Annotated in this window: 302 protein-coding genes, 1 tRNA gene, 1 other RNA gene, 2 pseudogenes and 1 CRISPR repeat array (2 of these 307 running past the window's edge); of the genes and pseudogenes, 153 read left to right on the top strand and 153 right to left on the bottom strand. The window is 38.8% G+C overall.

Annotation, left to right across the window (positions count from 1 at the left end; translation table 11 throughout):
• The 5 genes in view from IPM47_14525 to lgt are tightly spaced (at most 53 nt apart) and all read right to left on the bottom strand, a layout consistent with a single transcriptional unit that may run on beyond the window.
• A protein-coding gene (locus IPM47_14525) for an NAD(P)/FAD-dependent oxidoreductase (protein QQS28075.1) crosses the window boundary here: on the bottom strand, positions 1–509 show its 5' portion. Its footprint begins 1,147 nt before the window's first position; only the first 509 of its 1,656 coding nucleotides appear in the window; it begins with the start codon at positions 507–509; its stop codon lies beyond the left edge, outside the window.
• A gap of 53 nt (positions 510–562) precedes the next feature.
• On the bottom strand, positions 563–943 hold the full coding sequence (locus IPM47_14520) for a hypothetical protein (GenBank protein ID QQS28074.1): 381 nt from the start codon (positions 941–943) through the stop codon (positions 563–565).
• Positions 944–953: 10 nt separating this feature from the next.
• Positions 954–2,177 (bottom strand): RsmB/NOP family class I SAM-dependent RNA methyltransferase, encoded by a 1,224-nt coding sequence (locus IPM47_14515; protein QQS28073.1) that lies wholly within the window; start codon positions 2,175–2,177, stop codon positions 954–956.
• A gap of 11 nt (positions 2,178–2,188) precedes the next feature.
• The gene (gene tilS, locus IPM47_14510; GenBank protein ID QQS28072.1) at positions 2,189–3,529 is read right to left on the bottom strand and encodes a tRNA lysidine(34) synthetase TilS; all 1,341 of its coding nucleotides are present in this window, start codon (positions 3,527–3,529) and stop codon (positions 2,189–2,191) included.
• Between the two features lie 32 nt (positions 3,530–3,561).
• Positions 3,562–4,338 carry a prolipoprotein diacylglyceryl transferase gene (gene lgt, locus IPM47_14505; GenBank protein QQS28071.1) on the bottom strand — a complete coding sequence of 259 codons (777 nt, stop codon included), beginning with the start codon at positions 4,336–4,338 and terminating at the stop codon, positions 3,562–3,564.
• Positions 4,339–4,538: 200 nt separating this feature from the next.
• On the opposite strand from lgt, the gene IPM47_14500 reads away from it, so the two are divergent.
• Positions 4,539–5,090 carry a hypothetical protein gene (locus tag IPM47_14500; protein QQS31486.1) on the top strand — a complete coding sequence of 184 codons (552 nt, stop codon included), beginning with the start codon at positions 4,539–4,541 and terminating at the stop codon, positions 5,088–5,090.
• Positions 5,091–5,212: 122 nt separating this feature from the next.
• On the opposite strand, the gene IPM47_14495 is transcribed toward IPM47_14500, so the two are convergent.
• Positions 5,213–6,406: a pyridoxal phosphate-dependent aminotransferase gene (locus IPM47_14495; GenBank protein ID QQS28070.1), complete on the bottom strand. Its 1,194-nt coding sequence runs from the start codon at positions 6,404–6,406 to the stop codon at positions 5,213–5,215.
• Positions 6,407–6,693: 287 nt separating this feature from the next.
• On the opposite strand from IPM47_14495, the gene IPM47_14490 reads away from it, so the two are divergent.
• The 6 genes from IPM47_14490 to IPM47_14465 all read left to right on the top strand — a co-directional run bounded on the left by IPM47_14490 (position 6,694) and on the right by IPM47_14465 (position 13,114).
• Positions 6,694–7,539: an acetyl-CoA carboxylase carboxyltransferase subunit beta gene (locus tag IPM47_14490; protein ID QQS28069.1), complete on the top strand. Its 846-nt coding sequence runs from the start codon at positions 6,694–6,696 to the stop codon at positions 7,537–7,539.
• Positions 7,540–7,866: 327 nt separating this feature from the next.
• A complete protein-coding gene (locus IPM47_14485) occupies positions 7,867–10,488 on the top strand; it encodes an AAA family ATPase (protein QQS28068.1) in 2,622 nt (873 codons plus the stop codon).
• Between the two features lie 252 nt (positions 10,489–10,740).
• Entirely contained in the window at positions 10,741–10,947 is a 207-nt protein-coding gene (locus tag IPM47_14480; protein QQS28067.1) for a hypothetical protein, read from the top strand.
• Between the two features lie 201 nt (positions 10,948–11,148).
• On the top strand, positions 11,149–11,556 hold the full coding sequence (locus tag IPM47_14475; GenBank protein ID QQS28066.1) for a 6-carboxytetrahydropterin synthase: 408 nt from the start codon (positions 11,149–11,151) through the stop codon (positions 11,554–11,556).
• Between the two features lie 283 nt (positions 11,557–11,839).
• Positions 11,840–12,715, top strand: a complete 876-nt coding sequence (gene fabD / locus IPM47_14470; GenBank protein ID QQS28065.1) for an ACP S-malonyltransferase — start codon at positions 11,840–11,842, stop codon at positions 12,713–12,715.
• Positions 12,716–12,811: 96 nt separating this feature from the next.
• A complete protein-coding gene (locus IPM47_14465; GenBank protein ID QQS28064.1) occupies positions 12,812–13,114 on the top strand; it encodes an antibiotic biosynthesis monooxygenase in 303 nt (100 codons plus the stop codon).
• Here the strand turns inward: IPM47_14465 and IPM47_14460 are convergent.
• Positions 13,111–13,806 (bottom strand): hypothetical protein, encoded by a 696-nt coding sequence (locus tag IPM47_14460; protein ID QQS28063.1) that lies wholly within the window; start codon positions 13,804–13,806, stop codon positions 13,111–13,113. The two genes, IPM47_14465 and IPM47_14460, sit on opposite strands and share 4 nt — an antisense overlap.
• A 270-nt stretch (positions 13,807–14,076) precedes the next feature.
• On the opposite strand from IPM47_14460, the gene IPM47_14455 reads away from it, so the two are divergent.
• From IPM47_14455 to IPM47_14445, 3 genes are read left to right on the top strand one after another with little or no spacing between them, the layout of a single operon-like run.
• Positions 14,077–15,162, top strand: a complete 1,086-nt coding sequence (locus IPM47_14455; protein QQS28062.1) for an efflux RND transporter periplasmic adaptor subunit — start codon at positions 14,077–14,079, stop codon at positions 15,160–15,162.
• Positions 15,163–15,165: 3 nt separating this feature from the next.
• Positions 15,166–18,246 (top strand): efflux RND transporter permease subunit, encoded by a 3,081-nt coding sequence (locus IPM47_14450; GenBank protein ID QQS28061.1) that lies wholly within the window; start codon positions 15,166–15,168, stop codon positions 18,244–18,246.
• On the top strand, positions 18,247–19,650 hold the full coding sequence (locus IPM47_14445) for a TolC family protein (GenBank protein ID QQS28060.1): 1,404 nt from the start codon (positions 18,247–18,249) through the stop codon (positions 19,648–19,650).
• On the opposite strand, the gene IPM47_14440 is transcribed toward IPM47_14445, so the two are convergent.
• Complete coding sequence (locus tag IPM47_14440; GenBank protein QQS28059.1) at positions 19,637–19,924, bottom strand: hypothetical protein; 288 nt, start codon at positions 19,922–19,924, stop codon at positions 19,637–19,639. The genes IPM47_14445 and IPM47_14440 overlap by 14 nt on opposite strands.
• 94 nt (positions 19,925–20,018) lie before the next feature.
• Between IPM47_14440 and IPM47_14435 the strand changes: the two genes are divergently transcribed.
• The 6 genes from IPM47_14435 to IPM47_14410 all read left to right on the top strand — a co-directional run bounded on the left by IPM47_14435 (position 20,019) and on the right by IPM47_14410 (position 27,063).
• A complete protein-coding gene (locus IPM47_14435) occupies positions 20,019–20,582 on the top strand; it encodes a hypothetical protein (protein QQS28058.1) in 564 nt (187 codons plus the stop codon).
• A 184-nt stretch (positions 20,583–20,766) separates the two neighbouring features.
• On the top strand, positions 20,767–21,489 hold the full coding sequence (locus IPM47_14430; GenBank protein QQS28057.1) for a hypothetical protein: 723 nt from the start codon (positions 20,767–20,769) through the stop codon (positions 21,487–21,489).
• Between the two features lie 282 nt (positions 21,490–21,771).
• Positions 21,772–22,587 carry a hypothetical protein gene (locus IPM47_14425; GenBank protein ID QQS28056.1) on the top strand — a complete coding sequence of 272 codons (816 nt, stop codon included), beginning with the start codon at positions 21,772–21,774 and terminating at the stop codon, positions 22,585–22,587.
• Positions 22,588–22,698: 111 nt separating this feature from the next.
• A complete protein-coding gene (locus tag IPM47_14420) occupies positions 22,699–25,896 on the top strand; it encodes a glycosyl hydrolase (protein ID QQS28055.1) in 3,198 nt (1,065 codons plus the stop codon).
• A gap of 73 nt (positions 25,897–25,969) precedes the next feature.
• On the top strand, positions 25,970–26,284 hold the full coding sequence (locus IPM47_14415) for a YbaB/EbfC family nucleoid-associated protein (protein QQS28054.1): 315 nt from the start codon (positions 25,970–25,972) through the stop codon (positions 26,282–26,284).
• Between the two features lie 14 nt (positions 26,285–26,298).
• Complete coding sequence (locus tag IPM47_14410; protein ID QQS28053.1) at positions 26,299–27,063, top strand: methyltransferase domain-containing protein; 765 nt, start codon at positions 26,299–26,301, stop codon at positions 27,061–27,063.
• A gap of 66 nt (positions 27,064–27,129) precedes the next feature.
• Here IPM47_14410 and IPM47_14405 read toward each other — a convergent pair whose 3' ends face one another.
• Positions 27,130–28,170 (bottom strand): hypothetical protein, encoded by a 1,041-nt coding sequence (locus IPM47_14405; GenBank protein QQS28052.1) that lies wholly within the window; start codon positions 28,168–28,170, stop codon positions 27,130–27,132.
• 168 nt (positions 28,171–28,338) lie between these two features.
• On the opposite strand from IPM47_14405, the gene IPM47_14400 reads away from it, so the two are divergent.
• The 4 genes from IPM47_14400 to IPM47_14385 all read left to right on the top strand — a co-directional run bounded on the left by IPM47_14400 (position 28,339) and on the right by IPM47_14385 (position 35,244).
• A complete protein-coding gene (locus IPM47_14400) occupies positions 28,339–29,823 on the top strand; it encodes a proline--tRNA ligase (protein QQS28051.1) in 1,485 nt (494 codons plus the stop codon).
• An 84-nt stretch (positions 29,824–29,907) separates the two neighbouring features.
• A tRNA-Arg gene (locus IPM47_14395) sits at positions 29,908–29,981 on the top strand.
• A gap of 214 nt (positions 29,982–30,195) precedes the next feature.
• Positions 30,196–34,179: a PKD domain-containing protein gene (locus IPM47_14390; GenBank protein ID QQS28050.1), complete on the top strand. Its 3,984-nt coding sequence runs from the start codon at positions 30,196–30,198 to the stop codon at positions 34,177–34,179.
• 36 nt (positions 34,180–34,215) lie between these two features.
• A complete protein-coding gene (locus IPM47_14385; GenBank protein ID QQS28049.1) occupies positions 34,216–35,244 on the top strand; it encodes a PorP/SprF family type IX secretion system membrane protein in 1,029 nt (342 codons plus the stop codon).
• A 29-nt stretch (positions 35,245–35,273) separates the two neighbouring features.
• Here the strand turns inward: IPM47_14385 and IPM47_14380 are convergent, their stop codons facing one another.
• The 4 genes from IPM47_14380 to IPM47_14365 all read right to left on the bottom strand — a co-directional run bounded on the left by IPM47_14380 (position 35,274) and on the right by IPM47_14365 (position 40,345).
• Complete coding sequence (locus IPM47_14380) at positions 35,274–37,013, bottom strand: hypothetical protein (GenBank protein ID QQS28048.1); 1,740 nt, start codon at positions 37,011–37,013, stop codon at positions 35,274–35,276.
• A 313-nt stretch (positions 37,014–37,326) separates the two neighbouring features.
• Positions 37,327–37,761, bottom strand: a complete 435-nt coding sequence (locus IPM47_14375) for a DUF3276 family protein (protein ID QQS31485.1) — start codon at positions 37,759–37,761, stop codon at positions 37,327–37,329.
• Positions 37,762–37,963: 202 nt separating this feature from the next.
• The gene (locus IPM47_14370; GenBank protein QQS31484.1) at positions 37,964–38,914 is read right to left on the bottom strand and encodes a MoxR family ATPase; all 951 of its coding nucleotides are present in this window, start codon (positions 38,912–38,914) and stop codon (positions 37,964–37,966) included.
• A 120-nt stretch (positions 38,915–39,034) separates the two neighbouring features.
• Positions 39,035–40,345 carry a hypothetical protein gene (locus IPM47_14365; GenBank protein QQS28047.1) on the bottom strand — a complete coding sequence of 437 codons (1,311 nt, stop codon included), beginning with the start codon at positions 40,343–40,345 and terminating at the stop codon, positions 39,035–39,037.
• Positions 40,346–40,451: 106 nt separating this feature from the next.
• On the opposite strand from IPM47_14365, the gene IPM47_14360 reads away from it, so the two are divergent.
• Together IPM47_14360 and mltG are read left to right on the top strand one after the other, a co-directional pair.
• Positions 40,452–42,239 carry a hypothetical protein gene (locus tag IPM47_14360; protein QQS28046.1) on the top strand — a complete coding sequence of 596 codons (1,788 nt, stop codon included), beginning with the start codon at positions 40,452–40,454 and terminating at the stop codon, positions 42,237–42,239.
• A 29-nt stretch (positions 42,240–42,268) separates the two neighbouring features.
• On the top strand, positions 42,269–43,315 hold the full coding sequence (mltG, locus tag IPM47_14355) for an endolytic transglycosylase MltG (protein ID QQS28045.1): 1,047 nt from the start codon (positions 42,269–42,271) through the stop codon (positions 43,313–43,315).
• A 139-nt stretch (positions 43,316–43,454) separates the two neighbouring features.
• On the opposite strand, the gene IPM47_14350 is transcribed toward mltG, so the two are convergent.
• The 16 genes from IPM47_14350 to IPM47_14275 all read right to left on the bottom strand — a co-directional run bounded on the left by IPM47_14350 (position 43,455) and on the right by IPM47_14275 (position 61,952).
• Positions 43,455–44,081 (bottom strand): fibronectin type III domain-containing protein, encoded by a 627-nt coding sequence (locus tag IPM47_14350; protein QQS28044.1) that lies wholly within the window; start codon positions 44,079–44,081, stop codon positions 43,455–43,457.
• 666 nt (positions 44,082–44,747) lie between these two features.
• Positions 44,748–46,337, bottom strand: coding sequence for a type I restriction-modification system subunit M (locus tag IPM47_14345; protein QQS28043.1), 1,590 nt, complete (start codon positions 46,335–46,337; stop codon positions 44,748–44,750).
• A 20-nt stretch (positions 46,338–46,357) separates the two neighbouring features.
• Positions 46,358–46,717: a four helix bundle protein gene (locus IPM47_14340; protein QQS28042.1), complete on the bottom strand. Its 360-nt coding sequence runs from the start codon at positions 46,715–46,717 to the stop codon at positions 46,358–46,360.
• Positions 46,718–46,876: 159 nt separating this feature from the next.
• Positions 46,877–47,755 carry a Fic family protein gene (locus IPM47_14335; protein ID QQS28041.1) on the bottom strand — a complete coding sequence of 293 codons (879 nt, stop codon included), beginning with the start codon at positions 47,753–47,755 and terminating at the stop codon, positions 46,877–46,879.
• A gap of 20 nt (positions 47,756–47,775) precedes the next feature.
• The gene (locus IPM47_14330; GenBank protein QQS28040.1) at positions 47,776–48,135 is read right to left on the bottom strand and encodes a four helix bundle protein; all 360 of its coding nucleotides are present in this window, start codon (positions 48,133–48,135) and stop codon (positions 47,776–47,778) included.
• Positions 48,136–48,152: 17 nt separating this feature from the next.
• Positions 48,153–49,010 carry a restriction endonuclease subunit S gene (locus IPM47_14325; GenBank protein ID QQS31483.1) on the bottom strand — a complete coding sequence of 286 codons (858 nt, stop codon included), beginning with the start codon at positions 49,008–49,010 and terminating at the stop codon, positions 48,153–48,155.
• 454 nt (positions 49,011–49,464) lie between these two features.
• Positions 49,465–49,908, bottom strand: coding sequence for a GxxExxY protein (locus IPM47_14320; protein QQS28039.1), 444 nt, complete (start codon positions 49,906–49,908; stop codon positions 49,465–49,467).
• A gap of 719 nt (positions 49,909–50,627) precedes the next feature.
• Entirely contained in the window at positions 50,628–53,588 is a 2,961-nt protein-coding gene (locus IPM47_14315; protein ID QQS28038.1) for a type I restriction endonuclease subunit R, read from the bottom strand.
• Between the two features lie 491 nt (positions 53,589–54,079).
• The gene (locus IPM47_14310) at positions 54,080–54,442 is read right to left on the bottom strand and encodes a hypothetical protein (protein QQS28037.1); all 363 of its coding nucleotides are present in this window, start codon (positions 54,440–54,442) and stop codon (positions 54,080–54,082) included.
• Positions 54,417–54,758, bottom strand: a complete 342-nt coding sequence (locus tag IPM47_14305) for a hypothetical protein (protein QQS28036.1) — start codon at positions 54,756–54,758, stop codon at positions 54,417–54,419. The genes IPM47_14310 and IPM47_14305 overlap by 26 nt, the downstream gene beginning before the upstream one ends.
• Before the next feature lie 100 nt (positions 54,759–54,858).
• Positions 54,859–55,611, bottom strand: a complete 753-nt coding sequence (locus IPM47_14300) for a TIGR04255 family protein (protein QQS28035.1) — start codon at positions 55,609–55,611, stop codon at positions 54,859–54,861.
• A 603-nt stretch (positions 55,612–56,214) separates the two neighbouring features.
• Positions 56,215–57,084, bottom strand: a complete 870-nt coding sequence (locus tag IPM47_14295) for a hypothetical protein (GenBank protein ID QQS28034.1) — start codon at positions 57,082–57,084, stop codon at positions 56,215–56,217.
• Positions 57,085–57,233: 149 nt separating this feature from the next.
• Entirely contained in the window at positions 57,234–57,668 is a 435-nt protein-coding gene (locus IPM47_14290) for a hypothetical protein (GenBank protein QQS28033.1), read from the bottom strand.
• Entirely contained in the window at positions 57,665–58,255 is a 591-nt protein-coding gene (locus tag IPM47_14285; GenBank protein QQS28032.1) for a SocA family protein, read from the bottom strand. Before IPM47_14285 ends, IPM47_14290 begins: the two co-directional genes overlap by 4 nt.
• 1,339 nt (positions 58,256–59,594) lie before the next feature.
• Entirely contained in the window at positions 59,595–60,740 is a 1,146-nt protein-coding gene (locus IPM47_14280) for a sorbosone dehydrogenase family protein (GenBank protein ID QQS28031.1), read from the bottom strand.
• 18 nt (positions 60,741–60,758) lie between these two features.
• Positions 60,759–61,952, bottom strand: coding sequence for a glycoside hydrolase family 1 protein (locus tag IPM47_14275; GenBank protein QQS28030.1), 1,194 nt, complete (start codon positions 61,950–61,952; stop codon positions 60,759–60,761).
• Between the two features lie 213 nt (positions 61,953–62,165).
• On the opposite strand from IPM47_14275, the gene IPM47_14270 reads away from it, so the two are divergent.
• The 4 genes from IPM47_14270 (at position 62,166) to IPM47_14255 (ending at position 65,986) form a co-directional block, all read left to right on the top strand.
• Positions 62,166–63,806, top strand: a complete 1,641-nt coding sequence (locus IPM47_14270; GenBank protein ID QQS28029.1) for a DEAD/DEAH box helicase — start codon at positions 62,166–62,168, stop codon at positions 63,804–63,806.
• Positions 63,807–63,944: 138 nt separating this feature from the next.
• Positions 63,945–64,172, top strand: a complete 228-nt coding sequence (locus tag IPM47_14265) for a hypothetical protein (protein QQS28028.1) — start codon at positions 63,945–63,947, stop codon at positions 64,170–64,172.
• Positions 64,173–64,218: 46 nt separating this feature from the next.
• The gene (locus tag IPM47_14260) at positions 64,219–64,965 is read left to right on the top strand and encodes a hypothetical protein (protein QQS28027.1); all 747 of its coding nucleotides are present in this window, start codon (positions 64,219–64,221) and stop codon (positions 64,963–64,965) included.
• Positions 64,943–65,986, top strand: coding sequence for a hypothetical protein (locus IPM47_14255; GenBank protein ID QQS28026.1), 1,044 nt, complete (start codon positions 64,943–64,945; stop codon positions 65,984–65,986). Before IPM47_14260 ends, IPM47_14255 begins: the two co-directional genes overlap by 23 nt.
• A gap of 111 nt (positions 65,987–66,097) precedes the next feature.
• Here the strand turns inward: IPM47_14255 and IPM47_14250 are convergent, their stop codons facing one another.
• Positions 66,098–66,649, bottom strand: a complete 552-nt coding sequence (locus tag IPM47_14250) for a hypothetical protein (protein ID QQS28025.1) — start codon at positions 66,647–66,649, stop codon at positions 66,098–66,100.
• 62 nt (positions 66,650–66,711) lie between these two features.
• A complete protein-coding gene (locus IPM47_14245) occupies positions 66,712–68,142 on the bottom strand; it encodes a VWA domain-containing protein (GenBank protein QQS28024.1) in 1,431 nt (476 codons plus the stop codon).
• 280 nt (positions 68,143–68,422) lie between these two features.
• Here IPM47_14245 and IPM47_14240 point away from each other — a divergent pair, with 280 nt between their 5' ends.
• From IPM47_14240 to IPM47_14220, 5 genes are all read left to right on the top strand, one after another.
• Positions 68,423–68,992, top strand: coding sequence for a hypothetical protein (locus IPM47_14240; GenBank protein ID QQS28023.1), 570 nt, complete (start codon positions 68,423–68,425; stop codon positions 68,990–68,992).
• 247 nt (positions 68,993–69,239) lie between these two features.
• Positions 69,240–70,964 (top strand): Na/Pi cotransporter family protein, encoded by a 1,725-nt coding sequence (locus IPM47_14235; protein ID QQS28022.1) that lies wholly within the window; start codon positions 69,240–69,242, stop codon positions 70,962–70,964.
• Between the two features lie 68 nt (positions 70,965–71,032).
• Positions 71,033–72,970, top strand: a complete 1,938-nt coding sequence (gene asnB, locus IPM47_14230) for an asparagine synthase (glutamine-hydrolyzing) (GenBank protein ID QQS28021.1) — start codon at positions 71,033–71,035, stop codon at positions 72,968–72,970.
• Positions 72,967–73,926, top strand: coding sequence for an NAD-dependent epimerase/dehydratase family protein (locus tag IPM47_14225; protein ID QQS31482.1), 960 nt, complete (start codon positions 72,967–72,969; stop codon positions 73,924–73,926). Before asnB ends, IPM47_14225 begins: the two co-directional genes overlap by 4 nt.
• A 27-nt stretch (positions 73,927–73,953) precedes the next feature.
• Entirely contained in the window at positions 73,954–74,982 is a 1,029-nt protein-coding gene (locus IPM47_14220; protein ID QQS28020.1) for a hypothetical protein, read from the top strand.
• Between the two features lie 245 nt (positions 74,983–75,227).
• On the opposite strand, the gene IPM47_14215 is transcribed toward IPM47_14220, so the two are convergent.
• Entirely contained in the window at positions 75,228–75,428 is a 201-nt protein-coding gene (locus IPM47_14215; GenBank protein QQS28019.1) for a hypothetical protein, read from the bottom strand.
• A 626-nt stretch (positions 75,429–76,054) separates the two neighbouring features.
• On the opposite strand from IPM47_14215, the gene IPM47_14210 reads away from it, so the two are divergent.
• From IPM47_14210 to IPM47_14195, 4 genes are all read left to right on the top strand, one after another.
• A complete protein-coding gene (locus IPM47_14210) occupies positions 76,055–76,999 on the top strand; it encodes a mechanosensitive ion channel family protein (GenBank protein QQS28018.1) in 945 nt (314 codons plus the stop codon).
• 113 nt (positions 77,000–77,112) lie between these two features.
• The gene (locus IPM47_14205) at positions 77,113–77,610 is read left to right on the top strand and encodes an HAD hydrolase family protein (protein ID QQS28017.1); all 498 of its coding nucleotides are present in this window, start codon (positions 77,113–77,115) and stop codon (positions 77,608–77,610) included.
• Positions 77,611–77,654: 44 nt separating this feature from the next.
• Positions 77,655–78,854: an acyl-CoA dehydrogenase family protein gene (locus tag IPM47_14200; protein ID QQS28016.1), complete on the top strand. Its 1,200-nt coding sequence runs from the start codon at positions 77,655–77,657 to the stop codon at positions 78,852–78,854.
• Positions 78,855–79,036: 182 nt separating this feature from the next.
• Positions 79,037–86,002 carry a CotH kinase family protein gene (locus IPM47_14195; GenBank protein QQS28015.1) on the top strand — a complete coding sequence of 2,322 codons (6,966 nt, stop codon included), beginning with the start codon at positions 79,037–79,039 and terminating at the stop codon, positions 86,000–86,002.
• 98 nt (positions 86,003–86,100) lie between these two features.
• Here IPM47_14195 and IPM47_14190 read toward each other — a convergent pair whose 3' ends face one another.
• The 3 genes from IPM47_14190 to IPM47_14180 all read right to left on the bottom strand — a co-directional run bounded on the left by IPM47_14190 (position 86,101) and on the right by IPM47_14180 (position 89,387).
• A complete protein-coding gene (locus IPM47_14190) occupies positions 86,101–87,195 on the bottom strand; it encodes a bifunctional 3-deoxy-7-phosphoheptulonate synthase/chorismate mutase type II (GenBank protein ID QQS28014.1) in 1,095 nt (364 codons plus the stop codon).
• Positions 87,196–87,333: 138 nt separating this feature from the next.
• Positions 87,334–88,182 carry a prephenate dehydrogenase gene (locus tag IPM47_14185; protein ID QQS28013.1) on the bottom strand — a complete coding sequence of 283 codons (849 nt, stop codon included), beginning with the start codon at positions 88,180–88,182 and terminating at the stop codon, positions 87,334–87,336.
• A gap of 47 nt (positions 88,183–88,229) precedes the next feature.
• Positions 88,230–89,387, bottom strand: coding sequence for an aminotransferase class I/II-fold pyridoxal phosphate-dependent enzyme (locus tag IPM47_14180; protein QQS28012.1), 1,158 nt, complete (start codon positions 89,385–89,387; stop codon positions 88,230–88,232).
• A gap of 315 nt (positions 89,388–89,702) precedes the next feature.
• Between IPM47_14180 and IPM47_14175 the strand changes: the two genes are divergently transcribed.
• Both IPM47_14175 and IPM47_14170 read left to right on the top strand, forming a co-directional pair.
• Entirely contained in the window at positions 89,703–90,179 is a 477-nt protein-coding gene (locus tag IPM47_14175) for a DUF4258 domain-containing protein (protein ID QQS28011.1), read from the top strand.
• 90 nt (positions 90,180–90,269) lie between these two features.
• Positions 90,270–90,719 carry a DUF4258 domain-containing protein gene (locus tag IPM47_14170; protein ID QQS28010.1) on the top strand — a complete coding sequence of 150 codons (450 nt, stop codon included), beginning with the start codon at positions 90,270–90,272 and terminating at the stop codon, positions 90,717–90,719.
• A gap of 36 nt (positions 90,720–90,755) precedes the next feature.
• Here IPM47_14170 and IPM47_14165 read toward each other — a convergent pair whose 3' ends face one another.
• The 16 genes from IPM47_14165 to IPM47_14090 all read right to left on the bottom strand — a co-directional run bounded on the left by IPM47_14165 (position 90,756) and on the right by IPM47_14090 (position 103,470).
• Complete coding sequence (locus tag IPM47_14165; GenBank protein QQS28009.1) at positions 90,756–91,124, bottom strand: CRISPR-associated protein; 369 nt, start codon at positions 91,122–91,124, stop codon at positions 90,756–90,758.
• 8 nt (positions 91,125–91,132) lie between these two features.
• Positions 91,133–92,155 (bottom strand): DUF1887 family protein, encoded by a 1,023-nt coding sequence (locus IPM47_14160; GenBank protein ID QQS28008.1) that lies wholly within the window; start codon positions 92,153–92,155, stop codon positions 91,133–91,135.
• Positions 92,156–92,235: 80 nt separating this feature from the next.
• Positions 92,236–92,481 carry a KTSC domain-containing protein gene (locus IPM47_14155; protein ID QQS28007.1) on the bottom strand — a complete coding sequence of 82 codons (246 nt, stop codon included), beginning with the start codon at positions 92,479–92,481 and terminating at the stop codon, positions 92,236–92,238.
• Positions 92,482–92,490: 9 nt separating this feature from the next.
• Positions 92,491–93,135: a nucleotidyl transferase AbiEii/AbiGii toxin family protein gene (locus IPM47_14150; GenBank protein ID QQS28006.1), complete on the bottom strand. Its 645-nt coding sequence runs from the start codon at positions 93,133–93,135 to the stop codon at positions 92,491–92,493.
• The gene (locus IPM47_14145) at positions 93,107–93,430 is read right to left on the bottom strand and encodes a hypothetical protein (protein ID QQS28005.1); all 324 of its coding nucleotides are present in this window, start codon (positions 93,428–93,430) and stop codon (positions 93,107–93,109) included. Before IPM47_14145 ends, IPM47_14150 begins: the two co-directional genes overlap by 29 nt.
• An 82-nt stretch (positions 93,431–93,512) precedes the next feature.
• A complete protein-coding gene (locus IPM47_14140) occupies positions 93,513–94,157 on the bottom strand; it encodes a hypothetical protein (GenBank protein QQS28004.1) in 645 nt (214 codons plus the stop codon).
• A 319-nt stretch (positions 94,158–94,476) separates the two neighbouring features.
• Positions 94,477–94,695, bottom strand: coding sequence for a type II toxin-antitoxin system HicB family antitoxin (locus IPM47_14135; GenBank protein QQS28003.1), 219 nt, complete (start codon positions 94,693–94,695; stop codon positions 94,477–94,479).
• 76 nt (positions 94,696–94,771) lie between these two features.
• Positions 94,772–95,929, bottom strand: coding sequence for a type III-B CRISPR module RAMP protein Cmr6 (gene cmr6, locus IPM47_14130; GenBank protein ID QQS28002.1), 1,158 nt, complete (start codon positions 95,927–95,929; stop codon positions 94,772–94,774).
• Positions 95,930–95,934: 5 nt separating this feature from the next.
• Positions 95,935–96,411, bottom strand: coding sequence for a type III-B CRISPR module-associated protein Cmr5 (cmr5, locus tag IPM47_14125; protein QQS28001.1), 477 nt, complete (start codon positions 96,409–96,411; stop codon positions 95,935–95,937).
• Between the two features lie 16 nt (positions 96,412–96,427).
• Positions 96,428–97,465, bottom strand: coding sequence for a type III-B CRISPR module RAMP protein Cmr4 (gene cmr4, locus IPM47_14120; protein QQS28000.1), 1,038 nt, complete (start codon positions 97,463–97,465; stop codon positions 96,428–96,430).
• Between the two features lie 19 nt (positions 97,466–97,484).
• Positions 97,485–98,915, bottom strand: a complete 1,431-nt coding sequence (locus tag IPM47_14115; GenBank protein QQS27999.1) for a hypothetical protein — start codon at positions 98,913–98,915, stop codon at positions 97,485–97,487.
• The gene (locus IPM47_14110; GenBank protein ID QQS27998.1) at positions 98,912–100,000 is read right to left on the bottom strand and encodes a hypothetical protein; all 1,089 of its coding nucleotides are present in this window, start codon (positions 99,998–100,000) and stop codon (positions 98,912–98,914) included. Before IPM47_14110 ends, IPM47_14115 begins: the two co-directional genes overlap by 4 nt.
• Before the next feature lie 14 nt (positions 100,001–100,014).
• Positions 100,015–101,832, bottom strand: coding sequence for a type III-B CRISPR-associated protein Cas10/Cmr2 (gene cas10, locus IPM47_14105; GenBank protein QQS27997.1), 1,818 nt, complete (start codon positions 101,830–101,832; stop codon positions 100,015–100,017).
• Positions 101,832–102,653, bottom strand: a complete 822-nt coding sequence (gene cmr1 / locus IPM47_14100) for a type III-B CRISPR module RAMP protein Cmr1 (GenBank protein ID QQS27996.1) — start codon at positions 102,651–102,653, stop codon at positions 101,832–101,834. The genes cas10 and cmr1 overlap by 1 nt, the downstream gene beginning before the upstream one ends.
• A 177-nt stretch (positions 102,654–102,830) precedes the next feature.
• Positions 102,831–103,190: a DUF86 domain-containing protein gene (locus IPM47_14095; GenBank protein QQS27995.1), complete on the bottom strand. Its 360-nt coding sequence runs from the start codon at positions 103,188–103,190 to the stop codon at positions 102,831–102,833.
• Positions 103,180–103,470 (bottom strand): nucleotidyltransferase domain-containing protein, encoded by a 291-nt coding sequence (locus tag IPM47_14090; protein QQS27994.1) that lies wholly within the window; start codon positions 103,468–103,470, stop codon positions 103,180–103,182. The genes IPM47_14095 and IPM47_14090 overlap by 11 nt, the downstream gene beginning before the upstream one ends.
• A gap of 340 nt (positions 103,471–103,810) precedes the next feature.
• On the opposite strand from IPM47_14090, the gene IPM47_14085 reads away from it, so the two are divergent.
• Positions 103,811–104,359, top strand: coding sequence for a hypothetical protein (locus IPM47_14085; protein ID QQS27993.1), 549 nt, complete (start codon positions 103,811–103,813; stop codon positions 104,357–104,359).
• A 119-nt stretch (positions 104,360–104,478) separates the two neighbouring features.
• Entirely contained in the window at positions 104,479–105,216 is a 738-nt protein-coding gene (locus IPM47_14080; protein QQS27992.1) for a hypothetical protein, read from the top strand.
• A 332-nt stretch (positions 105,217–105,548) separates the two neighbouring features.
• Here IPM47_14080 and IPM47_14075 read toward each other — a convergent pair whose 3' ends face one another.
• Positions 105,549–106,532, bottom strand: coding sequence for a nitronate monooxygenase (locus IPM47_14075; GenBank protein ID QQS27991.1), 984 nt, complete (start codon positions 106,530–106,532; stop codon positions 105,549–105,551).
• A gap of 8 nt (positions 106,533–106,540) precedes the next feature.
• A complete protein-coding gene (locus tag IPM47_14070) occupies positions 106,541–107,206 on the bottom strand; it encodes a hypothetical protein (GenBank protein QQS27990.1) in 666 nt (221 codons plus the stop codon).
• A 149-nt stretch (positions 107,207–107,355) separates the two neighbouring features.
• Here IPM47_14070 and IPM47_14065 point away from each other — a divergent pair, with 149 nt between their 5' ends.
• The gene (locus IPM47_14065; GenBank protein ID QQS27989.1) at positions 107,356–108,090 is read left to right on the top strand and encodes a TIGR00730 family Rossman fold protein; all 735 of its coding nucleotides are present in this window, start codon (positions 107,356–107,358) and stop codon (positions 108,088–108,090) included.
• 133 nt (positions 108,091–108,223) lie between these two features.
• Here the strand turns inward: IPM47_14065 and IPM47_14060 are convergent, their stop codons facing one another.
• Both IPM47_14060 and IPM47_14055 read right to left on the bottom strand, forming a co-directional pair.
• The gene (locus tag IPM47_14060) at positions 108,224–108,853 is read right to left on the bottom strand and encodes a fibronectin type III domain-containing protein (protein QQS27988.1); all 630 of its coding nucleotides are present in this window, start codon (positions 108,851–108,853) and stop codon (positions 108,224–108,226) included.
• A 1,288-nt stretch (positions 108,854–110,141) separates the two neighbouring features.
• Entirely contained in the window at positions 110,142–112,301 is a 2,160-nt protein-coding gene (locus tag IPM47_14055; GenBank protein QQS27987.1) for an Omp28-related outer membrane protein, read from the bottom strand.
• Positions 112,302–112,573: 272 nt separating this feature from the next.
• Here IPM47_14055 and IPM47_14050 point away from each other — a divergent pair, with 272 nt between their 5' ends.
• The 4 genes from IPM47_14050 to IPM47_14035 all read left to right on the top strand — a co-directional run bounded on the left by IPM47_14050 (position 112,574) and on the right by IPM47_14035 (position 116,610).
• Positions 112,574–113,287 (top strand): T9SS type A sorting domain-containing protein, encoded by a 714-nt coding sequence (locus tag IPM47_14050; GenBank protein ID QQS27986.1) that lies wholly within the window; start codon positions 112,574–112,576, stop codon positions 113,285–113,287.
• A gap of 236 nt (positions 113,288–113,523) precedes the next feature.
• The gene (locus tag IPM47_14045) at positions 113,524–114,444 is read left to right on the top strand and encodes an OmpA family protein (protein QQS31481.1); all 921 of its coding nucleotides are present in this window, start codon (positions 113,524–113,526) and stop codon (positions 114,442–114,444) included.
• A 54-nt stretch (positions 114,445–114,498) separates the two neighbouring features.
• The gene (locus IPM47_14040; GenBank protein QQS27985.1) at positions 114,499–115,581 is read left to right on the top strand and encodes a diphosphomevalonate decarboxylase; all 1,083 of its coding nucleotides are present in this window, start codon (positions 114,499–114,501) and stop codon (positions 115,579–115,581) included.
• A gap of 48 nt (positions 115,582–115,629) precedes the next feature.
• Positions 115,630–116,610, top strand: a complete 981-nt coding sequence (locus IPM47_14035; protein QQS27984.1) for a mevalonate kinase — start codon at positions 115,630–115,632, stop codon at positions 116,608–116,610.
• Between the two features lie 20 nt (positions 116,611–116,630).
• On the opposite strand, the gene IPM47_14030 is transcribed toward IPM47_14035, so the two are convergent.
• Positions 116,631–117,281, bottom strand: coding sequence for a hypothetical protein (locus tag IPM47_14030; GenBank protein QQS27983.1), 651 nt, complete (start codon positions 117,279–117,281; stop codon positions 116,631–116,633).
• Positions 117,282–117,633: 352 nt separating this feature from the next.
• Here IPM47_14030 and IPM47_14025 point away from each other — a divergent pair, with 352 nt between their 5' ends.
• A complete protein-coding gene (locus IPM47_14025) occupies positions 117,634–118,065 on the top strand; it encodes a hypothetical protein (GenBank protein QQS27982.1) in 432 nt (143 codons plus the stop codon).
• Positions 118,066–118,106: 41 nt separating this feature from the next.
• On the opposite strand, the gene IPM47_14020 is transcribed toward IPM47_14025, so the two are convergent.
• The 3 genes from IPM47_14020 to IPM47_14010 all read right to left on the bottom strand — a co-directional run bounded on the left by IPM47_14020 (position 118,107) and on the right by IPM47_14010 (position 124,959).
• On the bottom strand, positions 118,107–119,447 hold the full coding sequence (locus IPM47_14020; GenBank protein QQS31480.1) for a Na+ dependent nucleoside transporter: 1,341 nt from the start codon (positions 119,445–119,447) through the stop codon (positions 118,107–118,109).
• A gap of 591 nt (positions 119,448–120,038) precedes the next feature.
• Positions 120,039–122,174, bottom strand: a complete 2,136-nt coding sequence (locus tag IPM47_14015; protein ID QQS27981.1) for a T9SS type A sorting domain-containing protein — start codon at positions 122,172–122,174, stop codon at positions 120,039–120,041.
• A 463-nt stretch (positions 122,175–122,637) separates the two neighbouring features.
• Positions 122,638–124,959, bottom strand: coding sequence for a T9SS type A sorting domain-containing protein (locus tag IPM47_14010; protein QQS27980.1), 2,322 nt, complete (start codon positions 124,957–124,959; stop codon positions 122,638–122,640).
• A gap of 108 nt (positions 124,960–125,067) precedes the next feature.
• Here IPM47_14010 and IPM47_14005 point away from each other — a divergent pair, with 108 nt between their 5' ends.
• The 3 genes from IPM47_14005 (at position 125,068) to IPM47_13995 (ending at position 128,781) form a co-directional block, all read left to right on the top strand.
• Positions 125,068–126,309 (top strand): IS256 family transposase, encoded by a 1,242-nt coding sequence (locus tag IPM47_14005; GenBank protein ID QQS27979.1) that lies wholly within the window; start codon positions 125,068–125,070, stop codon positions 126,307–126,309.
• Between the two features lie 413 nt (positions 126,310–126,722).
• The gene (locus IPM47_14000; GenBank protein ID QQS27978.1) at positions 126,723–126,875 is read left to right on the top strand and encodes a hypothetical protein; all 153 of its coding nucleotides are present in this window, start codon (positions 126,723–126,725) and stop codon (positions 126,873–126,875) included.
• 133 nt (positions 126,876–127,008) lie between these two features.
• Complete coding sequence (locus tag IPM47_13995) at positions 127,009–128,781, top strand: arginine--tRNA ligase (protein ID QQS27977.1); 1,773 nt, start codon at positions 127,009–127,011, stop codon at positions 128,779–128,781.
• 158 nt (positions 128,782–128,939) lie between these two features.
• Here the strand turns inward: IPM47_13995 and IPM47_13990 are convergent, their stop codons facing one another.
• Positions 128,940–129,146, bottom strand: a complete 207-nt coding sequence (locus IPM47_13990; protein QQS31479.1) for a hypothetical protein — start codon at positions 129,144–129,146, stop codon at positions 128,940–128,942.
• Positions 129,147–129,856: 710 nt separating this feature from the next.
• Between IPM47_13990 and IPM47_13985 the strand changes: the two genes are divergently transcribed.
• Both IPM47_13985 and IPM47_13980 read left to right on the top strand, forming a co-directional pair.
• Positions 129,857–131,887 carry a S9 family peptidase gene (locus IPM47_13985; protein ID QQS27976.1) on the top strand — a complete coding sequence of 677 codons (2,031 nt, stop codon included), beginning with the start codon at positions 129,857–129,859 and terminating at the stop codon, positions 131,885–131,887.
• A 197-nt stretch (positions 131,888–132,084) separates the two neighbouring features.
• A CRISPR array of direct repeats spans positions 132,085–144,738; the repeat unit is 37 nt; unit sequence GTAGTAAACCCATTTCCAAGAAAGCTAGGATTGCGAC.
• Positions 144,739–144,985: 247 nt separating this feature from the next.
• Positions 144,986–146,386 carry a TraB/GumN family protein gene (locus tag IPM47_13980; GenBank protein QQS27975.1) on the top strand — a complete coding sequence of 467 codons (1,401 nt, stop codon included), beginning with the start codon at positions 144,986–144,988 and terminating at the stop codon, positions 146,384–146,386.
• A gap of 20 nt (positions 146,387–146,406) precedes the next feature.
• On the opposite strand, the gene IPM47_13975 is transcribed toward IPM47_13980, so the two are convergent.
• The 3 genes from IPM47_13975 to IPM47_13965 form a co-directional block, all read right to left on the bottom strand.
• Positions 146,407–147,390 carry a pyruvate dehydrogenase complex E1 component subunit beta gene (locus tag IPM47_13975; GenBank protein ID QQS27974.1) on the bottom strand — a complete coding sequence of 328 codons (984 nt, stop codon included), beginning with the start codon at positions 147,388–147,390 and terminating at the stop codon, positions 146,407–146,409.
• 178 nt (positions 147,391–147,568) lie between these two features.
• The gene (locus IPM47_13970) at positions 147,569–147,976 is read right to left on the bottom strand and encodes a hypothetical protein (protein QQS27973.1); all 408 of its coding nucleotides are present in this window, start codon (positions 147,974–147,976) and stop codon (positions 147,569–147,571) included.
• 637 nt (positions 147,977–148,613) lie between these two features.
• Positions 148,614–149,204 carry a hypothetical protein gene (locus IPM47_13965; GenBank protein QQS27972.1) on the bottom strand — a complete coding sequence of 197 codons (591 nt, stop codon included), beginning with the start codon at positions 149,202–149,204 and terminating at the stop codon, positions 148,614–148,616.
• A 486-nt stretch (positions 149,205–149,690) separates the two neighbouring features.
• Between IPM47_13965 and IPM47_13960 the strand changes: the two genes are divergently transcribed.
• Positions 149,691–151,610, top strand: coding sequence for an OmpA family protein (locus tag IPM47_13960; protein ID QQS27971.1), 1,920 nt, complete (start codon positions 149,691–149,693; stop codon positions 151,608–151,610).
• Between the two features lie 29 nt (positions 151,611–151,639).
• Here the strand turns inward: IPM47_13960 and IPM47_13955 are convergent, their stop codons facing one another.
• On the bottom strand, positions 151,640–152,101 hold the full coding sequence (locus tag IPM47_13955; protein ID QQS27970.1) for a GNAT family N-acetyltransferase: 462 nt from the start codon (positions 152,099–152,101) through the stop codon (positions 151,640–151,642).
• A complete protein-coding gene (locus IPM47_13950; GenBank protein ID QQS27969.1) occupies positions 152,098–152,625 on the bottom strand; it encodes a hypothetical protein in 528 nt (175 codons plus the stop codon). The genes IPM47_13955 and IPM47_13950 overlap by 4 nt, the downstream gene beginning before the upstream one ends.
• A 213-nt stretch (positions 152,626–152,838) precedes the next feature.
• Here IPM47_13950 and IPM47_13945 point away from each other — a divergent pair, with 213 nt between their 5' ends.
• Positions 152,839–156,705: a tandem-95 repeat protein gene (locus IPM47_13945; GenBank protein ID QQS27968.1), complete on the top strand. Its 3,867-nt coding sequence runs from the start codon at positions 152,839–152,841 to the stop codon at positions 156,703–156,705.
• An 84-nt stretch (positions 156,706–156,789) separates the two neighbouring features.
• Here IPM47_13945 and IPM47_13940 read toward each other — a convergent pair whose 3' ends face one another.
• Entirely contained in the window at positions 156,790–157,263 is a 474-nt protein-coding gene (locus IPM47_13940; GenBank protein ID QQS27967.1) for a redoxin domain-containing protein, read from the bottom strand.
• Between the two features lie 42 nt (positions 157,264–157,305).
• The gene (locus IPM47_13935) at positions 157,306–160,227 is read right to left on the bottom strand and encodes a glycosyl hydrolase (protein ID QQS27966.1); all 2,922 of its coding nucleotides are present in this window, start codon (positions 160,225–160,227) and stop codon (positions 157,306–157,308) included.
• Positions 160,228–161,300: 1,073 nt separating this feature from the next.
• Between IPM47_13935 and IPM47_13930 the strand changes: the two genes are divergently transcribed.
• Together IPM47_13930 and IPM47_13925 are read left to right on the top strand one after the other, a co-directional pair.
• Positions 161,301–164,078, top strand: a complete 2,778-nt coding sequence (locus IPM47_13930; GenBank protein ID QQS27965.1) for a LysM peptidoglycan-binding domain-containing protein — start codon at positions 161,301–161,303, stop codon at positions 164,076–164,078.
• Positions 164,079–164,085: 7 nt separating this feature from the next.
• Positions 164,086–164,841: a DUF3298 domain-containing protein gene (locus tag IPM47_13925; protein QQS27964.1), complete on the top strand. Its 756-nt coding sequence runs from the start codon at positions 164,086–164,088 to the stop codon at positions 164,839–164,841.
• Positions 164,842–164,871: 30 nt separating this feature from the next.
• On the opposite strand, the gene IPM47_13920 is transcribed toward IPM47_13925, so the two are convergent.
• From IPM47_13920 to IPM47_13885, 8 genes are all read right to left on the bottom strand, one after another.
• Positions 164,872–165,681 carry a hypothetical protein gene (locus IPM47_13920; GenBank protein ID QQS27963.1) on the bottom strand — a complete coding sequence of 270 codons (810 nt, stop codon included), beginning with the start codon at positions 165,679–165,681 and terminating at the stop codon, positions 164,872–164,874.
• Between the two features lie 12 nt (positions 165,682–165,693).
• Complete coding sequence (locus IPM47_13915) at positions 165,694–166,290, bottom strand: sigma-70 family RNA polymerase sigma factor (GenBank protein QQS27962.1); 597 nt, start codon at positions 166,288–166,290, stop codon at positions 165,694–165,696.
• Between the two features lie 138 nt (positions 166,291–166,428).
• Positions 166,429–168,726 (bottom strand): TonB-dependent receptor, encoded by a 2,298-nt coding sequence (locus IPM47_13910; protein ID QQS27961.1) that lies wholly within the window; start codon positions 168,724–168,726, stop codon positions 166,429–166,431.
• A gap of 102 nt (positions 168,727–168,828) precedes the next feature.
• Positions 168,829–169,416 (bottom strand): phosphatase PAP2 family protein, encoded by a 588-nt coding sequence (locus IPM47_13905; protein QQS27960.1) that lies wholly within the window; start codon positions 169,414–169,416, stop codon positions 168,829–168,831.
• A 9-nt stretch (positions 169,417–169,425) separates the two neighbouring features.
• Complete coding sequence (locus tag IPM47_13900) at positions 169,426–170,040, bottom strand: Crp/Fnr family transcriptional regulator (protein QQS27959.1); 615 nt, start codon at positions 170,038–170,040, stop codon at positions 169,426–169,428.
• 81 nt (positions 170,041–170,121) lie between these two features.
• Positions 170,122–170,628, bottom strand: coding sequence for a hypothetical protein (locus IPM47_13895; protein QQS27958.1), 507 nt, complete (start codon positions 170,626–170,628; stop codon positions 170,122–170,124).
• Positions 170,615–172,390: a long-chain fatty acid--CoA ligase gene (locus IPM47_13890; protein QQS27957.1), complete on the bottom strand. Its 1,776-nt coding sequence runs from the start codon at positions 172,388–172,390 to the stop codon at positions 170,615–170,617. Before IPM47_13890 ends, IPM47_13895 begins: the two co-directional genes overlap by 14 nt.
• Before the next feature lie 79 nt (positions 172,391–172,469).
• Complete coding sequence (locus IPM47_13885) at positions 172,470–173,075, bottom strand: GNAT family N-acetyltransferase (GenBank protein ID QQS31478.1); 606 nt, start codon at positions 173,073–173,075, stop codon at positions 172,470–172,472.
• A 748-nt stretch (positions 173,076–173,823) separates the two neighbouring features.
• Here IPM47_13885 and IPM47_13880 point away from each other — a divergent pair.
• From IPM47_13880 to trmD, 3 genes are all read left to right on the top strand, one after another.
• Positions 173,824–174,627 (top strand): polyphosphate kinase, encoded by an 804-nt coding sequence (locus IPM47_13880; protein ID QQS27956.1) that lies wholly within the window; start codon positions 173,824–173,826, stop codon positions 174,625–174,627.
• A gap of 84 nt (positions 174,628–174,711) precedes the next feature.
• Positions 174,712–175,413 (top strand): ATP-binding cassette domain-containing protein, encoded by a 702-nt coding sequence (locus tag IPM47_13875; protein QQS31477.1) that lies wholly within the window; start codon positions 174,712–174,714, stop codon positions 175,411–175,413.
• A gap of 109 nt (positions 175,414–175,522) precedes the next feature.
• Entirely contained in the window at positions 175,523–176,215 is a 693-nt protein-coding gene (gene trmD, locus IPM47_13870) for a tRNA (guanosine(37)-N1)-methyltransferase TrmD (protein ID QQS27955.1), read from the top strand.
• A gap of 60 nt (positions 176,216–176,275) precedes the next feature.
• On the opposite strand, the gene IPM47_13865 is transcribed toward trmD, so the two are convergent.
• The 4 genes from IPM47_13865 to IPM47_13850 form a co-directional block, all read right to left on the bottom strand.
• A complete protein-coding gene (locus tag IPM47_13865) occupies positions 176,276–178,021 on the bottom strand; it encodes a hypothetical protein (GenBank protein ID QQS27954.1) in 1,746 nt (581 codons plus the stop codon).
• 54 nt (positions 178,022–178,075) lie between these two features.
• Positions 178,076–178,870 carry a protein phosphatase 2C domain-containing protein gene (locus tag IPM47_13860; protein ID QQS27953.1) on the bottom strand — a complete coding sequence of 265 codons (795 nt, stop codon included), beginning with the start codon at positions 178,868–178,870 and terminating at the stop codon, positions 178,076–178,078.
• 99 nt (positions 178,871–178,969) lie between these two features.
• Entirely contained in the window at positions 178,970–179,650 is a 681-nt protein-coding gene (locus IPM47_13855; protein ID QQS27952.1) for a hypothetical protein, read from the bottom strand.
• Between the two features lie 42 nt (positions 179,651–179,692).
• On the bottom strand, positions 179,693–180,484 hold the full coding sequence (locus IPM47_13850) for a nicotinamidase (protein ID QQS27951.1): 792 nt from the start codon (positions 180,482–180,484) through the stop codon (positions 179,693–179,695).
• 306 nt (positions 180,485–180,790) lie between these two features.
• Between IPM47_13850 and IPM47_13845 the strand changes: the two genes are divergently transcribed.
• From IPM47_13845 to IPM47_13825, 5 genes are all read left to right on the top strand, one after another.
• Entirely contained in the window at positions 180,791–182,065 is a 1,275-nt protein-coding gene (locus tag IPM47_13845) for a phosphoribosylaminoimidazolesuccinocarboxamide synthase (GenBank protein QQS27950.1), read from the top strand.
• Between the two features lie 72 nt (positions 182,066–182,137).
• Positions 182,138–183,406 carry a phosphoribosylamine--glycine ligase gene (purD, locus tag IPM47_13840; protein ID QQS27949.1) on the top strand — a complete coding sequence of 423 codons (1,269 nt, stop codon included), beginning with the start codon at positions 182,138–182,140 and terminating at the stop codon, positions 183,404–183,406.
• Positions 183,407–183,411: 5 nt separating this feature from the next.
• Positions 183,412–183,981, top strand: coding sequence for a phosphoribosylglycinamide formyltransferase (purN, locus tag IPM47_13835; protein ID QQS27948.1), 570 nt, complete (start codon positions 183,412–183,414; stop codon positions 183,979–183,981).
• A gap of 50 nt (positions 183,982–184,031) precedes the next feature.
• Entirely contained in the window at positions 184,032–185,465 is a 1,434-nt protein-coding gene (gene purF, locus IPM47_13830; GenBank protein ID QQS27947.1) for an amidophosphoribosyltransferase, read from the top strand.
• Positions 185,466–185,654: 189 nt separating this feature from the next.
• Positions 185,655–186,353 (top strand): hypothetical protein, encoded by a 699-nt coding sequence (locus tag IPM47_13825; GenBank protein ID QQS31553.1) that lies wholly within the window; start codon positions 185,655–185,657, stop codon positions 186,351–186,353.
• 83 nt (positions 186,354–186,436) lie between these two features.
• Here IPM47_13825 and IPM47_13820 read toward each other — a convergent pair whose 3' ends face one another.
• The 3 genes from IPM47_13820 to fsa all read right to left on the bottom strand — a co-directional run bounded on the left by IPM47_13820 (position 186,437) and on the right by fsa (position 187,806).
• Positions 186,437–186,559, bottom strand: coding sequence for a 30S ribosomal protein THX (locus tag IPM47_13820; GenBank protein ID QQS27946.1), 123 nt, complete (start codon positions 186,557–186,559; stop codon positions 186,437–186,439).
• Between the two features lie 121 nt (positions 186,560–186,680).
• Positions 186,681–187,059, bottom strand: a transfer-messenger RNA (tmRNA) gene (gene ssrA / locus IPM47_13815).
• 87 nt (positions 187,060–187,146) lie between these two features.
• Positions 187,147–187,806, bottom strand: a complete 660-nt coding sequence (gene fsa / locus IPM47_13810) for a fructose-6-phosphate aldolase (GenBank protein ID QQS27945.1) — start codon at positions 187,804–187,806, stop codon at positions 187,147–187,149.
• A gap of 169 nt (positions 187,807–187,975) precedes the next feature.
• On the opposite strand from fsa, the gene IPM47_13805 reads away from it, so the two are divergent.
• On the top strand, positions 187,976–188,944 hold the full coding sequence (locus IPM47_13805; GenBank protein QQS31476.1) for an aldo/keto reductase: 969 nt from the start codon (positions 187,976–187,978) through the stop codon (positions 188,942–188,944).
• A 115-nt stretch (positions 188,945–189,059) separates the two neighbouring features.
• Here the strand turns inward: IPM47_13805 and IPM47_13800 are convergent, their stop codons facing one another.
• Positions 189,060–189,764 carry a hypothetical protein gene (locus IPM47_13800; protein QQS27944.1) on the bottom strand — a complete coding sequence of 235 codons (705 nt, stop codon included), beginning with the start codon at positions 189,762–189,764 and terminating at the stop codon, positions 189,060–189,062.
• Between the two features lie 87 nt (positions 189,765–189,851).
• Between IPM47_13800 and prmC the strand changes: the two genes are divergently transcribed.
• The 3 genes from prmC to IPM47_13785 all read left to right on the top strand — a co-directional run bounded on the left by prmC (position 189,852) and on the right by IPM47_13785 (position 192,206).
• Positions 189,852–190,727, top strand: coding sequence for a peptide chain release factor N(5)-glutamine methyltransferase (gene prmC, locus IPM47_13795; protein ID QQS27943.1), 876 nt, complete (start codon positions 189,852–189,854; stop codon positions 190,725–190,727).
• A 29-nt stretch (positions 190,728–190,756) separates the two neighbouring features.
• On the top strand, positions 190,757–191,650 hold the full coding sequence (locus tag IPM47_13790; GenBank protein QQS27942.1) for a 3-hydroxybutyryl-CoA dehydrogenase: 894 nt from the start codon (positions 190,757–190,759) through the stop codon (positions 191,648–191,650).
• Positions 191,651–191,765: 115 nt separating this feature from the next.
• Positions 191,766–192,206 (top strand): DUF5004 domain-containing protein, encoded by a 441-nt coding sequence (locus IPM47_13785; GenBank protein ID QQS27941.1) that lies wholly within the window; start codon positions 191,766–191,768, stop codon positions 192,204–192,206.
• Here IPM47_13785 and IPM47_13780 read toward each other — a convergent pair.
• From IPM47_13780 to IPM47_13755, 6 genes are all read right to left on the bottom strand, one after another.
• Entirely contained in the window at positions 192,203–192,778 is a 576-nt protein-coding gene (locus IPM47_13780; GenBank protein QQS27940.1) for a hypothetical protein, read from the bottom strand. The two genes, IPM47_13785 and IPM47_13780, sit on opposite strands and share 4 nt — an antisense overlap.
• Before the next feature lie 169 nt (positions 192,779–192,947).
• A complete protein-coding gene (locus IPM47_13775) occupies positions 192,948–194,315 on the bottom strand; it encodes a sigma-54-dependent Fis family transcriptional regulator (GenBank protein QQS27939.1) in 1,368 nt (455 codons plus the stop codon).
• A gap of 248 nt (positions 194,316–194,563) precedes the next feature.
• Positions 194,564–197,257, bottom strand: a complete 2,694-nt coding sequence (locus tag IPM47_13770; protein ID QQS27938.1) for a TonB-dependent receptor — start codon at positions 197,255–197,257, stop codon at positions 194,564–194,566.
• A 141-nt stretch (positions 197,258–197,398) separates the two neighbouring features.
• Complete coding sequence (locus IPM47_13765) at positions 197,399–197,593, bottom strand: T9SS type A sorting domain-containing protein (GenBank protein ID QQS27937.1); 195 nt, start codon at positions 197,591–197,593, stop codon at positions 197,399–197,401.
• 175 nt (positions 197,594–197,768) lie between these two features.
• Positions 197,769–198,380: a lamin tail domain-containing protein gene (locus IPM47_13760; GenBank protein ID QQS27936.1), complete on the bottom strand. Its 612-nt coding sequence runs from the start codon at positions 198,378–198,380 to the stop codon at positions 197,769–197,771.
• Positions 198,381–198,409: 29 nt separating this feature from the next.
• Complete coding sequence (locus IPM47_13755) at positions 198,410–200,647, bottom strand: T9SS type A sorting domain-containing protein (protein ID QQS27935.1); 2,238 nt, start codon at positions 200,645–200,647, stop codon at positions 198,410–198,412.
• Between the two features lie 373 nt (positions 200,648–201,020).
• On the opposite strand from IPM47_13755, the gene IPM47_13750 reads away from it, so the two are divergent.
• Positions 201,021–201,689 carry a DUF3575 domain-containing protein gene (locus IPM47_13750; protein QQS27934.1) on the top strand — a complete coding sequence of 223 codons (669 nt, stop codon included), beginning with the start codon at positions 201,021–201,023 and terminating at the stop codon, positions 201,687–201,689.
• Between the two features lie 20 nt (positions 201,690–201,709).
• On the opposite strand, the gene IPM47_13745 is transcribed toward IPM47_13750, so the two are convergent.
• The gene (locus IPM47_13745) at positions 201,710–202,672 is read right to left on the bottom strand and encodes a patatin-like phospholipase family protein (GenBank protein QQS27933.1); all 963 of its coding nucleotides are present in this window, start codon (positions 202,670–202,672) and stop codon (positions 201,710–201,712) included.
• 282 nt (positions 202,673–202,954) lie between these two features.
• On the opposite strand from IPM47_13745, the gene IPM47_13740 reads away from it, so the two are divergent.
• From IPM47_13740 to IPM47_13730, 3 genes are all read left to right on the top strand, one after another.
• Positions 202,955–203,839: an alpha/beta hydrolase gene (locus IPM47_13740; GenBank protein ID QQS27932.1), complete on the top strand. Its 885-nt coding sequence runs from the start codon at positions 202,955–202,957 to the stop codon at positions 203,837–203,839.
• A gap of 103 nt (positions 203,840–203,942) precedes the next feature.
• The gene (locus IPM47_13735; protein ID QQS27931.1) at positions 203,943–205,472 is read left to right on the top strand and encodes a GNAT family N-acetyltransferase; all 1,530 of its coding nucleotides are present in this window, start codon (positions 203,943–203,945) and stop codon (positions 205,470–205,472) included.
• Between the two features lie 626 nt (positions 205,473–206,098).
• Positions 206,099–207,592, top strand: a complete 1,494-nt coding sequence (locus IPM47_13730) for a T9SS type A sorting domain-containing protein (protein QQS27930.1) — start codon at positions 206,099–206,101, stop codon at positions 207,590–207,592.
• 19 nt (positions 207,593–207,611) lie between these two features.
• Here the strand turns inward: IPM47_13730 and IPM47_13725 are convergent, their stop codons facing one another.
• The 5 genes from IPM47_13725 to IPM47_13705 form a co-directional block, all read right to left on the bottom strand.
• Complete coding sequence (locus IPM47_13725; protein ID QQS27929.1) at positions 207,612–208,736, bottom strand: RluA family pseudouridine synthase; 1,125 nt, start codon at positions 208,734–208,736, stop codon at positions 207,612–207,614.
• Between the two features lie 93 nt (positions 208,737–208,829).
• On the bottom strand, positions 208,830–210,161 hold the full coding sequence (locus IPM47_13720) for an MATE family efflux transporter (protein ID QQS27928.1): 1,332 nt from the start codon (positions 210,159–210,161) through the stop codon (positions 208,830–208,832).
• Between the two features lie 89 nt (positions 210,162–210,250).
• Positions 210,251–211,429, bottom strand: coding sequence for a hypothetical protein (locus IPM47_13715; GenBank protein QQS27927.1), 1,179 nt, complete (start codon positions 211,427–211,429; stop codon positions 210,251–210,253).
• A gap of 92 nt (positions 211,430–211,521) precedes the next feature.
• Positions 211,522–212,004, bottom strand: a complete 483-nt coding sequence (locus tag IPM47_13710) for a DinB family protein (protein QQS27926.1) — start codon at positions 212,002–212,004, stop codon at positions 211,522–211,524.
• A gap of 114 nt (positions 212,005–212,118) precedes the next feature.
• Positions 212,119–213,195, bottom strand: a complete 1,077-nt coding sequence (locus IPM47_13705) for a hypothetical protein (GenBank protein QQS27925.1) — start codon at positions 213,193–213,195, stop codon at positions 212,119–212,121.
• 481 nt (positions 213,196–213,676) lie between these two features.
• Here IPM47_13705 and IPM47_13700 point away from each other — a divergent pair, with 481 nt between their 5' ends.
• From IPM47_13700 to IPM47_13675, 6 genes are all read left to right on the top strand, one after another.
• A complete protein-coding gene (locus IPM47_13700) occupies positions 213,677–215,488 on the top strand; it encodes an ABC transporter ATP-binding protein (protein QQS27924.1) in 1,812 nt (603 codons plus the stop codon).
• A 12-nt stretch (positions 215,489–215,500) separates the two neighbouring features.
• Positions 215,501–217,372 carry an ABC transporter ATP-binding protein gene (locus IPM47_13695; protein QQS27923.1) on the top strand — a complete coding sequence of 624 codons (1,872 nt, stop codon included), beginning with the start codon at positions 215,501–215,503 and terminating at the stop codon, positions 217,370–217,372.
• Positions 217,373–217,549: 177 nt separating this feature from the next.
• A complete protein-coding gene (locus IPM47_13690) occupies positions 217,550–218,041 on the top strand; it encodes an RNA polymerase sigma factor (GenBank protein QQS27922.1) in 492 nt (163 codons plus the stop codon).
• A gap of 45 nt (positions 218,042–218,086) precedes the next feature.
• Positions 218,087–219,100 (top strand): hypothetical protein, encoded by a 1,014-nt coding sequence (locus IPM47_13685; GenBank protein ID QQS27921.1) that lies wholly within the window; start codon positions 218,087–218,089, stop codon positions 219,098–219,100.
• 18 nt (positions 219,101–219,118) lie between these two features.
• A complete protein-coding gene (locus IPM47_13680; GenBank protein ID QQS27920.1) occupies positions 219,119–220,390 on the top strand; it encodes an outer membrane beta-barrel protein in 1,272 nt (423 codons plus the stop codon).
• Between the two features lie 132 nt (positions 220,391–220,522).
• Positions 220,523–222,673, top strand: coding sequence for a hypothetical protein (locus IPM47_13675; protein QQS27919.1), 2,151 nt, complete (start codon positions 220,523–220,525; stop codon positions 222,671–222,673).
• A 2,434-nt stretch (positions 222,674–225,107) separates the two neighbouring features.
• On the opposite strand, the gene IPM47_13670 is transcribed toward IPM47_13675, so the two are convergent.
• Positions 225,108–226,610: a TlpA family protein disulfide reductase gene (locus IPM47_13670; GenBank protein QQS27918.1), complete on the bottom strand. Its 1,503-nt coding sequence runs from the start codon at positions 226,608–226,610 to the stop codon at positions 225,108–225,110.
• A 321-nt stretch (positions 226,611–226,931) separates the two neighbouring features.
• On the opposite strand from IPM47_13670, the gene IPM47_13665 reads away from it, so the two are divergent.
• The 13 genes from IPM47_13665 to IPM47_13605 all read left to right on the top strand — a co-directional run bounded on the left by IPM47_13665 (position 226,932) and on the right by IPM47_13605 (position 267,959).
• The gene (locus tag IPM47_13665; GenBank protein ID QQS27917.1) at positions 226,932–227,657 is read left to right on the top strand and encodes a hypothetical protein; all 726 of its coding nucleotides are present in this window, start codon (positions 226,932–226,934) and stop codon (positions 227,655–227,657) included.
• A gap of 63 nt (positions 227,658–227,720) precedes the next feature.
• Positions 227,721–228,113, top strand: coding sequence for a hypothetical protein (locus tag IPM47_13660; GenBank protein ID QQS27916.1), 393 nt, complete (start codon positions 227,721–227,723; stop codon positions 228,111–228,113).
• Positions 228,091–228,270 carry a hypothetical protein gene (locus IPM47_13655; protein ID QQS27915.1) on the top strand — a complete coding sequence of 60 codons (180 nt, stop codon included), beginning with the start codon at positions 228,091–228,093 and terminating at the stop codon, positions 228,268–228,270. The genes IPM47_13660 and IPM47_13655 overlap by 23 nt, the downstream gene beginning before the upstream one ends.
• 728 nt (positions 228,271–228,998) lie before the next feature.
• A complete protein-coding gene (locus IPM47_13650; GenBank protein QQS27914.1) occupies positions 228,999–233,873 on the top strand; it encodes an HYR domain-containing protein in 4,875 nt (1,624 codons plus the stop codon).
• Positions 233,864–244,018, top strand: coding sequence for an HYR domain-containing protein (locus IPM47_13645; GenBank protein ID QQS27913.1), 10,155 nt, complete (start codon positions 233,864–233,866; stop codon positions 244,016–244,018). Before IPM47_13650 ends, IPM47_13645 begins: the two co-directional genes overlap by 10 nt.
• Before the next feature lie 437 nt (positions 244,019–244,455).
• A complete protein-coding gene (locus IPM47_13640) occupies positions 244,456–247,860 on the top strand; it encodes an HYR domain-containing protein (protein QQS27912.1) in 3,405 nt (1,134 codons plus the stop codon).
• Between the two features lie 478 nt (positions 247,861–248,338).
• Positions 248,339–250,546, top strand: coding sequence for a hypothetical protein (locus tag IPM47_13635; protein ID QQS27911.1), 2,208 nt, complete (start codon positions 248,339–248,341; stop codon positions 250,544–250,546).
• Positions 250,547–250,714: 168 nt separating this feature from the next.
• Positions 250,715–252,463 carry an alkaline phosphatase family protein gene (locus IPM47_13630; protein ID QQS27910.1) on the top strand — a complete coding sequence of 583 codons (1,749 nt, stop codon included), beginning with the start codon at positions 250,715–250,717 and terminating at the stop codon, positions 252,461–252,463.
• A 342-nt stretch (positions 252,464–252,805) separates the two neighbouring features.
• Positions 252,806–258,793 carry an HYR domain-containing protein gene (locus IPM47_13625; GenBank protein ID QQS27909.1) on the top strand — a complete coding sequence of 1,996 codons (5,988 nt, stop codon included), beginning with the start codon at positions 252,806–252,808 and terminating at the stop codon, positions 258,791–258,793.
• 840 nt (positions 258,794–259,633) lie between these two features.
• Positions 259,634–260,593 (top strand): hypothetical protein, encoded by a 960-nt coding sequence (locus IPM47_13620; GenBank protein ID QQS27908.1) that lies wholly within the window; start codon positions 259,634–259,636, stop codon positions 260,591–260,593.
• A gap of 254 nt (positions 260,594–260,847) precedes the next feature.
• Complete coding sequence (locus tag IPM47_13615; GenBank protein ID QQS27907.1) at positions 260,848–264,114, top strand: CHAT domain-containing protein; 3,267 nt, start codon at positions 260,848–260,850, stop codon at positions 264,112–264,114.
• Positions 264,115–264,206: 92 nt separating this feature from the next.
• Positions 264,207–267,137: a CHAT domain-containing protein gene (locus IPM47_13610; protein ID QQS27906.1), complete on the top strand. Its 2,931-nt coding sequence runs from the start codon at positions 264,207–264,209 to the stop codon at positions 267,135–267,137.
• Positions 267,138–267,344: 207 nt separating this feature from the next.
• The gene (locus tag IPM47_13605) at positions 267,345–267,959 is read left to right on the top strand and encodes a YceI family protein (GenBank protein ID QQS27905.1); all 615 of its coding nucleotides are present in this window, start codon (positions 267,345–267,347) and stop codon (positions 267,957–267,959) included.
• A gap of 174 nt (positions 267,960–268,133) precedes the next feature.
• Here IPM47_13605 and IPM47_13600 read toward each other — a convergent pair whose 3' ends face one another.
• The gene (locus IPM47_13600; protein QQS27904.1) at positions 268,134–269,192 is read right to left on the bottom strand and encodes a class I fructose-bisphosphate aldolase; all 1,059 of its coding nucleotides are present in this window, start codon (positions 269,190–269,192) and stop codon (positions 268,134–268,136) included.
• Between the two features lie 147 nt (positions 269,193–269,339).
• Here IPM47_13600 and IPM47_13595 point away from each other — a divergent pair, with 147 nt between their 5' ends.
• Positions 269,340–270,266 carry a bifunctional riboflavin kinase/FAD synthetase gene (locus IPM47_13595; protein ID QQS27903.1) on the top strand — a complete coding sequence of 309 codons (927 nt, stop codon included), beginning with the start codon at positions 269,340–269,342 and terminating at the stop codon, positions 270,264–270,266.
• 104 nt (positions 270,267–270,370) lie between these two features.
• Here the strand turns inward: IPM47_13595 and IPM47_13590 are convergent, their stop codons facing one another.
• The 3 genes from IPM47_13590 to IPM47_13580 form a co-directional block, all read right to left on the bottom strand.
• Entirely contained in the window at positions 270,371–273,082 is a 2,712-nt protein-coding gene (locus IPM47_13590; GenBank protein ID QQS27902.1) for a glycogen debranching protein, read from the bottom strand.
• A 64-nt stretch (positions 273,083–273,146) separates the two neighbouring features.
• A complete protein-coding gene (locus IPM47_13585) occupies positions 273,147–273,776 on the bottom strand; it encodes a WbqC family protein (GenBank protein ID QQS27901.1) in 630 nt (209 codons plus the stop codon).
• A gap of 35 nt (positions 273,777–273,811) precedes the next feature.
• Entirely contained in the window at positions 273,812–275,560 is a 1,749-nt protein-coding gene (locus tag IPM47_13580; GenBank protein QQS27900.1) for a Na+:solute symporter, read from the bottom strand.
• Positions 275,561–275,771: 211 nt separating this feature from the next.
• Between IPM47_13580 and pfkA the strand changes: the two genes are divergently transcribed.
• Entirely contained in the window at positions 275,772–276,770 is a 999-nt protein-coding gene (gene pfkA, locus IPM47_13575; GenBank protein ID QQS27899.1) for a 6-phosphofructokinase, read from the top strand.
• Between the two features lie 125 nt (positions 276,771–276,895).
• Here pfkA and IPM47_13570 read toward each other — a convergent pair whose 3' ends face one another.
• From IPM47_13570 to IPM47_13560, 3 genes are all read right to left on the bottom strand, one after another.
• Positions 276,896–279,304: a choice-of-anchor B family protein gene (locus IPM47_13570; GenBank protein QQS27898.1), complete on the bottom strand. Its 2,409-nt coding sequence runs from the start codon at positions 279,302–279,304 to the stop codon at positions 276,896–276,898.
• Positions 279,305–279,437: 133 nt separating this feature from the next.
• Complete coding sequence (locus IPM47_13565; GenBank protein QQS27897.1) at positions 279,438–282,314, bottom strand: leucine-rich repeat domain-containing protein; 2,877 nt, start codon at positions 282,312–282,314, stop codon at positions 279,438–279,440.
• A gap of 60 nt (positions 282,315–282,374) precedes the next feature.
• Positions 282,375–282,857, bottom strand: coding sequence for a hypothetical protein (locus IPM47_13560; protein QQS27896.1), 483 nt, complete (start codon positions 282,855–282,857; stop codon positions 282,375–282,377).
• 214 nt (positions 282,858–283,071) lie between these two features.
• On the opposite strand from IPM47_13560, the gene hemC reads away from it, so the two are divergent.
• Complete coding sequence (gene hemC / locus IPM47_13555; GenBank protein ID QQS27895.1) at positions 283,072–284,625, top strand: hydroxymethylbilane synthase; 1,554 nt, start codon at positions 283,072–283,074, stop codon at positions 284,623–284,625.
• A gap of 32 nt (positions 284,626–284,657) precedes the next feature.
• Here the strand turns inward: hemC and IPM47_13550 are convergent, their stop codons facing one another.
• Entirely contained in the window at positions 284,658–285,269 is a 612-nt protein-coding gene (locus IPM47_13550; GenBank protein QQS27894.1) for a hypothetical protein, read from the bottom strand.
• A 362-nt stretch (positions 285,270–285,631) separates the two neighbouring features.
• On the opposite strand from IPM47_13550, the gene IPM47_13545 reads away from it, so the two are divergent.
• The gene (locus IPM47_13545) at positions 285,632–287,014 is read left to right on the top strand and encodes a hypothetical protein (protein ID QQS27893.1); all 1,383 of its coding nucleotides are present in this window, start codon (positions 285,632–285,634) and stop codon (positions 287,012–287,014) included.
• A 16-nt stretch (positions 287,015–287,030) separates the two neighbouring features.
• Here the strand turns inward: IPM47_13545 and ilvA are convergent, their stop codons facing one another.
• From ilvA to IPM47_13530, 3 genes are all read right to left on the bottom strand, one after another.
• Entirely contained in the window at positions 287,031–288,293 is a 1,263-nt protein-coding gene (gene ilvA, locus IPM47_13540; GenBank protein ID QQS27892.1) for a threonine ammonia-lyase IlvA, read from the bottom strand.
• A 245-nt stretch (positions 288,294–288,538) separates the two neighbouring features.
• A complete protein-coding gene (locus IPM47_13535; GenBank protein ID QQS27891.1) occupies positions 288,539–289,192 on the bottom strand; it encodes a C39 family peptidase in 654 nt (217 codons plus the stop codon).
• A gap of 898 nt (positions 289,193–290,090) precedes the next feature.
• Positions 290,091–292,160: a T9SS type A sorting domain-containing protein gene (locus tag IPM47_13530; protein ID QQS27890.1), complete on the bottom strand. Its 2,070-nt coding sequence runs from the start codon at positions 292,158–292,160 to the stop codon at positions 290,091–290,093.
• A gap of 321 nt (positions 292,161–292,481) precedes the next feature.
• On the opposite strand from IPM47_13530, the gene IPM47_13525 reads away from it, so the two are divergent.
• From IPM47_13525 to IPM47_13510, 4 genes are all read left to right on the top strand, one after another.
• Positions 292,482–293,759, top strand: coding sequence for a tyrosine--tRNA ligase (locus tag IPM47_13525; protein QQS31475.1), 1,278 nt, complete (start codon positions 292,482–292,484; stop codon positions 293,757–293,759).
• 130 nt (positions 293,760–293,889) lie between these two features.
• Positions 293,890–295,335: an aspartate aminotransferase family protein gene (locus IPM47_13520; GenBank protein QQS27889.1), complete on the top strand. Its 1,446-nt coding sequence runs from the start codon at positions 293,890–293,892 to the stop codon at positions 295,333–295,335.
• Between the two features lie 51 nt (positions 295,336–295,386).
• Positions 295,387–296,994 (top strand): hypothetical protein, encoded by a 1,608-nt coding sequence (locus IPM47_13515; protein QQS27888.1) that lies wholly within the window; start codon positions 295,387–295,389, stop codon positions 296,992–296,994.
• A gap of 36 nt (positions 296,995–297,030) precedes the next feature.
• A complete protein-coding gene (locus IPM47_13510; protein QQS27887.1) occupies positions 297,031–297,690 on the top strand; it encodes a YggS family pyridoxal phosphate-dependent enzyme in 660 nt (219 codons plus the stop codon).
• A 61-nt stretch (positions 297,691–297,751) separates the two neighbouring features.
• On the opposite strand, the gene IPM47_13505 is transcribed toward IPM47_13510, so the two are convergent.
• The 5 genes from IPM47_13505 to IPM47_13485 all read right to left on the bottom strand — a co-directional run bounded on the left by IPM47_13505 (position 297,752) and on the right by IPM47_13485 (position 307,434).
• The gene (locus IPM47_13505; protein ID QQS27886.1) at positions 297,752–299,890 is read right to left on the bottom strand and encodes an enoyl-CoA hydratase/isomerase family protein; all 2,139 of its coding nucleotides are present in this window, start codon (positions 299,888–299,890) and stop codon (positions 297,752–297,754) included.
• A gap of 2 nt (positions 299,891–299,892) precedes the next feature.
• Positions 299,893–300,099, bottom strand: a complete 207-nt coding sequence (locus IPM47_13500; GenBank protein QQS27885.1) for an exodeoxyribonuclease VII small subunit — start codon at positions 300,097–300,099, stop codon at positions 299,893–299,895.
• A 138-nt stretch (positions 300,100–300,237) separates the two neighbouring features.
• Positions 300,238–301,671, bottom strand: a complete 1,434-nt coding sequence (locus IPM47_13495; protein ID QQS27884.1) for a Glu/Leu/Phe/Val dehydrogenase — start codon at positions 301,669–301,671, stop codon at positions 300,238–300,240.
• A 257-nt stretch (positions 301,672–301,928) separates the two neighbouring features.
• Positions 301,929–302,123, bottom strand: coding sequence for a CcmD family protein (locus IPM47_13490; GenBank protein ID QQS31474.1), 195 nt, complete (start codon positions 302,121–302,123; stop codon positions 301,929–301,931).
• 166 nt (positions 302,124–302,289) lie between these two features.
• Entirely contained in the window at positions 302,290–307,434 is a 5,145-nt protein-coding gene (locus IPM47_13485) for a hypothetical protein (GenBank protein ID QQS27883.1), read from the bottom strand.
• A gap of 260 nt (positions 307,435–307,694) precedes the next feature.
• Here IPM47_13485 and IPM47_13480 point away from each other — a divergent pair, with 260 nt between their 5' ends.
• On the top strand, positions 307,695–308,459 hold the full coding sequence (locus IPM47_13480) for a M48 family metallopeptidase (GenBank protein QQS27882.1): 765 nt from the start codon (positions 307,695–307,697) through the stop codon (positions 308,457–308,459).
• Positions 308,460–308,612: 153 nt separating this feature from the next.
• Positions 308,613–309,167 (top strand): hypothetical protein, encoded by a 555-nt coding sequence (locus tag IPM47_13475; protein ID QQS27881.1) that lies wholly within the window; start codon positions 308,613–308,615, stop codon positions 309,165–309,167.
• A 50-nt stretch (positions 309,168–309,217) separates the two neighbouring features.
• On the opposite strand, the gene IPM47_13470 is transcribed toward IPM47_13475, so the two are convergent.
• From IPM47_13470 to hscA, 4 genes are all read right to left on the bottom strand, one after another.
• A complete protein-coding gene (locus tag IPM47_13470) occupies positions 309,218–310,570 on the bottom strand; it encodes a cytochrome P450 (GenBank protein QQS27880.1) in 1,353 nt (450 codons plus the stop codon).
• A gap of 20 nt (positions 310,571–310,590) precedes the next feature.
• Positions 310,591–311,118 (bottom strand): YkgJ family cysteine cluster protein, encoded by a 528-nt coding sequence (locus IPM47_13465; protein ID QQS27879.1) that lies wholly within the window; start codon positions 311,116–311,118, stop codon positions 310,591–310,593.
• A 49-nt stretch (positions 311,119–311,167) separates the two neighbouring features.
• Positions 311,168–311,815 carry a deoxynucleoside kinase gene (locus IPM47_13460; GenBank protein QQS27878.1) on the bottom strand — a complete coding sequence of 216 codons (648 nt, stop codon included), beginning with the start codon at positions 311,813–311,815 and terminating at the stop codon, positions 311,168–311,170.
• A gap of 163 nt (positions 311,816–311,978) precedes the next feature.
• A complete protein-coding gene (gene hscA, locus IPM47_13455; protein ID QQS27877.1) occupies positions 311,979–313,859 on the bottom strand; it encodes a Fe-S protein assembly chaperone HscA in 1,881 nt (626 codons plus the stop codon).
• A 242-nt stretch (positions 313,860–314,101) separates the two neighbouring features.
• Between hscA and IPM47_13450 the strand changes: the two genes are divergently transcribed.
• Positions 314,102–315,694, top strand: coding sequence for a DUF2828 family protein (locus IPM47_13450; protein QQS27876.1), 1,593 nt, complete (start codon positions 314,102–314,104; stop codon positions 315,692–315,694).
• A 14-nt stretch (positions 315,695–315,708) separates the two neighbouring features.
• Here IPM47_13450 and IPM47_13445 read toward each other — a convergent pair whose 3' ends face one another.
• The 5 genes from IPM47_13445 to yajC all read right to left on the bottom strand — a co-directional run bounded on the left by IPM47_13445 (position 315,709) and on the right by yajC (position 319,202).
• Positions 315,709–316,311, bottom strand: a complete 603-nt coding sequence (locus IPM47_13445; protein ID QQS27875.1) for an isoprenylcysteine carboxylmethyltransferase family protein — start codon at positions 316,309–316,311, stop codon at positions 315,709–315,711.
• A 54-nt stretch (positions 316,312–316,365) separates the two neighbouring features.
• Complete coding sequence (locus IPM47_13440; protein QQS27874.1) at positions 316,366–316,866, bottom strand: hypothetical protein; 501 nt, start codon at positions 316,864–316,866, stop codon at positions 316,366–316,368.
• Between the two features lie 286 nt (positions 316,867–317,152).
• Positions 317,153–317,749, bottom strand: a complete 597-nt coding sequence (locus IPM47_13435) for a dephospho-CoA kinase (protein QQS27873.1) — start codon at positions 317,747–317,749, stop codon at positions 317,153–317,155.
• 51 nt (positions 317,750–317,800) lie between these two features.
• The gene (locus IPM47_13430) at positions 317,801–318,733 is read right to left on the bottom strand and encodes a hypothetical protein (protein QQS27872.1); all 933 of its coding nucleotides are present in this window, start codon (positions 318,731–318,733) and stop codon (positions 317,801–317,803) included.
• A gap of 100 nt (positions 318,734–318,833) precedes the next feature.
• Positions 318,834–319,202, bottom strand: coding sequence for a preprotein translocase subunit YajC (gene yajC, locus IPM47_13425; protein ID QQS27871.1), 369 nt, complete (start codon positions 319,200–319,202; stop codon positions 318,834–318,836).
• Positions 319,203–320,239: 1,037 nt separating this feature from the next.
• On the opposite strand from yajC, the gene IPM47_13420 reads away from it, so the two are divergent.
• On the top strand, positions 320,240–320,680 hold the full coding sequence (locus tag IPM47_13420; GenBank protein QQS27870.1) for a VOC family protein: 441 nt from the start codon (positions 320,240–320,242) through the stop codon (positions 320,678–320,680).
• 406 nt (positions 320,681–321,086) lie between these two features.
• Positions 321,087–323,576: a gliding motility-associated C-terminal domain-containing protein gene (locus IPM47_13415; GenBank protein ID QQS27869.1), complete on the top strand. Its 2,490-nt coding sequence runs from the start codon at positions 321,087–321,089 to the stop codon at positions 323,574–323,576.
• A 99-nt stretch (positions 323,577–323,675) separates the two neighbouring features.
• Here IPM47_13415 and IPM47_13410 read toward each other — a convergent pair whose 3' ends face one another.
• Positions 323,676–324,113 (bottom strand): hypothetical protein, encoded by a 438-nt coding sequence (locus IPM47_13410; protein ID QQS27868.1) that lies wholly within the window; start codon positions 324,111–324,113, stop codon positions 323,676–323,678.
• Between the two features lie 558 nt (positions 324,114–324,671).
• On the opposite strand from IPM47_13410, the gene IPM47_13405 reads away from it, so the two are divergent.
• The 7 genes from IPM47_13405 to IPM47_13375 all read left to right on the top strand — a co-directional run bounded on the left by IPM47_13405 (position 324,672) and on the right by IPM47_13375 (position 335,097).
• Positions 324,672–328,817 (top strand): T9SS type A sorting domain-containing protein, encoded by a 4,146-nt coding sequence (locus tag IPM47_13405; GenBank protein QQS27867.1) that lies wholly within the window; start codon positions 324,672–324,674, stop codon positions 328,815–328,817.
• Positions 328,818–328,972: 155 nt separating this feature from the next.
• Positions 328,973–331,477: a DNA gyrase subunit A gene (gyrA, locus tag IPM47_13400; protein QQS27866.1), complete on the top strand. Its 2,505-nt coding sequence runs from the start codon at positions 328,973–328,975 to the stop codon at positions 331,475–331,477.
• Between the two features lie 119 nt (positions 331,478–331,596).
• Positions 331,597–332,829, top strand: a complete 1,233-nt coding sequence (locus IPM47_13395; protein QQS27865.1) for a hypothetical protein — start codon at positions 331,597–331,599, stop codon at positions 332,827–332,829.
• Between the two features lie 190 nt (positions 332,830–333,019).
• On the top strand, positions 333,020–333,439 hold the full coding sequence (locus IPM47_13390; protein ID QQS27864.1) for a hypothetical protein: 420 nt from the start codon (positions 333,020–333,022) through the stop codon (positions 333,437–333,439).
• Between the two features lie 40 nt (positions 333,440–333,479).
• Positions 333,480–333,743 carry a hypothetical protein gene (locus IPM47_13385; GenBank protein QQS27863.1) on the top strand — a complete coding sequence of 88 codons (264 nt, stop codon included), beginning with the start codon at positions 333,480–333,482 and terminating at the stop codon, positions 333,741–333,743.
• Positions 333,737–334,648 carry an IS1634 family transposase gene (locus IPM47_13380; protein QQS27862.1) on the top strand — a complete coding sequence of 304 codons (912 nt, stop codon included), beginning with the start codon at positions 333,737–333,739 and terminating at the stop codon, positions 334,646–334,648. Before IPM47_13385 ends, IPM47_13380 begins: the two co-directional genes overlap by 7 nt.
• Positions 334,649–334,752: 104 nt before the next feature.
• On the top strand, positions 334,753–335,097 hold the full coding sequence (locus IPM47_13375) for a hypothetical protein (protein QQS27861.1): 345 nt from the start codon (positions 334,753–334,755) through the stop codon (positions 335,095–335,097).
• 222 nt (positions 335,098–335,319) lie between these two features.
• Here IPM47_13375 and IPM47_13370 read toward each other — a convergent pair whose 3' ends face one another.
• Together IPM47_13370 and IPM47_13365 are read right to left on the bottom strand one after the other, a co-directional pair.
• Positions 335,320–337,533 (bottom strand): alkaline phosphatase D family protein, encoded by a 2,214-nt coding sequence (locus IPM47_13370; GenBank protein ID QQS27860.1) that lies wholly within the window; start codon positions 337,531–337,533, stop codon positions 335,320–335,322.
• Between the two features lie 96 nt (positions 337,534–337,629).
• Complete coding sequence (locus tag IPM47_13365) at positions 337,630–338,592, bottom strand: hypothetical protein (protein QQS27859.1); 963 nt, start codon at positions 338,590–338,592, stop codon at positions 337,630–337,632.
• Positions 338,593–338,837: 245 nt separating this feature from the next.
• On the opposite strand from IPM47_13365, the gene IPM47_13360 reads away from it, so the two are divergent.
• From IPM47_13360 to IPM47_13345, 4 genes are read left to right on the top strand one after another with little or no spacing between them, the layout of a single operon-like run.
• Complete coding sequence (locus IPM47_13360) at positions 338,838–339,758, top strand: ATP-binding cassette domain-containing protein (protein QQS27858.1); 921 nt, start codon at positions 338,838–338,840, stop codon at positions 339,756–339,758.
• 20 nt (positions 339,759–339,778) lie between these two features.
• Entirely contained in the window at positions 339,779–340,504 is a 726-nt protein-coding gene (locus IPM47_13355) for an ABC transporter permease subunit (GenBank protein ID QQS27857.1), read from the top strand.
• A gap of 35 nt (positions 340,505–340,539) precedes the next feature.
• A complete protein-coding gene (locus tag IPM47_13350) occupies positions 340,540–341,652 on the top strand; it encodes a site-2 protease family protein (protein ID QQS27856.1) in 1,113 nt (370 codons plus the stop codon).
• Between the two features lie 49 nt (positions 341,653–341,701).
• A complete protein-coding gene (locus IPM47_13345; GenBank protein ID QQS27855.1) occupies positions 341,702–343,228 on the top strand; it encodes a Gldg family protein in 1,527 nt (508 codons plus the stop codon).
• Positions 343,229–343,324: 96 nt separating this feature from the next.
• Here IPM47_13345 and IPM47_13340 read toward each other — a convergent pair whose 3' ends face one another.
• From IPM47_13340 to IPM47_13310, 7 genes are all read right to left on the bottom strand, one after another.
• Positions 343,325–344,545 (bottom strand): thioredoxin family protein, encoded by a 1,221-nt coding sequence (locus IPM47_13340; GenBank protein QQS27854.1) that lies wholly within the window; start codon positions 344,543–344,545, stop codon positions 343,325–343,327.
• 79 nt (positions 344,546–344,624) lie between these two features.
• Positions 344,625–345,440: a glutamate racemase gene (gene murI / locus IPM47_13335; GenBank protein ID QQS27853.1), complete on the bottom strand. Its 816-nt coding sequence runs from the start codon at positions 345,438–345,440 to the stop codon at positions 344,625–344,627.
• A gap of 109 nt (positions 345,441–345,549) precedes the next feature.
• Entirely contained in the window at positions 345,550–346,059 is a 510-nt protein-coding gene (locus IPM47_13330) for an OmpH family outer membrane protein (GenBank protein ID QQS27852.1), read from the bottom strand.
• A gap of 75 nt (positions 346,060–346,134) precedes the next feature.
• Positions 346,135–346,653 (bottom strand): OmpH family outer membrane protein, encoded by a 519-nt coding sequence (locus tag IPM47_13325; GenBank protein ID QQS27851.1) that lies wholly within the window; start codon positions 346,651–346,653, stop codon positions 346,135–346,137.
• A 92-nt stretch (positions 346,654–346,745) separates the two neighbouring features.
• The gene (locus IPM47_13320; protein ID QQS27850.1) at positions 346,746–349,403 is read right to left on the bottom strand and encodes an outer membrane protein assembly factor BamA; all 2,658 of its coding nucleotides are present in this window, start codon (positions 349,401–349,403) and stop codon (positions 346,746–346,748) included.
• Between the two features lie 71 nt (positions 349,404–349,474).
• Positions 349,475–350,215 carry an isoprenyl transferase gene (locus IPM47_13315; protein QQS27849.1) on the bottom strand — a complete coding sequence of 247 codons (741 nt, stop codon included), beginning with the start codon at positions 350,213–350,215 and terminating at the stop codon, positions 349,475–349,477.
• A 235-nt stretch (positions 350,216–350,450) separates the two neighbouring features.
• A complete protein-coding gene (locus tag IPM47_13310) occupies positions 350,451–352,544 on the bottom strand; it encodes a T9SS type A sorting domain-containing protein (protein QQS27848.1) in 2,094 nt (697 codons plus the stop codon).
• Between the two features lie 85 nt (positions 352,545–352,629).
• Between IPM47_13310 and IPM47_13305 the strand changes: the two genes are divergently transcribed.
• From IPM47_13305 to IPM47_13275, 7 genes and pseudogenes are all read left to right on the top strand, one after another.
• Positions 352,630–357,186, top strand: a complete 4,557-nt coding sequence (locus tag IPM47_13305; GenBank protein ID QQS27847.1) for a hypothetical protein — start codon at positions 352,630–352,632, stop codon at positions 357,184–357,186.
• Positions 357,187–357,451: 265 nt separating this feature from the next.
• A complete protein-coding gene (locus IPM47_13300; GenBank protein ID QQS27846.1) occupies positions 357,452–357,886 on the top strand; it encodes a helix-turn-helix domain-containing protein in 435 nt (144 codons plus the stop codon).
• A 310-nt stretch (positions 357,887–358,196) separates the two neighbouring features.
• Positions 358,197–358,304, top strand: a pseudogene (locus IPM47_13295) (transposase).
• Positions 358,283–358,441: a hypothetical protein gene (locus IPM47_13290; GenBank protein ID QQS31552.1), complete on the top strand. Its 159-nt coding sequence runs from the start codon at positions 358,283–358,285 to the stop codon at positions 358,439–358,441. The pseudogene IPM47_13295 and the gene IPM47_13290 overlap by 22 nt, the downstream one beginning before the upstream one ends.
• A gap of 1,133 nt (positions 358,442–359,574) precedes the next feature.
• Positions 359,575–360,711: a TIR domain-containing protein gene (locus IPM47_13285; protein ID QQS27845.1), complete on the top strand. Its 1,137-nt coding sequence runs from the start codon at positions 359,575–359,577 to the stop codon at positions 360,709–360,711.
• Positions 360,712–360,781: 70 nt separating this feature from the next.
• Entirely contained in the window at positions 360,782–362,314 is a 1,533-nt protein-coding gene (guaA, locus tag IPM47_13280; GenBank protein ID QQS27844.1) for a glutamine-hydrolyzing GMP synthase, read from the top strand.
• 3 nt (positions 362,315–362,317) lie between these two features.
• Positions 362,318–363,655 (top strand): 1-acyl-sn-glycerol-3-phosphate acyltransferase, encoded by a 1,338-nt coding sequence (locus IPM47_13275; protein QQS27843.1) that lies wholly within the window; start codon positions 362,318–362,320, stop codon positions 363,653–363,655.
• A 220-nt stretch (positions 363,656–363,875) separates the two neighbouring features.
• Here IPM47_13275 and IPM47_13270 read toward each other — a convergent pair whose 3' ends face one another.
• On the bottom strand, positions 363,876–366,122 hold the full coding sequence (locus IPM47_13270; protein QQS27842.1) for a T9SS type A sorting domain-containing protein: 2,247 nt from the start codon (positions 366,120–366,122) through the stop codon (positions 363,876–363,878).
• A 145-nt stretch (positions 366,123–366,267) separates the two neighbouring features.
• Here IPM47_13270 and IPM47_13265 point away from each other — a divergent pair, with 145 nt between their 5' ends.
• From IPM47_13265 to IPM47_13245, 5 genes are all read left to right on the top strand, one after another.
• Positions 366,268–367,641 carry an RNA methyltransferase gene (locus IPM47_13265; protein QQS27841.1) on the top strand — a complete coding sequence of 458 codons (1,374 nt, stop codon included), beginning with the start codon at positions 366,268–366,270 and terminating at the stop codon, positions 367,639–367,641.
• 204 nt (positions 367,642–367,845) lie between these two features.
• On the top strand, positions 367,846–368,253 hold the full coding sequence (locus IPM47_13260; protein QQS27840.1) for an Hsp20/alpha crystallin family protein: 408 nt from the start codon (positions 367,846–367,848) through the stop codon (positions 368,251–368,253).
• Positions 368,254–368,861: 608 nt separating this feature from the next.
• The gene (locus tag IPM47_13255) at positions 368,862–369,776 is read left to right on the top strand and encodes a SprB repeat-containing protein (GenBank protein QQS27839.1); all 915 of its coding nucleotides are present in this window, start codon (positions 368,862–368,864) and stop codon (positions 369,774–369,776) included.
• 400 nt (positions 369,777–370,176) lie between these two features.
• Complete coding sequence (locus IPM47_13250) at positions 370,177–384,435, top strand: HYR domain-containing protein (GenBank protein ID QQS27838.1); 14,259 nt, start codon at positions 370,177–370,179, stop codon at positions 384,433–384,435.
• 111 nt (positions 384,436–384,546) lie between these two features.
• On the top strand, positions 384,547–388,821 hold the full coding sequence (locus IPM47_13245) for a T9SS type A sorting domain-containing protein (GenBank protein ID QQS27837.1): 4,275 nt from the start codon (positions 384,547–384,549) through the stop codon (positions 388,819–388,821).
• A gap of 345 nt (positions 388,822–389,166) precedes the next feature.
• On the opposite strand, the gene IPM47_13240 is transcribed toward IPM47_13245, so the two are convergent.
• A complete protein-coding gene (locus tag IPM47_13240; GenBank protein QQS27836.1) occupies positions 389,167–389,739 on the bottom strand; it encodes a hypothetical protein in 573 nt (190 codons plus the stop codon).
• Between the two features lie 177 nt (positions 389,740–389,916).
• Here IPM47_13240 and IPM47_13235 point away from each other — a divergent pair, with 177 nt between their 5' ends.
• On the top strand, positions 389,917–390,546 hold the full coding sequence (locus IPM47_13235) for a hypothetical protein (protein QQS27835.1): 630 nt from the start codon (positions 389,917–389,919) through the stop codon (positions 390,544–390,546).
• A 114-nt stretch (positions 390,547–390,660) separates the two neighbouring features.
• On the opposite strand, the gene IPM47_13230 is transcribed toward IPM47_13235, so the two are convergent.
• On the bottom strand, positions 390,661–391,641 hold the full coding sequence (locus IPM47_13230) for a hypothetical protein (protein QQS27834.1): 981 nt from the start codon (positions 391,639–391,641) through the stop codon (positions 390,661–390,663).
• Positions 391,642–391,872: 231 nt separating this feature from the next.
• On the opposite strand from IPM47_13230, the gene IPM47_13225 reads away from it, so the two are divergent.
• Both IPM47_13225 and IPM47_13220 read left to right on the top strand, forming a co-directional pair.
• Positions 391,873–392,613 (top strand): TerC family protein, encoded by a 741-nt coding sequence (locus tag IPM47_13225; GenBank protein QQS27833.1) that lies wholly within the window; start codon positions 391,873–391,875, stop codon positions 392,611–392,613.
• A 71-nt stretch (positions 392,614–392,684) separates the two neighbouring features.
• Complete coding sequence (locus tag IPM47_13220; protein ID QQS27832.1) at positions 392,685–395,144, top strand: transglycosylase domain-containing protein; 2,460 nt, start codon at positions 392,685–392,687, stop codon at positions 395,142–395,144.
• A gap of 160 nt (positions 395,145–395,304) precedes the next feature.
• On the opposite strand, the gene rdgB is transcribed toward IPM47_13220, so the two are convergent.
• From rdgB to rffA, 4 genes are all read right to left on the bottom strand, one after another.
• The gene (gene rdgB / locus IPM47_13215) at positions 395,305–395,895 is read right to left on the bottom strand and encodes an RdgB/HAM1 family non-canonical purine NTP pyrophosphatase (protein ID QQS27831.1); all 591 of its coding nucleotides are present in this window, start codon (positions 395,893–395,895) and stop codon (positions 395,305–395,307) included.
• A 17-nt stretch (positions 395,896–395,912) separates the two neighbouring features.
• A complete protein-coding gene (locus tag IPM47_13210; protein QQS27830.1) occupies positions 395,913–396,662 on the bottom strand; it encodes an RluA family pseudouridine synthase in 750 nt (249 codons plus the stop codon).
• Between the two features lie 260 nt (positions 396,663–396,922).
• Positions 396,923–397,354, bottom strand: coding sequence for a T9SS type A sorting domain-containing protein (locus IPM47_13205; GenBank protein QQS27829.1), 432 nt, complete (start codon positions 397,352–397,354; stop codon positions 396,923–396,925).
• A gap of 361 nt (positions 397,355–397,715) precedes the next feature.
• Positions 397,716–398,843: a dTDP-4-amino-4,6-dideoxygalactose transaminase gene (gene rffA, locus IPM47_13200; GenBank protein ID QQS31473.1), complete on the bottom strand. Its 1,128-nt coding sequence runs from the start codon at positions 398,841–398,843 to the stop codon at positions 397,716–397,718.
• A gap of 308 nt (positions 398,844–399,151) precedes the next feature.
• Between rffA and IPM47_13195 the strand changes: the two genes are divergently transcribed.
• From IPM47_13195 to IPM47_13185, 3 genes and pseudogenes are all read left to right on the top strand, one after another.
• Positions 399,152–399,754 (top strand): GNAT family N-acetyltransferase, encoded by a 603-nt coding sequence (locus IPM47_13195; GenBank protein QQS27828.1) that lies wholly within the window; start codon positions 399,152–399,154, stop codon positions 399,752–399,754.
• Between the two features lie 299 nt (positions 399,755–400,053).
• A complete protein-coding gene (gene clpB, locus IPM47_13190; protein QQS27827.1) occupies positions 400,054–402,672 on the top strand; it encodes an ATP-dependent chaperone ClpB in 2,619 nt (872 codons plus the stop codon).
• A 100-nt stretch (positions 402,673–402,772) separates the two neighbouring features.
• Positions 402,773–403,685: pseudogene (locus tag IPM47_13185) on the top strand (J domain-containing protein).
• Between the two features lie 44 nt (positions 403,686–403,729).
• Here the strand turns inward: IPM47_13185 and mscL are convergent.
• Entirely contained in the window at positions 403,730–404,149 is a 420-nt protein-coding gene (mscL, locus tag IPM47_13180) for a large-conductance mechanosensitive channel protein MscL (GenBank protein QQS27826.1), read from the bottom strand.
• Between the two features lie 393 nt (positions 404,150–404,542).
• On the opposite strand from mscL, the gene IPM47_13175 reads away from it, so the two are divergent.
• The 5 genes from IPM47_13175 to IPM47_13155 all read left to right on the top strand — a co-directional run bounded on the left by IPM47_13175 (position 404,543) and on the right by IPM47_13155 (position 422,399).
• Positions 404,543–404,872: a hypothetical protein gene (locus tag IPM47_13175; protein QQS27825.1), complete on the top strand. Its 330-nt coding sequence runs from the start codon at positions 404,543–404,545 to the stop codon at positions 404,870–404,872.
• A gap of 433 nt (positions 404,873–405,305) precedes the next feature.
• Positions 405,306–406,286 carry a polysaccharide deacetylase family protein gene (locus IPM47_13170; GenBank protein QQS27824.1) on the top strand — a complete coding sequence of 327 codons (981 nt, stop codon included), beginning with the start codon at positions 405,306–405,308 and terminating at the stop codon, positions 406,284–406,286.
• On the top strand, positions 406,287–407,057 hold the full coding sequence (locus IPM47_13165; protein ID QQS27823.1) for a formyl transferase: 771 nt from the start codon (positions 406,287–406,289) through the stop codon (positions 407,055–407,057). It begins immediately after the preceding gene.
• Positions 407,058–407,371: 314 nt separating this feature from the next.
• Positions 407,372–420,586, top strand: a complete 13,215-nt coding sequence (locus IPM47_13160; GenBank protein ID QQS27822.1) for a cadherin-like domain-containing protein — start codon at positions 407,372–407,374, stop codon at positions 420,584–420,586.
• Between the two features lie 376 nt (positions 420,587–420,962).
• Complete coding sequence (locus IPM47_13155; protein QQS27821.1) at positions 420,963–422,399, top strand: hypothetical protein; 1,437 nt, start codon at positions 420,963–420,965, stop codon at positions 422,397–422,399.
• 52 nt (positions 422,400–422,451) lie between these two features.
• On the opposite strand, the gene IPM47_13150 is transcribed toward IPM47_13155, so the two are convergent.
• A complete protein-coding gene (locus IPM47_13150; protein ID QQS27820.1) occupies positions 422,452–423,420 on the bottom strand; it encodes a hypothetical protein in 969 nt (322 codons plus the stop codon).
• 73 nt (positions 423,421–423,493) lie between these two features.
• Here IPM47_13150 and IPM47_13145 point away from each other — a divergent pair, with 73 nt between their 5' ends.
• The 3 genes from IPM47_13145 (at position 423,494) to IPM47_13135 (ending at position 425,676) form a co-directional block, all read left to right on the top strand.
• Positions 423,494–424,078, top strand: a complete 585-nt coding sequence (locus IPM47_13145; GenBank protein QQS27819.1) for an SAM-dependent methyltransferase — start codon at positions 423,494–423,496, stop codon at positions 424,076–424,078.
• A gap of 70 nt (positions 424,079–424,148) precedes the next feature.
• Entirely contained in the window at positions 424,149–425,234 is a 1,086-nt protein-coding gene (locus tag IPM47_13140) for a Rieske 2Fe-2S domain-containing protein (protein ID QQS27818.1), read from the top strand.
• Between the two features lie 13 nt (positions 425,235–425,247).
• Entirely contained in the window at positions 425,248–425,676 is a 429-nt protein-coding gene (locus tag IPM47_13135; GenBank protein QQS27817.1) for an acyl-CoA thioesterase, read from the top strand.
• A gap of 68 nt (positions 425,677–425,744) precedes the next feature.
• Here the strand turns inward: IPM47_13135 and IPM47_13130 are convergent, their stop codons facing one another.
• The 4 genes from IPM47_13130 to mdh form a co-directional block, all read right to left on the bottom strand.
• Positions 425,745–426,422, bottom strand: a complete 678-nt coding sequence (locus IPM47_13130; GenBank protein QQS27816.1) for a dienelactone hydrolase family protein — start codon at positions 426,420–426,422, stop codon at positions 425,745–425,747.
• A 156-nt stretch (positions 426,423–426,578) separates the two neighbouring features.
• Positions 426,579–428,945, bottom strand: a complete 2,367-nt coding sequence (locus tag IPM47_13125) for a protein serine/threonine phosphatase 2C family protein (GenBank protein QQS27815.1) — start codon at positions 428,943–428,945, stop codon at positions 426,579–426,581.
• Positions 428,946–429,153: 208 nt separating this feature from the next.
• The gene (locus IPM47_13120) at positions 429,154–430,836 is read right to left on the bottom strand and encodes a glutamine--tRNA ligase/YqeY domain fusion protein (GenBank protein QQS27814.1); all 1,683 of its coding nucleotides are present in this window, start codon (positions 430,834–430,836) and stop codon (positions 429,154–429,156) included.
• Positions 430,837–430,863: 27 nt separating this feature from the next.
• Positions 430,864–431,802, bottom strand: a complete 939-nt coding sequence (mdh, locus tag IPM47_13115) for a malate dehydrogenase (GenBank protein ID QQS27813.1) — start codon at positions 431,800–431,802, stop codon at positions 430,864–430,866.
• Between the two features lie 307 nt (positions 431,803–432,109).
• Between mdh and IPM47_13110 the strand changes: the two genes are divergently transcribed.
• Both IPM47_13110 and IPM47_13105 read left to right on the top strand, forming a co-directional pair.
• Complete coding sequence (locus tag IPM47_13110; protein QQS27812.1) at positions 432,110–433,063, top strand: IS256 family transposase; 954 nt, start codon at positions 432,110–432,112, stop codon at positions 433,061–433,063.
• On the top strand, positions 433,027–433,407 hold the full coding sequence (locus IPM47_13105) for a transposase (GenBank protein ID QQS31472.1): 381 nt from the start codon (positions 433,027–433,029) through the stop codon (positions 433,405–433,407). Before IPM47_13110 ends, IPM47_13105 begins: the two co-directional genes overlap by 37 nt.
• Positions 433,408–433,661: 254 nt before the next feature.
• Here IPM47_13105 and IPM47_13100 read toward each other — a convergent pair whose 3' ends face one another.
• Positions 433,662–434,198 (bottom strand): hypothetical protein, encoded by a 537-nt coding sequence (locus IPM47_13100; GenBank protein ID QQS27811.1) that lies wholly within the window; start codon positions 434,196–434,198, stop codon positions 433,662–433,664.
• A 210-nt stretch (positions 434,199–434,408) separates the two neighbouring features.
• On the opposite strand from IPM47_13100, the gene IPM47_13095 reads away from it, so the two are divergent.
• The 5 genes from IPM47_13095 (at position 434,409) to IPM47_13075 (ending at position 439,619) form a co-directional block, all read left to right on the top strand.
• Positions 434,409–434,933 carry a DUF1036 domain-containing protein gene (locus IPM47_13095; GenBank protein ID QQS27810.1) on the top strand — a complete coding sequence of 175 codons (525 nt, stop codon included), beginning with the start codon at positions 434,409–434,411 and terminating at the stop codon, positions 434,931–434,933.
• Positions 434,934–435,091: 158 nt separating this feature from the next.
• Positions 435,092–437,179 carry an AAA family ATPase gene (locus IPM47_13090; GenBank protein QQS27809.1) on the top strand — a complete coding sequence of 696 codons (2,088 nt, stop codon included), beginning with the start codon at positions 435,092–435,094 and terminating at the stop codon, positions 437,177–437,179.
• Positions 437,180–437,215: 36 nt separating this feature from the next.
• Complete coding sequence (locus IPM47_13085; GenBank protein ID QQS27808.1) at positions 437,216–438,025, top strand: SDR family NAD(P)-dependent oxidoreductase; 810 nt, start codon at positions 437,216–437,218, stop codon at positions 438,023–438,025.
• Positions 438,026–438,120: 95 nt separating this feature from the next.
• Positions 438,121–439,143, top strand: coding sequence for a superoxide dismutase (locus IPM47_13080; GenBank protein ID QQS27807.1), 1,023 nt, complete (start codon positions 438,121–438,123; stop codon positions 439,141–439,143).
• Positions 439,144–439,286: 143 nt separating this feature from the next.
• A complete protein-coding gene (locus tag IPM47_13075) occupies positions 439,287–439,619 on the top strand; it encodes a tetratricopeptide repeat protein (protein ID QQS27806.1) in 333 nt (110 codons plus the stop codon).
• Positions 439,620–439,622: 3 nt separating this feature from the next.
• Here IPM47_13075 and IPM47_13070 read toward each other — a convergent pair whose 3' ends face one another.
• A complete protein-coding gene (locus IPM47_13070; GenBank protein QQS31471.1) occupies positions 439,623–440,810 on the bottom strand; it encodes a DUF1343 domain-containing protein in 1,188 nt (395 codons plus the stop codon).
• A 384-nt stretch (positions 440,811–441,194) separates the two neighbouring features.
• Here IPM47_13070 and IPM47_13065 point away from each other — a divergent pair, with 384 nt between their 5' ends.
• The 3 genes from IPM47_13065 (at position 441,195) to IPM47_13055 (ending at position 445,146) form a co-directional block, all read left to right on the top strand.
• The gene (locus IPM47_13065) at positions 441,195–442,418 is read left to right on the top strand and encodes an ABC transporter permease (GenBank protein QQS27805.1); all 1,224 of its coding nucleotides are present in this window, start codon (positions 441,195–441,197) and stop codon (positions 442,416–442,418) included.
• 90 nt (positions 442,419–442,508) lie between these two features.
• Positions 442,509–444,248 carry a thiamine pyrophosphate-binding protein gene (locus IPM47_13060; GenBank protein QQS27804.1) on the top strand — a complete coding sequence of 580 codons (1,740 nt, stop codon included), beginning with the start codon at positions 442,509–442,511 and terminating at the stop codon, positions 444,246–444,248.
• A 19-nt stretch (positions 444,249–444,267) separates the two neighbouring features.
• The gene (locus IPM47_13055) at positions 444,268–445,146 is read left to right on the top strand and encodes a hypothetical protein (GenBank protein QQS27803.1); all 879 of its coding nucleotides are present in this window, start codon (positions 444,268–444,270) and stop codon (positions 445,144–445,146) included.
• A 22-nt stretch (positions 445,147–445,168) separates the two neighbouring features.
• Here the strand turns inward: IPM47_13055 and IPM47_13050 are convergent, their stop codons facing one another.
• Both IPM47_13050 and rocD read right to left on the bottom strand, forming a co-directional pair.
• Positions 445,169–446,251: a glycosyltransferase family 9 protein gene (locus tag IPM47_13050; GenBank protein QQS27802.1), complete on the bottom strand. Its 1,083-nt coding sequence runs from the start codon at positions 446,249–446,251 to the stop codon at positions 445,169–445,171.
• Between the two features lie 82 nt (positions 446,252–446,333).
• Positions 446,334–447,572 (bottom strand): ornithine--oxo-acid transaminase, encoded by a 1,239-nt coding sequence (gene rocD, locus IPM47_13045; GenBank protein ID QQS27801.1) that lies wholly within the window; start codon positions 447,570–447,572, stop codon positions 446,334–446,336.
• A 472-nt stretch (positions 447,573–448,044) separates the two neighbouring features.
• Here rocD and IPM47_13040 point away from each other — a divergent pair, with 472 nt between their 5' ends.
• The 4 genes from IPM47_13040 to IPM47_13025 all read left to right on the top strand — a co-directional run bounded on the left by IPM47_13040 (position 448,045) and on the right by IPM47_13025 (position 455,865).
• A complete protein-coding gene (locus IPM47_13040) occupies positions 448,045–450,669 on the top strand; it encodes a gliding motility-associated C-terminal domain-containing protein (protein QQS27800.1) in 2,625 nt (874 codons plus the stop codon).
• Between the two features lie 189 nt (positions 450,670–450,858).
• Positions 450,859–452,052, top strand: a complete 1,194-nt coding sequence (locus tag IPM47_13035; protein QQS27799.1) for an IS4 family transposase — start codon at positions 450,859–450,861, stop codon at positions 452,050–452,052.
• A 346-nt stretch (positions 452,053–452,398) separates the two neighbouring features.
• The gene (locus tag IPM47_13030; protein ID QQS27798.1) at positions 452,399–454,513 is read left to right on the top strand and encodes a hypothetical protein; all 2,115 of its coding nucleotides are present in this window, start codon (positions 452,399–452,401) and stop codon (positions 454,511–454,513) included.
• A gap of 128 nt (positions 454,514–454,641) precedes the next feature.
• Positions 454,642–455,865, top strand: coding sequence for a CofH family radical SAM protein (locus IPM47_13025; protein ID QQS31470.1), 1,224 nt, complete (start codon positions 454,642–454,644; stop codon positions 455,863–455,865).
• Positions 455,866–456,141: 276 nt separating this feature from the next.
• Here the strand turns inward: IPM47_13025 and IPM47_13020 are convergent, their stop codons facing one another.
• The 5 genes from IPM47_13020 to IPM47_13000 form a co-directional block, all read right to left on the bottom strand.
• Entirely contained in the window at positions 456,142–456,693 is a 552-nt protein-coding gene (locus IPM47_13020; protein QQS27797.1) for a cupin domain-containing protein, read from the bottom strand.
• A gap of 169 nt (positions 456,694–456,862) precedes the next feature.
• Positions 456,863–457,219, bottom strand: coding sequence for a hypothetical protein (locus IPM47_13015; GenBank protein ID QQS27796.1), 357 nt, complete (start codon positions 457,217–457,219; stop codon positions 456,863–456,865).
• A gap of 207 nt (positions 457,220–457,426) precedes the next feature.
• A complete protein-coding gene (locus tag IPM47_13010) occupies positions 457,427–458,209 on the bottom strand; it encodes a Fic family protein (protein QQS27795.1) in 783 nt (260 codons plus the stop codon).
• A 1,090-nt stretch (positions 458,210–459,299) separates the two neighbouring features.
• The gene (locus IPM47_13005) at positions 459,300–460,844 is read right to left on the bottom strand and encodes an acyl-CoA carboxylase subunit beta (protein QQS27794.1); all 1,545 of its coding nucleotides are present in this window, start codon (positions 460,842–460,844) and stop codon (positions 459,300–459,302) included.
• 53 nt (positions 460,845–460,897) lie between these two features.
• Positions 460,898–461,373: the 3' portion of an acyl-CoA thioesterase gene (locus IPM47_13000; GenBank protein QQS27793.1), read on the bottom strand. Its footprint extends 37 nt past the window's final position; 476 of the gene's 513 nt are visible here — the last part of the coding sequence; the start codon falls outside the window, past its right edge; its stop codon occupies positions 460,898–460,900.

Below are 461,373 nucleotides of genomic sequence, written 5' to 3'. Positions count from 1 at the left end.
CAGGATACAGGGGAAGGCATCGCTTTTTCAGCAAAGTACAAACGCGCAGCACGGGTGGTTTCGTAAAGCAATCCGACATAATCTTCAATCGCTTGTTGGTCGGAAGCGGAAGGAAACTGAGATTGTAGATTTGAGATAAAATTCTCTTTTCCGGCATAGAAAGGATAGACTTTTTTGCCGAAAATTATTTTGTCATATACTGCCCCCATATCAGCCCATTCCATTTGTCCATCAGTGATATAGCTAAACCAATTTGCTATATCTGTATGAGGGCGATGGATTTCACCTAAGTAATGAATTCCGACATCCCATTCATAACCGCGTCGCTTAAATGAATGGGTATATCCACCGGCGGTATAATGTCTTTCCAAAACAAGAACCCGCTTACCTTCTTTTGCCAAAATAGCGGCTACGGTCAATCCGCCAATTCCTGAACCGATGATCACCGCATTATATTTCTGATACAATAATTCAGGATGTTGTTTGTAAGAGTAAATGTTTAAGTGCATGATTTGATAAATTAAAACTGCTAATACAACAAACAAAACATGAAGCAAGCCATTTATTCGTCCGGTCTGTTTCCTAACCTTTCAATCAACTCATGGTATAAGTCCGTTAAATGGGGTGTTCTTTCTTCAATACTATGAGCAGTCAACGATACTGCCCGGTCTAAATTTTCGATGACATCTGTATAACCCATTAAGGTCAACAAGGCTTCGGCAGCATTGCATCGTATCAGATATTCAATATTCCGGTGAAGCACTTCGTACAATAACCAGCCTGCTTGTTCCAATGTAGCGCGGGTTTCCACATCGCGCCAGATTGAAGGGTAAATCCCATATCGTCCTTCCTTAATATGAAGAAGAACCTGCTCTAAAGGCATTAATTTGTATTCATTCCTTTCAGTTTCGGCTGCACGCTCATATTGTTCCTGCCAATCCATAGGTTTAGTGCTAATCAATTCTTTGCAATTTTGCCATATAAAATCCGTCAAAACCAAACTGACCGGACGAAATTCGTCTATTTTCCAACAACTTGTATCTGTTTGGATATTGTTTCAAAAATTGCGCCACCTGTTGTTCGTTTTCAGAAGGCAAAATACTGCAAGTAGCGTAAACGGCTATTCCTCCTTTTTTTAACAATGGCATATAACGTTCCAAAATCTTTTGTTGGGTTTGCTCAAACGACTTAACAGCTACGGGCGTTAACTTCCATTTCAAATCCGGCTTGCGCCGCAAGGTGCCAAGCCCGCTGCAAGGAACATCCAACAGCAAACGGTCTGTATTTTCTAAAAGTGATTTGTTTTTATCGGGAGGAAATTTGGCCGGTATTACCTCAATTTTTGCAGCATTGCGAAATGCTCTTCTTTTAAGTTCAACCAACTTTGACGGGTCGGTATCGTAAGCCATAAGCTGTCCATTATTTTTCATCAATGCTGCTAAATGCAGGGTTTTCCCGCCTGCACCGGCACAAGCATCAACTACAAGCATTCCGGGTTGAACATTTAAAAATGGCGCAACCAACTGTGAAGCAGCGTCTTGTACCTCAAACCAACCGTTCTGAAAAGCTGGTGTTTTAACTAATTGTTTGTTGGTTTCGATCACCAAAGCATCAGGTAATCCTTCTACCAAAGATGTGTTAATTTGTAATTCCCGACAAAGCGCCATCATTTTATCTTTGTCAGCTTTAAGGGTGTTGACCCTGATTACCAACGGAGCAGGCTGATTCAGTTTGGCCAATTCCTGCTCCCATTCCTTTCCCAATTGCAGCTCTGCCATCATGTCCAACCAATCGGGTATTGATTCCCGGACTGCTCGTATGGATTGTAATTGTCTGTATTTTTCTTTAACCGTTACTGCATCCAAAGACTCAAACTCGTCAAAAGAAGGCAATGGTAGTTCATTGACTATCATCCAAACCTCAATCAGTTTCCAGATTTGATGTTTAGTAGGTTCGGATATTAAAGGATAACCGGCAGTTTCACACAATAAACGCCAGTATCTGACCATTTCGTAAATGGTAAAGGCGATGGCATGTCTGTCCCTGCTTCCCCATTTTGGATTTGATTGTAACAGTTTTGGGACAACCTTATCGGCATATTGCTTATTGGTAAATATCTCAAAGAGTCCTTCAACTACTCCTTTTGCCAGATTTTGATGTTTTAAAACAGGGATCATCAGCGGGTAGGTTAAGTTTGCCGGAAGGCTGTGATTTGACAAACTTGCCGTGTGTTTGAGGTTATTTTAAACCGCTCATCAATTCGGTATCCCACTACCCAAACAATACGCCCTTTATTGTCTGCAAGAATCCAGATTTTGTCTTTTTGAATCAGGGAAAGTTTGAGGTCGGTAAAAAAACGCTTCAACTTTTTCTTTTTCAGATTCATTCCGAATGGATAAAAATAGTCGCCCATTTTCCAGCGCCGCAACACGAGGGGAAACTCTATTTTATTGACATCAAGACCTGCCAAATTTGTATCTGATGAAATGTTGTAACCTTCAGCAGGCAAATAGTTGAAAAGCAATTGCAAATCAGATTTTTCGATACTTTGTACTGACTTTTCAATGAGTGAATAGGAAGTGTCTTTGCTTGAAATAGGGGAGAGGATTAAAAACTTCCGGTCTTTCAATATTTGATGGGTATTGGAATAAACCATTTTTCCCGATTCCTGTTGAAGCGTTTCAATAATCATCTCAACCTGAGCAGCATTGAAATCAAAAGGGCGAAGCAGTTCGTATAGAACTGATTTAAGGGGGGCTATTTTTAAAAGTTTACCGATTGATATGAAATATTCCTTTTCAGAACCCGTAAATAGTTTTTTGCGATAAAAATCAATACCTGTACGATAAACCTGTTCGATTTCCTGAAACCGGAGAGAATTTTGGTAATAGGTTTCTTCCAGATTAGGGTTGATTTCTTTCAAGGCAGGAATAACTGTATGGCGGATTTTATTTCTCACGTATTTGGTTTCGGCATTGCTTTCATCTGTTCTGAAAGCAAGTTGATGTTGAAGGGCAAAATCTTCGATGTTAATTTTGGAAAGAAATAACATCGGACGAACTAACTTACCGGTCTTTGGTAAAATGCCATGAAGTCCGGCAATACCTGTTCCCTTTGTCAGGTTAAACAGCATGGTTTCTGCAATATCGTTTTGGTGATGTGCCGTAGCGATAAAAGTATATCCGTTTTCTTCCCGGATAGATTCCAGCCAATCATACCTCAAAGCACGCGCAGCCATTTGAACCGAAACCTGGTTATCACCGGCAAACTGAAGCGTATCAAAACGAACAGAATAATAAGATACCTGATACTTGTCGGCCAACTGTGCAACAAAAGTTTCATCATCATCAGCAGCCTTCCCCCTTAACTGAAAATTACAATGAGCAATCCCAAACGGTATCTTACTTTGAAACATCAATTCACATAAGACCACTGAGTCAACGCCTCCGCTAACTGCAAGAAGCAATTGGTTGTTTTTCTGTACACGGCAGGAATCAAATAAAAATCGGGTAAATTGCTGAAGCATCATAAACTGACCGGATAAACTAAAAATTGGAATGGTTAAACTGCCTTTGTATTATACTGACGATGTAAACACCAAATCAAAATAATGATTCCAAAAACAGCTAAAGCCACATTGAACGGTTGTGAAACCTCTGTTTGTTCTTTTAAAAACTCCAGTAAAAAACGTCCGGTGAAGGTAAGGGTAAAAAACAAGCCGGATAACAATCCTAAGGGTAAATTGCGTTTTTGATGCAGTAAAAATAAACCGCAGAGTATTGAAAACAACAACAAGGCTTCGTAAAGTTGCGAGGGATGACGGGGAAGGGTATCGCGTTGTTCAAACACAAAAGCCCAGGGCATTGAGGTGGGTTTCCCGATGATTTCAGAATTCATCAGGTTGCCAATACGTATTAACCCTCCAATTGCAGCAGCAGGAACCACTAAAATATCCACCAGTTGAAAATAGGATAAAATCTTGTACTTTCTGAGAAATAACCAGGTAGCAACAAAACCGCCAATAGCAGCCCCATGACTCGCCAAGCCGCCATGCCAGATATACAAAATCTCGGTGGGATGGGCAAGGTAATAGTTTAAATCATAAAACAAAATATGCCCAAGCCGCGCTCCAATAACTCCCCCTATAAATTGATATTGAACCAATTGGGCAACTACCTTAACCGGCAGATTGCGTTTTTTGAACATTAAAACCAATATCCAATATCCGGACAAAACCGCAAAGGCAAACATTACTCCATACCATTTCAGCTTTAACCAACCAAAATCTATCAAGTATGGGCTTGGATTCCAAGGTATTTGTAAAATGAAATCTTGCATCTGAGCATTAAGATGTGTTGTCGTATAATCTCAAGTTTGATTTAAATGTCTATCTTTACCCTCCTAATTTGTCATCGCGACACATTAAATACAAACAAGCATCAAAGATAGCCTGACCTTTAAAATAAGTAACTCATCTAACAACCTTACTTGATAAATCTTGTTCAATACCATTAATCATGATAACTATGAAAAATTATATGCTCTCCCCCCGTTTTATCTCTCTCAGTGTTTTAGTACTATTTGCCGCAATGAGCAGATTGCTGCCACATCCCCCAAATTTTACCCCAATTGCTGCCGTTGCATTGTTTGGTGCTGCATATTTTAAACCAAGATGGTTGGCGGTATTCATCCCTTTGCTGAGTCTTTGGATAAGCGATCTGATTTTAAATAATGCAGTCTATGCCGAATATGCCGATGGATTTGTATGGTTCACCGGTTCTCTGATTTGGATATACGGAAGTTTCTTATTGATTTCTTTGTTGGGATTTTTTATACTGCAAAACATAACTGCCGGCAGAGTAATAGGGGTCAGTTTAATAGCCTCCGTTTTGTTTTTTCTGATTTCTAATTTCGGGGTTTGGGTTTCTTCCGGCATATATCCAATATCCGCAGAAGGATTACTGTCTTGCTACACAGCAGCATTGCCATTCTTTGGCAATACAATATTGGGAGATTTGTGTTATTCAGGAGCCATGTTTGCAAGTTTTGCTTTGCTCCAAAAAAGATTTCCTGTGCTGCATTTAGCATAAAAATCCTTTCTTCATTTTTATACAATTAAAAAAAGCGGGTTACAATTCAGTAGCCCGCTTTTTTGGTTGGAGGAATACAGTTAACTTTCAGTATATCCTGAAAAACAATCGAACAACAGGTATTATGCCAACCGCGCCAATTGCGTTTTCATTCTTTGGCAGGCTTCAATGATATTTTCCTCCGAAGTGGCATAAGAAATTCTAATGCAGTTTTCGTTGCCGAATGCCTGTCCGTTTACGGTGGAGACATGGGCTTTGTGCAACAAATACATACTCAGGTCATCTGTATTGTTGATCGTCATTTCACCGTCCGATTTGCCCAAATAAAAACTTACATCAGGAAAAACATAAAACGCACCATCAGGAACATCTGTAATCAATCCCGGTATTTCCTTGAGCAAGGATAGTATCAAATCTCGTCTTTTTTTGAACGCATCGCGCATTTCTATCGTAGGGGTTAAATCTCCGGTAAGTGCAGCAATTGCGGCTCTTTGTGCGATTGAACAGGTGGCTGAAGTAAACTGTCCCTGCATTTTGTCGCAGGCTTTGGCTATGGCAAGTGGCGCAGCTAAGTATCCCAAACGCCATCCGGTCATCGCAAACCCTTTGGATAATCCGTTGACGGTAATTACGCGATCTTTAATAAAATCAAATTGTGCCAGACTTTCATGTTTGCCAACATAATTGATGTATTCATAAATTTCATCCGAAACGACATAAAGATTGTCGTACTGAACAATTACTTCAGCCAGAGCACGCAATTCTTCCTTGCTATAAACTGCCCCGGTGGGATTGCAGGGAGAAGAAAAAATTATAAGCTTAGAGTTAGGTTTGATAGCTTTGGCCAATTGGTCGGGAGTTATCTTAAACCCGGTTTCAATACCCGCCGGTATTTCGGTAGCGATGCCCTCGGCAAGTTCAACTTGTGCAGCATAACTTACCCAATAAGGACTTGGTAAAAGCACTTCCTCTCCCGGATTGACCAAACACAAAACAACGTTGGCAATAGACTGTTTAGCTCCGGTTGAAATTACAATTTGTTCGGGAGTATAATCCAATCCGTTATCGCGTTTCAACTTTTGAACAATTGCCTGTCGCACATCTAAGTAGCCCGAGACAGGAGTATAATGCGAAAAGTTTTCGTCAATCGCTTGTTTGGCGGCAGTTTTAATATGCTCGGGGGTATCAAAATCAGGTTCTCCAAGGCTAAGGTTGATGACTTTTACTCCTTGCCCCTGAAGTTGACGGGCTAAAGCAGCCATTTTCAGGGTATCAGATTCATTTAAATTGACAATGCGGTCAGATAACTTAATCATGTGGGTTATTGGTGAATGAAAAAAAGCGGCAAAAAAAGTGATGCCTTATTTCGGGGTGCAAAAGTACGAAAGCATTTTTGATTTAAGATGGGCGAGTTTAAAATGAAACATCGCTTCCATAAGATAATTTGTTTAGTGGAACAATCAAATCACCCTTCTTTGTAAAGCCTTCAAATCTGATTTAGAATTAAAAAAATGGCAGATCGAAAAGATATAAATCCGCACAAATAGTTTACCTTCGTTGCCGGACCCATCCACACAAAGATTCTAACAAACTATACAAGGCTATGAATTGGTTTCAACGCAATATTAAAGGGATATTTACCAAAACTACTGAAAAGAGGGAAGCACCGGATGGTGTTTGGCACCGTTGTGAAAATTGCAAAGTAACCATTCCTTCGAAAGAGCATAAAAACAATTTTTACGTATGCTCCAATTGTGATTACCATGACCGGATTGATTCGGAGCAATACTTCCAGATATTGTTCGACAATAAACAGTATGAGAAATTGTTTTCCAATCTTCGCCCAATTGACATGCTTTCGTTTACAGACACCAAAAGCTACGATCAAAGATTGAAACAGACTCAAAAACAAACATCTTTGGATGATGCCATGCAAGTAGCCTGGGGTATGGTTGAAGGGAACGCTTTATGTGTTGCAGCTATGGATTTTAAATTTATCGGAGGATCAATGGGTTCTGTCGTAGGAGAAAAAATAGCGCGTGCCATAGATTATTGTATTTCTAAAAAAATGCCTCTCCTTATAATTTCAAAATCCGGAGGAGCCAGAATGATGGAAGCCGCTTTCTCTTTGATGCAAATGGCCAAAACTTCTGCTAAGCTATCTCAATTGTCAGATGCCGGAGTGCCATTTATTTCTTTAATGACCGATCCTACAACCGGCGGAGTTACAGCCTCTTATGCCATGTTGGGCGATTTGAATATTGCAGAGCCAAAAGCACTTATCGGGTTTGCCGGACCAAGGGTTATCAAAGAAACTATTAAAAAAGACCTGCCCGAAGATTTTCAAACCTCTGAATTTCTGCTGGAGCACGGATTCCTTGATTTTATAGTTCACAGGCGCTACCTTAAAGCCAAATTAGGTGAATTGCTATCCCATTTCAGCCATTAATTCCTGCATAAATTTTTGTTCTGCTTATATAGAATTGGTAAGCCAAATCACAATTTAAGTTTTGCAGTTTGTAGTTGTTAATTCAGCCGATTGGTTTTGTAAAACTACAACGTGTTTGATATATTATCGAAATTAGAATCATCAGACAATACCTGGCAATTCTGTTGCCGTTGATGGACTAAAGATCGGTATTGTTGTCAGTTTTGGATTGATTATCTGCCACTTTTGCCGAATTATGGTATTAGGAACATGAATTGATGGTTATGTTTTTCATGCCTGAATTTTTTTAGGCTGAACAAGCATATCGCATTTTCAAAACCTGAATTCATGAATTTTAACAACTTCACCATAAAATCACAAGAGGCTATCGCATCAGCACAAGGCGAGGCATTCAACCTTTCCAATCAAACGACCGAAACTGTTCACTTGCTGAAGGGGCTTTTGGATGTTGATGAAAATGTTATCCCCTTTCTTTTTAAAAAAACCGGTGCTAATCTGGGGCGACTGAAGAAGAAAGTCAATGATGCGTTGGAACGTTATCCAAAAGTTGCCAATGTTTCACAGCCTTATCCCTCCCCTCGAATGGGGCAAGCCATATTTAAAGCACAGGCAATCGCCAAAGAATATAAAGACGAATTTGTTTCGGTCGAACATCTGTTGTTGGCCATCATGGATGTTGGTGGGGAAGCAGCAACTTTGCTTACCGATGAAAATATTGTAAAGCCGGATCTGGAAAAAGCCATTAAAGAACTGAGACAAGGTGAAACTGTTACGGAAGCCTCGGCCGAAGAAAGATACAATGCGTTGCAGAAATATGCCAAAAACCTGAATGAATTGGCAAGACAAGGTTTGTTGGATCCTGTTATAGGGCGCGATGAGGAAATCAGGAGGGTATTGCATATTTTATCGCGAAGAACCAAAAACAATCCCATTCTTGTTGGTGCTCCGGGTGTTGGTAAAACTGCAATTGCAGAAGGCATTGCCCATCGAATTGTCAATGCAGATGTGCCTGAAAATCTGAAAACAAAGGTCATTTATGCATTAGATATGGGTGCTTTACTTGCCGGTGCTAAATATCGGGGAGATTTTGAGGAAAGACTTAAAGCAGTAATCAGAGAAATCACTAAAGCGAATGGGCAAATCATTTTGTTCATTGACGAAATTCATACTTTAGTCGGAGCAGGTGCAACGGAAGGCAGCTCGATGGATGCAGCCAATATTCTTAAACCGGCATTAGCTAAAGGAGAGCTAAGGGCTGTTGGTGCCACTACTTTGAATGAGTACCAAAAATATTTTGAGAAAGACAAGGCTTTGGAGCGGCGTTTTCAAAAAGTAATAATTGAAGAGCCCTCCCCTGAAGACAGCATCAGCATTTTGAGAGGACTGAAAGAGCGATATGAAACACATCACAAAGTAAAGATTAAAGACGAAGCAATTATCAGTGCTGTAGAGTTAAGTCATCGTTATATTTCAGACCGTTTTTTACCCGATAAAGCAATTGACCTGATAGATGAGGCTGCTGCCAAACTGAGAATGGAAATCGATTCTGTTCCGGAGGGATTATATGATATCGAAAAGCAAATCAGAAAGTTAGAAATAGAACGGGAGGCGGTAAAAAGAGAAGAGGATAATTCTCAATTGAAACTGATTGAATCTAAGTTGGCTGTTTTGATGGCACAACAGGAGGAATATAAACTGAGATGGCAGGGTGAGAAGGACTTGATTGATGGGATACAGGCGCAAAAAAGAGCGATAGAAGCCTATAAGACAGAGGCAGAAACAGCAGAGCGACTTGGCGATTATGGCAAAGTTGCCGAAATCAGATATGGGAAGGTTAAAGAGGCGGAATCTTTAGTCGAGGAACTGGAAGAAAAACTTCAGGCACTTGGAATGGGAAGAATTATGAAAGAGGAAGTTGACTCTGAAGACATTGCTGTAATTATCGCAAAATGGACAAATATTCCGGTAATGAGGATGTTGGAAGGCGAGCGTCACAAACTTTTGCATTTGGAAGAAAACCTGCATAAAAGAGTGGTGGGACAAAGCCGAGCTGTGGAAGTGATTGCCGATGCCATCAGACGGAGCCGCGCCGGGCTGAATGAGCCTGATCGTCCTATTGGTTCTTTTATTTTTCTCGGAACTACCGGGGTTGGTAAAACGGAACTGGCAAAAGCATTGGCTGAACTTTTGTTTGACAACGAAAGCTCGTTAACCCGAATAGATATGTCGGAGTATCAGGAGGCAGTGTCCATTACTAAGTTAATCGGTTCTGCACCGGGTTATGTCGGTTATGAAGAAGGGGGACAATTGACAGAGGCTGTCCGTCAAAAACCTTATTCCGTTATTTTGTTGGATGAAATAGAAAAAGCGCATCCCGATGTTTTCAACCTGCTTTTACAAATTCTGGAAGACGGACGGTTGACTGACAATAAAGGGCGAACTGTTAATTTCAAAAACACGGTAATCATAATGACTTCTAACTTAGGGGCTGCCATCATTCAGGAAAATTTTGAAGAGGCTGATGAAAAGCAAATCCCCGAAGTTTACCGTCAAACCAAAAGACAGGTGTTTGAATTGTTGAGAAAAACCTTCCGCCCCGAGTTTTTAAATCGTGTTGATGAGATCATCATGTTCAAACCCTTGACTAAACGGGAACTCAGCGAAATTTTCCGCATACAGCTTAAACGTTTGGAAGCTATGCTCGAAAAGCAGCAAATTCAATTGTTGGTTACAGAGGATGCTGCTGAGTATTTGATAGAAAATGGCTACGATTTGCTCTATGGAGCCCGCCCTTTGCAGCAATTGATTAAACAACGCATTTCGAATGTCATATCCCGGAAAATTCTTGCCGGAGAATTGCCCGCAGGTTCTTTGTTGCAGGTAGATGCCATTGATGGGAAATTGGTGTTTTACCCGGTGAAAACCCCCGATTTGGAATCTTTGATTTAAGTCAGTTGATTTATCAGCGTTTAAAAATTGCCAGTAAAACCCTGCCGTTTGAAAATCAGAGATATAGTCTGACCTGATAAGATTGGAATATCAGGAAAGACTATCAGTTTACCTGTTCTCGTGTTTGGTGTTTTTTTAAGCGCAAGCGAAGGTTAATTTTCTACATAAGCAATATTGTATTCAGCTTTTGAATATCTTTACCCCGCAAATCATTCATCTGTTTATCATCTCAACAGAATTTTCTTTATCATCATGAACGTTTTAAAAATATTCGCCGTCTTACTGACTGTTGCCGGAATGTTGTTGTTGATTTATGCTTGTTTGGCTTTTATGGGTAATGTAAATGTCAATGGCAGCAAACTTAGCATTATGGCTCCGACTTTGTTGGGTATGATTTTTTTTGGAGGCGGATTGTATTTGTTCAGATACTTGGTTACCGGCAGCAATAAAGTCAGATAATGGCGCTCGTTTAGATTGGCAATTTTTGCAAATTGCTCATTTGTTAATAAACCTGCCTTTTTACTTTTTAAATTGGGATTAAATTATCGTGTTTGGTTTATACTCCCTAATTACTGCTCAACAAACCGTTAAACCTAATTTTTACTTGCAGGGACACCCAATCCTGTTTACCTTTGCCGGGAAAAGCAAACCACCAAGTCAATGATGTATCTGACAAGAAGGGAGCGTTTTAACGCCGCCCACAAATTATATAACCCTACCTTCAGCAAAGAACAAAACGAAGCTGTTTTTGGCAAATGTGCCAATGCCAACTGGCATGGTCATAACTATGAACTTTTTGTAACGGTAAAAGGCAGCCCTGACCCACAAACCGGTTTTATTATCAACGTAAAAGACCTGAGCGATTTAATTCGTGAACATGTTATTGAACATCTGGATCATAAAAACCTCAACTTAGATGTTCCGTTTTTGGAGGGCATGTTTACTTCTACCGAGAATGTTGCAAAAGCTATCTGGGAGCAATTAGCGCCTCATTTGACCGGTTGTTCGCTTCATTGCATCAAATTGGTTGAAACAGAAAATATTTATGTCGAATATTTTGGCGATTAAGTGGTAGTTTTCGCTTTGTTATCGCACTATTTGCTTTGTAAACTTTGATTTTTTTGTAAAAAAAAAGTAAAAAAATTGTTTACAAACGGAATTGATGTAACTTTGTCCTGTTTTTGCCTTTTCAATAAATTCCAATAAACATAATTATCTGGCGCCTGAAAATCGCTTGTAGCCGACAGAGAAACTGTTGGCCGTTTTTATATCGGTATCAGGGGATCAAATTCGAGAAGATGGGGCAAAATATCTAAGAGGCTGATTACGTGTTCTAAACTATATACTATATATGAAAGCATACATATTCACCGGGCAAGGCTCTCAGAAGCCCGGAATGGCGCAGGATTTATTCCCTTTGGCAGGGGCAGTCAAGGAGTATTTTCAGTTGGCAGACAAATTGTTAGGCTTCGATATCAGCCAAATCATGACTACGGGCAGTGCTGAAGAGCTGAAACAAACCCGTGTAACCCAACCTGCCGTTTTTTTGTATTCAGTGATTAAATCGAGGGTTATCCGGGATTTTAAACCGGAAATGGTGGCCGGCCATTCACTTGGTGAGATTTCTGCTTTGGTGGCAGCCCGTTCTATTGACTTTGGCGATGGTTTAAGACTTGTTTACCAACGAGCCATGGCTATGCAGGCAGCCTGTGATGCACAGGAATCGGGAATGGCGGCTGTTCTGGGTTTGGACGATGCCATTATTGAAGTGATTTGCAAAAGTATAGACCACGAAATTATAGTAACCGCAAATTACAATTGCCCCGGGCAGTTGGTGATTTCCGGAACCAAAAAAGGACTGGAACTTGCGAAAGAAAAACTGATGGGTGCAGGAGCGAGAAGAGTGTTGGAATTACCTGTCAATGGAGCATTCCATTCTCCTTTGATGGAGCCTGCCCGTGCTGATCTGGAGAAGGCGATTCGGGAAGTCCGGTTTAAAGCTCCAATTTGTCCGGTTTACCAAAACACGGATGCCCTGCCAACTCAGGATCCCGAAGAAATCAAAGAGAAACTGATTGCTCAGTTGACTGCTCCGGTTCGTTGGACTCAGATTGTCGAAAATATGATTGCCGATGGAGCCTCGCAATTTATCGAAGTGGGACCGCAACAAGTTTTAACCGCAATGGTCAAAAAAATTGACAGCCGGTTGAGTGCCGCATCGCTTTAATTTGACTTTTCCCTTTTTTACCAAAATAGTAAGCGAATTGCCCGTCATGTTTTTTTATGCCGGGCAATTTTAGTTTTACTTCAACCCAACAGGTACATGATAATCAGAATTGTCAGAATGAAATTCAGGGCTGACGAAGTGGAGGAATTTGTTGCCTGGTTTGCCCTGAACCAACATCAGATAGCCGGATTTGCCGGTTGTATTTCTTTGGAACTTTGGAGGGATTTTGCCGACCCCTGTAGTTTTTTTACCCATAGCCGATGGAAAGACGACCAAAGTTTGCAAAACTACCGGCAATCTGATTTTTTCAAAGCGACATGGACTCGCACCAAAGCGCTGTTTGAAGAGCCGGCGCAGGCTTGGTCGGTGAGTTTGGTGAACCCTGCAAATGGAGTTTAGTTGTTCGGCGCTCCGGCATCTATCCATGATTTGATTTGATTGATTTCACAAACAGGCAATTGTGAAACTCCCTGGGGCATCGGCTTATAGTTGGGAGAATGGCTGACAGAGCCAAATAAACGCCCGTTTAAGGCCTGAGTTTTTACCGCATTATAATCCGACAAATCCACCCCTCCGCCAACCGCTACAAATACCCCTGCTCCGTGGCAGGTCAGACACTTTGCGGTCAGGATGGGGAAAACGCGGTTTGCAAAACTAACATCAGTCGTGGGGCATGAACCCTCCGGTGTGCAGGTCAGGTTTCTTGCACCTTGATCTATCCATTTTTCAATCAGGTTGACTTGTGCGGTATCCAAAGGGAGATAGGGAGCAGGGGGCATTGATTTATTTTTAATCTGACTGAACAGCTCACTTTTATCGGGGTTTTTAGGATTGATACCTCCGGTTACTACTACATTGATATAATTATCTAACTGCACACCTTCTTCTTTGGTGATGGCATCGTGGCAGCCTCCGAACGCACAGTTGGCTTCTAAAACGGGCAATATATCAAGGGGAAAATAAATGATGCCTTCCTGACAAGGCTCCCCGTTGTCTATTGCAACATCGGACAATGCCGAATCTTTGGTGCAAGATGATGTTTGCAGTGCGAAAAACAGCCCGATAACCCATATTCCCAAGGGATTCTTCATGGTATTTATTTGATTAAATGTTTAAAAATCAAGTTGGCGATTTACAAAATTTATTTACCTTTTTATATCTGACAGACGCGCAAAGTTGATGGATTTGAATGTTTTATAAGAACGCAAAGTTCGGATAAAAGGTTAATTATCGTTAAAAGTTCAAACATTTAGCAGTAATAATGGTTAAACACCGATTGGTATAGCGTTGCTATCCACTTACCGATTTAAAAAAATGCGTACTTTGTGCGCTTCAACTCTAACAGTGTTATTCTTGCCCGCATGAAACATAAGAACAAGATTATTACTTGCTTTTTCTTTATTGCCTTTTTGTCATTTATGATGAGTTGTAAAGAAAAAAAGGCTGCTCCGGCAAACGCATCCGCCCCTAAAGGGCCGATGGCCTTTATTGCTGACGGTTATATTGTAAAACCCACGTCTGTCAACAATGAGATTGTCTCGACCGGCAGGCTCGCAGCCAATGAATTGGTGGCTATACAATCGGAAGTGAACGGTAAAATTTCGCAGATTTATTTTACTGAGGGAAAACCGGTAAGTAAAGGTACGACTTTGGTGAAACTTGACGACTCCGACTTGTTGGCACAAATCAACAAGGTAAATACACAGCGGCAACTCTCGGTCAACACCGAGCAAAGACAGAAGAAACTGCTGGATATCAACGGTATCAGCCGACAGGAATATGATTTGACCACAACTCAGATCAAATCTTTTGATGCCGATCTGGATATCCTGAAAAACCAATTGGAGAAAACAGAAATCAAAGCGCCTTTTGCCGGAGTGATCGGGTTGCGGAATGTCAGCGTTGGGGCGGTCATTGCCCCTGGCAATGTGCTGACGACATTACAGCAACTGAACCCGTTAAAGCTGGAGTTTTCCGTACCCGAAAAATACATCACCGACATACGGGTCGGACAAAAAATCAGATGTTCGTTTCCCGGAAGTAAAGATACCATGATTGGTACCATATATGTCATTAACCCCATGATTGATGTTACGACCGGCACCCTGATGGCTAAGGCAACAATTAATAACCCCGGAAACCGGCTTTCACCCGGGCAGTTTGCCAATGTCGAGATATTGCTCAGTGCCAAACCTCAGGCTATGATGATACCTTCGCAGAGCGTTATTCCGGGAACCCGGTTTAAACAAGTTGCAACTTACAAAGGCGGAACCATAGAAATGAAACAGGTGGTTACCGGGCTTCGCAACGAATCGGAGGTAGAGATTTTGCAGGGACTGTCTTTTGGAGATACGATACTGACTACCGGCATTATGCAGGCCAGAGACAAAGGCAAGGTGCAATTGAAACAAATTATTAACGCTACTGAAGATAGCCAAACCCGATAGACTATGAGTTTACCCGGTATTTCGCTTGACCGTCCGGTCATGGCCATAGTGATGAATATTATTATCGTTTTATTCGGACTGCTTGGCTTTTACTTTCTTGGTATTCGCGACTTTCCCGCCATTGACCCTCCAAACATCAGCGTCCGTACTAACTATGCCGGCGCAAATGCCGATATCATAGAATCACAAATTACCGAACCCTTGGAAAAAGCCATTAACGGGGTGCCGGGCATTAAAAACATCACCTCGTCCAGCAGTCAGGGTATCAGTAATATTACTGTTGAATTTGAATTGGGCAACGACCTTGAGGCCGCAGCCAACGATGTGCGGGATAAAGTTTCACAGGCAATCAGACAATTGCCGCCCGACTTAGACGCTCCGCCTGTTGTGTCTAAAGCTGATGCCAATTCTGATGCCATTATTTCTATGACGGTGAGAAGCAACACGTTAAACCAGCTTCAGGTTACTGATTTTGCAACCAACGTGCTGCTTGAAAAACTTCAGACCATTCCGGGTGTGAGCGGTATTCAGATTTGGGGAGAAAAGCGCTATGCCATGCGAATTTGGATGAACCCTACCAAACTGACCGCTTACGGGCTGACGGCCAACGACATAGTTGCTGCACTGCAACGCGAAAACGTGGAATTACCTTCCGGCAAACTTGCCGGAAATTACACCGACCTTACCGTCCGTACTTTTGGCAAACTGACGACTGAGGACGATTTTAACAACCTCGTGATTGCCAACCAAAACAATACGCCGGTCAGATTAGGCGATGTAGCTTCTGCAGTTCTCGGTCCTGAAAACGAAGAAACTGTTTTGAAAGAATCGGGCATCCCGATGATTGCTCTCGCCCTTGTTCCGCAACCCGGTTCTAATTATGTGGCTATTTCGGACGAATTTTACAAAAGATACGAGCAACTGAAAAAGGATATCCCCGAAGATTTTGCCCTCAATATTGCTTTGGACAATACCCGGTTTATCCGCAGCTCTATTTTTGAAGTAGAGGAAACGCTTGCTATTGCTTTTGGGTTGGTGATCTTGATTATTTTCCTGTTTTTCCGCGACTGGCTCATCGCCATCCGCCCATTGATTGATATTCCGGTTTCGCTTATCGGGGCTTTCTTTATTATGTATCTGTTTGGTTTTACCATCAACATCCTCACCCTGCTGGCCATCGTTCTTGCAACCGGGTTGGTGGTGGATGACGGGATTGTGGTTACCGAAAACATTTACAAGAAATTAGAGAAAGGAGTGCCCAAAATGCAAGCCGCAAGGCAAGGCAGCGAGGAGATTTACTTTGTCGTCATTGCCACATCAGTTACCCTTGCTGTCGTGTTTTTACCCATTATCTTTTTGCAGGGATTTGTCGGGCGATTGTTTCGCGAGTTTGGCATCGTGTTGTCGGGGGCGGTGCTGATATCTGCTTTTGTTTCACTCACCCTAACTCCGGTACTCAATGTTTTACTGACCAAAAAGAAACCGGTTCATTCGTGGTTTTACAAAGCAACCGAGCCGTTTTTTGCAGGACTTGAAAACGGCTACCGCCGCTTATTGACAGGTTTTACCAAATTCAAAATTGCGGGCGTGTTGTTGCTGCTGGGTTGTTTTGCGGGGATTTACTATCTGTTTAATTTAGTTCCGTCCGAACTTGCGCCGATGGAAGACCGCAGTCAGTTCCGGCTTCAGGTCAGCGCACCGGAGGGCACAAGTTTTGACTATATGGACAAATATATGTCGCGAATTACCCAGTTTGTCATGGATTCCGTTCCTGAAAAAACGGTTTTGCTCACCGTAACTGCTCCTTCCTTTGCCGGAAGCGGGTCGGTCAATTCGGGGTTTGCACGCATTGCTTTGACAGAACCCTCCGAGCGCAGCAGAAGCCAGATGGACATTGCCAACTATGTCAATAAAAACACTGCCGGATTGACGGAAGGAAGGGTGTTTGCCATTCAGGAACAAACCATTTCGACCAACCGGCGTGGGGGATTACCGGTGTCGTTTGTCCTGCAAAATATCAACTTTGAAAAATTACGCACCGCTCTCCCCGTATTTATGGAAGAAGCCGGAAAAAGCCCGGTGTTTCAGCAACTCGACGTTGACCTGAAGTTTAACAAACCCGAATTGAACGTTAAAATTAACCGCGAAAAAGCTGCCGACCTCGGCATCAGCGTTAACGATGTTTCTGAAGCCCTGCAAATGGCTTTCAGCAACCGCAGGATTGGTTTTTTCAACATGAACGGAAAACAATATCAGGTATTGGGGCAATGGGAACGCGAATACCGAGACGACCCGGCCGATTTGAAAAATATTTTTGTCAAAACCAATAAAGGTGCTTTGATCAGCATTGACAACGTGGTCAGTATGGAAGAAGAAACCAGCCCGCCGACCATTTACCATTTTAACCGCTATAAATCGGCGACTATTTCGGCAGGGCTTGCACCCGGAAAAACCATTGGGGACGGCATCGAGGAAATGCAAAATATTGCAGCAAAGGTGTTAGACAGCAGTTTTAATACTGCCCTGACCGGTTCCTCGCGCGATTTTGCTGAAAGCGCATCCAATACCGGTTTTGCATTTGCGCTGGCGCTTATCCTGATATTTTTAATCCTTGCAGCACAGTTCGAGAGTTTTATTGACCCCGTTATCATTATGCTTACCGTTCCGATGGCGATTGCCGGGGCTTTACTGTCCTTATATATGCGCGATCAGACGGTCAATATCTTTAGCCAGATCGGGATGATAATGCTCATTGGGTTAGTAACTAAAAACGGGATTTTGATTGTCGAATTTGCCAATGTGCTGATGAAACAAGGTATGGGCAAAACGCAGGCTGCCATTGAAGCGGCGGTGATGCGCCTTCGTCCTATTTTGATGACAAGTTTTGCCACCGCTTTAGGCGCATTGCCCATTGCAGTTTCATTTGGTTTTGCATCTACCAGCAGGATGCCTCTGGGAACTGTGGTTGTCGGTGGTATTTTGTTTTCCTTGATTTTAACCCTGTTCGTCATTCCGGTGATGTATATTATTATCAGCAGACGAACGCCCTCGCCTGCAATTTCACCACTTAACCAAGAAATCTGAATGTTCCGGCTTTCCTTTTTATATCGCTTGTTTACCCCGACCCGCCAACTTTTGCAACTTTTAACACAGAACCCGGGCAAGAATTTTTCAGTTGCCATCAGGTTGAGATTTGTCGTGCTGATGGTTGGTATGATTTGTTTATTGCCAAATTCCCTTTCTGCCCAAACCCTGACGATGGGCGATGCCATCGAACAGGCATTGGCAAACAATTTTAACCTTCAGTTTGCAAAAAACAACGTGCGGATTGCCTCCATTAACGACCATCCCGGACAAGCCGGCATGTTGCCGGTGGTGGGTTTGCAGGCCGGAACAACGGCATTGGTCAATAATATCAGCCAAAAATTTGTGAGCGGGGATGAAATCAACCGCGCCGGGGTTTTTTCTTCTAACACCCAGTTTTCGGTGTTTTCTGCATGGACTTTATTTGACGGATTCAGGATGTATGCCGCCCGCCAAAGGCTGAAAGAGCAGGTCGCAGAAGCAGAAATTGACCTGACTGCCCAAATGTTGCAAACCACCCGCGATGTGGCGGCTTTGTATTTAGAACTGATGCGTCAACAGGAATTGCTCAAGAATACCGACACGTTGATTGCCATTACCAACGAGCGGCTGACGCTGAGCAAAATGAGGTTTGAAAGTGGGCTGAGTTCAAAAACTGACTATCTTCAGGCACTGACCGATGTGAACGCTCAAGCTGCCCAGAAACTTACCCAACTCAACAACCTGCAACAAACCAAAGAAAACCTGAATCTTCTGATGGGGCGGAATGTATCCACCCCTTTTGAAATTGAAGAACAATCCCTGCCGGAAGAAAACTGGGTATTGCCCGAAGAGCTAAATCCGGCACAACATCCTTTGGTGCGTCAGGTAAAAACTCAAATCGGAATCGCACAGTTGCAACAGCAGGAAATTGAAGCCGGTAAATATCCCACAGTTGACCTCAATGCCGCCTATAACTTTAACTTCAACCGCTCGCAGGCCGGCTTCTCTTTATACAATCTCAGCACAGGCCCTGTGTTGGGACTGAATGTGAACTGGACTTTGTTTAACGGGGGCAACCTCAAAAGGGCGGCCACCGTGAACCATATTGCCATTGAAACCCTCCGTACTTCGCTGGCGCAAACCGAACAGCTTTTGGATGCACAATGGGTACAGGCACAGCGAAACGCCGCCTTTGCCCGCAACCTTGCCGACCTTGAAACCAAAAATCTCGAAGCCATTTCGGAAAATATGCTCATTGCCCTCGAACGCCTGCGGGCAGGTGTCGCCAATACACTCGAATTTCGAGAAGCTCAGCAAGGCTACGAACTGATGTTGGCGCGAAAAACCGAAGCTCAGTTCCAGCTAAAACTCGCCGAGTTGAATTTGCTTTTCCTCAAAGGCGAATTGATTATGCAGGATTAAAGCGGAGTTTAATCTGAACAGAGTCCCCTGAACAGGAGGAAACAAGGAATTTCTCCTGCTGTTCATTTTTCCGCAGATGGCGCTGATTTTTTTTCTCCTGCTGTTCGGTTTTCCGCAGATGACGCTGATTTTTTTTCTCCTGCTTTTCAGTTTTCAGCAGATGATGTAGGTTTTTTTTTCTTAGGTAGCCCGATTTCCGGTAGCCAGACCTATAAGGTTTTGAAAACCTTACAGGGCTCGAATAAGGGCTGTTTCTTTCTTGTCTGCTGTTCATACTTATACAAACAAGATATCTTAGGTTTTACCCTTGTATTTTGACTTTTTAGGTGTAAAATCCTGAATAGCAGGATTTCAAAACTATTTTTCGCTTGTGCAGCCTGATTCTTCGCAAGCGAAAACTGATTCTTCGCAAGCGAAAACTGATTCTTCGCAAGCGAAAACTGATTCTTCGCAAGCGAAAACTAATTCTTCGCAGGCGAAAACTAATTCTGCGCAAGCGAAAACTAATTCTTCGCAAGCGAAAACTGATTCTTCGCAAGCGAAAACTGATTCTTCACAAGCGAAAACTGATTCTTCACAAGCGAAAACTGATTCTTCACAAGCGAAAACTGATTCTTCGCAAGCGAAAACTGATTCTTCGCAAGCGAAAACTGATTCTTCGCAAGCGAAAACTGATTCTTCGCAAGCGAAAACTGATTCTTCGCAAGCGAAAACTAATTCTGCGCAAGCGAAAACTAATTCTGCGCAAGCGAAAACTGATTCTTCGCAAGCGAAAACTGATTCTTCGCAAGCGAAAACTGATTCTTCGCAAGCGAAAACTGATTCTTCGCAAGCGAAAACTGATTCTTCACAAGCGAAAACTGATTCTTCGCAAGCGAAACCCGATACTTCAATGGCATAAACTGCCCTTGCAACTGCAAAACTTATGCTAAATGCAATGGGTAATTAGTCAGTAAGTTTAAATTCAAGAATTTAACAGACAAATATACTGTTTGGGTAATTTGAAAGTCCGCGCGGGAATGTAAAATTATTTTTAAAAAAAAGCAACCCCAAGGCAACTTTTTTTAAAAAGCTTTCGTTTTAGAGGTATATTCAATCACCAAAAACCCAATTGTCATGGCCACATCAAAATTTATCCCCAGCAGCAATGAAGACAAAGTAGTTTGGCTTCAAAATTTCGCCTCCAAACTTCATCTTTACAAACTCAAGTACAACCTTACAGATGACGAAATTGACGACATGGTCGCAAGTGCCTTATTCTTTACTTTTGTAGTTAACTACCACAAACAGGTAGATGAATACAAAATCAACATCACCGCCTACCGCGACGAGTTGAGTTATGGCTTTGAACATTTTGGCGTAACTGCTCTGATTCCCGTAATCACCTTTTACTTTGATGAGGAAGTAGAGGAAACGTTGCCGCCTCCGGCTGTTCCGAACGGGATTTTCAAAAGAGCCTCTGCCATTGCCCAAAAAATTAAAACAGCCACCAACTTTGCTATTGCAGACGGGCAAAACCTCGGAATTATCGCCGAACATTCTGATACAGACTATAATACGGTAAAAGTTGAGTTCATCCTTCGCCTTGTTGCCGGCGGGCATCCCGAAGTGGTCTGGAAAAAATTGGGTATGGATGCCGTTGAAATCCATGTATTAAGACCGGGTTTTGAAAATTTTGTGCTCCTTGCCGTTGACCAGTTTCCAAATTTTATTGACAACCACCCTTTGCCGGAAGCCGGCCGTGCCGAAGTTTGGTCTTACCGGTTGATTTACCGCAAAAAAGATGGTCGTGTCGGACTTTGGAGCGACATTGTTTCCATCACCGTTACAGGAATCTAAGCCGGAAAAAACAATACGGATGATTGAGGCAGATGTAGGCTGCCTGCTCCACCTCATTTCACAAAAACCTTCGCCAAAAGCGGAGGTTTTTTTATTGCCCTGCCCTTTGAGATGTAAGTTTTAAAACCTCTTTCAGACCAATTGACGGGTAAAGGCGAACCCAAAAAGTCTGAGATTGAACGGAATATGTCTTTCCCGGAAAAAACCAAACCACCTGTTTACTGTTATACACACTTCAAATTCCATTCTTTTAACAAACCAAAAACTCACAATTCTCTGTTTATGAAAAAATTAATTGCAACCTGCTTGCTGATGATGGCTGTTTTTGCCTTTGCTCCTGATGTTCAGGCACAGGAATTAGACGAAGTTCTTAAACAGCATTTTGAAGCCATCGGGCAAGAAGAGGTCAATAAACTCAACAGCATCACCTTTGCCGGTAAAGTGATTGTAAATAACGGCATGATGGAAATTCCGATGACCATGACTCAAAAGAGAAATTTCAAAATGAAAACAGAAAGCACTTTTCAGGGTCAGAAATTTATTGAAGCATTCAACGAAACCTCCGGTTGGCGAATTAACCCCTTTGCAGGTCAGACAGAACCCCAGGCAATGACTGAAGACGAAAACAGAAGTACCAGAATGCAGGCCGATATAGACGGCGCATTGCACAATTACGAGAAAAAAGGATATAAAGCCGAGTTGTTGGGCGTAGATGATATGGAAGGCTCCAAAGTTTTTAAAATTAAATTGTCCAACACAGCCGGCGAGCAGTTTACCTATTTTATAGATGCCGACAGTTATGTGATTCTAAAATCTACATCCAAGTTAAAAGTTCAGGGCAACGAAATGGAATCTGAAACTTTTTTCGGCAATTACAAACAGATGAATGGGATGGCTTTCCCATATAGCCTCGAAACCAAAATAGGAGGGCAGGTTGTTTCGCAAATCGTGATTGATGAAGTAAGACTGAACCCCGAAATTGACGATGCAGAATTTATGATGCCCGGCAAAAAACCTGAAGCTGCCGAAGTAAAACAAGCAACCAAGGCTGAAGAAGCCAAACCAAAAGCCAAAAAAGGCAAAAAGTCTAAAAAATAGCCGCAATATTCCGATTGTATCAGAAATATAACCGGCAATCCAACAAACCCCGGTTCTTATACTCCAGTAATTCCTACACATTCACCCTCACCACGCTAAACTGATATTCCCATGAATCATCGCTTTACCGATTTTTTTATAAAAAACCTGTTCCTTTTTGTTCTCGTTGGATGGGCTTTTACCCCTTCCAGTGCACAAACTCCCACCGCTGACATTGACGAAAATACGTTTGGAGCGATAGAGGCTCGCCATATTGGGCCGGCTGCCATGAGTGGCCGGGTTGCTGCTTTGGACGCTTCAGCCAAAGACCCCCTCTTGCTCTATGTTGGCGCAGCCGGCGGAGGGGTTTGGAAATCAAAAAACGGAGGCACCACCTTTAAAGCGGTTTTTGAAGACCATCCGCAATCCATCGGAGCCATTGCCATCAATCAGCAGCAACCCGATACAGTTTGGGTAGGCACCGGCGAACCCTGGACAAGAAACAGCGTTTCGGTCGGAACGGGTATTTATAAAACTATGAATGGCGGTGAAAAATGGGAGTTGATGGGTTTGCCCAATTCAGAGCGAATTGCCCGCATTGTACTCCATCCGACAAACGGCGAAGTGGTCAATGTTGCTGTGTTGGGAAATTTATGGAACAGCAGCCCTGACCGCGGAGTTTACCAAACCACAGACGGTGGAAAAACGTGGACTAAAACCCTGTATGTTGATGAAAACACCGGCGCAGCCGACCTCTGTATCCATCCCAACAATCCCAATATCCTGTATGCCGGGATGTGGGATTTCAGAAGACAGCCCCATACCTTCCGTTCAGGCGGAAAAGGCAGCGGGCTGTTTCGCTCGGAAGATGGGGGTAAAACCTGGAAAAAACTGAGCGGAAACGGACTTCCCGAAACCGAGCTCGGACGGATTTCAGTGGCTGTTTCGCCGGTTTCGCCATACGCCACGTATGCTTTGATTGAAAGCGAAAAAACAGCCCTCTACCGCTCAGACGATAACGGACAGACCTGGAAAATGACCAACAGCAGCCCTGCCGTGGGCGAGCGTCCTTTTTATTTTTCCAATCTTACTCCAGACCCTAAAGAGGCCGACCGGATCTATAAACCCGGTTTTATGTTGCAGGTGAGTAATGACAGAGGAAATACCTTTTCGGGTGCAGCAGTCGAAGGCGGAAATTATCATGTTGACCTTCATGCTTTTTGGGTTTCCCCTAAAAACAACCGCAATATGTATCTCGGCACAGACGGCGGGGTCTATGTGTCAAACGACAAAGGGAATACCTGGACATTCCTGCAAAACCTTCCGTTGTCGCAGTTTTACCATGTTGCATCCGACAACGAATTCCCCTACAATGTATATGGCGGTTTGCAGGACAACGGCTCGTGGATGGCTCCTTCGAGGGCTGCCGGAGGGATTACCAATGCCGACTGGAAAAGCATCGGCTTTGGAGACGGATTTAACGCATTTCCCGACAAACAGGACAACAATATCATTTACTGGCAATGGCAGGGCGGAAACATCGTCCGCTATTACAAACAAACCGGTGAGTTTAAACAAATCCGCCCGTTTGCTCAATCGGCAAAAGACCAACTCCGGTTTAACTGGAATACCCCTTATACGTTTGGTGAAAAAAGCGGTCATCTGTATGTCGGCGCTCAATTTTTGTTCCGGTCAAAAGACCGGGGAGATACCTGGGAAAAAATTTCGCCCGACCTGACCACCAACGACCCCGAAAAGTTAAAACAAGAACAATCGGGAGGGCTGACCGTAGATAATTCGACTGCCGAAAACCATTGCACCATTTATACCATCGGCGAATCGCCCTTAGATGCCAGTATTATCTGGGTGGGAACTGACGATGGAAACATTCAGGTAACCAAAGACGGCGGAAAAACCTGGGACAACGTTACCGGAAACCTTGCCGGGCTTCCCAAAAATACCTGGACTTCTTTTATAGAACCCGACCGATTTGACAAAGCCACCGCCTATGCTGTTTTTGACGGTCATACGCTCGGCGACAAAAATCCCTATTTATACAAAACAACCGATTATGGCAAAACATGGACTAACCTGGCTGCCGGAAAAGTTCCCACATTCTGCAGGGTAATGCGTCAGGATTTGGTCAATCAAAATCTGTTGTTCCTCGGAACCGAGCTTGGTCTGTATATTTCGATTGACGGCGGAAAAAACTGGGTCAGGTTTAAAGGCAACTTCCCGCAGGTTGCTGTTTATGATATGCACATTCACCCCCGCGAACATGACCTTGTCATTGCAACCCATGGGCGCGGCATTTTAATTATAGACGACCTGACGGCACTCCGGCAAATCACTACCGGATTAGTCGAACAGGAAGTAGCTTTCATCAAACATTCCCCTTACATTATTCGAACACCGGGAAGTTATCAGGCTTTTTCGGGCGACCAGACTTTTGTCGGCCGCAACCCCTCCACAGTGGCAAACATTACCTATTACCTCAAAAAACGCCATGTTTTTGGCGATATGTATTTAGAAGTTTACAACGATTCGGGTGAAAAAATTACGACCCTGCCCGCCGGCAAACGAAAAGGAATTAACCGGGTGAAATGGGCAACCCGCCGCAAACCGCCCAAAGTTCCCGCCTCACAAAGCCTCGATTTTCAGGCCGCCTTCGGACCCAGTCTGCCCACCGGAAACTATACCATCAAACTGATTAAAGGCGACAAAACCTACGAAACAGACATGAGCATCCGTTTTGACAGTAACTCCATGCACAGCATAGCTGACCGCGAAGCTCAATTAGCCGCCACCAATCAGGCTTACGATATGCTGGAAGATTTGTCTTTTGTCGCAAAACAGGTAACAGATATCATGGATCAGGCAAACAAACTCAAAGACAAAGCTAAGGATGCCAATCTGAAAAACGGACTTACCCAACTCGCAGAAAAAATGGACAGGCATAGAAAAGAACTGATGGCAACTACAAAATCATCCGGCATTACCGGAGAAATCCGCCTCAGAGAAAAACTAAGTGAAATTTACAGCGCAATCAGCAGTTTTGACGGTCGCCCAACCCAATCGCAGTTAGACCGCATGAAATCCATCGGATATGAAATCAGCGATGTGAAAGGCATGCTGGAAAAAACCCAGGCCGGAGAAATTTCGGGCATCAACAGTATGCTGACTACTGAAGGACTGGCCCCCATCGCCCTGATTACCCGCGAACAATTTGACAAAGAAGAAGAAGCCGGCGGCGCTCCCATGCCCCACAACGAAAATCAGGCACGTCAGTTGCAGCGGACTTTGTTTGAAATGGAGGTGAAAAACAAATAAGGAAGGATAATCCTTTAAAAGAGAACCGTCTGTTCAGTTATTACGTGTAACTTTAAATAAAATACCCTGAATTATGTTCGATTTACCCGGAATGATCCGGCAAATGCAGGAGAATATGCTCCAAAGCAAAAAGCAACTGGACAATATCACCGTAGAATCCGAAGCCGGAAACGGGGCGGTAAAAGTAGTAGCAACCGCCTCTAAAAACATTGTCAGCATCAGCATCTCACCCGGATTGCTGGAAAATCCGGACAAAGAGGAACTCGAAGATTTGTTGCTCGTTGCCGTTAACCGCGCCCTGAGTATGTCTGAATCCAAAGCTACCGAAGAGATGAAAAAACTGACCGGAAACATGTTGCCGCCCGGGTTCGATTTTCCGGGTCTGTAAATCGGTTTATCTTTGTGTTTGTCAGACAAGAAATGAGCAAAACCAACGGGTTTCGGTTCAAACAGTTTTTTGTAGCCCATCACAAATGCGCCATGAAAGTCGGATTTGATGCCGTTATGCTTGGCGCATGGGCGGCAATTCCCGAAAAAACAGCCAATGTGCTCGACATAGGGACAGGCAGCGGAGTCATCGCCCTGATGTTGGCGCAGCGAACTCCCGAAACGGTTAATATATATGGTATAGAGTTAGACGAGGAAGCATCGGGGCAGGCGGTTGAAAATGCAGCACAAAGTCCATGGGCAAACCGCATCAAAATCCTACAAGGCGATTTCAACCATTTTTCTGCCATAAAAAACACATACTCCCTCCCCCTGCAGTTTGAAGTCATCGTCAGCAACCCACCCTTTTACGAAAACCACTTGTTGCCGCCCGGTGAAAAACGAAACCTCGCCCGTCATGCCGGCAGGCTGAGTTATGTGCAGTTGTTAAAGGGGGTGTCGGAACTGCTTGCGCCTGAGGGGTTGTTTTCAGTCATCCTGCCCCATCAGCAAGCCCAAAGTTTCCGGCAATCGGCAGCCGGACTTTACGGGTTATTTTGCCACCGCGCAACATCGCTTCGCCAGGCTCCCGGCAAACCCGTCATCAGGCAGTTATTGCAATTCGGTTGGGAAAAACCGGAATTTACAGAGGAACTCACTCTCGACACAGGAGGAACTCACCCCTCCACATTTTCAGATGCCTGCAAACAACTGACTAAGGAGTTTTACCTCGATTTGTGAAAAAATCGCAAAGCAATTCTAAAAACACGCATCATCAACAACCGGCAATCCGCCCGCAATCCGACCTTAATAAACCATCCCTTTCCCCCGGTCAATCATCAGTCCGTTTTGGTAAATGGCGTAAATATAGATGCCGGTGGGCAGTTGTATTTCTGTGCCATATTCGGAAGCCGGAATCCATTTGCGAACTGCCTCCCGCCCGTCGGGATGGTAAATCAACAATTCGACAGAAGGGGTCGCGGGGTCAGAAATTCGGGTTATGTCGAACAACAAGCTATGTTGAGAAAGGCTGTTGACCAATGCAACCCCGGTAGCAGGTCTGCCGGTTGGGTCAACAAACGGACAAGGTAAAACTTCGGCATTGAACAAAATAGAATCGGAGGCAATATCCCACCCAGTACATTCTTTGAGGTGGAGGGTAATGGTAAAATCTCCGCCCGTATAGCTGAGCGGAAAAATAGAAAATGTATCCGTTTTGTTGCAAAGCATATCGAGCGGGCCGAGACAGTAAGTAGCGGTGATTTCAGCACTGTTGGGAGCGGTAAATTCCACAGTATATTCCTGAAGGTCGCAGGGAGAGGTAGGTAAAATCATTTCAGCAACTACGGCGATGGAATCTAATTCACTGCAAAACTCATCGTAAGATGTGGTTAAGCCGGTAATACTGCCGCCCGGCGGGTCGGAAACGATGAGTGAAACAGTATTGTTGCCGCCGCCTAAAAAAGGAGGATTACAGGCACTTCCATCATAATAATTGTAAAAAATCTGATAGTTCACTGCATAAGCGCCTGCCGGCAACATTCCAAGCTCGATGTTATTGGTGGTTTCACAAATAATGGTCAACATCCCCATACAATAATATCCTAAAACCTGAATTGTAGGAACGGGTGTGGACATATCTACCGTAACTGAATAGTCAATCAGGTTGCAACTGCCGTTGCTGAACATGGCGGAAACAATCAGAACAGCAGGCTCGTTGCTCATGACGGGAAGGGGCGAAATTTGAAGATTGGTAATCGTTTGCCCTTGTAACGAGCCGTTAACACACAAAGCCATGAAGAACACGGGAATTAAACTGCGGAATAAACGGGTAAAAAAATGGTTCATACAAAGGAATTTTTGGGGGATAAATATTGTTGAACAAAGATTTAAAGCACAAAATATACAATTCTACCGGAACCGGATTTAACCGAAACGGAATAAATTTTATCTGTTTCACAAAAAAGCAACGTAATTTTGCCGCTCAAATAAAAGCGAACCTTTTTAATAAGAACTATGAGTAAAGATAATCAGGAAAACAAAGTTTCCCAACAACCTGAGAAAGACTGGTATGAAGACCTCGTGTTGCGCTCCGAGTTAGCCGAACATTCGGGGGTGAAAGGCTGTATGATCATCCGCCCTTACGGATATGCTATTTGGGAAAATATGAAAGCGGTGCTGGATGCCCGTTTTAAGGCCACAGGTCATGTAAATGCCTCCTTCCCGCTGCTGATACCCAAAAGCTTTTTAAGCAAAGAGGCCTCGCATATTGAAGGATTTGCCAAAGAATGTGCAGTTGTAACGCATTACCGCCTCGTAAACGACCCCAATGGTGAAGGCGTTATCGTTGACCCCACCGCAAAACTCACCGAAGAACTGATTATCCGCCCGACTTCCGAAACCATTATCTGGAATTCTTACAAACGCTGGATAAAATCTTACCGCGACTTGCCCCTGCTCATCAACCAATGGGCGAATGTTTTGAGATGGGAAATGAGAACCAGATTGTTTTTGCGCACTGCCGAATTCCATTGGCAGGAAGGACATACTGCCCACGCAACCGCCAATGAAGCGGTCGAAGAAGCAAGGTTGATGTTGGACGAATATGCCGCATTTATGGAAAACTACATGGCCATTCCGGTCATCAAAGGCTATAAAACCGAAAGCGAAAGATTTGCCGGCGCAGTGGATACCTATACTTGCGAAGCCCTCATGAAGGATGGCAAAGCACTTCAAATGGGCACCTCCCACTTCCTGGGACAAAATTTTGCTAAAGCCTTCGATGTCAAATTCCTGAACAAAGAAGGGGTGGAAGAATACGCGTGGGCTACCTCCTGGGGAGTTTCTACCCGTATGATGGGGGCCATGATTTTGGTTCATTCAGACGAGGCCGGATTAGTAGTTCCGCCTAAAATTGCCCCCATACAAGTGGTCATTGTTCCGCTCATCAACAAACAAACCAAAGAACGGCAGGACGATTTTGATGCTGCCATTGATAAGGTAAAATCAGAACTCAAAGGGGTTTCCTTCAAATATGACGATGACGACACCAAAAGAAGCGGGTTTAAGTTTGCAGAATACGAGCTTCGGGGAATACCTGTCCGGATTACGGTAGGACTTCGCGATATTGACAACGGAATCGTAGAAGTTTTCAGACGCGATACCAAAGAGAAAATAAACCTGCCCATAGAAAACCTGGGAAGTAATATCGAAAAACTATTGTCCGACATTCAGGCAAATATGTTTGCCAAAGCCCTGAAATTCCGCGAGGAAAACACAACTGAGGTAAATAGTTTTGAAGAGTTCAAAGAAGTGCTGAACACCAAAGGCGGATTTTTGTACGCCCATTGGGACGGCACTCCTGAAACGGAAGCGGCTATCAAGGAACAAACCAAAGCCACTGCAAGGGTCATTCCATTAGACAACAAACAAGAGGACGGAGTTTGTGTGTACAGCGGGAAGCCTTCAAAGCAACGGATCTTGTTTGCAAAGGCCTATTAAAAGAACGATGAACTATTTTTTGCCAAATTAACTTTATCTGTTGTTCATTCAGAAAAACACCTTATCTTTGCACCATGATAGGACGGACCCGTAGCTCAACTGGATAGAGCATCAGACTACGAATCTGAAGGTTATGAGTTCGAATCTCGTCGGGTTCACTGAAAATTCGCAACGCCGCAATTCCCTGCCAACCGGAATTGCGGCTTTTTCGTTTAATGAAATGCAGCGGACAAAGTATTACTATTATGAACCGTGAGTTATAAATCCTACGAACTTTATTCAAAATTTCCTATTTTGTAACGATATTCAGACAATATACAACCCAATTTGTCTATTCACCATCTGACTAATCTTCACACAAATCAAACGCTTATGAAGCAAAATTACTTACCTACTCATTTTTTGCTCCTCTTTGTTTTAACGATTATTACTTTTTATACCGGGGAGCTGAAAGCAAATCCCAATCAACATCCGGCATATTTAAAGTTTATTGAAAACAAAGGGCAATGGAATCCCAATGTTTTGTTTCAGGCAAATGTACCCGGGCAGGAAATTTATACAGAGCGGCAGGGGTTTTCGTTTGTGTTTTTTGACCCTGCACAAGTTGATGCCGCTGCGCACTGTGGTTTAGAGCATAACGGAGCCAATCCTGTTTGTGAACATGAGAGTAATCCTTATTACGAAAGCTATAACGGGAATATCAATGTACATGCCGTTAAAGTAAATTTTTTGGAGGCAAACACAAATCCGGTCATTGAAAAGCAGGAGGTTTTATCGGAAAGGTATAATTATTTTATCGGAAACGATCCTTCGAAATGGGCAAGTAATATCCATCCTGCCAAATCCCTTTTATACAAACAAATCTATCAGGGCATCAATTTGAAGGTGTACAGCAGCCATAACAATTTCAAGTACGATTGGATCATTTCCCCAAATGTTGACCCCGGACAAATCCAACTGAACTACACCGGTCAGGCAGACATCTGTGTCAAAGACGGTCACCTTTTCCTTTCTACTTCTGTGGCTGAAGCTGTTGAATTATCTCCGTTTGCCTATCAGATAATTAACGGAACAACGATACCGGTTGTTTGTAAATATCATTTGCAAGGCAATCAGGTTAGTTTCATTTTTCCCGAAGGCTATCAAAAGGATATTGAATTGGTAATTGACCCCGTTTTAGTGGCCTCCACTTATTCCGGCAGTTCAAGCACCGTTTACGGACATTCGGCCACTTATGGTCAAAATGACGAAATATTCGGTTCAGGCCGTGCTTTTGGAACAGGCTATCCCGTAACAACCGGCGCTTATGATGTTTCTTTTAACGGTTCTACCGATGCGTCTATCAGTCGTTACAGCCCCGATGGTTCAACCCTGGAATACGCCTCCTATGTCGGTGGCTCTAATGAAGACCTTACCTGCAACCTCATCACCAATTACAACAACGAAATTATTCTGCTGGTAAAAACCGGCTCTTCAAATTACCCAACCTTAGCAGGCACAATTGACAACTCCCTCAATGGAACAAGTGATTTCGGGGTTACCATCCTCAGTGAAGATGGCAGCACTTTGATAGGCTCTACTTTTCTGGGTGGTTCAAACGAAGAAGGGCAGTTGTTGAGTGGCTGGTCTGGAATTACCTATGGTCTCCTTGGAGAACTGATGATTGACGAAGACAATAACGTTTACCTTGCAGGCTATTCCAATTCCAATAATTTTCCGGTTACACCGGGTGCCTTCCAAACCACACATGGCGGTGGATGGGATGGGGTAGTGGTAAAAATGAACCCCAACCTCACCAACCTGATCTGGAGTACCTATCTCGGTGGTACAGCAGACGATGCGGCTTTAGGAATCAGGATAGCTGAGAACCAAAGTGTGTTTGTTTGCGGTGGAACTTCAAGCATTAATTTCCCCGTTACAACAGGAGCATACCAAACAACTTCCATGATAACCGGTTCAACTTCGCCGGATGGCTTCGTAACTCATCTCAGCGCAAATGGCACTACCAATTTAGCCACCACTTTTGTCAATACCAACCAAAGCGATATCGCCTTTTTTATAGATTTTGACAGAGACAACAATGTCTGCCTCTATGGTCTGACCGATGGAAACTTTATCATCACGCCGGGTACCTATTCCAACGCAGGCGGAAAAATGTTTTTAATGGCTTTAAATCCGGAATTAAACACCCTGCTCTACAGTACCAGGGTAGGAGTTACATCAATGTCTATTAACCCAACAGCCTTTTTGGTGGATAACTGCAACCGGATTTATGCGGGAGGATTTACCGGCAACTCCGGAATGCCGACAACTCCCGATGCCTGGGCAACGGTAAATGGTTCCGGTGATTTTTATTTTATTGTGCTTGAAGCCGAAGCAGCCGGACTTTTATACGGCACTTACTTTGGAAGCCCTACCGGGTCTGAGCATGTTGATGGGGGCACCTGCCGGTACAATGACCGCGGAGTGGTTTATCAGGCTGTTTGTACCTCAGCCGCAAACTTCCCTACAACCCCCACTGCTTATGAAAACACCAATATCAACTCTTCCTGGGATTTGGTCGTTTTCAAATTTGACTTTGAGCAGGCAGGGGTGCTTGCTGAAGCAACTGCTTCTCCTGCTGCAGTCGGTTGTATCCCTTATACGGTTTCATTCTCCAACTTCAGTATTGATGCAATGACCTATTTCTGGGATTTTGCAGATGGAACTACTTCCACAGATGTTTCTCCTGAACATACCTTTACTACTGCAGGACTTTATGAAGTCATGATGATTGCCATCAACCCGTTGAGCTGCAATTTTGCAGATACTATCTATTTGAATGTATTGGCAGTTAACCCTGCTCAGGTTACTTCTGAGTTTACCTATACACAAAACACAGACTGCGACATCTATCAGTATAATTTTAACACGGATTTAGATGGTTTGACACATTTCTGGAATTTTGGCGATTTTACAACAAGCACCGAGCAAAACCCTGCTCATATTTACAGTTCTCCGGGCACTTACGAGGTCATGTTAATTGTAAGCAGCACATTGGGTTGTTTTGACCCGGACACATCCTATCAAACCATCAGTTTTACTGCTGATGCTGTAGTTGCTCTGACCGACAACCTGGTAACTGAATGTGCCCCGCTGACTTTTACTTTCAGCAATAACAGCCTGAATGCCACGACTTATACCTGGAATTTTAGCGACGGAAGTCCGATTTCCAACGAAACAACTCCTACACATACATTCAGCAACCCGGGATTTTACAATGTTACCTTAATTGCTGACAATCCGCTTGCTTGTAATTTATCGGATACTGCAGTTGTAACTTTGACAGTGTTGCCAAGTACACCTTTAACTGCATCTTTTACGCAAATACTCCCTCCGGTTTGCGCTCCCTTAACGGTACAGTTTGATGCTGCAACAGCTTCCAATATTTCAGATTATTTTTGGGATTTCGGGGATGGTAACACCGGAAATGGTGCGTCAGTTTCTCATACTTACAGTACAACGGGAGATTTCACCGTCAGCCTGACAGTCAGCAATCCCACAGGAATTTGTATTCTGGAAAACACGACCACTACTACCTTCACGTTGTTGCCCGGCAATGAAATCACTGCCCAGTTTTTACCGCCGCTTAATGGTTGCGCCCCGCTGACGGTCGGTTTAGTGGCAGAAAATACCGGGGCAACTTCCTACACATGGCTGATAGACAACACAACTTTGCAAGGGCAAAACGCAAGTCATGTCATTGATGTGCCGGGTAGTTACCCGATCAGCCTGATTGCTACACAAACAGGAGCCTGCAACATAGCCGATACCATTACTGCCTTTGTCGAAGTTTACTCCTTTGCAATTGCGTCTTTCGTTTCTTCCGAAAAAATATTAGTCAACAGCCCGGTAACTTTTACGAACAGCAGCACGAATGCAGTAGCCTATAACTGGGACTTTGGTAATGGCTCAACCTCCAGCGAAACCAACCCCACGGTTGAATTTAGTCAGGTTGGAAGTTTTACAATCTGTCTGACAGCTCTAAACGCCGAAGATTGTAATGACGAAATATGTCTGCCAATCACAGTTTTGGATGATTCGAAACTGGGGGTTCCAAACGCATTTAGCCCTAATAATGATAATATCAATGACATCGTTTATGTAGAAGGCCGTTCCAATATTCAAAGTATGGAATTCAGAATTTTTAACCGTTGGGGCAAGTTGATGTTTGCGACTAACGACCCAAATCAGGGATGGGACGGATATTTTGAAGACGTTTTGCAGGAAAACGAAATCTATGTCTATACGCTCGAAGCCACTCTGCAAAGCGGTGAAATTGTTACCAGAAGCGGAAACATTGCTTTGTTGCGTTAAAAAACTCTTTAGTAAATTTAAAATATTCCAATGACCATGAAAAGAAAAATCACAAACCTTGTATATATAGTTCTGTTTACCCTTACCTCTGTTTTAACGGCTCAGGACATTCATTATTCTCAGTTTTACACAGATGCCATCCGCATCAACCCCTCAATGACCGGTAATTTTAATGGGGATTACAGGGTAGGATTAAACGCAAAAAATCAATGGCAATCTGTTCCTGCTCCTTACCGAACTATTTCGGCTTATGCAGACCTTGGCTTGTTAAAATATAAGCACAAAAACGGTGCAATGGATTGGTTAGGAACCGGTTTGCACTTTTTATACGATTATGCCGGAGACGGTCGTTTGTCAATGCTCGAAATCAGAGGTTCAGTAGCCGGTCACAAATCATTAACACCCAATCTTTATCTTTCGGCAGGTGCAAGCGCAGCTTTCAGACAGCGGCGAATTGATTTTCAAAAACTTTATTTCGGCAATCAGTGGAGTGAAATCAATTTTGACCTGAATGCTCCTAATTTAGAAAATCTGAGTACTGAATCTTTCGGTTATTTAGATGTAGCGGCAGGAGCTACCATCACCTATCACATTCCAAACCGTTTCAATTTTCATCTCGGAGGTGCTGCATTACATGTCAACCGTCCGGTCGAAACCTTTTACGATACCGACAACCGCCTTGGTACAAGATTGGCGTTCAATGCCGGAGCTGCAATTAATATCGGTCAGGTAATTGTAGAACCGGGAGCTTATTATTCTTCACAAAAACAAGCATCCGAAATTGTTTTTGGCAGCAATATTGTTTGGACTACCAATAACGGAAGTTATGGGCGAAACGCAAAATCGTTCAATTTGTATGTCGGAGGATGGTACAGATGGGATGATGCGGTCATTGCATTGACCGGTATTGAGTTTAATAAATATCGGGTCTTATTGTCTTATGATGTCAATACTTCTTCCTTAGTTCCGGCAACCAATCATCGCGGTGGCATAGAAATTTCACTTGTTCATGTAGGCACCTTTAACCGCTCACCAAAACAAGAAATCTATTGCCCCAGATTCTAAAGTTGAAATTTGTCAGGCAGCTTCTTTTATCAATCGTTGTCCTTAAACCTGAAGTTTAGGGCATCGCAATAATTCAATCCCGAACTTAACGCAATTCTTTTGGTTTTCTTTCCGTCTTTTATGGTCAGTGCTGCAGTATTTGGCGGTCTCAAACCTTCATTATGTGCATAGAGGATTAAGTAGTTGTCCGCATTTCTGTCAACACTGATAGTTAGTTTATGGGGTTTTGTTTTTAGACCAAACTCTTTTAACACCCATTCACCATTAAAATAGAGTGAAATGGTATCGCCGTCCTCATAATTATCATCCCATACCTGAACCTCAATAGTTTCGCTGCTGATAAAAACGCGTTTCCCGGTTTTTACACTGCGGTCATTCAAATATGCAGGAACGTTTCGTTCTGTATATATTATTCTGACATTTTCTAAATTTTCATCCGAAAACGGATCAGTATCTAAAATCTCCGGAATAGTAGGTTGTATGATATTATTAGTAATTGAAGAGTCCATTTCCATGGTTATAATGGGAGTTACAGGCTGAGGAGGTTCCGGCAGTGGGTATAATCGGGTGGCAAACGGAACATATTCGGTTCGGCTACAACCATTCGCATCAGTTACCTGAATGAAGCCAACTATTGCAACCGGATTTTGGAGCGATGCTTTATCAATATGGGCTTCTAATGCAGTTAAACCCTGATCTTCATAGACCAAAGTCATTTTTTTGGGTTTTGGGGTCATTGAATGAAAAGTAGCCGCTTTCTTTGCAGCCTCCCCTTCAAGAATCACATACCCCTTTTGTACCTGATAAGGAGATGAGCCACCGCTTGGTTTGCATTTCCAGTTGTAAATACTGTTAATCTGTGTTTCAGCTATTTCAGAAATTTGAACCGGAGCAGGATCTTTAACTGTTACAGACTCCACCAATTTATTTCCCCAGTTGTCAGAAACGGTGATTTGATAGGTGCCTGCTTTGACATTTTTTAAATTTCTGTTTTTATCCCCATTCGACCATTTAAAAGAATATCCGCCTAATCCTCCGCTAACTTTGGTAACAATCAAAGCATCAGAACTTCCCGGACATTTCGGAATAGTGGATGTAAACTTAACTGACATTGGCTTGAATTTTAAAACAATGCCCTGAGCAGCAATTCTTGACTTTGAACTTGCAGCCGTAAACCCCCAAAATGCCTCTGATTTACCTTTAAACACCGAATTGATGACATCTCCGGTATAAGACAAAACAAATTTGTCATCTACAAAAACTTCTAAGGTTTGTGTGCCTGGTTCCCAAACAACACTCACCTTGTGATACTTACAACGATTGTTGCTTCCGGATTTTTCAGGATTTATCAAAACAGGACCTGCTAAATTATTCGCTGATAAATGGTCATTACTGCCATTTTTTAATATGGCGACATGCGTTTCTGAAGAAGGGAAAAAACTTTCAAATTCATTCAGATAATTGTCAAACTCAATGATAAGCGATGGGGAGATTCCCTTATAACCAAGTCCGGATCCGACATTGCCAAGTGCTTTGCTGCCTTGTTGTTGAAAAACAAAGGCTACACCATCTCCCATGTTTTTGCCACATCCCAGAAAAATATCAAAATTTACCTCAAATGCCTCGTTAAAATCTATTGTACTCTCTGACCATACTGCACCAACTGAAGAAGGAATTTCACGGGTCAGCCTATATCTGTTTTCTTCAAGTTTTCTCGCAGTACCTACTAACTTGACTTGTGCTAAAGAAACATTCAAACATACAGACATTGCGAAGAGTACGAAAAAAAACTTTTTTCCGTATGAAATAACAATTTCCTTTTGGGAACATATAAAAACAGGCTTAAACATCATAATGGCTTTGCTCTATGGTAAAATTATAGAACACGTACATGTTGCAATAGTTGTTTTTGTGGATAGCCTTAACTTTTTTTAGCGTAGATGCTGATTTAACTTCCGGCAATTCAATACTAATCTAAACAACAAAGCACATGAAAAAACAAGGAGGACTTTACAAAAAAGCAGAAAATTCCAATTGAAACAGTTAAGGGCAATTAGAATTACTATTTAAATGACACAACGATTAATCCCATTTTAACTCCTCTTCGTCAAGCGGAAGTTCTTTGGTATCTTGTGATGTAGCTTCTTTGTTTTCTTGTTCGTTATTCGAGTCTTCAATAATAGGTTGTTCTTCAGAAACTATGCCTTCTTCAAGTTCATCGGTTTGATACCTTTCTCTCCGGTCAAATTCATCAAAATCATAATCAGGCATCAATTCAGTCTTGATATAGTCAATAACTTCCTGCATAGATTGGACAAATTTGTTAAAATCTTCCTTGTAAAGATGCAATGAGTGTCTTTCATATCCCTCTCCCTCAAAACGTTTTTTACTTTCTGTGATGGTCAGAAAATAATCATTGGATAGCGTGGTTTTTACATCAAAAAAATAAGTACGTCTTTTACCTGCTTTCAATCTTTTCGAAAACACACTTTCTTCTTTGTAATTGGGGCGCTTAATAAACTTTTTCTCTCTGTCCACAGTGCTTAATTTAATTTAAAGTTACTAAAACTTGGATTTACAAAAGTATATCGGCTTTTGTTTAAAACCGCACAATTCCTTCTTTTTTTGATTTTTTTTAACATATATCTCTTATCATTAAACAAAAGAATATGCAACAAGTAACAGAACGATGCTCAAAATGTTTTTTAAAATGAAAACGCTAACCTATTAGCTCTTTGAAATCATCGAAAGTTTTTGCTAAAATAGAGTAGCTGATCCGCATAATTTTTTCCTGCTCAGAAGTCGGTTTATCGAGGAAATTTTTAGATTCTAACATTTTTAACCAGGCAATAAGCTCTGCCGTTGCAGGTTTTTTCTTTGGCAACAAATTCCTGATTTCCATAAATGTTTTAATCAGCTTTTCACTGGCATAAGGGGATTCAGAGCCGAGATGGCTCAATGCAATACTGAGCAGTTTTTTTTCATCTGGGAATGGTATATGGTAAAATATACAACGACGCAAAAATGCGTCCGGCAGGTTTTTCTCAGAATTGCTGGTCATTATGACAATAATCTTGTGATTATCGTCTTTGACAATTTCCCGGTTATTGTCTTCTTTAATTTCAAATGCGTACCGTTCTATTTCGTAGAGTATATCGTTTGGGAAATCACGGGGAGCTTTGTCAATTTCGTCAATCAATACAACCGAACCGCCTATAAAACTTTCAAGTTGTCCTCCACGCAGAAACTTCCTGCTTTGGTCTGTAAGCGGTTGTGTGAGTGCAATAGCTTTCCCTAAAGCCTGAAATTCTATATAAGTGCCAATATCAGGAAGTGTTTCCCCCTCCGCTTTTTTAATGCTTGCATCATGAAAATGGCGGATGGCATCATACAAATAAAATAAATCGTTTGAATTAGAGCCGGTTTTGGTATGAAAGACCAGAGGGAGCTGCAAAAAATTGGGATTGTTCTTATTCAGGTCAAAAGCTACTTTATAAGCAAGTTGTGTTTTACCGGTACCCGGTTCTCCGGTAATTAAAAGAGGCTGACCAAGTTGAATAGCTACTTCAACAGCAGCCTTTAAAGCATCATCTAACTGATAGGTATGAGGCTTTGGTTTGTTGAAGTTTGGAGTTTGTATGTCTTTGAGCAGTAAAGTAAAATCGGACATGGCTATTGATTGCAGGTTGGTTAGTTGAATGAAAGGTGTATGGTCTTTTTTTAGAGTAAAATCAAGGTGTTGAGTCTTTCGCAAATATCTGTTTAACAGGGCAAAAAATTTAAAAAAGATTTAATCATCTAACGCTTTTTGAATTTCGCGGTTATATTGTTTGATGATAAGTTCCAGATTCCGCTCAATATCATACATATCATATTGAGTTTGATCTTTGAAATACTGTTCCTTTAAGTTCGCTTGTTTATCCGGATCTTGAAGATAGGTATCTAACCAAACATCCACGTCCACTGACGAAACTTGTTGCAATGGAGAAAGCAAGGAAACTTCTGTATTGTTTTCTTTCAGTTCCTTTTGAAGTTGCAGCAATTCAAGTTCAATTTGTGTTTTGTGCTGAACTTCGGCATAATCTATCATGAAAAAAAATAAAAACTGCGGAATATCGGTTCTGTTGTGTTTGCAAAAATTGTCTATAAACCATCGAATAAAAGCCGGTACCTGTTGGTTCCAAACTTCACTTCTCATTTTAAATCCAACACAAACCACATCATAAGATTTAACGCAAACGGCATTCAACAAGGCAGTGATGTTTTGATCTGTGTAAATATCGTCATTGTTGCTTTTTAACTGCATGGATAATTCATCCAAAAAATTAAGAATGAAAACCTGAAGGTCATTGTCAGGAACAACAGGCACATAAACAAAATGTGGAGAGATGTTTTTGTTTCTGTAAAATTTCGGGATTTCCTGATAGTAAAATCTTCTGAACAAGCCTTCGGTAGATTGCCGTACAATTCCCCTTATATAGAAATATTGAATCCTCTCATTACGGGAAATCAATGTACTCTTAAGAAATTCGCCTTTCTGTGTACTGCGGTTACAAGTGTATTTTAATGGCAAAAGTTTGACTTCGTGTTGGTCATTAGAATTGTTTGGGAGATTACCCGGCAAATGAACTCGTTTGGGTTTGAATAGCTCCGGATGTGCTGAAATATCAGTGATTTGTTTGGTCAGCACATGAATGACTTCTTCAAAAATTGCTTTTTCTGATTTATCGCTAATCGGGGTTTTATCTAAGGGTAATGCGTTATAATTTGTAAGCTCCGGGTATAATTCCCAATTACAATAACCGGTTATTACCGGCACTATCGCTGTATTTGGCAACCCTTTGAATAAGTTAGCTATTGTTCCAAAATCAACAGAAGTTAAATAGTCTATGCTGACAAGTAAAACTACTAATTGTGCAACTTGTATTTGCTCAATTGTTTCCTTCAAAATATTTGCTCCTAACTGAACTTTACCGTTATGCCATAAACTGACTATTCCTTGCCTTTCCAGCAAGGATAACTGCTTATTTAACACAGTAAAAAAAACTGCATCTTCCGGGGCATAGTGGATTACTATTTTTACCGGATTCGTTTCGGGCATTTTGTCAGAGTTGAAAACTTAAACTTACTGCTGTATGAACAGCTCAAATTTAACTCGCAAGTTAAGTAAAAAACTTAAAATCAACCTTCTTTGCTATTTTTGTGCCATGAATATTAAATTTCACACCAAACAAATGGTTCTGTTTGGGTTTGTTTTTTTTATGGCATGGGGAGTAATTAACGCCCAGCAAACTACGATAGGAACCCTTCCATCCGTGATTAATGAATCATCCGGTTTGGCATCTTATCCTGAAAATTCCGCCTATTTCTGGTCGCATAACGATAGCGGAGGTTTACCCGAACTTTATTTATTTGATATCAACGGTGAATTAATACATACTTTGCAAATAACCAACTTTAACAATATTGACTGGGAAGATTTAGCTCAGGACAATCAAGGATATCTGTATATCGGAGATTTTGGGAATAATGGAAACAATCGAACAAATCTGAAAATTTTAAAAGTTCCTGTAAACGGATTACCGGCACAGGCAATAGCTGCTGCAATCAACTTTAATTACCCTGACCAAACTTTGTTTCCTCCACCTCCCGCAGCTTTTAACTTTGATATGGAAGCCATGATTTATAGAGAAGACTCTCTTTATTTATTTTCTAAAAACGTGCTTTCCTTTTCGGCAATGGGAACCGGTTACAGCAAACTGTATTCACTTCCTTCGGTTGCCGGAGATTATACTGCAAACTTAATAGACAGCCTTTATACTTTTTTTCAGGTTACGGCTGCGGATATAGCCCCTTCCGGAAAAGCAGTTGCCTTGCTTTGTTATACGAGATTGTATATTTTGCATAGTTTCACCGGCAATAATTTTTTTTCCGGTCAGCAACAGTTGTATCAAATAACCCCATTATTTCCACCCAAGCAAACCGAAGCCGTTGTATTTCGGGATTGCTCGTCAGTTTATATCACGGCTGAAACCGGTGAACTTATTTTGTACGATTTTTCAGCAGACTTCCCTCCTCCAATGGTAACTGTGGCAAGTGATTCTATAACTATCTGTGCTGGTCAAACTGCCGATTTATTTGCTTATGGGGGAAACAGTTATGAATGGCAACCTGCATTGACTTTAGACAATCCGGCTTCATCAAATCCGGTTGCCTTACCAATGACAACAACGACTTATACGGTTACATCATTTAATCAGATAGGTTGTTCAAATTCCAAACAAGTTTTGGTTACGGTAGAAAACTGCCCCGATGCCATACAAACAGGGGTAAAGCTGTTTTTGGAAGGAGCATATAACACTACCTGGGGCGTAATGAATACAACCCTTAATAATGCCCAGCTTTTACCCATTAACCAACCATTCAACCGCCAGCCATGGAACTATTCAGGAGGGGAGGGGTTGGTTTCACCGATGGTTTTACCCAACAATATCGTTGATTGGGTATTGATAGAAGTTCGCAATGCCATAAGTGGGGAAGTCATCTCAAAGCGGGCAGCATTGTTGCAGAGTGATGGATATTTAATGGATGTTGCTCAGTTAAATTCCGGGGAGCCCAAAGTTTTGTTATATGGATTAACCCCTTCAACACCTTACCATATATCTGTAAAAACAAGAAACCATCTTCCGGTTATGAGTGCTTTGCCCGTAGTTTTGTCTGACGACATTATGATAGATTTCACCCTTCCGGAAAATGTATGGGAAGGAGCAGATCAACTCAAACAAATTGGCAACCAATATGTGTTATATGCCGGAGATATTTCAGAAGACGGCATTATTTCTTTTACTGACTTTAATAAATGGTTTTCAAATCAACCTGCCACATCAATTTATTCTGATCTCGATTTAAACTATGATGGCATGGTGGATATGTCAGACTATCAGATTTACAGAACTAATATCAGCAGGATTGGCATCCCGATCATTCGGGATTAACTCACTTTTAAACATCAATTCGTCAATACATGAATCAGGTTCTCAGTAAACTCTTGATTTCTTTTTTTTCGTTGGCCATACTACTTTTATTATGTTTGGCCGGTGTGGGGTATTGGGCTATTTTTAAAGACAATGTCATTGACCCATCGGGTGAAATACAGGAACATGAATTGTTCATTAAAACAGGGTGGGGGTATGATCAGGTAAAAAATGCACTGAAAGAACAGGGAATTATTCGAAATGATTTAACCTTTGATTGGGTTGCGCGCAAAATGAACTATCCTCAAAAAGTGTTTGCCGGAAGATATTTGATCAACAAAGATATGGGTAACCGTGAATTAGTTTCTTTACTAAGGTCGGGAAAACAAACCCCTTATAATCTTGCCATCCATAACATCAGAACAAAGGGGGATTTGGTTTCATTGGTCAGTCAGAAATTAGAAGCCGATTCGGTCGAACTGTACCAATTGTTAAGCGACAGCATTTTTTTGGCCAAACATAACTTCACCCCTGAAAATGTAATTTCAATATTCATTGCAAATACCTATCAGTTTAACTGGAACACTTCAGCAAATGATTTTTTTGAGCGAATGAAACGGGAGTATCATAACTTTTGGACAGAAGAACGCAAACAAAAAGCAAGGAACCACAAATTGACTCCTTTTCAAGCCATTACTCTTGCTTCCATTGTAGAAGAAGAAACCGCCAAAAATGATGAAATGAGCCGTATTGCCGGTGTTTATTACAACCGGTTGGAAGCTTTTATGCCGCTTCAGGCAGATCCAACCGTCAAGTTTGCAGTGGGTGATTTTACTCTGAAGCGTATTCTTACGGAACACCTCGCCATAGATTCTCCCTATAATACTTATAAAAATATAGGACTTCCTCCCGGACCCATTCGAATTCCTTCTCTTTTGGCTTTAGAATCTGTTTTGCAACCCGAAGCTCATAATTTTATCTATTTCTGTGCTAAGGAAGATTTTTCGGGCTATCATAATTTTGCCTCTAATTATGAAGAGCATTTAATCAATGCCCGAAAATATCGGGATGAACTAAACCGGAGACAAATCAGATAAAATGCTGTAAAACCCAAAACGTACCGGAAACTTTTCAGTCTTTACCAAATAACCCAACCATACTGAACCAAAATAAAAAAACCCTCACCGTTTCCGGCAAGGGTTCATTGCAATTCTTTAAATCCTCTTTTTTCAGTTTCTATCTAACCATAAATTGAAAGGGGTCTGACCAATCGCTTCGTCCTTTGGTGCTGATGGTTAAAGTTTGAAACCAATAAATCACCCCGGGAGTTAAGCCGTTTAGAAGAAAGGTAGTTTTTGTTTGTGAGGGAAGTTCAGTCCACCTTGCTTCCGGACCAAAGGGATCAGAGGTATAGCGCAATTGATTGGCAATAGCATGTTTCATTTTTGATGATTTAACTTTTACAGCTCCGCTATGTGCTGCGTCTTTTGCATACTCAATGGTTGGTTTTTCTGATGCAGGTGCAACTTCGTGTTCGGTGGTATAGATATCAAAACCGGAACCCAAAATTATGGATGCAATATCAGGACTGTTTAAATCTACATAAGTTCCCAATCTTTGCAAAATGTCAACAACCACTGCTCTTTTCTCATTTCTGGTTGCAACTAAGTGCCTTCCCCCATTGGCTGCATTTGAAATTGCAATTTCATAGTTATCGAGTGCGGTTTCAAGTACAGGTAAAGCAGGTACCGGTGTCAGAAAATCCGTATTTCCGGATAGGTCAAGATGAACTTTTCTGCCTTTTGCCAACAAATCTTCATCAGATGTGTTTTTGAAATTTTTTACTGTGCGAATCCTTTTCATGGCGCTTGAATTTTTGGTTAATAATTATTTAATTTTTAGTGAGTTGAATTGCTTTCTTTTTTTTACTGTTATTTTAACTCTGTGTTTGTTGTTGCGGTGATTGCTTATTTTTTTCGGTTTAGCAGATAGACCTTAAACCGTAACAAAAATTTAAAACGGAAACTAAAATTTAAGCTTTATTTTGATTATTTAACTTTATTTAATACTTTAATGGATTTTATAGGCAGAAATACAACTTTCTGTTAAATTTTTAACAATTAACCGGAGTTTTATGCTGCATCTGTTTACAAAACACCATTGTAATTTCTGTAAACCGGTGTTTTAAAAACCTGATAAAGTGAGTTTTGGGGGGAAAAGCCGTTTTTTTAACCAACCCTGCCGGTTGTCAGTAACCTGTTGCTGATTGTAAATGGTTTTTGTGTCAGGTTGATTTCTCATAACCGGATAAACCATCAAACATCAGGAGATTTGAAAGACAGACTTCTTAGCATTTTTTAGGTTATGCGTGGTTTTTTAGCAGTTGGGAAACTGTTATCGCTGATACCGGCCGTTGTTCTTTAAGCCCTCCTTAATAAACCATTGTAAGTTTAAAATTTCCGTGTGTTTATCTGTCTGCTTAAGTGGGATTGGCAAAGTAATAGCAAACAGGGTTGGCATTGCTTTCAGTTAAATTGGTGGAAGTCCCAATTCCTCTAAAAATTGATTGTGTGTCTCTCTTGCTTTTTTTATATCATTGTCAAGGGCAACCAGTTTTTTGTTTACCTCCTTCAAATCTATGAGTTTTTCGTCCAATGATGTACTTACATACCTTGAAATATTCAGGTTGAATTCGTTTTTCACGATTTCTTCCATAGTTACTCTGCGGGAGTAACGTATTTCTTCTTTACGGTTTCTGTATGTGTCAATTATTTTTTCAATATTCTCAGGGAGTAAGTTGTTTTGTCGTTTTCCTTTTTCAAAATGGTCAACGGCATTAATGAATAATACATCGTCAAACTTTTTGCACTTCTTTAAAACCAATATGCAAACGGGAATACCAGTTGAGAAAAACAAGTTGGCAGGAAGTCCAATGACGGTATCAATATTTCCGTCCTTAAGCAATTTTGTTCTGATACGTTCTTCCGATCCGCTTCTGAATAAAACACCATGTGGCAAAATGATTGCCATTGTTCCCTCTTTACTCAGGAAATGAAACCCGTGTAATAGAAATGCAAAGTCGGCTGCTGATTTAGGCGCAAGCCCGTAACTTTTAAATCTGAAATCTTCCCCCATCGCTTCTGTTGGTTCCCAGCGATAACTGAAAGGCGGATTGGCAACAATGGCATCAAATTCGAACTTTTTAGCGGGATTCATTTCATTTAATATCTCCCAATCGTTGAGCAACGTGTCTCCGTGATGAATTTCAAATTCGGTATCCTTCACACCATGCAAAAGCATGTTCATGCGTGCTAAGTTGTAAGTAGTGATGTTTTTTTCTTGTCCGAATATTTTACCGATTGTTCCATTGGCATCATTCATTTTTTTGCGAACGTTCAGCAACAATGAACCCGAACCACAGGCAAAGTCTAAAACCCGTTCAATCTTTTTCTTTTCTCCTTTGCTTGGGTCCTGGCTGTCAAGCGTTACAATGCCTGAAAGAATATCTGAAATACGTTGCGGGGTATAAAATTCTCCTGCTTTTTGTCCTGAACCTGCCGCAAATTTTCCAATCAAAAATTCGTAAGCATCGCCTAAGTAATCAATGTTTTTATCAAAGCTGTTGATGCCTTCTGCAATTTTCTGAATGATGTTGCAGAGTTTTTTATTTCGTTCTTCATAGTTCTTGCCGAGTTTTTCAGAATCTAAATTAATCTCGGAAAACAAGCCCTGAAAGGTGCTTTCAAAAGATTCGTTTTCTATGTATTTAAAAGCATCCTGCAAAGTGCGAAGCAATTCTTTGCTTTGGGTTTTGGCCAATTCGGCAATGCTGTTCCACAAATGCGTTGGCTCAATTACATAGTGAACCTTCCTTCGCATCTGTTTTTCAAAATCGGTGATGTCATCCGGATTTTCCTGATACCATTTTGCCAACGGTGTAATGCTTCCATTTGGTGCAGGATAATCTTTCCCCAATTCCTTTTTGGCTGCTGTTTCGTAGTTATCGCTTAAATAACGCAGGAACAAAAACGAAAGCATATAATCGCGGAACTGGTCAGCGTTCATTGCACCACGCAATTCGTCTGCGATTTTCCAAAGTGTATTGCCTAATTGATCCATATTCAATTAAAAAATTAAAATTACGAATTACGTTTCTTTATTGTAATTTGAATTTTGCCGAGAATTTTACATATTTCTTCTGCATCATTCAACAAACTGTTTGCTTCTTCATTCGTTAAATAATCTGTTGCTTGCAAAAGTTTCAGCCAATAAACAGTTTCTCTTGCTTCCTTGTATGCTATGCTTAGTTTAGAAAGAAAATCTTTATCCGATTGTCCTCCGATTGATTCTTCTATGTTTGCCCCAATTGATGTTGCTGAACGCAGTAGTTGTTTTGATAAAACAAATTCTTTCTTTACTGTGATTAGGTGTTTATAAACATTCACAATACGAATTGCAAATGCAAATGATTTTTGTTGTATGATATTGTCTGTTTTCACTCGTAATTCGTAATTTTTAATTTTTAATTCGTAATTTTTAATTCGTAATTCGCAATTCGCAATTCGCAATTCGTAATTCGTAATTCGCAATTCGCAATTCGCAATTCGTAATTCGTAATTCGCAATTTTTAATTCGTAATTCGTAATTCGTAATTGTATTTAATTTTCTTCGTAGTAATAGGAATGGTCAATGCCTTTCATAAACATTTCCTTATCGTTTATTTTATGGGTAAGTGCAGGTTTTATCAATTGCAACAGAACCGAGCTATCAACGGAACTAATAATCATGGCGTTCATATAATTCTCTTTGCTTATTTTGCTCCAATCCACACATTTTTTCAATTGTTTTTTTAGAAGCAAATCCAGCCATATTCTTGTCGTTCTGCCATTACCTTCCATAAAGGGATGTGCCTTGTTCATTGCTGCATACTTTAGGATTATTTCTTCAAGTGTGGTTTGTGGCATGGCATCTATTTGCTGTAAAGAGGCTTTTAAGTGCTGTGCATAAACGAACTGATACCCTCCCTTTGAAATGCTTTTTTCCCTGATTTGACCGGCAAAATCATACAGGCCTCCAAACAAATAAGCATGAATTTGTTGTAATCCTTTTGTTGTGCCTGCTTCAAACTCGTTGATCAGATTACTTTCAAAAAGGGTGTAGGCTTTTTTTTTGCTTTGCCCGTCAATGCCGGTATCACTGTAAAGGAACCAATCCAAAAATTTCATTGCCCGGTTGTTGGGAAAATTACCCGCCAATTGAACCACTCCATGGCTATCCAGGGTGTCTGTTAAACGCCTTTTACCATCTGGTGCCAAAATCTTCAACTGGGTAGTGGCACTAACCACTTCATTATTTTCTTTTTTTAATTTGGCTTTCAGGTATTTCCAATAGTTGCGGATTTTAGCATAGTCGTTTTCTTCATTTAACACACCTACAATATCCAAAACCGAAAACCACCATTTGGCATTGGCTTCATCCCAAACCGCCCTTACTTCACGGTCGTTAAAAAAACGGATGGATATTTTTTGATGACTCATTTTCAATTACGAATTAAAAATTACGAATTGCGGTTTTTTAGGGTTATTTGAATTTTGCCGAGGATTTTGCAGATTTCTTCTGCATCATTCAATAAGCTGTCTGCTTCGGGCTGTGATAAATAATCTGCGGCTTGCAGTAACCTCAGCCAATAAATTGTTTCTCGGGCTTCTTTGTATGCAATACTTAGTTTGGAAAGAAAGTCTTTATTTGATTGCCCGCCGATAGATTCTTCAATATTTGCCCCAATAGATGTTCCGCTTCTGAGTAATTGCTTCGACAAGACAAACTCTTTCTTTTCTGTGATTAAAAACTTATAGGCATTTACAATTCTTAGTGCAAATGCAAATGATTTTTGTTGAACAATATTGTCGCTTTTCATATCGTAATTCGTAATTTTTAATTCGTAAGTGTATTTGGAAACATCCCCTGCAATAAACCTTTCTTGTGCAATTGCAGCGCTTCCAATTTTTGATTTTGTGCATTGATTAAATCGTCTATGGAGGAAAGGGTAGAGGCGATTTTTTGTTGTTCGTAATTAGATTTTGGAAATTTAATATTGATATTGGAAATTCTACTCGCAGAAATTCCCAATACTTTTGCCCCCTGTGCTTCTCGTTGGATTTGTTTTCTAATCCAATCTGACTTGAATAAATATCCTCCAAAACCAATGGTTAAAATATAATCTCTTTGACGTGCCAGAAGTGTATGTAAACCAGAAACAAGGCGTTTGTTATCTAATTTAATAACCTCAATGCTTTTACCAACATCATTTAAATCTTCTGAAGCATCGGCAAAGATTACATCTCCTTCTCTACAATAGCATTCTTCTTTAATCTTTTCAATGGGAATATCAGAATTTATAAAAGGAACATTTTCCTTTGAAATATCAAAAAGGGTATTGAACTTTGTGTGAATGTCCCCATAGTGGATATTCTTTACTTCTCCATTTTCATATTGTAAACAATCCCTTGAAAAAGAGTTTGTAACTTTAAATTCATAGACTTCCCCCAACTTCTTCTCCACCCACTCCCCACTATCCTCAAACTCCTTAAACCGAAACTTCGGCACTGTTTCCCCTTCTTTCGGAAAAAGATTTTGCAGTAAGCCCTTTTTGTGGTCTTTCAGCACTTCTAACTTTTGGCTTTCGGCTGAAATGACTTCATCTAAGGACGAAAGACAGGAGGCGATTTTTTGTTGTTCCGCTTTCTCTTTGTCGGGTGGAAGAAGAATCTTTGTTTTTCGCAGTTCATCCATGTTAATTTTACATGGAACTGCATTTAAAAGAGATTTACTTAATATTTCCTTTTGATATCTACTTGATTGGAAATAACTATGTAAGTAATGTGAATCAAAAATTGATGACTTCTTTACGATAGCAAGTGTAACGTAAACACTAAATTCATAATCCCAATCAATAACTTTTGATGTTCCAATATTACCAATTCGAGTAATTATAATATCTCCTTTTTCAGGTTTGTTTTTTGATGTTGCTAAAAGGTAGTCTTTCTTTGAGATAAACTTATTTTTATTTCTACTAATTATATTTTCAACACTGAAAAATGGAACACCACTTTCAGTGTATTTTGGAGTTTGATGTGTGCCATCAAATATTGCAGGAGATACTTCATTAAGTAAACTTTCCTTCCACTCACCATCATTTTTAAATTCAGGAAACCTCAGGTTCGGCACCAATTTATTTTCGCTGTTCTTACTCATTGTCTGAACCGTTGATTTTTTTGATTAGTGGATTTCCTTGATTTTTTTGTTTGAATTTTCTATTGATAATGCGTTTGAATTGAAGACTTTTTGCTCCAAAATTTACCAAAAGCCCTATTTCCAAATCACACGCCTCCAAGTAATTTATAGCTTGTGCCAAATACACATCTTCCAGTTGTGTTACGGCTTTTAACTCTAACGCGATAAATCCTTCTACTAAAAAATCTACTCTGCGTGTTCCGATTTGTTGTTGTTTATAGTAAACCGGCATTTCGTATTCTCTGGAAAATGAAATGCCTTGTAAACTCAATTCTATCGCCAAAGCCTTTTGGTAAATCAATTCCTGAAATCCATTACCCAATTCACTATGTACTGTCATAGCACATCCAATTATCTTGGCAGTAAGTTCCGAGTATTTGTATTCTTCTTTAATCATAGTAAACCATTTAATCACAACTATCAATTGATTTGGCAATAAGTTCCGAGTATTTGTATTCTTCTTTAATCATAGTAAATCATTAAATCACAAATATCAATTGATTTGGCAATAAGTTCCGAGTATTAGTATTCTTCTTTAATCATAGTAAACCATTTAATCACAACTATCAATTGATTTGGAAGTAAGTTCAGAGTATTTCTATTCTTCTTTAATCATAGCAAACCATTTAATCACAAATATCAATTGATTTGGCAGTAAGTTCCGAGTATTAGTATTCTTCTTTAATCATAGTAAACCAATTAATCACAAATTTCAAATGATTTGGCAATAAGTTCCGAGTATTTGTATTCTTCTGATTTGGAAGTAAGTTCCAAGTGTCAGTATTCTTCTTTAATCATAGAAAATCATTTAATCACAACTATCAATTGATTTGGCAATAAGTTCCGAGTATTTGTATTCTTCTTTAATCATAGTAAACCATTTAATCACAACTATCAATTGATTTGGCAATAAGTTCCGAGTATTAGTATTCTTCTGATTTGGAAGTAAGTTCCAAGTGTCAGTATTCTTCTTTAATCATAGTAAATCATTTAATCACAAAAAAATCAATGGTTCAGACATTTAAGTAATTTGTAGCCTGAGCCAATAACAGTAACTTCCATGTATTTATATTCTTTTTAATCATAGTAAATCATTAAATCACAAAAATCAATGGTTCAGATATATGCTTTCAACCCACTAATCTCCCTGCCTTCTGCTTTTTTTCTCAATACAGGTATGAGTTCTTCCATCAATGCCAGTTCTCGTTTGGTGCGTTCTTTCCAACCTAAATCCAAAGGGGCAAAGAGTTCACTTAGTTTGTCGGCATCAAAAATCATTCGGCTAATGATGGCATCTGTAAATTGCTGCAAAGCTGAAAACTCCAAGGCGTTATTGTTGGCTATTTCAGCTAATAGTTTGGCTATTTTAGCTTCCTTAAAATTTTGATAGCCCTCTTTAATTTCCTGCTCGTTTAATGCCTTACCAACTTCCAAAGTCTTGATGAAGTCTATAATATCGTCCCGTTCTTCCATCAGATTGGCACTGCTGCTCAATACACCAATCAATTGCTCACGGGTCATTTTTTGTTTTTTCGCTGTGCCTTGTGTGTATTTGGCAATCAGGTTCATGATGTAATCATAATCCACCACCGAAGAAGCAAACAACACAAATTCAAAATCCAATTGCTGAATGTTTTCAGGAGCTTTGTCGCCTTCTTTTTGCTGAATATCCTTGAGCTGCCTGGCAATTTCCAAGTACGAACTTCGGAACGAACGCAATTGCTCTTCGGGCAATAGTTCGTCAATCTTTGCTTTTTGTTCTTCGTTTAAATCCGTGTACTGGTCAAGTTGTGTTTTCAGACGTTGCACTTCTTTAAAACGGTTGATAAACTCCACACGGGCAGCATCGCCTTTGATGTTGTAAACCTCATGCGGTTCTGCTACCATGTCTTTGTCTTTCATCCACTTTTCCATGGCTTTCACTGCCTCCTGGTATTGTTCAATTACTTTCGGAGCTGGCTCAACCAACCAAATTTCTTTAGCCCGTCCGGTATCTTCTCCACTGAACAGGGCAATAGCTCTGTCCACTTCGGCTTGTTGTTGCCGGAAGTCTAAAATGTTTCCGTATGGTTTGGTGTCATTCAAAATACGGTTGGTTCGGCTGAATGCCTGAATCAATCCGTGGAATTTCAAATTCTTGTCCACATACAATGTGTTCAGGTATTTGCTGTCAAAGCCGGTAAGCAACATATCCACCACAATCACCAAATCAATTTTATTCTGGTACGGATAGTCGGCATTGCTGAACTTCTGAAATTTTATGCGTTGCTGAACATCCTGGTAATACAAGTCAAATTCAGTGATTCTATGGTTGGTACCGTATTGTTTATTGTAATCGCTGATAATGGCTTCAAGGGCTATCTTTTTCTTTTCGGGTTCAACCTTGTTGTCGGCTTTTTCCTGTTCCAAGTCTTCCTGCAATTGCTGAACATCTTTGTTTCCTTCGGCAGGCGGAGAAAATACACAGGCGATATTTAAGGGAATATATTCAGAATCTTGTTGAGAAAGGGTATGCCCTGTCTGTATGAAAAGATTATAGTATTCAATGGCATCATTGATAGAAGCCGTTGCCAACAAAGCGTTAAATCGTTTGCTGTGTGTTGCGGCATCATGTTTTTTCAAAATGGCATTTACAACTGCTTTCTTGTGTTCTGTGCTTCCAACTGTTACATTTTTTTCAGGCTTGAAATAATCAATATGAAATCGCAACACGTTTCTGTCTTCAATAGCATGTGTGATGGTGTAGTTGTGTAGCGGATTTTGGAAAATATCTTTGGTGGTTACATAAGAGCCCACTGTTTCGTCAATTTGCTTGTAGGTGGCATTGTCGTCAAAAATGGGAGTTCCGGTAAATCCGAATAACTGCGCTTTCGGGAAAAACTTTTTGATAGCTTTATGATTATCGCCAAACTGTGAACGGTGGCACTCGTCGAAAATGAAAACGATGCGTTTGTCGCTTAAAGCCCGTAAGCGTTCTTTGTAGTTGTTTTTGTTGTTCGGGTCTAAAGCCAATCCTAATTTTTGAATGGTCGTAACGATTACTTTGTTGGCGTAATCTTCCGAAAGCATTCGTCTTACCAAAGTTTCGGTATTGGTGTTTTCCTCCACACAACCTTCCTGAAACTTGTTGAACTCCTCACGGGTTTGTCTGTCCAAGTCCTTTCGGTCAACCACAAACAGACATTTCTCAATATTCGGATTGTCTTTAAGCAGGGTAGATGCTTTGAAAGAAGTCAGCGTTTTTCCGCTTCCTGTGGTATGCCATATATAACCGTTGCCTTTGTGTTCCTGAATGGAATTGACAATAGCCTGAACGGCATAAATCTGATAAGGGCGCATGACCAGCAACTTTTGTTCGCTGGCAACCAATACCATATATTTGCTGAGCATTTGGCTAAGGGTGCATTTGCTCAAAAATTTTTCTGAAAAATCATCTAAGTGGGTAATCTTCTTATTGTCTTCACCGGCAAACTGATAAATCGGCAAAAACTGTTCATCGGCATTAAAACTGAAATGTGCCGGATTGTTATTGGCAAAATAATAGGTGTTTGAACGGTTGCTTACCACAAATAACTGCACAAAACAAAGCATTGAATTGGTATATCCGTTGCCCGGATCGCTTTTGTAGTCCACAATTTGCTGCATGGCTTTCCGTGGACTTATTTCCAAACTTTTCAGCTCAATTTGTACAATGGGAATTCCATTTATCAGCAACATCACATCGTAACGGTGATGGCTGTTGGTGGTGTTGATGCGCAATTGATTGATTACTTCAAACTCGTTTTTGCACCAGTCCTTGATGTTTACCAAGGTGTAATGCAGAGGCGTTCCGTCTTCACGGGTAAAGGTGTTTATTTCTCTTAGCCGTTTTGAGGACAAAAAAACATCTGAATTGATTATCTCATCCCGTAAACGGGCAAATTCAGCATCGTTGAGGGTTACCCTATTAAGCGCCTGAAATTTTTCACGGAAATTTTTTTCAAGTGAGGTTCTGTCACGAATGTCTGCCCTGAAAGTGTATTTCAAGTCCGTCAGTTTCTCTATAAAACCTTGTTCTATTTGTACTTCTTTTGTCATTTATATATAGTATCGGCCAAAGATACTTTTTTCATCATTTTAATCAGTCTTTTCTTTGGCAAAAATTGGTTCTAATGGCTTTGCGAAGTGTCGTTTTGCGGGTGAGGTAAAGCCAAATACGTTTCTTTAGGGTTGGGACTTTTGCACAGACCGGTAACCTCAGCCTGTGAAAATACAAGTATCAAAAATACAAAAATATTTTAAGCCGTGATAAAATATGCTTAATTTTAAGCTATTGCATACATACAAGGAATACTCCGAAGGCAGATGAAAATAATTTGTTTGGAGAGCAGCATCGGAACTGAAAATTCTGTTCGGTTTATGGATGCTTTTGTTGAACATCTGAAATTTATCGAAAATTCAGGAAAAGTTAAAATTCAGTAAAAGCCTTTAAATTGAAGGTAAGGTTTTTTTTAAATTGCGTATTTAGTGGTTTTTTAGTGGTTGGGCTAAGGTCGCTCTTGTTTTTATCTGTCTATCTTTTAACCATCTTATTCGAAAATTTCGTTCGATATCAGGACTAATTGTTTCTGCTTTCCTTTAGTTAAATTTCCGGTGATCAATGAATGTGCATTGTTGTCTTCTAAAGGATCAGATATGACATCTAATCCATCATTAATATAGTTTCTGATTTGACCAACATTCAGTTTAAGCAATCTAAAATCACTTCTTCCTAAAGTGGCTTTTGAAAAAGAACTTAGTCTTTCTAAATCTACTGATAAACCATTTTCACCATTTCTAAGACGAAATGCCAGGCTTGATATTGCGCCATCAGGTTTTACATAATTTGGAAGAAAGGTGGGAACTCTTCTTAATACATTATCCTCATCATAAATTTGGTGGGCAGTTTCCATTTGGGCAAATTAACCATTTTAAGTATGAAATTTGTGTTGTATTATTTAGTATGTCTTCAGCAATGAAATCTCCTTTTTGCGAAGCGCAAATACTATCTTCTGAATTACTTGAGAATTCGATTTCTACATTCGCATTTCCTTCCTTAATTTCAACTAAAATTTCTCCGTTTGGTGTGGGGGCAACAAAAAACACATCTATATTATATTCTGATAACCACAGAATGAACGTAATAGCTTTTTGAATTGCTTGTTTACTGGGAGGAACAGCATTATAGGTATCCCAATTCAATTGTAAACTTGAGTATGATTTGATCAAGTTTATAGCATTTTGATTGCTTTCAGAAATGTTATTGTATGAGAAATTTGTGTTTGGAGCATCAATACTACAAGTGTTGTAATATAACTCGGAATATATATTATTGACTGAAGTGTTCATATAATTCATAGCTAACCATGTTTTTAAAGGTATTTGAGCAGGTTTCATGGGCTTTCTGTACCCAATCAATCAATTCTTCCCAAGATAATCGTTTTTTATTACTGACAAAAGTGTGCCATTCTATAACATCTTCTTTTGAATCTTTATCAACACCTGTCTGAACGATTAGGCTTAAGGCACTATCATTATCAATTGAAAAGTTATTCGTAAATTGAATGTCATTTAGTTCTTCCTGTACGAATGGATAGGTTTGGGCATTGACTTGTAAGTGTTCTCTTAAGAAATCGAATTTATCATTGCCCCCGAAAATATAAGGAGAAACCCTATCTATATACCTTAATTGAATATTTGATGGAATAAGTTCTTTCTCATAACTTGATCTTAAGCAAGATATTCCATTTATGACCATATCTAAGAAATCGCTCCAGATGTAGTTTTTGTTATTGTCATTTACAGTAAATACTCCCGGCCCTAATTGATACAATGGATGTTGTCCTTTTTTTTTGAAGAAGCGATGAGTAACTCTATTTATAAATGCAGTAGGAGGTATATTTTCAGGCTTTAAAATGGAAACTTCTTTAAAATCTTGTTGACATGCACTGGTAAAATTCAGAATAGCTCTTTCAAAACCTTTGTCAAACAAGATTTTTTCTTCCGGGATATATTCTAAATCCCAATGAATCTCGAACAGAACCTCCTTAAGAGGAGCATTAGGAAGAAATATTTTATTCATAGTTCAAGTTTCGAATTTAGCTCCAAAATAAGAAACCTAAAAGGAAATGTTCCATGTTTTGCAATATTTATCATAGTTTTTTAAATGGTTTCAAGCGTTTATGTACAACACTAACCTGTAAAACCGAACAAAAGTACTAAAGTTGTTTTCGTTATGATTATAAAAGATTAATTTTTAAGCTATGCCAAACCAACATGGAAAGTAGTTTAAAGTCTGTCTTGAAGGTATTATGAGTGTCATTAAACCGGAACTGTTTATAAGTGCTATTGTTAAGTATCCTGGTAGTCCAATTTTTAGTTTTGAATACATACTTTAAAGAATGTACTCCTCAAATACCTGAAATTTGAACGCAAAAAACCCAATATCAAGACACAAGCCCTTCAAGCACCGATAATTATTCCGACTTATACGGATAACCCTTGTTTTTTGTCTGTATATGCTAATCCTAATCTGCAAACAACCCATCTAAAGCTATTTCTGTTCCAAGTTGCATGATCAAGACTAATAAGTCCACAAATCACCAAAAGCCTTTAATTTGAAGGCAACTTTTTTAAAAATCGGGTATTTAGTGGTTTTTGAGTAGTTGTGTAATGGTTACGGATGTTAGCGGCTATACTTATTTGTAATTACTCTCAAGATTTTCTTTAATACATCAATTCCTTCAGTCAATTCTGAAATGCTTAACTCCGCTTTGGTGTCTAACAAGGCTTTGTCTTGTGGTATGTTTTGAATATACTTTTCGGTAATTTGTCCTTTTGAATGTTGATATGCATGCCTTTTTTCAAAAACTCTTTTAATGATAATCTTTTCATTTTCGTTAATATCCACATAGATGTCTAATTGATACTTTTTAAAAAGTTCCTTGGTAATTTTTAAGTTTTGAAAGTTTGTACTTTCTAGTCCGTTACGTTTTGATACGAGCTTACAATAACCTTCAAAAGTTGAAACTACGTCATTGTAAGCATGTCTTAAAGACCGTGTTTTGTCAGAAGCGTTATTTATTTCTTGAATAATGATTTGCAGATTGGTCTCATAAATAAGTAAACTTTCTTCTCTACAACTTGGGCAATAACCGAATATTCCGTAAATCTGAAATTTTAGTTGGCAAGTTGGGCATTCAATTTCAGTGTCTACAGATTTTTCGAGGTGTCTATTTACTGAAGTCCGAGGAATTGTTTTCAGACTTTGAGTGTATTTTATGAATTTACTTTTTCCAAATGCACTCTTAAACACATTTTCCAATTCATCTTCGATATAGCGTTTGCCAACTGAAACTGCTATTTCTTTAGCTTTGTCAGTCTGTTGCTTAGTCCAAAGATTGTCATTAGGCTGAAGCTCTCCGCAATACGGGCAATAAAGTTCAGATTTAATTTTGTCTGCGTCAATCTTGAAATAATTGTCGCATTGTTTGCACTGACGCCCCCAAAAGCCACCGTCAGTTGGAAATGATATTTTGAAATTTAGAGTACTCATATTGTATAGCAGCTAACTTTTGGACCCTTTGCATTCGAGTAGGATTTCGTAGCACAAAACTGTCAATACATTAAAAAATTGATGCGAGGTAGAATTTTAAATTAACCACTTCACCCGCCATTGAGCCAAACGGATGTTAGGCACAGTTTTTACTTGTTTTTTAATAACTCTTTGATTTCAGTAGGAATTGTTGGACTATCTAATAAACCATTGATAATCTGTTCGTAATGTGTTTCAGAAATTTTGCCTTTATATTCAAGCAAATCATTTTCATACATTGCTTTGAAGTCATCAATTGCATATTCAAAAAAACTGTTGCAATCCACAAACGTATCTTTGGTTAGTCCATTGCTACTGTCGGGCTTAATCCAAATCAAGGTAGTATGCAATCCCAATTTTTCAATACGTTTTTTGCGTTTGTCTTCTCTGTCTGATGTGCAACAAACCAATATTACAGTGTTGCTACTACCTTTCAATACACAAATAAAATAATGTGGAACAGAAGTATTGAGCTTGGCACTTGAAAAATAATATACATTTTTTTCATCAATACCTTGTAGAAAAAACTCTATAGGTAATTTCATATCAAGTTACCAATAATTTGATTTTCTAAAAATACCTCTTTATTAAGTTCCAAAAGTTCTTCATCTTGTTTAAATAACGGGTGAGATGCTTGATTATCTTCAAAAAAATCTTGATAGTTCATTTCAAAGCGTGAAGAATGTCCTACTTGCAGACTTTTTTCAAATTTTTTCCATTCAGGGTATTCGTGAGAAAGTTCTGATAATGTTAGCTCGTCTAAATTTCCAAAATTGTCATAAACAAGGCTCATTACTTCCAAATCGCTTTCAGAAAATACATTTTTTTGTACATCTGTTTTGGTTTTTATGGTATAACGTCCTGCATTTTCAAGCACCTGTTCTCGCAATTCTCTTTCACTATCTGCCAAGTAATCAGAATTATCTGCTAAGTCTTTGGTACTTGACGGAATAGGTCCCTTGGGAAGAGCAAAATATACATCATTCAAGATCGGTCTGCCATATTTACGCAGATGTAACCTATCAGAAAGCCAAATCAATTTAAAGGCTTTCATTTTGTTAATCACACCACCTTCTTTTTGAGCAAAGTAGGCAAGTGTTTGAACAGCTTTTTTATGATTAAATCCTACCATATTGTTTTTTTTGAAAGGTACAAAAACTTAGGCACATTTTAAGAGCCTAAGTTCAAAATTATCCATTGGTTTGTTGACTTTTAAAATTGTGCCTGACAAGTACTTATTCGCAAAACTTGCCCGTTTTTAGTTTTTTATTTTAACAAAGTATCCAAAGGGTTTTGAACCCGCTAACTACTTAAGTTATTAACATATCAAGTTGCTTTGCAAACAAATATCTTTTACAAAAAGTTCATAAACAAAATGAATATCAGCACAAATTAATTTTCAACCTAAATCATAACCATAATTTACTCACACCCCCCTATTTCATAATCATCTGTATGCAAGTATGAGGTAGCCTTTTCGTCTTTTATTATCATTTTATCAGCATCAGAGTTGCTTGCTATATCAGTATGATGAGATAAAGGCAAAGTCTGAACAGGGGCGTTGCTTGTTTCAACTATTTGGAGGTTTGAAAATAGTTGTTGAGTTGGTCAAAAGCCGATTTTTAGTAAAGAATAAAACAAGATTTAAAAGTTTAGGGTATTTCTGTTTACCTTCATTTTTCTAAATAAATTTGCAAGAATCGGTTGCTTGATCTATTTATAGAACGGAACTTCAAGGATAACCTACTATTTCACATCCATGAACAATTTTTTTTTTTAAAAAAATTATTTCTTGCAAGTAAGCCTTTAAGGTTTCCTTGCTTATTGGTGCTTTCAGAAAGTTAAATTTTGCAAACCCTGAATAAGACAAGCCAATTTTATGGATCACTCACATATTTAAGAGAAGGTGTTATTTTGCAGTTTATTCATTGATTTTCAATTGCTAATACATTAAATAATTACCTGAATATTGAGTTTCTTTACCGCTTTCACTCATTTATTCTTCAAATTCCACCGGTGTTTTTTTTGATTCCACCAGTGTTTATTCAAATTCCACTTGTGTTTTTTTTGATTCCACCGGTGTTTTTAAAATTTCCACTTGTGTTTTATTTCATTCCACAAGTGTTTTTAAAATTTCCACCTGTGTTTTTTTTGATTCCACCAGTGTTTTTTCAAATTCCACTTGTGTTTTTTTTCATTCCACCGGTGTTTTTCAAAATTCCACTTGTGTTTTTTTTCATTCCACCGGTGTTTTTTCAAATTCCACTTGTGTTTTTTTTCATTCCACCGGTGTTTTTAAAATTTCCGCTTGTGTTTTTTTTCATTCCACCAGAGTTTTTTCTGCAACCCCTGGATTTAATATCCGTTAAGGGTGCGTTTTCTGGAAGACCGGCGTTTAAAAAACAAGGCAACCTTTTGGGAATTTGAAACGATACCCTGTTCAAAAAAACGAATGGCCGGCAAAGATTAGTTTAACGTTGGTAGGTGATTCTATATATGGCATTTCCAAAATCGTCGCTGACTAAAACCGAACCGTCCCTTAGTTGCAACAAGGCAACGGGGCGGCCCCAGACTTTACCTTTTGGAGGAAGCCAACCAACCGCAAAGGGTTTGTATTCGGTGGATATTCCATTTTTGTTCAACCTGACTTGTGTGATCCTGTATCCTGATTTTTCGCTTCTGTTCCAGGAACCATGTTCGGCAATCAGGATTTGGTTTTTATATTCAGCCGGAAACATGGTGCCGGTATAAAACAACATTCCCAAAGGGGCGACATGAGCGCCGAGATTTTGAACGGGCGGGGTAAAATCTTTGCAGGGAAATTTATTGCCAAACTCAGGGTCGGCAATAGTTCCGCCGTGGCAATAGGGATAGCCAAAATGCATTCCTTGTTCAGGAGCGCTGTTCAGTTCGCAGGGGGGTAAATCATCTCCCATCCAATCGCGGCCGTTATCGGTAAACCATAAAGCTCCGGTTTCCGGATGCCAGTCAAAGCCGACTGTGTTTCTGATTCCGCTTGCAAAAACTTCAAGTCCGGTTCCATCCGGGTTCATCCGCATGATGGAAGCAAACCGCTCGTCTTCTTTTTCACAAATATTACAGGGAGCGCCAACAGGAACATAGAGTTTGCCATCGGGGCCAAATGCTATGTATTTCCAGCCGTGATGTGCTTCATCCGGAAAAGCATCTGAAATCAGCACCGGTTTCGGAGGGCGATTCAGGTTTTTTTCAATATTGTCGAAACGCCAAATTTTGCTGACTTCTGCGACATACAAGGCACCATCTCTGAAAGCCACACCATTGGGACGGTTAAGTCCGCTTGCAATCACTAAGATTGAATCGGCCTGATAATCTCCGTCCGTATCTTTCACGGCATATACATTTCCTTCGTCGCGGCTGCCGACAAAAATAACCCCCTCACTGCCCATACACATGGATCGTGCATTTTCGATTCCGCTTGCAAAGACAGAAATTGAAAACCCATCCGGCAAACTGATGCGGTTTATGTCTTTTTTCCCCGTTTTTATCAAGGGTGGGGGAGATACTTTGCACCCCGACAAGCTGTTTAAAAATAAGCTGAATGAAATCAAAATACAAAAAACAAGGTTGGAATACATATCGGGTGTTTAGGTGGTTTAGTTGCTGATCAGCCCGTTGTTTCTGACAACAGTCTTGTAAAATTCCCCACATTTTTTCAGGGTGCGGGTCCCTGTTTCATAGTCAACGTTCACCAAGCCGAATTTATAGGTAGGGCCTAAATTCCATTCAAAATTATCTATGGTGCTCCAGTGAAAATATCCCCTTAAATCTACCCCCTCCCCAATACATTGATGCAACAAGGTCAGATAATCTTTGATGCTTGCAATTCTGATATCGGAATCATGGGTACAGATACCGCTTTCGGTGATAAACATGGGTTTGCCGTATCTTTTATGGTATCTGAGCACACTTTCTTTCATGCCTTGCGGATAGTATTCCCACATTCCGTCATGTACAATCCCCATTTTGTCGAGTTTGCCCGGAGTATCCACTTCGCTGATTGGAAAAGGGTCGAGTCTGATTTTCGCATAATAGCTCATGCCCCAGTAATCGCACCCTTCAATAAAATGGTCTGCAACATATTCCATAAAGACTTTGTCGGCAATCCATGCAGGCAACCTGCCTAAAAAGTTTTGAGGGCTGAAAATCACGGCGTTTTTTGAAATGCCGACCGGAATGTTTTCATACCTGTCCTTTATGATGGCAACACTCAAACGATGTGCCCGGCTCATGTTTTTCAATGCTTTGTAAAAAGCGGTCAGGCTTTTTTTAAATGGCGGAAAACCACCATGAAGCCGGCTGTTGAACAAATAAACGGCAGGCTCATTAAAAGTATTCCAGTTATGGACCAAATCGCCAAAGTTTTCGACCATTTGTTGCACATAGTCCAAAAACATGGGCAACGTCTTTTTTTCTTCCCAGCTTCCCGCCCTGACAAACCACAGGGGATTGGTAAAATGATGCAGCACCATCATAATATAGATTTTTCGGGCTGCCAGTTTTGCAAGAAATGAACGATACTCCGCCACGACTTGCTTGTCAAACCTCGCCATTGGCTCAGTTTGCAGCCTCCACCAGGGTAAACTCATCCGGTAAGCCTGTCCCAACGAGGCAATATAACCGAGGTCTTCCTCTCTGTGTAATTCGTGATCGGATGTGCGTTCAAAAACATATCCATCTTTTGCAACCACCCCTTGCCAGTCATGGTTATATGCGGTTTCAATTTGTGCTGCTGCGGTGGATGTGCCCCAGATAAAACCCGGAGGAAAAATTAACTGATTTGATTCCATGTAAATTCTAAAGTAATTTTTGGCAAATTTAGGTGGTAAAAGAATAGTTCGGTTTTTTTAATCCGTCCCATTTTTCAAAAATTAAGTGTTCCGGCTCGGGGAATAAAGATAGAATGATTTGAACTTAAACCCTTGAAATCCGTCCGCAATTAGTTTTTTTAGGTATTGGAGCACTTTTTTAACGTATCTTTGCGGCAAAATAAGAATATTACAATGAGTTTTGAACAATTAGGCTTAACAGAGCCACTTTTAAAGGCTATTCATGCCCTTGGTTTTACGACCCCCACCCCCATACAAGAACAAACCATTCCTGTTGTTTTAGACGGAGATTGCGATTTAGTCGGATTAGCACAAACCGGAACCGGTAAAACTGCGGCTTTTGGTCTGCCCCTTTTGCAATTGGTTGACACAGACGACAAACTCCCGCAGGCACTTATCATTTGTCCAACTCGGGAATTGTGCATGCAAATTGTCAAAGACATCGAACAATTCAGTAAATTTTTGCCCAAAGCCCGAACAGTAGCGGTTTATGGGGGTGCAGCTATTTACAATCAGATTAAAGATTTGAAAACCGGTGCTCAAATTGTAGTCGCTACACCGGGACGGTTGATAGACCTCATAGAGCGCCAAGCCATAAATCTCGAAAAGATCAACTACATCGTACTTGACGAAGCTGATGAGATGCTCAATATGGGTTTTAAAGAAGATATTGAGTTTGTTCTGAAACATACGCCAAACCGGCAATGTATGTGGATGTTCAGTGCAACGATGCCTACAGAAGTTCGACAGGTCAGCAAAAGGTATATGGATGAACCTGTTGAAATTACGATTGGAAAGGTCAATACCGCCAATATCAATATTGATCATCAGTTTTACCTGTGTTCCCCGCAGCACAGATACGAAACCCTAAAAAGGCTGATAGATTTTCACCCGGGCATGTATGCGCTGATTTTTGCACGAACCCGTCTCGATGTTCAGGAAATCACGGCAAAACTGGTTCGGGAAGGATATGATGTGGATGCGATTCATGGAGATTTGAGTCAGTCTCAAAGAGACAAGGTGATGGGAGAATTTAAAGACAAAAGCCTGCAGCTCCTCATCGCAACCGATGTAGCCGCAAGAGGCATTGATGTTCAGGGCATCACCCATGTCATCAATTACGAACTGCCGGATGACCCCGAAGTTTATACACACCGAAGCGGAAGAACCGGACGGGCAGGAAATACCGGGGTTTGTATGTCCATCGTCAGTCCCCGCGACCGGAACAGATTGCAGCAGGTGGAACGCTTTGCAAAGTCTGTTTTTCATAAATTAGAAATTCCAAGCGGGAAAGATGTTTGCCGGAAACAGTTTTTTAATTTTATGGACAGGATGCTGGAAACCGATATCAGCCACGGTGATTACGAAACTTATGTGCCTATGCTCGAAGAGAAAGTGGCGCACATGAGCAAAGTTGAAATCCTGAAACGATTGGCTGCCATGGAATTTGACCGGTTTTTAAAATACTATGAGAACGCAGAAGATTTGAACATCCGGGTAGAACCCCGTTCTTCAAAAGATCGAAAAGGCAGCGTCAAACAAAGCCGCGATTCCAAAGGCAGAAGCTTTGGGGGCGGTGCAAATTATGTGACCCTTTTTGTAAACCTCGGCGCAAAAGATGGTTTTTATAAAGCCAGTTTTCTGCAATTTATCTTAGACATGAGCGGGTTAAAAAAAGACGTATTGGGGAATATAGATATGCGGGCAATTCACTCCACTTTTGAAATCGAAAAAGAAAGCGCAAATCAAATGATGCGTTCTATTGACGGCAGGAATTTCAAAGGTAGAAAACTGCGGATGAACCAAATGAAGTAAAAAAATTGAATGAAAGCTTACTATTGGGTAGCGGTCAACCGGTTAAATATAAATTCCGGTTTTCCGGACTCCTCACCATTTAAAATCTAAATAACCCTATCTTTACCCCATTAACAGAGCAATTTTCAAACTTTAAATATGAAAACAGCATACATCGTTCTCTTTCTTTTAATTCTTGGTGTACTGGGATCAATTTACGCATATCGTGTTTCCCAGACCTTAGACTATGTTCAGAACAAAGGCGCATTACCAACCGTAACCGAAGAATCTTATTCTCAACAAAAGTTATATCAAAACCGGACACCTCAATCCCTGCCAACTGATACAGTCAAATCTGATACCACCCAAATGAAATCCGGACAATAAAACCGTCTGAAAAAATTGTTGAGCCTGCTCAAAACAATGCTGTTTTATGGCAACAAATTCTCCAAACTCTTCTAATGCGTCTGAAAAACAAAACGCATCTCCGGAAGAAAAAATAGCCATACTTCAAAACAATATCAAATACGAATCCAAAGCAAAGGTAGTCGCTGCATTGATTTGTATTGTTTTTCCCGTTATGCTGTTGTCGCTCAATTACCTTGGGTTTGTTTATTTTAAGTTTTGGGTAAATATTCTGCTTTGGTCTTTGCTTATCCTTGGCGGGCTTTTAATGATTGGGGTAAATGTTACCCTGAACAAGTATCAGAATGAAATTATCAGTTTGGAGACCAAGCGATTGGCGATTCTTCAGGATAAATTTCAGGAGAAATCCAAAAGCGCTGAACTCAGCACCATAGTTGTCGAAAGCCTGCAAGCCTTTAAAAATCAGGAAAATATTGTTCAAAACCTGATTGCACAATCATCCGGTATCTATGTAATTACAGGAGGATTTATAGTGTTACCCTCCTTAGTTGCGGTTCTTTTAGCATATTCCGGTCCAACAAACTTGCTCTTATTTTCCATTTCCGGACTTTCTGTGCTGCTTGCCGTTCTTGCTTTGGTAAATTATTACTATCACCAAAAAAAACTACAGGCAGAATTGGCTTTGCTGAAAGAGAAATCACAAATACTCAATCGTCTTACTCATTTCTATTTACTTTATGAAATGAGTTCAGATGAAAAAGACAAAGAACTCATGATCCAAAAAATGGTCAATGATTTCCTTTACGATTTATAACATGAATAGCCAACCCATCACCCCATATTTATCTATCGTAGTTACTTCCCGAAACGATAATCACGGCAACAACTTCCTTCAACGCGCCTCCTTGTTTATTGATGGACTGATTGCACAAATCTCCACTTACCAAATCCAAACCGAACTCATCGTAGTTGAATGGAATCCTCCAGAAAACAAACCCCTGCTAAGTGAAGTATTGCCCATACCTCCAAAAACCTGTCCGCTTTCCATCAGATACCTGATGATACCCTCAGAAATTCACGAAAGATACGCCTACTCACAGCATATCCCACTTTATCAGATGATTGCCAAAAACACAGGCATCCGGCGTGCTAAAGGTGAATTTATTCTTTGTACAAATATGGATCTGTTGTTTTCAGACAAATTAATGGAGTTCATTGCGTTAAAAAAACTGCAAACCGGTTTTCTTTACCGTGCAGACCGTTGCGATGTTTCCTCAGACATTCTCCACCTCTACCTGTCATTTTCAGAACAGATAAGCTGGTGTGAAAACCATATCCTGAAACGCCATACGCGAAACCGTTTGCTGCTTGCGATACTTAAATGGATGATTAGTGCTGATAATTCGGTCTTGTCAAAGGGCTTTTTAAGAAAAAAAATTCCTTTGCTTTATTTTCTTCATTTGGCAACAGATGCCTGCGGCGATTTTACCTTGCTTCATCGCAATGCATGGAACAACATACAAGGCTATCCTGAGTTGGATTTATATTCCATTCATATTGATACACTTGGTATTGCAGCAGCTTATGCTTCCGGTTATCAGCAGGTGCTTCTGCCTTCTGAATCCTGTTGCTACCATATCCATCATGAAGACGGCTGGACATCCCTTGACCCCATTCAAAAACTGAAGTTTACGGCCAAAAAACCCGGATTAGGATTAGACGTTGTGATTCAAGCCTCTTGTAGCATGATTAAACATCAAACCGCCCATCATCTTAATCCTCCAAACTGGGGATTTTCTGATGAAACTTTCAATGAAATCACTATAAATGGGTAATTCCGAAACACAGTAACCGTGCGAAAGCTAAACTTTGTTCTAAAATATAGTTTTAGCACGGGGTTAAATGATTCGAAAAAAAACGGTTGATAAAAGAATCTAAAAAACCGGTTAATTGTAAAGCACATAAACGTCTTTAAAGCTCCCGCTGACGTTTACGGTTCTTGGAGGATCTTCGTCAGTTGTAAATACTCCTGAAAATGAACCTGTAACATAGCGATCGGTTGGTTTTCCAAGTGGGGTTGTTGACTCAGATTCGGTAATTGTCATACTTCCCGACACCGAATAAAATCCGCTCGGTGCTCCAGTTGCAGTATGATAATAAACAGACGAACCGGCAGGATCAGCCAAATCATAAGTTCCTGTAGCAATTCCTGTCGCATTAAACGAAGTTAAATTGATAAACCAGGTGGCTCCTTCGCTGAACTGAATGCCCAAGGTTCCGACAAGGCTGTTAAAAGCTCCGGCGGCTGAATGGGTTTGCGAACCGGGCGCAATTGTCTGGTTCACACTTTGACTATAATCTCCGGAAATATTGACTTGTAACTCAGCACTCCTCAACACATTGTCGTCGTCATCGTCGTCATCACCGTTGCACGAAGATAAAACCATCACATTCACCGAAAACAAAAAAATAAATAAAGCGAATAAGGACTTTTTCATAAAAAAATTTTTTGATTGTTAAAAAGAGGAATGAATTATTGAACTGATGGAGGGAAAGATATTTACCATTCCCCCCAAATTTCGGTAGTACCATTTTCTTTTATGGTAACCTGCATGTTTTTTGGAGGGAGACCTTTAGGTTTTACGGGACCAAGTTTTACTTCATAATTTCCGGGTTCCAAAATAAATGTTTTAGGATTTGAACTTGCCGAAACATAAGTTCTTCCTGCTGCAACTGAAGATTTACTGTCTTTGGTGGAATAAACAGTAATAGTGGCATCCACTAAGGCGCTTCCTTGTTTTGCGCCGACTTTTAAAGTTCCTGAAGTAAAATTATGACTAAAATTTAGAACGGTATCTCCCTTTAGAACAATATTGTCGAATTTCTTTACTGGAGAATCTTCAATTTCAACGGATTTGACAATAATATCGTAAGTGCCGGGCAGAACTTCAAAAACAACAGGATTTGAAGATTTGCTGTTATAGGTTCGTTTGTTGGCAACGGTCTCCTTTGAATTTGCCACCATAAGTTGAACCAAAGCATCTGAAATTTCGCCATTTCTGCTCGCTGCCACTTTTATAGTCCCTTTCGAAAAGCTGACAACTTCCTTCAAGGTATCGTTTGCCGCAATAACCAATCCTTTTAAAATCTGCTTTGGGCTACCTTCCAATCTGACAGATTTCACTTCAACATCGTACTCGCCGGCAGGTAATAACAACACTCTTGGATTGGTTTCTTTTCCGGTATAAGTACGTCCTGAAGCAATATCTTCGGTTTGTCCCTTCTTAAAAACGAGGACAAGTGCATCAATCAATTCTTCATTTAGCATCGCTTTTACCGATAAATACCCCCCACCCAAAACAGGCTCGACGGTAACCTGATTTAACACTTCATTTAACTCCTGAGCATTATTTGCCGGCAAGTACATTCCTCCGCCGGCTTGTGCCAAACATTCAAGTTCGGAAATATCGGATTCTGAAATTCCAAAACCTATGACATGTGTGGTAATGTTTACTCCTGCAGCCTTTGCATTTTTCATCGTTTCACAGGCATTTCCCTCACAAGTTTCCAAACCGTCGCTGATTAAAATGATCGTGGTATGTTTTAATGATTCTGTTCTAAGTATTGAAAGAACATGATTGACAGATAAAGCAATCGGAGTTTTTCCTTTGGGATTCAAGGCATCCACTTTTTTGTTAAATGCCGCTTTATCGGCAGGTCCTATCGGTACTAAAGTTTCAATATCGTTACAGTCGCCTTCGCGGTTATGACCATAAGCCACCAATCCCAAACGGGCATCGTCAGGTAGTTTTTGAACCAGTTCCTTTAACACACTTTTGGCAATGGTAATTTTAAACTCATTGTCTATTTTTTGCCACATTGAACCCGAAGCATCAAAAACAAAAAGATATTGAGTTCCGGACTGAGTTGCATTTAACATGAAGCTAAATAACAGCAGCCCTGTAAAAAAAGCAATCGTGGTTTTTTTCATAAGTCTGATTTTTTCAATTTTATACAAATTCATCCTGCGGGGAATCTTAACAATTACAGGTAAAAACAATGATCAAAAAGGCTGCAAAACAGTGGAATTCCAATTAATTTCTTTGTGTTTAAAATAGTTAAACAATGAAAAAAATGAGGAAATCCTGTAACCAAAATCCTATTATCTGTCTAAATGGCTGTAGTTCAAAAAATTGCAATCGCAGTTCTTGTTAACAAAAATAATTCACTAATTTAAATAAAACAATTTTAAACCTGTAAAATTTAAGATTATGAAAAAAGTAGCAGTTCTTATGTTTGTGTTGTTTTGTTTTCTGGCTTTTGAAAACACTTATGCCCAACAAAGACAAAGGGTTGAACCGATTAATAAAACTACCCAAAAAACGGTAAAATCTTCTTCCGGCGCTTTGGTCCCTCAAGGCTCTATGTTGATTGGCGGTACAGCAGGTTTTGTGATGATGGCAGAAGATGGCAACAATTCTTATATTTTGTCATTAGCACCACAATTTGGATATTTTATTCTTAACAATTTTGCTTTGGGCGCTTTAGTTTCAGTGAATAAAATGAAAGATATTGACCCAAGTTTCGGAATAGGCCCATTTGTAAGAGGTTACCTGAACAACGGCTTGTTTGGTCAGGCTAAATATGAATTTCAGTCAGTACCTGCAATTCTTGACAATGTAACCGGTTCGGCAGCAGGTGTTGGAGTTGGTTATGCAGCATTTCTGAATGATGCGGTTAGTATCGAACCCATTTTGTTCTATAACCGCCATTTCGGTGATTTGGGAGAATTTAATGAATTTGGGGTACAAATTGGCGTAAGTGCCTACCTTGGCAGATAAAAGAGAGGATTTATTCCTTGCTTGGAAATCCGAAAAGCAGTTTTCTGTTTTTCGGATTTCTTTTTTTCAGGGAGTTCGGTTATGAGTTCATGAAAAACTTTGTAAAAATAACTTCTTGTTGAAGCAATACAAATCATCCAACTTTTTGCGATTTAATCCCTGCCGATTTCTAAATGAAAAACAGAACACTTATTTTGCAGAAAAAAACAGACCTTTCGCTTTAGTCTGAATTTGGAATATATCTTTTATGAACGGTATTTTTATCTTTTTGCAAATATTGGGCGCACTCAGCATTTTCATCTACGGACTGAAAGTAATGAGCGAATCTTTACAAAAAGTTACCGGACGGACATTAAGAAGAGCATTAAAGGTAATGACCGCCAATCGGGCTGTCGGATTTTTTACTGGATTAGTTTTGACCTCCATCATTCAATCGTCTTCTGCTACAACTGTCATGCTCGTCAGTTTTGTAAATGCGGGATTGATTACCTTCACCCAATCTATGGCAGTAACCATTGGCGCAAACATTGGTACTACATTTACGGCCTGGTTAGTTTGGCTGTTTGGTTATGAAGTTGGGCTGAAATCTGCAGTTTTAGCGGTCATAGGATTGACTTTTCCGCTACTGTTTAAAAGAGGCAATACCCGGAACACTGCCGAATTTTTCATGGGTTTTGGCTTGCTCCTGATTGGGTTGGTTTTTCTACGTCAATCTGTTCCCGATTTGCAGCAAAACTCCACTTTGTTCAATCTGCTAAACTATTTCAACTCAAATACACTCGTTTCCTACCTCTTTTTTATAGTTGCCGGAACAATTATCAGTATAATTTTACAATCTTCCAGTGCTTCTGCAACGGTTACTATGGTGATGCTTTCTAACGGATGGATAGAGTTTCCTCAGGCTGCGGCAATGGTTTTAGGAGAAAATATCGGCACTACAACTACGGCAAATATCGCCGCTTTGCTTGGTAATATTCATGCAAAAAGAGCTGCTCGTTTTCACACATTCTTCAATATTTCGGGTGTTGTCTGGGCTTTGCTTTTTTTTCCGTTTTTACTGCAATTTGTTGACTGGGTGCAATCCATTTTTTTTACCAATCATTCGTCAATTTTAATCCCATATCAGGTTGCAAATGCAGATGCAGCCATGCATCAACAAAGGCAAAGCATAGAAACCAATGGGATTGCCATGTTTCATACCTTGTTTAATGTACTAAATGCCATTATACACCTCAGCATAGTTCCTTATTCCGCCCAACTAATCATCCGGTTGTTTCCAACCCAAAACAAAAAAGATGAAACCTTCAGGCTAAAACATTTGTCTTCGGGATTGGTCGAATTGTCAGAACTCAATATTTCTGAAGCACAGACCGAGATCAAAAAATTAGGAATATTGCTTGAAAAAATGAGTGGGAATGTGGCTTTGCTTTTGGTAGGCGAGGTTAAAAACCGAACCAATCTGATGGCGAAAATCCGTCAAAGAGAAGAATTAAGCGATGTGTTAGAACAAGAAGTCAGCAATTTTTTATCAATCATTATCAGCACTCAAATTACTGAAAAGGCTTCTAAACAAGTTCGTAACATGTTAAGTATTGTCAACGATATGGAAAGCATAGCCGACCACCTCCACAAAATTGCTCGCAGAATAGTAAAAATCTCTAACTTGCCCCATCCCGCTCCTCAGGAATTAATTACCGAATTGCATAAAATACTGAAGTTTTCTCACCAATCAATTGAAGTGATGAACAAAAATCTGGGCTTTGATCTAAATTCCATTGATAATTCTGAATCAAAAGCAATTGAAGCCGAAATCAGCAGATTATACAAGCAAATCACTACAAATATTTATGACCGGATAAATTCCCGTCAAAGCAATATAGAAGAGGGAATTTTATATTTAGACATCCTGAGAAGCATTAAAAAAACCGGTGACCATGCGGGCAGTATTATGAAACTGATCAGCAACTCATAATCCTGAACTGATCCAATTATCTTTACATCCTGAAAAATATTGGTGATTACCAAATCTTATCCCTGATTATGTGTGGAATTTTGGGTTGTATGCCGGCGGTTCATCCCGGTTCTTTTGCAGAAGCATTGAATCTCTTACAACACAGAGGCCCGGATGGGTTTCATATTTGGGCAGATATTTCTAATTCCATCATGCTCGGACATCGAAGGCTAGCTATTCAGGATTGCTCAGAAAATGGCATTCAACCCTTACACTATAAAAACAGATATACCATCACTTATAATGGTGAAATTTACAATTTTCCGGAACTGAGAAAAGAACTCAGTATTTTAGGACACCACTTTTTTACAAATACAGATACTGAAATTATTTTAGCAGCCTTTGACCAATGGGGAAATGCCTGCTGGGAAAAACTAAACGGCATGTGGGCTTTGGCAATCTGGGATCATCATCACCACAGATTAACATTATGTCGCGACAGATTTGGTAAAAAGCCGCTCTATTATGTTCAATTATCATCTGGCAGAATGGCGTTTGCTTCCGAAATGAAAGCACTCATTCCTTTTTTACCGGAAATCGCGTTATCCGAATATTTCGGGTGGATGTCTCAAAACTTGCTTGTTTATGAATCAACCAATCAATGTCTGATAAAAAACATATTCCGTTTCCCTGCCGGTCATTGGGGAGTTTTTAAAAACAATAGCCTGCAACTTACCCAATACTGGAATACTTTAGACCATATTCATGCGGTTCCGGCAAAGTTTGAAGCTCAGGCAGAAGAATTTAAATCCTTATTTTTAGATGCCTGCAAAATAAGAATGAGAGCAGATGCTGGAATAGGGACTGCATTAAGCGGCGGCATAGATTCAAGTGCAGTATTATGCAGTATTGCTTATAATGGCAGGAACCAACCCGATGAATATTATGCTGAAAACCGGGAAAATGCTTTTATAGCCACGATGCCGGGGACTCCTTTGGATGAAGTTGCCTATGCTGAAATGGTTACTGATTACTTGAATATAGCCGCAGTAAAAGTTCAGATAGACCCTGTTGCCGGGCTAAACCAATTGCCGGAATATCTGTATCTAACCGAAGATATTTATATTACCTCACCGGTTCCGATGATGCAAACCTATGCTGCTGCAAAAATGAATGGTGTATCTGTTTGTATTGATGGTCATGGGGCAGACGAATTATTTGCAGGGTACGATACTTTTATGTTTAACACTTTTTTGGATTGCGGTCTGAACCCTTTTCAAATCAAAAACCTTTTAGAAACTTATCGAAATTTAGCGGCATCTGACAACCTCCAATTTGCAAAACCTCCCGTCAATTACTTAGATTATATTCAATGGGTTTCTTCAAACCGCAACGTATTTAAATTTCTTAAGTTTTTGCCTGACGAAATAAAGAAACTGTTTCTCAAACCAAAACCCAATTTACCTGCAAATGAAAAAGGGGTAAAAAACATTCATCAACTTGGTAATCTCAACAGTGCCTTGTTCAGGTTGTTTCATTATGACAATTTACCCACCTTACTGAGAAACTATGACAGGTATTCAATGGCATCGGGAGTAGAAATCAGAATGCCTTTTTTAGATCATCGCATTGTTAGTTATTGTTTTTCAGTTCCCTACACCTCAAAATTCAGAAATGGTTACACCAAAGCACTTCTTCGATATGCTTTAGCTTCAATTATGCCGGAGAAAGTAGCTTTTCGTCGCTCAAAAATGGGATTTCAAACTCCAATCGCAAATTGGATGAAACATGAGTGGAAACCTTTTTTTTTAGACACCCTGCAAGAAAAAGAATTTCAACAAACCAACCTAATAAATACGTTGGAAGTTTCCGGAAAATTAGTGGAGGTTATTCAAAACCCTAATCCAACCTACCGGCAGGCTGAAATTGCATATTCCGGTTTAATCCCCTATCTTTGGCACAAGTATGTGTTTAAAAGGTTTCAAAAAATTCCAAAAGTAAATTGGCAACCCCAAATTCAGACATAAAAAAAGTATTGGTTTTAGGTGCCGGAGGTTTTATCGGATCGCATTTAGTCAGCAGGTTAAAGTCTGAGGGTTGTTTTGTCAGAGGAGTTGATCTAAAATTTCCGGAATTTGAAAAAACAGAAGCAGACGATTTTTTGATAGCAGACCTGCGAATCGCCAAAGAATGTGAAAACGCTTTTGACCTTGACTTTGACGAAGTTTATCAACTTGCGGCAGATATGGGAGGAGCCGGTTACTTGTTTACCGGAATCAATGATGCTTCGGTGATGCACAATTCAGCCCAAATCAATCTCAATATCGTTTCAATCTGTGCTGAAAAAAAAGTAAAACGGGTGTTTTACTCTTCTTCTGCCTGTATTTATCCTGCCTATAATCAGCAAGACCCCGATAATCCCCTTTGTTCAGAAAGTTCTGCTTATCCTGCCGATCCCGACAGCGAATATGGCTGGGAAAAACTTTTTAGCGAACGGCTTTATCTGGCTTATCACAGAAATCACGGGCTACCTGTCAGAATAGCGCGTTTCCATAACGTATATGGTCCTAAAGGAATTTTTAAAGGGGGTAAAGAAAAAGCCCCTTCGGCCTTATGCCGAAAAGTTGCAGAAGCACAAAACCCGGGAGAAATTGAAATTTGGGGAAACGGACTTCAAACCCGTTCTTTTTTATTCATTGATGATTGTATAGATGGCATCCTCCAATTGATGCGTTCTGAACATACCGGACCTTTCAATATCGGCTCTGAAGAAATGATTTCCCTGAATAATTTTGCTGAAATGATTATTCGTATTTCCGGAAAAAAATTATCCGTCAAACATATCGAAGGACCGATTGGAGTGAACGGACGCAATTCAGATAATACGCTCATCAGTTCTTCGATTGGATGGGAACCTAAAACAACCCTTTTTAACGGAATATCTCAAACCTACGATTGGATAAGAGAACAAATTTCTAAATAGTTTGCGAGCTGTTTTTTAAAATCTAATATGGAGCCTTATCTAAGCATCGTTGTTGCATCGAGAAATGACAATCATGGCGGTGATATGCTTAAAAGAATGCGTATTTTTTTGAACGGGTTAATTTATCAATCCAATAAGCATCAATTTCCGGTTGAATTGATTTTTGTAGAATGGAACCCTCCGCAAAATAATGCCTTATTAAAAGATGTTCTGCCAAAACTGCCCAATGGCCAAAACTATTTACAGCTTAAATACCTGATAGTTCCACCTGCCATTCACCAAAAATACCGGTTTTCGTCGGTTATTCCGCTCTATCAAATGATAGCCAAAAACGTAGGAATCAGACGCGCAAAGGCGGAATTTATACTCTGTACAAACGTAGATTTACTTTTTTCAGACGAACTGATGGCTTTTTTAGCGCAGCAAACTTTAAACCAACAAAGTTTTTACCGCGCAAACCGCTGCGATATTCCAAACTCTGTCAGCGAGGAATTAACCGTTCCGCAACAAGTCGAATTTGCAAGAAACAATATCCTCAGCAGGAACGGATTAAGTGCATATTACCCCTATCTAGCCAATGCACATCCTTTTTTTACTAAAAATCAGCAGATAGCCAGGTTTACGAATTATGCCGTTGGCTTAAAACGGAAATGGTTCAACAATCCGACAGAGGTAAATCTTTGGTCGCTTGACACGGATGCCTGCGGTGATTTTACTTTAATGGGCAAACAAGCGTGGTTCGATATTCAGGGGTATCCCGAATTAGATCTTTATTCAATTCATATTGATAGTATGGCCTTAATTGCTGCGGCTGCAAAAGGCTATCATCAGGTAGTTTTACCTCCCAACGCCTGTACGTATCATATTCATCATACAGACGGTTGGGCAAGTATGAATCCTTTAGAAAAACTACATTTTTGGCACAAACGACCCGGATTGGGCTGGGATATCGTTTCTCAATGTGGAGAATACCTGTTTAAAAACAAAACTTCCTATCAAATTAACGCTGAAAATTGGGGATTTTCTGACCTCGAATTGGAAACCTATACCTTTTAACTATTTGTAATCGCTTTGGTAACGGTAAAGTGAACAAAGCATTTGTTGTACGGCAAATGAATTTCATCAAAAACCAAATCCATTTGGTTTTAACCCTTACCATTCAAAACAAAACCAATTCAAGCAAGTAAATCATCTGTTTCCCATTCAGGGATTGCCAATTTTAAATCAATTTTATTCAAAAAGGAAACAAGAAATGCCCCGTTTCTTACTTCGTTTTTCTTTAAAATTATGATTTCCCTCTTTTAAATTGCAATTTCCCCGCCTGAAAAATAAATTCTTTTGCTTAAAAAGTCAATTAAAATCTTTCCAATTGACTTTTGAAGAGTTTTTGAAACAAGAAACGCCCCGTTTCTTACTTCGTTCTTCTTTAAAACTATGATTTTCCCCTTTAAAATTTCTTTTTTCTCTTTTGAAATTGTAATTTTTATTGGGAAAAAAGACATTTTTTTTTGCGTTAAACTCTGACTTACCAATGTTTGAAGCAAATTCGGTTTCGTGCGGAATACATGTATCAATGTGCATATTAAATTTACTAACGCAATTAGTAAGAAAATAGTCGTGCGAAAGAGATTTGCCGGTAAATTTTAATTGCACGAGGTCAAACCTGCTCAGTACGTTGGTAAATGCTTGCTGCACAATAGCAAATGTTAATTGCACAGGTTCAAATAAAGATGTTACGAGGTAAAATGCTACCTGCACAGGACTAAAAATGAATGATACAGCGGTAAATTCAATTCAAACCAATTCAACAGTAAGCAACTCAAATCTGTAAACAGGTTGCAATTCTTCAATAGTGAATTATACGGGCATAAAATCTTAAAATAGGGAGCTGCAAATCGCCCAAAATGGAGTTCAGCAACAAACAGAAACCCGCTTTACCCTTGTCGTAGCTACAATCTGAAGAAAATGGCAGGTTACAAAGCAGCAAAATGAATGAAATCCTGAACTCTCGAACCGGTTTTGGGGCATGAACTGGAGGATAATTTTCAGGGTTAACGGGTTTTGAGGAATCACCCCATCAACCCAAGCGGGAAATGCGTTGTTTTTTAATATAAAAGGAAATAAAGCAATGATGACAATCATTTATTTAGCCAATACCTGGCTGAACAACCCCGAAACAAGGCTATGGTGGAAACAGGCGAACCGGTTTTTTGCCAAAAAAGAGTATTTAGACATGCCCTGGCTGTTGTTTTATATTTTGGTGATTTTGATAGTTACCATTTTATTGGCCAAACTGTTTGAAACATTATTTGGTAAAATCATACAACGCTCGGCGAGAAAAATCAAGAACGACCCGACCAACTATGTATTTCTGAAACATTTCGGACAGGCATTGATTTACATATTCGGATTTTCCATAGCCGTATGGTCAATTCCGTCTTTGAGGGCTATTTCGAGTTCTTTGCTTGCAGGTGCCGGAATTTTAGCGGTCGTGGTCGGTTTTGCTTCTCAGGCGGCATTCGCCAATATCGTAAGTGGTGTTTTCATCGTCATCTTTCGTCCCTTTTCGGTCAAAGATCATTTGGTCATTGACGACACGGCATTTGGCGTGGTGGAAGATATTACCTTGCGGCATACCGTGTTGCGCAATCAGGAAAACCGGAGAATAGTAGTGCCCAATTCGATAATCAATTCAAAGGTCATTTTAAACTCGACTCTGAACGACCCTAAGATTTGCAAATTCATAGAAATCAATGTGGCTTACGACACCGATTTAGATAAGGCCATTGCAGTGATGCAGGAAGAAATTTTCAATCATCCCTTTTGTATAGACAATCGAAGTGAGGAAAATAAAGCAGCAGGCAAACATCCGGTATTGGTCAAGGTAGTCCGTTTAGAAGATTTTTCCGTAAAACTGAGGGCTTGGGCATGGGCTTACAACAATTCGCAGGCTTATGAACTGACAATGGATATGAATAAACAATTGGTGGAGCGATTCAGGACCGAAAATATACGAATTCCGTTTCCCATTCAAACTTTGTTTATTCAACGCCAAAATCCGTTTTCGGAATAGTGGGTCGTGCTGCTGTTTTTTAATGCGACCTGATTAGGTTTTCATGTCGGAGTTACATTCAGGTTTACCGCACCCAAAAAATAGTGTATTTTGCGCCCTTAAACAATTCACACATGAATATATTGGAAGCGTTAAAGGGCATCCGGACCATTATTCTGGACGTTGACGGCGTATTGACCAACAATCAGTTGCACATTACAGAACAGGGTCATTTGCTGAGGAGCATGTACGTAAAAGACGGCTATGCAATCCATCGTGCAGGGATTGCCGGCCTCAAAATTGCCGTCATTACGGGGGGTAAATCGGAAGGAGTGGTAAAGCGGTTAAAAGGATTGGATATTGTGGATATCTATACTAATTGCACCGACAAAATGGAGGCATTTGAAGAGTTGGTGATGATGTACGAACTCGATAAATCGCAGATTTTATACCTTGGCGACGATATTCCCGACTTGCCGGTCATGATACAGGTAGGTTTTGCGGCATGTCCTGCCGATGCCGCCCCCGAAATAAAAAGGATCTGCAAATACATTTCACCCTACAAGGGCGGGGAGGGGTGTGTGCGGGATCTGATTGAAAAAATTCTGAAATTGCAGGGGAAATGGCCATAAACCGGTAATTGCAGTATTCCTGACTTTTAATCCGCTAAATATCTATGTATATAAAAAACACCCCAGAGTTTGAGCAAACCCTGTCTGCGGTCCGAAAATTTATCAAACAGGAAGTTTACCCGTTTGAAGCGAAATTGCTCAAAGATTCTTTTTTCAAAATTGAACCATGGATAAAAGAAAAGCGCCGGCAAGTACAAGACATGGGGCTATTGGCACCGCATATTCCCCAAAAGCTTGGCGGAGGCGGATTGACCTTAACGGAGTTTGCGCAATTAGGTGAAATTCTCGGCACCACTCCTTACGGGCATTATATCTTCAATTGTCAGGCACCCGATGCCGGAAATATGGAGTTGCTGATCCATCATGGCACAGAAAGTCAGAAAGAACAGTATCTGAAACCCTTGATCGCGGGAAATATCCGCAGTTGTTTTTCGATGACAGAACCGGAATTTGCCGGGTCAAATCCGGTAAACCTGGGAACAACTGCGGTGAAGGACGGAGAAGATTATATCATATCGGGACATAAATGGTTTACCTCATCCGCCGAAGGTTCGGAGTTTGCAATAGTAATGGCAGTTACAAATCAGGCTGCACCGGCATATCAACGGGCTTCGATGTTTATCGTTCCGGTCAATACGCCCGGATTTGAGTTAGTACGAAATATATCTATCATGGGGGAAACAGGGGAGGGGTATCTGAGTCATGCCGAAATCAGATATAACGATTGCAGGGTATCCGCACGACAGCGGATTGGAGCAGAGGGAGCGGGTTTTTTATTGGCACAGGAGCGGTTAGGTCCGGGACGGATACATCATTGCATGAGGTGGATCGGGATTTGTGAAAGGGCGTTCCGGTTAATGTGTCAAAGAGCTTGCGACAGACAACTTTCGGAAGGGGTAATGCTGGGACATAAACAAACCGTTCAAAACTGGATTGCCGAAAGCTACGCACAAATACAGGCAGCACGGCTCATGGTCTTACATACTGCAAAAAACATGGAAAAAAACGGAGCAAAGGCAGTCAGGAATGAAATTTCTGCCATCAAGTTTCAGGTTGCCGGCGTTTTGCAGGATGTAATAGATAAAGCCATTCAAACGCATGGCGCTTCAGGCTTAACAGACGAAAATATTCTGTCTTTCTGGTACCGGCACGAAAGGGCTGCAAGAATTTATGACGGGCCGGACGAGGTGCATAAAGCCTCTTTGGCCAAAGGAATATTACAACAATATGGGCTAAAGATATAGAACATTAAAAGTTGAATTAGTAATAAAAATGTCATAATAACGGAACATAAAGCAGAAAAGTCTGAAATCTTGTCAAATTCTGTCATTATCTATTCAAAATTTCAGGATTTGTATATGGAATTGTTAAAAAAAGGTTAAGAAAACGCTATCTTGTAGCCATAAATCCTTTAAAACAAAACTGTATGCTACACTCGCTACTTTCCAGATGCCCGATTTTTGTTTTATTCCTATTCATCACCAATTCCTTATATAGTCAGGTAGTTATCAACGAATTTTCGGCAGCCAACATGAACGGCCCGACCGATAACTACGGCAACCGCGAAGACTGGATTGAATTGTTTAACACAACAGGCGCAGCGGTAAACCTTGCCGGCTGGCATTTGAGTGATAAAATTGCAGAACCGACCAAATGGGTCATTCCCGCAGGTGTTACCATTGCCGCAAACGGATATCTCCGGTTTTGGGCATCAGGCAGAAATACAGTAGTAGGTACAAATTATCATACAAATTTTAAAATTAACCAAACACAGGCATCCGAAGATGTCGTGCTCGCCAATGCTGCCGGCGTTATTATAGACTCAAACCCCATAGATATCCCCAATCAGGAAAACCATTCGTGGGGCCGTTCTCCGAACGGAAGTGCAAACTGGAGAATATTCACAACCCCTACTCCAAACGCCACCAACGGAACTTCACCCTATACTGCATACGCTACAACTCCTAATATCACCCCTGCCTCAGGCGGATATTCGGGTACAATCTCCATCAATATTCTCACACCCGATCCAAGCATTACCATTCGATACACCACCAACGGAGATTTTCCAACAGCCGCCTCTACTTTATACGGAGGCGCTTTTAATTTAAATCCGGCCGGAACAGCGGGCAACGCAAGGGTTGTAAGGGCGTATTGTATCTCTTCCGATCCGGCAATTTTGCCCAGCTATGTGGAAACCAATACCTATTTTATCAATGTAAACCCCCACACGATAAAAATTCTGTCTGTTTGCGGAGCAGGATTAACCACCTTGTTTGGAGGCACTCAAAACTCACCGAGAGGAAGTTATGAATTGTTCGACCAAAGCTTTACCAAAATAGACGAAGGCTATGGCGTGTTTAACAAACACGGAAACGATTCGTGGGCTTACCAGCAAAGAGGGGTGGATTTGATTGTCCGCGACCAGTTTGGCTATGACTATGCGGTAAAAGACGCACTCTTTATGAACACCCCGCGCGATAGGTTTCAAAGGGTCATCCTCAAACCAGCAGCCAACGACAACTATCCCTTCCAAAACGGAGGTGCGCATATCCGCGATGCCTATGTCCATGTGCTATCGCAACGCGCCAACCTCGACCTTGACGAGCGAAGTAACGAACACTGCGCCCTTTACGTAAACGGGGCTTACTGGGGTTTGTATGAAATGCGCGAAAAAGTGGACGACCACGATTTTACCGAATACTACTACAACAAAGGACGATGGGAGATTGACTTTATCAAAACATGGGGAGGCACCTGGTCAGAATACGGCAATCAGACCCAATGGAACGCCCTTCGTACTTATATTTTAGGCAACAATATGGCAGTACCGGCTAACTACAACTACGTTACCAGCAAAATGAACGTGATGAGTTTGGCCGATTATATCATTATCAATACCCATACTGTTTGTAAAGACTGGTTGAACTACAACACAGCCTGGTGGCACAGCACAGACGATATGGTGAAATGGAGGTACACCCTCTGGGATATGGATGCCACTTTCGGGCATTATATCAACTATACCGGAATACCGAATACCACCCCAAATGCAAGCCCCTGCGACCCATGGAACCCGTCTTTGAGCGACCCGCAGCAACATACCGATATGTTGAATGCACTGTTTCAGAACCCGACCTTCTATGACATGTACGTAAACAGGTATGCCGACCTTAACAATACCTATTTTTCCTGCACGTACATGATCAATCTCTTAGATTCAATGATCAACGTCATTACGCCCGAAATGCCGCGCCAGATAGCAAGATGGGGAGGCAATGTTCCCCAATGGCAAAACAACGTCAACACATTGAGAAACTTTATCCTGACCAGATGCACGGTCATAGATCAGGGCATTGCCAACTGTTTTGATGTGGAGGGTCCCTATGAAATAACCATCATTATCAATAATCCTGCCGGCGGTTATGTAACGATAAACGGAAATATTGTGGTAACCAATACCCCCTGGACAGGAACCTATTTTGGCGATGCGCCCATCACCATATCTGCCACGCCAACGGGAGGGTATCAGTTTATCAACTGGGATATGGCTCCTAACATACCATTGCCCAACGCGACTAATCCAAACATTACCGTAAATGTAACGGCAAGCGGTACAATTTATGTCAATTTTGGCACCCCAACGGTTACGCTAACCACCCAAATCCAAAATCCCGGAATGGGAACGATTTCGGTAAACGGGGTTACTCCCGGAAGTTTCCCTAATACCACCACTTACAACAACGGCTCACTTTTAAACATCATCGCAACTCCAAGCTCTCCCTGTTATCAGTTTAGCCATTGGATACTCAACAACCACACCCTTCCGGTAACCACAAATCCAAGCTCGTCTTTCACAATCACCCAAAATGATGTACTGACCGCCGTATTTGCTCCGATAACTCCCCCGGTTTGCAACGACAACAACTGCAACACAACAGACACTTATAACCCGGTAACCTGTCAATGCGTTTACACCCCAATTCCGCCGCCAAACTGTAACGATAACGATTGCAATACTGCCGATAGTTATAATTCAACAACCTGCCTTTGTGAACATACCCCAATTCCACCGTTGGTATGTAATGATAACAACTGCAACACAACAGATACTTACAATACAGTAACCTGTATGTGTGTTTATACGCCTATCCCGCCTCCGGTTTGCAACGACAACAACTGCAACACGGCAGATACTTATAATTCTACTACCTGCCTTTGTGAATTTACCCCAATTCCCCCGCCGGTTTGTAACGACAACAACTGCACAACTTCTGATGCCTACAACGCAACTACCTGTCTGTGTGAATTTACCCCAATTCCGCCGCCAAGTTGCGACGATTTGGATTGTAATACCACAGATACCTATAATACAACAACCTGCGTTTGTGAACATACACCGGTAACACCGCCCTCTTGCGACGATTTGGATTGCAATACAGCAGATACCTATAACGCCACCACCTGTATGTGCGAGCATATACCGATACCGCCGGTCGTTTGCGACGACCTGAACTGCACAACAACAGATGCCTTCAATCCTTTAACCTGCTTATGCGAATTTACGCCAATTCCGCCCCCAAGTTGCGACGATTTGGATTGCAGCACCACAGATACTTATAATACTACAACCTGTCTCTGTGAACATACCCCTATAACCCCTCCAAATTGCGACGACCTCGACTGCACAACAACCGATACTTACGATGCTCCTACCTGCACCTGTATCCATACTCCAATCACGCCCCCATCCTGCGATGATTTGGATTGCAGCACAGCCGATACCTATAATACTGCCACCTGTTTATGCGAGCATACGCCAATTCCTCCACTGAACTGTAACGACAACAACTGCAATACTACAGACACCTATAACCCCGTGTCCTGTATGTGTGAATATGCCCCAATTCCGCCACCAAGCTGCGACGATTTGGATTGTATGACTACTGACACTTATGATAATGCAACATGTACCTGCGTTCATACGCCGATAGTGCCCCCCGTTTGCAACGACAACGATTGTAATACCGCAGATACTTTCAATACTTTGACCTGTGCCTGTGAATTTACACCGATACCTCCTCCGGTTTGTGATGATTTAGATTGTACAACATCGGATACTTATAATTCGACCACCTGTTTATGTGAACATACCCCAATTCCTCCCCCAGCTTGCGACGATTCAAATTGCAATACCGCCGATTCTTATAATCCGGCAACCTGCTTATGCGAACATACCCCAATTCCGCCTCTAACTTGCAATGACAATGATTGCAATACCGCAGATGTGTACAATGTTCTGACCTGTCAGTGTGAATTTAACCCCATCAGTCCCACGGCTTGCAATGACAACGACTGCAATACGGCCGATACCTACAATACATTGACTTGTATGTGTGAACATACCCCAATTCCGCCGCCAAATTGTGATGATAACGATTGTAATACCATTGACGGTTACAACACCTTTACCTGTCAGTGTGAGCATTTCCCTGTCCCGCCTCTGAATTGCGACGATTTGGATTGCAGCACGGCTGACAGCTATAATGCAGCTACATGTTCTTGTGAACATACCCCAATTCCTCCGCCAAGTTGCGACGACAACGATTGTAATACCATTGACGGGTACAATACTGCAACCTGTCAATGTGAACATTTCCCTGTTCCGCCTCTAAATTGTGATGACTTGGATTGTAACACGGCAGACAGCTATAACGCTGCTACATGTTCTTGTGAACATACACCAATTCCGCCGCCAAATTGCGACGACAATGATTGTAATACCATTGATGGGTACAATACGGCAACCTGTCAATGTGAACATTTCCCGGTTCCGCCTCCAAATTGTGACGATGCAAACTGCAATACAGCAGATAGCTACAATGCGCTAACCTGCCAATGTGAACATACCCCGGCACCTCCGCCAAACTGCAACGACAACGACTGCACCACCGCAGACAGTTATAATGCGGCAACTTGTCTTTGTGAAAATATAGCCATTCCGCCTCCAACATGCGATGACCTGAATTGCACGACAAGTGATGCCTATAATACCACTACCTGTCAGTGTGAATTTACGCCAATTCCCCCTCCGGACTGCAACGACAACGATTGCAACACCGCAGATGTATTTAACGTACTAACTTGTTTGTGTGAAAACAATCCCATCAGCCCAAGCGCATGTGATGACGGCAACTGTAACACTTCCGACAGCTACAACATGGCGACTTGCCTTTGTGAAAATATCCCAATTCCACCTCCGGTATGCAATGACAACGACTGCAATACTGTAGACAGCTATAATGCTGCCACCTGTCAATGTGTATATACTCCAATTCCACCGCCAAATTGCGACGACGGAATTTGTTCGACAAGCGACACCTATAATGCAGCAACCTGCCAGTGTGAATATACGCCAATTCCCCCTCCGGACTGCAACGACAACGACTGCAACACAACAGACAGCTATAGTGTAGCCACTTGTCAATGTATCTTTACGCCAATCCCGCCGCCAACTTGCGACGATGCAAATTGCACGACCACAGATAGCTACGATGCTGCTACTTGTCAATGTGTCTTTACCCCAAATCCGCCGCCGGTTTGCAATGATAACGACTGCAACACCGCTGACAGCTATAATTCGGCGACCTGCCTTTGTGAGTTTACACCCATTCCGCCGCCCAACTGCGACGATGCCAATTGTGCGACAGACGACACGTATAATTCAGCAACCTGTCAATGTGTTCACACTCCAATTCCACCACCGGATTGCAACGACAATGACTGTAATACCGCAGATGTTTACAACATACTTACTTGTCAGTGCGAAAATAACCCGATAAGCCCCACGGCTTGTGATGATGGAAACTGCAACACCGCAGACAGCTATAACATGGCGACCTGCCTTTGCGAAAACATCCCCATCCCACCGCCAACCTGCAACGACAACGACTGCAACACTGCCGACAGCTATAATGCAGCCACCTGCCAATGTGAGTTTACACCCATTGCGCCGCCAACCTGCGACGATTCAGATTGCACAACCACTGATACTTACGATGCAACAACTTGTCTTTGTGTCTTTACGCCGAATCCGCCTCCGGTTTGCGATGACAGTGATTGTAACACTGCCGACAGTTATAACGCAGCAACCTGTCAATGTGAGTTTACCCCGATTCCACCTCCCAATTGCGATGATGGAATATGCAATACATCCGATACCTATAACGCTGCCACCTGTCAATGTGAACATACGCCGGTTACCCCGCCCAATTGCAACGACAATGATTGCAACACTGCAGATGTTTACAATATCATTACCTGTCTATGCGAAAATAACCCCATCACCCCGACAGCTTGTGATGATGGTGATTGCAATACTGCCGACAGCTACAATTTGGCTGCTTGTCAATGTGAACATGTCATCATTCCTCCGCCTAATTGCGATGATAATGATTGCACAACTTCAGATACTTATAACTCTGCTACCTGTCAATGTGTAAACACGCCAATTCCGCCGCCAACCTGCAACGACAACGATTGCACAACAACGGATACCTATAATACAACTACTTGTCAGTGCGAATTTACAGTCATACCCCCGCCAACCTGCGATGATAATGACTGTACTACGGCAGACAACTATAACACAAACACCTGTGAATGTGAGTTTACGCCAATTCCGCCGCCGGCCTGCGACGACAGCGACTGCACGACTTCGGACAGCTATAACACAACTACCTGTCTGTGTGAGTTTACGCCAATTCCGCCCCCGTCCTGTGACGACAGCGATTGCTCTACATCCGATACTTATAATTCAGCCACTTGTGAATGTGAGTTTACGCCAGTACCGCCGCCAACCTGCGACGACAGCGATTGCACCACATCCGACATTTATAACTCAGCCACTTGTGAATGTGAATTTACGGTGATTGCTCCGCCGAATTGCGATGATAACGATTGCAATACTTCAGACAGTTATAACACAACCACCTGTCAATGTGTAAATACACCTATTGCGCCACCCAACTGCGACGACAACGATTGTAATACCGTGGACACTTTCAACGCAGCGACCTGTATTTGTGAGCATACTGTAGATCCGGATTGTCCGACAGAAGAGAAAATTCTGATGCCGACCGCCTTCTCACCAAATGGAGATGATATAAACGACACATTCGGAATTTTAGGAAACGGCATAGAAAAAGCTACAATCTACTTATACAACCGCTATGGAGAGTTGATCTTTACCGGAGATTATCCAACCGCAAAATGGGACGGAACACTAAGAGGTACTGATTGTGAAATAGGGGTGTATGTATTTTGGGTAGAAGGTACGTTCGCTTCAGGAAAAACCTTTATTCAGAAAGGCAATGTAACGTTAATCAGATAATTTAATGCCATAATTAAATTACAACCCTGTCTTTTATTTCCCTTAAAAGAGATAAAGACAGGGTTTTTTTATGGCAGTTTAAATAAAAAGTTCAGAGACTATTTGTCGTACATGACACTTGCCTGATGTTGGATAGATTCTTTGTGGATGGCATTGTAAAGGGCTTCGGTAAACTCTAAACTTAGCCCGACTTTCAATCCATGTTCGCAACGGGTATGGATAATTTCGTCCCATCTTGCACTTTGGAGTATGGTGATGCCGGTAGCCTTTTTAAAACGTCCGATTTGTTTGGAAACATTCATTCGTTGTCCGATTAACTCAATGATTTTGTCATCAAATTCGTTGATAATTTCGCGCAACTCTTCCAGATTATGCAGAAAAGTTTGGTCTGCACTGGTAGATGATCTCATTACTAACCCTTCAATCAACTGATGATACATTTCAGGAACCAATTGTTGTTCGGCATCACTCAAAGCCTTACTCGGGTTAATATGCGATTCAATCATTAAACCGGTAAAGTTCAGGTCCATCGCCTTTTGTGCAATATCTGACAGATACTCTCGGGTACCACAGATATGGCTGGGGTCGCAAATAATGGGTAAATCCGGAAATCTCCGCATCAATTCAATAGGAATCTCCCATTGAGGGCGATTCCTGTATTTATGTTTTCCGTAAGTGGAAAATCCCCGGTGAATTGCAGCCAATTTGAAAATTCCGGCATAGTTCAACCGTTCCAAAGCACCAATCCATAATTCAAGATCAGGATTTACCGGGTTTTTTACCATTACCGGTATATCAACTCCAACCAAAGCATCGGCAATCTCCTGAACTGCAAAAGGATTTACGGTTGTTCGCGCTCCAATCCAAAGTATATCTATCCCCATTCTCAACGCTTCATAAACATGTTTGGCATTAGCCACTTCGGTGCAAACCGGTAGTCCGGTTTCTTTTCCCGCTTCTTTTAACCATTGAAGTCCTATACTGCCCACTCCTTCAAAACTATTGGGACGGGTTCGGGGTTTCCAAATTCCCGCTCTCAAAATATGAACCAACGGTTTTTTTGCTAATCGAATACAGGTTTCCAATACCTGCTCTTCTGTCTCTGCACTACAAGGCCCCGAAATAAACAGAGGTTTTCCAAGTTCAACTCCGATATTCCATTGTTCTAATCCCACATTTTTAATTGTTGTCATGATATTTGGGAACGTTGAATGAATAAATTATTTTCACTTAAATTTTTTCTGTCCGTCTTAATAAACAGAATTAGATGTCAAAAGGCAAAAAACATAATTTAGAATTTTAAAGATTTCCTGTTTTCTTCCACTTTCAGATTATTTGTTCAAAATTTTACCGATTTCATTCGCCTCTTCCATTAGATGATAGACCTCCTCAAATTCTCCACGGCTCAAATGCAATTTCCACTTGTTTAAAATACCAATATATGCATCGAGCACTTCAAGCACATGTTGCCGGTTTTGTTCAAAAATCTGAACCCAGGTATTTGGAGAACTTTTAGCCAGCCTTACTGTAGAAGAAAACCCTCCGCTTGCAAGGTGAAAGATATTCGATACACTTTTCTCTTTTATTAATACGGTATTTGCCAAAGCAAAGGAAGTGATATGGGATATATGAGAAATATATGCTGTATGCAGATCGTGCTCATGGGCATCCATATATACGATGGGCATATTGAGCGTATGGTACATGCTCTCAACTATCGAAATGGAATCGGGATGACTATGTTCTTTATTACAAATTATAGCAACTTTTCTGTCAAAGAGGTTGTAGATTGCCGCCGAAGGACCTGAAAATTCCGTTCCTGCCATTGGATGGGTCGCTACAAAACTAATCCTGTTTGGATGATCCTTTACACTATTGACAATTTCTTGTTTCGTTGAACCCATATCTAGGACTACTTTTGTAGTTCCTGCAACATCTAATACCTCCGGCAACAACTTGATGATTTCCTTTACCGGAACTGCTAAAATTACCAGATTTGCCTGTTGCACTGATTCATTTATAGATTGCACAGTTTCATCGGCAATTCCGCGTTTAACGGCAAGCCTCGCATGACCTTCATTGGCATCATATCCAATGATTTTATTGGTAAATCCCCGTGCTTTTAAATCAAGTGAGACCGATCCTCCTATTAAACCCAACCCAATTACTGATACTATCATGTCAATTTAATTTTCAATTGCAAATCCTAATTTAAAAAAACATGAGTTTAACCTTTTAACCTTTCTATCGCTTCTTTAAATCTGTGTTCAGGACAACATAATGACAATCGAAGGTATCGGGAACCGGCACTTCCAAAAACCATTCCGGGAGTAATAAACACCCTGTTTTCATTCAGCATTTTATCCGACCATGCTGCTAAGTCCTTTACGCTTTCGGGAGCTTTCATCCATAAAAATAACCCATTACTTTCAGCCGGAATTTTACAGTTTAAAAGTTTGCCTATTTCTTTGGCAAGAACCAATCTGTCCTGATAGAATGAATTGATTTCAGCAAACCATTTTTCTCTGCAATGACGCAGCGCAAAAGCAGCAGCTTTTTGTATTCCTAAAAACATTCCGGAATCTACATTGCTTTTTACCTGCAAAACGCATTGAAGATAATCTGAACGCCCCAATAACATTCCAACCCGCCAACCTGCAAGGTGATGCGATTTGCTTAGTGAGTTTAATTCTATTGCCACATCTTTTGCCCCGGAAATTTGTAAAATGCTGAGAGGTGCTCCATTAAGTATTAAACTATATGGATTGTCATTTACAACTAAGATTTGATGTTTGTTGGCAAACGAAACCAGTCGTTCAAACAATTCTAAAGTTGCCTTTGCTCCGGTAGGCATGTTTGGATAATTCACCCACATCAGTTTTACCCCGCTCAAATCCATGCTTTCCAATTGTTCCCAATCGGGTTCCCAGTTATTGTTTTCATCAAGCATATAAGGTAATAAACGGGCATGAACCAACTTTGAAACCGAGGCATATGTCGGATATCCCGGATTAGGAACCAATACCCCATCACCAGGATTTAAAAAGGCCATGGAAATATGTATGATCCCTTCTTTTGAACCAATTAAAGGAAGTATCTCACCATTGGGATTCAAAGAAACATGATACATGTCTCTGTACCAGTCTGACATAGCCGTTCTTAATTCATCAATTCCCGTATAACTCTGATAGGAATGGTTTGATGGTTGTTCCGAAGCTGTTACCAAGTTCTGTATAACATCCAGATGAGGAGGTAAATCAGGACTTCCAATGCCAAGATTGATAACATCTAAACCGCGTTGGTTCATTTGTCTTATTTCGGCAAGTTTACTTGAAAAATAGTACTCGTCAACATTGCTTAATCTCTTAGCCGGTGAAATTATCATAACCAGGTGTTTATAGGATAATCCATTTTAATAAAAAACAAAAAGCCCCGACATCTTTTTTGTCGGGGCTTTTTAAAAGATTAAAGTTAAACTTACTTTACTTCGTACAAATTCATATTACCCCTACTGATTGTAAGTAATAATAGTAATAGTATGCAAATAAAGAGGTAAACATAAATTTACTTTTGGCTTGTTGTATCTTTACGCCGCCAAAGTAGAACTTGTTTGTAAAACAAAAAAATATTTTGCAAAAAATTTTTCAAAGACTACTCAATGAAGAGTAGATAATCCAAAGTTAAAGAAGAAAAAAAAGTTATGGCAGAAGATTCGGGTTTTTCAAAATACTTCAATAATAGGGTAGGAATGTTTATTGGAATTGTAGCCGCTATTGTATTGGCAATATTGGCTTATCAATTTATTCTTACAAAAAAGAAGGATGTATCTGCACAACCAAACACAACTTCTAAACCGGTTTATAAAACAACTTCTATTTCCGAGATTAAGGAAAAAATCAAGCAAAGCAACTTTGTTTATACTGATTTTGCACTTTGCCGGATGGAATGTCGCAATATCTCAAAGGATGAGGTCAACGAAATACTCAGAAGAGGTAAATTCGCCTCTAAAAAATCAGATCTTAACGCCAAACCTTGTCCATCTTATGCTTTCGGTTGGAGTACCCCTGCTTATGAATTGGTGATCGCTGTTTTTGTTGTTTGTAATGATGGAACAAAACTAACAACCGTCTATCCAATGGGGTCGAATGACCCACCGTCTTGTTCCAAATGCAGATAATATTAGCTATCGGTTTGCTTTTTCAATTTGCTTTTATGCTAAAGATAAAGATTCTGATTCACAATTTTATAACATGTTAAACCAATTAAAATGGCTGGTGAAACCGGGTTTATAAAATACTTAACCTATAGGTTTGGGAAAATAATTCTATTAGTTTTTGCAATCACGATAGCATTTTGGGTTTACAACAAAATTGAATCAAAGAAATCAACACAAGGAAAAAGCCAAACCCAGGAAATAAAAGATAAAATTTTACAAAGTAACATTATCTATACAAAACATGCGCTTTGTCGGATGGAATGTCGCAATATCTCAAAGGAGGATATTCTCGAAGTTTTAAGAAATGGGGAATTAAATCATTCAAAAACCACATCTAACGATAGTCAATGCCCTACTTATGCTATTGAGGCGAAAACAAAATCGTATGATAAAGTGCTTGCAATTTTCGCCATTTGCGATGATGTATCAAAACTTGTTACTACTTACCCTGTAGGAGTTAAAGATCCAGATTCTTGCGAAAATTGTGAACCAGAAAAATAAAGTCTGCTTTACTCCTTATATAAAACTGACGCATTTTTACCTTACGCTCAAATCAGAGAAACTTCTAAACTTTATAAAACGGAAATTAGCAATCTTAGTGCCGTCCGGCTTATCAATGGTATTGCGCAAGGTTGTAGCAGCAACGCAGGAGATGCCTGCCTGTTGCAATTTTGCCACCAAAGCAAAGCAAAACGTTAGTTCACCCATTAAGTGAACAGCCATTGGGTATAGTTTGGTAATTTTAACATAGTATTCTTCCACCAACTGCTCAACTTCATAAGTTTCCCATTCTGGAGGGATTTGGGGGAAAGGCATATCTTCTACGCTTCCCCAATTCGATATGGCGGCTTCAGTTTGTTCTGCACTCCAGTTGGCTGAAGGGTGGTTGGAAAGATTTAGCAGCATGGGAGAAACTATAATAGTTTGTTAAGAAATTCGGACGTTCTGTTTTTATCAGCAAGTATTTCGATGCCGGCAAAACCTTTAATTCGGAAAATTTTATGACTGATTTGAAGGTAATTCTGCAAAGTTCTGGGTATTGCATTGGCAGTTACAAGAAATGGAGTAGCATGCAGTCCCATTTGCAATTGTAATCCTGCTAACTTATACCAGTCTTTATTTATTTTTTGTTTATTAAATCCGGCAGGAAAATATTTACATTCACCAATGTATAATCTGTTTTTTATTACATATACTACATCGTACTCCGTAGATTCGCCATCTTCAATTCTTGCTCGAGTAAGTTTTACATTGAAGCTAATATGTGTATCAGGAATTTTGAACTGATTTTGTATTGTTAAAGCAAGCCAAATCTCTAACCATAAGCCGGTCAAAAATCTCTTATCTAACCCTGAATAATATGGCTGTGCAGCATTCACTATTCTTTCGGGTGGAGTGTTTGACCCTTTGATTTCAGACATTAATAATGAACATTCATTAAACTTTGATTTCCAACTTTCCGTTTTTTCTTCCGACAAAATGGCTACTCCATAAGCACTTAAGTAATCGAATAAATTAAGTTCTGTGGATAAGATAATTTCGCGTTTTTCGGGAAAAATTTGCATCACTTTTTGTGAAAATACGGGAATATAGTAAATCTCAACAGTTGAAAAACTTACAAAATGCTTATACACTCCCAACGACATGATTTTCGTACCACCGGTTATATTCACAGTGTACCGGTCATCTCGAGAAAGATGTAAAGTTTCTAATTGAGTTTCTACATCAGCCAATGATTCTTCATTTACCGTAATCACCCGATATTTTCCTTGCTGAATTTGACAAACATCAATAATATTCTGCAATTGCCCTTCACGGTTCATTTTTTTTGTTGAAACAAAGATATAGTTGTTTGTTTCCCCTTCAAACTGTTTGATAAATAGGATATTGGGAATGGTTTGCTCGGAGATGATGTTGATTTGGAGGGTTTGGGGCATGGGGGAAAGATGGGAGATAAATGTCAAAAGCAGATTAGAAAAATTAAATCAATTAAGGAGCAAACAGTATAGTACAAAACTTACCATTTAAATCCACCTTTTCCTCTACTGACTTGATAGTCAGGATAGCAACCTATAATACAATTGCGCATAAAACGCCCCTTTGAATCAGATTCAAGCAGTTCTTCAAATACGTCCGGTTCAACTTCTTCATAAGCATAAATTTTTCCGGAGTTAAATTCGGCATAAAGGGTTTGGCTTTCAGCATCATACCCAACAGCATAAATCATTGAGGAATCAACAGGTACTCGTTCTATTTTTGACATGGTAATTGTTTAGGATTTTGTTTTGTTCCAAATTTTAAGTTGTTGTTGAAAATGTTTGGAGATTTGTGGTAAAGATACGTTTTGCTTGGGCTTTAAATGCTGAATATTCTCGTCTGTTATGTCATCTGTAAAAACCAAGGCTCGTTGAAACAAAGCTTTACTTAGGTTTTTCATTTTTGTAGTTGTCATTTCAAACAATTCACTGAGTGTGAAGCGTGTGCAGTGAAGTTCATATAGGTCGTAATAATCCCGATATTTTGCCCTCAAAAACAAAGTGTTCACTTTCATTATTGCCAAAGTAGGCAATTCGGCAATGTATAAATAATCAAACAAATGTTGTCTGCTTTTTAGTTCATCCCATCCGTTTGCAAAAAAAGTTACTTTCACACCCTCAATCACAAAATCGGCTTGTTGTGGCGACAAATTTACGATTCTAAAATCAGTAAAGCCGCAATTTTGAATTGCAGTTTGTATTTGCACACTCGGCAAGTCTTTGTTCCATGAAAATAGGTCAATATCTTCGCTCAACCGATGCGCTAAGTAAACCGTCAATGCTGAACCGCCTACAAAAGTAAACTCTTGTAGTTCAGGTAGAGTTGCTAATCGTCGCAACACCTTTTCAGTATTAGGAAGTAAGTTTGACAAGCCGTTCATAGCGGTTATACTTTTTTTGAAGTGACAGAATGTATCGTTTTGGATTTTCGATATTGAAAAATATAGCAGCCAAATAAAAATTGTGCCTGTAAATCCGTTCGTCGGGTATCATTTTTTCTCGCCACACATTTCTAATATGTTTTAAAGGGTAGAGTTTGAATAAAGTTAGCAACTCTTCAACATCCCCCCAACGCAAGGCCTCCTCAATCAACACTTCATCGGAAATGTTGGCTTCGGGCGCATAACTCCAAAAAGCACCTAACCGACGAAGATTTTGTATGAGTTGTTCTTTCATGGGTTTGAATATGGGGTTAGTAAAACACATTAAACAAAATCAATAATGCAGCTTGGTTTATTTGTAACAATTGGCTAAGCAATTAAAACGGCAGCGAGTTCGGGTTGTCATCTTCATCTAAAGATAGCAATTTATTGGGGTCGAAATTGCCATCATCGTCCAACAAATCGGGGTTAATCCAGCCACCACCGGGTTGTAATCCTTTTTCCCAATGTGCTTCTTCTTCGGGAGTCATTTTGTAAGGGTCGCCATTTTCCCATTTAGCATGCAACTCTTTACAAGTGCAATACTCCAACCCCCAAGGACATTCTTCCGGTTCATAATGGCAAAATTCAAGATGAAGAGTGCCTTCCGATATGTATTGAAAAGGTTCTCCCTTCCATCGGTTTACAAGCGCATTGTAAAGGGCTGTTACCGGCACTTCATCCGGATAATCGGCAACGATATTAAATGCCTGCCATAGTTCCAGAATAGCCTCTACCAAACTTTGCTGTTGTGATTCCGTAAGCCGCTCTGCCGGTGGAAAGGCATCTACCGAAATGCCAAACAAATCATCGGCATCATATTGCGGTCCCATTTCCCATTCCATAATGTAATCCAAATGTCCTTCATACTCTGGGTCATTAGCCGGATGGTCAGGGTACAAAACCTTGTAATTCGGTTTTACGGGCTTATTATTTTGTGCCCCTTTCAGGTCATGGAGGAATTGGGTGAGGTAGTTTTGCATAAAAAGGTTGTTGGGACTATGGGTTTTTAATTTCAATAAAACGGTGCCGCTTTTTCTAAACAGTTTTCGTTTTGGCATTAACTCTCCGCCACTTAATTACAAACTGTACAAACCCGGTTATTATTTGGCAATAATATTTAAAACTTGTTTTACAATTTTAGGATGAAGCACCTTAGAACCATGAAACGGAATAACCATTAATGTTTTATCTTTGTGATAAAATTAGTGGTTACCCTTGCTTTTTATGAAGACAAAACCAGCATTCAGCAATAAGGCTTCTGCTTCTTTGCTGATAGGACCGGCAACTTGAGCATATTCTTTAAAGGGCTAAGGTTGTAGTATATATCCTTTTTTGATATAGTTGTTCTTTTTCCTCGTCTGTGAGTGTTTCTAAATATAATTCTGCTGCTTCACGTATATTTTGAATAACATCTCCCAAAGTATCGCCTTGTGTTTGGCAACCTTCAAAATCGGGACAATAGGCATAGTAACCCGAGTCCAAATCATGTTCAATTATGACAGTTATTGTGGTATTCATCTTTTTAGGTTTTTTTTGAAGGACAGTATAAATACCTATAATCCGGCTTTTCGGGCTTGTTGTTTTGCGATGCTTTTTAGGGTTCTTTCATGTAGCCGTAACCTACGGCGGTTTTTGCGCCGATGCCTTTTTCGGTTAGTGCCGTTTCAAGCCAACTAAGAGCAATTTTCAATAGTTCTTTGTTAGCTTCTTTGCAACCTATCATAAATTGAAATTCGGTATTTTCTACCGTTAAAAACAATATTGGTCGAGGTGATTGGGTATCAGTAGGTGGTTTACTCCCACTTCCATAATAATCAGGAAAATGTACATTCATTATATCGGGTTTTAATTGTGGGGGAGTTAAGGGCATGGCATCAAAAAAGGTTATTTTACCTTTTTGTTTAGTATTGCCAAAAATATCATCATACCATTGTTTTGAGCCACTTTGTACCAAATCAAAGCCTTGGTCTTGAGCATAATGGTTTGTTATACCCTTTATTGAACTTGCTGGTATGTAGGGAAAACCGTAAATATGGTGTAACGTTATACCTGTTTCGTAAATACTATCCGTTCCTAAACCGACTATGACTCGCCAATCAGGTTTGAAGTTTTTGACTTCAAGGCATCCCTCTAAATCAAAAAGCAATCGAGCGCTTTCTTTATGTTGTTTTGCGATTTTCCCAATTCTCTCATCTAATCCGTAGTTGTTATGGCGAATTTCAAAGACATCAACAAGAGTTCTATTTTCAGCACCTATTTTTTTTTGAATTAGTCTTGGATTATAAAAATAGAATTTTTGTGTTTCGGATTCATATCTCGCACCTTTATACAATTTTAATGCAAAATTATCAATAGATGTTAAAGTAGTTAAACTACGGACATCGCTTGGAACACGAGTTTTTGAACGGTTAAAACTATCAGCCAAATTCATATTGTTTTGGTTTTGGGAGATTTTAGATATATTAACTTTTTGTTCACGTTGTTGTTTTTCTTGTTCTTTTTGGTCGGCAATTTCGTTGTCACGCTTTTTTTTCTTTTCTACTTTTTGCTGAACAACATCAACATTTTTTGGTATTTCTTTTCCATTGACAACAATACGGACAGGATTACCTCCAACTAAATCAACTTCACAATCATAAGTGCCGTGAGATAGCGATGAAAAGTCAAACTCTTTGATATTATTCTGGTCTTTTCCGTTAACCTTAAGTTCAATTTTACGATTTTCTCTGATTTTTAATCTTCCGTTTCTCATAACTACTAATCCTCCTGTTCTTCTTCTCCTTCAATCAATCCTTCAGCAAAGCGGCGTAACCAAGTGAATAAAGCGATTACTTCATTAGTAATGGTTCGATATTCGTTGGAGTTCCGAGTAATAATAAATTCACTAAAATCACCCGTGAATGAGTATTTCGAATTAATCCAATCAGAGGTCTGTTTATAAATTAAGTCGTAGGCATTTTTGGGATTTCTTTGAGTGCCAGGAGCAAAGGTTTGATTGTTTTCTCTTTTTTCTTTTCCTTTTTTTGATAAAATAAAAGCAAAAGAAGCTCCAAGCCCATTACTTTTTACAAGCATTGGGATTTTTTTAGCATAAGATTTGTAATTTTTTGATTTATAAAAATCATTGCCTATTTGCAATGGGGAATCGGTTGAATTTTTAGCTTCTAAAGCACATTCAAAAGCATAATCAGCTCTTTTTTGTTCAATACCACGGCAGGTTGTTATGTTTGGCATAGTACTTTTTTTAGTGTTAAATAATTTTAGTTCTTACAATTCCTTTTCCTAATGTAGCACCGCCACCTATTTGGATTACAGAAGGCAGATTTATATTAAAAGTATTTAGAACCTTTTCGGCTTCATTTGAGCCTTGCTCTAATTGGCTAACAAGACCATTCTTCTTGTCTTCATTTTGAAATATAGGCGATGCCATTACCAAAGTATAAAGCACACTTTCGGCAGGTAAAAATTCTTCCGTAAAAAGCGCACCGGGTTTTACCGTTCCTTTGTCGTTGTCTATGGCTGTTCGGGTAATTACATCTGTACTCAAATTAACAAAATCTTTGAAATCATTGTTAGAAAGTATCACAATGTCTTCATTCATTTTATTTTGGAAAAAATTTTCGTTAGACACACTTGATGCTAACCACGCATTGAGTTGGTATTGATTACCATTCTCTCTGTCTGTTACCATAATTTGGTCGTTAAGCGTTGCGCTAAATGCATATTCTTCCAAAAGAATAGACTTGGCGTTATTGTTGCCAAGTGTTACTTTGCTATCATTATTAAGGTAGATACACTTGCCATCTTCCGGATCATTGGGAATGCCGGTAATTGTGAAATGGATATTGCTTATTTTCATGTCCCGTTCAAATTGCCGTAATGTTTTGGGGCAAGTAATCCATGCAAAAACGCCTTTCATGCTTTTTACAGGAAAGAGCAATAAACGGGCATCTGAAAACCCCAATGCACCCATGTGGGCATCATTATTGGCATCTTCAGGGCCAAAAAGAGCTTCTACAATTTTATGTTTTCTGTTTTTAGCTCTTTTATGTGCTTGTTTAAAATCTTCATTCTCCTTGTCGTTGTCTAATTCAGCAGTTGCTTTTTTGATAAACACGCCTTCAAAAGCTTCCCGAATGGCACCCTTGAGAGATGAACTCTCAATTTTGGGAAAACTTGTGTGTTTTTCGCGCTGAATTGGCAAATCTATAATGCCAAGGTCGCTGCCACTACCTGCATGAAGTGGTGTTTCGCAGATGAAAAACAAAGGTTTTGATGTTTGGAACATATTAATTTGATTTTTAAAATTATTGACTATCGTAGATGCCTATTATTTTTTGTTCTTTTAAAGTGGATTTAATGAATGTTTGATAGATGTGGGACTCGTCTCTTAGCTCATTTGAATTAATATAGAAATGCTTGGCTTTAAATGGAGCATTTTTGCAAACTTCATCTTCTTTTATTGCATTATTTACCTCTTCTAAGGTTCTTTTTTGCGATTCGGTTAATTCAAAACTTGGGTTTTTGTCATTTGAATAGCTATAAAGCATTAACCAAATTTCTTGTATTTCTCCTTGTCCGCTATTTTTAGCTTGCGTTGCTCTATGAATAAGATTTTTGGTAATCTTTTTCATTTGTTCCTCATTATCTAGCACAAATCCTGCATGTTTTACCTCCATTGTGATAAATTTGTTTTCTGCTGGTTTTATGAAAATATCAATGTCTTCTGATCCTTTCATTTCGCCAAATTTAACGCCATGTTGTACTTTTTCGCGTCCATATACAGCTGCATAATATTCATCTAATTTATACTCAACCAAATATCCAAAAATAGTTTGGGTAAATGGGCTTGCTTGTTTTGAATATTCAGCTATTAGCTTGCCAATAATGCTTAATTCATTACTATCTGGTCTAACTAATTTGAGCTTACGCATTTCGTCTATTATATCAGCATCTGCCTTATTTCTTTTACTTTGATTGTGTAAATAGGCAGTGTATTGCTCTATAACACCCCAATCAAAATTAATTGGCAAGTTTCCGGTTTCAATCAACTCTCCGCTGTCTTCGTAAATATAATACAATGGGATTTCCTCTAATTGTGCTAATAAAGTTAGAGGCGGTATTAGTGCTTTGTATCCACCGGAAATATTTAAAATCACATCGTTATTTCCTCCTTTAATGGACTTAACCTGTTCAACTAACTTTAAAAACCCTGTATCCTCAAATTTCTTTGCATCTTTTACTTGCAAACTATCTACAGCAAAATATTTCTTATCATCACTATAATCAGCAAATTTAATTTTGGCTATTGGATTAAAATCAATCCCAGCAATAATCTCTGCTGCCAATCTTGACAATGTTGTGTCGGTACACAAAAGATGCACCTCTAAATCTTTGTCTTTATAGTCTTTATGTTGGGCAATAGCAAGTAGTGTTTGTACTTCAGCACAACATTGATGATTTAAGCCTTTGGCTTTTATGCACTGCAAATCTCCATTAATATCAATATTGGTTAAAATATCTTTTAGCCAATAATTTTCAATGGCTGTTTTTATTGCACTTTCGCTTCGGCTCGTATATTGGAGGTTCTCTTTAAGCAGATTTTTGTAATCGGTTTCAACATTGTAATTATTAATTTGGGGATTTATATTCGCTTCATTTTCCCAATACTTTTGTACTTCTTTACGCCTGTAATTGGTAAAAAGAGAAGTGCCGACTGTTGTAATTACTTTTATCATAGCTGTATAGGGTTAAAATTTAGGTTTGCAATCTTATACAATCCAAAGCCTTCTTTTTGTCTTTGGTCACTAATCGAATATTTAGATTGACTTTTAGTTAATAATTCTTGAACAGTCTTTTCATTGACAATTTCGTAATAAAACACACTTCCTGCCGGAGTAGCGGACATTAAAGGTTTAGGGCTTTGGTTTCCGTGTTCGTCTTTTAAGTTCCACCCCCCAATTGTAATCGGTTTTCCAACAACTTTAGTTAATAATTTTACTTCAAAACCTAAATCTTCAAACCATTTCAAATAGGGTTCGCTGCAATTATCAAAAAAAGCAGGTGTTTGTAATAGGATTTTAAAATGTTTTTCTGAAGCTTGTTCAGCTTGTATATTAGGAATCTCAATATTTATAGTTGCCTTAGCTGCTTTGCCTTCTGCCCCAAAGCGAAATAATGCCGTATGAATGGTTTTTTCTTTAAAACAGTAATCAACAAGTATTTTTAGCTGTTTGCCGGCATAGTTTTCTAAACGGCGCATACCTACACGATAAACATTTCCATCATCGTCGCTTGTTGAGCGGGTATTGTTGTTGCGACGATTACCAACTTTTGGTTCCAAAGTAAGAAATGAAGACCACTTATCAATTTCACAACGATGTGCTGTATTCCCATCTAAATAGTCGCCTAATTGTGCTTTTTGAAACACCCCATCACTAATTTGTTCTACATGTTCGTTTGCAACACATAGGTAGGGCAAGTCTAAACCAGAAAAAATATTTTCGACCAAACTTAAACATACTGCTTGGTTTTCTTTTTCTTTTCGTTCAACAAAATCTAAGGGCATTGGATAGCGAAATTGTCCATCAAAATCAAAGGCAATATTTGTAATCACAATTCCCTCTGTTTCAGTAATCAAGTCTTCTATCGTTTTCTTATTTTTGTTCAAATTTTGAGAAATATATGCAGTGCGTAAAGCACCATATATAACACTTGGTGAAGGAGGGAAAGTCCCTTCGGCAAATGTATCTTCACCCATTGAGAATGGTTTTCCATCCCTAAAAAATAGAGTGTCTAATGCTTCTAACTGTATTGCTGGCATATCTTGAAATTGTTTTAGATAGTTTGTGGTTGCAATTCTTCTACTGCTTTTTCTTCATCGGAGCTTAGTAAACGGTGAATAAAATCAGAGATATCCAAAGCAGTTATAAAGTTAGTATAGCTTTTAGATTGGTCGTAAATACTCATAATTACTTCAGCAAAGTCTTTGCTTTCTTTTTCTTTATCCTCTTTTTTACCCATGAATGACCTTTTTAAAAGGCGTGAAACCTCTTCCGTAAGCAAGTCTTTGTTAGGTAACAACTTTGCCTCTTCTGCTAACCTTGAAAATTCAATACCAAGTGATTTAATAAATGTATTAGAAAAGCGTTTGGGTTTGATTAACTCGTCTTTAACTCGTTCCAAGTTTTCTACATTTATGCAGCTAGTTCCCCACTTAAAAAATGTTTCATGGTTTTCGCCTGAATGTTTTGAGGCTACAATGCAAAAGGCATTTCGATTGCCTTTGTCTTTATTTTTGGCGGTTTTTTGTGCTGCTGATGCTTTATCAAGTACTATACCGAGCGGTTCTTTGTAGTGAGCAATACATACACCTGCTGAAAAACTGAGTTCGGAATTAAGATAACCCAAAGTTTTGAGACTATTGTTAACTATTTCTGTAAACTTATTTCGAAGTTCTTTCAAAGCTAAAAATAAATAGTTCAAATTAACAAAACCTAAAAAATCATCGCCTCCCGCATAAACAGTTTGCCCGTATTTATCTACTATTATTTTTGCTTCTTTTGCAAATTCTGCTAATCGTTCAGATAATTTCTTGTGAAAATCTTTGAGATTTGTTTCAGGATTATCTATAAAAGTTCCACTTAACCATTTCCCCATATTATCACCGTCAAAATCTATAATAGCATAGTACTTTGTTAGCTCTAAACCCTTTGATTTTGCAAATTTCTTGAGTTCTTTTTGTTTTTCTCTTAATACCGACAAACAGCCGGTATTTATGCCTTGCTTATTGTAATACTGTGTGGTATGATTTTCTTCATAATAAAGTTGTGCATTCATTTTTTCACCAATAGATTTGAAGGCATCTAGTAGTTTTACACCTTCTGGATATTTTTTAACTTCTTCAATGGTGTGCATTATAGCAATATCTGCTGTTGATTCAAATTCTTTAGGTCTGGTAGTTTCCTTAAACAGCCGTTTAGCCATACTTACAGCACTTAACCCTTCTCCTGCTTGTAATTTTAAATAAGTTATTACGTTTTCATCTGCATTTCCAAATATTTTAACTTCGGCACTATCAACATACAGCTTTCTATGCAAAACATTAGTTTCTGTTTCATTTTCACTTAGCCTGTAAAACTTCACATTTCTCTCACCGTCAAGAATACATTTCCGACCTTTTTCTCCAATTTGGCCCTGATATTCAAATTGAGTAAATGAACGAGCATTTTTAACTGCTCCCAAAAAGCGTTCAATTTTATCATATTGTTCCTTATAATCCGAATAATCGGGCCTTATATCTTGAAAAGCCCAGTTTAGGTCAAGATGTCCATCTATCTGTTCTTTTATTCCTTTAACATTAGTACTTAATACAGTATCAGCAATTCTATTCCACTCATTCCTTACTGCTCTTTCCACATTTCCCCCAAATTCTTTCGGATCATTTGTTTCAATAATGCATAAAAAACGGTTAGGAATTGAAATTGCATTTATGTTGCCTGGAAATATCATTTCTTTGGGATTTGCAGCAATAAGCCCTGCTTTTGCTAATAGGCTTAATATTCTACTTCCAGCATACAAATCCTGTGTTTTTCGGGCTTGAGCTATAAACGATTGTACTGGGCCGATAGAGAAAAGGAATAGGTAGTGTGGCATTAGTTATTTTTTAGCGCATTAATAAAATTTTGCTGTGGACCTAAATTTTCAATAGGCCTTTTAGGTGCTGTATTCAAAGTAGTAATTATGGGATACAAATTTCTATTTTCATCTCGAATAACTGATACATAAATAGGTGAAGCAAATCGTTCTTGCCCTTTTGCAAAGCCTATAGATCCATGGTTATCTGCATGTGCATGAGTAGTTTCTCCAATAGCAACCAATAATTCGTTGTAATCATTGTGTTTCTTACCAATTTCAACTTTTTTGAAATACGGATAGTTTATATTACTCTCTATTCGGTTTAACGTTAATAAAAAATTCTCAATTTCATTTTTGGAAATGAAACAAACATCGTTATCAATTTTAGTAATTTGAACACTTCCAAATCCCCTTCGTACCCTTTTACCAATACCTCCCAATAAAAAAGTGGTTTTGACAAGCCGTATTATATCTTCGTTTGTAATTTTATTAATGTTAAATCCCACTTTCATGCTAAAGTTGTAAAACAACGCATTTTGCAACTTACTTTTTCCGCACACACCATTTCTATAAAAACAGTTATTGCGATTAGTTTTACAATAACCATTTCTATGATGAGGGGTGCCTGAAATTCTATCTTCTTGTTTAGTAAGGATATTGATTGGATATAGTAAGATTGAACTCCGTTTGCTTGTATCTCCAAATATCTCCCCTTCTTGTCTTTTTAACTCCTCCAGACTCAAATGCCCATTCATCGCCCTCCACCAAAACCGCAATGCCCCCTTAATAGAAGGAGCACGCAGTTCGGGTGTAACACCATCAGCTCCGCTTAAAAACATCGGCGTTATTGTTTCGCAGGTAAAAGTTATTGTGTGCATATATGATTAGATAAACTTGATTTGAAAAACAATTCGGTTGATTGATACGGCTTGGTTTAAGTTTAAACCTACACCCGATTTAAAAAAAACTAAAAAGCCACTGAAATATGGATTAGTCATAATTAACCGGCATTTGCTTTAAACGTCTTCTGTCAGGTCCTTTAAAATTGTTTCAATCTCAATTTGCAAGGGGGGTAAATCATATTGAATTATCTCCCAAATAATCTCCAGTTTAACTTCAAAATATTCGTGAATTAGCAAATTTCTCAGTCCAATAATTTGTGTCCAACTCAATGTTGCGTAATTCTCTCTTAAAGTTTGACTTAATCTGTTAGCAGCCTCTCCAATAATTTCTAATTGACGAATGCAAGCATTATGCAACATAGAGTTTTGCTCAAACATCTCAAAATCAGTTCTTTCAGTATATTTGTTAATCTCTTTTATAGATTGGAAGATATGCTGTAACCTTGCTTTATCTCCCAACTTATTATCTTTCATAAATCAATACTTTTTGCTTATCAATGTAGGGCTGTATATAAGGAGAAACACCGCCTACTGCCAACAAATCAACGTCTTTTTTTGTTACTTCCTTCAAATCCAGCCACATACTTACAAACTTTAGTCCTATGGGTTGGCTATGATCAAGTTCCACCAATATGTCAATATCGCTGTTATCATCTGCTGTTCCTGAGGCATAAGAACCAAAAAGCCAGGCCTTTCTAACAGGTTGGGTCTTTAAATAGGTTTTTATATTTTCAATATTTATAGAAGGTTGCATGTTTCTGGTTTATTAAAATCTTACCGATAAAAAACATCGGTGTTATTGTTTTACTTGAAAAAAAGTTAAAAACCATTTCCCCGCTCAAATATAAAAAAAGAATACATTCCTGTTCCTCTTCAGGAGGTGTTTTTCTAAAATATTTTCAAAGCCGGATATTTGTTCCATTCAATATTGGCAAATATACCAAGTTTGAAAACGAAAAATGTGAAATTTTCTGAAATAAATAAAGATTTCTACAAATTTCAGTGAATTGTTTTTGCTTCCTGACTTTGTTATGACAAACTCTGGTTATTTTTGAGTTTTTACCGAAATTCTAAATTTTTAAAGTTGCTTTTTTATGGAAAACAAAATCTTGCTTTTAGAAAAAAAGGTCTTGAATTTACAACGCTTAAATTATTTGATGTTGGCGGTGATTGTTTTTTTTATGGTTACTGCTTTTGGGGTTGCGGGGTTTCCGGATGTTGAGCCGGTGCTCAAGGCTGAAAAATTTGAATTGGTGAACTCGCAGGGGAAAACGATTTTGGTGATGGAACCCCGCGAAACGGCTGCTGAAATTGCCTTGTATAGCAATGAAGGAAAAAGGTTGATTTCGCTTGGTTCGGAAGTGAGAGGGGAGGGGGGATTGATTCAACTGAACAACCGGAAAGGGAATAACCTAATGCAATTCAGAAGCAATGACACCGGTGCTGCTCTTAAAATGTATGATGACCAAAACAACAGCATCGTTTTTATCGGTGAAGATATTTTAAATGATCGTGCTGGTATTGTCAGCATAGCCAAAAACGATACGCAACGAATTATTCTGAATGGAAACGATAAGACGATTTATGTGGCGAACAGCTTGTCAAAAAGCGGATATAGTTTGTTCCCATCCAATGCGAAATAGATGGTGTTTTAATTTATGTTTATAACTGGCTTTACATATTGAGCATTTTTTGTGTTATCTTTGTTCTATATTTCAGATTTATTAATTTTCTATTTTTAACCCCTAACCAATTTTATTCTATGGTAGAGAACGAAAATCCCCAGACCAACGAGCCGCAAGACGACAAGAAAGAAGAAGGCGGTTTGTTTGACAAAGTGAAAAACGCGGTGAGCGATGTGGTAGAAAAAGCCGGCGACATTTTAGAAGATGTGAAAGAAAAAGTGGAGGACAAGTATGCCGAGCTAAAAGAAAATGAAAAAGTGGGCGGTATTATTGAAAAAGGCGAGCAGTTTTTTGAAAAAGCTAAGGACAAGGTAGAAGATGTTGTCGAAAAAGTTAAAGACACGGTTGAAGACAAGTATGCCGAACTGAAAGGCAACGAAAAAGTAAGTAATGCTTTGGATAAAGGAGAAGCCTTTTTTGATAAAGCAAAAACTTCGGTTGGCAATGTGGTCGAAAAAGCAAAAGACTCCATCGAAGACAAGTATGCCGAACTGAAAGAAAATGAAAAAGTAGGCGGCATTTTAGAGAAAGGTGAGCAGTTTTTTGAAAAAGCAAAAGACAAGGTAGAAGATGTAGTCGAAAAGGTAAAGGACACCGTTGAGGATAAATACGCCGAACTGAAACAGAACGAAAAAGTCGGCGGTATTTTAGAGAAAGGTGAAGAAATGTTGAGCAAAGCAAAACATGCCCTTTCCGATTTAATCGGCAAAGGAAAAGATGAGCAGGAAAACGTTGCCGATGCAACAAAAGAAACTGAAGCAACAACGGAATCTGCTGAATCTGAAGAAAAAAAGCCCGATGAACCCGTAGTTTAACCGGATTGCATTTTATTTGATTTTCAATTTGGGTGTTAACTTTTCAAATAGTTAACACCCTTTTTAATTTACTAATGCTGAGGATTAAATTGAATGTTAAAGATATTTCCCGCAGATACCGCTGATTTTCGCAGAAGAAAATCTATGAGATCCTCGTAAACTTCGGGAGATTGAATGTTATACCAATTGGACATTCTGTTTAGATCAATATCAACTACAAACTCCTTCTGCTATTTTATTGTGGCAGATGCCTTTTGCACTCTGAGGGACAAAAAGAGCAGACCATTTTAAAAGTAACTTTGGCATTAAAAATTTTAACAACCAACCAATTTTTAAAACCCAGTATTGGGGGCTTCCAAACTGAAAACTCCTTGTTTACAAAGTTCTGTGAAAGCTGTATTATACTCTGAGAGTATGTCGTGAATGATTGCCGATGCCGGTTTAATATCGTCTAAAATGGCAGCAATCTGACCTATTTCTAACTCCCCTTCGTCTAAGTTTCCTTCAAACATTCCTTTTTTTGCCCGTCCTCTTCCAAGCAATTCGGCTAATTCGGCGGAGTCTGCGCCTCTTGCTTCGGCTTCGGCTACTTGTTGGTAAAACCCGTTTTTTAGCAACCTGACGGCTACTATTTTTTTCATTGCCAACATAGTATCCCCTTCTTTTGCTGTAATGACCTTCTGTTTGAAAGCCTCGTGCGCCGAAGATTCAATTGAAGCCACAAACCGGGTTCCCATCTGAACGGCTTCTGCTCCCAGGGCGAAGGCCGCCAACATTGCCCGGCCGGTTGCTATTCCTCCTGCGGCGATGACCGGAATTTTGACCGCCTTAACAACCATCGGAATCAGGCATAAAGTGGTTGTTTCTTCGCGTCCGTTATGGCCTCCGGCTTCAAATCCTTCGGCTACTACGGCGTTTACCCCGGCTGCTTCGGCCTTTTGTGCAAACAGCGAACTTGAAACGACATGAACTACTTTGATACCTTCATTTTGAAGGGTGCTTGTCCATGTTTTGGGATTTCCAGCTGAGGTAAAAACTATGGGAACTTTTTGTTTGATGATTAACTCGATATGTTTTTCGATATCGGGATATAACAAGGGCAAATTGACTGCAAAGGGTTTACCGGTTGCTGATTTGCATTTGACCAAATGTTCTTCCAGAATATGCGGATACATCGAGCCGGCTCCTATAATTCCCAATCCACCGGCATTGCTGACTGCCGAGGCAAGTTCCCAGCCTGAACACCAAATCATTCCGGCCTGTATGATGGGATATTGTATCTCAAAAAGTGAGGTTACTCTGTTTTTCAATTGCATTTTTCAGGCTAATTTGAAGATACAAAATGGTTGAGTAGGATGTTTTCGGGAATTTCATGTTTGCCTTCAAATTCTACGATTGAAATTTTAACCTGATGCTGTTCTAATATTTGCTTTTGTGCGTGAAAATATTCGGTACTTATCAGTTCGTCCTGAATACCATATATATAAAAAGCCTTGGTTTGGGTGTAAAGCGAAGCTACATTTTTCCAGTCTATATCATGTCCTAAATCACCACTCCAGAAAATTACTTTGTCCGCTTTCAATTTTCCATTTGCAAACCATCGTGACAGGGTAGTTGCCCCTTGTGAAAATCCCAACAGATTGATGTTTGGTTTACATCCTTCGGGCAGGTTGTCTGTTACATGATGATATAACTGGTTCAGATAGGCAATATAGTCGTCAATTTCACATTGCCGGTCTTCGCTTGTCATCCACGAAGCGGAAATTTTCCCCCGATATCCGTTCCAGTAAAACCGCGACAATGCTTCGGGAGCAATTACATAATGCTTTTGGGGATTAAGCACTGAAAAATTTTTGATAAAATCGGCCGCCAGTTGCCCGTAACCATGCAGGACAAACCAGATTTCAACAGTATCCGGACTTAAATGACCATAGGTGTAGTATCGCGCTGTTTTTTGTGTTTGGATATGATGTTCGGTGGTCGTGGACATACTTTGAGTCGTATTTTTGAATGATATAAGTAGTTAAATTTTTATCAGCCGGTTTGATTGAGCCATAAAATTAGGCAGGTTTTTAGATTTTGTACTATTTTACCAACCCATCCGGTTGATGTTTTTTAATTTACAAATATGGATTTAGCATGAACGCACAAAAATCGAGAAGAGAAGAAATCAAATTTTTGGAAGGCCCTCAATCAAGATTTCAGGAACTATGGTTTACACTCGAAACATTATGGGAATTTATCAAAGGGTTTCGGGCGTTGCACTTTGTCGGCTCCTGTGTTACGGTTTTCGGGTCTGCACGATTTAAAGAAGGGCATGAATATTATGAGGCTGCCCGTATTTTGTCGGGTGAAATTGCCAAACTCGGTTTTACCATAATGACCGGAGGAGGTCCCGGAATTATGGAAGCATCAAACCGCGGGGCACAGGAAGTTGGCGGGCGCTCGGTAGGTTGTAATATCGAATTGCCGGAAGAACAAACGCATAATCCTTACTTGGATAAATGGGTAACAATCAAGTATTTTTTTATCCGCAAGGTATTATTGGTAAAATATTCTTACGCTTTTGTGATTATGCCCGGTGGATTTGGCACGTTGGATGAATTTTTTGAAACTTTAACCTTGATCCAAACCAGAAAAATAAGTCAGTTTCCGATTGTAGTTTACGGACGTGAGTTTCACAAAGACTTGCTGGAGCATATAGATATGATGCACAAACGAGGCACCATTTCACCAGAAGATTTAAAATTGGTTTTGGTCACCGATTCTATTGAAGAGGCGGTTCAGCATATTAAAGACAATACCATTACCAGGTTTGATCTGAAAGTAGAAACCAAACCCATGAAACGCCTAAAATGGTTGTTGGAAGAATAAATTGTTGTTAACCATGGTTTGCTTTTTCCCGTTACAATTTAAGCGTACTGTTGGTACTGAAACTAAAAAGCCCCTGCCGTTTTGGGCAAGGGCTTTATGAAGCTAAGAAACTAACCTTTTTGTTGTTCGACGATTAGCGAACCATAAAATAGAAGGGGTCGCTCCATTCGCTTTGGCCTTTTGAATTTGAAGTTCTTACCTGTATCCAAATTTTTGTTCCTTCAGTAAGTCCATTTACCTTAAAAGTGGTTGAAGTAATTGGAGGAACAACATTCCAACGAGCCTCGGGTCCAAAAGGGTCTGTTGTGTAGCGAAGTTCATACATCAAGGCGAAATCTACTTTGCTGATTTTTACGACAAAACCTCCGCTATATATACCATCTAAAACGCTTAAAATTACTGGGGTTGATGGTATTGGCCAGTTGGTCCGGGGACCTCCGGTGATAAAAAACCCTGAGCTAAGGAGTCTTGCCGGATCATTATTCCCGTTTTGTTGTATATATAGAGTGAGTTGCCGCAATCCTTCAATTAAAGCAGCTTTTGCCTGTTTTTTTTGCTCTGTCAGAATTGTTCCGCCGGTAGCTGCTGCTGCTGAGGCATTGATAAAAGCATCATACAATATTTGCAAGGATGCAAGAGTTGGGATAGGAGTGGGAAAGAAGACACTTGCTGCGGTGTAGGTTAGAACAACATTGGTAAAAAATACTAATGTTGAGTCGGCGTAGTTTGAAAATGCTAATGAAATCTTAAAGATATAATTCATGGCATTTAGTTTTAAAAAGTGAAATATTTTTTTTTGCTTTAAACTTTTGTTAGAGGGTGGGAGGCGGCTCAAAAGGTTATTTTCCTTGCTTGTTGTAGTAGATGTAAATCTTATCAAAAAGTAAACCCTTTGTTATTGAATTTAACTATTATTAATATTTGTGTTAAAATAAATTAAATTCTGCTCATTGTTTGAGCAGGTAAACATCTGTTCTGCTATGAAAACAGGCATTTTTACCTTCAATAACTTTATACTCAACGTGAGGCAGGAATTAAATTTGGTAATTTTTAGGTGTTCAATAAGAACTGAGTGGGCTCGTAGAGTGATGAATGGTCGGCAAGCTCGTCAAAAATATAACATTGAAGAGGTGTAATGACTGTAACAAACAAACACCAGACGGCAAAGAACCCTGAAAGGGTAACACTAAAAACGTAATCAGAAATAAGTTAATGAGGTTTTTCAAACTACTTGCAGCCGTCTTGTTACTAAGATAATAAGGTTTCAATTTTTTCGCCTTACGATAAGCCGCTTAACAAAACCAAAAACCGATAAAATAAGGATTCTAATTCCAACCTCAGTTAATCAAGTCTTAAGGGGAGATGTGCAACAGAGCTAACTAAAATCCCAAAATATTTATCTATGCCTTTATTATCAAAGGGTTTACTGATTCACTGTAATGAGATATATGCTGATTTTTCCTGTCAGGCTTTCTGCAAAACATTCACCAAACCCCCCGTTTTTTAATATTGTTTTTCGGTATCTTAATATTATTTTTAGAAATCTTAATATTGTTTTGTGGCATCTTAATATTGTTTTACTGTATCTTAATATTGTTTTGAGGCATCCTAATATTGTTTTGCGGAATCCTAATATTGTATTGAGACATCTTAATATTGTTTTACGGCATTCTAATATTGTTCTGCGGCATCTTAATATTGTTTTACGTCATCCTAATATTGTTTTGCGGAATCCTAATATTGTTTTAAGTCATCCTAATATTGTTTTAAGGTGTCTTAATATTTATTTACGACATCTAAATATTTTTTTGCGGCACTAAAAAAATCGGCTTACTACATGAACACTTTTGTAGTGCCGGTTTTAAAATCAATTTTGATAGATCAAAAACAGGGAAATCCAATCCAAAAGCGATTCTAAACCTCCTTCAAGATTTATGATTATTTAGGTTCATTTTTTCACAAAAACACAAAAAAAAAGGGAGCACCAAAATATGATGCCCCCTTTTCTTAAAACCAAAGCGGTTTAATGCTTTTCAGAAAAAACGAGAATATTAGTGAAGAACGACTAATTTTTGAGTTCCAAGATTTACGCCGTTATCAATTACCTGATAGAAATAAGTACCACTGCTTAATTTTGCAGTGTTGATGTTAATCGTGTTTGTACCTGCGCCGATTTGTTGTTCAAACACCACTTTACCGGTAACATCCAACAAACGAAGTTGAGAAGAAGCGCTTGTTCCGTTGGTTATTACGATCGTAGCGGCATCTTTTGCTGGATTGGGGAAACAATTAATTTTGCCGGCTTGTGCATCTTCGATTCCAACAGAATCTCCAACGTGAACAGTACCAACAACACTACAACCGGAAGCATCTGTAACGGTTACAGTATAATCGCCAGGTGCTAAACCTGCAACAGTGGGGCTGGTTTGACCGGTGTTCCACAAATAGGTATAAGGTGCTTGTCCGCTTGAAGCAGAAACAGAAGCGATCCCATTGTTGGCTGAACCGGCGCTGCTTACACTGTTCATAGCGAGGTTAAATGGTGTGGTTTGGGTTACTTCAAACACATACGTTTTAAGCAAATCGTTGGTTGCGAGGCTATAAACGGAGGCTGAGTAAAAACCGGGAGCAAGGTTAGAAATAGTTGATTCGGTTTCTCCGCTAGTCCACAGATAATAAACAAGCGCATCTGCGCCACTTGCTAAAGAAAGGGTAATACTACCGTTGTTACCATCGCCGCAACTTGGGGTGATTGCTGAATTTAACAAACTTACGGTATTTGATTCTTCATAGCTATTTGTTCCGGTTGCAGCGGGTGCTTTAAATGTTTGCAAAACCGCTTTTGTGGTATTTTCCTGAATAAATACGACTGTACGAAGTTGAGATGCATTTACATAAGAAGGAATGGTATAAGACTGAGTTATGGAGAAGGTTTCGCCGGCGGTTAATGCAGGGACAGTAGTACCTCCTGAATTAGGAAGCATTTTTCTCAGAACATTGGGGAAATCTTTTTCGCCGTTTGATCCGGGAGCGGTGGCATAACTCACCATATTTTCAATCAGTTCCAAATGCAACTTATAGTTACCGGGAGCCATATCTACCAAAGAGGTGATGGTTACACTGATTGAAACAACTGTAGCTGAAGTAAAACTTTCTTCTACTCTGATAACATGGGTAGCGGGAATATTTTTCCAGTCGGTGATTGCAGCAGTTGTAACCATTGAAGGCGCACCTTTTTTAACCCCTTCCATAATTACACCCGGAACACCGGTGATATTGTAATAGTCCACTCGTGCGTCAGGGTCGGCTGTATTTTGATTATACATGGGGTCATAACCGGGCCATGAAGTATGATAAGAAATGTGGGCATATTTACCAACGTTTACCTGATTGTTCAAAATAGCCTGCATAGCAGGATTTTGAGCTGCACAAGGTCCGCAGGATGCCTGAGTAAAGTGTTCGATGAGCACAGTACGGTCGCCTAATTCAAAAGCGGCATAAATACTTTTGGTTTTTATGTCGTTTTCGGGATTCATATCTGCAACACCGTCAATGTTTGAAGCCCAAACTTCGAGGTTATGTCCGCCAAAATCTGCCAACCAGGGGGTGCTGTGTGTTAAATTGTATTGAGCACCGGGGGCAATGGTAGCCGTTACGCCGGTTTGAGTTTGGACAGCGCCACCGTTTACCCTGTAATTCAGGTCAAAACTGGTAACCTGAGTTGTTCCAAGGTTATAAATAACAACCGGAATTTGTTTGTTACCGGCAAGCACATAATCCTGCATGGAAATTTGCTTAATCAGCAAGTCTTTGGTCTGAGGATTTACCGCAAACAATTTTGTTTCTTCGGCTGCAAATTCACCACCGTTGATCAGGGTAGTAGAACCTGACATAATATTGTAGTAACCGGTTCCAAATCCGCAGCAAATACCATCGCCATAGGCATCAAAAATTTCAAATTGAATAGTGGCAGTATTCGGTGCGCAAACATTACTGGTATAAACAGTATTAGCTGCTGCGTAAGGTCCGCCGCTTGCCAAAACCGAGCCATCGGCATAATTCACAACACGCCAGGTGGTTTCATCGGGGTAATTATCGGTTTTGATGGTAACCGTTAATTGTGATTCACCGACTCCACACTGAGCAAAGATATTATTGCTGAAAACGGTAAAGACGATTAGCAGACTTGCTAATTGTAGTATTCTTTTCATGTTGAAAAATTTTTTTAAAAAAGATAATTAAATGAGGTGTTAAAGTTGTTGGATAAGCAAAGTTAGGGCTTATTGGTTGAGTTTTTTAGCGTTTTTGAAAAGTCTTGTAAGTTTAAGTCATTACTCCGACAAATAAAATTACAAAAACTTAAAAAAACGTTGTATTTTTGTCGTGATTTTCGGCTGTAAAGTTAAGCTAAACTTTTGGTAAATGTTATTGTCTAATTATTAATTCTATAAAAAATCCTTCTAATCATAAAAAAAGTCCGGTTATGAAAAATATATTACTTGCGGTTTTAGCTTTTTTAACCTTTCATCAGGTTTATGCCCAGGGCGGAAGTTTGGTGATGAACCCCGAACCAACGGAACTTATCCAAATTTCGGGAACCGCTGATGTATATGAACTTGTGGCTCATGCTTCTTTAACCAACACAACTTCACAAACCTTAACCGTTACCTGGACAAGAACTTCCAACGAGTTATTCGGCACAAACTGGCGTTCTTTGGTCTGTGATAAAATTACCTGTTGGGCACCCGGTGTCAATTATAACACCATCACCATTCCTCCGGGAGAATCTTCAATCCTCGATGTTCATTTTCAATCCAACGAAGCAAGCATTGGCCCCGGATATGGTATTGTTTCTCTTTCGGTAACCGTTGCAGAAAACAGCGCTTTAAACCTGAGTGCCACTTATCGTTGTGATGCCTTTTCAGTCGGGATTTCAACCCCCTACCAATCTGAAATTAAACTCTATCCCAATCCGGTTATTGACCGTTTGAACATCAATTTTAACGATCAAACCAATGTCAAGTATATTGAGGTATTTAACCTGATAGGTTCAAAGGTAGCTTCTTATTCTGTTTACAACAGTTTTTATCCGTTTGTCATGGAAGCCGGCAATTTAGAGCCCGGCATGTATTTCGTTTATATGTATGACGAATCCCATGATTTTATTACCTCAAAATTATTTACCAAAGCCAGGTAAACTGAACATTCTTTTCATTAATTGTTAAAGCCCCAAAGCATTTGCCTTTTGGGGCTTTATTATGTTCAATCATCAAAAAAATTACTACTTTTGTGCGCAAATCCCCGCATTTATTGCATTCAAATTATCTGATTATGTTGTCCGTTCATAGATTGTATAAATTTTTACCGGTTTTTATATCCCTGCTTATTTTCATCAATCTGAGCAGTTGTGTTTCTGCCAAAAAATATAAAGCAATGGAATATGATAAAAACGTAGCATTGGCAGACCGAATAAACGCACAACAAAGAATTGACAATCTTGAAGGAATGATTAAACGTCTAAAAAACGATACCACTTTTTTAGGCAATTCATTTCGAAATCTCAGCGTACAATACAGCGATTTAAGGGCATCGAGTACACAAACAGCATTGCAGTTAAGCGAACAGCTCAATCAAAACCGTATTGAACTGAGAGCATACGAAAAAGATTTGTATGAAAAAGAAACGAAACTCAAAGAGCGCGAGCATTTGGTGCAGGAATTGCAAATGGCCATTGACCGCAAAGAAGCTGCTCAAAGAACGTTGATTGAACATCTCAGAACTGCATTAATCGGTTTTTCATCCGAAGATTTGCAAATCATCCGAAAAGACGGAAAGGTCTATGTTTCCATGTCCGAAAAATTGCTTTTCAAATCCGGTCAGGCAGAAGTGGATGAAATCGGAAAGTTTGCGCTGTCAAAATTAGCCGATGTAATGAACCGCAATCCCGAAATAGACATCATTGTTGAAGGGCATACCGATAATGTGCCGATTAAAACTGCCATATATAAAGACAACTGGGATTTAAGTGTTTACCGGGCAACCACTGTAACCCGGATTTTATCGGAACAATATGGAGTGAATGCTACCCGTATTCTGGCATCAGGAAGAGGTGAATTTTTTCCTGTTGCTTCAAATGAAGATTCAGATGGGAAATCGAAAAACCGCAGAACCGAAATTATCTTAATGCCAAAATTGGATGAAATTTACCGCACACTCGATAACTCGGCAACTCCAATTCCCGAAAACCCGGTTAACCCTGTATTTCCCGAAGGCAATGACGGAAACAATCCGGAAAATTTGCCTATTCAGGATACTCCGAACAACGAACAACCCGGCGGAAACACTCCGGAGTAATTTTCTTTCAAGTTTAATGAGTCTTTAACCCGGTTTACAGACAACGATAATGTTATGCAAATTTTGCCCGGTAGCGAATTTACCCACGCTGTTTCGTGGAGAAGTCCTTCAAACATTGCTTTGGTAAAATATTGGGGTAAATATGGCAATCAGTATCCTCAAAATCCATCGCTAAGTTTTACTTTATCCCAATCCTGTACTGAAACAAAAGTTGCTGTTCGTCCACGTCAGTCTCAGGTTGAGAAAAGTCAACCCATTAGTTTGAACTTTCTGTTTCACGACCACCCTAACCCTTCGTTTGCTAAAAAAATCTCAGCTTATTTACAAACTCTGCTCGATGATTTTCCTTTTTTAGCCAATCATCATCTTGAAATCAGATCTTCCAATTCTTTTCCTCATTCATCCGGAATTGCTTCCTCGGCTTCTGGAATGAGCGCATTGGCTTTATGTCTGTGTTCGTTGGATAAAAAAATGGAAGGGGCGTTGTCAGAGGCAGATGAAGTGATGTTCTTGCAAAAGGCCTCTTATTATTCGCGTTTGGGATCGGGAAGTGCCTGTAGGTCTGTATTTCCACAGGCAGCAGTTTGGGGCAATTTTAGTGTTCTGCCTGCTTCATCTCAGGACTATGCCATTCCTTACGGTCAGTACTTGTCTCCTGTTTTTCAAAACTATTGCGATGCCATTTTAATCATCAGCAGCAGTGAAAAAAGTGTTTCAAGCCGCGCAGGACATGGGTTGATGGAACAAAATCCTTATGCACTAATCAGATATAAATCTGCTCATCAACATTTGATCGCATTGGACCAGATTTTACAATCCTCCGCTTTAGACGAATTTGCAGATATTGTCGAATTAGAAGCGCTTGAACTTCACGCTTTGATGATGTGTTCAAACCCTTCTTTTATTTTGATGAAACCCGGCACGTTAGCAGTCATTTCCGAAATCAGACGGTTCAGACAAGAGACAAAAATTCCGGTATGCTTTACCTTAGATGCCGGCCCGAATGTGCATGTATTATATCCTCCATCCTTTAAAACTCAAACAGAGCAGTTTATCCAATCAGAATTGCTGAAATACTGCGATGATAATTACTGCATTTGGGATCAAGCCGGAGATGGGCCGGTGCAACTTTTATAATGTTGTTTGCACCCTCAAAGACATCAATCATATCATTCCCTTTTTTGGATGGCAAACCTGCAAATACCCCATACTTATTTGTTTTTTCCGGCTAAATTATTGTTGTTTGGCGAATATAGCATCGTTACCGGAGGACAGGGACTTGCCATCCCATTGCCGGATTTTGGAGGAATCTTATCGTCTGCCCGAACAAACGTATGGAGGCGCAGTCCTGAAATATCTTCTTCAAACGATATGTTGCGTGGCTTTTGTGAGTATCTGCAAAATTTACAGGAAAACAACGCATTGTCCTGCGGTTTTGATTTGAATAAGTTCCAAACAGAGGTCAGACAAGGGCTTTATTTTAATTCTACGATTCCGCAGGGTTATGGTTTGGGAAGTTCGGGGGCTTTGACAGCAGCAGTCTATAAAAATTATGCACTCAACCCTTTTGTTTGCAGCAATGAGGGGGTAGAACCTGTTGATTTTGCTATGCTGAGAGATGTATTTGCTGAAATGGAGGCTTTTTTTCATGGAAAAAGTTCGGGCATTGACCCTTTGGTCAGTTATCTGAACTTTCCATTGCTCATTCAATCGGCAGATAGAATTGCACAGATTAGTCTGTCAAAAGTTGTGCGCCGGAATTTATCTTTTTTCCTCTATGATACCCATCAAAAACGTCCGTCCGATTCGGGTTTGGTTCCTTTGTTTGTCAATAAAATGAAACAACCTGATTTTAGCCTCCGGTGTAAAGAAAACCTGAACAGATATAACAACCATTGTATTGCTGCTTTGCTGAATAATGACGAATCGCTGTTATTTGAAAACGCAGTGTTATTGTCTGAATTTCAGCTCAATAACTTTTTGGAAATGATTCCTGTTTCAATGCTGCCATTATGGGAAAAAGGGCTTGCCGGTAAACGCTATGTATTAAAACTTTGCGGTGCAGGCGGCGGTGGATATGTGCTTGGAATTACCCCTGATTTTCAAGGTATAGTTGAAGAATTGGGCAGGAATAATGTTAAAGAAATCGAAATAGGAGGGAGGTAAATCCGGCTGTTCTTTTCCTGTTATTCGTTCCAGTCTGCAACCGGTATCCATAGTTTTGGATGAAGCTGATAAGGTTCTACCAATTGAACGATAAATTGAATCAACTCGTTTTCATTCATTTCCAAATCTTTTGCAGTTTGTTGGATAGCGATGGTTGCCAACGGGAAAAATGCGGTTAAGTCTATTTTCCAGCGTAAACACTCTTTGTAAAACACAAAATTGACCGGAATTGGGTCGTTGTTCAATACTAATTGTGCTTCTGCTTTCTTTTTGATAACCGTAATTTTACCCAGCGATAAATCAGAAAGGCCTTCTTTTCCGACCATTCCTTTGTCAATTGCATAAACAACCGATTGTTTGGGGCTGATTTTCATAAGTTTGCCCGAAGGCACTCTATTTCTGAAACTAATGACCATCAACTTGTCAATTAATGGCAGACTGCTTAGCGTGATGCTGTCTGAATAACGGGCATGTTCCAACATTTTCCCGTAATACTCTATGGTTGGTTTGGCTACTCTTTGGGTTGCTTTTTTACCATTTTCCTCCATTAAAGCGTTTCGGTAAGTTTTGAAACTCTTTTTTATACATTTGCCGGAATGGTTTTGACCATGCAGGGCAAAAGCAAAAAAAAGCAGGGGTAAAAACAGTAAAATCTTAACTTTATATTTCATGTTGTGTTTGATTTCCTTCCTAAGTACAAACCGGATGCGGTAAATGTTGAGTATGGTGGGTTTTGTAAAGTCTGTGAATGGTTACATCTAAATCAGGCAGTTTCAGTTTTTGAAGTTAAATCAATCTGATATTTACATCAAAAAAACACGTTTGCCACCTAAATTTTTCTTTCAAAATCCGCATCTGCAAATTTACCGTTTTCCATTTCAAATCCTTTGTTTTCAAACGTTTCCGGCAAATAAATTTCATGCTGAATGTTTATTTTAGTTGGAATTTGGTTGATGGTTCATCATTTATCGCCTTACTTTTGCAGCAACAAAAAACAATTTTATTCACATCTAATTCTTTTTTATGAAGTTGTTAACTTTCCTTTCCGCAGTTTTTTTTCTTTTGGGTTTTACCTTGTTTCAATCCTGCAGTTTCAACGTTTCAACGGCAAGTGTCAGCAATGTTTTGTTATGCGATACTCCGGTTGAAGAGGTATGTCCTGCCGACCAGCAGGTGTTTTCTCCCATGTCGCCTATGTTTTATGTTTCCTGTGATTTAAACTTTGCACCGGAAGACACACAAATCAAATTTTCGTGGTTCAAAACCGATGGAGAACGATTTTTAATTGATGAAGTTGCGTTGAGAGCCGGTGATATTGGAAGCGGTTCTACGTTCAGTGTTCATTCCAACCTGAGTCGTCCAAACAATGGTTATCCTGTGGGCAACTATGAAGTGGTGATTTCGCTCAATACCGACAATTTCAAACCCATTACCAAAACCTTTATGGTTCAGTAATCAAGGTTTAAGCGATAAACCAACCGGTCTTGGTTTTTGAATCAACCGGAAATCATGCCGGCAATCACTGCGGTAAACAGACAAGCGATGGTTCCGCCAATGAGGGCATAGATGCCGAGATGTGCCAGATGATGTCTCTGACCGGGAGCAATTGCACCAATTCCTCCGAGTTGGATACCGATTGAGCCGAAATTTGAAAAGCCACAAAGCGCATAAATGGCAATGATGATGGATTTTGAATCGGTTAAAATTCCGAGATCTTTCATAGTGCCCAATGTACCATAAGCGACAAACTCGTTGATGATGGTTTTTTCTCCCAACAACTGACCGATTGCCACAATATCTCCGGTAGGTGTTCCACAAAGCCAGGCTAAAGGAGCAAACAAAAAACCAAAGATATATTCCAACTTAAGTCCGGCATATTTACCATGACTCAGGTCTGAAATCCATCCATTTATTCCGGTATAATGCCCGATGATATCGTATAGAATGGAATTTAACATGGCCATCAGGGCGATAAAAACCAATAACATTGCCCCGACATTGACCGCAAGCCGAAGTCCGTCTGTGGTTCCGTTGGTAATGGCATCGAGCAGATTGGTTCCTATTTTTTCTTTGGAAATGTTCAGGTTTACGTCAATTTCTTCGGTTTGTGGCAACAACATTTTTGCAGCCACGATTGCTGCCGGTGCTGACATGATGGAAGCACATAACAAATGGGTAGCAAACAGGAGTTGAAGTTTTGGATCGTCTCCGCCCAAAAAGCCGACATAAGCCGCAAAAACACCTCCGGCAATTGTTGCCATTCCGCCTACCATCAAACAAAGAAGTTCAGAACGGGTCATCCGTTCTATATAGGGTTTTACTACTAAGGGTGCTTCGGTTTGACCGATAAAAATATTGGCTGCAGCAGCCAAACTTTCAGCACCGGACAATCGCATGGTTTTACTCATTACCCAGGCAAACACAAATACAATTTTTTGTAAAATTCCCAGATAATACAAAGCAGATGACAAGGCTGAAAAAAATATGACCGTAGGAAGGACCTTAAATGCAAAGATGAACCCAAAGGTATTCATATCGGTTACCAAACCACCAAATACGAATTGGGCACCCTGTGATGTAAAATCCAAAACAGCCACAAAAAAATAAGCCAGTCCGGCAAAAATAGCTCTTGGTGAAATATCAATTGCCTCCTGCATGAATGGAAGCTTTACTAAAATCGCAGGAACTTTCAGCACCAAAAAGGCAAACAAAATTTGAATAATCAGCCCTGTTACCACCAATTTCCATTCAATTTTTCTGCGATTTTTGCTGAATAAAAAACAAATCAGCAACAGGGATAAAATACCAATAATTCCCCTCAGAATATTGTTATTCATCAACTTCGAAAAAAAACCGGTATCGTCTTTAGAGGTAAATGAATAGGTCTGATTGTTTCCCGACAGTGTCAGGTTTTGTTCTGTATGGGAGGTTATGGTCAGGGATTTGGGAAAAACCGGGGTTGGTGTGGAAGGAGTAACTGAAACCGAATCGCGGGCATTTAACATCGTATCGGTTGAAGCCAAAATTGTATCCGGGGAATCTGTTGCCGTCAAATCTTTTAAATAGGAATGTTGACCTGTTTTGATTTTGGTTTTGTTGACAGACAAAGGATTAAGCTGAATGGTGTTATTCTCTAATGTCCATTTTCCATTGATATGCAGGGTGTCAATGGTCAATAAAAAACTTTGCCCCAAAACATCTTCATTGAACTGGAGCATCAATTGTCCATCTTCCGATTTCCATTTTTTCAACAGGTCTTGTGCCTGTAAATCAGGGTTAATGGCAATGGTTTTAAATAGAAAAAGAAGAAACCAGATTTTAAGGAGTTGGACAGGAAAGTTGTTTGAAGCCATAACCATATCGGATTTGCGCCAAGTGTAAAAGATGGGGCAAAATAAACAATTTTTACCAACACCATGCGCAATGCTTTACCGCATCCGTCCGATTTTGAAAATTTCTTTTCGATCATCGGCTACAACTTTCATCAGATATATTCCGGGCATAAAATCGTCTCCGTTGATTTCAATTCTTTCATCGCCCTGATTGGAAATATGTCTGACTTTTCTGCCATAAACATCGAAAATATCAATGGTTACTTCCGAAGTTGCGGGGGGTACTTCTACGATGATATCACCTCGTCTTTTGAAAAAACGGTCGGTATTCAGCAAACGGATATCGTTTCCGGGTGGGTTGTTAAAACAATAGTCCACCTCCACAAAAGCCTGATCGGTATAAGCTATATTCGAGCTGAGATCTAACAAATGGAGGGTATAAATCGTGTTGTAGTCGGGATTTGCAATGGGATTGACCGCTGTACTATCGTTTAAAGTAAGTCCGGGAGACCAGTACAGTTTTGTACCTGTAGGCGGTTGTGGAGCATTTGGAACTCCAAGTGTGATGGTTTCACCGAGACAAACCTCAAAATCAGGACCGGCATTGACTTCGTAGTCAATCAACCCGCGTTGTTGTAACAAAGCCTGAATTTCAGAAGCATACTGACCCTGAAACAACTGTTGTTCAACATAGAGCAGGATATTGGCAGCCGTTTTCATACTGATATTTGAGGTAAACTGGTACAGGGCATTGATCACGATTTTATCGGTATTTTCCTTTCCGATTGCTTCGTAGATTTGCATCAGAACCGATGAAAAAATTTCGCTCCTGTAATAGATGTCGTTAATATTGTCTTCGGGATAATGTTTTGTACTTGCCACATTTCGTCCGTTCCAAAATTCGTTATGACCATCCCAGCTAAACATTTTTTGCCATTCAAAACTGCTGAAAACCCTTTTATAGGAAGTGGCTAAGTAGTCGCAAATCGCTTCATCCATTGCCGTTCTTTCTGTTCCGTTATTGCAGTTTGGACAGGCACTTGCAGAAATGGCATGTCCGTATTCGTGAACAATCACGTCGGCATCTTCGGCATCATCTACATGATGTTTGTTGACCGTATGTCCGCTGCCGAATATCAGTTTATGGGTTGTTCCTGTATAAATATGCAACGACTGATCGTCTCCGTTTTTCCCATGTGTGTCAACTTCAACCTGTGTTTGTACCAAACTAAATCCTAACGATTGGAGATATTGCTGATAGTTGTTGATGTGATAATAGGCATTGACATCTTCAAAACCTGTTTGAGACCGCGTAAAATTAAACTGAGGAGTTGTGCTCATTACCGGTTGAACAATGGGATTGTCAAACTCCATGATTTTCACAAAACTGTTTTCCAGTAAATACACATCTTCATCAAAAGTTACTTCAATGGTAATGTCTTTCAGTTCTGCGTTCAATTCAGCGGCATCGGCATCTTCGTTGTCTTTATATTTTCCGCCTTGCCCGTAAACCACTTCGGCAGAGGTAATGGGGTTTGGAAGGAACACCTTTGCCGGAACAGTTTCTGTTGTGGTTGTTTTTTCCCGGTGGTTGCCATTATAGTTTTGCAAATCTTTTTGATAGACTACTTTGCCTTTTTCATCCAACAAATATTCGTCAAATTGGGTAGGGTTGCTTTTTGATGCAGTAAACTGAATCACTAAAACAGGAGTGGTTTCTGTACTGAAAAAAATCATTTTTTCAGGCTCACTTTCTAATGTTAAACCACGGGCAACGCAAAAGTTTGTAACAACATCAAGGTTAACCGCCTGTTTTGCACTAAGAACAAGATGGTTCATAGGGGCTAAACCGGTGTTATAGGTATTGCTCGTGATTAACCGGATATTGTTTTTTTTGTCGAGATTAACCTGAATTTGAGACCTGTACACCGGTAAATTATAGTAGGTTTGACGGTATTGGTAATGAACCCCTAAAGGACTTTCGGTAATGCCAACCGGTTCGGGTTTTGATTCCAATCCGTTAAGGTCAGAAATGGTCTGAACGAGATATTGAAGGATGTCAGCTTCGGTAAAATGCAACGGCAAGGCATGAACGGTAAAATCTGCCTTACTAATTCTTTGTTCACCTGTCCACAAAAAGCCGGTGGTTTTTTCAGAATCAAGTCTTTTTTGAGCAAATGCCTGCAAAAAAATAAATATTAAACAAACAACAAGGGCTATTTTGCTCTTCATAAAACACTAATTAACAAAAGACAAAAGACAAAAGACAATGGGCAATAGGCAATGGACAATGGACAATAGACAATAGACAAAAGACTAAAGACTAAAGACAAAAGACTAAAGACAATAGACAATTAACAATAGACAATTAACAATAGACAATAGACAATTAACAATAGACAATAGACAATTAACAATAGACAATGGACAATAGACAATAGACAATGGACAATAGACAATGGACAATAGACAATAGACAATAGACAATAGACAATAGACAATAGACAATAGACAATAGACAATTAACAATAGACAATAGACAATGGACAACTAACAATTAACCATTGACAATTAACATACGGCTATTCACATTCAACCCTTTAAGGTTTTTTAGTCTTTCACTTTTCACTTTTCACTTTTCACTTTTCACTTTTCACTTTTCACTTCCCACTTTTCACTTTTCACTTTTAGTTTTTCACTTCCCACTGATTACTAAAAACTTAGCAATTGCAATCTGTTCGTTGTTTTGCAGTTGAATAAAATACATGCCTTCTGAAAAATCGCGGGTATCAATTTGAATCAGGCTGCTTTCGTTCTTATTAACAACAAATTGATCATACACTTTACCTTCGGCGTTGATAATCCTCCCATTCGTATTGAAATCTGAACTTGCATTTCCCTTTAGTTCGATGTTGAGCGTTTGTCCTTTATGAACCAATGAGGGATAAACGGCAATCTCTGAAATGGGGGAAACCTGATTGATTCCTACAGAAAGTAAAGTGAAGTTAGAAATTGAAAGACAACCGCTTGAATCATAGACCCAAACCTCGTAGTTTCCTGCCGGGAAACCGGTAACATCGGCAGTAGGCACATCAAAAGCACCGGAAGGAAAGATATAAGTATAGGGTGGAACACCTCCGGAAGCAAAAACAGTAACCGAAGTTCCGTTGACAGAAGAGGCAGTTTGCAAAAGATTGGGTTCGTGAATATAATAGTTCAGATGCAAAACAGCTCCCGTAGCATCCGTGATGGTTACCCCATAATCGCCTTTTGGTAAACTGTTTAAAACAGAAGTATTCCCTCCATTTGACCAACTATACGTGTAAGGAGGCGTGCCTCCGATGAGTTGCAAATCTATATTACCGTCAATCTGACCAAAACAGGAAATATTGTTTACGGTTGCTTCAATAACTATTGAATTGATCGTTTTGGTCAGAGTACATCCATTGCCGTCTGTAATAGTTACCGTGTTTTCACCTACATTCAGCCCATAAGCATTTGGGCCCGTTTCACCACTCGACCATACAATATTATAAGGTATGGTTCCACCGGAAACTGTTATTGATGCCGACAAATTATCTGTCTGAATCACATTTGCAGAAATTGAGTTGGGTTGTGGCACATTGACGTATAACACATTGCTGTTTCCGGTAGCATCGGTAACAGTTACGGGGTACAAACCACCAGGCAAATTCACCTGAGTTTCACCGCTTAAATCATTACTCCACTGGTAGTTGTAAGGAGCAGTTCCTCCGTTTGCCTGCAAAGTAACCGTACCGCTAAACGAATCGAAGCAGGACGGCATTGCCAAAGAAAGTTCTTCTAAATAGATAGAGGTTGGTGATGCCGAAGTAAGAAAAGTTCCGGTAGCCCGTCCACCACAGGTGTTTCCCGGATTTAAAGGTTGAACCGTCCAGAAATAATTGACTCCCGGGTCTAATTCTAACATAAGTTCGGTTTCTGTTACAAAACCGCTGAAATTTGTTCCGTTTATTAAATCGGTAAACTGAGACACCTCTATATAATAGTTGGTTGCTCCGGGTGCTGCACTCCATTGAAGCAACACATGATCGGGATTGATATTTTGTGAACCGTTGCCCGGGTAAAAAATATGGGAGGTGCCGATTTCGGCGATTTGTGGTTGAGGATGGTCAAGCAAATAATCTCTGACCTCGTTCAGTCCGGCTATCATGGCCTCAATCTGTTCGTTTGAAAATCTTTTGGTACAGGCATCATACGCATAAGACATAAACAAAGTCTGATCGGGAGAAATGGGAACGCCGTTGGGGTCTAACAGGGTAGCGGTAAACGGACATTGCCAACGGTAAGAAAGGTAATCGGCAGGTGTGTCGCAAAAATAGTCTGCGGTGGTCGAACAGTTGGAACCATTTACCCGCTCCCGCTCAGAATTAGGAATTGGATCCACCAATACTCCATCTTCCCAACTTCCTTCCCAACCGCTAAAAGTATGGGGCAGAAAAAAGAAATGTCCCAATTCATGGGCTAAAGTGGTTTCATCCGGACCTGCACACGATTTTGCAATAGCAACGGCATTTCCATTCCAGCTAAAATAACCGCAGTTTCCGGCCGGATCTTCTACGATATACACATTGACCACATCATCCACATTGTTGTTGTTCATCATGTTGTTGCCGGCCGAAAAATTATGGATATAGTAATTTGAATTGTTGATGTAATGGAAATCTCCATAAATATAAAATTGCATCCCAACTCCGGTATATTGTTCGTTCAAATCACAAACTAATCTGAACACATCAACCGCCTGATAATAACCCGTTCCCTGTGTAGTTCCGACAAGGTGAAATTTAACCGGAATATAAACCGGGTCGGTCATCTGATCGCGGTAATGTGTGGGGTTTTGACGGTTATTGCGCAACCAATCCAACATCTTAGGCGGATGATTTTCTGTTCCGCATGGGTGTAACCCGGTGGGTTGAGCTTGTATTCCTAAAAAGCCTGTAAGCAACAACGAAAATATAAAAAAATACTTTTTCATGAATGAACGTGATGTGGTTTTAATGAAGATGCAAAATTAAACAAAATTTACGATAAATAGGAGAGTGTTTAAATTTGTGTGTCTAGAACAAAATTAAAATAGAAAGAGATGGAAAAGTTAGAAGAATGCAAAGAGAGCTTTGATATTAAGTCATTTGAAAAAGAGGCGATACTTGGATTACAATCAGGAAAGCCTTTGTTAGGAAGTGAAGGTATATTAAAGCGGTTGATCAAACACCTGATAGAGGCATCGTTGGAGGGAGAGATGGACTATCATTTGTCAGAGCAGAAGATGGCTGGGATAGAGAATAAGCGGAATGGTCGAGGTCGGACGAAGCGAGTAAGGACACAGCTGGGAGAGGTAGAGATAGAGACGAGTCGGGACAGGCGTGGAGATTATAGCCCGGTAACAGTTGGGAAATATGAAAGAGAGGTTGGGGATGGTTTTGAGGCTCAGATAATGGAGTTGTATTCGATGGGCAATAGTGTAGAAGACATTAGTTTGCATTTATCACGGATGTACGGAGTTCGGATGAGTAGTGGCGCAATAAGTGCAGTGACGAACCGGGTATGGGAAGAGGTACAAAAGTGGCAGACGCGTCCGTTGGAAAGCGTATATGTGTTACTGTACTTAGATGCGGTACACTACAAGGTTCGGGAAGAAGGTCAGGTAATGACGAAAGCGGTTTACACGATATACGGAGTGGATGTAGAAGGTAACCGGGATATATTGTCGTATAATGTTGGAGCGACAGAAAGTGCGAGGCAGTGGGTGTTGTATGCAGAGGATCTGAAGCGTCGAGGGGTGGAGGATGTTTTCTTTATTTCTGTTGATGGTTTGACGGGTCTTGTGGAGGGCTTGCAGCGGGTATTCCCCAATGCTGTGGTGCAGCGCTGTATTGTACACATGATACGGACAAGTCTGATAGGGGTGAGCGATAAAGACCGTCAACAGGTTGTACAAGACCTGCGGGCAGTATATAGAGCGGCAACGGAACAGGAAGCATTGTTAGCCTTAGAGTTTTTCTGCAACAAATGGGATAAGAAGTATAGCTTTATCGGCAAGAAATGGCGGGAAAACTGGTTAGAATTGACCGCGTTTTTAGGCTATGGTGCGGGATTGCGAAAGATGATATATACGACAAATGCAGTGGAGAACGTACATCGTCAGATGCGCAAAGTAACAAAGACAAAAGGAGCATGGTGTACAGACAGGGCACTAATAAAGCAATTATACATGAGTTTGATGCGGAGAAAGAAATCGTGGTCAAGTCGGGTTGGAAACTGGTCACAGATAGAGAAAGAACTCATTGAACTATATGGAGAAAGGTACACAAAATATAGGAAATAAAAATATTTCTCTCCCCAAGTTGCCCTAGGGCAACTTGGGGAGAGAAAACAAATAAACCTTTAAGCTAATAAATTAATTAACAAATAGACACACAAATTTGAACATACCCATAAATTAGTATTAAACCCGATAACTGATTGTTAGATGTTTGAGAGCAGAAGTAAAAATTTGTGAACATCTTTCAAACTGATAAAGTTTTCAGAATTAACCATTTATCCCCTGCATAACGTCATTTCACCCCTGCAATGACTTACTGCATCCCTGCTTTGCTGCAAATCACCCCTACATTGGCTTGTTGCATCTCCGCTTTACTATAATTCACCTCTGCAATGACTTAATGCACACCTGCTTTGTAGCAAATCACCCCTGCATTGACCCGTTGCACCTTTGCTTTACTTCAAATCACCCCTGCAATGACTTGTTGCACCCCTGCATTGCCTCAAATCACCCCTGCAATGACTTGTTGCACCTCTGTTTTGTATCAATTCACCTATGCAATGCTTCCTTGTATCTCCGGTTTGACACCTCAAATATCGTTTTTTCAACTAATTTGGAACGGAACTTAGTTTGTTTTTGGAAGTAAAAAACAGGAATTTCCAAAATAACATAAACACCTGGTGAACAAACCCGCTTATTCCTAAGCAACCGAAAGCCACTTAAAAAAGTTATCTTTGCCACTTAAATAACTTAGTGTTTGAAATGGATATTAAACTACATCAAAATTGTGCTTCGGCATTAAACGAGTTGTATGGCGCAAAAACAACGGCAGACAAAATCACCATCAACGAAACCCCTAAAGAATATAATGGCGATTATACCTTTGTAACATATCCCTTTTTAAGTGTTTCCCGCAAATCCCCGGAACAAACCGGGCAGGAAATAGGAACATACCTTCAAAATAATGTTCCCGGAATTATTGGATTTAATGTCATCAAAGGCTTTTTAAACATAGCGTTAGACCCTCAGTATTGGATAAGTGCTTTTAATCAGTTGTTGAACGATGAACAATTTGGTCAGGCACCTGCTACCGGAAAAAAAATCGTTTTGGAATACATTGGCCCAAACACCAACAAACCACTTCATTTAGGACATATCCGAAATATGTTGATTGGACATTCTGTTGCCGCCATACTTTCGGCAAACGGACACGAAGTTCATCTGGTAAATATCTATAACGACAAAGGTATTAATATCAGCAAATCCATGGCAGCATGGGTTACTGCCGGAACTAACGAAACACCTGAAAGCTCGGGTAAAAAAGGCGATCATCTGGTCGGAGAATATTATGTTTTGTACAATAAAATTGCGGTCGAACAGGCTGCCCCGTTTATAGAAAAAGGGATGGATAAACGGGAAGCAGAAAAGCAAACAGCAATTTATAAGTTGACCGAACAATTTAACCGGGATTGGGAAAAAGGAAAACCCGAAGTTATAGAATTATGGAAAACCATGAATGGTTGGGTCTATGAAGGGTTTAAAGAAACCTATCAAAGGCTTGGAGTTGGCTATGAAAAAGCCTATTACGAGTCGGAATGTTATCAATTGGGTAAAAACTTAGTCTTGGAAGGGTTAAATCGCGGAGTTTTTTTCAACCAACCGGATGGTTCGGTTTGGGTAGATTTGCAAAATGAAAATTTAGACCAAAAAGTCCTGATTAGAAATGACGGAACCTCAGTTTATATTACGCAGGATATGGGGGTGGCAGATCAGCGTTTTCACGATTACCATCCGGATCAGATGATTTATGTGGTTGGCGATGAGCAGATCTACCATTTTAAAGTTCTAAAACTGACCCTGAAAAAACTCGGAATGTCCTATTCCGATAAAATCCATCATCTATATTATGGGATGGTTGATTTGCCCGAAGGTAAAATGAAATCCAGAGAAGGAAAAGTAGTGGATGCAGATGACCTGATTGACGAAATGATTCAAACCGCCGAAGAGCATACCGTAGAACTCGGTAAAACGGAAGGTATGAGCGAATCCGAAGCCAAAGAACTCTACGAAATTTTAGGATTGGGTGCTTTGAAATATTTTATGCTGCGGGTCAATGCTCAAAAACGGTTGTTGTTCAACCCCAAAGAATCCATAGATTTCCAGGGACATACCGGCCCTTTTGTTCAATATACCCATGCCCGTATTTGTTCAATTTTGCGAAAATTCAATGCCGGACATCTTCAACAAAAATATCCGGTATCCGAACTGTTGTATCAGGAAAAAAACCTGATTCAGGAACTGTCAAAATTCCCCGCAACCATCAATTCAGCGGCCGAAGCCTTAGATCCTTCCATCATTGCAGGTTATGCCTTTACCTTAGCCAAAACCTATAACAAACTCTATGCAGAACTGTCTATCCTGAACAACGAAAGCCACGAAACAAACATCTTCCGTGTAGCCTTATCGGCATCAACGGCGCGAATTTTGAAACAATCCCTAAACCTGCTCGGAATAAAAGCTCCCGAAAGAATGTAATTTTTTAGCACAATGCTTCGGGATATAATTAAAAGTGAAAAGTGAAAAACTAAAAGTGAAAAGTGAAAAACTAAAAGTGAAAAGTGAAAAACTAAAAACCCTGAAAGGGTTGAATGTGAATAGCCGTATGTTAATTGTCAATGGTTAATTGTTAGTTGTCAATTGTCTTTGCCCATTGCCCATTGCCCATTGTCTATTGCCCATTGCCCATTGCCCATTGCCCATTGCCCATTGCCCATTGCCCATTGCCCATTGCCCATTGCCCATTGCTCATTGCCCATTGCCCATTGCCCATTGCTCATTGCCCATTGCCCATTGCCCATTGCCCATTGCCCATTGCCCATTGCCCATTGCCCATTGCCCATTGCCCATTGCCCATTGCCCATTGCCCATTGCCCATTGTCCATTGCCCATTGCCCATTGCCCATTGCCCATTGCCCATTGCCCATTGCCCATTGCCCATTGCCCATTGCCCATTGCCCATTGCCCATTGCCCATTGCCCATTGCCCATTGCCCATTGCCCATTGCCCATTGCCCATTGCCCATTGCCCATTGCCCATTGCCCATTGCCCATTGCCCATTGCCCATTGCCCATTGCCCATTGCCCATTGCCCATTGCCCATTGCCCATTGTCTATTGCCCATTGTCTATTGCCCATTGTCCATTGTATTAGTAACAGGGCAAGAATAAGTCATGCAGACCTTATTACTTTATTCATTGGATTATTTCAATCTTTTCAAAAAGCTAATAAGGTGGGCAGCACTACTTGTTTTCATGTCATTACTAAGGTCATAAAGTTTAACTCCCCCCTACGAAATAAGACTTGTCTTAATCTAAAAAACTTCGGTTTGTTTCGTAGAGGTGAGTAAGGTTGAGTAAAAAGCATACTTTTGCGAAGCATCAGTAAGGCAATAAGGTTTTAATCTCTTACGCCTTCCGATTTGCCCCTATTACTTCCAAAAAAGCCAATAAAATAAGGATTCTAATTACAACCTCTCGTTATTTAGGTTAAACGGATGAATAAACATCTGATTTGCGTTGTTATTTTAAAAAAGTAAAAACCGGAAAAAAAAATTGAAAAAGCCACCCGAAATTCCTGAAAGCCTGACTGCACACAACCATACCCGGATAGACAATTATTATTGGATGCGCAACCCCGACTCTGAAGAACTGGAAGATTATATCGCTTCCGAAAACTTAATGACACAAAAATGGCTGAACAAGCACAAAAATTTATACAACAATCTGTTTGAAGAAATTAAGTCGAGAATTCCGCAAACGGATGAATCAGTGCCTTTTAAATTTGACGACTATTTTTATTATTCGCGTATAGAAGAGCAACATGAATATCCGGTGTATTGCCGCAAACACCTCACCTTAGACAATCCTGAAGAAATCTTATTGGATGTCAACAAACTTGCCAAAGGTTCAAAATTCTTTTCTTTAGGCATGTTTGAAGTCAACGCAGCCGAAAATATATTGGCTTATTCTGTTGATACGCTTGGAAATCAGATTTATACCTTGTATTTCAAAAACCTCAAAACAGGGAAAAAATTAGCTTATTCTTTGAGCAATATCTGTGCTTTTAGCTGGTCGAACCTCGACAACATGCTATATTATTCGGTTTACGACAAAGCACAACGACCCTACAAGATTTATCAACATGTTTTAGGACAACCGCAAAAACAAGACAAACTAATTTTTCACGAAAAAAACAAAAGATTCGCTTGTTCAATCTCCAGAACACAGTCAAAAGTATTTATGCTGATAGACACTGACAGCAACAACGCTTCAGAAACCTGGTTTTTTGATGCGAATACCAAAGATGCGCAACCCCTGCTTCTTCAAAAAAGAAAAAGAAAGTTGGAATATCATACCGATCATTATCAGGGCTTTTTTTACATCCTGACCAATCACAATGCCCCTAACTTCAGATTGGTAAAAACACCGGTTCAAAACCCGGAAATTCAATTTTGGGAAGAAATCATCCCTCATAAAAAAGATACTTTGCTGGAAGACTTCCATCTTTTTCAAAACTATCTGGTGTTGGAAGAACGAAAAAACGGACTTCCACAAATTCATATCATCCCCCTTGACAACCGGGAAGATTATTACCTGAATTTTCCGGACCCAACTTATATCGCAACGATAGGAGATAACTATTGCTACGATACCGAAATCCTAAGATATGTGTATTCTTCTCTGAACACCCCAAGTTGTGTTTTTGATTTTAATATGAAAACAAAAACGCAAACTTTATTGAAACAAGACCAAATTTTACCCCAATTTTTACCGGAAAACTACAAATCCGAATACGTTTTTGTGTCCACATCCGACCGAAAAAAAGTGCCGGTTTCTTTGGTGTATCAATCAGATTTGTTTCAAAAAAATGGAAATAACCCGTTGTTACTAAATGCCTATGGTGCCTATGGAGAAATCAGCGAACCCATTTTTTCACGGGCAATACTGCCCATATTAGACAGAGGATTTGTTTATGCAATTGCTCATGTAAGAGGAGGGGAGGAAATGGGCAGAAACTGGTATGAGCAGGGGAAACTGTTAAACAAAAAAAATTCATTTTCAGACCTGATTGCAGTTGCCCGGTTTTTAACCAAAAACAAATACACACAATCAAATCTGACGTTTTTAGAAGGAGGAAGCGCAGGTGGGATGTTGATGGCCGCAGTTATAAATCAGGAGCCCGATATCTGTTTGGCCGCCTATCTTCAGGTTCCGTTTCTCGATGTTTTGACTACCATGCTCGACAAAGACCTCCCTCTTACAATTGGAGAATATGACGAATGGGGCAATCCTAATATACTAAAATTTTATCAATACATATTGTCCTATTCCCCCTATGACAACCTCCAAGCCCGGGATTATCCGAATATGTTGATTACATCATCCATGAACGATACCAATGTCCCCTATTGGGAAGCTGTTAAGTACATTGCCAAATTAAGATCATTAAAAAAAGACAAAAACCTGCAGTTGCTCTCTGTAGATCCCGATAGCGGACATCAGGGAGCTTCGGGAAGAAACGACAGCTACCGGGAAATTGCATTAGAATATACTTTCTTCCTGAGTTTGTTGAACAAATCATAAATAAGCCATATTCACACCAGAATAAGATAAATCATAAACCGGCAAAAAATTTCTAACCACATAAGGAGCATAAAACAAATACAAGTTAACTAAAAACCGGTATATTTGCAGAATAAGAGTTCTTTGATTTAGCGGGCATAAGAAAAGGCGTTAAAAATAAGCTAATTAAATTTAAAAACACATATAATTTTGCACGGGTAGTAAACCCATTTCCAAGAAAGCTAGGATTGCGACTTTTCTTTATTATTAGTTTCATCTGAAAACAATTAAGTAGTAAACCCATTTCCAAGAAAGCTAGGATTGCGACTTCTTTTTGAGTGAAAGGTCTGTTTAGATTAGAATGAGTAGTAAACCCATTTCCAAGAAAGCTAGGATTGCGACGATTGCGACTCTTACTTAAGTAAACTCGAGTTACTTTGTGTAGTAAACCCATTTCCAAGAAAGCTAGGATTGCGACTCTTGCCACATTTGAAGTGTAGAAAATCCTGAAATTTCGTAGTAAACCCATTTCCAAGAAAGCTAGGATTGCGACAAGTAATACCCCCACAATCACGGTACGGGGATAATTGGGGTAGTAAACCCATTTCCAAGAAAGCTAGGATTGCGACCAATTGCGGGGGAATGTGGCATATACGTTGAGATTGGTAGTAAACCCATTTCCAAGAAAGCTAGGATTGCGACAGCATTGCCTTGCTATAATACACAATTTCGGAACTTTCGTAGTAAACCCATTTCCAAGAAAGCTAGGATTGCGACAACAATTTCGACGGGGCGGTTCCCGTCAAATGCTTTAGTAGTAAACCCATTTCCAAGAAAGCTAGGATTGCGACTGTGACAAGCCCCAAAGAGATGGGAGGCGGGTCGTTTTTGTAGTAAACCCATTTCCAAGAAAGCTAGGATTGCGACAAATACACAGAATCGGGCATACCGCAAAACCTCCGTACGTAGTAAACCCATTTCCAAGAAAGCTAGGATTGCGACTTTCTCATATCGGGAGGAATGCCAAAGTCTATCACCGTAGTAAACCCATTTCCAAGAAAGCTAGGATTGCGACAAAGTTATCACTGCATCCGAAATATATGCTAAGATTAGTAGTAAACCCATTTCCAAGAAAGCTAGGATTGCGACAACATAGATGCACACATAGCTTTCGCTATGATTCCAGGTAGTAAACCCATTTCCAAGAAAGCTAGGATTGCGACAGTCTCATTACGATTTCCGGTGTGTGTGTAATATGACGTAGTAAACCCATTTCCAAGAAAGCTAGGATTGCGACTACTTCTCCTATAATTGTTTTAGCATGTTTTCCCCGTAGTAAACCCATTTCCAAGAAAGCTAGGATTGCGACAATTCCTTAAAGAGTTGCAGACTGCACTAAATCACCGTAGTAAACCCATTTCCAAGAAAGCTAGGATTGCGACTGGTTTAGTATAACGTTTTCCTCCATTATTCTTTATTGTAGTAAACCCATTTCCAAGAAAGCTAGGATTGCGACGTTCTTTTTCTTGTTTTTCCCCCTTTGGAATCCCCAAAGTAGTAAACCCATTTCCAAGAAAGCTAGGATTGCGACTGAAAATTTCAGGGGACAGCGTGGAAATCCCGGTCGTAGTAAACCCATTTCCAAGAAAGCTAGGATTGCGACACGGGGACTTCTAATCTTTTCCATGGTAATGTATCAGTAGTAAACCCATTTCCAAGAAAGCTAGGATTGCGACATTCTTTTACAAATTTTTCAATTATTGCAGCTTTAGCGTAGTAAACCCATTTCCAAGAAAGCTAGGATTGCGACTTTGTTAAAAGTTAAAATTTGTTTGTTAAAAGTTAAAAGTAGTAAACCCATTTCCAAGAAAGCTAGGATTGCGACAATGTATCTGGTGTATGCGGCACGATATTATTAAATAGTAGTAAACCCATTTCCAAGAAAGCTAGGATTGCGACTTGCATGGCTTTTTGGTTTGGGTGTTTTTTTATGTGAGTAGTAAACCCATTTCCAAGAAAGCTAGGATTGCGACCGGTTGCACTCCGTTGGATTGGTTGCACTCCGTTGGAGTAGTAAACCCATTTCCAAGAAAGCTAGGATTGCGACTATATGATGAAGGAGGTGTAAAGTTTGTAGATATAAGTAGTAAACCCATTTCCAAGAAAGCTAGGATTGCGACCGTTGGCGAATTGCTCTTCCGTTTTCCCGGTGCTCTCAGTAGTAAACCCATTTCCAAGAAAGCTAGGATTGCGACATATGCCCTTTTTCGTTACGGATAGTAAGAGGATGTGTAGTAAACCCATTTCCAAGAAAGCTAGGATTGCGACTTTATCACAACAATTGCACATCATCTTCACTAGTTATTGTAGTAAACCCATTTCCAAGAAAGCTAGGATTGCGACTAAATTAAACAGTATGCGGAGAAAACTTTCAATACTTAAAGTAGTAAACCCATTTCCAAGAAAGCTAGGATTGCGACTCCGTAGCTGGAGGGGTGATCAATTAGCATCTATATAGTAGTAAACCCATTTCCAAGAAAGCTAGGATTGCGACCAATAGACTATATAGGCTAACCTTACATCACTGTAAGTAGTAAACCCATTTCCAAGAAAGCTAGGATTGCGACGTTTTAAATAACGCTGTAGGGAAATTCCCTTTGAATGTGTAGTAAACCCATTTCCAAGAAAGCTAGGATTGCGACGTTATCTGGGTAGCTGCTCCTCGCCGACAATACTGCGGTAGTAAACCCATTTCCAAGAAAGCTAGGATTGCGACTACAGAGGAGGGTGTTCAAAAAGAATCTCTGGGCATTGTAGTAAACCCATTTCCAAGAAAGCTAGGATTGCGACCACATATTATGCTATAACTGCATTCCCTAACGTAGGGGTAGTAAACCCATTTCCAAGAAAGCTAGGATTGCGACTATTATTTACAACATGACTTCAACCTCCACATCTTATTCGTAGTAAACCCATTTCCAAGAAAGCTAGGATTGCGACTGCTCTGTTTTAAATAACGCTGTAGGGAAGTTCCCTGTAGTAAACCCATTTCCAAGAAAGCTAGGATTGCGACCACAGGAGTCGTCAGCAACATTCGTTACCCCCTCTACGTAGTAAACCCATTTCCAAGAAAGCTAGGATTGCGACAAAGTGTAGCTAAGATATTTAAAACAAAAAAATTTTTGTAGTAAACCCATTTCCAAGAAAGCTAGGATTGCGACAATAAAATTTGTACACCCAACAGGATTCGAACCTGTGAGTAGTAAACCCATTTCCAAGAAAGCTAGGATTGCGACCAGAAAAAGTTTCGCAGATGCGGGGCTTATCCTGCCCGTAGTAAACCCATTTCCAAGAAAGCTAGGATTGCGACACAACTTTATAAAGTTTGGTATTTTTATTTTTGCACGGTAGTAAACCCATTTCCAAGAAAGCTAGGATTGCGACACTTCTTTTGTTTCTATTTTCATTTTCTTAAATTAAAGTAGTAAACCCATTTCCAAGAAAGCTAGGATTGCGACCGGAGGCGAGTGAAATATTTGGCAGGGTAACTTTTGAGTAGTAAACCCATTTCCAAGAAAGCTAGGATTGCGACAACCTGTATTTTTTTTAAGGTCAAAGGACTGTCATCGTAGTAAACCCATTTCCAAGAAAGCTAGGATTGCGACCGTTGAGGTACAAGTCCGACCAATCGAGGTCAATATTAGTAGTAAACCCATTTCCAAGAAAGCTAGGATTGCGACAACCTCTCTCTAATTGCATTGCCGGCACGGTTACACCTGTAGTAAACCCATTTCCAAGAAAGCTAGGATTGCGACGCAATGAACAAAGGAAATCATGATGATCCTCAGAGTGGTAGTAAACCCATTTCCAAGAAAGCTAGGATTGCGACTGTACTCCTGCGTTCTATCTTTCTTCTGCCTCATCTCCGTAGTAAACCCATTTCCAAGAAAGCTAGGATTGCGACTACTTTTGGAGGACCTGAATAATTATAAGCTAAATCTGTAGTAAACCCATTTCCAAGAAAGCTAGGATTGCGACGTTTACATTCAAACAATGGTGATTAGTTATCAGCACTGTAGTAAACCCATTTCCAAGAAAGCTAGGATTGCGACTGGCGTTTTATATTTTTACGATAAAAAAATATAATCGTAGTAAACCCATTTCCAAGAAAGCTAGGATTGCGACAACAATTGGCTTTAAAGGCGATAAAAAACCCCTCTCGTAGTAAACCCATTTCCAAGAAAGCTAGGATTGCGACCCAATCGGGTGTACTTATTCCAATATAGTTAGGATTGGTAGTAAACCCATTTCCAAGAAAGCTAGGATTGCGACTGGGAGGCGATTACCGTTCCTGTTAGCGTTTTACTTGGTAGTAAACCCATTTCCAAGAAAGCTAGGATTGCGACAAATCTATATTTTCTGTACTTTTGTCTTTAATACTAAGTAGTAAACCCATTTCCAAGAAAGCTAGGATTGCGACTGCTAAATATAAACTGTCTAATGATAATCTTTGTATTTGTAGTAAACCCATTTCCAAGAAAGCTAGGATTGCGACAATAAAACTGTCTGAATGTAGAAAATAAGTATTTGTGTAGTAAACCCATTTCCAAGAAAGCTAGGATTGCGACAATTCAGCGAGGCACAAACGACATTATCATAAAAGTGTAGTAAACCCATTTCCAAGAAAGCTAGGATTGCGACTGTGTTTTGAATTAACATCTACACCATCACGGTTTTCAGTAGTAAACCCATTTCCAAGAAAGCTAGGATTGCGACTGTAACTGTTCACAATGGTAGTATTACTGTTGTTGATGGTAGTAAACCCATTTCCAAGAAAGCTAGGATTGCGACTCTGATATTTCAGAAGAAACCAAAATTGTCGCAAAAATGTAGTAAACCCATTTCCAAGAAAGCTAGGATTGCGACTGGAAAACACACCGAAGAGCAAAGCCCTGCCCCCATCCTGTAGTAAACCCATTTCCAAGAAAGCTAGGATTGCGACAATTTTCTAAACTAATATTGCTCCAAGTTGGCAATACGTAGTAAACCCATTTCCAAGAAAGCTAGGATTGCGACTACTTAGTTGACTTAATACCAATAATATCACTAATAAGTAGTAAACCCATTTCCAAGAAAGCTAGGATTGCGACATATTTGTATGGACTTTAACGTAAACATAATAAATGAGTAGTAAACCCATTTCCAAGAAAGCTAGGATTGCGACATTTTTTTAAATGTTTTTGTCGTATGGAACCAGTGTTGGTAGTAAACCCATTTCCAAGAAAGCTAGGATTGCGACTGCCAATGCCAACAACGTTTAAGTTGTTGTTGGTTATTGTAGTAAACCCATTTCCAAGAAAGCTAGGATTGCGACTCCCAAAAAGTGGGACGTCCACCCGTCGCCCCTGTTCTGTAGTAAACCCATTTCCAAGAAAGCTAGGATTGCGACTCTGATTCTAAGATTACAGGAATTAAAGGATATGGGTAGTAAACCCATTTCCAAGAAAGCTAGGATTGCGACTCTAAAACACTTGAAGCATTAATTAAAGAGAGAAATGAGTAGTAAACCCATTTCCAAGAAAGCTAGGATTGCGACTTCTTCAACCCATGAAAAAAAGAACCGTTCTTCATCGCGTAGTAAACCCATTTCCAAGAAAGCTAGGATTGCGACTTCTATTACTTTTTCTTCAAAAACCTTTCTGATATATGTAGTAAACCCATTTCCAAGAAAGCTAGGATTGCGACTAACTTCTCTAATAGAGAAACTAATTCCTCTTCGTGTAGTAAACCCATTTCCAAGAAAGCTAGGATTGCGACAGTATTGAAGGTTATGTTGGAGGCAAATTGGCATATACGTAGTAAACCCATTTCCAAGAAAGCTAGGATTGCGACATGTTATAAAAAGTTATTCCTTTATATGTTTTATTAGTAGTAAACCCATTTCCAAGAAAGCTAGGATTGCGACGATGATAAAGGCAATATTCTAATTACAAAAGGGTCTATTCGTAGTAAACCCATTTCCAAGAAAGCTAGGATTGCGACTGAGTTTACCAAGTCGCTGCAAGGACAAGGTAGTAAGTAGTAAACCCATTTCCAAGAAAGCTAGGATTGCGACAATAGGTAATGTATTAGAGATAATACATAGCTTTCTTAGTAGTAAACCCATTTCCAAGAAAGCTAGGATTGCGACTGTGTGAAAGGCTGGGCATAGCTACAGTAGAATTTGGTAGTAAACCCATTTCCAAGAAAGCTAGGATTGCGACTAAGATAGCGCAGTTCATCACCGCTATCCCCGAATTAGTAGTAAACCCATTTCCAAGAAAGCTAGGATTGCGACCACATACTGTCCGGCTTCTACAGATGTAAATTTAACTAGGTAGTAAACCCATTTCCAAGAAAGCTAGGATTGCGACACAACTTAAAAGTTGTTGGCATTGGCAATGATTATACTGTAGTAAACCCATTTCCAAGAAAGCTAGGATTGCGACTCTATACTACTGTTTTTTTGTCACAATTAATCAATACCGTAGTAAACCCATTTCCAAGAAAGCTAGGATTGCGACCTTACAATGTAGAATGTCCCAAGCCTTGATTCTATTGGTAGTAAACCCATTTCCAAGAAAGCTAGGATTGCGACCAGCATTTGACGATGCCGCACCGGAAGGAGTTCCAAGTAGTAAACCCATTTCCAAGAAAGCTAGGATTGCGACCAGCATTTGACGATGCCGCACCGGAAGGAGTTCCAAGTAGTAAACCCATTTCCAAGAAAGCTAGGATTGCGACCAGCATTTGACGATGCCGCACCGGAAGGAGTTCCAAGTAGTAAACCCATTTCCAAGAAAGCTAGGATTGCGACGAGGAATGTCAAAATTTAGGCATTCCTTATTTTTTGTAGTAAACCCATTTCCAAGAAAGCTAGGATTGCGACCTCTTTTCTTCTTTCGAGCTCTTCTGGGAGCCTTTTTGGTAGTAAACCCATTTCCAAGAAAGCTAGGATTGCGACAATTGTGAATTTGCAAAATCAACTAAATCATTACATGAGTAGTAAACCCATTTCCAAGAAAGCTAGGATTGCGACTCTGAGGTTTACAATAATGTTTGTTTCTTTGTCTATGTAGTAAACCCATTTCCAAGAAAGCTAGGATTGCGACTAACATTAACATATTCCTGATTGCACTTGCCATTTATGTAGTAAACCCATTTCCAAGAAAGCTAGGATTGCGACGTGGGGGTTTGATACTCGTAAGAAAGATAAAGGATTTGTAGTAAACCCATTTCCAAGAAAGCTAGGATTGCGACGACTTAGGAATTATTGAGCAAAGGCTTAGTGAATATGTGTAGTAAACCCATTTCCAAGAAAGCTAGGATTGCGACTGCTTTTGGTGACCTTTGTTGACAAAAACGATAATTTCGTAGTAAACCCATTTCCAAGAAAGCTAGGATTGCGACTTTATTTTATTATTTTAGTATTAATAATATAATATAGTGTAGTAAACCCATTTCCAAGAAAGCTAGGATTGCGACTTTAGAAGCATAATAAATAAATTTAAATTTTATTAATAGTAGTAAACCCATTTCCAAGAAAGCTAGGATTGCGACAACTGATGCAGAAGCGGATATAGTTGTATTCAGAAAGAGTAGTAAACCCATTTCCAAGAAAGCTAGGATTGCGACGACCATCAAAAAAGCCTATGGACATATCTACACTTTCAGTAGTAAACCCATTTCCAAGAAAGCTAGGATTGCGACTTTATTTTATTATTTTAGTATTAATAATATAATATAGTGTAGTAAACCCATTTCCAAGAAAGCTAGGATTGCGACTTTAGAAGCATAATAAATAAATTTAAATTTTATTAATAGTAGTAAACCCATTTCCAAGAAAGCTAGGATTGCGACAACTGATGCAGAAGCGGATATAGTTGTATTCAGAAAGAGTAGTAAACCCATTTCCAAGAAAGCTAGGATTGCGACGACCATCAAAAAAGCCTATGGACATATCTACACTTTCAGTAGTAAACCCATTTCCAAGAAAGCTAGGATTGCGACGGTACTCTAACCTGCGGGGATACAATCTTGCTAAACGTAGTAAACCCATTTCCAAGAAAGCTAGGATTGCGACATTCAATAGTAAATTACTATACTCTAGAGGAGTATAATTGTAGTAAACCCATTTCCAAGAAAGCTAGGATTGCGACTTTGGAAAATCATAAATACGGATTAGTAGGAATAGATGTAGTAAACCCATTTCCAAGAAAGCTAGGATTGCGACTTAGGAATTGTGCAGAAGTAACATTCGTTACTTAATAGTAGTAAACCCATTTCCAAGAAAGCTAGGATTGCGACAATAGTCGCTACAAGAACAGCATCGAACAGGATTTCTGTAGTAAACCCATTTCCAAGAAAGCTAGGATTGCGACGACATTTTCCAGGTAATATCTAAGGTTCATAATCTGGTAGTAAACCCATTTCCAAGAAAGCTAGGATTGCGACCTTTGGGTTCACACTGAAAGACTTCTCTACAAATCGTAGTAAACCCATTTCCAAGAAAGCTAGGATTGCGACCACCACTGCTTGAATACTTGAAGTATTGGATAATGGTGGTAGTAAACCCATTTCCAAGAAAGCTAGGATTGCGACCACTTTGAGTCGGAGGGGCTGTACTGAAACGATTGGCGTAGTAAACCCATTTCCAAGAAAGCTAGGATTGCGACAGTTGTTGGTTTTCAACTGGAGTTTCTGGAACTGTGGGGTAGTAAACCCATTTCCAAGAAAGCTAGGATTGCGACGACATCTACGAAATAAATACATTCCATATGTATTTCCGTAGTAAACCCATTTCCAAGAAAGCTAGGATTGCGACAGTTACGATAGCTTTGGCTAACTCCTGTATTTCAAGAAGTAGTAAACCCATTTCCAAGAAAGCTAGGATTGCGACGCTCAATAATTCCTAAGTCTGGAATTACTGCAATGGTGTAGTAAACCCATTTCCAAGAAAGCTAGGATTGCGACATTTAATTACATGCCTAATAACCCGCTGTATAGCTAGTAGTAAACCCATTTCCAAGAAAGCTAGGATTGCGACTCCTTGAGGACGACACCTTCGCCGTTTACCGCATTTTGTAGTAAACCCATTTCCAAGAAAGCTAGGATTGCGACTCATTAAAAGAAATTAGTTTGTTTACGAAATCATCGTAGTAGTAAACCCATTTCCAAGAAAGCTAGGATTGCGACTTTTAGACAAGTCTTTGGCGTCCGATACTGGGTCTGTAGTAAACCCATTTCCAAGAAAGCTAGGATTGCGACTAAATCGGCTAATACTCTTGATTCTTGAGAACTAAAGGTAGTAAACCCATTTCCAAGAAAGCTAGGATTGCGACTATTAATGGCAAAAGAAAGATTGTCAATTGATAAAAAGTAGTAAACCCATTTCCAAGAAAGCTAGGATTGCGACAACCTAGTACATTTATTATTTTTCTATACAAAGAATTTGTAGTAAACCCATTTCCAAGAAAGCTAGGATTGCGACCTTCTATCACTTTGAATTGTCCGCTAGCGATATACTGGTAGTAAACCCATTTCCAAGAAAGCTAGGATTGCGACCATTTTTGATGATGAGAATGACATACCATTTGCATCCTTAGTAGTAAACCCATTTCCAAGAAAGCTAGGATTGCGACCAGTCTGACATTGCTCTTAAACTTGCAGATTACGAGTAGTAAACCCATTTCCAAGAAAGCTAGGATTGCGACGAGTTAGACAAGTCAATTGAGCAAGTCCGAATAGGTAGTAAACCCATTTCCAAGAAAGCTAGGATTGCGACATTTCTTTTCTATTAAACTATGTACGCAGACATTCATCGTAGTAAACCCATTTCCAAGAAAGCTAGGATTGCGACTAGAACCTGTTGCAATCTTCCACTTGTTCTACGACTTCGTAGTAAACCCATTTCCAAGAAAGCTAGGATTGCGACAATTTTTTAACTTTAACATACTTTTGTTTTTGTGGCGGTAGTAAACCCATTTCCAAGAAAGCTAGGATTGCGACATGACTACTGTATATTGCTAAATAAAACATTTTATTTGTAGTAAACCCATTTCCAAGAAAGCTAGGATTGCGACAGGGACGGCTGGGCTTTCTTGGATATACCAAAGTTTTGTAGTAAACCCATTTCCAAGAAAGCTAGGATTGCGACGGCGTAGACGTTAAAACAAATCTACGTTTAGTATCTGTAGTAAACCCATTTCCAAGAAAGCTAGGATTGCGACTGCGAAGATTTCACTAATACATTTAAAATAAAATGTGTAGTAAACCCATTTCCAAGAAAGCTAGGATTGCGACTGTGAAAGCCAAGAACGCATAATGAAATAAGGGCTCGTAGTAAACCCATTTCCAAGAAAGCTAGGATTGCGACCAATGTTCCGTCTTCTTCAACGTCCTCTGGATTAAATTTGTAGTAAACCCATTTCCAAGAAAGCTAGGATTGCGACTGGGCTAACAGGGTGTCTGTCAAAAGCACCCAAAAACCGTAGTAAACCCATTTCCAAGAAAGCTAGGATTGCGACTGCGATGGAGAAATTTGGCAAATTGCCGAGCAAAGCAGTAGTAAACCCATTTCCAAGAAAGCTAGGATTGCGACTTGGCTACCATGGGGGTACGCGTTTGCGGACTGCGCGGTAGTAAACCCATTTCCAAGAAAGCTAGGATTGCGACCGGCAACCGCTATGGTATCTATCAAGAGCGGTATATAAGTAGTAAACCCATTTCCAAGAAAGCTAGGATTGCGACTCCATTTGTTCCAGTTCTATACGTGTATACGTTTTATCTGTAGTAAACCCATTTCCAAGAAAGCTAGGATTGCGACCTTCTAAATTAAATTCTTCTTTGTCCATTTCTATTTGGTAGTAAACCCATTTCCAAGAAAGCTAGGATTGCGACTATCAGTATCTACTTGTTCGTTGTCTTCATTTAATCTATGTAGTAAACCCATTTCCAAGAAAGCTAGGATTGCGACTTGGGCGATGCACCCTCAATACTTCATTTAATCTATGTAGTAAACCCATTTCCAAGAAAGCTAGGATTGCGACTTGGGCGATGCACCCTCAATACTTCCTTTAAGCTTTCGTAGTAAACCCATTTCCAAGAAAGCTAGGATTGCGACTGTTGGAAAATTTTTGACGCTGGTCGGGGTGTAACCGGTAGTAAACCCATTTCCAAGAAAGCTAGGATTGCGACTAGGTAGAGGCAATTTACCCATTAATTTAAATTTATTTGTAGTAAACCCATTTCCAAGAAAGCTAGGATTGCGACTAGGTAGAGGCAATTTACCCATTAATTTAAATTTATTTGTAGTAAACCCATTTCCAAGAAAGCTAGGATTGCGACATCTCAATCTCTACAAGTTCCGCTCCGTTGAAAATAAGGGTAGTAAACCCATTTCCAAGAAAGCTAGGATTGCGACGAATAAAGGCAAAAAACACCACAAAAAATATTCATTAGTAGTAAACCCATTTCCAAGAAAGCTAGGATTGCGACCATCTACCTTTATTGTCCGATAACACACATTTACTTAAGTAGTAAACCCATTTCCAAGAAAGCTAGGATTGCGACTGCCATCAAGCGGCAATGTGATTTACGAGGAAAGAATGGTAGTAAACCCATTTCCAAGAAAGCTAGGATTGCGACTTATGGTCTAAAAATGCAAACAATGTTGCGGTATCCGTAGTAAACCCATTTCCAAGAAAGCTAGGATTGCGACTAGAAAACATTCTCTGTCATGAAAGTGGTTTATATAGTAGTAAACCCATTTCCAAGAAAGCTAGGATTGCGACTAAACGTTTTACCATTTGAAGTTTCGCAATAATACCTGTAGTAAACCCATTTCCAAGAAAGCTAGGATTGCGACCACACTTTTGCTTATTTAGTTAGTTTACTATCGTGGGTAGTAAACCCATTTCCAAGAAAGCTAGGATTGCGACTTATGGTCTAAAAATGCAAACAATGTTGCGGTATCCGTAGTAAACCCATTTCCAAGAAAGCTAGGATTGCGACTAGAAAACATTCTCTGTCATGAAAGTGGTTTATATAGTAGTAAACCCATTTCCAAGAAAGCTAGGATTGCGACTAAACGTTTTACCATTTGAAGTTTCGCAATAATACCTGTAGTAAACCCATTTCCAAGAAAGCTAGGATTGCGACTAATTTTAGGCGCACCTGTTTCGTCCCTTTCAACTCTGTAGTAAACCCATTTCCAAGAAAGCTAGGATTGCGACAATAAATACAATGTATCTATCGTGTAGGGTTAAAACCGTAGTAAACCCATTTCCAAGAAAGCTAGGATTGCGACTAATATTACCATTATTTCCTCCTGTAAATTTTGTATATTGTAGTAAACCCATTTCCAAGAAAGCTAGGATTGCGACTAATATTACCATTATTTCCTCCTGTAAATTTTGTATATTGTAGTAAACCCATTTCCAAGAAAGCTAGGATTGCGACCGGTTTGCCTTGCAAGGCCCGCCCGCCTGCCGATTTTTGTAGTAAACCCATTTCCAAGAAAGCTAGGATTGCGACACTTTTAAATTTAGCAACGGCTGCTGCTTCCTTTTCAGGTAGTAAACCCATTTCCAAGAAAGCTAGGATTGCGACCAGCACGATACTTTTCTTTCAGGTAATCTATTGCTTTGGTAGTAAACCCATTTCCAAGAAAGCTAGGATTGCGACTTTTATGCTAAAGGCAATGATGTAATTAATGAAGATACGTAGTAAACCCATTTCCAAGAAAGCTAGGATTGCGACCCTTTTTAACGTAATTATATTGTCATTATCATTTATTGTAGTAAACCCATTTCCAAGAAAGCTAGGATTGTCTCAAAACGAGGCTATAAATTTTCAGGCAGCCTTCATGAATAGAAAACCAGTTATACAGGTAATGAAAGAATACGATATCCTTAATTTGCTTCATTGGGCTTTATTTTTTTGCTTCCACAAATCTCTTTACCGGATTTATCTCAAAAATTTATTAAGAGAACTATTGTAAATTGAATCTGTTTTTATTCAGGCTAAATTAGTCCCGAAAGCTTTTTTGCAATTTCCTTGAAACAAATCTATCCTTGTTGTATGAACTTAAAGTGGTTACTTTTTTATAGCTTGATATTAATTTCAGAATTGTTTTATGGGCAGAATTACAACACCCTGCATTGGAGAATAGAAGGTAATGAGTTGACAAAACCTTCTTATTTATATGGAACCATGCATTCTAAAGATTCGAGAATGCACAATTTAGGAGACTCCGTAATGGTTTCACTTCAAAGTTGTGAAGCCGTGGCTTTAGAGATTGCTACAAACAATATGGGTATCCGTGATTTTTTTGGTGCCATGAAGCAAATGTATATGCGCGATACCACCCTGAAAGATTTATATCCACCCGAAACCTATCAGTTGGTAAAGAAGGCAGTTTCCAAAAAGATGGGCATATTGGGAGTGTTGTATAATGTTGATAAAATCAAGCCCATGTTTTTGGCTTCATTACTTGGTGAATTGGATGAGGAGAATGATGAGGTTAACCGGGAAAGATTTTTACTGGATATGTATTTTCAGGATTATGGCGTTAAAAACAATAAATCCATCATTAGCATAGAAAGTGTTGAAGAGCAGATGGCTGCAATTGATCAAATGCCTTTAACCGTTCAGGCAGAGATGTTGCTTGAACAGGTCAACAATATTGGCAAGGAAGATTCTTCCATGGATTTCATGATACAAAAATATCTTGAGCAGGATTTGGATGCTTTATTTTCGTTTTATAAAAATGAACAGGATACTGATACTGATTCTTTTGACAAAGCGATTGTGGTAAACCGAAACAACATTATGGCCGAACGAATGGATAGCTTCATGAAAATCAAACCCACTTTTACTGCTGTTGGTGCGCTTCATCTTCCCGGAGAAGAGGGAATAATTAGCTTGTTGAGAAAAAAGGGATATACCGTTTCTCCGGTCTATTCATCCAATAAGGTTTATAGGGCCATTGAAACTAAAGCAGAGCCACAGGAATCTGAAGCAGATTTAAGCATGTATAATCATCCTTTTATTTTATTAGATGCTGCAGAAGCGGGATTTCAAATATTAGTACCGGATTCTGCGGAAATTGAGTGGATGGAGGATGATTTAATCATGTATTCCTATAACGACACAAGGAATGAACTTTTATACAATATCGCTTATACTGCATTAAATGATAGTTCGGTAGTTGAAAATGAAACATTTTACAAAGAAATTGCCTTGCGGCTTGCAAAATCTAAAGGTGCTGAAATAGAGTATCAGGAATTGATACAAGTATTAGATTTTGAGGCACAGGAAGGGCAGTTAAAAATGGGAGAAACACTCCCCAATGTATATATGCGTTATTTAATGGTCAGAACAAGTACCGATTTTTATCTCCTTAGTGTAACAGGAGATAAAACAAAAATCATGGAGCCCGAAGTGAATACTTTTTTTGATTCCTTTATGATCTTGCCCTGATGGGGTAATTAAGAGGAAACTTATTTGTTGATGTATAAGACTTCATTGACTGCACGAATTACTTTTTCCGGATTTGGAATAAAACCGGAAACTAAATTGGGTGCATAAGGAACAGGAGTATCTGTTCCACTGATTCTGATGATGGGAGCATCTAAATAATCAAAAGCAAATCGTTGCATACTGTAAGCAATTTCGGTTGCAACTGAAGCAAACGGCCAGGCCTCTTCAACAACAATCATTCTGTTTGTTTTTTTAAGCGACTCGACTAATGTCTGATAATCCATTGGCCGTATTGTGCGTAAGTCAATTACTTCTGCACTGATATTATTTTTGGCTAATTCTTCAGCAGCAGCAAGAGCAACTTTCACCATTTTATTATAAGAAACCAAGGTTACGTCGGTCCCTGCTCGTTTAACATCCGCTTTTCCGATTGGAATCAGATATTCCTCATCCGGTACATGCCCGATATCTCCATACATCACTTCAGATTCCATAAACAAAACAGGGTCATTGTCCCGGATTGCAGATTTTAGCAGCCCTTTTGCGTCATAGGGATTCGATATGGAGACAACTTTTAACCCGGGAACATTGCCCATCCAACTTTCAAAGGTCTGAGAATGTTGAGCACCTAATTGTCCGGCAGAACCTGTAGGCCCTCTGAAAACTATAGGACAAGAAAATTGTCCGGCAGACATAGACAATATTTTTGCAGCAGAATTTACTATTTGATCAAAAGCCAGAACCGCAAAATTCCAGGTCATAAATTCTACAATGGGTCTTAACCCGTTTATAGCGGCACCAACTCCGATTCCTGCAAATCCAAGTTCAGTGATAGGCGTATCTATTATTCTTTTTTCTCCAAATTCAGCCAACATTCCCTGACTTACTTTATAAGCTCCATCATATTCAGCCACTTCTTCTCCCATTAAAAATACCCGCTCGTCGTGGCGCATTTCTTCAGACATCGCTTCCCGAATTGCTTCTCTCAATCTTACCTCTCTCATATTTTTTAGTACATTTATTTTAACGGGCAAAAGTACGAAAAACAAACTAAATAGTAATGCTTTAACGATTGTTCTAAGAATATGTGCTTAATGTTTCATTCTTAGATGGCAACAAATAAAAAAAAATACCCCCAAAACTATGGAAGCAGGGGGTATTTTTAAGACTTACTCAAAAAAGTCAAGGCATCTGCACTTCAAAATTTACTTTTTCTGTAAATAAATCATCGTTAAAACCATGACCGGATACTATAGTTTCTATATGAAACAAACTGTTTTCAGTAACGGTTAACGGAATTTTATCTTCAAAAGAATATGAGTTTTCTGCATGTACATGTTCATCAAAACTGTAAACAATTTCGTTGTTATTGGTCTCATTGACAACTTTGACTTCTACATTATGAATCATGTCGTCTGAAGTATAGTGAATATGTATATCCAAACTATCCCCACTAATTAAAATCATGCCTTCAGTCGGACTTTCAATTTCTATTGTTACGTTACCTGCATGATTATGTTTATGGCATGATCCCAAAATGGTGATGGAAATGATGGACAGTATTGTTATATAAAGTTTTAAAGATTTCATTTTAAATGGATTAGCTTAATTAATGAAAACACTTCCCCAATTCATGAAAGAAACGGGAAAATAAAATTTAGCTACAAATCACTTTGAGCCAAAAAACTGATTCAAAAAAAGAGTTATCGGGAAACAGCTAATGAAACAGCGTATTTATCTTCAAAAGGATGCCAACAATGGAGGTGGGTGGAAAAAGGTAAAAACCGGTTGAAATAAATAAGAGAAAGTGAATGGTTTATTCTCTGATCTTCTGTTGATCGGGAAAGTTGGTGATAATTCCAATGTTTTAAACTTACAGGTATAACCCGGAGAAATCTGCCAAACAAGCTGAAATACCAAATCAGACTTGGGGTTACCGGTATCATTATTTTCAACCTGGGTAAATACTTTTTTTAAATGGCATTTACCAAAGCATTTTTTTTCCGGTTTGCTTTTATTTATGCAATAATTCTGAGTAATGTATTCCTTATTGAGAAGGTAATTAACTGATACAGACAAATGACAAAGCGTCTGAGCGAAAATGCCTAAAATCAATAACAGGATACCTGTATTTTTCATACAACAGGAACAAAGGTTGGCTTATATAAGTTCTAAAACAGATGACCTTCGAACTGAGCCATTTACTTGCTAACCTTTGTGTTAATTTTTAACAACAATTAAAAAATACGACTACTTTATTCTGTTTTTTTGAATACGCTATACTTTTACCATTGACTGACCCTAAAAGATAATAAAAACCTACAGAACTCGTATCGCTTTTTATATCTTCCCAAATGGAGCGATCAGAATATTCCGCAGTAAATTCATCTTCATCCGTGATAGCGGGCATTGAAAAAGAGTTAACATCAAAAAAAGTTTTCATCCTGTTGATAACATACTTTTTTTTATCGTCGTTTGTTGGATTTTGAACCTGATCGTAGATTTTGTCATCAATCAATAAATCAGACTTGAAACTTTCCTCAAAAATAACTTCTCCTTTATTGTTGGTTATGGTAAATTTAATGGTTGACTGAAGAGGATCAAAACCATCTGATTCTAACTTAAAAATATCTTTAGATGTCTGATTTGAAAAACTGTATTCTGCTTTATGCTCTTTTGGTAACAGCAGATTTTTTTCAGATTCCTTTTCGGTGATTATCGCACCATTGTATTGGTTATGTGTTACGCTTTTTTTAGTTGAATCGGTACATGCACTAAATACACTCACTAATACTATCAGAACTATTGCCTTTTTCATTGCTTTTTTAAACTATGCTTAAGTTTCACAGAATTATAAATTTTTAGAGTCTTACTTGTGCGGCAAAGCTAAAATAATCCCTTGAGTTGTTAAGGCTTTTATTTGAAATAAAATAATTTACTTCGAATAGTAGTTCTAACGGATTATCAGGTTTACTTTTGCTTGGTTAGTTGTTATTTGAGTTAATAAAAGGGGATATCCTACCAAAAGAATAAACAAATTTCTTGCCATTCCTTTATATTCTTATCAACTTAAAAAAAATTAACTAAACAACCGTTCTTTCTTCCGGAGTTAGTTTCTAATCAATATCATTATATGACAAATTTTTTGCGATTTGGGTTATTCATAGGATTATTTCTTATAGTTAGCCTTTCAGGTTGTAGATTATTGTTTGAGCCCAAAATTAGTGCTTCAACAGCATTAGAAAATAAGCAATATATTACTGCAAGTCAACTCCTTATCACTGAATTTAACAATGAAAAAAATGTGTTAAAACAGTCCTCAATAGCCTATAATATAGCCGAGTGTTTCAGGATGGCAAATCATACTGAAGATGCTGAGAAATGGTATAAAAAAGCGCTTGAATATAGTAGCGAGCAATCTTTGTTATTCAAGTATGCACTAATGCTAAAAAGCAACGGAAAATATAATCAGGCTATGCAGTTGTTTAAAGAATATACACTCAGCAACCCAAAGGACAGGGCAAGAGCTGCGAAACAACTCCAGGCTTGCCGGCAGGCATTGGAATGGCAAGAATCACCAACTACACATAAAATTTTTCCAATTAACAGTTTAAATTCTCCTGCGTCTGATTATTCACCTGTTATTTTTCAGGGAAATAAAATAGTATTTACCTCTTCAAGAAGTAGTGCCACCGGAGAAAAACTTTACGGTTGGACCGGTGAAAAACATGCTGATATATTTATTGCAGAAAATAAAAGCGGGTTTGTATTTTCAGAACCTGTTCCATTTAGTCAGGTTATCAATACAGATTTTAATGAAGGAGCGGTTGCTTTTAGCCCTGATTTTAAAGAGATATTTTTCACTGCTTGTGGAAGTTCAAATAAAATGGACGATTATTGTAAAATATATGCAAGCATGAGAGATGAGAATGGTCAATGGTCAATACCGGAGCCAATACCTTTGTTTGATGCAGATACAATCAATGTAGGTCAGCCTTTTTTAAGTTCAGATGGCATGGAATTGTATTTTTCGGCAGACAGCCCTAATGGTTTTGGTGACAAAGATTTATATCGCGTTACAAAAGGCAGGGATGGATTTTGGAGTGATCCTGAAAATCTGGGGCCGGAGATAAACACAGAATATTACGAGGGCTTTCCTCATATTGGAATTGACGGCAAACTTTATTTTGCTTCATCCGGTCATAGTGGAATGGGGGGATTAGATATATTTAGTGCTACCCGAACCGGAAAGAAATGGACAAAACCTGAGAATTTAAAATCACCCATCAACTCTGCAGCCGATGATTTTGCAATTTATTTTGAACCTTATATCAAGCCGGAACTATTAGATTCTATTGAAACAATAGGATATTTCACCTCTTCGAGAAAAGGTGGATTGGGGAACGACGATATTTATGGACTAATTCTTGAAACTCCGAAGGACATACCTGATTCTTTGATTTCACAAATACCTCCTGACAAAGCTAAACCGGATGGGCTTGTTTACCACTTAACTGTTCAGGTTGTAGAAAAAACTTTTTCCGAATTAGATAATCCCAATAGTGAAGTTACAGGTAAAATACCGGTACCGGATGCAATTGGTGAAGTGTTAGGATTGAGTGTGGAGAGCCGCATATCCAGCCGATTAGTAACTGATTCGAAAGGACAATTCAGTTTGACTTTAGAACCCAATACTGATTACAAAATAACTGCTTTTAAAAACAGCTATTTTAAACAATCTGATGAGATAACTACCAAAAATCTGCCAGAAACTTCAGATTTAGATACCATTTATATGTATGCTGAGTTAATGCTGGATAAAATCTACCGCCAAAAAGAAATTGTTCTTGAGAACATATATTATGATTTAGACAAGTACGAAATTCGTGCCGATGCTCAACCGACATTAAATCAACTGGCTGTTTTGCTGAAAGAAAATCCAGCTATTAAAATTCAGTTGGGCTCACATACCGACTCAAGGGGCTCTGACCGGTATAACGAAACCTTATCACAAAACAGGGCAGAAGCAGCAGTTTCTTACCTTGTTCAGCAAGGAGTTGACAGCAGGAGGTTGCTGGCAAAAGGATTTGGTGAAACCCGATTAGTGAATGAATGTTCTAACGGAGTATCTTGTACTGAAGAACAGCATCAACAAAACAGACGGACGACTTTTCAGGTGATTTCAGAGAATTTTTCAGCGCCTGATATAGATTTCAACAGATAACCCTGAAATAAAACCCCCTGTTGAGCTTGTTACTCTAAGAATTTTTGAAGATATATTCTGTAATCTGTTATCTCAGCAGTTCGGGTTACTTTAACGATATCGAATCCGTTGCTGATTCCAAACAAAATCATGGTCCTAAACCGGTTTCTGGTTTTAAATACAATGCTTTTATAGCCTAAAGATTTGACCATTTCTTCCTGTTTTAGAGCTAAAGCTTTAGCAACCCCTATGCGCCTATGTTTGGGCAATACCCCCCCAAGCCAACTGTAAAAGGAGCCGTCATTCCAACGATTATAGCCTACCTTAACTCCGGCAATTTCATCGTTTACCTTTGCAATCAACAAAATATGTTCAACCCCTTTTAACCTTTCTTCGATCCATTTTTTTTCGGACTGAGGTGATTTTCTGTTAAATGCAAACTCGGGTATTTGTTGTAAAACTTTGACAACTTCATCAATATCACACTCAGATATATTGATCACCGGGTTCATAATTCCTTAAAAGATTGGGCAATTTTCTGAAATTCTTCCCGGTATTTTTCTCTATTCTTATCCCATGTCCAAAGTATTATTCTATAGGTTCTTTCATTTCCCTGAACGACTGTTACCTGATAGTAAATTCGTTCTACAATATCATCAACTCCAACACTGCCTGTTAACATAGCCATTACAGCAGACATATTGTTTATTGTCAGCATTAACGTGTCTAAAATTTGTGGTTTTTCTAAAATTGCGATTAATTCTACCAATTCCTGGTCTGCTATTTTTCGAAAAATATCTGTTCCTGCTGTGTCATTAACAATCGCGTAAACATTCCTGAAGTAGTTTACATATTGAACAGGTGCATTTTCGTGCAGTTCATGTTTTTTATTTTCCTCCATATAAGCCGGAAACTGAATTGAAAATGGTTGTTTTTTATCCTTTGTAACAGCCTCTACAGTTTTCCATTCATCAGAATATTTACAAGAACTTAAAATTAACAGACCAACAATTAAGAGCGGTGCTAAATAATTCATCTTCATAGTTTGGGATTGTGTTGTGTTTTTTCAATTGCAAACAAAAATGAGCATAAAGATTTGAATTTTTTCTAAAATTTTGAACAAGAATGAAAGAATATTGACCACAGAATTAATGGAAAACCTTGTCAGGATATAAATTCTAAAATTGGCTCAAAATTTGGTAACAAAAGTTAGCAAGAGCATTTTATACTGCTTTTTAAACTAACTATTATGAATCCCCTTAAGCACATTTTACTTCTGTCAGATAGCTTATTTATCTTTAAGAAAACAATCCGTATCGCTGTTAATCAACGCATTTTATTAAATATTGCCATTTTGTTGTTTTCTTTATCTACTGCCCAGCTTAAAGGTCAAAACAATCCCCCACTGATTGATACTTTATATTATTGTACCGGACAAATGACTCCGGTCGTACTTTGCAATGATTATATAGATCCGGATGGAGATGAAACAATTCTAACAGGAGGACATACGACTTTTAACTGCAGTTTGGTCTTTTTAAACGATAGTTGTGTCAGATATACTCCACTTCCGGGATTCCTTGGTACAGACATCGTTTACCTTGACGTTTGTGATAATTCTGACCCGGCAGCTTGCTCTGTTTCTGTGGTTTATGTTCATGTTGGCTGTTTGCCTCCGGTTGCAAATTCAGATACAGCTCTGATTAACGGAGATATGTTTTCCTTTAACGGGGGAGAAACAATGCCATATTCCGGAACTTCACTCGTTTTACCTGTATTAGAGAATGACGATCCTCTATGTACAAATAATCCCGTATCAATTGCCGTAGTGCTATCACCGCCTTTGCATGGAACTTATTCCTTTTTACCCGGCAATAACAGTTTGAATTATACACCCGATACCGGATTTTCAGGAACCGATATGATCACTTATGTAACCTGCAACAATTGCCCGCTTTGCGATACTGCTACGGTTACCATAGTTGTTGAACCGCCACCTCCTCCCTGCGACCCGGATATCTATTTATGCCTGCCTGTAAATGGCAGTTCTGATTTTTGTCCCGAATTTTGCAACCTGAACGCTTCTGACATAAGCCTGTATGAATATTCGGCAATCAATGGCAATATTTCTGCTCCTGATGTGAATGGTTGTTTTACTTATAGCGCACAAACCGGTTTCAGCGGTGAAGATCTCGTAGCAATTACAGCTTGTGATAATAACGGAAATTGTGCGACTACTTTTGCATTTGTCGTTATCAGTAATCTTTGTGATGATGCTCCTCCGTTACCTTCCGATGATTTTGTTTTAACCAATATCAATGTTCAGGCATCCATCTTTGTATTGGAAAATGACGATAGTCCGAACGGGCTGCTATTGTCTGTAAACGAAGTAACGACACCTGCTCATGGTAATGCGGTAATCAGTAATGATGGCTTGGAGATTACCTATACTCCTGATAATGGGTTTACCGGTTCCGATACCTTTACATATAGTGTCTGTAATACTAATGGAATTTGTGCTTCCGCCTCGGTTTTTGTTCAGGTAGTTCAGGAATGTATGAACGAACAACAAACCTGCACTCAACAGGGAACGCCTTTAGAGGTTTGTGTTTCTTTTTGTAGTCTTGAAGGATTAACAAATGTCAATTTAACTTCTGCTTTATCCGGAAACAATATGAGCATCAGCCAATTGACCGGTACTTGTTTGATTTATACCCCTTTACCCACATTCACCGGAACTGATCTGATTACAATTACAGGCTGTACTGAGCAAGGGCTTTGTGATACGGCATTTGTTTATGTTGAAGTAGGATGTTTTGCGCCAAATGCTTCAACAGATGCGGTTGTATCGAATGCCAATTCTCCTGTTTCTGTAAATGTAGCAGCCAATGATGCTGAGATTTGTCAGTCTTTTTCAGGAAACATTAGTATCAGTGTCCCTCCTTTAAATGGTACTGCAACCGTAGAGAGCAATGGCAACATCACTTATTTGCCCAATAATGGCTTTACAGGTTCTGATTTTCTTACTTATACGATATGTGCTGCCTGTAATTCTTCTGCCTGTACAAATGCTGAGGTATTTTTTACAATTACCGAATCTTCAATGCCTGAGAACGAGGATTATATGGCTCAACCCGATGTAGTACAAACGCCTTTCGGCACTTCCATTACCATAGATGTGCTGGACAACGATCCTGGAAATGATTTGACAATTTTGTCGTATAGTCTGGCTTCCAATGGAATTGTAATTCCTAATACGGACGGCACATTTACCTATATCCCTATCGGAAGTTTTACCGGTTCAGACTACTTTTTCTATCAGGTTTGTGACAATTCTGGCAACTGTCAACAAACTATTGTCGCTGTTACAGTCTTACCTGCCGGAAATCCGCCTCAAAACCCGATTGCTCATCACGATATGGCGGAAACGAATGAAGGGCAATCTGTAACTATTCCTGTTCTGACAAACGACAGCAATCCTCAGGGAGGCAGCCTTAATATCAGCAATACTACCTCCCCTCCGAATGGGGTGGTTGCCGTTAACCCGGATGGGACAATTACCTTTACCCCAACCTCTGGATTTAACGGAATCAACACATTTACTTATACTGTCTGCAATTCAAATGATTTATGTGCTACCGCAACAGTATCAGTAGCGGTTGGCAATGCTTCCCCTTCCAATCAATATCCGCTTTCGGTAAACGATTTTGCTGCCGTATCCTCAGGTGGAACTGCCATTATTTCATTACTTGCAAATGATACAGATCCTGAAAGCCAATCACTGACTGCCTCCATTTTATCAAATCCCATGCATGGAACAGTCGGTTTGGATGCTGAGACAGGTGAGGCTACTTATGTTTCGGGTGCAGGATTTCAGGGTATTGACTATTTTACCTACATGGCTTGTGATGACGGATTTCCGGCTTTATGCGATACGGCTTATGTGGCAATTTCGGTCGGCGATGGAAACGTTCCGCCGATTGCACAAGATGATATTGTATATGGCATGGAAAATACCACACTTAATATTCCGGTTTCATTGAACGATAGTGATGCTAATCATGCACCGGGGGATTTAATCATCAACTCGATCCCGGTTTTACCACAATTTGGAACAGTTATTATTGATGGATTACAAATTATCTATCAACCCAATACAGGATATACCGGAAATGATGAGTTCTCTTATTTGATTTGTGATCCGGCAGGAGATTGCGACGAAGCAACGGTTACCATAATTATTACAGATCTGGTTTTTGCGATGCCCGATGTTGTTTCAACGAATGAAAATGTTTCCGTTGAAATCAATGTATTGTCCAATGACTTAGGTTCCAGTATTGGTATCAGTAATATTGGCAATGCCTCAAACGGGACATTAACAGTCGAGGCTAATGGTATAATTATTTATACCCCTTCCATTGGATTTTCCGGCTCCGACTCTTTTGTGTATCAAATCTGCGATAATTTTGGAAATTGCAGTCAGGCTTCTGTTACCGTAACTGTGAATCAGGTGGTTGAATCGAATTTACCCCCCATTGCTCAAAACGATTTATCTGAAACTGCGATGGGAGAACCGGTTACCATTGATGTTTTAGCCAATGACTCAGACCCGGAAGAAGAGATTCTCACAATTTCATCGGTAAGCAACCCTTTATCCGGTACTGTTTTGATTTTGGGCAACAGTATTCTTTATACCCCAGATATTGGTTTTACCGGAACGGATCAGTTCAATTATACCATTACAGACAGTTACGGAAATTCAAGTTCAGCTACAGTTACTATTCAGGTTACTGTTGTTCCGGAAGAAACAGAAGCATGTGAGTTAAAAGCAGCTTCCGGTTTTTCACCCAATGCTGATGGGATAAACGATACTTATCTTATTTCAGGCATTGATGCTGCTTGTTTTGAATCAATTGATATTGAGCTTACAATTTTTAACCGATGGGGGGATAAAATGTTTGAAACTTCAAACTACCGGAATTCTGAAGCCTGGGATGGTAACTGGAACAATTCGGGAAAAGAAGCTCCCGCAGGAACTTATTTTTACCAAATTCAATATCTCAATACCCAACAAAAACCTGTTAAGTTGAGTGGATATCTCGAACTCGTCAGATAAAACATGGGGCGTGCCGGTTTTTAAAGTTTAGTGCTTTTCATAATAGTTTTTCAGACCACCTTTGTTTAGCAGGGGTGGTCTTTTTTATTTCTCCAACTCTTCAAGGGTTCTTTTAATGTTTGAGAATGAGGGTATATCGGCAGCCGATTCAAGAACTTCTGCATATTGAACAATTCCCTCCCCATCAATTACAAATCCCGATCTTTTTGAAACTCCTTTCATGCCAAAGCCAAACAATGGATAGAGCGAATCATAAAGTGCGCTGACTTCTTTGTTAAAATCTGAAAGTAAGGTAAAATTCAGCCTCTGGTCTTCCTTGAATTTTTTAAGTGTATAAAGAGAGTCAACCGAAATAGCAATTACTTCGGAATTAAGATGGTTAAAATCGGCGATTGAATCGCGGACTTCGCATAACTCTTTCGTGCAAACTCCGGTAAATGCTAAAGGGAAAAACAAGAGCACCAGTTTTTTTCCTTTAAAATCAGACAGGGAAACTTTTTGTTTATCGGTATCGAATAAGGTAAAATCCGGTGCTACATCTCCAATTTGTAAAGCCATTTGTGTTTTTTCAGTTAAATTATTGGTTAATTTTATGTTAGTTTATTTACTGACCTCCAGCGTTTTTTCTTCTTGGTTATTTCCTGCAACAACGATGACCTGATAACTTCCGGCCAATAAATAATACTGACCATTGTCTGCTTTTTTGACTACCACAGGAGGTGCCGTATCTTTGGGAACGTCTTTTTTCATGCTTTGTTGATAAGCCTCTCTTGCTTTTTCATCTAAAGTCAGATTATATGGAAAATAATTGATGCCTTTTACTCCTGCAAACTTCAATTCTTTTAACAATAAACTATCCGGCCTTTCCTCTGATTTTGGCAGATAAATGGAAATAGAAACACTGTCTGCCCGATTGAGATAAACCGGAATATTGAGTGAGGGTTCATTGGGTTCTGCCCATTTATAAAAAATTCGCCCCCAGTTCTTGTTGAATTTGATTTCAGAAAGTTCAAAAAGATGTAATGGTTTTGCAATGATTTCTTCAGACAGCATTTGAAGATGTTTGACATTTGCCAGATAAATGGAGCGACCATGCGTACCGACCGCCAATTTCTGGTCCCGTTTATGAACCAACAAATCGTGAACGGCAACAGCCGGCAGTTTGCCTTTCATACTCATAAAATCAATGCCGCCATTCGTTGAAACATACAAACCATTGTCTGTACCGACATAAATCAAATCTTTATTGACAGGGTCTTGTCTGATCACATTTACCGGTTCAAGTGGCAGATTTAATCCCAATTGTTTCCAGGTATTGCCGTAATCATCAGACCGGAAAATATAAGGTGAAAAATTATCCCAACGGTATCCGTTTAATGCTGCGAAAACAGTTCCGTCTTTAAACGGCGATGCCTGAAGGCTACTGACCCAAAGGTCTTGCGGCAGTTTGTCTGAAATTTTTGTCCACGTACTGCCTCCATCTTTTGTCAGGTGGATATAACCGTCATCAGTGCCGGCATAAATTAAACCAAAGGTAAAAGGCGATTCACTGATGGTTGTCAGGGTTCCATACGGCACATTTCCCGGTTTCCCGCCTTTGGTCAGATCCGGGGAAATAGTAGTCCAACTATCCCCTTTATTCATGGAACGGTGAAGTTTGTTTGACCCGAAATAGACAATATCCTGGTTATGAACCGATAAACAAACCGGGGTCTGCCAGTTAAATCTCAGCGGCCGTTCTCCTAATTCATGTTTAGGTGCAATGGGGGTATAGTCGTCTGTACTGCGGTCAATCCGGTAGTAATTTCCAAACTGAAATCCGGTATAAATCAACTGCGGGTTACGGTTATCTATTGCAATCTGCATCCCGTCTCCTCCCAGTAATTCTTTGTAAGGATAAATTCCGCCCTGATGCCATCCAACACCGGGAGAATAATTACTGCTGCCGGTCCAAACGCCATTATCCTGCAACCCGCCGTACAAGTTGAAAGGCTCCTGATTATCGGCGGCAATGGCATAAAACTGACCAACAGGCGGGGTGTTGCATTTTATCCAGTGTTTACCATCGTCATAGCTGATATTTACCCCGCCATCATTCCCGTTTATCAAATGCTCGCTTCTGTTGGGATTTAACCATAAAACATGATGATCAACATGTACATTGTCCCCGTCAATTGCTTTAAATGTTTGTCCTCCGTCTTCAGAGGCTATCAATGGAACGCCTAACAAATAAATTTTTTGAGTAGATTGGTCTGCCACCCTGATCTGACCGAAATAATACCCATAAGAGTAGTATAGATCATCAATATAATCTTTGTTTACTTTAGTCCAGGTCATGCCTCCGTTGTCAGAACGATACACTTCGGCTCCAACAACAGGGGTATCAAATAACACTGCATTGGCATCTTCTAAATATTCCACCAAAGTTTTGGGCGTTATTTTCCCCTCTTTGATTTGCCCGTTTATGGTTTTAACATCATATTTTTCCGGAAAACGGTTGGTTCTTAAAAAGTCTTTTACTTTCCATTCCGGTAAACTTAAAAACTCATCACGACTCATATTCCGCAATTCTTTTTTTTCAAGTTTTGTCGTGTCTTTTTCTTTGGAAAGGTCTTCCGGCCGGAAGTTTTGATTGTCCAGAACGGAAAATAAAACACCGGAAGGATGAAGTGCCAATCCGATTCGCCCGATTTTACCTTCTGCAAAACCCGAGCCTTTCCCGCTCACCAAAGTCCAGGTATTCCCCCCATCCGTGCTTTTATAGATACCTGAAGTTTTTCCGCCTTCCGTAAAATTCCATGCCCTTCTTTCTCTGTGCCACATCGCAGCATAGAGCAGGGAAGGGTTTTTGGTGTCTATCGTTAAATCAATACCGCCCGTATTATCATCTACATAAAGGGTTTGTTTCCAGGTTTTACCGCCATCTTCTGTCTTGTAAATTCCCCGTTCCTTGTTTGCAGAATAGAGGTGTCCCAAAACAGCAACCCATGCTTTTTTGGTATCTGAGGGATGTAAAACAATCCGGCCGATATGATGTGATTCGGGCAAGCCCATGTTTTCCCAGGTTTTCCCGCCATCAACTGATTTATAAATCCCAACTCCAGAATAGGATGAGCGACTCGAATTGTTTTCACCGGTTCCTATCCAGATTTCGGGAGGTGAAACCGTCCAGTTTACCGCAATGTCGCCGATTGTCATTGCCATTTCTTCGTCAAACAATGGCTCAAAAGACATTCCATTGTTGCGGGTTTCCCATAATCCTCCCGAAGCATATGCTACATAAAAATGCGCTGCGTCGGCAGGAGAAACTGCGATTGAAGTAACCCTTCCGCTCATCACTGTCGGCCCGACATTCTTAAATTCGATTCCGGAAACAACCGAACGAGTATTCAAATCCTGTCTGATTGTTTTGTTTTTTAAGCGTTCCGATGCTTTTGTTGCTTCGCTAACTTTGCTTTGTGCCATCATATTCAGGCTGTTCATCAAAATGATGCAGGTTAAATAAATTATTCTGAAATTCATATCTTTGCCGTTAAAAAATTAAACTCCGCGCAATATAAGCAGAACGCGTCAATTTTCTTTACTGCCGCTTTACCATTCAATTATACACCTTCTTTTCCGTTAATTTTTTTTAAAATCTAAAGATTTTGAAAGCTGTGTTTCAGCAACCTGTTCATCAGACGGCTACTGCATAAATATCCCCTTTTTGGGGTATCAATCATATAGCCACAATTTAATTAGATCAGCTATTGATTTTTTGAAAGGTCATTTTTTATGGTTAAATAGCATTTAGGTTTTCGGAATCACCTCTGCATTAGATTCTGAGGCATTTTGATTTTTGGAATCACCTCCGCATAAGATTCTGAGGCATTTCGGTTTTCGGAATCACCTCCGCATAAGATTCTGAGGCATTTCGGTTTTCGGAATCACCTCCGCATAAGATTCTGAGGCATTTCGGTTTTCGGAATCGCCTCCGCATAAGATTCTGAGGCATTTCGGTTTTCGGAATCGCCTCCGCATAAGATTCTGAGGCATTTCGGTTTTCGGAATCACCTCCGCATTAGATTCTGAGGCATTTCGGTTTTCGGAATCGCCTTAAAGTTAAACTTTGAACCGTTTCGGTTTTCGGAATCGCCTTAAAGTTAAACTTTGAACCGTTTCGGTTTTCGGAATCGCCTTAAAGTTAAACTTTGAACCGTTTTGGTTTTTGGAATCGCCTTAAAGTTAAACTTTGAACCGTTTTGGTTTTTGGAATCGCCTCAAAGTTAAACTTTGAACCGTTTTGGTTTTTGGAATCGCCTCAAAGTTAAACTTTGAACCGTTTTGATTTTTGGAATCGCCTCCGGATTGAATTTTAGTCAAACTAAATTTAATTTAATTCAGCCTTAGCAGTAGCAGTTTCTAAAATCTAAATCCGGGTAATTTTACACGTTTACTTATTCAGGTCTTTAGATAAAATGGAAAGGCGGGTTAAAAAGGAAAGTTTCAGCATTTCAAAAAAACCGGACAGCACCAAAACTTCATTAAAATGTCATTTTTTAACCAAGAAATTGTAAATTTCCCCCTTCATCCGTGATTAGACATTTGACCAAATTATGATACACACTGTATTGCCAAACGAAAGCCTGTTTTCCATCGCCCTTCAATACCAAATTTCGATGGTAGATTTGATGGAAATCAATCAATTATCCAATGGAGTTGTTGTTGCAGGGCAGGAATTGTTGATTCCCGATTCTGTCATCGGTAAAATCAGAATGCGAAGCTTTTCAAACCGTCAAACTTATGTAGTAGCTTCAGGAGATACGCTTTGGGCGATTGCCACAAAGTTTAATGTGGGCGTAGATGCTTTAAAAAAAGAGAACAATCTTACTTCAAATGCGCTGCAAATTGGTCAGGTGCTTCAAATTCCGGACACGTCTTCAACGAATAATAATACAACCACAAATAATCCGATGACCAACAATGTTGGAACTCAGACTATTGTTCATACCGTTGCAGCGGGGGAAAGTTTGTGGAGTATCGCAAAAAAATATGGAGATACTGTGGATGAGGTAAAGTCGCGGAACAAACTGACGACCAATAATTTGTTTATCGGGCAGAAACTGACGATTGCAAATTTGAATGGAATTAACACCGGAGAAAACAGCAATTCAAATTCGGGAGGGCAAATCAATTCAGATCAATGGTACACCGTTAAGGCGGGCGATACGCTTAATCTTATTGCCTTTATTTTCGACACCACAGCCGCAAATCTTCGTCAGTTGAATAATCTGACGAACGATTCACTTAGAGTAGGTCAGCAAATTTTGGTAAAAAAAGCAACGGTTATCAATCCGCCACCTGTTAACAACAATACAAACAACAATAACCCTGCGCCAACCGACAACAACTCCACGCAAAAACCAATCTATTACATAGTTCAGGCCGGTGACGGACTTTGGGGTATTGCAAGCCGTTTCAAAATTCTGATCACAGATTTGCGCCGCTGGAATAATCTGAATTCTGACAATCTGAGTATCGGACAAAAGCTGATAGTTGGATTTAACAACGCCGGCAACGATCATCAAAACGGAAACGATACCCCGGTTACAGATCCGGAGGATGAGGACGTTGAGGTGAATATTCCGGTAAATTCGCCTTTGACCTTTAAATACCTGATAGAAATCAGCGATTCGGTTGGAAATAATGCGGTAAATCTTGCTTCAGATGTTCGGAAAGTGCAGGAACAGTTAAACCGACTTGGTTTTTTATCTTCCATACACTTTAACAATGAGCGTCCGTTTAATGCTGATTCTCAGGCGGTAAACAGTCAGTTCCTCCCTCAAACCATTGCCGCCATTCGCAGTTTTCAGCAAACTGTAATTCCCCAAAGCGGAGTTTCTGACGGTCAAATCAAACCGAAACATGCTTCTTTGATGTTTCTCAACACAACTGTTGTACAACCGGATGCCAACAAATTACAACAGATTTTACAAGCAAGAGCGGGGTTTGTGGTTGAAGAATTTTCTGGCATCCCTTTCCTGCAAAATGGATTGTCAGCCCCTGTCGGAGCGACCAATTTTGGTAATAATCCGGATGATGTTCGTAAAATTCAGCAAAGATTAGAACAATTAAACCTGCTCAAACCAATACCCGCACAGGAATCGCCGCCTTCCGGTTCAACCGATTCCATACCCCCATCAAAGTTGGTAAAAACCATTGAAGCCATCAAAAAATTTCAGGAACAAAGGGTTAAGTTCTGGCGAAATAAACCCGCAATCATCAATTCAACCGAATTTTTAGAAGGAATTACAGGAAAAGATGAGCGCGACCTGACTTTTACCATTCTGAGAGATTACACCGAATACCGGATCATGTTACCTGCTTCGGCATTAAACGGCAACCCAAATGTGGTTTTTAGATCTCATTTTGCAAGCGCATATACCATCAATACCAAAGGGATATCCTATTTTGGACAGGTTTCTCCTGATAAAATATCCTTACAAGAGTTTCAGAGTTTTGGACTTAATGCATCTCAGGCTAAAGCTTTGAAATTTGTATCTGAGCATGAAGGCAAATTTGATGCTCTGAATACTTATGACAAAGCGAATTTTTCTTACGGATTCATTCAGTTTGCCGGAGGAGACGGAGGGTTAGCGCCAATGATGGGGTTAATGAAATATTTATACCCCAAAACTTTTCAAACATGTTTTCAACAATATGGCATTGATGTAGAATTTTCGCTCAATGAAGCTCAGGGGCAGGTTAGTGCTGCCAACTTAACAGTTGTTACAACAGAAGGTCAACTGTTGAGGAGAGTAGAAGCCGAGCAATATTTGAGGGATTCCAAACTTTTGTCTGCGGTATTTGTCAATGCAGCTTATGAAAAAGAAGTCCAGAAAGCACAGATAGAAAGTGCTAAAAGAAAATATATGGTTCCGGCTTTAAACATACGAATCAACCTGAACCTGCTTGTAATTCGTGTTATGGCATCCGGAAGTTCCGGAGTCAGTAATATATATGTCGGCACAGAAGCAGAAAGTTTTAAACGCAAATCAGAATTTTCTACCCTCAAATCACAGGGGAGAATAGTAGAAACTGTTTTGGCGTTGCAAAATCACCCGATCGCTGAAATTATAAGATCCGAAAAAGGAATAACCACACTGATTGACAGTACGGTTAATCAATGGGTAAACAGAACTGCCGCTTATTTTACGTCAGCAATTACCGCTGTTGCATCCGTTGACAATTTAGATACTCTTTCAAAACTCAAAAACATCAATGAACGTAAGGTTTTGGAGCATATCAGCCAAAATGCCGATGATAGAATCAGGCTAAGAACTGCCAATATTCTTGCTGAAACCACTTTAAGCCTAAATAAAAGTAACGCCTGAATTCAGCATGATTAACCATCTCCGTTTTTTTGCAGGTTTTTATTCTTGTTTGTTGGTTCTCCATTTTCTTGTCTTTCTAAATAGCTGCAATTTTGCCGGTTATACCATTCAAACTGTAAGTCTGAATGAAGATCATGTCAATCCGATCTATAAAATAGAAGCTTCTCTGCCAAAGTTAACCGGTCATAACGACTCCATTGTTCAGCAAAAAATAAATGAAGCAGTTGCCTATTATATCCAGTCTCAGATTTTGCAGTTTAAGGAAGATATCAAAATATCACAATCAAACCCGGAACGCAAAGATAAAACCGGTAAAGCCGGAGAGCTGAATATTGAAACTAAAATTGGACTGAAACAAAAAAATCTGGTGTCCATAAAAGTAACTACTTTCTATCGGAATGTAGAAGCCGCATATCCCGAATATCTTGAACACGGATTTACTTTTGATGCCCGAAATGGTGAATTATTGACATTAGATAGAATTTTCCATTCGGAATCTGACTATCTGAATAAACTTTCTGAGTATATAAAACCAAGGATTGCGGAACAAAAAAAAGCATCCGGTTTTCCTGTTGACAGCTTAATGCTCGCAGAAGCTACATTGCCAAACTCAAAAAACTTTAACAACTTTCTTATCTACCAGGACAGAATCACTTTTTTCTTTCCCTATTATCTGATCAGCACGCAAAAACAATCGGATGTTTGGATAGAAATTCCTTATAAAGAAATCAAACCTCTGATTTTGAAACAGTATCGTTGGTAATTAATGCAACAGCAGCTTTTTAGAGAACTGTTAATCTATTTTTTTGAGTAACTCTCCGGCTCTGTCCCAGTGCATTGATTTGTCTGAAACTATTTTTTCTAACAGTTCCTTTGCGAATGGTGTCTGATTGTTTTGCAGGTAGGCTAAAGCAAGATACCAGCTTGCCTGATCTTTTAAGAGGTGATCATATTCAGGTTGCACTAAAACCGTTAGTCTTGAAATGGCTTCGCCGGGTTGTTTCAGTTGCAGATAACTCATGCTTTGCAGCAATTGCGCGTCGGGGTAAATTGCGCTTTGTAAGGGAATAGCGTTTAGATTTTCTATGGCTGTTTTATACTGTTGGTTTTTGTATAATTCAACAGCATTGGTAAATGCTTCCTTTTCTGCATCTGCGGTGTTGCCGCCTGTCCCTCTGATTCCACTCCATTGATTTGTTGTTTCAGTTTCTTTCCATTGCTGCCAGGCCAATTGTCCGGGGTTATCGGAATCTGTGAATTGTTGCCACACAAAATAAGTCCCTACTGCCAACAATAGGATAGCTGCAATCCGGAACAAGAAGTTCCCAAACTTATTCCGGTTGTTTGCCGGGTTAAAAACTATGGTTTCTTTTGTTTCCGCTTGCTTGTTCTTAGCTTCATCAGCAAGCAACTGTTGCCAATGTTGTTTGTGTTTAAATTTTTGCTGAGATTGAAGGGTTAAAACTATATCTGCATGAAGTTGTACTTCTTGGGCAAGCGATTCATCTTGATTTAACTGAGCCTCAAAAGCGTTTTTTTCCTCATCAGTCATTTCGCCGTTTAAGTAAGCCTCGATAGTTTCGTAAAGTTCCTGAGTGTTCATGGTAGTTGGTATTTAATGGCGGTTTCTGATTTTGTTGAATTTATCAATCAACGTCTTTTTACATTGATATTTTGCTGCTCTGATAGTGTCATAATTGTTATAACCCAATGAAATTTGCAAATCCTTCAAGGGTATATTGTTGATTAAATAACCTTCGAGCAATTTTTTACATTGTTCTCCCAAATTTCCAAATGCCCGGATTATCGCCTGAATGTTTTGTTCCTTATCCGTAGCTCCTTCAAATTCAAATTCTTCCTCTTCGTCCGATTGATTGGTTATCTTGGTTAAAAATTCGGCAACATCTTTTTCATCAACCGAAGCTTTTACCATTTTTTGTTCTTTTTGTTGGAGTTTCAACCAAAGATTCCGGGCAATTGTAAAAATATATCCATTCAGATTGGTTGCACTTTGGATTTTCCCTTGTAATAATTGGTTTCGTAACACCCAAAAAGATTCCATAAACAAGTCTTCGGCATCGGCTTCCGACTGAGTTAGTTTGGTTAGCTGAACTTTGCAAACAGGATATGAACTCAAAAAAATCTGATCTAAAACCTGCTCGTTTCCATTTTGCAATGCTTTTACCAATTCTTGTAACTCTTGTTCAGTCATAGCTATTGAGTAAATATAAAATGGAGTGAAAAGTGAATATCCTTTCTAACTTTTTTAAACGATTCAATAAAAATCAGGAACCGGGAAATCGTTTTTAACCAAAAAGGATAATATCGGCAGACAGAATGATTAAATTGATTACAACTTAATCTTGTATTGCAGGGTAATATTGGCAGGGGCATCCATCAATCCGGGACGCAAAGCATATTCCAGATTAAAAATATTCTTTCCAATCAGGGCAACCGTGGAATGATCATCTATTTTGTAAGCCAACCGGGCATCCGACACCCAGATACCATTATCATGTTTTGCCCTGAATTCTTCAAGCCCCTGAATAAAAATATTGAACACGTTGTCAATCTTATCCATAAAACTGTTGTAAGAACAACTGTAACCAATGGTAAATCTTTTTAAATCAGTTTCAATATCAAACCTTGCCGTATTTCTGAAACGATAGCGCAGAATGCTGTTTTGCAAGGAATCGACTCCACCGACACTCTGAAAAAGATTGCTTAAATAGGGGCCTATTCTCCGTTGTAAAGTATCTGATTCCAAATCACCGGGATAATTAAAGGTATATCCTCCCCATAATCTTAGGGGTAAGCCGGCAAATTTTCCTTCTCCGTTTAACCCCAGTTCCCAGCCGGCAATGCGGGTATTTCCTGAGTTTTGTGTTTGAAAACCAATTTTTCCATCTACATTGGTAAGTACAAACTCCGTCATATTCTGATATTCGGTCCAAAACAAAACAGCATCAAACGTTCCTTGCCAGTCGCCGAGTTTAAGCCCTTGTTTTATTCCCAACTCAGCATTCCATCCTTGTTCGGGCAATAATTCCGGATTTGGAAAAATATTCAGCAATCCTTCCAAATCTTCCTGAATGAATCTTTCGACCAAATTAGGAGAGCGGTAACCCTGTCCGAATGAAGCCCTCAGAAAAGTAGATTTAGCCAGTTCATAATTCAATCCAAACCTGAAAACAACGGGAGTATTGGTCTGAAGTGTGTCTAACAAAACATCCACCGTATTGGTCTCATATCGCAATCCACCCACAATGCTGAGTTTTTTTATTTTCTGTTCCGCCTGAAGATATCCGGCAAAACCATAGGTGTTGATGACCAAATCTTCATCTTTGTAAATACTGCTGAACCCGTTAAAATAGTTTCCTACAATTCCTCCGGTAACGACAAGACCAAACTGAAAATTTTTCTGCAACTGATACTCGCCAAACATGGTATTAGAAACTGTTGTCGGTTCCATTCTTGCATTGTACCGCGTAACGCGGTAATACCTCGTTTTTACGCGATGAGTCAATCCTTTCGGGGATATATAATTGAGATAAGGATCCACATTTATCAAGGAATAACGGTCGTAAGCCTCACCCCCAAAAGCAAAGAAGGCTGCGGAGTCCGCATTTTGCCAGATAAAAAAGCGGCCATATTTCTGTAACATGGTATTCGCATTAACCCCAAGTGTTAATCCATCATTTTGGGGATGGCGATATCTCGATTTGAAGTTGATCCGGATTTGTTTGGTGTCGCCTTCCCGTTGATAACTTTCCATCAGGCTGCCGTTAATGCCGGTAACAAAATCCCATTGTCCTTTTTTCTCCCTGTGCGAAAAAAACAAGCCGGTAAAATTGGGCTGCTCCACTGAATTCCACCATTTGGCTCTTTTGTTTCTTGGGTTAAAGTAAATCCCCTGATACAAAGTAAGTTTTGTTTCAGGTTTTGATTTGGCAAAACCCGTTCGAACATTGATGACCCCATTCAAGGCAGATGAACCATAAACTACGGATGCAGCACCTTTTAATACTTCTATTTGTTCGGCATTTTCCATGGGGATAAAATCCCATCTCACTTCACCGTAATCTCCGGTTACTAAAGGCATATCATCCACTAAAACCTGAACTCTTGTTCCGGTTCCGTAAGCATAGCCGCTACCTCCCCGTACACTTGCCTGCCCGTCAATTACATTGACCCCGGGCACTTTTACGACAGCTTCTGCTAAATCGCGGACATTTGTATTTTCGACTACGTAGTTTTTAATTACATCTATAGAAACGGTCTCTTCTGCAAGCCTTTTCTGATATTGACTCGCACTGACTACGATTGCATCGAGATCTGTTTTGCGTTCTCCTAATGCTATGTCTAAGATAATGACAGAATTAGGGGACAGGGTAATTTGTTTGGATACTTCTCTATACCCGACATAGCTGAATTTGATGGTGTGTTTACCCGGTTCAAGTTTCAGTTCATACTGTCCGTTCAGGTCGGTTGTAGTTCCTCTGCCGGCTTGTCCATTTTGAATGCTGGCACCAATCAGTGTTTCTCCGGTTTGCTCGTCTGATATAGTGCCTTTAACGATAGCTTCTTGTCCGTATAAAAATTGAGCAGATATTAGAAGGGTTAGAAAAGCGTGTAAAAAAGCCTTCATGTAAAATGATGAGTAAATTCTAAGAAAAATTTCCGCAAAGTTACCTAATTAACATTTTATAAGTTGGATTTTTTATCAAATACACTGTCATATTTTCCTGAATCAGGAAGGAAACAACGCTATTTTTTGATATGAAATATAAAACTTCGCCATACGCAAGGTTAAATATCCAATAATCATTCCCAAAAATGCCCCACAAATCACATCCGAAGGGAAGTGAACACCTACATAAACCTGGCCATAAGCTATGGTTGCAGCCCATATTAAAAGTATAAGTAGCAAGCGCGGAAATTCAGGCTTTAGCAGGTTGCCTATTAAAACTGCGACAGCAAAATGATTGGTGGCATGGGCAGATACAAAACTTTTACCACTACCACAGGGCACCAACAAACGGATGCTTTCGATAAGCTGGGGTACTTTACATGGTCGCATTCGTGGCAATAGTGATTTTATAACTCCTGCGCTTATCTGATCGCTGACAACCACGGTTAATACCAGAAAAATAACGATTACCGCGGTTGTTTTCAGGGAATAATTATGCAATAAAAAGGTAAGAAAAAACAGGTAAAGTGGTGCCCAAAAATATTGGCTTCTCCAAACAGGAACGATTACATCGAGAATAGCACAATGCCATTGCCCATTCATTAAACTGAACAAATAATAATCAAGATAAATCAGATTTTCAAACATGCCGGTCTGTTACGAAACGAAATAAATTTTTCGTTTGATGATTTTAAAGTTTCCTTTGGTTTCCATGTGTTTAATCTTTCGGATAACTGTTTCAACTCGCAGTCCGGTTAAATCTGCAATTTGTTGTCTTGTCAGTGGCAGGGGATTGGCAAACATTTTACCACTCGAGGCATGTTTAGTCATCTTATGTTTAAAATAATCTAAAACGGAAATTATTCTTTCGTCCGGATCTTCACAGGTAATCGTTTTAAGCATAAAAGATTTGTATTGCAGTCTTAAACTCAAGATCCGGGTTAGTTGATAAAAAATATCAAAATGGTCTTTGAGTAAGTCAATAAAATGATGTTTGCGCAGCACCCATAGTTTTACCGGAGAAACAGATATTGCTGAAGCAGGATAGGGGAAATCTCCGAACAAAGCAGGTTCGCCAAAACTTTCACCTTCAGCAAACAAACCTTGTATAAAATCACTCCCATCCCCATAATTTGTCATTTTCACCAAACCATTGCTCACTTGATAATAATTATAAGCGACAGTGCCTTCTGAAAAAATGACCGTATCTTTTTCGTATTCGGTTAGCTTTGCTCCATATTTTTCTAAAATTTCAGGGGGAACTAATATCATTGTCAGGTAAATAAGTAGTATAAAATATTGGACGTTTTGTAAAGTTACAGGTGCTTATTTTTAAGGTGTTTGAATGAAAATCTATTCCTTTTTTACCGTGCTTGCAGCATCTAAATGCATCACAAGTTCAAAAACCGGGGTTTCCGGTTCCGGTGCTTCGGCATCTGTGGTTCTTTTGTACACTACAATTTGATTGTTTTCTGTTGCTGCATAATATATCTGCAACAACCCTGCCCAATAACCCTGTACAGCCGTGATTGCCTCTTTTGGTACTGCGTAATGAGGTTGTTCAAATTCGGTTCGGGGCAGTTTTTGAAACTCGCCTATTCCCCGCGAGGCTTTGTATTTAACACCTTTGTAAATCAGATAAATAGTAGTATTCGGTGTTCCGGAATCATCTTCTTTGGTTTCAAAATGCCAGTCAAAAGCAGTCGTATCTATGGCGATAGCCGGTTCTGTTTTGTCGGGTTGTTGGGTTGTTTTGGGATGATGTTGATTGTCAACCGGGGTTTGCTGGCACGATACAATTCCCGCAAACACAACAAACAACACGAGAAAAAACAGGGTAGGGGAGTTAGGATTCGGCATACATGTTTTCAATTTCGTTGGCAAATTTCTGCATGATTGCCCTTCGTTTCAGTTTCATGGTAGGGGTTAGTTCTCCGGTGTCTATTGTCCATTCATCGGTGAGAAGCGTAAACTTTTTGATTTGCTCGATATGGCTGAAATAGGCATTATAGTTTTGAACCGTTTGCTCAAATTTTTCTTTCACCTTTGGATGTAAGAGCAATTCTTTATTGGATGCTGCTTCAACATGATGTTCTTTTGCCCATTCTTTGAGTGAAGGGAAGGCAGGAACAATTAAAGCGGAGACAAACTTTTTACCTTCGCCTACCACCATAATTTGCTCAATCAAAAAATCCTGCTTAAACATGGTTTCAATCGGATTGGGTGCGACATATTTACCCCCCGATGTTTTGAGCAATTCTTTTTTGCGGTCGGTAATTTTTAAAAATTCATATCCATGATTGCCTTTTACCATTTCTCCGATGTCGCCGGTGTGAAACCAGCCGTCTGAGTCTATCACTTCGGCTGTGGCTTCGGGTTTATTGTAATATCCCATCATAATATTGGGGCCTTTGGCAAGGATTTCACCATCGGCAGCAATTTTCAAACTTACCCCTTCAACAGCAGGGCCAACCGTGCCTAACAAGGCTCCGTGTTTGGTGAAACGGCTGATGGTTAATGCCGGGGAGGTTTCGGTTAAACCATAACCTTCGCGGATAGGGATGCCGGCGGCAGAAAATACCCTCGCCATTTTAACCGGACATGCCGCCGAACCGGTAATGATGCCTTTTACATTTCCGCCTAAGGCATCACGCCATTTGCTGAATATCAGTTTGTCGGCAATCGCCCATTGAATTTTCTCAAAAAATCCCAACTGCTGATCGTATTCGTAATGATCGGCGAGGCTTAATGCCCAGAAAAACAATTTCTTTTTAACCCCGGTAAGCGCATGTCCTTTGTGATATATTTTTTCATAGACTTTTTCGAGCAATCGGGGTACTGTGGTAAAAAAATGGGGTTTGACTTCTAACAGATTTTCACCCAATTTTTCAACGTTTTCAGCATAAGTAATGGTTACGCCAATTGTTTGATAACCATAAGACACCATGCGCTCAAAAATATGACAGAGCGGTAAAAAGCTCAATGCCTGATTTCCGGCTTCTAAGGGAATATACTGAATACTCGACTTGATATTGCTGATAATATTCTGATGCGACAACATGACCCCCTTTGGATTGCCCGTTGTGCCGGAAGTGTAAATGATTGTCGCCATATCTTCGGGCTTTATTCCCGCCTTAATGGACTCAACTTCCGACAAATCTCCTTCCTCAAATATTTCTTCCCAATTTTTTACCTGATCTACTTTATTGAAGGAATAAATATCTATTAAGGAAGGAACCTGTGGCTGTGCAGTTCTTACTTTTCTGACCAATACCTCTCCATCAACAAAGCTGTATTTAACCTCCGCATCGTTAAAAATATATTCATATTCACGAGGGCTGATAGTGGGATAGACCGGAACATTGATTACCCCGATTTGTTGCATTCCCATATCCATGATGTTCCACTCTGGACGATTGGAAAACGACATCATGGCGATTTTGTCTCCGGGCTTTAACCCCAGTTTCAACAAGCCAAGGCTGACTTTATTAATCTGACTTATCAGTTCTGAAGTGCTGTAATGATGCCAACTTCCGTTTGTTTTTCCACCGATACTTTTTTCTAAAGGGAATTTTTCCAGTTGGTAATAAGGAATATCAAAAAGACGGGTAAAGTTTTGCATAGTTCGGAAAGCTTGATTTATTCAATAAAATATCGCCCCCGAAAGGTAGGAAAACATTCTGTTTTGCACAAATTTGCTGTTATAAGTCTTTCCGGCTCTCCAGTTTTTTTACCCAAAAAACCAGCGATTTTTCAGTTTCCTGTTGCTCATCAAGGTCTTTCCAACTCATTTTACAGATAAGTTCCGGATGTTTTACAAATCCCTCTTGTTGCCAAAAACTATCTAATGGCAGGTAACTATGCGGGCGAAGCGGGTGATTTTCAGGTCTGATTACCGAACAAAAGCAAGTGTATTCTGCACCATAAGCAACTGCTTTAGAAGCTCTGTGATTAAAAAATGCTTTTCCGATTCCCTTTCCCCGGTAAGGTTTTGAAAGTACGGACTCTCCGTAATAAAACATTTTGTCAATGCGGTATTGAGAGGTTAAAAATGGCTCAATTACATTGGCAGTTTCATGTTTCAAAGGCAATGCGGTGGATGCTCCGATAACTTTACCGTCATCAAAAGCAATTACCAAAATGGAATCCGGCGCTTTAAAAAAAGTCTGCAAATATTGTCGCTCGTAATCAATATCGCCTTCATATAAATAAGGAAACTCCCTGAATACGGTTATCCGCCAAAAGGCTAAATCATTAAGGTACTCCTCCACCTGATTTCCGGTACAGGATTTCACAGAAATTGCCATGACTTTTTTTGCGGCTAAGGTAGTCATCTGCCCAAAGATGTTTACATGCTTTGATGTTTTAATTAAGAATATTGTGAAATTAAGGTTGTGCAGCTCGTTAATGTTGAAGTGCGATGCCCTTTTGATGTAGTGCAGTTTACATTCAACTTCAAAAAAGTATCGTACTACTTCAAAATTGAATCGTACAACCTCAAATGTGCTAAGCACTTTTGCGAAACCGCTCATCACTTTAGCAAATTAGTATCGCACTACTTCAAATCTGCTCATGGATTTAGCAAACCGAAGTTGCACGACCTCAAAGCTTTGTCGCACTTAAACAAATTTGATTCGCACTACTGCAAAGCCGAGTCGCACGTAAACAAATTCGATTTGCACTATTGCAAAGCCATGTCGCACTTAAAAAAATGCAGCAAAAAAATTTAGAAAAACATCCCTCCAATCCCTTCTAACCGGTATTTACGTCAACAGACAGAAGCGGAGAGGTCTTGTTTCAGGTTAAACTTGGATGGCAATTGAGTAGATTAAGCAAGCCAAAACAATGCCGACGGGAAAAATTGGAATGATTTGAAAATTTCTTTACAGGTTAAAGGAGAATCCTGAAGTACCTGAAAGAGGATTGCGGGAAATGTTCAGGATTTAGCGTTTAAAATTTAAGGCCAGCGGTTAAAACTTTAGGCCAATCAATAATAAATCAGAATATTTTTTGCAGTTTTGCCTGTTTTTAACAACATAAATCCATCAATTGTCCATGAAAACTTATGATTTAGATAAAATTTCGACCTTACCGCCCAAAGAGTTGAATAAAGAAGACATAAAACAAGAAGCAATTGAACTGCAGGAAGAGCTTGCCGACCTTCAAAACATGATGTTTGCCGAAGGGAAATGGGCGGTGTTGGTCGTTTTGCAAGGCCCTGATGCAAGTGGAAAGACCGGAGCTGTTAAGGCATTTACCGAAGTACATCCGATGGGTATAAATGTGAGGAGTTTTAAAAAACCAAGTTCCGAAGAATTATCACACGATTATTTATGGCGGGTGCATCAAAAAACACCGGCAAAAGGATTGATTCATATTTTTGACCGCTCTCATTATGAAGATGTTTTGATAACGCGGGTAAATGGTTGGATAGACGATGAAACTGCTCATCAAAGGTTCCGGCACATCAACGATTTTGAAAGACTATTGAAAGATTGCGGGACAATTGTCCTTAAATTTTACCTACATGTGCAAGAAGAAGAACGGCAAAAAAGATTTTTTGAACGCCTGACCGAACCTAAAAAAAACTGGAAATACAGCCCCGAAGATTTGGTGATTTTCAATCAGTGGCCGGAATATAAAAAAGCGTATGAAAATGTACTTGCGCACTGTGGTGAAGATAATCCTTGGACAATCGTTCCCTCTGATAAAAATTGGTATAAAGAGTATTTAATTGCCAAAACTACGGTAGAAGCCATGCGAAAACTCAATATGAAATACCCCAAAACAGAAATTGACATGAACAATCCGCATGTTCAGGAATTGTTCAGAAAATTTGGCAATAAAAAAGAGGATTAACCTTTTTTTGTCCTGTCATATCCAATTAACCCGATTAATAAAATTTTGGAAAATTTGCAACATAATACCGATAATACGACTGAATTGCCAAATCTTTCCCCAAAGGGCAAAGAGGTAATCCTGTTGAGCGATGCCATCATTTATCAAAATCAGAACCCGGTTTTGAACAATGTCAACCTCAGCATCACAGAAGGTGAATTTGTTTACCTCATTGGCAGGACAGGAACCGGTAAAAGCAGTTTGCTAAAAACCCTGTATGCCGATTTGCCCTTAAAAACAGGAACCGGTATAATAGCGGGCTTCGACCTCAAACGTTCCAATTGGAGAACAGTGCCTTATTTAAGAAGAAAATTGGGCATTGTTTTTCAGGATTTTCAATTACTCATGGACAGAAATGTGGACGATAACCTTCGATTTACCTTAGAAGCAACTGACTGGAGAGACGAAAAAGAGATTGACGAGCGAATTAAAATTGTGTTGTTGAATGTAGGCATCATTCAAAAACGATATGCCATGCCTTATCAGTTATCCGGAGGTGAACAACAAAGAGTGGTAATTGCACGAGCCTTGCTCAACAACCCCGAACTTATCCTTGCAGACGAACCAACCGGAAATCTCGACCCGCAAACGTCGGAGGAAATTATACGGCTGCTGTATAGTATAAATCAAGTGGCAAAAACTACCGTATTAATAGGAACTCACGATTTAGTTACTTTAAACAAGTTCCCTTCCCGTATAATTACCTGTAAAGACGGCAAACTGCTCGAAGGTAATTTTATGACCTGAAAACCTGAAAGAATAAAGCGATATAAAATTTAGTATAGTTTTCCCGTCATCTTTATCCGGAGCTATTTTTCTGGATGATGTGATTTAAACTGAAACTTCTTCCTTTGCCATGCAGATTGATATTATTACGGTATTACCCGAACTTTTAGAGAGCCCGTTTCAACATTCTATCTTAAAACGTGCCGAAACAAAGGGATTGATAACCATTAAAACACATCAATTGCGCGATTATGCCATCAACCAGTACGGACAGGTTGACGATTATCAATATGGCGGAGGGGCAGGAATGGTCATGATGATAGAACCGATTGACCGTTGTATCCAATCTTTAAAAGCGCAAAAGCACTACGATGAAGTCATTTATCTAAGCCCCGACGGAGAACTGCTTACCCAAAAAATCGCAAACCGGTTATCGCTTTGCAACAACATTATATTATTGTGTGGTCATTACAAAGGGGTGGATGAACGGGTAAGAGAACATTTGATTACAAAAGAAATTTCTATTGGTGATTATGTGCTTTCAGGCGGAGAATTAGCAGCAGCAGTTTTGGTGGACAGTATTGGACGATTGATTCCGGGGGTATTAAACAATGAAACCTCGGCATTGGAAGATTCTTTTCAGGACGATTTAGTAGCTCCTCCCGTTTATACCCGTCCGCCGGATTATAATAATTGGCGGGTGCCTGAAGTTTTATTGTCAGGGCACGAAGCAAACATCAAACAATGGAGGTTTCAGGAATCTCTTATCAGAACAAAGATTCGCCGTCCGGAAATGTTCAAAAAGTGGAACGAGCAAACTTAGCCTCCACAGTTTTAGTTTAGGAATTCCCTTTCCAAAAATTTGCTCGTTTCATAAACGGGTTCATTTTACAGGTTTGTTTAACAAGATTAATTTTCCGTTAGTACAAAGGCAAACTATGCCTGCATGACTATAGTACAATTGATCAGTTTCAGAAAGTTCGAAACAGTCAATTGTTTCAATTATGGAGAAATCTTCAGTTCTGCGAATGATTAATTGATTGTCATCAGGCTCGAAAATGATTCCATCTTCTTTGGTCGAAGGTAAATATGCAAAATGCTTCATCCCTGAAACAACCCCATGTTTAATATTTAGATTTAATTGTAATTGTCTGATACTAAAGTAGGTAGAATTCAAGGCGGTTTCGTGGTTATCTGAGTTTGAAAAATAGCTAATTAGTCCATGATTGTTATTGTTCATGATTGAATGAATTGGAAAAGGGCAAAATACGGTTGATAGTGTATTTCCGGAATGGTAAAAAACAAATCTTTTACCACCGACTATCTGCCACATCGAATTGTTGTGTATATGAATGCCTTGTCCGAAAACTGGAATTTGATGAACCTCGACAAATTCTCCGCTTATTTTGTCCAAATGAACCAGCTTTAAATAGTTGGTTTCAACTACTGCCAGCAAATTTGGAAAGCAAACAAACCTTGCATCTTTACTCAAAACGACATTGGTTAAAAAGGTGATCTGGTTATTAGAAATAAGATAACCGAGGTTTTCACCCTTTCTTACAACGATGTTGCGATTCGTAGCAAAAACTTCATCAGCCAAATTGCGGGGAATTTTATTGACAATTTTGGGAAATCCCCTTTGAGACAGGTCAAAAATTATCCATTGAAGGTTGGTTTTCAAAGCTCCCTTTTGAGTTGTATTGCTCCATTCTACAGGTATTTCACCGGGTAATAGTTCGTATAGATTTTTTATTTCGAGAGCATGATTGGGGAGAGTGGTAGTAGGAGTTGTATTTTTAAACCTTTGATTTACATTTGATGAGGCGACACCATTCAAATCAATCGGTTTTCTTAATCCTTTATAAAACATAGCTTCAAATTGATTAAATAATTGAGAATCAGTAATCGGTTGGTAGCATTTTGGAATAGTGATACTATGTTGATTAGAAAAAACAGGAATTTGGTGGATCATTCGCTTCCTTAAGGTTGGAAAAGAGGGCAATACCCCTTTGAATGGATGTAGATAGGTAAGCAGTTGAAACAACAAAACTCCAAATGCAAACCAATCGCTTTCCTGACTGACAACACCATTGTAATAATAATCTCTGATTTCGTCATACAAAACTCCGGAATGGGATTTTACCTGAGTGCCATAAGAATCAACATCTATGAATTTTACATCGTCATTAACCCTGTTAACTAAAATGTTAAAACCGCTCAAATCGCCGATGATAATATGCTTTTTATGTGCCAGTTTAATAGCTGCCTGTATATCTGCTGCAATTTTAAGTTTCCTTCTTTCAGAAATCTGATCTTTCCTGCAAAAAGGTTCACTAAACAAAGTGCATAACGGAATGTAATCCTGATTTAAGTACGGCATTAGAAATCCAAGAGTTTTTCCGGTTATACTATCTTTGATTAACTCTGTTGGCTTCACAAAAAAATCTTTGTCTAAAACAGATAGCGCTTTAATTTGGGAATCTGAAATGACATTCTTTTCATCTAAATATATTTTTGCTACCGTGTTTGGAAGTTCCGAAACCAATAAAATTTTCCCTTCTCCACCTCTGTGAATTTCATGAATATCCTCTAAAGTAATTTGAGTTCCATGTTGGGTGATGGCGTTCATATTAAGAATACTTTTTTCTTATAAAAAATTAATAACCTAATTAAAACTTGAAATTTAGCAGCTTTTAAATCGAACTATGGCAAGATCATCAGCAGGTTGTAGACCGTATTTTTGGTGTAGAATATTGCATTTACGGGACAACATAGCCATGGAGGTTGATAAATAATTATCAGTTAAAAAATAGGGGAGAACCAACTCAGAATTATCTGAAGCAGGTTCTTCGAAGCTTTTAAAACTCAAGATTCCATCAGTTGAAATGGAAAATTCTCTAACATTTTCAGCCTTCAAAATTTGACTGTTCAAATAAAGTTGAAGATTATCTTCATCGTCTGATAGGTGATAGACAGGGTAATCCGGTTGATTTTGTTGGTCAAAAATGCTTATCTTATCTTGAATACTAACCACCCCATCCCCCAAAACAGAGACCCATAAATTGCCTTCTTTCCATACTGATAAAATTAAAGTACTCAATAATTCGTCTTGTGAAAGCCTAAGTTGTTCTTTGACTTGTTTTAGTTCAACCATGAATTGTGAAATCACTTTTTTCCCAATACAATCAAATAAGAAGTTCTCGTTAAAAGAATTTTCTTTTAAAATTTTTCGTATTAACTTACAGGTAAGTGAAGAAGCAACCTGAGAATCAATACCCCCCGAACAACCGTCGGCAACCACTGAAAAAAATAGATTCGCTTTGGTCAAATATGTTAAAAAGGAATCCTGACAATGTAAAGTATGAGTGGTACCTTTTTGTAGCGTGGTATAAAATCTTTGTGAATTCATATTTTTAGCATTATTAATGATAAAAAAATTTATGACATAATAGTTGCATTCTGTGTTGTATATAAACACAGTTGTTTTGTATTAATTATAAAGTTTCTAAAAAGCAATAGAATCCAAAATCACAAAAAACCCGTGAAGTAGCATGCTTCTTCACGGGTTAGGTAAATTCTAAAAATTGACGTTGGTATTAGCAACCGAACTTGAAATTGAACGGCTGATAAATCCAATCATTTTTTTGATTTCAGTTCCTGTTGCACCAACTTGAGCTAAATGTTGAATACCCATTTCCTGTTTTGCCTTGGTGAAAGAAGCTGAATCTCCAACTCCAAACAATACGGTTACAAATGAAAAGGCATTGCGTTCATTGCCCAAAATTTGATTGAGCATTTTATTTACTACATTGGCCTGATTTTTCGATCGGTTGTCTTCTCCGTCAGTAATGATAAACAGCAAAGTTTTTGTTGTTACACCGGAAGCTTCCAGATTATTCCGGTAATCGGTTGCTAATTTCAATCCCATTAGGGTGGCATCATATAATGCAGTTCCTCCACCATAGGGTTTAAATTGAAAATCATGAACTTGATTGATAGGTTGAAACCCGCTTTTGACTTTTACATTTTCGTTAAACTCAATAACAGAAACCAATAACCGGTCAGCGATATGTGATTGTTGCATAGTTACTGCAAAATCATTTAAAGCATGGTTGAGTTCATGAATATACCCACTGACAGAAGGAGAAACATCAACAACAAATACAGCATTTACTGTATCATCTACCTGAATATCTTCCGGATTAAAATTATTGAAACTTAGGTTAAAGTCGAGATCCTGAACAAGTATGTCTTGCATGGTAAGTAAATTTTAAATTGTTTAAAAAAGGGTTTTACATGGTTAGTCTAAAACAATATCATTTGCAAAGGCAAAACGGATACCTTGTTTTCTGGCAGCTTCATATATTGGAGTTCCTAAGTGTCCTAATCCTGGAACATCGGACATAATGTCTTCAATAACTACTAATTTAGAAGCAAGTCCGGGAGCAAAATCCATCACTTGTTTCAAGCTTGTTGCAACACAATGCGATTTTGCTTCGCCTGCAAGAAATACTTGTTGATAATTTTCAAGTGTATGGATTAGGTTTTGGTTTAGTTGAGTTTCAGGACGATCAGGCACTGGGATTTGTGCCATAAAAATTCCAAAATGTTCGGTTAATGGGTATGTTCCTTTTGTAACTGCCTGATACCACTTACCAGCACGAGTCCAATTTATGAGTGCATTCATTAAATCATCGTGTAAAGCAGCTCCTTTTGACCCAATTAAACAATGTTCTGGCCAAATAAAATGAGGGAATTGCCCTTGAGCTTCTAATGCTGCAACATATTTGATAGATTCCTGTGGTGAAAATCTGGGTGCCCATTTTCCTGAATTTATGTCGGCAGAAGTAATTTGAGTAAATGGGGGAGGAAAATTACCATCTTTATCCATCCAAAAAGATGGATGAGAAATATCATTTACAGGATGAGAATCTAAGGTTATGCAGATGTGGTCAATAAAAAGACTGTTTTTGCCGATAAACTTGTTTAACTTATGCATGTCTTTTTCTGCACCAGGTACATACAAAGCGCCATTAGGATGACAAAAATCATACTGCGCATCAATAACTAAAAGAGCATTTTTCTTTCTCATGGTTGATTTGTTTTTGTTTTTAAATAAGGTGTACTAATTACACTTAGCTAAACCAATTCTGAATTAAAAAAGTTCGTGTAATTTTTACACATTTCAAAACTTTATTTATGCCATATATAAACCACTCTATCTTAATAATTTGGAAAGAATATTATGAAGTTGGTTGGCAGATATTTTTCTCCAGATTCAGTTTACTTTGAAATGAGAATTTAAAGTTACGAATCATTCAGAGACTCTACCAAATTGACCATATTGCGTTTAACTGAGCCATTAATTCTTATCTTTGCACTTTAAATAAAAAACTACATGTCTCAAACGCTAACTTTTTTTACCACTCCTCAACTCAAAAGCCTACATAACGGTAAAGTACGCGACAGTTACAGTATCAATTCATCAACCCGTCTGATTGCAGTCAGCGATCGCCTATCTGCCTTTGATTTTGTTCTCGAAACACCAATTCCGAACAAAGGTGCTGTTTTAAACTCTTTGTCATCCTGGTGGTTTCAACAAACTGAACACATCATAGCAAATCATTTCATCAAACAAATTGATCCCAATATAACCTTAGTGAAAGAAGCAGAACCTATCCGGGTTGAAATGGTTGTCAGAGGCTATTTAAGTGGATCGGTTTGGAGAGGTTATGAAGAGGGAGAAAGAACCTTTTCGGGAGTATCGCTACCCGATGGATTAACCAAAAATTCTAAATTCAATACTCCTGTAGTTACTCCAACAACAAAAGAAAAAAGCGACCGGCCAATCAGTGCCAAAGAGTTGGTTATGGAGAAATTTGTAACAGAAGAACAATACAGCATCATGCACAAAAAAGCATTAGAACTGTACACGTTTGGCCAACAAATATTAGAACAAAAAGGCATTATACTGGTTGATACAAAATATGAATTTGGAGTTCTGAATAATGAAATCATATTAATAGATGAAATTCATACACCGGATTCCTCTCGATTTTGGAATAAGATAGATTACAATGCAAATCCAGAACATGCCCGTCAGATTGATAAAGAGTTTATCCGGCAATGGTTAATTGAAAATAAAGTCAATGGTCAGTACAGAACTTCTTTACCAAAGGAAATTATAGATGAAGCATCAAAAAGATATATAGAGATTTATGAATCAGTTACAGGACACAAATTAATTGTCAATCAGGCTTTGCATCCAAAGTCCAGAATTTGTGCGAACTTGTTTTATCATCAAATTATAAAAGATGGTGCAATAGCAATTATCACAGATGTTAAGCAAGCATTGCCATTTTGTGAAAAGGCCAAAGCAATGATAGAAAGTTATGGTATTTTTTCTGAAGTGAGATTGGTAAAAAATTCAAACGATATCAATTTGTTTTTGGAAGTTTATAATGAATCAGTTGAACCGGCAGCAATTTTGTTCATCGAAGAAAATTATAGTGAGGTTATGGAAGAAATAGCTGCATATTCTAACTTACCTATAATAACCAGTGCTTTAGATGATATTGCTATGAGCGAAAATCTTTTTTTAGATATACAGGAGCTCCTTCGTTGTTTGAACATATACCGGATTAGAGAAAAAATTTTATTTGAGGAAGAATAAAAAGTGTGACATAAAGCTCTTAACCCAAACAAGACTTTTTAAATTCAAAAAAAGTAAAATTAAACGTCAAGTATGAAAATAGCAATTATAGGCTCCGGTGGGCGGGAACATGCACTTGCATGGAAATTTGGACAGAGTGTGCCTGCTGAAAACATTTACTTGATTCCCGGCAATGGCGGAACAAACAATAATATACCTATAGATTCGACAGATTTTGAAGCTATCAAGAATTTTTGCATCAAAGAAGGAGTAGAATTGATTTTTGTAGGACCTGAACTTCCATTAGTAAAAGGAATAGTTGATTTTTTCGAAGACACTAATATCAAAGTATTCGGTCCTTCAAAAAGAGCCGCAAGATTGGAAGGCTCAAAGATTACGGCCAAAAAATTTATGCAACACTATAACATCAGTACAGGAAAATTTTGGTTGTTTAAAAGTTTGTCTCAGGCATATAATCTTATTGAAGAGTTAAACGGCAACCTTGTCATAAAGTATGATGGACTTGCAGGAGGCAAGGGAGTATATGTTTGTTCATCTATAGAAGAAGCCAAAACCGCACTTAACGAACTAAACCGAGATTATCGTTACAGTGAAAGTGAAGAGTTTCTGGATTTTTTAATCGAAGAGAAACTTGCCGGTTACGAAATATCCATCATAGGTTTTACTGATGGAGAGAACATTCAACTGATGCACCCTTCACAAGACCATAAGCAATTACTCGATGGTGATAATGGCCCAAATACAGGGGGAATGGGTGCATATTGTCCATTGCCTTTTTATACACCTGAGTTGCACCAAAGTATTTTAGAAGAAGTAGTTAATCCAACTTTAAAAGGATTACACGAAGAACAGGTTAATTACAAAGGAGTTATTTATTTCGGCATTATGGTAACACCAGAGGGTCCTAAACTTTTGGAATATAATGTTCGCTTTGGAGACCCTGAGACTGAAGTTTTATTACCATCCCTAAAAACAGATTTGCTAAAATTAACCCTCTCATGTTATGACGGAACTTTAGGGAAGAACCAACCAGAGTTTCACAACGGTTATTTTGTTGATGTAGTTATGGCCGCAAAGGGCTACCCAAAAACCTATGCTAAAAACAATATTATAGAAGGAATCAAAGAAGCAGAAAAAACTGCAATTGTTTTTCATTCAGGAACAAAGCTAATCGAAAATGGTGAGATTTTGTCAAATGGAGGTAGGGTATTAAACATAGTAGGACAGGGGACTACTCTTCTAGAAGCAAGGCAAAAAGCTTATGAGGCGATAGGAAAAATTTATTTCAAAGATCATTATTACAGAAAAGATATCGCTAACCGAAAAATGCCCGATTTTTAGAAGCCATGAAAAATATAGCCATTTTTATTTCAGGACGCGGGAGCAATATGCAGCAAATTATAGGGCAAGTTAAGAATGGCATTTTGAAAGATTTGTGCAATATATCTTTGGTTTTTTCTAATTATTGTCAGGCATTGGGACTAAAAGTGGCTAAAGAAAATCAAATTCAAACATTATGTTTGGATTCTAAAGGAAAAAAACGTGTGGAGTACGACAAGGAGGTCTTAACTTTACTTCATCCTTTTGAAATTGATTATATCGTACTTGCTGGTTATATGCGTATATTGTCCCCTGAATTTATCAAAACTTATCCCCAAAGGATACTCAATATTCATCCTGCCGACACTCGTAGTTTTCAAGGGTTAAATGCTTATAAATGGGCTTATGAAAACCTGTTAAAAGAAACTTATATTACGATACATTATGTTGATGAGGGAGTTGATACAGGTCAGGTCATAGCTCAACAAAAAGTAGATTTGACAGGTGTAAACTCACTCGAGGAAGTAGAACAAAGAGGTTTACAAGTTGAATATGAATTATATAGCAAAACACTAGCAAAATTGTTTAGCGGCTAAAACCTTTCAAACACTGCAAAGGCGACTCTTTTTAATCTATTTATAATTTTATGTGCGGAATAGTTGGATTTACTGGATATAGCCCTGTGGTTTACGATATAGTGCTTGGGCTTACATCTTTGCAACATAGAGGTCAGGACGCTGCCGGCATCGTAACTTTTAAGGAATATTTTCACTTACGCAAAGCATTAGGTTTAGTAAGTGATGTGTTTGAAGAAAGGCACATGTCTATGTTGCCAGGAAACATCGGCTTAGGTCATGTTCGCTATACTACACAAGGAGCAAATTTGATGCAAAATGCTCAACCATTTTCAGCAAATTATCCTTTCGGGCTGGCAATGGTTCATAATGGCAACGTAACCAATTTTACAGAGCTTAGAAACATTCTCTATAATGACTACAAGATTTTACCGGAGACTTCTAATGATTTGGAGTTGATTTTATATATTTTTGCTTCTGAACTAGTCAAAAAAGATTTACAAAAAGTTTCACCTGAAGATATTTTTGATGCTGTTAAAGCTACCCAACAATTAGTAAAAGGTGCTTATTCAGTTATTGCGATAATAGCCAATTTCGGACTATTAGCTTTTACAGATTCACATGGAATCCGTCCTTTGGTATTTGGTAAACGCAATACCGGTGAAGGACCAGTTTATGGTTTTGCTTCAGAATCAACTTGTTTCGATTATTTGGATTATGATTTGGTACAAGATTTGGAACCTGGACAAATAATTCTGATTGACAATCAAAAAAATGTGCACATTGCTGATGGCTATTCGTTAAATAAGGCTTTTTGCGTTTTTGAGCATATTTATTTTGCACGGGAAGATTCTGTCATTCAACAAAAACTAGTGGCAGCCGAAAGAGTAAAAATGGGAAGAGTATTGGCAAAAAAGGTAATTGAAGCCGGGCTTAAACCAGACATAGTAATTGATGTGCCGACATCCGGATATTTCGCAGCTTCAGGGTTGGCAGAAGCTTTAAATATTCCATATCGTCGTGGATTTGTAAAAAATAATTTTGTTGGAAGGAGTTTCATTTCTCCTACGCAAAAGGAACGGGAAGATGTCGTTAAAAAAAAGTTAAATCCTATTCGTGCCGTTGTTCAGGGTAAAAAGATAGCAGTTGTAGATGATTCAATAGTAAGAGGCACAACCTCTAAGCGCATTGTGCAAACTTTAAAAAATGCCGGTGCTGCGGAAGTCTATTTTATCTCTTCTGCTCCCCCAATCACAAATCCATGCGTATATGGTATAGATATGGCAATTACTACAGAACTTATTGCATCACAAAATTCTGATGAAGACATTTGCAAAAAGATTGGGGCTGACGCTTTGGTTTATCAATCTTTAGATGACCTTAAATCTCTGTTTGAAAACTTGGGATGTTGTTATGCTTGTTTCTCTGGTAATTATCCAACTGAAAACTCGCAAGATGTACTTAAGGCAGTTGAAAAAGAAAGGATGATTGCTAAAAAACAATAAAAGTTAACCTGATCAATTGCAGGCATTTTATATATATTTATAGGTTTAAACAAATGAATCTGCCAAAACTTGTCTTTTGCTACACCAAATAGAGCATTAAAGAAATAGGTGCTGATTTTTCCAAAAAAATTTCCTATCTTGCTTGCCAAATTTTATTCATTTCTATAAATTTAAAAAACACTTTTTTACATGAAGACTCGAATATGGCTATCTGTGATATTGTTTTCGGCCTTTGTATTAGTAAGCGCTTGTAAACAAAACTATTCTTGTACAGATGGTGAACAAAATCAGGGAGAAACAGGAATAGATTGTGGAGATGCTGCCGGACTTTGCCCACCCTGTGCCAATATGCCAAATTGTTCCGACGGAATCCAAAACGGAGGAGAATTGGGCGTTGATTGTGGCGGACCTTGTTCTAATCCTTGTAATAATCCACCTGCTCCAACTTGTACTGACGGAATTCAAAATCAAGGTGAAACTGGTGTGGATTGTGGTGGGCCCTGTACTCCTTGTTCATCACCGACTAACGCAATGTCTGCACTTATTGACAGCAGCCCTTGGTCAGGTACAGATGTTAGTGGCTTGGACACCGGAGGTAAGCTAAACCTTATCGGCAAAACTTATAATGCAACTGATACTATTGAAGTTCGATTAGTACATGGTGGTGCATTTGCAACAGGTACTTATGATTTTACAGCTATTAACCCAGCAACATATTTACAAGGTAATATTCAATGCATCAGTTCTGCGGGCACTATTACTTTTACTACATTTAATACAACAACAAAACTGGTTATTGGCTCATTTGAATTTGGATGCACTGATGCCGGTGGTGGAACAGGAACACATAATATAACTTCTGGGACTTTCGAAATTACTTATAATTAGGCTGGAGTCCTTTTATTTTTTTAATCCAAAAAAGTCCGGATATTTACATACCCGGACTTTTTTTTATTCACATGATTGAATATTTAGTTTTCGTTTGATTGAGTGGTTGTCGTTGATTTAGAGCGATTGCTTTTATTTGGTCTTGACTTTCCGTTAGAGCCTCTCCATATCTTTCCACGTTTGGTGCGTTTGTCTCCTTTTCCCATGTTTTCAATGTTTTAATTTTTTAAAATTGATGCAAAGTTAAAACAATCATACAGAATCGCAAGAATTTATTTAAAGCAAAAAAAATCCGTTTGCAAAAATTAAAGCAAACGGATGAAATTAAAGTGGAGCTGGAGGGATTCGAACCCTCGTCCAGAGCAAGGTTCAATAAGCTTTCTACATGTTTATTGTTGTATTAATTTTGGTAAAACAGCCGGAACAACACGAACCAACTGCTTCCTTACCCCCAATTAAAATTCGCGTTTATTTCGAGGTACTAATGTACGCTATCCCAATTTCTTTTATGAAACCTCGACCGCAGCTCCCTATTGGGCAGAGGTGCATCGCGGGAGATTAAAGGCATCTAATCGTCCCGATTAGGCTGCCAATCTGTAAGAATTGTTGCCAGTTATGGCTGCTGTACTGAGATTTACGAGCCAACACAACAAAAGCTCGACATGCTTACCTACCGACTACTTTCCTGTCAAAGCCAGTCAGCCCCTTATTTTAAAGAACTAACAAAACTACTTTATATCAAAGTTTCACAATTAACATTTGAAATAGAAAGAAAGTTCCGTTTGAAAGATTTTTACTGTTGCCATTTTCTGGCATCTTTCAAAAATTGTTCCAAACCGATATCTGTTAATGGATGTTTAAGTAACCCTAAAATAGAATTAAGTGGACAAGTAACGACATTTGCTCCGAGTTCAGCACACTTAACAATATGTAAGGGATTGCGAATAGAAGCTGCCAAAACTTCTGTGTCAAACATTTGCGTTGAATAAATATCTACTAACTGTTTAATTAAACTCATACCATCCCATGAAGTATCGTCTAATCTTCCAATAAATGGTGAAACATAAGTAGCACCTGCTTTAGCAGCTAAAATAGCTTGACCGGCAGAAAAAACTAAGGTACAGTTAGTATTGATTCCTTTACTGGTAAAATAGCTGATAGCTTTTAACCCATCTTTTATCATTGGAACTTTAACAACAATATTATCAGATAAATCAGCCAACTCTTCCCCTTCACGTATCATGCCTTCATAATCTGTTGCTATTACTTCAGCACTGACATCTCCATCTTCTACAATTTCACAAATTTTCAAGTAATGTTCCAATACATTGTTTTTACCAATAATTCCCTCTTTAGCTATAAGAGATGGATTAGTAGTTACACCATCAAGTATTCCCAACTCCTTAGCTTCGCGAATTTCTTTCAAATTAGCAGTATCAATAAAGAACTTCATTTCTTGTGTTTTTTTACACAAAGGTAATCTAAAACCCTATTTATCAGACAACTTTGAGTACATCTTTAACTTTTCTGGAAGTTTAAGTGAACAATTTCTCAATAAAAAAGTTGTGAATAGCTGTTATATTTAATCACTTTATTCTTCTAAAATTATCGTAATTATGGAAATGGAATATAGAAGACTGGGATCATCTGGTTTACAAGTTAGTGCATTGTCTTTCGGTTCTTGGGTAACCTTTGGTGCTCAAATAGAAGATAATTCTTCCGAAAAATTGATAGCTGCAGCTTATGAAGCAGGAATCAATTTTTTTGACAATGCTGAAATATATGCACAAGGAAAATCAGAGATTGTTATGGGTAAAATATTAAAAAATATGGGCTGGGACAGAACCAGTTTTTTAGTTTCGAGCAAAGTTTTTTTTGGAGACGGCCGGAAAAAACCAAATCAGACAGGGCTAAGTCGAAAACATATTTTCGAAGCCTGCCACGACGCTCTTCAAAGATTACAATTGGAGTATTTAGATCTTTATTTTTGCCACCGTCCTGATAAAAATACACCTATTTCTGAAACTGTATGGGCAATGAATCACTTAATTCAACAAGGTAAAGTTTTGTATTGGGGAACGTCGGAATGGAGTGCACAACAAATTACCGAGGCCCACCTTGTAGCTGAAAAATATCACTTAATCGGCCCCGTTATGGAACAGCCTGAGTATAATTTGCTGCATCGGGATAGATTTGAAAAAGAGTATAAACTATTGTATAAAAATTTTGGATTAGGAACAACAATATGGTCGCCATTAGCTTCAGGACTATTAACAGGAAAATATAATGATGGATTACCTACAGACGGATCACGTTTATCGCGTGAAAACCTAGCATGGTTAAAAGACAAAAACCTTACAGAAGACAGAATTTCGAAAACACGAAAATTGACATCTTTTGCAAAAAACAAATTAGGTATCAGTATGACACATCTTGCATTGGCTTGGTGTCTTAAAAATCCTAACGTCAGTTCTGTAATATTAGGCGCATCCAAAGTCAGTCAATTGGAGGACAATCTAAAATCATTGGAAGTAGTTCCATTATTAACTCAGGAAGTAATGGATGATATTGATGCAATTCTTGAAAAATAAAAGCTATAGTTTAAATTAGTCCTTTGTATAGTTTGATTCAAATGAAAGGGGCAGTTATGTATAATCATAAACTGCCCCGTTTATTTTATGTACTCTAAACCAGATAAAAACGCATCTATTCCTGGTAAGAAGTTATTTCTGAATAACCCAACAATTTGCCTTTCCGATCGTAATTTTCATTTCTTACAGAACCAACATTTTTAGCGTACCAAGAAATACTTTTAGACGTGATATTCATGATTGTACGAAGGGTTGTTTCTTGTGAAATCTTAAAACATTCGAATGTTCCAGCAGGAGTGGTAATTGATTCTTGGGCTAAAACCTGCCTGTTGCTGACATTAATAGTCATACTAAACAGCGCTAAACCATTACTATTCATGTTGACAGTCATTTCACCATCTGGCAGAGTTTGACCAACCGTTAATGTAGTCGGAAACTCCAACCAATCTGTTTCTATATTAGCCTCCATTCCTTTAAACATTTCATTGCTTTCTGCCGGTATAAAATTCTTAAAATCCATATAAAAAATTCCATCAACACATTTTATATCATAGGTTGTATTATAAGTCTCTTTGTCTTTTTTGTCGTAAATAATACTTTTTACCTTTGCAGAGATGCCTCCTTCAATTGGGGTTTGCTCTAAAATTTCAATAACATTTTTTCCTTCGTTTTTCCCTTTTGCATCGTAATTCGTCATTTCAATTTTGGTTCCAACGTTCATCGGGAAATAAGGCTCACATTCTTGTGCTAAGGATTTTATAGAATAAAAGCCTAAAAGCAGAAACATATAAAAAATTGTTTTGTTCAGAATTGTTTTCATCAGAAATAGTTTATTTAGTTAAAGAATGTTCATCTAATTAATCAAAACAAATCTTGAAAAGTTTACTAACCGTAACAATTATTTACGATGCTTCCAACACCGATTGAACTGATTAGTTATATAAAACATAAATTGTCAGAAATTTACCCGATAAGAGAGGCAAAAAATATTGCTGTTCTTGTAACCGAATTTGTTACAAAATCAAAAAAAATTAACTTCTACCTTAATCCAAGTATCAAACTTACAGAAGAGCAATTCTATCTAGCCAACTTTTATTTACAGGAACTACTCCAATACAAACCTGTTCAATATGTTTTAGGAGAAACTCATTTTTTAGAAATCCCCTTGATTGTATCCCCTGATGTTTTAATCCCAAGGCAAGAAACTGAACAATTAGTATTGTTGATTGCCAAATTTGTCAACCAAAATAACATGGTTGCACCACAAATATTAGATATTGGAACAGGAAGTGGCTGCATAGCTTTAGGCTTAAAAAAACTTTTACCAGAAGCTAATATTATTGCTCTTGATATTAGTAAAAAAGCTATTGATATAGCTCAGGAAAATGCCAAAAGAAATCATCTGTTTATAGAATTTTATCACGGTGATGTGTTGCATCCAAATATAAAAAATCAAATTCCTAACTCATTCGATATAGTTGTAAGCAATCCACCATATATTCCAGTTTCAGAAAAAAACGCTCTGTCACGACAGGTTAATGAATTTGAGCCACATTTGGCACTTTTTGTTCCTGAACATCAAAACTTGATTTTTTATCATTCAATTTCCGCATTAGCTAAACAAATTCTTCTGCCAGGGGGAACCCTTTTTTTTGAAATGCACGAAAATCAAGCAAATAATATAGAAGCATTGTTAAATAATTTTGGCTTCCAAAAAATCAGGGTTTATGTTGATTTATATGGCAAAAACCGGATAGTTTCCGCATATTTGCCAATTCATTAGATAATTTTAATCCTTTAAATAAAATAAGAATGAATCACATTGCAGTAATTGGTGCAGGAACCATGGGAAACGGAATTGCACACGTTTGTGCTATGAACGGATATATGGTCAGCCTCTTTGATCTAAACAGAGAAATGTTGGAGAAGGCAGTTCATAGCATTGGCGGTAATCTTGACAGAATGATTAAAAAAGGACTACTTTCAGAAGAACAAAAAGAAATGACCCTTTCAAACATTTCCATTTTTACTAAAATGGAAGATTCAACAATTGAACAAGCTGATCTTGCAATTGAAGCGGCAACGGAAAACGAAGAAGTTAAGTTCAAAATTTTTTCATCTCTTGACAAAACACTTGCTCCGAATGCAATCTTAGCATCAAATACATCATCTATATCAATTACTAAAATAGCATCAGCTACCAAACGTCCGGAAAAAGTTATTGGAATGCATTTTATGAATCCTGTCCCTATCATGAAATTAGTTGAAATTATTCGTGGTTATTCTACTTCAGATCAAACTACCCAAACAATAGTTAACTTATCTCAGAAACTTGGTAAAATACCCGTACTTGCAAATGATTACCCGGGTTTTGTTGCCAACCGCATTCTAATGCCAATGATTAATGAAGCAATTTATAGTCTTTTTGAAGGGGTAGCCGGTGTTGCTGAAATAGACTCTATCATGAAACTCGGTATGGCTCATCCGATGGGTCCACTTCAATTAGCAGACTTTATAGGTTTAGACGTTTGTTTATCAATTCTGAAAGTCCTTCACAATGGTTTTGGAAATCCAAAATATGCACCTTGTCCTTTACTTGTAAATATGGTAGCAGCCGGTCAATTAGGCATGAAAACAGGTCAGGGGTTTTATTTTTATGAAACTGGCAACAAAGATCTTATAGTAGCAAAAAACTTTATTAAATAACTGATTTTGCACTTAGCATTAATTTTTATAATCGGCATTGATACTTTTTAAAAAAAGTGGCTTTTAATTTTAAAATGAACTAATTTTGTACAATTTTTAACACAAAATATTTAAAATGAAAAAGTTATTATTGATTTTAACTGTAATTATGGTACTTGTTTCTTCATGTACAGAAGATAAATCAAATACTGAATTACTTACCGGAACAGACTGGAGAATTACTGCATGGACGGTTTCGCCTGCTATTTTAGGAATAACTGACTGGTATGCAAACATGGAACCCTGTGAAAAAGATGATAGTTTTTCTTTTAACAGCGATGGCTCTGCATCAATTGACGAAGGTGCTTCGAAATGTGATCCTGATGATCCACAAACTGAAACCGGAACATGGTCATTTAATAGTGATGAAACACTATTGACAATTATAGCAGACGGAGAAACCCAATCATGGGAGATTATAGACCTGACTAACAAGGTTTTGAAAATTAAATGGGTGAATACTGATCCGGATGATGGAACGACTTATACATTTACCATCACATTTGGAGCCATTTAATTATTCAAGCTGTCAATTTTTTTAGCCATCATATACATCACTAAAATCACTTTCTCTATTCGTTTCCTTCTATGAACCGTAATTAGTGAAATCTGCTCGATGTATTTAAGTTGGGCTTGTTCCAGTATGAATTTTCCTTGTTGGAAATAAATGTTTTCTTTCATCACATCGCGTATTTCTTTATCCAACAGATTTTTAACAAAAGAAGGGGCGTTGGTAGTGATATAAAACATTCGATCAAATTTGGGGTCATTCAACGAAATGTCGGTATGACCCCAAATTTTTTTTAGTGTGGAGTATATTGTCTCACTTCCAATAGTAAAGGTATTCCCATAATGCAAAACATCCAAGGTAATTTGTGTCTGTGGAAATGCAACACTGCCAATCAGGATATCTTTTGTTGAAATGGAAATATTTCGCTTTAGATAATTTCCATTTATTAAAGGAAAGCGACTTTTTATACTGAATTTTTTTTTAGGCGAAACTGTTAGATTTAAGTTTAACTCTTTAGCAAGAATAGCAAATTGCTCAATAATCTGGTCATAAAAAAACTGTATGCTTTCAGTAATCAAGTAAAATGCCAGAACAAATATTGCTACAAAAACTATAATATAAATAGGAGAAGATAGCAATACTAATCCTGCACAAAAAGTGCCTATTAATGCAACGCCATATAGAATTTTAGATTGGATAAAGTTAATTTGAAGGGTAAATAATTATTTTTATGGATTACTGTCAAATTCATGCTTCTTTTTTCAAACCATACTTTTCAATCTTATTATAAAGGTGGCTTCTTTGAATCCCAAGAATATCTGCGGTTTTGGTTATATTCCAATCTAAATCCATTAGCTTGTATTCTATAAACAATTGTTCAACATAATCTTTAAAGTCCTGTAAGGAGTTGAATCTTTCAAATAGATTTTCATTGATTTGGTTTGATTGGGTTGATTTTCCGTATGATACAAACTTAACTACATCATTGCCGGTTATCTCATTATCACACAAAATATAAAGCCTTTCCATAACATTTCTCAATTCTCTTATGTTTCCTTTCCAACTATAATTTTTAAGTACCTCTAAAGCTTCTTCTGTAATTTGTTTAGGCGGAGCGCTGTATTCACTGCTAATTTCATTGAGAAAATGTTTAGATAAAATTGGAATATCTGATTTGCGATCGTCAAGTTTCGGCACTTCGATGGGTATCACATTAATTCTATGAAATAGGTCTAACCTGAATTTCGACTCGTTAACCTCTTTTACCAATTCTTTATTTGTTGCAGAAATAACTCTGACACTAACGGCTATATTTTTATCGCCTCCAACTCTTGTTATAGTATTTTCCTGTAAAACTCGTAATACTTTAGCTTGAGCAGAAAGACTCATGTCTCCAATTTCATCAAGAAATAAAGTTCCACCGTTAGCCTGTTCAAATTTACCTATTCTTTGTCTATCTGCAGAAGTAAATGCTCCTTTTTCATGCCCAAATAGCTCACTTTCTATTAATTCGGATGGTATAGCTGCACAATTTACTTCAACAAAAGGGCCTGAACTGCGATGGCTTTTTTCATGAATCCATCTGGCAACTAATTCCTTACCGGTTCCATTCTCACCTGTAATTAAAATTCTTGCATCAGTAGGAGCGACCTTTTCAATTGTTAATCTTATTTTTTCAATTAAAGGTGATTCGCCAATTATGGGACGTACTTTAGTTACCTTTTGCCGCAAATCTTTAGTTTCTTCAATCAGTTTGGTTTTTTCAAGTGCGTTTCTGGTTGATATCAGTAATCTGTGCAGATCAAGTGGCTTTTCAATAAAATCAAATGCTCCTTTTTTAACTGCTTCAACTGCTTGTTCTATAGATCCAACTCCGGTAATAATAATAAAAGGTAAGTCAGGTTTAATTTTAGATGCTGCTTCTAAAACTTCTATTCCGCTTTTCTTTGGCATTGAGACATCGCTTAAAACCAAATTAAAATTTTGGGTTTTAATTTTAGCAATACCCTGAACACCATCAATTGCTTCTTCTACTTCGTATCCTTCATATGAAAAAACTTCAACGAGTTGTTTTCTAATCATCTCGTTATCGTCAATAATTAAAATTTTTGGCATATTAAAATTGTTAGATTTTTTATTAAAACTACTTCGAGATATTGGAGTTAAGTGAGAAAATAGCTATACATACAGAAGTTTTGCCATAACACCAAATCTAAACCGTTAGTGAAAAGGGTATTTCCGAAATCAAATTCTTTATACTGATTTTACTGATAATTTGAGTTGTTTTTAAGTTAGACAAGATTTCAAAATTAGTAGTAATGATTTAGATATATTACCACAAATTTAAGATAAAGTCTGTATATTTAGAAAGTAATTCCAAAATTACCAGTTAAACGAAACCCCTGCCCAAAATATACTTCAATGTCTCGTGGTTCAAATCCCAATCGGGTACTTGCATCTGAAATATAAGAATTGTCAAGCGCATTGAGCAAGCTCAAACCAATTCTATATTTAACTTTTCGAGTATTAAATGTATAGCCTGAATGAACGTCAAACAAATAATAATCCGGCATTTTCCATGATTCTCTGTCTTGATTTGAACCAGTTAATTGATCCGGCGAAAAATCAGCATAGTTTTTTCCAAAATAGGTCCATTTGATAGTAGTATAAAGGTTTTTTAACGGCTCTACTCTTGCAGAAAGGCCAAACTGCATTTGAGCAGCATCCCCAACATGCACACCATTTGCGCTAAAAGGAGCCTCGATAGTTGCATCTTCACTTTTTAAAGTTGCATCACTGTCATTTTTCCAAATCCAATCTCCGACTGATGCCAACCCTTCAAATTTTAACAGATTAGGTATTGCAATTAGGGCGAAATCTAATTCTAATCCGCGATGATGCGCTTTTATACCTTCCACATTTAATTGAATTACTTCATCATCTTCGTTTCTAAAGTTGGCAATTAACGGGCGATTAAGCCAAAGTGTATAATAGGCATTTAAATTAGCACTAAAAATCCGGCTTTTAAATCCATATCCTAATTCTCCTGCAACAATTCTTTCTTTAACTATATTATCATATGCTCGATTGTTTCTGTTAAAAACATTGTCAAATGGAGGAGCTTTTTCAATATATCCTGTATTAAAAAAGACATTTTGTTGTTCTGTCAGGTTAAAATTCATTCCTGTTTTTATAGTATAACCTGGAATCAATTTTGTTTCTGTTTCAGAAAAACGACTTTCCGGTGAGTCTATAGTAAATGTATCACCTTTATGTACATAAGGAATGTAGTATGTTACTGCTTGCAATATTGTGGTATCTTCCAAAACTAAATCTTTAGCAAGGAAATAATCAATCCTTTTGTATGAGGTAAGTGCCCCTGTTATATTTAAAAATGCACTGATTGCACTTGATTTATATTCTACTTGAGCAAATCCGCCTCCCCAGTTCACTTTCCCGTCGTAAAATAAATCCACTTTATCTCCAACATCTTTTTGGATACCATTGGGTTCGTGTAAATTTCTCCCTTGAGTGTCGTTATCAATATGATATTTACCCCCCAACAAATCATAGATTTCGCGGTAGTGAGTACCTGTATAAGTTCTCAGGTCAACTCCACCGGATAAATTAAAATGATTGTTCGGATTGTAATCAAAGGTAGAAAGCAACCCATACCACCGGTGATTATTGACGCTGCTTCGCAATATCCTGCTTGATGCTTCGAAATTTGATTGAGAGTTGTATATAGTTTGATAATTGATTAATCCATCATTATCAACAGGGAAAGTGCTTCCGGCATTTGCCACACCACCTCCATTGCCTAATGATATATAGATGATATTGGAAATGCTCAGTTTTTTATTGACAGTCCAAAAGTCTTTAACCGTAAATTGTGGTTTATGGTAATAGTTTAATCTTTCTGTTAATGCTTTTCGTCCGTCAAAAACAGTATCTTCACCATTCAAAGTCCATCTATTTAGATAGCCCCAGTGTGAATTATATTGTTCACCCAACCCCCATTGTTGAGTACTTGCCAATGTTGACGTATCTACGCCTAACTCAGCAGCGGTTTCGAGATTATATTTGGCGATTTGTAGTTTAAAAGTTCTTTGTGCATGTTCTTGTGGTGCTCCAACAGCAGAAATACCTAACGTGTGTTTTCCAATAATTTTTTCAATTTTTGCAAAGTAAAACCAGGCTTTAGACCATGTATTATCCACCCATCCTTGATTTTGGCGATAGGATGCTGTAAAAGTTAATCCCCATCCACCTTTAAGCCTGCCGGTTGTGCCCGATAAAGTGGTTTTGTAAAATCCATACATACCTAAATCCTGCTGAACACTTAAGCGTTTTTTGCTTTCAATTCCGGACGTTAAAATGTTAATAGTCCCTCCCACTGAAGGTAATGCTAATTTTGAAGCCCCTAATCCACGTTGAACCTGAATACTTCTTGCTACTTCACTCAACCCTGACCAGTTTGACCAATAAACCCAACCATTTTCCATATCATTAACGGGTACACCATCAATCATTATCGCAACATTTCTCTGATTAAATCCCCGAATTGTAATTCTGGCATCCCCGTCTCCACCACCTTGCTGAGTTGCATAAACTCCAGGTGTACTGTTTAAAACCATAGGCAGATCCTGAACGCTTAGTTCTTCTTTAATTCGAGCCAATTGAACAGTGCTGAATGCAACCGGAGTTTCTCTGTTGCGGGCAACATCAGCGACTATGTTAATTTCCTTGATTATGATATTGTCCTCTTCCAAATTGAAATTGACGGTATTCACCCCTGAAGCAATGTTAATACTTAATGTTTGTGATTTGTACCCAACATACGATACTACAATTTCCTGCAAACCTGTTGGTAGATTGAGTTGATACTGTCCATCTAAATCTGTGATAGTACCCTTATCGCCTGAAGTGATTGTTGCCTGAATCAAAGTTTCTCCTGTTACTGCATCTTTGACCATTCCTTTTAATATCGCTTCTTGTGCATTAATTAGACCTGTAGAAACAACTATCAATAACAATACAATTAAAGATTTGTACATATTCTTGGTTTTCAAAGTGGAGATGTGGAAATTGATATATTTAATGTGCAAAAAAGCGATTAAAAGAACAAAAAGGCATATAAACACAGTTTTGGTTTAAGTGTTTACATACCTTTCTGAATAGGGACAACTTAAATTGTATTATTGAATTAGTAATTTATGGTGTGAAACTGCTTTATTTAACGATGTTGTTTTGACAATATATGTTCCAGTTGCAAACTGTTCGGTGTCTAAAAAAACTTCTGTTTGATTTGAATAAGAAAAGTATTGAGATTTACCCATTAAATCAAAAACTTCAACACTTTTAATAAATGAATGATCGCTTTTTATATACACATGCCTGTTAGCCGGATTTGGATAAAGCGAAACATTAAAATGTTCAACATTGTCTATGCCGTTTGGTGCATCTCCACATTGACAAGAATGCCATCCAAGATGGTTGAATGTATTTCTTGAAAGAGTATCCCACTGAACAGTCGGATTCCAGGCTCCTGTATAAGGAGCTCCGGGGTTAGAAGTTAAACCCGGCTGTTACTCCCGGTTTACGGATTAAGGTTTTATCTCTTGTCCAATAGGCTCCTCCTGCCGATTGTGTATAAGGAGCTGTATTAGTCCAGGAAACTCCGGGGTCTTCTCCGATTAATCCAAATATGTCCACAAAAGTGCCAGTTGCACCAAAAGCGGTAGAAGAACCATCAATTTTGTTAAGCGAAAGTGCATCGTTTCCGTTATGATATAATGCATTAGACTCTTCATAAACAGGGCAAACAAATAAATCTGCCTTATCTTTTAGTTCCTGAAACACACAGGTATCTGCACCTGTCAAGCTACAATTTTGCAAATCCACAACAATAACCATCACATCTTTAGCATTGATTGAACCGCTTAATTGAACAGAAGCAATTGGGTCATAAATGTTATTTCCATTTGACCAACGTATGATTCTATAGCCGGACAGGTCAATAGCATTATCGGTTGGATTGTAAATTTCAAGTGCTTTATTATTGAAGTTTCCTTCAACATACTCGGAAAAGTAAAGTTCACTGCATTGTGCATTTAAATTGCCTGAAGCAACAAAAGCAAATAAAGTGAAAAAAAATACCGGAAGTAGATTTTTAAACATAACTTATAAGTTTAGTGTAAATTGGATAATTAATGGATAATCTGGAATTTCTGAACTGTATTACCTACCTGTAGAAAATATAACCCGGAAGGAAGTTGGCTTACATCTACTGAAGTTATTGAACCTGAAGTAGAATCAAAAAATCGATTTAATATCGGTTGTCCGATTGAGTTCAACAAGGTGATTTGTGTTTTAAACTGAGGTTGATTTGAATTAAATTGCACATTTAAAGCATTAGTAACAGGATTTGGGTACAGTTTTAAACTTTCTAATGGAAGGTTCAAATTTTGAACAAATACAATCGAGTCTACTAATAATGTTCCTCCAAGTTCAATATATCTTTTTACAAACTCCTGATAATAAAAATTAGCTATTGTTGCATCGTGAACAACAACGGTATTTTCATCATTTCTGAATGCTGCGGAATTGCTCCAATTGTGTGAGCCGGTCAAAACAACAGGATCCGAAGTTGTAAGATTGGGGTCAACGATAAAATATTTATGATGGAAAATGGCAGATGTATTGTCAATAAAAAGCGTATTACTGATTGCACTATTTAATGTTAAAGATACTTGTTGGGCTTCTGCACTCCCTATTGATTCGATAATTCCTGCTACAAAAACTCCGTCATAGGCTTTATCTCTGATAGCTTGAGCTAAATCATTTCTTGTAAATGATAAGATGCCGAAATATAAGTCATGATCTGAACTGTTAACGGTATTAATTAATATTGAATTCATCGGGGATGAAGGGCTGAAATATGATTCAACAGGAATTCCGCCTATCAGATATTTTACAGGTGTATTTTCTGTTTTGTCTGTACTGAAACTACCCCCCAACATTTCTTCAAATTCGAGTGTAAATCCTTTTGCCAAACTTTGATCCTGAAAAATAATCACATTGTTTGGGTCAACAATCAATTGATTATTTGTAAAATTTGTGCTGCCGGTCCAAACAACAGGTTCATTTGGATTTTCGGAAAAAGCATCAATAACTATAAATTTGTTATGCATGATTCCGGGTAAAGAGGATGGGCGTTTGATTTTAGTGCCGGGTAATTGAGAATAAATTGTCGCATTTAAGTCTGCATCTGCGACTATTCTTATCTGAACACCCCGGTCTTGCGCTGCTAAAATAGCATCTACGATACCATTTTCATTATCCATAGTATATGCGCACAAATCTATTGTATATTTTGCACGGTCTAAGTATGCAATAAGGGTATCGGGTACCATTTGATTTAAATAAATAGCGTTTTCTCCGGTAGAAACTGAGGTATCAACCGGACGATTAAAGTAAACTTTGATGTCCCCGGAAGATAGAGAAACTGTTGCCATTGGAATAATTGCCGAATATGATGTTTCACCTCCGGGTGAGGTGCTTTCAATTTGAACATAATAAATATTCCCGGGCTCCAAACCGGCTAGTTCGATACTGTGGTCGGTTGTAAATATTTCATCAATAACAGTTCCAAGTTCAAGATCTGAAGTTAATCCATAATGAACAATAGTGTTTCCTTCATTTAAGGTCTCAAATGTGAGTGTAAATGAGTCCGTTGCTAAATTGGTTTGTTCAATTGAAGAAGTAAAAACAGGAGCATTTCCTACAAATTCAAAATCAGAAAATGAACGGGGCAGAAGTTGGTAAGAACCTTGAAATTGGCTCATTATACCAATAATATTTAGGAATCCGGATGGGATCAGTGTTCCAACAATCGAAGTTGAATTGCTGTTAATACGTATTTGATAAGTGTTTCCACTGGCATCCTGAATATTGTAATTTGTGTTTCCATTAAAAGTTAACCCTGCTGAAGGAAATTGAACAGCATCCACTCTTACTAATTGTCCTTCGTAGGTTTCGGAGAATGCTGCAGCAGCAGATAAATCTACCGGAGAAGGAATAGTGGCAGTGCCATCTATCGTATAAGAAAAACTACTGTCGTCAACTATCTCAAGTAGGCAATTATACTCCTGAACCTGTCCTGTAATAGTTACTAAATTTCCCGGCAAAAGATTATTTGCTACTGAAGGATTATAAACGCCTATGCCCCCGGTTCCATCCTGTATATAGCGAATCGGTCCTAATTCACCGCCATTAGTAACAATTCCCTGAACGGTAACGGTACTACAATCGGCTTCTGAAAAGCATTCACTACCATCAGCAGAAGAGCATGGCGCAACTCCACGGGCATCTCCTATATCAATTGTTTGAGCAAAACTATAAATGCAAAAAACTAAAGTTAAAACAAGAGTTGTAAAGTTTTTCATGCAATATGAATGATTTTTAAAAAGTATTATTAAAAAATTAGCGCTTTATTAATTGAATGAAAGTTACTTTATTGATTGACATTAGCGCTTTTTAGAAAAAAACAGATTTTTCAGAAGGATGAAAGTAAAGGATATAAGAAAATATTGCCTCACATCGTTAAAACAATAACCAAAATGGAAAATCATTAAATATCGGCAAAATTAGTAAAAATAGGTGTGTAGTATAAAGTTGATTTAAATTTCTTAACGAGTTTACTTAAATTTAACGAAAGATGAAATCTGGATGGTAATTTTTACAATTTTTAAAAACCAATTTTGCCTAAGTTTGCATTCTTCTTTATTTAAACGACTTAACACAAAAAAAACATTTTATATGAACCTCAAAATTTTTGTTTTTCTTTTCTTTTCTTTGATGATTAGTTTTTCAGCTAAGGCTACAGGCAGCCTCTTAGCAAATCAAAATGAAAGTTTAACTGAGGACGAAACGCCTAAACAAGTAAGACCGGCAAAGGTAATTTTATCTGTTCAGCCCTTTTCACTGATTGCCGGAGGATTAGATTTGAGTTATGAACAAAAATTAAGCAATTGGATGACCATGCGCTTGAATTTTGGATACTTTCTCTCGGCTGACCCTATTGGGTATGACGATTTAATTACCGATATGGACGGTTTCAGAGGAGAAATTCAATTGCGGAGATATCTTTTTAGTGAAAAGCGTCAGACCCCTGAAGGAATTTACATTGCTCCTTATGCTTTGTATCGGCAAATTAGTGTGATGAACGAAAAGTGGGAATATGATCCGATTAATGGAACCGGAACTTCTACAAAAGTAAAAGAACAGGCAAGTGCAGCAAGTGGGGGAGTATTGATAGGAATTCAGTTCGTTTCTAAAGCCAGAATTACGATGGATATGTATGCTGGTGGGGGTGTTTTTCTTCCTGTTGATGATACGTCATCTGATGTAGTGCATTTGCCGGTTGTGAATCCCTACAAGAAAACTATAGCTCCCAAATTAGGATTTAGTATTGGATTGGCTTTATAAACGTCATACAACATCAAAATTTATTTTTTGTCGTTTCCAAAACTCGGTAATTTGTCAAACAGGAGTAAGTTCCAAAGAGCTGACTTGATAGTATTCGAGTCAGCTTTTTGTCGTTTTAATTCATTGTAATTAGTTAAGGCTGCACTGCAAGATTGTTGACCTAATAAAATTAGCTCTTTTGCTTTATAGAATTCATAAGTACTGCAAACATCTCTGGAAATATTGATGATGATATCGGGTTTATGGTAGTAAAAGGAATATTCTGTCAATTTATCTTGTAAGATTTCTGTCATTCTATTAATTACACCGAGATAGGTAAACTTTTCTTTGATTGCACTCATTTTCGGAAGCGTGTTAATCCATTTCTGAACAAAAATATTATAGCTATTCGGATTTCTGCCGTGAATCACTTCAGGTTTTACATATCGCTTTGCATTCAGGTTGACAACTACAATCAAATTGCTTTTTACTTTTAAAACCGGTTCAATAGGTGTTGGATTAACAACTCCTCCATCCACCAAATCCCGACCTGCCATAGTGATAGGAGTTAAAATTGTAGGAACAGCAGCGGAAGCTCTTATTGCCTCAAACAAGCTGCCCTGGTTTATCCATACCTCCTGACCTGTATGCAAATCGGCAGCAACTGCAGTATAAGGGATAGGTAAATCTTCTATGTTGCAGTCTCCAATTAATTTTCTTAATTCTTCAATTACCCTTTCGCCTTTTATAAAACCTTGTGCAGTCAGAGTGAAATCAGTAAGCTTAAAAAGACGGGTTTTATCCATTTGCAAAAACCACTCTTTAAGCAAATGTAATTTTCCGGCAGCAAATACACCGCCGACCAAAGCGCCTATAGAACATCCTGAAATAGCTTCTATCTGAAAGCCATTTTTCAACAATTCTTCAATAACGCCAATATGAGTTATACCTCGTGCTCCACCACTACCTAAGACTAAGGATATCTTTATTCCGTCAGATGACATGAGTGCTTGACCTGATTGAGGTAAAAAAGTGGCAATATTAAACAAAATTTAAAAAACCAGACTACTGCTTAATATAATGGATTTATACTGACATTTTTCAAATAGAAATAAATATTGATGTGGATGAATTTTTGGGGTTTATATTGATTATTGTTTTTTATTTGCAAATTTGCATTCGAATATGCGGTTTATTTCAAAAACAGTATCTTTTAAAGTTTAGATATGGCAAGTTTCAGAAGTTTTTTAATCAAGCATTATCTTTTCTCGGCAAGGGAAGCTCTTATGATTAGAAGACATCATGAAAACATTCCCGTCTTAAGAAGAGGATTTGAAATGCTGGCAAAGCGGCATCCTTTACCTAAGCATGTATATTTTAAACGCATTTTTATTAATGATATTCCGGCAGCATGGATTATACCGGCTAAGGCCAATACAAATATTGCAATGCTTTATCTGCACGGAGGAGGTTATGCAGTAGGATCTGTTAACACGCACAAAGCGCTTGTATCCAAAATTGCAAAAAAAGCAGGCATTACAGCGTTAGCAATTGATTATAGACTTGCGCCTGAACATCCTTTTCCTGCAGCAGTTGATGATGCTATTTGTGCTTATAATTTTTTATTAGAACAAAATTATGCCCCTGAAAACATTGTAATTGCCGGAGATTCAGCAGGAGGTGGACTTACTCTTGCCACTTTAATTGCATTGAAAGATTTGGGACGACCTTTGCCTGCGGCTGCGGTTTGCCTTTCTCCTTGGACAGATTTAGTTGTTACCGGAGCTTCAGTAACCGAAAAAGCGCATTTAGACCCCATGATTGTAGGATATTTATTATCAGAATGGGCTGCTAAATATGCGGGAAAGACTCCGGTTAATCACCCTTTGATTTCACCACTTTATGCCGACCTAAGCGGACTACCTCCGTTATTGGTTCAAGTTGGAACCGATGAAGTAATTTTAGATGATTCAACAAGATTTGCAGAAAAAGCTCGCGAACAGGGCGTTGATGTTACACTTGATATTTGGAATGGAATGATACATGTTTGGCAATACCTTTGGTATGTCATACCTGAAGCTAATGAGGCCATAAAACAAATTGCAACCTATATAAACTCTAAAACCTCTACTGCATTTAAATCTAATCAAGCAGAATATCAACGGTTTTAGTAAATTGTTTAGCAAATCCCATTATCTAAGTATATTTTATTAATCTGCAATCTTCCAATGCAGACATGTTGATTATTGTCTTATTAACCTTAAAACAATATAAATGAGTCATAGCCCAAAAATTGAACTCAGAAATCTTCGGTTAGAAGATTATTTGGACCTAAAATATGCCTCTATAGAAGCTTATTCCGGAATTGGAGGTGAGTTTTGGGATGAAGCCACTATTAAACTATTGTTAGGGATTTTTCCTGAAGGACAATTGTGTGTAACAGTTGATAATAAGGTAGTTGCCAGTGCCCTGTCTATCATTGTTGATTATAAAAAATTTGGGGATAACCACACCTATGAACAAATAATTGGCAACTATACCTTTAATACTCATGACCCAGAAGGGGATGTTTTATATGGGATCGAAATGTTCGTACATCCTCAGTTCAGAGGGTTGCGTTTAGGAAGACGGTTATATGATGCCAGGAAGGAACTTTGCGAAAATCTCAATTTGCGTTCAATAATGGCGGGTGGCAGAATTCCGAATTATGAACAACATGCACATCTGTTAACCCCTCGTCAATATATTGAGAAAGTGAAGATGAAAGAGATATTTGACCCAACACTTGCTTTTCAATTATCTAATGATTTTCATGTACGAAGAATACTTCGCAATTATTTACCCGGCGACACGCAATCAAAAGAATATGCAACTTTGCTTGAATGGATAAACATTTACTTTCAAAAAGAAGAATTGCTCATCAATACTCCAAAAATAACAGTCAGGCTTGGATTGGTACAATGGCAAATGCGGTTGTTTGACAATTTGGATGCATTGATGAAACAGGCGGAATACTTTATTGATGCCGTTAGTGGATATCAGTCTGACTTTATTTTGTTTCCTGAGTTTTTTAATGCCCCATTGATGGCTGATTTCGATTATTTAGGTGAAGCAAAGGCCATCCGCGAACTTGCTAAATATACTGAAGCCATTCGCCATAAATTTGTCGAATTTGCGATGTCCTACAACATCAATATCATTACAGGCAGTATGCCATATTTAGAAGACGAAAAACTGTTGAATATTGCTTACCTGTGCAGACGTGACGGAACCTGGGAAAGTTACCATAAAATTCATCCCACACCTTCGGAAGTTAAAAGTTGGGGAATGGTAGGAGGAAACAGGATTCAGGCTTTTGATACAGATAGCGGTCGTATCGGGATTTTAATTTGTTACGATGTAGAGTTTCCTGAACTTGGCCGGTTTTATGCAAAACAAGGCGTACAAATGCTATTTGTACCTTTTTTGACGGATACGCAAAACGGTTATAATCGGGTTCGCAGGTGTGCTCAAGCGAGGGCTATCGAAAATGAGTGTTTTGTAGCTATTGCTGGCTGTGTGGGCAACTTACCCCAAGTCAATAATATGGATATTCAATACGCTCAGTCCGCAATTTTTACTCCGTCTGATTTTGCTTTTCCTACCGATGCTATCGGTGCTGAAGCTACACCAAATACTGAAATGATATTGATTGCCGATGTAAATCTGGAATTACTTAAAGAGTTGCATGAATATGGAACGGTTCAAAATTTGAAAGATCGAAGAAACGACCTTTATAGCCTTATCTTCAGAAAACAAGATTAAACACAGTTAGCATTTTTTCTAAAAACCGGTTTGAAAAAGGATTTTTATTGAAATTGTAAAAATTTAAATTGCAATGTTCAAAGTTTTAATTGCAATTTTTATGATTTCAATTGCAATTTCTCAGTTATAAAAATACATTGTAGGGTATAAAATCATCTTTCTCCTCCTTTCAATTACAGTTTATTTTATAAAAATTTAGATTTGAAAGCGTTTTATTGTAATTTCAGTCCTTTTAATTGTCTTTTCCTTTTTTAAAATTGCAATTTTATTGAGCAAAAAATCAATTTTTACCTTTAAAATTGAAATATTTTTGCTCTATTTTACCCACTTATTTTATATAAATTGTGGAGCGGTATGCAATAACCAGAAGCATGATAGTTGTTTTTTGGCTTAACCCCCCTGTAATTTTGATGTTTGGCATGGGAATATCGCTGGATGGTCTGTTTTGATTTTCACCTCTTAAAGCTAATATTGGCTAATAATTCATTTGTTTTATGTTGATGATTTCAAAGACTGATAATCTGCATAAACACAAAAAAAATATACCACATAATTGATGTAATTGCATTTAATAAAGGTAACTTAGAGTTTAATCCCATAGTTTTAAATCTGTAAAACACTTCAACATGAAAAGGCTACCTTATACCATATTCATTTTGATCTTTTTTCTGTATTCTCAAACAAGTATCGCACAGCTTTGGTACAAAACACAGGGGCTTGTTGATGAAGATCGGGCATGGGCTGTTGATACGGATGAGGAAGGAAACATTTATTGGGCAGTAGAGCAAAAAGATATTTCTCCATTTCTTTATTACAATATTACATTGTTTAAAATCTCGCCGGCTTCATCAATTATCTGGCAAACCCCGTCATGGGGCGGAGATTTTAACGATATTGCTTTTATTGCTAAAGTCAATAACGATAAAGTATATTTAGGCGGACGACAAGACTCAACTTTTGTCCCCAACCTTGGGGATGCTTTGTTAATGAGTTTTAACACAATTGACGGAGAAATGAATTGGTTCAAAGTTTGGTCGCAAGGTCCCGGTTATGAAGAAATTGACGGACTTGTGGTTCAACCGGATGGGATATATCTTTCAGGTTGGACTTATGATGCTGATTCTGATATGGATTTCCTGATATCAAAGGCTACAGTAAACGGTCAACTGGCTTATACAAATTCCTGGGATTATGAAGGGTTGGGCAAATTTGACGGTGCAAACGGGCATTTGGCAATGGACGACAATTATTTTTATGTGGCCGGGCATATTAATCGCACCAATATTGCTTCCTTTGATGGAGATATGGGGTTAGTTTGTTTTAATCGTTTAGATGGAGAATATCAATGGCATGTTACTTGGGGAGGATGGCTATACGACGATGCCCTTGGTATGACAATGAGCAGCGATTCTATGTTGTTTGTAACCGGTTATACCGGAAGTTTTGGTAATGGATCACAAAATTACCTTAACAAATATAACCGCAGTGGTGATTTAATTTGGAGTAAACTTTGGGGAGGTTCAGGTGCTGAGGATTCAAGATCTGTTGTGGCAGACGGTGATAGTGTGGTATATGTGGTTGGAAGTACTTCGAGTTATGGTAGCGGTGACTATGATGTTTTTGTGCTTAAATATGACGATGAAGGAAATTTGACAGATACTTTATTTTGGGGAGGTGCTTTTAAAGATGTTGCCCATGATGCAGTCCTGTTTGGAGAGTATCTTTATATCACAGGTGAAACCGGAAGCTATGGGAACGGGGCAAGCAGCGGAAATCATAAAACAGACGGTCTTTTGCTAAAAATAAATGCAAGAACCATGCAAGCCCCTGATGCTACTATGACCAGTTTAATTGAAAGAGAGGGCAGTGAAAAAGATTGCGGACTGACCATTTATCCAAATCCTGGCAATAGAGCCTTTTACTTCAAATTTATTACAGAAAATGGTCCTGCTAATTTTTCCCAAATACAGGTTACAGATATGAATGGAAAAGTTGTTTTAAACCAGACTTATCCTACAGAAACTTTTGTTCTGCCTGATTATTTACCATGTGGTTTATATTTTTACAACCTTACTTTTCAAAACGGGAAGTTTTGTAGCGGCAAACTAATATTGCAGTAAAAGAACGGAAAGGAAAATTTTATGATTCGAAATCTTCATCACTAATTTCTTCCCGTTCTGTGTTGGATTGTATAGCACCCATATATCTTCTCCATTTTAACAAAACCTGTTCCATATCATTCGGCAATTGAGATTCAAAATATAATGCTTCTCCCGATTCAGGATGTTTAAAACCTAAAACCTGTGCATGAAGTGCTTGACGGGGCAGAATTGAAAAACAGTTTTCAACAAACTGTTTGTATTTGTTGTATATAGTACCTTTGACAATCCGGTTTCCACCATATTCCGGGTCGTTAAACAAAGGATGGCCAATAAAACTGAAATGCACCCTGATTTGATGGGTTCTACCTGTTTCGAGTGAACATTCTACTAAAGTTACGTAGCCTAATCGTTCCAATACTCTGTAGTGAGTAATCGCATGTTTGCCAAAGTCTCCTTCAGGATAAACAGACATAACCTGACGATGTCGTTTATCCCTCCCAATGTTACCGGTTATGGTTCCTGTTTGATTTTCCAAATCTCCCCATACTAAGGCGATATAACGGCGTTTTACGGTATGGTCAAAAAACTGTTTTGCGAGATGAGTCAGTGAATAATCTGTTTTTGCAATGACCAGTAAACCGGAAGTGTTTTTATCAATGCGATGCACAAGTCCCGGACGCAATGCGTTCTCTTCGCCTGAAATTTCATCGCGATGATGTTTACTGACCGGCAATTGTGAAAAGTGATGTAACAATCCATGTACGAGTGTGCCGGAATAATTGCCACAACCGGGATGAACTACCAAATCAGCGGGTTTATTAATCACCATCAGATAATCGTCTTCAAAAACAATCTGAAGCGGAATAGGCTCTGGTAGCAGCCGGTATTGCTGAATTGGTTTGGGCAGTATAATGGCAATTTCATCGTTTGGTTTTACTTTATAATTAGGTTTAACTGCTATTCCATTGACTAAAATTGCACCTGCTTTCGCTGCATTTTGCAATCTGCTTCGACTGGCTTTTTCCATCCTTAAAGATAAAAACTTATCTATTCGCAAGGGCGATTGCCCCCGATCTATGGTCAGTCTGAAATGTTCATACTGCCTTTCATCGTCTTCTTGCTCAAGTTCAAGTTCTTCTTCCGAAAGATATAGTTCTTCCAATTTTCTTTGTTGATTAATTGTATATTATCGGTTTGAAATTGCTAAGTTACAAAACAATTAATTCCTGACTTTAGCTTAAACCGTTAAATCTTTTTATAACTCGAACCTTTTCCATCTTTCAGAGTGCAGAAAAATCCAGGCAGGTACAGCAAGCAAAACCCAGTAGATAAACTCTGCTGACCATACATAAGACAAGCCCAGTATATAAACTTTGCTCATCAAATAACCATAGGAAAGATAAATCACTATGGTTATGCTTTCAATCACCAAAGAGGTATAAGTTGCCCCGGTTCCCATCAACCCGTTAAATATGATTACAGAAATGGAACAAGCCAAAACAATAGCAACCAACATTCCTAAAATGGGTTTTGCGCCTTCTATTATAGCAATATCTTTGGTAAACAAGCTTAAAAGTGTTTCAGGAAATAAAACAAGGATGAGGCATAGTGCCAGTGTAAATATAGCACTCATCATTGCCGTTCGCATAACTGCCAAGAAAACCTGAGAAAATTTGTATTGACCTATAAGGTTGCTAACCACTGAATTTATAGCAGACGCAAAACCCCATGAAGGGATACTAAAAATTGTATAAATGATTTTTAATACTACTGAAATTGCAAGTTCATGTTGCCCCATACTTTCAATAAAGGAAAGGAATACAAACCAGCCACCTAAACCTACTATAAACTGTATAACCAATGGCAAGGAAAGTAAAGCCATTCTTTTTTGTAGCGGAAAGTCTAATTTCCATAGCCTTCGCAAACTGTAAGGAATCAATTTTTTATCATAAAGCAAATAACCTACCGTAAACAAAAATGCGGTTATCTCGGAAAGGGTAGAGGCAAGGGCTGCTCCTTCAATGCCCATAGCCGGAAACCCATAATGTCCAAAAATAAAAACGTAATTTAAAAAGATATTGGTAAAACACAAAACTGCAGTTATGACAGCAATAATACGGGTGCGTCCAATACTCGTATATAATGCCATTAGGACAAAACCAAAGAAACTGAAGAATAATCCATAAGAACGGTATTTGAGGTAACTCAGGCTGGCACTATAGATTTCATTAGAGGTGATAAATAGTTTTAGGACAAATGGGGAGGTAATTTTAAGAAACAAAAACAACAGTGTTGCTAAAGCAATTTGAGCATAGAGCAGGTTCAGCGTAATTCGCCCTATATCTTCGTATTGTTGTTGTCCTGAGCGGCGGGCAATTAAAATTTGTCCTCCACGCGAAAAGGCCAGCCCGATGGTTACCATTATAAAATAGTAGGTAGAAATCAGCCCACAAGCGCCTTGTTGAATTTCATCCACCCTTCCGAGAAATACAATATCGGTTAGACTGATGATGTTTTGTGCAAAATTGGCCAAAATGATAGGATAGGCCAATGACCAAATATCTTTATAGGTCGCTTTTATTTGCATATTTCAGATTTCTAAAACAGTAAAAAGGATACACTGTTTTAAATTTAGAATGGGCGCAAAAATAGTAAATCTCTTACATAAAAAACTATTTACCGCTCCATGCCCAATATTTCGTGATGTTCGACCGGTTTGTTTTCATCAAACCAATATCTGTAGGTGGCATGAGTTTTTAGAAGTTTGCCGCCAATTCCTCTGACAATATTGACCATCTTTGGGTTAAAGTCACCAATCCAGGCTAACTCCATATCTTCATAGCGGGTATAATATCCGCTTTGTAAAACTTTGGAGGCTGTCATTATCAGTGCTGATTCTACACCTTTGTTTTGATGTTCAGGCACTACTCCAAATACCACTCCAAACATTCGCTTACAATATCCGGTCTTAAGATACCACCAGAATTTAAGGCGATGCCAGTTTGAAAACCTGCCGTTCAATAAACGAACAATAGCGTTTATTTCCGGAAGACATATAAAAAACCCGATAGGCTGATTGTTGTAATAACCAAAATAAATAATTTTTTCGTCAATAATTGGGCGCATGGATTCTAAAATCTGAAGTGCTTTTGAAGGCGTAACAGGTTTAAAATCTTTATGCAACATGCCCCAGGCTTTGTTATAAACCTCCATAAAATGCCCGGCATAGGTATTGAGGTGTTTTTTTTCGATATGCTTAAACATATAAGCCGGATTGTTTAAAAGTTTTTCTGCCCTGAGACGATATTTTTCAGGAACAGGGTCTTCAATTCGCCGGTAAAAGGTATATTGTTTAAAAAAAATTTTAAACCCGTATGTCTCAAATAACTGGCGGTAATAAGGAGGATTATAATTCATACAATAGGCGGGTGGAGAATAACCATCAATTAGCAATCCCCACCAACGATCTCTTTCACCAAAATTAACAGGTCCGTCCATACCGGTCATTCCTTTTTCCTGAAGCCAGTATTGAGCAGTTTTGAATAGTAAACTTGCCGGCTCAATATCGTTGATGCACTCAAAGAAACCAATAGCACCTAGCGGTTCTCCAAATCTGTCATGTTGTTTATGTCCGGTGAAAGCAGCTATTCGACCGACTACTTCATGCCTGTTGTTGAACACCAGCCATCGCCTGACTTCTGCTCCAGACAAATATTTGTTAACGGTGGGTTTGAAAACATTTTCAATATCTATTTGCAAGGGCTTTACCCAGTTAGGATCAAGGCGATAGATGCCAACAGGCATTTCGTAAAATATTTTATCCAACTCCGGGTTATTTACCTCAACAACAAACATTTCAGGAATTACAGTTTTTGAACTTATTAATTGTGTTTAACTATTAAGCAAAAGGGGCTAAATATTTTGAAGTTCAATTCTAAAGAAAATTTTCACCTAATATTTTTTAAAAACCTTTCAATCTGCCGTCTATGTCTTAGAATATGAACTATTGCATGTTCAATCATTTGTTCTATATTATACGGCTGTCCCCAACGGGTTATGATAACCCCACTTTCCAATTCATCATCATTCATAAACCATTTTTCGTTGAGTGTAGAATCTGTATAGGAAAACATATCCCTTAAGTTATCTATTGCTTCCATTGGATTTTTAACTTCATATTTTTCCTGAAGTTCAAGGTAAGGAATTTTAAATAATACCCTCAAATAATTGGCATAACCATATCCGGAGCGAACAACATGGTTTAAAATTGTTTGCACAGACATGCAATCCGGGTCTTTAGTGGTTAAGTCTGCCATTTTGACATACTCTTCGTTGCTCATGCCTTCGAGTATTTTAATCAATTCATCAATCGCCCTTTCATATTCGTCTAACATTGCTCCGATTGCCCCTTCGCGGTTATATTTTGACATTATTTTTTAGTATTTAAAAGTAACTTAACTGCATACTGTTGAACGATATATTTTAGATTAAATACCTGTCTAAAGCACTTTGGCTTATTAGAAATTAAATGGGTCGAACCGGTCTTAATGTGTTGGTTTATCTCCCTTTTTTTCTATCAAAAGATATAGTTCACCAATCAAATTAGCTTGAACTAATGCATCAAAAAAATAAAAGGAGACAATATTCTGAGGCTCGAAATCTATTTCAAAAGGCTGCTGTCCTAAAAATAAGGATGAATAACGTTGTTTTAAGCTTGAAGCTATAATTTTCCCATCCGACAAAGCAAAGAATAAATCGTGTAATATAGCTGCGCCATAATTTGCTATAAAAAAAGGATGTTTTTCGGTATTTGTGATTGAAAGCAACAAATTGCCGAGAAACATAAAATTTCTGACATTAGCATTGTCATAAGGAACGTTAAACATGGGAATTTCGGAGGAGTTGGCAAACAACCTTGCCTGAATAAACTCGCCCAATTTGCTTTGTTGCAATCTGCGTTGAGCCAAATCCAAAATAGAAGCCACATCACTGAGGTTGTTCAGGCTAACCGAATAAATGCTGTGACGTGAAACATCAAAATCAATGTTTTTCAGGTTTTGATTGATAAATTCGCAACGTTGTCCAAAGGTTTTCAAGGTTTGTTGAAAACAAGATTTGGAGGTTTCGTTTTTCATTACCTGCTTCAATAAGACAGATAATGACGAAATATGATCGCAAAGTTGATGAACTCTTAACGATAAAGTTTCGTCAAGGAGTTCATTCATCATTTTTGAGGTGTGATCTTTGGGGAAAACAGGAATTGCCGCATTTAAAGCAACCGCAGAAGCGTGTAAATCGCCAAGGGTTAATGCAATTTCAGAAAACAAGTCTATACATTTTTCTGATTTTGCATCCACAAAAGCAAGACTGTCCCTCCGTTCCTGTTGATGTGAAATTTCTAAGCCCAATGATGCCACTTTGAGTGCTGCAATAGCACTTCCAAGTGCTGCGGCAGTTCCTAAAAACAAAGCAAGTATAGAAGTCAGCGTCTGAACTTTATCGGTTTGGGTCAAAGGATTTCCAACCTTCCCTATCCAGATAAAATAGAAGAAAATAAAGGCAACAATAATGGCTAATAAAGAAATTGAAGTAATTACTAAAAAAACTTTTAACCCTTTCATATAAAAGCATAAAATTTAAATTTCCATAAGCCTGTTGCGAAAACCGTTGAATTGGCAAATATAAAGTTGTCCGGTGTTGATTTCAGCATTATTTTGGGTTAAGTGCATATTTTTTTTCTTTGGGCGGAACTTTTAAAACATGGTTTTGGTTTTAGTAAAATGTTTCAAATCGGGAAACTTTTGATTACAGTCTATTTTGTTTTCCTGATGCCTTTTCAGTAATCAAATCCGTTCTTCCGGATTATTAAAATGGTAAAAAACATGCAAAAAATCGCACTCCCTTCATACTTCACCTTTGCCCTGACAAGAGAATACACTGATGTTCAATCAGTAGTTGTAATGGGTTTGCGATGGGAACATTGGCTTTTTTTGCCAAAGTAAATCAGCTTTAAGTTTCAGAACCGCAAACACTTCTCAACAAATTGTTTGCGGTTTTTTCTTTTAAATACATGACATCAACACAACATTAACTACCACAACTATGCAAAACTTCTACAAACTTTTTTCCATTTTACATAAATGGAAACCTTTTTACCTCCTTGCGGCTATATTATTGATCATCTCCACCTTGTTCAGGATGTTGGAGCCTAAAGTGTTGCAAATCACCATTGACGGAGTGATAAGTTGGTATCAAACCGGCAACTCAGAGGTTACCGACCGTTTTGGCAAATTTATATTTAACATATTACCCGATTTTAACCCGGCAAACATCACCATTATACTGATTTATGTAGCGCTGATTTATATCGCAATTGCGCTATTGAGAAGTTCGCTCATGTTTATTTCGAGTGCTATAGCCGCCGACAGCACTGAAAAAGCCATTAAAAGGCTGAGAGATCTGCTGTTTGCCCATTTGCAAAAACTACCGATGAGTTTTCACATAACCGCTACTACCGGTGAACTTATTCAACGATGTACCGGAGATGTGGATACGGTAAAACGCTTTATCGGAACTCAGGTTGTGGATGTCGTTTTATTGGGCACGGTATTTCTCATGTCGTTTTATATGATGTTTGGCATGAATCCGACCTACGCAATCATCGCAATATGTTTGGCACCTGTTATTTTCATCCAGTCTTTTGTGTTTTTTAAACGCGAAAGTAAAGTTTGGGAGGAACACGAGGCTGAACAAGACAAATTGACCTCTATTGTTGAAGAAAACCTTGGCGGCATCAGGGTAGTAAAAGCATTTGCCCGTGAAGATGCAGAAAACGAAAAATTTGAAAAACAAAATCAGGCGAAACTAAAAATAGGATTGCGGCATATCCAGCTTCATGCCATTTTCTGGCCTTTGTCGGATTTTGTATTCCATCTTCAAATAACTATTTCCATACTTGCCGGCGGATATTTTGCTCTGAATCAAATCATCACCATTGGAGAACTGACGGCGTTCTATTCTTATATTGTCATGGTAAGTTGGCCAATGAGAAATATTGGCAGGGTTATTTCCCAGATGAGTATGTCTTTAGTAGCCATCGAACGGCTTTCAAGCATTATGGACTCACCTGAAGAAGACTATAAAGGAATTGATTCGGACAAAGTTAAAGGACAGGTTGAGTTTAGAAACGTTTGGTTCAAATATCCGGGCAGTGAAGATTTTGTTTTAAAAAACGTATCTTTCAAAGTAAACCCTGGGCAAAAAATTGCCCTTATGGGGCCAACAGGTGCCGGAAAATCAACCATCATAGCCTTGCTTACCCGATTTTATGAGCCTGATAAGGGTGAAATTTTGCTGGATGGCATCAACCTGAACCTATACAATAAACAGTTTCTCAGAAATCGCATCGGTGTTGTTTTGCAAAAGCCCTTTTTATTTTCAACCACTATTAAAAGGAATATTGCCTATACCAACCCTGATGTTGAAGATGAAAAATTGATTGAAGCCTCGAGGGCCGCCAGTATTCATGAAATGATCCACATTTTCCCGCAAGGCTACGAAACTATGGTTGGTGAAAAAGGGGTTTCACTTTCGGGCGGGCAAAAGCAACGGGTAACCCTTGCAAGAACCCTGTTAGAAACGCCTGATATTGTTGTCCTGGATGATGCAACATCTGCCGTTGATACCGAAACTGAATATGATATTCACCAAGCCCTTACAGGATATACCGGCAACAAAACTTTGTTTATCATTGCTCACCGCGTAACCTCTGTTCATCATGCCGACCATATTTTAGTGATGCAGAAAGGTGAAGTAGCCCAGTTCGGAACTCCCGAAGAACTTTTGAACGAAGATGGTTTCTATCGCCAGATTTATCAGGTACAAGTTGCCATCGAAAATGAAATTTTAAATTAAAACTTCAATCTTATGGAACATATCCAACAATTTCAGGAAAAAGAATTTACCGGGAAGGGCGCATTATGGCCCTTTTTATCCCGATTGTTTACTTATTCTTACAGACATAAAAAGATTTTCTGGGTTTTTGTGGCTTCGGTCATGCTGGTGGGTATTACCGATGCCATTTACCCTTTAATCTGGATGAATTTTTTAGACCATGCCATCGTTCCTGCGGTAAATACCGCTGTTGAGGCTTCAGGCAAAGGCATTACTCCTGTTGTTGAGTACAGCCAACTGATATACTATGTGTCTTTGTTTTTTATCAATGCCATATTTCAGGTTGCCGGCGTTTATGTTTTTATCCGGAATGCCGGTTTTCTTGAAGAAACCGTGATGTATGAATTGCGCAAGGAGATGTTTGGTCGTTTACAGGAATTATCTTTTTCTTTTTATGACAAACAAGCAAGCGGTTGGCTGCTTTCGAGGATTAGCTCTGATACTCAACGGGTAACCGAACTGATTTCATGGGGTTTTCTGGAGGTAATCTGGGGAATAACGATGATTATTGCCTGTCTTGGGGCTATGTTTTTCTATAATTGGAAACTTGCCCTTATTGTATTGCTCTCTTTACCTGTTTTGTTCTTTATCTCGATAAAAATCAGAATGTTGATTTTGCACTTTTCCCGAAAAGCCCGTAAACTGAACAGCGAACTAACTGCTTCGTATTCTGAGCATATCAATGGGATTGAGGTCAATAAAGTAACCACACAGGAAAAAAGAGTAAGCGATGAGTTTAACGATGTTAGCGACAAAATGCGGACTGCCTCCTATAAAGCAGCATATTATACGGCAATGTATTTTCCTATGGTCATTCTTATAGGCTCTACTGCGGCTGCTTTTGTTCTTTTGGCCGGGGCGAAAATGGTTTTAGCCGTTCCCGCTGCGATTACAATTGGAACATTAACCGCATTTTTCAGTTATGCCACCCAAATATTTATACCAATTATAGATATTTCGCGCTTTTATGCACTGGCGCAAGGCAGTTTATCGGCAGGTGAAAGGATTTTTTCACTCATTGACGAACAACCTGAAATTACCGACTCCCCCGATGCTACTTCTTTTGAAAAGATTAAAGGTGAAATCGTTTTCAAGGAGGTTACTTTTCATTACCATCCCGACAAACCGGTGTTGAAAAACTTTAACCTTCATATCAAAGCAGGACAATCTATTGCTTTGGTAGGACCTACCGGGCACGGAAAATCTACTATTGCGAATCTGATTTGCAGGTTTTATCCGATAAACAGCGGGACTATCACCATAGATGGGGAAGATTATACCGGCAAAACCCAACATAGCTTGCACCGTCAACTGGGTATTGTTTTGCAAACTCCCCACCTTTTTGAAGGCACGATTCGCGATAATGTGAAATATGCCATTCCTGAAGCAACCGATGAACAGGTAATTTATGCCTTGAACCTCGTGGGTGGTGAAAGTTTTATCAATCGCCTTGATGAAAAAGTGGAAAGTAACGGCGATAACCTCTCGATGGGTGAACGTCAAATCATCTCTTTTGCAAGAGCTTTAATTATTGACCCCCGCATTTTGATTATGGACGAAGCCACCTCATCGGTGGATACTTTAACCGAAGCCAGAATTCAAAGCGGAATTGAACAAATGATTAAAGGACGAACTTCGGTAATCATTGCTCACCGGCTTTCGACCATTAAACACTGCGACCGGATATTGGTTATCAAAGAAGGAAATATTGCTGAGGAAGGTAACCACCAAACCCTGATGGCAAAAAGGGGGATGTATTATCACCTTTATACCAAACAATTAAAACGCGAAGTAACCATCAACAAAATGGAAGACGCTGAAGAAGAAGAAGAACTGACCGTATGAAATAAGGTGAATTTTCGGCGGTATCATTCTGAACACACCGCAAATCAGGCAATTAAAATGCTGGGTTTGCGGTGTTTTCTTTAGTATTTAGACCTTCTTCCTCGCATAGTTAAAAAAATTTAAAAAAATTTTGAGTGGGCTGTAACTTTATCCCATGCTTATTCGATTTACAACCGTATGACAACTAAAGAGTACAATAATTGCGTAGAACTTTACTCGGATAGCCTGTACAGATTTATTCTGAAAAACCTTCGTAATGAAGCGGACTCTGAAGACATCGTACAGAATGCTTTTGAAATTCTATGGAAAAACATAGGTAATGTGATGATGGAAAAAGCCAAATCTTTTCTGTTCAGTGTAGCGCATAAGAATATGATTGACTTTATTCGAAAAAACAACCGTATTGAACATGCAGAAGAATTTGCAGAAGATGCAGCTATTAGTTATGCAAAACCTGCCTCTGAACTGAAAGACTTGCTGAATTATGGGTTGAACATGCTCAGCGAAATTCAAAAATCGGTGCTCTTGTTGCGGGATTATGAAGGCTATGCTTATGACGAAATCGCAACGATTACTGAACTTTCCGAATCGCAGGTGAAAGTGTATATCTATCGCGCAAGACAAAAAATGCAGCAGTTTTTAGTCGGTCATGATAAAATTTTACAATAAAACAGGTTAAACCATTCTCTCAAAATTTCAAATCCTCTATTTTAAATGAATATCAATCTCCATAATTACGAAGAATTTATTCTCGATTATTTAGAAGGCAACCTTCCCGAAAATGTAGTCATTCAATTTCAGGAGTTTCTTGCTTTGCATCCTGAAATTGAAGAGGAAATTAATCTTCTTGCCGCCGATATGCCGGTTTTAGTTCCTGATTTGGAGATTGTTTTTACCAATAAAAACTCGCTTAAAAAAGAAGAGCCTAAACATACCGTTCCTTTCTGGGGTAATCATGCCCCTAAGTTTATAATCTATTCTTTGGCTGCTTCCTTTTTGTTGTTCTCAATCGGATGGTTGGTTATGAAAAAACAAATTTTGACCGAACCCATTCTAAATATCCCTCCGGTTGCCGTCAATATTCCTGCCCAGGAGATCATCAATTCAGAAAAACAGCCCGAAAATGATTTGGTTGAAACAGCAACTCCGGTAGAGGCTTTAGACAATTCAGTCGCCAGCCAAAAACAAACTCAACCCGCTAAACCGGCTAAACGAACCGTACAAACAAAAGGAAATTCTACCCCATCTCAAAATAAACAACTTCAAAACAACCAACTCTCCAATCAGAACTTAACCCTACAAAACCCTTCTAATCCATTGCCGGAAATTCAACAACGTACAAACATTAACTCCCCGGCTTTGCTGACCTCTATTCCGTCAAAATTAGTCGAAGAACATCGCCAAAATGCCGGAACACTTGCTTTTTTACCCAACTCTTATCTGCCTGCTTTAGAAAAAACGCCTGAATCTTATCAGGAGGATAAAGAACAAATCGCACTTGCCAATAAACTGGCTAAAGCAGTAGGTAAAAAAATCTCTGACCGTAAAAACAACTCCCGGCCGGAGAAAAAAGAAGACAACGAAGAAAGCATATTTGCTCAGGTGGTGGATGCTTTAGTCCCTGAATCTTATGCCGATAAAACCAATATTGCCAACCCGGCCATTACCTTTTCCTTTTCTGTTAACTCCAACACGCACCAATTTTTCAAAGACTTATTCAATCAATAACCTTTAAATAATTTTAAAATGAAAAACCTGATTTTTTCTGCCTTAGTTTTGTTCAACATTTATGTTGTTGCACAGGTTGCCCCAACGCCGCCTCCGCCTCCGCCTGCTCCTTCAGATGTCGCGAAACCCCCTGTTCCTCCTGCCGCTCCTCCTTCAGACACTACGGTGATCAATGTAGGGAAAACCATCAAAGTACAGATTGTGGATAAAAACAAAAAAGCTAAAGGTGAAAAGGAAGAACTTGAAATCAACGTAGATACCGACAACTTTGAACTTAGTGAAGAAATTGAAGCAGCGATTCGGGAAGCCTTTAAAGGTTTGGAAAACATCAATGTGGACATAGATATTGACCATAACAAAATTGAAGAACAACTCCGTGAAGCTCAAAGACAAATGCAACGCGCCAAAGAAGAGCTGAGAAACCAACTCAACAGAATGAGGGAACAACAAGACCTCAATAATGAAGAAGCTCAACGAGAAATGGAAGAAGCCGAGCGCGAAATGGAAGAAGCACAACGCGAACTGGAAGAAGCGCAGGAAGAACTGCAAAGAGAACTCGAGATGTTGCAAGAACAGGAATTAAAAGACAGAGTACGGGTTAAAGTGCGCACCCATCCTGACAGTGAAGAAGCCGTTCACGAGATTATCCATAAAGAGAAGAAAAAAAGCCGCATTAAAACCCGGTATATTTTGTTTGACATGGGCGTAAGCACCTATCTGAATAACGGCTCTTTTAACATGCCGGACGAGTTGAGTAATTTTGAACAGCGTTATGGACGTTCTTTAGATTACAACCTTCATGCTTTCAGACAAAAAATTAGTTTTGCTCAAAACCACCTCAACATTTCTTACGGGCTGGGTTTTAACTTCAGCAATTATAGCTTTGACAACCCGATTACCTTAGTTAAAAATACGAACCCGCTCGAAGTTCTGGTCAATGAAAATATGGACTATAAGAAAAACAAGCTGGTAACTACCGTGATGAATATTCCATTGATGTTCGGCTACGAAAGCAATCCCAAAAAATCTAAAAAATCTTTCAGAATTGGCGCAGGTGTTTATGGCGGCTTGTTAATCGGCGCTCATACCCGTCAAAAAAGCGACGAAGAAGGCAACGACAAAGTCCGGGACGATTTCAACCTCAACAAACTGCGCTACGGATTTGTCGGAACTATCGGAATTGGTCCTATCAATTTTTATACAAACTACTCTCCTCAATCTTTGTTTAAAGACAACAGGGGACCTGATTTGCAACCCCTGAATATCGGCATCAGCCTCATACCATTCTAAACTTGCTTGATTAGTAAAAAATTTTTTTCAAAAAGCGGCTCTCTCTTAAAAAAGATGAGCCGCTTTATTTTTTTGTTCCAACCGGTTTTCAGTCCTTATTTTTACCCCCGCAACATCTAAATTCTATTCGGGATGAAAACACCGGTTCTCTTCTGCCTTCTGTTCCTCTTGCCTGCACTCTTAATTTCTACTTTGACTGCCTCAGGTAAAAACTTCGTGCTCAGGGTCCCTGAGGATTGTTTGAAAAACGAGGGACTTAACCTGACAATCGCCGATTTGACCGGTTTGCTCAGTGCTGCCAAAGTCGGATTTTTAGTCAACAAGACCGCAAATCCTTTGGACGATATCGTCATTGATTTAGACCCTTTGGCAATGCTTGTGCTTGACAAAACTATTCAAAAAGACCCGTCAAAAATGCCGGTCTATGACCTTAGTTACTCGATTGACCTCAAACCTGACCGCATCGTGTTGAACGTGCGCTCGATACACGGACTTAGTGCCGCCCTTTACGGATTATTGCAAGATGTGCTGGGCTTTTCTTTTTACCATCCCCGCCAAACAAAAATCCCCGATTTGTCCCAATGGCAGTTACCCGCTCCTTTAACCTTAGAAAGCAAGCCCCGTTTTGACAAAATGGGTTTCCACCTTCATACCATGCACCCCACCGAACTTGCAGAAGCCCTGTTAAACCCGGAAATTAACGGTGCCTGGGAAATGGTCAGAGAATACATTGACTGGTTGGTCAGAAACAGACAGAATTACTTCGAATTTAATTTGCTCAATTCCGTAGATTTAGAACGATGGATGCCTCATGCCGCCCGTTTGGTAAACTATATGCACCTCAGAGGGGTCTTTGCCGGGTTGGATTTATCCCTCAATATGCTTCAGCAAAAGGCTTTTCAATTGTATCAAACCCCTCCTTTTTCTTTTGAGAAAAAAGAAAAACAATTGTCCCGCAATGTCGAAGTTTTACTCCAAATCCCCTGGGATGTCTGGAATGTCGAGTTTTCGGCTACCGAATTTTCGGCCGGAAACACCAAAAAGAAAAATGAACTCCTTAGTTTATTGCACCGGAAACTTTTAGACCAGGATTGCAAACTCGTGAGCCGGATGCACGTCGTGAAAAAGGAAGAAATGCTCAACGATAACAGCCGGAAACATCTGTTTGAAAACGAACCGGTTTTTGCCGACAGCCTTCGGGGTATTTTTGTTCATACGGTCATGTTTTACGGATTGAATGACGGGATTGCGCCCGTTTACCAAAACAAAAACTTGTTTCATCTCAGAGATGCCCTTAAAAAGGAAATGTCCAAACGCGAAACCTGGTATTTCCCCGAATCTGCCTATTGGGTTAATTTTGACATTTCCATCCCCTTGTTTTTTCCCACCTACCTCAGTGCCCGTCTTTCGGATATTTTATACACCCATAGCCTCGGCATTGACGGACATATCACCTTCAGCAGCGGATGGGAATGGGGCTACTGGCTGATTGACTGGAGCATTGCCAACTGGTGTTGGGAAACCTCGGTGAACGGTAATGCCTTAGTACCCGATTTTACCGGATACTTTTTTCGTCTGACCGAAAACGAACATCAAACCCGGTTCCTGAATGATTGTCTGGAATTGCATAATTCTTTTATCCGCGATAAAAATCTGATTCAATACCTCGCCGTCCAAACGGTTTCGGACGAATTGCCTTTTGAGCAGTTCAGACTTCAGTTTCAGCCCCGTCCCGATTGGCAATATCGCTGGTTGTCCCGAAAATCGGATGCCGGTTTTTTACAAAAATTGCTCGCCTCAGATATCGCCTTGCTCGATACTTTTATTCAAAAGTATGAAAACCTGACTGCCGGCTTTGATGAACTCCGGCAAGATTCCCTGAACCAAAACCCGTTTTTTGACGAAATAAAAACAGCACTGGACGTAGTTCAGCTACGGGCAAAACACCGGCGTTCCACCCTGCTATACCTTATATACAGACGATTGGAGCAGCATTCAATTTCCCAAACCGGTTTGCCGTCTGCCGCCTTTTTAGACCAAGCCCAAACTTTCAGAAATCAAGCCATCGAATTGGTCAGACACATGGAAAAAAAATATCGCTATCCATTGGAAGACCTGTGTATGCCTAAAAAAAGCAAAACCGTCTATCAGTTCGGATATCTGTTTACCGCCCACGAACTGTTTTTCTGGAAACGGGAAGAATTGCAGGCTAAACACAACCGGTGGGGACCGTTTTATGAAAATATCTGGGATATTCCGGCAATTCTTGGAATTAAAAAATAAAACAAAAATAATTCCAACCCCAATCAGCAAAAAAAGAAAAAAACAAGCAAAAATCTGCGAAATCAGCAAAAACTCAGGGAGTAACCCCAAGAAAAAAAACAAGCAAAAAGTCAGCGAAGATCAGCGAAATCTGAGGGAGTAAACCCAGGAAAAAGAACAAGAAAAAAATCTGCGAAAATCAGCGAAATCTGCGGGAGCAAACCCAAGAAATAAAACAAGAAAAAATCAGCGAAAACACAGGGAGTAAAACCAAGAAATAAAACAAGAAAAAATCAGCAAAACCTCAGGGAGTAACCCCAGGAAAAAGGACAGGCAAAAAATCTGCGAAGATCAGCGAAATCTGCGGGAGAAAACCCAAGAAACAAAACAAGAAAAAACCGGCAAAACCTCAGGGAGTAACCCCAGGAAAAAGAACAGGCAAAAAATCTGCGAAGATCAATGAAATCTGCGGGAGTAAAACCAGGAAACAAAACAAGCAAAAATCAGCAAAACCTCAGGGAGTAAACCCAGGAAAAAGAACAGGCAAAAAATCTGCGAAGACCAGCGAAATCTGCGGGAGTAAAACCAGGAAACAAAACAAGCAAAAACCGGCAAAACCTCAGGGAGTAACCCCAGGAAAAAGAACAGGCAAAAAATCTGCGAAGATCAGCGAAATCTGCGGGAGAAAACCCAGGAAACAAAACAAGCAAAAATCAGCAAAACCTCAGGGAGTAAACCCAGGAAAAAGAACAGGCAAAAAATCTGCGAAGACCAGCGAAATCTGCGGGAGTAAAACCAGGAAACAAAACAAGCAAAAACCGGCAAAACCTCAGGGAGTAACCCCAGGAAAAAGAACAGGCAAAAAATCTGCGAAGATCAGCGAAATCTGCGGGAGAAAACCCAGGAAACAAAACAAGCAAAACCGGCGAAACCTCAGGAGTAAACCCATGAAAAAGAACAAGCAAAAAATCTGCGAAGATCAGCGAAATCAGCGGGAGTAAACCCAGGAAATAAAACAAGCAAAAACCGGCAAAACCTCAGGGAGTAACCCCAGGAAAAAGAACAGGCAAAAAATCTGCGAAGATCAGCGAAATCAGCGGGAGTAAAACCAGGAAACAAAACAAGAAAAAACCGGCAAAACCTCAGGGAGTAAACCCATGAAAAAGAACAAGCAAAAAATCTGCGAAGACCAGCGAAATCAGCGGGAGTAAAACAAAGAATTAAAACAAGAAAAAACCGGCAAAACCTCAGGGAGTAACCCCAAGAAAAAGAACAAGTAAAAAATCTGCGAAGATCAGCGAAATCTGCGGGAGTAAAATCAAGAAATAAAACAAGAAAAAATCAGCGAAAACTCAGGGAGTAAAACTAAGAAAAAGAACAAGCAAAAAATCTGCGAAGATCAGCGAAATCTGCGGGAGCAAAACAAAGAAACAAAACAAGAAAAAATCAGCGAAAACACAGGGAGTAACCCCAGGAAAAAGAACAGGCAAAAAATCTGCGAAGATCAGCGAAATCTGCGGGAGAAAACCCAGGAAACAAAACAAGCAAAAATCAGCAAAACCTCAGGGAGTAACCCCAGGAAAAAGAACAGGCAAAAAATCTGCGAAGATCAGCGAAATCTGCGGGAGAAAACCCAGGAAACAAAACAAGCAAAAATCAGCAAAACCTCAGGGAGTAACCCCAGGAAAAAGAACAGGCAAAAAATCTGCGAAGATCAGCGAAATCTGCGGGAGAAAACCCAGGAAACAAAACAAGCAAAAACCGGCGAAACCTCAGGGAGTAAACCCATGAAAAAGAACAAGCAAAAAATCTGCGAAGATCAGCGAAATCAGCGGGAGTAAACCCAGGAAATAAAACAAGAAAAAACCGGCGAAAACTCAGGGAGTAAACCCAGGAAAAAGAACAGGCAAAAAATCTGCGAAGATCAGCGAAATCTGCGGGAGTAAACCCAGGAAACAAAACAAGAAAAAACCGGCGAAAACTCAGGGAGTAACCCCAGGAAAAAGAACAGGCAAAAATTCTGCGAAGATCAGCGAAATCTGCGGGAGTAAACCCAGGAAATAAAACAAGAAAAAACCGGCGAAAACTCAGGGAGTAAACCCATGAAAAAGAACAAGCAAAAAATCTGCGAAGATCAGCGAAATCTGCGGGAGTAAACCCAGGAAACAAAACAAGCAAAAACCGGCAAAACCTCAGGGAGTAACCCCAGGAAAAAGAACAGGCAAAAAATCTGCGAAGATCAGCGAAATCTGCGGGAGTAAACCCAGGAAACAAAACAAGCAAAAACCGGCGAAACCTCAGGGAGTAAACCCATGAAAAAGAACAAGCAAAAAATCTGCGAAGATCAGCGAAATCAGCGGGAGTAAAACCAAGAAAAAAAACAAACAAAAAATCTGCAAATTCAGCGGGAGTAAAACCAAGAAAAAAAACAAACTATACCTTCTAACCCCAAAAATTATTTCAGCAACTTCAAAATATCGTTCAAAATTTGTTCGTCGCCCGGTCGTTTGGCGTTTGGATCAACAATTTTGCCCTGCGTATCCATCAGCATATAACGGGGAATGCCCGAAATCTGAAAAAACCTCGCAATTTTGGAATTCCAACCTCCTGAAGACCAGCCATGCGTGCCGTTTTCAAGCCCCGATTTAATGATGGCATCTCTCCAGGCCTGCTCGCTGTCGTCTATCGAAATATAAAGGAACACCACTTTTTTCTTTTGTTTTGAAGATAATTTATCGTGTAGCTCTTTTGAAAATGGCATCTGTTTGCGACATGGGCCACACCAACTCGCCCAAAAATCAACATAAACGACCTTCCCCCGAAAATCTTTTAACCGCATTTCTTTACCGTCCAAACCCGTAAACGTAATGTTTCCGGCAGCATCTTCTTCACCTGCTCCGCTGTCTTCCCCTTTTTTGTCTTTCGTGTTTTTGGAGGCAACCGGCGCACTCAACGCATCCGCACATTTTGTGGCGACAATTTTTACATACTTTTGCTCCTCATCGTTGCTGCTCAGATAGCGGTTCAGCAATTGTACCGTTTCAGCATCCGATTTCTCGCAATAATCGTACAAAAATCTGGCAATGGCGTAATTATAAGGCTCTCCGCTCAATCGCTGCCTGATTTGATTGAATTTCATCTTAACCGACAATCCCACATCCTTAAATTTATTCAGGTTGTTCACCTCGGAAGTTGTGTAGGTGAGATAGTAAATCAAAAAGCTGCGGTAAAGCTCATTCATCATCGCCGCTTCGTTGTTCACCTTTGCAGGGGTAATCTCATCGAGCATCACCTGCGGAATCCTGCCCACATTGAGGCTTTTTGAATCGGCATTTGCCCGCACAATGGTGTAACCGACCACATAATTCAGGTAATTATACATAATCTCGTGCGCCACATACCGGTCAAAATCAGCCGAAAACTTCCCCTTGTCCGAATATCCTTTGAAAAATGCAGTTTGTTTTTTGCGGCTGTCAAACAATTCCATTTCCAACCCGTCAATGGAAGTAGTCATAATCTTTTCCTTCATCGCCACGGGGTTATATTCAGTCGAAAAAGTGCCGTAAAACGATTGTAAAAACCGGTTGTGATCCTCCCCCTTGCCCGAAAACTGCGGTTTCCCCTCGTTTTCACCGGGATGTACCCTTACCGTAAGCGCATCACCGGGTTCCAAATATAAGGCGAGTTGATGCCCTGCATAGGTTAGTGTCGCAACCTGCGGTTGCTTCAAAACAGGTTCAAACTCAAAGCCCTTACCGGTTTCTTTCGGCGTATAAACATCGGGCTGAACGCCGAGATAACACCGGTCAATGATCAGCAACACATTTTTACCGGTCAGCGTGCTATCCCCGGCAGTGGGGGTAACGTCAAAAACTACCCTGACCGACTCTTGACCGAATGTAACTATGGCATTAAAAAAAACAAAGGCTATTAAAAGGAAAAAAAAGTGCCGTTTCATGCTCGATAAATTAAGGTTTTAAGTCTCAAATTAACCATTAACAATTAACCATTCTCAATTAACAATTAAAAACATCTGATTCCAAACTTGAAAATTCGCGTAAAAGTTTGTTTTCAAAAAAAAATAAAAAAATTTTAAAAAAAAGTAAGGAATAGTTACAATTTCTAAAACTAATTGATTTATATTTGTAGTCAATCAGTTAAAACAGCCCTTTTTTAAAGATTACTGCATCATTACGCATTTCATCCGTACAGGCTGACATTTTTAAAAAAGTAAAACTACAAATGAAATATTTTTTTTACCGTTAAAATTTATACCACTATGGCAGAAAATTTAAGAGATTATAATTGCAAAGATGTCGAAGTGCTTCATGTCGGAAGCACAATTTGCACCCACGGCATTAACTATAATGCCTTAATATTGCCGGCAAGACCACAATGGACCGTACCCTATTTTACCGCCCTCAATACCGAAATAGAAGACGTTTACCTCTCTGCTTTGGGTATTGACAATGCAGCAGCCATGCGGCAGGCAACACAGGCACTCTATGAATTGATGAAACCCGCCTCCGAAGCCCTTCTCATGTTTAAAGTCCAGCTTACCGTTGACTTTGATGCCAACAAACCCAGAAAAAACGAAATCCTAAATCTGTTGGGATATACGCAACATTACAAACGTGTTCAAAAAAAAGACCAGGAAGCTTTCGTCGAATTACTCACCAAATTCGAGGTCAATATGACCCCCGCTTTGAGAACCGAACTCAATACCGCCGGTATTGACGATTTAATTATTGACAAAGTCCTCAATTATTCAACCTCCCTCCGCGATGCAAACATCACTCAGGAAGTCGCCAAAGGATTTAGAAAAGACATATCCTCCGATGCTGTCGTAGAAATAAACAATATCTATAAAAAAATTATCGCCATTTCTAAAGTTACTGCCCTCATTTTCAAAAATGACAAAGCCAAAAAAGATGCCTTCAACTTTTCCAAAAATCTCCGACAGTTAAATTACCAAAACAACAACGTACCCCCCCCAACTCCTTAAATTTTTCATTTCGCATATATCTCAGCCTTTTGGAAACTTCAATCTTTTCAAAAGGCTTTTTTTGTGTCTTCCACTTTGCTCTTTTTCCCAAATATACGCCCTGTTCCCTCCCTCTGTGCATCTTGGGAAATGCCCTTTAAATTTCCTTCCAAACTTCTAAATCCCTTTTTTTATAAAAACCTGTCATTTTGGCATAAAATCACCCCCATCTATGGCTTATTTTTTTGTCAAAACGACGTAGCGAAAGATTTTGACGACTTAGAGAAAGATTTTGACGACTTAGAGAAAAGTTTTGACGACTTAGAGAAAAGTTTTGACGACTTAGAGAAAAGTTTTGACGACTTAGAGAAAAGTTTTGACGACTTAGAGAAAAGTTTTGACGACTTAGAGAAAAGTTTTGACGACTTAGAGAAAAGTTTTGACGACTTAGCCAATGTTTCAGACAATAAAAACTAAAAAAGAGACAGAAAAAAAATTAGCTAAAATCAAGAAGCAAACGCAAAAAAAATCAGCGAAAATCTGCGGAAGAAAAAAGCAAACGCAAAAAAAATCAGCGAAAATCTGCGGAAGAAAAAAGCAAGCGCAAGAAAAATCTGCGAAAATCTGCGGTTAACTCTTCATTATCTGCGACAAAAAAAGGCAAACTCCCCAAAGCTCTGCGAAAATCTGCGGGAAACAAAAGCAACCGCAAAAAAGCTCCGCCAAAATCTGCGGGAAAAAATAGCAAGCGCAAAAAAAATCAGCGAAAATCTGCGGAAGAAAAAAGCAAGCGCAAGAAAAATCAGCGAAAATCTGCGGTTAACTCTTCATTATCTGCGGCAAAAAAAGGCAAACTCCCCTAAGCTCAGCGAAAATCTGCGGAAGAAAAAAACAAGCACAAGAAAAATCAGAGAAAATCAGTGGTAAACAAAAGCAACCACAAAAAAGCTCCGCGAAAATCTGCGGGAAACAAAAGCAACCGCAAAAAAAATCAGAGAAAATCAGTGGTAAAAAAAAACAAGCGCAAGAAAAATCAGAGAAAATCAGTGGTAAAAAAAAGCAGAAAAGCACCCGTTTCCTTAAATTTCCAATCACACATTAGTAAATCATTTTGGCGGGAAAGGAAGTATTTGCAGCTACTTATTTTAAGCAAATTTGCAAACAGCGAAAGCATCAAAAAACAGGAACCCTACAAGACACTCAAGTCCTGTTAAACAACTTTATCAAAGTCAGAGAGAAGACAGAAAATTTCAGATAAAAGGTAAAAATCCAAATACTTTAACTACTTTAGTGCGCTCGAACCAAAAATTATAAAGGCTTATTTACGAACAGAAACCTGAATTTAAACTCAATTAATTTTTAATGAAGAATTTCTACACCAATTCAAGGCTTACCTATAAACTTTTAATTGCAATCAGTATTTTATTTTTTTACTGTAACACCATGTTCGCTCAGCCCGGCGTATGTAATGCCGGTGGATGTGGATTTGGAGGCAATCAATTCCCTTTTGGAGTTTTTTCAACCACTTCTTCCTCCTTTCAGGTAGTTTCTACCATCATTTGGGCAGGTGAATGGGCGGAATATTCCGTTACTGCCGGCTGCACCTACGAATGGTCTTTATGCCCCGCCGATGGGGGATTTGTGGCTTATGACAGTGAGCTAACCCTCTACGATAGTTCCAACAATATTTTATGTTACAATGACGACTTATGCGGTCTGAGTTCCAAAATAAGATGGACTGCAACCTATACCGGAATCGCAAGGGTTCTTGTAACACAATGGTCTGGCGGGCTTTGTTTATCTAATTTTTCCTTTACCACTTTAGTTTGGAGGCAGGAATCCTGCGCCGGTGGCGGCGGAGGTTGTAATTCCGGAAGTTTATGGGTGTCTTATACCCCAATATGTACAGGAGCGCAGGAAACATACACCGGCTGTAATTTTGCCGGTGAATACAACAATCTTACCTTAACCGCAGGCATCACCTATACGTTCGGAAGCAGCATCACCACCGACTTTATCACCGTTACCAATTCTTCCGGCGGCATCATCACAAGCGGCACTCAACCCGTTTCCTATACTCCTTCCGTATCCGGTGTTTACCGCATCTACTACCATACCGGCCCCGGCTGCGGATTTCAAACCACCTGCCGTTCTGCTTGGGTGCAGTGCGGAAGCGGAGGTTTCAACCCTTGCAGCCCTCTGGCCGGCACCTTGACATGCAGTTCTTCTGCCTCAACCACCATGAGCGGAAGCGGAGCAAACTGGAACCTCCCCACCTGCGACGGAATTACCTCCACCTTTGGTCAGGAACGCATTTACAGTTTTACTCCCACCCTTACCGGAAACTACAACATCAACGTGTCCGCAATTTCCGGCGGTTGGGTTGACTTTTACTACAAACCCCAATCAGCAGGTTGCAGCAACTCCGGTTGGACCTGCGCAGGGCTGACTTTATCCGCACCCTATACCGGCCCAAACATCTTCCTGACAGCAGGCGTACCTTATTATATATTGTTAGATGCCGAACTAAACGGACCTGTCAACATCACCTTTAACATTCCCTGCCTTTCCTTTTGCGATTATTTGGTGCCTTATAGCGGCAGCACCGCCATCACAGCCTGCTCCGGCATCATCTGCGACCATGCCGGCGGCGGTAACTACAGCGATTTTGCCAACGGATTTACCATCATCAATCCCGCAATTTTTGGCAACGCCGTGCGCCTTTCTTTTACCAGTTTCGCCCTGGAATGTTGCTGCGACTTCGTCAATATCTACGACGGTTCAGGAATAGGAGGCACTTTATTATTCTCCGGAAACTGCACCACCCTGCCACCGGTCATTACCTCTAATTCAGGCCCTTTGACCGTTCAGTTTACCTCCGACTTATCGGTTCAAAATACCGGTTTCAGTGCCAATATCTCCTGCGTGCCCTTACCTTCTCCCACCATCACCTCTATTTTCCCCTCATCAGCATGTGCAGGTTCTCAGGTTACCATCACCGGAACCAACCTGAACGGCGCATCTGCCGTTTCAATGAACGGAGTATCGGCAAACTTTACCATAGTCAATGCCACCACCATCACGGCAGTCGTCCCTTCCAATGCAACCACCGGATTTATAACCGTATTCACCCCTTCCGGCAACGCCACAAGCCCGACCGTACTTACCATCCTTTCGCCCGCCGTAACCTGTCCGTCCAATATTTTTGTAAATACTAATCCCGGACTTTGCTCCGCCGTCGTCAATTACAGTCCCCCCACCGGAACCTGCGGCGCAAACCCCATATTAACCGCAGGACTGCCAAGCGGGGCTGCTTTCCCTCTCGGAAATACAACCGTTACCTATTCATCAGGGGGTTACCCCAACGGGGCAGGCGGTTATTTTACCTATAATATAGGCGACAGCAATCAGACCATCGCCCTCAAAGCCTGTGAATCTGTATATGGAGTCGGTAACTGCAATATAGGCAGTTGCGGAAGTTTTACCTATTACAAATTTGTTGCCAACCCGTCCTGCGCTTGTGAAAACCCCGTTGGCGCTTATGAATTTATCTATTCCAACTTCGGATACGTTGGGGTAGGCGAAGACTATGGAGGTGCAATGACCAATGTCGCCGGTAATAATTTGTTTACAAGGGTAAAAGCTACTGCCGGTTGCAACTCAAATTCGTGGAATTTAGCCCAGGAATTCCTGGGACAGGGAGGAGAATTTGTGAGTTGCAGTTTCAACGTAGTCGTAACCGACAACGAACCACCGGCCATCACCTGTCCGGCAAATTTAACCGTCAGCAATACCTTAAATATGTGTGCCGCAATTGTAGGCTATGCAACCCCAACCGGAACAGATAACTGTTCGGGGGCTACCACCCTCCAGATAGGCGGAATTCCCAACGGAGGCACTTTCCCAATCGGCACCACCGTCAATACTTTCAGAGTTACCGCCGCAAACGGGCAAACCGCACAATGTAATTTCTCGGTATTGGTCAATGATACCCAACCGCCTAACGCCTCTTGCCAAAATCTGACCGTAGTCGCCAATTCAGAAGGAAATTCTTCCGTTACCGCAAGTCAAATCAACAACAGCAGTACCGACAACTGCGCCGTTTCAAGCGTCGCCATCTCTGCCGGACTGACAAACTACACCTGCTCAAACATCGGACAAACCTACGGAGTTACTCTTCAGGTTTTCGACACAAGCGGAAACAGTTCAACTTGTCTGTCAAACATCACCGTAACCGACCCTAACGGCTATTGTTGTTCAGCACCACAGGCAATCTGTCAAACCGCCGCTGTCATTCAGTTAAATGGCTCCGGAACTGCCGTTCTAACCGTCAACGACATCAACATCGGCAGCAACGCCGATTGTGGTTTGCAATCCATGTTTGTTTCACCGGTTAATTTTAATTGCGCGCATGTCGGAACTTTGCAAACCGTTACCCTTACCGTAATTGATGCCAACAGCAACAGCTCAACCTGCCAGTCCGCACTCACAGTGCAGGATGCCATAGCACCTTTGGTGAACTGTCAAAATCATTCCGTTACCCTTTCGGGAAATACAGCTAACATCACAACATCCAACATCTTTGCATCAGGAAGCGACAACTGCGGAGTGGTCAATCATGTTTCAGTCGTACCAAATACCTTCACCTGTGCAAATGTCGGTAACAACACCGTAGTCCTGACCGTCAATGACGGAAACGGCAACACGTCAACCTGTTCTTCCATCGTTACCGTATTCGATTTTACGCCCCTAAGTATAATTTGTAAAAATATCACGGTAAATCTCTCCGGCACTTCAGTAACCATCCTCCCTGCCGATGTATTTGATTCGGGCAGCGATAATTGCGGAACCATCAACCTGAACTCAGTAACCCCTTCCACCTTAACCTGCGACCAGCTCGGATTTTCTTTAGTCCAGCTTTCCGCCAATGATGGAAACGGAAACAACGCCACTTGTAATGCCTTTGTAAATCTGATAGATGTTTCCCCGCCTGTATTTACGTTCTGTCCCGATGATGTCGTAGTGAACGCAAACGATTTTTGTATAGCATCCGCTTCATGGACAGACCCCGTAGTTACAGACAATTGCTCCTTTACACTGCAACAAACCGAAGGCTCTCCAAACGGCGATAATTTTGGATTTGGCAACAGCAACGTAACCTATATAGCCACCGACCCGACCGGTGCAACCGCCCAATGTTCTTTCATCGTAACCGTTCAGGATGTAACGCCCCCTCACGTTTCCTGCTATCCTGCCATAACGGTGTTGGTAAACGAAGGAAATGCAACCATCGTCCCCGCCAATCTCTTTTTCTTTGGAAGCGATAACTGTGGCTCTGTCATTTTAGAATCACTCTCTCAATATACCTATTCCTGCGACGATGTCGGAAATGTTTCAGTAACCCTTACAGTCAATGACGGGTTTGGAAATACCAATACATGCAGTTCCTTGGTAACCGTGTTGGATAACAACATTCCGGTCGCCATTTGCCAGAACATAGAAGTCGAATTGAACGAAGAAGGCACCGTCAGCATAGCCGAAGATGCCATAGACAATGGAAGTTATGATGTTTGCGGATCTTTATTGTACGATACCGATATTACAGAATTTAATTGTAGCAATGTAGGGTTCACCTTAGTAACGCTTACAGTGGATGATAATGCCGGTAATACCGCCGCTTGTCAGGGTTATGTAACCGTAGCAGATGTTACGCCCCCCGTAGCAAATTGTAAGAACGTGTCCGTAGCTTTAAATGTAAGTGGAAATGTCAGCATCAGCCCCAACGATATAGACAACGGAAGCACCGATGCTTGTGGAATTATGAGTTTATCTTTAACTCAGGCCGATTTCAACTGCTTCCATATCGGGACTAACCCCAACATCGTTACATTGACAGTTGTTGATGCAAACTGGAATATCTCCACCTGTTCCGCAACAGTTTCGGTAGAAGACAATGTTGCACCAAACACCGTCTGCCAAAACATCACCGTTGAATTAGACAATACCGGCAACGCAGCTATCGCCGAAGATGCGGTAAACAACGGAAGCAACGATGCCTGCGGAGGCCTCTCCTTCGACACCAATGTCACCGTATTTAACTGTTCGGATGTAGGGGAAAACGCCGTAGTATTAACTGTTACCGATGCCCACGGAAACAGTAGCACCTGTTCCGCAACCGTTACCGTAGAAGACAACACCCCACCAACCGCCGTCTGTCAAAACATCACGTGGATTTAGACAATACCGGCAACGCAACTATCGCCGAAGATGCAGTAAACAACGGAAGCACCGATGCCTGCGGAGGCCTGACCTTCGACACCGACATCACGACCTTTAATTGTTCAAATGTAGGGGAAAACGTATTAGTATTAACCGTTACCGATGCCAACGGAAACAGTAGCACCTGTTCCGCAACCGTTACCATAGAAGACAACACCCCACCAACAGCCGTCTGTCAAAACATCACCGTGGATTTAGACAATACCGGCAACGCAACTATCGCCGAAGATGCAATAAACAACGGAAGCACCGATGCCTGCGGAGGCCTGACCTTCGACACCGATATCACCGTATTTAATTGTTCGGCTGAAGGGGAAAACACCGTAGTATTAACCGTTACAGATGCCAACGGAAACACCAATTCCTGTTCCGCAACGGTTACCGTAGAAGACAATACCCCACCGGTTACCGTCTGTCAAAACATCACCGTTGAGTTAGACAATATCGGCAACACAACTATCGCCGAAGATGCGGTAAACAACGGAAGCACCGATGCCTGCGGAGGCCTCACCTTCGACACCGACATCACGACCTTTAATTGTTCGGTTGTAGGTGAAAATGCCGTAGTATTAACCGTTACCGATGCCAACGGAAACACCAATACCTGTTCCGCAACTGTTACCATAGAAGATGACGTTCCACCAACAGCAGTCTGCCAAAATATCACCGTGGATTTAGACAATACCGGCAACACAACTATCGCCGAAGATGCGGTAAACAACGGAAGCACCGATGCCTGCGGAGGACTGACCTTCGACACCGACATCACCGTATTTAATTGTTCGGTTGTAGGGGAAAACACCGTAGTATTAACCGTTACCGATGCCAACGGAAATACCAATACCTGTTCCGCAACTGTTACCATAGAAGACAACACCCCACCAACCGCCGTCTGCCAAAACATCACTGTTGAATTGGACAATACCGGCAACGCAACTATCGCCGAAGATGCGGTAAACAACGGCAGCACGGATGCCTGCGGAGGACTGACCTTCGACACCGACATCACCGTATTTAATTGTTCAAATGTAGGGGAAAACATAGTAGTATTAACCGTTACCGATGCCCACGGAAACACCAATTCCTGTTCCGCAACTGTTACCGTAGAAGACAACACCCCACCGGTTGCAGTCTGTCAAAACATCACCGTTGAATTGGACAATACCGGCAACGCAACTATCACCGAAAATGCAGTAAACAACGGCAGCAACGATGCCTGCGGAGGCCTCACCTTCGACACCGACATCACCGTATTTAATTGTTCGGTTGTAGGGGAAAACACCGTAGTATTAACCGTTACCGATGCCAACGGAAATACCAATACCTGTTCCGCAACTGTTACCGTAGAAGATGACGTTCCACCAACAGCTATCTGTCAAAACATCACTGTTGAATTGGACAATACCGGCAACGCAACTATCGCCGAAGATGAGGTAAACAACGGAAGTGCCGATGCCTGCGGAGGACTGACCTTCGACACCGATATCACGATCTTTAATTGTTCAAATGTAGGGGAAAACGCCGTAGTATTAACCGTTACCGATGCCCACGGAAATACCAATACCTGTTCCGCAACGGTTACCGTAGAAGACAACACCACACCAACAGCCGTCTGCCAAAACATCACTGTTGAATTGGACAATACCGGCAACGCAACTATCGCCGAAGATGCGGTAAACAACGGAAGTGCCGATGCCTGCGGAGGACTGACCTTCGACACCGATATCACGATCTTTAATTGTTCAAATGTAGGGGAAAACGCCGTAGTATTAACCGTTACCGATGCCCACGGAAATACCAATACCTGTTCCGCAACTGTTTCGGCAGAAGACAACGTAGCACCAACAGCCGTCTGTCAAAACATCACCGTGGAGTTAGACAATACCGGCAACGCAACTATCGCCGAAGATGCGGTAAACAACGGAAGCACCGATGCCTGCGGAGGCCTCACCTTCGACACCGACATCACGACCTTTAATTGTTCGGTTGTAGGTGAAAATGCCGTAGTATTAACCGTTACCGATGCCAACGGAAACACCAATACCTGTTCCGCAACCGTTACCGTAGAAGACAACACCCCACCAACCGCCCTCTGCCAAAACATAGTAGTTGAATTAGACAATACAGGCAATGCAAGTATTGCCGAAGATGCGGTAAACAACGGAAGCACAGATGCCTGCGGAAGCTTGACCTTCGACACCGACATCACCGTATTTAATTGTTCCGATGTAGGAGAAAACGCCGTTGTTCTAACCGTAACCGATGCCCACGGAAATACCAATACCTGTTCCGCAACCGTTACCGTAGAAGACAACGTTCAATCAACCGCAGTCTGCCAAAACATCACCGTCGAGTTAGACAATACCGGCAATGCAACTATCACCGAAGATGCGGTAAACAACGGAAGCACAGATGCCTGCGGAGGTCTGACCTTCGACACCGATATCACCGTATTTAATTGTTCCGATGTAGGAGAAAACGCCGTAGTATTAACCGTTACCGATGCCAACGAAAACACCAATACCTGTTCCGCAACGGTTACCGTAGAAGATGACGTTCCACCAACAGCAGTCTGTCAAAACATCACTGTTGAATTAGACAATACCGGCAACGCAACTATCGCCGAAGATGCGGTAAACAACGGCAGCACCGATGCCTGCGGAGGCCTCACTTTCGACACCGACATCACGACCTATAATTGTTCCGATGTGGGGGAAAACGTAGTAATATTAATCGTTACCGATGCCAACGGAAACACCAATACCTGTTCCGCAACTGTTTCGGTAGAAGACAACGTAGCACCAACAGCAGTCTGTCAAAACATCACCGTGGATTTAGACAATACCGGCAACGCAATTATCGCCGAAGATTCGGTAAACAACGGAAGCACCGATGCCTGCGGAGGACTGACCTTCGACACCGACATCACGACCTTTAGTTGTTCAAATGTAGGGGAAAACGCCGTAGTATTAACCATTACCGATGCCAATGAAAACACCAATTCCTGTTCAGCAACTGTTACCGTAGAAGATGACGTTGCACCAACAACAGTCTGTCAAAACATCACCGTGGAGTTAGACAATACCGGCAGCGCAACTATCGCCGAAGATGCGGTAAACAACGGAAGTGCCGATGCCTGCGGAGGTCTCACCTTCGACACCGACATCACCGTATTTAATTGTTCTGTTGTAGGGGAAAACGCCGTAATTTTAACCGTTACCGATGCCAACGGAAACAGTAGCACCTGTTCTGCAACTGTTACCGTAGAAGATGACGTTCCACCAACAGCCGTCTGTCAAAACATCACCGTGGATTTAGACAATACCGGCAACGCAGCTATCGCCGAAGATGCGGTTAACAACGGAAGTGCCGATGCCTGCGGAGGTCTTACCTTCGACACCAACATCACGACCTTTAATTGTTCAAATGTAGGAGAAAACGCCGTAGTATTAACCGTTACCGATGCAAACGGAAACACCAATACCTGTTCCGCAACTGTTTCGGTAGAAGACAACACCCCACCAACCGCAGTCTGTCAAAACATCACCGTTGAATTAGACAATACCGGCAACGCAACTATCGCCGAAGATGCGGTAAACAACGGAAGCAACGATGCCTGCGGAGGTTTGACCTTCGACACCGACATCACGACCTTTAATTGTTCTGTTGTAGGGGAAAACGCCGTCGTATTAACCGTTACCGATGCCCACGGAAATACCAATTCCTGTTCCGCAACTGTTACCGTAGAAGACAACACCACACCAACCGCAGTCTGTCAAAACATCACCGTGGAGTTAGACAATACCGGAAACGCAACTATCGCCGAAGATGCGGTAAACAACGGAAGCACCGATGCCTGCGGAGGTCTGACCTTCGACACCAACATCACGACCTTTAATTGTTCAGTTGTAGGAGAAAACACCGTCGTATTAACCGTAACCGATGCAAACGGAAATACCAATACCTGTTCCGCAACCGTTACCATAGAAGACAACACCCCACCAACAGCCGTCTGTCAAAACATCACCGTGGATTTAGACAATACCGGCAACGCAACTATCGCCGAAGATGCGGTAAACAACGGAAGCAACGATGCCTGCGGAGGACTGACCTTCGACACCGACATCACGACCTTTAATTGTTCCGATGTAGGGGAAAACACCATAGTATTAACCGTTACCGATGCCAACGGAAACAGTAGCACCTGTTCCGCAACGGTTACCGTAGAAGACAACACCCCACCAACAGCCGTCTGTCAAAATATCACCGTGGAGTTAGACAATACCGGCAACGCAACTATCGCCGAAGATGCAGTAAACAACGGAAGCACCGATGCCTGCGGAGGCCTGACCTTCGACACCGACATCACGACCTTTAATTGTTCAAATGTAGGGGAAAACGCCGTAGTATTAACCGTTACCGATGCCAACGGAAACACCAATACCTGTTCCGCAACTGTTACCGTAGAAGATGACGTTCCACCAACAGCAGTCTGCCAAAACATCACCGTTGAATTGGACAATACCGGCAACGCCACTATCGCCGAAGATGCGGTAAACAACGGAAGCACCGATGCCTGCGGAGGTCTCACCTTCGACACCGATGTCACGACCTTTAATTGTTCCGATGTAGGGGAAAACACCGTAGTATTAACCGTTACCGATGTCCACGGAAACACCAATACCTGTTCCGCAAATGTTACCGTAGAAGACAACACCCCACCAACCGCAGTCTGTCAAAACATCACCGTGGATTTAGACAATAACGGCAATGCAACTATCACCGAAGATGCGGTAAACAACGGAAGCACCGATGCCTGCGGAGGACTGACCTTCGACACCGACATCACGACCTTTAACTGTTCAAATGTAGGGGAAAACGCCGTCGTATTAACCGTTACCAATGTCAACGGAAACAGTAGCACTTGTTCCGCAACTGTTACCATAGAAGACAACACCCCACCAACAGCCGTCTGCCAAAACATCACCGTTGAATTAGACAATACCGGCAACGCAGCTATCGCCGAAGATGCGGTAAACAACGGAAGCAACGATGCCTGCGGAGGCCTCTCCTTCGACACCAATGTCACCGTATTTAACTGTTCGGATGTAGGGGAAAACGCCGTAGTATTAACTGTTACCGATGCCCACGGAAACACCAATACCTGTTCCGCAACTGTTACCATAGAAGACAATACCCCACCAATCGCCGTCTGTCAAAACATCACCGTGGAGTTAGACAATACCGGCAACGCAACTATCGCCGAAGATGCAGTAAACAACGGAATCAGCGATGCCTGCGGAGGACTGACCTTCGACACCGACATCACGACCTTTAATTGTTCGGATGTAGGGGAAAACACCGTAGTATTAACCGTTACCGATGCCAACGGAAACACCAATACCTGTTCCGCAACTGTTACCATAGAAGACAACACCCCACCGGTTGCCGTCTGTCAGAACATCACCGTTGAATTAGACAATACCGGCAACGCAACTATCGCCGAAGATGCAGTAAACAACGGAAGCAACGATGCCTGCGGAGGCCTCACGTTCGACACCGACATCACGGTATTTAATTGTTCGGCTGAAGGGGAAAACACCGTAGTATTAACCGTTACAGATGCCAACGGAAACACCAATTCCTGTTCCGCAACGGTTACCGTAGAAGACAATACCCCACCGGTTACCGTCTGTCAAAACATCACCGTTGAGTTAGACAATATCGGCAACACAACTATCGCCGAAGATGCGGTAAACAACGGAAGCACCGATGCCTGCGGAGGCCTCACCTTCGACACCGACATCACGACCTTTAATTGTTCGGTTGTAGGTGAAAATGCCGTAGTATTAACCGTTACCGATGCCAACGGAAACACCAATACCTGTTCCGCAACTGTTACCATAGAAGATGACGTTCCACCAACAGCAGTCTGCCAAAATATCACCGTGGATTTAGACAATACCGGCAACACAACTATCGCCGAAGATGCGGTAAACAACGGAAGCACCGATGCCTGCGGAGGACTGACCTTCGACACCGACATCACGACCTTTAATTGTTCAAATGTAGAGGAAAACACCGTAGTATTAACCGTTACCGATGCCAACGGAAACACCAACACCTGTTCTGCAACAGTTACCGTAGCAGATGACGTTCCACCAACAGCAGTCTGTCAAAACATCACCGTAGAGTTAGACAATACCGGCAACGCAATTATCGCCGAAGATGCAGTAAACAACGGAAGCAGCGATGCCTGCGGAGGACTGACCTTCGACACCGACATCACGACCTTTAATTGTTCCGATGTAGGGGAAAACGCCGTAGTATTAACCGTTACCGATGCCAATGGAATCAGTAGCACCTGTTCCGCAACCGTTACCGTAGAAGACAACACCCCACCAACCGCCGTCTGTCAAAACATCACCGTTGAGTTAGACAATACCGGCAACGCAACTATCGCCGAAGATGCGGTAAACAACGGAAGCAACGATGCCTGCGGAGGTCTCACCTTCGACACCGATATCACCGTATTTAATTGTTCGGTTGTAGGGGAAAACACCGTAGTATTAACCGTTACCGATGCCAACGGAAATACCAATACCTGTTCAGCAACTGTTACCGTAGAAGATGACGTTCCACCAACAGCCGTCTGTCAAAACATCACCGTTGAATTAGACAATACCGGCAATGCAACTATCGCCGAAGATGCAGTAAACAACGGAAGCAGCGATGCCTGCGGAGGACTGACCTTCGACACCGACATCACGACCTTTAATTGTTCGGTTGTAGGGGAAAACACCGTAGTATTAACCGTTACCGATGCCAACGGAAATACCAATACCTGTTCAGCAACTGTTACCGTAGAAGATGACGTTCCACCAACAGCCGTCTGTCAAAACATCACCGTTGAATTAGACAATACCGGCAATGCAACTATCGCCGAAGATGCAGTAAACAACGGAAGCAGCGATGCCTGCGGAGGACTGACCTTCGACACCGACATCACGACCTTTAATTGTTCAAATGCAGGGGAAAACGCCGTAGTATTAACCGTTACCGATGCCAATGGAATCAGTAGCACCTGTTCCGCAACCGTTACCGTAGAAGACAACACCCCACCAACAGCCGTCTGTCAAAACATCAACGTTGAATTAGACAATACCGGCAACGCAACTATCGCCGAAGATGCGGTAAACAACGGAAGCAACGATGCCTGCGGAGGCCTGACCTTCGACACCGACATCACCGTATTTAATTGTTCGGTTGTAGGGGAAAACACCGTAGTATTAACCGTTACCGATGCCAACGGAAATACCAATACCTGTTCAGCAACTGTTACCGTAGAAGACAACAACCCACCGGTTGCAGTCTGTCAAAACATCACCGTTGAATTGGACAATACCGGCAACGCAATTATCGCCGAAGATGCGGTAAACAACGGAAGCACCGATGCCTGCGGAGGCCTCACCTTCGACACCGATATCACGACCTTTAACTGTTTAAATGTAGGGGAAAACGTAGTAGTATTAACCGTAACCGATGCCAACGGAAATACCAATACCTGTTCCGCAACTGTTTCGGTAGAAGACAACACCCCACCAACAGCCACCTGTCAAAACATCACCGTTGAATTAGACAATACCGGCAATGCAACTATCGCCGAAGATGCAGTAAACAACGGAAGCAGCGATGCCTGCGGAGGACTGACCTTCGACACCGACATCACGACCTTTAATTGTTCAAATGTAGGGGAAAACGCCGTAGTATTAACCGTTACCGATGCAAACGGAAATACCAATATCTGTTCCGCAACTGTTACCATAGAAGACAACACCCCACCAACAGCCGTCTGTCAAAACATCACCGTGGATTTAGACAATACCGGCAACGCCACTATAGCCGAAGATGCGGTAAACAACGGAAGCAACGATGCCTGCGGAGGACTCACCTTAGACACCGACATCACCGTATTTAATTGTTCAAATGTAGGGGAAAATGCCGTAGTGTTAACCATAACCGATGCAAACGGAAATACCGGTACCTGTTCCACAATTGTATTGGTTACAAATGATTTTATTCCTCTGATATCCTGCCCTTCTAATATTGAAACTGTTGCTGAATTTAATATGTGTTCTACAGTTGTAACTTGGACAGAACCGACAATATCAGACAATTGCGCCATACAAAATATAAGCAGTTCTGCTGTTTCTGGAAGTGCTTTTAATGTAGGAAACACTGTAGTAGTATATACCGTAACTAATACAATAGGCAGTACAGCTACATGTTCATTCAATGTACTTGTAAATGATCTACAAGTTCCTACTGTAAGTTGTCCGGAAAACATAATCCAATTTACAGATCTTAATAATTGTAACGCAATAGTCAATTGGACTACCCCTTTAACAACTGATAATTGTAACATTTCAAGTATTATCAGTTCTATACAATCCGGAAGTCAAATTAATATAGGCACAACAATAGTAGTTTATACAGTTACTGATATTTCTGGAAATACTGCTTCGTGCTCATTTAATGTTGAAGTAAACGATGCACAAGCACCTGTCATCAATAATTGTCCTCAGGATTTTGTCACATGTTTAACACAACCAACATGGGACGAACCAACTGCTACTGATAATTGCAATTTAGTTAGCCTTATCGGATCTCATTTGCCGGGCTCTATTTTTAGTATGGGATCCACTACAGTAGTTTATACAGCAACAGATAATAACAACTTAACTACTGAATGTACTTTTAACATTACAGTATCAGATTTAATGGTTACATTCTCTCAAAGCAATTTTAATGGATTTGGAGTAAGTTGTTTTGATGAAGCAAACGGAACTTTGACTGCAGAACCAAATGGTGGTTCAGGCAATTACTTGTTTGAATGGAGTAATAGTTCTAACAATCAAAGTTTATCATCATTAACTGCAGGCTCTTATACAGTTACCATAACTGATCAAAATAGTGGCTGTTTTGTTATAGGTACTCAAAACTTGACTCAACCTACAACAATTCATTGCACTGCTATACCAACTCATATTGAGTGTAATGGAGAGTTAACTGGAAGCATTTCAACTACAATTACAGGTGGAATACCTCCTTATAATTATTTATGGAGTAATGGTGCTCAAACATCAAATCTATCAGACGTAGGTGCTGGAAGTTACACACTAACAACCACCGATTCAAATGGATGTATTTGTATTTTAAATGTTGCTGTTAATGAACCTGTTGCAAGTGAACCCTTTACTGGAACTGTAGTTAATATAGATGAAGGAGAAGTTAACCCTACTTTTTTTGAGCTTAATATCATTACATTGACCGGCGGTGTCCAACCTTATAATTATAGTTGGATAACAAATGGATATGTTCAGTATTCCTACTTACAAACAGGAGAAATTCAGGTTGTTTTTGCACAAGGTGCAACATGGAGTTTAATAGTAACTGACAGCAACAGTTGTGATGAAAGCCAATTACAATTTGACAACTATTCTGATCCTGCCGGAAATTTAGAGATTTTGAGTTTTGCTATAGTCTCTGATAATGGAGAAAACACAGGCGCTATCAGTATTATTGTAGGGGGTGGTAATTTATGTTTGTCAGGAAATTATCAATATTCTTGGTCAGGTCCATCTTATTGGTCAACTGGTTCTGGTAATAATAGCCCTGTAATCAGTAATCTTCCCAGTGGTTGGTATGTTGTTACAGTAACTGACTGTGGACCAGATGGAATTTCTAATTCAGGTGATGAGCAATCTGTTGTTGGTTGGTATTGGGTACCAAAACAAATAAGAGGTCGTGGAAAAACCGATTCATTTACAATAGATTCAGAAAACCTGATTGTTTACCCCAACCCCTTTGTTTCAAACACTAACATAGTTTTTACATTACCTCAAACAGAACATGCAGTTTTAAGTCTTCACGATCTTTATGGTAGAGAAATTGCCTTATTGTACAATGGACTTGTAAATGAAAATCAAGAAACTAAAGTTATACTTGATGGTACTAATCTAACATCTGGATTGTATATTTGTAAATTAAGCGTTCCTGAACGGAATACAGCCATTCAAAAACAAATTTATCTCATTAAGTAACGAGATATTTAACTTTTTAAGAAACATCTTGAAAACCTCTTTGTGAATGGAACTTTTCACAAAGAGGTTTTTTGTTTAAATCCTAAACGTTAAAATTACAAGGATATCTATGCAAAAATATCAGATTTGTACACTGAATATGGCCGGCAAAATACAAATTCAAATATTTTAAAGATCAAGCCGGATTTATATCATGAAAATGATAAATAGTCATTTGTAAATTGCAAGAATAGCTCTAACGGTAAATAATTGTAAAACATTGAACATTTAAGTCTATTACTGTCAAATTTTTTTAAAAAGTTGTGTTTATAAAAGGATAGTAATTACTTTTAAGCATTGTAGTTTTTTAAAAAAAGTATTTATTAATTCGAAATCCTTACAACAATAGTTGAAACAAAATACTCTATTCTTTACAATTGAATTAAATCAAAATGCTTATGAAGGATTGCTACTCACTTTTAGTTAGATTACTTAGAAAACAAATAAATCTGAAAGACATTCTACTTAACCGGTACTTTAAAACAGTATTGATTTACGTTTGCTTAATCTTAACAAAGCCGGTCATTTGTCAGCCGGTAGTTCAACTGTTATCTACAAATGGGACATTTACAGTTCCAACAGGTGTAACATCATTAAAAATAGAATGTTGGGGCGGCGGTGGCGGCGGCGGATGGACAAACAATAGTGGTCAATCAAGTGGAGGAGGTGGGGGAGGTGCTTATGCTAAAAGTAATTTGATTGTTAGTCCTGGACAAACCTTTGCTTATGTCGTTGGAATTGGCGGTAATGGTGGTAATGCATCGTCAGTTGTTAAAGATGGTGGAGATACTTACTTTGGTTCACCTTCAACTGTAATGGCGAAAGGTGGTTTGGGTGTTGCTAATAACTCGACCCCTGGTGCGAGTGGAGGACAAGCTTCTGCTTCAGTAGGAAATGTCGTAACTCGAAACGGAGGAAATGGTGGAAATGGTACCGGTTCCGGGAGTTGTCATGCTTCAGGAGGTGGGGGAGGAGGTGCCGGATCTGATGCATCTGGTGGAAATGGAGCTAATGGCGCTGTTGGCTCAGGGTTGTGTTTAAATGGTGGGACCGGTGGAGTAGGTGGTACAGGTGGATCACAGCTTGGAGGGAATGGTGGTACCGGTGCCAGTGCAGGTGGCAATGGTGGTTCTGGCAACGCTTACAGCGCAGGTGGAGGAGGAGCGAAAACTGCCTGGCTGCTTGGAAGTTCTCAAAATGGTGGATTTGGTTCGGGAGGAATTATCAGAGTAACTTATTGTATTCCTCCATCGGTTAATGCAGGAAATGATGTAACTATTAATTGTAGTGGAAGCACTACTTTGAATGGGAGTGCTTCTGTGCCATCTGGAAATCAGACGTTGTATAGTGCTAATTCTTTTTCTGACTTTGCAAATTTTATCACCAACGATGGAAACAGATGGGTGATTAGTGCTACAGCTTTTGCCGGTGGCGTTGCTGATGAAATGTTATTCAGATATTTTTCTGGTAGTGATCCAACCGTTATTTCATCCTGGGTTATGTCATCTCCGGTTGATGCGACCTATTATACTACAATTAATTTATCGTTCAAGCATTTTGTAGATCATTTTACCGGCACCTATAATCTCAAACTTCAGACCTCAACTGATCAAGCTAACTGGACTGACAGATGGACTTTGTCTCCAACTGCTGATGTTGCAGCAAACACAGTTAATGTAAATTTGAATGTTATTGCAGGGCAGATTTTTTATTTTAGATTTTTATTTGACGGCAATGTTTGGAATATAGACAACTGGTATATTGATGATATTTTATTGAATGGAAATGTGTCAATTCCTGTAATCTATTCTTGGTCTCCTTCTACAGGATTAAGCAACCCCAATATTGCAAATCCGGTAGCTTCTCCCGCCACAACTACAACTTATACGTTAACAGCCATAGCAGGAGGGTGCTCTTCATCAGATCAGGTAACTGTTTCAGTTGGAGGTGGAGGAATACCTTCAATTACCTGCCCATCCAATATAACAATGAATGCTGCTTTTAATAATTGTAGTGCAGTTGTTACATATACTCCTCCTGTCGGAACTGATGAATGTGGGACACCATCAACTTCTCAAACAGCAGGCTTGTCCAGCGGCAATAATTTTCCTGTTGGGGTTACAACAAATACTTTTACTGTAACCTCTGGAGTTCAAACAGCTAATTGTTCTTTCACAGTTACTATTAACGATTTAGAACCTCCGACTATAGTTTGTCCTCCTCCGGTTAGTGTGAATAATAGTCCGGGCAATTGCGGTGCAGTTGTTAATTTTTCTACTCCGGTTGGAAATGATAACTGTTCAGGAGCATCAACTTTACTTACTTCGGGTCTTGCAAGTGGTTCTTTATTTCCAGTCGGTGTTACAAATAATGTGTTTACAGTAACTGCTGCCAATGGACAAAATGCTAATTGTTCGTTTACGGTTACAGTAAATTATACAGCTAATCCTAGTATCAATTGCCCTTCGCCATTAATTGTAAATAATAATATTGGGATATGTGGCGCAATTGTAAATTACACAACACCTGTCGGTTCAGATAATTGTGCTTCAACTTCAACACTTCAAACAAATGGTTATGCCAGTGGTGCAAATTTCCCTCTTGGAACAACTACAAATGTATTCGTTGTAACAGCTGCTACCGGTCAGACTGCAAATTGTTCGTTTACCGTTACTGTAAATTACAATGAACCTCCAACAATCATTTGTCCCGCCCCAATTGTGGTTAACAATTCACCCGGAATATGTGGGGCTGCTGTAAGTTTTGATTCTCCGATTGGCACCGATAATTGTACAGGCTCTACTACAATTCAAACAACCGGATTGCCGAGCGGTTTTATTTTTCCGGTTGGCACAACTACGAATACTTTTAATGTTTCAGCTGCAAGCGGGCAATCAGCTTCCTGTTCTTTTACAGTAACCGTCAATAATAGCGGAGGCATGACCGGTAATTTAGTTGAAGCTGACAGTGGCAGTGGGCCTCCTGTGTTTTATCATGTTTATGTTTTGACACATAATGGCGGAACTGCGCCTATAAATTACAATTGGAATACAACAGGTTGGGTTCAGCATACTTTTACCGGAACTAATGAAATCACCATTGTTTATGGTAGCGGATCAAGTTGGAGTGTTACAATTTCAGATAGTTCGAGCGGAGGACCATGTGGTGCAAATGTTTTGACATTTAACAGCCCCAATCCATCAGGAAATGCAGGGGACTTAAACATCGCAAGTTTTAATATCACCTCTGATAGCGGTTTAAACACAGGTGCTATTTCCTTGATAGTTGAAGGAGGAAATCCTTGTGGTGGTAATTCTTATCAATACGAATGGGGATTTCCAATGGCTTGGATACCTCCCGGAAATACAAACATTTCTACAATTTCAAACTTGCCGGCCGGATGGTACACAGTAACTGTTTCAGATTGTGGATCTGACGGATTACCCGGAACCGTAGATGATAACAGTGTGATTGGATGGTATTGGGTGCCTAAACAAATCAGAGGGAGAGGTAAGTCAGCTTTAGAATCTGTCAATGTTAATTTAATTGAGGTTTACCCCAATCCTTTTCAAGATCAGACTAATGTATCGTTTTCTGTTCCTATAACGACTTTGGTCAAAATATCGGTTTATGATCTTTCCGGAAAAACGGTTGCTGTTTTATTTGATGGAACTGCACCGAAGAATGAACCCTTAGAAATGAGCTTTAATAGTCAGAATTTACCATCAGGAGTTTATATCTGCCATATTAATGTTCCGGAACTTAACATTAGTCAAAAGGTCAAACTAATAACTTTGAAATAGTTCCATCAATCTTCTGTTTTTAGCTAAAAGCCTCCTGAATATGAAAAGTTACTTCAGGAGGCTTTCTTTTGTTGCAAATTTTATCATTTTAACTATTAGACACATTTCATAGTTCATTTTGTACACAATGAACTTCAAAAGAATATTGGTCTAATCTGTTTATAGTTACTTTGAAATAATTCAATCTGACTTATTAATGAACAGTTTGAAAGACAGCATTTTAAAAACCATTTAAAGCAATTATCACAAGACAAGAATTGAGATGTTAGTTTGTGGAAAAGTTAAAATCAAATCATGTCAAATAAGCTTTTACTTTGCAGAACTTTATTTAAAAATTGCTTTTCTATGACAAAGCACTTTCTTATCTTTGAACAGAATTGAATTGGAAATTAGTTTTCGAATATTCTCTCCTGCTTCGCCGGATCAACACCGGTTATTTAACAAGTTTTACTATGAAAGATCTAAAATTGAAACAAAAATGAAGAGATCAAAAGGGAAAGAATTTATTTCGGAATTAAAACTTTATTCTGACTACCTCAAGTGGGATGAAAATTCCGGGCGCTATGAAACATGGTCTGAAGCATGTGACAAAGTTTTGAATACGCACATTCTGAAGTATGGTGAAAAAATCAGGCCATTGTTGGATGAGATAAAGCAAGGATACTACGACAAGGAATTTTTATCATCACAACGCAATTTGCAGTTTCGTGGACAGGCAATAATCAAGCACAATGCTAAAATTTACAATTGTTGTACCACTTATGCTTATTCACCGGACGTGTTCAACCGTGGATTTTATGTGTTATTGTGTGGTTGTGGGCTTGGCGTTTCCTTAAAGCAAAAGTTCGTATCACAATTGCCTAATATAGACAAAAGGGGAAACGATGTAAAACTGTTTACTATTCCGGATTCTATCGAAGGATGGTCTGAATCCATTAAAGTATTGGTCAGTTCTTTTTGTAAGCATCCCTCGCTTTATGAAGAGTATTATCAATGTCAGATTAAGTTTGATTACTCATTAATCAGGCCAAAAGGTGCATTTATAACCGGTGGGTTTAAAGCACCGGGGCATGAAGGTTTGAAACAGTCATTAGAGCGGATAGAAGAACTGCTTTCTTCCAATTCCGGTGAATTTAAAACCATAATTGCCTATGATTTATTCATGCACTTGTCTGACGCTGTTTTGTCCGGAGGCGTGAGACGTTCGGCTATGAATGTTATTATTGACGAAAACGACCACGACATGCTCTATGCTAAAACGGGTAACTGGAGATCCAATTTTCCGTGGAGAGCAAGGAGTAATAATTCAGTTGGGCTATTGAGGAATACATTTAGCGAGGAATATTTTAAAAAATTAGTAGCCCTTAATGAAGGTGATAATGATATTGGGTTTGTCTTTATGAACCATGAAGATGAGATGTTTAACCCTTGTTTTGAAATAGGATTTAACTTTTACGAGCAAATCGTTGATAAATCTGAAGCGGTGTTTCAGTTTTGTAATCTTAATGAATTGAATGCTTCCGCTTGTGTGGATAGTAAAGGTAAATTTTCCAAAGATAAATTTTATTCACTTTGCCGATATGCTGCCATACTAGGCACCTTGCAAGCAGGATATACTGACTTTCCTTACCTTGGTAAGCAGACGGAATGGATTGTTGCCGGAGAGGCTTTGCTTGGTATATCTATCACAGGATGGATGACAAGGCCAGAATTGTTTAATGAAACTATCCTTTTAAAAGGTGCTGAAATTGTTAAAGAGACTAATGCTGAGGTAGCAAAATTTATAGGAATAAATGAAGCTGCGAGAACAACTACGGTGAAACCTTCGGGAAATGCTTCTGTAATTTTACAAACCGCTTCAGGTATTCACCCCGAACATGCCAAACGGTATTTCAGAATCATGCAACTCAACAAAGAATCTGAAACTGCTAAATATCTCGAAATACATCAGCCTGATTGTTTGGAAGAATCGAGATGGTCATCTACTAATTCTGATTATGTTGTGTATTCACCTTGCGAAAACGATGAGAATGCGATAGTGAAAGACGATATGCAGGGGGTAAAGCACCTTAAACTGATTGAACTTGTACAAAACTCATGGGTTGCAGGCGGGAAAAAGCCGGAAAAGTGTTATAATTCCCTAACACAACACAATGTCAGCAATACGGTAATTATTGATGATTTGAATGAAATTGTCAGTTATATTTACCATCATCAATCTAATTTTGCAGCCGTATCTTTTATTTCTTTGTTCGGCGATAAAGATTATGTACAAGCTCCGTTTACCTCTGTGTTAAACAGTCAGGAAATCATCAATAAATATGGGGAAGGGGCGATGTTTATGTCGGGTCTGATTGTTGACGGGCTACATTATTTTAATGGTGATCTATGGGAAGCCTTGTCTTATATTACCGATGACAAAAAGCAGTTGATTGGAAGAAGAGATCAAACGCTTTTGCAAAACGATTGGATAAGACGAGTACATAAATTTGCCAAGAATTATTTCAAGTCTGACCTCAACAAAACCATTTATTGCATGAAGGACGTGCATCTCTGGCATAAATGGCACGTTGTGAACCGCACTTTTAAATTAGTTAATTTTAACGAAATATTAACCAGACCTATTTATGAGTCTATAAATAAATACAGCGCAATCAGTTGTCATGGAGGAAGTTGTGAAATTTAATCCGGTAGATTATTATTTGGGATTGAAAGTTGTTTTGATTTTCTAAAATCAATCCTTTATCTTGTCTGTACAAATTCCCTATGACCAGTATCCTATGAAAATCAATATAAATTCCCCAATCCGGTTGCCGGTTGGGGAATTTGTTTTACAACCAATCAATCCTGAAATATGAAATTCATTGCGCGAATTGCTGCCAAAAATCCTGTATTTCTTTCCCTGTCAAAATTCTTTTCTTTCATTTATTCCTGTTTGTTATTTTGTGTTTTTCTATTCATTCATCAACCTGTTTTAGTTGCACAACCAAACAACAAGGAGCCTAAAAAACACTTTGATACTAAGCCAAAACTGGTTGTTGGGATTGTCGTTGATCAAATGCGCCCTGATTATGTGGAACGATTTTGGGAAAGGCTTGGCAACAAGGGGTTAAAAAGACTAATCTCCGAAGGGTATAACTGTAAAAATACACAGTTCAACTATGTTCCGACCTATACTGCTCCCGGTCATGCCTCAATATATACCGGAACAACTCCTTCCGTTCATGGGGTGATTGGCAATCAATGGTATCATACAGGGTTGGGTAAGGTTGTCTATTGTACGGGCGATACTTTAGCCAAAGCACTTGGCGGCAATCTGGAAGCAGGTAAAATGTCGCCCCGAAATCTTTTATCAACTACTATTACCGATGAATTGAAGTTGTTAACTAATTTCAAAAGCAAGGTCATCGGAATATCTTTGAAAGACAGGGGGGCAATACTACCTGCCGGGCATACTGCCGATGCAGCATACTGGTATGATGGCGTAACCGGAAACTTCATGTCATCGGACTTTTATTTTGATGTCCTTCCCGAATGGGTTACCGCATTTAACAACCTTAAATATCCTGAAAAGTATCAGCAACAAAACTGGGAAACGCTGTTCCCGATCCATACATATACACAAAGCCGTCCTGATAATCAGCCATACGAGGAGACTTTGTGGGGAGAAACTGCTCCTGTTTTTCCTCATAAAACCCCTGATATTGTCAATGCAAGGCGAGGCGGGTTTGAAGTGGTAAAATGTACACCTTACGGCAATACATTGCTGAAAGACTTTGCTATTGCCGCAATTGAAAAGGAGCAACTTGGTAAAACAATTGGGATTACCGATTTTATCGCCATCAGTTTTTCCTCAACCGATGTTATCGGGCATATCTACGGGCCCCGTTCCATTGAGATTGAAGATACGTACCTTCGTTTTGACAAGGATATCGAAGACTTGCTTCAATTTTTGGACAATTATTTAGGTTTGGACAATACCCTGATATTTATGACCGCTGATCACGCGGTTGCTGATGTGGCAGAGTTTGCCAAATCTGTCAGTATACCGGCCGGTAACTTTAACAAGACTGAACCGGTTCGTTTATTAAAATCCTATCTATCTGAAAAGTATTCCGATTCATTGGTGGTTAGTGTCATAAACGAGCAAATATATTTTAACCACCGGATTATTGCGCAGAAAAAATTACCGCTGCATCAGATACAGGAAGAGACTGCACGATTTATGCTTCAATTCGAGGGGGTTGCGTTTGCATTACCTGCTTATATGCTGAGCTATCATAGCTATACGGATTGGCCCCGTTTTTGTATTCAAAACGGATTTTATCCAAAAAGAAGCGGGGATGTTGCATTTGCCCTGCAACCCGGCTGGATGGAAGGAGATTATGCCGGCACGACGCATGGCAGCAGCTATACATATGATGCCCATGTTCCATTATATTGGTTCGGATGGAAAATCCCCAAAGGCAAATCCTCTTCTTCCTTAGTCTATATTACCGATATTGCGCCTACCTTAGCGATACTTTTAAAAACCGCCTTCCCCAATTCCTGTACAGGCAAACCTATTTCCGATTTACTGGAATTTTGTGATGTGGAAGATTAGGATTTTGTAATCTTTGTAAATAAAAAGTCTTTGTTGTAAAAGGGTTAAAGCATTAGATTAAGACAACTATAAATTTACTTATAGATGATGTTCTAAAATGTTAAAAGCTTTTAACTAAAAGATGACAAAAGGGAAAGACATTCCAAGGATAATAGTTATTTTTGCTCGGACTCTTTAACATTGGTTGTAACTTAACCTGACTTCCATTCAATTTCAGCGGTTTTTCTTACCCAATAAGTTTAAAGAGTTCTTGTAATGAACAAATTCAAAAATAATCAGCTCAAGTTTTTGGCAAACGCCATTAGCTACCCTATTTTTACTCAATCCAAAATGTAATACTTTATGAACAACTTTACAAAATCAAGCTTGTTGCTTGTAGCTTTGATTGTTGGTATGAATGTTTGCCAAAATCTGATTGCCCAGCCTGGAGCATTAGGCACCAATAATGTCAACGGAGCCCCATTTACCTGTGCTTCCCTGAATGATTTAGGTGCATTCAGGCAGTTAAGGATTCAGGCAACCCAAAATTCAAGCAGCGCGAATTATGAGTTTCCTCTAAACTGCGGTTATCCGGGCGATGTATGGCGTGCTTATGCTGCCGGAACATCTGCGATTTCATTTAATACTACGATTGCACCGGTTAGCGGTACAGGTTCTGCTTTGTATAACAGCAGTAACGGCGGTTCTGCCATCAATCTATCACCGGTTACTTCGGGGAGGTATTACACCTTTAACATTCAGGAAAGAGTAGCCCCTTTAAACTGCTATATGAGTGTTTTGGAAACTACCTATAATCCAAAAACCATCAACACAGTAAGTGTTTGTACCGGTGCGGCAGCAGCAAATCAAATTGTTCAGGTTTATGTAACCATTTCTGCATCGCTTTCGAGCGGAGAGAATGTATTTGTACGTTATTCTACTGATGGTTTCCTGACTTCTACAATTGTACCGGTTTCTTTTACCGGCATCAGCGGCGTAGCCAATATTCCGGCAATGTCATTTGGTACTACGGTTACTCTTTATGCATATTCGTCTAACAATTCGATGGCAAGTATTAATACCCAAGTTTCCACACATGGACAAGTGGCCCATGATATGAATACTTTAAGTATCAATAATAACTCCGGTGGCAATTATACCTATAGTGTTGTTATCCCGGCTATTACTTTGCCCACCATTACGCCGGGAGGGCCAACCTCGTTTTGCCCCGGAGGCAGTGTGCTGTTAAATACTAATAGCGGTTTTGCGTCTTATTTATGGAATGCGGCCGGCGGAAATGCCACTACTCAAAGTATCACTGCCTCTGCTACCGGAACTTATGTGGTAACCGTAACTTATACGACAGGTTGTACTGCATCGGCCTCTATTGTAGTTGATGCTGATGATACTGAGCCGCCCACCATTACCTGTCCTGATGATGACGATATTAATTTAGGCCCGACTTGTTCAATTACACTGAGCAATTATACGGGAAGTGCTACGGCTGCCGATGATTGTATTACTGTAAACGTAACTCAATCACCAACAACCGGCACGGTTTTTAACGGACATGGAACTACGGTAGTAACTTTAATAGCAACTGACGGGAGTGGGAATACAGCTACCTGCAACTTTGAAGTGAACCGCATAGATATTACCCCACCGACCATCACTTGTCCTACAGGACCTGTAACCCTTTTTGTCAACAGCTCCTGTATGATTACCGTACCTACCTTTTCTCCGGACAGTTTTTCGGACAATTGCAATCAGACTGTGGTTACCCAAACTCCTTTGGCAGGTACTACTTTGACCGGCGTAGGAAATACAACCGTTCAATTAACCATTACCGATGCAGGGTCAAATACTGCGACTTGTTCCTTTCTTTTGCAAAGAGTAGATGATACAGCCCCTGTTATCACCTGCCCAAGTACTCAAACGATTGTTTTAAATGAAACTTGTTCGGCGACATTACCTACGTATTCACCTGCTACTTTGAGTGATAATTGCGGCGTTCCAACTGTCAGCCAATCTCCTCCATTTTCATCAACAGTTTCCGGAACGGGATCAGTAACCATCACACTCACTGCTACTGATGCAAGCAGCAATACTGCAACCTGTAGTTTTGATTTGAACAAGGTAGATATTACCCCGCCCACTGTAACATGTCCAGGAAATGGCAGTGTTGTATTGGATGCAGCCTGTTCGGCGATCATCCCGGCATTTACACCGGTTGCAATGGCTGATAACTGCTCTGCCGTTACTTTCCAACAATCGCCTTTGGCAGCATCCACTACTACCGGATCGGGCGATATTACCGTTACGCTAACAGCGTCTGATGCGAGCAACAATACGGCAACCTGTACTTTGACCCTGAGTCGTATAGACAACCAATCTCCGATTATTACCTGTCCGCAAAATCAGTTCCTTACTTTTGGCCCGTCTTGTTCAGTTGCATTGCCGGCTTATAGCCTCGCTTCCGTTTCTGACAATTGTTCTGCAACTACTCAGGGGCAGTCTCCTGCTGCAGGAACATTACTAACGGCTGAAATCAACTCAATAACCTTGTCGGCAAATGATGGGTTTAACACGGCAATCTGCAATTTCACCGTGTTTGTAGATGATGTTACCCCTCCGGTAATTGTATGTCCGGCTAACCAAACCTTAGCGTTAGGGTCCGGTTGTTCGGCTATGTTGCCTTTTTATAATCCGGTAAGTAATACGGACAATTGTTATGTTCCAACTTTTACCCAAGTTCCCGCAGGGAATACGGTACTTACCGGAGCAGGTACAACGACTGTGGTCTTAACGGCAAGCGACATTAAAAACAATACCTCTTCCTGTTCTTTTACAGTGAACCGCACTGATAATGTGCCGCCGACCATTACCTGCCCATCCACCCAAACGCTGATTTTAGGAACGACTTGTTCGGTGGTATTACCCGGATATTCCCCGACTTCTGTTGCTGATAACTGTAACACACCCAGTGTTACTCAATCACCTGTATCAGGCACAATCATATCAGGAATTGGTTCAACCACAGTTACGCTCACGGCAAACGACAATGCCGGTTCTACTGCAACCTGTTCGTTTTCCATCAATAAAATAGACAACGCATCGCCAACTATCAGTTGCCCGGCACCGCAATTCCTCTCGTTGGTTGGCGGGTGTAGTGTGCCCTTGCCCGCATATAACCCGGCTGCCATGGCTGATAACTGCGGCACACCGGCAGTATCTCAGATACCTGCGGCAGGCACTGTACTATCGGGTGCTGGTACTTCTACAGTTTCGCTGACCGTAACAGACGGAAACGGCAACTCCACTTCCTGTTCATTTACCGTCAATCGTGCGGATGCCACTCCACCGACTATTACCTGCCCCTCCTCTCAGAACATCCTGCTTAATGCTTCTTGCAACGGCACCCTGGCAGGCTACAGCCCCGCAAGCGTAGCCGACAATTGCACCACGCCCACCGTAACACAACTGCCTGTTTCAGGCACTACCGTTTCGGGCATCGGAACTACTACCGTTACGCTGACTGCCAACGATGGCAATGGCAACACGGCTTCCTGCTCGTTTGCCATCAACAGATTAGATGTTAACCCGCCAACTGTAAGCTGCCCTGCAACTCAAACCCTGACTTTAGGATCCGCCTGTTCAGTTGTTTTACCTTTATATAGTGCTGCCGCATCTTCCGACAACTGTACGCCGCCGACCATATCGCAGTCACCTGCCGCTTCGAGTGTATTAACCGGCACAGGTACAGCCACCGTCATGCTCACCGCAACAGATGTTTCGGGCAATACGGGAACCTGTAGTTTTAACGTCAATAAAATTGACACCACATCCCCGACAATTTCCTGCCCATCTACACAAACTATTTTCCTGAACGCTTCGTGTCAGGGCATATTGGGGACTTATTCGGCTACCTCAGTTGCAGACAACTGCGGTACCCCGACTGTTACTCAATCTCCTGCTGCCGGCACCACCGTTACGGGATTGGGCAGCACAACTGTCGTGCTGACAGTCGGAGACGGGAATGGCAATTCCAATAGTTGTTCTTTTGCGGTTACCCGCTTAGATAACACTCCTCCCGGAATTACGTGTCCGGGTACTCAAACCATTAACCTGAACGCTTCCTGCATGGGAACACTCGGCACTTACAGTGCCGCTGCGACCTCCGACAACTGTAGCAGCGTTACAGTTTCTCAATCTCCAGCCTCCGGCACTTCGGTATCAGGAGTGGGAACTTCGACCGTAGTATTGACTGCCAACGACGGAAACGGCAACACAGCCTCCTGCTCTTTTGGCGTTACAAGGACTGACCCGATTGCACCTTCCATCATCTGTCCTGCCACACAGACTGTAACGCTTGGATCCAGTTGTTCTGCTACGCTGTCCACATATACAGCAACTGCCACTGACAACTGCAGCTCTCCAACCACGACCCAGTCTCCACCTGCCGGCACAACCATTACGGGGGTAGGGGTAAGCACCGTTACAATGACCGCAAATGATGGGAACGGAAATACCTCGACTTGTTCGTTTTTAGTCAATAAAATTGATACGACCAACCCGACCATTACCTGTCCCGCTAATATTATTGCACCGGCTGAAAATGGAACCTGCGAAGCCGATGTTTCGTGGAGCGATCCTGTTACAAATGACAATTGCGGCATTGAATCGTTAGATTCAACCTTCAATCCGGGAAGCGCATTCGAGGGTATAACCACTGTGGTCTATACGGTGGAAGATATTTCCGGAAATACGGCAAGCTGCTCGTTCACCGTTACCATCAACGACGGGCAAGCACCTGTTTTAACACCCTGCCCTTCGAATATTGTCAGTTGTAACAATATCGCAAGCTGGACACCTCCCACAGCCACCGACAATTGCGGGCAAGTAACCGTAATTGGTTCTCATACTTCAGGAAGCCAGTTCCCGTTGGGCAATACCACAGTTACCTATACCGCAACCGATAATGTCGGAAACAGCAGTACCTGTTCATTTGTCATCACGGTTTCTCTGTTAAGCGTTGCTCAATCGGTTTCCAACTACAACGGGTTTAATATCAGTTGTAATGGTGGAAACAACGGCAGCATTACCGTAACGCCGAGCAACGGGCTTCCGCCATATACTTATCAATGGAGCAACGGAACATCCGGTACAAATTCCCTCAGCGGGTTATCGTCCGGTTTTTATACCGTAACCATCGGCGACAGCAGTGGTTGCAGCACTGTGAGGAGTTTTGTATTAACCCAGCCAACTCCGCTGAACTGCAATGCGACCGGTACCAATATTACCTGCAATGGTGCCAACGACGGTACGGTCAATGTTACTCAAACAGGAGGTGTGCCGCCTTATTCTTATAGCTGGAGTGGCCCCGGCGGGCCTTATGGCAATGTTTCGGGATTGACGGAGTTAGCACCAGGCACCTATTCGGTTACTGTAACAGACCTGAACGGATGTGTTTGTGTGAGTTCGGTTACCATCACCGAACCACCGGTGGTGCCTGTTTTAACCGGAATCAACGAAAACATCACAGAAGGAGAAGGTGGGGTGATTCCTGCATTTTACAATGTGAATATCATCACCTTTACCGGCGGTCAATCTCCTTACAACTATGAGTGGAATATTTCGGGTTATGTGTTGTGGTCTATCCCGACACCGGGCACGATACAAATCATCTATGCAGACTATGCGGCATGGAGTGTAACCATCTCTGATTCCAATGGTTGCGGGGTCAGCACCTTAGTATTCAGCAACAGCCCGACAGGTACTGACCCGGATGGCGTGCTAAATATTGTCAACAGTGTGATTACCTCTGACTTTGGAACAGGCAACGGGTCCATCGTCCTTACGGTTGCCGGAGGAATTACATGTCCGGGCGGTGATTATCAATATCAATGGGCAGGCCCCTCTACCTGGACAGGCGCACCGGCAGCCACGATGGGCAGCATCAGTAGCCTCGCTGCCGGATGGTATATCGTTACCGTAACAGATTGCAGTGTTCCGCCCGAATATACCATCGGTTGGTTCTGGGTTCCGAAAAAAGCAAGGGGACGGGGAAAGGTCGAGTTCAACGAAAACCTGTTGCAAATTGCCCCTAATCCGTTTGCCGGCAACCTGAATGCCTCGTTCAGTTGGCCGCAGGATGATGTGTTAAAACTAACCGTATATGACCTTTTGGGCAAAGAAGTTTCCACTCTGTTTGAAGGTTCTGTTGCTGAAGGTGAGCAATATACCGCTAATTACGACACTAAAGACCTGCCAAGTGGCTTGTATATCTGCCGGTTAGTCAACAAAGACGGCATTGCCATACATCGGCGCGCGCTGCTTATTCACGGAAATTGATTGATTTAGTAATATATCAAAGTTAACCTTCCCCCGCTTAACTCGTGTAGGCGGGGGATTTTTATGTAACGGAGAGATGCAAGTATCGGCATTTGTTGTTTTTGGTGAAACGCTGAGGTTTATTCTTTTCATGTCCGGTTTACCTTCATGAACTATGATGATTTTTCTTTTGCTATTTGGTTTACCGCAGATGACCCTGATTTTTGTTCTTACAGATCTAAAAGATTTTCAAAACCTTATAGGACTCCAATAACCGGTTTATCCATTCTTTTCCGCTTCAGGTACAAATTAAGCTACCTGCTACCTGCTCTTTTAACAACAAACCTTCCTTTTTATTACATACTGTCATGTATGACGATGTTTAGGAACAAATCACGTTACATGTTGTCGTACATCACAATGACAGCTAATAAGTAGTCTTACTTGTTGTCATACATCAGCGTGTATGATAGCGATATGGTTTTACTTGTTTCGGTATGTTGTGATGGTTGACAACAAAGCAGCTTACGGGAAGTGGTACATTTCAATAGATGACAGTGTGTAACTTTACGCGTTGCCATCCATCGTCATGTATGCTGTCAAAACCTTGTAAACAAAGGATTCTTTGTAAAGGGATAAAGAGGTTAAAGCAGCATTTTCCGGATAAGTTTGAAGGGGTTAATAGTTTATGGATAATTATTAGAGATTTTTAAAAAAAACTTTATGCCGATGCAACTAAATTTGGATATTTTTCGTTAAGACACTAACATTTCAGATAATTCAAAGAGATATATAGACAAACATCACCACTCCTGATTATTATTATACCTGACTTATTGTTTACCTCTTAAATTTTATGTTATGGCTATGAAACAATGGCATTATTTAGTCAATCAGTTTTTGACGCAGACAAGGAAAAACTTCAAGAAGTCTGTAAAGTTAAGTAACTATCATGATGCTGTTTTAGATGGTAAAAAGGCGACAATTGCTTTATTGGTAGTTATTTACAACCGGTATCATACCTTACATGTAGCTTTAGTGGCGGCATACAATGCGTGGAAGACGGAATTTTCGGCACAAAAAATTGCTACCGACATCTTAGATGAATTGCTGAAAAGCAGTTATGCCATGCTGGATGGTTGGGATACGGCAATCAGGTCGGAGGTGGGCTATAACTCAAGTGCCTATAACCTGATTTTTGACAATGGTCGCGCGCCGTTTAACCGCAGTTCGATTGAAGATCAGATTGAAGCCTATCAACAGTTATCAATTAAACTAACCCCCCATGCAGGATTGGCAACGGTCAAAACAGAGGTGGATGCTGCTTATACTGCTCTGTCGGCAGCGCGGGATGCGCAGTTGGTGTTGATTTCGAGTGTTCGGGCAAAAAGCAATGAGGTCGAAACAGCCCGTCGTGCAGCGATGGAAATGCAATGGAGAAACGTGGGGTATTCGATTGAAAATTTTTCCGGTGACCCGAATTTTATCGAAAGTTTGTTTGACATCGAAAACCTGCGAACTAAACCGCAAACCGTGTTTACCTCTATTCTCGGGGTTAGTGAGAAAAAATTAGTGTTTACCCGCACCCTCCTTGACGACGACAAATTACTGTTGAACAACGATGGGAATGCCGCTATCCGGTTTTATTTTGCCGATACCCCGGGTGGAACTAACGCCAACTTTATCGAAGTGGCGGCAAATACCAAAAGAACCGTCGAGATGAGAGATTTTATGCCGCCAAACTACGGCACTTACCGTTATCTGACCGCTGAAAACCAAAGCAGCGATGTGGCTACGCATTATATCGTAACTATCCTGTAAGGATTATCAACCTTATTTTGTTATTTGATCATAGAAAATATTTCAGCCTCCTTCTTATGAAGGGGGCTTTTTTATGGGTAAAAATCAAGGGAAGTTTACTTATTTTTGTAGGCAAGCGAATTCAAGGTTCAGAATTTAGGGCGATTCAATGAAATACACCTAAACATGGTTAAAGGTTTTTTTCATTTCCTTTCAATTCTGAACCTGAAAACAGGTTATTTGTCATCTTTCACTACCATCAACCCGGTCAAATTTTGGAAAATCTAACCGACCTTTTAAATCATTCGAAACAACTCATTGAACAGCGTAAATTTCGCGAAGCGATAGCGGTATTAGTACAAATTATCCCGGTCTATGAGCAAAACGAAGACTGGTTCAACTACACCGCTTGTTTGTTGATGCATAGTGATTGTTTACAACAAATTCATCAATATGAAGACAGCTTCAATATTGCCCAATTATCATTAAATTTTTGTTTAGAACATTTTGGTTTGCATCATCTTCAAACAGCAAACAGCTATTATTATCTTGGAATAACCTCACAAAAGTATGGAACTATTGAGGATACCATCCATTTATTCGAACAGGCATTGTCTATTTTTACCCTGTTTCCGGACGAACCAAACCACTTATTTTCAAGGTGTTTGAATAGTTTAGGCATCTGTTATGCAAAGCAAAGCAAATATGCCCTCGCTATCGAATTTTTTAACAAAACCTTAGATATAGATAGTGTCCAATTTAGTGCGGATGCTGCCATCCATGCAAAAACTTATTCCAATCTTGGTATCTGTTACCGATATTTGGGAGAGTATAAAACAGCAATTGATTTGCTGAACAAAGCAGTTAACATAGAAACCTTCTATTTTGGAGAAGTCAGCCCCGGCTTAGGAAAATATTATCATAATTTGAGTACCTCTTATATAGATTATGGAGACTATTCAAAAGCTATTCACTATCTCCAAAAATCATTGGAGAATGATTTGAAACTTTACGATAAATCTGATTTCCGGTTTTCACGTATTTATAATAATCTCGGAAACTGTTATCAAAAAACAAGCGATTATGAATCAGCAGTTCAGTGTTATTTACATAACCTTTCTATAGCTGCATATACCGGTCAGCTATCCCATATCGAAATATCAACTTGTTATTTTAATTTGGGTACTTGCTTTGTTTCAATGCGCAGGTACAAGGAAGCTACGTTTTACTTAAATAAAACGCTGGATTTCAGGTTAAAAGTTTTTGGTGAACTTAACGCTCAAACTGCTCAGGGCTATCATGGTTTGGGCAATTTATATTTTTCGGTACAAAATATGGAAAAAGCTTACGAATATTTTAAGAAAGCTTTCGACATCAGGCTTTCTGTTTTTGGCAAGGTAAATAACGATACCGCTATCAGCTATCTTTGTTTGGGCAACTGGTACAAATTAACAGGTCGTTTTAAAGAAGCTTTTGAACACTATGAAGAAATGCTCTATATCAATCTGAGCCTGTTTGGAGAGATAAACCCCGTTACAGCCCGCAGTTATGTTGTTATAGCCTCCTGTTATAGTCAGGTAAAAAATTTTGCAAAAGCACTTGAACATGTTCAAAAAGCATTGTTCTCGCTTGGATTAACCGGTTCGAAACACAAGGTCTGTTTGTTGCCCAGGCTCGAACACTACAACAGCAGAATATATTGTTTTGAAATGCTTGTTTTAAAAGCAAATATATTTCATGATTTGTTTTTAGAAGCTTCAAAATTTGTTGATTTAGCGGCCTCGCTCGCCCATTTTTATCATGCCGATTGTCTGATTGACCAAACCCGGCAAAGCTATAAATTAGAAGGCAGTAAATTAGTTTTAGCCGGAAAAAGCAAAACAGAAATTTATGATGAAGGAATGGAAACTGCGTGGTTTGCCGAACAGGTTTTTAACAATACCGGACCAGAAGAATTTACCCGGCTCATCAAAGAGGTCAATTTCAACTATCAATATTCTTTACCGGAGCAACCTGTTCAAACAGCTTTTTATTTTTCTGAAAAAAGTAAAGCCATCGTTTTACTTTCGGGCATTAAAGACAATCAGGCCAAAATTAACGCAGGTCTCCCCGAACAAATGCGCGAACAGGAAATGAACCTGCGTCTTGAACTTGCAAGGTTGGAACATCAGCTGAGAGAAGCCAAAAGTAAACCGGAGGAGCAGCAAGACTTTTCCGTTACCTTAAATTGGGATTTGGAATTGTTTGACCTGAAAGAGCAATACCAACATTTAATCGAAGACATAGAAACCCGGTTTCCCGATTATTACCGTCTTAAACATGACCTGACCGTAACAGATATTGAAGCAGTTCAGGCTGCGCTGTCTCCTCAAACGGCAATGATAAGTTATGTGGTGAGTGAAAATCACTTATACAGCATCGTCATCACCTCTGATAGTGCCAATTGGCTGCAACAACAACTGCCCGCCGGTTTTGAAGATATGGTCGAAGACCTGTTATATTCTTTTGAGCCTTTTGGTAAAGAAGACTATATCACCTATGCTTTCGATTTGTACCGTATTCTGATTCAACCAATGGAAGAACTTGGTTGGCTCGATTTTATCCACCAACTTATTATTATACCCGACGGCATTTTGTCCCGCATTCCGTTCGAGGCTTTACTCACACAAACTGTAAAGGATACCGTTCCCTACCGGAAGTTAAACTATCTTCTCCATCGCTATATCATCCGCTATCATTATTCGGCTACCCTTTGGCTCGGGCAACAAACCGTTTCCGATATTTTGCCTCCAACCATCCAAAATTTTCTCGGCTTTGCACCGGTATATGCCGACAGCCTCCGGTCTGATACCGAAACGGACATTGAACTGAACGTTGATTATGAGCTGTTGACGCAGCTTGGATTAGAATTTGACAAAACAACCCAAAAAATTCATTACATCGAAGCGGACAGTATTGTCAGAGGGACAGTGGATGGAAAAGATTACGCCGAACTGCTTCACAGCGAAACCGAAGTCCGACAAAGTGGAAAGGCTTACGCTGAAAACGGATTAGATGCCCGCATCCTGCTGCATCAATCGGCAACTTTAAACAATTTTAAAGCCTTGGCCGGTCAATATCGCTATATCCTGATTGCCGCTCATGCAGATGTGGACGATGAAAATCCAGAAAAAACCGGCATCATCTTTTCGCCCAACAAAGAAGACGGTAAAGGCATATTCTATATGTCGGATGCTTACAACCTGAAGCTAAATGCAGAGGTAGTTGTGCTGAGCTGTTGTGAAACTGGGCTTGGAAAAATCAACAAAGGGGAAGGCACGATGGCACTCAATCGAGGGTTTCTTTACGCAGGTGCGAGCAATGTCGTTTATACCTTGTTTAAGGTTTATGACAAGGAATCTTGCGAACTCACCACTCTTTTTTTCCATCATTTGCTCAACAACCCCCGATGCGCCGAAGCCCTGCATCATGCCAAACTGCATATCATCGAAAAAGGAGGAATGCCTTTAAAATGGGCGGGATATGTGTTGTTGGGAACATAAATTCTGTAAGGTCAAAGTTTAAAATTGTTTGACAACAAGTCAGAGAGAACATAAATATTTGTATCTTTTCAGTTCAAAAACCAAGTTAGTACATGACATTCCCTGAAAATAATCAAAACGACATAGAATTTTTGATGAAAACCGGTAAATATGCTGAAGCACTTGCTTTGTTGATGAAAGAGAGCATTGAGATTGCAAACATCGGAGCTTGGGATCAAATACTGCAAAACCTGAACCTGCAAAGTGAATGTAACTGGAGAATGGGCAAAATTCAAGAAGCGATAAATTGTGCTGAACTTGCGCTGAATATCAGTAAATCGCTCCCTCAAAAAGTGCATCCCGAAATTGCGAACAGTTACAATCATCTGGGGGCATGTTACAACAAAATGGGAAAGCTTGGACAAGCCATTCAATATCATCAACAATCACTCGAACTAAAATTGATGATCTATGGCGATAATCATCCAATCACTGCCAATTCTTACAACAATTTAGGGCTTTGTTACCGCGCAATCGGCGATTTTTCCAATGCCCTCAGTTTTCATTTTAAAGCATTAAATATCCGAGAAAAGGTTTTTGGCAAATACCATGTCAGTACTGCACGGAGCTATCACAATCTCGGGAGCTGTTTTGATGACAAAGGGGATTATGCCCAGGCTTTGCATTACAAACAGTTGTCCTACCAAATTAAATTAAAAGAGTGGGGTGAGAACCATCCCGGTACTGCGATTGCTTTGCATACTTTAGGGGTTAGTTGCCATTTGTTAAAAAAGTATCACGAAGCTATTGAATACTTCAAAAAAGCATTGACAATCAAACTCGCCATACACAACGAAGTACATCACGAAACTGCACTGACCTGCTATAATCTTGGAATTTGCTGTCAACATCTTGGCCTTTATTCAACAGCCATTGATTATTACCATTGGGCATTGTCAATTTGGGAAAAATCTTTTGGTGGTCAAAGCTCCAAAACAGGTATGTGTTGCCGCAATCTGGCGGAAGTTTATTTCGTCCTAAACAGATTTGCTCAAACTCATGAGTATCTGCAAAAATCATTGTATGCGTTGGGTTTAGATATATCTGTTTCTCAAATTTACAGGCTTCCGGAATTGACTAACTACAACAGTGCTATTCAGCTTTTTGAAACCCTGACCCTGAAAGCGAATGTACATTATTCACTATATTCAAATTCTGAAGAATTTTTGGATTTGGCAACCTCATTAGCCTATTTTCAATGTGCCGATGAACTGATTGACAAAATCCGCCAAAGTTTTAAAATAGAAGACAGCAAACTTTCTTTAGCCGGCAATGCAAAAACAAAGGTCTATAACAAAGCCCTCGAAGTCATTCATACAATTGCTCAGGACTTTCACAATTCAGAAAAGGGAACTTTAAAAAACCTTATTCAGTCAATCAATAAAGACTATGGTTATCATCTGCCCATAAACCTGATGGATCTTGCCTTCTATTTTACCGAAAAAAGCAAAAGTATTCTGTTGTATGAAGGCATTAAAGAAGCAGAAGCCAAAGCAAAAGCTTATATACCGGAAGAACTGAGAACAGAAGAAGATCAGTTAAGGCATCAATTGACCTATTTAGAACGATGTATTTCTGAAATAAACGAAAATGACCTGAATCCCTCCGTCACAGACCGGTTAGCAGATTTGCGCAGTTCATATTTTGATGCCAAAAAGATTTACGAATCTCTGATTGAAAGGCTTGAAGTAGAATATCCGGAGTATTACCGCTTAAAGTTTGACCTGACTATTGCGGGAATTAATCAAATTCAGGCTGCTCTGCCGCCCGAAACCGGCATGATCAGTTATATGCTGACCGACCAATTACTATGTGCATTTTTAATCACTCCAACTCAAAAATATTGGACATTCCAAACTTTGCCGGATGATTTCCATCGTCTTGCAAGTGATTTTTCCTACACCTTCCAGCCTTTTGAAGAAAACAATTACCTGAATTACAGCTATACTTTGTATAGCTGTCTTCTCAAAAAACTCATCAAATCCGGTAAGCTGAAACAAATCAACCGGTTGATTATAGTTCCCGATGGAGTGATTCATAAAATCCCTTTTGAAGCATTGCTGACCAAAAAATGTACCGAAGATATTTCTTTTAAGAAACTGCCCTACCTGCTCAATCAGTTTATGATTTCTTACCATTATTCTGCAACATTATGGCATCAGCAAAACCAATCTGCCAAAACTGAACAGGTCTTCAAAGAACTTGTCTCGATGTTTGAACCCAACAATTCAAAATTGTCCGGCGAATTTATCGGCATTGCTCCGGTTTACAGTGCCCAAATCAATCGTCCTGACATAGATGAAACAGACTTGCTATTTGAAACAGACAGCAACATAAGACCCGGCAATGAGCAGTTACAATCGAAACACCGGATTGAATATTTAGAATCTGCCGGCGTTTTGCGCAGCAATATCGAAGGGAAACCTTATCAGGAATTGTTATATACAGAAATGGAAGTCCAAAAAGCCGGTCATCTGTTTGCCAAAAAAAACCGGTCGGGTCGGGTTTTGATCCATCATTCGGCAACTTTAGACAATTTTAAAGCATTAGCCGGTCAATATAAGTATGTTTTAATTGCCGCTCATGCGGACGTTGACGACGACAAACCCTCCAAAACGGGTATTATTTTCTCGCCAAACACAGGGGATGGTAAAACCTTATTCTCCATGAAAGACGCTTACAACCTGCAACTCAACGCTGAGGTGGTCGTGTTGAGTTGTTGCGAAACAGGAATAGGTGAAATTAAACACGGGGAAGGCACGATGGCACTTAACCGTGGATTTTTGTATTCCGGTGCAAAAAATGTCGTCTATACTTTGTTTAAGGTCTATGACAAAGAGTCTTGCGAACTGACTACCTTGTTTTTTAAATACCTGCTTTCCGGTTATTCTGTTGCAGAGGCACTCCGCTTTTCCAAGCTTCGTCTGATTTATAAAGGATTAAAACCCATCAAATGGGCCGGTTATGTCGTCATCGGCGAATAGGCTTCCCAATATCCTGTTTTCCTCTGACCGGACAATGTTCTGAATTGATTCAGGATTGCTCCTGATTGTTAAAAAAAGTGAAAACTTCGCGTTTCGTGTGAACTATTCCAAGAGCAAAGCGTTCTACTGCTATTCTATGTTTAAACAACGAAATACAGAACACGCCGACATTAAGTTTATAAAATCAATAAAAAAAGACAATCCGTTATGAAAAGATTTAGTTCGCTTTTACTTATCAGTGTAATCTTTGCGGGAATAAGTATGAGTTTTATCAGCAGCAATTCAGGGGAGCGCGCCTCCTACAGTGTGGACATCAAAGAAAGTAAGATTGGATGGACCGGCTACAAAGTTACAGGTAAACATACAGGCAATATCAGTCTCAAATCAGGAACCCTGACTTTTGAAGGTGAAAAGCTCGTAGGCGGAAACTTTGACATTGACATGAACTCTATCACTTGCACTGATATGCAAGGCGAATATGGTGACAAATTGGTCGGTCATTTAAAATCTGACGACTTCTTTGGGGTAGCAAATCATCCCGTTGCGAGATTCAGCATGACCAATGTTATCTATCAGGGAACGCAAGGTTCTTACAAAATTCTCGGCGACCTGACCATCAAAGGCATTACCAAGCCCATTAAATTCTTTGCAAAAGTGGTTCAAAATCAGGGAGCCGGTTACACTTCCTCTGCTAAAATAGTGGTTGACCGCAGCGAATATGATGTACGGTTTGGTTCCGGCAGTTTTTTCGACAGCTTGGGCGACAAAACAATTTATGACGAATTTGACCTTGAAGTGAATTTAGTTACTTCCACTAAATAAGAAAAAGGCAAGTATAGTATTTTGGTTTTTAAGTGTTAAAGTGAGTGTTTAGAAAAAGTAATGCCCGTCAGAATATTCTGCGGGCATTTTTTTTAGGATAGTTATTCAACCTCAAAACGTAAAAACGGTTAGCGTCATCTTCTGCAGGGATGAGTTCACCGTAAATAACAAAAGTTATGCGATGGTAATTTCGTTGCTTAAATACACATCCTGAATGGAATGGAGCAGTTTAACGCCTTCTGCAACGGGTTTCTGAAAGGCCTTTCTCCCTGAAATCAAGCCCATTCCGCCGGCGCGTTTGTTGATGACAGCAGTGGCAACAGCTTCGGCAAGGTCGGATGCGCCTTTCGATTCACCCCCCGAATTGATCAGACCAACCCTTCCCATATAATTATTGACCACCTGATAGCGACAAAGGTCAATCGGGTGATTGGTAGTCAGTTCGGAATACATTTTAGGGTGGGTTTTGCTGAAGTTGATGGCGGTGAATCCTCCGTTATTGGTAGGCAGTTTCTGTTTGATGATGTCGGCTTGAATAGTTACCCCAAGATGGTTGGCTTGCCCGGTCAGGTCGGCTGCGGCATGGAAATCAACCCCCTCTTTTTTAAACCCGTTGTTTCGGGTATAGCACCAAAGGATAGTTGCCATTCCAAGTTCATGCGCCATTTCAAATGCCTGAGCAACTTCCTGAATTTGACGGCTCGATTCTTCCGAACCAAAGTAAATGGTAGCACCGACAGCCACTGCGCCCATATTCCAGGCATCCTGAATGGAACCAAACATGATTTGGTCAAATTTGTTGGGATAAGTCAGCAGTTCGTTGTGATTGATTTTAACCACAAAAGGGATTTTGTGCGCAAACTTGCGGGCAATACTGCCCAGCACCCCATAAGTAGATGCCACCGCATTACATCCGCCTTCGATGGCAAGCTGCACTATTTTTTCGGGGTCAAAATAAACAGGATTAGGAGCAAAAGATGCGCCTGCGGTGTGTTCAATCCCCTGGTCAATAGGTAAAATAGACACATAACCGGTGCCGCTGAGTCGTCCGTGATTGTGAATGGACTGAATGCTCCGAAGCGTAGGGAGGTTGCGGTTTGAATGACTCCAAACGCGGTCTATCACATCTCCGCCCGGCAACGAAAGTTGGGATTTGTCAACAGTTCTGCATTGGTGGTTGAGTAAATAATCTGCCTGTTCCGAGCCTAATAATTGTTCAATAAATGTAAGCATGATGAAAGGAGCTGAATTTTAAGATAATCAATGTTTTTAAAGCATGGTATTCCGGTGCAAAGATAATCAAACCGGATAAATTTACCATTGGTTTCACTAACTTTGAGCGCAACCTTTCCCGTATTCTTTGATTTTCAGCCTTAAACCATGCGTATTTTTAAGCACCTCGACAACCTGCCACATTTTGCAAATCCAGTCATTACCATCGGCACTTTCGACGGAGTTCATTTCGGGCATCAGCAAATCATTCACCGCGTCAACGAACTTGCAAGGCAAATTGACGGTGAAAGTATCCTGATAACCTTTCATCCCCACCCACGTACCATTGTCGAAACGGATAACACAATTCAACTGCTTTCGCCGCCGGAGGAAAAATTTGACCTGCTCCGAAATTACGGAATACACAACGTGGTCGTCATCCCTTTTACACGAGCCTTTTCAGAGCAAACTCCCGAAGAATATGTGGACCTGTTCTTAGTCAGTCATTTTCATCCGAAAATCATTGTCATCGGATACAATCACCGGTTTGGAAAAGACAGAGCCGGCGATTTGCAGTTTTTGACCCTTATGGGAAAGACGCGAGGATTTTCTGTTGAGGAAATCTCCAAACAATTAGTGGATCAAATGTCGGTTAGTTCCACTGAAATCCGCAAAGCATTGTTGTGCGGAGACATTGAAACTGCTAAAAATTTATTGGGGCACGACTACTTCATTCGCGGAATTGTGGTCAAGGGAAACCGGTTGGGGAATAAAATCGGGTTTCCTACTGCCAACTTATCCATAGACGATTCAACCAAACTGATTCCCGACAACGGCGTTTATGCGGTCAGGGTCTTAATGCGAGGAAACAGGTATAAAGCCATGCTGAACATTGGAATGCGACCTACCTTTAATGGTGAAACCAAAACTATTGAAGTCCATATCTTCGATTTCTCTGCCGACATATACGGAGAGGTCATCCAGATAGACTTTGTTTCTTTAATCAGACGAGAGCAAAAGTTCGCCTCCTTAGACGACCTTGTGTTTCAGTTGAATAAAGACAAACAAACGGTATTGCAAATTTTGCAACCTTGAAATACAAGAGAGAAAGCCGGAACAAAACATAGAACGGCAACCGGAACTTTACGATAATCCATTCTTTTGGGAATGAAACGCACTACTCCCGTTTAATCCTGCGATTACCGCCTGACCACTTCCACAAAATCTAAGTAACAGGTATTGATCAATCCGTTCATGTTTCTATTATGCGGTTCAAGGCTCAAAACAGCATGATGAACTCCTGCCGGCAGCCAAACGGTTATGGCATTGCTCATGCCCCAGTTTGACCATTCTTCAAAGCCCGACTGAGGAAACACAACCGTTCGTCCATTGGGAAGGTATTTAGGGATAGAAAGGGTTCGTATCGCACATTTATTGTCCGTATTGATAGGGCCGCAGCCGTTGCTGTATCCAAATGAAATGCGGTATTGCCCTTCGACCGGAGCGGTGATATCAAATCCGAGCCGCGTATTTTTAGTTTTGCTGAGTTCGATGACCCCTTGTCCGGAATGTCCGGTAGTGTTCAAAGATTCCGCTTGTGTCATAGTTTCCGCCTCAATGCGCTGAACTGCATCGGGGTGGTAAAAGGTAACAGGTTCGCTTAAAAAAGAAATATCGCCATTTTGACCAACGGCACAGACCTGATATTGAGTCAGGTTGTTGCCCGGCTCAAAAGGATAGACCGTTTCCTTAGTAAATCCCTGTTGCCTCCCGTTTTGATAAATCAGGTAATGTTTGGCACCTGAAACTGCCTCCCAGCGAAGTTGCCGGTTACTAACAACTACTTCAGGTGTTTCAGGAGTAAAGCGGTTTTGAATTATCTGAAAAGGCTGCTCAACGTCCGCACGATTGTCAAGCTCGATGACAATATGTTGTGGACCCTTGGCATCTGCCGGAACAAAAGGAGTATCGGAAACCTGTCCGTTAATCGAATACTTCCTGATATAACAGCCGTATCCCTTCAGTTCAATGGTCAACAAAGCGTTCCGGTATTTAAGTTCCGTAATCTTTTGGTTGCCTCTATACGCTTTTGGCACAAATGGGGTAAAAATCAAACCGTCGGGAGTTAAATTCATCCCGTAAAACACGCGGTAAACCGTAGCAAGATGACCGGCAACACTCCATAGCTGCCGGTCTGAATTGATTTCAGTCCCGTTAAAATCACCGGTATCGGCTGTCATGTTTTCCTTATTCGTTACAAACAAGGCTGTTTGCCGGTAAATGGATGCCAGACCATGTTCAACAGCCGCCCTGTTCTTCATCTTTGCAGCCGCCCAGGTAAAATAAGCTTGTACAAAAGGCCAGATGCCATTGTTATGATACGGAGGAATGTTTGGAATCTGTGGAAATATGCAGGGAGTTCCAAACGGCAGGGCAGGAGTATGGCTAATCACCGCACTTGCCCGATTGTTGTCTGCTATGTCAAACAAAACACATAGGGATTCCCCAAGCGTTTCTGAACGCGTAGATAAAACCGGAAAATCTGAACCATACAGATATTGTCCGTAGTATTGAAGTTCATCAGACCAAAGGTAATGATTGATGCTGTTCGAGATATGCTTTGCCAAATGCGCATAACCACTGTCCGGCAAACCTAACTCTTTTTCCATCCACGAAAGGATTTGGAAGGTGCGGGCAAACAACGCATTGGTACCCAGATTTTGAGAACGATAGATGTCCACAGGGTTCATCCATCGGGGATAAGTTTGCTTTCGCCAGTCGAGAAACGATGATTCTCCCATCATCAGTCCGGTTTGCATGTCGGTCAGGCTTTTTTGGTCATCATCTGCCGTATTTTTAGTGATACGATATGCCTTTTGTAACCAGTCTTTATCCCCGGTACTCAGGTAAACCTCCCAGGCAGCAATCGCCCACGAAACACGGTCGGAAGAAACCGGCCATGAACCCCCGGTTCCGGTATCCTGTATAATCCGCTCATTGCTGACCTTTGCCATCAGGCTCTTTTGGGAAACTTCGGGTTGCAGCATCGCCAAAGACAACAAGATGCTGTAGCTGATATCTCTCGTCCAAACTCCGTCCCATTTTTCGCCGGCCATAAAAGCCCCGTCAGGTCTGATATTGAGTAACATTTCTTCGAGCGAAAGATTGTAAAGCGTTTCAATCAACGGAATCCCGCAGGTATAAGCGGGCAATCCCGAAAGGTCTTGTTTCAACTGCCATTCTTTGGCGGTAAACCGGTCGGGTTCATACGCATTCATAGTCAGGGTAATTTGGTAAATCCCGTCCCCATCTTCGTCAGTCAGTTGAAACTGAGGACGGGAGGGCAGGTTTTCAAAATCCCATCCCAAAGGTGCAGACCCACCTGCCACATAAACTCCTCTGAAATCTGTCTTCGCAATTTTATCCCCGTTAAATCCGGTGTAAAATCCCTGAGTCTCAAATGACTTCATTACTTCTCGCATATCTAACAGAAGTGTCAGCTTTGTATTAGCTTCTAAGTAAGGATTAGATTCCGGCAACACGATATCCGGTAACAACACCTTCCCAAATTCAATCACCGGACTCATCACTTTACCTGCTTGCGGCAGTAAAACCAAGCGGTGATTTACCCCAAAGGGCAGTTCATTGTCTTTGCCGTTGATGCTGAACTTAAATTCTATCGCACGACTATATCTGCTGTTCGCCGGACTTTGATAGTTAGAAACCAATTTATGCTTACCAATTGCTTTAGCCATATAACTCCCTTGTTCAACGCGGTTGGTAAATACGGAAAACTCCGGCGACCGGTAAAGTGCTTTGTTTGGAAGATTCGTAAACGAACCGGTTAAAACGAGGATGTTCAAAGCGATGAGTTTTAGGTAAAACAAACGGTGTAGTAATCTGCTTTTCATAATCAGAAGAGAGGTTAAGGACTAACAATTAAAACCAAAGCCTGATATAATCCACACAACTCCTTCAGGAAGTCAGGTAGTTCAAGGTTTCAGGACCTTTGGCAAACATCAGATCAAGAATACTAAGATTGGGAAGAAATCCGTATTTATGTGCAAAAATCTGAAAATAAGCCGGAAAAGGGTAGTTAAAATGCCCGGTTTGCTTGAGTTGTTTGGGATGAATGCAGTTTCTAAAGTCAATTATCTCATCCGACTCGTAATGCTTGTTGTAAGACCGCGTAAAAGAAGAGGCAATTTCAGTTCGCAAGAGTTTTAGAATGACTTGAAGGAGAGTATAGTTAAAGTCGAACAGAAAAGCAGGTTTCACAAGGTAGGAAGGCTGCAAAGCATCTGCATAATAATCAAAGAAGGCACTGGATTGATAGGCACTTTCAATACTGTTCCAATGAACTTTTTGCCAGTTATAAGAATAGTCAATAAGAACATCCTTTGAAATGGTTCGATGTTGGTGACGGCCGCCAACCAAAGGAATAGACAACATCAATATACCATTACTTCCAGCTATATAGCATCTGTTGCGATAAGTGCTTTTTTCAAAAAACTCGTACTGTTCAAAAACAATAGAGGGATGTTTGAACAGTTCCGCAAAATAGGTAATGCAACCTAAGTAATGCAATTCAGTTAATAAAGACATTTCAAACAGGATAAATAGACTCCGAGCGGGCTATGTTAATGGAATATTCTGGTATATCGAAGGCTATAACGCAATAGCCCAAAACCGAGTAATGCGATAGCCATCCAAAATACAGCTTGAGTCCATTCCATAAAAATCAATTTGCCGCTTGCAAATAGAATAGAATAGGTCATCACCACAGCACTGATCCAAGCTCCGAACAACCCTGCCAATCTGTTTTTTTGATTGGAGTTGTCCTGACCTGACAAATCAGAGGAAAAAGGGCTCCAATTCCCGTCAGGTCTGATGGTATTGTAAAACTTAGATAAGGCATCTGTATCGGTAGGTTGGGTCAGGAATGTAACAACAATCCAACTGATTGTGGTAAAGGCAATGGTGATGAAAAAGCTATTGGGAAACGGGATTTCAAACCAAAATTTACAGGCAGCATAAGCTAAGAAAGGGGCAATAGTAGCGGTAATTTCACTCCACGCATTGATGCGCCACCAGTACCACCTTAAAATCAGAACCAACCCTAATCCTGCTCCGCACTCAATAATAAAACTCCACAGTCCTTTAATACTGTTGACTTGAGTGCTGACATACAACCCTATTATCATCAAAGATAACGTGGTCAGTCTTGCAACTAAAATCAAGTGTTTCTGAGCAGCTTGTTTGTTGAGAAAACGATGGTAAAAATCATTGACCACATAGCTTGCACCCCAGTTGAGTTGGGTGGTAATCGTACTCATATAGGCGGCAATAAACGCAACAATCAGCAATCCTTTTAATCCGGCCGGTAAAAAATCACGCATGGCGTAGATATAACCCATTTTCTTGTCTGCATCGCTTAACTCAGGATACAATGCCAAAGCACATAATGCGACAATAATCCATGGCCAGGGTCGAATACAATAGTGCGCTATCTGAAAAAATAAGGTCGCATAGACGGCATGTTTTTCATTTTTTGCACTCATCATTCTTTGTGCAACATATCCACCGCCGCCGGGTTCAGCTCCCGGATACCAGCTTGCCCACCATTGAAGTCCGATATATGCAAAGAATGTTCCGACACTTATGGCAAGAACAGAGCCGGAACCTTCAGCACCAATATTGGGGAAAAACTGGAAAGTTTCTGCCGGCAATTGCTCTTTTAACCCTGCAATTCCTCCTATTTGTTCCGAGTTTAATACTAAAACAGCCAAAACAATGCAGCCGGTCATCGCGATAACAAACTGAATGGCATCGGTTAAAGCAACTCCCAACAGACCCGATAAAGAGGCATTAACTGCAGCTATAAACATCAAACCCGCAGTATATAAAAAAGCATCTGAATTAGAAAGCCCGAAAAACCCTTCAAATATGGAAATTAGTGCTACATTTACCCAAGAAATGATTATAGCGTTCATAAATAGTCCGAGATAAAGCGCTTTAAATCCACGTAAAAAAGCGGCAGGTTTTCCGCTATACCTTAACTCAATCAATTCAACCTCTGTTAAAACCCCCGATCTTCTCCACAAATTTGCAAAGAAAAAAGTCGTCAGCATCCCCCCGGCAAGCATATTCCACCACAGCCAATTACCGGAAATTCCATTCTGACCAACAAGTTCTGCTACTGCCAACGGAGTATCAGCAGCAAATGTGGTAGCAACCATGGATATGCCTGCAAGATACCAGGGCAGGTTGCGTCCTCCTAAAAAATAACTGCTCATATTCTTCCCTGCGCTGCGGGTTACCGACAAACCTACTGCCAAACTCAACAGGATAAAAACGAGAATAACAACCCAATCTATAGCAACTAACATATTTTAAATAGTAAGTGTTGATATAATTAAAGTAGAATGAGTTTCAAAAGTAGTAATTGTTTCAAAATGATTAACCTTATTCTTCATTACTCAGTAACAAAAGAAACCTGAAAGTCTCCTAAAACTTCAAACAGAAACACCCATTTTGCTGTTTTCATTTTACTTATTTCACAACCTATAATCTTTCAACTATTTCTAAAGTATTATACAAATGACAGAGAAAAGAATAAACAAAATAGCGGTGCTTACCTCAGGAGGAGATGCACCAGGTATGAATGCCTGTATTCGTGCAGTCGTCAGAACTGCAATCCACCACAGGCTATATGTTTCAGCAATTAAGCGAGGATATGCCGGTTTGATAGAAAACGATATTGAAGACAATATCAACTCTGCTTATGTAAGCAATATCATCCAACGTGGAGGGACAATATTGGAAACTGCGAGAAGCGAAGACTTTAAAACTCCCGAAGGAATGAAAAAAGCCTATGAACACTTAAAAGCATCCGGTATTGATGGTGTAATTGCTATTGGTGGAGATGGCACGCTCAAAGGCGCTTTAGAGTTCACCAAACAATATCCACAAATTCCCTTTATCGGAATACCGGGCACGATTGACAACGACCTATATGGCACAGATTATACAATCGGATATGCAACTGCCATTAACACGGTGATTGAAGCTATTGATAAAATACGGGATACCGCATCTTCACATAGTCGCCTTTTCTTCATAGAAGTCATGGGACGAGATGCAGGGTTTATCGCATTATCCACCGGAATTGGAGGTGGGGCAGAGGCCATTTTAATCCCTGAAGCTTATTTGTCAATTGATGCCCTTGTTGAACAATTAGAACTGTTTAGAATGAGAAAGAAGAAATCGAGTATTGTAATTGTCGGAGAAGGTGATGAAAGGGGAGGAGCAATGGAGATTTCAAAATTAGTAGTCAGTAAATTGCCGCAAGGACTGTATGACAGCCGCGTAACTGTGCTTGGTCATATTCAAAGGGGCGGTTCGCCGGTTTGTCAGGATAGAGTCTTAGCAAGCAGGCTTGGGGTAGCAGCAGTGGAAGCGTTGATTAACGGCATTGAAAACGTGATGGTTGGAGTAATCCACGACAAAATTGTTTATACAAACTTTAACGAAGCCATTAAACACAATGTAACCGTTGACCCTGAATTAGTGCGAATATCTAAAATCCTTTCTTCCTAAACATAAGAATAGAGAGTATTCAATCTATGAGAGCCTGTCATAATTATAAGTTATTCCGGCATTAGGTAAAGATATAATTTTGAAACACTTCAGTGAAATGGCTTATCGTAACCTCACTTTAACCATCATCTGACAACTTCCATTTTTAGGACAGTTATTTTAGAATTGGTTTTTACCTGAACAATATAAAGCCCGGAATTTAACCCGTCAGTTTCGATGGTAACCTGGTTAGTTGTGTTGTAGTCTGAAGTTTTATAGGTTTTGATTAATTGTCCTTGAATATCAAACACTGAAACCTCATGAATACCGGCATCAGAATATAAGTAGGCAATATTCTCGACCGGGTTTGGGATTAACTTAAACTCAGATTTAGAAGTATGGAACATGTTAATTCCAACCTGAGGAGCATAATCGTCTGTTATCTGAAAAAGGTCAAAACCACATTCCATGATTACATCGGTAGAAGCAGCAGAAGCAGTAATGATCAGTTGCATACCTGCTGTTGGTTCAATATAATCAGAAATTCTGAAGGATTCTAAAACCCATTGCCGAAGGTAAAAATCGTTGGCATGAACTGTATGTAACAATACGGTTTCAAAGCCATTACTGAGATAAAAATTAAGGCTGTCGGCATTATTCACTGAGTTATAAGCAACAAACCACCTGTAAAAACTAAGATATGGGTTGGAATATCCCGACAAATCAAATGGCGGGCTATATAGTGTGGTGTTTCCTGTTATGAGTGCATGATCCTGTGTATTTGCACCAAAACCGTTTCCGGTCATAAAACATTCGCTGCCCGTATCTCCTGGAACATCTGTATCAGGATTACTCACTGTATCTCCATAATATGAAGCAATGGGAGTTTGTTTAATCCAGTTACCTTCCGGATTTGCACCTACGTTGTTGACAGACCATCCCAAATCTGTATAAAAGTCATCGTAAACGCCTTTTTCAAGTAAAACAGTGGCCTCATTATCTGAGTTGCTAAAAGTAAACCCTTGTTGATACTTAGGCAGGTTACCCCAGTTAGCGGCATAAATATTAAAATTGTCGTCGTATAGACCTTCAAATTCAGCAATGCCGCTGCTATTTGTTGTTGCACTGTAGTTTCCTTGTGAATGCGATATTTCTACATAAGCATTACTTAGGTTGTTTCCGCTCAGTTGATCTTTTACATTTATCTGAACCACAAACGGATCCAAAGGAACAAGTTCAACTGTTAGATATAGTGTTTCTGCTTCCGTTAACGTAACATCACTAAGTAAAAGCGTTTCATATCCATATCTTGAAAACTGTATATTATAGTTGCCTTCAAGTGCTACACCGGCTTTAAACTGACCTGTCAAATCACTTGTTGCAGAAACATTTGTACTACTAATCTGTAGAGTTGCACCTGAAATTGGCAATCCTGTCTGTGAATTAATAACCGTACCCCTTAAATAAGCAGCACGCCGATAGTCCGGCTTCATGATAAACAATCCCAATTGGCGATCACTTGCAATCACATTGCCGGAAGGGAATAACTGGTAAACACCCCAACAACCCTGAGATCCGGGTCCCGATTGAGGAGATGTGTCAAAATATTCTGTTTCAACCAATATATCAGGCTCGTGAGCATCCACAATCTTTACGCCATCCCTGTAATAGGAAATAACTAAAAAGTCATTTAAAACATGCACATTATGAGGCATAGATAAACTTCCGGGATTGCTTTGATATCGTGCCACTTCTTTTATATCCGACCAATCACTCACATCATAAGCTGTTACGTAAGCATTGTTTTTTTCGTCTGTTGTAAATAAATATTGCCCGTTATCAGATAGCCAGGCATTGTGAGTAAATAAACTTGGAGTATTCTGATGTGCTATCACTTCCAAATTGGTTTTATCAGAAACATCAATCACCGTAAATTGTCCGGCATATATTTCACAAGCATACATGATATTGTCGCGCACATACATATCGTGTACATACTGATCGGTATATTGATTGACTAAAACCGGATTCATAGGGTCGGAATTCAGGTCAAGTATGGCAACCCCCCTGTTATTGACAGGAACAGAACCGGTAAAATTATTATAGCCGGCAATATAAGCATAACCAAATTCGTCTATCCAAAGGGCATGAGATGTTTTTATGAGGCTGTCAGCAGTATAATTTGTATAAAAGACTGTATCCGGTAAATGTCCCAAATCTACTATCAGGATACCTTCATCTGTTTCATTTGCCACGTAAGCATAATTCTGCCAGTTTTTAATTTCTCGCCAAAAACCAGAGGGCTGTGGTATAAAAAACAGTTCTTCGGGATTTGTGGGTTCAGTAATATCAACAATAGAAAGCCCATTAATGACTCCAACTAATGCGTATTCGCGACCCTCGCTGTCAGAATAACCCCACAAACTGCTTAACCCCATATCGTAAAAATAATTGCCCAATGAATCCATTTTTGTTTGGGCTTCCGTTGAGGTTAAGTTGAAACAAATCAACAAAGTTATAATCACATATAGGGAAAGAGTATTTTTAAGATACATGTCTTGGATGATTTTTTTGCAGGTGATGATAAGTTTAAATCTTTTAAATAGCGGGAAAGATAGTATTAGTTGAGAATGATTTCTGGTTGGACATTCTGTAATGTAAAGATTATTTAACAAGTAATTTGATGGATTAAAAATCGCTTTTACTTCTGCGTTCATTTAAAACCATCATAAAAATAAGGAACAAAATAAATGCTGTTAATAGTGCAATCGGTAAGGTCCACCATAAAAGTATCTCATAAAAGACCAACGCACCAATTGACCCGACAAACAACATCAGAATTAGAATTACAGGAATGATAATTTTTATAAAGGCAGGTTTGTTCGCCGGAGTCGTTTCTACTTCCTCTTTATTCAACATCGTTCTTTTTAAGGGCACTTCCGGAACTGATGGCTGACTTTCTGACTCATTTATCATAGTATCCGGATTGTTGCCGGTTAGTTCAGATTCTGATGGATGGTCAATTCCTTTAAATGCTGTTTGCAAAAGTAGATAGATGTTTACATTATCAAGGCTTCTTTCGCAAACAATAAAATCCTTTCCATTTTCAGCATATTTATATAAGAGTTGTACCGGAAAAAAATGTGGGTTTACTTGGTTCAAACATTCATTGCATTGACATGCAAGCATTTCCCTGATTTGCAAATTGCTAAAATTACCATTGATATCATCCAAGGAGTTGCGCACCAATTCCAAAATTTCTTTGTAGTTTGAACCGGTTATACAGATGCTGATTTTTCTCTCAAAATAATTCTCCTTTACCAAAGCCATTGTTTGGTTGTAATGAATTAACACCCCATATCTCCAATTGACGGTTTTTGAAATAAAATAATGAAGTTTAACGATTAAGCGCGGTAAAATTCCTTTAGGCATAAAATGATACCGGTATTCATACATCAAAAAAGACGGAGGGTGCCAATCGTGTTCAGGCTCATCTACGGGAAGCAATTGTGGAGCAAGATATTGCCCGGTCTGAAGTTCAAAACACAATTCAAACTTTGGATTTTTCATTAAAGCAAGTAATTGTTTTCGCTGACCTGCATAAATTTCTTCATTCCAAATGTTTTCGAGGTCTTCATTGGTGAAATGCCCTCTTTTATTTTTTACCCGTTGATTGTCAAATACCTTATAAACCCCGCTTGTAACCCAATCATGGTTGAGAAAAATCATGTTTTTTAGATCGGGATCATCCTGAAAATGCAGAATAATCCCCAAATCGTGAAAAAAATCACTCAAATACATGGCCCCTTCCTGATCAATATAATGTTTGCGGCAAATTGTGATATACTCTTTGTAAGATATGAAGTCTTTATTTTCGTTTTTTAAAGCTTCAAGTTCTGCTCTTATATCTATCCACACTTTTGGGAGAGGGGTTCCCAAATGAGGTAGCAATTCTCTGTTGGTTAATATATTTTTTAAAGTAGTTTTTAATTCCTGAATCGTAGAAATATAATCAGGATGGCAACTGATTTTGCTGAAAGCTGCTATATTTTTGAAGGTTTTTTGATATTCTTTTATGGGAAGCTCTTTTATGGGCTGATCGCATTTGTTAAGAGCGAGAATAACCGGGCTTTTACCACCAAGAATTTGAATAATATTCAGCCAATAGTAAAAATCTTCGTGCTTGTCTTCTTTTCTGGATTCGGTTACAAGAATATAAACGGAACGTTTGGTCAAAAAAAACTGATGTGTGGAGTGATAAATTTCCTGACCCCCAAAATCCCAGATATTTACCCTAAAGTCTTTCTTCAGCCCTAATTGTTCTTTTGGTATAATCCATTCTTTAATGTCAATTCCTTCGGTGCTTACCTCATCTTCCAATGCAAAAGAAGGGTTGGTTAAGGCTTTGGATAACGTAGTTTTACCAACCCTGCCTTCTCCAACAAGCAGGAGTTTTATCTCATAGAGGTAATCTTTTTCGAGTGCTTTGTTTAATTCAGTAAAATAATGCCGAATGGCAGGAAGCCCCCGATGAGCAATTTCAGGAGGAGGGGTTTCTATTGGATTGTCGTTGAGATATAAATATTGAAGATTTGGAAGCCATGCAACTGATTCGGGTAACTGCCGGATATGATTGTTTCGAATATCTAATAACTGTAGGCTTTTAAGTTTGTCGAGTTTGTCAGGAAGTTCAACAATCACATTATCCCTCAAGTCAACATATTCAAGGTTTATCAGTTGATGAATCGAATCGGGCAAGAACGAAATACAGTTGTTGTTTAAATCAAGAAGTTGAAGCTTTTGAAGCAGATGAATTTCGTCAGGCAAATATTCAATGGCATTGCTTCCCAAATAAAGCCTTTGCAGTGAAGCAAGCCGAACAAATTCATCCGGCAGATTTGTAAGCAGATTATTATTTAAGTGAAGCCTTTGCAGTTTCACCAAATTTCCAATTTCTGAAGGCAATTTCCTAAGATGATTACTACTGACAGATAAATGCTGTAGTGTTTCTAACCAAACAATTCCGGCAGACAGATCATACAACTGGTTATTGCTCAGATCAAGTCGCTGTAATTTTTTAAACCCTGTAAACACTTCGGGCAAAACAGTAATCTGATTGTTATTCAACCCTAACCGTACTAACTGGTTAAGTAAGGAGAAGGAAGCTGGCAGCGTTGTAAGTTGGTTAAACCCAAGATCTAAGGATTGAAGTCTGTTAAGTTTACCTATATGCTCTGGTAAAAATTTCAGGGCATTTCTGCTCAAATCTAAGGTAACTAAATTTTTTAAGGTTAAAATTTCTTCGGGTAGCTCTTCAATAAGATTACAACTCAGATCGAGAAGTCTCAGATTTTCCAGATTTTGAATTTCGGCGGGCAGATGAGTAATCCGGTTTCTGTTTGTTTGAGTATAATCAGACCAGTACCCCAACTTCAGTTCCTTTAAATGAGATAATAAAAAAACCTCTTGAGGAATTTGTGTAAGCCCGCAATTGGACAGGTTTAATGATTCTGCTTTTTCAAGTTTTGCAGTTTCTATTCTCTTTTGGGCTTCCGGATAACTCATTTATTTTCTATTCAACATTAACAGATAGCAGAAACTAAACTAAAGAATGCGTTAATTTAATCAATTACCCTCGCTATGTAAAACGTCAATAATTACTTTAGACAATGCAAATATTATGTTTTGGGCAGCCTCCTCCATTTCGTCGTTATTAAAAGTAGCGTTAATGGCAAAGTACATCAGTTCACTTTGAGGATGCCCCTCTATCAGATCATCTGAATTAAGAATATACTCTTCATCGTTTTCTCCAAAAATTGCTTCGAACAAAACATTGTTGCTTTCTTCCGATTTAATGATGGTATCCATCGAAATAACAGGAAGTTCTACCTCAGCAATTTTTGTAACATACCAGAACAACAATATATTTAAGAGTAAAAACTGACCTTCTTCATCATTCAGGTGTTCTTCTGATGAACTGATAATATATGCTACTAAATCCGGTTGTTCTTTGGTAAAATTTTCAAAAAAGTTAATAAAACTGTCATCTGATAAGGCATCTATGGTCTCAATCCCTTTTAAAATATTCTTCTCTGTTATAAATTTCATTTGTTTTTTGTTTAGACAATTAAAGTTTAGCGGTAGAAAACTGACCCTAAAAAGAGATTTCTATTTTAATGCCGTGCTTGTTTATTAATGAATTATACAAAGATAGTACAAATTAATCAGTTTGATGGAAACGGTTGATTTAACCTAACATATTGGTAAAACAAAAACATATTCTATGATCATCGGAAGTATTAAAAAACCTTACTTTTGAGACATGAAAAGCAAAATAATTATTGGAACAAGAGGGAGTGAGTTAGCACTATGGCAGGCACATTATGCTCAAAATCAGTTAATTAAAGCAGGCCTGGAAGTCGGCATCAAAGTTATTCATACCAAAGGAGACAACTTCCAAAATTTATCTTTTAACAAAATTGAAGGAAAAGGCTTTTTTACCAAAGAACTCGAACACGCTTTACTTAACGGTGAAATTGATATGGCGGTTCATTCTTTTAAAGATCTGCCAACTCAGTCAGAACCGGGTTTGTGCGTAGGTGCTTGTTCTTATCGGGAAAATCCATTTGATGTGTTAATCATTCATCCTGATGCTGTTGATATGTCGAAGCCATTAAATCTAAAAACAAATGCTACAGTAGGAACTTCTGCATCGAGGAGAAAAGCCCAATTGCATGCAATCAGGAAGGATTTGCAGTTGAAAGATATCAGAGGAAACGTTAAGACGCGATTAGAAAAAATAGGTAACGAAGTGGAAGCTGTTGTTTTAGCGGCAGCCGGATTGAACAGGTTAAATATTGACTTAAAAGGTTTTCACCGCGTTATTTTAACTCAAACATTATCAGTTCCTGCAGCTGCTCAGGGAGTATTGGCTTATCAAATCAGGGATAATGACCAGGAAATGAAGAAAGTTTTGAGACATTTACACCATCCTGATGTTGAAATGTTAGTCAATTTTGAAAGGTCGGTTTTAAATGCATTGGGTGGCGGATGTCAGCAACCGATTGGAGTTTATGCTACCCAAAACAACGAACAAGGTATGCAAATTTGGGCTTGTTTTGCTGAAAATGAATTCGATTTCCCAATTCGGGTCTTTTTTCAAAGTAAAACTTTAGACGGATTATCTGAACAGATAACAAACAGACTAAAGAGTTCTTCCAAAAAGTCAGTTTTTATTTCAAGACATTTAACTTCGGACAGCTTTTTTTTAAAAGCAATGAACCGACGCAATTATACAGTACATGCACAGTCTTTAATTTATTTAACTCCATTGCCTTTTTCTGAAATACCAATAGTTGATTGGATTTTTTTCAGCAGTCCAAATGCGGTAAAATTCTTTTTTGATCAAAATCCCGAAATTAACCCCAAAGTCCGTTTTGCAGCTATTGGTCGAACAACAGCACAAACTATCCGGCAATATCACCGGGTTTGCAGCTTTGAAGGGGAAGGGTCTGATATCACAGCAAGTGCACGACTGTTTGGAGATTTGAATAAAGGAAGTAAAGTTTTGTTTCCATGTGCGGAAAACAGCCTTGAAACTGTTCAAAAAGTTTTAGGTCAGTCAGTAACAGCTCACAATCTTGCAGTTTACCGGAACAAAGAACTGGAAGAGTTTGAATTACCTTCCTGTCAAATCCTGATTTTCACCAGCCCATTAAATGTTAAGTCTTACTCTAAAAAATATCTGTTTGAAAATGCCGAAAAAATCATTGCAATCGGCAAAACTACAGGAGCAGAGTTAGAAAAATTCGGATGTAAATCCTATGTTTTACCTTTCCTTCCGGATGAAATATCCCTTGCTGATGTGTGTTGGTAAAAAAGTAGTTCTAATTTTTAAATAGAAATAAACTATTCCTGATCGTTGGCAACACTTGTATCTAATTCAGGGCTTCCAAAATCTATCATTTCCCCTCCAAAATCGGCATCTTTAAATTTATCCAACAATTCTTTGCTCACTTTCTGTTTTCCGCAATCAACACAATCACTGCCTACAATTTCAGCACCTCCGGGTAATACGACCGCTGTGTTTTTGCACCGGTTACTTACTACAAATATAACGTCTTCGTCACTTGCGGCAAGACTAATCACCGCATATCCCATTGTATGTAAAGTATTGACTAACTCTTGTGGAAAAAACACTTCAGTTCCATTTACCAAACGACGGGCTATTAGTTTTACTTCTTTGTCTAAAGCATTTGTAGAACAAGACAACATACCCGGCATATCCATAAAAAATTTCTCCAGTTTCAAGGCATCAAGTTCCGTAAACTCGGTCAGGTTTTTAGCACCTGTAAGTTTTTTGAAACGATAGGTAGCTACCCTCACCTGAATAGGCGTGTCTTTTTGCAGATTTTTAACCTCTTCACTTTCAACGTAGCGCTTTGTGGGACTGTTTTGTGCTGTTAAAGCAGATGTAGAAGCAAGCACAAAAAAAGTTAAAAAAAGTATAGCTGTTTTCATTTTGATGGTATTATATGATGATTTGGAAGATGACAGATTCAAAAAAAACTAAGTTTAAAAACCGATTAATCTAACTCTCTTTTTACACTCAAAGCTTGCATTTTTATCTCTTTTTGAAAACAAAACACAAATTAGGATTTAACTTTTATATTGCCAACTATTTTACACAACTTATTTTTTTCTTGATGAAACCATAAAAAAATACTTTCAATTAAAATCTGCTTGTTTCATTTAGTGAACGGTAAAACAATCCGTTTTTACCCGGCTTTGTCAGTATATATGCGTTCAGGATTTGACAAATCTTCCGGCAAGTATAATGCCAGTTTACTTGTTATTTGATGAATGGTGTTTAATTTTACCCCATGAAAGACCCTGAAAAAAAGAAATCCGGACCTTATAGATATTTAAAGAGCTTGCTCTATTTATTGCTTTTGATTTCCATAATTTATGCAGGATTGCGTTTGTGGAATTCGGGCAATAACAATGAAGAGAAGCAATATCAGTTTTACCGCAAAATTGCAGATAGTCTTTATCAGCACAAATCCTATAAAGATGCTCTCAATTTTTACAGTTCAGCTTTAAGCTATCGCCCCGATGATCGTTATGCCTTAGAACAAATCAAGGCTGTTCAGATCAATATGGACATCACTTTTTTCAATACTTTCGGTGGTGCTCAAAAAGATGAAGGCATTGGCATTGCCTTGACTAATGATGGAGGATATCTGTTGGTTGGAAATACCGAATCATGGGGAAATGGCAACTCAAAGGGTTGGCTAATCAAAACGGATGCTCACGGACTTTTAGAAAGAAGACAAACTCTCGGAAACGGGGACGAAAACTTTTTACATGCTTTGACTCCTACTTTGGACGGCTATTTTGTAGCAGTAGGAACTTCTGAACTGAATGATAAAAACTATGTTTGGATGGTTAAAATCAATCAGGAAGGACGAAGTCTCTGGGAAAAAGAATGGGGGAGTGATTCAGTTTCTGTAAGCGGTTTGGCTATTGCCGAAAACAAAGACTCGACTTTTATTATTTCCGGTCATATTCAGGTTTCAGATACTTCGGCAACGGACGCATGGTTGGGACATTTTGATGATGAAGGCAATCTGATAGATAACTTCAAATATGGCAAACAAGGTGCAGATGCAGCCACGTCGGTTGTTTTTTTGAACGATTCGACATTTGCTTTTGCAGGATATACGCTGGAATTTCCCGAAACTCACACAGATGGCTGGTTAGTTTTATGCGATTTGCAGGGAAACATATTACATCAAACCAAAACCGGAGGGAAAAGCAATGATGTTTTTACTGCATTAACTAAACTAAATGATGGCAGAATGATTGCTGCAGGTCATTCTCAGTCTTATGGCAATGGAAGTTTAGATCTTTGGATGGTTCAGTTTGATGCCGAAGGAAAAGAACAATGGAATAAAGTAATTTCAGGAGAAGGGAATGACGGAGCAAAAAGCATTATAGCCATGCAGGACGGGAGTTTTGCCATTGCCGGTTATACCACATCTTTCGGGCATGGCGGAAAAGATATCTGGCTGCTAAAACTCCACAGGAACGGTGCTTTAGATTGGAAAAAAGAACTTGGAGACATTGAAGATGATCTGGCAAACATGTTGTTAATGGCTCCTGATGGTGGATTTGTACTATCCGGTTTTGTAACACAAAAGAACAATACAGAACTCTGTGTTATTAAAACTAATCCCGGCGGAGAATTATCGGAAACGAAGTAAGGAACTGATATGATACTCAAACCAAATAGTTGAACAGGTTGTAGTTATCATTGACTACAATATACTCATAGCCGCTTGCGTCCATTCGTTCAATTAAAGGAGGGTAATCTTCTTTTTGTTTCAATTCTATCCCTACTAAAGCAGGACCGCTGCTTCTATTGTGTTTTTTCGTATATTCAAAGTCCGTGATTTCGTCATCAGGACCCAATACTTTTACCAAAAATTCTCTAAATGCGCTTGCCCTTTGCGGGAATTTTATGATAAAATAATGTTTTAACCCCTCAAAAATTAACGAGCGGTCTTTGATTTCCGGCATCCGTTCAATATCATTGTTTCCACCGCTGACTATACAAACCACATTTTTTCCTTTAATCTCAGAACGGTAAAAATCAAGGGAGGCAATGGACAAAGCTCCTGCCGGTTCCACTACAATAGCGTCATCATTATACAAACTCAAAATAAAAGTACAGATTTTTCCTTCAGGTACTAAAACCAAATCATCCATCACGCTTTTGCAAATTTCAAGATTGATTTTTCCAACTCTCCTCACTGCAGCACCGTCCACAAAAGTATCTATACTGTCCAAAATTACTACCTGATCTTCTTCAATGGCTCTTTTCATGGCAGGTGCTCCCAAAGGCTCAGCTCCGATTATTTTAGTGTCGGGGTTAAGACGCTTGACATAACTGCCTACACCGGCAATTAGACCGCCTCCTCCTATAGGTACAAAGAGATAATCTATATGTCCCTTGAATTGTTTTAAAATTTCCACGCCTACAGTTCCCTGACCTTCTATAATTAATGGATGTTCAAAAGGAGGCACTAATACTTTGGAGTTTTGTTCGCTGTATGTAAGGGCTTCGGCATTAGCTGCATCAAAAGTATCTCCACATAACACCACTTCTACAAATTGTTTACCCAAGAGCTGAACCCTTTTGATTTTTTGTTGTGGCGTAGTAGTAGGCATATAAATTTTACCCTTAATTCCCAACAACTGACAACTGTAGGCAACTCCCTGTGCATGATTTCCGGCACTTGCGCAAACAATCCCCTTTTTTGCCTGCTTTTCGGGTAGTTGTGACATCAAATTATAGGCTCCCCTGATTTTATAGGAACGAACAACTTGTAAATCTTCCCTTTTAAGAAAAATATTGGCTTCATATTTTTCTGATAAGTTGCGGTTGAACTGAATCGGGGTTTCGGCAGAAATTCCGTTTAAACGATAACTTGCCCGGATAATATTTTCAACATGAATGGATGTTTCAACTGAATTTAGCATCTGTTGACAGGATGTTTGCTTTGGTTAGCCGATAGTGGGTAATTGTTAATCACCAATAACAAATAATCAAAGGTGAAGAGTATTGCCCGTTTTTTTATAAAATTTTATCTATTACAAAGATTTTTAGGCTAACAATTTACTTTCCAGAGTTTTTCATTTCTGTTACTCATTGCTCACAACTCATTTTTATTGTTAGTCTATCAGGTAATATTCGCTTTTAAGTGTAAAATTCAGTTCTTCTCTGTTTACTCGTTTCCAACCCAAACTTTAACCGCCATCATACAACGGTTTTGAAATTCATACCAGTTCCATTCCTGACGCGAAGGGTTTCCCGGCCACGGGTCTCTGAGCACCACTTTCTCCGGTATTATTCCGACGATGTTACCGAAATAATCGTATTGGTTATAATAAGTAATGGCAGTTAACACATAAGCATGTCCTGACCCGGTCATGGGGTCCATCAAACCGACAATCAGCGGCCATTTACCGGATAAAGCGTTTACCGTTTCTTCAACTGTGGTATATCCTCCGTAAGCATAAACGCTCGAATAATTTCCTTTTGAATTAGGTGCCCAACCGTTTAAAGCCTGAATAATCTGTTGTTCATTTGCAGGCAGGTTTATATATGGTGAGCCGTAAATTTTAGTAACAACATCCGCCTGATTGACATACAAACCGTGATAGTTAAGTATCATTTGAATACACGCCGCCCAACACCAGTTTGATTGAACCTGTGAGCCGGCATTGACTGATGTGGCTCGCATATATTCAAACTCATCTGTCGGAACTCCGCAGGTAAAATAACTCTGCCCGTGTTGAGTGCAGGATTGACCGAAAACGATGGTTGATAAATGAATAAAAAAACCAATCAAAAGTGTTTTGAAAAACTTAGATTTCATGTTCAGGGGTTTTTGATGGTTATATCCTGATTTTCATTTTCTTCTGTAATTAAAACTCTGATGTTTACTTTTTAATTTTATGCCTGCGCTTTATTCAGGCATTTTTGGAACTGAAACATAAGATTGCAAATGTACTAAAACTTGTTTATCTAATTCAAATTACAGGATCCTTAGTTTTGCGTTTGATTTCCGGTTAAATGGCTCAAAAATTAGTCGGATGTGAAAAAATGGGGCAACTGCACTAAAAAAGGGGAGTTGAGTTGACCTCTTCAGACAAAGAAGATTGTGCTTAATTTCCATATTTTTTCCATATAATCAGGCATTTTTTAATATTGTTTTGAGGCAGATTAATATTGTTTATAGGCAAATTAATATTGATTTGCGACAGATTAATATTATTTAGATCCAGATTAATATTGTTTTGCGACAGACTAATATTGTTTTGAGGCAGATTAATATTATTTAGAGCCAGATTAATATTGTTTAGAGCCAGATTAATATTGTTTTGCGACAGACTAATATTGTTTTGCGCCAGATTAATATTGTTTTTCGACTAATCAATATTGTTTTGAGGCAGATTAATACTTTTTTACGAAAGAATAATATTGTTTTACGGCAGATTAATATTTTTTTGCGGCACTAAAAAAATAGGGGAGGATTAAAATTTATCATGAAAAGCCTGTATAAAAATCAACTTTGACTCATTAATATATAGCGGGATGTTTAATACAAAAATAATATTTTAGCAATCAAAAGGGGGGGTATTCAGATAGATTTTAGAATACAGTTCAATAAAAAAACCACCCTTAAGAATTATAAGGGTGGCTGAAAAAAACATTCTTTACCAAAATAGAAAAAAAAAGAAAACAACTACCTTCTACTCATTCTGAATAAGGATTTATCTGGAGATGACAAACTTCAAATTGGTATTTTTCAGACCGTTAGTCAATTGAAGCAAATACATTCCTGATGGAAGAAAGTCAACAGGTAAAACCAATTGCTGATTACCGGATGAAGCCTCCAGATTTTTAGAATAAAAAAGTTTGCCGTTCAAATCAAAAATATTCATGGCTATAGGCCGGGGTTCGGTTACCCGATAAGAAACTTGTAAAAGGGTAGGGGAAAGCATGGAAACATGTGCTTCAATAGGCTGGTGAATAGTTTCAATGGAAGTGCCGAGAAGTGCTTCATCAAAAATCTCATAGCTTAATACAATAAAACAGCCTGTCTGAGTATTCGTTACAGTTACTGTATATATTCCGGCAGTTAAATTTTGAACTGAATTGCTATTTAACAACGCATTATGCGACCAGGAGTATTGCATTGCTTCTTCGGGGTAAAAACTAAGTTCAATACTGCCATAAGTGGAATTGGTACTGTTTGCATTTGAAATGCTTGCAGGTTCAGTTGAATAGATATCAAACTCATAATCGTAAATGTAAAACGTTTGTATATCCATACATCCGTTGATATCAGTTACTGTTACCGAATAATTTCCTGCCGAAAGATTGATGGCTACAGGCGTATTTAGACCCGGATCATGAGACCATTGATAAGTAGCGTTTTGAATAGGAACCAAGGCCAATTCGCCATTGCCTTGCCCGCAATATTCTTGTTGGTAACCGGCTAAATCTATCAGATAAGTGTTTTCGTTAGAAAGATTGGTGGTTAGTACAGTTTCGCAGCCAAACTCATTGGTTACTGTAACATTATAGCTTCCGGCAGAAAGATAAACCGCCATGTCATCGGTCAAAAACGGGTCATGCGACCATTCAAACAAACATCCTTCAGGAACAAAAGGCAGTTCAATAATACCATTCAATCCTCCGCAAACAGGTTGAGTAACATTTGCATAAACGTAGGTCGCTTCATGTTCGGTTTGAATATTAAATTCTGTAAAGGTTTTACAACCATAAGCATCGGTTACTTCTGCTATGTATTGCGGGGCTTGCAATTCATACATGATTCCACCAAAATAAATACCGCTTAAACCATAAATGGCAGGCTCTGTACCTATCACAAAACCCGACTGATCGTACCATCGAACTGAATAAGGAGGATTTCCACCGGTTATATTCAAAGCAATATTTCCGTCTTTGCTGTTGGTGCAGGTTTCGTTTTGAACATTTGCTTCCATACTGAGCGACCCTGTATTGCCCAATCCAATCAAATCATATACAACAGGATACATGCCGGCATTGGTTACAACTACCGATTTATACAAACCGGAGGGCATATTAGTCAGGTCTTCCGTTTGTGCAACAAGACCTACTGTGGAGCCATTGAGCTGGTACCATTTGTGGGCAAAGCCGGTTACAGGAAGTTGGGTAAAATTGTCTATCACACTTATATTTATACTTCCATTGGCAGAGCCGCAAGCAGCAGGCATTGCAGTATGTTCTATCCTTACAGGAGGAGAATATGCCGGTTGAATCCATTTAAGTTCATTCACCTCAAATCCCATTAAATCAGCCCATTCTGCGATTTCCGGATAAGGCATATCTTCTAAATAGGCATAGTTCATTTCATTGGCAATTCGACAGGCAACATTTTCAAATCCTGTTTCGCGGATTAAATGCCCCACCGCACAAGCTGTATTAAAGTCATCAATAAAATAAGGGATTGTAAAGTTATGTCTTGTGTTTTTAGGAAAAACCCCGGCTTGTTGATATTCATGCAGAATATCCAGACAATTCAGCCTGTTTTTTAATTGTTCTGCCGATAGATTGTTGGGGCGGTTTTGCCGTAAATATTTTTCGACCTCAGTGAGGTGAAAAGATATCAGTGCTTCATGGTTGGTGAATGTTGTTTTTTCGTACAACAAAGAATTTGAAATAGGATGTTGGTTCCAGTATTTGTTCATCTCACATAACTGTTGAAAAACAGTAGGAGAAGCGATTGCCTGAGTAATCTGTAAAAGGCAGATCAAAAACAAAGTGATGATGGAATAATGGTAAGAATTTTTCATGTTCATATTGTTTGAAAAGTTAAGAAACAAGGGGTGTAATTATTTAGGCAAACGAATAAATTAAATCGCCGGTTGTCTGCTTGCTCAAATTTAGTGAATAGTAGTTGATATTTTAGCAACTCTAAGACATTTAACAGCAACTATCCTGTATAGATAATATAGCCAAAATTAACTCAGAGTATTTTAGTTGCCTTTTATATTCTTAAAGCATGTTCTGACATTGAGCATTTGAACTCCCTTATTCATCGCATTTCACAAAGATACTTTTCGCCAATTTGCTCTATCTTTGCAAAACATAGAAAGCAAAAACAAAGCAACATGATGACTTTTTTAGAAGAGCTTACCTGGCGGGGAATGGTACACAACTTAACACCGGGATTAGATGAGTTGATGCAAAAAGAACAAATCACCGCATATTGGGGCATAGACCCTACTGCCCCTTCGCTGACAGTAGGCAATCTGGCAGCAATGATGATGTTGGTTTTTTTACAACGATGCGGGCATAAACCCATCGCACTGGTTGGTGGAGCAACAGGAATGGTTGGCGATCCATCGGGAAAATCAGAAGAAAGGCAGTTGAAGTCAATCGAAGAATTACAAAAAAATATTGACCGTCAAAAAAAACAGTTGTCAAGACTTCTCGATTTCTCCGACTCTAAAAACGGGGCTATTTTATTGAACAATTACGACTGGTTCAAAGATATGCCCGTTTTGAGTTTTCTGCGCGATATAGGTAAACATCTGACTGTCAATTATATGCAAGACAAAGACAGTGTTAAAACCCGTATGGAAACCGGAATTTCTTTTACTGAATTTTCCTACCAACTCATTCAGGGTTATGATTATGCCCATCTGTACAAACATTATAACTGTAAACTTCAAATGGGAGGGTCTGACCAATGGGGGAACATTACCGCCGGTATAGAACTGACCCGCAGGATGTTCAGGGGAGAAGTTTTTGCCGTAACCTGTCCTTTACTTACAAAATCAGACGGCACTAAGTTTGGTAAATCTGAACAAGGTAATATCTGGCTCGATGCAGAACTTACCTCTCCCTACCAGTTTTATCAGTTTTGGCTCAATGCTTCTGATGAAGATGCCAAAAAGTTTATCCGCATTTTTACCTTTTTAGGCGAACAAGAAGTTACAGATTTGGAAAAAGAACATGAAGCAGCTCCACATTTAAGAATTTTGCAAAAAAGACTTGCAGCCGAAGTTACGACTATGATTCATGGTTCAGAAGAGTTAAACAAAGCATTAGAAGCCTCAAAACTGCTGTTTGGAGACGGAACTAAAGAATTATTGCAGTCCTTAACCGAGAAGCACTTATTAGAAATTTTTTCAGGAGTTCCGCAATCTCAAATTTCAGCTAATGCCCTGTTAACCGGCATAGATCTGATTGAATTTCTTTCAACATCAACTGGAATATATCCTTCAAAATCAGAAGCCAGAAAAAGTGTCGCTGCCAATGCGGTCAGTATCAATAAGCAAAAAATTACACAAACCGATTACCTTGTTACAACTTCCGATTTGCTTAACAAATCTTATATTTTAATTCAAAAAGGAAAACGCAATTATCATTTAGTAGAAGTGGTTTGAGGTTAAATCCCAAAAAGGGCTGTTGTTTAAGGGTTAACTTCGGATTTTATCAAAAAAGTTTTTCTTTTCTTTTAAGTCTATGGGCTTTTTAAAGTAACTAATCTAAAGTCGTCTTTCAATTAAATCAATCATGAAAAAGAAGTTTACTCCTTTTCCAAAAAACGGAATGGATAAAGAAGCACTGCTCAACAAATTGAGATCTCTGAAAAGTCAGGACGCAAGATGGAAAATGGGTCGGGCATTTGCACATATTTACAATCCGGGAACAGATATTGCAGAGATAGTAAGAGAAGCCTATAATTTGTTTTACTACGAAAATGCGTTGAACCCTTATGCTTTTCCGAGTTTGAAAACAATGGAAAATGAGGTCATCAGTATGGCTGCCGATTTACTCGGAGCACCTGAGACTGCCACGGGAACCATTAACAGTGGGGGTACGGAAAGTATTTTTCTGGCGATGCAGTCTGCCCGGGAATGGGCCAAAGAGCATCATCCCGTAACACAAACTCCCGAAATATTAATTCCGGTTTCAGCACATCCTGCTTTTCAAAAAGCCTGCCACTATCTGAACTTAAAGCCTGTTTTTATACCTGTCGGCACAGATTACAGAGTAGATTTGTCAGAGGCATGGAAAGCTATTTCTCCAAATACCATTGCCATCATAGGCTCTGCCCCTTCATTTCCTCATGGAGTGATTGACAATATCACTAAAATGGCCCGTCTGGCTTTAGAAAACAATTTATGGCTGCATGTTGATGCCTGTGTCGGTGGCTTTATCCTTCCTTTTGCCCGAAAATTAGGTCATGTTTTACCCGATTTTGACTTTTCGATAGATGGGGTTTGCTCTCTTTCAGCAGATTTGCATAAATATGGTTATGCCGCAAAAGGTGCATCAATTTTGCTTTACAAAAATGCAGAATTGCGTAAACATCAGATTTTTACAACCACACAATGGCCGGGTGGAGTTTATGCTACGATAGGTTTTAGCGGCACCCGCCCCGGAGGAACTATCGCTTCTGCCTACGCCGCTTTTAATGGAATTGGGGAGTCAGGCTATTTAAAACTAACCGAAAAAGCCTTACAAACAATAAGAAGGTTAAGAAAAGGAATTGAAGACATAGCCGGGTTGGAGTTAGTAGCTCCTCCTGATATTACCCTAATGGCAATCACCTCTTCCAAGTATGATATTTATGCGGTTGCAGATGAGCTGACCGAAAAAGGCTGGTTTATAAACCGGCAATATCATCCGCCATCAATCCATTTGACAGTCAGTCCTGTTCATGCTGACATTATAGAAGAATTTTTACTCGACTTAAAAGCAGCAGCCGAAAGTGCACAAAAATTAAGCATCAACAGATTGTCCAATTCTGTTCAACTGATGGTGGTAAAAGGTCTGAAAAAATTATTGCCAACAAATGCTTTTAATAAAATCCAATCTTTGGCAACGAATAAAGCAAATACAGATTCACAAAACTCAGCCTTAGTTTATGGTGTATTGGAGGAAATTGCTGGAAATGAAAATCTTGACAATATGATTGTAGATGCCATTGATGAACTCTACACCAATAGTGAATAATTTCTGGCACTTTTTAATAGTTACTACCTATACAGGTCGAATCAGGTCTATATGAAAACTTTTCAATTTTTAGTCTGTTTGATGTCGGCATATATTTTACCCTCCTCAATTGCCGCACAATCAGTTTATGAAGCTCAATTTGGTAATCCTCAGGTAAATTGTGCTAATTCACAGTTTTGTGTAACCTTGCAATTGAAAGCACAAACCGGTCAACCTGAGTTTGCCATTGGATCTCACACCCTGTTTTTTAATTACAACAGAAACTTGATTAACAATCCGGTATATCAGACTATCCATTTCAACCACCTCGATTCCTGTGCTTTAGGAGGTGTCTTTGCACCTTATTTTACACCCAGTTATTCTTACGACCCTACAACAGGAGAGTTCAACCTCACAACAAATATGATTTTACCCAATGCAGGATGTCCGGTGATAACTGATTCAGAATGGGTGGATGTCGGTACCGTATGTTTTGAAATTATTAATACAGATTTAACCACACAACTCAGTTTTAATGCCACATTGACATTGTTGAACCTGAATGATAACACTCCTCAACATATTCAAGGCTCGTTGTTTGAGTTAGATACTTTAATCAATTGTCCGGTTGTTACAGATTCCGATGGAGACGGACTAACCGATGAAGAAGAATTACTCCTTGGCACCGAAGTTTTAATTCCTGATACAGACGGAGACGGATTGCTTGATGGTGAAGAAGTTACTGTTTACGGTACAAATGCCTTAAATCCCGACTCAGACGACGACAATTTAACAGATGGTGAAGAAATCTCTGAAACCGGAACAAATCCTTTACAATCAGATTCGGATTTAGATGGATTAAGTGATGGTGAAGAAGTCCTGACTTTCGGGACAAACCCCTTAAATGCCGATTCGGATTCTGATGATTTAACCGATGGAGATGAGGTGAATTTATTCGGAACGAATCCTTTGTTAGCCGATACGGATACAGACGGTTTAAGTGATGGCGCAGAAGTACTAATACACAGTACCAACCCCTTGAACGAAGACACAGACAGCGATAATTTATCAGACTTTGATGAGATATTTGTTTACAATTCTAACCCGTTAATTGCAGACACAGACAATGATGGTTTGAATGATGGGGATGAGGTTGCGATTCATACCACCAATCCTTTAAATCAGGACACAGATGGAGATGGTTTAACTGATGGAGATGAGGTAAATGTTTACGGTACAAATCCGTTAATAGCAGATACTGATAATGATGGTTTAAATGACGGAGAAGAAGTAACGATTCATACCACCAATCCATTAAATGAAGATACTGACGGAGATGGATTATCTGATGGGGATGAAGTCAATATTCACAGCACAGACCCGTTGGTTTTCAACTTTTACCCGGGAATTAGTGCTGCTGATTCTAAAATGGCAACAATCAGTGTTTTCCCCAATCCGGTTTACACCCAGTTAAACATATTGATACCGGATGAGTTTATAGGTAAAACAATTGAACTGACCATACTTTTTATGGATGGAAAAATAGCGGCAAAAGAAACTAAACAAGCCATGAATACTTTAATCCAACTATCATTACAATTACTTCCTAAAGGAAATTATGTGTTACAAGCCTCCTTTAACGATGCGAAGTTTGGAGTAGCAAAATTCACGAAACAATAAGCCTGAAGTAAACATCCAAACCGACTTCTAAAGAATATGTTCAATATTTCAGTGTTAAATAAAATAAAAGAAGAACTGTCAGCATACAAAGCCGAATTGGTTGCTGTAACAAAAAACCATACCGCAAATGATATCATGTCCTTATACCTTTCCGGTCAAAAGGTTTTTGGAGAAAACAGAGTGCAGGAATTATTAACCAAATACGAACAACTTCCACAGGATATTGAATGGCATTTCATAGGTCATTTACAAAGCAATAAGGTAAAATTTATAGCCCCTTTTATTTCCCTGATTCATTCTGTTGACAGTGAAAAACTATTATCGGTAATTGATAAAGAAGCTTTGAAAAACAATCGGATAATTGATTGTTTGTTACAGGTTCATATTGCCCTTGAAGAAACCAAGTTCGGATTTTCATTAGATGAAGTTCTTGAGTTTCTGCATTTTTTCAACGCCCAAAAATATCCCGGAGTGAACATAAGAGGACTAATGGGAATGGCTACCTTGACTTCAGATATAGACCGGATTAAAAAAGAGTTTGACACGTTAGCTTTGTTGTTTAAGCAAATTCAAATGGAAACACAGCAAAAAAACTCTGGTTTCAACATTTTATCCATGGGAATGTCGTCGGATTACAAACAAGCGCTTCAGGCAGGCAGCAATATGGTACGAATTGGCAGCTTGTTGTTTGGATAAGATGGGTAAATTAAATGAATCCACAAGAAATGATGGGCACTGTTTCCCGATTATGAAATTATTAGCCGGGAAAAAATTTCACCCCGGTTTTAGCATAGTCGTATAATATATTTGCAGGCAAAAACCGGTTTCCAAAACGCTGTGAAAGATTCTCTAATCTTATCACGGCATTTTCACAGCCAATCGAATCTAAATAATGAAATGGCCCTCCGGTGAAGGCAGGATATCCCAAACCCAAAACAGCACCTAAATCGCCATCAACAGGAGAATGAATGATGCCTTCTTCCAAACATCTCGCTGCTTCATTAGTCATCATCATCATCAATCGCTGTCTGATATGTTTGTCCTTAAACCAGAAAGAAGATTTGTTTAATTTTAGGATTCGATTGACTGCTTCATCAGGTTGAGTGCTTGTTTTTTCACCGGTTTTTGAATGATAGCGATAAAACCCTTTCCGGTTTTTGCGACCTTTAAATCCTGCATTTAAAAGTAAGGTGGGCAGTGAACTTGGAGTATAAGCTCCAGCCCCTTTAGTTTGGGCTAAAAACCGGTATAGATGCCCTTCTAAAACGGCATTTAGAGAATCTATCCCTATTTCGTCAATCAAAGTAAACGGACCAACAGGAAATCCGAGCTGACGGGAACATTCATCAATTTGCCAGATTTCTGCCCCATCCTCCAATAAACACAAAGCTTCGTTCAGGTAAGTTGTAATAATTCGGGTAGTGTAAAATCCCGGTGAATCTTTAACGACAATACAAGTTTTACCTTGTTTTATTCCTAAATCAATAGCGACATTCACAACCCAATCTGCTGTCTGAGGAGTCACTATAATTTCAAGTAAGGACATTTTGGGAACCGGTGAAAAAAAGTGCATTCCAATGACCTGTTCCGGGCGTTTACTTTGTTTTGCAATTAGATGGATGGGTATAGCGGAAGTATTACTTGCATAAATGCAATTTTCCTGAATTTGGGATTCGGTAAAAGCCAATAGTTTTTGCTTTAATTCTAAATCTTCATAAACAGCTTCTATAACTATCTGCGCCTTATTGAAATCGGTAAAATCACTTTGTGCTTGCAATCTGTTCATCACTTTCCAACGGGATATGCTTCTAAGCGTTCTTTTTTTAACTTTAGCAGTCAGGGATGCCCAAACTGATTGCATTGCCAAAGCACATTTTTCAGGGTAAATGTCTGTCAGTATTACATTGAACCCATTCATAACGCTTACTTCTGCTATTCCACCGCCCATAAAACCCGATCCTACAACAGCAATGGTTTTTACCGGATTGTTTATAGAAGTTTCTAATCTTTTTTTCTTTTCAAGCACTGATTTCTGAAGCCAAATTAAATTTTTGGTTACAGGATGAACCACCAACTCATCATATTTAGCAATTTCGGCTGCATATCCCATTGCTTCGCCAAAGCGGCAACCAATTTCAATACATTCAAGAATTTTAAAAGGAGCAGGGTAGTTGCTATATGTTGTTTGCTGAATTTTATATCGAACACGATCAAAAACCTTGCTTCGGATATAACGGTTTAGATTGATTAGTTTGTCAAAAGATGGAGGCGATTTTGTTTTTTTCCACTTTTGAGTGCTCATCTTTCTGGCTTGCATGACAGCAGCATTCATTAACTGAACTGGGTGAATCAATCTGTTTACCAAACCGATACGAACAGCTTTGTAAGCATGTATATTTTTACCATTCAACATCATATCCAATGCCGCCCTAATGCCAATGAGTTTAGGCAATCTTTGAGTTGCACCACCTCCGGGCAATAAACCCATTTTTATATCGGGCATTGCAAATACTGTATTTAAAGAGTTGGTAGCAATGCGATAATGGCAGGCTAATGCAATTTCTAAACCGGCACCTTTAGCAGCTCCATGAATAGCTGCAACAACCGGTTTCCTGCTTTTTTCAATTCTCATCAATAACTTCTGTGCCTGCCGGCAAACATGTTCTGCAGTACCCGGTTCATTCAGGTTATACAATAAGGTAAAATCTACACCTTTTGAAAAATCCTTTTGGGAACTGCCAATAACAACAGCTTTTACGGAGAGATTATGATCTATTTCATCCAACAATTGGTTAAACTCCTTTAGCATTTGTTGAAGGTTATCACTATATCTCGCTCTTTGATTGAGTAGAATTATTGCAACCTCGTTCTCAAAGGATATGCTAAGATGGTTCATTATCAATTCAGATTATCTAACAGTCTGTTGATTTCTTCTTCCGTACTTCTCAGTTTTTGCCTGCAAAATATCAAAATATCAGATGCTGATCTCACCTTTACTACCAATTCGTCAATGCCCTCAACTTCATCTTCAATTTTCATCAATATCTCTTCCAACATTGTAATTGCTTTGTCATAAGACTCATAAGAAAATTCTGTTTCACTCATAAAATGTCAAAATTTTAGTTAAAAATTTGAAAACAAGATAAGGATGAATTGGATATTAAAAAAGCCACCCTGCAAAACGCAATGATGGCTTTTTTGAGTTACATTCAAATTGCAATTAGTATGTTAACTTGCTTTTTTTTAAGGGAATATACCCAATTCGAGATATGCAGTTGCCACTTTTTCAATAGCAATATAAAAAGCAGCAGTACGTAAATCTTCAATTTTCTTGTTTTTTCTCCATGCTTCACGAATTGGCAAATAAGCTCCAATCATTGTATCTTCTAAACCTGAATGTACTAAATCTACTTCACCGGCACCTCGAATAAGTTTGTCTCTTTCGTCAGAGTGAACTTTTTTGTTTGTCAACCCTTCCATCATACTTAACATATTAGAATATGAAGATTCGTGGAATCTTTTATCCATTCTGCCAAATCTTACGTGAGACAAGTTTTTTAACCATTCAAAATAGGATACCGTAACACCACCTGCATTGAGATATACATCCGGCAAAATCATAATGCCTTTTTTTAACAAAACCGCTTCAGCATCAGGTGTGATAGGTCCGTTAGCAGCTTCGGCAATAATTTTGGCTTTGATTTTAGAGGCATTACCTGCGTGTATAACCCTTTCTAAAGCAGCAGGGATTAAAATATCACATTCTAATTCTAAAGCATCTGAGGTTTTTTCTAAATTAACAGCTCCGGGGTAATTGGTAATTTTTCCGGTTTCTTCACGATGTCTCATTACATCATCCAGGTCAAAACCTTTACCTGTAGGATCGTAGATGGCACCTTCATATTCTGCCAAGCCAATCAATTTTGCACCATTTTGCCTGAAAAAGTTTGCAGAATGATAACCCACATTACCCAATCCCTGAACAACCACTGTTTTTCCTTCAATACCGGTAGATAACTTAAGCGTTTTCATGTCTTCTTTAATGCTCATAGCTTCACGAGTCCCAAAATAAACACCTAAACCTGTTGCTTCAGTTCTGCCCCGAACTCCGCCCTGACTAATAGGTTTGCCGGTAACACAACCATAACTGTCAATTTCTCCGGCTTTAAATGTTTGATAGGTATCTAATATCCAGGCCATTTCACGAGCACCGGTTCCATAATCGGGTGCCGGAACATCAATAGCAGGACCAATAAAGTTTTTACGGATTAACTCTGTTGTGTAACGTCGGGTAATACGTTGAAGCTGAGAAACAGAAAACTGACGAGGATTGATTTTGATACCCCCTTTTGCACCGCCAAAAGGAACATCTACAATTGCACATTTATAAGTCATTAAAGAAGCTAAAGCCATTACTTCATCCTGATCAACGGCATCGCTGTAACGAATACCTCCCTTACAAGGTAAACGGTGGTGGCTGTGTTGAACGCGATAGGCTTCAATAACCTGATAATTGTTGCCGACTTTGACCGGAAACCTCATTTGATAGACGCTGTTACATACTTTTATTTGATTAAGCAGACCTTCATGGTACTTGGTTACTGCTGCTGCTTTATCAAAGTAGTATTCCACACTTTGGTAAAACGAAAGACTATCGGCATGGTGTTTTGCTGCCATAAAATTCTGGTTTTTATTTTAGAATTTGAACAAGTTTTGATTGAAAGTATCGCATTTGAAATCCGATCATGAAACTTTAGCAAAGCAGTGGCTCTGAATAATAATTCTTTTGATTTTCGGGGCTTTGCTACCGGTGTATTTTTGCTGCAAAATTAGTTTTTTTCAGTTAATTTAAAGCGTATATAGCTTAAATGTTTTCTGAAAATGGACTCTTAAAAACCTGTATTTTCCACTGATTCTAAAATAATGAACCTGTTTTATTCTTTTTCTAATTTTCGTAACCGCCTGTCTATCAACACCAAAAAAGTGATAATGCCGGCAAAAATTATAGATAACACAACCACTACGACATAAATCTTGCCCGATGCTCTCAAAGAATCTGCCATTTCAATCTGGGTTTGACCGTTGTTCTGACCAAATAATAACGGCGCGAAGAAACATAACAACCCAATTGTTAAAATTAAACCTGTTTTAAATTTGATCATATTCTGTTTAAAGATTGCAGTTAATTTATAAAAACCAGAAGCAAAAGTAATCAGAAAAGAAACCCTGACTGCAAAGTTCAAAATAATTATGTTCTGCAGTTCATAGAATTAAGAGAAACAGAATAAGAACGATTTACCGCATCAGGTACATTTTACCGATCCCATTTTTAAAATATTTATCGGCAGAGGTTCCAAAATGATCCGTTTTCTGATCATTCAGGCGACTAATAAAGCGATACAAATAAAGCCCATTTGCAAGCGGATTGCCAAATTGATCAGTTCCGTCCCAGGCATATTCTGTAATATTATTCCCGATATGCAGAGTTCCGAGTTCAGAGGATGAAATTTCTCTGACCACCCGACCTGAAATTGTCATAATCTGAATGTTCATGAATTGTGGTATTTCGTGTCCGGTTATTGTAAACACAAATTTTGTTGCAGAAGTAAAAGGATTGGGATAGTTCAATAAATTAGAAATCATTGGTTTGTTGATAACCCTGAATTTTGCACTATAATTACTTGCAGCAAATACATTACCACTCCTGTCTTTAGCTTTTAGTCTGAGTTCATATAAGCCATCGGTTGTTAAATCAGGCGTGAATTTTATAGTCGCCGTATTTTTACCATTCATCGCACTTTCATTGCTTGCCGGTATAAATTGAATATCGGGGCGGGTAAAATAAATTCTTTGCGTCAATGTAGGTAGCCCTCCTGCATCAGGACTTACTAAATAAAGTTCAAAAGCTAAAGTATCGTTTAAAGCCAGATAACGATTTTCATCTGTCAGGCGTAAACTAATTTCGGGTTTTGAGGAAATAAGTTCCCCATCAGTAATATGTCGTCCGTCAAATGTCGCATCAACATAGGGGTTTATTTTATCTGTTTTAACAAAAAATGGTAGAAACACAACATTATTGAACCTAAATTTTTCAAGTTGAGCCTGATTGGGATTTAGTTCAACAGCAAGAATATTATTCCCGCTCAGTCCTTCAGTGCTATAATTCAGAGTAGCTATGGCCGTTTGTCCGGAGGGAATTGGAGGCATCGGAGGTTGAATAATTTGAGTGGACTGATTGCTTTCATTGATTATGGCATAATAGACTTGAAGGCTATCTGTCTGATGAAATTCAGCATTGGTAACTGCAAACTGCATCTGCAACATTTCACCTTCTTGCAAGGTATCGGCATAGAAAAAGAAATGATTTTGGTAATTTAATGCGACTTCAGGTGCCCGGTTAAACATCACCCTGAGAAAATCGGTTTGTGTAGGCTCAGGAGATTCCTCAGCTTCATGTATGGTTGTAAATTCTAAACGGATAAAATTAAAATTGTTGATGGCTGTTGTTGAACCCAAATTGAGATTGTTACTTCCATTACCGGTGTTTATTTCAGCAAGTAATACATCAGGGAATCCGGGCTGCACACCAAAAACCCTAAGTGTATCTGAATTAGAAGGATTTGAGAACTGATACTGAAGATCACTCCATTGACTTGAAGGTCCGATAGGTGGAGTAGTCATCGTGCCGGAAGCTGCTTTAATGCTGATAACTTTATCCATAGAAAGTGGATTAGCGGTTGAAGCAGGCCCATAAACAAAATAAGCATCCTCATAAGTCGGATTGTTTTTTTGACCAAAAGCTATAAACGCCTCGTTGTCAGGTACAGAAAAAAGGTTATTAATGCCCATTCCTGAAAACACATTTTGTAATGCTGTATATTGAGGATTACTGAAAGAGCTTAAACGATGTTGGTTGACACTCATTACCAATATATAGTACCCATTCGGAATGTGGTTTTGTAAAAACGAAACCAATGAGTCAACTTGTTCAGAGTCAGATGAGTTAAACTCAAATGCGTAACGCTCACCAAAAGAACAATGTAAATTGCCATACTCACCACGTCCGGAACAGCCGGTGCCTGTTATTCTTTCTGTGGTGAATGGTTCTAAAATTAAATCAGGTTTAAAAACAGCTACCATAATTCCTCCGGTACATCCTGCATCCTGAAGACAATAATTGATTGGTTTCAGAGGGGTTCCATTTAAAGTAAAATTAATCCCTCCAAAATTACTATATTGATTGGTGGCAGTTAAATAGTTGTCCTCCTGTGCAAATACATGCTGTCTTGAAACAGAATCTAAAAACATCCTGTCAGTTTGGTTATATCTGAACTGGTAATAGTGGGATTGATTCCACCCTTCCTGACCCGATGGCAAGTATATAAATGAACTGTTCTTCCAGTTGATACTATCCGGAATTTCTTGAAATCTTGCAGTTCGCCAATAATAAACAGTGTTTTCAATAAAAGTGAAATCGGGTTGCCATTCAATCACCCCTGCCTCACTGTTAACAATGGTCTGTGCCAATGGGTTTTGAAAAAGTTCGGATGTATCAAGTTGTAAAATGTAATTTAAGGGGGGTAAAACAGGCTGACCGGTAGAAGCCTTTAGAGTAACAGGAACTGTATTGACTATTGCAAAATTACAAGGAAATATAGGGATAAGTAAGTCGGAAAAAATAAATATGTTTTTGCCGGTCGAATTATTGTCTTTACAATCCTCTGAAATTTCGTTAAGCGCATCTAAGGTGATAGTAAACTGATTTTCACCTTCTACAGAAGAAGGATCGCCGGTAGGTATCATAATTTGCAAGGTGTCCTGATATTTTGTAGATGGAAATTTTTTAAGATAAAGAGCAGAACTGCCATCAGGAAACTGCCGGTTTACTTGCAACGTAAATGAATCTGCAACAGCTTGTCCAAGATTGGTTACGGCAACCCTTAAACTAAAAGAATCTATATCGGCTGTTATGACTGAAGGAGAGAAGGATATACTTGTTTCGTCAATAACATACTCCGGTTTGTCCCATGATTTAATAACCACAGCAGGATCACCGACTAAAGTGTATTCCTGACAGGTAATTTTAGGGCCATCTTCGTTGGGATAAGCAGCAAACAAGTCATTGATGGTTTGCTGAATACTATAACCAATTGATTTGCCATAGTTATTTTTACAGTAATGCTCGTATAGTTTACTGTTAAACTGATGTAAATATATCGGAAAACCTGAAGATACTGTAGCCAGAAATCCAATTGAACCGAGATTATCAGCTAAAACATAATCTTCTGACATAGCAGTTTGGACTTGTCCCATCGAATCAAAATCGTAACTATGAATATCCCCTACAAAACAGGAACTTGCCATGATAAATGGATATTTACCAAAATTTTGGTATGCTTCCGGCGATTGAATATTTACCTGCCAATATCCACCGGCTCCATGTCCTACAAAATTGATGACTGCTAAGCCATTATTGATATAATTGCCTAAATCAACTTCATCCACCGGATTGGGAGAAAAACTACGATAGGTTTTAATGACTTTGCCACCAAAACTGATATCTTCATATTTGTTTCTATAACTTTCAAGATTGTTAAAAAACAATTCAGCTTCGCTTAAATTTCCTCCTCCGGCAATATGAAGTGCATGTTTCATCCATAACCTGTCCTGAATATTGCAAGACGGATTATTTTGCAAACTTTCATATTCAATCACCTTGTTGAGATAAGCAGCAATATCCTGTGGCGTATTGGCCGGAACTCGTCCGGTTGGTATCGCATTGCGGTAGTTTGCCGCAGGATAACTACTACTCAGCATATTGTCGGAAGCCGAATGTCCGAAAGTAGGAACAAGATTTCTTTCATAGTTAGCCGGATTGCTTGGAGCATAAGAATCGCGGTAAACCACCGATTTGCCAAGTAAAAGCAACTGTTTCGGCGGAACAGGCCAGGTTGCCATGGCAAACCTTGTAAAGTTGTTAATTGATAAAGGATGTTTGCGAATCCCCCATGAAAACTGGTCATAAAGCTCTTCTACATTAACAACAACAACAGAAAAGCTGCCACCTTCCACTGAGTTTCGATAATCGCGATATCTTTCTACCTGATTTATTTCCCCCTCCATAAGTTTTGGATGAGAGACAATCAGGTAATCACCCCTGTTTTCAGGCAGGTTGTAATTGGTAAACTGAATAGGTTGTAAATGACTTACTGTGTTAATCACCGGAACCGGAAGTGCCGTTGAAGTACTGCTAAAATACAATGTTCTTGTAGCTTGTCCTGAAGCAAACTGAGGCAGGTGAAATTTGTAAACAGTTTGTCCTGAAACAGTTTCAATAACCGGTATAAATCTCAAATAATTAGTTAAATCATATAAAACAGGAGCTGCCCCACCATTAAAATTGGTGATTTCTATATATTTCGGCGCATCATTTTTTAATGTAAATTTATAACCGGTCAATCCGCCAAAATCAAAGCTATGTGGATATTTAATGGTTATGAATGGAACACTGTTCCGGTTGACTAATAAGTCGGTTCCATTCTGAAGTGTGGACATAGAGGCCACGTTAATTTGGGTGTTTGGGGAGGTTAACTGACTTATAGGTGCTGAAAAAGTGATTGTATGAGAACTATAACCTTCAAACTGATAGTCAATTTGCAGGTTATTATTTACCTTAATTTGCACTCTATGGTCATTCAAAATCTCAAAAAGATTAGATTGTCCCAAAACACGAGCAGAGAACATGATTGTGTCAGCAGGGGCTGTTGGTCCGGCAAATACAGATCGGGTAACGATATTATAATTGGCATTGGTTCCCTTTTCAATTGAAGGTCCGACAAACCCTTCACCTTCTTCAAAATCAGAAAAATTAGTATTGATACCGCCTAACCGAATTGGACGACCGCTGTAAAAAGTGTTGACGTTTTGTCGAACACTTTCATACATAAAATATTGTTCTTTAGGTGGAGCCTCACTGAGGTTATTGTCGGTATCAGAAAATCTGAGATTTGAACCGGTTTCATTTATTGTCAAAAAATAGGCAAGTGTGTCGGAAAACATACTTACATAAGGGTTTGGCTGCCATGCCGGATATAAATATAAACGGGAATCCAAACTGCCATCATTTCTTTCAGCGTAAAACTCTATAAAATCATTTTCTCCAAATTCACCGGTAGTGCTGGTATAGATTGGGATTTCCTGACCTTTACAATAAAGTTTGTAAGCAGTTGCATTGTCAGTTGGAACTCCTGAACTATTCAGCAATGAATACGGGATTCGATGCAATCCGTTTTTACCAACCTTTATTTTATGGTATGTTTTATCGTAGTCTATCCATTCATTGTTAAATGGAGCAGAAGTCTGTGCTATTAAAAAAAACGTTTTCAGGCATATCAGCAATAAAAGGAGCGAAAGCTGTCTTATTCTATGGTAAATAATCATTTGTCTTTCAGTTTGATGAAACAGTACATGCAATATTACGAAATCTTTGCTGTTTGACATCCTGTTAAAACGCTTTTTAACCTTTTTACGTTGCATGAGCCTTTAAACAATTATCTTTGTTTTTTAGATGGTTTGTTCAATTTTCGGTTTTTTTAAACTATTTGGATCAAATTGTTAAATCCAATCCGTAAACTTTTTCTCTTAAAATATATCAATTCATTGATCAAGAGCGTTTTCAATAAAATCTAAAGCTATCTGTTATGAAAAACCCGCTAATCGCACTTTTTTTAATGTTTGTTTGTGCCAATTTTGCACAAGCACAATGCAATCCCGAAGATACCGTCGAGTCCTGGTATTCATGGGCCAAAGAATGGGAAAACTATGCAATAGACCAATTCCCAATTTCATTGTCTGAAGAATCTTATATTGGAGATACCTTACATAAAGGAATGATAAAAGAAAATAAAATTCTAAATAATTATAGCAAACAGGCCTATTTGGACGGAATAGTCAAAAAACTGAGTCAGTATGTCAACAGAAAAGGCATAAAGTATAAAATACATGTCATTGATGATTCTCAAACAATGAATGCTTTTTCATTGGCCGGCGGACATTTATATATTACGACCAAAATGGTTGAATGGACTGAAAGTGAAGATGAACTCGCATTTATCGTTGCACACGAAATTGCACATATAGACAATCGTCATGCGGTACGAAAAGCACAAAAAATGGTTTTAGGGAAAAGTGTTTTTGAACCTTATGGGTATGGAGATATGGCTGCAAGTTTAAGCTTATTGTTATCAGCACCGTTCGGACAAATTGATGAGTATGATGCAGATAGGGGAGGGGCTACGCTTGTTTCAAAAGCAGGTTATAACCCTCGAAAAGGAATGCGTTTTTTTATGAAGATGGGCGAAGAGGAAAATTACGATGTTTGGGAGAAAATTGTACGCACTCATCCCTATTCTCACGAACGAATGAATTGCCTCGAAGCTTTCATTCAGCACGATTTGGGTAAATAACCGGAATTGAATGCCATTATAAATAATTGTTTTTATAAATTTAGCCCCTTTTTAAGTTTTTTTGAAAAGGGGCTTTTTAATTTTTATGTGTGCCTTTTTAAAATTAAATGATTAAAACCATTACATTTAAGCCAATGAATTAAAACCTTCAAAATGAAATTTCTCACCGCTTTTATTGAACGGATTGCAAGCTACCGGTTAATTATTCTTTTAGTAATGTTATTTGGTCTTTTTGCCGGTTATATCCTACCTCAACTGGAACAGGATATTAACGAAAAGGCTGGTAAAACTGTGGGAATTATTGATCTTTTGTCTGGTTTAAATCCCTCAAAAGTCTATGAAATGATTGAGGATTATGGGCATGAAGGACGAAAGACTTATCTGTTTGCTGAAGTAACAGCCGATATTGTTTACCCAATAATATACACCCTCTTGTTTTCGGTCATTTTATTTGTTTTTTATGAAAAGCTTGGGGTAAAACTCCCAATAAAACGCGTTTTTTTATTGCCTTTTCTAATTATGCTTTTTGATTATACCGAAAACCTTTTCATAATTACCATGCTTGTATCGTACCCAACTAAAATACCATTGTTAGCCTATTTGTGTTCGGTTGCAACAGCTTTTAAATGGGCTACTTTGTATATCTCATTTCTTTTAATTGTTTATGGAGGAATCATGCTGGCGTATAAAAGGCTGATTGCCAGATAAGAAACAACTGTTTTAAAACTAATCAGGGTATGATTTTCAAAAATCAGGAATTACCTGATTTGGAATTTCATTTTAATACCGTTTCGTGGACGTAGCGTTACCATTGGTTTCGGTTCAATGTGTTGGTTTGGTTCAATCGTAAATGTGAAATTTTTAACCAAAAGAGCCAACAAAACCTGCATTTCCAACATCGCAAAATTATTGCCTATACACAAACGAGGACCACCGCCAAATGGAAAGTACGCATAATTAGGCAGGTCTTTAAGATTTTCTTTTGAAAAACGGTCCGGGTCAAATGTATCCGGATTTTTCCAATATTTAGGATTCCGGTGGGTTCCATAAATAAATAACAATACAATTTCTCCTTTAGGGACGAGATACCCTCCCAATTCATCATCTTCTAAGGCTTGACGGTCAATCAACCAAGCCGGAGGATACAGCCGCATTGTTTCTTGAATGACCTGTCGGGTGTAATTCAGTTGTAAAACGCTATCATAAGTAATTGGCTGATTTCCAATAACCAAATTCACTTCATCTAAAACCTTTTGTCTCTCTTCCGGATGCTGAGCCAATAAGTATAAAGCCCAGGTCAAAGCATTAGCAGAGGTTTCATGACCTGCAACAATTAAGATCATACTTTCATCTCTTAACTGTTGGTTGTTCATGGTTTCACCTGTGTCTTCATATTTCGCATTCAATAACATGTCCAGCAAATCGTTGTGTTGCTCTTCCGATTTTCTTCTTTCGTCTATAATATCATAAACAATCTGGTCAATTTCTTTTCGAAGCGATTTATAAAAATTTGCCTTTCCCGTAATCTTTAACCAAGGAATCAGGTAAGGTTGCCTGATTTGAGTAATCACATATTTTTGAATATTTGTGATAACATAATCCACTCTTTGTAATAACGAATGATCAATGCCTCTGCTAAACAACGCTTTTGTAACTATTCTGAAAGTGATGTCCATCATAGATTTGTCAACATCTAAAACCGGATGTTTTTCCAACTCTTCTTTCATTTGCCGACAAAATGCTTCGCCTTCAGAGATCATGATATCTATTAGTTCTGATATTCGCTGCTTACTAAATCCCGGTTGAATCAGTCGGCGTTGTTTTAACCAGTAATCTCCGTCAATGGTCAGCAATCCATGCCCTAACTCGGCACCTAAAATATTTTTTACTACCGGGGATTTGTGATAGTTTTTGTTGTTTTTCTGAAGAACATGTTGTATATAATCTGCATTATTGGTAAGTATAAAAGGTCTTGGGCCAAATACCTTATAAATATCTCCATATTTTAGAAGACCGTTAGTCATAAATGGAATTGGATTTTCGGCAAATTTTTTGAGTGAGAACAAAGTTTGCCAAATAGGTACTAACGGTGGGGATTTTAGTTTAGTCATAGAAAAAGGACTTGCGTTTTTTATGCTGGATGTTTTTTATTAATCGCTGATTTATCTGGATAAATTAATTTTAACTGCTCTATAATTTCAAAAACTGCAGGACAGACAAAGGTGTTTTTAAGTGTAATGTCAAAGTTTACATGGAATTTACGTTGATCTGTGTGTGGATATTCACGACAAGCATTGGGCCGTTGATCATAAACCATACAAAGGTTGTCATCTGCCAAAAAAGGACATGGGGCATGTTGAAGGACATAGTCTCCATCTTTGTCAATTTTCAGGTAACGAGTTATAAATTGTCCGGGACTGCTTTTAAAATATCGGGCAAGTCTCTCAATATCTTTATCTAAAAACCGTGGGCTGGTAGTTTTACAGCAATTGGCACAAGTAGTGCAACTTATTTGTTCAAAGGCTTTATGATGAAGTTCTTTTACTGTTTCATCTAAATTTTTAGGCATTTTTTGCCTCAGTTTTTGAAACAACCGCTTGTTGGATATTTCTGCACTTTTAGCTTTCCTTAATAAAGTTTGTTGTTCGGTTTGATTCATATAATATGGATTTCCAATAGTACTTACATATAATTATACAGCCATAAATTCAAATTCTGATCCAAACATCGTGAATGCCGGATGGATAATCTTTAGTTACAGCTTCAACAATTAAATCGTAATGTGTAGGATTATGAACAAAATCGAGTTCGTCCGCATGAATTATCAACACCAGCAAATGGGGGTTCTTTTGAAAATAATCAAAATAGATCTTTTCAACTCTCTTTAGATAAGATTCACGCACTTGTTGTTCGAAATCTCTCCCTCTTTTTTGTATATTTCTGATTAATCTGGGTACTGTAGCATGAACATAAATAATCAAACCCGGCTGAGGAAGATTGGGATAAACGGTATTAAACATTCGTTCGAATAGCCTGTATTCGTCCGGCTGAAGATTGACTTCCGCATACAACAATGATTTCCTGAAAATATAATCTGAAATGGTCAAACCATTACCCGTTTGATTTGACTCAATAAATTTATTCAATTGATGATAACGGTCAAGCATAAAATACATTTCTGTATGAAATGCATACTTTTCAGGCTCGGAATAAAACTTGGGTAGAAAAGGATTTTCTGCAAATTCTTCTAATATTAAATGCCCATTATATTGTTTAGCCAGCATTTTTGCCAATGTGGTTTTACCTGCACCGGTATTGCCTTCTATAGTTATTAGTTTGTATTTATCGAATCCCATAAACATACGATGTGTGTCGCAAAGGTAACAAAGCAACCGGGCAAAAGATAGTACATTGACTTAATTCCATCGCTAAGAATATCTGCATTCTGACTTAATGAGCTTTATCTTTAAATGTTAAAAGCACTTGGTTGTTATATAGTCATATGCTTCAATTCAAATCTTAGATTTTTTTCCCTTTCATGGCATTTGAAATTGCCAGATCCATAATCCGTTCTGCAAAAGGGCGGGTATATTCATTTAAATTTTCAATATGGTGATGAATTAAATCTTTATCGGTCGAGGTATTAACTGTTTCTTTAAGTTCCCCTATTAGGCGCTTAGTTTCTATAATTTCTGCCATTTCAAGAAGTTTTTCATTTTTCCTGATAAAGCTTTCTGCATATCCTATCAGATTTTCAGCTTCGTTGACTGCCTCAAGCAATGCACGTTGTTGCCGGTCTTGTTCCGCATTCTTTATTGAATCCAACAACATTTGGGACATTTGTTCTTCATTCAGTCCATATTGTGGTTTAACAAGAATTTCTTGTGCAATTCCGGAGCGAAGTTCTTTTGCTCTAACTTGTAAGATCCCATCAGCATCTAAAATAAAAGTAATGGCTACTTTAGGCAATCCGGCAGGCATTGCCGGTATTCCGGCCAGTGTAAATTCTCCAAGTTTGCGGTTGTCTTTCACCAAATCCCGTTCCCCCTGAAAAACACTAATCCGCATATTAATTTGTCCGTCTAATTGTGTAGTATATTGACGGGATGCCTGTGTAGGCACTTTGCTGTTTCGGGGAATGATAACATCCATTAACCCACCCATAGTTTCAATTCCCAAGGATAGGGGTGTAATATCGAGTAATAAAAATTCTTTGTTGTTGCCTGCAAGTATATCAGCCTGAACAGCAGCGCCAAGGGCGACAACTTCATCAGGGTCTAACTCATCATGCGGAGTTTTTCCAAAAAAATCTGCAACTTTTTGTTTAACCACCTGACTTCTTGTAGATCCTCCAACCATGACTACTTCATCAATTTGTGCGAAACTGAGTTTGGCATCTTCCAGGGCTTTCCCGCAAAGTTCCAAAGTAGTATTTATCAAAGGCAACGTCATTTTATCAAAACTATTCCGGTCAATTTGACAATGATATTTACCAACCATCCCTTCCCATTTATCAGTTTCACTTAGCGCAATTTTTGCTTCTTCTGCTTTCAGGCGAATCAACTGTCCAAACGATTTATCGGATTGAATCAAACTTGGTTCAATATGATGATATTCCATCCAATGGTTTACAATTAACCGGTCAAAATCATCTCCTCCTAAAAAGGTGTTCCCATTGGTTGACAATACTTCAAAAATTCCATTTTCTATTCTTAAAATTGAAATATCGAAAGTGCCGCCTCCCAAATCATATACAGCAATAGTTTTAACTTCATCAGGATTCAATCCAATTCCATAAGCCAGACTTGCAGCAGTTGGTTCATTAACTATACGCAATACATCTAAACCCGCCAATTTACCGGCATCTCGGGTTGCTTGTCTTTGAGCATCATTAAAATAAGCAGGAACGGTAATCACGGCCTTGCTGACAGGATGTTGCAGTGCATGTTCAGCCCGTTTTTTTAACTCTTTTAAAATGAGTGAAGAAAGTTCAATCGGTGTGTAAAAACGGTTTCCAACTTTTATTTTGACCAGGCTTTCCGTATCATCATCAATAATCCGATACCCAAAAAAGCCTGAATGTTCTTTAATATCAGTATATGCCTTTCCCATCAGACGTTTTACAGAATATATGGTATTTTCAGGTTTTTCGATGAGTTTCTTTTTAGCATGATTGCCTACAACTATGCTTCCGTCTTCGGCAAAATGTACGATTGATGGTACTAATTTGTTATTTCCGTTCTCATCTTTGATGGCAACTGCAGATTTTAGGGTATTGTCTATATAGGCAACAAGGCTATTTGTTGTACCGAGATCTATACCAACAATTATGTTTTTGATTTCCTTTTGCTCGGTTTCGGCAATTGTTCCGGTTTTTAAATTTATAGGAATTATGGACATATAAGAATGGAGTTTTAGTTTGTGGAATCAATTTTTTGTAACAATTCAGGATTTCTGTTTGTTCTTTTTTTAATTTTGTCAAATATGACAAATATATAATTGTAAAGGCAGGCAATTTATTGCAATCTGCTTTTAAGTTGAATTTGTTGTCAGTCAGGTGTTTAAAATCAACTGCATTTTAATTTTACTCTAAAAGGATAATTTATCTCCGACTATATATTGGTTTACAAAAAAATTTATACATGAATAACAACCTTTTTCTAACCGCAATTCGACAATATGACACTTACACAGAAAATGGAGCAGTTTCAAATAGTACAACAGGCAACGCCCTGGTAGATTATTTTGCTAAATGTGCAACATACAGAAGGCGAAAAGATGAAGAAGTTTTTGCAGATATCAGTGCTATTTGGGCAGAGTCCCCAAAAATTACACTTCAGATTGTGTTTTACCTTCGCATAATCACCCGTAAAACAAAAGGCTTTTTTAACTCAGAAACAGTTCAACGCGGTCAGGGCAATCGAAGTGAATTCAGATCGGCAATAAAATGGCTTTCAAAATATCAACCCGATATTTTTTATCAAAACTTATGGCTAATTCCGATTGCAGGGGTTTGGAAAGACCTTTGGCACAAAGGCTTAATTGAGGTTTTAGACCGGCAACAAATTTATGAACTGATAAAACGCGGACTGGCAGATGAATATAACAAAGAACTGCTTGCCAAATATTTGCCCCGAATCCGTTCAAATAGCAATATCAAGTCAGAAAGACATCATCAGTTAAATAAATTTGCTTACGGGTTATGCAAATATTTAGGTTGGACACCAACTGATTATCGTCTTTTCAAAGCCGACGGAAATGCACATAAGTTCCAACAACTTTGTTGTTCCGGGCTTTGGGATCAGTTAGAATTTAAATCAATTTCCGGAAGAGCATTGTTCAATTTAGTCAACCATATTGGTCGTGATGGCAAAAGAACATTAGAGCGTCATGGTCAGGAAGAAAGATATTTAGAATGGATTAAACAGCAACCTGTAGCTAAATTTACAGGGTATGTATATGAACTTATGTCAGTTGTAAACACCAAGATGGGGTTAGCTCAACGATATACAATTGACAAACAATTCGAGGGGTTACTTGAAACAGCAAATCAAAACAATAATGGCATCAGTGAAAATGTTTGGTGTGCGCTCGATACTTCAGGTTCAATGAATGCTAAAGTAGCTGATACAACCGCATTTGATATTTGTGTTAGTTTGGGTATTTATTTCTCTTCACTTAATACCGGAGCTTTTAAAGATTATGTGGTTATGTTCGACTCTGTTTCGAAGGTAATGAAACTGTCCGGAAGTTTCACAGATAAGGCCATGCAGATAAAAAATGCTGAAACAGCCTGGGGGAATACAAATTTTCAATCTGTTATAGATGAAATTATCAGAGTGCGTAAAAGTAATCCGAATATTCCGGTTTCAGATTTTCCAAGCACTTTGTTAGTGATCAGTGATTTGCAGTTTGATATTGCTACTGAAGAAAATGACACGACAAACTACGAAGCTATGATGCAGAAACTATCAGAAGTAGGATTGCCAAACATAAAAGTGATATGGTGGTACGTAACCGGAAGAAAAGACGATTTCCCATCTACTATCAATGACAGAGGCGTTAGTATAATTGGCGGATTCGATGGTTCAGTTATCAGCTTGATTTTAGGTGGAGAATCAACTGTAACCGATATTAAAACAGGAGAAACCCTGCAATTGAATGTTTTTGAAAACATGCTTAAAGCCTTAGATCAGGAATTGCTAAAACAGGTTAAAATAACAGCAGGCACTTAGAATGATGTAAATTGTTAAATTAACCGCCTGACTTTTAGCTTATATTGTCTATATGTTTCTCCATGTTGATTGGATAAAAATTCTTCTTCCAACCGGATTTGTATTTGAATTAATACGTAACCCATCACTAAAATGAGTGCAGTTAAAGCATTCGGGGTAGCCAAAAAAAGACCAAATAAACTAAATATCATACCCAAAAAAATTGGATTTCGGGAAACAGAAAACAAACCGGTAGTGATGAGCTCTGTTTTGTGTTCAGTGTCTATACCTATCCGCCAGGATTGTCTCATTTGATACTGAGCAATGACTACCCATCCAAAAGATAAAATCAACAACCCTATTCCCACTAATTTAACCCAATCTCTTTCCAATTCAGATATAGGTAAGAAGTAAGAATAGATTGAGGGGATAAAGGCAAAAACTAGCACATATCCTAACAACAAAAGCATAGTTAACCGAAAATAAAATCCAATTAACCCATAGGCAGAATCGTCATTTGGTAAAACAATCGGGTTTTTTCCTATTGTCTTTGCGGTCATTAGACTTTTTACGACAAAGGTCATCCCGAAATAAAACAGGAAAAAAACCGGAAGAAATATTCTTAGAAAGGATACCATAAAGTAATTTTCTCAGAAAACAGGTGTGGAGGCACTAATTTAAAATTGCCATAATTAATCATCATCCGTGTCATTTTGCAAGGTTGAATTGGTAGTTGAGTTATTTAACAAATGTGGGCTATGTATTTCTGTATGTCGTATTTGCCCTCCAATATACCCGGCATTGGCCATAAAACCAAAGGCAACAGCAGCAACTATTGAGGTAATAATTGCAGACCAGATAAAATATGATTTCTTCAAAAAATGAAGGATTACAGACAATAAAGAAAGTATGCCTGTTATGATCATCACCGTAAATGCGGATTCAGCAGCCTCTTCATGATTGTGCATAATGGTTTCGGAAACACCGGCAATTTTTTCAACGGTATCTTCAGCACCTTCTCCTGTCTCCATAACCGGATAGGACACAAAAGCCATAACAATTAACAAGTAACACGCTACTAACTGAACCTCTCTGCTTTTTTTAAGCAGTCCGAAAATTAAAACAACACATCCGATTAATGTTCCAATAATTGGAAAATGATTGAGCAATAAATGCAAGTGTGTAACATCCATTTTTTATTGAATAAATTGGTTAGAAAAATGTAAAAGATAAAAAAGCGTCTAAATAAAAAACAATAATGATGTTAAAAAAGATGCCGGAGTTTTAAAAAAAAAGCTTAAGTTTGCATTGCCGAAAGATTACTTCAGCAATTCCAAATATTAGGTAAACATATTCATGTAATCTGTGGCATCTTTTAAAGATCCGGTTTTTACTTTTTTTGATGTAAAAACCGGATTTTTTTGTAGTATAGGGTTTTGTTTTGCTTATTGTAATTTATAGGGTTTGATTCTTCTAAAATTACCTGTTTTCAGCATCAATCAGAAGTTGTTTGTGAATATCTAAGACTTGAGGAATAAGCAACAACCTGCCGTCATTATTTACCAAAAAATCGGAACGCGAAATTTTATAGGCATCCGGCAATTGTTTGGCTATTCTGGCTTTTATTTCTTCGGTTGTCGAACCATCTCGTTTTTGTACTCTTTTTATTCTAACATATTCCGATGCATATACCATAATAATTTTATCCATTTCTTTAAAGGAACCACTTTCAAATAAGAGCGCAGACTCTTTCAACACATAAGGTGTTTTTTGATTTTTAACCCATTTCTCACTGTGTTTCATCACAGCAGGATGTACCACTTTTTCCAAGGCCTCCAAAGCTGATTTATCCGAAAAAACAATAGCCGCTAATTGTCTGCGGTTTAAGCTATTGTCTTCCGAATAAATATCGTTTCCAAACAACTTTTTAATTTTTTTTATCAGCATTTTGTCTTGTTGCATAAGAATCTTTGCTGCTTCATCTGCATTATAAACCGGAACCCTCAGCAAAGCAAACAACTTACAGACTGTGGTTTTTCCACTTCCAATTCCACCGGTAATACCTACGCTGAGCATGACAATAGTTTTTGTTTGACAATTAAATGTCTAAAAAAGAAGTCGCACTTATTATTTAGGCTTGCCAACTATTATAAATTCAGCATATTTAGGACTAAAACGAACATTTCGCACACTGATCGGCTTTTCGGCAAGCCGCAATGGAACACTTGTATCCGACACAAAATTTACTTCTTCAAAATCGGCAATCATTTTAAAATAGTACGATTCAATTTGATCAAATTCGCTTATACCGACCTGAAACACTACTGTTGCTTCAGATGGATACATAAATACGGTTTGATGTGGGGGCAAATTAACCCTTTCTATTGGAATGAGCAATGTTTTTTCTGTAAATTCTTCCACTTTTATCTCATATTCAACCGCGTTTGTGCTAATTGTAACTGAAGATAGTGCAGGGGTTTGCAGCTTAATATTACCCTTATAGTTTTGATTGATATCGCGATACTTAAATAACTCAGATGGCCAGTTTGTTAAAGTGTCAATTAATGAAGTGGGACCGGAGACTAATATAGTATCCGGTGCTGCACTGACTAATTTCAAGTCAAACGCATTATTTGTTGTAATGTCATATTGCAGTTTTACCGGAACTAACTTTTCAGATTTTTGCTCAAAAATAAAGTATATGGTGTCAGGTCTGATCTCTCTGATTTCTAATTGAGATAACTGTATCGAGAACTGATGCACTAAATTGGCAGTATTCACTTTATTGTTCAACAACCTGCTATGATCTATCTGCACACCTTTGCCTGAAAGGTAAAATTGCCAAATCAGGTTAGTTCCTTTGCTTTTAACGTATAAAAACAATTCTTCTGGCAACGGCTTGGATAACACCTTATCGTCAGGCAGGTTGATATAGGTTACAGGCACAGCCACCTCAATATTGTAGGTCTGAGACAGGGAAATAAACACCCAGATTATGCAGGATGCAAGCATTGAAGCTAACAAAATATAGCGGTCACCCGAACTTATTAATTTTTCCATGCTGATAAATTGGGATGATATCAGTGGTTATGACTCATTTATAAGCCGGTCAAAAAGACCTGCTTTTTATTTAAATGAAAATTGCCTTTATACCTCCAAATTATTCTTGTTCAGGCTTTTCTTTTTCTTCTGTGGTAGTGGTAGTTGACTTGCCTGAATTTAGCAACTTAGTATATTCATGTGAAATTGCTGTTTTTTCAACTCGCACTTTTGTATTAACATCTATTGCCAAAAGTACTGAAGTGTCATCAGCTTTTAAGATTTTACCGTGAATTCCTCCTATAGTTACTACTTTATCACCCTTTTGAAGTCCTTCCATAAAAGTCCGCGCCTCTTTTGCTTTTTTACTTTGTGGACGTATCATAAAAAAGTACATAATTATAAAAACTCCGGCAATCAAAAATAAATGAGAGGATGGATTAGGGGAGCCGTCTGGGCTTGACAATATCAAAGTTAATAAGCTAATCATAAAAAGCTAACGATTTGTTTAGTGAATATTGCCACAAAACTAAGTAAAAAAAACTTAGCAGGTGTATGAAAGCACTTTACATTATTAGAGTTCATTTTAGCTTAAACTGTTTTCAAACAAAAGAAAAAACATCATTAACAAGAAGAAAAATGAAATAAGAAATGACCTGTTTCTTGTTTTAAAAAAGGAAAATGGAATAAGAAACAGAGCATTTCCAACTTCTTTTATTAGAATTGAAGAAAGAAACGGGGCATTTCCAATTTTAAAATTCAAGAATGAAGTAAGAAACAGGGCATTTCCAACTTTAAAATTCAACAATGAAATAAGAAACCGCCCATTTCTTATTTCAAAAAATCAAATTGGAATAAGAAACAGGGCATTTCTTACTTCAAAAGTTTTAAATGGAGTAAGAAACACACCAAAACCAGTTTCAAAAATGAATGGAAAGGCAATTTTTTTATTTTTTAAGTCCGGTAAATTCACATGAATTTCAACTTATCTACTAAAGTTTCGTCCTTTATCAAACAAAAATGCCATCTTTTCCAAGATAAATACCTTTAAACTTGGGAAGTCCGCCTTATTTTTTTGCATTTAATACTAAATTTCTGGACAAAATTGGCTTTAGGAGGATTAATTTGTTATTTATAACGGCCTACTGATATGAATGTGGTTATAGTAGAATAAGAAAAACTTGTTTCATTCAATTAGGCATACTAATTGTTTAACTATTTCACAAGTTAAACTAAACCTGCTCTTTTCAGCTTGAAGCGTTATGATTGAGTATATACCTTAAATGATGCTGAATGCAGTCAGTGCTTTAAGATTTCCAAAATGAATATGGCAGCAAAATACAAAGTTTTGCAGCATAAAAATTTTTTGCAAAAAATATTAGTTAAAGTAGTTCAAAATTCAGCTAAAGTATTTAGCTTTGCAACAGCTTAGCGATAAGATTTTTTGCAACCCATTCCTTTTTAAATTTTAATTAGTTTCAAAGCTTCAATCAGGCACATTTTTTAATTCACATAAATCAATTTAACATGACAACAGTAAACGTTTATCTAACCTTTCACAATAATTGTGAAGAGGCTTTTGAATTTTACAAATCCGTATTTGGAGGGGAATTTTCTTATATAGGTCGTTTCAAAGATATGCCACCACAAGAGGGTTCAGAACCAATGACCGAAGAAATGGGAAACAAAATTATGCATGTGTCATTACAAATCAGCAAAGAAACCTGCATAATGGGAAGTGATACCGGAGGAGAATGGGCAACTTCTTTCAAACAAGGCAACAATTTTTCTCTTTCAATCAATACCGATTCAAAAGCCAACGCTGATCGTTTTTTTAATGAACTTTCTGCAGGTGGACAAGTAACAATGCCTATGGCTGATACATTTTGGGGTGATTATTTTGGGATGTTTACAGATAGATTTGGAATTAACTGGATGATCAGTTTTAATGCTCAACATGCAGGATGATAAAAAATAGCTTTTAAAAAATTCTTTAAAAGGCAAGCAAACTTCTGTCAGTTAAAACTTTCTATTTTTTATACTGCCAAATAAATTAGACAATGTTCACGGAATATTGTTAGTTACCAAACTCTATTTAACAGATTCGGTAATTTTGAAAAGGAGCACCTGTACAAGGTTGCTCCTTTTTTGTTTAAAAATATTACAGCACTAAATTTTGCTTTTAAATATTAAACAATGTGTTGAATTAAAATTCGATAAGCATTTCTTAGTAAAGAGTAAACCGTTTTAAAATGTCGGACGAGTACCTTTTAATGCATTATACCTGTAAAATGTCAAAGTATTTAATCACTATGGTTATTTTTGCAGCATCCTAATCTAACTGTTCTTTAACGCCTCTTAAAAGTCATACTAAATGAAATATATTTACCTGATATTTTTGTTTTTGGCTTCTATATCCGGTTTCGCTCAAACCGGTAATGACGATTGTGCAAATGCTACCGATTTTGGTACTTTAACTCCATTTATTCCAGCTTGCTTACTTGGAAGTACTTCAACTGCCTTGGGCGAATTGCCATATATTAATCAGGGATATTGTTTTGGAGGAACTGATGCACCATCTCCGGCTGCCGATGTATGGTTTACATTTACCGCCGTAGGTAACTTATTGGACATTGTCTTAGATAGTGACTTTGACACTTCTATGGTTGCTCTGTATCAAAACACTTGTGATGGTTTAATTGGATTAAAGTGCATAGTTAATGAGAGTGGCGGTTATATAAACACCTCATTTTCACCAGTTTCTGTTGGTATTACCTATTATATTCAGATTAGTGGCGGTAACATTTCAGATACCGGGAATTATTCATTGTGTATCAATAGCTATCAGACATTTGAAGCAATTTGTATCATTGACCAAACCATAACCGTAGATCCTCCTCCATATCTCGGCACTTATGAAGCCGGTCAAACTGTTCAGATTTGTCTATTAGTTGGTGGATATCAGGAAAACTCGGCAGATTGGTTTGATGGCTTAGTTCCGGTTTTTGGCTCAGCATGGGATCTAACCACACTTACTCCTGTTTCACCGGCAAGTTGCGACGGTCAGGGAACTTGGGATTGGTATGATAGTGTTCAGGGAACTTCTACTTATGCACAAACTAATGTAGGAGCTGTGGGACCGGGATTTTTTTACGATCGCAACAATGACGGAAATCCCGGAAATGATTTTGGTGATTACAGTTCCGGAAATGCCTGTAACTGGGAATTTTGCATGACTATTACGACTAAAGCTGCCTGTCCCCCCGGAGTAGATGGTGAAGACTTGAGTATAGAATTTTTTAATTATTCAGATTCAGAAGCAGGCAGTTGGAACGCATCTTCAAGCCCTTGTCCCAATGATCCGAATTTTACCTTTAAAGCCTTGCTTTCATGTTGTACAATTCCTGAAATTATCGGTGTTTCTCCCACTTGCAATGATCCTCTGACCGGCAGCGTTACAGTTATCGGTGGAGGACAGCCGCCTTTTTTCTATGAATGGAGTACCGGTTTTTCTGAAACTGCCATTGGCGGCTCTACGGTAACAGGACTGCCGATAGGTTTTTACAATGTAACCGTTACAGATGCTAATGATTGTGAAAAAATCATTTCCTATCTTTTAGCCAATTCAGAAATTCCATACTTTTCATTGTCCTATTCTGTGCCAAGTACTTGTAATCCGGGCAACGGGTTAGCTGTTTTGATGGCTTCCGGCACAATTCCACCTTATACTTTTACTTTGACAACTCCATCAGGGACGACTATAACACAAACTGAAACAGAATTCACCAACCTCGCTCCGGGCGCATATAATGCTATTGTGGTTGATGGTGGTGGTTGTTTTAATGAACTCAATTTTGTGATAACCGGACTACCTCCTTTGGTTACACAAATAGATAATATCGTACCGGGATTATGTGCAGGAGATTCAATGGGTAGTATCAGTTTGTCTGCTACCGGTGGTTTTCCTCCATATACTTTTAGTATAGACGGTGGGACTTTTCAAACAAATGGGAATTTTAACGGTTTAACAGAGGGCGTGCACAATATTTTGGTTACTGATGTAAGCGGATGTGCTACAACTACAGAAGCGGTTATTCCGGCAATAGTTCCGGTTATTTCAGATGCTCAAATAACAACGGACATTTTATGTTTTGGGGGGAATGAAGGTGCTTTTACCATTTCAGCAACCGGAGGTACGGGAACTTATACGTATTCTACTGATGATGGTCAAACATTTTTAAACGAAAATACGGTTTCAGGACTTGAAGCCGGAAGCTATAATTATTTGGTTCAGGATTCTAATGGTTGTTTATCTGCTTCTAACTCAATAGCGATATCACAACCGGACTTACTTACGATTGCACTTCCGGAAGATACAGAAATTAATGAAGGCAGTTTTGTCATAGTTCAGCCTCAAATAATCAGCGGAGAAGCTGCTACATATTCCTGGTTTCCCTCAACAGGTTTGGATTGCGATAATTGTCCTCAGGTTAAAGCATCACCAACCAATACAACAACTTATACTGTAGTAGTAGCCAACTCAAACGGATGCAGTACTCAAGATAGCATCAGTATCTCGGTATTAAAAGGAGGAGCAATTATAATCCCAAATGCATTTTCTCCCAATGGTGATGGGGTCAATGATGTTTTCAGAGTTGCTGGAAGAAATATCACACAAGTTTCTGTTGTAGTTTATAACAGATGGGGGCAGGAAATATTTGCTTCAAAGGATTTGAATATTGGATGGAATGGCATGTATAAAGATACCCAAGCCGAATTGGGTGTATATGCCTACATCGTGGAAGCAGTTTATACCAATGGGGACATTGTAATTAAAAAAGGAAATTTAACCCTGATTAGGTAGAAATAAAGGCAACGGGTGAACTATCAATACGGTGGTTTCAGAAAACAAAAATCTTTAAATTAAGCGCACTATTTTTCTCTACCTTGGGGATTTTCTGTTTTAAATTTCAATTCTGCGCCATTTTTGGGGTTTATTCATACCTCCCTGTGAACCGGAAGGGTCGAGTATTTGAACAATATCGTTCGATAAAAACTCTATGTATATATCAACATATTCTGTGTGACTGACTTTATTGTTTTGGTCAACTGCTTTGATTAAATCTTTGCCAATATAACGCTTGTTTTCTTTGGTATCAGCAACGAGTTCTTTCCATTTAACATCACCAGCTTCAAACCCTAATTCCACCAAATTTCCCGATACGTGATGAAGTTTTCCTTCTAAAAAATCGCCCGTTCGTTCAACTTTAATAACAGTACCTGATGATTCATCATCGAATCGCTCCCATGTTCCGATTATTTTATCTTTATTTTTATTGCAACTGCTCGCACTTATAATAGTGAAAAGCATTAAAATAAATAGTAGGGGTGATTTATTCATAAGATAATAAAATTTTGGATTAAAGTTCAATTAACGTGCCGATTCACCTCTGTTTAGCTTAAAAACAGTTTCGTTCATAATTCTTTACAATTCTGTGATAATTTTAGGCAGACTTTTTTTTGCAAACCTGCTTTAATCACAAAAATAGCTATTTTGATTGTCTAAAAACAGCATCAAAAATTGTTTGTCAGAAATCTTTTGATTAGCGCTAATTAATATTCAAGAATTTTAAAAAAAAGGCTTAATCGTGGTAAATTGATAAGGGTAGAAAAAGTTCGAGCGAAATGTTAATTTATTACAAATTGATGGAGAAGAAATTTTGATTCTATGCAATAATTTTAATTAGAACTATTTTGAAGCAACTAATTTAGTTTTTAACAATTTAAGAGCTTAACTCCTGATAATCAATAACTTAGATTAATTGATAGTCTTGATAGCTTTGTACAACCCTTAAAAATTGTATTTTGAAATTACTGAAGTAAGATTTAAATTTGTGGAGGGGAATTCTTGCCTCTGGAAAATAATAAAACAACTCTTAACTTTCTAAATAACGCTACTATGATTTACTTATACAAAAACAACCGGTTTTTAGCTCTGATGGCTATTTTAATCGTTGTGGTCCTATTTCTGCCCCAAACTTCTAAGGGGCAAAATACAAGTTGCATTAATCCTGCACAAATCAATTTAAACAATGGATGTCCTACAGTTTTTGCACCTGTTTGTGGCTGTAATGGTATAACTTATGCCAATAGCTGTGAGGCTCAGAGTTATGGCGGAGTTACTACATGGTCTCCTAACGCTTGCAACACTTGTAATGTTTCGGTTTCTGCTACCGTTGATCCGGCATATTGCAATACAGCATCAGGAGGAATTTGTTTGTATGTAACCGGATTTGTAGGCAATTTTTCTTTCACCTGGCAGGGTGGGGGAGCTTCTGGTTCTGGAACGGGTGGCAGTGCTACCGGTACTGTCAGTTCACTTCCGGTTTGTATCAGTAATCTCGGAGCCGGATTTTATACCTTTACTATCGTATTTCCGGGCAATTCAGCAAATGCTTCTTGCACTAAAACCGTTACTGTTTATGTTCCTTCCGGAGTAAATCCTGCCATGTCAACACTTTCTGCTCAATTGACCATTCAACAACCAACCTGTGGAAATAATAACGGTAGTGTTTGTGGAGATGTATTTGGAGGAGAAGCCCCTTACACCGTTTCTTTTGGAAATTTGGCCGCCATTACTTTTTATCAAAATGACAATGCGCCCGATTTTTGTTTTAATAATCTTGGTGCAGGAACTTATATGCTCAATATCACCGATGGCAATGGATGTACCTATCAGCAAACGGTAACCTTGGGAGGCAATAATAATTTACAGGCATGGGTGAATGTTACTTATCCAAATTGCACTTCAGGTTCGGCTTGTGTACAGGTTATAGGCGGGTTGGCTCCTTATACATATACCTGGTACAATTCTAATGGAACACAAGTACTTCCGGTTGCAGGCACATCCGGCAATTGTATTTCAAATCTGCCTGCAGGAAGCTATTATGTTATAATTACTGACAGTCAGGGTTGCAACATCACGAAAGTGTTTACTATAGCACCACTATCCCTTTCCCTTCAATACTCTGTGGAACAAGTCGGTTGTAACACATTTAACGTATGTGCTTGGGTGAATATGACAAGCAGTGCTACCAATACAGTTAGTTTTACCTGGACAAATGCAAATGGCAATATTATTCAGGGTACTACTTTTGTCGGAAATGCTTCAATTGGAAGTTGTATCAATCAGGTTGGCCCTGGAGTTTATACTGTTACTGCTGCTAACTCAATGGGGTGTACAGTGTCACAAACAATCATAGTTCAAGGCTCATCCGGCAGTTCAATTAGTTTAACACAGGCTTTAGATTATCCGGATTGTGGAGGAAATCCATCAGGCTGTATCACTGCTGCCGGTGGATTACCGCCTTATAACTGGACTTTCTTTGCTGGTTGCATGCCTGCATATCCACCAAATATTGGGGCAATTACATTGCCTGTGGTAAATAACTTGTTTTGGCCATTGCCTACCATGCCACCCATCAGTTTAAATTCAACTGTTTGTAGTTCAAATATCCCCCCCGGATCTTATACAGCGCTCGTTCAGGATGCAGCAGGTTGTTATGCTATTACTTGTATTACTGTTAATCCCAACCCGGGATTATCAGTTCTGTTGAACATCACTCAACCAACTTGTGGCACTGTACTCGGAAATGTTTGTGGCGATATTATTGGAGGTAGTCCGCCTTATACTGTAACCTGGAGCGGAACTCAACCGGTAGTAAATAGTACTCCTAACTCAAATTATGACTTTTGTATTAATATGATACCTGCCGGTGCTTATACTCTTACTATCACTGATTCCAATAACTGTACTTATTCTCAAACCGTACTCTTATCTGCAACCGGTAGCAATACTGCATTATCTGCAAATATTACAAATGTGAGTTGTAATGGTGGAAATAATGGTGCAATTAACCTGATTGCATCGAATACAATAGGAACTCTTTGTAACTTTTTATGGAGTGGCCCTAATGGGTTCACTGCAACAACCCAAAACATCGGGAACTTAACTGCCGGAGTCTATACTGTTGCAGTTACCTGTGTAAATTGCACACAAACAGCTTCCTACACAGTAACACAACCCACCCCCCTCAACATCAATGTTTTAACATCTCAAGGTGGATGTACAGCAACAACAGCTGCAAGCAGTGCCTGTGCTACAATCACAGGAGGAACTGCCCCTTACACTTTGACATGGCTGACCGCTAATGGTACACCAGCAACAAATACCAGTACTCCTAATAATTGTGTGGGCGGTTTAACTCCCGGATCCTATATGGCAGTGGTAACAGATGCAAATGGATGTTCTGCATCAACATCTTTTACCATCCAACCTTCCGGAGGTCTTGGATTGCAAGTTCAGTTAACTCAACCCGGATGTAACGCAGTAGTAAACGCCTGCGCATTAGTTACCGGAGGATTGCCACCATTTACCTATACCTGGTACAATACCTGGGGTACTGCGCCATTGCAGTTGCCTGCTAGTACTATTACCGGAAATTGCGTTTCCATCAGCACTTCAGGAACTTATATGGTGGTAGTAACTGCTGCCAATGGTTGTTCAGCTTCTGCCACATTCAACGTGAATACCGGCAATTCCATGAATGTAAATGTATTATTGTCGCAAACAACCTGTACCGGAAATGCAACAGCGTGTGCAACTGTTTCCGGAGGAACAGGACCGTTTACTTATGTTTGGAGCACTGCTAACGGAACAGTTTTACCTCCAAGTACCAATAGTTTAAATTGTATCACCAACCTGACTTCAGGTGTATATATGGTAGTTGTAACAAGTGCAAATAATTGTACTGCTTCTGCAACTTTCACGGTAAACACTAATTCTTCTTTAACCGTTACAACATTTAATTCCACAAATAGTGGTTTTGTTTGTGCTCAGGCTACCGGTGGAACAGCTCCATATACATTTACATGGTTTAATCCGGCAGGAGCCCCACTACCCGGAACAGGAGGATTAGTTGGCAATTGTCTTTATACAGCTCTACTTCCTCCCGGAACTTATACGGTTGTAGTAACCGATTCCAATGGATGTCAGGCGAATACTACAGTCTTAGTAAATTCACCGAATACTGATCCAAGTAGCATTGTTTTGAATATCAGTACAATTAATGCATCTTGCGGGTTAAACAACGGAAGTGCCACTGCTACTGCAACAGGTGGTGTTCCTCCTTATAGTTATGCGTGGAGCAATGGCTCAACTGGTAATAGTATCAGTGGATTAGCGCCCGGGGCCTATACAGTTACAGTAACCGGTGCCAATGGTGCACAAACTTCACAAACCTTTGTCATCAATGCAACTTCAGAGTTAATTCTACAAATCAGTGCTAATAATCTTGGCACCACTCCTTCGAGCGCTCTGTCCAATAATGTTGTCCAATATTTAATAACTCCAATAGGAGGAACTGCTCCTTATACTTATGTATGGACTACAACAGGTCTTGCATTTGTTTATAACAACAATACTACCGGTGGTCTATCTGTTTTTACTATTGGCAGTGCTTCTTTTTCAATCACAGTAACCGATGCCAACGGATGTCAGGCAACCGGAGAAGTTTCAACTGCTAATAACAATAGTCTGGCAATTATTGCCTATACCGTAAGTTCGGCAACAGCAGCAGGTATTGCAGATGGAGCTATTGACATTACAGTATCTGGAGGAACCGGCCCATATACTTATCTCTGGAACAATGGAAGTACGACACAGGATGTTACAGGTCTTGCTTCCGGCTGGTATATGGTTTTAGTAACCGATTCAGAAGGAAACAGCATCGTAGGCTGGTATTGGGTGGGTATTGGCAGCAGCAATGGTGGCGGTGCTAAACCCGAAACTTTCCAATGGAAAGTTTTTCCCAATCCTGCTTCAAACAACGTAGAAATAATGTTGAATGACGATTTTAGCGAAACGCTGACACTGGACATTTACGATTACACCGGTAAATTGATGAACACTTATTTTATTAACAATTCAACAGGAAGTTTAACAATTAACCTTGATGAAGATTTCTATCCATCAGGACTTTATGTACTTATGCTTAGAAATCCTTTAGGAGAAATTCAAACCAAAAAGTTGATGGTGGTAAAATAGGCAGATTTTTAAACTATTTAATATAAAGTTACTATTGGTCAGAACGGCTGCTTCTAAATATAAGCAGCCGTTTTGTTTTTTTATGAGATAGAAAAACCCTTAAGAAGCCTGAAACTTCGTATATTTGCCTCAAAATATAAGAGGCGAAATATTATATGGCAAACGACGAACGAATACTGCAAATCAATATTGAGGAAGAAATGAAAACGGCTTACATTGATTATTCAATGTCAGTTATTGTTTCAAGAGCGTTACCCGATGTAAGGGATGGCTTAAAACCGGTTCAGAGAAGGGTTATCTATGGGATGGACACGTTAGGTTTAAGTGCAGGCAGACCTTATAAAAAATCGGCAAGAATTGTAGGAGAGGTGCTTGGTAAATATCACCCGCATGGTGATAGTTCTGTGTATGAAGCTACTGTAAGAATGGCTCAAGATTGGTCTTTGCGATATCCTATGGTAGATGGGCAGGGCAATTTTGGTTCTATGGATGGTGATTCTGCTGCTGCTATGCGTTACACAGAAGCAAGATTAGCCAGAATAGCAGGAGAGTTAGTCGCAGAATTAGACAGGGAAACAGTAACCTTTCAGCCAAATTTTGACGAAAGCGAGAGAGAACCGACTGTAATGCCTTCTCGCATTCCAAATTTGCTGATAAATGGTGCTTCCGGTATTGCTGTAGGTATGGCTACCAATATGATGCCTCATAATTTAATCGAAGTTATAAATGGGATCGTAGCTTATATAGATAACCCGGAAATTACGATTAGTCAACTTTCAAATTACATTATAGCGCCTGATTTTCCGACAGGTGGAATTATTTATGGATATGACGGAGTAAGGAGAGCTTTTGAAACTGGAAGGGGTAGGGTAGTGGTAAGAGGAAGAGCTACCATTGAATCTATTCAGGGAGGAAATCGGGAAAGAATTGTTGTTACTGAAATACCATTTCAGGTAAACAAAGCCTTGTTAGTTCAAAAAGTTGCAGATCTGGTCAATGAAAAACGTATTGAAGGTATTTCTGAAATCCGTGACGAATCAGACAGAAAAGGGATGAGTATCATTTTTGAACTCAAAAGAGATGCAAATCCTAATGTCGTACTTAATCAGCTTTACAATTATACACCGCTTCAATCTTCATTCGGTGTAAATAATGTTTGTTTGGTTGCAGGTCGGCCAAGATTACTGAACCTCAAGGAATTGATTTCACATTTTGTAGATTTCAGACATGAGATTGTCGTAAAAAGAACGGAGTTTGACCTTAAAAAAGCTGAAGCCCGTGCCCATATCCTGGAAGGATTATTAAAAGCTTTAGATCATTTAGATGAAATAATATCTCTAATTCGAGCTTCACAAACACCTGAAGAAGCAAAAGTAGGACTAATCAGCCAGTTTAGTTTTTCTGATATTCAGGCACAGGAAATTCTGAACATGAGATTGCAGCGATTGACCGGTTTAGAAAGGGACAAACTTAAAAAAGAATATGCAGAATTGATTGAAAAAATAGAATACTTCAAAGAAGTGTTAAGTAATGAAGCTTTGAGAATGTCTATTATTAAAGAAGAATTAATAGAGGTTAGAGATAAGTATGGGGATAAAAGACGCACAGAAGTTGTATATGCCGACAGCGATATTTCTTTGGAAGATATCATTGAAAGACAGCAGGTTGTAGTTGCTATTTCTCATCTCGGTTACATCAAACGTACAAGTCTTGACGAATATAGAGAACAAAACAGAGGTGGTCGTGGATCCAGAGGAGGAGCAACAAGAGATGAAGATTTCATCGAGCATGTTTTTATAGGTTCTACTCACGATTATTTGTTGGTCTTTACTCAAGAAGGGAAATGTTATTGGTTAAAAGTTTACCAAATACCCGAAGGCAGTAAGATATCAAAAGGCCGACCAATTCAAAACTTGATCAATCTTCCTGCTTCTGATAAAGCAGTAGCCTATCTGACAGTAAATGACCTGAATGATTCTGAAAAACTCAACAGTCATTATATCATTTTTTGTACAAAAAAAGGAACTGTAAAGAAAACAGTTTTAGAAGCGTTTTCCAGACCAAGACAAAATGGTATTATTGCAATTAATATTAATGAAAATGACTCGTTGATGGATGTTAAACTGACTAATGGAAACTCTGACATAATTATTGGGTCAAAATCGGGTAGGGCAGTCCGCTTTCCTGAAACTAAAGTCAATCCAATGGGAAGAACAGCAACTGGAGTGAGAGGAATTACCTTGTCAGACAATGATGACGATGAAGTAGTCGGAATTGTTTGTTCTGATAAATCTTCAAATTCTAACACTACTATTCTTACAGTATCTGAAAAAGGTTATGGAAAACGTTCTTTGGTTGATGAGTATCGTTTGACCAACAGGGGTGGAAAAGGGGTGATAACGATGAATATCACCGACAAAACCGGACATCTTATAGCTATCAAAGAAATTCAGGATAACGATGGGTTGATGATTATCAATAAATCAGGAATAACCATCAGAATGAGTGTTGATAATATTTCAATTCAGGGCAGAAACACACAAGGTGTCAGATTGATTAATCTGAGTGAAGGGGACAATATCGCCGGAGTAGCAAAAATAGGTTACACTCCCAACGAAAATGAAGAAAACAATACTAATACAAACGAAACAACAGACTAATTAATAGGAATTGACTACTTGCTTAAACAAAAGAACGGTAATTTTAAACATTACCCTAATTGTCTTAGTCAAAATCCGTGCATCATTATTGCAAAACTAAAATAAATTCTTTTCAAAGTATGAAAAACATCTTGTTTCTAATCGTGTGCATCGTTGCAACACAATTCATGTTTGCACAAAGTAAAAATATGAACACGGCCCGCAATCACTTAAATAACTACCTTAATTACGACAAAGCAGAAGGAAAAACTGCATCTTTAGAAAAAGCTCAAACAGCAATTGATGCAGCAGTTGAAGAAATAAAAGCGATGCAAAGTGCTAATGACCCCAAATTAAAACCAAAAACCAGTGCCAAAGTCTATTCTTATAAAGCACAAATTTATTCTGAATTAGCTGCTGTTCCAAATTACCAACAGGCAGATCAGGCTTCATCTCAAGCGGTTGAGGCTGCCCGTTTGGCAATTGAAGCCGATAAAACAGAATCCACCATTACTAATATAAAAGTGCTCGAAGATGCTCGTATTAAATCATTTAATGCAGGAGTACAAGGCTACGAAAACAATGATTTTCTAATGGCATATAATAGTTTTTCTAAGGCCTCTGAAATAGCAGAAATTCTTTCAAAAAATGGTCTTGGAGGCATTGATTCATCCTCTATAGCCATGAGCGCTTTTTCTGCACAAAATGCCGGTAAAAGTGAAGAAGCCATTGCTATTTACGAGCGATTGATTTCAATGAATTACAATGATGTTCAGATTTACCAACAGTTAGCTTCTTTATATCTCGCTAAAGGAAATGATGCCAAAGCTGCTGAAATTATTGATGCAGGAAAAGCCCGTTATCCGGCAAGCAAAGATTTTCTGATTGCTGAAATCAATACATTGTTGAAAGCAGGCAAACAACAGGAAGCTATTGCTAAAATGGAGGAGGCAGCAGCTTTGTTTCCTGATAATCCAAGTTTATACTTTGCATTAGGCAGTACTTATGAAGGCTTAACAGGACCAGGAATGAGGGAGAAAGCAGAAAGTTACTATACCAAAGCATTAAACATCAAACCGGATTTCTTTGATGCCTTATATAATATGGGTGCATTGTTTTACAACGAAGCTGCTGATAAAATCAAACAAGCCAATGAACTCGACCTTAGCAAACAAAAAGAATACGATAAATTAAGCAACGAAGCTAAAGGTCTTTTCAACAAAGCACTGCCTTATTTTGATAAAGCTTTGGCTGTAGAAGCTAATGATTTAAATACACTGATTGCTTTAAAAGAAATTCATGCTAATTTAGGAGACATGAAAAAATCTAACGAATATAAAGCCAGATACGATGCTATTAAAAGCAATCAATAGTCTTTAAGAAATATTTATTCCCAAACAAAAAAGCCACTATTTTTCGATAGTGGCTTTTTCCTGACTTTGACAGTTAAATGAGATAACCCGTTAATAATCAATGATAATAAGAAATAAAAAACCGCAATTGTAGTGGCAACTTTTTTTTCTTAGGCTATTGTTTTTAAGACAATATGCTTACATTTGCGGTATGTTTGTAAAAGCCACTAAATCTAAAAACCATACGTATATTCAGTTAGTGGAATCTTTTCGTGAAGGAAAGACTACCAAGCACAAGGTAATTGCCAACTTTGGTCGCCTTGACCAGTTGCGTGATTCAGGATTCCTACTATCAGTTGGGCAGAAATTGCTGTCATTGAATAACACGCCTTGCATTGGGGCAGAGAATTTGCAGGAAACTGCACGCTTCTGTTATGGTCATTTGGTCTATAAAAAAGTATGGGAGCAACTTGGCATCGGAGAAATTATCAAAAAATGTGCTAAGGGAACAAGGATAAAGTTCGATATAGAAGAGGTGATTTTCTATTGTGTGCTTCATCGTCTGTTGAAAAGCAAATCAAAACATCAAGCATTTAAAGATCAGAAATTGTTTTATGGGCAGGAAACATAATTGGGTTGCAAGAAATTTACCAGAAGTTTAGATTTTTTGTGTGATAAAAAAGCAGGCAATTGAGACACAACTGTTTTACCATAAAAAAGGCGTTTATGCTAAGCCCATCGAAGTTGCTTTTTATGATGTAACGAATTATCACTTTGAGACAAACAGAGCAGATGCTTTACGCGAATTTGGGTTTAGCAAAGCTGGAAAGTTTAATGAAGTACAAGTGGTGATGGGCTTATTTATAGATAGCACAGGCAGACCGATAGGCTACGATCTTTTTCCGGTAATACTTTTGATGGTCAGACGATGGTAGATGCGCTGAAAATGTTAGAAAAACAGTTTAATATAAGAAAAGTCATTGTAGTAGCCGACAAAGGTCTCAACTCGAAAGAAAATTTTCATTTAATACGTCAAGCGGGTTATGACTACATTGTTAGTGCCCGCTTAAAATCGATGCCCCAAAAGTTGGTACAAAAGATTTTGGCAACCAATGATATGGAGACAAAGACTGTGTGCGAGGATACGGGTGAAGTAACATTTAGCTGGAAAGTGTTGGATTACGAAACAACCTACAGCGATGCCAATAAAAAGAAACAAAAATTGCAAGATAAACTCCTAATTACTTGGAGTGCCAAAAGGGCAGCCAAAGACGCAAGAGACAGGGAAAGACAAATACAAAAAGCAAAAGTCAAATTAGACAACGGAGCGGACTTGCAAAACAAAAAGGGGGCTAACCGATTCCTGAAAATGGCGGAGAGTACCAATACAAAAGCTGCTGAAATAGACCAAGAACGAATAGATGAAGATGCAAAATGGGATGGTTACTACGGCATACAGTATAGTAAAATGGATATGACGAACGAAGAAGTCTTGGCAAACTACCATCAATTATGGAAAATAGAAGAAAGTTTCCGGGTATTGAAGACCACCCTATCCACTCGACCAATTTTTCATTGGACACCCAAAAGGATAAAAGGACATTTCATGACCTGTTTTTTAGCATTCATGCTCGAACGGACGGTGGAACTAACCCTAAAGTTTGCAAACATCAACTTAAGTCCATGCAGTATTAAAGAAGAACTCAATCAAATGCAATTGTCTGAACTAACAATTGATGATAAAAAGTACTTGCTGAAAGGTGCTGACACAGCATTAACCAACAAAATCCTTTCGGCATTTCGTATCCCTCCGTTCAAAGACTTAGCTCCAGCGAACTAAATAACCCGTTTTGTAGTGGCAACTATGCCATTTTTAGGAAACTTAACTCGCTGATTATCAATGGTTTGTGAAATTTAACTGTCAAAGTCAGGACAGGACCAGGAATGAGGGAGAAAGCAGAAAGTTACTATACCAAAGCATTAAACATCAAACCGGATTTCTTTGATGCCTTATATAATATGGGTGCATTGTTTTACAACGAAGCTGCTGATAAAATCAAACAAGCCAATGAACTCGACCTTAGCAAACAAAAAGAATACGATAAATTAAGCAACGAAGCTAAAGGTCTTTTCAACAAAGCACTGCCTTATTTTGATAAAGCTTTGGCTGTAGAAGCTAATGATTTAAATACACTGATTGCTTTAAAAGAAATTCATGCTAATTTAGGAGACATGAAAAAATCTAACGAATATAAAGCCAGATACGATGCTATTAAAAGCAATCAATAGTCTTTAAGAAATATTTATTCCCAAACAAAAAAGCCACTATTTTTCGATAGTGGCTTTTTTGTTTAAAGACAAATAGGTGTGAATTAAAAAACCTCCACAATTCTACTTAACATAATGTGAATTATAAGAAAAAAGTGGTTGTCACAAATTTCGCTTTATGAATTGACCTTGCACATTGCTCTTGCACAGGAAATTTAAAAGATTTCATCCTGTTTAAAACCGTTATCTAATCCAAAAAATTCCTATTTGTTTGGCATTGCTTTTCCAAAGTTCGAAATCATCTACATTAATCACTCCATCCAAATTACAGTCGCCTTGTAGATAACCGTTACCGGTATCTGTTGCATTGTTGTAAATATTAAAATCGTGGACATTGATAACCCCGTCATTATTACAATCTCCTGAATATATTGCAAACAAATTGGTTGCAATCTCAACTTGTTGGCCTATGCCGAAGGATTGCTCATTCGATTGAGTAAAATCAAAAAAAGTTTGACTTGGCAGGTTAACTGTGGTTGAACTCATTACTCCCAAATGGTTGCGAGCTTTAACAACAATATAATAGTTTCCCGGTGACGCTTTTGGAAATAACAATGGTGCAGGACATCCGCCCCAGTTTGCACCTGAAATAAACCCGTCATTCATCAAAATGGCCGCCACAGAATCTACAATTTCATAAGTATTTGGATCTCTTAATTCTACAACTACCCAATCTACAGCCTCCGGAGGCATGATGTTAAGAAGTTCATTACCCGAGTGAAAAGGTGTTATATTTGTAAAAGGCTGATTGGGTGGAATCAAAAAATTACTTTGCAAATCAGTTCGCATTAATCCGGTTAAAGGGTCGAAAGCTCCTTGCAAAGCAACTTTGATGACAGCAGAAACTACAGTCTTAGGATTTAAGGGCGCTTGAACTGCTGTTGGAATATTACTCTCTGAACTACCGCTACCTAACCTAAGATGGCGTTCTCCTGAATTGGTATAGTACGTTTTTTCTAGTGTTTGTCCGGTATTTGGCGAAGTTATTGTTGGAACAAAATACCATTCGCATTGGGTTCTTGATGTGGTTATATCTAATATGTTATACCCATGCCGGTCAACATCCACCCACTTTACATGAGGATTTAAGAGCCGGATTAAGGTCTCCCCTACTGAAAAAGGAATTCCCGCTGATGATGCACCTGATACAACAAATTCTACACCATAAGAATTAGCTCCGGTTGAGGCATTGTATCCACTTCTTGGCAAGTCGTTCGCCCATGAAGAATGAATGTCTCCGGTTAAAACAACAAGGTTTGGAATACTGTTATTTATAACATGATTCAAAATGTGTGAGCGTTGGTATTGATAACCATCCCATTGATCTGTATTTAAAACAAGCCCAAAAACTACTAAAGGAGCAACCATTACTTGTTGAGCCATGATTTTCCATTGAGTTCCTTCGTTGCTTAAAGCGTTAGTTAACCAATTTAATTGGGTCGTACTGACCATTTTACGAGTAGAACTGTTCAGATTGCCGGTAATTGAAGGTTGTTCGTCCCGTCCTTCGAGTCGTGTATCCAACATAATTAAATCTGCCAGGTTTCCAAATGAAAACTTCCTAAATATTACTCCGGGATTATCAATACTTTCTCGTATTGGCTGCCATTCAAAAGAAGCCTGAACTCCTGCTGCTTTTCGTACAAACCAATCCCCTTCTGAACTCGAGTCGTGATTTTCAGCACCTCCATACCATGAATTATTGGCAGTTTCATGATCATCCCATATAACAATTATAGGATGTTGCTGGCGCATTTTCCTCAAATTGATTTCAGTATGATATTGTGCATAACGAGTTCTGTAGTCTGAAAGAGTAATCAATTCATAAGGCGGATCATGAGGATTAATCCCACCTGTTGGATAATTAGATGTATTGCCGTATTCATAAATATAATCTCCCAAATGCAACACTGCATCAATATCATTTCGCTCTGCTATTCGTCCGTAAACGTTATAAATACCATCAGTCAATCGAGCACATGATACAATTGCCAGTCGAGCATTATTTACATCACCAACAGGAAGTGTTTTAGTACGGCCGGTCAAAGAAAATTTTCCTAAACCAAAAAATCGGTAATAGTAATAAGTGTTAGGCTCAAGTCTGTCAACATCAACTTTTACGGTGAAATCTTTGGAATCGTCAGTTAATACTGAGCCGCAATTTACAATGCTGTTAAAACTTGTATCCGTTGCTATTTGCCAATGCACTAATGTACTTTCAGTTACATTGGAAATACGGGTCCAAATAATTACCCTGTCATCCAAAGGATCACCCGAGGCTACGCCATGGTAAAATGGTGCTAAAGTTTCGTCGAAAACAATTTGAGCTTTAGAAACTTCAGAGCTTAACAAAAAAACTGTTAAAATGATAAAACACTTGCCAAAAATCAAACGCATAGTTTAATATTATCGTAGAAAATAGTTTTGCAAAAATACGAAATCAGTTCGTTAAAACATAGGTCTTGAGGAACACAGCTTATAGTCAAAAAACTATCAGCTAATATACATCAGCAAAATCATGCCTGCAATAAATCCGCCAATAAGAAACAAAGCCAGGTTTCGTTCAATAAATTGCAAGTTTTCGACATCAGCATGTTTGTTGCTTTTTAAAAAATTTGCAGAAAGAATTATTTCTAAAACAACTGCTGCAATGACTGTATATGCTAAAAGATAAATCTTATCCATCAATACCATATATCCAACTTCAGGTAGTGCGTCTGAATAAGATTGCTGCAAAAAAACAGCAGTTAATAATCCACCAATTGGCAATGATATTCTTGCATCAACATAACTTTTAGAAGGGAATATGACCAAACCTCCAATACTTGACAACAAAACAATCAACAAAGGCAGCATAAGTTTAAGAAGAAAATATGAAATTGGACGAGTAATGCCGACCTCTATTACTGCATTACTGTAGTTTCTTTGCCCAATGTCAGAATTTCCAAAATCCGTCAAATAACTATGGGTTTTATTTACAATTTTGCAACCTTGAACATTCCAACCCGGCAAATCAAGTAGTGATCTAATTCTCGAAATATTGTCTTCGTCTGGCAAATAAACTATGGAATCAACTGGATAATCGGTGTTTTCGATTTGAATATCGAATAAATGCCGGTCAATGGGGAATCTCTCCATTTGAAATGGATGGTAAAATCGCCCTTCAACCCTCATGCCATTATATTGATAACCATTTGCTAATAAAGTGGCTGTATCAGAAAAAAGAGTAAAAGTGGTGCTCCATTTTTCAATCAAATTAACAAATTCAATGCTTGTCGGGTCAATATCTCCTTTCCATTTAAACCATAAATATAAATCAGCATAAAATGAATGAGCATCTGCATTGATATCGTAAAGGTTCATTAAATAAACCCCTACATAAACTTTCTGTGGTTTTATATCTGTTTGATAATCGCTTTTTGATGAAATGTAATTGAACTGTAAAATGCTTATCATCAAAACTGCGAATTTCCAAAAATTAAGATGACACATAAACTACATCTATTTGGCTGCAAAATACAAATTATAAAGGCTCAAATTATTAATCAAGTAACATTAACCTAACAAAAACTATTTTTTTACTAGACTTAAAAAATGGTTTTCTGTTTTAAGCGCTTGACTTTTCATAGTAACTTAATACCTTTGCAACTCAAAATTGATGAAACTGTATTGATTTTGATTGTTTTAAATTTTTGATAAACATGAACATACGAGTAAATAACTTAACCAAGCGTTACGGTTCACAAAAGGCTGTGGATAATATTTCATTTGAGGTGAGAAGTGGTGAAATTTTGGGCTTTTTAGGACCAAACGGAGCCGGTAAAACTACCACTATGAAAATCATTACTTGTTTTATGGCTCCAAGTGAGGGTGATGTGTTAATGGGGGACTATTCTATTTTGTCAGATGCCAATTATTTAAAAAAGAGAATTGGTTATTTGCCCGAAAACAACCCGCTTTATTTAGATATGCCTGTTATTGAATACTTAGCTTTTTCAGCAGCAATTCAAGGGGTTTCTAAAGATAAAGTAAAAGGACGCATCCGGGAAATGGTCAGACTTTGCGGATTAGACAAAGAAAAACATAAAAACATAGGCGAACTTTCAAAAGGTTATCGTCAGAGAGTTGGGCTAGCTCAAGCCATGATTCACAATCCCGATGTATTAATATTAGATGAACCGACTACAGGGTTAGATCCAAACCAAATAGTTGAGATCCGCGAATTGATAAAAGAGTTGGGGAAAGAAAAAACTGTAATTTTCAGTACACATATTTTACCTGAAGTGGAAGCAACTTGTAATAGAGTAATCATTATAAACGATGGCAAAATCGTTGCTGATGGAGCTCCTGATGAGTTACGTAAACAGGCAAGCGGTGCAGAAGTCAGTCGCTTGAAAATAGAAGATGGTAGCCCTGACGATATATTAGGTAAAATCAAGAGTCTCGATACTGTTGTTTTAGTTGACTTCAACGGGCAAAGCTATTTGGTTGAAAGTAAAAAAGGAGAATCTTCCCGACGTCAGATTTTTAATTTATGTGTCGAAAACAATTGGGTGCTTACTGAAATGTCGCCAATTGAAAGAGATTTGGAAGAGGTTTTCAGAAATGTAACAATGGGATAAACTACACAAACAAATCTATTATGAACAAAATATTAATCATAGCTAAAAGAGAATTAAGCACTTTTTTTGACTCGCTGATTGCCTATATATTACTGGTTGTTTTTTTAGGGTTTAGTGGATTTTTTACCTGGCTTTATGGTTCAGATGTGTTTCTATCTGGCCAGGCAAGTATTCAACCCTTTTTTTCAATTGCGTATTGGACCTTGTTTTTCTTTATACCGGCACTTACTATGAAAATGTTTGCAGAAGAACGCAACACCGGTACTATTGAATTATTACTAACAAAGGCTGTCTCGGACTGGGATGTCATATTCGGAAAGTTTTTTGCCTGCCTTGCTTTAGTCGGAATTGCTATTGCTTTTAGTTTACCATGGTATCTTACAGTTTGGTGGTTAGGACCTGTAGATCATGGTGCAGTTTGGTGTGGCTATTTGGGTTTATTGCTGATGAGTTGTACTTACATAGGAATAGGATTGTTTGCAAGCAGTATTACAAATAGTCAAATAGTTGCTTTTTTGCTTTCATTATTGATTGGAGTATTTTTTCTTATAATTTTTCAGGTTTTGGCAAATAGTGTAACCGGTTTACTTTCTTCTGTTTTTGATTACATGAGTATTTCCAACCATTTCGAATCAATAAGCAGAGGAGTCTTAGACAGCAAAAATATTTTTTATTTTCTTTCTATTACTGCTGTTTGTTTAATTGCAACCGAGGCCATATTATCTCGCAGGAAGATTATGGAATAACTATTACAGTTTTTTATACAAGCTCAACTTAAAGTATGGGAGGCTCTTTAAACATCGGTAAACTTGCTGGAATCAAAATTCTTGTTCATTGGACATTCCTGATACTGATAGCCTATATTGTTTTCAATGGCTTTTCTGCAGGCAACAATATTACAGAAATTACTTTTCACATATTGTTAGTATTGGCTGTTTTCGCTTGTGTAGTTTTACATGAACTTGGTCATGCTTTGGCTGCCAGACGTTATGGAATTGGAACCAAAGATATTACGCTCTTGCCAATCGGAGGGGTTGCATCATTAGAATCAATACCTGAAAAACCGCAACAAGAATTAATTGTTGCAATCGCCGGACCTTTAGTTAATGTTGTAATAGCATTAGTCCTCAGTTTTATTGCTTTTATTTTTATAGACCAAACCGGATTATCTCCGGAAAACATTGAAGAAACTTTGATTCACCCTAACATAAATACATTTATTGTCAGTTTAATCATGGTGAATATCATGTTGGTTCTTTTTAATGCTATTCCTGCATTTCCAATGGATGGAGGGCGGGTGTTACGTTCCTTACTTGCAATGACAATGGATCGCGTTAAAGCCACAAGTATTGCTGCAAAAATAGGTCAGTTTATTGCCATTTTGTTCGTTTTAGGTGGGTTGTTTTATGTAAAAAATCCTTTCCTGATTTTGATTGGTGTGTTTGTTTTTTTAGGAGCCGCAGCTGAAGCACAATCTGTAACCACAGGTTCAATTTTAACCGGCTTTAAAGTTAGGGATGTTATCCGCTCAAAATTTACCATTTTAAAATCTACTGATACATTAAAAAATGCAGTTGATGAGTTACTTGCAGGTTCTGACCAAGATTTTTTAGTATCAGAGAACAACACTATTTCAGGAATTTTAAAAAGAAAGGATTTAATTAAAGCCTTGTCAGAGAATGACAACAATACTCCAATAGCAGGTTTTATAAACAGCAATCTCCCTGTATTAAAACCGGACGATGATATCAAAGGCATCTATTCTATGATGCAGCAGAACGGTTTTTCATTATTGCCTGTACTTAACGATGATGGCAATTTGATTGGCGTATTAGATATAGAAAATCTTACCGAATTTGTGATGATTCGTACTGCGATCATTTCTCAAGCATAAATTTAAAAACATACATAATTTAGTTTAAACCACCTAATCAATACTAATTATGCTGACTAAAAGCGCTGTTCAGTTAAGAATTGTTCTTGTACTGGCTATAATTATTTTACTGAACATTTTATTTAGCAGGTTTTTTGTTCGCCTAGATTTTACAGGCGACAAAAGATATACTCTCAGTAAAGCCACAAAGAATATTCTAAAAGAATTAGAGGAACCAATCACAATTACCGCATATTTTTCTGAAAATCTTCCCCCACAGATAGAAAAAGTACGCAAAGATTTTCAGGATTTATTAATCGAATATTCAAATCGTTCGGGTGGTAAAGTTGTATATCAGTTTGAAAACCCTAACCAAAGCCAGGAAAAAGAAATGGAAGTTGCCCAACAAGGTATTCAACCACAAGTTGTTACGGTTCGTGAAAGCGATCAGGTAAAACAACAGCGTGTATACTTGGGTGCAAAATTACAGTATGGTGAAAATGATGCTTCCGATATAATTCCAGTCATTCAGCCGGGTGCTGCTATGGAATATGCCCTTTCTACTTCCATCAAAAAACTTTCGGCTACTAATAAACCTTATTTAGGTTTTGTAACAGGACATGGCGAAACCTCTGTTCGGGCTTTGCAACAAGCAATGCAATCTTTGAATGTGCTATACAATGTCGAACAGGTTAACTTAACAGATACTACCCAATATGAAAAATATAAAGGGCTTGTGATTGTTGCTCCAACAGATTCTTTCTCTAATGCTCAACTTTCGCAACTTGATAATTTTTTAGGAAGTGGAAAGGGTATTTTAGTCGTATTAAATCGTGTAGCGGTTGATTTGCAATCCGGTCAAGCGACTTCCATTAATACCGGATTGGAAAGTTGGTTGTCAGATAAAGGAATAAGAATCAACGAAGATTTAGTGATAGACCAAAAATGCGGCAATATCACCCTTCAACAACAACAAGGATTCTTTGTCTTTAATCAACAAGTCCCACTACCCTATCTTCCGCGTTTCGACAAATTTAATGAACATCCTGTTACCCGCGGGCTTGAATTAGTTTTAATGCCTTTTGTAAGTTCAATCAATTACGATGCAAAAAATCCAACATTAAAATTTACCTCACTATTAAATTCTTCAGCAAATTCAGGAACAGAGACAACACCAGTTACGATAGATGTCCAAAAAAATATTGCCAGCTATGATTTTTATACCAAAAACTTAAGTGTTGCCTGTGCTTTGGAAGGAGAAATATCAGGTGGGGTTTCTTCAAAATTGGTCGTTTTTACAGATGCAGATTTTGTAATAAACGGAGAAGGTGAACGCGCTCAACAACAACAACCGGATAATATCAACTTGTTTGTCAATGGTATAGACTGGCTTGCAGATGATACAGGGTTAAACGAATTGAGAACAAAAGCCGTAACATCACGCCCGATAAAACGAGAATTATCAAAAGGTGAAACTCAAACTATTAAAATTGCCATTTTTCTGCTTCCAATTATTTTGGTGATTTTTTATGGGCTTATTCGTTCCCGAATTAGAAAAGCCAATAAACGAAAATGGGAAATTGAAAGATATGGATAATCTAACTCACGTTGATTTTTTAGAAACTAAAAACGCCGGCATTAAATACCGGCGTTTTTTTATCAATCAAGATAAAATCAAAGTATTGAAAATTTATTATTTAGAATTGTTAATCCTATCTACAAGTTTTTGAGTACTTGAATAATCCTGCTTTGATTTAATAGCTAATTCAATTGCTTGATTTGCTGCTTTAAGTGCATCTTTCTTTTTATCCAATTTATACAACAAAGACGCATAAGTATCCCAATTATAATAGGCCGGTTCTAGTTTAACCGATTGTTCAGCCCATTTTGAAGCTTTCTTTAAATCTTTTTTCTTATCTGCATGAAGAAAAAACTCCCATGCAATATTGTTTAGTGTATTGGGGTCTTTTGTTTTGAAATCATCCAAAAAATTTGATGCAGTTGAAATATATTGTTTCCAATTTTTAGTGCCTTGAAAATATTCCAATGATGCCAATTCTATATATTCTCCAGATTTTGATGACCCTGATTGCTTAATAGTGGATAATATTTTATCAAACAACTGGTTATCATGTTTTGTGATTGCTGATTTGAGGGACATAAAAGCTACGCCATTAATTTTATCGCTAACAACTTCATCTCCTAAAGCTTTAACAAACAAAGATTGATTTGAAGTTAGTAAATTAAAAGCCTTTGAATCCATAGTATTAGCCAAATCAAAGACAAATTGTAGATTTTCGGTATCGCTAAGATCTTGTTGATTCAATCCGGCAATAAATTCATTTGAAATATTGTCGTATTCCGGTAAATTTCCTGCCCATAACATCATTATATAATTTCGCATGAAAGGTGCCTCTCTTTTGCCATTTTGATATTCTTGCTGATGTGCTAACATAGCTTTTTCATCATACAATCCTTTCCTGCCTTCCATAATAAACTGAGAAGGCTGCTGATATCCAAGGCTCCGATATAATAAATCTCCATCTCCGTTGATAAAAAGAAGAGTGGGGTATCGGTCAACACGATATGTTCTGGCAAAATCACGCCCCTCTCCTTTTTCAGCATCAATTTTATAGTTTACATAAAACTTATTGTAAAATGAGCCCACCTGAGGGTCAGGAAATGTATTAGCAGCCATCATCTTACAAGGACCGCACCAAGTTGTATAAGCATCCACAAAAATTGGCTTACCTAATTTCCGGGCTTCTGCCTTTACTTCTTCCCAAGTACCATTAAAAAACTGAATGCCTTGGTTTTTTTGAGGAGTTTGAGTGTTATTTTGCGCAATGAGGGAAATTTTACTCAACCCTGTTGATAATAAAGTAAAAACTACTAAGAAAAATATTTTTTTCATTGTTAAGATTTATTTTAAGGAGTAACACAAAAAACAATAGTCTTTTGTTTAAAAAACAATAAAATTTAATCAAAAATAACTACAATTCCCAAATAGGGTAATGATTGAGGTGAATTTGTTCCCCAAAAAATATTTTTGAAGCATCTTCAAAGGTTTGGGTATAATCTGAAACATAAAAGTGGTGCTCCTCTTTTCTGAAATTTAAGCTTAATAATCCTAAATCAGCCAATAGGTCTTTGACTACTTTTGCCACAGTTTCAGTGGAATCAAAGATTGATATAGGATATTTGTAAAAATCTGTAATAAACTGTTTGATAAGCGGATAATGTGTGCATCCAAGAATTATGCCTTCAGGTTTAGAAAAATTATTATCAGAAAGATAATAACTCATAATAGCTTTCATTGTGTCAGGGCTTTTATACATGCCTTCTTCTATAATTGAAGCCAAAGAACCTGTTGCTTTTGCAGTTACATATATAGAATCGTTTCTTTGACGTAATTTCTCTGGATATACATTCGATTTTGTTGTTCTTTGTGTTGCTAAAACACCTACACTTTTAATTCCTGAAAACAATACTGCATCTACAACCGGGTCAATTACGTTGATGACCGGAATTTTACCGCTTATTTGTTTGACTAATGTTTCATAAGCAACTGCAGAAGCTGTACTACAAGCAATCACTATTATTTTACATTTTTTTTGGATTAGAAACTCACTTATTTTTAAAGAATACTGTTGAATGGCTTCGGCAGATTTTTCACCATAGGGCATGTGAGCAGTATCTCCAAAGTAAATTAGTTGCTCATTTGGTAATAACTTAACGATAGCCTGAGCAACGGTTAATCCGCCTATTCCAGAATCAAAAATACCAATCGGGCACTGAGTTTCTTGCATAAAATCAATTTTAAAATATTTCCGGCAATATAAAAAAAACAAGGCTTTCAAACCCTTGAAATTAGGTAGAAAGCCTTGTTTTAATATTGTTATAGAAATAATAGAAACGTTATTGCAGCTTTGCTTTTACAAAAGCAGTGATATCATCATTAGGAGATGCAAACAAAGTTGCTCCTACACTAGTATCAATAATATATTGGTACCCTTTTTCTTCAGCGACAAGTTTAATTGCATCCATCACTTTTTTTCTGACGGGTTCTGTAACTTCGTCTTCGCGTTTCATTAAATCCTGTTGCGCCTTTGCCTGATCTTGTTCTAATTCAGTTTGTTTGCGTTGGAAATATTGTTGTTGTTCGTCTTGTTGTTTCGGAGTGAGTTCACCATTTTGAGCTTTTTGCACAAAAATATTATACTCATCAATAACGGTTTTTTCTTTTGTTTTTAACTGCTCCTGAATTTTTTTTGCAAAGGTTTCCAAGTCAACCTGAGCGGTTTTCCATTCATTTAGAGAATTTAATAAATCTACACTGTTTATATGACCAATTTTTGTTTGAGCCATCAACCCGGAAAAAGAAAGCAATGAAAAAGCAAGAAAAAGCAACTTAAAACTGGTTTTCATGTTCGAATTAGTTTAACTTCGGATTTGTGAGGTTTTAATTAAAAGTATAAGATAAGTTAATGAAGTGCAAAAGTACTATTTATTAGGCGTAATTCCTAATTCTTTAAGTACATCGTCGGTCAAATCATATTTTGGGTTTGCAAACAACATGGTTACCCCGCCTGATTTGTCAAAAATAAAATCAATTTTTTTTCGGGAGGCTACTTTTTCTAACGCTGCATAAACTTCATCCTGAATAGGTTTTACCAACTCTTCACGTTTAGTTTGCAAATCTCCGCTTGGACCGAAACGTTGTTTTTGAAGATCTCTTGTTTGTTTTTCCATTTCCACGATTTCGGATTCGCGTTTTGTTTTTTCATTTGCACTCAATAATACTTGTTCCGCTTGAAAAGCTTTGTAAGCATCTTCAATGTTTTTATAGCGTTGTTGGATTTCTTTATTCCAGTTCTCAACAATGGAATTGATTTGATCCTGTGCTTTTTTATAAGCCGGCAATTGCGCCATTAATCCTTCAGAATCGACAAACCCCATAGTTTGTGCGTTAACAGAATTTATGGCAAAAATAAAAGCGAGAAAAACAATTAAATTTTTCATTTTCTATGTTTTATGGTCGTTGATAAAATTTACATAATTACTTTATATAGACAATCATTTTTCTGATTCGTTTAATGGAAGAAAATCATGAATTACTCAGGTTCTAATCCTAGAACAACATTGAACCGACCTCTGTTTGAAATATAATTCCAAATACTACTATCTGCAGGTAGATTTTTATCAAAACCTACTCCATAATCAAATCCTAAGGTTCCGAACATGGGTAAAAATACCCTCAAACCGATACCCGCAGAACGATTTACTTCAAATGGATTAAATTTCTTAAAAGTAGCCCATGAATTTCCTCCTTCAGCAAATGCAAGTGCGAAAATTGTTGAACTAGGATTTAAACTTAAAGGATATCTAAGTTCGACCGTGTATTTTGCATAAAAAGGATGGCCTACATTGGTAGTTCTTCTAGTTACTTCGGTTGCTTCATAGCCGCGTAAAGCAACAATATCTTTCCCGTAGAGATTGAAATTAGCAATCCCATCACCTCCAACTTCAAAACGTTCAAAAGGAGAATGCCCAATATCGGGATTGTAATAACCCATAGCTCCCATTTTTGCTGAAGTTCTTAACACCAATTTACTTCCTAAAGCTGTGAACCATTCCGCTTTAAGTTTCCATTTATGGTATTCGGCCCATTTGTACTTTTTAGAATCGTTTGCCAGACTATAATCAACTCCGGAGTTGAATATCGCTGAAAAAGGCGGAGTCGCCTGAACAGATAAAGATATGTTAGAGCCACTTCTGGGATATATCGGCTGATCTAAAGAATATCTTGCAAATGTTGTGGTAACACTCAGGTTGTTAGACTGACCATTTGTAAGTAAAAAGTCTGAGCGCCAGTTTTGAAGATTATACCGTTGATAATTGATTGAAGTCTGAATACTAAAATTATCGTCCGGCCACTGAAGTCTTCGTCCAAGACCAACCGAGGCACCGGTAATATAAAGTAGCTCACGTTGATTGTCATTTAAGTCAGCGACAAAAAAATTCCTAAAGCTCCGGGAGCTAAAAACACTTACTGTTAAAGCATTAGGCCTTTTCCCACCTAACCAGGGTTCTGTAAACGATCCGTTAAGGGATTGAAAAGCTTTACCGGTAGATTGAAACCGAAAACTTAAACGTTGCCCGTCACCTGCAGGTAACGGACGCCAGGCACTTTTGTTTGGAATATTCCTTAGGGAAAAATTATTGAAAGCGACCCCTACACTACCGACAATTGTGTTTCCTCCCCATCCAGCGGACAATTCCAATTGATCTGAAGATTTTTCGACCACTTTATATTCAATATCCACAGTTCCTTTTGTTGGATTTGGCATCGGCGTAATTTGAATTTGTTCAGGATCAAAAAAACCTAAATTTGCGATTTCTCTTTGAGAACGAATAATGTCTGATCTGCTGAACTTGTTACCTGGAAGGGTTCTTAGTTCTCTTCTAATAACGTGTTCGTTGGTTTTGTCATTTCCGGATATAATAATTTTGGAAATCGTAGCTTGTGGTCCCTCATAAACATTAATAACTAAATCAATCGAATCGCCGACAACTGCTTTTTCAACCGGAGTAACATTGAAAAATAAGTATCCGTCATCCATATACAACGAACTTACATCATTACCGTTGGGATCTATGGATAACCTCGTTTCCAGTCGTGTTTTATTGTAAACATCTCCTTTATCTATATTTAGAATAGCATTAAGTTGCTCGTTGGTATATTTAGTATTCCCTCTCCATGCAATATCTCTGATATAATATCTGTTTCCTTCCTCTAAATTTATTTCGAGTTTAATTTTCTTTTCGTCAATTATGTGAACTGTATCAGATATAATTCTTGCATCTCGGTATCCTTTTTCGTGATAATAGGTTATCAATTTGAGTTTGTCTGCTTCGTAATCATCTTCAATTAACTTGGAAGAGGTAAACAATTTAAAGCGAAAAATATTTTCGTCAATATATGTTAAAATATCACCGAAATTAAGGTTTCCCAAAAATTCAACCGGATTGATTTTAGCCAGGTCTTTTGCCATTACTATTGGGGCCTTGGTGTTAATCTTAAGTCGCTCTTTTGTTTCCTTTAATTGCTTTTTCAGGCTTCTTGAACTGACATTTTCATTACCTATAAAAACAATCTCATCTATTTTTACCTTGTTTTTCCTGCTTACATCAAATTGCAAAATGACGCTGTTGCTAAACAAAGGATCGGGAGTTTGAATTATCTTGACTTCTGAATTTAAAAATCCTTTTTTCCTGTAGAAATTAATAATGCTGTTTTGAGCATTATTTAATAAATTTTGAGTAACAATTCTTCCTTTAATCAAAGATAAATTTTCACGAAGGTCGTCTTCTTCGCCTTTTTTCACGCCATTAAAACTATATTTTGAAAGTCTAACACGTTCAGTTAATCTAATTTCCAGGAAAACAATTTCGTTGACTATTTTAGAAGCCAAGATCTTTACATCTGAAAAAAGTCCCTGCCTCCAAAGTGCTTTTATTGCATTAGGGATTTCGTCGCCCGGAATTGAAATTTTATCTCCCACATTTAACCCTGTGTAAGAAATTAGAACAATTTCATCCACATACTTGGTACCGGTTACTGTAATGCCTCCAATTTCATAGGTTGATGGCTTTTCATAACTTATTACCGGTAGAGATTTGGTGTTTGTTGTATCCTGAGCATTTACATTGTAAAAACTCAGAATAAACAATAAGATTAATAGGGCTATTCGGAAAAAAAACTTTGTCATTGTTGAAAGTTGTTACTAAAAGATGTCCGTTTAAACGGTGATATTTATTGGCTATTGCTAAAAAAGTAGTTTTATTGTTTTTCAGAAGCTACTTTGCCAAACCTTCTGTCGCGGTATTGGTAGGAAATAATCGCTTTAACAAACTCTTCTTCATCAAATTCAGGCCAAAATTTATCGGTAAAGTAAAACTCTGTATAAGCTAATTGCCAAAGTAAAAAGTTGCTGACCCGTTGTTCGCCACTTGTCCTGATTAACAGTTCCGGATCAGGAAGATTATGAGTACAAAGATGCTGACTTATTAAAATCTCGTTTACATCTTCAGGTTTATATTTGTTATCTGCAATTTCCTGACAGATTTTTTTTACAGCATCAGTTATTTCCCAACGGGAACTATAACTTAGGGCTAATGTTAATGTCAGCCCGGTGTTGTTTTGGGTCAGGTTCATGGCACTATTTAGTTCATTATAACATTTAGCCGGAAGCATAGATAAATTGCCAATTGCATTTAGGCGAACATTATTTTGGTTCAATTGATTCGTTTCCTTTTTTATTGTATGCACTAACAATTCCATTAAAGCGCTGACTTCAAAGGAAGGTCGTCCCCAGTTTTCAGTTGAAAATGCATAAAGTGTTAAAAAGGGGATTTTTAGTTTTGTACATGCTTCTGTTATATTTCTCACAGACTGTACGCCTTTACGATGTCCGAAAATACGGTTTTTCCCCTGTTGTTTTGCCCAACGTCCGTTTCCATCCATAATCACAGCGATGTGTTGAGGCAAACGATTATTATCAATCAACTCTATATTGCTCACTTGTTATAAAAAAATGGGGTAAGGACAAAAGTTAACATTGAAAGCGCAAAGTTAGCAGTATTTATAAAATAATCAGGTTGTCTGATTTGAGAAAATGCGCTTTCATTATAGTAGGCTTTTTCTTTAAATAAGGTTGCATTATAAACTGCCCTACTCCTGGATTTTAAAAAATTATAGCCGCTTCAATCTGTTTGAAGCGGCTATCTTGTTTTTATCAAAAAAACACGAATTGGACTTATCGGATTATAAGCTTTTGGTTATAGTATTGTTCACCATTGTTCACAGTTAACATATAAATTCCTTGAGGAAGTTTATTTGTTAAGTTAACCTGGTGATTGAAAGATTTCGTATTAGTTTGTTCTGCTTGATAAACAAGTTTACCGGTAATGTTGAAAAGTTGTATATTAAAATTCCGGGCAACCTTAGAATCAACCACTAAATTGAATACACCTTGATTAGGGTTAGGTGCTATTGAACAAGAAAATTGATTGCTTTGTGCAGGATGTTCTTGTCCGGTACAAAATTCATAGGAAACTGTAAAAGATGAACGCGTTCCTGTACAAGTAAAATCATATTCTTTTACTTCCCAATCATAAAAGTAATAATAATAGTAGGCACTGTTTGAAGGATCATCATAATTTGAAGCCTTGATGGAAAGAACGCCTGGTGTTATATATGGAAATACAACTCCGGTACTGTTGCGATACATATTCGGATGAGAAGCAGTACCAAATTGAAGATCTGTGCCTACCGGTACATCAAAACCTAAATTAACCCGACTTTCTCCATCAGGTACAAAAACCGTAAGTTGTTGCAAAACATCACCACTACTGTTTCTTACTTGAAATGTTCTATCACCGGCTCCTGTTGTATATACTTTTATTGATTGGAGTATAAATGGTTTAAAAGCGTCAAAAATTAAATATCCATTATAAATTGCACCATTTAAACCGCCATTGCCAATTGTATTATCGTGTGGCTCATTAAAATATTCAGCACCTTCAAATAATCTTGTATTTTCGACAAAATAAGTTGTAGTTTCGGATATTTCCGGAGTTACGAAAATACTGCCTGTAAAAATTGGTTCTGTTGCCATTTCAGAATCATACCAATTTATATCGCCTTCAGCTTCTGCAGTAATAGTAACAGAAGAAGGTGTACAAACAACTGTTTCCATATCGGCACTAATTGCATTTACTTTTGCGTCCAAAACTTCTACTACAATTGGATCTGACATTAAGGTACTACATTCGGTTTGAATATTTACAAAATAAGTACCGGATTCTGTTACAGAAATAGAAGAAGTTGTTTCTCCTGTTGACCATTCATAAGCCAAACCTGTTGTTGCTTGCAATTCTAAGGTTTCTCCGCGACAAAAAGTAGTAGCTCCACCTATATTAACAATATTTGCAGGTTCCACATTTTGCTTTGTTAATGTAATTGGCACTGCGGTAACATTGTTACTTTCATTCGTTTCTATAAAGTGATTGTCAGGATCAACAGCCACAACTAAATAGTAATCACCATTACAAACACCGGCAGGTATATTTATACCCATTCCCTCTAAGTAATGGTGATAAATGTCGGTAAATCCTGCTGAAATTCCCTGATCAAAACCACAACTATATTCTCCGCCTCCTAATCCATAGTTTACCTGATTCGCACTTGTTACTACTTGTTGATTATCGTTTACACAATATCCGTTATAGTAATTACATGAACCATAATCCATTAAACAAAAACCTGTTTTTGCTCCTTCTGCCACAATAGGCCATTGCAATGGATCTTCCACCCCTACAATAGGGGTTCTGATTGAAAAAGTGCACCAATTATCAACGTGCATGTGTCCGTGTGTAGGGTGATAAGTCATAGAGCCTGCCCAACGTTCATAATTGATCATTCCATTGCCTTCTTTGCGATATATTTTTTGTTTAATTAGCTGTCTGGGATAACTTCCATCCGGACATTCTCCGGTCATACCGCCGGGACTATAAATGGTATCTTCTCCGCATACAAAATAGTTAGAAGCCAATACTTGTAGCGGACCATATCCGATATTTGGTGTTGATACGGATATTCTAAGTTCACCTAATACTTCCGGATTAAGTTCTTCGCTATACAGTAAACTCTCGGTTACTTTTAAATCAGGATACAAATCGCAGTCTGTTGTACCGTCAGGGCATAAGCAACTTGTTGCATTTGATGTATTACACTGACCTAAAACTGCCTGTGAAAGAATAATCAATAAAATAAAAAGGAAAGATTTATTCATTTTGGTAAAAGATGATGAGGTAAATGAATAGGTAGAAAACAAGTAATTATGGTGCAATTATAAGCATTTTTGAGTAAAAAACTTAGTGTTGTTTTTTTTGTATCGAATAATACTACCTTTATGATAGAGTACTTACTTTTTTATGAAAAAGCAACAAAATTACCCTTTATTAGCAGACCTGTTTAATGCATTGGAAAGCGAAGGTTTTCTAATAAGTATGGATATGTTGTTGAGAGTTCAAAGCATTCTAGAATCAAAAGGAAAAGAATTTAAATCAAATCCTGAAAATTTAAAATTAATTCTTAGCCCGATTATAGCCAAAAGCGATGTAGAGCAGAAAAAGTTTAACCGCATTTTTGATTTCTGGATTTCTCAAATTCAAAGTGACAACTCCCCTCCTACCTTTCCGCTAACAAATACTACTACTCTGAAACCTGCGAAAGTAAAGTTGCAAACCATAATCATTGTTACCATAATTTCCGCAGTCTTTTTCCTGTCTGCATTTATTTATTCTTCTTATTATTTTGATAAATTTCAGGAATTCGAACAACCCAAGTTTAAGAAAACCCAGCCAAAAGATTTAAAATCTGATTGCCCTGAAACAGAAAAACCTCCATCATCGTTTTCAGTTTCCAACACACAGGCTAATGTAGGTGATTCAATTTCTTTTACAATTGGTCCTGAGGTTGAACAATTAAAGGAAAACCTTTTGTTTTATTGGTATATGGGTGACGGCGATAGTATTTCTACAAATCAAAATACCATCATACATAGTTTTCAACAACCCGGCGTTTATTTGACTTTTTTGGTCGTTTCTTATAAAAACACAGAGTATTGTTTTTCTTTGTCTCAACAATACATTCAAATACTTCATCCTGACAGCAAAATCCCCTTACCTGAACTTGCTTATTTAAAACCGGTTTTAGACCCTCAACCCTATACAGATCAGTATAACTGGTTAAAAGCACTTGCCGGTTTATTGATTTATTTTATTTCACTGGTTAGTCTAAGTTCCGTTTGGTTATGGTATAAAAAACTTAAACAAAATGCACTGGAAACGGCAAAGGCGATATTGATTCAAAAGTCTAAAGAAGAGGAGCTGGCAAATGCAAAAGGCGGCACTGGTGCACCATTCAATTTGGTTTTCACTTCTCAAAATCAACATATAGAAGTAGTACAGGAAATTTATGATGTTTCAAATGCACTCAGACAACGACAGCTTGCAGACATAAAAAGATTGGACCTGAATGGCACTATTTATCAAACCATTAGAGCAGGTGGATTGCCTAAAATGTCGTTCAGGTTTTTATCAATACCTACCGAATATCTTGTACTGATTGATCATACAAATAGAAACGATCATCGTGCACAACTTTTTGAAAGTTGGATTGATACCATGGCTTTTGAAAATGTCCATATTGTAAAATTTTTCTTCCGTCACGATCCAAGAATTTGCTGGAATAAAGAAATCCCGGATGGCATACCCATTGAAAGCCTGTTTCAGAAACACCACAAACATCGCCTGATTGTGATGAGCAATGCAGATTATCTGCTTGAGCCTTATCGCTCGACTCTTAAAGAATGGGTGCCAGTTTGTTTTGAGGGGTGGGAGAAAAAAGTGTTGGTTACACCAGTTGAACCTGTTGAATGGAGTTATCAGGAGAAACTGCTCAGTCAAATTTTTACTGTGGTACCTGCCAATAAACATGGTCAATTTGCAATTGCTAACCTGTTTTCTTCTGACGAAACAATTGGCTATGACAAACTCAAAACACATTTTTCAAATTCAAGTATTTCTTTGCCTGTTCCAGTTTATTCAAATCATTCTGAAGACATATTAGACAAAGATGCCTTTATTAACTATTTAACTATTTATGATGATGAAGGCAGGGCCAATACTGATTTATATCTTTTGTTATGTGCTTCTGCCGTTTATCAACCCTTGACCTGGGAAATAACCCTTTCAATTGCAAAAGCATTAGCTGATAATGGTTTAATTCAAAAACATACGCTTGCTTATGAAAATTTACTGAGACTGTTTAATTTGCCTTGGATGCAGGAAGGCAAAATTCCTGAAGAAATCAGGCGGCAGTTAGAAAGTGAACTTCAACAAAATTCAGTTGCTGAATTAATTGTGCGTCAAACTATCATTCAACAATTGGATAGTCTTAATTTACCACCTAATTCGCTTGCACTAAGAAAAAAACAACAACAGCTCAGTATACAACATTCGGCAACCGAAACAGCATTAGTAAACGCACAGTCGAATTTAAATCAAAATTTATTCCATAAAAATTCCGATTCCGATTATCTTTTTAATCAAAGTACCACTATTCCAGGTATTAAAGTGACCGGTGAAGAGACAGACCCTGTAAAGGCTAATGATATTCTCCAAAAAATCAGCAATTGGTTCGAAAAACGTTTTAAAGAAAATCAAGACCAAAGATCTGACACACTTCAATTGGATCAGCTTGTCAGTCAGGAATTGAAAAACCGCAATCAATGGGTTATTACTTTAGCTCAGGTGAAAAACGGATGGATGAGTATAAAACAATGGTCGGCTATAAACTATTTAACTTTTATTGTAGCATTTGGACTTTGGGCTTCAACTTTATCGCTTACTTCAAAAGTAACAGCGAATAAGGAAAATGCACTGTTGAATAATACAGGTGTTAAAGCATTTGAAAGAAATGAAACAGACAGCGCTTTAAGTTTATTTAATCAAGCTTATTTGTTAGATACCTCTTATTATTATGCACGCATCAATCTGGCTTTAATCAATTATCGAAAAGGACTGAACAGCTATTATACAGGAGAAACTGAAGCCGCAATTTCCAAATTCCATAATGTAGCTCAATTATCGTCAGGTTCTGATATGGGATTATTTGCCCTGCACCATATCGGGGTTTTACAATTTAGAATAGGTGCGGTTGACAGTGCTCAGATTTATTATGAACGAATAATGTCTTTGGACTCCAATTTGTATTACCGTTTTATTCCAAACCTTTCTACTTTATTAGGTAAAAAATTATTGGATGATCAAAGTTTTCCTCCCCGGAAGTCAGCCTTTACAGCAAGTATTGGAGAACCAAGAGGCATGGCTTTTTCAATTGACGATAATTTTCTGCTTTCGGGTTCTAAGGGAAATGAAGCAGTTTTATTTACAATTCCAAATCTTCAACCAGTTTACCAACTTCAAGGACATTCTGCTCCGGTCTGGAGTTTTACCTTTTCACCTGATATGAATTTTGCATTAACAGGAAGTTTTGATCATAAAGCAATGATTTGGGATGTTAATCAACAATATCAAAATGGTTTTGTGTTTGAAAGTCATTCCGATGTGATTTTATCAACTGCATTTTCTCCGAACTCCCTTGTTTTTGCGACTGCAAGTATAGATAAAACTGCTAAACTTTGGGATATTGAATCCCAAAAGCTATTGCATACTTTTAACAAACATACCACCCCTGTATGGGCAGTAGCCTTCTCACCCGATGGTACAATGTTGGTTACTGCAAGTGCAGATGGTCAAATTTATGTTTGGGATGTTACAACTTATTCAGAAATCACCGGTTTTTCCCAGAGTGAAATCGGGGTCATGTCCATTGCATTTTCTCCAACCGGAAAAATTTTGGCTACCGGTAGCAATGATGGAAAAATAATTCTTCGTCAGATACCTTCTTTTGAAATTGTTTCAACATTAACCGCCGAATACTCTGATGGAGTAAGTTCTCTTTCTTTTTCTCCGGATGGTAAACTGTTAATTGCAGGAGGAGCTGCTATTCCAATAAGTATTTATTTATATGATAACGATAAAACTGAAGGTGATTATATTATAGGTCCTAATTACCAGCAAACTGAAACAGATCCGGTAGAAGGAACGGTTTATTTATTTGATGTTGAAGCTAACCGGGTACAACATACTTTTGGTGGGGCAAAAGCTGCTTTTTCCAACAATGGTCAGTTTATAGCAATTGCTCACAACAAACATATAGAACTTCATTATACCGGATTATATTCAAACTTACAACCAACAGATTTATGTAAGAATACTAAATGCGGTAGTAACGGAAACTGCAATCCCAATACAGGTATTTGCGAATGTTTAAACGGATATACCGGTGAAAATTGTGAAATTCCACCAAATGGCCGAAATCTGTGCGAAGGAATTGATTGTGGCAGAAACGGAAATTGTGTAGATGGTAGATGCCAGTGCAGAAATGGTTATACAGGTAATCGTTGTCAAACACCTCCGGCTGCAACGAATTTATGTCGGAATATTAACTGTGGTGAAAACGGATATTGTAATCCGCAAACAGGAAAATGTGTTTGTAAAAATGGATATACTGGAGACAAATGCCAAACTCCACCTCCGGCAACAAATACACAACAAAACAACAGCCAATCCCAGCAACAAGAAATGATACAGAACATTAAAAACAGTTATAAATTTGATTTTGTATCATCGGCATTTAGTGAAAGAATGTTACTTGTTCGCAATGGAGGGAAATGGTTTTATTTGAACGAACAAGGAAATCCGGCAATATCAGGTGCTTATTTTGATGAAGCTGAGAATTTCAATAATGGCAGAGCTAAAGTGAAACAATACGGCTATACTTTTTACATAGACAAATCCGGATTTTGTATAGACAATTGTCCAAATGACCCAAGAGTAAATAACAATCAGTCTGGTAAGTAAACACCAAAGAATAACTGTATAGCTCCTCTCCTCGCCTTTCCATTCATTTTAGAATAAAATACTAAAGGCATATACATTTCAAAAGTTAATCTTGTCTTGCCAGTTAATACGGAAATGAAAAACAATTTAGCCTTGATTTAGTAATTGTGTTATTAATTTTATCTTTGTCATTTTAAAACCGAGTCATAGTTATGTCAAAGGCACTATATATACCTGTAAAAGAGAGTTTTGAGGAAATAAGGAAACTACTTCGTCAGTCCCTGCGATGATTCGTTTACGGCTGTTGATGTTGATAGAGATGAAGAAGGTCGGAGAAAAAGGTATTACGAAGCGACAGTTAATGGAACGAGTAGGGGTATGGGGTCAAAGTATTAACACATGGCGTAAAAATTATAGAACAGGGGGAATAGAAGCCTTGCTTCACAATGGCAGAAAAGGAAAAACAGGCAGACACTCGGTGTTTACGCAAGAAGAACAAGATAGAATAGAAGAGAAGTTAAAGGATCCCAATAATGGTTTGGCGGGGTATATAGAGTTGCAGCAATGGGTAGAGCAGGAATTTAAAAAGGAAGTTAAGTATAACACGCTACTAAAATATGCGGGCAGGAAATTTGGCAGCAAAGTGAAGGCAGCACGCAAAAGTCATGTGAAAAAGGATGCGGAGGCTGTAGTTTTTTTAAAAACTTTAGTTCAAAAATAGCGGAAATAGCGTTGTCTGTTCCGCCATGCTATGACAGCATAAATTTATACTTTCAGGACGAGAGCCGCTTTGGTCTGCATACCAGGCACGGGAGGGGATTGACCGCCAAAGGCATACAGCCGGTTTGCAATTTCCAACAGGTGTTTCAATACACTTATCTTTTCGGAGCATTTTCTCCCGTAACTGGGGATCAGTTTCAGTTGGAAATGCCTTGTTGCAGTGCAAATACCTTTCAGGTGTTTCTCCATGAATTTTCCCTTCAAACTCCTGCTGAATACAAAATCATTGTTTTAGACAACGGGGCTTTCCTAAGGCAAAAAAGCTCAAAATACCCGAAAATATTTTTCTTGTCTTTCTGCCTCCTTACAGTCCCGAACTCAATCCAGCTGAAAAAATATGGCACCACATCAAAAGAAAGTTCACCAACAAACACTTCAAAGCCTTGAACTAATCAGCAACTTCTTTACTGAAACAATAAATAACATTACACCGGATATGGTAAAATCTATCTGTAGTTACCAATATATCTGCTTAAATACCTTTTGGGCTGTTTAAAATGTCATTTCCGTATAATTTTATTCTCAGCAATATATTCAATCATATTTTTGAGTTACAACCTTCATTCAATGTGTCAGATTTTTGGGTTAAAAGATTGATTTGTTTAGATTTATACTTTGCACATCAAAGTATTTTGATTTAAAAACAATAATCTATTTTGAACCCATTCTGTTAGTATATATATATATACTTTTTAAATGTCTTGTTTACAAAAGACTTTGTAAACTGTAGCATTTAAAGTGCTTTCTAATAAATATAGAAGAAACTCCTTTTTCATAAATTTAATTCGAAACAATTGGACTAATGCTAATATAAAATCTATACAATCTGCTATATATAAGTTTTTTAAAGCTCTTTTTAAAAAATAACAACTTCTTATTAAAAACCACCTAACTGAACCAAGTGGTGAAAATATGATTTATATTTATCTGAATATTATCTTTATTTTTTCATTAAAAATAAAATAATAATAACTGTATAAAGGAGTTTTTTGCCTGAGTTAATGATAAATGAAAACAAGAATGAAGTAAGAAATTAACCGATTCTTGTTTGCTTTACTTCAAAAAAAAGTCAATTTTACTTTTAATAAATTACATTTTCAAAAGCTGATTTGCAATTACTATCTTTTCATTTGTGATTTTATTCTTTTAAATTATCATTTTCTTATAATTTTATAATTGTTTTTGAAAATTTGGATCTAAATAGTTAAATCAATAAGATTGTTAATTCTTTTATAATGTATGCTGCCCTTTCAGTGTTTTAGTGATAATTAATTATAGAGGAAGCCACCAATTAAATTTGTTGTATTTAGTCAAAAATAGATTATATATTGTCGAACAAAGAAAAAAATAACAGAACTTAGGGTAAAGTGCTAAGTATTTTTGTTGTTTAAGTCTTTTACTCAGCCTTTTATATAAATATGCTTATTTGGTTTTTAAACAAAAAAAAGGCCCAATCAGACTGTGTCTGAAATTTCAATTTTATTCAATTGGTTATGTGATTCTTTTTCTCAAGGTTGAATAATTTTGTCTTTCTCCAAAATCGTCTTTATTGAAAATTAAAGGATCATGTTTTAAGAAGTTGTATCTTTCAGTCGGTTATGATTTTAGAATAATTTTGATTTCCCCATTATGAATACAACACCAATCATATTTCTTGCATTTGCAAATGTTCGCCAGGATTTTCTTCCTTTTTTAAAAGAGGAGCGAATTTCACTTCCTGAAATGTTACAACCACTTGTTCAGGAACGGTTATGCGAAGTAATAGTCGAACCGGATGCAACTGCAGAAGATATATTCAGAATATTTAACCAATACAGAGATAGAATAGCCATTTTTCATTTTGCCGGTCATTCAGGAGATGAAGGGTTAATGCTTGAAACTGAAGGCATTGTTAGTTTATTGGCATCCGGTGCAGGGCTTGCTCGATTGTTTGGACTTCAAAAAAACCTGCAATTGGTGTTTTTGAACGGATGCTCAAACAAAGCACAGGTTGTTCAGTTACAACAAGAAGGTGTTTCCAATATCATTGCAACAAATGCTGCCATCAACGACAAGGCAGCAGTTAGTTTTGCCAAAGCGTTTTATCAGGCTATTGGCACAAAAAGCAGTCTTGATCAGGCTTTTTCCAATGCAGAGGCTTACCTTACTACACTAACCGGTAACAATAACAATAACAGAGCGTTGTTATGGAAATCGCAACCGGCCGGCGATGTTTTTCCTTGGGAAAAGTTTTTTAAAAATCCGGAATGGAGCATCATTAAGGGAGGAGCAATTTTTGGAGAGAAGCCACTTATTCCTGTTTTTTTGGCATATCATCCAAACGATGCAGACTTTGCGGATGAGTTAAAAAAACATTTATCCATTTTACGCCGTTTGGGAATGATTGTGGTAACTGATTCATCTCAAATTACTATAGGACAAGACTACGGAAAGGAGTTGCAACGGCAATTACTAAATGCCCGAATTATTTTAATTTTTATAAGCCCCGATTTTATGTTTTCAGATGAAACACAAGAGATTGAAGCAATAGCCACAGAAAGGCATCGGGCCGGTACTGCTATTCTTATTCCTGTTTTTTGCAAGGAGGTTGATGGAATTAGAGGAGAGAATCTTCGTCCGCCGGAATGGTTTCCCAGTTTTGTCCAGCTCAGAGGTGTACCGGATGAGTTTAAGAAATGGTTTGTTTCTCAATGGCCGGATAAGAATGCAGCTTTTGCACTTTGTGCCAGAAAAATAAGAGAATTGGTCGAACAGTTGCGCCGTTAATAATTCTGAACTCATCTACACGGCTATTCAATTGCATTAGATTAGTTATCTTTGCCGCAAAACCAAATACATGTACCACGAAGTTGTGATTGTTCTAGATTTTGGCGCACAATACCGACAATTAATAGCTCGCCGCGTCCGGGAGTCCGGTGTTTATTGTGAGGTATTGCCCCATGATACGCCAATTGAATCATTGAAAGCTAAAAACCCCAAAGGAATTATTTTAACAGGGGGACCCAGTGTGGTTACAGACATTGATGCTCCATTAGTAGGGATTGAATTGTTTCAACTTGGTATTCCGATTTTAGGTATTTGTTATGGCGCTCAGTTGATGGCTTATGTAATTGGCGGTAGCGTTGGAAAAGCTTCGCATCGTGAATACGGAAATAAAACCCTAAAAATTGAAAAAAGAAACCGTTTGTTTGAAAATGTTCCAAATATAACTACTTGCTGGATGAGTCATACCTATTTGATTAATGACCTTCCTAAAGGTTTTGAAATCACAGCAACAACCGATACTTGTCCTGCAGCATCAATTGCAAACGATGAGCTATTGTTGTATGGTGTTCAGTTTCACCCTGAAGTAGTGCATACTGAAAAGGGGGCACAAATAATTCATAATTTTTTATATGAAATTTGTGGTTGCACTGGTGATTGGATTATGCAAGATTTTGCTTTGGAAACTATTGAAAATCTAAAACAGAAAATTGGCAACAAAAAGGTTTTATGCGGACTTTCCGGAGGTGTTGATTCTTCAGTTGCGGCCATGCTGGTACATAAAGCGGTGGGAAAGCAACTTACATGCATTTTTGTGGATCATGGATTATTGCGTAAAAATGAAGGCGACGAAGTGGAAAGTGTTTTTAAACAGTTCGATCTCAACCTAATCAGGGTGAATGCCGGCAAACGATTTTTAGCAAAACTTCAGGAAATTGAAGAACCGGAATTAAAACGCAAAATTATTGGAGAAGAGTTTATCAGAGTCTTCGAAGAGGAAGCCCAAAAAATTGGTCAAGTTGATTTTTTAGTTCAAGGTACAATTTATCCAGATGTTATCGAAAGTGGAGGCAAACATACTGCAACCATAAAATCGCACCATAATGTAGGCGGCCTACCTGAACATGTTGATTTTAATGAAATTATTGAACCATTACGTGATTTGTTTAAAGATGAAGTCCGGCAAGTTGGTAAAGCAATTGGTTTACCCGAAAACCTGATTGAACGACAACCTTTTCCTGGTCCCGGTTTGGCTATTCGCATTATTGGAGCAGTTAATTTTGAAAAATTAGAGATACTCAGAGAGGCAGACCAAATCTTTCGTTCGGAAATTTACCAGGCAGGTCTTTCAAAACAAATCTGGCAATATTTTACAGTTTATACCGGCTTGAGAAGCGTTGGTGTGATGGGAGACGAACGAACTTATGACACAACTATAGCATTGCGTGCCGTTACTAGTATTGATGGTATGACCGCAGATTGGGCACGAATTCCTCATGAAATATTGGCAGTTATTGCAAACCGTATAATTAATGAAGTGCCTCATGTAAACAGAGTGGTGTATGATATCACTTCAAAACCTCCTGGAACTATTGAATGGGAATAAAGGATGGAACAGAAAGCCGGCGTTTTATATACAATGTTATCTGTTTGGATCCGTTTAGGCATTCGTGTTTACTTTTCAAAAGTCAGCCTCAGAGGATTCGAAAACATACCACAAAAAGGTGCCTTGATGTTGGTCGCCAATCATCAAAACGCTTTGTTAGATGCCTTGGTAGTTGCTGTACATATTAAACGTCCAATTTATTTTATTACCCGTGCCGATGTTTTCAATCGTCCTTTAATCGCACGTTTTCTTAATGCAATTAATATGTTACCCATATTCCGGCAAAGAGACAACGTAGATACCATTACGCTAAATAAGCCAATTTTTGAAAAAACAGCCAAAATATTGCATCAACAAGGGGCAATACTGATTTTCCCTGAAGGCAATCAGGCAAGACTTCGCAATATTCGCCCTTTGCAAAAAGGGTTTGCCCGAATGGGTTTTGGTGCTGCTGAACTCAGCAATTTTGAAAATTCAATTCAAATTGTTCCTATAGGTATTAATTATACCAATCATACTGAATCTAGAGGAAGCATATTCTTACAAGCCGGCAATCCTGTTTTATTCAAAGATTATTACCCGCTTTTTATCGAAAATCAGCAAAAGGCGTTAAAAGAAATTGCATCCGCTATTTCTCCGCTCATTCAGTCGTTAATTATTCATATACCAAACAGCGATGATTATCCGGTAATCAACAGGCTTAGTTCTTTTTACTTGAAAGTCAGATCTGAAAATCTTAATTTGAAGAATGATGATTTTTTACTTCATCAACTTGAACAACAAATTGCTGACAGTTTGGGAAATGAACGAATTATCAATCCTGAAAATTTTAAAAGTATTACCGGACTATTTGATGATTTCAACCGGAATAATAAAAATTATAAACTAAGCCCTGAAACTTTAGCAAAACTGCCGATACCTTTTTTAAACTATGCTTTACAGTGGTTGATGATTTTGTTAATAATGCCTGTTGCTTTGTTTGGTTGGGTTAATCATCTTCTTGCTATTTCTCTAACAAAATATATTGTCAAATCAAATGTAAAAGACCATAATTTTTTAGCATCTGTGAAGTTTTTGAGCGCAATGATATTATTCAGCTTATTCTATATTTTACAGACTGCCTTGGTGAGTTTGGTTTTTGGCAATTGGATGATTGCTGTTTTATACTTTTTTTTTCTGCCAATAAGTGGAAAGGCAGCTTTGTTTTGTCAGGATAAACTGAAGTTTCTTTTGACGCAGAGGAAATACCGCTTTTTGTATAAACAAAACAATAGCGAATTACTTTTTCTTTTCAGAAAACTAATTGAAAAACTAAATCAAGTCTTAACTCTACAGTCCTAAAAAAAAATTGAAATAAATGCCTCCAATACATTACAGGAAAAATCATTATCTATGTCTAATTCTTTAATATATATTTATTGACAATTATATTGTTCAAATGGTTGATCATATGGTAAGTGTAGATTTAAAATTCACTCACATAATTTTGAAATTAAACTAAAAAGCCCCTCAACCGTACATGTTGAAGGGCTTTTCAATTTGTTATTCAGAAATTATCCAATTAGTTTTTGACTAATTTAGCAGTAGTTACATATTTACCGTCCGTCAAGTTAATCAGGTAAATTCCGGCTGAAAAACTGCTGACATCCAAACTGAAATTATTTAAGCCGTTATTGCTACCTAAAGTTTGAGTTGCAACCATTCGACCGGTCATATCATAAACTTTTGCCTGAACATTTGTTCCTAATGCGTTGAACTGAATATTAACGACATCATTAGCTGGAACAGGGGCTAAAGTAGTAATTCCAAAACCTGCAGCAGCGTTTGGTGCCTCAATACCCACTGAAAGTTCTTCAGTTATGTCTGCACATACACCAATTACTGTAATTAGAGCTTGTAAATCTGCAATCGTTGAAACGCTCAGAATTGTTCCTAATTCCAGATCACTTGACAAAACTCCATATACTGAATAGTCTGCAGGATTTCCAGAAGTGATGGTGAATGTTCCATTAGGATGGTTTGCTACAATATTTCCCGATGCATCGGCAAGGAAATATAAAAAGGTATAGCCGGTTGTTGTTGTGTAACCGGTAGCAACAGCAGAAATATTATTACCATTGACGAAAACATTTTGCATAGAACCTGCTTCTGCTACACAAATACCACCACAAGCTTCTACGGAAATATTATCTACATGGAAACTTGAGGTTGCTCCAGGAAAAACAGAACTTTCAAAAGTTAACAACTGAGCAGTTCCATTGGCAAAGGCAGAAATATCAACAGTAACAGGCTGATAGGTTGCATACGTTGTAATATCATCACTATTGGCAGAAAACACTTCCGTATTTCCAATTTTAACACTTAAGAAGTCTGTTGTATTTGGAGCTGTTGAAGCAATAGCAAGATAAAAAGACAAAGTTGCAGTTGGTTCTGTAATAGTTATAGTCTGAGAAATAGTTCCGGTTTCATCACCATCTATTCCTCCGAACCAAGCCCATCTTACCCCTGCATAAGGACCAATTCCACCGGTTCCACATTCTGCTGCAGTGCAAAGCGGAGTTCCAAAATTTGTTGATGCTTGAGTCCATGCAGTACCTCCGTCTTCAAAGCCTCCATCGGTTACTCTTTCACAAACTGTGGGACAGATTTCTGTAAATGATTGCGTTGCATCGCAAGTAGGGTCTCCATTAGAAATAGATACAGCAACAGTTTGACCAGAATCAAAAGGTCCATAAGAATAAGGACCGGCAACAATGACCATACTGGTACTTCCGTCAACAGTGATATTAAAATTACCGCTTGCTCCTACATAAGTTACATCAGCATTAATAAAATACTGCTGATTTTCACATTCCAGAGTAGTGGTAAAATTTACAACCGGACATACAGTACAACTCGGATCACCTTCAGGTAACAAAGTAACTGCATAACAAGTAGTTTGAGTACAAGCCGGGTCTAATGTAATGGTATTAAACGAAGGAGTACCGCCGGCACTATTGGTAGCGTTGCCAAAAACAGAAGCACAGAAGAAATAATTGCCTGCTGTTAAAGCAGCCCCGTTATTCGAAAATCCTAAAGCTGCTGTAGGTACGACTGTTTGGATAGGGAACGAGCCAAAGTAATCGGTACTTGTGTTAGGTGCAGTGTTGCCAGTTAAATCAGTGTTGGCAACAAACCAACAAAAACCACTAAGATTAGGAGAGCCGTTGGGGATAACAGCACCTGTAATGGTTAAGTCGGTCAATTCGTCAAAACAAACACTGTCACTGCCTGCAATAGTTCCGGGAGAGACGGAAGGATCGGAACAATCAACCGGTGTACCGCAAGGTACACCCGAATTGGTAGTTACAGTCGGAGTACCGTTGTCAGTTTGTAAAAGTGTGGTTCCGCATCCTCCGACAGTTGTTAATGTAAACCAAACAGTACCGGTTGCAGTTGCATCAAATGTAATAGAACAACCAACTTCAAATCCCAAGACAGTACCTCCGGTTACACTGCCGGTGGCGGCAGTTCCTCCCTCTATAGCTGTGATTAATGCCTCTCCACCCCAATCAGTAGCACTATATCCATCACAAATACTGAAAGTGTAATTACCTCCTGCTACAACATTGGTAAAATAGAGTTCATTTTTCCATGCTTCATAAGGAGCAGATACCGACTGACCGTCACATCCTGCGTTATCAATGCCTTGATCTGTGTAAGGACCGCCAGCATAAGTTAAGCAAGCTGATGCTTGTGCATTGATGAATTGGTTCATACCAATCATGCAAACAAGCGCAATTAAAAGCGAAAGTGTAAAGTTTTTCATTTAAATTGATATTAATTTAATAATGTTAAAAAGTTGGCACAAAGTTACCAAAAATTATCTGCACAAAAATAACTTTAACACTCCATTTATTACAGTGTTGTCTAAACGCTATTTTTATATAGTTGTACTTAAAACAATTTGTTGAATGAAAAGCCAATTTCCTGCAGAGTTTATCAAGAGAATGAATCAGTTATTGCCTGATGAGTTTGACTTATTCTTAAATTCTTTGAAAAAATCTAAAGCTCCGGTTTCAATACGTTTTAATCCTTTCAAACGTCCTTCTTCTATACCCGATAACACGATTCCTGTACCTTGGTGTAATCATGCTTATATGTTAGCTCAACGTCCTGATTTCACACACGACCCTTTTTTTCATGCCGGTCAATATTATGTACAGGAAGCTTCATCTATGTTTGTTGCAGAAATATTAAAACAATTTATTCCTGAAGATCGCTCGGTCTTAGCACTTGATCTTTGTGGAGCACCAGGTGGAAAAACAACTCTATTATCAACGGAACTTCCAACAAATAGTTTGATCATTTCCAATGAACCGGTAAAAAACAGAGCAAATATTTTGTTGGAAAATGTGCTTAAGTGGGGATTGCCTAATACTATCGTTAGCAGTAACGATCCGTCAAGATTTGAAATATACCAAAATCGTTTTGATCTTGTTCTCGTTGATGCGCCTTGCTCCGGTGAAGGTTTGTTTAGAAAATCACCCGAATCAATCCAAGAATGGTCCGTTAATAACGTACAACTTTGCAGTGCAAGGCAAAAAAGAATATTGTCATCTGCTGCAAAAGTTGTAAAACCAAATGGAATATTGATTTATAGTACCTGTACTTTCTCGGAAGAAGAGAATGAAAAAAATATTGCTTGGTTAATCAACGAGTTTGGGTTTGTTTCATTACCAATTAAGCTAAACTCTTCATGGGGTATAACAGAAACTTTTCAAAATAATCCCAAGTTGTATGGATATCGCTTTTACCCCCATAAAGTTATTGGAGAGGGATTTTTTGTTTCTTGTTTACAAAAACAGGAACAAGGTAAAGCGGTAAAAATTAATACTACAGCTCCGCCTTTTATCAGAACAGAAAAACAATTGAACCCTTTGTTAAGCAATTATTTAGACAACCCCGAACAATTTACCTTTTATACCAAAAACAAGAAAGACAATTTTGCAATCCTAAAACTCCATGAAACAAATTTTATAGATTTTGCCTCAAATCTTTATATTAAATCTGCTGGAATTCCAATGGGAATTTTAAAGGGTAAAGAACTGGTTCCACATGAAGGCTTAGCACTAAGCATATATTTGTCAAAAAAATTAACTGCAATTGTGTTAAGCCACTCTGAAGCATTGTATTATTTAAAAAAGCAAAATTTTGAATTGAAAAAATCCGATATTTTAGGATGGACGATTGCAAAGTATAAAGATCTTTCTTTAGGTTGGTTAAAAATTCTGCCTGAACGATTTAACAATTACTTCCCTGTTGAATGGAGAATACGCAAACAGTAAATAAGACTTTCTAGTAGCTAATCACTTCAATTGTTACAATTGACTTAATATTTATGATATTTTGTCTGAATATTCTAAATAAGACCGACATTTTGTCGCAATCACTGACTTTTTTGAAGTTATTTTTCTCTTACAATCGGATGGCATAGGATTTGAACACTTCAGATTAAATCCATTTTTTAAAAACAAAAAAATATATCTGCCATGAGATTTAATCATTTTGCAACCTTTCCCGAATTTTTTCAACCAGAAATTGCAATCAGAAAACAAGTTGGAAACCCATGTAAAAATGCTGTAAACATTTCAGAAACTACTGATGTTTACGAAATTGAAATTTTGCTTCCAGGTTTTACAAAAGAAGAAGTAACTATTAAAGTTGAGGGCAACTTTTTAAATGTAACTGCAAAAAAAGCCGCCAATCAAAGTGAACAAAAAATCAAGAAATTCAATCATCAGGAATTCAGTATTAGCGATTTTAAGCGTTCATTTGAATTTCCTAATACGGTCGCTGTTGGAGATATAATTGCAAAACAAAAAAATGGTTTGTTAACCTTGACTTTACCCAAAAAACCCGAAGCAAAACCTGTTAATCTTCAAATTGAAGTTCAATAATGCTTAAAGTAGAATACTTTTCATAGTTTTTTTGATCAGTTTTTCATAGTGAGTTGGTTGTGTTAAGAGCCGGTACTAATCCTACCGGCTCTTTTTTTATATGTAAAAATGATTGGCTGGCTTGAAGTGCTCAATTCAAAATACATGATTGAGTTTAACTTGCTTTTTAAAAACAGAGGTTATTGTTGTTCATTTTTGATTTTTACTTTAAAAGAAATCATTCGCAAATACAATTTTTTGTAAAATTTTACATATTTTTTATTTTATCATGAAATAATATTCATTAATTAACAATCATATATGATTACTTGCAAATTAAAACAACTGTTTAAGTATTTGAAATGCAAAGTCTATTAGTTTAAAACTTTTAGCAAGGAATGCATATGTCAATGTATCATAAATAATTTATACTATGTTTTGAATTTAGCTTTTAGCTGTTAAAAAGTGAGGTTTAATTAAGAATAAAACAATTTGTATTTTTGCTTGAAATTTATTGAAGTTTTCAAAGATTTTCATTTTCTAACGACTTTCTTAGAAATTATCCGAATCAGTGAAGTAGGAAAAATTCAAAAAACCAAATTAAACTTTATTTAAAATATATCAAAAAAATGAAAAAGTTAGTTTTACTTGTAGTTGTAACAGTTTTTTGCACAACAGATGTTTTTTCGCAAACTTTAGCACCTGCTGATGCTTGTCCCGGAAGTAACACGCCTACTATTAACAGTGGCTCATTCACTATTAATATAACCGGAACTGCAACAGGATATCCATTAGCCATAGACGCTACGATGACAGCAAATGATGAAGCAGTTTGTGGTCTTAAAGTTAAAGAATATATTGGAGGAGTTGAGGTAAGTTGTAATGGTTCAAGTAACGGAGAAATAACCGCTTATGTGACCGGTGGAAATTATCCTTATCGTTATACTTTGTATTTATCTACAACTAGTGCTACTTCTGGATTTGCTCAAGCAAGTCAGGTTATAGTAAACACAACAAACCATGTCTTCAACGGGTTAGCTGGGGACGCATGGTATTATGTTACAATTGAACAAACGAATGGTACTACTGGTAATTTTGGATGTTTAGTAACAACAATGGGAACCGGTACTTGTCAAGGTGCAGTATATTTAGACCAACCAGAAGTTGTAACTGCAACTTATTGTCAGGCACCTGATTATTGCCAGAATGGTTCTGCCGCAGTCACCATTAATATTTCTGGCGGTGTTCAATATTATAACGTTACATGGTCTTCAGGTACTGCACTAATAACTGGAATAGGTGCCGCATCCGCAGGCGCTGCAGATGTTGACTTGGATGGTACTGCAAGTGGTGCACAATTAGGGACCAATCATGCTTCCACTCAAAATCCTTCAGGAAATACTTATCCTGACGTTGTTGAAGGCAATTCAGACGATGGCAATACCACTCAAACTGTTCCACAAACAGTTACAATTAGTGGTTTAACCGGTAACTATCCTTATACATTTAACATATCTGATGCTAATGGTTGCGTAGTACAATAGTATAGTGTTAGGTATTGTTTGAGTACTATCTAATTTAAACACTAAGTTTTTTAATTTTTTAAGGCAATTAACCTTAAGAAGTATTTTTGAAGAGAGAAGCAACAAAAAAACAACTCCCAAATTGTGTTTAGCTTTGCTGTCTCTCTTCAAAAATTTCCATAAAACATCTTTCTAAACTTGTTTAGTATGTATATTCTTTTTTCTACCCGAGTTTAGATTTTTTTTTCACTTTCGTTACTTTCTATTTATTAGCAATAAAATATAGAGTAATCATAAAAACATTAGATAAATTAATGAGACTATGAAAACATTTGAGCCGAAGATTTTACTAACTCTAAGCGAATTTTGAATTATATCTTATGCCTGATTTGATTTTAGTTGGGGTATAACACAAATTAGAATGAAAAACATTTACATTATATTAATTTCATCCATCTTAGTCTTTTCTCAAAATTTGCTGGGCGCAGTTCACTATACTGCTACATCAGGACAGTCAGTTTCAGGAAACACAAGCTCATCTGGAAATAACTGTGGACTAAGAGGATCAAATGATCAAATAGTTGAAGTAACTATACCTGTTTCAGGATCATATACTTTTTCTTTATGTGGAGGAGCTTCATGGGATACTTATTTATATTTAGGAACCACTCCCTGCAATAGCAATTTAGGGGCAAGTGATGATGCTTGTGGACTTCAATCATCAATAACTGCATCTCTGAGTGCAGGTGTATATTATGCTATTATTGAAGCATATTCGAGTGGTTCAGGTAGTTGGACTTTAAGTATTTCTGGGTCTGCATTTACAGGAAGCGCAAGTATTCCCGGTAACACATGCGGTTCTGAAAACAATTGCGGTTTAAGAGGTTCTGAAGATCAGGAGTTTGTATTTATTGCGCCATATACAGGTACTTTCAATTTTTCATTATGCGGAACTGCCTCGTGGGATACTTATTTATATGCCGGAACAAGTCGTTGTGGTAGTGATTTGGGTTTAAATGATGATGGTTGTTCACTTCAGTCTGTAATAAATGGGATTTCGCGTTCCGCAGGACAAATAATATATATAACTGTAGAAGGATTTTCTACAACGGGTTGTGGAACTTATACTTTAAATGTAACCTCTACTTGTATTCCCCCAGCTGCCCCCGGTTTTGGAAATAATATATGGAATGTCTTAGGTTATACAGGGGGAAATATTGACTTATCGGGCACTTATTCAGGATATTACACAGAGGGTAACTTATCTTACAATTCATTAAACAGATGGGGAACAAATGGTTCACCATCAGACGCAAGCGGTTGGCAAGGATGTACTGTGCCTGTAGATAATCACGTTGTCGTTTCAAAAAGGACTAATTTTAGTTGTAGAAGATATCAGTTAGATATACCTAACCATGATGATGATATAAGGGTTTATGTAAACGGATCCTTGGTTTTTCAACATATAGGTTGTTGTGATTCACATACGAATATATGGACCGGTGACCTAAATTCAAGTTCTACGATTGAAGTGCGCCATTTAGAAGGTGGAGGAGGGTCTCATCAGGCATTAACATTAAACGACTTAGGAGCTTCCCCTTCCTTAGGAAGTGTTTCTAACGCCGGCCCAATAAATTTTTGTGATGCAAGCGGAAATTTTGGAACAGCCGTAACAGTTTCGGGACAATATGGAAGTGTGGTTTGGGATTGGGGAAGTAATAACGGTGTTTGGAATAATAACTGGGTAGGAGGAAATAGTTCAGGAGTTTGTTGTTTCCCCAAAAAGACTTCAAATAGTGATGGAAATGCCGATAGAATAAGATATAGGGTTACAAATGGCAGTTGCTCTGTAACCTCAAACACTATTTTAATTGTGAACCGATATAATGAAGCACCAAACAGTTTATCTGTTTCAAACAGCAGTTATTGTTCTACCTCTGCCCCTTCAACAATAACCCTCACTGCAAACTTTCCAAATGCAATAAATAAAAATGGAGTAGTATCATTTTATAGTGGCTCATGTGGTGGCACTTTTTTAGGGTCTGTTACTGCAGGCGATAATACCAGCTCCGCAGCTATAAACATAACAGCTCCCGGTTCTACCACAACCTATTTTGCAAGATATGAGCCGGGTTCTGGTTCAGGTTGTGGTAATACTGCCTGTTCGTCAGCTACCGTTACAGTTGTTACACCTCCCGCTGATCCTGGATTTGGATCTAATATATGGAACGTAATTGCTTATAATAGTACTGACTTAAACTCCAATTATTCTGGGTATTATACTGACACAAGACTAAGCCCTACAACTACTGATCGTTGGAATCAGTCTTCCCAGTCTCCTTCATCGGCAAATGCAACAAATGGAGCTGCTTATTCAGGTTGTTCTGTTTCTCCTGACAATCATTCTTATCGTATGAAAAGACAAGGGTTCCCTTGTGGTTATTATGATATACAAGTAAGACATGATGATGGTTACACATTACTTCTAGATGGTACACTTATTCATTCTGGATCATGCTGTTCAAATCCTACTGCTGTATTATCCAACAGATTTTTAGGCCCATCGTCAACCCTTGAACTAACCATTGTTGAGGGGGGTGGAGATTCTTACGGTGGTCTTATTTTAACACCTACTAATGTCATTACCAACGATGCTTGTTCTAGTGCAATCAACATTCCATCTTTGCCTTATACAAGCTCTATTATAAACAATACTTGTGCTACAGATGATTTTACAACATCTACTTGTGATGGGCCGTATAAAAATGTATGGTGGACTGTAACAGGTATTTGTGGAACTATGACAGCAATAACCTGTACTGGCGGCACAAATTTCGACGATGAAATTGCTGTTTACACCGGAAGTTGCGGGAGCTTTACTCAGGTAACTTGTAATGATGACAATGGGGCCGGATGTACTTCAAATTATGCAGGAGTAAGTTGGACAGCAACATCCGGCACTATTTATTATATCACAGTAGGCAGTTATTATAGTAGCAGTTCAACCGGTAATTTGCAGTTAAACGTAACTTCATCACCATTTACTCCTTCAGTAGCACCAACCGGAGTCTCAGGTTCTCTTTACGCTTGCAATGGAGGTGTTACTACTTTAACTGTTTCAGGCGGAACAATCGGTACCGGTGCAGTAGCAGAATGGTTTACCGGTTCATGTGGAGGCACATTGGTCGGAACAGGGAACAGCATTTTTGTTTCACCATCATCAAATACAACTTATTTTGTTCGATATGCAGGAACTTGCAACACGACTACTTGCGCATCAGTTATAGTAACTGTAAATACATTAAGTGCCTCAGTTGGAACGACAAATGTAACTTGTAACGGTGGTAGTAATGGCGTAGTTTCGGCAAATGTTACCGGTGGAACAACCCCTTATACTTATCTTTGGTCTCCCGGTGGTCAAACTACCGCAGTCGTTACAGGTCGCCCTCCCGGTACTTATACCGTTACAATAACAGCCGCATCGGGATGTACAATTACTGCATCAGGTACCGTTTCTCAACCATCCTCTATTGGGCTGTCAGCCTCCGTAAGCAATGCATCGTGTCCCGGAATTTGTGATGGGTCAATAAATTTAACAGTTAGCGGTGGAACCCCTTTAGCTAAACAACCAAATGCAGTTGGATTATCTTCAAACCTAACGTTATGGCTAAACAGTGATAATGGAATATTGCGTGATTTGAACTCGGGAATATTTCAATGGTCTGATCTCAGTGGATTAGTTAATCATATTTCTCAAAACAATGTAAATAATCGCCCAACCTGGGTAAATAGTGTCATAAATGGAAAACCTGTTTTGAGATTTAATACTTCTCAGTATATGACTTCGTCAGTGAATTTCAATACCCCATATACCATATTCACAATTTCCAAAATGAATAATGGTTCTGATTCAAGGCTACTTTCTTCTGCAAACACAAACTGGTTGTTAGGATATTGGGGTGGAAATCAAAATGTTATGCATGCAAATGGTTGGGTTACATCAGCAAGCGGTCCTACTCCGGATAATCTTCCACATATTTACCACGCTACAGGAACCGGTAGTTTGACATCATTCTACGATTTCTCAACATTAATTGCATCAAATTCAGGCGGTGTTTCCGGTATTGGGCAATTACAACTAAATGGATGGAATAATGGTTTGAGTGAAATGTCTGATGGAGATATTTCTGAAATTATCATATACAACCGTGTACTGACTGCTTTTGAACTTCAAGGAGTAAGAAATTACCTGGCAACTAAATACGCTTTATCGGGTTCGGGTGGAAATGCCTATACTTATTCTTGGTCGAATGGATCCTCAACTGAAGATATAAGTGGACTTTGTGCAGGAAATTATACTGTTACAGTTACTGATGCAAATGGTTGTTCTGCAACTTCTACTTTCAGTGTTGGCACTACAAATACATTGTCAACTGCACCTACAGGCGTTTCAGGAACAACCACAATTTGTAACGGAAGCAATACCACACTTACATTATCAGGAGGTAGTGCCGGTTCAGGAGCTGTTGCCCAATGGTTCTCTGGTTCTTGTGGAGGAACTTTTATAGGAAACGGAAATAGTATCATTGTTACTCCTACTGCAAATACCGTATATTTTGTTAGATACGCCGGCACTTGTAACACAACAACTTGTGCTTCTGTATTAGTTACAGTTGATAACTTTACCACCGCCAATGCAGGTCCTGACCAAACCGTTTGTGCTACTTCTGCTACGCTTGCTGCCAATACTCCTGCAACAGGAACAGGTACATGGTCAGTTGTATCAGGTACCGGAACTTTCACCAATGCCAATAGCCCGACTTCAACAGTAACAAGTCTTGGTTTGGGTGCAAACACTTTCCGTTGGACATTACCCAATGGAGTTTGCGCTGATTCTCAAGATGAAGTGGTCATCACTCGTGATGACTTTACCACCGCCAACGCAGGTTCTGATCAAACCGTTTGCGCTACTTCTGCTACACTTGCTGCCAATGCTCCTGCAACAGGAACAGGCACATGGTCGGTCATTTCAGGTGCTGGAACTTTCACCAATGCCAATAGCCCGACTTCAACGGTAACAGGTCTTGGTTTGGGTGCAAACACCTTCCGTTGGACATTACTAAATGGGGTTTGTACCGATTCTCAAGATGATGTGGTAATCACTCGTGATGACTTAACCACTGCCAACGCAGGTCCTGATCAAACCGTTTGCGCTACTTCTGCAACCCTTGCTGCCAATACTCCTGCAACAGGAACAGGAACATGGACAGTAGTTTCAGGTACAGGAACTTTCACCAATGCCAATAGCCCGACTTCAACGGTAACCGGACTTGGTTTGGGCGCAAACACCTTCCGTTGGACATTACTAAATGGGGTTTGTACTGATTCTCAAGATGATGTGGTCATCACTCGTAACGACTTAACCACCGCCAATGCAGGTCCTGACCAAACCGTTTGCGCTACTTCTACAACCCTTGCTGCCAATACTCCTGCAACAGGAACAGGCACATGGTCAGTAGTTTCCGGTTCAGGAACTTTTACTAATGCCAACAGCTCGACTTCACCAGTAACCGGACTTGGATTGGGTGCAAACACTTTCCGTTGGACATTACTAAATGGGGTTTGTACCGATTCTCAAGATGAAGTGGTTATCACTCGTGATGACTTTACCACTGCCAATGCAGGTCCTGATCAAACCGTTTGCGCTACTTCTGCTACGCTTGCCGCCAATACTCCTGCAACAGGAACGGGAACTTGGACAGTTGTATCAGGTACCGGAACTTTTACTAATGCCAATAGCCCGACATCAACAGTAACCGGACTCAGTTTGGGTGCAAACACTTTCCGTTGGACATTACCCAATGGAGTTTGCACCGATTCACAAGATGATGTGATCATCACTCGTGATGATTTAACCACTGCCAATGCAGGTCCAGACCAAACCGTTTGCGCTACTTCTGCTACGCTTGCCGCCAATACTCCTGCAACAGGAACAGGCACATGGTCAGTTGTATCAGGTACCGGAACTTTTACCAATGCCAATAGCCCAACTTCACCAGTAACCGGTCTTGGTTTGGGTGCAAACACTTTCCGTTGGACATTACCCAATGGAGTTTGTGCAGATTCGCAAGATGATGTGGTCATCACTCGCGATGACTTAACCACTGCCAACGCAGGTTCCGACCAAACCATTTGTGCTACTTCTGCTACGCTTGCTGCCAATACTCCTGCAACAGGAACAGGCACATGGTCAGTTGTATCAGGTACCGGAACTTTCACCAATGCCAATAGCCCGACTTCAACAGTAACCGGACTCAGTTTGGGTGCTAACACTTTCCGTTGGACATTACCCAATGGAGTTTGTGCAGATTCTCAAGATGATGTGGTCATCACTCGCGATGACTTAACCACTGCCAACGCAGGTCCTGATCAAACCGTTTGCGCTACTTCTGCAACGCTTGCCGCCAATGCTCCTGCAACAGGAACAGGCACTTGGTCGGTCATTTCCGGTGCAGGAACTTTCACCAATGCCAATAGCCCGACTTCAACAGTAACCGGACTTGGTTTGGGTGCAAACACTTTCCGTTGGACATTACCCAATGGGGTTTGTACTGATTCTCAAGATGATGTGGTCATCACTCGTAACGACTTTACTGCCGCCAACGCAGGTTCCGACCAAACTGTTTGCTCTACTTCTGCAACCCTTGCTGCCAATACTCCTGCAACAGGAACAGGCACATGGTCGGTAGTTTCCGGTTCAGGAACTTTCACCAATGCCAACAGCCCAACTTCAACGGTAACCGGACTTGGTTTGGGTGCAAACACTTTCCGTTGGACATTACCCAATGGGGTTTGTACTGATTCTCAAGATGATGTGGTCATCACTCGCGATGACTTTACCACTGCCAATGCAGGTCCTGATCAAACCGTTTGCGCTACTTCTGCAACCCTTGCTGCCAATACTCCTGCAACAGGAACAGGCACATGGACGGTCATTTCCGGTGCAGGAACTTTCACCAATGCCAATAGCCCGACTTCAACAGTAACAGGTCTTGGTTTGGGTGCAAACACTTTCCGTTGGAATTTACCAAATGGGGTTTGTACCGATTCGCAAGATGATGTGGTCATCACTCGTAACGACTTTACTGCCGCCAACGCAGGTTCCGACCAAACCGTTTGCGCTACTTCTGCAACGCTTGCCGCCAATACTCCTGCAACAGGAATAGGCACTTGGACAGTTGTATCAGGTACCGGAACTTTCACCAATGCCAATAGCCCGACTTCACCAGTAACCGGACTTGGATTGGGTGCAAACACTTTCCGTTGGACATTACCCAATGGGGTTTGTACCGATTCACAAGATGATGTGGTCATCACTCGCGATGATTTAACCACCGCCAACGCAGGTTCCGACCAAACCATTTGTGCTACTTCTGCTACACTTGCCGCCAATACTCCTGCAACAGGAACAGGAACTTGGACAGTTGTATCAGGTACCGGAACTTTTACTAATGCCAATAGCCCAACTTCACCAGTAACCGGACTTGGTTTGGGTGCAAACACTTTCCGTTGGACATTACCCAATGGGGTTTGTGCTGATTCTCAAGATGAAGTGGTCATCACTCGCGATGATTTAACCACCGCCAACGCGGGTTCCGACCAAACCGTTTGCGCTACTTCTGCTACGCTTGCCGCCAATACTCCTGCAACAGGAACAGGAACTTGGTCGGTCATTTCCGGTGCAGGAACTTTCACCAATGCTAATAGCCCGACTTCAACAGTAACAGGACTTGGATTGGGTGCAAACACTTTCCGCTGGACTTTACCAAATGGGGTTTGTGCTGATTCTCAAGATGATGTGGTCATCACTCGCGATGACTTAACCACTGCCAATGCAGGTCCTGACCAAACCGTTTGCGCTACTTCTGCTACACTTGCTGCCAATACTCCTGCAACAGGAACAGGCACATGGTCGGTCATTTCCGGTGCAGGAACTTTCACCAATGCCAATAGCCCGACTTCACCAGTAACCGGACTTGGTTTGGGTGTAAACACTTTCCGTTGGACATTACCCAATGGGGTTTGTACAGATTCACAAGATGATGTGGTCATCACTCGCGATGACTTAACCACCGCCAACGCAGGTTCTGACCAAACTGTTTGCGCTACTTTTGCTACGCTTGCTGCCAACTCTCCTGCAACAGGAACAGGCACATGGACGGTCATTTCCGGTGCAGGAACTTTCACCAATGCCAATAGCCCGACTTCAACAGTAACAGGACTTGGATTGGGTGCAAACACTTTCCGCTGGACTTTACCAAATGGGGTTTGTGCTGATTCTCAAGATGATGTGGTCATCACTCGTGATGAGTTTTCCACCGCCAATGCAGGCTCTGACCAGACCATTTGCGCTACTTCTGCTACACTTGCCGCCAATACTCCTGCAACAGGAACAGGTACTTGGTCGGTCATTTCAGGTTCAGGAACTTTTACTAATGCCAATAGCCCGACTTCAACAGTAACCGGACTTGGTTTGGGTGCAAACACTTTCCGTTGGACATTACCCAATGGGGTTTGTACCGATTCTCAAGATGATGTGGTTATTACTCGTGATGACTTAACTACCGCCAACGCAGGTTCTGACCAAACCATTTGTGCTACTTCTGCTACGCTTGCTGCCAATACTCCTGCAACAGGAACAGGCACATGGTCAGTTGTATCAGGTACCGGAACTTTTACTAATGCCAATAGCTCGACTTCAACAGTAACCGGACTTGGTTTGGGTGCAAACACTTTCCGTTGGACATTACCCAATGGAGTTTGTGCAGATTCGCAAGATGATGTGGTCATCACTCGCGATGACTTCACCACTGCCAATGCAGGTCCTGATCAAACCGTTTGCGCTACTTCTGCAACCCTTGCTGCCAATACTCCTGCAACAGGAACTGGAACTTGGACAGTTGTATCAGGTACCGGAACTTTCACTAATGCCAATAGCCCGACTTCAACAGTAACAGGTCTTGGTTTGGGTGCAAACACTTTCCGTTGGACATTACCCAATGGAGTTTGTGCAGATTCTCAAGATGATGTGGTCATCACTCGTGATGATTTAACCACTGCCAATGCAGGTCCTGACCAAACCGTTTGCGCTACTTCTGCTACACTTGCAGCCAATACTCCTGCAACAGGAACAGGCACTTGGTCGGTAGTTTCCGGTTCAGGAACTTTCACCAATGCCAACAGCCCGACTTCACCAGTAACCGGACTTGGTTTGGGTGCAAACACTTTCCGTTGGACATTACCCAATGGAGTTTGTGCAGATTCTCAAGATGATGTGGTAGTTTCCCGAAATGATCCGTCAATAGCACCAACAGGTATTTCCGGAGTTTCGACTATTTGTGATGGCAGCAGTACAACGCTAACCGTTACTGGAGGAACTTTAGGTACAGGAGCTGCAATACAATGGTTTACCGGTTCGTGTGGAGGTATATCTGCCGGAACCGGCAACAGTATTACAGTATCGCCAGCCTCCAATACAACTTATTATGTCAGGTATTCCGGAGATTGCAATACTACAACCTGTGCTTCTTTATTGATTACTGTAAATTCACTGCATACATTAAGCCTTACGTCCGGATCGCCAACTCAAACTGTCTGTGAAAACGCTGCAATTGGAAATATCGTTTATGCTGTCGGAGGTGGGGCTACAAGTGCTAATGTCAGTGGATTACCCTCAGGCGTAACCGGAATGTTTTCGTCAGGGAATTTTACAATTAGCGGCACTCCATCAGTTAGTGGGGTATTTAATTATACAGTAACTACAAGTGGAAATAGTTGTCCAGTAATAACCTCATCAGGAACTATTACGGTAATTAGTCCAATTGATTATGCAAATCTTCAGTTTCCTAATACAGCATCTATTTGTTCAAATGGAAGTTTATTAGTTTATGGTCAGGTTTATGAACCCGGCATAACTGAACCTGCAGGCGTAGGAACAGGTTTGTCAGCCCAAATCGGATATCATACCTCAAACACTAATCCAAACACCTGGACAAATTGGTCGCCTGCATCATTTAATGTTCAAGTGGGAAACAACGATGAATTTACCGGAACATTAAGCGGACTATCTCCCGGCACTTATTTTTATACTTTCCGGTATTCTTTAAATGGATGCCCTTATCAATATGGCGGATATCCCAATGGATTTTGGAACGGAACTACTCAAACAAGTGGTACTTTAACAGTATTTGGAACAATTATTACTTCCGGTGCTGTTGGAGGGTCGGCTTCATTGACACAATGTGTGGGTGGTAATCCAGCATCATTTAATGTGGGTGCTCCTTCCGGAGGGAACGGGTCTTATACTTATCAATGGGAGCAATCTTCCGGATGTACCGGCACATGGATCAATGCGACTGCTGAAGATGGCAATACTACTTCATTAAGTTTCAATCCTCCTGCTTTAAACACAGTTGGTTCTATGTGTTATCGCCTCAAAATCACTGATGGTTGTAATAGTATCGCCTATTCTAACACCAAGAGTTATACGGTTGTTTCCGACCCTGTTTCACAAACTATTGTACCTACTTTAGTTTCAGGCAGTACCCTTTGTTTGGGTGAAGACGTTTCTGCTACGTTTACCGGTGGTACAGGTGGTACAGGTACAGTTGTTGATGTGTATGAATTTAGTATAAACGGCGGGGTGGTATGGAATTCTTATACTCCGGGTACAACTATAACTGCTACTTTAAGCATGTTAGGTTCAAACACAATACAAATCCGCACCCGTCGTACAGCTACCGGAACCGGTTGTGGGGATGGTATATATAATACCGTAAGTTACTCTGTCAATCAATTGGATTATTTCAATTTACAACACCCTTCAAATGGTACTATATGTGCCTCCACAGGAGTTTTGACAATTTATGGTCAGGTTTATGAACCCGGTGTAACACCCGGAGCGGGATTACAAGGAGCTAATATAGTCGCTGAATTGGGATATCATACTGCAAACACAAATCCAAATACCTGGACAAACTGGCAACCTGCAAACTTTAATCCGGCAGGCGGAGGAACAAACAATGATGAATACCTATTCAATTTAACCGGATTGAGCGGAGGTACTTATTACTATACCTATCGTTACAAGATCAATTCCTGTCCTTATCAATATGGTGGTTATAGCAGCGGAGGCGGAGGAACCTGGGATGGAATTACTAATGTAAGTGGGGAATTAACCGTATTGAATCAAGTTAATTTCGGCACTATCAATAATGGTAATGAATCGATTTGTTTAGGTGATGACCCATCTGACATTACTTTATCTTCTTTACCATCCGGCGGGCAAAATTCATTTAGTTATCAATGGTACTATCAGGACGGAATCGTTACTTGTCCAACCGGAACAAATACTTCGGGATGGACAATCATTCCCGGCGCAAATAGTAACAGCTACAACCCCCCGTCAGGATTAACCGTTTCCCGAACTTATGCTTTAATGGTTGATGCAACCGGTAGTCCTGATTGTGGTTTACCAACCTGGGCTTCGGGCTGCCGGCAAGTAACCGTGAATGTCTGCTGTATATCGCCTACCTCACTTACTTATTCAACTAATCCGGTTAATTATTGTAGTGGATTTCCTATAACCAATAATCTGGCAACAGTCAATGGCACATCGCCCCATACATTTACAGTTAGTCCGACTTTACCAAATGGATTAACTTTGAATACCGGAAACGGAACAATTAGTGGCACCCCTAATACACCAACTGCAGCTTCTAATTACTTGATTACAGCAACAAATGCTTGCGGTTTTACCACGACTACATTAAATCTGGCGGTTACCGCTCCGGATTGTACCATAATCGGAAACAACGGACCGGTTTGCCCCGTTTCATCTCAGGTTTATACCGCACCTTCCGGTATGAGTAGCTATTTATGGTCTGTAAGTGGAAATGCAATTATTTCGGGTGCGGCCAATAATTCTTCTGTGAATGTTGTAGCCGGTAATATTTGCAATGATTCGTTTACCATCAATCTTACAGTTACAGACAGCAATGGTTGTACTTCGGCTTGCAGCAAAACAGTTAATGTGGCAGATTCAGTTGCACCTGTATTTACCGCTTGCCCTGCTTCTTCACTGATTTTGGGATGTAATCCGGCTGCTATAAATTCTTTACAGGCAATTTCAGATGCCGGTGCTGTTACCGACAACTGTAATTCTCCTGCCTTAACTGCTACAGGAGCTACAGTCAACAACACAGGCTGCAATTATTCTCAGATATGGACTGTAACTGCTACTGATGTCTGCAATAATAGTTCAAATTGCTCAATAACCTATTCATGGATTCAAGATGTAGTTAAACCTGTTATTACAACCGCTAATTCTAATCAAAATTTAGGATGCAATCCGACAATAACCCCGCCTTTGTTTAGCGGTACAGACAACTGCGAAGGAAGCATCCTTCCTGTAGTTACTACTTCCGGTGCTTCAAATACCGGTTGTATGTTCTCTCAATCATGGACAGCAAACTATACCGATGCTTGTGGTAATGTTGCCGATGCAGTAACTATCACTTATACCTGGACGATTGACGGTACTCCGCCTACAGCCGGCAATCCTGCACCTATCACCCTTTCAGGTTGCAATGGTTCGTTTCCTGCTCCTGATATTACCATGGTTACGGATGAAGCTGACAATTGTTTGGGACCGATAACAGTAGCCTTTGCCGGTGACGGCACACCTTCTTTGTCAGGATGTACTGAAACTACGGTTCGCACTTATTCAGTTACCGATGTTTGTGGAAAAAGTATCACGGTTTCACAAAACCTAATCAGAACCATAGACACCACACCTCCTTCATTTACCTATCCTGCACCTGTTTCACAAACAGCAGATACAGGATCTTGTGAGGCTTCTGTTGTTATTACAGCTCCGGTTGCTACTGATAACTGCGGAACACCGGCTATGGCAGGTGTTCGAAGCGATTTAGCTTCTTTAAACGATGTTTATCCTGTTGGCACTGTTGTCATCACCTGGACAGCGACTGATAATTGTGGTAACTCCTCCACATGTAATCAATCTGTGTTAATAACCGACAACGAAATACCTGTTTTAAGCAATTGTCCTTCAGATATTGTTGCTTGCGAAAATACTTCAACTATCAGTTATACGCTTCCCTCTGCTTCCGATAATTGTTCCGGTGCAGTGGTAAATCAAATATCAGGTTTGACAAGCGGAGCAATTTTCCCTGTGGGGATAACTACTAATACTTTCAGGACGGTTGATTTGGCCGGCAATAGCAGCGCCCCTTGTAGCTTTAACGTAACCATTTTAGAAAATCCCACCGGTGGAAGTATAGATTTAACTGAGTTTTGTTCCGGTGCTTCGGCGGTTGCAACAATAAACGGAGTATCATTAGCCACTCAATATTTATGGAATTTACCACCATCACTTTCCGGCAGCTCTACTTCAAACAGCATTACCCTTAGCGGTACAATAGCAGGAAGTTATAACATAACCGTTACTCCTCAAAACGTATCCGGTAGTACTGTTTGCAATGGTACCCCTGTAACCGGTACAGTCATCGTTCATCCTATTCCTACAGTAGCCATCACCAACAATGATCCTGTGATTTGTACCGGTGGTGTTACTGATATTGTGTTGAGTAATTCTCCAGCTAATATTACCGGTACTTTGTTTAACTGGACCCGAGATATTTCGACAGTTGTTACCGGCACAAATTCTGCAAACGGTGTATCAGGACCGATTGCCATTGCATTGAGCCATTCAGAAACTACAGAACAAGCGGTTAATTTTACCATTACACCTGTGGCAAATGGATGTCCCGGCGATGCCGCCCAAACATTAGTAACGGTTAAACCTGAATTGACGGTCGAAACACAGCCGGTTAATGTTACTGTATGTGCGGGGAATGGGGCGGTATTAAATGTTGCCGTAAGCGGAGGTGCCGGAAATATTACCTATCAATGGCAATATTTCGGCGGACTGACCTGGGATAATGTTGTAAATGGAACACCGGGTGGCGCTGTTTACACAAACCAAAACACAGCTATGGTAAATGTTGGAAATATCACAAGTGCAGGAGTTCACCAGTTCCGTTGTGTCATTGCTGCTTCCGGAGAAGGCTGTGAATCTGTAGTAAGCAATCCTGCAACTGTAACAATCAACACAAATCCAACACCTGCATTCCTGACCCCTGCCCTATCGGTTTGTACAAATTCTGATCATACTTATACTTTAAACTCTGTTTATAGTAACTATATATGGACAATTAATGGCGGTACAGTTACCGGTGGAGGTGGAATCAACGATAACTTTGTATCCGTTCATTGGGGGCTTGCCGGAAGTGGTTCGGTGAGTGTAACCGTTGCCGATGGAAATTCTTGTACAGGTATCGTTTCAGAAAACATCACCATCAACAGTCGCCCTTCGGTTACATATTGTCAAAACCCCGACTATTGTCAGATAAATGAAGGTTCTGTTTTACTCAATATTCAGGGTGGAGCATTACCTTATACACTCAGTTGGACACCAAACCATGGATTACCAAATCCTCCGGTCATTATCAACAGTGCAGGCAACTTCACTATTTCCGGTTTGCACGGCAACACCGATTATATATTCATACTTACTGATAATAACGGTTGTTCTCCATAAACTATTTAGCAAAATTCTATTATAAAGATAACATACACCAGTTTTAATTGAATATAATCCATAAAAGTTTAATCCCTTATCGAGATGATTAACACTGAATATTTTAAATCTATGAACAAGTTCATCTTCATTATATTTTTGGTATTGCTTTCCATTCGTAGCGGAGCGCAATGTGTTACGCCTATTAGTTTTCAGCAAAATAATCAGGAAATAATTATACTCGGCTCATCTACGGGACATCCATTATCAGTTCAACTGACTGCATCATCGTTTAACGGATATAATCTATCCTGTAATGATGCGAATGACGGATGGTTAACCGCGTTACCTCAGGGAGGTACTCCTCCTTACAGTTATCATTGGAGCAACGGAATTTCCGGAACTTCTTTCTATACCATCAACAACTTGTCCATTGGTACTTATTCGGTTACTGTTACTGATGCCAATAATTGCAACATAGCCTCAAACTCTGTTACTTTAACTCAATCTGCTCCTGTTACTTGCAATGCTTCAATCAGTTCTACAGCATGTAATACAGGTAACAGCGGCAGTATCTACATTTCGGCATCAGGCGGGGTAGGAACTTTAACCTTTACAGTCATAGGACCCGATCAAACTCTTGTCAGTACTAATCCCTCATTTAACGGTTTGTCAACGGGTAATTATACTATTATTACTTCTGATATTAACAATTGTACTTGTACTCAAATTTTAATTCTTGCTGATGACCTTGATCCCGTTGCCATTTGTCAATCTGCTTTGGTTAATTTAAACTCGAGTGGAGTAGTAACTATTTTGCCTCAAACTATTGGAGGTAACAGTTATGATGATTGTGGTATTTCATCTTTAAACCTTAGTCAGACGGAATTTTCCTGTAGTGATGTTGGAACGAAAACGGTGGTGCTGACTGTAACGGATTCAAGCAATCATACTGCTACCTGTCAAACCAATATTGTTATTCAGGATGTAATGCAGCCTGTTGCTGTATGTCAAAACTTCACCTTATCAGTAAATTCCGGTGGAGAAGCCTACGTACTTCCAGATTTTATCAATAACAATAGTTCTGATAATTGTGGAATTTCCAATCTGAGTGTTACCCCTAATCTTTTTGATTGTTCTAATATTGGAACGAATATCGTAAGCCTCCATGTAACAGATATTTCTGGCAATACGAGTTCCTGTTTGGCAACAGTTACCATTCAAGACCATTTTGCTCCAACAGCAAGTTGTCAAAACATAACAGTACAACTTAATTCTTCAGGAAATGCAATTATTAGTGCGGAAAACATCAACAACGGTTCTGCCGATGCTTGCGGATTAATGGGAATGAACATTAGTAAATCCAGTTTTAACTGCGCAGATATAGGCAATAATCCCAATACTGTTGTTCTTACCGTTACTGATATGAGTGGAAACTCGGCAACTTGCAACAGTTCAGTACTTGTTCAGGATAATATTCCTCCTTTAGCAATATGTATGCCGGTAACTGTTCAGCTAAATGCCGGGGGTATGGCTACTATTACCCCTGCACAAGTGAACAATAACAGCACAGATTTCTGTGGACTTAACTCGATCAGTCTTAGTAATTCGGATTTTAACTGCTCTGATATTGGGTTAAACAATATTGTTATGACAGTTTCAGATGTCAATGGAAACTCAGGTAACTGTACTGCTCAAATTACCGTTCAAGATCCGATAGCCCCGGTTGCTCTTTGTCAAAACATCAGTGTAACCCTCAATTCTTTAGGAACGGCAAGTATTACAGCCGCTCAGATAAACAATGGCAGCTCCGACAATTGCAGTATATCTAACTTAACTGTAAGTCCAAGTTTATTTAACTGCTCAAATACCGGCATCAACAATGTAACTTTGACGGTAACAGATGCTGCCGGGCTGACAGGAACCTGTACAGCACAGGTAAATGTTATAGATGGTGTTCCGGCAACAGCGCTATGCAAAAACACCATTGTTCAGTTAAATACAAACGGACAGGCGTTTCTAACTCCGGATTTGATTAACAATGGCTCGACCGATAACTGCTCTGCACCTACTTTATCAGTCTATCCTTCTGTCTTGACCTGTTTGAACTTAGGCGTAAACACGGTTACACTTACTGCCTCAGATGGCACGGGTAATTCAAGCACATGTGCTGCAAGTGTAACGGTTCAAGATCTTGTTTCGCCTGTTGCAGTTTGTCAGGATATCAGTGTTACACTCAATGCCGGTACAGCGACAATTACTGCTGCACAAATCAGCAATAACAGTACTGATAATTGCAGTACTGTTTCAATGAATGTTTTTCCTTCTAATTTTACCTGCGCTAATTCCGGTGCTAATACCGTAACATTGACAGTAGCAGATGCCGCCGGGCATACATCTTCTTGTTTTGCAACAGTGATGGTATTACCTATAGCGTCAGGAACCGCAAGCAGCAATAGTCCGGTATGTGTAAACGGAACTATTGAACTGCAAGCTGAGGGGGGAGTTTCTTATCAGTGGAGTGGGCCCAATGGTTTTATTTCATCTGCACAAAATCCCATCCGTCCAAATGCGACGACCGGAATGTCGGGTATTTACGTAGTTACGATAACCAATGCTGAAGGTTGTGCAGTTGCTGTAAGTACTACTGTATCAGTAAATGGAACTACAACAGCCACTATTACCGGAACAGCCGCAGTTTGTGTTGGTCAGAATATTTCACTCAACGCTTCGACCGGTGCAAGTTATATTTGGAGCGCTCCGGGTGGTTCAGTTTATAGTACCCAACAAGTCAATATTTCTAATGCATCCTCGGCCAATGCCGGACTTTATTCTGTAACCGTTACCAATTCCGGTGGCTGTTCTGCATCGGCTAACTTTAATGTTTCGGTTCATACTTTACCTACTGCTTCTATTGCAGGTACTACAAATATCTGTGTCGGGGGCAATATCAATTTGATAGCAAGTGGAGGAACTACTTACGTTTGGAGCGGACCCAACGGATTTATGACCACAGGTGCAAATGCCAACATTAATAACGCAGGAGTCAATGCATCAGGATTATACGCTGTAACTGTTACAAATACATCCGGCTGCTCGACAACCGCATCGCATACTGTCAATGTGTCGAGTGCTGCATCTGCGACAGCCGGAAGTAACAGCCCCGCATGTATTGGCGGCATATTGCAACTGACCGTCTCCTCTGGGGCATCCTACCAATGGAGCGGCCCTAACCTGTTTTCTTCTACACAACAAAACCCGGTCAGAACCCCGGTAACTGCTTCGATGGCAGGTACTTATTATGTAACCGTTACTTATTCGGGTGGTTGCACGGCAAGTGCGAGTACTTCGGTAACCACTTCACCCAAACCAACTCCGGGCATTACAGGAGCAACAACAATTTGTGCCACCAAACCCCTTAGTTTAACGGCTTCGGGCGGTATTTCCTATGCCTGGAGCGGACCCAATTCCTTTACGTCAACCACTGCATTGGCCTATATAGCGAATACTGCTTCAGTTAATGCGGGGGTCTATACCGTTACTGTTACGAATGCTGCGGGATGTACTGCTTCGTCTTCAAAAACAGTTACAATTAACCCCTTACCCAACCCCGTTGCTTCGAGCAATTCTCCGGTTTGTACGGGTAGTAATATCAACCTGACATCGAGTGGTGGAACAAGTTATATATGGAACGGACCTGGCGGCTTCAGCTCTTCGGCACAAAATCCAATCAGGACAAGTGCTACTTTAGCCATGGCAGGAGTTTACACAGTTACAGTGACGGGCACAGGTGGTTGTACTGCTTCTGCAAGTACAACGGTTACGGTCAATACCTGTGGATCTCCTTTGGTTGTAACGTCGGTTACCATCACCAAAAACAGCAGTATGACTTTGCTCGGCAACGGTGCTATTACCCTTAATGTTTCAGGAGGAGTTCCCTGTACCGGCGGTGCCTTTTACAATTATTCATGGTCACCGCTTATAGCTACTGCAACACTTACTTCTTCAAACGGAACACATACTTATTCCGGCTTATCTGCCGGTTATTATACGGTAACCATTACTGATTGTGGCGGTAACACACTGGTTCAGACCTACAACGTAACCAATGCTATCAGAGGATTTAAAACCGATGAAACAGAACTAATACAGCTAACTGCTGCCCCTAATCCTACCGACAATTTTACCGTACTTTCTTTTAATACCAATACCATTGAAAAAATGCGGCTAACCATCTATTCAACCGAAGGAAAAGAAATTGCAATTCTGTTTGACGATATGGTCGCTGAACAATCCGAATACAATATCGGCTTCAACACCCAAGACTTACCGGCAGCAACTTATATCGCGCAATTGAGAACTGAAACCGGACTGACCAAACAAATCCGTGTGATGGTTGTGCGATAAGTAAAAAACTAAAAAGTGAAAAACAAGTAAGTGAAAAACAAGTAAGTGAAAAACAAGTAAGTGAAAAACTAAAAGTGATATAAACCTTATTACCTTAGTAATTAGTAACCGAGTACTTTCTTGTTATCAAAACCTTATTACCTTATACCCACTATAATTTCATTTTGAACCATCAGATACTGACAAACGTCTTTAAATTCCTCTCCTCGGAGGTGTTATGGGTGGGTTCTTTTAGTTAAAATTAGTTTGTTTTATCCTCCTGACTTCTTCATTCTCCTTTGATTTGAGTTGAATCACCTTTGCTTAGGTTTCAATCACCTTTGCTTAGGTTTCAATCACCTTTGCTTAGGTTTCAATCACCTTTGATTCAGTTTGAATCACCTTTGATTCAGTTTGAATCACCTTTGCTTCGGTTTGAATCACCTTTGCTTCAGTTTGAATCACCTTTGATTCAGTTTGAATCACCTTTGATTCAGTTTGAATCACCTTTGATTCAGTTTGAATCACCTTTGATTCAGTTTGAATCACCTTTGATTCAGTTTGAATCACCTTTGATTCAGTTTGAATCACCTTTGATTCAGTTTGAATCACCTTTGATTCAGTTTGAATCACCTTTGATTCAGTTTGAATCACCTTTGATTCAGTTTGAATCACCTTTGATTCAGTTTGAATCACCTTTGATTCAGTTTGAATCACCTTTGATTCAGTTTGAATCACCTTTGATTCAGTTTGAATCACCTTTGATTCAGTTTGAATCACCTTTGATTCAGTTTGAATCACCTTTGATTCAGTTTGAATCACCTTTGATTCAGTTTGAATCACCTTTGATTCAGTTTGGTACTCCATTAACCTGTCGGGAATTTCAGTTTTTTTTATTTTTTCAGTTCCTGCCTCAAGCCCCATTTTGCAAGGCTTCATAAAAAATTTTATGTAAAAAACAACTGAAACTGCATTTTTTTTAAAAAAAAATTAACGGACATGCAACTAACTAAGCAAAAATTTCGTTTAATAGAGCAAATAAAGAATTATTTACTGCTACTAAAATAAATACTAAAAAAACAAAAACATTTTTTCAACTTTTAAATCTTAAAAGCCATGGCCATTTACAAAATCAGATTAAATTTCACGAAGCTATCGTATAGCGGTTTAGCTACATTCACTTTTTCGGTGATAACAGTCCTCTCTGCCAGCTTGATTTACACGACACCTAATCCTACTATTATTCAGCTAACCACAATTTATGATGCTTTTATGGCAGCGATTGCTGCGGCATCAGATGGAGGGAAATCAAAAAATCTGACTAAAAAACAGAAAAAAGCCGAATTATTAGCCGCATTAAGGATATTAGTAAACTACATTGAGGGAGTAGCGGCTAATGACCCTGCAAAATTATCGGTTTCCGGTTTTGAATATTACAGCGGCTCTAAAACTACACTGCCGATTCCCGGAAGAGGCATGAATCTATCCGTAGATTACGGCAAATTATCCGGTACAGCCGATGCTAAACTTGATTCAGATCCGTATGCCATCATGTACCAGTTTCGTTACACCTATGATGATTTGACACCTGAACCGGTCTGGATTATCCTTTCAAACACACTGAGTCCTTCTATTACCATAACCGGTCTGACACTTGGCAGGAATATTTGGGTTCAAGCCCGATGTGTAAACGGACAAGGTGAAGGAGACTGGAGCGACCCTGCCCAATTAATATTTATCCACTAAAACTAAAGGCTTAAATTAAAGGGTAGTTACCTTAAAAACCCCATCCCTCTATCTGGCGGATGGGGTTTTTTAGTTCATCAAAACCAAAGCAGTAACTTTTTCGAAGCTCAGAAATTATCTGGCAGGATCAATCCAACCAATTCCTACCGAAGAACCGGAGACATTATTAAGTTCCAGCCATTCTCGGATGGTTAAAATGTCCTGATCGCCACCCGAAAGACTTGCATTCTTTTCTAACCTTTGCATTAAAAGCGCATCAGCAAAGGCAATTCTTAAATCAGAAGTGATTGAATCTTTAAGATTGCTTTCTGATGGAGATTTGGCTTTAAACCGGGGGTCGGAGTTAATAAGACAGATAGCACGGTTAAATTCATACCACGAGAAACCACCGGATTTGTTTTTATCTCTCAGAGCAATGGCTTTGTCGAGGTTTTCCTTTGCCTCCGAATAATTTGGATTAGTTTGATCTTTGAGTGCAAACCCAAGTTGGCCAAATACATGATGTGTGTTTTCTTCTCCTTCCGCAGAATCTGCCAATGCTTCAAAAACCGGAACAGTACGTTCCATTCTTTTTTTGTTCGAGTTCCAGGTTTCACTTCTCACCTTTTGGGCTTCGGTAAAAATTGCGCTACGTGTCAAAGGCGAGCTTTGTTTGATTTTATCAGAAATCTCGCGTTCAGTTAAGCTCGCAGAAGTTGAACTGTTTAAATACAAAGTAATTTCTTCTTTGTTGACCACATCTGTTTTTTCCTGCTCTTCTTTTGCCTTCAATTTCTTTTCAATCTCGGTCAGACTGCTCGAAAAAGCCTTCTCAATAATAGTCAGCCCGCCCCATCCACCGATAAGGGCTGTAGCCAAAGACTTTATAAAATCGGAAGATTGTGGATTGTTAAACTCAAAATCGCCCGGAACTATTAAAAAAATAACAATTGCCCCTGCAATTCCAAACAAACAATTGGACAAAAAGCCAAGATTGATACTTTTGGAGTTTTCTTTGTGCGGCAAGACCATTTGCCCTTTTTGCAAGCTGAAAATAAAACCTCCAAATAAACCCATCAGGCTTATAATAATTATTTCGCTGTATATTCCTAACATAATTGTATGTGTTTAACTTCGCACAAAATTAAATTGAACAATAACCTCTGAACATTGCAAATCGCTTCTTTTTAGACGGAAACCCCTCCTGATGAAGGCAACCTGTATTTACCGGCATCAGGTTTACAAATGCTTTGCTTATTTGCCTGAAAAATAGCTATGAAATTTGGTAACACAAAGTAAGGTAAAAATTTAAATACTATAATACGTCAACAACATAAATTATTCAACATGGAATTTTTGTTTACTCCCGAAGCAATCATCAGTTTACTGACCCTCACACTTATGGAAGTTGTGTTGGGAATTGATAATCTCGTTTTCTTATCCATCATAACCGGGAGGCTTCCAAATGAACAGCAACCTAAAGCCAGAAGATTGGGACTTTCCTTAGCACTTATTTTTAGAATTGCCTTATTATTAGGCATTTCCTTTATTATCGGATTAACACAACCTATTTTTAACTTCAATCAATTTGGTCTGGATTTTGCCCTGAGCTGGAGGGATTTGATTTTAATTCTCGGTGGGTTGTTCCTTCTCTATAAAGCAACCTCTGAAATTCACCACAAATTGGAGGGTGAAGAATTAAAAGATGAAGTTAAAAAGTTCAACACATTTGGGGCAATCATCGTTCAGATTGTACTTATTGACATGGTTTTTTCGTTCGATTCAATCTTAACAGCAGTAGGTTTGGCTAAACATGTCGAAATTATGATTATTGCCGTTGTAATTTCTATGGTGGTCATGCTGATTTTTGTCAATTCAATCGCAAAATTTATTGAGCAACATCCTACGGTAAAAATGCTCGCTTTAGCCTTTTTGTTGCTCATCGGATTTATGCTTTTGGCAGAAGGTTTCCATCAACATGTTCCGAAGGGTTATATTTATGTCAGTATGTTTTTCTCCTTGGGCGTGGAACTTCTGAATATGCGTTACCGAACCAAAAAAGCTAAACCTGTTCAATTAAGAGATTAGATAATAATCAGAGTAATCTCTCAACCGAAACACCGGACAATTAGTATGTAAATATTGATGAATCAAGACTTATGAATAATAAACCAACAGATTACAGGGAAATTTGGGAAAATCTTCGTCCAAAAATAATAGCAGCACTGAAAGTGATGGTTTTTGGTCTAAGTTTGACTGCAATTTTAGCGCTTGGTTTTTATTATTCTGTCCTGTATGGTGCTTTTGGTGAAATTCCCGCAGAAGACGACTTAAGAAATATTCAAAACGCAGTTGCCACAGAAATTTATTCGTCTGACAATGTTTTGATGGGTAAATATTACCTTGAAAACCGCACAATCGTTAAGTTTATTGACATTTCACCTTATGCAGTGAATGCTTTGATTGCTACCGAAGATGCCCGGTTTTTCCGCCATGAGGGCGTTGATACACGAAGTTTGTTCAGGGTTTTAATTAAATCAATATTGCTTAGAGATGACAGTGCTGGGGGAGGTAGCACAATTAGTCAGCAATTGATTAAAAACTTGTTTCCCAGAAAAAATCACGGGTTTCTCACTATGCCGGTCAATAAAACCCGTGAAGCTATAATAGCAGGACGATTGGAAAAAGTATATAACAAAAACGATGTTTTAACGCTCTATCTGAACACCGTCTCTTTTGGCGAAGATGTTTTTGGAATAGACGCAGCTTCACGCAGGTTTTTCAGCAAATCGCCGGCAAAATTAGATGCTGAACAAGCGGCAACTCTGATTGGCATGTTAAAAGCCCCTACTTCCTACAATCCTCGTATAAATCCGGAGAAATCACTTTCCCGCCGAAATGTGGTACTTGACCAAATGTCTAAATACAATTACCTGACTAAAGCCAAAACTGAAGAATTCAAAAAAAAGCCTTTGGGGTTAAAGTACAACCGTGAGTCGGCAAGTGATGGTTTAGCACCCCATTTCAGAGAACAACTCCGGCTCGAGTTGAAAGACTGGTGCAAAACTCACCTTAAACCGGATGGAAAACCATACAACCTCTACACAGATGGGTTGAAAGTTTATACTACGATTGATTCAAGGATGCAGACAATTGCTCAAAATTCTGTCAGTAAAAACATGTCTGACTTACAAAAGTCCTTTCAAAATCACTGGAAAACTAAAAAACCCTGGGGGAGTAATCAGGAATATATTGTTCAGGCAAAAAAACAATCCGCGCGTTATTTAAATCTGAAATCACAGGGTCTTACGGAGGCAGAAATTGACAAGGTTTTTAAAACTAAAGTACCCATGCGACTTTTTGAATGGGAAAGTGGCAAACCTGGAATTGTCGAAAAAAATTTATCTCCTCTTGATTCCATTATCTATTATCAGATGTTTTTAAACACGGGTTTTATGGTAATGGAAGCTTCTACGGGACAAGTAAAGGCATGGGTGGGAAGCATAAGTCATCGCGATTTTCAGTTTGACCATACTAAAGCCAAACGGCAGGTAGGCTCAACTTTTAAACCAATTGTATATGCGACAGCAATTGAAAACAATATGCCCCCCTGCAATTATTTTCCCAACGAACTGAGAACTTACGAAGATTACCAAAACTGGACTCCTCAAAACTCGGATGAAAAATATGGCGGTTTTTATTCTATGTCCGGTGCTTTGACAAGTTCGGTCAATACAGTTTCTGTTCAGATTATACTGGAAACAGGTGTAAATGAAGTATTGAAAATTGCAAAATTAGCCGGTATCAACAGCCAGATACCTTCCATGCCTTCAATTGCCTTGGGTGCTGCCGATATTTCTTTGCAGGAAATGATGAGCGCATACAGTATTTTTCCCAACAAAGGCTATAGCGTTAAACCGGTTTACCTGAATAAAATTACGGATAGAAACGGAAGAATTTTACAGGCCTTTACGGTAAGTGGCGAAAAAACAAAAGTTATTTCAGCCGAAACAGCAGCACTCATGCTCGAAATGTTACAGGAGGTTGTAAATGACGGAACAGCCCAAAGAATCAGGAATAAATATAACATTAACAGTGCAGTTGGTGGGAAAACCGGAACTACTCAAAATCAAACAGACGGATGGTTTATGGGTATAACGCCCAAATATGTTGCAGGCGCCTGGGTCGGAGGTTCAAACAGGTTAATCAGGTTCAACAGTATTTCATTAGGTCAGGGTGCAAACACCGCTTTGCCTATTTGGGCAGAATTTTTCCGGCAGCTTTATGAACACAAAGATTATAAGTTCCTGATTTATGAAGACTTCCCAAATTTACCGGAATATTTATCCGGTTTGCTCGATTGCCCGCCTTATGTCGAAAATCTTTGGGAAATTCCTACAAATATTGAGGCTGAGGACAACAACAACGAATTTGAGATTTCACCCAACGGTGAATATATCTTAAAGCCCAAACAAAAAGTAACCCCTCCACCTCCAGGTCAAACAGTAAACGGTCAAAAACCTGATGAAAAGACTAAAACCAATAATGAAAAAGACAACCCTCCACAAAAAAGGCGCAGTTTTTTTGAAAAAATGAAGGATGTTTTTGAGAAGGACTAATTTACAGGCTAACCCGATGCCTGCAATATTACCAATAAAACTTTGAAAATATTTTTCCTTTTACCTTCAATAAAACTAAGAAAACACTCTTATCTCTACGACCTAATCGTCTTTTTATGCGACTTATTATCTGTTAAAAATTTATTTAGAACAATAGGTTTCAATTTTCCCCATTGTTTATATGTTTTAAAAAAATGGCCAATTGCTCAATAGCTTTATATCTATGGCTAATTTTGTTTTTCTCTGCGGCAGTCATTTCAGCAAAAGATTTAGTATATCCTAAAGGAACAAAAATCGGATCGTAACCAAACCCTTTTGTTCCGCTTTTTTCAGCAGAAATGTTGCCTCGGATTATTCCTTCGAAAAAATATTCCTTATTATTTAAAATCAATGCTAATACTGTTCTGAACTGAGCAGACCGATTAGTTATTCCTTTCATTTTCGATAATACCAACCGAATATTTTCTTCCGAATTCTTATTTTCACCTGCATAACGGGCACTCAAAACGCCCGGCTCTCCGCCTAAGCTGTCTATTTCAAGTCCGGTATCTTCTGCAAAACAATTCATATTGAAACGTTGATGAATTGTTCTGGCTTTAATCAAAGCGTTTTCTTCCAAACTCGGAAAAGGTTCCGCTATATCCTCGTTAAATTCTAAATCAAGGAGACTTATCAAGTCAACTTTGTTGCCAATCATGTCTTGCACTTCGCGGAGTTTATGGCTATTGTGTGTAGCGAAAACGAGTTTCATGAGTAAAAAATTGATAACTAATCAGATAAACGGTTATATTGGCGAAGCTGATTGATCATTGCAGCGATATCCTTAGGTAAAGGTGCAGAAAAATAAACCGGTTTTTCATTCATGGGATGAATCAACTCAAGTGAAAAGGCATGAAGGGTAACCCGATCAATCATTGGTTTCTCTTCTTCGTTTTTTTTAACATGGTAATGCCTTTTAACTGAAGAAAGATAAAAAGCCTCTTTACCACCATAGACAGGATCTACAGCCAATGGATGGCCAATTGCTTGAAAATGTACTCTGATTTGATGAGTTCTCCCCGTAGTGAGCAGAACTTCAACATAAGCAAAGTTTTTAAACTGCTCAATGATTCTGTATTTACTGACTGAAGGTTTACCGTGAAGACGGTTAATATGCATTACCCCTCGTTTGGATGGAATTTCAGCAATTGGCAGATCTATTTCTGCTACGGGTTCGGACAAAATGCCTTCGACTATAGCATGGTAAATTTTTCTGACCGTATGTTTTTCGAATTGAAGGGAGATATGACGATGTGCTTCTTCGTTTTTAGCAAAACATAAAATTCCGCTTGTTTCCCTGTCCAACCGATGTATTGTCCAAACTCGCCCTAATCTGTTTTGTAAAAACGACTGAATGTTTGGGATATCCGGATTAAATCTGTCGGGAATACTCAGTATATGAGCAGGTTTATTGACCACTACAATATCATTGTCTTCATAAATGACTCCGACTGTTGTTATTAAGTTTTTGACTTGCATAGCAAACATTGGGGTTAAATAATACACATAAAAAATGCCGGATACGATTAATATCATATCCGGCATTTCATTTTTAAGGGATTCAAGTCATATATATACAGGGTGTAGCAATCCTATTTATCTCTAAATTACCAAATACCAAAACAAAAAACCAAAAAACCAAAATCCTGTTCAGTATTTCAAGAGTTTTGATATTTCAAATCTAAATCTTCAAACAATTTAGCTTATTGTTTCAAAATAATTAAATTGCTTAATAGATTTTACTCAATGACCAGTTTTTTGTTTAACAGGCTGAACCCCTGAACAACTTTTAAGAAGTAAGTGCCTTTTTGATTTGCCGGAATATTAATTCTGCTTTCATAGGTGCCTGAAAATTCATCAATACTTTCACTGTGAATTTCCCGACCGGCAACATCCAGTATGACTACCTTTGTGGCATCAGCCTCTTCAAGATTAAAACTTAAAAAGTAAAAACCTTCGTCAAAATCGGGCATGAAGTTGATTTCTTTCACATTCAAATTAGTACTTCCCGACAAAGCAGAAGCTAAATTATCTTTTACAGAACTATAGGTCAGCACATCTGTCCATTCCAAATCCTGAATGGTAACACTGACTTTTTGTTTGTTTTTGTTGTAGTAAGTGTTTTGTTGTTTTTCTTCACCTGCAAAAAGTTTCTGGAATTTTTCAAGCATTTCAGTACTGCTTTGAGCAGAAACTTGATTTCCGGAAACAGTAACCAATGCCATCAAAAAAACCAAAGAAAAAAAAGCGTAGGAAGTACTTCATAAGTAATCAAGATAAAATGTGGATTAATTAATTTTTGTTTTTTAAGTTTTGGAGTAGTTAAAGCAGATTGAAAATCCTAACAAGCCGTAAAACTACAATTCTCACTTGACAATAATCGGAAATTGTAAAGCTTTTATTGTGCAAACAGCAAATTAAACTAAATTTTTAAAGAAAAAGTTCCGTCATAATGAGAACTATAATTGTCTGATTTTTTAATAGTCTATTCCAAAGCAATAAATGATTGACGAAAAATCTTTTTCTAAGTAGTTATTCCGATTGAAAGAACTGTATGATATGATTACATATATCATCCACTTCTTCGATAGTAAGTTCATAAAATAATGGCAATCTCATCAAACAATTGCTGAAGCGGTGACAGTTTGGCAACAGCCGTTGTCCATGAAAATGTTGATAATAAGTTGAACTGTGTAAAGAAACATAATGAAAAACAGCCTGTATATTTTCTCTGTGTAAATACTCAATAAGTTGGGTGCGAGTTTCAGGTTTGTTACAAACCAAATAGAACAAATGCCCATTGCAGTGGCCATAATCAGGAATTTGGGGAAGTGTAAAAAAACCAGAATTGCTTAATGAAAGCAAGTTATGAAAATAACGCTGCCAAAGTTGTATTCTTTTTTCCTGTATAATATTAATTTGCTCTAATTGCGAAAATAAAAAAGCAGCGGTTATTTCAGATGGAAGAAAAGAAGATCCAATATCAACCCATTCATATTTGTTGATTTCACCCCTGAAAAAAGCTGAACGGTTAGTTCCTTTTTCGCGGATAATTTCAGCACGATTATTGAACTGTTGATCATTGATTACAATCATTCCCCCTTCACCGGAAATCACATTTTTAGTTTCGTGAAAGGAAAAAGTCGCTAAATGCCCCAAACTTCCCAATGGTTGGTTTTTATAAAAAGAATCAATGCTGTGAGCGGCATCTTCAATAACATATAGCCCGTACCGATTAGCAAAGTTCATGATCTTATCCATATCACAGGCAATTCCTGCATAATGTACTACTACAATTGCTTTAGTTTTGGGAGTTACCAAATCCTCCAGTAAATCGGCATCAATATTTGGTGAATTTGCTTCACAGTCAGCAAACACAATTTTAGCACCTCTTAAAACAAAAGCATTTGCACAGGAAACAAATGTATAAGAAGGAATAATAATCTCATCTTGAGGCTGAGTATTAATCAGAATTGCACACATTTCGAGTGCATCGGTACAGGAAGTGGTTAACAGTGTTTTTTTAAATCCATATTTGCTTTCAAAAAAATGATGGCATTTTTTGGTAAACTCCCCATCTCCCGACAAATGGCCTAAACCCACTGCCTGTTCAATGTATTGAGTTTCTTTTCCTGTTAAAAAGGGCTTGTTAAATGGTATATATCGTTTCACAAATACAAAAGTGAGGTAAAAATCTGAAGTTATTATCAACTTTACTCCAGATTTTAAATCAACAGTATGATTTAGTGTGATGAGGTTGTAAAAAGTTAAAAGTTACTGTTTTGTCTCGAAAATAAATGTTGGCAATTGAAACTAAAATTTGTTTTATCTAAATTATGCTTAACATTAATTTTGCTTTGTTCATTTTCCAAGAGCTTTGACAACAGGAATACCTGCTTCTTATTAAAACTCTAATAAAAATCCTCTTACCACAAATCTAAAAAACTATTAAACCCTATTATTTAAAGATGAATACTTTTAATTTTTCCAGTAATATTAGCTTAGAAAATAAAGTGGTTTTACTCCGACCTCTTGAAATTTCCGATTACGAAACCTTGTTGCCTTTTTCTTTGCAAGAACCTGAAATCTGGAAGTATTCTCTGGTTGCAGCCGGCAGTGCCGAAATGTTAAAACAATACATTCAAACTGCAGTAGAAGCCCGAATTCAAAAAAATGAGTATCCCTTTATCGTCTTTGATAAAAGAAAAAATCAGTATGCCGGAAGCACCAGATTTTATGATATACAATTATACCATAAAACGCTGCAGTTGGGATATACCTGGTATGGTAAAGAATTTCAAGGTTCAGGAATCAATAAACATTGCAAATTCCTTATGCTTCAATTTGCCTTTGAAGAGATGAAATTTGAAAGGGTTGAATTTAGAGCAGACCTGAACAATCAAAGAAGTATTCAAGCTATGAAAAGCATTGGTTGCAAACCGGAAGGAATTTTGAGAAGCAATACTGTTACGCATTCAGGGAAACGACGAGATACTATTGTATTAAGCATATTAGCAGATGAATGGTTCAAAGAAGTCAGAGACTATTTGTCGGGAAAATTGATCTGGTAACCCAATTTTGAACATTCTCTTACCAATTTACAATCATTTTTTAGCTGAAAAATAACAGAATCTGTGTAAATAACTTTAGACTTTATATTGCCGCTTTTTTATTTATTCTTCATTTTAATTTCATCTGACAAGATTTATATTATTCTGTCATTCTTACTCATTTGTTCAAAGTTGCCTGTCAAAACTTATACGAGTAAAAATAAATACTGACAAAAAGTCTTATATTTATTGAAAAAGCTCCTTGGCATAAGAATTGACCATTTTAACTCAAAAATTAATAACCTAAAACCGAACCAAATATGACCCTCGAAAATTTCACTCACAAAGCACAGGAAGCTTTACAACATGCACAGCAAGCTGCATTTAATGGAAGTCATCCTTCGTGGGATACGATACATTTGCTGAAAGGTATTTTAGACACCGATACGGAGTCTATTCCTTTTATTTTACAAAAATCTGGTGTGAATAAAAACATTCTGCTCGGCAAGGTCGAAGAGGTGTTGGCAAAACTTCCAAGAGTTAGCGGCAACACTGAACAAAGAATGAGTGGAGATTTAAACAAAGTTTTACTTTCAGCCAACAAATTTGCACAAGAATTTGGAGATACCTATATCGCCCTCGAACATTTGTTGTTAGGATTACTTGAAATTGGCGACAAAACTTCACAATTGCTTAAAGAATTGGGAGCTAAATCGAGCAATCTGAAATCTGCAATATTAGAATTAAGAAAAGGAGCAAAAATTACAGACCAAAATGCAGAAACAGGCTATAACGCTCTCGAAAAATTTGCCCGAAATTTAAACGCATTGGCAGAATCCGGAAAATTAGATCCTGTTATTGGGCGAGACGAAGAAATCAGGCGCGTAATGCAAATTTTAGCACGGCGAACAAAAAATAATCCGTTACTTATTGGAGAACCGGGAGTTGGTAAAACAGCAATTGCCGAAGGTATAGCTTTTAGAATTGTAAATAAAGATGTCCCTGAAAACTTGCGCAATAAGATTATTTATACCCTTGATATGGGTGCTTTGATGGCAGGAGCAAAATATCGGGGAGATTTTGAAGAAAGACTAAAGGCCGTTATTAAAGAGGTAACTGAAAGTGATGGCAGAATAGTTCTCTTTATTGATGAAATCCACACGTTGATTGGTGCCGGCGCTTCAGAAGGTGCAATGGATGCAGCAAACATTTTAAAACCGGCGCTAGCAAGAGGAGAACTAAGAGCAATAGGAGCAACTACCTTGAATGAATACCAAAAGTATTTTGAAAAAGACAAAGCATTGGTTCGCCGTTTTCAGGAAGTGATAATAGATGAACCTGATTTACAAGATAGTATCTCTATTTTAAGAGGGTTAAAAGAGCGCTATGAAAATCATCATAAAGTAACCATCAAAGACAATGCAATTATAGCTGCTGTTACACTATCAGATAGATATATTACAGAAAGAAAATTGCCGGACAAAGCAATTGACTTAATTGATGAAGCTGCTGCCCGATTGAGAATAGAAATTGATTCATTGCCTGAACCGTTAGAAGTTACCGAACGCAAACTCAGACAACTTGAGATTGAACGGGCTGCTATCATCAAAGAAAACGATGAGAAAAAATTGGCGAAATTAAACGAACAAATCGCCAATTTAATGGAGGAAAAGAACCAAATGAAAGCACAATGGCAGCAGGAAAAAGACTTATTAGAAACTATTCAAAGCAAAAAAGCAAAAATTGATATTCTAAAACAAGAAGCTTTACAATTTGAGCGGGAAGGGAATTATGAAAAAGTTGCTGAAATAAGATATGGAAGAATTAAAGCACTCGAGTTGGATATTAAAGAATTAGAATCTCAACTTCATAATATGGCTGAAGGCAAGCGAATGCTTAAAGAAGAAATAGATGCGGACGATATTGCTGAAATTGTTTCAAAATGGACAGGCATACCCGTCAGTAAAATGATGGAAAGTGAAAGAGATAAATTGGTACATTTGGAAGCACTTCTAAGCAAACGGGTTATTGGTCAATATGAAGCCATACAGGCAGTTGCAGAAGCTATCAGACGAAGCCGTGCCGGATTTCAGGACCCTAACCGACCAATAGGTTCTTTTTTGTTTCTCGGAACTACCGGTGTAGGCAAAACTGAACTTTCAAAAGCACTTGCCGAATTTTTATTTGACGACGAAAGCCTGATGACCCGGATAGATATGTCCGAATTTCAGGAAAAACATACTGTTTCAAGACTGATTGGTTCTCCTCCCGGATATGTTGGATATGAAGAAGGGGGTCAATTGACTGAAGCTGTACGACGCAAACCATATTCGGTCGTTTTGCTGGATGAAATCGAAAAAGCACATCCTGATGTATTTAATGTTTTGCTGCAGGTTTTAGACGATGGCAGATTGACGGATAATAAAGGACGAACGGTTAATTTTAAAAACACGGTCATCATCATGACCTCAAATATGGGTTCAGACATAATTCAAAGACAGTTTGAAAATTTACCCGAAAACAAGGTTGATGAAGTTGTTGAAAAAACCCGCGAGGAAGTGATGTACAGGTTGCGACAAACAATTCGCCCAGAATTTTTAAACCGTATTGACGATATCATCATGTTCCGTCCTTTGATGTTTGAACAAATCAGACAAATTGTAGTGTTACAGATTGAGAAAGTAAAAGCACTTGCACTTAAAAATAATATTCAATTGAATTTGACAGAATCAGCAATTACCTGGCTTGCAAATCAGGGGTACGATCCTCAATATGGAGCACGTCCAATTAAAAGACTAATTCAAAAAATGGTTATAAATGAATTGTCTATGCAAGTGTTGACCAATAAAGTTTCTAAATCTAATAGCATAGTGTTAGATATAATTAACGATGTACCAGTTTTTCGAAATGAAGCTGTTGAATCAGAAATTATAGTCTAATCTACACAGACTTTCTAAAATAGATAAAACCTTTAACAGCCCTGATGAAGTTTATTAAAAAATCAGGGCTGTTTTAAAAACAATTTAAACCTATACTTCCATGGAATACAAAGATTATTACAAAATTTTAGAGGTTGAAAAAACTGCAAATGCAGAATCAATTAAGAAAGCCTACCGCAAACTTGCCAATAAATATCACCCCGATAAAAATCCCAACAATAAAGAAGCCGAAGATAAATTTAAAGAAATCAATGAGGCGAATGAAATATTGAGCGATCCGGAAAAAAGGAAAAAATACGATACTTTAGGTTCTGATTGGAACAGATACAGACAAAGTGGAGGTACAGGTGGATTCGACGATTTTTTTAGAAATACTTCGGGGGGCAGCCAAATGAACTATCAGGATTTAAGCGACTTTTTCAGTCAAATGGGTGGTGGAAGTATTTTTGAAGAAATATTTGGTGATATGACCAGCGGTAGTAAAAGCAGAAATCGAGCCCGCAAAGGAAGAGATGTAAAAGCCGAGCTCACCATTTTGCTTAGTGAGTCTTATTCCGGAGTTCAAAAAATTATTGAAATTGGCGGAAATCAATTGCGAATTAACCTAAAACCGGGAATAACCGATAAACAAACCCTGAGGTTAAAAGGAAAAGGCCAACAAGGAGTAAATGGAGGTGTGAATGGAGATTTGCTGCTTACCATAAATGTAGCACCTCACCCTAAATTTGAATTAAAAGGAGAAGATATTTATACCACCCAAGTTATAGATTTATATACTGCACTACTGGGCGGAAAAGTAAAAATTGAAACTTTGAAAGGCAGCATCAACCTCACTATTCCTCCTGAAACACCCAACAACAAATTATTAAGGCTTAAAGACTTGGGTATGCCGAAATATTCTGACCCTTCACAGTTCGGCAGCCTTTACTTAAAAAATTGAAGTTCAATTACCGACAAATCTAAATCAACGTGAGAAGGAATTGTTTACTGAGTTGTCTGAATTAAGAAAGTAAAGAAAAATAATTCCCGCTTTAATGTAAAAAAACATCTAACCACATTACCCTTTCTTTAAAATATCTCTGATTTCGGTCAACAAAACTTCTTCATTTGTTGGTGGTGCGGGCGCTGCCGGTTCTTCTTCTTTCTTTTTTTGTATTGAATTATAAGCTCTTAAGACCATGTAAATCACAAACGCAATGATTAAAAAATCTATGAGCGTTTGAAGAAATGTTCCATAATTTACGGTAACAGCAGCTATTTCAGGGGAAGTAGCTGTTGCTGCTATCCCTTCTTTAAGCACAAGTTTTAATTCTGTAAAAGTTACTCCTCCCAATAAAAGACCAATTGGTGGCATTACAATATCTGACACAAATGAGGAAACAATTTTTCCAAATGCACCACCTACAATTACTGCCGTTGCCAAATCTAAAATGTTTCCTTTAAAAATAAAACTTTTGAAGTCTGAAAAAAAGCCCATAAGATTTTCTTTTAAGGTGAATATATTTTATAAGTTTTTAAGACTAACTCAGAATAATCTTTTTTATTCAGATGCAAAACTAATCTGTTTTCTCAAAATTAGATAATTTCTAAATCAAACGACAAATTTACCGATTTTTACAAACGTTTGTATGTGACAATACGGTTGATTTTTACTGACATTTTCGCAGATGACTGACATAAGTGTAAAACTAATTTTGCCTTAAATTGAAGCAATAAAATTAAACATAATGCTACAAGCCTTTTTCTAAAAGGATTTAAACCCATTTTGCGGATTTTTAAACAAACTAAAAATTAATTTTAGCCGCTTTTTGGTATAGATATTGACCTTATATCATTAGTTTATTACCATTCATTTTAAAATTCATTAATCATGGAAGAGTTATTGAAAAAAGTCCTTTATACCAGTGTCGGTATGGTTGCTTATACAAGCGAGAAAATTCAGAAAATTGTAGGTGATTTAGTTTCTCAAAGCAAAATTTCAGAAGAAGAAGGAAAGAAAATTGTCGAAGATTTTTTGAAAGATTCAGAAGGCAAACGTGAAGAAATCGAAGCAAAAGTTAAAGAAGTTGCTTCTAAAATTTTGGCCAACTTAGATTTTTTAAAGAAAAAAGAGAGCGAAAATAATGGAACCCGAGCAGATGATATTGAAAGCAAATTGGGTATGACAGAATCTGCCGAAACTATCGTTGAAGTGAAATAGTTTTAACTTATTGTTTTATCAATCAGGAAACCGGACTTGAATAATCAAGTCCGGTTTTTTTATTGATATTATTGGGTTAGAATTTATTTTATGTGCTATAAACAAATTCTTTCATGTTCTCGAATTTTATAATTTTATTTATTTAATGCCAAACTTTATAAGCTGTTTGTTGGAGGAAAATTTTTGAAGCCTATTAGAATCTGTTAACCTTTAACTCATCCTATCTGCTCAAATTTATGCAATTGTAATGGATGTTGAATAGGTTTGTTCTCATTTTTATCACTACAAATATCTGCTACCTAAAAAATCTCATGCTCAATAACCACTTTATAGGGATATGTTAAGAAAAACAATTTCAAGATTGGTTTGGGAGCATTTTCTTACTTTTGAGTTGGCAATTGTGGTAAACAGTAAGCAACCAAAAGTTTATTAAATGGAAACAGGTCAATTTGTAATATCTTTAGATTTTGAACTTTTATGGGGGGTAAGAGATAAAAAAACCATTTCAGAATATGGTGAAAACATTAAAGGAGTCCATTTGGTGATCCCAAGGCTTTTGAGTATGTTTAAAAATTACAACATCCGGGCAACATTTTCGGTTGTGGGTTTTTTGTTTTTCGAAACAAAGGAAGATTTAACCGCCAATTTACCCAAAAACTTACCTGAATATACCAATTCAAACTTTTCACCTTACAAAGGTCATTTTGATTTGGTAGGTGAAAACTATTTAGTTGATTTATATCATTTTGCTCCATTATTGATAGATGAAATTAAGAAATATCCCGAGCAAGAAATAGGCTCTCATTCTTTTTCACATTATTACTGCTTAGAAAGCGGGCAAACTATCCGTGATTTTGAAGATGACCTAAATTCAGCTATTCGTTTGGCAAAAAGTAAAGATATTAACCTGACTTCTTTCGTATTTCCAAGAAACCAGTTTAATGATTATTACCTAAAAGTTTGCAGCAATTTGGGTATCAAATGTTACAGAGGGAATGAACAATCATGGCTATATGAGGCAAAAAAGGGAGAACATGAAAGTTTGTTACGCAGAGCTTTGCGTTTGGTTGATGCTTACATAAACATTTCGGGGCATCATTGTTATGAGGAAAGTTACTTAAAACGCAAAGTTCCTATAGATATACCTTCAAGCAGGTTTCTAAGACCATTTAGTAAAAAACTTAAATTGCTTGAAAATTTGAGATTAAACCGGATAAAATCAAGCATGACTTATGCAGCAAAAAACAATCTCGTCTATCATTTATGGTGGCATCCCCATAATTTTGGCATTAACCAGAATGAAAATTTTGATTTTTTGGAAAAGATTTTATTGCACTACAGCGCATTGAACCTAAAATATAAATTTCAGAGTACTACGATGTCAAAATTAGCAAATGAGTTAACCTATCATTAGATGATGAATAAAAAAATCATTTTAATTGCAGGTAAAGGGCAATCTACTAATATAATTTTTAATGCTTTAATTGAGCGTTATGGCGTTGTATCAGCAATAATTGAAGACAAGGAATCTCCAATTGCATTTTGGAAAAGAAGGTTGAAAAAATTGGGTTTAGTAAAGGTTTTGGGGCAAATCGGTTTTCAGCTTTTAATACAGAGACCTCTAAAGTTATGCTCAAAATATAGAATTGACGAAATTATTCGCCAAAATAAACTCAATCAAAAAGATATTCCAAATGATAAAATTCTAAAAGTCAACTCAATTAACTCAAAAATAACCATCGAACTTTTAAAGTCCTTAAATCCGGATCTAATTATTGTAAACGGAACAAGAATAATTTCAAAAAGGGTTTTACAAAGTGTGCCCTGTAAATTTGTAAATATTCATGCCGGAATAACCCCAATGTATAGAGGAGTTCATGGAACATATTGGGCACTTGTAAACAATGATTTTATTAACAGCGGTGTTACGGTACATTTTGTAGATGAAGGAATTGATACCGGTCAAATCATTGCTCAGAAGCAGGTTTCAATTACATCTAAAGACAATTTTTCAACTTATCCTTTTTTACAGCTTTCTGTCGGTCTTGAATTGTTGTTTGAAAGTATTGATTCATGTTTTAAGAAAAGTACGACTTCGGTTAAATTTGAGGGGGAAAGCAAGTTGTATTATCACCCCACTATCTGGGCTTATTTATTTAACCGAATATTTAAGAAGGTTAAATAAAATCTTTTAAATACCTGGATATCTAATTTTTGCGACTTTCTTAATTTTTAAAAGAAGGTTGCCGAACTTTTATCTTATTCACATTTTCAGGCTATTCAGTGTGTATTGATAAAGACAATTTCCTGAAATAACCGTTAAATGTCGAAAATAGCAGTAATTCGTTACTTTCCTTAAACTAGGTTTGCTATTTTTGTAGCTTTAAAAATTTGAGGGTAATTAAAAGAGCAAATGCGTTTTCATTTTTCAAAACACTATCAACTCTAATCCCCTAATTCAACAACCTCTAGCGATTATAATTTATCAACAACCATAACATGAACCTGTTAATTTTACAAGAAACTGTTCAAAGAACTGCATTTTTATTGACAATGAGCGTTGGTCTGCTTCTTAGTTATATGGACTTACAAGCACAATGTTTCAGCAATCCATCAGGACCGGGCACAATAGCCGGAAATGCACCTCCTCAAAATGTTTCCATTACGACAACGCCTGCAAGTCTTGCGGGTTCAGTAACGTGGAGCAACGGAGCCACAGGAGCAAACATTTTATTTACTCCAAGTTGCAGCAGCCCCGGAAATAAAACGTTGACACCTTGTTTTTTGGCAGGTACATCTATACCTGCTCAGAGTTTTAATGTTCCAAATTTTAATGGTTCAGCTCCGGCTTCATTCAGTTTTAATGTAAGCGGTTTATGTTATGGTCCGGGTGCAAACTATAGTGGTACTTTGCCTATCAATATTGGAGGTTCAGGCAATGTGTTAATTACACTGACTTTGCCTGATGGTTCTGTTTTGCAACCACCGGCATTACCTATTTCTACAGTCAATAGCCTATCGCCAATTGATATCTCTCTTTTCGGTTTACAAGGAGACCCTAACGGAACCTGGACTATAGGTATTGGTGGTGATGCTACTAATTATAATATAGGTCCGGCAACATTTTTTATTAATGCCTTTAATTTAACGGAAACTTATTGTGGTCCTCCTGTTCAATTTACGGTAACACCTTGTCCTGCTCCCTGTCCTGTATTTCAATCTGTAATAGCACCGGTCCAGGTTTGTTCCGGAGCTAACACTACATTAGGGGTTCAGTTTAATGTCCCTGCGGTTTTTAATGCTTCTTATCTATGGACCGGTCCGAATGGATTTACCAGCACTGCTGCCCAACCTGTGGTAAATCCGGTAAACAATACTTGCGATCCAATCAATGTAACTTATTCAGTTTCAGTATGGTGTACCAATGACAACTCAGTTTTGGCGACAAACCAACCCGTTACATTTACTGTGTTTCCTGCAATTGATCCTGCTCAAATTAGCATTGACAACACAAGTAATATATTAGATCCTGGTTGTGCAGTTAATATCAGTGTTCCTTGTAATTTCACAATTAACGGAATAAACGGTTCACTCAATCAAAGTTTTACTCCCGGAGATAACGGCACGAGCGCTCAGTTTGTAATCTCAAACGGATTTCCGGCTTGTACTTATACGGTTGATGTACCAATTACTTGTATAGGTAGTTGTACACCGGCTACAGTCAATGTTACAACTCAATGTATTATTGGAAACACCGGTTATACAATTACCCTTTCCGTTTCAGATATGGGAGATTCGGAACAATTGATAGCCGTGCCTTCACAAGGAGTACAGGTCGCCATTAATAATACAGGTTCATATATTTTGGGACCTTATCTAAACAATGAATATGTCAATATCAAATTGCTTAATCCCCTAAATCCGAGTTGCAATATTAATGTCGGGAATTTTTCTAAAGGTTGCAAACCTTGTCCGACCATCAATAACGTAACTTCTAATTTTCAATCTAATTCGGCAGCCTGTGAAGGGGATATTATTAATTTGACTGCAAACGTTACAGGTGGAATTCAAGGTGTTGATTATTATATCAAATGGCAAGTAAATGGAACAGACATACCGGGAGGTGTAGGGAATAATTATTCCTATGTATTAACTGCGCCGGGATGCGAAGTGAATGAAGAGCAATTTACTGCAGTTTTGGTATGCCTTACCAATGGTCAACCCCCATTACAAAGTCAGGTAAGCACAGCTATATTCAAAGTTTATCCTGTTTTAACTTTCAATGTAGATTTTTTCCGGTCTTCAAGTTCTTGTGTTGTTCAACCGGTTGCAAGTGCTGAGTGTGAAGGGAATATTGTATTTACCACAACTCCTACAACAAACCTGACACTGGGTAGTCCTTCTGTATTAGTGAATTATACTGCCAGAGTAATTGGAGCACCCACCACCTGTCAAACTACCGGACGTTACACAGTTAGTTGCCCAGATTGCAGTGACACTGCAGGCGAAGGCACTCCTTTATATCAGTCTGTATGTTGGGGTGAGAGTTTCACAGTCGAAAATACAGGTTCGTTGGCAACGTCTCCCGGTTATAAAATAAGATGGAATGTTTCTAATGCATCGAATGGTGTGGTTCTTAATACTTTTGGACCTTATGGTAATCCGGGAAACTTTTCTCCGAATACTTTTATAAATAATGGAAGTTTTCTGCCAGCCGGTGGCATGTATTGTTTTACCCCTTCCTTAGTTTTTGACGGTTCAGACCTAAACCTGGCATTGCCAGGAATTCAAAATAACATTACAGTTGGTGAGAGCAATGTATTTCTAAGCACATTAAGTGCCACTTTAGGACCTTGTTCCGTTTCACCAAACTGTACTTGTATTTTAGGTATCCCATTATTTACTGATATTGATTGTTACACAATAACACCGGGGATTTATTCGGCATCCCATACCTTTTCGGGTATTCCTTATTGTGAAGGTATTTCATCTTTTAATATAAATATTACTGTTACTGATAACATAGGAGATTTGTTTAACCCCTTTAGTCAGGGAAGTATATCATCCGATTTTCCTGCACCAATAAATGAGCAACATAACGACGGGTCCTGGACTTTATTTAATTATACTGGTAATCCGAACGGCAAATCGGTAAATATTACTGCGATTTATCTTAACCCAATTCCAGATGTTGCCAATCCTGCACAATTGAGTTGGACGGTAACCATTACTCCGTTCAATAACCCTGCTTATCCTTTGGTGTGTAATAGTTGTCATGATGTAGGGGAGCCTTCTTGTGTCGAATTATTGCCACAAGTTCAATTAGCTTCAATTCCAACACCATCCCCAGTTTGTGAAGGTGAAAGTGTCAACCTGACTTTATTGACTCCAACCAGTAATTTGCCGGGCACATTTTATTGGTACGATGGTAACCCGGCTACCAATGGTATTTTGGTGAGCAATCCCGGAAATGTAGTTCCCTTCAATGGTCAAACATTTTATGTATTATTTAGAGAAATTAACGATGAAAGTTGTTCATCAACCGCAAATGTTACCTTTAGTGTTGTGCCAAAACCGGTCTTAAATACCCCTCCTCCTTTGCCTCCGGTTTGTCCGGGTGAAAGTATCAATTTAACATCTTTAAATTCATCAATAACCACGGCTCCGGGAACCTTATTATGGTATATCAATGATCCTGACGATGACGGAGCCTTATTAGAAACACCCAATAACGTTGTTCCGATAGGCTCTGAACGTTATTATGCCGAATTTACCGATGCTGTTACAGGTTGTACTAATAAGTTATTTGTACAGGCAACCTATCATCCTCTACCCTTGTTGCTTAGTGTTTTGCCGGTAATTTGTCCGGGCGAACAAGTTGATTTAGCATTACTTCAACCCGCATTGACGGAAGATTTGGGCGTATTTGAATGGTTCACTTCAGGAGGCACTCCTTTGTTTCCAAATGGTTTGGGTCAGATTTTAGTAAATCCTGTTGACGGAAGTACCTACTCAGTCAATTTTACCAGTCTTTCTACAGGTTGCAGCGGAACCACTACTGTAACTTATGGAGTTGATCAATTGCCGGTCTTGTCACAACCTTCTGCATCCCCAGTATGCGAGGGAGAAGAAGTGGACTTAACAGAGCTTGAATCTCAAATCACAGGTGGACAAGCGGGGGTTTTAACGTGGTACTTAGGAAACCCTTTATCCGGAGGAATAATATTGGATGGAGGTACTGCCGAAACTAATCCGGCAACTCAAACTCCCTCTTCAACTGATGTATATTATGTAAATTTTGTTTCTTCAACTACAGGTTGTGAAAACACAATCAGTTTTGTTTACCCGTTTGCAGCTCCACCGGCTTTAATTACTCCCCTGCCTTCGTTGAATTTTGTTTGTGCCAATGCAGCGCCTGTTGACTTGATAGCGTTGCAACCGCTAATTTCAGTAAATTCTACATTTGAATGGTATAAAGGAGATCCGGGTGCTGGAGGAATTTTACTGGATGGTGATGGCATTCCTATTGCAAATGACAATCCTGCGTCTCAACCTATCCCTGCCGGAACTTCTGTAGTTTATTATGCCATACTTACTTCAACAGTTTCAGGATGTGTAGATACAATCAATATCACTTATACCGCCTATCTGCCGTTAACCGGAGCAACTGCAATTTATGATTGCAATTTGGGTATAGTTGTTAATTTATCAGGAGCTTCAGGCGGTTCAGGTTCCGGTTATGCAGTTTCTGCAGGTTCACCAAATCAGGCAGGAAGTTTTGTTCCTTATCAAAGCAGCTGGACTATTATTGTTAGCGACAATGCAGGATGTACACAAACCCTGACCGGTATCTCCAACTGTCCAACTTGTGAAGCCGGTGCTGCAAATGTGTTAGCTAATAATCGGGTATGTTGTGGAGAAAGTATCCATATTACAAACACAACTGCTGTGTTTGATTTGCCTCAGGACTTTGTAATTGGCTGGGCTATAACTCCTCAATCTACCGGCCCGGTTACAGATGCCGATGGGGTTTATGCAGCAAATGATGCAGGATTAGTGTTTCAGGGAAATGAAGATTATAGTTTAGATTTTGACTATTCTTGTTTAGGATTACCTGATGACCTTCCTTCAGGTGTATATTATGCCACACCCTTTATTTCAGAACGCCCGCCAGAAATCGGACCCCCTCCACCAATTGTTTACAGTCCTGCAGACGGATGTTTACCCGATGGGGAAATTTGTCCGGTTATTTCAGGTACCGGTTGGGTAATTAACCCAATGATAATCACATTTCCTGACGGGTCTTCTTTAAATGTAAACGATGAATTAGCATTTGGTGCCCCTATTGACGAAACTTTATTGGCCATTGTAGGCGGTTCTCTTCCTTGTTTGTCTTTGGCTACTCTGTATCCGGGAGATCCCAATGGAGTTTGGACAATTTCAATCACAAATACAGGTACAGGTAATCTTAGCTTTTCTGCTCCTGATTTTAACGTGATTGTACCTGCCAGTGGATGCAGTTTGTTAACACAGGATCAGGTAAATTTTGTGGCCGGAATCAGTGGGTTGATTGCACCCGGGCAAACCTCAAATATAGAAATCAATGTGCCTTCACCACAAGTAGTCATTCCTACTTTAACCTATGATCCGGCAAACGGCTGTATTCCCGAAGGTGAGTTTTGCCCTGAAATTTCAGGCACGGGTTGGGCAATAGATGAATTGGTAATCACTTTCCCCGATGGTTCTTTCTTAAACATAAATGATGCGGCCGGAGGTTTGACTATAACCGAAGCATTATTAGGTGCTTTAGGTGGTAATCTTCCTTGTTTGGCTTTAGACAGTTTATTTCAAGGAGACCCTAACGGGCTTTGGACAATTTATATTCACAATATTGGTCCGGGTACCGTATTTTTCAATATTCCTGATTTTGATGTGATTACAGATGCTGCAAGTTGTACACTAATTTCTCAGGATGAAGTAGTTACTATACCCGGAACGGCCGGAGCTGTGCCTGCCAACAGCTCGCTTACTTTAGAAATACAGGTTCCGCCTATCCCATCGCTATTCCCGGCTATTAATGAAACTTGCAACGACTATGGCGATCCAACTCAAATTGTGCTACTCGGAGATATTACCTATCAAAGCGTCAATGCTGTATGTGTTAATAATGCCGCTAACTTGTATTTAGTAAGTGTTACCGGAGTCGAAGGAGGTGCACCTCAATGGATACCGGGTTCTACTTATGTATTTCCCTCTACGGCAACATTAACAGGAAATACTTACACTTTCCAAACAACCATCAACAGTTTCCCCCATACATTCCAGATTTCTAACAGCGTATCAAGTGCAGGAGGAAGTAATTGCGGCACCAGTATTACCCTTGTTAATGATCCGTGTATCTGTATTCCGCCGGTTGTCGGATTTGCCACACAATGTATCAATAACAACCAGTTTTCGGTCATAGTTAATATTGCACAGACCGGCTCTTCAGGGACTTATAATATTACCGACAATTTGGGCTCATTCCCAATTACCGGAATTACAACAACCGGCAGCTATGTTTTTGGAACATATCCCAATGGAACTGAAGTTAATGTAACTCTTGTTTCTGTGGTTGATGCATTATGTAATGTATCATCCGGCATTTTAACCGATGTTTGTACACCGTGCAGTGCAGGAACCGCTTTTTTAGCCAATGAAATAGTTTGTTGTAACGATGTGGCGACCATTGTTCCGCAAGATTTCTATGTTCAATCCGGAAATATTATTGCATGGGCAGTATCAATCTCACCATTGACCGGCCCTGATGATCTGATTTTTGCTTCTTCGGTAGTACCGGGTGTTGGAAATGAATTTAGCATAGACTTCAACAATACCGATTGCCTGTTGCCTGCCGGTTTTTATTATGCTACTCCCTTTATTGCACAAACCCCGGGAGAAATTCCGCAGCCTGACCCAATTGTTTACAACCCTGCATTGGGTTGTAATCCGGTAGGCGAGATTTGTCCTATCATATCCGGTACAGGTTGGGCAATCAATCCATTGATAATTTCTTTTCCGGATGGCAGTTCCATTAATGTTGCTGAGCAACTCATCGGTGCCAGTGTTCCGATAACTCCTGATTTATTAGCTACTATAGGAGGTAATTTGCCTTGTATTCCCTTGAGTACTTTATATAATGGCGACCCAAATGGAACCTGGACAATTTCAATTACAAATACAGGAACAGGTGCTGTCAGTTTCTCTCTGCCAGATTTTAACGTAACTGTTGATGCATCCACCTGCGCTTTGATTTCTACAGATCAAGTAACAACTATTGGTGCTGTTTCCGGCTCTGTAGCGGCAGGTGCTTCTGGTCAAATCGAAATAGTTATTCCAAATCCGAATACAGAAATTCCGGATTTCCCGACATTTGACCCCAATTGTTCAGATTTTGGGGTTTCTTTGCCTATTACTGTTGTTGATCCAATCAGTTTTAACCTCGTAGCTGAGTGTTTTGATTCTAATAATGATGATGATTTTGACCAGATTTTGGTTTCAGTCAGCAGCATTATGGGGGGATCACCTGCTATCTATCCGGCTTCAACCTATGTATTACCGGCTGGTTTCAATCAGATTGGTTTAAATGATTATCAAATAGCCTTACCACTTGAATTAGGTCAAACCGAATATTCAGTAGCTATTGGAAGCAGTATGGGAGGGCAAAACAATTCATGTGAAACCGTACAAACCATTACTTTGCCTTTCTGCCCTGTTGGTTGTATTTCACCTACTGTGCTTTTTGGTTCTTTTTGTGATAGTGAAAACGAAGGACAGTTTTTAGTTAGTGTCAATATTACAGATTTTGGATTTGGTAATAATTCTTATGCCATATCCAATTCGGAAAATGGCAACACCAGTACGGTAACAACCACAGGAATTTATCAAATTGGTCCATTTGAAGGCGGAACAAATGTAATTGTTACAGTAACAGGAGTTAACCGTCCGGAATGTGTTGTGATCAGCAACGAATTAAATCAAACTTGTTTAAGTTGTACAGCAGGAACAGCTACTTTGGATGCAACAAATGTTGTTTGTTGTGGTGAAACTTTAAATCTGATTTCAGAGAGCTATTCCATAGAAGATGGAACCATCATTGCATGGGCACTTGGAAACAGCCCAATCACTAATCCGGCACAATTAGATGGTGCTTTATCCGTAACTCCCGGAAATGAAACTAACGGATATGATTATACCAATGATTGCAGTCTTGAACCTGGTACGTATTATTTAACCCCGTTTATTGCACAAACTCCGGGTGAAGCCCCACAACCTCCACCGGTAATTTATGACCCGGCTTTAGGTTGTAATCCTTTGGGGGAGATATGTCCGGTTATTGGTGGAACAGGATGGGCAATCAATCCGATTTTAATTACTTTCCCTGACGGAAGTACGGTAAATGTTGTTGAACAGTTTTTGGGAGTAACCCTGACTATTACACCGGAACTTTTAGCCGGGTTAGGCGGTTTGCCCTGTATCCCGCTCGATGTCTTGTATAGTGGAAACCCAAACGGAATTTGGTCAATTTCTGTCAATAATATAGGTACAGGAACCGTTGAATTTAACCTGCCTTCATTCAGTTATACGGTTGATGCCTCTACTTGTCCTTTGATTACAGAAAATCAGGTTACTACCATGCAATCTGTTTCAGGAAATATAATAGGTGGAACAACCGGTGTGTTTAACCTTCAGGTACCAAATCCAAATACAGAAATACCTGATTTCCCGACATTTAATCCCTCTTGTCAGGATTTTGGCGATGCAATTGAAATCATAGTGGCAGAGCCAATCAGTTTTGATTTTGCGCTAACTTGCAACGACCCTGACGGTGATGGCGTATCATCCGGATATCTTGCTACAATTTCCAACATTGCTGGCGGATCTCCTGCTGTAGTTGCAGGTGTAAATTATGTTTTGCCTGCCGGATTTGTTCAATCTTTACCCGGAATATACACTTCTGTATTACCGGGAACAACAACAGGACCTGTAACTGTTACCGTTGGCAGCAGCGATGATGGATGTTCTGCATTACAAACACAAAATTTACCTGCATGTTTCTTTACTTGCCAACCGCCGGTTGCCGGTTTCCTGACGCAATGCAATGATGATGGCACTTATTTTATTAATGTCAATTTGGTAAACTTTGGTGCAGGCAATATCGCTTATTTGATTTCAAATAATATTACAGCTCAAACTGAAACTGTAACCGCTACAGGAATTAGCCAATTTGGGCCGTTCAATGAAGGAGTATCTGTTACTATTCAGGTTACAGGCACAATTGATCCCGCATGTTCTGTTTCCGGAAGCCCTGCTGTACCGGATTGTACAAATTGTAGTGTCGGTACAACTAACCCGTTGACCAACCCAATTATTTGCTGTGGAGAAAACGTTACAGTTTCTTTGACTAACCCTACTGTTTCTGACGGAAATATCATTGCCTGGGCTTTAGATGAGAACCCGATAACTTCTGCTGTAGAATTAGAAGGGGTTAGCGGAGTTTGGCCAGCAGATGCCAATGGAAGTTATACTTTCACCAATGATTGCGATCTCGAACCGGGTATTTACAATTTAACACCTTTTATTGCCGAAGACCCGGGATTTGCACCTCCTCCTGATCCAATTATTTATGACCCGGCCCTTGGTTGTCTTCCTTATGGTGAAATCTGTCCGATCATTACAGGCACAAACTGGATTATTGACCCCCTATTAATTACTTTCCCGGACGGAAGTACAATCAATGTTTTACAAGAACTGGCAGGTTTGAGTATTCCAATAACACCTGCTTTATTGGCAGCATTAGGAGGATTGCCTTGCCTTCCCTTAGATGTACTTTATGATGGTGATCCTAACGGTACGTGGACTATATCAGTCAATAATATTGGTACAGGTGCTGTCAGTTTTGAAATACCTGAGTTTAACGTAACCGTTAGTGCCGATGGCTGTCCGTTGATTACAGAAGATCAGGTTACTACAATTGGCGCTGTATCTGGAACAGTTGAAGGAGGACAATTGGGTGAAATTGATATCGTTATTCCCAATCCAAATGAAATCATTATTATTACTCCGGAACCTGACCCTATCATTTATGATCCGGCATTGGGATGTCTTCCTGTTGGTGAAATTTGTCCGGTTATTACCGGTACAGGTTGGGTGATTGATCCTTTGTTAATAAGTTTCCCGGATGGAAGCACAATCAATGTATTACAGGAACTTGCCGGTTTGAGTGTACCGATTACTCCGGCATTATTAGCAGCATTGGGAGGTTTGCCTTGTATTCCATTAGACGTATTGTATGATGGAGATCCTAACGGAACATGGACTATATCTGTTAATAACACAGGTACCGGATCAGTAAGTTTTGAAATACCGGAATTCAATGTTACAGTTAGTGCAGATGCCTGCCCTTTAATAACGGAAGATCAGGTAACTGTAATAGGTGCTGTTTCCGGAACAGTAAATGGCGGCAGTACAGGTTTGATTGATATTGTCATTCCAAATCCTTTACCTCCTGTTGAAACAAACTTCCCAACTGTTAATCCGGATTGTAGTGATTTTGGTGAAGCAGTCGAAATTGTGGTTGTCAATGAAATTAATTTCAACCTTGATATTGTATGTAATGATACAGATGGAAACGGTGTCGCTGAAAATTATTTAGTGTCAATCAGTAACTTAAGTGGCGGAACTCCTGAAGTATTATTATCAGATGAGTATATTCTGCCTACAGGTTTTGCCGAAACAACTCCCGGAGTATTTACACTGACGCTTCCATTAAGTTCTTCGGGTATCCATTCAGCTACAGTTGGCAGCACTTCCGGAAATTGCGAGCAAACACTAACTAAAGCATTTCCTGCCTGTGTTACTGCTTGTTCATCGCCGGTTGCTTCTTTTACTGCCGATTGTGTCAGTGGAGATTCTGACAATTTCTATGTTTTCGTCAACCTGACTTCTTTGGGTATAGGCAATAACTCTTTTACCATCTCAAATAATCAAAACTCTAACACTCAAATTGTAAGTTCTGTCGGAGTTACACAGATTGGGCCATTCGCCAATTCAACTTCAGTAATTATAACTTTAACCGGAAATAATGAGCCTACATGTAGTTTGAACAGTAGTTCCCTTTCAGCAAGTTGTGAAGGTTGTTTCGTTGGAAGTGCGTTGGTAGGTGGAAATTCCGGAGGAACTTATGTTTTATGTTGCGGTGAAACATTGCCCGTAACATTGAGCACAGTTATTTTAAATGAAAACACCATTATAGGATGGGCAGTCAGCCTAACTCCTGTACTGAACGCATCAGATTTATCTAATGCATTGTTTGTTAATACAGCTAATGCAACAAATGGTATTGACTTTAACAACGATTGTGGGGATATTTCAGCAGGAACTTATTATTTAACCCCATATACTGCTGACTTTGTTAATTTCCCATCAGTCAGTTCTGATTGTGTATATTTTGGAAATCCGGTTCAGGTGGTAATTTTGGACGAAATCAGTTATGACTTTAATATTACCTGCTATGATCCAGATGGAAATGGAGTAGCTGAAGGTTATTTGGCCTCCATCAGCAACTTAAGCGGTGGAGCACCTGCTGTTATTCCAACAGCCAATTATTTGCTTCCTCCTGGATTTACAGAAACCGGTTTGGGAGTTTACACACAAATTCTGCCCGAATCTTCAATTGGAGTTCAGACTGTTTCGGTAAGCAGTACTGTTTCGGGTCAAACAAGCAGTTGTAGTATTGAGGAGTCTCAAGATCTGCCGGATAATTGTAATTTTACCTGTACTCCGGCTGAAGTGAGTTTTGAAGTTAATTGTCTGGATGATAATAGCTTTGAAGTCATTGTTACTATCAGCAACCTGGGAACAGGTCTAAGCTATTCGATAACCGATAACACAGGTACTTCAGCTTTAGTTGTGTCAACAGTCGGCACTTATAATTATGGAGTGTATTTAAACAATACCAATGTTATATTAACATTGACTGATAACAACAACAGCACTTGTTCTGTTTTATCAGGACCTATGACAAGTAATTGTGCTCCTGTTTGTAATCTGCCTGAAGTAACTTATTCAGCTGTTTGTTTTGATGAAATTGGATTCCAAATAGAGGTTAACATAATTAGTTTAGGCTCAGGAATTACTTATACTATTTCAGATAATCAGGGCAGTGCTACTCAAACAGTTACAACGATTGGTACTTATACAATTGGTTTACATGCCAATAATACGATAGTTCAGGTTTCAGTTACAGATGCAGATACTCCTGCTTGTTTCGTACAATCAGGTAATTTGTCGCTTAACTGTGAAACAACGATTTGCATCCCTGAGGTAGATTTTGTGCCTGTTTGTATAGATGAAGAAAACTTTCAAATCTCTGTAAACTTAATTGATTTAGGAACTTCAAGTAGTTATACTTTAACCGATGATTTTGGCAGTACTCCGTCAACTCTTACAAATATTGGATCATTTATTTATGGAATCTATCCCAATAATACAACTGTTGAACTTATCCTGACCGGTGTAGATGATCCTGATTGCATGGTCAATTCTGGACTAATGACAGAAGATTGTTCCGAAACTTGTATTGCACCAATTATTGCCTATGAAATAGACTGCATCAATACAAATCTGTTCGCCGTTACTGTGACCATTTCAGGCGATGCGGCAGGCGGATATTTAATTTCTGATGATTTGGGCACCGCCATACTTTCAGCACCAACTGCAGGAATTTATACTTATGGCAATTATCCCTCCGGATCATCGGTAGTTATTACCGTCACGGAACAAATTAATGATGCTTGTTTCACTTCAACAGGTAGTATAACCGGCGATTGTTCACAGGGATGTACTCCTCCTGATGTTCTGTTTTCTGTTGTATGTTTAGATGCCAATTCCTTTGAAGTTGAAATTCAAATCAATGAGCTTGGCACTTCAGAAACATATACAATTTCGGATAATCTTGGTGCAGTAGGCAGTATAACCATCAACTCAACAGGTGTCTTTGGATTTGGCCCCTACAGCAACAATACAGCCGTTATAGTTACTGTGGAAAGTAACAATAATACTGCATGTAATGTCTCTTCAACTGAACTGAGTATTGATTGTACTAACGAACAATTACCTCCGGTTATTCCTGATGATATTATAATATCCGTACAAGCCGGAGGTCAGGCTGTAACATTTAATGTTTTCGATTATGTTACTGACCCTAATGGAGATCCTATGACTTTAGTGGATATGGAAATCCCTGTTACCGGTGGAACTTTAACTTTCAATGCTGATGGAACTGTTACATTTACACCAACCCCCGGATTTACCGGACAAATTGAAATTGAGTTTACAGTTTCTGACGGCAACTTTACTGTTACCGGTACTTTGATTATTGATATCCTTACCAGTAGTCCCGGCACATTTGAAATTCCTAATTTTGCGTTAACAGGAATTTCACCGGTTCCTGCCAATGATTGGGTAAAAATTGAATTCAGTACTTCTATTGGCGGAATAATAGGTTTAGAATTATACGATGTAACCGGCAGATTAGTACTTACACATTCTTTTCTAAGTGTAACAGGGTCTAACTCTACCTTATTAGATATATCAAAATATCCAGTCGGTTTGTATATGTTGATTTTAAACAATGGCAATCAAATAGTTACCGGCAAAGTGGTGAAAGACTAAGAATTCAAACTTTCATAGTCATGTTATTTATGCCCCCTTGTCCAAATAACGAGGGGGCATTTTTTCATCTTAATATTGATTCTTACTCGTTTCTACAATCTTGCGATTCTATAGTGCTTCTTTGAATATGCCTTATAAATCGAAATGAATTGTTTTTTAGGGTTTCTACCAACTATGATTTAATTTTGAATCATCAATTTCTGGCAAAAGTCTTTAAATTCCGCTCCTCGGAGGGATTAGGGGTGGTTTTTTTTAGAAACTGAAGTGGTATTTACATTTTTTTATAATGAAATTATTGCAAATTTCAGAATATTGGTTCCTTCTTTATTCATAAGATAAGTGTAACTAAAATAATTTTAAGATGCTAAATTTCTTTATGAACCGATTTTTTAGAAACCGCGAATTGAATAGTTCCCTTTATATTTTTTTATATGTTATAATAATATACCTTTCTTCTGAATTGCCATTTTTTTGGGACAATGTTTTATTATCATCAAGATATGCTCAACATTTTTATGAAAACGGCTATTCCACACTAATTCTACCTTCAGCTTTAGATGCAGGTCACCCTCCTTTTTATGGATTGTATTTAGCCATTGTCTGGAAAATTTTTGGGAAAAGTTTGGTTTCAAGCCATTGGGCAATTTTTCCTTTTGTAGTCGGTATTGTATTTGCTTTTTCAGGAATATGCAAAAAGGTAATTGGTAATACTTCGTTTTTAATTTTTGTCTTGTTCATATTAGTTGCAGAACCTTCTTTGTTATCACAGATAGCATTTGCAGGAATTGATATTGCCTTGTTAAGTATAACTTTGTTATGTGTTTATAGCCTTTTTTCGGGCAAAGTTAAGTGGCTCTATTTTCTATTGCCAATCTTATCTATGCTTAGTTTACGGGGCATTATTTTATCAATTGGAATAGGTTTTTGTCATTTCCTTTTTTTTAACAGCAATAGGTTTGGGGTTAAAAGGGCGGCTTCTGTCCTGCCTTTCTATTTACCTTTGATAATTTTACTGATGGTTTGGTTTTCCTATCATTTTTATCATACAGGGTTTGTTACAGATAACTACATGAACAATAACTGGTCAGAACAATACCGGATGGTTACTTTTAAAGAGTTTGGTAAAAATATGCTGGTTGTTGTTTGGCGAATGGTGGATCAAGGCAGGATTTTTATCTGGATACCATTATTTGTGTTTTTAGGCAGAGTTTTTATAAAAAAAACAACGATCACCAAAGAGCAATATTTACTTTGGGGCACAATATGTATTTTATTTTTCCTCCTTCTTCCATTTTTAGTATTTAGAAATACGCCAATTTTACACCGATACTTTTTAATAATTTATTTGCTATCCGGTATTTTGCTGTTTTCTTTTGTTTCAGGCATAAAAAGCAGGATTCTAAAAACTACTTTGACGGTATCTGTTTTTGCGGGTCTATTGAGTGGCCATCTTTGGATTTATCCATTTCCAATAGCAAATGGGTGGGATTCTACTTTGGCAGCTCTCCCCTATTTTAAAGCAAAAGAGCAGGTTAATAATTTTATAGAACAATCATCCATCTCTCCTGATCGGGTTACTTCTGCATTTCCTATGCTTGCCGGTAAAAAATATACTCATTTGAACGAATTTAACGGCTTTCAATTTATAAACAAATCAAAACGAGCGGTAAAGAATTCGGAATTTGTTTTATATTCCAACGTCAGCAATGATTTCACTTTATTTGAAAAAGAAATGCTGTCAAAAGATTTCATAAAAATAAAATCTTTTGACAGCAAGCCGATTGTGCTGGAACTATATCAGCACAAAAATTAAATATTACGGATATTCTTTGGCGGTAATAAATACAGTTGCCTGTTAGAGCAAATTATTTTATAGTAAAAGCACCGCTACCAATTAAATAGTTATCGTTATAAACTTCAGCGGTATAATTGCCTTTCAAAAAACCTGAATTTTGCTCCCAATACATACAATAGTTTTCAGATTGATTTTGATAGTCAATCGCGGCTTTGGTAGTGTATTTCATTTGTTCACCACTATCCCCATTTGTAAAAACACCGGAACCCATTGACTCAACTGACAAAACATCTCCCTGTGGGCTGATGATGCGCAACATTACTTCCTTTTTCCCTGGTTTTGCAATGGGATTGCGCAAAATATCAAAACAGACTTTAAGTTGGTCCGTCCGTTTTGCCTTGCTTGTAGTTACTTCTTTACCGCTTTTTCTAACATCAATGGCAGAACCACTGATATTGGCAGCCTGCATAACTGATCCACGTTTTACTGTTTGACTTAACTGGTCTGATTGCTCGGATAAAGCTTGTTTTGCTGAAGTCAGCTCTGATTTTTCTGTTTCCAACTGCGCAATATTGGTTTCCTTTTCCATGATTGCCTGTTCTTTTTCGCTAACCGTAGTTTTTAGCCCGGTGTTTTCCTGTTGTAATTGCTGGTTTTGAAAAGTTAGCGCTTCGATTTGTTTTTTATAGTCTTCTGTCGAACTTCTTAAAGACGCAATCAGAGTCCTAGCCTGAGACAATTCTTTACTTGTGGCGTTGCCTTTAGAAAGTATTCGTGCAATTTCGGCCTTTTGGGTTTCAATCTGACCTTCCAAGTCAGTCATTGCACTTGTTTTTTCTTCAACTTCCGATTTGTATTGCTCCATTTCTGCAATGGTTTTGTCAAACTCAGCCTGTAAATCCGATTTTTCGGTTTCTAAGGTGGTAACAGTTGCTTTGTTTTTACTTTTTAAACTCTGATTTTTGTAAAGTAAAAATAGATTTAACAAAAGTAAAACGGCTATGATGCCTAAATACAAATATTGCCTGTTGTTGTCCATTTTAGGTTGTTTTAAATTTAAATAATTTCTTTGTTGTTTGGATTAGAGTAGCAAATGTACGATTTTTACCGCCATGGTAAACTTAAACGCAGAATATTGGGAAAAAAGGTATCAGGAAAACAATACCGGTTGGGACATAGGTTCGGTAAGTACTCCGTTAAAAACATATTTTGACGGACTTGAAAATAAAGATTTACGGATCTTAATTCCGGGATGTGGTAATGCTTATGAAGCTGCATATCTTTTTGAAAATGGTTTTAAAAAAGTATTTTTATTGGATTGGGCTAATGAACCATTAAAACTTTTTAAAAGAAACTTTCCTTCTTTTCCCGATGAGCAACTACTTTTTGAAGATTTTTTCAACCATAACGCAAAATATGACCTGATTATTGAGCAAACATTTTTTTGCGCCTTAAATCCTGTACTTAGAACAAGTTATGTTCAAAAGATTTCGGATTTGCTTATAAAAGGTGGTAAATTAGTTGGTTTGTTGTTTAATATCCCTTTGAATGAAGATAAACCGCCTTTTGGAGGAAATATTGTGGAATATAAGGAATTGTTTAGCCCTTTTTTTAAAATAGAAACTATGGAGCTTTGTTATAACTCAATTGAACCCAGAATGGGAAATGAATTATTTATTAAAATGCTTAAATGTTAGTTTGCCTTTTTGGTTTGTTTTACTGCCTTTTTAGCTTTTCCCTAATGAATACCGATAAAGATCACATTCCATGGATCAACTGAACGTTCACCCTGATATCAGTCAGGCAGAAACACTACCGGCCTGGTTTTATAAAAACCCTCAGATGTTCGACCTGACTATTGAAAAGGTTTTTACCAGAACCTGGCAGTATATTGGTACAGATGAACTCGTTGATTTACATGAATCTGTGTTCCCTTTCCGTTTGTTGGAGCATTGTCTGAATGAACCATTATTGTTGGTGCGAAACAAAACAGGAAGTCTTAAGCTTCTAAGCAATGTTTGTACACATCGGGCTAATATTCTGGTTCATCATCCATCTTCGATGACAAAACTAATATGCAGGTATCATGGTCGCCGGTTTAGTCTTGATGGCAGATTTGAATCAATGCCTGAATTTCAGGAAGCCCAAAATTTTCCGCGTCCTTGCGATCATTTGTTTCAGTTTCCTTTAGAAAACTGGGAGCAATTTTTGTTTACAGCTATTCAACCGGCATTCCCTTTATCTCCTGTTATTGAAAAAATAAGAGTGCTAACCGGTTTTTTACCACTCAAAGAGTTTGTTTTTGAGCCCTCACTTAGCAAAGAATATTTAGTTCATGCACATTGGGCTTTATATTGTGAAAACTATCTCGAAGGATTCCATATTCCTTATGTACATAAAGATTTGAACAATACTCTTGATTATGGAAATTACACAGTAGAAACTGATCAATATTTTAGCGTTCAGAAAGGATATGCCTCAGGCAAAGAAGACACTTTTAATTTCTCCAAAAATCATCCGGACTCTGGAAAACAGGTCGCTGCCTATTATTTTTGGATATTTCCAAACACTATGTTTAATTTTTATCCATGGGGATTATCGGTAAATATAGTTATACCAATTAGCCCAGAAAGAACTCGTGTTTCTTTTCTGACCTTTGTTTATGACCACAGTAAGTTAAACAAAGGTGCCGGTGCTTTGTTGGATAAAGTTGAACGCGAAGATGAGTTTGTGGTAGAAGGAGTTCAGCGCGGTATCCAATCAAGAGTATATCAAACCGGCCGCTACTCACCTAAACGAGAACAGGGAGTTCATCATTTTCATCGTTTGCTGGCCGATTTTATCAACCACTAATATTTTGCCTTTTATGAGTGTTTCTCCGGAAGATTTTAAATATCATATAACAATTGACATCCGTTGGAGAGATTTAGATGCCTTGAATCATGTCAACAATTCGGTATATCTGACTTATTTAGAACAGGCGCGAACACATTATCTGCATGAATGTATTCAGTGGGACTGGCAAACTGATGGTATGATTTTGGCAAGTGCAACCATAGATTTTAAAATAGCCTTGATTTTGAGCGATAAACCAAAAGTTTATGTGCGATGCTCGCATATCGGCAACAAAAGTTTTACCCTTCAATATTGTATTACCACCGAAAGAAACGGTAGAACAGTGATAGCAACTACGGCCACAACTATATTAGTAGGATTTAACTATCAAACAGAAGCCACACAGCCCATACCAGAAAATAAACGCCAAAGGTTGCGAGAATTTGAAAATCTTGCTTAGATACTTGAATTCCACAGATTTTATCAAGTAAATTTTATCCGGAATATTTTAACAATGATTTTACATTGTTATCTAACCTTATTCAGGAAATCGGAAAATGCTTTCCAATATCCTGCATTCCCCTGTGTGCTTTCCCATAATACTCTTGACCCATGCATACCTTCTTCTGCGGGAACATACAAATCTTTAACTCCTGAAGTAGCAAGATCGAAAAACAATTTAGCCTGTCCGACCTCTTTTCTTGAAGAAGTTATGAAAATAGGTTTATGGATATCCTGCATAATATCCTGAATGAAAGTTTCAGATTCAGTTCCGACAAAATACTCTCCCGGACTAAAAGCAACAACTGCTCTTACTTTTTGATTTTCGGCTGCTATTTTTAAAGCCAATGAAGCGGAATAAGAACTGCCAACTAAAACAACCGGTTTTTTGTATTGATTATACATATAATCAATTGCTGCTTCCATATCAGGTATTGCATTGATATAGTTCTGCATTTTACCCTGTTGTTTTGCTAATTCTGCTGTTTCATTTTTTCCCCCGGGAATTAAACTGCCTCCTGCACGTAAGTCAACAGCCAAAACATTAAAACCCATTTCATTCAGTTTTTTTGCAGGTTCAGTATATTCTTCTTTACTCGAATTGGCTTGATGACAAACAACAATTGGAACAAGATTGGCCCCTGCATGAAATAAATTTGCTGTAATATTTAGTCCATCTGTTGAAGGGAAGGTTACTTTTTGCATACCTTTTTTTAGTTTAATCTCCCTGCCCTGAAGGTCGGTTTGTTCTGAACCGGAATCTGAACAGTTAGATGTCAAAAAAAGAACAATAAAAAGGACTGAAAAAATTTTAAATTTTATCATAACTTTTGGGGTAATAACCCTCTGAATATTGCGGTGTTATTCTTTTCTGTTATTTGCAATGTTCAAACACTCGCGAGATTTTTCAGGGTCTGATGATTCAAAAAACCGGCTCAAATTGAGCAGTATTTGGGGGTCTATGGTATAAAGAAGTTTGTTTTGTTTCAGGTGGTTATAACATTCTAGTCCAAAATTATCGGATTTACATATTTTTTCAGCTTTCTTCAATTTTTTAGAGGAACTGTCAGATTGCAAGTTTTCTATCCGGCTTTCACATTCTGCTATTTTTGCATTGATATTGGTAATATCTGCAGTCGAAATCTGTAAAGCCTCTTTAAATTTATTTTTTGCTGTTGAATAGTTTTGTTCATTAAATGCTGCGTTTGCTTCTTCAATCAAACGGTTATATTTTTCAGTTTTGACTTGTGCCGAACTTGTAGAGGCAGCAAGTTTTTCATTACATTCTTCTGCTCTATTGGTAGCATAATCGTCATTTGACTTGTATTTCAAAGCCTCTAAGTAAAAATTTCTTGCTGTTTCAAAAGTGCCTTTGTTATATGCATTATCGGCAAGTGAAATTATTTCGTGATATTTTTTGGTAAATCCTGCTTGTTCAATGCTGTTTAGTTTTGCTTCTATTTCAGCGGATCTTTTATGTGTCAGAGCTTCCGTATATCTGAGTTTGGCAGTTTCAAAGTCGGCCGATTGCATTGCATCATCTCCCTTCTTTACCAATTCGTTAAATTTATTAGTCGAATATTCAATCGAAACTGGAATAGGAGTGGTATAGATATTTTCCGGGTTTGGCTCATGTTCATAAATATCACCAGATTCTAAAACTGTAAGATTTGGTTTTGTTGTGAATATTGACAAACGATTAGCTTTAAATTCACCTAAAGAATCCATTTTTACAGCCATATTGACGGCAACAGACATGCTGACGGTTTGGGTATTAAGAAACTGATTGCAAAGATTAATTTGTTCCAAAATTTTTTCATTTGTTTGATCATAATATAAAGCTTCATAGAGCAATTGCTTGGAACTTTCGTAATCTTTCAGGTTAAATAAAGTATCTGCTTTTGAAATGAGATTCTGTTTTTCAAAATCAATGGTTTGCTCAAGTACCTCTATCTGTTGGCTTATCAGTGTATCTTCCGGAGTAATTTTGAGAATTTCAACATATTTGGCCTTGGCTTTCACCCAATTTTGTACATTAAACAATTGTTCTGCTTGTTTTTCAAGCAAAGCGAGTTTAGTTAATTTTATTTTTTCCCGGATGACAGGAAAAGAGGAAGAGTCCGGCAGTTTGATAGACAATGCGTTAGTATAGTGCTCAATCGCATCTTCATAATTACCGTTTTCAAAAAAAGTATCTGCTTTTGTGAGATGGTTTTTAAAAACATCTTCCGGTTTTGATATAAAAAACTTATAGGCAAAAGCTGTGATAATAGCCAAAACTATCAATAAAACAATGATACCGGCTTTTGTTGGAGTGGAAGATCCTAACCCGCCTCCACTACCTGAAAACAAGGGGCGTTTATTGGATTGATAGTTCTTTTTGTCTTTTTTTCGGATAATTCCGCTCGGAAGATGATCTAATCGCAGCGCATTCTGAGATTTTGAATTTTCGGTTATATTTGAACCAATTGAATTTGAAATTGCCTGAGGTACAGTTATTCCCTCTTTAATTCCTATTAAGACAAACGTAAAATCATCTTCCCAGTTTTGCAAACAAAGTTCTCTCATTTTATCAGCAATAGCTGCATTGGTATTATCAGAGCCATCTCCTTGGGAAAGCAGATATTTAATGTTCCTGTTGTCAAAAGTTTCATATATCCCTTGAGTACAAAGCAAAAAATAGTCGTTAGTTTGAATATCAGAAATGATAGAAACACTAGCCCAGGCAGGCTCAATTCCCGAAATTATTCTTGGTTCGACTGCAATATTTCTCCCGTTTTCGCGAAGAACTGTTAAATGATCCTCCGTTTCAAAAATAATTTGTTTTTCCCGCACATGATAGGCGCGGATGTTTCCAACCCAGGCGACAGAAATAGAATCGTCTGCATTGATATACATCAACAACATACTACAACCCATGCCCTGCTTTAGGTTGTTGTCTTTTATTTCATTCCAAAGTTTTCGTTCTACATATCTTAATGCATCGTTTATATATACCTGACCTAATCTTTGTTTAGGCGGATTGATATGCGTGATGTATTCGTAAAACAAATTGCCGGTAAGACGTGCTACATTGTTTCCCTTTCGGGTTGGTCCAATTCCGTCACAAAGAATAAATAGCCTGGAAAGGGACAGATTTTCTACTGTTCCAGGCAACACATAGTCCAGATTTTCTGTTTGTTTTCCTGCCTCAGTAATAATCTGTGGCGTTTTTATAGTCAGTTTCATAACTTTACTATAAGTCAAACCTCTATCGGTAAAGGCTAATTATTCTTGATTGTTTATTTTTCAATGTCGGAACAAATTTAAACAAAACTTGCAAATAAGCGTTGTAAAGCACTATGTAAGACAAGACTTGTTTATTTTAGGTGTGTCTTATTCAAATTTTCTAACACTCATTTAATGAAACGACAAAACATAATTCGCGGGAATAATTTCAGCTTTCCTTTTCCTGCTGTTTTGCCCAACTGTCTTTTAACCCAACTGTTTGGTTAAAAATTAGTTTTTGTTCGTTCGAATCGGTATCTAAGCAAAAATACCCCTTTCTTATAAACTGAAACCGGTCACTTAGCTCAGCTTCTTTCAGGCTTTTTTCAGCGTAGGCCGGGTAAATGACTTGTAACGAATCGGGATTGATGCAAGTTCGGATATCACCTTCAAAACTTCCGGGTTCAGAAATATTAAACAATCGGTCGTATATTCTGAGTTCTACAGGCAGGGCTTGATTAGCAGCAACCCAATGAAGGGTTCCTTTTACCTTTTTTCCACTTGTATCTTCACCACTTTTCGAGTCAGGAAAATAAGTACAATGCAATTCTGTAATATTCCCGTCATCATCTTTTATGGCTTCTTCACAACGGATAATATAAGCACTTTTTAACCGCACTTCGCCACCGGGAAACAAGCGGAAGTATTTTTTTGGCGGGTTTTCCATAAAATCATCCTGTTCTATATAAATCTCACGACTTAAAGGAATTAGCCTTGTACCCGCATTGGGATCTTCCGGATTATTTTCAGTTTCGAGAAGTTCGGTTTGAAACTCAGGATAATTGATTATAATAACTTTCAGTGGATGTGTTACTACCATGACCCTTTTGGAAATAAGATTTGCATGTTCACGAACGCAAAACTCAAGCAAACCGACATCTATCATATTTTCACGACGTGCGACACCTACTCTTTTGGCAAACTCTCTGATAGCTTCGGGAGTATATCCTCTTCTGCGAAGTGCAGAAATAGTTGGCATTCTTGGGTCATCCCATCCATTTACATACCCCTCTTCTACCAACATCCGCAAGTTACGCTTACTCATGATCGTATAAGTAAGGTTTAACCTTGCAAATTCAATTTGTTGTGGACGGTACATGCCGAGGGTTATTAAAAACCAGTCGTAAAGAGGGCGATGAACTTCAAACTCCAAAGTACAAATGGAATGCGTGATGCCCTCTAATGAGTCAGAAATTCCATGAGCAAAATCGTACATGGGATAGGCTGCCCATTTAGTACCTGTGCGATGGTGGGGTGTTTTTTTAATACGGTAAATGACCGGGTCACGTAAGTGCATGTTAGGTGAGGTCATGTCAATTTTTGCCCTAAGGGTGCAGGTGCCTTCTTCAATTTTTCCCGTTACCATCTGTTCAAAAAGAATCAGACTTTCTTCAATTGGCCGATTACGATACGGGCTTTCTGTTCCCGGGGAAGTGGGAGTTCCTTTTTGAACTGCCATTTCTTCAGAAGTAGAATGGTCAACATAAGCCTTGTCATTTTTTATTAGTTCGACTGCTTTTTGATATAAAATATCATAATAATCAGAGGCATAATACTCGCGGTCTTCCCACGAAAAACCCAACCAACGAATATCATCTTTGATTGAATTAACATATTCTACTTCTTCCTTTTCAGGATTGGTATCGTCATAGCGCAGATTGCTCAGTCCTTTATATTTTAATGCAAGCCCGAAATTGAGACAAATAGATTTAGCATGTCCGATATGTAAATAGCCGTTTGGTTCAGGCGGAAATCGGGTATGAACCCGACCTTGATATTTACCGGTTTTTAAATCTTCCTCAATTATTTCTTCTATAAAATTTAACTGTGAATTGGTCTCGGGTGCGGACATGTAATGTATTATATTTTAAGTTCAAAATTATCCGAACAACTTCATGCCATCAAGAACATCCATGACTGATTTTACTGATGCCGCAGAAGAATTTAGAAGGGATTTTTCTTCTTCGTTTAAGTCGAGTTCGATGATTTTTTCTATGCCTGATTTACCCAAAACCACCGGAACACCAAGAAAAATTTCATTTAAACCGTATTGTCCTTGTAAATAAACACAACATGGGAATATGCGTTTTTCGTCATGTGCTATTGATTCAGCCATTTGTGCAGCTGCGGCTCCCGGTGCATACCAGGCTGAAGTCCCCATCAGTTTAACAAGTTCGGCTCCTCCGTTTGTGGTACGGTCAACAATTGCGGCAAGCTTTCCAGCTTCAACCAACTCGGTTACAGGAATACCTGCAACAGTGGTGTAGCGGGGCAGTGGTACCATTGTATCGCCATGTCCACCCATCAATACAGCCTGTATATCTTTGGGAGATATTCCAAGTTCAGCAGCTAAAAATGCACGATAACGTGCGGTATCTAAAATTCCGGCCATGCCCATAACTCTTTTGGGGTCAAAACCCGAGGTTAAGTAGGCACAATAACTCATAACATCCAACGGATTTGAAACAACTATAATTATGGTATTTGGAGAATGTTTGACAACATTTTCTGTAACGCTTTTTACAATTCCTGCGTTAGTACCGATTAAATCATCCCGGCTCATACCAGGTTTGCGTGGTATTCCTGAAGTAATGATGGTAATATCAGATCCTGCAGTTGCACTATAATCGTTTGTTACGCCTATCATTCGGGTAGAATAATAGCTTATAGGAGCTGTTTGCCAAATATCTAAACTTTTACCTTCTGATAACCCCTCTTTGATGTCTAACAAAACCACTTCGTTTGCATAATTTCCTCGCGCTACAACGTCTGCACAGGTTGCCCCAACATTTCCTGCTCCAATTACAGATATTTTCATGATGTCGAATTTTTTTTATAAAAATGTTTTAAGAAGCCGCAAAGATAATACAAGCAATTTATTTTTCAGGGTGGTTTTGTGTTTTCGGCAATTTGAACTATTATATATTGCAAATAAAAAGAGTAAGATAGAAGCAAACCGAAAGATAATTTTCCATCCACCCTCTTACTTCCTGAATATCCCACCTGTGTAGTTAGTAGCAGTTAATCAATGATTTTTTTTTAACGTTGGAAAATGATCCATTTCCGGTTGATAATGAACCTTTTGAGGGTGGAATTGAACCATTTCCGAGACTGTTATAAAAAGTGTGTCAACACAAATTACAGAAATAAAAATTTTAATTATGAAAAAGGACAAGAGAGAAAGTAGATCAGCTTCCCCATTGGAAGACTTTGATTATCCGTCATTTGAAAAAGAAGCGATAAAACGCCTCACGTCTGGGGATCGGTTATTAGGCAAAGAAGGCGTATTAACGGGTATGGTACAGCGTTTGGTGAATGCAGCTTTATCAGGCGAGATAGACAACCACATCAAGACCGACCGTTCGCAGGGTGTTAGCAATCGCAGGAACGGCTATACTTCGAAGACCTTAAACACGGAGTTAGGGGCAGTGCAGATTTCGCCTCCTCGGGACAGGCGTGGCGAGTTCAGTCCGATTATTGTAGGGAAATGGGAGCGTGAATTGGGTACAGGCTTAGAGCAACAGGTTCTGATGATGTATGCTTATGGGAACAGTTATCGGGATATTCAGCTGCAACTTATGGAGCTATACGGTGTAGAGTTTGGGGTATCGTGGATAACAGAGATAACAGACCAGGTACATGCGGAGGTGTCATCGTGGCAGCAGCGCGCCTTATTACCCTTTTATGTGGTGGTCTATTTAGACGGCATTTATTACACAAGTCGGGAAAGTGGTCGGTCAGCTAAGAGAGCTGTTTATTCGGTCTATGGAATAGACGCAGAGGGAAATCGGGATGTATTGGGCATTTACGTTCGCAATACAGAGGGGGCTTCTGAGTGGGGTCTGATTCTGGAAGACTTAAAAAAACGAGGTGTTGAAGATGTGCTATTCTTTTGTATAGACGGGCTTAGCGGTTTAGATGAGGCCATACTTTCGGTTTTTCCTCAATCCTTCGTCCAACGCTGTATTGTCCATATGCTCCGCAGCAGCACTAAATTTGTTGCCAGAAAAGATATTAAGCAAGTCAGTGCAGACCTTAAAAGATATACAATGCTGCCGGCGAACCCAGAGCGAGAGTAGCCTTAGCAGGTTTTGAGCAAACCTGGGGAAAGAAATATCCCGGTATCGCAAGGGCTTGGGAACAAGAATGGGCAAATTTAATGGTGTTTATGGATTTCGGAGCAAATATCCGCCGAATGATTTATACGACTAATCCTGTGGAAGGTTTGCACCGGCAAATACGCAAAGTAACGAAAAGCAAAGGTTCATGGGTAAACGACAAGGCTTTAGTCAAACAAATTTATCTCATCCTGATATATGGGAGAGGCGGGTGGAAAACTAAAGTTACAAATTGGACCTCAGTATCACACGAATTGCGTACCCGCTTGAAGACCGTTTTACAAAGCATGTGGATGTTTAACTAACCGATGAGTAGGAAGTAAAGGAATTGAAAACAGCGTTGTTTCCCACATTCCAACAGCCTTTACTACTCAAAAAAAAGAAGGGTTTGAGTAGTAGGCTATTGAAATGTGGAAAACTATATAACTAAAGTACTCTTAAATTTAACTTGTTAAATCCACTCTTGATTTTCAAAAATAATCGCATTTGACACACTTTTTCGAACATTCCCCCATTTCCGGTTGATAATGAACCATTTTCAGGTGATAATGAACCATTTTCAGGTGATAAAGACCATTTCCAGATGATAATGAACCGTTTCCAGATGATAATGAACCGTTTCCAGATGATAATGAACCGTTTCCAGATGATAATGAACCGTTTCCAGATGATAATGAACCGTTTCCAGATGATAATGAACCGTTTCCAGGTGATAATGAACCGTTTCCAGATGATAATGAACCGTTTCCAGATGATAATGAACCGTTTCCAGATGATAATGAACCGTTTCCAGATGATAATGAACCGTTTCCAGATGATAATGAACCGTTTCCAGATGATAATGAACCGTTTCCAGATGATAATGAACCGTTTCCAGGTGATAATGAACCTTTTCCAGGTGATAATGAACCGTTTCCAGGTGATAATGAACCTTTTCCAGGTGATAATGAACCTTTTCCAGGTGATAATGAACCTTTTCCAGGTGATAATGAACCTTTTCCAGGTGATAATGAACCTTTTCCAGGTGATAATGAACCTTTTCCAGGTGATAATGAACCTTTTCCAGGTGGAAATTGCCGTAGTTAAACAGGAACATTTAGCTAACAGCAATATTTGCATGGTTTTATAAATTCAATACGATTCAGGTACAGAAACTAACATATAGTGATGATTTCTTTGAAATCAATTAAAACACAGAATGTTAAAATTGGGGTAATGAGACAACTTTGAAAAATCTGCTTAAAAGTGGCACTTATTTTGTATTTAGTTTATGAAAATTATTTTAACGCAATTAAAAGAATGTAATATGATGATAAGGATTCTTCTAACCTCGATATTCATTTTATTTTTTAGCCTTCCTACTTACGCACAATTGTTTTGTACAAATGAATCGGCAAATCCGGTTTGGTTGGCGGTTGCCTACAATCAAATAAAAAAAACTAATTCACTCGACACATCGCCGGAAGAAGTATGGGTAAGTGAGGGATGGATCTACCTCAAAGTTGGTCAAACAGCACAGTTAACCACTCATATTGGATTTGATCGTATTGAGGGAAACAAAACCAACTTTTACTATTATGCTTACCAACCGGTTGAAGAGGGTAAAGAATGGCGTGGAAACAGAAAGTTTTTAGTGGATGTTGACCCTGAGGAAGTGGACCCCTTTTTGTTTAAAACCAAAATATTATATGCCAACATGCCTGAAAAATACCGTCATCGTAAAAGTGTCCAATTTAAACCTTTTAAAATGGCAACCAATATAACCCAGGGGTTTTATACAATCGTATTAAAACAGGATGATCGCAATGAGCCACCTATTGTGATAGAATAGTTAATCCCAAAAAGTAGTTTTTAAGAATATTGGGTATCGGGGCTTTTATAAAGTCTTTTAGTGTTTTTTATAGCTTTGTTGAACAAAACGGACTAATTTTGCCTGTTTTTAATTTTATCCCTTTTGTTAGACAACAACTATTGAATAAGCACTAACTCATGAATAAAATTTCTTCAATACAGTTAGAAAAACTGATTGCGACCATCTTTAACGCTAAAGATCTGGAAGGCAATTTATATATCAATTCCAGAATTCCAGCATTGGCTATATTGCGCCTGTCTGTTCAGTTTCCATCTCTCAATATGGCGGCTGAAGATATTATTTTACTGTATGATAAAAATGCGGGTAGTTTTAATCAAGGTTTTTTGCTAACAACCAGAAATATCCATTTTGCTAAAGGATATTTGCCCTTTAATGAATTGGAAAAACTATTTGATTTAGAAGGCAAATTGATGCTTGAACTGCCTGATATGTCTGATGAATTGAAAAGCAAAGTGTCGCAATTGCTTGTTTCTATAGCAGATTATGACGACAGTAAAGATATGAATATCCACCGATTTGGCAAGAAAAGTGAAGGCACACAAATTCCTACAAACGGCGTAGAAGTTGAGGTTAAACTGAATAACCAGAATACTCAACAAGCTATGGAAAACGATCTGATAGACGAAGAATTTCTCCAATTGCTCAAACACGAAGCAGATATTTATATGGATGCCTGCCGTCATTTGGACAATGACAAGACGTTTAAACAAACTGTTCAGAAAATGAGCAACACGACAGACATCATTGTCAATGACCCAAGTGCCCGGGAGTTGTTTGCTCAGGATGCCATTAAACTATATGAGATGTGCAGCGAAATTGATCGCAAAATCACCAGGCGCGAACAGTTTGCTCTTGCCTATTTGTTTGAACGGTTAATTAACAATTCAGATATGGCAACGGGTTTAAAACTCACCCGAATAAACGAAATGATACAAAACCCCGTATTCCCTCAAAGAATTACACAATTGCGTGACTTCAAAATATTTAATGTAAAAAGTGAATATCCGGAAGAGCTGCTTTTGCCGGTTATCTTGTCGAGGCTCGAACATGATTTGTTTTCAACAATCTCGGCACAACTTTACCGTTTTGCTTCACTCATTCTTAAGGCAGATGGCAATGTCATTGCAGAAGAAGAGGAATTACTCAAAAAAGTCTGGAATTTGACTCATAAGCCCAAGAAAGCGACTCCTAATGTGAAACAAACAGAAGTGGATGACCACGAGTCATTAGATGAGGTTATTGCTGAACTTAACGAACTTATTGGATTAAAAAACATTAAAGAGGAAATCAAAACCCTGATTAATTTTTTAAAAATTCAGAAAATCAGGGAGGAGAAAGGCCTTGCTACACAAGACCGTGCCCTTCATTCGGTGTTTATGGGCCCTCCCGGAACCGGTAAAACTACAATAGCCCGATTAGTTGGCAGAATTTATAAACATCTTGGATTTTTAAAACGCGGTCATTTAGTCGAAACTGACCGGGCAGGATTAGTCGCAGGATATATTGGTCAAACAGCTTTAAAAGTAGATGAAATTGTAAAAACGGCCTTAGATGGTGTTTTGTTTATTGACGAGGCTTATGCCTTGAGCAGAGGCGGTGAAGACAAGCGTGATTTTGGAAACGAAGCTATCGAAGCTTTGTTAAAAAGAATGGAAGACCACCGAAAACAATTGGTGGTAATTGTTGCCGGTTATCCGGACGAAATGGAAACTTTTATCAAATCCAATCCCGGACTTCAATCTCGTTTTAACCGTTACTATTTTTTCAATCATTATACTCCGGAAGAACTTGTACAGATTTTCAAACTTTTTGCTTCTAAAGCCGATTTCAAATTAGATGAAGAAGCCGAAGAAAAACTTCTCTTTATTTTTGAAAAAGTATGTACAGACCGACCCTTTAATTTTGGCAATGCCCGTGTTTCGCGAAATTTATTTGAAAAATGTATTGAACGGCAAGCCAACAGGATTGTCGGAATTGCTCCACTCACCGAAGATATACTCATCACTTTAACTGAAGCGGATATTCCACCGGTCAATGAGACGGTTAAAGAAATACTGGTATTTGACCCTAAGAAAAAGAGTTATGAACAACAACCTGATTTGTCTCAAATTAACGAAGTCATCAATAAACTGATCCCTCAACAACATAATGAAGAGCCAAAGGAAGAAGAAAAACCACCTGAAACCAAACAGACTGACGAATAGCAAATAAATTGTCCCTGATTTTTTTATTCATGAGTTATGTTTCGTCTAACTGCGCTTTATCCATATAAACGAGCTTTTATTACAGGTGCTGCCTCAGGTCTTGGGCTTGCATTGTGCAAACAACTGGCATACGACCGCTGGCATATCGGTGTAAACGACATCAATGATAAAAAATTAGATGAAACAGTAAAAATAATAGAAACACTCGGCGGAAAAGCATTTGCCTATTGCTTTGATGTTTCTGATGCGGCAGCATACGAAGATGCCGCAACCGATTTTATACAAAAAGCCGGAGGTATAGATTTGTTGGTTAATAATGCCGGAATATCAGGCTTTGTGGGAAATATGGAATCTTGTTCTATCCCTGATTGGCAATGGATTATTGGAATCAATTTGATGGGAGTTATTCACGGATGTCATTATTTTATTCCTGCTATGAAAAATCAGGGTTATGGCTATGTGCTCAACATAGCAAGCGCTGCCGGTTTTGTCAACCCTCCCAATATGTCCGGTTACAATGTTACAAAAGCTGCTGTTATTTCGCTGTCTGAATCCTTATTTACAGAACTGAAACCTTTTAATATCAAAGTATCTGTTTCTATCACCACGTTTTTTAAAACTAATATTATGCAACATAGCAAAGGAAACCCTGAATTGGTGAAACGCGGTGAAAAAATGGTTTCCAAATCAAAAATAAAAGCAGACGATATGGCTGTTACACTTCTGAATAGCTGTGGAAACTATGAGTTTCTGCTGATATATCCATTTCAATCCCGTTTTTTATTTAACCTTAAACGATTTTCTCCGAAATTTTTTCGCTGGATTTTGTCTAAAATTTCCGGTTAGATTTATATCAAATGTTTCGCCCTGTTTTATGGTTGTTAAACCATTTTCGCTTTAAACCATTTTCTATTCTTGATAACCAAATAAAACGTTTTACTATGAATCTCAAAAAAATAGTTTTGTTGACAATTGCCTCTCTTTTGTTTGTATTTTCTCCAAACCTTCAATCACAAACAAAATTTACACTTCCGGACTTGGCCTATGAATTTAATGCGCTTGAACCTTTTATTGATTCAACTACAATGAATATTCATTATTCAAAGCATCATGCAGGTTATGTGAACAACCTGAACAACGCCATCAAAGACACGGAAGCCGCAAACTTATCTCTTGAAGATATTTTCAAAAACATGTCAAAATTCAGCACTGCTATTCGTAACAATGCCGGTGGACATTACAATCACACTTTGTTTTGGAGTATCCTGACTCCTGAAAAAAACACAATGCCTTCAGACAGACTAAGTCAGGCTATTCAACATCATTTTAACGGTTTGGACAGTCTGAAAATAAAACTAAACGCGGCAGCCGCCTCGAGATTTGGTTCAGGATGGGCTTGGTTAATTGTTACTCCGGAAAAAAAGTTAGCCATTACCTCGACTCCCAATCAAGACAACCCATTAATGGATATTGCAGAAGTAAAAGGTGTTCCTATATTGGGTATAGATGTTTGGGAACATGCTTACTATCTCAAATATCAAAATAAAAGAGGGGATTACCTAAGTGCATTATGGAATGTGATTAACTGGAACGAAGTCAGCAGATTGTTTGACGTTGCTAATCCAAAAGGGAAATTTGATGATTGGCCGGCTATCAAAGATTTTCACAAAGTCATGGCCCAAACTTTTCATCCAAGTGAAGAAGGAAACTTAAACCCTATTAAAACCAGAATTGGTGAAATGGTTTTAAAAGCCGAAACTCTAAAAACATCCAAAATACCGGCTGAGTTTAGCAGTAAAGAAATGATGAGTGCTATTAATCAATTAATAAATGACAGTAAAAAACTGCAAAAAATGATTGATAAAAAAGGAACTACGGATTCCGAAATCACTAAAGCCTTATCCGCTTTGCATGATGTTTTCCATACTATTGTTGGCTTATGTTCAGACGAACACAACCATTAAACTATCTAAATGATTAATGAAATCATCCGGTTTAAAAGTACAATATCGCAAAAAAACGCTGAAAGTAAAGTGCTTTCAGCGTTTTTTAAACACTTGAAATAAATTGAAACCTTCCTGCAACCAAGTAACGAAAGTACATACTTATGAATATTGACCGGTTAAGCCAGCTTCAGCTGTTTTTAAAAGAAACTCCAAACGATCCTTTTCTCCATTATGCCATGGCATTGGAATATTTGAAAGTAGGAGAAGATCAAGAAGCACTTCGCATTTTTGGAGAACTAATAAACAGCAGCCCAAACTATGTTGGCACTTACTATCATCAGGGCAAGTTGCAAGAAAAACTCAAAATGTATAACGAAGCATTAATGACTTATAAATCGGGAATGGAAATTGCCCGTAAACTTCAGGACAATCATTCCTATTCAGAATTGTTGAGTGCTTACAATTCACTGCACGACGAACTGAGCGATTGGTAGCAGTTAATCTTCCATATCTTCATAAAGCAGATATTTTTTTCTTTTTTTCTTATATATATCTAAATCTGTTTGCCAGGACATACGGATTTGCTCTTCTGTCCATCCTGCTTTTATTTGCTTTTGCAGTTCTGCACTTCCGGCCAGTTTATCAAAAAAAGGAATAAAAAATTCACTTTTAGCCGGATAGTCCCGGTACAATTTAATTAACCAGCTCAAATCAATGTGGCGTAACCTGCGAAGTTCTTCCAAAGGAAGGTCTGAAAGGTCGAAACCTTTGCAGGTTGTGTTTTCAAAAAGGGGTTGTGTAGCACCGGGTTTGCTTTCTGGGGTGAATGTAAATGGGTAATTGTGTTTGGGACTTCCTATGACCTGAAATTGCTTATCGGTACCACGCCCCACACTGACTTGAGTGCCTTCGAACAAACAAAGGGAAGGATATAAATATACAGCACGGCTATTGGGTAAATTGGGAGAAGGCTTCACCGGCAATTCATAAAAAGTGCGATGAGAATATCCTGAACATGGCACAACATTTAAGCTGCATTTTACCCCATTTTTTAACCATCCTTCTCCGTTAATCATTTGTGCCAGTTCACCAACAGTTAAACCATGTACTATAGGAATAGGGTGCATCCCAACAAATGAAGCAAACTCCTCTTTCAATACAACTCCATCCACATAATGCCCGTTAGGATTTGGTCGGTCAAGAACAACCATCCATTTCCCCTGTTCAGCGCAGGCTTCCATGACATAGTGCATGGTAGAAATATAAGTATAAAACCTTGCACCGACATCTTGTATGTCGAAAACCACAACATCCACATCTGATAAATCAGATACAGATGGTTTTTTGTTTTTACCATAAAGTGATATGACAGGAAGTCCTGATTTTAAATCTTTTCCGTTTTGAACATATTTTCCAGCATCAGCATCACCGCGAAAACCATGTTCGGGAGCAAATACTTTTACAACATTTATACCAAGATTGAGTAAAGTATCTGTTAGGTGTACATCATTTACCAATGAAGTTTGATTGGCAACGATAGCCACTCGTTTAGCTTTTAAAAAAGAAAGATAAGTTTCTATTCTTTCTGCCGCAGTTACAATCGCATTGGTTTTTAAAAGGTGGTTTGTAGATTCTGCATTTTGTTTACTGCCACCTGTAGTATTTGATAGATCTGTTGACACTATTACCTGATTTCCGGAGATTGAGTCATTTTTTTCAGAATTACCGGAAGAATTGACAGATCGTGAACCGACCGGAAAAGTTTTAGCTGAACAGCTTATCAATAAAAGCACTACAAAGAGGGTTAAAATCTGTCTCAAAAGTTGATAGTTTAAAATGAATAAAACAGAACTTACTACAAATGTTTTGCCATAAACAGCCTAAACCGGTATATTAGTATTGAGGCTTGAAAAATAAGTGGGCTTTACTAATATAATTGTTGATGAAAGAAAAAAATAGAAGTACGAAAAGGGGTAAGTCAAGACAAGTCAGTTGATGGTTGCCTAAAGATGCCCAAAAACTCTCGTAAAAACTATATATTTGCATCAAAGTGTGTTAGAATCAAAAATATGAATACAGCATGGTTCATTACCCGTCGGATTGCATTTGGAAAAAGACGGTCATTTTCGGGTTTTATTATTACCATTGCTGTAGCTGCAGTTGCTTTGTCGGTTGCTGTTATGCTTATCACTACCGCCACAGTCAACGGATTTCAAAACCATATCAGTCGAAAAATCTTTGGCTTTTGGGGGCATATCCATATCAGTAAATACTCACTCAATTCAAGCTATGAAGATTTGTTTCCGGTAACTATTCATCAGTCTTTTTATCCTGCAATTGACACAATAAATGGAGTAAAACACATTCAGGTTTATGCTCACAAAGCAGGAATTATAAAAACTAACGACGATATAGAAGGTATTGTATTAAAAGGGGTATCTACTGATTTTGACTGGGGGTTTTTTAATGAATATTTAGTTGAAGGTAAAGTATTTGAGTTATCAGATACTTCTAAATCAAACGATATCCTGATTTCTCAAACCACTGCAAAAAGGTTACATTTAAATGCGGGAGACGGTTTAGCGATTTATTTTGTACAAAATCCACCATTGGTACGAAAGTTCAATATTTCGGGAATATACAAAACCGGATTGGAAGAATATGACGAAAAATACGCACTGATAGACATCAAACATATACAAAAACTAAACAACTGGGAAGAAGACCAAGTTGGAGGATTTGAAGTATTTCTCGACCGGATGGAAGACTTACCTTTTTTTAGCGACCTAATTTATTATGAAATAGTTGGTCAGGATTTATACTCACAAACCATCAAAGAAATCAACCCCAATATATTCGAATGGCTTGCCTTACAGGATATGAATGAACAGGTAATTCTATGTTTAATGGCTTTAGTCGCCATAATCAATATGATAACCGCTTTATTGATTTTGATTTTAGAGCGCACCAATATGATAGGAATTTTGAAAGCCCTCGGAGCAAGCGGTTGGGAGATTCGTAAAATTTTTCTCTTCAATGCAGCATATATAATCGGTTGGGGGCTGTTTATAGGTAATGTATTGGGGTTAAGCATATGCTTTTTACAACACAAATTCGGATTTATCAAACTACCCGAAGAGTCCTATTACATCAGTGTAGCGCCTATAGATATTGACCCGATTACAGTAGCTACCCTCAACGCCGGAACTATGCTGATTTGTCTGATAGCGCTAATTTGGCCTTCTTATCTCGCCACAACAATCAACCCAATAAAGGCTATCAGATTCAAATAAACCTTTTTGAACATCTCATAATATTGAACTTCAACACTTTTTCAATCAAAATTCATTTAATCTAAACCACTCAAAGAAGACCTATTATTTATGAACGGAGGATATATTGTTTCCAAAGTGTTGAAAGAACAAGGAGTTAAGTTTTTGTTTACCCTGTGTGGTGGCCATATTTCGCCAATTTTTGTAGAAGCAGAAAGAATGGGCATCAGGGTAATAGACACAAGACATGAAGTAAATGCAGTTTTTGCCGCCGATGCTGTTGCCAGGTTAACCGGAATACCGGGAGTTGCAGCAGTTACAGCAGGCCCGGGTTTGACAAATACTATTACCGCTGTAAAAAATGCACAATTAGCTCAAGTGCCTTTGGTACTTTTGGGAGGAGCTGCTGCAACTATACTAAAAGGGCGAGGTTCTTTACAGGACATCAATCAGATGGAGATGATGAAGCCTAATGTGAAATGGGCTGTTTCAGTCAGGAGGGTAAAAGATATAGTACCTGCTATACATAAGGCTTTTGCCATCTCTAAAACCGGAACACCCGGCCCGGTGTTTGTAGAACTACCGATAGATTTGTTGTATGATGAAGGCTTAGTCAGACAGTGGTATGGCGCAAAAGCAGATGCCCCTGCAAAAAACTTTGCCGATAAAGTTGTTAAATGGTATATCAACCGCCATGTCAACGGAGTTTTTAAAGAAAAAAACAGTATTGATTTTCAAAACACACAACCCCCTGTTATTTACCCTAAACATAAAAGCAGCCAAATTCAATCCGTTGTTAATCAACTGAAATCTGCAAAACGTCCTCTTTTGTTAATAGGAAGCGGAGCGGTCATGTTTCCTGAAAAAGCCGAAGTTTTTGCAGAAGCCGTCCAAAAATTGGGAATTCCGGTCTATTTGTCAGGCATGGGTAGGGGATTGTTAGGCAATAATAATAAACTTCAACATAGACATCATCGCAAAGAAGCCTTAAGAACTGCTGACTTAATTATGTTGGCCGGTGTTCCGTGCGATTTCAGATTAGATTATGGGGATCATCTCAACAATAAAGCCAAATATATCAATATCAACCGGAACTACGAAGATTTGAACAAAAATAAACGACCTGATACCGGTATTCAGGCAGACCCCGAAGAATTCCTGATGGCGTTGTCTGAGGTGTTTTCATGTCAGTCTTCCCAAATAGAAGCATGGCTAAACGAATTATACGAGAGAGACCAACTACGTGAACAAGACATAGAAAAACGAACAGCAGAAAACACCAACTATGGAATTAATCCCCTTCAACTGTTTAAGGCACTGGACAAATCATTAGATGAAAATGCCATTTTAATAGCAGATGGTGGAGATTTTGTAGGAACAGCAGCCTATACCCTGCGCCCTCGAAAACCATTGTCATGGTTAGACCCCGGTGTTTTCGGGACTTTAGGTGTTGGTGCCGGCTTTGCTTTGGGTGCAAAACTTTGCTTTCCCGAATCCGAAGTATATATCATTTGGGGAGATGGCAGTTGTGCCTATAGTATTCTTGAATACGATACCTATGTCAGACATCAGTTGCCGGTTGTCGGAATTATCGGTAATGATGCTTCCTGGGCTCAAATTGCCCGCGATCAGATTGATATTTTGGGTAGCGATTGTGCCACAAATCTGGCATTTTCTGACTATGAAAAAATTGGCAAGGCTTTTGGAGGAGAAGGTAAGAGAGTCGAAACCTTAAACGAATTTACCGAAGCAGTTTCGGAAGCTAAACTATGTCTAAAAAAGGGCACCCCTTTTTTAATAAACGCTGTAATAGGTAAAACTGATTTCAGGAAAGGCTCAATCAGTATGTAGAACTCCAATTCTTTTCTATATGAAATACTTTTTAACAACTATTTTGTTTTTTAATGTTCTATCTCTAAGCACAACAAGTATGGCACAATCGCCCGCCTTGCTGTTTTTACACGGAAATTATACGGATATTGATTGGGAACAATTAGAATTTAATCAGGAAGAAGGTAAAACGGCCGTCTATTACAATTATGCAGAAGCTAAGACAGGCAGGATAAAACTCAATGTAAAAGAAGAATTACAAATTGCAGGGCGTTCCATACTTAAAGTTGAATTTCCAAAGATTGCCAAAATCTATTTCATCACACTTGAGGATGATATGAAAAATCTGAAAATGAATGATGAAGACGGAAATTATGAAAAACATTTTCGTTACTACACTAAAAATGATCAGGCAAAAAGCAACAATAAGTCAAGTGATCATACAAATATACAATCGGTGTTTAATTGGTATTTAAGTATCTCTCCCGACTATTGTACAGAAGAAAACTGTATAAAAGCAGGAGATTTATGGCGATCAAAAGGCGGAGAATTGGCATGTAACTTAGGAGTATCGAAAGAAACCGCAAATTTTATTTATGGCGATATCAACCATGATAATAAAACAGATGCGATTGTCAGTTTCGGATTAATGCAATGCGACGGTGGTAATGCTTTGTGTGGAAAAGGTGAGCAATTACTGATAGTTTCAACCATGTCGGACGAATACAAAGTACATATACCTTTGTTCAGCGACCATGAAACAGGAGCATGGCATAACATGACTGCCATAAATCCGGATGGATCTATTTATTCTTACAATTATTTTTGGGCAAAAACAGATCAGCGCTGTCAACCAAGCATTGAAAAAAAGGAAATTTACCGTTTTTCAAATGGGGAGCTAATCAAAATGGAACGTTGAAAAAGTTTCAGCCAATATTTCGTTATTGTAGCTTATCTGTTATGCTTTTCAGAACTTCATCAACACTTAGATTTGCCATCGCTTCATAACCTATACCCATTTCTGACAGTTCGCTTTCAGTATATTTGAAATTGTACATGGCATTAAAATAATTGCCCTTTGCAAACAAAACGGTTGAAGTGGGTTTTAAAGGCCTTGTTCTGCTAAAGTCAGTAGGACCATATAAAGCGATTAGAGGTTTCTCAAGTGCATCAGCAAGGTGCATAGTTCCCGAATCGTGGCAAACTATCAACGAAGCCCCTTTTATTAAAGTGAGCAAATCAGGAATATTTGTCTCCCCCGCCGTATTTATGACGACCGATTTAACTTTTTCAGGCAAGTATTGATACAATTCAGAAATGTTTGTATCGAGATCCCCTTGATCTCCGACAAGTACAATTTTGTATTGTGAAAAGTTTTCGTGCAATTGACTAATCAGCTTTCCAAAATGTTGTGGGGGCCAAGCTTTTACTTTAAACAATCCGTTTGCTGCACCGGGTTGAATTAACAGGTATTGGTTACTTTGAAGATTATATTTTGACAGAACTTCAGGATGCTCCTGCCAATTTACAATAGTAGGGAAAACATCGGTTACAGGTTGCCGGTGATAGGCCCGCAACAAATCCATATTTAAATCTGTTTCATGTCTTCCGGCTAAAACAGGTACTAAATGAGTTTTAGTGCTTAAAAAAATAGTCGCGACAGCTTTAAAGCGATTCGACAAAACTGCCGGGTGCAAATGTCTGATTCTCAAAGGAATACGGGCAATATAAGTGCCTGCCACCAAAAAGTTAGGCTGTGCATCAAAAGGTAATACCGCTACATCAAATTTCTCAGCTCTCAGGCTTCGGAAAAAGGCGAATTTTTCAAAACCTGAAGCATTAACTGAAATGAAATGAGTTTTTGAAATGAGTGGACTTCGATGCAATACAAATTCCGCTCCGAAAGCATTACCCGCCAATAAATGAATTTCATCATCCGGGTAAAGCTTTGTCCATGCCTGAATCATCGGTGTTTTTAGCACAAAATTTCCCAAACCGGTAAAGGCTGACAAAAGAATCTTCATAGAAAAAGATAACACAGGCATTAATATATACCTACGCAAGAAAGTAAATCGCTGTTTTGAAATTTAACTTCAAACAGTAAACTTAAATTTTTACCTCCACTTCTTTGATTGCCTGTCTGATAATCTCAATACAGTCATAAATCTGTGCTTCAGTAATTACCAAAGGGGGTGCAAAACGTATTTTGTTTCCATGAGTAGGTTTGGCTAATAAACCTTTTTCTTTGAGTTTAAGGCAAAAATTCCACGCCAACTGAGAATCTTCATCGCAATTTATTTCGATTGCATTGAGCAAACCCTTCCCTCTAATTTCGCGAATTAACGGAGATTGAATCGCCCTGAGTTCATCCCTTAATATATTTCCCAATCTATCGGCATTTTTAGCCATGTCCTCTTCGACTAAAACCTCAAGAGCAGCCATAGCAACACGACAAGCTAAAGGATTACCTCCATAAGTAGAGCCGTGTTCTCCCGGGTGAATACAAAGCATGATTTCATCATCGCATAAAACTGCAGATACAGGTAAAACTCCTCCTGAAAGTGCTTTGCCTAAAATAAGAATATCCGGCCTTACCCCTTCATGGTCACAACACAACATTTTTCCGGTTCTTGCCAAACCGGTCTGTACTTCATCAGCAATAAACAAAACATTATATTCCCTGCACAAATCATAAGCCTTTTTTAAATACCCGTCTTCAGGAACAATAACTCCTGCTTCTCCCTGAATTGGTTCAACCATAAAAGCTGCAACATTGGGATCTTGCAAAGCTTTTTCCAACGAAGCGAGGTCATTATAAGGTATAATCTCAAATCCTGGCATGTATGGCCCAAATCCTCTATAGCTGGACGGGTCGGTAGAAGAAGAAATAGCAGCTAATGTACGGCCCCAGAAATTGCCTTCTACGAAAATAATACGTGCTTTGTTTTCAGGTACTTGCTTAACCTGATATGCCCATTTCCGAGCGAGTTTTATAGCAGTTTCACCGCCTTCAACTCCTGTATTCATGGGCAGAACTTTGTCATAGCCTAACAGCTTGGTTAAATATTCTTCGTATTTTCCCAATATATTGTTATAGAAAGCCCTTGAAGTCAAGGTTAATTCTTGTGCCTGTTCAACCAGAGCGTTGATAATTTTTGGGTGGCAATGCCCCTGATTTACTGCTGAATAAGCCGATAGAAAATCATAATATTTGTTGCCTTCAACATCCCATACAAACACTCCTTCGCCTTTGGACAGCACCACCGGCATTGGATGGTAATTATGTGCGCCATATCGGTTTTCTAATTCAATATAGTGTTGAGTTTCTGTTAATACCTGTTGCATAATACCTGAATTTAAAATGGAAAATAGAACAAACTTAAAACTTAAAGATACTGAAAATAACAATCAGAATTGCAAAATTACTGAATCTTAAACTCCTGACGATTGATTTAAGGGAAATTATTTCTGCCACTTCTAATTAACCTCTAATGATTATAGAATTTGCCCTCTGTTTAATGAATTAAATAAAACTACTTTTCTTAAATAGCAGAACTAAATTTGAAAGTTGAATAATAACAAAAATTGACTTGCTAAGGACTTTGCCAAAATGGTATCTATTAAATAAAACATAATTAGACTACCTTTGCCGGAAATATACCTGTATTAGTGTAAAATTGGCTTGATAAACGACAAATCGAGAAAATAATAGAAAAGACTTCTTTTTACCTCATTAAATTTACCTAATTTTACTTTTCAGTAACCTTTTTAATACTAACCAACTCAACAATCAACTAATCTCACAAAAAATTTAACTATGAAATTATATTTACACAACTTTTCTTTACTCTTACTTTTTGGAAGTTTGTTGTTTTTAAACGCTCAAAATGCCTCAGCACAATTGCTGGTTGATGGAACAATGGATGATTTATCCTTAGCACAAACATTGGCCGGCGAAGGAGTTACAATCTCAAACGTAGTTTTTGACTGTGCTGATGCAAGTGGGGCTTTTGGTTGCGATAGCGGAAGATCGTATGGGTACTTTGAATGTCAGAATTGTAATTTAGGTTTGGAAGCAGGTGTGTTGTTGACTTCCGGTTGCATTGACAATGCCATCGGCCCAAATGATGCCGGAGGTGCAGCAAGTTCTATTGGAGATCCCGGCGATCCTGATCTCGATTTGATTCCGGGTGTATTAGGCACAAATGATGCTTGTGCCCTATATCTTGATGTTGAAGTAGCTGCCGATACGCTTAAATTTAACTATGTGTTCGGGTCAGAAGAATATCTGGAATTTGTCGGCTCTTTTAATGATGTCTTTGCTTTTTATATCTCCGGCCCTAATCCGGCAGGTGGCAATTACGTGATGGAAAACATAGCAATCATTCCGGGCACAAGTACTTATGTTTCTATTAACAATGTTAACGATGTTGATAATTCGGCCTATTATGTCAATAATGGCACAGGAACAACTTTCCCAAACAATTCAAATGATTATTATATTCAGTACGATGGCTTTACCGTTGTATTGGAAGCAAGAGCAGCGGTTGTACCTTGTCAGACTTATTCTCTGAAATTAGTAGTTGCCGATGATTTGGATTCTACCTTAGACTCCGGAGTATTTATAGAAGCCGGAAGTTTAACAACCAATAAAGTTACGCTTAGTGCAAGTACTGCTTTGGCAAGTGCCGGATTTTTAAATGCGGTTGAAGGATGTGTGGATGGTATAATTGATTTCTCTGTTGACTTTGCACCAAACGATACCTCTGTGATTTATTTTGAAGTTTCGGGTACTGCGACAAACGGAATTGATTATTTGTCTATCCCCGATAGTATTATCCTATATCCCGGAGATACTGCCTATCAGTTAATTATATCTCCTTTTGCAGATGGAGTGTTAGAAGGGTTGGAATCTGTTCAAATAAAAATTATCAATCCCGGATTTTGTACTTCCGGTGTGTTAGATAGTGTAGAGTTATTTATACAAGACAACATTGTTGCCGATGCCGGGAATTCTCCTATTTTGACCTGTCCCGGAAGTGCTGTTCAATTAGGGCTTTCCGGAGGAATAATATGTCAATGGATTCCATCTGATTTTTTAGATGATCCGACAAGTTGCTTTCCGATAGCCTCGCCCTTAAACAGCATCACCTATACTGCAATCACCTCAGTAGGTCCTTGTATTGATACCACTTATGTGCAGTTTATTATGGACGATAATGCCGACCCACAGGTGCCTCCTGAATATAATACCTGTATAGGACAACCCGTTCAGTTTAATGCCTCAGGGGGTTTATTTTATTTATGGACCCCTACTACTGATTTGAGTTGCAGTAACTGTCCAAACCCAACTTTTACCGGAACAGATACTACTTCTTATATTGTAAGAATATTTGACTCCGTTGGATGCGAAACACAATTACCTGTAACAGTCAATGTAGGCAACGGAGATTTGGGTTTAGTACCTGAAACCTTTACCGTCTGTAACGGAGAAACATTAGTGTTAGATTTAGGCGTTTCAGGTGCTGATTCATTCAATTGGAGTCCCGCAACCGGATTAAGCTGCACTGACTGTCCAAATCCTACTGTTACAACCACAGAAGACATCACCTATACTGTTACTACCGCAGTCGGGGCATGTTCTCAAACCACGACGAGGAGTGTTGTTGTCAGTACTCCTGTTGTTAGTGCAGGTACTGATTTTTCAGGTTGTGAAACATATTCTGGAACCTTAGGTGAACCTCCTTTAACAGGATACACTTATCAATGGTCGCCGGCAACAGGCTTGGACGATGCCACATCTTCACAGCCTCAAATAGACCTTTCGGTCAGCAATTCAACCGTTCAAACCTACACGGTAACAGCTATAGATGCCAATGGATGTGAAGTAACAGATGAAATCACCTTAACATTAGATTATCCGAGAAGTTTACAAATTGCTCAACAGGATAGTATCGTTGAAGGTTCCGGAGTTTCTATTTCAGTAAGTGGTGGAATAGAAGGTGATACTTATTCATGGGCACCTGCTTCATTCATAACTGACCCAAATCAAGCTACTGTTTTTGTAAAACCCGGACAAACAACAGAATTTACAGCAACTGTAACTACCCCATTAGGTTGTGTAAGCGAAACTTCGGTCATGGTATATGTTGTTGAACCACCAAGATTATTAGTGCCTTCCGCATTTTCTCCAAACAACGATGGTATTAACGACATTCTTCGCATAGCATCTCGCGATGTAACTTCACTGCAACTGTTCGCTATCTATAACCGTTGGGGCCAATTGGTGTATGAAAATACAGGCAACCTAAATGAAGGTTGGAATGGAATGATGAAAGATGAACAACAACCGGTCGGAGTATATGTTTACTATATAGAATACTTCGAATTGGGCAATAATCAACTTAAAGTTGCAAAAGGCAATGTAACCCTGATAAGATAACGGGCTGCGCAATAATTAACATCAGTATCAAAAACGGCAAGAAGGGATATCAACTTTTCTTGCCGTTTTTATGTTTTACTTGCTTGTAAAATAAAAAAATCACTACTAACCGACAAAAAATAAATTAAGGAGCTGCCCATCGGGGCAAGCTCCTTTTTTCATATTTTGGTTCTACTACAAACTAAAAATATGAGAGACAAAGATAAGCATTTAGTCGGTCAGCCGATATTCAAACAGTTATTGGAATTTGTTCCACGCAACAAATTTGATTTGCTTGTTAATAAGTACCAATCAGATCATTATTACAAGACCTATGATTCGTGGACACAACTTGTTACGATGTTATTCGGGATATTGAGTCGATGTGATTCTATGGGTGAAATCTGTGATGGTATGCAGGGTTTAACAGGCAAACTCAATCATTTGGGCATGGATAAATCACCGGCAAAGAGTACGGCAGGCGATGGTCTTAGAGGTCGAGACAATGAATTTTACCAAGCCGTTTATTTTATGTTACTCGATCATTTTAAGCCTATTTTGTCGGTCAGCCGGATTGGGAATGTCTCCTTTTCCAAACTTTTCATTTTCGATTCAAGTACGATACGCCTTTTTTCGAACATTATGAAAGGAGTTGGTCGCAATCTCAAGAATGAAGGGAAGAAAAAAGGCGGACTGAAGGTTCATATGATGATTGATGCCCACAGTGATACGCCAGATTTTGTAAAAATCAGTGAAGCTAAACAGCATGACAAGAATTTTCTGCAATATTTGCATCTGTCGCCTCACAGCATGGTTGTGTTTGACAGGGCTTACAACCATTATCTTCAATTTGCTCAATGGACAGAACGACAAATCAATTTTGTATGCCGTTTGAAAAAGAATGCTGTTTATCAGACACAGGAAGTTTTATTTACAGCAGAGCCGGCAAAGAACCAAGCGGGTGTTTTGTCGGAAGAACGCATCTTACTTGCATACAAAGAAGATAAACAAGAAAAGACTTTGCGCCTTCGAAAGGTAACTTACAGGGATGAAAAAGGGCGTATGTATGACTTTATCACCAATAATTTTGAGATAAGCCATGAAGAAGTCGCCTATCTATACAAGCTGCGATGGAACATTGAGTTGCTTTTCAAGAAGCTCAAGCAGAATTTTCAGCTGCATTACTTTTATTCCGAAACAGAGAACGGCATCAAAACTCAAATCTGGTGTACCCTGATTGCACAACTTTTACTGCAAGTGCTTCGGGTAAAATCAGAGAGCAAAAAAGCCTTTTCAACCATTGCAGCACTCATTAGAATTCATCTAATCAGTTATCTTGAAATATTTTGGATGGTGCAAAACAGCCGAAGAGCTTACAGCAAGCTCAAAAAACGAAACAAATAGCCCAGTATCCAAATTGATTTATTCTAAAATAGAGGGGGGTAGGTTTTTGAAGGCTTGGAAAAATTCCTTGAAAATAAAGGGCTTACAATTGTTTTTTGCCGTTTTTTAAAGATTACCCGTTTAATAGTGTAAAAAAATATTGATTTGTATGTGAGAATTTAAAAAAGAAAATAAAATCAAATTTCCCTGTACCAATTCAAGTTCATACACAATTGGGTCATTTGTTTTTCTTTCTTTCCATTCATCTTGCATTATATTTGCAGCCTGAATTATAGAAAATGTATTTAACCACTTCGTTCAAACTTGTGAAAAGAGTTTGAAACCCCAAAAAAAATAGCATTCTATTTTGAAAGCATCATTAGTAATAGAGCAGTATCCCTATTGGTATATACTGTTATGCTTGTTTTTAGGTTTTATCTATGCTTTTGTCTTATACTATAAAGAATCTTCTTTTAAAGACTCTACACCAAACCAACAACTGCTTATTAAGGGTTTAGCCTTTTTCAGAATGTTAACAGTTGCAGGTATTGCATTCCTGTTACTTTCACCTTTGCTCAAATCGAGAAACATTGAAACTGTTGAACCGGGTATTCTGATTTTACAGGATAATTCAGAATCAGTCGGTCTGTCTTTTAAATCCTCTAATGACAGTGTTGTTTTCAAAGAAAAGGTAAACCAATTGGCTCAACAACTAAATGAAAACTATAAAGTATCTTCTTACCATTTTGGGGACGCTCTGAAAGACGATCTGAAGTTTTCGTTTGACGAAAAGGTAACAGACATCAGCAACAGTCTCGAAGAATTGCAAAACAACCACGCCAATCAAAACATAGGTGCGATCATACTTGCAACTGATGGAATTTACAATCAGGGCAGCAATCCTCAATATGTAACAACGTCTTTTAATGTGCCTATATTTTCAATAGCATTAGGAGACACTACCCCACACCGTGATTTGGTTATTGACAAGGTTTTGCATAACCGTATTGCCTATTTGGGCGATAAATTTACCATCAGAATTGATGTTTCTGCCAAAAACTGCAACAACGAAACCTCTTCACTTAATGTCTATAAAGGCAAAGGAACCGCTCAAAAACTGGTAGGTAAGGCGGTTCGGATAAATTCCAATAACTTTTTATTATCCGAAGAAATTACCTTGGATGCCGATGCCCCGGGTATTCAACAATATTCTATCCAAGTAACGCCGATTTCCGGAGAAATTACCAATCAGAACAACCGTCAGGATATTTTTGTAGAGGTTTTGGACAGCCGTCAGAAAATTCTTTTACTTGCCAATAGCCCTCATCCCGATTTATCGGCAATCAAACAAGCAATTGAGATAAATAAAAACTATCAGGTAACAACTGCTTTTATCAATAATTTCAACGCTCCGGTACGCGATTTTGATTTGGCTGTTTTACATGGTTTGCCTTCAGTTGCCAATACTGCCTCGACTGTGATTGGCCAACTGAAAAGTGCTAAAATTCCACTATGGTTTATTATAACCTCTCAAACCTCTTTAGGTGGACTAAATCAGGTTCAAAACATCGTTCAGATAAATCAAACAGCCGGTAGCCCAAATCAGGTGAAAGCCGAAATGCAGCAAAGTTTCAACCTGTTTACCTACGAACCCGAGCTTATTCAAAACCTGCAAATGCTTCCTCCCCTGCAATCTCCTTTTGGCGAATACAAAACTTCTCCAACAGCGCAAACTCTCCTGAAACAGAAAATCGGAACAGTCAGTACAAATTATCCTTTAATGGTGCTTGAACAAGCAACGGATTATAAAATTGGGGTATTATGTGCTGAAGGACTATGGCGGTGGCGAATTTTCAATTTCAAACAACAACAAAGCCACGACGCTTTTAATTCGATAGTCGGAAAAATTGTACAATACTTATCGGTAAAAAACGACAAGAGAAAATTTCGGGTAACTCAACCTAAAACTCTGTTTACTGAAAATGAACCCATTAGTTTTGACGCAGAACTATACAATGACAGTTATGAACTGATCAATGAGCCAGAAATAAATATAAATATCACCAACGAAGACGGGAAAAACTACACTTTCACCTTTAGCAAAACCCCAAATGCCTATTATTTAAACGCCGGAGTATTACCGGTGGGTAATTATACTTATTTGGCAAAAACTGCATGGGCCGGACAAGAATATAAAGCTCAGGGCAGTTTTACGGTAACCCCCTTACAGTTAGAAACCCTTCAAACCATTGCGAACCATCAATTATTACATGCGCTGGCTCAGAAAAGCGGAGGACAGGTTGTATATCCCGGACAAATTGATTCTTTGGTAAACTATATTAAACAACAACCCAACATCAAACCTGTACAATACAGCAGTTTTAAAACAATGCCCCTGATAAACCTGAAGTGGCTGTTCTTTCTGCTCCTTCTTTTCTTATCCGTTGAGTGGTTTGTGCGTAAATTTTTTGGAGGATATTAAGACAATTTTTCTATTCCAAATACAGAAACCGGTTTTCAAAAAACCTTTGTATTTATCTGTATGTTTTACACTTATCCTTTTGGTTTTTCAATGCTTATTGATTAAGCAAACAAAATTTTAGTTCTATGATTTCAGCCACTGATAAATTAGAAGCCATCATATCTCATTCCGGATTAGACCGTGAAATGCGCAAAATTGCTCAAAAAGTCGTTTCAAACGAGCGTATAACCTTTGACGAAGGGGTACTATTATATGAAAAAGGAGAAATCGGATTTTTAGGCGCATTGGCAAACTATGTCAGAGAAAGTAAACATGGAGATTTCACCTATTTCAACCGGAACTTTCATATTGAGCCAACCAACCTCTGTGTTTACAGTTGTAAATTCTGCTCCTATTCCCGTTTAATTAAACAACGAGAAGACGGTTGGGTAATGACAGAGAAGGAAATGCTCGATATCGTAAAAAGATACGACGGTAAGCCTGTAACTGAAGTTCACTTAGTTGGGGGAGTTATTCCGCAAATGGGATTATTTTTCTTCGAAGAGCTGATTAAAAAAATTAAAAGTCATCGGCCTGAACTACATGTAAAAGCATTCACCCCGGTTGAATATTTCTACATGTTCAAAAAGGCAAAAGTATCTTATCGGGAAGGATTGCAAATCTTACAAAATGCCGGATTAGATTCTATTCCGGGAGGTGGCGCTGAAATTTTTGACGAAGAAATCAGAAATACGATCTGTGCCGACAAATGTACCGCCCAGGAATGGTTAGACATTCACGAAACTGCGCATAGTTTGGGAATACCTTCTAATGCCACTATATTGTATGGACATATAGAAAGCTATGCTCATCGAATTGACCATCTTGACAGATTAAGAAAACTTCAGGACAAAACAAACGGATTTAACTGTTTTATACCTTTGAAATTCAGATCTGCCAATAATGAAATGTCCTATTTAGGAGAAGTTTCTGTGATTGAAGATCTTCGCAATTACGCAGTGTCAAGAATATATTTAGACAATTTCGCACACCTCAAAGCATATTGGCCAATGATTGGACGAACCACTGCTCAATTAGCGCTTTCCTTTGGGGTGGATGATATTGATGGAACAGTGGACGATACCACAAAAATATATTCAATGGCAGGCTCTGAAGAGCAAAATCCTTCTTTGACAACCCGCGAAATTGTGAACCTGATTAAAGCTGTTGGCCGTCATCCAATCGAAAGAGATAGTCTCTATAATGTGTTAACAGACTATTTAATTGTCAACCCACCTGATGAAACTGAAGCTCCACAGTTTATTGAATTACCTGTTTTGCACAAACACAATGGCTATTCTAACGAAAGTTAAGTAACTTAATATGGGAAAAAGTAAATATTTAGATCAGGATTAAACATGCAAAATAGTCAAAATAATTTGTTCTGTACTGTTCAACCTGCCGAAACAGAAAATATCGAAGTGGGGTATTAGAAACAACACTGTTCATTTAGCTGCCACTTCCGAAATTTCACTGAGCATTTGTAATCAGCTTTACTATGTTCCGGACACGAAGTTGTTTTATCAGATGTCGGCACCTTTTTCTACGAAGAGATTTGTAGTTAATATGATGCTAAAAATTTGCTGTATTTAGTCAAAATATTTTGGGTAAGAAGGTTTGTAACCGAATAAATAAGCAAAAGGTGTCAGAATAATGAACAGAATTTTTTGAACTGCGAATGGCGGTTTTGCAAGCCGGAACACATTTTGGTATTTGATAGCCATCAATGCCACCTGCAAAATGTTTGGCATTCCTTCATCATTTGTTTTACCTTCGTTTGCAAGTCCGGTAACAGTTTCAAGCAGGTTTTCTGTATCCATTGCAGGTTGAACTTTCCAGTTCACGATTGTTTTGTTGTCAGAGTTATTCCACATTGAATGAACTTTATTAACAGGTATGTGCAGAGTTTCTCCTTGTTTCAACACTTTCAGTTGTCCGTCAATGCGAACCGTCAACTCACCTGTTATCACCTCAAAGTCTTCCACCTGAAAAGGATGAAAGTGTGCAGCAGGTTCTTTGGAATGTTCGTTGTAAGTGGCTTCCATTTCTAAGAGTTTTCCATTCGTGTCTTTTCTTGTTTGCAAAAACTTAATGTCGTGCCGGGTCTTTGGGTTGCGGATAATTTTATTCTTAATTGCCATTTCTAATATTCAGTGTTGATTTCTAATGTAAGAAATTCATTTACATAACTTAAAGCCAACTCTAACGGTTAGTTACAAAACATCAAAATCCTTGAATTGAAGCTGTTTAAGACTGTTTATAAGTTGTGCAATATCACCCTTTTAATAGGTTGTTTTTCAACTCAGTGATTTAGTTTTCATCGTTGTCTTGTTCTACATGTAAAATGTGTAAAAGTCTATGAATTATAGGTGCAAAGAATACTGCTGTTATACTTAAAAATGCAACTCCACTATATAGTGCATAGAATGATGAAAATAATTTAGCTCTTGGTGAAATCATGTCTTCAACAGGCCCCATACCTGTCAAAATCATACAAGACATATAAAAACTGTCAAGCCAGGAAATATTTCCCAAATAATGATAACCAAATGTTCCCAATAGCAATGAAAATGAAATAAGCCCAAGAATAAATAGGTTATACAGACCAAGCCTGATTAGAAAGTGAAGTAAGGGTTTTATTTTTTGTTTTCTATTTTCAAGTTTCATTCCTTTTCAATTTCAATGGGTTATCCGAATAATCAATTAATGCTTCCAGTGTTTCCAACATTTTTTTGTTTTGATAAACAAGAAAGTGGTCAATTTTTCGCTTAGCAATTTAATCTCAAGTTAAGGTTATATGAACAACCAAATTATGATGAATGTCAGGCTGCTTCCAAACACCGCAACTCTGTCAGTAATAGTTTGCTTTCAGCATCATAAAGCGTTCAATAAAGAGTTAGGAAGCATGAGTAAAAACGGAACACTCAACTCGTATTTCACTTCGTAATAGTTTACTCCAATCTGCAGGTTTTTGTAATAGGTCAACCTGTTATTCCAATAATTTTTTTCGGACGTAATGAACCAGGCATTGTCGCCAAGCATTTTTGCTAAAAACCATTTTTCAATTAGTCTTGTTGCTCTGCCGTTGCCGTCAACAAACAGATGGATGTTTACAAATACTAAATGAATGTAAGCTGCGAAGTAAAAAACTTCGATTGTTGTTAAATTGGATTTAAGCAAAATTGAAATGTCAGCAAACAGTTTTTCCAACTCTTGTTTAATAAACTCGGGTTCAACCGCCAAATAAATTAGTCTTCCTTCACTTCTCACACCAACTTTTACTTTTCTGATTTTTCCTCTTTCCTTTTTTTTCAAAATGGAATGGGTCAGAATTTCATGAGCTTTTAAAATGTTTTCAAGTGTCAGGTCATTTTCTCTTGCGAACTGATAAGCTGTAATCAAATCTTCAATTTCTTTTATCTCTTTTGTTTTGAGGTGAAGGTTAAATTCAACTGACTTTAGATAAGTATCAAAACTTACGGTGTTACCTTCTATATTTGAAGAGTGTACCGCAGAATTTGCATGATAAAACCTGAAGTCCTCTAATGTTTGCGGTATCTTATTAATTGTCGCAAAAGCAGATTCTACATCAACTTTCAGGCGTGTTTTGTAGTCGTTGAAGTATTCAGTCTTTAAAATTTTGAGTGCCAAAGTCATGTTTCAAAGTTACAAATTTTGTGTCTGAATTCTTCAGCATTTGTCTGATAGTTCAACGCAATAATGGTTAATCTTACATCGTCCACAGGCATTGACTCTAACATCAGTATAACAAATGCAATTATTAAATCAATCTCCGCCTTATCATTAGAATTGTAAACACCCCAAAAAACTATTAAAAGCAATTTTCAGAAGAGCAAACTTTGGTTAAGCGTACATATAAAAAGGACATTCTAAAGCAAAAAAAAAGTTAACCATTCAATCCCTTTTTCTCTCATTAACTTATTTTGTAAATCCTCCATCTTTTTTTCAAAACACCGCAGTTAGGTTAAAGTCATAGGATTTCAGTTGACATTCTATGACTTAAAAACTATCTCGTCTTGAATATTTTCAGAAAGTATTGAACAACGATTAGTTTTATTTGTAAAAGCCAACTTTTTAGGTGATTGAAAGGAAAGGTAGCCTAAACAAAACTGTATAATGTGTTGAAAAACCTTTGAATTAAAGCATTTCCGAAAGCATTACCACAAATTTGGCAGACTAAAAACAGTGAATTGAGGAAACTTAAAGTTAACAAAGTAGATTTTACTGACTTATTCAGGAATAAAATTGACTTTCCAAATATTTATGAAACAAGATTTAGTCCGTTTCTAACTTCATTTAAAGTTTTTGAAGTAAGAACCGATTGGTTTCTTACTTCATCTATAGTACTTGAAATAAGAAATAGTCGGTTTCTTATTTTATCAATAAATTTTGAGGTAAGAAATGAACTGTTTCCTGTTTCATTTCTAAGTAAACAAGTTGGAAATGAACCGTTTCTTGTTTCAATTTCTTCTTTTCAAACAAGAAATGAGGCATTTCTTATTCCATAATTCACCAAGATATTGATTTTATAGGTTTAAGCGCCTATTTTTGTTTCGGATTTTTAATTTTCAGGATTTTGTTTTTTTGTTTTCAACCCATAAAGCTTTAATAAAACCTTATGGTTTAAAAAAATATGCCGGGAGTATCAAATTTTGTACAATTTAATATCCAATGAAGTACAAAATAAATTCTGAATTGTTAAAAAAATCAATATCTTTTTTGAAATTTACAACGGTATATTGTCGTGTTTTTTTCTTGGGAGATTGGCGACTTTATTCTCCAGCATTTTGAAACCTTGAATTAGTCGAATTCTGGTTTGTTCGGGATGAATAACTTCATCAATAAAACCTCGCTCGGCTGCTCTGTATGGGTTGGCAAAGGTTTCGATAAATTCCTGTTCTTTTTCTTTCAATTTCTCTTCAGGAGAAGTGGCTGCCACAATTTCGTGTCTGAAAATTATTTCTGCTGCTCCTTTTGCCCCCATAACAGCAATTTCAGCACTTGGCCAGGCAAAATTCAAATCTGCATCAATATGTTTTGAATTCATCACATCATAAGCCCCCCCATAAGCCTTTCTAACAATCACCGTTACTTTCGGTACCGTAGCTTCGCAAAAGGCAAATAGTAATTTAGCACCGTTTGTAATAATGCCATTCCATTCCTGATCTGTTCCGGGAAGGAAGCCGGGAACATCTACAAGCGTTAACAATGGAATATTAAAAGCATCACAAAACCTCACAAATCGTGCGCCTTTTTTGGAAGAATTTATGTCTAATACACCGGCTAAATAGGCCGGTTGATTGGCGACAACACCAATGCTGCGACCGGCTATTCTTGCAAACCCAACCACAATGTTTTCAGCATAGTCTTTATGCACCTCTAAAAATGATTGATCATCAACAATTCCGGTAACTATTTCTCTGATATCATAAGGTTGATTGTTGTTTTCCGGTAAAATGTTTGCAAGGTTAGGCCGCAATTCGTTGTCTTGGGATTGATAAGGATAAACCGGAGCGGTTTCTTCACAATTCTGAGGAATATATCCCAGTAATTGTCTTAGCGTTTCTATACAATTTACCTCATTTGTACAAGCAAAATGGGTTACTCCTGATTTTGAAGCATGAGTATTTGCCCCTCCCAATTCGTCGTGTGTTACATTTTCATGAGTTACTGTTTTAACCACGTTCGGCCCTGTAACATACATATAAGAAGTATTCTCTACCATCAGTATAAAATCTGTGATGGCAGGTGAATAAACTGCTCCACCGGCACAAGGTCCCATGATTGCAGAGATTTGAGGAATTACGCCGGAAGACATGGTATTGCGAAAAAATATATCCGCATATCCACCTAAAGACATCACTCCTTCCTGAATTCTTGCCCCTCCGGAATCGTTTAAACCAATGACAGGAGCGCCGTTTTTCATCGCCAAATCCATGATTTTACAGATTTTTTGTGCATTGGTTTCAGAAAGTGAGCCTCCAAAAACGGTAAAGTCCTGTGAAAAAACATAAACCAACCGCCCGTTGATGGTTCCATATCCGGTAACAACACCATCGCCGGGAAACTGTTGTTTGTCCATTTCAAAATCAGTACAACGATGTGTAACCAACATTCCGATTTCATGAAATGATTCAGAATCCAACAACAACTCTATTCTTTCACGGGCTGTTAGTTTTCCTTGTTTATGTTGTTTTGCAATTCTGTCTGTTCCGCCTCCAAGTTTGGCTGAAGAAATCTTATTTTCAAGCAATTGAATTTTGTCCTGCATGATTTGCTTTGCTTTGTTTGGTAGTTGCAATTAATATTATGAAATCGGCTGTTCTAATCTGTAAATATAGCTTTTAACTCTTCAGACTGATTAGGTTTCATTCTTCCGGCTAAAATTAAGCGCAAATCACGTCTTCTTTGTGCACTTGCATAAAATGCCCTTTCTTCATCGTTGGTCGGTTCAATTTTTGGCAAAGGAAGTTTGTTGCCCCATTCGTCCAATCCAACAAATGTAAAAAAGGCCTCGTTACATTTTCTTCGTGTACCCGGGTTAATACCTTCTGCATGAACTGTAATGTGAATTTCCATCGAAGTGTTAAAAATACGGGTTACTTTTGCTGTAATTGTTACAATTTCACCAATTCGTATCGGGTTGTGGAAAGCAACACTGTCAACTGAGGCAGTTACACAGACACAGCCCGCATGTCGTCTTGAACAGACACCACCTGCAATATCCATCCAACGCATTAAATTGCCTCCCATCAGGTTATTCAAAGTGTTTGTATCATTTGGCATGACCATTTCTGTCA

This window comes from Sphingobacteriales bacterium, assembly GCA_016700115.1.
Classification (GTDB): Bacteria; Bacteroidota; Bacteroidia; order Chitinophagales; family UBA2359; genus UBA2359.
This window is presented reverse-complemented; position numbering and strand designations above follow the sequence as displayed.

Bases quoted from the DNA above. Each gene is read 5' to 3' on its own strand.
- IPM47_14520 (QQS28074.1), bottom strand. From the start codon at position 943: ATGGATTGGCAGGAACAATATGAGCGTGCAGCCGAAACTGAAAGGAAT.
- IPM47_14515 (QQS28073.1), bottom strand. From the start codon at position 2,177: ATGATCCCTGTTTTAAAACATCAAAATCTGGCAAAAGGAGTAGTTGAA.
- tilS (QQS28072.1), bottom strand. From the start codon at position 3,529: ATGATGCTTCAGCAATTTACCCGATTTTTATTTGATTCCTGCCGTGTA.
- lgt (QQS28071.1), bottom strand. From the start codon at position 4,338: ATGCAAGATTTCATTTTACAAATACCTTGGAATCCAAGCCCATACTTG.
- IPM47_14500 (QQS31486.1), top strand. From the start codon at position 4,539: ATGCTCTCCCCCCGTTTTATCTCTCTCAGTGTTTTAGTACTATTTGCC.
- IPM47_14495 (QQS28070.1), bottom strand. From the start codon at position 6,406: ATGATTAAGTTATCTGACCGCATTGTCAATTTAAATGAATCTGATACC.
- IPM47_14490 (QQS28069.1), top strand. From the start codon at position 6,694: ATGAATTGGTTTCAACGCAATATTAAAGGGATATTTACCAAAACTACT.
- IPM47_14485 (QQS28068.1), top strand. From the start codon at position 7,867: ATGAATTTTAACAACTTCACCATAAAATCACAAGAGGCTATCGCATCA.
- IPM47_14480 (QQS28067.1), top strand. From the start codon at position 10,741: ATGAACGTTTTAAAAATATTCGCCGTCTTACTGACTGTTGCCGGAATG.
- IPM47_14475 (QQS28066.1), top strand. From the start codon at position 11,149: ATGATGTATCTGACAAGAAGGGAGCGTTTTAACGCCGCCCACAAATTA.
- fabD (QQS28065.1), top strand. From the start codon at position 11,840: ATGAAAGCATACATATTCACCGGGCAAGGCTCTCAGAAGCCCGGAATG.
- IPM47_14465 (QQS28064.1), top strand. From the start codon at position 12,812: ATGATAATCAGAATTGTCAGAATGAAATTCAGGGCTGACGAAGTGGAG.
- IPM47_14460 (QQS28063.1), bottom strand. From the start codon at position 13,806: ATGAAGAATCCCTTGGGAATATGGGTTATCGGGCTGTTTTTCGCACTG.
- IPM47_14455 (QQS28062.1), top strand. From the start codon at position 14,077: ATGAAACATAAGAACAAGATTATTACTTGCTTTTTCTTTATTGCCTTT.
- IPM47_14450 (QQS28061.1), top strand. From the start codon at position 15,166: ATGAGTTTACCCGGTATTTCGCTTGACCGTCCGGTCATGGCCATAGTG.
- IPM47_14445 (QQS28060.1), top strand. From the start codon at position 18,247: ATGTTCCGGCTTTCCTTTTTATATCGCTTGTTTACCCCGACCCGCCAA.
- IPM47_14440 (QQS28059.1), bottom strand. From the start codon at position 19,924: ATGAACAGCAGACAAGAAAGAAACAGCCCTTATTCGAGCCCTGTAAGG.
- IPM47_14430 (QQS28057.1), top strand. From the start codon at position 20,767: ATGGCCACATCAAAATTTATCCCCAGCAGCAATGAAGACAAAGTAGTT.
- IPM47_14425 (QQS28056.1), top strand. From the start codon at position 21,772: ATGAAAAAATTAATTGCAACCTGCTTGCTGATGATGGCTGTTTTTGCC.
- IPM47_14420 (QQS28055.1), top strand. From the start codon at position 22,699: ATGAATCATCGCTTTACCGATTTTTTTATAAAAAACCTGTTCCTTTTT.
- IPM47_14415 (QQS28054.1), top strand. From the start codon at position 25,970: ATGTTCGATTTACCCGGAATGATCCGGCAAATGCAGGAGAATATGCTC.
- IPM47_14405 (QQS28052.1), bottom strand. From the start codon at position 28,170: ATGAACCATTTTTTTACCCGTTTATTCCGCAGTTTAATTCCCGTGTTC.
- IPM47_14400 (QQS28051.1), top strand. From the start codon at position 28,339: ATGAGTAAAGATAATCAGGAAAACAAAGTTTCCCAACAACCTGAGAAA.
- IPM47_14390 (QQS28050.1), top strand. From the start codon at position 30,196: ATGAAGCAAAATTACTTACCTACTCATTTTTTGCTCCTCTTTGTTTTA.
- IPM47_14385 (QQS28049.1), top strand. From the start codon at position 34,216: ATGAAAAGAAAAATCACAAACCTTGTATATATAGTTCTGTTTACCCTT.
- IPM47_14380 (QQS28048.1), bottom strand. From the start codon at position 37,013: ATGTCTGTATGTTTGAATGTTTCTTTAGCACAAGTCAAGTTAGTAGGT.
- IPM47_14370 (QQS31484.1), bottom strand. From the start codon at position 38,914: ATGTCCGATTTTACTTTACTGCTCAAAGACATACAAACTCCAAACTTC.
- IPM47_14365 (QQS28047.1), bottom strand. From the start codon at position 40,345: ATGCCCGAAACGAATCCGGTAAAAATAGTAATCCACTATGCCCCGGAA.
- IPM47_14360 (QQS28046.1), top strand. From the start codon at position 40,452: ATGAATATTAAATTTCACACCAAACAAATGGTTCTGTTTGGGTTTGTT.
- mltG (QQS28045.1), top strand. From the start codon at position 42,269: ATGAATCAGGTTCTCAGTAAACTCTTGATTTCTTTTTTTTCGTTGGCC.
- IPM47_14350 (QQS28044.1), bottom strand. From the start codon at position 44,081: ATGAAAAGGATTCGCACAGTAAAAAATTTCAAAAACACATCTGATGAA.
- IPM47_14345 (QQS28043.1), bottom strand. From the start codon at position 46,337: ATGGATCAATTAGGCAATACACTTTGGAAAATCGCAGACGAATTGCGT.
- IPM47_14335 (QQS28041.1), bottom strand. From the start codon at position 47,755: ATGAGTCATCAAAAAATATCCATCCGTTTTTTTAACGACCGTGAAGTA.
- IPM47_14330 (QQS28040.1), bottom strand. From the start codon at position 48,135: ATGAAAAGCGACAATATTGTTCAACAAAAATCATTTGCATTTGCACTA.
- IPM47_14325 (QQS31483.1), bottom strand. From the start codon at position 49,010: ATGGATGAACTGCGAAAAACAAAGATTCTTCTTCCACCCGACAAAGAG.
- IPM47_14320 (QQS28039.1), bottom strand. From the start codon at position 49,908: ATGATTAAAGAAGAATACAAATACTCGGAACTTACTGCCAAGATAATT.
- IPM47_14315 (QQS28038.1), bottom strand. From the start codon at position 53,588: ATGACAAAAGAAGTACAAATAGAACAAGGTTTTATAGAGAAACTGACG.
- IPM47_14310 (QQS28037.1), bottom strand. From the start codon at position 54,442: ATGGAAACTGCCCACCAAATTTATGATGAGGATAATGTATTAAGAAGA.
- IPM47_14300 (QQS28035.1), bottom strand. From the start codon at position 55,611: ATGAATAAAATATTTCTTCCTAATGCTCCTCTTAAGGAGGTTCTGTTC.
- IPM47_14295 (QQS28034.1), bottom strand. From the start codon at position 57,084: ATGAGTACTCTAAATTTCAAAATATCATTTCCAACTGACGGTGGCTTT.
- IPM47_14290 (QQS28033.1), bottom strand. From the start codon at position 57,668: ATGAAATTACCTATAGAGTTTTTTCTACAAGGTATTGATGAAAAAAAT.
- IPM47_14285 (QQS28032.1), bottom strand. From the start codon at position 58,255: ATGGTAGGATTTAATCATAAAAAAGCTGTTCAAACACTTGCCTACTTT.
- IPM47_14280 (QQS28031.1), bottom strand. From the start codon at position 60,740: ATGTATTCCAACCTTGTTTTTTGTATTTTGATTTCATTCAGCTTATTT.
- IPM47_14275 (QQS28030.1), bottom strand. From the start codon at position 61,952: ATGGAATCAAATCAGTTAATTTTTCCTCCGGGTTTTATCTGGGGCACA.
- IPM47_14270 (QQS28029.1), top strand. From the start codon at position 62,166: ATGAGTTTTGAACAATTAGGCTTAACAGAGCCACTTTTAAAGGCTATT.
- IPM47_14265 (QQS28028.1), top strand. From the start codon at position 63,945: ATGAAAACAGCATACATCGTTCTCTTTCTTTTAATTCTTGGTGTACTG.
- IPM47_14260 (QQS28027.1), top strand. From the start codon at position 64,219: ATGGCAACAAATTCTCCAAACTCTTCTAATGCGTCTGAAAAACAAAAC.
- IPM47_14255 (QQS28026.1), top strand. From the start codon at position 64,943: ATGATTTCCTTTACGATTTATAACATGAATAGCCAACCCATCACCCCA.
- IPM47_14250 (QQS28025.1), bottom strand. From the start codon at position 66,649: ATGAAAAAGTCCTTATTCGCTTTATTTATTTTTTTGTTTTCGGTGAAT.
- IPM47_14245 (QQS28024.1), bottom strand. From the start codon at position 68,142: ATGAAAAAAACCACGATTGCTTTTTTTACAGGGCTGCTGTTATTTAGC.
- IPM47_14240 (QQS28023.1), top strand. From the start codon at position 68,423: ATGAAAAAAGTAGCAGTTCTTATGTTTGTGTTGTTTTGTTTTCTGGCT.
- IPM47_14235 (QQS28022.1), top strand. From the start codon at position 69,240: ATGAACGGTATTTTTATCTTTTTGCAAATATTGGGCGCACTCAGCATT.
- asnB (QQS28021.1), top strand. From the start codon at position 71,033: ATGTGTGGAATTTTGGGTTGTATGCCGGCGGTTCATCCCGGTTCTTTT.
- IPM47_14220 (QQS28020.1), top strand. From the start codon at position 73,954: ATGGAGCCTTATCTAAGCATCGTTGTTGCATCGAGAAATGACAATCAT.
- IPM47_14215 (QQS28019.1), bottom strand. From the start codon at position 75,428: ATGTCTTTTTTCCCAATAAAAATTACAATTTCAAAAGAGAAAAAAGAA.
- IPM47_14210 (QQS28018.1), top strand. From the start codon at position 76,055: ATGATGACAATCATTTATTTAGCCAATACCTGGCTGAACAACCCCGAA.
- IPM47_14205 (QQS28017.1), top strand. From the start codon at position 77,113: ATGAATATATTGGAAGCGTTAAAGGGCATCCGGACCATTATTCTGGAC.
- IPM47_14200 (QQS28016.1), top strand. From the start codon at position 77,655: ATGTATATAAAAAACACCCCAGAGTTTGAGCAAACCCTGTCTGCGGTC.
- IPM47_14195 (QQS28015.1), top strand. From the start codon at position 79,037: ATGCTACACTCGCTACTTTCCAGATGCCCGATTTTTGTTTTATTCCTA.
- IPM47_14190 (QQS28014.1), bottom strand. From the start codon at position 87,195: ATGACAACAATTAAAAATGTGGGATTAGAACAATGGAATATCGGAGTT.
- IPM47_14185 (QQS28013.1), bottom strand. From the start codon at position 88,182: ATGATAGTATCAGTAATTGGGTTGGGTTTAATAGGAGGATCGGTCTCA.
- IPM47_14180 (QQS28012.1), bottom strand. From the start codon at position 89,387: ATGATAATTTCACCGGCTAAGAGATTAAGCAATGTTGACGAGTACTAT.
- IPM47_14175 (QQS28011.1), top strand. From the start codon at position 89,703: ATGGCAGAAGATTCGGGTTTTTCAAAATACTTCAATAATAGGGTAGGA.
- IPM47_14170 (QQS28010.1), top strand. From the start codon at position 90,270: ATGGCTGGTGAAACCGGGTTTATAAAATACTTAACCTATAGGTTTGGG.
- IPM47_14165 (QQS28009.1), bottom strand. From the start codon at position 91,124: ATGCTGCTAAATCTTTCCAACCACCCTTCAGCCAACTGGAGTGCAGAA.
- IPM47_14160 (QQS28008.1), bottom strand. From the start codon at position 92,155: ATGCCCCAAACCCTCCAAATCAACATCATCTCCGAGCAAACCATTCCC.
- IPM47_14155 (QQS28007.1), bottom strand. From the start codon at position 92,481: ATGTCAAAAATAGAACGAGTACCTGTTGATTCCTCAATGATTTATGCT.
- IPM47_14150 (QQS28006.1), bottom strand. From the start codon at position 93,135: ATGAACGGCTTGTCAAACTTACTTCCTAATACTGAAAAGGTGTTGCGA.
- IPM47_14145 (QQS28005.1), bottom strand. From the start codon at position 93,430: ATGAAAGAACAACTCATACAAAATCTTCGTCGGTTAGGTGCTTTTTGG.
- IPM47_14140 (QQS28004.1), bottom strand. From the start codon at position 94,157: ATGCAAAACTACCTCACCCAATTCCTCCATGACCTGAAAGGGGCACAA.
- IPM47_14135 (QQS28003.1), bottom strand. From the start codon at position 94,695: ATGAATACCACAATAACTGTCATAATTGAACATGATTTGGACTCGGGT.
- cmr6 (QQS28002.1), bottom strand. From the start codon at position 95,929: ATGAGAAACGGAAGATTAAAAATCAGAGAAAATCGTAAAATTGAACTT.
- cmr5 (QQS28001.1), bottom strand. From the start codon at position 96,411: ATGCCAAACATAACAACCTGCCGTGGTATTGAACAAAAAAGAGCTGAT.
- cmr4 (QQS28000.1), bottom strand. From the start codon at position 97,465: ATGTTCCAAACATCAAAACCTTTGTTTTTCATCTGCGAAACACCACTT.
- IPM47_14115 (QQS27999.1), bottom strand. From the start codon at position 98,915: ATGATAAAAGTAATTACAACAGTCGGCACTTCTCTTTTTACCAATTAC.
- IPM47_14110 (QQS27998.1), bottom strand. From the start codon at position 100,000: ATGCCAGCAATACAGTTAGAAGCATTAGACACTCTATTTTTTAGGGAT.
- cas10 (QQS27997.1), bottom strand. From the start codon at position 101,832: ATGCCACACTACCTATTCCTTTTCTCTATCGGCCCAGTACAATCGTTT.
- cmr1 (QQS27996.1), bottom strand. From the start codon at position 102,653: ATGTTTTTAAGCGGAGCTGATGGTGTTACACCCGAACTGCGTGCTCCT.
- IPM47_14095 (QQS27995.1), bottom strand. From the start codon at position 103,190: ATGAAAGATAATAAGTTGGGAGATAAAGCAAGGTTACAGCATATCTTC.
- IPM47_14090 (QQS27994.1), bottom strand. From the start codon at position 103,470: ATGCAACCTTCTATAAATATTGAAAATATAAAAACCTATTTAAAGACC.
- IPM47_14085 (QQS27993.1), top strand. From the start codon at position 103,811: ATGGAAAACAAAATCTTGCTTTTAGAAAAAAAGGTCTTGAATTTACAA.
- IPM47_14080 (QQS27992.1), top strand. From the start codon at position 104,479: ATGGTAGAGAACGAAAATCCCCAGACCAACGAGCCGCAAGACGACAAG.
- IPM47_14075 (QQS27991.1), bottom strand. From the start codon at position 106,532: ATGCAATTGAAAAACAGAGTAACCTCACTTTTTGAGATACAATATCCC.
- IPM47_14070 (QQS27990.1), bottom strand. From the start codon at position 107,206: ATGTCCACGACCACCGAACATCATATCCAAACACAAAAAACAGCGCGA.
- IPM47_14065 (QQS27989.1), top strand. From the start codon at position 107,356: ATGAACGCACAAAAATCGAGAAGAGAAGAAATCAAATTTTTGGAAGGC.
- IPM47_14060 (QQS27988.1), bottom strand. From the start codon at position 108,853: ATGAATTATATCTTTAAGATTTCATTAGCATTTTCAAACTACGCCGAC.
- IPM47_14055 (QQS27987.1), bottom strand. From the start codon at position 112,301: ATGAAAAGAATACTACAATTAGCAAGTCTGCTAATCGTCTTTACCGTT.
- IPM47_14050 (QQS27986.1), top strand. From the start codon at position 112,574: ATGAAAAATATATTACTTGCGGTTTTAGCTTTTTTAACCTTTCATCAG.
- IPM47_14045 (QQS31481.1), top strand. From the start codon at position 113,524: ATGGAATATGATAAAAACGTAGCATTGGCAGACCGAATAAACGCACAA.
- IPM47_14040 (QQS27985.1), top strand. From the start codon at position 114,499: ATGCAAATTTTGCCCGGTAGCGAATTTACCCACGCTGTTTCGTGGAGA.
- IPM47_14035 (QQS27984.1), top strand. From the start codon at position 115,630: ATGGCAAACCTGCAAATACCCCATACTTATTTGTTTTTTCCGGCTAAA.
- IPM47_14030 (QQS27983.1), bottom strand. From the start codon at position 117,281: ATGAAATATAAAGTTAAGATTTTACTGTTTTTACCCCTGCTTTTTTTT.
- IPM47_14025 (QQS27982.1), top strand. From the start codon at position 117,634: ATGAAGTTGTTAACTTTCCTTTCCGCAGTTTTTTTTCTTTTGGGTTTT.
- IPM47_14020 (QQS31480.1), bottom strand. From the start codon at position 119,447: ATGAATAACAATATTCTGAGGGGAATTATTGGTATTTTATCCCTGTTG.
- IPM47_14015 (QQS27981.1), bottom strand. From the start codon at position 122,174: ATGAAGAGCAAAATAGCCCTTGTTGTTTGTTTAATATTTATTTTTTTG.
- IPM47_14010 (QQS27980.1), bottom strand. From the start codon at position 124,959: ATGAAAAAGTATTTTTTTATATTTTCGTTGTTGCTTACAGGCTTTTTA.
- IPM47_14005 (QQS27979.1), top strand. From the start codon at position 125,068: ATGGAAAAGTTAGAAGAATGCAAAGAGAGCTTTGATATTAAGTCATTT.
- IPM47_14000 (QQS27978.1), top strand. From the start codon at position 126,723: ATGACTTGTTGCACCCCTGCATTGCCTCAAATCACCCCTGCAATGACT.
- IPM47_13995 (QQS27977.1), top strand. From the start codon at position 127,009: ATGGATATTAAACTACATCAAAATTGTGCTTCGGCATTAAACGAGTTG.
- IPM47_13990 (QQS31479.1), bottom strand. From the start codon at position 129,146: ATGGGCAATGGGCAATGGGCAATGGGCAATGGGCAATGGGCAATGGGC.
- IPM47_13980 (QQS27975.1), top strand. From the start codon at position 144,986: ATGAACTTAAAGTGGTTACTTTTTTATAGCTTGATATTAATTTCAGAA.
- IPM47_13975 (QQS27974.1), bottom strand. From the start codon at position 147,390: ATGAGAGAGGTAAGATTGAGAGAAGCAATTCGGGAAGCGATGTCTGAA.
- IPM47_13970 (QQS27973.1), bottom strand. From the start codon at position 147,976: ATGAAATCTTTAAAACTTTATATAACAATACTGTCCATCATTTCCATC.
- IPM47_13965 (QQS27972.1), bottom strand. From the start codon at position 149,204: ATGAAAAAGGCAATAGTTCTGATAGTATTAGTGAGTGTATTTAGTGCA.
- IPM47_13955 (QQS27970.1), bottom strand. From the start codon at position 152,101: ATGAACCCGGTGATCAATATATCTGAGTGTGATATTGATGAAGTTGTC.
- IPM47_13950 (QQS27969.1), bottom strand. From the start codon at position 152,625: ATGAATTATTTAGCACCGCTCTTAATTGTTGGTCTGTTAATTTTAAGT.
- IPM47_13945 (QQS27968.1), top strand. From the start codon at position 152,839: ATGAATCCCCTTAAGCACATTTTACTTCTGTCAGATAGCTTATTTATC.
- IPM47_13940 (QQS27967.1), bottom strand. From the start codon at position 157,263: ATGGCTTTACAAATTGGAGATGTAGCACCGGATTTTACCTTATTCGAT.
- IPM47_13935 (QQS27966.1), bottom strand. From the start codon at position 160,227: ATGAATTTCAGAATAATTTATTTAACCTGCATCATTTTGATGAACAGC.
- IPM47_13930 (QQS27965.1), top strand. From the start codon at position 161,301: ATGATACACACTGTATTGCCAAACGAAAGCCTGTTTTCCATCGCCCTT.
- IPM47_13925 (QQS27964.1), top strand. From the start codon at position 164,086: ATGATTAACCATCTCCGTTTTTTTGCAGGTTTTTATTCTTGTTTGTTG.
- IPM47_13920 (QQS27963.1), bottom strand. From the start codon at position 165,681: ATGAACACTCAGGAACTTTACGAAACTATCGAGGCTTACTTAAACGGC.
- IPM47_13915 (QQS27962.1), bottom strand. From the start codon at position 166,290: ATGACTGAACAAGAGTTACAAGAATTGGTAAAAGCATTGCAAAATGGA.
- IPM47_13910 (QQS27961.1), bottom strand. From the start codon at position 168,726: ATGAAGGCTTTTTTACACGCTTTTCTAACCCTTCTAATATCTGCTCAA.
- IPM47_13905 (QQS27960.1), bottom strand. From the start codon at position 169,416: ATGTTTGAAAATCTGATTTATCTTGATTATTATTTGTTCAGTTTAATG.
- IPM47_13900 (QQS27959.1), bottom strand. From the start codon at position 170,040: ATGATATTAGTTCCCCCTGAAATTTTAGAAAAATATGGAGCAAAGCTA.
- IPM47_13895 (QQS27958.1), bottom strand. From the start codon at position 170,628: ATGCCGAATCCTAACTCCCCTACCCTGTTTTTTCTCGTGTTGTTTGTT.
- IPM47_13890 (QQS27957.1), bottom strand. From the start codon at position 172,390: ATGCAAAACTTTACCCGTCTTTTTGATATTCCTTATTACCAACTGGAA.
- IPM47_13885 (QQS31478.1), bottom strand. From the start codon at position 173,075: ATGGCAATTTCTGTGAAATCCTGTACCGGAAATCAGGTGGAGGAGTAC.
- IPM47_13880 (QQS27956.1), top strand. From the start codon at position 173,824: ATGAAAACTTATGATTTAGATAAAATTTCGACCTTACCGCCCAAAGAG.
- trmD (QQS27955.1), top strand. From the start codon at position 175,523: ATGCAGATTGATATTATTACGGTATTACCCGAACTTTTAGAGAGCCCG.
- IPM47_13865 (QQS27954.1), bottom strand. From the start codon at position 178,021: ATGAACGCCATCACCCAACATGGAACTCAAATTACTTTAGAGGATATT.
- IPM47_13855 (QQS27952.1), bottom strand. From the start codon at position 179,650: ATGCAAGACATACTTGTTCAGGATCTCGACTTTAACCTAAGTTTCAAT.
- IPM47_13850 (QQS27951.1), bottom strand. From the start codon at position 180,484: ATGAGAAAGAAAAATGCTCTTTTAGTTATTGATGCGCAGTATGATTTT.
- IPM47_13845 (QQS27950.1), top strand. From the start codon at position 180,791: ATGTCTCAAACGCTAACTTTTTTTACCACTCCTCAACTCAAAAGCCTA.
- purD (QQS27949.1), top strand. From the start codon at position 182,138: ATGAAAATAGCAATTATAGGCTCCGGTGGGCGGGAACATGCACTTGCA.
- purN (QQS27948.1), top strand. From the start codon at position 183,412: ATGAAAAATATAGCCATTTTTATTTCAGGACGCGGGAGCAATATGCAG.
- purF (QQS27947.1), top strand. From the start codon at position 184,032: ATGTGCGGAATAGTTGGATTTACTGGATATAGCCCTGTGGTTTACGAT.
- IPM47_13825 (QQS31553.1), top strand. From the start codon at position 185,655: ATGAAGACTCGAATATGGCTATCTGTGATATTGTTTTCGGCCTTTGTA.
- IPM47_13820 (QQS27946.1), bottom strand. From the start codon at position 186,559: ATGGGAAAAGGAGACAAACGCACCAAACGTGGAAAGATATGGAGAGGC.
- fsa (QQS27945.1), bottom strand. From the start codon at position 187,806: ATGAAGTTCTTTATTGATACTGCTAATTTGAAAGAAATTCGCGAAGCT.
- IPM47_13805 (QQS31476.1), top strand. From the start codon at position 187,976: ATGGAATATAGAAGACTGGGATCATCTGGTTTACAAGTTAGTGCATTG.
- IPM47_13800 (QQS27944.1), bottom strand. From the start codon at position 189,764: ATGAAAACAATTCTGAACAAAACAATTTTTTATATGTTTCTGCTTTTA.
- prmC (QQS27943.1), top strand. From the start codon at position 189,852: ATGCTTCCAACACCGATTGAACTGATTAGTTATATAAAACATAAATTG.
- IPM47_13790 (QQS27942.1), top strand. From the start codon at position 190,757: ATGAATCACATTGCAGTAATTGGTGCAGGAACCATGGGAAACGGAATT.
- IPM47_13785 (QQS27941.1), top strand. From the start codon at position 191,766: ATGAAAAAGTTATTATTGATTTTAACTGTAATTATGGTACTTGTTTCT.
- IPM47_13775 (QQS27939.1), bottom strand. From the start codon at position 194,315: ATGCCAAAAATTTTAATTATTGACGATAACGAGATGATTAGAAAACAA.
- IPM47_13770 (QQS27938.1), bottom strand. From the start codon at position 197,257: ATGTACAAATCTTTAATTGTATTGTTATTGATAGTTGTTTCTACAGGT.
- IPM47_13760 (QQS27936.1), bottom strand. From the start codon at position 198,380: ATGTTTAAAAATCTACTTCCGGTATTTTTTTTCACTTTATTTGCTTTT.
- IPM47_13755 (QQS27935.1), bottom strand. From the start codon at position 200,647: ATGAAAAACTTTACAACTCTTGTTTTAACTTTAGTTTTTTGCATTTAT.
- IPM47_13750 (QQS27934.1), top strand. From the start codon at position 201,021: ATGAACCTCAAAATTTTTGTTTTTCTTTTCTTTTCTTTGATGATTAGT.
- IPM47_13745 (QQS27933.1), bottom strand. From the start codon at position 202,672: ATGTCATCTGACGGAATAAAGATATCCTTAGTCTTAGGTAGTGGTGGA.
- IPM47_13740 (QQS27932.1), top strand. From the start codon at position 202,955: ATGATTAGAAGACATCATGAAAACATTCCCGTCTTAAGAAGAGGATTT.
- IPM47_13735 (QQS27931.1), top strand. From the start codon at position 203,943: ATGAGTCATAGCCCAAAAATTGAACTCAGAAATCTTCGGTTAGAAGAT.
- IPM47_13730 (QQS27930.1), top strand. From the start codon at position 206,099: ATGAAAAGGCTACCTTATACCATATTCATTTTGATCTTTTTTCTGTAT.
- IPM47_13720 (QQS27928.1), bottom strand. From the start codon at position 210,161: ATGCAAATAAAAGCGACCTATAAAGATATTTGGTCATTGGCCTATCCT.
- IPM47_13715 (QQS27927.1), bottom strand. From the start codon at position 211,429: ATGTTTGTTGTTGAGGTAAATAACCCGGAGTTGGATAAAATATTTTAC.
- IPM47_13710 (QQS27926.1), bottom strand. From the start codon at position 212,004: ATGTCAAAATATAACCGCGAAGGGGCAATCGGAGCAATGTTAGACGAA.
- IPM47_13705 (QQS27925.1), bottom strand. From the start codon at position 213,195: ATGAAAGGGTTAAAAGTTTTTTTAGTAATTACTTCAATTTCTTTATTA.
- IPM47_13700 (QQS27924.1), top strand. From the start codon at position 213,677: ATGCAAAACTTCTACAAACTTTTTTCCATTTTACATAAATGGAAACCT.
- IPM47_13695 (QQS27923.1), top strand. From the start codon at position 215,501: ATGGAACATATCCAACAATTTCAGGAAAAAGAATTTACCGGGAAGGGC.
- IPM47_13690 (QQS27922.1), top strand. From the start codon at position 217,550: ATGACAACTAAAGAGTACAATAATTGCGTAGAACTTTACTCGGATAGC.
- IPM47_13685 (QQS27921.1), top strand. From the start codon at position 218,087: ATGAATATCAATCTCCATAATTACGAAGAATTTATTCTCGATTATTTA.
- IPM47_13680 (QQS27920.1), top strand. From the start codon at position 219,119: ATGAAAAACCTGATTTTTTCTGCCTTAGTTTTGTTCAACATTTATGTT.
- IPM47_13675 (QQS27919.1), top strand. From the start codon at position 220,523: ATGAAAACACCGGTTCTCTTCTGCCTTCTGTTCCTCTTGCCTGCACTC.
- IPM47_13670 (QQS27918.1), bottom strand. From the start codon at position 226,610: ATGAAACGGCACTTTTTTTTCCTTTTAATAGCCTTTGTTTTTTTTAAT.
- IPM47_13665 (QQS27917.1), top strand. From the start codon at position 226,932: ATGGCAGAAAATTTAAGAGATTATAATTGCAAAGATGTCGAAGTGCTT.
- IPM47_13655 (QQS27915.1), top strand. From the start codon at position 228,091: ATGTTTCAGACAATAAAAACTAAAAAAGAGACAGAAAAAAAATTAGCT.
- IPM47_13650 (QQS27914.1), top strand. From the start codon at position 228,999: ATGAAGAATTTCTACACCAATTCAAGGCTTACCTATAAACTTTTAATT.
- IPM47_13640 (QQS27912.1), top strand. From the start codon at position 244,456: ATGAAGGATTGCTACTCACTTTTAGTTAGATTACTTAGAAAACAAATA.
- IPM47_13635 (QQS27911.1), top strand. From the start codon at position 248,339: ATGAAGAGATCAAAAGGGAAAGAATTTATTTCGGAATTAAAACTTTAT.
- IPM47_13630 (QQS27910.1), top strand. From the start codon at position 250,715: ATGAAATTCATTGCGCGAATTGCTGCCAAAAATCCTGTATTTCTTTCC.
- IPM47_13625 (QQS27909.1), top strand. From the start codon at position 252,806: ATGAACAACTTTACAAAATCAAGCTTGTTGCTTGTAGCTTTGATTGTT.
- IPM47_13620 (QQS27908.1), top strand. From the start codon at position 259,634: ATGGCTATGAAACAATGGCATTATTTAGTCAATCAGTTTTTGACGCAG.
- IPM47_13610 (QQS27906.1), top strand. From the start codon at position 264,207: ATGACATTCCCTGAAAATAATCAAAACGACATAGAATTTTTGATGAAA.
- IPM47_13605 (QQS27905.1), top strand. From the start codon at position 267,345: ATGAAAAGATTTAGTTCGCTTTTACTTATCAGTGTAATCTTTGCGGGA.
- IPM47_13600 (QQS27904.1), bottom strand. From the start codon at position 269,192: ATGCTTACATTTATTGAACAATTATTAGGCTCGGAACAGGCAGATTAT.
- IPM47_13595 (QQS27903.1), top strand. From the start codon at position 269,340: ATGCGTATTTTTAAGCACCTCGACAACCTGCCACATTTTGCAAATCCA.
- IPM47_13590 (QQS27902.1), bottom strand. From the start codon at position 273,082: ATGAAAAGCAGATTACTACACCGTTTGTTTTACCTAAAACTCATCGCT.
- IPM47_13585 (QQS27901.1), bottom strand. From the start codon at position 273,776: ATGTCTTTATTAACTGAATTGCATTACTTAGGTTGCATTACCTATTTT.
- IPM47_13580 (QQS27900.1), bottom strand. From the start codon at position 275,560: ATGTTAGTTGCTATAGATTGGGTTGTTATTCTCGTTTTTATCCTGTTG.
- pfkA (QQS27899.1), top strand. From the start codon at position 275,772: ATGACAGAGAAAAGAATAAACAAAATAGCGGTGCTTACCTCAGGAGGA.
- IPM47_13570 (QQS27898.1), bottom strand. From the start codon at position 279,304: ATGTATCTTAAAAATACTCTTTCCCTATATGTGATTATAACTTTGTTG.
- IPM47_13565 (QQS27897.1), bottom strand. From the start codon at position 282,314: ATGAGTTATCCGGAAGCCCAAAAGAGAATAGAAACTGCAAAACTTGAA.
- IPM47_13560 (QQS27896.1), bottom strand. From the start codon at position 282,857: ATGAAATTTATAACAGAGAAGAATATTTTAAAAGGGATTGAGACCATA.
- hemC (QQS27895.1), top strand. From the start codon at position 283,072: ATGAAAAGCAAAATAATTATTGGAACAAGAGGGAGTGAGTTAGCACTA.
- IPM47_13550 (QQS27894.1), bottom strand. From the start codon at position 285,269: ATGAAAACAGCTATACTTTTTTTAACTTTTTTTGTGCTTGCTTCTACA.
- IPM47_13545 (QQS27893.1), top strand. From the start codon at position 285,632: ATGAAAGACCCTGAAAAAAAGAAATCCGGACCTTATAGATATTTAAAG.
- ilvA (QQS27892.1), bottom strand. From the start codon at position 288,293: ATGCTAAATTCAGTTGAAACATCCATTCATGTTGAAAATATTATCCGG.
- IPM47_13535 (QQS27891.1), bottom strand. From the start codon at position 289,192: ATGAAATCTAAGTTTTTCAAAACACTTTTGATTGGTTTTTTTATTCAT.
- IPM47_13530 (QQS27890.1), bottom strand. From the start codon at position 292,160: ATGAAAAATTCTTACCATTATTCCATCATCACTTTGTTTTTGATCTGC.
- IPM47_13525 (QQS31475.1), top strand. From the start codon at position 292,482: ATGACTTTTTTAGAAGAGCTTACCTGGCGGGGAATGGTACACAACTTA.
- IPM47_13520 (QQS27889.1), top strand. From the start codon at position 293,890: ATGAAAAAGAAGTTTACTCCTTTTCCAAAAAACGGAATGGATAAAGAA.
- IPM47_13515 (QQS27888.1), top strand. From the start codon at position 295,387: ATGAAAACTTTTCAATTTTTAGTCTGTTTGATGTCGGCATATATTTTA.
- IPM47_13510 (QQS27887.1), top strand. From the start codon at position 297,031: ATGTTCAATATTTCAGTGTTAAATAAAATAAAAGAAGAACTGTCAGCA.
- IPM47_13505 (QQS27886.1), bottom strand. From the start codon at position 299,890: ATGAACCATCTTAGCATATCCTTTGAGAACGAGGTTGCAATAATTCTA.
- IPM47_13500 (QQS27885.1), bottom strand. From the start codon at position 300,099: ATGAGTGAAACAGAATTTTCTTATGAGTCTTATGACAAAGCAATTACA.
- IPM47_13495 (QQS27884.1), bottom strand. From the start codon at position 301,671: ATGGCAGCAAAACACCATGCCGATAGTCTTTCGTTTTACCAAAGTGTG.
- IPM47_13485 (QQS27883.1), bottom strand. From the start codon at position 307,434: ATGATTATTTACCATAGAATAAGACAGCTTTCGCTCCTTTTATTGCTG.
- IPM47_13480 (QQS27882.1), top strand. From the start codon at position 307,695: ATGAAAAACCCGCTAATCGCACTTTTTTTAATGTTTGTTTGTGCCAAT.
- IPM47_13475 (QQS27881.1), top strand. From the start codon at position 308,613: ATGAAATTTCTCACCGCTTTTATTGAACGGATTGCAAGCTACCGGTTA.
- IPM47_13470 (QQS27880.1), bottom strand. From the start codon at position 310,570: ATGACTAAACTAAAATCCCCACCGTTAGTACCTATTTGGCAAACTTTG.
- IPM47_13465 (QQS27879.1), bottom strand. From the start codon at position 311,118: ATGAATCAAACCGAACAACAAACTTTATTAAGGAAAGCTAAAAGTGCA.
- IPM47_13460 (QQS27878.1), bottom strand. From the start codon at position 311,815: ATGGGATTCGATAAATACAAACTAATAACTATAGAAGGCAATACCGGT.
- hscA (QQS27877.1), bottom strand. From the start codon at position 313,859: ATGTCCATAATTCCTATAAATTTAAAAACCGGAACAATTGCCGAAACC.
- IPM47_13450 (QQS27876.1), top strand. From the start codon at position 314,102: ATGAATAACAACCTTTTTCTAACCGCAATTCGACAATATGACACTTAC.
- IPM47_13445 (QQS27875.1), bottom strand. From the start codon at position 316,311: ATGGTATCCTTTCTAAGAATATTTCTTCCGGTTTTTTTCCTGTTTTAT.
- IPM47_13440 (QQS27874.1), bottom strand. From the start codon at position 316,866: ATGGATGTTACACACTTGCATTTATTGCTCAATCATTTTCCAATTATT.
- IPM47_13435 (QQS27873.1), bottom strand. From the start codon at position 317,749: ATGCTCAGCGTAGGTATTACCGGTGGAATTGGAAGTGGAAAAACCACA.
- IPM47_13430 (QQS27872.1), bottom strand. From the start codon at position 318,733: ATGGAAAAATTAATAAGTTCGGGTGACCGCTATATTTTGTTAGCTTCA.
- yajC (QQS27871.1), bottom strand. From the start codon at position 319,202: ATGATTAGCTTATTAACTTTGATATTGTCAAGCCCAGACGGCTCCCCT.
- IPM47_13420 (QQS27870.1), top strand. From the start codon at position 320,240: ATGACAACAGTAAACGTTTATCTAACCTTTCACAATAATTGTGAAGAG.
- IPM47_13415 (QQS27869.1), top strand. From the start codon at position 321,087: ATGAAATATATTTACCTGATATTTTTGTTTTTGGCTTCTATATCCGGT.
- IPM47_13410 (QQS27868.1), bottom strand. From the start codon at position 324,113: ATGAATAAATCACCCCTACTATTTATTTTAATGCTTTTCACTATTATA.
- IPM47_13405 (QQS27867.1), top strand. From the start codon at position 324,672: ATGATTTACTTATACAAAAACAACCGGTTTTTAGCTCTGATGGCTATT.
- gyrA (QQS27866.1), top strand. From the start codon at position 328,973: ATGGCAAACGACGAACGAATACTGCAAATCAATATTGAGGAAGAAATG.
- IPM47_13395 (QQS27865.1), top strand. From the start codon at position 331,597: ATGAAAAACATCTTGTTTCTAATCGTGTGCATCGTTGCAACACAATTC.
- IPM47_13390 (QQS27864.1), top strand. From the start codon at position 333,020: ATGTTTGTAAAAGCCACTAAATCTAAAAACCATACGTATATTCAGTTA.
- IPM47_13380 (QQS27862.1), top strand. From the start codon at position 333,737: ATGGTAGATGCGCTGAAAATGTTAGAAAAACAGTTTAATATAAGAAAA.
- IPM47_13375 (QQS27861.1), top strand. From the start codon at position 334,753: ATGAGGGAGAAAGCAGAAAGTTACTATACCAAAGCATTAAACATCAAA.
- IPM47_13370 (QQS27860.1), bottom strand. From the start codon at position 337,533: ATGCGTTTGATTTTTGGCAAGTGTTTTATCATTTTAACAGTTTTTTTG.
- IPM47_13365 (QQS27859.1), bottom strand. From the start codon at position 338,592: ATGATAAGCATTTTACAGTTCAATTACATTTCATCAAAAAGCGATTAT.
- IPM47_13360 (QQS27858.1), top strand. From the start codon at position 338,838: ATGAACATACGAGTAAATAACTTAACCAAGCGTTACGGTTCACAAAAG.
- IPM47_13355 (QQS27857.1), top strand. From the start codon at position 339,779: ATGAACAAAATATTAATCATAGCTAAAAGAGAATTAAGCACTTTTTTT.
- IPM47_13350 (QQS27856.1), top strand. From the start codon at position 340,540: ATGGGAGGCTCTTTAAACATCGGTAAACTTGCTGGAATCAAAATTCTT.
- IPM47_13345 (QQS27855.1), top strand. From the start codon at position 341,702: ATGCTGACTAAAAGCGCTGTTCAGTTAAGAATTGTTCTTGTACTGGCT.
- IPM47_13340 (QQS27854.1), bottom strand. From the start codon at position 344,545: ATGAAAAAAATATTTTTCTTAGTAGTTTTTACTTTATTATCAACAGGG.
- murI (QQS27853.1), bottom strand. From the start codon at position 345,440: ATGCAAGAAACTCAGTGCCCGATTGGTATTTTTGATTCTGGAATAGGC.
- IPM47_13330 (QQS27852.1), bottom strand. From the start codon at position 346,059: ATGAAAACCAGTTTTAAGTTGCTTTTTCTTGCTTTTTCATTGCTTTCT.
- IPM47_13325 (QQS27851.1), bottom strand. From the start codon at position 346,653: ATGAAAAATTTAATTGTTTTTCTCGCTTTTATTTTTGCCATAAATTCT.
- IPM47_13320 (QQS27850.1), bottom strand. From the start codon at position 349,403: ATGACAAAGTTTTTTTTCCGAATAGCCCTATTAATCTTATTGTTTATT.
- IPM47_13305 (QQS27847.1), top strand. From the start codon at position 352,630: ATGAAAAAGCAACAAAATTACCCTTTATTAGCAGACCTGTTTAATGCA.
- IPM47_13300 (QQS27846.1), top strand. From the start codon at position 357,452: ATGATTCGTTTACGGCTGTTGATGTTGATAGAGATGAAGAAGGTCGGA.
- IPM47_13290 (QQS31552.1), top strand. From the start codon at position 358,283: ATGGCACCACATCAAAAGAAAGTTCACCAACAAACACTTCAAAGCCTT.
- IPM47_13285 (QQS27845.1), top strand. From the start codon at position 359,575: ATGAATACAACACCAATCATATTTCTTGCATTTGCAAATGTTCGCCAG.
- guaA (QQS27844.1), top strand. From the start codon at position 360,782: ATGTACCACGAAGTTGTGATTGTTCTAGATTTTGGCGCACAATACCGA.
- IPM47_13275 (QQS27843.1), top strand. From the start codon at position 362,318: ATGGAACAGAAAGCCGGCGTTTTATATACAATGTTATCTGTTTGGATC.
- IPM47_13270 (QQS27842.1), bottom strand. From the start codon at position 366,122: ATGAAAAACTTTACACTTTCGCTTTTAATTGCGCTTGTTTGCATGATT.
- IPM47_13265 (QQS27841.1), top strand. From the start codon at position 366,268: ATGAAAAGCCAATTTCCTGCAGAGTTTATCAAGAGAATGAATCAGTTA.
- IPM47_13260 (QQS27840.1), top strand. From the start codon at position 367,846: ATGAGATTTAATCATTTTGCAACCTTTCCCGAATTTTTTCAACCAGAA.
- IPM47_13255 (QQS27839.1), top strand. From the start codon at position 368,862: ATGAAAAAGTTAGTTTTACTTGTAGTTGTAACAGTTTTTTGCACAACA.
- IPM47_13250 (QQS27838.1), top strand. From the start codon at position 370,177: ATGAAAAACATTTACATTATATTAATTTCATCCATCTTAGTCTTTTCT.
- IPM47_13245 (QQS27837.1), top strand. From the start codon at position 384,547: ATGAACAAGTTCATCTTCATTATATTTTTGGTATTGCTTTCCATTCGT.
- IPM47_13240 (QQS27836.1), bottom strand. From the start codon at position 389,739: ATGAAGCCTTGCAAAATGGGGCTTGAGGCAGGAACTGAAAAAATAAAA.
- IPM47_13235 (QQS27835.1), top strand. From the start codon at position 389,917: ATGGCCATTTACAAAATCAGATTAAATTTCACGAAGCTATCGTATAGC.
- IPM47_13230 (QQS27834.1), bottom strand. From the start codon at position 391,641: ATGTTAGGAATATACAGCGAAATAATTATTATAAGCCTGATGGGTTTA.
- IPM47_13225 (QQS27833.1), top strand. From the start codon at position 391,873: ATGGAATTTTTGTTTACTCCCGAAGCAATCATCAGTTTACTGACCCTC.
- IPM47_13220 (QQS27832.1), top strand. From the start codon at position 392,685: ATGAATAATAAACCAACAGATTACAGGGAAATTTGGGAAAATCTTCGT.
- rdgB (QQS27831.1), bottom strand. From the start codon at position 395,895: ATGAAACTCGTTTTCGCTACACACAATAGCCATAAACTCCGCGAAGTG.
- IPM47_13210 (QQS27830.1), bottom strand. From the start codon at position 396,662: ATGCAAGTCAAAAACTTAATAACAACAGTCGGAGTCATTTATGAAGAC.
- IPM47_13205 (QQS27829.1), bottom strand. From the start codon at position 397,354: ATGCTTGAAAAATTCCAGAAACTTTTTGCAGGTGAAGAAAAACAACAA.
- IPM47_13195 (QQS27828.1), top strand. From the start codon at position 399,152: ATGAATACTTTTAATTTTTCCAGTAATATTAGCTTAGAAAATAAAGTG.
- clpB (QQS27827.1), top strand. From the start codon at position 400,054: ATGACCCTCGAAAATTTCACTCACAAAGCACAGGAAGCTTTACAACAT.
- mscL (QQS27826.1), bottom strand. From the start codon at position 404,149: ATGGGCTTTTTTTCAGACTTCAAAAGTTTTATTTTTAAAGGAAACATT.
- IPM47_13175 (QQS27825.1), top strand. From the start codon at position 404,543: ATGGAAGAGTTATTGAAAAAAGTCCTTTATACCAGTGTCGGTATGGTT.
- IPM47_13170 (QQS27824.1), top strand. From the start codon at position 405,306: ATGGAAACAGGTCAATTTGTAATATCTTTAGATTTTGAACTTTTATGG.
- IPM47_13165 (QQS27823.1), top strand. From the start codon at position 406,287: ATGATGAATAAAAAAATCATTTTAATTGCAGGTAAAGGGCAATCTACT.
- IPM47_13160 (QQS27822.1), top strand. From the start codon at position 407,372: ATGAACCTGTTAATTTTACAAGAAACTGTTCAAAGAACTGCATTTTTA.
- IPM47_13155 (QQS27821.1), top strand. From the start codon at position 420,963: ATGAACCGATTTTTTAGAAACCGCGAATTGAATAGTTCCCTTTATATT.
- IPM47_13150 (QQS27820.1), bottom strand. From the start codon at position 423,420: ATGGACAACAACAGGCAATATTTGTATTTAGGCATCATAGCCGTTTTA.
- IPM47_13145 (QQS27819.1), top strand. From the start codon at position 423,494: ATGGTAAACTTAAACGCAGAATATTGGGAAAAAAGGTATCAGGAAAAC.
- IPM47_13140 (QQS27818.1), top strand. From the start codon at position 424,149: ATGGATCAACTGAACGTTCACCCTGATATCAGTCAGGCAGAAACACTA.
- IPM47_13135 (QQS27817.1), top strand. From the start codon at position 425,248: ATGAGTGTTTCTCCGGAAGATTTTAAATATCATATAACAATTGACATC.
- IPM47_13130 (QQS27816.1), bottom strand. From the start codon at position 426,422: ATGCAAAAAGTAACCTTCCCTTCAACAGATGGACTAAATATTACAGCA.
- IPM47_13125 (QQS27815.1), bottom strand. From the start codon at position 428,945: ATGAAACTGACTATAAAAACGCCACAGATTATTACTGAGGCAGGAAAA.
- IPM47_13120 (QQS27814.1), bottom strand. From the start codon at position 430,836: ATGTCCGCACCCGAGACCAATTCACAGTTAAATTTTATAGAAGAAATA.
- mdh (QQS27813.1), bottom strand. From the start codon at position 431,802: ATGAAAATATCTGTAATTGGAGCAGGAAATGTTGGGGCAACCTGTGCA.
- IPM47_13100 (QQS27811.1), bottom strand. From the start codon at position 434,198: ATGTTCCTGTTTAACTACGGCAATTTCCACCTGGAAAAGGTTCATTAT.
- IPM47_13095 (QQS27810.1), top strand. From the start codon at position 434,409: ATGATGATAAGGATTCTTCTAACCTCGATATTCATTTTATTTTTTAGC.
- IPM47_13090 (QQS27809.1), top strand. From the start codon at position 435,092: ATGAATAAAATTTCTTCAATACAGTTAGAAAAACTGATTGCGACCATC.
- IPM47_13085 (QQS27808.1), top strand. From the start codon at position 437,216: ATGTTTCGTCTAACTGCGCTTTATCCATATAAACGAGCTTTTATTACA.
- IPM47_13080 (QQS27807.1), top strand. From the start codon at position 438,121: ATGAATCTCAAAAAAATAGTTTTGTTGACAATTGCCTCTCTTTTGTTT.
- IPM47_13075 (QQS27806.1), top strand. From the start codon at position 439,287: ATGAATATTGACCGGTTAAGCCAGCTTCAGCTGTTTTTAAAAGAAACT.
- IPM47_13065 (QQS27805.1), top strand. From the start codon at position 441,195: ATGAATACAGCATGGTTCATTACCCGTCGGATTGCATTTGGAAAAAGA.
- IPM47_13060 (QQS27804.1), top strand. From the start codon at position 442,509: ATGAACGGAGGATATATTGTTTCCAAAGTGTTGAAAGAACAAGGAGTT.
- IPM47_13055 (QQS27803.1), top strand. From the start codon at position 444,268: ATGAAATACTTTTTAACAACTATTTTGTTTTTTAATGTTCTATCTCTA.
- IPM47_13050 (QQS27802.1), bottom strand. From the start codon at position 446,251: ATGAAGATTCTTTTGTCAGCCTTTACCGGTTTGGGAAATTTTGTGCTA.
- rocD (QQS27801.1), bottom strand. From the start codon at position 447,572: ATGCAACAGGTATTAACAGAAACTCAACACTATATTGAATTAGAAAAC.
- IPM47_13040 (QQS27800.1), top strand. From the start codon at position 448,045: ATGAAATTATATTTACACAACTTTTCTTTACTCTTACTTTTTGGAAGT.
- IPM47_13035 (QQS27799.1), top strand. From the start codon at position 450,859: ATGAGAGACAAAGATAAGCATTTAGTCGGTCAGCCGATATTCAAACAG.
- IPM47_13020 (QQS27797.1), bottom strand. From the start codon at position 456,693: ATGGCAATTAAGAATAAAATTATCCGCAACCCAAAGACCCGGCACGAC.
- IPM47_13015 (QQS27796.1), bottom strand. From the start codon at position 457,219: ATGAAACTTGAAAATAGAAAACAAAAAATAAAACCCTTACTTCACTTT.
- IPM47_13010 (QQS27795.1), bottom strand. From the start codon at position 458,209: ATGACTTTGGCACTCAAAATTTTAAAGACTGAATACTTCAACGACTAC.
- IPM47_13005 (QQS27794.1), bottom strand. From the start codon at position 460,844: ATGCAGGACAAAATTCAATTGCTTGAAAATAAGATTTCTTCAGCCAAA.